The organism is Oceanobacillus picturae, assembly GCF_000612865.1.
Taxonomy (GTDB): Bacteria; Bacillota; Bacilli; order Bacillales; family Amphibacillaceae; genus Oceanobacillus_B; species Oceanobacillus_B jordanicus.
On record NZ_CCAX010000001.1, the window covers coordinates 980,416 to 1,441,788 of the forward strand.

At 38.8% G+C, this 461,373-nt stretch carries 468 protein-coding genes, 9 tRNA genes, 4 rRNA genes, 1 other RNA gene, 11 pseudogenes, 3 riboswitches and 4 other annotated features (2 of these 500 cut by a window edge); of the genes and pseudogenes, 136 read left to right on the forward strand and 357 right to left on the reverse strand.

The genetic code is table 11. The annotated features are described in order from the left end of the window. From BN988_RS04930 to BN988_RS04940, 3 genes are all read right to left on the reverse strand, one after another. Positions 1-967: the 5' portion of an NADP-dependent oxidoreductase gene (locus BN988_RS04930; RefSeq protein ID WP_036573705.1), read on the reverse strand. 50 nt of this gene lie to the left of the window's left edge; only the first 967 of its 1,017 coding nucleotides appear in the window; the start codon lies at positions 965-967; its stop codon lies off the left edge, out of view. Positions 968-1,139: 172 nt separating this feature from the next. After that, on the reverse strand, positions 1,140-1,736 hold the full coding sequence (locus BN988_RS04935) for a lysophospholipid acyltransferase family protein (RefSeq protein ID WP_036576369.1): 597 nt from the start codon (positions 1,734-1,736) through the stop codon (positions 1,140-1,142). 179 nt (positions 1,737-1,915) lie between these two features. After that, the gene (locus BN988_RS04940) at positions 1,916-3,403 is read right to left on the reverse strand and encodes a DHA2 family efflux MFS transporter permease subunit (RefSeq protein ID WP_036576371.1); all 1,488 of its coding nucleotides are present in this window, start codon (positions 3,401-3,403) and stop codon (positions 1,916-1,918) included. A 193-nt stretch (positions 3,404-3,596) separates the two neighbouring features. On the opposite strand from BN988_RS04940, the gene BN988_RS04945 reads away from it, so the two are divergent. Continuing rightward, complete coding sequence (locus BN988_RS04945) at positions 3,597-4,487, forward strand: TetR/AcrR family transcriptional regulator (RefSeq protein ID WP_036573707.1); 891 nt, start codon at positions 3,597-3,599, stop codon at positions 4,485-4,487. A 252-nt stretch (positions 4,488-4,739) separates the two neighbouring features. On the opposite strand, the gene BN988_RS04950 is transcribed toward BN988_RS04945, so the two are convergent. From BN988_RS04950 to BN988_RS04975, 6 genes are all read right to left on the reverse strand, one after another. Then, positions 4,740-5,879, reverse strand: a complete 1,140-nt coding sequence (locus tag BN988_RS04950; RefSeq protein ID WP_036573709.1) for a glycerate kinase family protein — start codon at positions 5,877-5,879, stop codon at positions 4,740-4,742. 50 nt (positions 5,880-5,929) lie between these two features. After that, positions 5,930-6,424, reverse strand: a complete 495-nt coding sequence (locus BN988_RS04955; RefSeq protein WP_036573711.1) for a glycosyl-4,4'-diaponeurosporenoate acyltransferase CrtO family protein — start codon at positions 6,422-6,424, stop codon at positions 5,930-5,932. A gap of 18 nt (positions 6,425-6,442) precedes the next feature. Continuing rightward, positions 6,443-7,501 carry a glycosyltransferase gene (locus BN988_RS04960; RefSeq protein WP_081779409.1) on the reverse strand — a complete coding sequence of 353 codons (1,059 nt, stop codon included), beginning with the start codon at positions 7,499-7,501 and terminating at the stop codon, positions 6,443-6,445. A 108-nt stretch (positions 7,502-7,609) separates the two neighbouring features. After that, positions 7,610-9,115, reverse strand: a complete 1,506-nt coding sequence (locus tag BN988_RS04965; RefSeq protein WP_036573714.1) for a phytoene desaturase family protein — start codon at positions 9,113-9,115, stop codon at positions 7,610-7,612. 13 nt (positions 9,116-9,128) lie between these two features. Further along, entirely contained in the window at positions 9,129-10,001 is an 873-nt protein-coding gene (locus BN988_RS04970; protein ID WP_036573717.1) for a phytoene/squalene synthase family protein, read from the reverse strand. Positions 10,002-10,020: 19 nt separating this feature from the next. Further along, positions 10,021-11,550, reverse strand: coding sequence for a phytoene desaturase family protein (locus tag BN988_RS04975; protein WP_036573719.1), 1,530 nt, complete (start codon positions 11,548-11,550; stop codon positions 10,021-10,023). A 202-nt stretch (positions 11,551-11,752) separates the two neighbouring features. Between BN988_RS04975 and BN988_RS04980 the strand changes: the two genes are divergently transcribed. After that, positions 11,753-12,676 carry a MerR family transcriptional regulator gene (locus BN988_RS04980; protein WP_051557669.1) on the forward strand — a complete coding sequence of 308 codons (924 nt, stop codon included), beginning with the start codon at positions 11,753-11,755 and terminating at the stop codon, positions 12,674-12,676. On the opposite strand, the gene BN988_RS04985 is transcribed toward BN988_RS04980, so the two are convergent. The 4 genes from BN988_RS04985 to BN988_RS05000 all read right to left on the reverse strand — a co-directional run bounded on the left by BN988_RS04985 (position 12,644) and on the right by BN988_RS05000 (position 16,022). Next, positions 12,644-13,954, reverse strand: a complete 1,311-nt coding sequence (locus tag BN988_RS04985; RefSeq protein WP_036573721.1) for a TolB family protein — start codon at positions 13,952-13,954, stop codon at positions 12,644-12,646. The two genes, BN988_RS04980 and BN988_RS04985, sit on opposite strands and share 33 nt — an antisense overlap. Before the next feature lie 68 nt (positions 13,955-14,022). Then, a complete protein-coding gene (locus tag BN988_RS04990) occupies positions 14,023-14,814 on the reverse strand; it encodes an STAS domain-containing protein (protein WP_231495190.1) in 792 nt (263 codons plus the stop codon). Between the two features lie 99 nt (positions 14,815-14,913). Then, positions 14,914-15,351 (reverse strand): antibiotic biosynthesis monooxygenase family protein, encoded by a 438-nt coding sequence (locus BN988_RS04995; RefSeq protein ID WP_051557672.1) that lies wholly within the window; start codon positions 15,349-15,351, stop codon positions 14,914-14,916. A gap of 2 nt (positions 15,352-15,353) precedes the next feature. After that, positions 15,354-16,022, reverse strand: coding sequence for a sirohydrochlorin chelatase (locus BN988_RS05000; protein ID WP_036573724.1), 669 nt, complete (start codon positions 16,020-16,022; stop codon positions 15,354-15,356). Positions 16,023-16,136: 114 nt separating this feature from the next. On the opposite strand from BN988_RS05000, the gene BN988_RS05005 reads away from it, so the two are divergent. Then, positions 16,137-16,763, forward strand: coding sequence for a metal-dependent hydrolase (locus tag BN988_RS05005; protein WP_036573726.1), 627 nt, complete (start codon positions 16,137-16,139; stop codon positions 16,761-16,763). A 35-nt stretch (positions 16,764-16,798) separates the two neighbouring features. Here the strand turns inward: BN988_RS05005 and BN988_RS05010 are convergent, their stop codons facing one another. Next, entirely contained in the window at positions 16,799-17,344 is a 546-nt protein-coding gene (locus BN988_RS05010; protein WP_036573729.1) for an NADPH-dependent FMN reductase, read from the reverse strand. Positions 17,345-17,580: 236 nt separating this feature from the next. Then, complete coding sequence (locus BN988_RS05015; RefSeq protein WP_036573731.1) at positions 17,581-18,201, reverse strand: superoxide dismutase; 621 nt, start codon at positions 18,199-18,201, stop codon at positions 17,581-17,583. A gap of 168 nt (positions 18,202-18,369) precedes the next feature. Here BN988_RS05015 and BN988_RS05020 point away from each other — a divergent pair, with 168 nt between their 5' ends. Then, positions 18,370-18,990, forward strand: coding sequence for a helix-turn-helix transcriptional regulator (locus tag BN988_RS05020; protein ID WP_036573732.1), 621 nt, complete (start codon positions 18,370-18,372; stop codon positions 18,988-18,990). A 25-nt stretch (positions 18,991-19,015) separates the two neighbouring features. On the opposite strand, the gene BN988_RS05025 is transcribed toward BN988_RS05020, so the two are convergent. Further along, positions 19,016-19,627: an HD domain-containing protein gene (locus BN988_RS05025; protein WP_036573734.1), complete on the reverse strand. Its 612-nt coding sequence runs from the start codon at positions 19,625-19,627 to the stop codon at positions 19,016-19,018. A gap of 54 nt (positions 19,628-19,681) precedes the next feature. Next, the gene (locus tag BN988_RS05030; protein WP_036573736.1) at positions 19,682-20,461 is read right to left on the reverse strand and encodes a Cof-type HAD-IIB family hydrolase; all 780 of its coding nucleotides are present in this window, start codon (positions 20,459-20,461) and stop codon (positions 19,682-19,684) included. Positions 20,462-20,692: 231 nt separating this feature from the next. On the opposite strand from BN988_RS05030, the gene BN988_RS05035 reads away from it, so the two are divergent. The 3 genes and pseudogenes from BN988_RS05035 (at position 20,693) to BN988_RS19400 (ending at position 23,401) form a co-directional block, all read left to right on the forward strand. Further along, positions 20,693-21,529: an aldo/keto reductase gene (locus BN988_RS05035; protein ID WP_036573738.1), complete on the forward strand. Its 837-nt coding sequence runs from the start codon at positions 20,693-20,695 to the stop codon at positions 21,527-21,529. Between the two features lie 993 nt (positions 21,530-22,522). Then, positions 22,523-22,867: pseudogene (locus BN988_RS19395) on the forward strand (PAS domain-containing protein); the annotation flags it as partial. A 42-nt stretch (positions 22,868-22,909) separates the two neighbouring features. Further along, on the forward strand, positions 22,910-23,401 hold the full coding sequence (locus tag BN988_RS19400) for a methyl-accepting chemotaxis protein (RefSeq protein ID WP_261796574.1): 492 nt from the start codon (positions 22,910-22,912) through the stop codon (positions 23,399-23,401). A 121-nt stretch (positions 23,402-23,522) separates the two neighbouring features. Here BN988_RS19400 and BN988_RS18285 read toward each other — a convergent pair whose 3' ends face one another. The 6 genes from BN988_RS18285 to BN988_RS05070 all read right to left on the reverse strand — a co-directional run bounded on the left by BN988_RS18285 (position 23,523) and on the right by BN988_RS05070 (position 29,787). Next, positions 23,523-24,065, reverse strand: coding sequence for a 3D domain-containing protein (locus BN988_RS18285; protein ID WP_147629686.1), 543 nt, complete (start codon positions 24,063-24,065; stop codon positions 23,523-23,525). 168 nt (positions 24,066-24,233) lie between these two features. Beyond that, positions 24,234-24,926: an OmpA family protein gene (locus BN988_RS05050; protein WP_036573739.1), complete on the reverse strand. Its 693-nt coding sequence runs from the start codon at positions 24,924-24,926 to the stop codon at positions 24,234-24,236. Then, on the reverse strand, positions 24,916-26,745 hold the full coding sequence (locus BN988_RS05055; protein ID WP_036573741.1) for a MotA/TolQ/ExbB proton channel family protein: 1,830 nt from the start codon (positions 26,743-26,745) through the stop codon (positions 24,916-24,918). Before BN988_RS05055 ends, BN988_RS05050 begins: the two co-directional genes overlap by 11 nt. 272 nt (positions 26,746-27,017) lie before the next feature. After that, positions 27,018-27,587 (reverse strand): nucleotidyltransferase family protein, encoded by a 570-nt coding sequence (locus BN988_RS05060; protein WP_036573744.1) that lies wholly within the window; start codon positions 27,585-27,587, stop codon positions 27,018-27,020. A gap of 66 nt (positions 27,588-27,653) precedes the next feature. Continuing rightward, on the reverse strand, positions 27,654-28,679 hold the full coding sequence (locus tag BN988_RS05065) for a C45 family autoproteolytic acyltransferase/hydolase (RefSeq protein WP_036573747.1): 1,026 nt from the start codon (positions 28,677-28,679) through the stop codon (positions 27,654-27,656). 571 nt (positions 28,680-29,250) lie between these two features. Next, positions 29,251-29,787 carry a hypothetical protein gene (locus BN988_RS05070; RefSeq protein WP_036573749.1) on the reverse strand — a complete coding sequence of 179 codons (537 nt, stop codon included), beginning with the start codon at positions 29,785-29,787 and terminating at the stop codon, positions 29,251-29,253. Between the two features lie 212 nt (positions 29,788-29,999). After that, positions 30,000-30,261 (forward strand) — a binding site (T-box leader). A 65-nt stretch (positions 30,262-30,326) separates the two neighbouring features. Here BN988_RS05070 and BN988_RS05075 point away from each other — a divergent pair. Then, complete coding sequence (locus BN988_RS05075; protein WP_036573752.1) at positions 30,327-31,565, forward strand: MFS transporter; 1,239 nt, start codon at positions 30,327-30,329, stop codon at positions 31,563-31,565. 66 nt (positions 31,566-31,631) lie between these two features. Here the strand turns inward: BN988_RS05075 and BN988_RS05080 are convergent, their stop codons facing one another. Beyond that, a complete protein-coding gene (locus BN988_RS05080) occupies positions 31,632-32,600 on the reverse strand; it encodes an MsnO8 family LLM class oxidoreductase (protein WP_036573755.1) in 969 nt (322 codons plus the stop codon). A 174-nt stretch (positions 32,601-32,774) separates the two neighbouring features. On the opposite strand from BN988_RS05080, the gene BN988_RS05085 reads away from it, so the two are divergent. Next, a complete protein-coding gene (locus BN988_RS05085) occupies positions 32,775-33,341 on the forward strand; it encodes a cupin domain-containing protein (RefSeq protein ID WP_036573757.1) in 567 nt (188 codons plus the stop codon). A 52-nt stretch (positions 33,342-33,393) separates the two neighbouring features. On the opposite strand, the gene BN988_RS05090 is transcribed toward BN988_RS05085, so the two are convergent. The 5 genes from BN988_RS05090 to BN988_RS05110 form a co-directional block, all read right to left on the reverse strand. Continuing rightward, positions 33,394-34,488 (reverse strand): glycerol dehydrogenase, encoded by a 1,095-nt coding sequence (locus BN988_RS05090; RefSeq protein WP_036573759.1) that lies wholly within the window; start codon positions 34,486-34,488, stop codon positions 33,394-33,396. Between the two features lie 112 nt (positions 34,489-34,600). Next, positions 34,601-35,464, reverse strand: coding sequence for a thermonuclease family protein (locus tag BN988_RS05095; protein ID WP_051557675.1), 864 nt, complete (start codon positions 35,462-35,464; stop codon positions 34,601-34,603). A 51-nt stretch (positions 35,465-35,515) separates the two neighbouring features. Next, positions 35,516-36,352, reverse strand: coding sequence for an alpha/beta fold hydrolase (locus BN988_RS05100; RefSeq protein WP_036573762.1), 837 nt, complete (start codon positions 36,350-36,352; stop codon positions 35,516-35,518). Positions 36,353-36,617: 265 nt separating this feature from the next. Next, a complete protein-coding gene (locus tag BN988_RS05105; RefSeq protein ID WP_036573764.1) occupies positions 36,618-37,370 on the reverse strand; it encodes a CPBP family intramembrane glutamic endopeptidase in 753 nt (250 codons plus the stop codon). Positions 37,371-37,627: 257 nt separating this feature from the next. Beyond that, complete coding sequence (locus BN988_RS05110) at positions 37,628-39,229, reverse strand: BCCT family transporter (protein WP_036573765.1); 1,602 nt, start codon at positions 39,227-39,229, stop codon at positions 37,628-37,630. A gap of 172 nt (positions 39,230-39,401) precedes the next feature. Here BN988_RS05110 and BN988_RS05115 point away from each other — a divergent pair, with 172 nt between their 5' ends. Continuing rightward, the gene (locus tag BN988_RS05115) at positions 39,402-40,958 is read left to right on the forward strand and encodes an ABC-F family ATP-binding cassette domain-containing protein (RefSeq protein WP_036573767.1); all 1,557 of its coding nucleotides are present in this window, start codon (positions 39,402-39,404) and stop codon (positions 40,956-40,958) included. A 158-nt stretch (positions 40,959-41,116) separates the two neighbouring features. Here the strand turns inward: BN988_RS05115 and BN988_RS05120 are convergent, their stop codons facing one another. The 9 genes from BN988_RS05120 to BN988_RS05155 all read right to left on the reverse strand — a co-directional run bounded on the left by BN988_RS05120 (position 41,117) and on the right by BN988_RS05155 (position 47,799). Continuing rightward, the gene (locus tag BN988_RS05120) at positions 41,117-41,725 is read right to left on the reverse strand and encodes a hypothetical protein (protein ID WP_036573770.1); all 609 of its coding nucleotides are present in this window, start codon (positions 41,723-41,725) and stop codon (positions 41,117-41,119) included. 13 nt (positions 41,726-41,738) lie between these two features. Next, positions 41,739-41,900 (reverse strand): hypothetical protein, encoded by a 162-nt coding sequence (locus BN988_RS19050; RefSeq protein WP_187120232.1) that lies wholly within the window; start codon positions 41,898-41,900, stop codon positions 41,739-41,741. 163 nt (positions 41,901-42,063) lie between these two features. After that, positions 42,064-43,746, reverse strand: a complete 1,683-nt coding sequence (locus tag BN988_RS05125; RefSeq protein WP_036573773.1) for a DUF2207 domain-containing protein — start codon at positions 43,744-43,746, stop codon at positions 42,064-42,066. A gap of 126 nt (positions 43,747-43,872) precedes the next feature. Next, entirely contained in the window at positions 43,873-44,805 is a 933-nt protein-coding gene (locus tag BN988_RS05130; protein ID WP_231495191.1) for a M23 family metallopeptidase, read from the reverse strand. 161 nt (positions 44,806-44,966) lie between these two features. Then, positions 44,967-45,164 carry a hypothetical protein gene (locus BN988_RS05135; RefSeq protein WP_036573777.1) on the reverse strand — a complete coding sequence of 66 codons (198 nt, stop codon included), beginning with the start codon at positions 45,162-45,164 and terminating at the stop codon, positions 44,967-44,969. 48 nt (positions 45,165-45,212) lie between these two features. Next, positions 45,213-45,548, reverse strand: coding sequence for a hypothetical protein (locus BN988_RS05140; RefSeq protein ID WP_036573779.1), 336 nt, complete (start codon positions 45,546-45,548; stop codon positions 45,213-45,215). 271 nt (positions 45,549-45,819) lie between these two features. After that, positions 45,820-46,284 carry a hypothetical protein gene (locus tag BN988_RS05145; protein ID WP_036573782.1) on the reverse strand — a complete coding sequence of 155 codons (465 nt, stop codon included), beginning with the start codon at positions 46,282-46,284 and terminating at the stop codon, positions 45,820-45,822. A 76-nt stretch (positions 46,285-46,360) separates the two neighbouring features. After that, positions 46,361-47,152, reverse strand: a complete 792-nt coding sequence (proC, locus tag BN988_RS05150; protein ID WP_036573785.1) for a pyrroline-5-carboxylate reductase — start codon at positions 47,150-47,152, stop codon at positions 46,361-46,363. 137 nt (positions 47,153-47,289) lie between these two features. Continuing rightward, positions 47,290-47,799: a DUF3231 family protein gene (locus BN988_RS05155; protein WP_036573788.1), complete on the reverse strand. Its 510-nt coding sequence runs from the start codon at positions 47,797-47,799 to the stop codon at positions 47,290-47,292. 375 nt (positions 47,800-48,174) lie between these two features. On the opposite strand from BN988_RS05155, the gene BN988_RS05160 reads away from it, so the two are divergent. Continuing rightward, positions 48,175-49,302, forward strand: coding sequence for a CAP domain-containing protein (locus BN988_RS05160; RefSeq protein WP_036573790.1), 1,128 nt, complete (start codon positions 48,175-48,177; stop codon positions 49,300-49,302). A gap of 74 nt (positions 49,303-49,376) precedes the next feature. Here the strand turns inward: BN988_RS05160 and BN988_RS19405 are convergent, their stop codons facing one another. The 6 genes from BN988_RS19405 to BN988_RS05185 form a co-directional block, all read right to left on the reverse strand. Further along, entirely contained in the window at positions 49,377-49,616 is a 240-nt protein-coding gene (locus BN988_RS19405; protein WP_051557678.1) for a GNAT family N-acetyltransferase, read from the reverse strand. Continuing rightward, positions 49,613-49,864, reverse strand: a complete 252-nt coding sequence (locus BN988_RS18295; protein WP_051557680.1) for a hypothetical protein — start codon at positions 49,862-49,864, stop codon at positions 49,613-49,615. Before BN988_RS18295 ends, BN988_RS19405 begins: the two co-directional genes overlap by 4 nt. A 21-nt stretch (positions 49,865-49,885) precedes the next feature. Beyond that, a complete protein-coding gene (locus tag BN988_RS05170) occupies positions 49,886-50,401 on the reverse strand; it encodes a GNAT family N-acetyltransferase (protein ID WP_036573793.1) in 516 nt (171 codons plus the stop codon). 97 nt (positions 50,402-50,498) lie between these two features. Then, a complete protein-coding gene (locus BN988_RS05175; RefSeq protein ID WP_051557683.1) occupies positions 50,499-51,287 on the reverse strand; it encodes a class I SAM-dependent methyltransferase in 789 nt (262 codons plus the stop codon). Positions 51,288-51,369: 82 nt separating this feature from the next. Then, positions 51,370-51,876, reverse strand: coding sequence for a GNAT family N-acetyltransferase (locus tag BN988_RS05180; RefSeq protein ID WP_036573795.1), 507 nt, complete (start codon positions 51,874-51,876; stop codon positions 51,370-51,372). 267 nt (positions 51,877-52,143) lie between these two features. Further along, positions 52,144-52,425, reverse strand: a complete 282-nt coding sequence (locus tag BN988_RS05185; RefSeq protein WP_036573797.1) for a hypothetical protein — start codon at positions 52,423-52,425, stop codon at positions 52,144-52,146. Between the two features lie 192 nt (positions 52,426-52,617). On the opposite strand from BN988_RS05185, the gene BN988_RS05190 reads away from it, so the two are divergent. Both BN988_RS05190 and spoIIP read left to right on the forward strand, forming a co-directional pair. After that, positions 52,618-53,160, forward strand: a complete 543-nt coding sequence (locus tag BN988_RS05190; RefSeq protein ID WP_036573800.1) for an RNA polymerase sigma factor — start codon at positions 52,618-52,620, stop codon at positions 53,158-53,160. Then, positions 53,147-54,061 (forward strand): stage II sporulation protein P, encoded by a 915-nt coding sequence (spoIIP, locus tag BN988_RS05195; RefSeq protein ID WP_051557685.1) that lies wholly within the window; start codon positions 53,147-53,149, stop codon positions 54,059-54,061. Before BN988_RS05190 ends, spoIIP begins: the two co-directional genes overlap by 14 nt. Positions 54,062-54,172: 111 nt before the next feature. Here spoIIP and BN988_RS05200 read toward each other — a convergent pair whose 3' ends face one another. The 7 genes from BN988_RS05200 to BN988_RS05230 all read right to left on the reverse strand — a co-directional run bounded on the left by BN988_RS05200 (position 54,173) and on the right by BN988_RS05230 (position 59,042). Beyond that, on the reverse strand, positions 54,173-54,610 hold the full coding sequence (locus tag BN988_RS05200; protein WP_036573801.1) for a VOC family protein: 438 nt from the start codon (positions 54,608-54,610) through the stop codon (positions 54,173-54,175). Positions 54,611-54,722: 112 nt separating this feature from the next. Next, on the reverse strand, positions 54,723-55,184 hold the full coding sequence (locus BN988_RS05205) for a GNAT family N-acetyltransferase (RefSeq protein ID WP_036573803.1): 462 nt from the start codon (positions 55,182-55,184) through the stop codon (positions 54,723-54,725). Next, on the reverse strand, positions 55,175-56,149 hold the full coding sequence (locus tag BN988_RS05210) for a phosphotransferase enzyme family protein (RefSeq protein WP_036573806.1): 975 nt from the start codon (positions 56,147-56,149) through the stop codon (positions 55,175-55,177). Before BN988_RS05210 ends, BN988_RS05205 begins: the two co-directional genes overlap by 10 nt. Positions 56,150-56,217: 68 nt before the next feature. After that, complete coding sequence (locus BN988_RS05215) at positions 56,218-56,694, reverse strand: GNAT family N-acetyltransferase (RefSeq protein ID WP_231495192.1); 477 nt, start codon at positions 56,692-56,694, stop codon at positions 56,218-56,220. Between the two features lie 139 nt (positions 56,695-56,833). Then, positions 56,834-57,685: an LCP family glycopolymer transferase gene (locus BN988_RS05220; protein ID WP_036573811.1), complete on the reverse strand. Its 852-nt coding sequence runs from the start codon at positions 57,683-57,685 to the stop codon at positions 56,834-56,836. Next, on the reverse strand, positions 57,675-58,199 hold the full coding sequence (locus BN988_RS05225; protein ID WP_036573813.1) for a sigma-70 family RNA polymerase sigma factor: 525 nt from the start codon (positions 58,197-58,199) through the stop codon (positions 57,675-57,677). The genes BN988_RS05220 and BN988_RS05225 overlap by 11 nt, the downstream gene beginning before the upstream one ends. A 237-nt stretch (positions 58,200-58,436) precedes the next feature. Continuing rightward, positions 58,437-59,042, reverse strand: coding sequence for a TetR/AcrR family transcriptional regulator (locus tag BN988_RS05230; protein ID WP_036573815.1), 606 nt, complete (start codon positions 59,040-59,042; stop codon positions 58,437-58,439). Positions 59,043-59,353: 311 nt separating this feature from the next. On the opposite strand from BN988_RS05230, the gene BN988_RS05235 reads away from it, so the two are divergent. Next, the gene (locus tag BN988_RS05235) at positions 59,354-60,088 is read left to right on the forward strand and encodes an SDR family NAD(P)-dependent oxidoreductase (protein ID WP_036573817.1); all 735 of its coding nucleotides are present in this window, start codon (positions 59,354-59,356) and stop codon (positions 60,086-60,088) included. A 143-nt stretch (positions 60,089-60,231) separates the two neighbouring features. Here the strand turns inward: BN988_RS05235 and BN988_RS05240 are convergent, their stop codons facing one another. From BN988_RS05240 to BN988_RS05250, 3 genes are read right to left on the reverse strand one after another with little or no spacing between them, the layout of a single operon-like run. Continuing rightward, complete coding sequence (locus BN988_RS05240) at positions 60,232-60,714, reverse strand: GNAT family N-acetyltransferase (protein WP_036573820.1); 483 nt, start codon at positions 60,712-60,714, stop codon at positions 60,232-60,234. A gap of 7 nt (positions 60,715-60,721) precedes the next feature. Beyond that, a complete protein-coding gene (locus BN988_RS05245; protein WP_051557687.1) occupies positions 60,722-61,984 on the reverse strand; it encodes an NAD(P)-binding domain-containing protein in 1,263 nt (420 codons plus the stop codon). Positions 61,985-62,002: 18 nt separating this feature from the next. Beyond that, a complete protein-coding gene (locus BN988_RS05250) occupies positions 62,003-62,335 on the reverse strand; it encodes an ArsR/SmtB family transcription factor (RefSeq protein WP_036573826.1) in 333 nt (110 codons plus the stop codon). 708 nt (positions 62,336-63,043) lie between these two features. Here BN988_RS05250 and BN988_RS05260 point away from each other — a divergent pair. Then, complete coding sequence (locus BN988_RS05260; RefSeq protein WP_036573832.1) at positions 63,044-63,589, forward strand: GNAT family N-acetyltransferase; 546 nt, start codon at positions 63,044-63,046, stop codon at positions 63,587-63,589. A 219-nt stretch (positions 63,590-63,808) separates the two neighbouring features. Here BN988_RS05260 and BN988_RS05265 read toward each other — a convergent pair whose 3' ends face one another. After that, on the reverse strand, positions 63,809-64,087 hold the full coding sequence (locus tag BN988_RS05265) for a hypothetical protein (protein WP_187120233.1): 279 nt from the start codon (positions 64,085-64,087) through the stop codon (positions 63,809-63,811). Positions 64,088-64,171: 84 nt separating this feature from the next. Further along, positions 64,172-64,244: transfer RNA gene (locus BN988_RS05270), tRNA-Val, on the reverse strand. Positions 64,245-64,446: 202 nt separating this feature from the next. On the opposite strand from BN988_RS05270, the gene BN988_RS05275 reads away from it, so the two are divergent. Continuing rightward, a complete protein-coding gene (locus tag BN988_RS05275; protein ID WP_036573833.1) occupies positions 64,447-65,085 on the forward strand; it encodes a hypothetical protein in 639 nt (212 codons plus the stop codon). A gap of 45 nt (positions 65,086-65,130) precedes the next feature. Here BN988_RS05275 and BN988_RS05280 read toward each other — a convergent pair whose 3' ends face one another. Beyond that, a complete protein-coding gene (locus BN988_RS05280) occupies positions 65,131-65,382 on the reverse strand; it encodes a spore coat protein (RefSeq protein WP_036573835.1) in 252 nt (83 codons plus the stop codon). A 13-nt stretch (positions 65,383-65,395) separates the two neighbouring features. Then, positions 65,396-65,584, reverse strand: a complete 189-nt coding sequence (locus tag BN988_RS05285) for a hypothetical protein (RefSeq protein WP_036573837.1) — start codon at positions 65,582-65,584, stop codon at positions 65,396-65,398. 187 nt (positions 65,585-65,771) lie between these two features. Between BN988_RS05285 and BN988_RS05290 the strand changes: the two genes are divergently transcribed. From BN988_RS05290 to BN988_RS05315, 6 genes are all read left to right on the forward strand, one after another. Continuing rightward, positions 65,772-67,502, forward strand: coding sequence for an ABC transporter ATP-binding protein (locus tag BN988_RS05290; protein ID WP_036573840.1), 1,731 nt, complete (start codon positions 65,772-65,774; stop codon positions 67,500-67,502). Beyond that, entirely contained in the window at positions 67,492-69,312 is a 1,821-nt protein-coding gene (locus BN988_RS05295; protein WP_036573843.1) for an ABC transporter ATP-binding protein, read from the forward strand. Before BN988_RS05290 ends, BN988_RS05295 begins: the two co-directional genes overlap by 11 nt. Positions 69,313-69,436: 124 nt before the next feature. Beyond that, positions 69,437-70,162: an alpha/beta hydrolase gene (locus BN988_RS05300; RefSeq protein ID WP_036573846.1), complete on the forward strand. Its 726-nt coding sequence runs from the start codon at positions 69,437-69,439 to the stop codon at positions 70,160-70,162. A gap of 128 nt (positions 70,163-70,290) precedes the next feature. After that, positions 70,291-70,809 (forward strand): YjcG family protein, encoded by a 519-nt coding sequence (locus BN988_RS05305; RefSeq protein ID WP_036573847.1) that lies wholly within the window; start codon positions 70,291-70,293, stop codon positions 70,807-70,809. After that, entirely contained in the window at positions 70,806-71,228 is a 423-nt protein-coding gene (locus tag BN988_RS05310; RefSeq protein ID WP_036573850.1) for a GNAT family N-acetyltransferase, read from the forward strand. Before BN988_RS05305 ends, BN988_RS05310 begins: the two co-directional genes overlap by 4 nt. Before the next feature lie 135 nt (positions 71,229-71,363). Further along, positions 71,364-72,068, forward strand: a complete 705-nt coding sequence (locus tag BN988_RS05315) for a YetF domain-containing protein (protein WP_081779357.1) — start codon at positions 71,364-71,366, stop codon at positions 72,066-72,068. Between the two features lie 192 nt (positions 72,069-72,260). Here the strand turns inward: BN988_RS05315 and BN988_RS05320 are convergent, their stop codons facing one another. From BN988_RS05320 to BN988_RS05330, 3 genes are all read right to left on the reverse strand, one after another. Continuing rightward, positions 72,261-72,515: a hypothetical protein gene (locus BN988_RS05320; protein ID WP_036573854.1), complete on the reverse strand. Its 255-nt coding sequence runs from the start codon at positions 72,513-72,515 to the stop codon at positions 72,261-72,263. Positions 72,516-72,606: 91 nt separating this feature from the next. Further along, on the reverse strand, positions 72,607-72,987 hold the full coding sequence (locus BN988_RS19145) for a hypothetical protein (protein WP_231495193.1): 381 nt from the start codon (positions 72,985-72,987) through the stop codon (positions 72,607-72,609). Then, the gene (locus BN988_RS05330; RefSeq protein ID WP_036573855.1) at positions 72,978-73,190 is read right to left on the reverse strand and encodes a hypothetical protein; all 213 of its coding nucleotides are present in this window, start codon (positions 73,188-73,190) and stop codon (positions 72,978-72,980) included. The genes BN988_RS19145 and BN988_RS05330 overlap by 10 nt, the downstream gene beginning before the upstream one ends. A 192-nt stretch (positions 73,191-73,382) precedes the next feature. Between BN988_RS05330 and BN988_RS05335 the strand changes: the two genes are divergently transcribed. Beyond that, the gene (locus tag BN988_RS05335) at positions 73,383-73,841 is read left to right on the forward strand and encodes a CotY/CotZ family spore coat protein (protein WP_036573858.1); all 459 of its coding nucleotides are present in this window, start codon (positions 73,383-73,385) and stop codon (positions 73,839-73,841) included. Between the two features lie 41 nt (positions 73,842-73,882). On the opposite strand, the gene BN988_RS05340 is transcribed toward BN988_RS05335, so the two are convergent. Continuing rightward, the gene (locus BN988_RS05340) at positions 73,883-74,461 is read right to left on the reverse strand and encodes a CotO family spore coat protein (protein ID WP_036573860.1); all 579 of its coding nucleotides are present in this window, start codon (positions 74,459-74,461) and stop codon (positions 73,883-73,885) included. Between the two features lie 120 nt (positions 74,462-74,581). Further along, positions 74,582-75,964: a magnesium transporter gene (mgtE, locus tag BN988_RS05345; protein WP_036573861.1), complete on the reverse strand. Its 1,383-nt coding sequence runs from the start codon at positions 75,962-75,964 to the stop codon at positions 74,582-74,584. Between the two features lie 419 nt (positions 75,965-76,383). Between mgtE and prpE the strand changes: the two genes are divergently transcribed. Then, complete coding sequence (gene prpE / locus BN988_RS05350; RefSeq protein ID WP_036573863.1) at positions 76,384-77,124, forward strand: bis(5'-nucleosyl)-tetraphosphatase PrpE; 741 nt, start codon at positions 76,384-76,386, stop codon at positions 77,122-77,124. Positions 77,125-77,159: 35 nt separating this feature from the next. Here prpE and BN988_RS05355 read toward each other — a convergent pair whose 3' ends face one another. The 3 genes from BN988_RS05355 to BN988_RS05365 all read right to left on the reverse strand — a co-directional run bounded on the left by BN988_RS05355 (position 77,160) and on the right by BN988_RS05365 (position 79,611). After that, positions 77,160-78,032 carry an RluA family pseudouridine synthase gene (locus BN988_RS05355; RefSeq protein WP_036573865.1) on the reverse strand — a complete coding sequence of 291 codons (873 nt, stop codon included), beginning with the start codon at positions 78,030-78,032 and terminating at the stop codon, positions 77,160-77,162. Positions 78,033-78,166: 134 nt separating this feature from the next. Then, positions 78,167-78,970, reverse strand: a complete 804-nt coding sequence (locus tag BN988_RS05360) for an NAD kinase (RefSeq protein WP_036573867.1) — start codon at positions 78,968-78,970, stop codon at positions 78,167-78,169. Positions 78,971-79,002: 32 nt separating this feature from the next. Continuing rightward, positions 79,003-79,611 (reverse strand): GTP pyrophosphokinase, encoded by a 609-nt coding sequence (locus BN988_RS05365; RefSeq protein ID WP_036573869.1) that lies wholly within the window; start codon positions 79,609-79,611, stop codon positions 79,003-79,005. 183 nt (positions 79,612-79,794) lie between these two features. Here BN988_RS05365 and BN988_RS05370 point away from each other — a divergent pair, with 183 nt between their 5' ends. From BN988_RS05370 to BN988_RS05380, 3 genes are all read left to right on the forward strand, one after another. After that, positions 79,795-80,373: a CYTH domain-containing protein gene (locus BN988_RS05370; RefSeq protein ID WP_036573872.1), complete on the forward strand. Its 579-nt coding sequence runs from the start codon at positions 79,795-79,797 to the stop codon at positions 80,371-80,373. A 140-nt stretch (positions 80,374-80,513) separates the two neighbouring features. Continuing rightward, positions 80,514-80,894 carry a globin domain-containing protein gene (locus BN988_RS05375; protein ID WP_036573874.1) on the forward strand — a complete coding sequence of 127 codons (381 nt, stop codon included), beginning with the start codon at positions 80,514-80,516 and terminating at the stop codon, positions 80,892-80,894. 17 nt (positions 80,895-80,911) lie between these two features. After that, positions 80,912-81,808 carry a ClpXP adapter SpxH family protein gene (locus BN988_RS05380; RefSeq protein WP_036573876.1) on the forward strand — a complete coding sequence of 299 codons (897 nt, stop codon included), beginning with the start codon at positions 80,912-80,914 and terminating at the stop codon, positions 81,806-81,808. A gap of 568 nt (positions 81,809-82,376) precedes the next feature. Here the strand turns inward: BN988_RS05380 and pepF are convergent. The 4 genes from pepF to spxA all read right to left on the reverse strand — a co-directional run bounded on the left by pepF (position 82,377) and on the right by spxA (position 87,124). Further along, entirely contained in the window at positions 82,377-84,194 is a 1,818-nt protein-coding gene (gene pepF / locus BN988_RS05390; protein WP_036573881.1) for an oligoendopeptidase F, read from the reverse strand. Between the two features lie 135 nt (positions 84,195-84,329). Then, a complete protein-coding gene (locus BN988_RS18300) occupies positions 84,330-85,505 on the reverse strand; it encodes a competence protein CoiA (RefSeq protein WP_051557689.1) in 1,176 nt (391 codons plus the stop codon). 138 nt (positions 85,506-85,643) lie between these two features. After that, positions 85,644-86,351, reverse strand: coding sequence for an adaptor protein MecA (gene mecA / locus BN988_RS05400; RefSeq protein WP_036573883.1), 708 nt, complete (start codon positions 86,349-86,351; stop codon positions 85,644-85,646). 377 nt (positions 86,352-86,728) lie between these two features. After that, on the reverse strand, positions 86,729-87,124 hold the full coding sequence (spxA, locus tag BN988_RS05405; RefSeq protein WP_036573885.1) for a transcriptional regulator SpxA: 396 nt from the start codon (positions 87,122-87,124) through the stop codon (positions 86,729-86,731). Between the two features lie 396 nt (positions 87,125-87,520). Between spxA and BN988_RS05410 the strand changes: the two genes are divergently transcribed. After that, positions 87,521-87,862, forward strand: a complete 342-nt coding sequence (locus BN988_RS05410; RefSeq protein ID WP_036573887.1) for a P-II family nitrogen regulator — start codon at positions 87,521-87,523, stop codon at positions 87,860-87,862. A 28-nt stretch (positions 87,863-87,890) separates the two neighbouring features. Beyond that, positions 87,891-89,261, forward strand: coding sequence for an ammonium transporter (locus tag BN988_RS05415; RefSeq protein ID WP_036573888.1), 1,371 nt, complete (start codon positions 87,891-87,893; stop codon positions 89,259-89,261). Between the two features lie 320 nt (positions 89,262-89,581). On the opposite strand, the gene BN988_RS05420 is transcribed toward BN988_RS05415, so the two are convergent. The 9 genes from BN988_RS05420 to BN988_RS05460 all read right to left on the reverse strand — a co-directional run bounded on the left by BN988_RS05420 (position 89,582) and on the right by BN988_RS05460 (position 95,945). Further along, complete coding sequence (locus tag BN988_RS05420) at positions 89,582-90,175, reverse strand: GNAT family N-acetyltransferase (RefSeq protein ID WP_036573890.1); 594 nt, start codon at positions 90,173-90,175, stop codon at positions 89,582-89,584. A 157-nt stretch (positions 90,176-90,332) separates the two neighbouring features. After that, positions 90,333-91,538 carry a putative glycoside hydrolase gene (locus BN988_RS05425; RefSeq protein ID WP_036573893.1) on the reverse strand — a complete coding sequence of 402 codons (1,206 nt, stop codon included), beginning with the start codon at positions 91,536-91,538 and terminating at the stop codon, positions 90,333-90,335. Positions 91,539-91,868: 330 nt separating this feature from the next. Continuing rightward, positions 91,869-92,654: a sulfite exporter TauE/SafE family protein gene (locus tag BN988_RS05430; protein ID WP_036573895.1), complete on the reverse strand. Its 786-nt coding sequence runs from the start codon at positions 92,652-92,654 to the stop codon at positions 91,869-91,871. A gap of 48 nt (positions 92,655-92,702) precedes the next feature. Further along, positions 92,703-92,930 (reverse strand): sulfurtransferase TusA family protein, encoded by a 228-nt coding sequence (locus BN988_RS05435; RefSeq protein WP_036573898.1) that lies wholly within the window; start codon positions 92,928-92,930, stop codon positions 92,703-92,705. A gap of 18 nt (positions 92,931-92,948) precedes the next feature. Then, positions 92,949-94,079, reverse strand: a complete 1,131-nt coding sequence (locus BN988_RS05440; protein ID WP_036573900.1) for an MBL fold metallo-hydrolase — start codon at positions 94,077-94,079, stop codon at positions 92,949-92,951. A gap of 11 nt (positions 94,080-94,090) precedes the next feature. Continuing rightward, positions 94,091-94,663, reverse strand: a complete 573-nt coding sequence (locus BN988_RS05445) for a sulfurtransferase TusA family protein (RefSeq protein ID WP_036573902.1) — start codon at positions 94,661-94,663, stop codon at positions 94,091-94,093. A 14-nt stretch (positions 94,664-94,677) separates the two neighbouring features. Then, positions 94,678-94,977 (reverse strand): rhodanese-like domain-containing protein, encoded by a 300-nt coding sequence (locus tag BN988_RS05450; protein ID WP_036573903.1) that lies wholly within the window; start codon positions 94,975-94,977, stop codon positions 94,678-94,680. Positions 94,978-95,075: 98 nt separating this feature from the next. Continuing rightward, complete coding sequence (locus BN988_RS05455; protein WP_036573905.1) at positions 95,076-95,555, reverse strand: DsrE/DsrF/DrsH-like family protein; 480 nt, start codon at positions 95,553-95,555, stop codon at positions 95,076-95,078. 129 nt (positions 95,556-95,684) lie between these two features. Continuing rightward, positions 95,685-95,945 carry a metal-sensitive transcriptional regulator gene (locus tag BN988_RS05460; RefSeq protein WP_036573907.1) on the reverse strand — a complete coding sequence of 87 codons (261 nt, stop codon included), beginning with the start codon at positions 95,943-95,945 and terminating at the stop codon, positions 95,685-95,687. Positions 95,946-96,374: 429 nt separating this feature from the next. On the opposite strand from BN988_RS05460, the gene BN988_RS05465 reads away from it, so the two are divergent. Further along, a complete protein-coding gene (locus BN988_RS05465; RefSeq protein WP_036573910.1) occupies positions 96,375-98,423 on the forward strand; it encodes a catalase in 2,049 nt (682 codons plus the stop codon). A 223-nt stretch (positions 98,424-98,646) separates the two neighbouring features. Here the strand turns inward: BN988_RS05465 and BN988_RS05470 are convergent, their stop codons facing one another. Beyond that, positions 98,647-99,456, reverse strand: coding sequence for a cupin domain-containing protein (locus tag BN988_RS05470; RefSeq protein ID WP_036573914.1), 810 nt, complete (start codon positions 99,454-99,456; stop codon positions 98,647-98,649). Between the two features lie 258 nt (positions 99,457-99,714). Then, positions 99,715-99,889 (forward strand) — a binding site (T-box leader). A 53-nt stretch (positions 99,890-99,942) separates the two neighbouring features. Here BN988_RS05470 and trpS point away from each other — a divergent pair. Then, positions 99,943-100,938, forward strand: a complete 996-nt coding sequence (gene trpS / locus BN988_RS05475) for a tryptophan--tRNA ligase (protein ID WP_036573916.1) — start codon at positions 99,943-99,945, stop codon at positions 100,936-100,938. Between the two features lie 47 nt (positions 100,939-100,985). Here the strand turns inward: trpS and BN988_RS05480 are convergent, their stop codons facing one another. From BN988_RS05480 to BN988_RS05515, 8 genes and pseudogenes are all read right to left on the reverse strand, one after another. Then, on the reverse strand, positions 100,986-101,747 hold the full coding sequence (locus BN988_RS05480) for a YjbA family protein (protein WP_036573917.1): 762 nt from the start codon (positions 101,745-101,747) through the stop codon (positions 100,986-100,988). 80 nt (positions 101,748-101,827) lie between these two features. Then, positions 101,828-102,034, reverse strand: a complete 207-nt coding sequence (locus tag BN988_RS05485; RefSeq protein ID WP_036573918.1) for a hypothetical protein — start codon at positions 102,032-102,034, stop codon at positions 101,828-101,830. Positions 102,035-102,461: 427 nt separating this feature from the next. Then, positions 102,462-102,913 (reverse strand): annotated as a pseudogene (tnpA, locus tag BN988_RS05490) (IS200/IS605 family transposase). A 262-nt stretch (positions 102,914-103,175) separates the two neighbouring features. Then, positions 103,176-103,646, reverse strand: coding sequence for an IS200/IS605 family transposase (gene tnpA, locus BN988_RS05495; RefSeq protein WP_036573920.1), 471 nt, complete (start codon positions 103,644-103,646; stop codon positions 103,176-103,178). A 177-nt stretch (positions 103,647-103,823) separates the two neighbouring features. After that, the gene (gene fabF, locus BN988_RS05500) at positions 103,824-105,062 is read right to left on the reverse strand and encodes a beta-ketoacyl-ACP synthase II (RefSeq protein WP_036573923.1); all 1,239 of its coding nucleotides are present in this window, start codon (positions 105,060-105,062) and stop codon (positions 103,824-103,826) included. A 45-nt stretch (positions 105,063-105,107) separates the two neighbouring features. Then, positions 105,108-106,046: a beta-ketoacyl-ACP synthase III gene (locus tag BN988_RS05505; protein WP_036573928.1), complete on the reverse strand. Its 939-nt coding sequence runs from the start codon at positions 106,044-106,046 to the stop codon at positions 105,108-105,110. A 229-nt stretch (positions 106,047-106,275) separates the two neighbouring features. After that, positions 106,276-107,235: a BMP family ABC transporter substrate-binding protein gene (locus BN988_RS05510; RefSeq protein ID WP_036573930.1), complete on the reverse strand. Its 960-nt coding sequence runs from the start codon at positions 107,233-107,235 to the stop codon at positions 106,276-106,278. Positions 107,236-107,321: 86 nt separating this feature from the next. Next, positions 107,322-107,945 carry a hypothetical protein gene (locus BN988_RS05515; protein ID WP_147380267.1) on the reverse strand — a complete coding sequence of 208 codons (624 nt, stop codon included), beginning with the start codon at positions 107,943-107,945 and terminating at the stop codon, positions 107,322-107,324. A gap of 115 nt (positions 107,946-108,060) precedes the next feature. Here BN988_RS05515 and BN988_RS18580 point away from each other — a divergent pair, with 115 nt between their 5' ends. Continuing rightward, on the forward strand, positions 108,061-108,237 hold the full coding sequence (locus BN988_RS18580) for a YjzD family protein (protein ID WP_081779360.1): 177 nt from the start codon (positions 108,061-108,063) through the stop codon (positions 108,235-108,237). 67 nt (positions 108,238-108,304) lie between these two features. Here BN988_RS18580 and BN988_RS05520 read toward each other — a convergent pair whose 3' ends face one another. Further along, the gene (locus tag BN988_RS05520) at positions 108,305-108,658 is read right to left on the reverse strand and encodes a hypothetical protein (RefSeq protein ID WP_036573935.1); all 354 of its coding nucleotides are present in this window, start codon (positions 108,656-108,658) and stop codon (positions 108,305-108,307) included. A gap of 224 nt (positions 108,659-108,882) precedes the next feature. Between BN988_RS05520 and BN988_RS05525 the strand changes: the two genes are divergently transcribed. Continuing rightward, complete coding sequence (locus BN988_RS05525; RefSeq protein WP_036573938.1) at positions 108,883-109,695, forward strand: undecaprenyl-diphosphate phosphatase; 813 nt, start codon at positions 108,883-108,885, stop codon at positions 109,693-109,695. A 45-nt stretch (positions 109,696-109,740) separates the two neighbouring features. Here BN988_RS05525 and BN988_RS19060 read toward each other — a convergent pair whose 3' ends face one another. The 3 genes from BN988_RS19060 to yjfP form a co-directional block, all read right to left on the reverse strand. After that, a complete protein-coding gene (locus BN988_RS19060) occupies positions 109,741-109,899 on the reverse strand; it encodes a hypothetical protein (RefSeq protein ID WP_182858817.1) in 159 nt (52 codons plus the stop codon). A 126-nt stretch (positions 109,900-110,025) separates the two neighbouring features. Next, a complete protein-coding gene (locus tag BN988_RS05530) occupies positions 110,026-110,337 on the reverse strand; it encodes a metal-sulfur cluster assembly factor (protein WP_036573941.1) in 312 nt (103 codons plus the stop codon). 317 nt (positions 110,338-110,654) lie between these two features. Further along, complete coding sequence (yjfP, locus tag BN988_RS05535) at positions 110,655-111,416, reverse strand: esterase (RefSeq protein ID WP_036573944.1); 762 nt, start codon at positions 111,414-111,416, stop codon at positions 110,655-110,657. 137 nt (positions 111,417-111,553) lie between these two features. Between yjfP and BN988_RS05540 the strand changes: the two genes are divergently transcribed. The 4 genes from BN988_RS05540 to BN988_RS05550 all read left to right on the forward strand — a co-directional run bounded on the left by BN988_RS05540 (position 111,554) and on the right by BN988_RS05550 (position 113,325). After that, on the forward strand, positions 111,554-112,387 hold the full coding sequence (locus BN988_RS05540) for a Cof-type HAD-IIB family hydrolase (protein WP_036573948.1): 834 nt from the start codon (positions 111,554-111,556) through the stop codon (positions 112,385-112,387). Positions 112,388-112,508: 121 nt separating this feature from the next. After that, complete coding sequence (locus BN988_RS19065) at positions 112,509-112,658, forward strand: hypothetical protein (RefSeq protein ID WP_182858816.1); 150 nt, start codon at positions 112,509-112,511, stop codon at positions 112,656-112,658. A gap of 1 nt (position 112,659) precedes the next feature. Then, positions 112,660-112,857 carry a DUF3813 family protein gene (locus tag BN988_RS05545; RefSeq protein ID WP_036573951.1) on the forward strand — a complete coding sequence of 66 codons (198 nt, stop codon included), beginning with the start codon at positions 112,660-112,662 and terminating at the stop codon, positions 112,855-112,857. Between the two features lie 204 nt (positions 112,858-113,061). Beyond that, the gene (locus tag BN988_RS05550) at positions 113,062-113,325 is read left to right on the forward strand and encodes a NifU N-terminal domain-containing protein (protein ID WP_036573954.1); all 264 of its coding nucleotides are present in this window, start codon (positions 113,062-113,064) and stop codon (positions 113,323-113,325) included. An 88-nt stretch (positions 113,326-113,413) separates the two neighbouring features. Here the strand turns inward: BN988_RS05550 and BN988_RS05555 are convergent, their stop codons facing one another. Further along, positions 113,414-113,833: a putative periplasmic lipoprotein gene (locus BN988_RS05555; RefSeq protein WP_036573956.1), complete on the reverse strand. Its 420-nt coding sequence runs from the start codon at positions 113,831-113,833 to the stop codon at positions 113,414-113,416. A gap of 15 nt (positions 113,834-113,848) precedes the next feature. After that, entirely contained in the window at positions 113,849-114,691 is an 843-nt protein-coding gene (locus BN988_RS05560) for a YitT family protein (RefSeq protein WP_036573959.1), read from the reverse strand. A gap of 125 nt (positions 114,692-114,816) precedes the next feature. Here BN988_RS05560 and BN988_RS05565 point away from each other — a divergent pair, with 125 nt between their 5' ends. From BN988_RS05565 to BN988_RS05575, 3 genes are all read left to right on the forward strand, one after another. Beyond that, entirely contained in the window at positions 114,817-115,683 is an 867-nt protein-coding gene (locus tag BN988_RS05565) for a DegV family protein (protein ID WP_036573960.1), read from the forward strand. A gap of 244 nt (positions 115,684-115,927) precedes the next feature. Beyond that, positions 115,928-116,125, forward strand: coding sequence for a YppF family protein (yppF, locus tag BN988_RS05570; RefSeq protein ID WP_036573962.1), 198 nt, complete (start codon positions 115,928-115,930; stop codon positions 116,123-116,125). Between the two features lie 158 nt (positions 116,126-116,283). Beyond that, positions 116,284-117,156: an SDR family oxidoreductase gene (locus BN988_RS05575; RefSeq protein ID WP_081779361.1), complete on the forward strand. Its 873-nt coding sequence runs from the start codon at positions 116,284-116,286 to the stop codon at positions 117,154-117,156. 67 nt (positions 117,157-117,223) lie between these two features. Here the strand turns inward: BN988_RS05575 and BN988_RS05580 are convergent, their stop codons facing one another. From BN988_RS05580 to BN988_RS05600, 5 genes are all read right to left on the reverse strand, one after another. After that, a complete protein-coding gene (locus BN988_RS05580; protein WP_036573963.1) occupies positions 117,224-118,711 on the reverse strand; it encodes an alpha-amylase family glycosyl hydrolase in 1,488 nt (495 codons plus the stop codon). Positions 118,712-118,961: 250 nt separating this feature from the next. After that, on the reverse strand, positions 118,962-120,482 hold the full coding sequence (locus BN988_RS05585; RefSeq protein WP_036573965.1) for an MFS transporter: 1,521 nt from the start codon (positions 120,480-120,482) through the stop codon (positions 118,962-118,964). 210 nt (positions 120,483-120,692) lie between these two features. Continuing rightward, positions 120,693-121,121, reverse strand: coding sequence for a MarR family winged helix-turn-helix transcriptional regulator (locus BN988_RS05590; RefSeq protein ID WP_036573967.1), 429 nt, complete (start codon positions 121,119-121,121; stop codon positions 120,693-120,695). A 72-nt stretch (positions 121,122-121,193) separates the two neighbouring features. Beyond that, positions 121,194-121,934, reverse strand: a complete 741-nt coding sequence (gene map, locus BN988_RS05595; protein ID WP_036573968.1) for a type I methionyl aminopeptidase — start codon at positions 121,932-121,934, stop codon at positions 121,194-121,196. A gap of 300 nt (positions 121,935-122,234) precedes the next feature. Then, the gene (locus BN988_RS05600; RefSeq protein ID WP_036573970.1) at positions 122,235-122,603 is read right to left on the reverse strand and encodes a YisL family protein; all 369 of its coding nucleotides are present in this window, start codon (positions 122,601-122,603) and stop codon (positions 122,235-122,237) included. A 205-nt stretch (positions 122,604-122,808) separates the two neighbouring features. Here BN988_RS05600 and BN988_RS05605 point away from each other — a divergent pair, with 205 nt between their 5' ends. Beyond that, positions 122,809-124,002 (forward strand): ornithine--oxo-acid transaminase, encoded by a 1,194-nt coding sequence (locus BN988_RS05605; RefSeq protein WP_036573972.1) that lies wholly within the window; start codon positions 122,809-122,811, stop codon positions 124,000-124,002. A gap of 159 nt (positions 124,003-124,161) precedes the next feature. Here BN988_RS05605 and BN988_RS05610 read toward each other — a convergent pair whose 3' ends face one another. After that, positions 124,162-125,340: a DUF418 domain-containing protein gene (locus BN988_RS05610; protein WP_036573974.1), complete on the reverse strand. Its 1,179-nt coding sequence runs from the start codon at positions 125,338-125,340 to the stop codon at positions 124,162-124,164. A gap of 173 nt (positions 125,341-125,513) precedes the next feature. On the opposite strand from BN988_RS05610, the gene BN988_RS05615 reads away from it, so the two are divergent. The 6 genes from BN988_RS05615 to BN988_RS05640 all read left to right on the forward strand — a co-directional run bounded on the left by BN988_RS05615 (position 125,514) and on the right by BN988_RS05640 (position 127,619). Further along, positions 125,514-125,729, forward strand: coding sequence for a spore germination protein (locus tag BN988_RS05615; protein WP_036573977.1), 216 nt, complete (start codon positions 125,514-125,516; stop codon positions 125,727-125,729). 14 nt (positions 125,730-125,743) lie between these two features. Further along, complete coding sequence (locus BN988_RS05620; protein WP_036573978.1) at positions 125,744-125,962, forward strand: spore germination protein GerPB; 219 nt, start codon at positions 125,744-125,746, stop codon at positions 125,960-125,962. A 76-nt stretch (positions 125,963-126,038) separates the two neighbouring features. Further along, the gene (gene gerPC / locus BN988_RS05625) at positions 126,039-126,608 is read left to right on the forward strand and encodes a spore germination protein GerPC (RefSeq protein WP_036573980.1); all 570 of its coding nucleotides are present in this window, start codon (positions 126,039-126,041) and stop codon (positions 126,606-126,608) included. Beyond that, on the forward strand, positions 126,605-126,781 hold the full coding sequence (locus tag BN988_RS05630; RefSeq protein ID WP_036573982.1) for a hypothetical protein: 177 nt from the start codon (positions 126,605-126,607) through the stop codon (positions 126,779-126,781). The genes gerPC and BN988_RS05630 overlap by 4 nt, the downstream gene beginning before the upstream one ends. Before the next feature lie 165 nt (positions 126,782-126,946). Then, positions 126,947-127,318: a spore germination protein GerPE gene (locus tag BN988_RS05635; protein WP_036573984.1), complete on the forward strand. Its 372-nt coding sequence runs from the start codon at positions 126,947-126,949 to the stop codon at positions 127,316-127,318. A gap of 82 nt (positions 127,319-127,400) precedes the next feature. Continuing rightward, entirely contained in the window at positions 127,401-127,619 is a 219-nt protein-coding gene (locus BN988_RS05640; RefSeq protein WP_036573986.1) for a spore germination protein, read from the forward strand. A gap of 72 nt (positions 127,620-127,691) precedes the next feature. Here the strand turns inward: BN988_RS05640 and addA are convergent, their stop codons facing one another. The 4 genes from addA to BN988_RS05660 form a co-directional block, all read right to left on the reverse strand. Continuing rightward, positions 127,692-131,426 carry a helicase-exonuclease AddAB subunit AddA gene (gene addA, locus BN988_RS05645; protein ID WP_036573988.1) on the reverse strand — a complete coding sequence of 1,245 codons (3,735 nt, stop codon included), beginning with the start codon at positions 131,424-131,426 and terminating at the stop codon, positions 127,692-127,694. 14 nt (positions 131,427-131,440) lie between these two features. Further along, entirely contained in the window at positions 131,441-134,932 is a 3,492-nt protein-coding gene (gene addB, locus BN988_RS05650; protein ID WP_036573990.1) for a helicase-exonuclease AddAB subunit AddB, read from the reverse strand. Between the two features lie 305 nt (positions 134,933-135,237). After that, on the reverse strand, positions 135,238-135,789 hold the full coding sequence (gene lepB, locus BN988_RS05655; RefSeq protein ID WP_036573993.1) for a signal peptidase I: 552 nt from the start codon (positions 135,787-135,789) through the stop codon (positions 135,238-135,240). Positions 135,790-135,847: 58 nt separating this feature from the next. Beyond that, complete coding sequence (locus BN988_RS05660) at positions 135,848-136,504, reverse strand: TVP38/TMEM64 family protein (RefSeq protein WP_036573996.1); 657 nt, start codon at positions 136,502-136,504, stop codon at positions 135,848-135,850. A gap of 387 nt (positions 136,505-136,891) precedes the next feature. Here BN988_RS05660 and BN988_RS05665 point away from each other — a divergent pair, with 387 nt between their 5' ends. Next, positions 136,892-137,281, forward strand: a complete 390-nt coding sequence (locus BN988_RS05665) for a hypothetical protein (RefSeq protein WP_036573998.1) — start codon at positions 136,892-136,894, stop codon at positions 137,279-137,281. On the opposite strand, the gene BN988_RS05670 is transcribed toward BN988_RS05665, so the two are convergent. The 5 genes from BN988_RS05670 to BN988_RS05685 form a co-directional block, all read right to left on the reverse strand. Next, the gene (locus tag BN988_RS05670) at positions 137,229-137,756 is read right to left on the reverse strand and encodes a competence protein ComK (RefSeq protein WP_051557691.1); all 528 of its coding nucleotides are present in this window, start codon (positions 137,754-137,756) and stop codon (positions 137,229-137,231) included. The genes BN988_RS05665 and BN988_RS05670 overlap by 53 nt on opposite strands. 222 nt (positions 137,757-137,978) lie before the next feature. After that, positions 137,979-139,517: a fatty acid--CoA ligase family protein gene (locus BN988_RS05675; RefSeq protein WP_036573999.1), complete on the reverse strand. Its 1,539-nt coding sequence runs from the start codon at positions 139,515-139,517 to the stop codon at positions 137,979-137,981. Positions 139,518-139,699: 182 nt separating this feature from the next. Further along, complete coding sequence (locus tag BN988_RS18790; protein WP_155988264.1) at positions 139,700-139,855, reverse strand: hypothetical protein; 156 nt, start codon at positions 139,853-139,855, stop codon at positions 139,700-139,702. A gap of 57 nt (positions 139,856-139,912) precedes the next feature. Next, on the reverse strand, positions 139,913-140,908 hold the full coding sequence (locus BN988_RS05680) for a lipoate--protein ligase (RefSeq protein WP_036574001.1): 996 nt from the start codon (positions 140,906-140,908) through the stop codon (positions 139,913-139,915). 74 nt (positions 140,909-140,982) lie between these two features. Beyond that, a complete protein-coding gene (locus tag BN988_RS05685; protein ID WP_036574004.1) occupies positions 140,983-141,714 on the reverse strand; it encodes an MBL fold metallo-hydrolase in 732 nt (243 codons plus the stop codon). 97 nt (positions 141,715-141,811) lie between these two features. On the opposite strand from BN988_RS05685, the gene yhfH reads away from it, so the two are divergent. Then, on the forward strand, positions 141,812-141,940 hold the full coding sequence (gene yhfH / locus BN988_RS18585) for a protein YhfH (protein ID WP_081779362.1): 129 nt from the start codon (positions 141,812-141,814) through the stop codon (positions 141,938-141,940). A 455-nt stretch (positions 141,941-142,395) separates the two neighbouring features. Beyond that, positions 142,396-144,138, forward strand: coding sequence for a M3 family oligoendopeptidase (locus BN988_RS05690; protein WP_036574011.1), 1,743 nt, complete (start codon positions 142,396-142,398; stop codon positions 144,136-144,138). An 86-nt stretch (positions 144,139-144,224) separates the two neighbouring features. Here the strand turns inward: BN988_RS05690 and hemY are convergent, their stop codons facing one another. The 4 genes from hemY to BN988_RS05710 all read right to left on the reverse strand — a co-directional run bounded on the left by hemY (position 144,225) and on the right by BN988_RS05710 (position 150,021). Further along, positions 144,225-145,634, reverse strand: coding sequence for a protoporphyrinogen oxidase (hemY, locus tag BN988_RS05695; RefSeq protein WP_036574015.1), 1,410 nt, complete (start codon positions 145,632-145,634; stop codon positions 144,225-144,227). Continuing rightward, positions 145,634-146,569 carry a ferrochelatase gene (hemH, locus tag BN988_RS05700; RefSeq protein WP_036574018.1) on the reverse strand — a complete coding sequence of 312 codons (936 nt, stop codon included), beginning with the start codon at positions 146,567-146,569 and terminating at the stop codon, positions 145,634-145,636. The genes hemY and hemH overlap by 1 nt, the downstream gene beginning before the upstream one ends. Positions 146,570-146,658: 89 nt before the next feature. Beyond that, entirely contained in the window at positions 146,659-147,693 is a 1,035-nt protein-coding gene (gene hemE, locus BN988_RS05705) for a uroporphyrinogen decarboxylase (RefSeq protein WP_036576407.1), read from the reverse strand. A gap of 165 nt (positions 147,694-147,858) precedes the next feature. Then, on the reverse strand, positions 147,859-150,021 hold the full coding sequence (locus tag BN988_RS05710) for a transglycosylase domain-containing protein (RefSeq protein WP_051557694.1): 2,163 nt from the start codon (positions 150,019-150,021) through the stop codon (positions 147,859-147,861). A gap of 159 nt (positions 150,022-150,180) precedes the next feature. Between BN988_RS05710 and BN988_RS05715 the strand changes: the two genes are divergently transcribed. Continuing rightward, positions 150,181-150,675 carry an antibiotic biosynthesis monooxygenase family protein gene (locus BN988_RS05715; RefSeq protein WP_036574022.1) on the forward strand — a complete coding sequence of 165 codons (495 nt, stop codon included), beginning with the start codon at positions 150,181-150,183 and terminating at the stop codon, positions 150,673-150,675. A 163-nt stretch (positions 150,676-150,838) separates the two neighbouring features. Here the strand turns inward: BN988_RS05715 and BN988_RS05720 are convergent, their stop codons facing one another. From BN988_RS05720 to BN988_RS05750, 7 genes are all read right to left on the reverse strand, one after another. After that, the gene (locus BN988_RS05720; RefSeq protein ID WP_036574025.1) at positions 150,839-151,318 is read right to left on the reverse strand and encodes a thioredoxin family protein; all 480 of its coding nucleotides are present in this window, start codon (positions 151,316-151,318) and stop codon (positions 150,839-150,841) included. After that, complete coding sequence (locus BN988_RS05725) at positions 151,318-151,752, reverse strand: disulfide oxidoreductase (protein ID WP_036574027.1); 435 nt, start codon at positions 151,750-151,752, stop codon at positions 151,318-151,320. Before BN988_RS05725 ends, BN988_RS05720 begins: the two co-directional genes overlap by 1 nt. Before the next feature lie 129 nt (positions 151,753-151,881). Further along, positions 151,882-152,514 carry a response regulator gene (locus BN988_RS05730; RefSeq protein ID WP_036574029.1) on the reverse strand — a complete coding sequence of 211 codons (633 nt, stop codon included), beginning with the start codon at positions 152,512-152,514 and terminating at the stop codon, positions 151,882-151,884. A 28-nt stretch (positions 152,515-152,542) separates the two neighbouring features. After that, positions 152,543-153,580: a sensor histidine kinase gene (locus BN988_RS05735; protein WP_036574031.1), complete on the reverse strand. Its 1,038-nt coding sequence runs from the start codon at positions 153,578-153,580 to the stop codon at positions 152,543-152,545. 13 nt (positions 153,581-153,593) lie between these two features. Then, positions 153,594-154,355 (reverse strand): cell wall-active antibiotics response protein LiaF, encoded by a 762-nt coding sequence (liaF, locus tag BN988_RS05740; RefSeq protein ID WP_036574033.1) that lies wholly within the window; start codon positions 154,353-154,355, stop codon positions 153,594-153,596. A gap of 44 nt (positions 154,356-154,399) precedes the next feature. Then, positions 154,400-155,644 carry an MFS transporter gene (locus BN988_RS05745; RefSeq protein WP_036574036.1) on the reverse strand — a complete coding sequence of 415 codons (1,245 nt, stop codon included), beginning with the start codon at positions 155,642-155,644 and terminating at the stop codon, positions 154,400-154,402. An 89-nt stretch (positions 155,645-155,733) separates the two neighbouring features. Further along, complete coding sequence (locus BN988_RS05750) at positions 155,734-156,384, reverse strand: phosphatase PAP2 family protein (protein WP_036574039.1); 651 nt, start codon at positions 156,382-156,384, stop codon at positions 155,734-155,736. A gap of 102 nt (positions 156,385-156,486) precedes the next feature. Here BN988_RS05750 and BN988_RS05755 point away from each other — a divergent pair, with 102 nt between their 5' ends. Both BN988_RS05755 and BN988_RS05760 read left to right on the forward strand, forming a co-directional pair. Then, positions 156,487-156,924, forward strand: a complete 438-nt coding sequence (locus BN988_RS05755) for a ferritin-like domain-containing protein (protein ID WP_036574041.1) — start codon at positions 156,487-156,489, stop codon at positions 156,922-156,924. 205 nt (positions 156,925-157,129) lie between these two features. After that, on the forward strand, positions 157,130-158,302 hold the full coding sequence (locus BN988_RS05760; RefSeq protein ID WP_036574043.1) for a M20 metallopeptidase family protein: 1,173 nt from the start codon (positions 157,130-157,132) through the stop codon (positions 158,300-158,302). A gap of 70 nt (positions 158,303-158,372) precedes the next feature. Here the strand turns inward: BN988_RS05760 and BN988_RS05765 are convergent, their stop codons facing one another. Beyond that, positions 158,373-159,584: an ABC transporter permease gene (locus BN988_RS05765; protein WP_036574046.1), complete on the reverse strand. Its 1,212-nt coding sequence runs from the start codon at positions 159,582-159,584 to the stop codon at positions 158,373-158,375. Then, the gene (locus tag BN988_RS05770) at positions 159,577-160,323 is read right to left on the reverse strand and encodes an ABC transporter ATP-binding protein (protein WP_036574047.1); all 747 of its coding nucleotides are present in this window, start codon (positions 160,321-160,323) and stop codon (positions 159,577-159,579) included. Before BN988_RS05770 ends, BN988_RS05765 begins: the two co-directional genes overlap by 8 nt. 541 nt (positions 160,324-160,864) lie before the next feature. Between BN988_RS05770 and BN988_RS05775 the strand changes: the two genes are divergently transcribed. From BN988_RS05775 to BN988_RS05785, 3 genes are all read left to right on the forward strand, one after another. Then, the gene (locus tag BN988_RS05775; RefSeq protein WP_036574050.1) at positions 160,865-161,290 is read left to right on the forward strand and encodes an HIT family protein; all 426 of its coding nucleotides are present in this window, start codon (positions 160,865-160,867) and stop codon (positions 161,288-161,290) included. Positions 161,291-161,449: 159 nt separating this feature from the next. Further along, the gene (locus tag BN988_RS05780; RefSeq protein WP_036574051.1) at positions 161,450-161,971 is read left to right on the forward strand and encodes a tryptophan transporter; all 522 of its coding nucleotides are present in this window, start codon (positions 161,450-161,452) and stop codon (positions 161,969-161,971) included. A 346-nt stretch (positions 161,972-162,317) separates the two neighbouring features. Continuing rightward, positions 162,318-162,683 (forward strand): YtxH domain-containing protein, encoded by a 366-nt coding sequence (locus BN988_RS05785; protein WP_036574053.1) that lies wholly within the window; start codon positions 162,318-162,320, stop codon positions 162,681-162,683. Between the two features lie 118 nt (positions 162,684-162,801). Here the strand turns inward: BN988_RS05785 and BN988_RS05790 are convergent, their stop codons facing one another. The 4 genes from BN988_RS05790 to BN988_RS05805 form a co-directional block, all read right to left on the reverse strand. Beyond that, positions 162,802-163,734, reverse strand: coding sequence for a glycine betaine ABC transporter substrate-binding protein (locus BN988_RS05790; RefSeq protein WP_036574056.1), 933 nt, complete (start codon positions 163,732-163,734; stop codon positions 162,802-162,804). Positions 163,735-163,847: 113 nt separating this feature from the next. After that, complete coding sequence (locus tag BN988_RS05795; RefSeq protein WP_036574059.1) at positions 163,848-164,753, reverse strand: glycine betaine ABC transporter substrate-binding protein; 906 nt, start codon at positions 164,751-164,753, stop codon at positions 163,848-163,850. Between the two features lie 227 nt (positions 164,754-164,980). Then, on the reverse strand, positions 164,981-165,832 hold the full coding sequence (locus tag BN988_RS05800; protein ID WP_036574063.1) for an ABC transporter permease: 852 nt from the start codon (positions 165,830-165,832) through the stop codon (positions 164,981-164,983). Beyond that, on the reverse strand, positions 165,822-167,024 hold the full coding sequence (locus BN988_RS05805) for a quaternary amine ABC transporter ATP-binding protein (RefSeq protein WP_036574064.1): 1,203 nt from the start codon (positions 167,022-167,024) through the stop codon (positions 165,822-165,824). The genes BN988_RS05800 and BN988_RS05805 overlap by 11 nt, the downstream gene beginning before the upstream one ends. Before the next feature lie 347 nt (positions 167,025-167,371). Here BN988_RS05805 and BN988_RS05810 point away from each other — a divergent pair, with 347 nt between their 5' ends. Continuing rightward, the gene (locus BN988_RS05810) at positions 167,372-167,857 is read left to right on the forward strand and encodes a GbsR/MarR family transcriptional regulator (RefSeq protein WP_036574066.1); all 486 of its coding nucleotides are present in this window, start codon (positions 167,372-167,374) and stop codon (positions 167,855-167,857) included. 38 nt (positions 167,858-167,895) lie between these two features. Here the strand turns inward: BN988_RS05810 and BN988_RS05815 are convergent, their stop codons facing one another. Next, a complete protein-coding gene (locus tag BN988_RS05815; RefSeq protein ID WP_036574069.1) occupies positions 167,896-168,261 on the reverse strand; it encodes a DUF1878 family protein in 366 nt (121 codons plus the stop codon). 149 nt (positions 168,262-168,410) lie between these two features. Between BN988_RS05815 and BN988_RS05820 the strand changes: the two genes are divergently transcribed. Both BN988_RS05820 and BN988_RS05830 read left to right on the forward strand, forming a co-directional pair. After that, complete coding sequence (locus tag BN988_RS05820) at positions 168,411-168,959, forward strand: DUF3267 domain-containing protein (RefSeq protein ID WP_036574072.1); 549 nt, start codon at positions 168,411-168,413, stop codon at positions 168,957-168,959. A gap of 542 nt (positions 168,960-169,501) precedes the next feature. Continuing rightward, a complete protein-coding gene (locus BN988_RS05830) occupies positions 169,502-170,386 on the forward strand; it encodes a peptidylprolyl isomerase (protein ID WP_036574075.1) in 885 nt (294 codons plus the stop codon). A gap of 72 nt (positions 170,387-170,458) precedes the next feature. Here BN988_RS05830 and BN988_RS05835 read toward each other — a convergent pair whose 3' ends face one another. The 5 genes from BN988_RS05835 to BN988_RS05855 all read right to left on the reverse strand — a co-directional run bounded on the left by BN988_RS05835 (position 170,459) and on the right by BN988_RS05855 (position 176,621). Further along, the gene (locus BN988_RS05835) at positions 170,459-170,656 is read right to left on the reverse strand and encodes a sporulation YhaL family protein (protein ID WP_051557696.1); all 198 of its coding nucleotides are present in this window, start codon (positions 170,654-170,656) and stop codon (positions 170,459-170,461) included. 71 nt (positions 170,657-170,727) lie between these two features. Then, positions 170,728-171,675 carry a 3'-5' exoribonuclease YhaM gene (gene yhaM, locus BN988_RS05840; RefSeq protein WP_036574077.1) on the reverse strand — a complete coding sequence of 316 codons (948 nt, stop codon included), beginning with the start codon at positions 171,673-171,675 and terminating at the stop codon, positions 170,728-170,730. Between the two features lie 146 nt (positions 171,676-171,821). Continuing rightward, complete coding sequence (locus BN988_RS05845) at positions 171,822-172,373, reverse strand: GbsR/MarR family transcriptional regulator (protein ID WP_036574079.1); 552 nt, start codon at positions 172,371-172,373, stop codon at positions 171,822-171,824. 53 nt (positions 172,374-172,426) lie between these two features. Next, positions 172,427-175,387 carry an ATP-binding protein gene (locus BN988_RS05850; RefSeq protein WP_036574082.1) on the reverse strand — a complete coding sequence of 987 codons (2,961 nt, stop codon included), beginning with the start codon at positions 175,385-175,387 and terminating at the stop codon, positions 172,427-172,429. A 10-nt stretch (positions 175,388-175,397) separates the two neighbouring features. Further along, positions 175,398-176,621, reverse strand: coding sequence for a metallophosphoesterase family protein (locus BN988_RS05855; protein WP_036574083.1), 1,224 nt, complete (start codon positions 176,619-176,621; stop codon positions 175,398-175,400). 98 nt (positions 176,622-176,719) lie between these two features. Between BN988_RS05855 and BN988_RS05860 the strand changes: the two genes are divergently transcribed. After that, positions 176,720-177,031 (forward strand): hypothetical protein, encoded by a 312-nt coding sequence (locus BN988_RS05860; RefSeq protein WP_036574086.1) that lies wholly within the window; start codon positions 176,720-176,722, stop codon positions 177,029-177,031. A 23-nt stretch (positions 177,032-177,054) separates the two neighbouring features. On the opposite strand, the pseudogene tnpA (BN988_RS05865) reads toward BN988_RS05860, so the two are convergent. The 3 genes and pseudogenes from tnpA (BN988_RS05865) to BN988_RS05875 form a co-directional block, all read right to left on the reverse strand. After that, a pseudogene (tnpA, locus tag BN988_RS05865) lies at positions 177,055-177,506 on the reverse strand (IS200/IS605 family transposase). A 215-nt stretch (positions 177,507-177,721) separates the two neighbouring features. Continuing rightward, positions 177,722-178,972, reverse strand: a complete 1,251-nt coding sequence (locus tag BN988_RS05870) for an ABC transporter permease (protein WP_036574088.1) — start codon at positions 178,970-178,972, stop codon at positions 177,722-177,724. Then, entirely contained in the window at positions 178,965-179,864 is a 900-nt protein-coding gene (locus BN988_RS05875) for an ABC transporter ATP-binding protein (RefSeq protein ID WP_036574093.1), read from the reverse strand. The genes BN988_RS05870 and BN988_RS05875 overlap by 8 nt, the downstream gene beginning before the upstream one ends. Positions 179,865-180,240: 376 nt before the next feature. Here BN988_RS05875 and BN988_RS05880 point away from each other — a divergent pair, with 376 nt between their 5' ends. Continuing rightward, complete coding sequence (locus BN988_RS05880; protein ID WP_036574095.1) at positions 180,241-180,426, forward strand: YhzD family protein; 186 nt, start codon at positions 180,241-180,243, stop codon at positions 180,424-180,426. 293 nt (positions 180,427-180,719) lie between these two features. Here BN988_RS05880 and BN988_RS05885 read toward each other — a convergent pair whose 3' ends face one another. Together BN988_RS05885 and BN988_RS05890 are read right to left on the reverse strand one after the other, a co-directional pair. After that, positions 180,720-181,490, reverse strand: a complete 771-nt coding sequence (locus BN988_RS05885; protein WP_036574097.1) for an enoyl-CoA hydratase — start codon at positions 181,488-181,490, stop codon at positions 180,720-180,722. 201 nt (positions 181,491-181,691) lie between these two features. Then, positions 181,692-182,051 carry a YlbF family regulator gene (locus tag BN988_RS05890; RefSeq protein WP_036574100.1) on the reverse strand — a complete coding sequence of 120 codons (360 nt, stop codon included), beginning with the start codon at positions 182,049-182,051 and terminating at the stop codon, positions 181,692-181,694. 157 nt (positions 182,052-182,208) lie between these two features. On the opposite strand from BN988_RS05890, the gene BN988_RS05895 reads away from it, so the two are divergent. Together BN988_RS05895 and BN988_RS05900 are read left to right on the forward strand one after the other, a co-directional pair. After that, positions 182,209-183,108 carry a PucR family transcriptional regulator gene (locus tag BN988_RS05895; protein ID WP_036574102.1) on the forward strand — a complete coding sequence of 300 codons (900 nt, stop codon included), beginning with the start codon at positions 182,209-182,211 and terminating at the stop codon, positions 183,106-183,108. Between the two features lie 92 nt (positions 183,109-183,200). Then, on the forward strand, positions 183,201-184,301 hold the full coding sequence (locus tag BN988_RS05900; RefSeq protein WP_036574104.1) for an ABC transporter ATP-binding protein: 1,101 nt from the start codon (positions 183,201-183,203) through the stop codon (positions 184,299-184,301). 89 nt (positions 184,302-184,390) lie between these two features. On the opposite strand, the gene BN988_RS05905 is transcribed toward BN988_RS05900, so the two are convergent. Both BN988_RS05905 and fumC read right to left on the reverse strand, forming a co-directional pair. Then, a complete protein-coding gene (locus tag BN988_RS05905) occupies positions 184,391-184,591 on the reverse strand; it encodes an alpha/beta-type small acid-soluble spore protein (protein ID WP_036574106.1) in 201 nt (66 codons plus the stop codon). 152 nt (positions 184,592-184,743) lie between these two features. Then, the gene (gene fumC / locus BN988_RS05910) at positions 184,744-186,129 is read right to left on the reverse strand and encodes a class II fumarate hydratase (protein WP_036574108.1); all 1,386 of its coding nucleotides are present in this window, start codon (positions 186,127-186,129) and stop codon (positions 184,744-184,746) included. Positions 186,130-186,352: 223 nt separating this feature from the next. On the opposite strand from fumC, the gene BN988_RS05915 reads away from it, so the two are divergent. Beyond that, a complete protein-coding gene (locus tag BN988_RS05915) occupies positions 186,353-187,261 on the forward strand; it encodes a zinc dependent phospholipase C family protein (RefSeq protein WP_036574110.1) in 909 nt (302 codons plus the stop codon). Positions 187,262-187,407: 146 nt separating this feature from the next. Here the strand turns inward: BN988_RS05915 and BN988_RS05920 are convergent, their stop codons facing one another. After that, positions 187,408-187,641 (reverse strand): hypothetical protein, encoded by a 234-nt coding sequence (locus tag BN988_RS05920; RefSeq protein WP_036574112.1) that lies wholly within the window; start codon positions 187,639-187,641, stop codon positions 187,408-187,410. A gap of 250 nt (positions 187,642-187,891) precedes the next feature. Between BN988_RS05920 and BN988_RS05925 the strand changes: the two genes are divergently transcribed. Continuing rightward, on the forward strand, positions 187,892-188,758 hold the full coding sequence (locus tag BN988_RS05925) for a cation diffusion facilitator family transporter (RefSeq protein WP_036574114.1): 867 nt from the start codon (positions 187,892-187,894) through the stop codon (positions 188,756-188,758). Positions 188,759-188,786: 28 nt separating this feature from the next. On the opposite strand, the gene BN988_RS05930 is transcribed toward BN988_RS05925, so the two are convergent. After that, positions 188,787-189,080, reverse strand: coding sequence for an AzlD domain-containing protein (locus BN988_RS05930; RefSeq protein ID WP_036574115.1), 294 nt, complete (start codon positions 189,078-189,080; stop codon positions 188,787-188,789). Beyond that, a complete protein-coding gene (locus tag BN988_RS05935; RefSeq protein ID WP_051557852.1) occupies positions 189,077-189,760 on the reverse strand; it encodes an AzlC family ABC transporter permease in 684 nt (227 codons plus the stop codon). The genes BN988_RS05930 and BN988_RS05935 overlap by 4 nt, the downstream gene beginning before the upstream one ends. Before the next feature lie 487 nt (positions 189,761-190,247). Between BN988_RS05935 and nhaC the strand changes: the two genes are divergently transcribed. Next, positions 190,248-191,609 carry a Na+/H+ antiporter NhaC gene (gene nhaC / locus BN988_RS05940; RefSeq protein ID WP_036574119.1) on the forward strand — a complete coding sequence of 454 codons (1,362 nt, stop codon included), beginning with the start codon at positions 190,248-190,250 and terminating at the stop codon, positions 191,607-191,609. A 64-nt stretch (positions 191,610-191,673) separates the two neighbouring features. Here nhaC and BN988_RS05945 read toward each other — a convergent pair whose 3' ends face one another. Together BN988_RS05945 and map (BN988_RS05950) are read right to left on the reverse strand one after the other, a co-directional pair. Further along, positions 191,674-192,435, reverse strand: coding sequence for a cobalamin-binding protein (locus BN988_RS05945; RefSeq protein WP_036574122.1), 762 nt, complete (start codon positions 192,433-192,435; stop codon positions 191,674-191,676). 20 nt (positions 192,436-192,455) lie between these two features. Then, on the reverse strand, positions 192,456-193,220 hold the full coding sequence (gene map, locus BN988_RS05950) for a type I methionyl aminopeptidase (protein WP_036574126.1): 765 nt from the start codon (positions 193,218-193,220) through the stop codon (positions 192,456-192,458). 292 nt (positions 193,221-193,512) lie between these two features. Here map (BN988_RS05950) and BN988_RS05955 point away from each other — a divergent pair, with 292 nt between their 5' ends. After that, positions 193,513-194,241, forward strand: coding sequence for an ABC transporter ATP-binding protein (locus BN988_RS05955; RefSeq protein ID WP_036574128.1), 729 nt, complete (start codon positions 193,513-193,515; stop codon positions 194,239-194,241). Next, on the forward strand, positions 194,234-195,877 hold the full coding sequence (locus BN988_RS05960) for a putative ABC transporter permease subunit (protein ID WP_036574130.1): 1,644 nt from the start codon (positions 194,234-194,236) through the stop codon (positions 195,875-195,877). Before BN988_RS05955 ends, BN988_RS05960 begins: the two co-directional genes overlap by 8 nt. Before the next feature lie 182 nt (positions 195,878-196,059). On the opposite strand, the gene BN988_RS18590 is transcribed toward BN988_RS05960, so the two are convergent. From BN988_RS18590 to BN988_RS05995, 8 genes are all read right to left on the reverse strand, one after another. Beyond that, complete coding sequence (locus tag BN988_RS18590) at positions 196,060-196,188, reverse strand: YjcZ family sporulation protein (protein WP_081779363.1); 129 nt, start codon at positions 196,186-196,188, stop codon at positions 196,060-196,062. A gap of 87 nt (positions 196,189-196,275) precedes the next feature. Next, complete coding sequence (locus BN988_RS05965; protein ID WP_036574132.1) at positions 196,276-197,031, reverse strand: (S)-benzoin forming benzil reductase; 756 nt, start codon at positions 197,029-197,031, stop codon at positions 196,276-196,278. Between the two features lie 21 nt (positions 197,032-197,052). Further along, positions 197,053-198,423, reverse strand: a complete 1,371-nt coding sequence (locus BN988_RS05970) for a dipeptidase (protein ID WP_036574135.1) — start codon at positions 198,421-198,423, stop codon at positions 197,053-197,055. Between the two features lie 314 nt (positions 198,424-198,737). Further along, positions 198,738-199,871, reverse strand: a complete 1,134-nt coding sequence (locus tag BN988_RS05975; RefSeq protein WP_036574136.1) for a bifunctional cystathionine gamma-lyase/homocysteine desulfhydrase — start codon at positions 199,869-199,871, stop codon at positions 198,738-198,740. An 11-nt stretch (positions 199,872-199,882) separates the two neighbouring features. Beyond that, positions 199,883-200,803, reverse strand: coding sequence for a PLP-dependent cysteine synthase family protein (locus tag BN988_RS05980; RefSeq protein ID WP_036574140.1), 921 nt, complete (start codon positions 200,801-200,803; stop codon positions 199,883-199,885). Between the two features lie 41 nt (positions 200,804-200,844). After that, positions 200,845-201,306: an S-ribosylhomocysteine lyase gene (locus tag BN988_RS05985; RefSeq protein ID WP_036574142.1), complete on the reverse strand. Its 462-nt coding sequence runs from the start codon at positions 201,304-201,306 to the stop codon at positions 200,845-200,847. Positions 201,307-201,322: 16 nt separating this feature from the next. Further along, on the reverse strand, positions 201,323-201,964 hold the full coding sequence (locus tag BN988_RS05990; RefSeq protein WP_036574145.1) for a class I SAM-dependent DNA methyltransferase: 642 nt from the start codon (positions 201,962-201,964) through the stop codon (positions 201,323-201,325). A 263-nt stretch (positions 201,965-202,227) separates the two neighbouring features. Then, positions 202,228-202,917, reverse strand: a complete 690-nt coding sequence (locus BN988_RS05995) for a YhcN/YlaJ family sporulation lipoprotein (RefSeq protein WP_036574146.1) — start codon at positions 202,915-202,917, stop codon at positions 202,228-202,230. A gap of 190 nt (positions 202,918-203,107) precedes the next feature. On the opposite strand from BN988_RS05995, the gene BN988_RS06000 reads away from it, so the two are divergent. Further along, a complete protein-coding gene (locus BN988_RS06000) occupies positions 203,108-203,344 on the forward strand; it encodes a YhdB family protein (protein WP_036574147.1) in 237 nt (78 codons plus the stop codon). Positions 203,345-203,431: 87 nt separating this feature from the next. Here the strand turns inward: BN988_RS06000 and BN988_RS06005 are convergent, their stop codons facing one another. From BN988_RS06005 to BN988_RS06030, 6 genes are all read right to left on the reverse strand, one after another. Continuing rightward, positions 203,432-204,199, reverse strand: coding sequence for an anti-sigma-I factor RsgI family protein (locus tag BN988_RS06005; protein WP_036574150.1), 768 nt, complete (start codon positions 204,197-204,199; stop codon positions 203,432-203,434). Further along, positions 204,196-204,927, reverse strand: a complete 732-nt coding sequence (gene sigI, locus BN988_RS06010) for an RNA polymerase sigma factor SigI (protein ID WP_036574153.1) — start codon at positions 204,925-204,927, stop codon at positions 204,196-204,198. Before sigI ends, BN988_RS06005 begins: the two co-directional genes overlap by 4 nt. A gap of 385 nt (positions 204,928-205,312) precedes the next feature. Next, positions 205,313-206,047 carry a PRC-barrel domain-containing protein gene (locus tag BN988_RS06015; protein ID WP_036574155.1) on the reverse strand — a complete coding sequence of 245 codons (735 nt, stop codon included), beginning with the start codon at positions 206,045-206,047 and terminating at the stop codon, positions 205,313-205,315. A 66-nt stretch (positions 206,048-206,113) separates the two neighbouring features. Beyond that, a complete protein-coding gene (locus tag BN988_RS06020; RefSeq protein ID WP_036574157.1) occupies positions 206,114-206,929 on the reverse strand; it encodes a S1C family serine protease in 816 nt (271 codons plus the stop codon). Positions 206,930-206,957: 28 nt separating this feature from the next. Continuing rightward, complete coding sequence (locus BN988_RS06025; RefSeq protein WP_036574159.1) at positions 206,958-208,991, reverse strand: ABC transporter ATP-binding protein; 2,034 nt, start codon at positions 208,989-208,991, stop codon at positions 206,958-206,960. Next, the gene (locus BN988_RS06030; protein WP_036576412.1) at positions 208,991-210,739 is read right to left on the reverse strand and encodes an ABC transporter ATP-binding protein; all 1,749 of its coding nucleotides are present in this window, start codon (positions 210,737-210,739) and stop codon (positions 208,991-208,993) included. Before BN988_RS06030 ends, BN988_RS06025 begins: the two co-directional genes overlap by 1 nt. A 1,028-nt stretch (positions 210,740-211,767) precedes the next feature. Here BN988_RS06030 and BN988_RS06035 point away from each other — a divergent pair. From BN988_RS06035 to BN988_RS06045, 3 genes are read left to right on the forward strand one after another with little or no spacing between them, the layout of a single operon-like run. Beyond that, the gene (locus BN988_RS06035; RefSeq protein ID WP_036574162.1) at positions 211,768-213,270 is read left to right on the forward strand and encodes a spore germination protein; all 1,503 of its coding nucleotides are present in this window, start codon (positions 211,768-211,770) and stop codon (positions 213,268-213,270) included. Between the two features lie 8 nt (positions 213,271-213,278). Further along, on the forward strand, positions 213,279-214,400 hold the full coding sequence (locus BN988_RS06040; RefSeq protein WP_036574165.1) for a GerAB/ArcD/ProY family transporter: 1,122 nt from the start codon (positions 213,279-213,281) through the stop codon (positions 214,398-214,400). Further along, the gene (locus BN988_RS06045; RefSeq protein ID WP_036574166.1) at positions 214,390-215,529 is read left to right on the forward strand and encodes a Ger(x)C family spore germination protein; all 1,140 of its coding nucleotides are present in this window, start codon (positions 214,390-214,392) and stop codon (positions 215,527-215,529) included. Before BN988_RS06040 ends, BN988_RS06045 begins: the two co-directional genes overlap by 11 nt. 97 nt (positions 215,530-215,626) lie before the next feature. Here the strand turns inward: BN988_RS06045 and BN988_RS06050 are convergent, their stop codons facing one another. The 9 genes from BN988_RS06050 to BN988_RS06090 form a co-directional block, all read right to left on the reverse strand. Next, entirely contained in the window at positions 215,627-216,700 is a 1,074-nt protein-coding gene (locus BN988_RS06050; protein WP_036574169.1) for an undecaprenyldiphospho-muramoylpentapeptide beta-N-acetylglucosaminyltransferase, read from the reverse strand. A 541-nt stretch (positions 216,701-217,241) separates the two neighbouring features. After that, a complete protein-coding gene (locus BN988_RS06055) occupies positions 217,242-218,426 on the reverse strand; it encodes a NupC/NupG family nucleoside CNT transporter (protein WP_036574171.1) in 1,185 nt (394 codons plus the stop codon). 229 nt (positions 218,427-218,655) lie between these two features. Next, complete coding sequence (gene odhB / locus BN988_RS06060; protein WP_036574174.1) at positions 218,656-219,954, reverse strand: 2-oxoglutarate dehydrogenase complex dihydrolipoyllysine-residue succinyltransferase; 1,299 nt, start codon at positions 219,952-219,954, stop codon at positions 218,656-218,658. Then, positions 219,941-222,808 carry a 2-oxoglutarate dehydrogenase E1 component gene (locus BN988_RS06065; protein ID WP_036574175.1) on the reverse strand — a complete coding sequence of 956 codons (2,868 nt, stop codon included), beginning with the start codon at positions 222,806-222,808 and terminating at the stop codon, positions 219,941-219,943. The genes odhB and BN988_RS06065 overlap by 14 nt, the downstream gene beginning before the upstream one ends. 558 nt (positions 222,809-223,366) lie before the next feature. Then, positions 223,367-223,897 (reverse strand): tRNA (uridine(34)/cytosine(34)/5-carboxymethylaminomethyluridine(34)-2'-O)-methyltransferase TrmL, encoded by a 531-nt coding sequence (gene trmL / locus BN988_RS06070; protein WP_051557698.1) that lies wholly within the window; start codon positions 223,895-223,897, stop codon positions 223,367-223,369. Between the two features lie 68 nt (positions 223,898-223,965). Further along, complete coding sequence (locus BN988_RS06075) at positions 223,966-224,814, reverse strand: amidase domain-containing protein (protein ID WP_036574178.1); 849 nt, start codon at positions 224,812-224,814, stop codon at positions 223,966-223,968. Positions 224,815-224,878: 64 nt separating this feature from the next. Continuing rightward, a complete protein-coding gene (gene queG, locus BN988_RS06080; RefSeq protein WP_036574181.1) occupies positions 224,879-226,027 on the reverse strand; it encodes a tRNA epoxyqueuosine(34) reductase QueG in 1,149 nt (382 codons plus the stop codon). Between the two features lie 16 nt (positions 226,028-226,043). After that, a complete protein-coding gene (locus BN988_RS06085) occupies positions 226,044-227,747 on the reverse strand; it encodes an ABC-ATPase domain-containing protein (RefSeq protein ID WP_036574185.1) in 1,704 nt (567 codons plus the stop codon). 144 nt (positions 227,748-227,891) lie between these two features. Then, positions 227,892-227,965, reverse strand: a tRNA-Gly gene (locus BN988_RS06090). A 422-nt stretch (positions 227,966-228,387) separates the two neighbouring features. On the opposite strand from BN988_RS06090, the gene dat reads away from it, so the two are divergent. Continuing rightward, complete coding sequence (dat, locus tag BN988_RS06095; RefSeq protein ID WP_036574186.1) at positions 228,388-229,260, forward strand: D-amino-acid transaminase; 873 nt, start codon at positions 228,388-228,390, stop codon at positions 229,258-229,260. A 153-nt stretch (positions 229,261-229,413) separates the two neighbouring features. Here the strand turns inward: dat and corA are convergent, their stop codons facing one another. The 3 genes from corA to BN988_RS06110 all read right to left on the reverse strand — a co-directional run bounded on the left by corA (position 229,414) and on the right by BN988_RS06110 (position 231,499). Next, positions 229,414-230,370 carry a magnesium/cobalt transporter CorA gene (gene corA, locus BN988_RS06100; RefSeq protein WP_036574188.1) on the reverse strand — a complete coding sequence of 319 codons (957 nt, stop codon included), beginning with the start codon at positions 230,368-230,370 and terminating at the stop codon, positions 229,414-229,416. 43 nt (positions 230,371-230,413) lie between these two features. Beyond that, positions 230,414-230,746 carry a hypothetical protein gene (locus tag BN988_RS06105; protein WP_036574190.1) on the reverse strand — a complete coding sequence of 111 codons (333 nt, stop codon included), beginning with the start codon at positions 230,744-230,746 and terminating at the stop codon, positions 230,414-230,416. Between the two features lie 132 nt (positions 230,747-230,878). Continuing rightward, positions 230,879-231,499: an NUDIX hydrolase gene (locus BN988_RS06110; RefSeq protein ID WP_036574194.1), complete on the reverse strand. Its 621-nt coding sequence runs from the start codon at positions 231,497-231,499 to the stop codon at positions 230,879-230,881. 160 nt (positions 231,500-231,659) lie between these two features. Here BN988_RS06110 and BN988_RS06115 point away from each other — a divergent pair, with 160 nt between their 5' ends. Continuing rightward, positions 231,660-232,172, forward strand: coding sequence for a DNA topology modulation protein (locus BN988_RS06115; protein ID WP_036574196.1), 513 nt, complete (start codon positions 231,660-231,662; stop codon positions 232,170-232,172). Between the two features lie 80 nt (positions 232,173-232,252). Beyond that, positions 232,253-234,256, forward strand: a complete 2,004-nt coding sequence (locus tag BN988_RS06120; protein ID WP_036574198.1) for a S9 family peptidase — start codon at positions 232,253-232,255, stop codon at positions 234,254-234,256. Between the two features lie 82 nt (positions 234,257-234,338). On the opposite strand, the gene BN988_RS06125 is transcribed toward BN988_RS06120, so the two are convergent. From BN988_RS06125 to BN988_RS06140, 4 genes are all read right to left on the reverse strand, one after another. Next, positions 234,339-234,803, reverse strand: coding sequence for a VanZ family protein (locus BN988_RS06125; RefSeq protein ID WP_036576417.1), 465 nt, complete (start codon positions 234,801-234,803; stop codon positions 234,339-234,341). Positions 234,804-234,867: 64 nt separating this feature from the next. After that, complete coding sequence (locus tag BN988_RS06130; RefSeq protein WP_051557702.1) at positions 234,868-235,668, reverse strand: aminoglycoside adenylyltransferase domain-containing protein; 801 nt, start codon at positions 235,666-235,668, stop codon at positions 234,868-234,870. 45 nt (positions 235,669-235,713) lie between these two features. Then, the gene (locus BN988_RS06135) at positions 235,714-236,130 is read right to left on the reverse strand and encodes a cytidine deaminase (protein WP_036574200.1); all 417 of its coding nucleotides are present in this window, start codon (positions 236,128-236,130) and stop codon (positions 235,714-235,716) included. Positions 236,131-236,183: 53 nt separating this feature from the next. Continuing rightward, entirely contained in the window at positions 236,184-236,648 is a 465-nt protein-coding gene (locus tag BN988_RS06140) for a GNAT family N-acetyltransferase (protein WP_051557704.1), read from the reverse strand. A gap of 196 nt (positions 236,649-236,844) precedes the next feature. Between BN988_RS06140 and BN988_RS06145 the strand changes: the two genes are divergently transcribed. Further along, positions 236,845-237,195: a SpoIIAA family protein gene (locus tag BN988_RS06145; protein WP_036574202.1), complete on the forward strand. Its 351-nt coding sequence runs from the start codon at positions 236,845-236,847 to the stop codon at positions 237,193-237,195. 261 nt (positions 237,196-237,456) lie between these two features. On the opposite strand, the gene BN988_RS19360 is transcribed toward BN988_RS06145, so the two are convergent. The 20 genes and pseudogenes from BN988_RS19360 to BN988_RS06235 form a co-directional block, all read right to left on the reverse strand. Next, entirely contained in the window at positions 237,457-237,669 is a 213-nt protein-coding gene (locus tag BN988_RS19360; protein ID WP_315970404.1) for a Rieske 2Fe-2S domain-containing protein, read from the reverse strand. Positions 237,670-237,764: 95 nt separating this feature from the next. Continuing rightward, positions 237,765-238,988, reverse strand: a complete 1,224-nt coding sequence (locus BN988_RS06150; protein ID WP_315970405.1) for an NAD(P)/FAD-dependent oxidoreductase — start codon at positions 238,986-238,988, stop codon at positions 237,765-237,767. 194 nt (positions 238,989-239,182) lie between these two features. Beyond that, on the reverse strand, positions 239,183-242,386 hold the full coding sequence (gene carB, locus BN988_RS06155; protein WP_036574205.1) for a carbamoyl-phosphate synthase (glutamine-hydrolyzing) large subunit: 3,204 nt from the start codon (positions 242,384-242,386) through the stop codon (positions 239,183-239,185). Continuing rightward, complete coding sequence (locus tag BN988_RS06160) at positions 242,365-243,459, reverse strand: carbamoyl phosphate synthase small subunit (RefSeq protein WP_036574206.1); 1,095 nt, start codon at positions 243,457-243,459, stop codon at positions 242,365-242,367. The genes carB and BN988_RS06160 overlap by 22 nt, the downstream gene beginning before the upstream one ends. Next, a complete protein-coding gene (locus BN988_RS06165; protein ID WP_036574208.1) occupies positions 243,456-244,658 on the reverse strand; it encodes an acetylornithine transaminase in 1,203 nt (400 codons plus the stop codon). Before BN988_RS06165 ends, BN988_RS06160 begins: the two co-directional genes overlap by 4 nt. Further along, the gene (gene argB / locus BN988_RS06170) at positions 244,633-245,454 is read right to left on the reverse strand and encodes an acetylglutamate kinase (RefSeq protein ID WP_036574210.1); all 822 of its coding nucleotides are present in this window, start codon (positions 245,452-245,454) and stop codon (positions 244,633-244,635) included. Before argB ends, BN988_RS06165 begins: the two co-directional genes overlap by 26 nt. A 9-nt stretch (positions 245,455-245,463) precedes the next feature. Continuing rightward, positions 245,464-246,690: a bifunctional glutamate N-acetyltransferase/amino-acid acetyltransferase ArgJ gene (gene argJ / locus BN988_RS06175; RefSeq protein ID WP_036574212.1), complete on the reverse strand. Its 1,227-nt coding sequence runs from the start codon at positions 246,688-246,690 to the stop codon at positions 245,464-245,466. A gap of 13 nt (positions 246,691-246,703) precedes the next feature. Beyond that, a complete protein-coding gene (gene argC / locus BN988_RS06180; protein ID WP_036574214.1) occupies positions 246,704-247,744 on the reverse strand; it encodes an N-acetyl-gamma-glutamyl-phosphate reductase in 1,041 nt (346 codons plus the stop codon). Between the two features lie 186 nt (positions 247,745-247,930). Then, a complete protein-coding gene (locus BN988_RS06185) occupies positions 247,931-248,896 on the reverse strand; it encodes an alpha/beta hydrolase (protein WP_036574216.1) in 966 nt (321 codons plus the stop codon). Positions 248,897-249,167: 271 nt separating this feature from the next. Then, on the reverse strand, positions 249,168-249,650 hold the full coding sequence (locus tag BN988_RS06190) for a DinB family protein (protein WP_051557706.1): 483 nt from the start codon (positions 249,648-249,650) through the stop codon (positions 249,168-249,170). 253 nt (positions 249,651-249,903) lie between these two features. Beyond that, entirely contained in the window at positions 249,904-252,123 is a 2,220-nt protein-coding gene (locus BN988_RS06195; protein WP_187120234.1) for a YhgE/Pip domain-containing protein, read from the reverse strand. 143 nt (positions 252,124-252,266) lie between these two features. Beyond that, positions 252,267-253,385 carry an ABC transporter permease gene (locus BN988_RS06200; protein ID WP_036574220.1) on the reverse strand — a complete coding sequence of 373 codons (1,119 nt, stop codon included), beginning with the start codon at positions 253,383-253,385 and terminating at the stop codon, positions 252,267-252,269. Beyond that, positions 253,382-254,635 carry an ABC transporter permease gene (locus BN988_RS06205; RefSeq protein WP_036574223.1) on the reverse strand — a complete coding sequence of 418 codons (1,254 nt, stop codon included), beginning with the start codon at positions 254,633-254,635 and terminating at the stop codon, positions 253,382-253,384. Before BN988_RS06205 ends, BN988_RS06200 begins: the two co-directional genes overlap by 4 nt. Before the next feature lie 10 nt (positions 254,636-254,645). Next, positions 254,646-255,578, reverse strand: a complete 933-nt coding sequence (locus BN988_RS06210) for an ABC transporter ATP-binding protein (RefSeq protein ID WP_036574225.1) — start codon at positions 255,576-255,578, stop codon at positions 254,646-254,648. A 199-nt stretch (positions 255,579-255,777) separates the two neighbouring features. Beyond that, entirely contained in the window at positions 255,778-256,413 is a 636-nt protein-coding gene (locus BN988_RS06215; RefSeq protein ID WP_036574227.1) for a response regulator transcription factor, read from the reverse strand. An 11-nt stretch (positions 256,414-256,424) separates the two neighbouring features. Continuing rightward, positions 256,425-257,324, reverse strand: coding sequence for a sensor histidine kinase (locus BN988_RS06220; protein ID WP_187120235.1), 900 nt, complete (start codon positions 257,322-257,324; stop codon positions 256,425-256,427). A gap of 194 nt (positions 257,325-257,518) precedes the next feature. Next, positions 257,519-258,823 (reverse strand): M20 family metallo-hydrolase, encoded by a 1,305-nt coding sequence (locus BN988_RS06225; RefSeq protein WP_036574233.1) that lies wholly within the window; start codon positions 258,821-258,823, stop codon positions 257,519-257,521. 174 nt (positions 258,824-258,997) lie between these two features. After that, positions 258,998-259,228: pseudogene (locus tag BN988_RS19155) on the reverse strand (energy-coupling factor transporter transmembrane protein EcfT); the annotation flags it as partial. Further along, the gene (locus BN988_RS06230; RefSeq protein ID WP_036574235.1) at positions 259,227-260,063 is read right to left on the reverse strand and encodes an SAM hydrolase/SAM-dependent halogenase family protein; all 837 of its coding nucleotides are present in this window, start codon (positions 260,061-260,063) and stop codon (positions 259,227-259,229) included. The gene BN988_RS06230 and the pseudogene BN988_RS19155, both read right to left, overlap by 2 nt. Positions 260,064-260,122: 59 nt before the next feature. Next, positions 260,123-260,395 (reverse strand) — a binding site (T-box leader). A gap of 852 nt (positions 260,396-261,247) precedes the next feature. Then, on the reverse strand, positions 261,248-261,751 hold the full coding sequence (locus BN988_RS06235; protein WP_036574237.1) for a DNA-deoxyinosine glycosylase: 504 nt from the start codon (positions 261,749-261,751) through the stop codon (positions 261,248-261,250). A gap of 81 nt (positions 261,752-261,832) precedes the next feature. Here BN988_RS06235 and BN988_RS06240 point away from each other — a divergent pair, with 81 nt between their 5' ends. Then, positions 261,833-262,768 carry an NADP-dependent oxidoreductase gene (locus tag BN988_RS06240; RefSeq protein ID WP_036574238.1) on the forward strand — a complete coding sequence of 312 codons (936 nt, stop codon included), beginning with the start codon at positions 261,833-261,835 and terminating at the stop codon, positions 262,766-262,768. A gap of 147 nt (positions 262,769-262,915) precedes the next feature. Here BN988_RS06240 and BN988_RS06245 read toward each other — a convergent pair whose 3' ends face one another. The 4 genes from BN988_RS06245 to BN988_RS06260 all read right to left on the reverse strand — a co-directional run bounded on the left by BN988_RS06245 (position 262,916) and on the right by BN988_RS06260 (position 265,252). Beyond that, positions 262,916-263,146 (reverse strand): hypothetical protein, encoded by a 231-nt coding sequence (locus tag BN988_RS06245; RefSeq protein ID WP_036574240.1) that lies wholly within the window; start codon positions 263,144-263,146, stop codon positions 262,916-262,918. A 131-nt stretch (positions 263,147-263,277) separates the two neighbouring features. Next, entirely contained in the window at positions 263,278-263,760 is a 483-nt protein-coding gene (locus tag BN988_RS06250; RefSeq protein WP_036574242.1) for a hypothetical protein, read from the reverse strand. 60 nt (positions 263,761-263,820) lie between these two features. Further along, a complete protein-coding gene (locus BN988_RS06255) occupies positions 263,821-264,213 on the reverse strand; it encodes a hypothetical protein (RefSeq protein WP_036574245.1) in 393 nt (130 codons plus the stop codon). 52 nt (positions 264,214-264,265) lie between these two features. After that, a complete protein-coding gene (locus BN988_RS06260) occupies positions 264,266-265,252 on the reverse strand; it encodes a phosphotransferase (RefSeq protein ID WP_036574247.1) in 987 nt (328 codons plus the stop codon). Between the two features lie 150 nt (positions 265,253-265,402). Between BN988_RS06260 and BN988_RS06265 the strand changes: the two genes are divergently transcribed. Next, positions 265,403-266,353 (forward strand): DMT family transporter, encoded by a 951-nt coding sequence (locus tag BN988_RS06265; protein ID WP_036574250.1) that lies wholly within the window; start codon positions 265,403-265,405, stop codon positions 266,351-266,353. Positions 266,354-266,395: 42 nt separating this feature from the next. On the opposite strand, the gene BN988_RS06270 is transcribed toward BN988_RS06265, so the two are convergent. The 3 genes from BN988_RS06270 to BN988_RS06280 all read right to left on the reverse strand — a co-directional run bounded on the left by BN988_RS06270 (position 266,396) and on the right by BN988_RS06280 (position 269,809). Continuing rightward, complete coding sequence (locus BN988_RS06270) at positions 266,396-267,832, reverse strand: DHA2 family efflux MFS transporter permease subunit (RefSeq protein WP_036574253.1); 1,437 nt, start codon at positions 267,830-267,832, stop codon at positions 266,396-266,398. Positions 267,833-268,013: 181 nt separating this feature from the next. Beyond that, entirely contained in the window at positions 268,014-269,222 is a 1,209-nt protein-coding gene (locus BN988_RS06275; protein ID WP_036574256.1) for an MFS transporter, read from the reverse strand. Continuing rightward, a complete protein-coding gene (locus BN988_RS06280; protein ID WP_036574259.1) occupies positions 269,219-269,809 on the reverse strand; it encodes a non-canonical purine NTP pyrophosphatase in 591 nt (196 codons plus the stop codon). The genes BN988_RS06275 and BN988_RS06280 overlap by 4 nt, the downstream gene beginning before the upstream one ends. Before the next feature lie 99 nt (positions 269,810-269,908). Between BN988_RS06280 and BN988_RS06285 the strand changes: the two genes are divergently transcribed. Beyond that, positions 269,909-271,678 (forward strand): ABC transporter substrate-binding protein, encoded by a 1,770-nt coding sequence (locus BN988_RS06285; protein WP_036574262.1) that lies wholly within the window; start codon positions 269,909-269,911, stop codon positions 271,676-271,678. Positions 271,679-271,859: 181 nt separating this feature from the next. On the opposite strand, the gene BN988_RS06290 is transcribed toward BN988_RS06285, so the two are convergent. The 18 genes from BN988_RS06290 to BN988_RS06370 all read right to left on the reverse strand — a co-directional run bounded on the left by BN988_RS06290 (position 271,860) and on the right by BN988_RS06370 (position 287,231). Continuing rightward, positions 271,860-273,155: a nucleobase:cation symporter-2 family protein gene (locus BN988_RS06290; RefSeq protein ID WP_036574265.1), complete on the reverse strand. Its 1,296-nt coding sequence runs from the start codon at positions 273,153-273,155 to the stop codon at positions 271,860-271,862. Then, a complete protein-coding gene (locus BN988_RS06295) occupies positions 273,152-273,739 on the reverse strand; it encodes a xanthine phosphoribosyltransferase (protein ID WP_036574268.1) in 588 nt (195 codons plus the stop codon). The genes BN988_RS06290 and BN988_RS06295 overlap by 4 nt, the downstream gene beginning before the upstream one ends. 136 nt (positions 273,740-273,875) lie before the next feature. Further along, positions 273,876-273,977, reverse strand: a riboswitch (purine riboswitch). An 82-nt stretch (positions 273,978-274,059) separates the two neighbouring features. Next, on the reverse strand, positions 274,060-274,431 hold the full coding sequence (locus BN988_RS06300; RefSeq protein ID WP_036574270.1) for a VOC family protein: 372 nt from the start codon (positions 274,429-274,431) through the stop codon (positions 274,060-274,062). A gap of 240 nt (positions 274,432-274,671) precedes the next feature. Next, a non-coding RNA gene (gene ssrS / locus BN988_RS18600) (6S RNA) lies at positions 274,672-274,858 on the reverse strand. A gap of 100 nt (positions 274,859-274,958) precedes the next feature. Next, positions 274,959-275,216: a sporulation protein gene (locus BN988_RS06305; RefSeq protein ID WP_390620559.1), complete on the reverse strand. Its 258-nt coding sequence runs from the start codon at positions 275,214-275,216 to the stop codon at positions 274,959-274,961. A gap of 3 nt (positions 275,217-275,219) precedes the next feature. Continuing rightward, complete coding sequence (gene sspL, locus BN988_RS18605; RefSeq protein WP_081779369.1) at positions 275,220-275,360, reverse strand: small, acid-soluble spore protein L; 141 nt, start codon at positions 275,358-275,360, stop codon at positions 275,220-275,222. A 135-nt stretch (positions 275,361-275,495) separates the two neighbouring features. After that, complete coding sequence (locus BN988_RS06310) at positions 275,496-277,088, reverse strand: fatty acyl-CoA synthetase (RefSeq protein ID WP_390620560.1); 1,593 nt, start codon at positions 277,086-277,088, stop codon at positions 275,496-275,498. A gap of 199 nt (positions 277,089-277,287) precedes the next feature. Beyond that, positions 277,288-277,647 (reverse strand): hypothetical protein, encoded by a 360-nt coding sequence (locus BN988_RS06315; protein ID WP_036574273.1) that lies wholly within the window; start codon positions 277,645-277,647, stop codon positions 277,288-277,290. A gap of 28 nt (positions 277,648-277,675) precedes the next feature. After that, positions 277,676-278,287 (reverse strand): 3'-5' exonuclease, encoded by a 612-nt coding sequence (locus BN988_RS06320; RefSeq protein WP_036574276.1) that lies wholly within the window; start codon positions 278,285-278,287, stop codon positions 277,676-277,678. A 14-nt stretch (positions 278,288-278,301) separates the two neighbouring features. Then, entirely contained in the window at positions 278,302-279,012 is a 711-nt protein-coding gene (locus BN988_RS06325) for a CBS domain-containing protein (RefSeq protein WP_036574279.1), read from the reverse strand. Positions 279,013-279,235: 223 nt separating this feature from the next. Further along, on the reverse strand, positions 279,236-279,544 hold the full coding sequence (locus tag BN988_RS19410) for a TIGR04104 family putative zinc finger protein (RefSeq protein ID WP_081779370.1): 309 nt from the start codon (positions 279,542-279,544) through the stop codon (positions 279,236-279,238). Positions 279,545-279,562: 18 nt separating this feature from the next. Next, positions 279,563-280,222: an HAD family hydrolase gene (locus BN988_RS06335; protein WP_036574284.1), complete on the reverse strand. Its 660-nt coding sequence runs from the start codon at positions 280,220-280,222 to the stop codon at positions 279,563-279,565. 94 nt (positions 280,223-280,316) lie between these two features. Then, entirely contained in the window at positions 280,317-281,039 is a 723-nt protein-coding gene (locus tag BN988_RS06340; protein WP_036574287.1) for a Type 1 glutamine amidotransferase-like domain-containing protein, read from the reverse strand. Between the two features lie 60 nt (positions 281,040-281,099). Further along, the gene (locus tag BN988_RS18795) at positions 281,100-281,612 is read right to left on the reverse strand and encodes a hypothetical protein (RefSeq protein WP_051557713.1); all 513 of its coding nucleotides are present in this window, start codon (positions 281,610-281,612) and stop codon (positions 281,100-281,102) included. Positions 281,613-282,105: 493 nt separating this feature from the next. Then, positions 282,106-283,023 carry an aldo/keto reductase gene (locus BN988_RS06355; protein WP_036574288.1) on the reverse strand — a complete coding sequence of 306 codons (918 nt, stop codon included), beginning with the start codon at positions 283,021-283,023 and terminating at the stop codon, positions 282,106-282,108. A gap of 133 nt (positions 283,024-283,156) precedes the next feature. After that, positions 283,157-284,224, reverse strand: coding sequence for a YkvI family membrane protein (locus BN988_RS06360; RefSeq protein ID WP_036574289.1), 1,068 nt, complete (start codon positions 284,222-284,224; stop codon positions 283,157-283,159). 122 nt (positions 284,225-284,346) lie between these two features. Further along, the gene (locus BN988_RS06365; protein WP_036573351.1) at positions 284,347-285,540 is read right to left on the reverse strand and encodes an ISL3 family transposase; all 1,194 of its coding nucleotides are present in this window, start codon (positions 285,538-285,540) and stop codon (positions 284,347-284,349) included. A 251-nt stretch (positions 285,541-285,791) separates the two neighbouring features. Beyond that, complete coding sequence (locus BN988_RS06370; protein WP_036574291.1) at positions 285,792-287,231, reverse strand: carbon starvation CstA family protein; 1,440 nt, start codon at positions 287,229-287,231, stop codon at positions 285,792-285,794. A gap of 302 nt (positions 287,232-287,533) precedes the next feature. Here BN988_RS06370 and BN988_RS06375 point away from each other — a divergent pair, with 302 nt between their 5' ends. Next, a complete protein-coding gene (locus tag BN988_RS06375; protein ID WP_036574293.1) occupies positions 287,534-288,679 on the forward strand; it encodes a pyridoxal-phosphate-dependent aminotransferase family protein in 1,146 nt (381 codons plus the stop codon). Positions 288,680-288,699: 20 nt separating this feature from the next. Beyond that, positions 288,700-290,286, forward strand: a complete 1,587-nt coding sequence (gene serA / locus BN988_RS06380) for a phosphoglycerate dehydrogenase (protein ID WP_036574294.1) — start codon at positions 288,700-288,702, stop codon at positions 290,284-290,286. A gap of 262 nt (positions 290,287-290,548) precedes the next feature. On the opposite strand, the gene BN988_RS06385 is transcribed toward serA, so the two are convergent. Beyond that, the gene (locus BN988_RS06385) at positions 290,549-291,349 is read right to left on the reverse strand and encodes an HAD family hydrolase (protein ID WP_036574296.1); all 801 of its coding nucleotides are present in this window, start codon (positions 291,347-291,349) and stop codon (positions 290,549-290,551) included. Between the two features lie 145 nt (positions 291,350-291,494). Here BN988_RS06385 and BN988_RS06390 point away from each other — a divergent pair, with 145 nt between their 5' ends. Continuing rightward, positions 291,495-292,586, forward strand: a complete 1,092-nt coding sequence (locus tag BN988_RS06390) for a branched-chain amino acid aminotransferase (RefSeq protein WP_036574299.1) — start codon at positions 291,495-291,497, stop codon at positions 292,584-292,586. A gap of 175 nt (positions 292,587-292,761) precedes the next feature. Here the strand turns inward: BN988_RS06390 and BN988_RS06395 are convergent, their stop codons facing one another. The 3 genes from BN988_RS06395 to BN988_RS06405 all read right to left on the reverse strand — a co-directional run bounded on the left by BN988_RS06395 (position 292,762) and on the right by BN988_RS06405 (position 294,916). Further along, entirely contained in the window at positions 292,762-294,132 is a 1,371-nt protein-coding gene (locus tag BN988_RS06395; RefSeq protein WP_036574302.1) for an FAD-binding oxidoreductase, read from the reverse strand. A 105-nt stretch (positions 294,133-294,237) separates the two neighbouring features. Next, complete coding sequence (locus BN988_RS06400) at positions 294,238-294,666, reverse strand: RDD family protein (RefSeq protein ID WP_036574304.1); 429 nt, start codon at positions 294,664-294,666, stop codon at positions 294,238-294,240. A 34-nt stretch (positions 294,667-294,700) separates the two neighbouring features. Next, complete coding sequence (locus BN988_RS06405; protein WP_036574306.1) at positions 294,701-294,916, reverse strand: YdbC family protein; 216 nt, start codon at positions 294,914-294,916, stop codon at positions 294,701-294,703. 221 nt (positions 294,917-295,137) lie between these two features. On the opposite strand from BN988_RS06405, the gene BN988_RS06410 reads away from it, so the two are divergent. Next, positions 295,138-295,707: a DUF6434 domain-containing protein gene (locus tag BN988_RS06410; protein ID WP_036574307.1), complete on the forward strand. Its 570-nt coding sequence runs from the start codon at positions 295,138-295,140 to the stop codon at positions 295,705-295,707. A 216-nt stretch (positions 295,708-295,923) separates the two neighbouring features. On the opposite strand, the gene BN988_RS06415 is transcribed toward BN988_RS06410, so the two are convergent. From BN988_RS06415 to csaA, 3 genes are all read right to left on the reverse strand, one after another. After that, the gene (locus BN988_RS06415) at positions 295,924-296,847 is read right to left on the reverse strand and encodes a DUF4349 domain-containing protein (RefSeq protein WP_036574309.1); all 924 of its coding nucleotides are present in this window, start codon (positions 296,845-296,847) and stop codon (positions 295,924-295,926) included. A gap of 151 nt (positions 296,848-296,998) precedes the next feature. After that, positions 296,999-297,694 (reverse strand): Dph6-related ATP pyrophosphatase, encoded by a 696-nt coding sequence (locus BN988_RS06420; protein ID WP_051557715.1) that lies wholly within the window; start codon positions 297,692-297,694, stop codon positions 296,999-297,001. After that, complete coding sequence (gene csaA / locus BN988_RS06425; protein ID WP_036574311.1) at positions 297,694-298,023, reverse strand: chaperone CsaA; 330 nt, start codon at positions 298,021-298,023, stop codon at positions 297,694-297,696. The genes BN988_RS06420 and csaA overlap by 1 nt, the downstream gene beginning before the upstream one ends. Before the next feature lie 334 nt (positions 298,024-298,357). Between csaA and fbpA the strand changes: the two genes are divergently transcribed. Next, positions 298,358-298,516: a Fur-regulated basic protein FbpA gene (fbpA, locus tag BN988_RS18610; RefSeq protein WP_081779371.1), complete on the forward strand. Its 159-nt coding sequence runs from the start codon at positions 298,358-298,360 to the stop codon at positions 298,514-298,516. 157 nt (positions 298,517-298,673) lie between these two features. After that, complete coding sequence (locus BN988_RS06430; protein WP_036574313.1) at positions 298,674-298,979, forward strand: MerR family transcriptional regulator; 306 nt, start codon at positions 298,674-298,676, stop codon at positions 298,977-298,979. Positions 298,980-299,100: 121 nt separating this feature from the next. Here BN988_RS06430 and BN988_RS06435 read toward each other — a convergent pair whose 3' ends face one another. Both BN988_RS06435 and BN988_RS06440 read right to left on the reverse strand, forming a co-directional pair. After that, positions 299,101-300,531: an MDR family MFS transporter gene (locus tag BN988_RS06435; RefSeq protein WP_036574314.1), complete on the reverse strand. Its 1,431-nt coding sequence runs from the start codon at positions 300,529-300,531 to the stop codon at positions 299,101-299,103. Positions 300,532-301,115: 584 nt separating this feature from the next. Further along, positions 301,116-301,847 carry a hypothetical protein gene (locus BN988_RS06440; protein ID WP_036574316.1) on the reverse strand — a complete coding sequence of 244 codons (732 nt, stop codon included), beginning with the start codon at positions 301,845-301,847 and terminating at the stop codon, positions 301,116-301,118. 280 nt (positions 301,848-302,127) lie between these two features. On the opposite strand from BN988_RS06440, the gene BN988_RS06445 reads away from it, so the two are divergent. Together BN988_RS06445 and BN988_RS18805 are read left to right on the forward strand one after the other, a co-directional pair. Continuing rightward, positions 302,128-302,538 (forward strand): DUF6376 family protein, encoded by a 411-nt coding sequence (locus tag BN988_RS06445; protein WP_051557717.1) that lies wholly within the window; start codon positions 302,128-302,130, stop codon positions 302,536-302,538. Between the two features lie 150 nt (positions 302,539-302,688). Further along, complete coding sequence (locus BN988_RS18805; protein WP_155988267.1) at positions 302,689-302,838, forward strand: hypothetical protein; 150 nt, start codon at positions 302,689-302,691, stop codon at positions 302,836-302,838. Between the two features lie 177 nt (positions 302,839-303,015). Here the strand turns inward: BN988_RS18805 and fosB are convergent, their stop codons facing one another. Further along, positions 303,016-303,432, reverse strand: coding sequence for a metallothiol transferase FosB (fosB, locus tag BN988_RS06450; RefSeq protein ID WP_036574318.1), 417 nt, complete (start codon positions 303,430-303,432; stop codon positions 303,016-303,018). Between the two features lie 48 nt (positions 303,433-303,480). Further along, entirely contained in the window at positions 303,481-304,242 is a 762-nt protein-coding gene (locus tag BN988_RS06455; protein ID WP_187120236.1) for a phosphotransferase family protein, read from the reverse strand. A gap of 639 nt (positions 304,243-304,881) precedes the next feature. On the opposite strand from BN988_RS06455, the gene BN988_RS06460 reads away from it, so the two are divergent. Next, positions 304,882-306,381 carry a DHA2 family efflux MFS transporter permease subunit gene (locus BN988_RS06460; RefSeq protein WP_081779415.1) on the forward strand — a complete coding sequence of 500 codons (1,500 nt, stop codon included), beginning with the start codon at positions 304,882-304,884 and terminating at the stop codon, positions 306,379-306,381. 48 nt (positions 306,382-306,429) lie between these two features. On the opposite strand, the gene BN988_RS06465 is transcribed toward BN988_RS06460, so the two are convergent. From BN988_RS06465 to BN988_RS06475, 3 genes are read right to left on the reverse strand one after another with little or no spacing between them, the layout of a single operon-like run. Beyond that, positions 306,430-306,729, reverse strand: a complete 300-nt coding sequence (locus BN988_RS06465; RefSeq protein ID WP_036574322.1) for a hypothetical protein — start codon at positions 306,727-306,729, stop codon at positions 306,430-306,432. Between the two features lie 13 nt (positions 306,730-306,742). Continuing rightward, positions 306,743-307,363, reverse strand: coding sequence for a hypothetical protein (locus tag BN988_RS06470; protein WP_036574324.1), 621 nt, complete (start codon positions 307,361-307,363; stop codon positions 306,743-306,745). 9 nt (positions 307,364-307,372) lie between these two features. Continuing rightward, a complete protein-coding gene (locus BN988_RS06475) occupies positions 307,373-308,122 on the reverse strand; it encodes a phosphorylase family protein (RefSeq protein WP_036574326.1) in 750 nt (249 codons plus the stop codon). Between the two features lie 299 nt (positions 308,123-308,421). Between BN988_RS06475 and BN988_RS06480 the strand changes: the two genes are divergently transcribed. Continuing rightward, positions 308,422-308,874: an ASCH domain-containing protein gene (locus tag BN988_RS06480; RefSeq protein WP_036574328.1), complete on the forward strand. Its 453-nt coding sequence runs from the start codon at positions 308,422-308,424 to the stop codon at positions 308,872-308,874. A 68-nt stretch (positions 308,875-308,942) separates the two neighbouring features. Here BN988_RS06480 and BN988_RS06485 read toward each other — a convergent pair whose 3' ends face one another. The 21 genes from BN988_RS06485 to BN988_RS06575 form a co-directional block, all read right to left on the reverse strand. After that, positions 308,943-310,319, reverse strand: a complete 1,377-nt coding sequence (locus BN988_RS06485; RefSeq protein WP_036574330.1) for an alkaline phosphatase — start codon at positions 310,317-310,319, stop codon at positions 308,943-308,945. A 285-nt stretch (positions 310,320-310,604) separates the two neighbouring features. Further along, the gene (locus BN988_RS06490) at positions 310,605-311,537 is read right to left on the reverse strand and encodes a phosphotransferase (protein ID WP_036574332.1); all 933 of its coding nucleotides are present in this window, start codon (positions 311,535-311,537) and stop codon (positions 310,605-310,607) included. Then, the gene (locus tag BN988_RS06495; protein ID WP_036574334.1) at positions 311,534-312,088 is read right to left on the reverse strand and encodes a GNAT family N-acetyltransferase; all 555 of its coding nucleotides are present in this window, start codon (positions 312,086-312,088) and stop codon (positions 311,534-311,536) included. The genes BN988_RS06490 and BN988_RS06495 overlap by 4 nt, the downstream gene beginning before the upstream one ends. A 22-nt stretch (positions 312,089-312,110) precedes the next feature. Beyond that, positions 312,111-312,521: a DUF4181 domain-containing protein gene (locus tag BN988_RS06500; protein WP_036574336.1), complete on the reverse strand. Its 411-nt coding sequence runs from the start codon at positions 312,519-312,521 to the stop codon at positions 312,111-312,113. A gap of 193 nt (positions 312,522-312,714) precedes the next feature. Continuing rightward, the gene (locus BN988_RS06505) at positions 312,715-313,119 is read right to left on the reverse strand and encodes an NUDIX hydrolase (RefSeq protein ID WP_036576444.1); all 405 of its coding nucleotides are present in this window, start codon (positions 313,117-313,119) and stop codon (positions 312,715-312,717) included. Positions 313,120-313,123: 4 nt separating this feature from the next. Next, positions 313,124-313,552, reverse strand: a complete 429-nt coding sequence (locus tag BN988_RS06510) for a VOC family protein (protein ID WP_036574338.1) — start codon at positions 313,550-313,552, stop codon at positions 313,124-313,126. Then, positions 313,545-314,252, reverse strand: coding sequence for an aspartate/glutamate racemase family protein (locus BN988_RS06515; RefSeq protein WP_036574341.1), 708 nt, complete (start codon positions 314,250-314,252; stop codon positions 313,545-313,547). The genes BN988_RS06510 and BN988_RS06515 overlap by 8 nt, the downstream gene beginning before the upstream one ends. Positions 314,253-314,255: 3 nt before the next feature. Then, positions 314,256-314,441 (reverse strand): hypothetical protein, encoded by a 186-nt coding sequence (locus BN988_RS06520; RefSeq protein ID WP_036574344.1) that lies wholly within the window; start codon positions 314,439-314,441, stop codon positions 314,256-314,258. Between the two features lie 16 nt (positions 314,442-314,457). Continuing rightward, entirely contained in the window at positions 314,458-314,862 is a 405-nt protein-coding gene (locus tag BN988_RS06525) for a VOC family protein (protein WP_036574346.1), read from the reverse strand. 8 nt (positions 314,863-314,870) lie between these two features. Further along, positions 314,871-315,383 carry a GNAT family N-acetyltransferase gene (locus BN988_RS06530; RefSeq protein WP_231495194.1) on the reverse strand — a complete coding sequence of 171 codons (513 nt, stop codon included), beginning with the start codon at positions 315,381-315,383 and terminating at the stop codon, positions 314,871-314,873. Between the two features lie 20 nt (positions 315,384-315,403). After that, positions 315,404-315,763: a cupin domain-containing protein gene (locus tag BN988_RS06535; RefSeq protein WP_036574351.1), complete on the reverse strand. Its 360-nt coding sequence runs from the start codon at positions 315,761-315,763 to the stop codon at positions 315,404-315,406. Beyond that, positions 315,763-315,921, reverse strand: coding sequence for a YrvL family regulatory protein (locus tag BN988_RS18615; RefSeq protein WP_081779372.1), 159 nt, complete (start codon positions 315,919-315,921; stop codon positions 315,763-315,765). Before BN988_RS18615 ends, BN988_RS06535 begins: the two co-directional genes overlap by 1 nt. A gap of 92 nt (positions 315,922-316,013) precedes the next feature. After that, a complete protein-coding gene (locus tag BN988_RS18305) occupies positions 316,014-316,376 on the reverse strand; it encodes a hypothetical protein (RefSeq protein WP_051557718.1) in 363 nt (120 codons plus the stop codon). A 142-nt stretch (positions 316,377-316,518) separates the two neighbouring features. Further along, positions 316,519-317,013: a GNAT family N-acetyltransferase gene (locus BN988_RS06545; protein ID WP_036574354.1), complete on the reverse strand. Its 495-nt coding sequence runs from the start codon at positions 317,011-317,013 to the stop codon at positions 316,519-316,521. 149 nt (positions 317,014-317,162) lie between these two features. Beyond that, positions 317,163-317,531 carry a DnaJ family domain-containing protein gene (locus tag BN988_RS06550; protein ID WP_390620561.1) on the reverse strand — a complete coding sequence of 123 codons (369 nt, stop codon included), beginning with the start codon at positions 317,529-317,531 and terminating at the stop codon, positions 317,163-317,165. 356 nt (positions 317,532-317,887) lie between these two features. Beyond that, positions 317,888-318,442 carry an SLOG family protein gene (locus BN988_RS06555; protein WP_036574358.1) on the reverse strand — a complete coding sequence of 185 codons (555 nt, stop codon included), beginning with the start codon at positions 318,440-318,442 and terminating at the stop codon, positions 317,888-317,890. 95 nt (positions 318,443-318,537) lie between these two features. Next, the gene (locus tag BN988_RS06560) at positions 318,538-318,954 is read right to left on the reverse strand and encodes a spore coat protein (protein ID WP_036574361.1); all 417 of its coding nucleotides are present in this window, start codon (positions 318,952-318,954) and stop codon (positions 318,538-318,540) included. Between the two features lie 137 nt (positions 318,955-319,091). Next, on the reverse strand, positions 319,092-319,253 hold the full coding sequence (locus tag BN988_RS19365) for a hypothetical protein (RefSeq protein WP_315970407.1): 162 nt from the start codon (positions 319,251-319,253) through the stop codon (positions 319,092-319,094). Between the two features lie 13 nt (positions 319,254-319,266). Beyond that, on the reverse strand, positions 319,267-319,860 hold the full coding sequence (locus tag BN988_RS06565; RefSeq protein ID WP_315970408.1) for a hypothetical protein: 594 nt from the start codon (positions 319,858-319,860) through the stop codon (positions 319,267-319,269). Then, positions 319,847-320,824 carry an ABC transporter ATP-binding protein gene (locus BN988_RS06570; RefSeq protein ID WP_036574364.1) on the reverse strand — a complete coding sequence of 326 codons (978 nt, stop codon included), beginning with the start codon at positions 320,822-320,824 and terminating at the stop codon, positions 319,847-319,849. Before BN988_RS06570 ends, BN988_RS06565 begins: the two co-directional genes overlap by 14 nt. Before the next feature lie 261 nt (positions 320,825-321,085). After that, positions 321,086-321,664, reverse strand: a complete 579-nt coding sequence (locus tag BN988_RS06575) for a GNAT family N-acetyltransferase (RefSeq protein ID WP_036574367.1) — start codon at positions 321,662-321,664, stop codon at positions 321,086-321,088. A gap of 125 nt (positions 321,665-321,789) precedes the next feature. Here BN988_RS06575 and BN988_RS18810 point away from each other — a divergent pair, with 125 nt between their 5' ends. Together BN988_RS18810 and yidC are read left to right on the forward strand one after the other, a co-directional pair. Then, entirely contained in the window at positions 321,790-322,173 is a 384-nt protein-coding gene (locus tag BN988_RS18810; protein WP_147380269.1) for a hypothetical protein, read from the forward strand. Then, positions 322,110-322,877 (forward strand): membrane protein insertase YidC, encoded by a 768-nt coding sequence (gene yidC / locus BN988_RS06580; protein ID WP_036574370.1) that lies wholly within the window; start codon positions 322,110-322,112, stop codon positions 322,875-322,877. Before BN988_RS18810 ends, yidC begins: the two co-directional genes overlap by 64 nt. Before the next feature lie 96 nt (positions 322,878-322,973). Here the strand turns inward: yidC and mscL are convergent, their stop codons facing one another. From mscL to BN988_RS06595, 3 genes are all read right to left on the reverse strand, one after another. Then, the gene (mscL, locus tag BN988_RS06585; protein ID WP_036574372.1) at positions 322,974-323,369 is read right to left on the reverse strand and encodes a large conductance mechanosensitive channel protein MscL; all 396 of its coding nucleotides are present in this window, start codon (positions 323,367-323,369) and stop codon (positions 322,974-322,976) included. Between the two features lie 251 nt (positions 323,370-323,620). Continuing rightward, positions 323,621-323,773, reverse strand: coding sequence for a small acid-soluble spore protein P (locus BN988_RS06590; protein WP_036574374.1), 153 nt, complete (start codon positions 323,771-323,773; stop codon positions 323,621-323,623). 61 nt (positions 323,774-323,834) lie between these two features. Further along, complete coding sequence (locus tag BN988_RS06595) at positions 323,835-325,184, reverse strand: dihydrolipoyl dehydrogenase family protein (RefSeq protein ID WP_036574376.1); 1,350 nt, start codon at positions 325,182-325,184, stop codon at positions 323,835-323,837. A gap of 111 nt (positions 325,185-325,295) precedes the next feature. Here BN988_RS06595 and menC point away from each other — a divergent pair, with 111 nt between their 5' ends. Beyond that, complete coding sequence (menC, locus tag BN988_RS06600; protein ID WP_036574378.1) at positions 325,296-326,411, forward strand: o-succinylbenzoate synthase; 1,116 nt, start codon at positions 325,296-325,298, stop codon at positions 326,409-326,411. 158 nt (positions 326,412-326,569) lie between these two features. Here the strand turns inward: menC and BN988_RS06605 are convergent, their stop codons facing one another. The 3 genes from BN988_RS06605 to BN988_RS06615 all read right to left on the reverse strand — a co-directional run bounded on the left by BN988_RS06605 (position 326,570) and on the right by BN988_RS06615 (position 328,711). Continuing rightward, on the reverse strand, positions 326,570-327,502 hold the full coding sequence (locus BN988_RS06605; protein ID WP_036574382.1) for a manganese-dependent inorganic pyrophosphatase: 933 nt from the start codon (positions 327,500-327,502) through the stop codon (positions 326,570-326,572). 71 nt (positions 327,503-327,573) lie between these two features. Further along, the gene (locus BN988_RS06610) at positions 327,574-328,140 is read right to left on the reverse strand and encodes a hypothetical protein (RefSeq protein ID WP_036574383.1); all 567 of its coding nucleotides are present in this window, start codon (positions 328,138-328,140) and stop codon (positions 327,574-327,576) included. A gap of 16 nt (positions 328,141-328,156) precedes the next feature. Next, positions 328,157-328,711 carry a hypothetical protein gene (locus BN988_RS06615; RefSeq protein ID WP_036574386.1) on the reverse strand — a complete coding sequence of 185 codons (555 nt, stop codon included), beginning with the start codon at positions 328,709-328,711 and terminating at the stop codon, positions 328,157-328,159. 126 nt (positions 328,712-328,837) lie between these two features. Here BN988_RS06615 and BN988_RS06620 point away from each other — a divergent pair, with 126 nt between their 5' ends. Together BN988_RS06620 and BN988_RS06625 are read left to right on the forward strand one after the other, a co-directional pair. Then, positions 328,838-329,290, forward strand: a complete 453-nt coding sequence (locus BN988_RS06620; protein ID WP_036574389.1) for a DinB family protein — start codon at positions 328,838-328,840, stop codon at positions 329,288-329,290. After that, a complete protein-coding gene (locus BN988_RS06625; RefSeq protein WP_036574393.1) occupies positions 329,274-330,416 on the forward strand; it encodes an NAD(P)/FAD-dependent oxidoreductase in 1,143 nt (380 codons plus the stop codon). Before BN988_RS06620 ends, BN988_RS06625 begins: the two co-directional genes overlap by 17 nt. Here the strand turns inward: BN988_RS06625 and BN988_RS06630 are convergent. The 3 genes from BN988_RS06630 to BN988_RS06640 all read right to left on the reverse strand — a co-directional run bounded on the left by BN988_RS06630 (position 330,413) and on the right by BN988_RS06640 (position 332,707). Beyond that, positions 330,413-330,631: a hypothetical protein gene (locus BN988_RS06630; RefSeq protein ID WP_036574394.1), complete on the reverse strand. Its 219-nt coding sequence runs from the start codon at positions 330,629-330,631 to the stop codon at positions 330,413-330,415. The genes BN988_RS06625 and BN988_RS06630 overlap by 4 nt on opposite strands. A gap of 159 nt (positions 330,632-330,790) precedes the next feature. After that, on the reverse strand, positions 330,791-331,207 hold the full coding sequence (locus BN988_RS06635; RefSeq protein WP_036576448.1) for a universal stress protein: 417 nt from the start codon (positions 331,205-331,207) through the stop codon (positions 330,791-330,793). 39 nt (positions 331,208-331,246) lie between these two features. Further along, positions 331,247-332,707, reverse strand: a complete 1,461-nt coding sequence (locus tag BN988_RS06640) for a SulP family inorganic anion transporter (protein WP_036574396.1) — start codon at positions 332,705-332,707, stop codon at positions 331,247-331,249. A 259-nt stretch (positions 332,708-332,966) separates the two neighbouring features. Between BN988_RS06640 and BN988_RS18815 the strand changes: the two genes are divergently transcribed. Next, positions 332,967-333,137 (forward strand): hypothetical protein, encoded by a 171-nt coding sequence (locus tag BN988_RS18815; RefSeq protein ID WP_155988269.1) that lies wholly within the window; start codon positions 332,967-332,969, stop codon positions 333,135-333,137. Between the two features lie 111 nt (positions 333,138-333,248). On the opposite strand, the gene BN988_RS06645 is transcribed toward BN988_RS18815, so the two are convergent. The 3 genes from BN988_RS06645 to BN988_RS06655 form a co-directional block, all read right to left on the reverse strand. After that, the gene (locus BN988_RS06645; RefSeq protein WP_036574397.1) at positions 333,249-333,929 is read right to left on the reverse strand and encodes a hypothetical protein; all 681 of its coding nucleotides are present in this window, start codon (positions 333,927-333,929) and stop codon (positions 333,249-333,251) included. A gap of 183 nt (positions 333,930-334,112) precedes the next feature. After that, a complete protein-coding gene (locus BN988_RS06650) occupies positions 334,113-335,099 on the reverse strand; it encodes a cation diffusion facilitator family transporter (protein WP_036574398.1) in 987 nt (328 codons plus the stop codon). 23 nt (positions 335,100-335,122) lie between these two features. Further along, positions 335,123-335,767 (reverse strand): YczE/YyaS/YitT family protein, encoded by a 645-nt coding sequence (locus BN988_RS06655; protein ID WP_036574399.1) that lies wholly within the window; start codon positions 335,765-335,767, stop codon positions 335,123-335,125. A gap of 193 nt (positions 335,768-335,960) precedes the next feature. On the opposite strand from BN988_RS06655, the pseudogene BN988_RS06660 reads away from it, so the two are divergent. Next, positions 335,961-336,860, forward strand: a pseudogene (locus tag BN988_RS06660) (3-hydroxyacyl-CoA dehydrogenase). A 119-nt stretch (positions 336,861-336,979) separates the two neighbouring features. Further along, the gene (locus BN988_RS06665; RefSeq protein ID WP_036574401.1) at positions 336,980-337,777 is read left to right on the forward strand and encodes a hypothetical protein; all 798 of its coding nucleotides are present in this window, start codon (positions 336,980-336,982) and stop codon (positions 337,775-337,777) included. 104 nt (positions 337,778-337,881) lie between these two features. Here the strand turns inward: BN988_RS06665 and BN988_RS06670 are convergent, their stop codons facing one another. Next, complete coding sequence (locus tag BN988_RS06670; RefSeq protein ID WP_036574404.1) at positions 337,882-339,072, reverse strand: DUF4317 domain-containing protein; 1,191 nt, start codon at positions 339,070-339,072, stop codon at positions 337,882-337,884. A 223-nt stretch (positions 339,073-339,295) separates the two neighbouring features. Here BN988_RS06670 and BN988_RS06675 point away from each other — a divergent pair, with 223 nt between their 5' ends. The 4 genes from BN988_RS06675 to BN988_RS06690 are packed head-to-tail and all read left to right on the forward strand — an operon-like array spanning position 339,296 to position 343,462. Continuing rightward, positions 339,296-341,044, forward strand: coding sequence for a class I adenylate-forming enzyme family protein (locus tag BN988_RS06675; protein ID WP_036574407.1), 1,749 nt, complete (start codon positions 339,296-339,298; stop codon positions 341,042-341,044). Positions 341,045-341,078: 34 nt separating this feature from the next. Beyond that, positions 341,079-341,528, forward strand: coding sequence for an acyl-CoA thioesterase (locus BN988_RS06680; protein ID WP_036574412.1), 450 nt, complete (start codon positions 341,079-341,081; stop codon positions 341,526-341,528). Between the two features lie 26 nt (positions 341,529-341,554). After that, positions 341,555-342,829, forward strand: coding sequence for a beta-ketoacyl-[acyl-carrier-protein] synthase family protein (locus BN988_RS06685; protein ID WP_036574415.1), 1,275 nt, complete (start codon positions 341,555-341,557; stop codon positions 342,827-342,829). A gap of 57 nt (positions 342,830-342,886) precedes the next feature. Beyond that, positions 342,887-343,462, forward strand: coding sequence for a Maf family protein (locus tag BN988_RS06690; RefSeq protein ID WP_036574417.1), 576 nt, complete (start codon positions 342,887-342,889; stop codon positions 343,460-343,462). 446 nt (positions 343,463-343,908) lie between these two features. Here the strand turns inward: BN988_RS06690 and BN988_RS06695 are convergent, their stop codons facing one another. From BN988_RS06695 to BN988_RS06715, 5 genes are all read right to left on the reverse strand, one after another. Further along, entirely contained in the window at positions 343,909-344,418 is a 510-nt protein-coding gene (locus BN988_RS06695) for a YehS family protein (RefSeq protein ID WP_036574420.1), read from the reverse strand. 330 nt (positions 344,419-344,748) lie between these two features. Then, the gene (locus tag BN988_RS06700) at positions 344,749-345,393 is read right to left on the reverse strand and encodes a hypothetical protein (protein WP_036574423.1); all 645 of its coding nucleotides are present in this window, start codon (positions 345,391-345,393) and stop codon (positions 344,749-344,751) included. Between the two features lie 283 nt (positions 345,394-345,676). Then, positions 345,677-346,327 carry an SDR family oxidoreductase gene (locus BN988_RS06705; RefSeq protein WP_036574426.1) on the reverse strand — a complete coding sequence of 217 codons (651 nt, stop codon included), beginning with the start codon at positions 346,325-346,327 and terminating at the stop codon, positions 345,677-345,679. Positions 346,328-346,456: 129 nt separating this feature from the next. After that, positions 346,457-347,203 (reverse strand): SDR family NAD(P)-dependent oxidoreductase, encoded by a 747-nt coding sequence (locus tag BN988_RS06710; RefSeq protein ID WP_036574428.1) that lies wholly within the window; start codon positions 347,201-347,203, stop codon positions 346,457-346,459. 108 nt (positions 347,204-347,311) lie between these two features. After that, entirely contained in the window at positions 347,312-348,124 is an 813-nt protein-coding gene (locus BN988_RS06715; protein WP_036574431.1) for an alpha/beta fold hydrolase, read from the reverse strand. 194 nt (positions 348,125-348,318) lie between these two features. On the opposite strand from BN988_RS06715, the gene BN988_RS06720 reads away from it, so the two are divergent. After that, a complete protein-coding gene (locus tag BN988_RS06720) occupies positions 348,319-349,170 on the forward strand; it encodes a DegV family protein (protein ID WP_036574434.1) in 852 nt (283 codons plus the stop codon). A 155-nt stretch (positions 349,171-349,325) separates the two neighbouring features. On the opposite strand, the gene BN988_RS19270 is transcribed toward BN988_RS06720, so the two are convergent. The 3 genes from BN988_RS19270 to BN988_RS18310 all read right to left on the reverse strand — a co-directional run bounded on the left by BN988_RS19270 (position 349,326) and on the right by BN988_RS18310 (position 354,619). After that, positions 349,326-350,540, reverse strand: a complete 1,215-nt coding sequence (locus BN988_RS19270) for a YecA family protein (RefSeq protein WP_051557720.1) — start codon at positions 350,538-350,540, stop codon at positions 349,326-349,328. A 412-nt stretch (positions 350,541-350,952) separates the two neighbouring features. Continuing rightward, positions 350,953-352,419, reverse strand: coding sequence for a DUF2357 domain-containing protein (locus tag BN988_RS06730; RefSeq protein ID WP_036574437.1), 1,467 nt, complete (start codon positions 352,417-352,419; stop codon positions 350,953-350,955). Further along, on the reverse strand, positions 352,394-354,619 hold the full coding sequence (locus BN988_RS18310; protein WP_147629689.1) for an McrB family protein: 2,226 nt from the start codon (positions 354,617-354,619) through the stop codon (positions 352,394-352,396). Before BN988_RS18310 ends, BN988_RS06730 begins: the two co-directional genes overlap by 26 nt. A 393-nt stretch (positions 354,620-355,012) precedes the next feature. Here BN988_RS18310 and BN988_RS18825 point away from each other — a divergent pair, with 393 nt between their 5' ends. The 4 genes and pseudogenes from BN988_RS18825 to BN988_RS06750 all read left to right on the forward strand — a co-directional run bounded on the left by BN988_RS18825 (position 355,013) and on the right by BN988_RS06750 (position 357,389). Next, positions 355,013-355,180, forward strand: a complete 168-nt coding sequence (locus BN988_RS18825) for a hypothetical protein (protein WP_155988270.1) — start codon at positions 355,013-355,015, stop codon at positions 355,178-355,180. Positions 355,181-355,284: 104 nt separating this feature from the next. Beyond that, a complete protein-coding gene (locus BN988_RS06740) occupies positions 355,285-355,686 on the forward strand; it encodes an Rrf2 family transcriptional regulator (RefSeq protein WP_036574439.1) in 402 nt (133 codons plus the stop codon). Positions 355,687-355,847: 161 nt separating this feature from the next. Continuing rightward, positions 355,848-356,748 (forward strand): annotated as a pseudogene (locus BN988_RS06745) (NAD(P)/FAD-dependent oxidoreductase). A gap of 44 nt (positions 356,749-356,792) precedes the next feature. Next, on the forward strand, positions 356,793-357,389 hold the full coding sequence (locus tag BN988_RS06750; RefSeq protein ID WP_036574443.1) for a class I SAM-dependent methyltransferase: 597 nt from the start codon (positions 356,793-356,795) through the stop codon (positions 357,387-357,389). 127 nt (positions 357,390-357,516) lie between these two features. Here BN988_RS06750 and BN988_RS06755 read toward each other — a convergent pair whose 3' ends face one another. The 7 genes and pseudogenes from BN988_RS06755 to BN988_RS06785 all read right to left on the reverse strand — a co-directional run bounded on the left by BN988_RS06755 (position 357,517) and on the right by BN988_RS06785 (position 364,553). Continuing rightward, complete coding sequence (locus BN988_RS06755; RefSeq protein WP_231495196.1) at positions 357,517-357,951, reverse strand: regulatory YrvL family protein; 435 nt, start codon at positions 357,949-357,951, stop codon at positions 357,517-357,519. Positions 357,952-358,076: 125 nt separating this feature from the next. Beyond that, positions 358,077-358,895, reverse strand: coding sequence for a TIM barrel protein (locus BN988_RS06760; RefSeq protein ID WP_036574445.1), 819 nt, complete (start codon positions 358,893-358,895; stop codon positions 358,077-358,079). A 164-nt stretch (positions 358,896-359,059) separates the two neighbouring features. Beyond that, positions 359,060-360,957, reverse strand: a pseudogene (locus BN988_RS06765) (FtsX-like permease family protein). Continuing rightward, positions 360,932-361,696, reverse strand: coding sequence for an ABC transporter ATP-binding protein (locus tag BN988_RS06770; protein ID WP_036574446.1), 765 nt, complete (start codon positions 361,694-361,696; stop codon positions 360,932-360,934). The pseudogene BN988_RS06765 and the gene BN988_RS06770 overlap by 26 nt, the downstream one beginning before the upstream one ends. Before the next feature lie 82 nt (positions 361,697-361,778). Continuing rightward, positions 361,779-362,780 carry a sensor histidine kinase gene (locus BN988_RS06775; protein ID WP_036574448.1) on the reverse strand — a complete coding sequence of 334 codons (1,002 nt, stop codon included), beginning with the start codon at positions 362,778-362,780 and terminating at the stop codon, positions 361,779-361,781. Next, positions 362,777-363,481, reverse strand: a complete 705-nt coding sequence (locus tag BN988_RS06780) for a response regulator transcription factor (protein ID WP_036574450.1) — start codon at positions 363,479-363,481, stop codon at positions 362,777-362,779. The genes BN988_RS06775 and BN988_RS06780 overlap by 4 nt, the downstream gene beginning before the upstream one ends. A gap of 199 nt (positions 363,482-363,680) precedes the next feature. Beyond that, positions 363,681-364,553 (reverse strand): nuclease-related domain-containing protein, encoded by an 873-nt coding sequence (locus BN988_RS06785; protein WP_036574452.1) that lies wholly within the window; start codon positions 364,551-364,553, stop codon positions 363,681-363,683. A gap of 195 nt (positions 364,554-364,748) precedes the next feature. Between BN988_RS06785 and BN988_RS06790 the strand changes: the two are divergent. Then, positions 364,749-365,071: pseudogene (locus tag BN988_RS06790) on the forward strand (MazG-like family protein). A gap of 226 nt (positions 365,072-365,297) precedes the next feature. Continuing rightward, positions 365,298-365,696 (forward strand): (deoxy)nucleoside triphosphate pyrophosphohydrolase, encoded by a 399-nt coding sequence (locus BN988_RS06795; protein WP_036574455.1) that lies wholly within the window; start codon positions 365,298-365,300, stop codon positions 365,694-365,696. Positions 365,697-365,723: 27 nt separating this feature from the next. Here BN988_RS06795 and BN988_RS06800 read toward each other — a convergent pair whose 3' ends face one another. After that, positions 365,724-368,621 (reverse strand): DUF3427 domain-containing protein, encoded by a 2,898-nt coding sequence (locus BN988_RS06800; RefSeq protein ID WP_036574458.1) that lies wholly within the window; start codon positions 368,619-368,621, stop codon positions 365,724-365,726. A gap of 283 nt (positions 368,622-368,904) precedes the next feature. Here BN988_RS06800 and BN988_RS19165 point away from each other — a divergent pair, with 283 nt between their 5' ends. Further along, positions 368,905-369,012 carry a putative holin-like toxin gene (locus tag BN988_RS19165; RefSeq protein ID WP_222705296.1) on the forward strand — a complete coding sequence of 36 codons (108 nt, stop codon included), beginning with the start codon at positions 368,905-368,907 and terminating at the stop codon, positions 369,010-369,012. A gap of 175 nt (positions 369,013-369,187) precedes the next feature. Here the strand turns inward: BN988_RS19165 and BN988_RS06805 are convergent, their stop codons facing one another. From BN988_RS06805 to ahpC, 4 genes are all read right to left on the reverse strand, one after another. After that, a complete protein-coding gene (locus BN988_RS06805) occupies positions 369,188-371,119 on the reverse strand; it encodes a fructose-bisphosphatase class III (protein WP_036574459.1) in 1,932 nt (643 codons plus the stop codon). 159 nt (positions 371,120-371,278) lie between these two features. Further along, on the reverse strand, positions 371,279-372,217 hold the full coding sequence (locus BN988_RS06810) for a hypothetical protein (RefSeq protein WP_036574462.1): 939 nt from the start codon (positions 372,215-372,217) through the stop codon (positions 371,279-371,281). A gap of 131 nt (positions 372,218-372,348) precedes the next feature. After that, the gene (gene ahpF / locus BN988_RS06815) at positions 372,349-373,920 is read right to left on the reverse strand and encodes an alkyl hydroperoxide reductase subunit F (protein ID WP_036574465.1); all 1,572 of its coding nucleotides are present in this window, start codon (positions 373,918-373,920) and stop codon (positions 372,349-372,351) included. Positions 373,921-373,934: 14 nt separating this feature from the next. Further along, complete coding sequence (gene ahpC, locus BN988_RS06820) at positions 373,935-374,498, reverse strand: alkyl hydroperoxide reductase subunit C (RefSeq protein WP_036574467.1); 564 nt, start codon at positions 374,496-374,498, stop codon at positions 373,935-373,937. Positions 374,499-374,818: 320 nt separating this feature from the next. Between ahpC and BN988_RS06825 the strand changes: the two genes are divergently transcribed. Continuing rightward, a complete protein-coding gene (locus BN988_RS06825; protein WP_036574470.1) occupies positions 374,819-375,196 on the forward strand; it encodes a PH domain-containing protein in 378 nt (125 codons plus the stop codon). Between the two features lie 134 nt (positions 375,197-375,330). On the opposite strand, the gene BN988_RS06830 is transcribed toward BN988_RS06825, so the two are convergent. Continuing rightward, on the reverse strand, positions 375,331-375,726 hold the full coding sequence (locus tag BN988_RS06830; RefSeq protein ID WP_036574473.1) for a VOC family protein: 396 nt from the start codon (positions 375,724-375,726) through the stop codon (positions 375,331-375,333). 341 nt (positions 375,727-376,067) lie between these two features. Between BN988_RS06830 and BN988_RS06835 the strand changes: the two genes are divergently transcribed. Beyond that, positions 376,068-376,418: a MerR family transcriptional regulator gene (locus BN988_RS06835; protein ID WP_036574476.1), complete on the forward strand. Its 351-nt coding sequence runs from the start codon at positions 376,068-376,070 to the stop codon at positions 376,416-376,418. Next, positions 376,411-376,872, forward strand: a complete 462-nt coding sequence (locus BN988_RS06840; RefSeq protein ID WP_036574477.1) for an SRPBCC family protein — start codon at positions 376,411-376,413, stop codon at positions 376,870-376,872. The genes BN988_RS06835 and BN988_RS06840 overlap by 8 nt, the downstream gene beginning before the upstream one ends. A 167-nt stretch (positions 376,873-377,039) precedes the next feature. Here BN988_RS06840 and BN988_RS19455 read toward each other — a convergent pair whose 3' ends face one another. The 7 genes and pseudogenes from BN988_RS19455 to BN988_RS06865 form a co-directional block, all read right to left on the reverse strand. Then, positions 377,040-377,396: a WYL domain-containing protein gene (locus BN988_RS19455; protein ID WP_455565969.1), complete on the reverse strand. Its 357-nt coding sequence runs from the start codon at positions 377,394-377,396 to the stop codon at positions 377,040-377,042. 48 nt (positions 377,397-377,444) lie between these two features. After that, positions 377,445-377,576: pseudogene (locus tag BN988_RS19460) on the reverse strand (WYL domain-containing protein); the annotation flags it as partial. After that, entirely contained in the window at positions 377,521-377,961 is a 441-nt protein-coding gene (locus BN988_RS19175; RefSeq protein WP_231495198.1) for a helix-turn-helix transcriptional regulator, read from the reverse strand. The pseudogene BN988_RS19460 and the gene BN988_RS19175, both read right to left, overlap by 56 nt. 21 nt (positions 377,962-377,982) lie before the next feature. Then, the gene (locus BN988_RS06850) at positions 377,983-378,297 is read right to left on the reverse strand and encodes a MazG-like protein (RefSeq protein WP_036574480.1); all 315 of its coding nucleotides are present in this window, start codon (positions 378,295-378,297) and stop codon (positions 377,983-377,985) included. Then, positions 378,287-378,876: pseudogene (locus BN988_RS06855) on the reverse strand (DNA-3-methyladenine glycosylase I). Before BN988_RS06855 ends, BN988_RS06850 begins: the two are co-directional and overlap by 11 nt. A 236-nt stretch (positions 378,877-379,112) precedes the next feature. After that, positions 379,113-379,868, reverse strand: a complete 756-nt coding sequence (locus tag BN988_RS06860; protein WP_036574483.1) for an ABC transporter permease — start codon at positions 379,866-379,868, stop codon at positions 379,113-379,115. Between the two features lies 1 nt (position 379,869). Continuing rightward, entirely contained in the window at positions 379,870-380,643 is a 774-nt protein-coding gene (locus BN988_RS06865; RefSeq protein ID WP_051557724.1) for an ABC transporter ATP-binding protein, read from the reverse strand. 404 nt (positions 380,644-381,047) lie between these two features. On the opposite strand from BN988_RS06865, the gene BN988_RS06870 reads away from it, so the two are divergent. Beyond that, complete coding sequence (locus BN988_RS06870; protein WP_036574486.1) at positions 381,048-381,500, forward strand: NUDIX hydrolase; 453 nt, start codon at positions 381,048-381,050, stop codon at positions 381,498-381,500. Positions 381,501-381,563: 63 nt separating this feature from the next. Next, positions 381,564-382,124 (forward strand): DUF5412 family protein, encoded by a 561-nt coding sequence (locus BN988_RS06875; protein WP_036574489.1) that lies wholly within the window; start codon positions 381,564-381,566, stop codon positions 382,122-382,124. Between the two features lie 139 nt (positions 382,125-382,263). Here BN988_RS06875 and tnpA (BN988_RS06880) read toward each other — a convergent pair whose 3' ends face one another. From tnpA (BN988_RS06880) to BN988_RS19070, 19 genes are all read right to left on the reverse strand, one after another. Then, positions 382,264-382,734 (reverse strand): IS200/IS605 family transposase, encoded by a 471-nt coding sequence (gene tnpA, locus BN988_RS06880; RefSeq protein WP_036573920.1) that lies wholly within the window; start codon positions 382,732-382,734, stop codon positions 382,264-382,266. A 337-nt stretch (positions 382,735-383,071) separates the two neighbouring features. Next, positions 383,072-383,953, reverse strand: a complete 882-nt coding sequence (locus tag BN988_RS06885) for a DUF3231 family protein (protein WP_051557726.1) — start codon at positions 383,951-383,953, stop codon at positions 383,072-383,074. Positions 383,954-383,957: 4 nt separating this feature from the next. Further along, on the reverse strand, positions 383,958-384,188 hold the full coding sequence (locus BN988_RS06890) for a winged helix-turn-helix domain-containing protein (RefSeq protein ID WP_036574492.1): 231 nt from the start codon (positions 384,186-384,188) through the stop codon (positions 383,958-383,960). 68 nt (positions 384,189-384,256) lie between these two features. Next, on the reverse strand, positions 384,257-384,598 hold the full coding sequence (locus BN988_RS06895) for a hypothetical protein (protein ID WP_036574494.1): 342 nt from the start codon (positions 384,596-384,598) through the stop codon (positions 384,257-384,259). A gap of 25 nt (positions 384,599-384,623) precedes the next feature. Continuing rightward, entirely contained in the window at positions 384,624-385,133 is a 510-nt protein-coding gene (locus BN988_RS06900) for an AbaSI family restriction endonuclease (protein WP_051557728.1), read from the reverse strand. 254 nt (positions 385,134-385,387) lie between these two features. Then, positions 385,388-386,431: a serine hydrolase domain-containing protein gene (locus tag BN988_RS06905; RefSeq protein WP_036574497.1), complete on the reverse strand. Its 1,044-nt coding sequence runs from the start codon at positions 386,429-386,431 to the stop codon at positions 385,388-385,390. A 207-nt stretch (positions 386,432-386,638) separates the two neighbouring features. After that, positions 386,639-386,959, reverse strand: coding sequence for a divalent cation tolerance protein CutA (gene cutA / locus BN988_RS06910; RefSeq protein ID WP_036574500.1), 321 nt, complete (start codon positions 386,957-386,959; stop codon positions 386,639-386,641). Positions 386,960-387,021: 62 nt separating this feature from the next. Then, complete coding sequence (locus tag BN988_RS06915; protein WP_036574503.1) at positions 387,022-387,381, reverse strand: YciI family protein; 360 nt, start codon at positions 387,379-387,381, stop codon at positions 387,022-387,024. A 104-nt stretch (positions 387,382-387,485) separates the two neighbouring features. Then, the gene (locus BN988_RS06920) at positions 387,486-388,832 is read right to left on the reverse strand and encodes a M20/M25/M40 family metallo-hydrolase (protein WP_036574506.1); all 1,347 of its coding nucleotides are present in this window, start codon (positions 388,830-388,832) and stop codon (positions 387,486-387,488) included. 183 nt (positions 388,833-389,015) lie between these two features. After that, entirely contained in the window at positions 389,016-389,681 is a 666-nt protein-coding gene (locus tag BN988_RS06925; protein ID WP_036576467.1) for a DUF1295 domain-containing protein, read from the reverse strand. Positions 389,682-389,782: 101 nt separating this feature from the next. Continuing rightward, a complete protein-coding gene (locus BN988_RS06930; protein WP_036574508.1) occupies positions 389,783-390,199 on the reverse strand; it encodes a hypothetical protein in 417 nt (138 codons plus the stop codon). A gap of 63 nt (positions 390,200-390,262) precedes the next feature. Next, positions 390,263-390,445, reverse strand: a complete 183-nt coding sequence (locus BN988_RS06935) for a hypothetical protein (RefSeq protein WP_036574511.1) — start codon at positions 390,443-390,445, stop codon at positions 390,263-390,265. Positions 390,446-390,825: 380 nt separating this feature from the next. After that, entirely contained in the window at positions 390,826-391,257 is a 432-nt protein-coding gene (locus BN988_RS06940; RefSeq protein ID WP_036574514.1) for an OsmC family protein, read from the reverse strand. A gap of 34 nt (positions 391,258-391,291) precedes the next feature. After that, positions 391,292-392,029, reverse strand: coding sequence for an amino acid ABC transporter ATP-binding protein (locus tag BN988_RS06945; protein ID WP_036574517.1), 738 nt, complete (start codon positions 392,027-392,029; stop codon positions 391,292-391,294). A 15-nt stretch (positions 392,030-392,044) separates the two neighbouring features. Continuing rightward, on the reverse strand, positions 392,045-392,689 hold the full coding sequence (locus BN988_RS06950; protein ID WP_036574520.1) for an amino acid ABC transporter permease: 645 nt from the start codon (positions 392,687-392,689) through the stop codon (positions 392,045-392,047). Between the two features lie 18 nt (positions 392,690-392,707). Next, the gene (locus tag BN988_RS06955; RefSeq protein WP_390620592.1) at positions 392,708-393,556 is read right to left on the reverse strand and encodes a substrate-binding periplasmic protein; all 849 of its coding nucleotides are present in this window, start codon (positions 393,554-393,556) and stop codon (positions 392,708-392,710) included. Positions 393,557-393,574: 18 nt separating this feature from the next. Then, positions 393,575-394,204 (reverse strand): TetR/AcrR family transcriptional regulator, encoded by a 630-nt coding sequence (locus tag BN988_RS06960; protein ID WP_231495200.1) that lies wholly within the window; start codon positions 394,202-394,204, stop codon positions 393,575-393,577. Positions 394,205-395,030: 826 nt separating this feature from the next. Then, positions 395,031-396,383 (reverse strand): transposase, encoded by a 1,353-nt coding sequence (locus BN988_RS06965; protein WP_036573490.1) that lies wholly within the window; start codon positions 396,381-396,383, stop codon positions 395,031-395,033. Between the two features lie 172 nt (positions 396,384-396,555). Continuing rightward, positions 396,556-396,711: a hypothetical protein gene (locus tag BN988_RS19070; RefSeq protein WP_187120238.1), complete on the reverse strand. Its 156-nt coding sequence runs from the start codon at positions 396,709-396,711 to the stop codon at positions 396,556-396,558. A 414-nt stretch (positions 396,712-397,125) separates the two neighbouring features. Between BN988_RS19070 and BN988_RS06970 the strand changes: the two genes are divergently transcribed. Continuing rightward, positions 397,126-397,974 carry an MBL fold metallo-hydrolase gene (locus tag BN988_RS06970; protein ID WP_036574525.1) on the forward strand — a complete coding sequence of 283 codons (849 nt, stop codon included), beginning with the start codon at positions 397,126-397,128 and terminating at the stop codon, positions 397,972-397,974. 424 nt (positions 397,975-398,398) lie between these two features. Here BN988_RS06970 and BN988_RS06975 read toward each other — a convergent pair whose 3' ends face one another. From BN988_RS06975 to BN988_RS06985, 3 genes are all read right to left on the reverse strand, one after another. Beyond that, positions 398,399-399,121, reverse strand: coding sequence for an amino acid ABC transporter ATP-binding protein (locus BN988_RS06975; protein ID WP_036574527.1), 723 nt, complete (start codon positions 399,119-399,121; stop codon positions 398,399-398,401). Continuing rightward, positions 399,122-399,784, reverse strand: coding sequence for an amino acid ABC transporter permease (locus tag BN988_RS06980; RefSeq protein WP_036574530.1), 663 nt, complete (start codon positions 399,782-399,784; stop codon positions 399,122-399,124). 76 nt (positions 399,785-399,860) lie between these two features. After that, the gene (locus BN988_RS06985; protein ID WP_051557731.1) at positions 399,861-400,637 is read right to left on the reverse strand and encodes a transporter substrate-binding domain-containing protein; all 777 of its coding nucleotides are present in this window, start codon (positions 400,635-400,637) and stop codon (positions 399,861-399,863) included. A gap of 605 nt (positions 400,638-401,242) precedes the next feature. Here BN988_RS06985 and proC (BN988_RS06990) point away from each other — a divergent pair. The 4 genes from proC (BN988_RS06990) (at position 401,243) to BN988_RS19415 (ending at position 404,879) form a co-directional block, all read left to right on the forward strand. Continuing rightward, a complete protein-coding gene (proC, locus tag BN988_RS06990; protein WP_390620564.1) occupies positions 401,243-402,091 on the forward strand; it encodes a pyrroline-5-carboxylate reductase in 849 nt (282 codons plus the stop codon). 184 nt (positions 402,092-402,275) lie between these two features. Beyond that, positions 402,276-403,409, forward strand: a complete 1,134-nt coding sequence (gene proB / locus BN988_RS06995; RefSeq protein WP_036574536.1) for a glutamate 5-kinase — start codon at positions 402,276-402,278, stop codon at positions 403,407-403,409. A 19-nt stretch (positions 403,410-403,428) separates the two neighbouring features. Continuing rightward, complete coding sequence (locus BN988_RS07000) at positions 403,429-404,688, forward strand: glutamate-5-semialdehyde dehydrogenase (RefSeq protein WP_036574539.1); 1,260 nt, start codon at positions 403,429-403,431, stop codon at positions 404,686-404,688. Positions 404,689-404,705: 17 nt separating this feature from the next. Beyond that, positions 404,706-404,879: an Rgg family transcriptional regulator gene (locus tag BN988_RS19415; RefSeq protein WP_390620566.1), complete on the forward strand. Its 174-nt coding sequence runs from the start codon at positions 404,706-404,708 to the stop codon at positions 404,877-404,879. An 84-nt stretch (positions 404,880-404,963) separates the two neighbouring features. On the opposite strand, the gene BN988_RS07005 is transcribed toward BN988_RS19415, so the two are convergent. From BN988_RS07005 to BN988_RS07045, 9 genes are all read right to left on the reverse strand, one after another. Next, positions 404,964-406,775: a CocE/NonD family hydrolase gene (locus BN988_RS07005; RefSeq protein WP_231495201.1), complete on the reverse strand. Its 1,812-nt coding sequence runs from the start codon at positions 406,773-406,775 to the stop codon at positions 404,964-404,966. Positions 406,776-406,788: 13 nt separating this feature from the next. Continuing rightward, a complete protein-coding gene (locus tag BN988_RS07010; protein WP_036574545.1) occupies positions 406,789-407,664 on the reverse strand; it encodes a glycine betaine ABC transporter substrate-binding protein in 876 nt (291 codons plus the stop codon). Between the two features lie 54 nt (positions 407,665-407,718). Further along, positions 407,719-408,549 (reverse strand): ABC transporter permease, encoded by an 831-nt coding sequence (locus tag BN988_RS07015; protein ID WP_036574548.1) that lies wholly within the window; start codon positions 408,547-408,549, stop codon positions 407,719-407,721. Further along, positions 408,546-409,748, reverse strand: coding sequence for a quaternary amine ABC transporter ATP-binding protein (locus BN988_RS07020; RefSeq protein ID WP_036574551.1), 1,203 nt, complete (start codon positions 409,746-409,748; stop codon positions 408,546-408,548). The genes BN988_RS07015 and BN988_RS07020 overlap by 4 nt, the downstream gene beginning before the upstream one ends. A 47-nt stretch (positions 409,749-409,795) precedes the next feature. Next, entirely contained in the window at positions 409,796-410,275 is a 480-nt protein-coding gene (locus BN988_RS07025; RefSeq protein ID WP_036574553.1) for a thioesterase family protein, read from the reverse strand. Positions 410,276-410,398: 123 nt separating this feature from the next. After that, positions 410,399-411,343: a 3-hydroxyacyl-CoA dehydrogenase NAD-binding domain-containing protein gene (locus BN988_RS07030; protein WP_036574556.1), complete on the reverse strand. Its 945-nt coding sequence runs from the start codon at positions 411,341-411,343 to the stop codon at positions 410,399-410,401. After that, complete coding sequence (locus tag BN988_RS07035) at positions 411,340-412,233, reverse strand: BKACE family enzyme (RefSeq protein ID WP_036574559.1); 894 nt, start codon at positions 412,231-412,233, stop codon at positions 411,340-411,342. The genes BN988_RS07030 and BN988_RS07035 overlap by 4 nt, the downstream gene beginning before the upstream one ends. A 290-nt stretch (positions 412,234-412,523) precedes the next feature. Continuing rightward, positions 412,524-413,060, reverse strand: coding sequence for a TetR/AcrR family transcriptional regulator (locus BN988_RS07040; protein ID WP_036574562.1), 537 nt, complete (start codon positions 413,058-413,060; stop codon positions 412,524-412,526). A 546-nt stretch (positions 413,061-413,606) separates the two neighbouring features. After that, complete coding sequence (locus BN988_RS07045; RefSeq protein WP_036574565.1) at positions 413,607-413,861, reverse strand: hypothetical protein; 255 nt, start codon at positions 413,859-413,861, stop codon at positions 413,607-413,609. 70 nt (positions 413,862-413,931) lie between these two features. Here BN988_RS07045 and BN988_RS19275 point away from each other — a divergent pair, with 70 nt between their 5' ends. Further along, entirely contained in the window at positions 413,932-414,057 is a 126-nt protein-coding gene (locus BN988_RS19275) for a hypothetical protein (protein WP_330944864.1), read from the forward strand. 171 nt (positions 414,058-414,228) lie between these two features. Here the strand turns inward: BN988_RS19275 and BN988_RS07050 are convergent. Next, positions 414,229-414,941: pseudogene (locus BN988_RS07050) on the reverse strand (dihydropteridine reductase). Between the two features lie 322 nt (positions 414,942-415,263). On the opposite strand from BN988_RS07050, the gene BN988_RS07055 reads away from it, so the two are divergent. Next, positions 415,264-415,476: a hypothetical protein gene (locus BN988_RS07055; protein WP_036574567.1), complete on the forward strand. Its 213-nt coding sequence runs from the start codon at positions 415,264-415,266 to the stop codon at positions 415,474-415,476. Positions 415,477-415,556: 80 nt separating this feature from the next. Here the strand turns inward: BN988_RS07055 and BN988_RS07060 are convergent, their stop codons facing one another. From BN988_RS07060 to BN988_RS07120, 13 genes are all read right to left on the reverse strand, one after another. Then, complete coding sequence (locus tag BN988_RS07060) at positions 415,557-416,141, reverse strand: DUF6241 domain-containing protein (protein ID WP_036574571.1); 585 nt, start codon at positions 416,139-416,141, stop codon at positions 415,557-415,559. Positions 416,142-416,286: 145 nt separating this feature from the next. Continuing rightward, positions 416,287-416,370: transfer RNA gene (locus BN988_RS07065), tRNA-Leu, on the reverse strand. 11 nt (positions 416,371-416,381) lie between these two features. After that, a tRNA-Cys gene (locus BN988_RS07070) sits at positions 416,382-416,455 on the reverse strand. Between the two features lie 10 nt (positions 416,456-416,465). Then, positions 416,466-416,540, reverse strand: a tRNA-Gly gene (locus tag BN988_RS07075). 24 nt (positions 416,541-416,564) lie between these two features. Continuing rightward, a tRNA-Leu gene (locus tag BN988_RS07080) sits at positions 416,565-416,649 on the reverse strand. Between the two features lie 13 nt (positions 416,650-416,662). Further along, positions 416,663-416,738, reverse strand: a tRNA-Lys gene (locus tag BN988_RS07085). A gap of 21 nt (positions 416,739-416,759) precedes the next feature. Next, positions 416,760-416,835: transfer RNA gene (locus BN988_RS07090), tRNA-Thr, on the reverse strand. Positions 416,836-416,838: 3 nt separating this feature from the next. Beyond that, positions 416,839-416,914, reverse strand: a tRNA-Val gene (locus tag BN988_RS07095). A gap of 39 nt (positions 416,915-416,953) precedes the next feature. Then, positions 416,954-417,069, reverse strand: a 5S ribosomal RNA gene (rrf, locus tag BN988_RS07100). Between the two features lie 78 nt (positions 417,070-417,147). Next, positions 417,148-420,067, reverse strand: a 23S ribosomal RNA gene (locus BN988_RS07105). A 523-nt stretch (positions 420,068-420,590) separates the two neighbouring features. Continuing rightward, positions 420,591-422,154: ribosomal RNA gene (locus BN988_RS07110) — 16S ribosomal RNA — on the reverse strand. Between the two features lie 512 nt (positions 422,155-422,666). Continuing rightward, a 16S ribosomal RNA gene (locus BN988_RS07115) occupies positions 422,667-424,230 on the reverse strand. The 16S, 23S and 5S rRNA genes sit together here with 7 tRNA genes alongside, the layout of an rRNA operon. A 380-nt stretch (positions 424,231-424,610) precedes the next feature. Further along, positions 424,611-424,922: a rhodanese-like domain-containing protein gene (locus BN988_RS07120; protein WP_036574573.1), complete on the reverse strand. Its 312-nt coding sequence runs from the start codon at positions 424,920-424,922 to the stop codon at positions 424,611-424,613. Positions 424,923-425,034: 112 nt separating this feature from the next. Here BN988_RS07120 and BN988_RS07125 point away from each other — a divergent pair, with 112 nt between their 5' ends. Beyond that, entirely contained in the window at positions 425,035-425,781 is a 747-nt protein-coding gene (locus BN988_RS07125; RefSeq protein ID WP_036574575.1) for a hypothetical protein, read from the forward strand. 83 nt (positions 425,782-425,864) lie between these two features. Here the strand turns inward: BN988_RS07125 and leuS are convergent, their stop codons facing one another. After that, a complete protein-coding gene (leuS, locus tag BN988_RS07130) occupies positions 425,865-428,279 on the reverse strand; it encodes a leucine--tRNA ligase (RefSeq protein ID WP_036574577.1) in 2,415 nt (804 codons plus the stop codon). A gap of 94 nt (positions 428,280-428,373) precedes the next feature. After that, positions 428,374-428,587 (reverse strand) — a binding site (T-box leader). A 101-nt stretch (positions 428,588-428,688) separates the two neighbouring features. Between leuS and BN988_RS07135 the strand changes: the two genes are divergently transcribed. After that, on the forward strand, positions 428,689-429,255 hold the full coding sequence (locus tag BN988_RS07135) for a class I SAM-dependent methyltransferase (protein WP_182858760.1): 567 nt from the start codon (positions 428,689-428,691) through the stop codon (positions 429,253-429,255). A gap of 41 nt (positions 429,256-429,296) precedes the next feature. On the opposite strand, the gene BN988_RS07140 is transcribed toward BN988_RS07135, so the two are convergent. Then, the gene (locus BN988_RS07140) at positions 429,297-430,355 is read right to left on the reverse strand and encodes a tetraprenyl-beta-curcumene synthase family protein (RefSeq protein WP_036574580.1); all 1,059 of its coding nucleotides are present in this window, start codon (positions 430,353-430,355) and stop codon (positions 429,297-429,299) included. Between the two features lie 81 nt (positions 430,356-430,436). Here BN988_RS07140 and BN988_RS07145 point away from each other — a divergent pair, with 81 nt between their 5' ends. Further along, the gene (locus BN988_RS07145; RefSeq protein WP_036574583.1) at positions 430,437-430,952 is read left to right on the forward strand and encodes a gamma carbonic anhydrase; all 516 of its coding nucleotides are present in this window, start codon (positions 430,437-430,439) and stop codon (positions 430,950-430,952) included. 118 nt (positions 430,953-431,070) lie between these two features. Here the strand turns inward: BN988_RS07145 and metK are convergent, their stop codons facing one another. Then, a complete protein-coding gene (metK, locus tag BN988_RS07150) occupies positions 431,071-432,273 on the reverse strand; it encodes a methionine adenosyltransferase (protein ID WP_036574585.1) in 1,203 nt (400 codons plus the stop codon). 296 nt (positions 432,274-432,569) lie between these two features. Further along, positions 432,570-432,676, reverse strand: a riboswitch (SAM riboswitch). 198 nt (positions 432,677-432,874) lie between these two features. Here metK and pckA point away from each other — a divergent pair. From pckA to BN988_RS07170, 4 genes are all read left to right on the forward strand, one after another. After that, the gene (pckA, locus tag BN988_RS07155; protein WP_051557857.1) at positions 432,875-434,464 is read left to right on the forward strand and encodes a phosphoenolpyruvate carboxykinase (ATP); all 1,590 of its coding nucleotides are present in this window, start codon (positions 432,875-432,877) and stop codon (positions 434,462-434,464) included. A gap of 160 nt (positions 434,465-434,624) precedes the next feature. Beyond that, entirely contained in the window at positions 434,625-435,614 is a 990-nt protein-coding gene (locus tag BN988_RS07160) for an ABC transporter substrate-binding protein (RefSeq protein ID WP_036574591.1), read from the forward strand. A 13-nt stretch (positions 435,615-435,627) separates the two neighbouring features. After that, entirely contained in the window at positions 435,628-436,407 is a 780-nt protein-coding gene (locus BN988_RS07165; protein WP_036574594.1) for an ABC transporter ATP-binding protein, read from the forward strand. A 19-nt stretch (positions 436,408-436,426) separates the two neighbouring features. Then, positions 436,427-437,230: an ABC transporter permease gene (locus tag BN988_RS07170; protein ID WP_036574596.1), complete on the forward strand. Its 804-nt coding sequence runs from the start codon at positions 436,427-436,429 to the stop codon at positions 437,228-437,230. Between the two features lie 427 nt (positions 437,231-437,657). Here BN988_RS07170 and ytkD read toward each other — a convergent pair whose 3' ends face one another. From ytkD to BN988_RS07190, 4 genes are all read right to left on the reverse strand, one after another. Next, the gene (ytkD, locus tag BN988_RS07175) at positions 437,658-438,125 is read right to left on the reverse strand and encodes an RNA deprotection pyrophosphohydrolase (RefSeq protein ID WP_036574599.1); all 468 of its coding nucleotides are present in this window, start codon (positions 438,123-438,125) and stop codon (positions 437,658-437,660) included. A gap of 36 nt (positions 438,126-438,161) precedes the next feature. Continuing rightward, positions 438,162-438,710 carry a hypothetical protein gene (locus BN988_RS07180; protein ID WP_051557733.1) on the reverse strand — a complete coding sequence of 183 codons (549 nt, stop codon included), beginning with the start codon at positions 438,708-438,710 and terminating at the stop codon, positions 438,162-438,164. A 247-nt stretch (positions 438,711-438,957) separates the two neighbouring features. Then, positions 438,958-439,278 (reverse strand): hypothetical protein, encoded by a 321-nt coding sequence (locus BN988_RS07185; RefSeq protein WP_036574602.1) that lies wholly within the window; start codon positions 439,276-439,278, stop codon positions 438,958-438,960. 213 nt (positions 439,279-439,491) lie between these two features. After that, entirely contained in the window at positions 439,492-440,319 is an 828-nt protein-coding gene (locus BN988_RS07190; protein ID WP_036574604.1) for an ABC transporter ATP-binding protein, read from the reverse strand. 497 nt (positions 440,320-440,816) lie between these two features. Between BN988_RS07190 and BN988_RS07195 the strand changes: the two genes are divergently transcribed. Beyond that, the gene (locus tag BN988_RS07195) at positions 440,817-441,830 is read left to right on the forward strand and encodes an NAD(P)/FAD-dependent oxidoreductase (RefSeq protein WP_036574607.1); all 1,014 of its coding nucleotides are present in this window, start codon (positions 440,817-440,819) and stop codon (positions 441,828-441,830) included. 70 nt (positions 441,831-441,900) lie between these two features. Here the strand turns inward: BN988_RS07195 and BN988_RS07200 are convergent, their stop codons facing one another. From BN988_RS07200 to BN988_RS07220, 5 genes are all read right to left on the reverse strand, one after another. Beyond that, positions 441,901-443,349: an o-succinylbenzoate--CoA ligase gene (locus tag BN988_RS07200; RefSeq protein WP_036574610.1), complete on the reverse strand. Its 1,449-nt coding sequence runs from the start codon at positions 443,347-443,349 to the stop codon at positions 441,901-441,903. Positions 443,350-443,469: 120 nt separating this feature from the next. Continuing rightward, positions 443,470-444,288, reverse strand: coding sequence for a 1,4-dihydroxy-2-naphthoyl-CoA synthase (menB, locus tag BN988_RS07205; RefSeq protein WP_036574613.1), 819 nt, complete (start codon positions 444,286-444,288; stop codon positions 443,470-443,472). Positions 444,289-444,381: 93 nt separating this feature from the next. Further along, complete coding sequence (gene menH / locus BN988_RS07210) at positions 444,382-445,191, reverse strand: 2-succinyl-6-hydroxy-2,4-cyclohexadiene-1-carboxylate synthase (RefSeq protein WP_036574616.1); 810 nt, start codon at positions 445,189-445,191, stop codon at positions 444,382-444,384. A 3-nt stretch (positions 445,192-445,194) separates the two neighbouring features. After that, a complete protein-coding gene (menD, locus tag BN988_RS07215) occupies positions 445,195-446,931 on the reverse strand; it encodes a 2-succinyl-5-enolpyruvyl-6-hydroxy-3-cyclohexene-1-carboxylic-acid synthase (RefSeq protein WP_036574617.1) in 1,737 nt (578 codons plus the stop codon). Next, complete coding sequence (locus BN988_RS07220; protein WP_036574619.1) at positions 446,928-448,316, reverse strand: isochorismate synthase; 1,389 nt, start codon at positions 448,314-448,316, stop codon at positions 446,928-446,930. The genes menD and BN988_RS07220 overlap by 4 nt, the downstream gene beginning before the upstream one ends. Positions 448,317-448,481: 165 nt before the next feature. On the opposite strand from BN988_RS07220, the gene BN988_RS07225 reads away from it, so the two are divergent. Genes BN988_RS07225 through BN988_RS07235 form a run of 3 tightly spaced genes read left to right on the forward strand, consistent with a single transcriptional unit; the run spans position 448,482 to position 450,196 of the window. Continuing rightward, positions 448,482-449,420, forward strand: a complete 939-nt coding sequence (locus BN988_RS07225; RefSeq protein WP_036574622.1) for a 1,4-dihydroxy-2-naphthoate polyprenyltransferase — start codon at positions 448,482-448,484, stop codon at positions 449,418-449,420. 17 nt (positions 449,421-449,437) lie between these two features. Further along, positions 449,438-449,827, forward strand: a complete 390-nt coding sequence (locus tag BN988_RS07230) for a hotdog fold thioesterase (protein ID WP_036574625.1) — start codon at positions 449,438-449,440, stop codon at positions 449,825-449,827. Positions 449,828-449,842: 15 nt separating this feature from the next. Continuing rightward, positions 449,843-450,196 (forward strand): TraR/DksA C4-type zinc finger protein, encoded by a 354-nt coding sequence (locus BN988_RS07235; RefSeq protein ID WP_036574627.1) that lies wholly within the window; start codon positions 449,843-449,845, stop codon positions 450,194-450,196. Between the two features lie 132 nt (positions 450,197-450,328). On the opposite strand, the gene BN988_RS07240 is transcribed toward BN988_RS07235, so the two are convergent. The 3 genes from BN988_RS07240 to BN988_RS07250 form a co-directional block, all read right to left on the reverse strand. Beyond that, positions 450,329-450,913, reverse strand: a complete 585-nt coding sequence (locus BN988_RS07240; RefSeq protein ID WP_119575476.1) for an ECF transporter S component — start codon at positions 450,911-450,913, stop codon at positions 450,329-450,331. 161 nt (positions 450,914-451,074) lie between these two features. Further along, positions 451,075-451,218: riboswitch (FMN riboswitch) on the reverse strand. Positions 451,219-451,403: 185 nt separating this feature from the next. Continuing rightward, a complete protein-coding gene (locus BN988_RS07245; RefSeq protein WP_036574633.1) occupies positions 451,404-455,789 on the reverse strand; it encodes a S8 family peptidase in 4,386 nt (1,461 codons plus the stop codon). Positions 455,790-456,358: 569 nt separating this feature from the next. Further along, entirely contained in the window at positions 456,359-457,417 is a 1,059-nt protein-coding gene (locus BN988_RS07250; RefSeq protein WP_036574635.1) for a M20/M25/M40 family metallo-hydrolase, read from the reverse strand. 127 nt (positions 457,418-457,544) lie between these two features. Between BN988_RS07250 and BN988_RS07255 the strand changes: the two genes are divergently transcribed. Continuing rightward, positions 457,545-458,096, forward strand: coding sequence for a thioredoxin family protein (locus BN988_RS07255; RefSeq protein WP_036574637.1), 552 nt, complete (start codon positions 457,545-457,547; stop codon positions 458,094-458,096). 94 nt (positions 458,097-458,190) lie between these two features. Beyond that, on the forward strand, positions 458,191-459,198 hold the full coding sequence (locus BN988_RS07260; protein WP_036574640.1) for a potassium channel family protein: 1,008 nt from the start codon (positions 458,191-458,193) through the stop codon (positions 459,196-459,198). Here the strand turns inward: BN988_RS07260 and BN988_RS07265 are convergent. Then, positions 459,175-459,588: a YugN family protein gene (locus BN988_RS07265; protein WP_036574641.1), complete on the reverse strand. Its 414-nt coding sequence runs from the start codon at positions 459,586-459,588 to the stop codon at positions 459,175-459,177. The two genes, BN988_RS07260 and BN988_RS07265, sit on opposite strands and share 24 nt — an antisense overlap. Positions 459,589-459,702: 114 nt before the next feature. Here BN988_RS07265 and yugI point away from each other — a divergent pair, with 114 nt between their 5' ends. Beyond that, on the forward strand, positions 459,703-460,089 hold the full coding sequence (gene yugI / locus BN988_RS07270) for a S1 domain-containing post-transcriptional regulator GSP13 (protein ID WP_036574643.1): 387 nt from the start codon (positions 459,703-459,705) through the stop codon (positions 460,087-460,089). Positions 460,090-460,561: 472 nt separating this feature from the next. Here the strand turns inward: yugI and BN988_RS07275 are convergent, their stop codons facing one another. After that, positions 460,562-460,804, reverse strand: coding sequence for a DUF378 domain-containing protein (locus tag BN988_RS07275; protein WP_036574645.1), 243 nt, complete (start codon positions 460,802-460,804; stop codon positions 460,562-460,564). A 144-nt stretch (positions 460,805-460,948) separates the two neighbouring features. Here BN988_RS07275 and BN988_RS07280 point away from each other — a divergent pair, with 144 nt between their 5' ends. After that, positions 460,949-461,373: the beginning of a glucose-6-phosphate isomerase gene (locus BN988_RS07280; RefSeq protein ID WP_036574647.1), read on the forward strand. Its footprint extends 925 nt past the window's final position; only the first 425 of its 1,350 coding nucleotides appear in the window; its start codon is at positions 460,949-460,951; its stop codon lies off the right edge, out of view.

Genomic DNA, 461,373 nt, shown 5'->3' on the forward strand with positions numbered 1-461,373 from the left:
AGAACAATCCAAGGAAAGCATCTGGAATCTTTTGAAACCCTTCATAAATAGTTTCTTCATAGTGCAAATTGCCTTTACTCACAGCATTTGCTAATTCTTCATATGCTTCAGCGTAATGGTCAGAGAAATCACCAACAATAAACCCTTGCATGAGAACACGGGACTTCACAAGAAATTGCTGTACCCGTAAACCGATATCCTGTTCTCCTTCCTTTAAATTATAAGAGGAAATTGCTCCACAAACAGGTACACGCGCAAATGTATTTAGCATGGGCCATATATGATCGGAAATTTCGCCACCAACATTTTCGTAATATATATCTATGCCATCAGGACAGGCATCTTTTAGTTGTTTTCCAAAATCATCTTTTTTATATTCCACGGCTTTATCGTAGCCTAACTTGTCTTTTATATAGTCAGCTTTCTCTTCAGAACCGACAATACCAACAACCTTGGCTCCAGCCTGTTTAGCAAGCTGCCCTGCAACCTGCCCAACAGCTCCTGCTGCTCCAGATATCACTACTGTTTCTCCTCTTTTAGGCTTTCCAATGTGCATCAGGCCAAAGTAGGCTGTTAAACCGGGCATTCCAAGCACGCTGAGAGCAGCGCTCGGATCTAATCCATTTGTTTGTACTTTACTAACCTGATCTGGTTTTTCTACATTGTACTCTTGAAACGGTAAATTCCCTCTAACGATATCACCTTTTTGCAGTTGATCGCTTTTTGTCTCTACAACTTGCGCGACCACTCCACCAGCTAATGGTTCCCCGACTTTAAATGGAGCAACATAAGAAGGCGCGTCTGACATCCTTCCCCTCATATATGGATCTACTGAGACATAAAGTGTTTTTAATAATACTTCTCCATCTTTTGGGGTACCCTTCTCTACCTCTTTAAATTGAAAGGTGCTATCATTAGGTAACCCATTAGGGCGCTCTTGAAGAATAAGTTGTTGTTGTTGTGTCATTGATTTTACCTCCCCTAGTAATTTAAACTTTTAACCACTCTATTTATTTTCCCCATTTATCAAAAGTTAAGCATCAGCATAGCTTCTCATAATTTCTACCAGCTGCATTTCCCATATACATCTGATGAACTAAAAAAGAACAATACCTCAACTGGTACTGTTCTTCACATTATTATTTTTCTCTTAACTGTTCCTGTAATTGGTTTAACGCTACGTTTAACTGCTCCATCATGACTTCCATGCCTTCTTTTTTAGACATGTCTTCTGGTAAATATATAGGTTCACCGTAAATAATATGGGGTTTTACCCGTTTAAACAAGTCAGTAAAATTATTTGGGCCTGTATAAGCAACAGGAAGAATAGGAACTTTAGAATGTCCGGCAATGGTAACAGCTCCGCGTTTTAAAGGAACTTCTTCACTAGTTCTTGTCCCACTAGGAAAAATCCCAACCACTTTGCCCTCTGCAAGCAGTCTTCGAGGTACCTTAATCGTACTCGGGCCTGGGTTTTCTCGGTCAACTGGAAATGCATTAAGATGTTCCATAAGCCATTTCAGTCCTTTAGACTTAAATAACTCCTTCTTAGCCATATAATGTATTTTGGTTGGTAGCATGGAAACTCCTAGCCAAAGAATATCTACCCAACCAGTATGCGTACAAGCAATAACATAACCATCTTTCTCTTTTGGAATGTTTTCTTTTTGGTGAACCCTCAGTCTACCAAATAAAGTTAATATAAGTTTAACAAGATTAGCAGCAAATGTGTATATCATGCTCTCTCTCCTTACCTGCTTGTTTCTTTGTTTCATTTTAACACAAACTATTAGCACCTGGTACTATTTTCACAAAAAACGTTAAAGTTCCTTAAGAATCCTACTAAATGCCCTTCTTATAATAATATGAAATCAAAATAAAAACCAGTACCTTTAATAAGATACTGGTTTCATCATTACGAAGCAGGAGTGTCAACTTGCTCATATTCTGTTTTAGGTGGTGTAACCCGTTTAATAAAGAAACCGAGAAGCAGTGCAACGACTGCAATCCATGTGGAAACGAAGAAGGTGAAATTAATCCCTTCTAGCATAGCCTCATTTGCAAGCTGCACTTTAAATGCTGCCATTCCGTCGGTGCTTTGCGGTACATTCCCAGAAGCCATCGCCTGGTCTAGTAGATCATTTCCTGCTGATTCACTTCGTTTGTTCATAACAGTAAGAAGTAAGGCAGAACCAATTGCACCAGAAACCTGTTGGATGGTACTGTTCATTGCCGTACCGTGTGGGTTATCTCTCATTGGTAACTGATTTAACCCATTGGTCATAACCGGCATCATGACCATGGAAATACCAAACATCCGAATGGTATAAAGTAACATAATAAAGTAATAACCCGAGTCAAGATCTAAATTACTAAATAAATAAGTTGTAAGAACCGTAATAGATAAACCGATAATCGCAAGTATTCTTGCACCAAACCTGTCAAACAAGCGTCCCATAATAGGAGACATAATTCCCATAACAATTGCGCCTGGTAACATAAGCAATCCAGAATGGAATGGTGAAATCCCACGAATAGTCTGCACATACAATGGCGTTAAGATCATTGCCGAGAACATTGACATGGAAAGGACAATCGAGATAGCTGAGGATAATGCAAACATTGGATGCTTATATATTCTGAACTCCAGCATTGGTTCATCCATGTGTAATTGTCGCCAGATAAAACCGAAAAGTGCTATAGCTCCAACAATAATAGTTCCATAGACTTCTAAGGCATCCCAGCCTTTTTCACCCGCCATACTAAAGCCGTAAAGGATACCACCAAACCCTATGCTAGATAAGATAAGAGAAGGTATATTTAAACGTACCTCACGATTTTCTGTTATATTACTTAATTTTATAAAAGCAAACACTAAAGTAAATAAGGCAAATGGTAAGACAATACCGAACAATACGCGCCAATCATAATGCTCGATTACCCAGCCTGACAAAGTAGGACCAATGGCTGGAGCTGTAATCATCGCCAGACCGAAAATCCCCATGGCACTTCCTCTTTTTTCCACTGGAAAAGCTGTAAGCATTACGTTCATTAGCAATGGCATCATCACAGCTGAACCTGATGCTTGTATCATCCGCGCTAGGACAAGTATTCCAAAGCTTGGCGCCAACATTGCCAACAATGTCCCTATAGAGAATAGCGTCATGGCAGTAAGAAACAGCCTTCTATTAGTGAATTTCTGAATAAAGAAAGCACTTGCTGGGATCAGAATTCCATTTACCAACATATACCCTGTGGTAATCCATTGAACAATTGATGGTGATACATCAAATTCTGTCATAATGGTCGGTAGAGCTACATTCAATAATGTGTTATTTAATAAAGCTACGAAAGCCCCGATAAATAGAATGGCAATCATTCCATAAGGAGGTTTTTCATGCATTTGTTTTATATCCAACGTTCATTCCCCCGTTCATACTCGTTGTATAAAATTTGTACTTGAAGTTCAACACTTGATTATTTTATACCCTCCGTTCACTTTTGGCAAGAGGAAATTTTCTTTTTTAACAAGGGAATTGATTAGATAATCTTTTTAAGTTAAAATTATATTATACTAACAGTCTAAAGGTGATTATATGAATGAGCGTAAGCGACAAGTTTTATTAACAGCACAGCGTCTGTTTATCGAAAAAGGATTTAGCACGACATCCGTACAAGATATTTTGGAAGGGTCTAAAATCTCTAAAGGAACCTTCTATAATTATTTCACGTCAAAAAATGAATGCCTTGTGGCCATTTTGGAATATGTAAATGAAGAAACCTTTGTAAGAAGAAGAGAATTATTAATTGGTGAAAAGAAGTCCGACAAACACGTTCTTGCTAAGCAGATTGCAGTCCGGATGCAAATCAACCGTGAAGAAAATCTATTTATGTTGTTTGAAGCCATTTTTCATTCTGGTGATCAGGAGTTACGTGACTTTGTGAAAAAGAACCATTTAAAAGAGCTGTCCTGGCTTTCAGAAAGATTGATTGATATTTATGGAGAAAAAGCCTCTCCTTATGCACTAGATGGTGCCGTATTATTACTTGGTATGATGCAGCAGATCTTTCATATTTGGGCTGCAGCAAGCAATAACTTGGGAGAAGTAGACACATTGGTCTTATATGTATTACGTCGGATGGATGCCATCATACCAGGACTTGTTTCTAACCAGGACACCCTTCTAAATGAAGAAGTCGTAGTTTCACTAAAACGGAGTCTTAATAGCAAGAAATATTCGAGAGACCAAGTGGTGGAGCAGCTTACTGGTTTTACAGAAAAACTATCTGATGAAGCGAATGTGGACGGAAAACAATGTATCCATTTTCTAATGGAAGAATTAACTGCAGACAGCCCTCGCATCTATCTTATTGAAACAGTAACTCGCGCCTTTACCAATGCTTTCACAGGAACTACTGATGAATTAGAGGCAAGAGAAATTGCATCTAGACTTTGGAGCTATGTTGATACAGAAAATAATGCTTAAAAGAAAGAAAAGAATTTTCCTCATTCGTCACCATCTAAAAGTCACCTAAATACAGGTGACTTTTCTTACGGGTTATTTATCTGAAAATTAAATTATTAATTCATAAGCCTAAGGGAAGCTGTCATGACGGTATTTGCCGTTAACCTTCTTTATATAAATTTAGGCAAGGTAAAGTGAAACTTCAATCAGTGGGGGTTTTCATTCATACCCCACTGATTGTTAGAATGAAGTAATTACCTTCATTCGCCTATGTTATTTTACTCTTATTATAAGTCGCATAAATTGCTCGGATGTTTTCATTAAATTATGGTAGGCAGTCAATTCTTTCATCGATTCATCTAAGGAAGTCGGTTCTTGGATGATCGGAAAGCAGGCAGTAATCCCATGTTCATGTAAGCTGGCGACATCCTCGGTAATGGCCCCTGCTACTGCAATAACTGGAATGCCATATTGTTTGGCCAACTGGGCTACTCCCATAGGGACCTTCCCGTAAATTGTTTGGTTATCAAGTTTCCCTTCCCCTGTAATGACAAGGTCTGCACCTTCTATGTAGGAGGCCAACTTCACATGCTCCATTACGAGGGAAATACCAGACTTTAATTTGCCATTAAGGAATGCATGGAAGGCTGCCCCAAGTCCTCCAGCGGCTCCTCCTCCTTTAATGGTATGAATTATCAAGCCTGTTTCACGGTTAACAACAGAGGCGAAATACTTCAACCCATTATCAAGTTGTTTCACCATGTCAAGATTTGCACCTTTCTGAGGACCGAAAACAACAGCTGCGCCATCCTTTCCATATAATTCGTTCTCCACATCACATGCTACTCGAAAGGTACATTCTGTCAGAACAGGGTGCATTCCAGCTATATTTATTTTCTCAATAAGAGCGAGCTGTGCACCACCAAACCCAACTTCATTTCTTTTCCTATCAAAAAACTGAACCCCGAGTGCTTGCAACATACCAATCCCAGCATCATTGGTAGCACTGCCACCGAGTCCGATAATAAAATCACGGCAACCTTGGTCAATTGCATCCATTATCAATTCTCCCACTCCGAAAGTTGTGGTTAGCGATGGATTTCGCTGTTGCTTTGTTAAAAGCGTAAGGCCACAAGCTGAAGCAACTTCGATAATAGCTGTTTGACCGTTTCCACTTATTCCATAAGTAGCCATAACTTTATCATGGAGCGGACCAGTTACTAGTTTTTCTCTAAAGACGCCTCCTGTTGCATGAACAATTGCCTCTACAGTACCTTCTCCTCCGTCTCCCATTGGAAGAGAAACAATCTCCGTTTTAGGGTCTGCTTTCGTTATCCCTTCTTTAATGGCTTTACTCGCTTGAATTGATGAAATGCTCCCTTTAAATGAATCGACCGCAATGACAGTCTTCATTATTTGTCACCCTTCCTCCTACCTTAACGTCATGATTATTTCCGGGGAAATCATGAACTCCCTTGCTTTTTTAGAGACACCAATGGTTCCAGTCGGCCTCGATTATAGCGCTGGGCTATGATGATTGGTATATTTAAAGAAAATGCATAAAGAATCATGATAATTCCAGCCCAAAACGGGTTCCAAATAAAGAAGAAACCAGCAGGTAGAATAGAAAGCCAGTGCGTTAATTCTGCGCGGCGCGACTCTTTTATAAAATTGATCAGTGACTTAGTATCACGGCCATGTAGCTGTTTTTTATTATAACCCGCTCCCATTATAACTGTTCCATCAGGAATTAATCCCTTCCAGCTCTTCACACGGAAATAGCGTTGCCACAATCGCCCTCCTTTTTCCCATGGTCGAATTTTACAAACCAAACGATCGTGCTCAAACCAGTGATCTGGCATAGAGAGTGTCAGGTAAGATATTGCCATATGAATCACAGCCCATGCAATGATATCTATTATTACGATCCACACTACTGGAAGTTCTACAAATGGCATCGTACCTACTCCTTAATTTTATAGTTTGATTTTCCTCCCACGCCAGCTTACAGTACGCCTTATATAAGTTAAATAGATAGACCAAATAAACAGGATAGTGAAGAACAGGAATAACATAGGATATAATGCGATTACAATAGTTGAAAACCTTCCTGTCCTACGAGCAAAAATCAACACTTGGACAAAGAAAATAATATACAGTATAGTTGCTATCGTTATCCACATAGTCAAGTCGAGGATGCTTGCTGTTATTAAAAATGGCGTCGTAAGAAAAGCTCCGCTTATCCAGAAACTGATCAAAATAGTAACCAGTGGATGTGTTTCCTGTGAAGCTGTTGCAAAGCTCTTTGTCCACCCTTCCCACAATGAGCCCAGCCCTTCTGGATACATTTGAAAATTGATAAGCCCTTTCCCTCCATAGCAGCGAACTGGATAACCAGCCTTTCTAAAAGCCTCACCTAAAGCTAGGTCATCCATAACAGCATTTCTTATCCCTTGGTGCCCTCCAGATTTCATGTAGTCCACCTTACTACATAGAATACAAGGACCAAAGGAACCAGCACCTTTCAGCTTTTTGCCCCAAACTGTAAACACATTCATCCCTACCATAACAATAATGTTAAAAATGGCAGAGAGATTTTCATAGGGACGTTTAATAGTATGGTATGGTTGAAGCGATAAGATGCCATGAGCTCCTAATTCTTGGTAAGTTGAGGAGAGCTGTACAAGACTTTCAGGTGTCTGTAATTGTGTATCTGCATCCAGAAAGAGCAGCCAATCACCCGAGGCATGCTTAGCCCCCATCCAGCAAGCCGCTGTTTTACCTAGCCAACCATTTTCTAAATGATCATTCCGGATCACTTTTACACCGTAAGATGCGGCAATGGATACTGTTTCATCGATAGATCCGTCATCAACTAAAATTGTCTCAAACTTTATTCCTTTTTGAGATAGTAAGGAATCAAGTAGTGGTATTATTCGTTTCGCTTCATTCCGTGCAGGGATTATAATAGATAAGTTACCTTCAACAGTCTGGCTTTCTGAACTCCGGCGAGGCAGAAGAATTTTCCAAAACATAAGAAAACCACACGTAACCCCAGCACATATTAAGACTACACAACAAAAAAATAAAAAGTTCACGTTATCCTCCCACTTTACTTTTCTTGGTGTCTCGATTAAGGCATCTTACTTAGATGACCGTGCATTATCCCGCTTCACAATTTTCTGACATACCTGCTGACCACTTAGTGTAACCATTGGCATACCTCCGCCAGGGTTTACTGTTCCCCCAACAAAATAGAGGTTGTCATATTTCTCACTATGCTTCGGATGCTTGAAGCCTTTATTTTTTTTCTTATCTGATAGTGTCCCGTATATGGACCCACGGTGAGAAGCATAGGTACTTTCAATATCATCTGGTGTCCACATATCCTCTGTTACAATATGTTTGCGTAAATCCGTCAATCCCATTGTTTCTAGCTTTTCTAGTACTACTTCACGAAACTGCAAGTAGTCTTGCCTGTCAAAAGGAACATCCTGCTTATATGGAATATGTGGAAGCACCTTAATATTCTCATAGCCTTCAGGAGCTTGCTCTGGATCCGTTTTATTAACATTTACAAGATAAATTGTTGGGTCATCTGGCAATTCATGATTACGGAATACCTTGTTCATCTGCTTCTGAAGGTCTTTAGAGAAAAAGAAATTATGGTGGGCCAACTGTGGGTATAGCCTGTTTACCCCTAAATGAAGTACGAGTCCAGAACTTGATGGCTCAAACTGCTTTTCTAGCTTTTTAATAAAGGCTTCACTTTCTTGTAGTAAGTCCTTGTAAGCTGGTATTACTTCCATATTTGATATGAAATAGTCAGCCCTTATTCTTTCGCCACCTGCTAATTCTGCTGCAATAATTTCGTCCCGTTCATTTTTTATTAGCTTGTTTATAGGCTGGTTCTTATGTAACGACACTCCTAACTCCCTTGCCAACCTTTCCATCCCACCAGCAATTTTATGCATTCCCCCTGGGACATACCAGATACCTTGGGCATGCTGCATATAAATCATCATATTTAAGATAGCTGGTGCATCATATGGAGATGAGCCAACATACTTAATAAAATAGGAAAGCATATTACGTAGCTTTGGATTGCTAATTCGCTTTTTAATCGCTTCATACATAGTGGAGAAAAGATCAAACCCAGTAAGCGAATGCACAACACCATGGTGATTTATCATTTCTTTTGTAGAATCAAGACCTTCCGCAAAGTAACCTTTTTCTGTCATGTTATATAAATCCCGAGCATAATGAAGAAAATTTTGATACTCTGCCATGTCGTGCTTGGTTAGATCAGGGTTCTCTTGTACCATTTTTCCCAAATCCGCATATAAATCAATTTTCGATCCATCAGGAAAGAATGATCTCCATTCATGTTCAAGCCTCATCGATGGTATATAATCTTTCATTTTGCGCCCACTTTTAGTAAATAAAGCTTCAAAAATGTGTGGCATAGTTAACATGGATGGTCCTAAATCAAACCCAAACCCATCCTGATCAAGCCGATTTACTTTACCACCGAAGTGATCATTTTTTTCATAAAGGGAAACTTGATAACCCTCCTGCGCGAGGGAGATTGCTGCAGAGAGACCCCCAAGTCCTCCCCCGACAATTAATACGGATGCCTTTCCTGTCATATGTGCACCTTCCTTATCCAACTTTTCCTTTAGTCTCTTGGTAAATGCGCTTCATCACTATTGGTGAAACATAGTTGCGCCTTTTCAAACAATCATAATTATGATCCCGGACCGCCTGTATAATACCACGGTAAATTTGAGCCGATAATAAAACGGGAAACTGACTGTCCTCGTCATAATAATGGATCTCTTCTGAGAAAGTATCATATAACGCTTCGGCCCGTACAGCCATTTTTTCCCAAACTTTAATAAAACCTGGATTTATTTGCTGCCGATCCAATTCCTTAGTTGTGTACCCTTCCTTCTCTAATTCTAACATTGGCAAATAAATACGCCCATTGTGGAAATAATCCTCTCCCACATCCCGCAGCATATTTGTAAGCTGCATCGCTATCCCGAGATTAACAGCATGCTCACGGAGGTCTACCGCAGCTTCCGACGCTATAATGGGTAACAACATTAATCCTACTGACCCTGCTACATAGTAACTGTACTCCTCCACTTCCTCCATTGTCTCAGGTGAGCGGAAGTAAATGTCCATCCTTTGGCCAAATAATTGATCATAAAAGGGCTGTAATGACATATCGTAGCGATTGAACACATCCCGAAGTGCACGCCATAAGGGATGGTCTTTTTCCTCCTGTTGTTCGAACAAATATAGATCTTGTCTTAAGCCATTTAATGCTAATTCCTGTTCTTCTTTCGTAGAAGAATTGTCAACACTATCATCAGCCAGCCTACAAAATGCATAGATAGCAAAAACTGCCCTTGCCTTGTGTTCAGGGAGTCGCTTAAAAGCATAGTAAAAGCTCTTAGAATGTCTTTTAATTATATCCTCACAATAGCGATAATCCTCTTCTAAACGATTTAGATTTTTGACCTTCATGCTCTAGATCCTCCTATTTTCACGAAACTTCGTGCTTTGCTTTTTTCTCATGATCATCAAGCTGCAATTCCTCTGTTGCAATTTTTGCAGAGAGCAACACGATCGGCACGCCGGCTCCAGGATGGGTACTGCTTCCAGTAAAATATAAGTTCTCACAATTCTTTGCTTTACTTTGTGGTCGCATATGATTGCTCTGCGCGAGAGTTGGTTGTAACCCAAAACAAGCGCCATTGTAGGCATTAAATTTAAAGGCAAAATCGGGAGGAGTCATATACGATTCCGATACGAGTTCCTCTTCAATTTGTTCAAAACCCTTCACTTTTTTCATTCTGTTCAAAACTTTACTACGGTAATAATTAATTGTTTCGTCGTTCCACTCATACTCTGAAGTAGATAGGTCTGACACTGGAACAAGAACATACAATCCATCCTTGCCTTCAGGCGCAAGCGTAGGATCCATTTTGGAACCTATATAGACATAAAAGGAAGGGTCGTCTAGTAATTTTCCTTCGAATATAGCATTTAGATTTTCTTCAAAACCTTCACTGAACATAAAGTTATGCACTTGATCGATCGCTTCATATTTTCGATCCATACCAAGGTACATAATGAAACAGGAGCAGGAATATTTCATGCTATCAATCTTTTTGTCGGTATATTTTCCTTTCGCTTTCGTTTCCTGGACTAAATGCTTCATCGCATATGGGAAATCCGCATTACACATAACATAATCTGAAGGGATAAAGCGATCTCCTACTCGTATGCCCTTCGCTACCTGGTTTTCAATTACAATCTCATCGACTGCAGAATTGTAATGAACAGATCCTCCAAGTTCTAGAAAGAGCCTTTCCATGGCTGTAGCCATTGTATGCATGCCACCTTTAATAAACCAAACGCCATAAAGCATTTCAATCATAGGTATCATCGTATATAAGGAAGGACCATTAAAAGGGGAGACACCAATATAAAGGGTTTGAAAACTAATCATCTGCTTGAGCCGTTCATTTTTTATATATTTCCCGACAAAGCGATCAGCGGTGTCAAACGTTTTTAATTTTAAAGCCTGCCGCAACATAAAAGGATTATAAAAGTCTTTCGCTTGTCGGAACGGCCGTTGTATAAAATGATTTTTTGCTACAAGGAAACGTTCATATATTTTTTGTAAATATGTTAAAAAGCCCTCTGCGTCCTCATCACTGATTTCCTCTAGTGTTTTCATCAGTTCAATAAGGTCTGATGATATGTCATAGCGTTCTTCGGCATCTTTCCCAAAAAAAACGGAGTACATGGGATCAAGTCTCTCCATGGGAATATAGTCTTCAGGATCCCGTCCAACAAGTTCAAAGACCTCCCGATAGAGCTCTGGCATCATAACAATGCTTGGACCCAGGTCAAACTTGTAGCCATCCTTCTCGATCTTATGCATTTTCCCCCCTGGAATGGCTTCTTTTTCAAATAGTTCTACGTCATAGCCTGCATGTTGCAAGCGGATTGCACTTGCAAGTCCAGCTACTCCCGCTCCTATAACACTGACGCGTTTTCTTTTCATCTATTTCTCTCCCCCTGATGCTGATAACGTGCTTTTACACACAACGTTGTACAACTTTTATATTGTTCATTTCTTGCTTGTACCCTTCTATACCCAACATTTTCAGGTTACAAACAATCGTAATTAGGGAAGTGTTAACTAATAATGTCTAATCTTAAGCATCAAACATTAGACAAGCTAGACAGTAGAGGATGTTGAGAAAATGAGTATTACACAAACACAAAGGGAGTATTACATAAAGGAAGTCGCAGAACGCACAGGGCTTTCAAAGCAAGTAATTCGGAAATGGGAGAATAGATACCAATCACTGGAACCCAAGAGGAAGGAAAACGGATATCGAGTGTACAGCCAGGATGACATACGTACATTATTAAAGATTAAAGACTATCAGCAAAAAGGTGATAGTATACAGCAAGCTGTAAATAGAGTGCACAGAGAAAGAGCTCAACAAGACAAGCAACCTATTGGAAACAATATGGATATGCTTATCATGGATCTTTTAGAAGCAGGGGAAAATTGTGATGAAGCGGGTCTAAACCGTACATTACGACAGTCATATCATTATTATGGAATGGATTATTTTCTAAAGAAAATTATCATACCATTTTTAGTTGAAGTGGGGAATAAATGGGAACGTGGAGAATGGGAAGCTTTCCAAGAATCGGTGACAAGCTTAGTTGTCCGTGACTTTCTAGTGGAAATAAGGAGTAGCTTTCGATATGACGACAATGCACCTCTAATACTTGGTGCTTGTCTGCCAGGAGAATTACATGAAGTTCCGGTTCATATCATACTACTCCAATGTTTAATGAGAGGTTGGAAAACGAAGCTAATAGGCTCATCTCCGGCACCTGGATCAATCGAAGCCTTAGTTTGTCGTTTTCAGCCAAAAAAGGTTCTGTTATCTGCTACGACCAGTATTCCGTTCGAACAGAACCCTGAGCTACTTAAAACGTTAGACAAGTTTGCTGGAAGATACCAAAACACTTCCTTTTATCTCGGTGGTCAAGGAGCTATTTCCTTTGTAGGAAACAAACACCTTCGTCATATAACTGTAACGAATTGTATAGAAGATGTTGCAACATTCGAACCATCAATCAGGGCTGCTTTCCCAAATCCGAAGTAGCAATGTGCAAATGAAGGCAATAAGGGTGCAAATAAACAGACCTCCCGCTACCATACCTAGTCCAATCCCTAGCCAAGGCTTACCTAAAAATGCAACTACAAAGCTAGCAGCAAAAACAAGAATCGTTATGAGAGAACTAATTTTCACTGGTCGGTAAATAAAGATTTTCCCTTTAGGTAGAAGATAAAAGGACCATAACACTAAGAATAATACGTACAATCCTCCGATCATATAAGGATTAACGAGGGAATTTTGGTTTGAAGTTCCCTCACCAGCATGGTCCAGTAATGGTAAGTCCAATTCGATTGTAGCCATATTTTCTCCATTCGTATCAATTCTTTTTAGTGAATAAATAGCAGGATCGTTGGGCCAATTGGTATGTTCTAAGAATGCTATTGTATCCTGATCGTGAAAATATGTTGGTGATTCAATCGCACTGTTTAAGTCCGTCAATTGCTTTGTTTTCCCGTTATCCATATTTTTCACAAACAAATCGTATTCAAAAAGGGAAGAATCTTTAGACTCCTCCGAAACCGCTGAGAAAGCAATATGCTTCCCATCTGGAGCAAGGCTATTGTTATACATATCTTCTATTTCCAACCCCTGTGCACTCACTTCCTCTGTCACACTTTGTTCTGCCAAGGTGTAACGATACAACCTTTCGTTTTCCCCTTTAAAATCGCTATAATATATTGCTTCCCCGTTTTCTGACACGGAAAGATTATCCATGGAAAAATGATTTTCTTCTGTCAGCTTCTTTGGTATGTCACTACCTTCCTTTATATGGTAAAGATCGAATCCTTCAGTAGTTTCTCCAGGCTCTTTATTAAATTCCGAGGCTTTCATTGCAATTATATAGATAGATTTATCAGGTCCAAACACAGCATCACGAATGTGCAGCGTTTCTCCTGTTTGTTGGTCTGGCTCTCCATCTAAAGGCTTACTGTAAAGTACATTCGTTCCTTCTTCTCCTTCAGCCAAAAATAATAGTTCGTCACTAGTAAATGAAAACACTGGATTATGGAGTCGCTTTCCTTTTATGTCTACAACCCGCTTGACGTCTTTTCCATCAATGTCTGCTATGTAAATGGCTTCTTCGCCTTCTTGATATGCTGAAAAGGCGATTTCTTTATCATCGGGAGAAATCGCAATGCTACTTCCTAAACCAGTAAAATCTTTATAGGGATCACTATCCTTAAATAAAGCAAAAGAGACAGCGCTTACTAAAAGGGCACCAGTTATAGCGATAGCAATAAAGAACCAATGCTTACGTGTCATGCTGCTTCCCCTTTCATTCCTTATTTATTGCGAAAAACCCCCTTTTTAGAAAGGGGGTTCTTGTACCGCTATTTATCTTCAGAAGCCCGGACAATATATTCCATCGCCGTCTGCACACTCTTGAATGTCTTCATATTTCTAAATTTATCCTGAATAGTGGCAGTCTGTACTGCCATGTCAGGGCGTATTCCCGCAACAAGTAGCTGTTTACCCATAAGGGAGATAAATTGATGAATCTTTAAAAATCTAGCTACCGTATTGCGATCAACTTCATACAAGCCTGAAAGATCTATAATTAAATAATCTTGGTCAGAAAGCTCGAGGTAGTTTGATACGGATTTCATAATAGTATCCAACCGTTCTTCTCCCATCGTACCTATTAGGGGAAGCACCGAAGCATTATCATGCACTGGGACAATTGGGGTCGAGATTCGTTCGATTTCTAACAAATGCTGAGCAAGCAGTCTTTCATTCTCTTTATCTTTCGTGACGTCCTTTTGCACCCCAACAAAATAAGTCTTCTGATCTTCCTCTACCCACATAGGATCGATTGATAACTCATTCCAGAAGCCAGTTCCATCTTTTCTGTAATTGTAAAGTTGTACGGTAATCTGCCGTTCTTCCAAAATGGCCTCTCTTAATGCCTGCAAGCTTGCCTCATCTGTTTCTTCTCCCTGCAAAAAGCGGCAATTGCTGCCAATTATTTCACTCTCTGAATATCCGGTCAGTTTGTAAAAGCCTTGATTAGCAAAAACAATTGGATTATCCTCGATCGTCGGGTCTGTAATAATTAAGCCAACTCCTGTATAATTTAGTGCCTGTTCTATTAGATATTGTTTGCTTTGAATATTTTTAGTCACGCTTGGCTCCACCTCTATAATTAAAGTACCCATTTATATATCATATTATAGAACAATTGTTAAATTGTCTATGATTCTGTAGACTTATTCGTAAGGGAACTATCTCTTCGTCTTGTAAAGATGATGATAGGGCTTCCCGCTCAGTACACCTTTTTCTTTGTCAAGCCCTTCTTTTGTCCCTCTTTTTCTATGTGCATGTTGATAGGCTTTTGAGCTTTGCCAATCTCGAAATGCTTCCACGGTTTCCCACTGGGTAAGAATTAGATACGTACTGTCTGTAATTGGTCGCAGGACGCGTATCGATATAAAACCAGCCTCTTTTTCGATTAGCTTAGGGCGACTAAGGAAGCGCGCTTCAAACCTTTCCTTTGCTTCATGATTAACAGGTACATAATTGAATACATGAACAGCGTTTTCTTTCAGCTCACCAGATTGGTCAATTATCTCATATTCTTTTTCTCCTACCTCTATGCCTGTTGCCAATACCGATAGTGCAAGAGAATCTTCGTTTTCTATATGCTGTAGGCTTAAGTTCATTCTTAACTTCCTTCCAAAATCATTATTTTCTTTAGTATATATCTTTCTATGCTCTGATTAAACGATAGAGGATTCATTATATAAAAATTAGTGTTAGAACTTGCTAGAGATTTTAGTTCGTAATAAACCTTTCCCTTACTGAAAGTGAGAGGCAACATTGTTACACTTCCATACTCCTCCTGAAATTTAACTAGCTTTTCTTGTGCGCCATCTTCTGCCAGCATGACCACCAGCCAAGGCATTCCGCTTTTCTCAGCAAGCCTTTTAGCCATTGCAGAGAGAGCTTGTTTAGCCTCAAAGTGAGCTGAACCATGTGCTGCGAGGATGAACGGTTCTTTTATATCATAACTTTGTTGTATAAATCTTATGAAATGGGCATCTTCTACTAAAGGTGGCAGGATGTTCACTGGTGAATAAGCTTGGACCGCTATGTCTTTTAAGTCTTCTTCATAATGCTTACCTTTCAGAAAGAACAATGGAATGACTGTAACTTCGTAATGTTGAGGATATTGGGCCATCACATTTTCCAACAATGGAGAACCGAATTCCAAAAAGCATCCTAACACTGGGTCTTGAGCCTTTGCCTGTAGCCGATTGACCATTTTAAGGAAGGATTTATTTTTTGTTTCATCACGAGAGCCATGATAGACGAGTAGCTTTATTTTTTTCAATTAGCTCCTCCTCTCTATTAATCTGTTTTCCTTATTTTATCTTTCACTAAACAGAACATACATTTTGTTGTACACTATAAGGTGGAATAATTTACATAAGAAGGGAAACACAACATGAATGGTACTGCACATGCTGCTGTTGGAGCAGCAACAGGATTTATTGTAGCAAACACTTATACGGCTACACCACCCGAAACTGCTCTCCTTGTGAGTATAGGAATAGTAGCAGGATTACTCCCGGACCTAGATATTGATGGAAAGCTACGTGGGAGAATTACGCTTTCTCATAAACTGTTTCAATCCGTGGGCCAGCTAATTGGTATTTTAATGATTGTATACAGTATGTATGAAGGCAATGGTACAAACCAATACATTGGGTTGGGCATTGGTCTTTTACTTTTCGTATTTACCTCATTTATTAAACAAAGGCATATGTTGACACTGACTGGGATTGCTGTGATTGCGGTTGGCCTATCTTTACAGGAGACATGGTTATTTTTGCTTGGTATCTTTATACTTATCGCTTCAGTCGTCTCTCACCGCAGCTATACGCATTCGATACTCGGAGTAGTTTTCGTTTGGTACATTGCCTATCGATTAGAGTTGTCAACAGGATTAATCGGGGTTCAAAACACTTGCCTGGCAGGGTATATAAGCCATCTAGTAACAGATAGTAAATCCCTCCCTTTTAATAAAAGAGGGGTCAAACTATTTTTGCCACTTTCTTCTAAAGAATTTTAAAATGAGTTTAAGAAAAAAAGCTGGTCCATGGCGGATCAGCCCTTTTTATGCTGTAAAGCATTATGAAGCTGGAGTATTTCCTCAGAAAGTTTTGATATTCGTTCATTTACAATTGGGTTTGTAATTTCATTGTCATCATTAAAGTCATCATTATGAACGAAAACACTGTATGTCGGCACCATCCCTTTTAAGTAGGAAAGTATGGGTTTTAACTGATACTCGGATACAAGAAAGTGTTTTTCAACCCCTCCTGTCGTAACCATTGCCGTAACCTTTGCTTTAAATGCATTGACAGGTAAGTGATCAAATAAATTTTTGAGAACCCCAGAAATCGATGCTTGGTAAATTGGCGAACCGATCACAAGCGCGTCCGCTGTCGTGATTTTGTTTACAACATCCCAAGTATCTTGATTATATCCTGCTAGTGGAAACCCCCGTACCATTTCTACATCGTATTCCTTTAAATCAATTAGTTCAATTTCAAGCGATGGATCAAGTCTCTTAGCTGTCATTAACACATCATGTACTGCCTGTGACGTTTTTTCACCTACCACAGAACCGGATATTCCTGTAAGCTTCAATGTGTACCCCTCCTGTCGTCGTTTCTTGTAAAGCATATGTACAGAATAAGGTGCATGTTAACACCTTATTCTATAGTATGTTTATCCCAGTGTAACCATCCGTAAGACTCCCACATCAAAACATGAAGTGAAACAGTGATCTTTAAGCGGAATTGAGTACACGGACGCTAACACCCTGATTCGTTCAACTAACAGTCAGTGGGGGAAAGAACGCCCACACTGATTGAAGTTTCACTTTATTTTGTAGCTGCTTCAAACTTTGTGGCTACGGCTTGCCAGTCAATAATATTAAAGAAGTTTTCAATGTATTCAGGTCTTCTGTTTTGATATGTTAGATAATAAGCATGTTCCCATACATCAAGGCCAAGAATTGGTGTTTTACCTTCCATAACAGGGCTATCTTGATTTGGTGTGCTCGTAATTTCCAGTTTATTATTTGAGTTTACAACAAGCCAAGCCCATCCTGAACCAAATCGGGTTGTTGCTGCATCTGCAAATTTTTGCTCGAAGCTGCTGATACTTCCGAAAGCATCGTTCATTGCCTCTGCAAGCTTTCCTTCTGGTGCCGATGCTTCTTTAGATGGTGCAATGACCTCCCAGAATAAAGAGTGGTTTAAATGACCTCCACCATTATTTCTAACCGCTGTGCGTATTTCTGCAGGCAGAGCATCAAGATCAGAAAGCAATGCTTCCAATGATTTTTCCTGAAGGCTTTGATGCCCTTCCAAAGCACCGTTTAGTTTGGTTACATATGTTTGATGATGTTTCCCGTGATGTATCTCCATTGTTTTTGCATCAATATAAGGTTCTAGTGCATCGTGTGCGTAAGGTAGTGCAGGTAATTCAAATTTAGCCATGTTACTTTCCTCCCTAATCGAAATAGTTTATACTTTTTATACTATAAAGTATAATAAGTTTAAATAAAGCGTACCCTAATCAAATTGGCATCGCAACTAAAATGCTTGATGAGATTATGAAGCTATAACAGAAATAAGTGTTATACAAGAGACTTAAGGAGGTGCACGATGCAACTAAAAACAACCAAGGATAGAATTCTTGATCTTTTAAAAAGAGAAGTTCGTATGACGGTCGGGGCCTTGTCGGAACGCCTTGAAATTACCGACATGGCTGTAAGGAAACATCTATCGGTCATGGAAAAAGATGGCCTTATTGCTACGGAAGAAATCAGGCAGCCAATGGGGAGACCTGTTCAGAGCTATACTTTGTCAGCGAAAGGAGAACTGCTTTTTCCTAAAAGCTATGAAGGATTAAGTGTAGAATTTCTGCAAGAGATACAAGCACTTTATGGTAGCAAATCTGTTGAACAGCTTTTTCAAAACAGAGAAAAACGTTTGACGAAGGAATATACTTTACGTATGCAAAAAAAATCACCTCAAGAGAGAATGCAAGAAATTCAGACTATCCAAAATGAAAAAGGATACATGGCTGACATTACCAGGATAGATGATAATAGCTACGAGCTCATCGAGTACAATTGTCCAATAATGGCTGTCGCAAAAGAATACAAAGTAGCATGTAAATGTGAAACTTCCATGTTTAAAAATGTCTTACAAACAGAAAACGTCAATCGGACAAGCTGTAAAACGGAAGGGAATGACCATTGTAGGTTTCAAATCAGCTTTTAAGCTCCCCACCGGACATTCCCTTGTTTTATGCTTTTAATGTATCTGTTTCGATTCCTGCTTCTCTCAGCTTTTCATCTGCTTCCTCTTCAATTAGATCCTTTAATTCCTTTAGAACGGGGTGAAAATCTGCATGTTTGCCAAGCATAAAGCTCATTTTATGTTCCACCGGTAGCCATGTGTCGATAGAGGCTTCGTTATGCTGTATTTGCGCTTCAAGCTTATCAAGTGCATTAGCAGTCTTAGCTTCTAGAGTCTCTTTATTTTCAAACTCCATCCACAATTGGTGTACTTCTAATCCTAATTCATGAGGAAGTATGTCTCGGAGATGATCAATTGCCTCTAACTCTCGAGCTTGCTTCAATGCTTTGACTTCTTCATTATCCAGTGTATCAAATGCTGGCACATCGGTTGCTTCTGCCTCAACAAGATCATGAATGATAACCATTTTTAATAACTTTGCTGTATCTAGCCTTTCTTCCATTAATGGCTCAATCAGCATTGTCATTAAGGATAGTCGCCATGTATGTTCCGCAACGCTCTCTTGTCTACCATTGCTAAGCCAACTGTGGCGGAGTTCATATTTAAGCTTCTCTGCAAGCTTAATCACTTGCATAACATCCTTTAATGTATCCTTCATCCTATTCCCCCCTATTATTGCTTGGATAGACAAGGCCCTCTGTTCTTTAATAAATTACAAAAGCCCTAACATCTGTAATCCTTTTAAAATCCCGTCCTTATCCACAGCTGCTGTTTCATATTTTGCAGCTTGTTTTGCACGAGGATGGCCGTTCCCCATTGCGACACTTTTCGGAATCTCAGTCAGCATCTCCAAATCATTTAATGAATCTCCAAACGCGACGTGATTTTCAGGTTTAATATCAAGCAGATCGGTAACTTTTCTTATCCCGACCGCTTTTGACCCCTCAGCAGGTACAACGTCCACTGATCTCGGGTGCCAACGTACAAAGTTAAAAGCACTATACTTTTCTTCGTAAAATCTCTCTTCGCTCTCTTCACAGAACAATAAGGATTGGTAGATATCTCTTCCTTTGTTGTATGTTGGATCATGTTCTAAGTTCATATCTACTTTTAAGGTGGCCAAGCCTTCGTTAATTGCATCGTGATCTGGAACGTTTGCCTTCATTTCTTCTTCACCCATGAAAACAATCGGATTCTCTTTTGCCAGTGATACTTTTGCTAAGTCCTCTAATAATTCGCTATTCAAAGGATTTCGGTGAATCACCTCACCTTTATAAACTACATACTGACCGTTAAAACATACATATGTATCAATTTCTAACTCTTCACGCAAGTCTTGGAAAAAAAACGGCGCCCTTCCTGTCGCAATTGCAACCTCATGTCCTGCCTTCTTCAAAGCAGCGATGGCTTCTTTCGTACTTTTAGGAAGTTCTTTTTCTTCGTTAAGAAGTGTACCATCTATATCAAAAAATACGATGTGTTTATCAAGCATGCTAACCCCTCCACCTTTCCTATATACTATTTTTTATCACACTTAGCATAGACTATGGAAGGGTTTTCAAGTCAAGTAATTGCACCCAAATCGTAGTTATTTTCAATCTATTTAGTTGAATCGTTTTAATAGATAGTGATAGTCTAATAATAACAAATATGACCTTATCAAATCGGTTATGAGATTGGTCAACACTTTTGTGACATTTAATAATGAAAGGGAGCGAAGAATATGCACATACCTGAAATCACGCTTAATGATGGTTTAACTGTCCCTGAAATTGGATTTGGAACGTACAAACTAAATGGCAACGAAGGAGTAAACGCAATTACTAGCGCTATTAGTACTGGATACAGGCTAATTGATACAGCTTATAACTATGAAAACGAAGGCACAGTTGGAGAAGCTATTCGTCGTAGCTCTGTACCAAGAGAAGAATTACTTGTTACGTCAAAATTGCCGGGTCGCTACCAGCCATACGATAAAGCTGTTACAACGATTCAAGAGTCGCTTTACCGAGCTAAACTTGATTATTACGACCTTTATTTAATCCATTGGCCAAACCCTCAGCAAGGGCACTATGTTGAAGCTTGGCAAGCTCTGATTGATGCAAAAAAATGGGGACTTATCCGTTCCATCGGTGTATGTAATTTCCTACCAGAGCACCTTGAACGACTGAATAAGGAAACTGGTGTGCTACCAAGCATGAACCAAATTGAACTACATCCGTTTTTTAATCAAGAGGAGCAACGTAAATGGCATGAAGAGAATAATGTGAAAACAGAGTCTTGGAGTCCTCTGGGAAGAGCGAGCGCCGTGCTGGAAAATGAGACAATTGGCAAGATTGCCGATAAGCATCAAAAGACTATTTCTCAGGTAATTTTACGGTGGCACCACCAACTTGGATCCATTCCAATTCCTAAGTCTGCTTCACCAAGCCGACAACTCGAAAATATTTCCATTTTTGATTTCACTCTAAGTGAATCGGAAATGACTACTATTTCCCAGTTAACTCGCCCTGATGGTAGGTTAAAAGATCAAGACCCAGCAGTCTATGAAGAATTCTAATAGAAAATTGTGAAGAGGCTGGGACATAACGTCCCAGCCTCTTTAAAACGCGAACAATAAGAAAAAACTGCTTAATTACCGCTCTGGAAAATACTCCGCTTTCCGTGGACACGGCCTTAGTCTCGGGCCAACAGGACGTTGGTCACGAAGGTGTTGCCACAGGACGTGGCGCTCTTAGCCTTTGTTCCTTCTCGCTTCTTGCGGGGCCTTCGGACTCGTGCTGTTCCCACTGGAGTCTCCGCATTTTTCCTTCGCTAAAATGTGATTTAGATACCGAAAAATTAGGGACTACCCCTAATTTTTCGAACTTTTCTACAATAATAAGTTTGAACGTACGGTTATTTCTTGTTTAATTTTCTAGTGTCCCAGCCCCATTTCACGTTAGGAAAGTATAAAATCTCAGCTATTAAGTAATGACGAAGTGGTTTAAATTTTGTAGACCTAAGTATAAGAAAAGAGGAGGGGACATAACAAAAAGTATTAGTCAAAAGACGGATGATAGCTAGAATAAGCGTAAGAAATATACGGAGACTCCTATGGGAGGAAGGCCTAGGCGAGACCCCGGAATGCGGAGCATCCGGAGGCTCACCAGCCGCCCATGGAAAGCGAAGTATATTTCTGAAGCGGTTTTTCAAACACCGTTCTTTCGGATTTTATCTTTTGCGTAAATAATTTTGTCCCGTCCTTTCCTCTTTTTTATGTGTAGAATTCGTATATGAGTCGTCCTATATAATGATTCTAGCTTAACTTTAAAAATTATTTTTAATTCAGGTTTATTCAATTCATAATTAGGGAAAAGATACTAGGACATAAGAATGAGATTGAATTATCAGGCTCGATGAAAATAGAATACGCTAAAAATAAGGAGACTCCCCTTTTTGACTGCTTTTAATATAACTACCTTATTTTAAATGTATAAAGATTTTTACAGTAGCCCGAATTAGGAGGATGTTTTCTATGATACATACTAAAGAAACGGAGCAAGTAACAGATATGCACGTAGTCAAAGCAATTGAGGAAAATTTAGCGATTATCCGGTTTGGGCTTGATTTTCGTGTTGCTTATGTAAATGATGTATTTGCAAGGACAGTAGGATATACGACAGATGAAATGCTAGGAATGCATCACAAAGAACTTTGCTTTCCTGAATTTGCTAACAGTCCCGACTATAACCAATTCTGGAATAACATCCTGAAAGGGAGAAGCTTTCAGGACAAAATTGAGCGAAAGGGGAAAGATAATAAACGGATATGGCTTGAAGCAACTTATATGCCAATCTTTGACGAGACACAGACGAAAGTTATCGGCGTATCGAAAGTGGCTACTGATATTACAGACAGACATAAAGCCATCACAGACGTTGGAGACCAACTAAATCTCATGTCTACTAATCTAAATTCTAAAGCTTCAGCCGGTATAGAGCGCTCCGAAGATCTCTTAGCATTAATAGGTAGTATTACAAAAGTATCTGGAAAAAATACGAAGAATTTAGCACAACTAGAAAAAGAGACACAATCGATTCAAGAAATTGTTAAAACTGTAAAAGCTATTGCTTCTCAAACGAATCTACTTGCTTTAAATGCTGCAATTGAAGCAGCAAGAGCCGGTGAACATGGTAGAGGGTTTAATGTTGTAGCTCAGGAAGTCCGTAAGCTATCTAATAATGTAGAAAAATCCATAACTCAAATTCGCGATAATATTGAACGAATTACATCTGAAATTAACACCATAAGTGCTGGAACAAAGGATGTTCAAGAACATATTATGGAAGGACAAGTAAAAGTCCAAACAACAGTAGAGGATTTTAAAGACCTTACCGAATCCTCCAAGCAATTAGATGTACAAGCGCAACAATTTACTGAACTATTATAGCAAACTGCCTCCAAACTAAGGGGGCTTTTTTATGCCTCCTTTCGTTTCAATTAATTGAAGAAGAGTGATTAAAAAAAGAACTCCCTGATATGGCACTCACCAGTCAGGGAAGTTCTCCTTTTTAACCATCAAATACAAACTGTCGATCTTTGTTATCCTCTATAATTTGAACATCAAGCTTCTGTACTCCAAAATGGATCGCTTCTTCCAAATCTTCTATATACACATCTAGACGCCCTTCCTTAATTGCACTACCACGATCCTCACAAGTGTATGTTTCATCCAGTTCTGGTATATACAACTGTGTCCCAAAATCGAGTGAAGAAGGGCAAGCTAATGTTTCATTTTCTTTTACTAGGCTGCCAGATGCCGTAATCCCATAAGCTGGGTGATTAGGTGACTTGCCTGTTGACTCTTCCCCAGCAGTATAGGCAGTTATGATGAATGTTTCTGTATTCAGCTCTTTTTCCTTCTCCTCCTCATTATTTGTTGAATTCTTCAATGGGATAAATACTGCACTTTCAATAAATGATTGGGACGCGACTAATGGCGACATCACCTCAGCATTTTCATTCTCCCCCATTAAATCTTCCACAAGAGGAAATGTGATGATATGTTGTTCATCGGCTTGTACTTGCTCTGAAAGCGCGAATGTTATTACCAATATAAGTGCGGCGCTTAATAATACCTTTCGAATGTGAAACCCTCCTACCTTTTTCCTGTTGATAAGGTAATTTGTCCTATACGACGAAAAACTGCCATACAAGTCATTGCTTACCCGGAATAGGTTTAAAATAAACTTTTAGAAGGTCTGTCAGCTAAAAAAGGAAGGCTATTCTCCTAAAATCTCCCTCGTTTTATCTAGAATTTCCTCATCCTTTAGTCGGAATTTGAACTCCACTCTACGGGAATCCTCTGCACTATAATCGCCATTTTCATCCGTTCTAGGATCAGAATAAGATTTGCTGTTTACTGTTAATTTCTCCCCGACATGTTGCTGAATGTTCTCATATGGAAAGTCTTCACTCATAATATAGTCAGCAACACTATAGGCACGCTCCTGGGAAAGCTGCAGATTGTATAAATAACTGCCATCCCGATCGGTATGCCCTTCTATAATAATTTCGGCAATGTACTCCTCATACCCACTCTGTAGCAAAACATCTAGATACTTTGGAACAAATTCATCCAAGAACTTAAAAGACTGAGGTTTTAATTCATCTTCTCCATAATCGAATAGAATTTCTGTATTAAATATAATTGCCCCCGTTTTTTCATCTACCTCAACACCCATTGCAGCGTCACTGAATTCTTCTTTTAGTTCACTTACAAGCTTGGCTCTAACACCCATAATCTGATCAAGGGTCTCCTTCATTTCTTCAATTTGCAGCGATTTAATAACCATCATGCAAATAAAAATTAGCATAAAACAGAGTAGAATGGTTGTTAGCAAATCAGTAAACGATGGCCAGAAGTGCCCTTCTTCTTGTTCATTTTTAAATAATCGTTGATATTTAGAAGTCATTTTGGTTCATTCCTATTCCATTACTCCAGTTACCTGACTGCTGCTGCGGAGGAATGGTTCGACGTTGATTTATCGATTGAAGCTCCCTGCTAATCTCTTGAAGTGTTTGTTGAATAAATCTGCCATTACTTTGGTGCGTCGCTTCGGTAATACGTTGGACTTCTTTAAACTCGGTACGAATCGAGTCATTTGTCTGCTCAACGTACCGACCAAAACTTTGCAGCAAACTATCCAATTTATTTCCAAGCGAGCCTTCGAGATTCCCGACATAGTTAGATAGCGTATCTTTCAATATCCCGACACTTGCCTCCATCTGATTTTCCCTTTGACGGAATCCATTGTTCATCTGGCTGACTGTGGCATTGATATCTTGAATGAGTTGATTGTTTTTCATCCCGATTTGTTCAAAAGTATTTGCAGTATCCTGCATGTGCTTTTCATATGTCATTGATTCACTCGAATGGTTTTTCAAATGTTGACTAAAGGTCCGATTAAATTCCTTCAGTTCGGTAAAGCGATCTGAGAGAAGATGCTTATACTCTGCCTGCGTCTGGTTAATAACTTCCAATGCATCAGGAAGTTTCACAATCGATGAGCCCATCTTGTCAAATTCTCGAGATAGCTCCCCAAGATAGGTCATAACACCCGATAGTTTCGTAGATAGATCCTCTCCAAAAATTCTTTGAAAAGCCTTATTTTGATGATCCATCACATTAACTAATTCACCACTTTTTTCCTGAATTCTTTCAAAAGAAGTATGCATTGTTTCCTGTTCTCCCAGAAGTGTGGACGTAAATTGCTTGATCTCTCCCACAGACATTTCGAATTGTTGTAATGTCTTCATTTGTGTATCCGAAACTTCCTTCATTTTTTCAAACGTGTTTTCAAACACTTTTACCATTCGTTCGTTTTTATTATCCATCTTCTTAAAATAAGAAAATAGTGAATCGAAATTTTTATTTAGGTTGGTTGTCCCTTCGGAAAAGCCATCTGTTACGTCTTTCATATGTTGGAATAGTCCTTGAAATTCCTCAAGATTATCCGATAATCCATCATTAAAGGCCGCCAAATCCTTGGCAGATTGTTGTAAACCAGCAGTATATTCCTTAAATCCAGTGAATGAAGCTTCAATACCTTGTAAGGATTGTTGATTTGTCTTCTGCAGGCTTAGGATCGATTGATTGATTGCTTCTGAAACACCAATTAGTCGCCCCATATTATTCTGCTCTGTCCCTTCCAGACTGGATTCTGTCATGAGCATGATATCCGTTAAGATAAATTCTGTGTTCATTATTTTAATGAGTAGCGTCATTATTAAAGAGAAGCCCATACCTGCAATACTCGTGTAAAAGGCCACATCAATGCCCGCCAAGACTCCAGCAACTCCCTCAACCAGATCACTATCATTGATATTAATGCTACCAAGAGATGAGGTAAGCCCGATAAACGTCCCCAATACTCCAAGTAAGATAAAGACGGACACGGTCATTTGAATCATCTTAATTAAACTAACAACAGGCACTTGAAAAATGCGCCACCCTGAAAACTTTTCCTGCACGAAGGTTTCCGCCTTCACACCTTCTCCCTGCTTGTTGTTAAATTGTTCCTGAAATCCTTGTAGTGGTTCAATATCTAATCGATTTGTATCTTTCACGTAATTCCGTACCTTTTTCAGTTTCCCAAATAATGTAATATGAAGTAGCACCGCGATGATAAAAAGACCAAACAAAAGAATAAAAATGGCTTCTATCATTGAGTTAGCTAATATTGCTTCCGCCTTTTGCTCACTTGTAAACATCTCAAGAATGGCTTGCACCATTTTATTTTCCTCCTTGTAGCTTGCATTTTTTCTAGGTCATTTTCTTAGAATTCTCTTCTTCTATTGCTATTCAAGAAAAAGGCGAAACATGTGTACAAGTTAGATGAAAGAAAGAACTTCAGCACTATTAATTGAGATTTTTATGAAACAAAAAAAGTCAGGATATCAATGTTACCCTGACGAAAAATACTACTATGATATTATAGAGACCTATAACAAATAAGATCCTAAACTACCTGTCTTTCCATTGCATATGTACTAAATTAACCTACTTAATCTTCATGAGAATGCACTTCTATCTTATGCCAAATAGACTGCCAGTTTTTCTTTTTAATTCTGTCTTTATAAATGACCGTCCGATCGCTACTTTCGGCAAAATACGGGGTTGGCTTCACCTTTAAACCTACTACATCTTTAATTCCACAAGGAGCGGTTAAAATAATTTGGCCTTCATGGTTTAGCTTCACCCCAAGTGCTGTAGCTGTTTCTGGAAATTTAGATATAGCGTCTTCTGAAGATGTGTATGGCGTAAAATGATTTACCATATGCATCCTCGCTTCATTTTTTACCGACCAGGGAACTTCAGGAAGCATTTCATGCAACATCGCTTCAAGTCTCTTTTCTTCTAATTCATCTATGTTTGTTTTATCAAAAAAGATAACATCTACGTCTGGGAGGGTCGTCTTCTTAAAACCGTGTAATGTGTCCCAGATTTTGGAACGTACAAAACCAGCACAAATCCACCAATCCGGCAAATCTAGCTTTTTAGCTATTTTTAGTATTCGCATCATTTCTTTGTCCCCTTGTACAAGCTTTATAATATCTTGTTCGGTTTTCACCATCTGGAGCCACCCTATACGGATCGTTTGTTCTATTTCGATTTTAACATAGTAGGAGGGGTTTGTTTCTCAAATTTCGTCTGCCTCGATAAATCCATTCATTTTCTGTACGTCTAAATTCACACCCTTGACCCACTCTTTCAAATCTATCTCTAAGACCCCCTCGCTTTTAGCAATAGTCGTAAGGATTTTCGCTTTTTTATATGAATAGGAGAAGGTATGTAGGGTTCCAAACAAGTTTTGATAATCAATGAAAAACAGCGGTGAAGTTGGATCTTTAAAAAGGTTAAACATTGCTTCATGGGTCATTAGGTCTGCTTCTAATCCATGTAAAAAAACATCCCGTTGAACCGACCCCGTAATGATATCCCTGTTTTTTCTTCGCATTGTCTGCTCCTGAAAATGATTTACACAGGAGAGCATTTTCTCTCCTCGTCTTACCATCACGCTGTCAGGGCTAATCTCCACTTCAGCAAAATCACCAAATCGATCACCGATGGAAATATTGTAGCAAGCAGCATGAGGTATCTCTTTTAATAATTGAGTAGCCTCATCAACAGTGCTACAAGTATCCAAAACCATACGGACCGCTACCCAGGCTGAAATCCCTTTGGTATATGATTGATTGCTAACAAAATGTAATCCCGCCACTAATCCTTCCTGGTTGACACCATCGTGTCTCCCTAATAGAAGAAGATTATATCCCGCTGTAGCTAAAGCCTCTTTTGGCTGACTAAGAGTGAACAGCCTATCATAGAATTCCGATGAAAAATCATAATTTCTCACATAATATTCTTTTGTCAGAATTGCAGAGCATCCCATCTCCTTTGTTTTCGGAACATCATAACCACTGAACATAGCTGCAGCCTTCCTGAAGGAGATATTCAAACCATCTGCAATTCCCTTCAGTTCTTCCAGTAAGTGTGGTGCCAATGCGGTGTAAACAGACTTCATACTTTCCTCGTCAATAACTGATTTTGTTATTGAATCATATGTATTCAATATTGGTCTGTTACGATAAAACTCCCCTAAATCCCTTCCAATTTGATAAGAACTATTCCTTACCTGAAGCACATCCACAGTAAATGACCCCATTATTTTTCATCTCCTTGCTTCGATATTTAATTCCATTATACGAATAACAAGGCAAGAGTTCCTGTCTTTTTATGCTCCTTAAAGATAGGTATAGTTTCAACTAATAACTACGTAGAAAAAAACACAAGCATTAGTTAGCAGACCGCCATTATCTTGACCAAAAGCGGCCCCATTTATGATATAGTTAGAAGACAATAGACTGGCTTCACATGAGGGAGTTGGTGCACTTCTCTTTTTAGGAAGATTCCTAAAAAGGAGGTGATGCCAATGGGGATTGAATCGGTGTTAACGTTAATGATATCCTTTGGGATGCTTATTGCGTTTATCATGTCTGACAAGAACCAAAAAAAATAACCCCTCATGTGTTTTAGCCAGGCGCTGAGGGATTACTTCTCTGAGTGTACCGCCCCCTTATGGGGTTGGTCTATTGGAACCGTTCCATGTGTCCAGCATGGAGCGGTTTTTTATACATTATGTTTATTTGTAAATAGTATACCACGAAATGGGAGTAAATACACTCTTTTACTGGCAATAGGAAAAGCTACGGAATGTCAGGATATATGTGTGCACATTAGTGAATTATTTGCATAGCTGTCAAGAGGTTGAAAATATTCACTGCTGCTAGGACCCATTTTAAAGCACGTTGTCCTCTAAATGCATAATAAATACCAACTACAGGAAAAATTAATGTTCCCAAGATATATATCATCCCAAGGACGCCGCTAATGTATTCACTTAGTAACATGCCACCAAACCAAACAGCAAAAAAGCCTAAAACACAAATGAACGACGCTTTCAGATTTCTGCTGCCAAGATCCTTAACCCAGGCTCTACCTACCTCTATGTAAAAATCTTCTTCCTGTCTCTTTTCTCGGACCGCAATAAATGCTGCTATTAACTCCTTGGAGCTCTTATTCTGAACAGGCTCTGGCCCTTCGGTAAAATCCTCATTCAATTGCTCATTATCTAGAAGCGTTTTATGCAAGGATTTCAAAACCTTGTTTACCTCTTTATAGTCCTTTTCCTTCCTGCCTCTTTTCTTCAAAACAGAATGGACAAAGAAACGAATTGCTTTAAGATAAATCATTGATATTAATCTGCCAAACATACTAATGTTCCCTTCTCGTTATAATTGTCCTGCAAATAGATCCTTTAACTATTATCAGTTTACCATATCACAAGAAGAATGAGGATGGTTGGTTATGGACTACAATGCATCAATGCACTATGGTGTGGTGTGATGATTGTTAGATAAATAATTAAGATGAAATTTAGGATTGCGCTTCATTCCGTCCCATGCTAAACTATTTAAAATTATCTAAAAAGACGATGACGAGAAAAGTAAATGAGGTCAATGCACAACAGAGAGCTCCGGGCGCTGAAAAGGAGTGTGTATTTACTCATTGAAACAAGACTCCGAGTAGCACGCTGGATTGATACATGATAGCGTGACAGGCGCTCCTGTTACAGAGCTAAAGTATAAGCAAAGTAATCTTTGTCGTACTTGAAGAGGTTAATATGGTGACATATTAGCAAACTGGGGTGGCACCACGATTTAGAATTTTAAAATCTCGTCCCTAAGACATTACGTCTTGGGGGTGAGATTTTTTTGTTTTGCATTTTTTAATTGAAAGGAGTAGAGGAAGAATGAAGGAAAAGTCTAATAGGAAGTATCCCACTCTATTTTTGTTCAAGGTTGGCATTTCAAACATTGGAGAATGGGTTTATTTCATTTCACTGAATCTTATTGTCTTAAATATGACAGGCTCTGCTTTAGCCGTAACCGGCCTCTATTTAATAAAACCAATGGCTGTCCTGCTCACGAATTTCTGGGCTGGCAGCCTCATCGATCGAATGAACAAACGGAGATTATTGATGGGACTAGATCTATTTAGAGGAATGGTCATTGGCTTTCTTCCCTTATTTGCAACATCTCTTCCGCTTATCTATGTGACATCATTAATCGTAAATATGGCGGCTTCGATGTTTGAACCAGCTTCTATGGCCTACATGACAAAATTAATTCCACCTAAAAAACGTAAACAATTCAATTCTATTCACAGCTTTGTTACATCAGGAGCTTTTTTAGTTGGCCCTGCTGTTGCCGGCATTCTGTTTTTTATTGGATCACCAATATTGGCTATCTACATCAATGGTTTTGCTTTAATTATCGCAGGATTAATTACATGGCTACTTCCCGATCTAGAGAAAGGAAAGATCGTTTCAGAGCAAGAGAATGCCAATACTATAGGGGTTTTAAGAAAAGATTGGCAAGCAGTCTTAACCTTCAGCCTTACGAATCGATATATTTTTGTCATTTACTTTCTATTCAGCTCAGTTATGATGGTTTTGGCAAGTGCAGTGGATTCACTGGAGGCTGCCTTTACTAAACAAGTCCTCTTCTTATCAGATAGTGAATACGGATTTCTGGTTACGATTGCTGGGGCTGGCATTATAATAGGAGCTAGTATTAATACACTAATTGTACAAAAACTAAAAACCTCCCTTTTAATAGGAGGTGGGGCTGTATTTGTTACAATTGGATATATTGTGTATGCCTTCTCCACTAACTTCCTAATAGCCGGGATAGGCTTCTTTATTCTTGCCTTTTTCATCTCTTTTGCTAACACTGGTTTCCTTACTTTCTACCAGCATCACGTCCCATCTGAAATAATGGGACGGATTGGAAGCTTCTATAATTTGCTGGAAGCAATCTTGATAATTGTTACAACTGGATTCATGGGTGTAGCCACATTATTCCTTTCAATTCGGTTGACTGTCTGCCTGGGCGTATTCCTTATGTTCGTGTTGTCGGTTGTCTTACTTGGTGCAATTCTATTACCCTCCAGAAGGAGATTTTTCCAGTCTCCTATTGCAGACCAATAATGGCAATTCGAAGCTTTTGTAAAAAGGAACATGGCTATACCCCCATGTTCCTTCCTGTTTTAATCCTTAAGAGAACAATTTCTTAATCCTTTGATACGACCGCTCTTTTTCTTTAAAATCATAGAGGTTGGTTAAAATTAACCAGTCCTCACACTTATAAATTTTTGATAAACGAAGGATCTCTGATTTAACTTTTTCTGGACCACCAATAATCATTCGGCGTCTATTAAACTGTATTTTCTCTTCCTCTGACACACTTAATTGTTTTTCCTTAGCTTCCTGCACACTAGGAACACGACTATCCAACCCCTTTTCTACCTGCAGGAGCCAGAGATCCTGGCTCCGCGCTAACTCCTCAGCATGTGCATCGTTTTCCCCACATACTACAAAGACCGCTGTTCTGCTTACAGAGGATGGGAAGAGACCAGGTTTAAACCTTTCACGGTATCGTTGATGACTCGCTTCTCCCCTCTCCGGTTTTATAAAGTGACCGAAAACATAGCCTATCCCTAATTCAGCTGCAAATTCTGCACTATTCTCTCCTAATCCGAGACTAAATAAGCTAGGAGCCACTTCCGTGCGTGGAGCTGCTCTAACTTTTCCTTCTCCCTGTATAAAATGCAGGAGATTTTGTAGTTTTTCTGGATATTCAGCCATTTGGTTCGGCTTCCCGTCAGCCAATAACGACCGAATGGTTTCGTTTCCCCCAGGTGAACGCCCTACGCCAGCTTCAATTCTTCCAGGGTAAAGAGCTTGGAGCTGTAGTAGCTGAGCTGCAACCTTATACGCACTGTATTGCGGCAGCAAAATACCACCACTTCCTACAGCTATTTTCTTCGTTTGTCCTGCAAGGGCAGCCATCATGATTTCTGGAGAACTAGAAACAAGACCTTTTGTTCCGTGATGTTCCGCAAACCAATATCGCTCATAGCCCAAATCTTCTACATATCTAGCCAAATCTATTGTACACACAGCCATTTCTTCTGCACTCATTCCTTTTGGCTGTGCCATCTGATCTAACACACCTAACCGCATCAGTTAAACTCCTTTTTCGTTCCATTTTCCCTTATTACGTAGCAGAAGGAAAGATTAACGCTCATACTACTTTATAATCAAGCTAAGTATAGAAATTACTTCTACACAATTTTCAATGACATTTACCCAATCCCTTACATACTATAAGAGCAAAATGTGAAAGGATTGAAGTATATGTATTATTACCCTTATCCCCATCCACATGTTATGGCTACACACTATAATGCTTTCCCACCTGAGTACACTTATTATCCAGCTGTTCGTCATTATCCTGGTTACTATGAAAATAACTGGCCACAAAGTGAACTTCCGAGAATTACATTAAAAGATTATGGCCACCAACCTTTTGTAACCAATATCGAAAGAGCAACCAAGCAGAACAATACTTTCCGTACTGCCTTATGGAGCGGAGACCATCTGCAAGTTACGTTAATGAGCATTCCAGTTGGAGAGGACATTGGACTAGAGCTACATCGAGATGTAGATCAATTTTTGCGCATTGAACAAGGGCGTGGTTTAACCGAAATGGGCAAAAAGAAAGATAACCTGTCGTTCAAACGCCGTGTGTCTGATGATGATGCTATCTTTATTCCAGCAGGATTTTGGCATAACATTACAAACACCGGCAACAAACCACTGAAATTGTATTCCATCTATGCTCCTCCAGAGCACCCATTTGGCACTATTCACGAAACGAAATCACAAGCAATGGCATCTGAATCAGGTTATCATCATTCATAACCAAATAAAAACAGATCAAGGAACTCACCCCCTGATCTGTTTTTATTCATTTTTATGACTTACTTAATTGGTCTACTGCCAGAAGGGCATCTGCTACATCTTCTGCAGTAATTGCAGGAGAAAGATTGCCCATTGTATCTGCTTCACTTGTTGCTGCTTCGCCAACTTTAACTAGATCTTCATAGGATGCATTTTCCAGATGCAAATCTTTTAACGTTGTCGGAAGCCCAAGTGATTGATAAAAATCAATATACTTTCGAATCTCTACTTCTGGGTGTAATTCTAGGACAAGATGCGCAAGGGTTCCATATGCAACTTTCTCGCCATGTGTTAGATGATGAATATCTCCCTCTAATACGGTAAAACCGTTGTGAATGGAATGTGCTCCAGCTAATCCACCACTTTCAAATCCTAGACCAGACAGTAATGTATTTGCCTCTACAATAGCTTCCACATGCTGGGTTACAAGACCTTCTTTTACTGCTTTATAGGCTGCTTGTCCATATGCAAAAAGTGTCTCTTCACATTTCTCTGCAATAGCTTTGGCAGCAATGCTTGTTTTACCACCAGCCATGGTATCACTGTTACTTTTAATAGCGGCTCTTGCTTCCACCCAGGTTGCCATCGCATCCGCAATACCTGAAGCAAATAATCTTGGCGGCGCACCAGCAACTACTTTTGTATCTACCAGCACAAGATCTGGATTCTTCTTATAAAAATTATAAGATTCAAATACCCCTTTGTCCGAATAAATTACCGACAAAGCACTTGTTGGTGCATCGGTAGAAGCTGTTGTCGGAACAATAATAACGCCTGTATCCAATTGATCAGCAATCGCTTTTGCAGTATCAAGTGTTTTACCACCACCGACTCCGATTACTGCGTCTACTGATTCACTCTTTCCTTCATCTGTAATTCTGTTTATTTCATTCCAAGATGCTTCTCCATTAAATTCTACATAATGATAGGCCAAATCTTCTTCTTTAAAACTTTTTTCAATCGCTTCTCCTGTAATTCCCCATACCGTTTCATCAGAGAGGATTAAAGGTTTTTTGCTTGCAGTTTCTTTAACATGCTTTCCTATTTTTTCTAATGCGTTTTTTCCTTGGATATACTTACTAGGTGAAACAAATACAATCTCAGACATCTAATCACTCCTTCATGTTATTTATAATTATAGTATACCACTATTTACCATTGTTTGTTAACAACTTCACAAACTCTACATATTTTAAGTGTACACCAATATGTATGTTACCCTATGGCAGACTTTCGCAAACCAATCCGTCGTCATCATTTCCATCTAAGCGATGTGAATCTTTCTCTGGTCCGCCAGCTGCCTCAAAAAATTTTTGTGCTTCCTGCTGGGTATCAAAATCTCCACAATCCCTGTCAGGGCCGTTCGGGTCGTAACTTACTTTATTTGAAGCCTCGGGCTCCTTGTCTCTATTGTTTACAGATTTCTCTTCCTCATTTTGGTAATAAAACCCTTCCTCTGTCACATATCCTTCTCTGCTCCATATACCAAGCTCGTTGTCCTTTGCTCTATTCTGCGCTTTCATGTATGCCTCAAAATGTACATAGGGCGGGGCATATACATATGCAAGACGGGCCAGCCCATGTTCTAGTAGTGTTTGGTTAAACATCTCACCATCTACCCAAATATAAGCAAGGAGTCGGTCATATTTATCCCTAGCAGGCCCGTCAAACTCAAGCTCTATCTGTTTCCCTTCCAGCCTCTCTTTCGCAAAACTGCTCGCTTCAGGTCCTAAAGGCTGGACTGGCTTGGATGGGTGCTTTGTCTCTGGTGTATCTACTAACAGCAAGCGTACCGTTTCTTCCTTTCCATTATAGATCACTTTGACCGTGTCGCCATCTACCACTCTGCTCACTTTCGCCCCTTCCAAAGTCTCTTCTTGAGTGCCCGTCTCTTTATTATGGTTTTCGCTCTCAATCTCTTTTTCCTGTTGCTCGGCTTCCTTTTCGTTCCCGTCTTCCTCTATAGGCTTTTCAGTTTCTGATGTTCCGTTTGTTCCCATGTTTTCGATTGTTCCACAACCTACTACAAAGATTAATAGAAATGTAGCAATCAGAACTTTTTTTATGTACATATGTAATTTCATGCTGTTCCTCCCTGTATGCTTTGAAGTTAATTCCAGATAATGTCTACAAAACTATCTGCACACAAAATTAAGGATGGTTTCTTTGAATTCCTCTTGATTTTCTATATAAGGATGATGGCTGCCTTTTATTATACTGACTTGCTTATTTTTAAATTGAAATAATTGATGATGAGTTGGACCCACTGCGTGATCGTTTTCGCCAGCTATAATTAGTACTGGATTAGTAATAGCACTCGTTATCAACGAAAAATCTCGAAAATAATCTTTTGATGTAAACACAAATTGCTGGAAAATCGGATCACTTTTCAATCCATCTTGGTCAACTAAGTCTACTTCCTTCTTCATTTCTAAATCGGAATATTGGAACGAAAAATAAACCTCATTTTCTAACAAACTAGTGAGTATTTCATAATAGGTTTTTATAAATGATTCTAAACTCAATGTATCTATTTCTGGTACATCTCTTTTTAATAATGAAGCTCCTCTTATAATCTGATGCTTAAAAGAAGCTAACATATGTAGGGTTACATTTGATAAGATAATCCCTTTCATCCTGTTGGGAAATTTGCTAGCATAATTTACTGCAAGAAGCCCACCAAAGGAGTGACCTATGATCCACCATTCTTCGATCCCCAAATGAATGCGTAACGCTTCTATATCCTCAACTACTCTTTCTAAGGAATAGTCTTGTATAGGACTGTGCTCAGATCTACCACATCCCCGCTGATCCAAGTAGATCATATGCAAATTTTCTTCTAACAAATCCCCTGCAAAGTGTTGAAACGATTTACTCCAGTATCCCGGCCCCCCATGCAGAAATAGACAAGGAGCACCCTTTCCACTAATATCATAATACAACGCTAACCCATCACTTGTTTTAAACTTCATTCATTTACACCCCCCCAGAATATTTTAACAATTGGTTTTAGGATCTAATAAGATCGGTTCACTGTTTTGTAAACTGGCTTTATATAATGTAATGTTACCGTCAGTTGGTTTAGAGGCATCTGCATGAATCTCAAAGTTTTCATTTAATGCTTACTCCAAAGCACTCCATTATTCCGTTTCAAACTAATAGCAAGTGTACCGAATTGCTAAATATTCTCCCACGGGAAAAGTTCTGTTTCACCGAAATTGCTGCTCCAGACATTGTCTAATAGATATTAAATACGAGAAATATAATAGGGAATACGCTGAATGCTATGTTAACAATGAAATGGCAAACAATAAGGGGAAACAATCTCTTTTGTTTATAATAAATAAATCCACTACCGGCACCCCACACGAAAAAGGCAACCGCATAGATAAAAGCTCCTTGTACACTTGCAGCTAACATAATATGTTGCAATGCAAAACCGGTGGATGGAATTAAAATAGCTACCCAAAGTTTACTATAATATTTTCTAAACACCGTTTGTGCATAACCACGGTACATTAACTCCTCAATCGGGGCATTAAGAAAAGGAAAGATAAGCGAGACAACAGCTGCAGACCACATCAACCATCTTGGTCGTGAAAACGCAGCCCCCTCTATATCACCTGCAAATACAGTTTGAAAATGGTCAACAAAGTCCACCCCATATAACAAAAACATGGTTGCTATAACTGCAATCACGAATGGTATGTATAAAACAAACAGCCATAAGAAACCGAACAAGATATCCTTTCCTAATAGCTCCCTACGAAAACCAATTAATTCATTAAACGAGCGTCCCTCTTTATTTAACACTCGCTTTAAAAAGAAGTAACATAGCACATTTACAACAGTAAAATAAATGGTTGAAAGGTCAGGAAGAAATGGAAAAGGAAGTTCTAGTCCAAATAGCTTAAACAAGACAAAGAGAACCAACAACACGCTAATAAGCAAGGGAATACGGATAAAAGAAACAATCCATGCATTTTTCAATAAATTGCACTTTCCTTCCATCATAAATTTGAATATATTGGATATTATATTCCTTGTTTCATATTTTCACTGTGTTCCAGAATTTATAATCTTAAAAGTATCCTATTCTCTTCTTTGTATTGCAGAACAAAAAGCGACACTACATACATTTTAACACTCCCCTAAATTTGTGATATAAGAAAATGTTATTTCTAACCTAGAAAAAATGCATTCACGCAAAAAAAATGGGCTGGGAAGTGATGTCCCAGCCCTTTCGCTTATTTATCTACCTTACTATATCTCTTCTTATCTTGTGGTTCGTCCTTCTTCCGCACATTGTGTATAAATGCTTTATCTTCATCAATCATTTTCTTCGCCGCAAAGATGGTCAATAACTGAAGGACGATGATCGGAAGTCCCATCAGCCCCGAAACCACTTCTAGTGGGGGAAGACCTCCTACACGCATAAGAACAAGCGCTAACGCTGTAATGATTGCTGCAACAATAATGCGTAAGGTTCTTGGCGGTTCTGACTTACTCATATTTTGTGTGCCAGTATAAGCGGCAATCGTATACGTAGTTGAATCTAACGTTGTCGTTAAGAATATGGTTGCAATTACGATAAAGATAACCAATGCTACGTTTTCTAGTGGCAGTGAAGATAGGATTTCCGGTATAACTGCCATTTCACCTTTATCACTTACGATATTGAGTACATCTACATCGCCTGTTAGAAAACGTTGAATTCCTAGTCCACCTAATATACCTGTCGCTATCCAGGAAATTAAAGTTGGTGCCAACAAGTATGTTAAGATCATTTCTTTAATCGTTCGCCCTCGTGAGATTTTTGCGGCAAACACACTGTGTAGCATCGCCCATGTTAAATTGTAAGCAAACCAGAAAACTGTATTACTCTCCACCCGAGTAGTACTTTCCATATTCAACGAGTTTGTATAGGTTGATAAGTCAACGTAATTGGATATAAGGGACCCCATTGTTTCTGTGAAGAAGTTTAGAATAAATATTCCAGGACCGAGAATCATAACAAATAACGCGAATCCACCGGCCAAATACATGTTCAACGTACTTAGACGTTTAATACCACGCTCTATTCCTAAGTAAGCACTAAGAGAGAACAACAATACCCATATAACCGTAACAATTAATGTAAGTGTAAAGGTAACCTCTATGTTAAGTAATTCAGACAGATTATTCGTAATAATTGGCGCACCTAGTCCTAATGTAACGGCTGCCCCGGCAAGAATGCTGACTAGAAAAATAACATCAAGCACTTTTCCCCCGAAACCATCTGTAAATTTGTCGCCGAAAAGAACACGACATGCCTCGGAAATCCGGAATAGCGGCTTTCTCCTAACGTGCAAAATATACGCCATTGCTGGGGCTGCCATTACAAAGACAGCGAACGTTTGGAAGCTCCAAAGAAACATGGCGTATGTGTTTCCCCATAGTAGCGCTTCTGTAGATTCTGCTTCCACCCCAAATGGTGGATCTATTGCAACATTTGCCCACTCTACCATACCTGTGCGCATAATCGTTGAACCTAATCCCATCGCTATCAAAATGGATGCATATTCAAATAAAGTAAACCTGGGTTTTTCCATTGGATCGCCGAGTACTACCTTTCCATACTTTGAAAAAGAAAAGAATAACCCTGCTGCTACTAAGATAATAGCGTACCATAGATATCCCCAACGGAAATTATTTACAATACTATTAAAAATGCTATTCAGCACTTCTAGTGATCTCTGTTCATAAATGACTAACGGAATACAAATCGCAATAACAATTAATAAGGCTGGTGCAAATATTCGATAGTCTATTAAATGTGTTTTTTTCTTTTTTACACTATTGTTCTCCATGTTATGCTACCTCCAATATTTCGATCACATTACTGCATACTACTTTTTTACCACACAGGTTGCTTGCTTAAACCAATAAGAATCTGTTTATTTTTTCCTTGCTCCCTATCCTTTTTCCTTCAGGACCGCTATAATGGGAAATGGAATCTTTAGAAAGAAAAGGTGTTTTTACATGAGTTTATTATCAGTGAATAACTTAAGCCACGGGTTTGGTGACCGTGCGATATTTGAAGACGTTTCTTTTCGTTTGTTGCAAGGGGAGCATATTGGACTTCTAGGTGCAAATGGAGAAGGAAAGTCTACTTTTATGAACATTATCACAGGAAAATTAGAGCCCGACGCAGGAAAGGTAAGCTGGGCTAAACACGTACGAGTTGGTTATCTAGACCAGCATGCTGTGCTTAAAAAAGGCATGACCATACGTGATGCGCTGCGGACGGCATTTCAATATCTATACGATATGGAAACAGAAATGAATGAACTGTATGCCAAAATGGGAGAAGTGGAGCCAGAAGAACTCGAGGAAATTCTTGAGGAAACTGGTCGTATACAAGACGCTTTAACCAACAACGATTTTTATATTATTGATGCAAAAGTCGATGAGGTAGCCAATGGGTTAGGACTTGATGACTTCGGTTTGGAGCGAGATGTTCATGATCTAAGCGGCGGACAACGTACAAAGGTGCTACTTGCTAAATTGCTTCTTGAAAAACCCGATATTTTGCTTTTGGATGAACCGACAAACTATCTAGACGTAGAGCATATTGTCTGGTTAAAGGAATACCTATTGGCATATGAACATGCTTTTATCCTTGTGTCACATGATATCCCTTTTATGAACAGTGTCGTCAATCTTATTTATCACATGGAAAATCAACAGCTCACCCGATATCCTGGTGACTATGATGAATTCTTACGTGTGTATGAAATGAAGAAGCAACAGCAGACAGCTGCTTATAAAAAACAGCAAAAAGAAATTGCCAATTTGAAAGACTTTGTTGCACGAAACAAAGCAAATGCAGCAACGAGTAAAATGGCAATGTCCCGTCAGAAAAAGCTTGATAAGATGGAAGTAATTGAGCTAGATGCCGAGAAGCCCAAGCCTCAATTTGAATTTAAAGTGGCACGTACTCCAGGTAGATATTTGTTCGAAACAAGTGATCTCGTGATTGGCTATGAAGAGCCTTTGTCCCGTCCACTTAATTTAACAATGGAACGCGGACAAAAGCTTGCCCTATCAGGAGCAAACGGAATTGGAAAAACAACCTTGCTGCGGAGTATTCTTGGTGAAATCCCCGCCCTTTCTGGTAGCGTGGAGCTAGGTGAGCATCTGCACATTGGTTACTTTGAACAGGAAATGAAAGAGGTTAGTAAAAAGACGTGCATCGAGGAAATTTGGGATGAATTCCCTCATATGAATCAATACGAAGTGCGGGCTGCTCTAGCTCGATGTGGCCTTACTACCAAACACATTGAAAGCAAAGTACAGGTATTAAGCGGGGGAGAAAAAGCGAAGGTGCGCCTTTGCAAACTGTTAAATCAGGAATCCAATTTGCTCGTACTCGATGAGCCAACCAATCACCTTGATAAAGATGCTAAAGCAGAGTTAAAACGTGCGCTTAAAGAGTTTAAGGGAAGTGTTTTACTTATCTCCCACGAGCCAGATTTTTATGAAGACATTGTAACAGAAATCTGGAATTGCGAAGACTGGACTACAAAAGCATTTTAGTGAAAACGCGAAGAGCGCCTGATTCAATACAGGCGCTCTTTTTATACGTTTGGAAAGCATAAAATTTTAACTAGGAATCAATAACGACGTAGTTAAAATTTTGAAGTCTAAAGTATAAGAAAAACATATACATTTGCTAAAAGACAAGCGAATGCGAGTTATTCTAATAATTGCATTGTAATATAGATCATAAGCGTTAAGAAAAATAGCAATGCCTCTATGTTGTAAATGAACGGATTTGGCTTCAACTTTTCCAAGAATTTGATTCGCTTTATTGTGCTTTGGTTGACCAGGTTATTCACATAATAAATGATCATAAGACTGAACAAACTCATTAATATGGCTATCCATGTTTCTCCATTTAACCAAAAAGATATAGCGAGAAATATAGACCACACACTTTTAAAGACACCCGCTAAATTTTCATAAGAACTCGAAAAAGTATCAAGCATCCATGTTGCCCGCTCTTCCCATATTTCACTTTGTTCCTGTTTTACAATATGTACGATATGGCCCGCTTGAAAGCCCATTGTGATAACAAGCATAAGTAAATAAACGAACCCAAAAATACTTCCAGTTAAAAGAAGTTCTTGCTCTTGCTCAAAATATAGCGCGAATGGCAGTGGTAGCCACATAGCATACATAAATCCCATTACCACGTGGAGCAATCCTTGTTCCTTGTTTTTCATTAGCTTCATGAATGTAAGAAGGATGGTGACAAATACACCAATCCCTATCCACCCTAGAATAACCGTAGATAATAGCATTGTGTTGTTCCCCCTAACTACCTAAAAACATTACTAGGACAATGGACAAAAATGCACTCAAAAGAAAGGAAATTAGCCAATCCTTTTTCTTTGTAGTTTTAAGCATGATGTTTAAAAACGAACTAATTGCCATCATAACCAAAAAAGCAAACAAAATCATTATGAAAACTTCCATCGTAACCTCTCCTTTTAATAGTTGAACTGGATTACTCTTTAGCAGTTAGAATGGCTATAATAGCATCTGCCTCTATTAACTAAATATATCTGATGATAATTTAAGTTACAAAAATTTTTAGCCGGGTCGCTCCTTTAAAAAACAGGTCACAAATTATGACCTGTTAGAACGCGCCGGATCCCCCGCCGCCACCGCCAACTCCTCCACCTGGTGTTCCACCACTAGAGGAATATGCAGCTGCTGCAGTTGTATGTGCTTCTTTAAAATCGTGATTAATTGCTGCGGCGATTACCATAAACATGACAAAATCAGTTTGAGTGCCACTGTTGAATTGGGGTGTCGCCTTCATCATCTTGTCACTTGCTTTATTAACATGTTTATTATTTGTACCGAGGCTATAGATAAAGGCACGCTTTTGTTCATCATCTTGTAATTCTTCCCATTCTTGCTCTTTTAAAGAAGGGTACTTTGCCTGAAAGCTTTTCCATTGTTTATAGATTCGTTCCCCTTTCACCGCGCGTGGTGAGTAAAGGCAAGCAAAACTGAAGAAAGTCCCAAAAAAGACAATCATAATAGCCAAGCTAAGGAATAATCCATATATACCGAATAAAATAATTAACGGTAACAATAAAAGCGAAGAGATACCAACTACAATACGTAATTTCCCCTCATTAGATTTTAATTTATTTCCTTTTATGTCTTCCAAAACAGCTTGCTTCCACTTATGGAAATCATCACGATATGCTTTATGATTTTTCTTGTCTTTCGTATATACCTTTAAATGCTTAAGAGTAAATTCTCCATTTCTTCCAATCTTATCAAATAACCAACTCAATAATAGGGATTCATGTTTGTGATCGGTATTGCGTTCCATAACAATAAAGTGTTCCTCATCATCATGTTTCACATAGCCTTTACGAACAAGATCTAGTAATGCAGCTGTCAGTGTCTTTTCATTTACCAAGCGTGCATTCATGTACGCAATAGTAGCTGGGAGGCTCATTTCTTCTTTTGGAACAAAATATGCAGTACCAAAACGGCGTTCAACCTCTTGCTGGACAGCATTTCTTTTTCGAACTGTATAAATAATTAGTATTAACAAATAAATGGCAAAAGCACCAATAATAAAAGGAGAAATGGTAGTGAAGAAGTCTTTTCTTGCTTCATAAGCAGCCTGCTTCTCATCTAGTTCTTCTTTTTTAGCAAGAATTTCTCCTCGTATTGCTGTATCCTCTGTTAAAGTCGCGTTTGGAAAGAGGGAAGCATCAAAGGCTGTTCGAATGTCGCCATTTTCACCACTATCAACATGTCCCATGTTAAAGTGGACGACACCTTCCTCCTCTATGCTCTCTGAGCCTGCAGCTTCATCCTCACCATAAGCAATGACTCCCTCTGTCGGTTTAGGTGGATGAACATATACATCCATCTGATTGTAATCGGATTCGTTGCTTTGATCGAAAAACGGCCAGTCAAACCGTGCAACGTCCGTATATTTTTCAATTCCGTTTTCAATTGTATAGGATAAATCAACCGTGATGGTCTCATCCGAGCCACTGCGATAAACACGATATTCATTGACTTGCTGCTCCACATCTAATGCTTGATCTCCCTCTTTAGCAGAGACATCGACAATGGCAGTTTCCTTCTTTGGAATGAGTGACCGGGTAATGCCATTAAACTCTCCTTCGAACGCATAGGTATGCGTCTCAGTGACATGAACTTCTCCATTCTCCTGTAAATACGCATCAATTCGTGTTTTTTCTATGGAGTATTCAACGGCCAGTGCCTCGATAGGAAAAATGAACAAGATCGCTAGTATGGTGAGGAGTATACTTATTTTTTTCACGTTCTCCGCCCCCTCTCGTTATGATGTAATACGAATTAGCTAGAAAAAAGTTTCATAATGTTTCACAGCGGAGACCGTTAAGCACAAAAAACCTCCCGAATGGAAGGTTATAATAAAGCTATTAACTTAAAATCCTTCAACCACTTCCCCACGAATAGGCTCCTCAACATTGAACTTAATGCGAAGCGAGGTAGCATTTTCCCATTCAGCACTGTCAGCAACATGGAAATGAATATGTGGCTCACTTGAATTTCCAGAGTTCCCGGCTAAACCAAGCAATTCTCCGGCCTTTACTTCCTGTCCTTCTTTGACTACAACACTATCTTTCTTGAAATGTCCTAGTATACTATATTCATTATTATCGTGTTTGATGATTACATGGTTCCCGGCAGGCTGATCAGTATTTGTGTCAACACCAGGAGTATTCTCTGCTATCCCATTTTCCACTGAAACTACCACACCTTCTAAAGGTGCTACAACATCCTTTCCAAATGCAAAGTAGCTTTCATTTGTCGTAGAATCACCTTCAAAGGTACTATCCCCCTCTTTCATCAGGAGGTCATAGGCATAGCGCTGTGGCTCATGTGCATAATGGTAATTAATGAGCTCGTTTGTACCACCCCAAAAGGTAAACCATGGTTCGTTTATTGGCATGTGGTAGGTGTTCTTTGTATATACTTCATCACTTTCTAAGTTTGCTGTAATGTTTAATACTTGCAACCCCTCAATTGTTAGGTCTTCACTGAAATAAGCCCTGATTCCCTTTTTGTCTTTTTCGCTAATCCATTGATATTCCACCACTTCTGGTAGACTCATTTCGGAAATTAAAGCGTAACTTTCCACTCCATCATTAAACTGCTCTCCGATTCCTATAAACTCCTCCAATGAAACTTCATTTTTGAAAGACTCACTAAATTGGTTATAGATCCGCTCATAATTACCTGAAAGAAATTGCTTTGGAAAATCTCCTGCAGGTATGGCTTCTGTCATTGTCTCTTCCTTCTCCTCCATTTTATCCGAATCGCCTTCCTTATTACTACAAGCTGCCAATCCAATCATAAATAACACTCCTATAGTTATTTTTACAAATGCCCTCATATTCCCGCTCCTTTCAACCGTGCTTTACCAATAATACGAATAAGTGGGATGAAAGTTTCGTCCATGACCCGAACCCTAATAAATAAGGAAGACCCGGCATATAGATTTCCGGGTCTTCCTTTTTATTTCCAAGACTGTATGAGATCTTTAAAAAACTCTGTGTTTAACGTCCATGTGAAATGGTCGAAATAACCTAGCCAGTCTGTTCCAGTTAAATGGCCACCAATAACGAAGGAACTAAAAAATAGTGTCATATATATAGCAATGGAGAGAAAGCAATCAACCGTCTCTCTCCAATATGGTTTGTCTGTTTGCTTCATCTATCGTTTCCTCTTCTCTTCTTATTTTCTGACAAGAAATAAGAAGAACTAGGAGAGGTAATTAGAATGGTATTTTTTAAGATGGATATGCCACGTGTATCTTGGTCTATCAGGGAAAAGCAATTCTGTTGTTAAGAGCTTTACCCTAGGAACTGCTTTTGTTAAGAAAAGTGGCAATGGAGGTGGGTGATCTGCTTTATCTATATCTGAAGAGACAACTCCATTTGTGATGTGGGCAATTTCTATCTGCTGCACATCTTTAAATGCTGAAACAGTCTCCTCTGAGGAAGCAGATTGCTGTATATGTTGCACCAATATTGTCGCCTGGCTTATACCGAAGAAAACCAGTACTGCGATGAATAAGTAAACGCATTGCTTCCTCATCATATCCCCCCTCTATTTTTATCATACCAAGATTATTGATAATTGGATAGATACACTTCATTTTACTTTTATTACTCCCATGCCTAAAGGCGTAAACTATAAACGGTGCGGTTTAAGAGTGGATTCTTAAATGAGAAGACAAAGTCGTTTCTATTAAATCAATAAGCGACCTCAAATAGGGAATATCTCATTACCCAGTAAGCTTTCTCAGTTTGGAAATTTAAACACTAAAAAAGAGCCCAGTATAGTCACATAGGCTCTCGCAATACTTTTATTCAGATACTTGTTTTTTTCTATCCCAACCCAATTTTTCGAGTAGTTGATAATCCTTTGACTTTATAAAAGGAATATCATGCTTATTGGAAAAATCATCTAACTCTTCATATAGTTTTACAGGTTTAAAATCGATGAGCCGGATGTTAATACCTTTATGCGTATGAACAACAGCGCCCTTTGTTGCCCAGCCATATCGTTTAAATTTTATATGGCTTATTTGACTTGGTGGCACTCGTTTTTTATATAGGAGAAGCCCCAACCATATGATGTGATAGGTAATGGATTCCTCATTAATGTCGCAAGAATAACGAATAAAAGCAGTTGCGAATATAAAGGCTGTAAAAAGGAGGAAAGAATAAGAGAACCATCCAAAATTTTCCATATCTCTAATTGTGCTTAAAAAGAAAATAATTGACAAGAAGACTAAAACTCTACCTCTTCCTACATACGAATACTGCATCGCCACATCACCTCTCCAGTATGTAAAAGCCTCTTACTAAAGCATACCGTAAATTGGATGAATGAAATGGGGAGTTTTAGTGTCCCATTTTTTCCATGTTAGACCGGACTGCCTGAATTATGGCATCCCGAAACCCGCTTGTTTCCAAGCTTGCTACAGATTGGATGGTGGTGCCATTAGGAGAACAAACCTCATCCTTCAATTTAGCTGGATGCTCGCCTGTTTCCAATACCATTTTTGCTGCGCCTAAGGCAGCTTGTGCTGCAATATTGTACGCCTTCTCTCTTGGCATCCCATATAATACTGCGGCATCTGCTAATGCCTCTATGTACATATACATAAATGCAGGAGACGAGCCACCGACTGCACTAGCTGTATCCATTAACTTCTCCTCAATCACTTCGGCTTTTCCAATGCTGTTAAATAATTCTACAACTCTCTGCTTCTCTTCTTCACTTATAAAGGAATTAAAGCTAAGACTGGTTAGACCTTCCCCAACAAGGACTGGAGTATTTGGCATTGCTTTTACTAACTTCACTTTTCTTCCAAATCGCGCTTCATTCTCTGCAATACCCTGTCCTCCAGCAATAAGAATGATCAATGTTTCATCCTGAATACTATCTCTGATTTCTTCAATCACGGCAGGATACTTATCTGGTGTAACAGAAAGAAAGACAATTTCACATAGAGTAGCAATGTCTTGATTGCTTTCCACTGTTTGAATCCCGTACGTTTCTTCAAGTAGCTGTAGTTTATCCCAGCTTCGGTTTGAAGCAACAATTTGTTCAGGTAGATGACCTGCCTTCACCATTCCTCCAATAATCGCTTCCGCCATATTTCCACTGCCAATAAATCCGATCTTCTTCATCTAAAAACCCTTTACCTTTTTCTCTACATACTTATATATTTTAGTATAGGGTCCGCTTTTGGGCAAATGGCGATAAGTCTTAGCTGAATTAAAAAAAGAAGCCCTCACAGTGATGTGAAGGCTTTGAAACTTAAGAATTAGTCACTTTTCGATGCATGGTGGAGTGGTGGTGGAACGAGCCATCCTTTTTCCTTTGTTAGTTTTAAAAACTTCCCACCTAATGCTGCTTTATTCATGTGAAATTGTCCAAACATCATCACGATGTCTTCACGAATCGAAGTACCCATTATCTGACTGCAGGCTACAAGACCCGCTGCCACCTTTGCAGAAGCTGCTGCTGCCACATCGGGATCCTGAAAGCGCGCTCCAACTGGAATGTCTTCCAAATCGACACTTGGTGGCTCTGGAGCAGCTGGAGGAAGTCCTACACCGTTTTGTGTAAGTACTTCAGAAACTTGCTTTGCCTCTTGCTGAGCTTGTTCGACTGCGTCCTTTAGAAGCTTCTTTAAGTCTCCGTCTCCGACATGATTCATTAACATCTGATGATCTGCTATTGCCTTGTTCGCAACCATTAGATATTCCCATGCACTAAACACTTCTCCATAATGCATTGGTTCTTCTTGTGGATTACCACTTAAAATACCCATCTTAACCCTCCTTACAAAGTTCGTTTAAGTGCACCCTTCTTTCTTGCACACCTATATTGTGGTATTATGTGGAACATATTATCCATTCCTACAATAAAATGCGGATTTTATCGTTAGTAATTAACATATCCAATAAGTCTCTTTACAAACTCTTCCAGTTATCATCATCCTTTTAACTTTCTTATTTTAAAAAATCCCCCTGACTTTTCATTAACCATTGAATTGCTTTAAATTGTAGAGAAAAGGGAATCATCAATTACAATGTACTTGCTTTTTAAAATATCAAATGACTTCTATTATGTTGCTCTTTTGTTCATACTGATGATACTTGATATATTTATTAAATTAGAATTTTTGCTCAGGATGTGAATATATATGCCTAAATTACGAAATATTATAGCCTTATTGCTCATAGCGTGGGGATTTTGGCATTTTTACGGGGAAGATTTTCAGCATTCTGGCTTTACCGGTGTATATGAAGAAATCTCCACCGATATAAATAATATAAGACAGGATCCCACTGTCATTGCCACTATAGAATCAATTAATCAGGGCTTTCAAGATTTAGTTGGGAATATTAAGGGAGAACAAGAGGCTCCACAATCTGCTGATCCTGGAGCTGAGAAACCCCATTTAGAAGCTCCGGAGGACCAATCATTTTCCATACACAATGTAGAAATAGGAGATGATCGATCCAAAGTTGAAGAGATTACCGAAGAACCACAGCGATCTACTGTGAATGAATATGGGGTCGAGTGGGTGACATATCATGAGAATTACCATAACTTTTTTATGGCGGCCTTCGATGAAGAGGGAAAGGTTGCCGGATTATATACGAATCAGGACTTACTTACCTCTGAAGACGGTATTGCTTTTGACAGTAACCGAGACGCTGTATTATCCGCGCTTGGAGATCCACTTACCGCAATAAGAAAAGGTGCTATTCGATATCAAATTCAAAGCGACGAGGAATATGACACTTTTCTAATTGACGAAAATTACGTAACCATCTTTTATGATAAGCATGAGAACAATACCGTCACTGCTGTACAAATTATTAGTGAAGAACTCGAACAACAAAAGAACGCATATTATACAGATCCAGGTGGTGAATTAAAAGAAGGTCTGGAGTATCAACTATTTGATCTGACAAATGCCGTTAGAGTTGTTCACGGGCTCCCTGTATTGGAGTGGAACGAACCTTTACAAAAAACTGCAGAGGAACACAGCTCAGATATGGCAGAAAACAATTATTTTAGTCATACAAACCTAGATGGCCAATCCCCGTTTGACCGAATGGCTGAGGATGACATTGCTTTTCGAACTGCAGGAGAGAATCTTGCTACCGGCCAACCCAGCAGTATCTTTGCCCATGAAGGCTTAATGAATTCAATGGGACATAGGGAAAATATATTACAGGCAAACTACGAAACCCTCGCTGTAGGCGTATCCTTTGGTGAGAATAATAGACCGTACTATACAGAGAACTTTGTTACAGAATAGGCAGGTTGGTTAAAAACCTAAGCCTGCCTATTAATAAAGAACTCAATTGAAACTCCTATCCAATATTCCCAGCTTCATCTTAGTAAAAGCTGAAAACTACTATATTCTCTATTCTTTTCATCAAACTTTGTACTGACTTCAACAAATCTTAGTGCTTCAAATAATTTTCTTGAAGCACTATTATAAGAATAGATTTTATTTACCTTAATACTGGACCAATTAAGGTGAATTGCTCTTTTAATTATCAGTTCTATTACACGCTTACCAATGCCCTTTCCCCGAAACATTTTTTCACCAATTACAATTGGAATCATCTCTCTAATAATGTTACATCACCAATTGAAACCCACTTATTATTTTGCTGTATCTCAATAATATAAACTTCACCAATTTTTAGTAGATATGTGTACATTCTTTCTATTGTAATCCTGTTATAAGGTTCTGTGCCCTCACCCTCGGAGTAGAAAAGTATTTCTTTGTCTTGATACCATGGTAATGCAATTTGTAGATCCTCTGGCAGTTTTATATTTCTTAATCGAAGATCCTTCTCTCTCAAGACCATTGTATTACTCCTTTTAAAACGTTATTGCTGATTCACATACTCTTCACGTAATACACTCATCGTATATGCATCTTGGTAACTGCCATTAACAAAATAGTGATTTTTTTGTTCCCCTTCAACCCGGAAACCTACTTTTTTATAAATATGTATGGCTTTTTCATTAACCTTAATGACCTGCAAAGATAATTTATGTAAGTTTAATTGATTAAAGCAATAGTCCGCCATTAATTTTGTGGCATCTGTTGCATACCCTTTACCTTGATAATCTGGATCGATTATAATAGCGAATTGCGCGAAACGATGACGGAAATTAATACCGTAGAGACCAAGATAACCGATTCTTTCATTAGAATGGTAAAGAATAAACTGTCTAAATGCCTCATTATCTTGCTGCTGCTCATAGTTTTTCTTTAACTTTTCCAGTGTCGTATAAGGCTCCGAAAACCAGTAATCCATTACATCAGGATTAATTCGCATTTTATGAATGAATTCTAAGTCTTCTTTCTCTACTGGCCGAATATGTAGGTTGTCTCTCATTCCATGACCCCTCTCTTATTGTATTAATTTAAATTTTAACAAAATTCTTAGTATGTTTCAGCTATATGGACTTTGCATTGTACTAATTGAATAAATGTCATACTTTTCTAAAACGAAATATAGCAACGGGAGGGATCTCATTCCATTCAAATTGACTTTCTCCCTTTTCTTTCTTAAAACTTGGTTCCTCTAATCCATCTAATACAAAACCGGCTTTAAAAAATAACGTCGTATAATACGCCATAGGTCTATGAAACATGTAGTGTGGTGTATCTTGCCCTTTTATTCCTATAGCTTCATAGGCTTGTGGAGAAAGGTACTTGAATAATTGAATACTATTTCTAGAAACGATTTCGCCGTTAATATCTTCCGACTCATGAATCGTTCTTACTCCTGGCGTTTGAAAACTTGGATGGGTAATAGAAAAAACAAAAGCCCCATTTGGCTTTAACATCTTATGCAATGATTCTATCAATGGGGTGATGTCAGCAATATCCATTAATGCCATGTTGGCTACAGCGTTATCGTACTTTTTATGCCCTAATTCATTTAAATCTTCATAACTCGTAGCATCCAAAACACGATATTCTATTTGGCCAAGATATTCCTTAGACCGCTTTTTTGCTCGTTCGACCATCTTCGAACTATAATCCAATGCAACTACTTTTGCCCCTAATTGTGCTAGCCTTCTTGAAAAGTTCCCATTTCCACAAGCAATATCTAATATCGTTTGCCCTTCTTTTACCTTTAATAATTTTTCAGTAGAGGGCCTGATAAGTTCTCGGTAAAATCGATTACTCTCTTCCCCCATATAATCATCCCAATGTTCCGCATTCTTTTCCCACCTTAATTTTGAATCCTGTATAAGTTCCTCCCTTTCGCTCAATGAGTATGCTCCTTTCTTATTACACTGGTTGGCTGGCCTATTATAATTAAGTAAAAGTTATCTACTAGTATCTTCCTAACTATTAAATATAATAAGCCATTAATATGTCATCTCCATAGGTCCCATCTTCATACTTAATTTGTTTTCTCTGAATCCCTTCGTCTATAAAGCCTATACGCCTGTAAACTTGAATGGCTCTTTGGTTGGATGAAGTAACACCAAGGCAAATTTTTTCTAACCCTTCCTGCTTTTTCGCCCAGTTAATAAGGTATTCCAGAAGTTTCGTACCAATCCCTTGATCGGTATATGCATTTCTAATCCCCATCCCTAATGAGCCAGCGTGATGTAATCGATTAAGGTCGTAACGCCTAAAGACGATAAAACCAACAACTTCCCCCTCTACTTCATAAACAGCAAAAAGATTATTTTTTTCGCAACTTTCTTGTATTCTCTCTTTTTCTAAGTTAATGTCATGTGGTAACTCGTTTGGAGATGTTATGAAAAACTTTGATGTCTTTTCTAATAGAATAATTTCCTTCTTTATATCTATAATCGCTTCCGCGTCATTTTGTTTCGCTAATCGTATCACTAAATCTCCCCCAATCTAAAAATGCACTTGTGACATCGTAGAAAAAGCTTCTAGCGTGCCCAACCTCCACGTAACCAGAAATTGATTTCAATCATCTTACAAATTGTACGTATTTCCCCTAATACCCTCAACTGCAGTTCACTTTGTTGATCAACGTCTTGATTTACCATTAATCCTGTAACCTACCTTTGATTTTCTAAGTTCACTTAAAACTATTGCTATAAGGGAAACGATTAATCCACCAGATTACACAAATAGGTCAAAAGTTTATAGCCATATAAACCCCAAACTAATACCTAAAGGAATAGAAACCCAAGTAATTATAAGGGAAAAAACAAAATAAGAAACTAAATTCTTATAGAAATGCAATAAGACAAAAAGTCCGCCAATCCCCCAAATCACGAGAACGATGAAAAACTCTGGCGCAACGAATGTTTTATCTGTATAGTTTTCAGCAATGGTGCCAGCTGCAAAAAAAGTAGAAACTATGATAGCTATAAAACCACTTATTAAAAGGTTAACCAGAGAAATTATTTTTCTTTTCCTCATATTTCACCTCTCCCAAAAGATTTTGCTGGTTGGTAGTTGTACACTGTATAATTTTAACATTCTCTTCTAGTTTGTTCATGGTTATTATTAAAAAAGTGATTCTTTTCAGTTTTTATTTTGCTATATCTGTAACTTTTATACAGGGTCATTCGATTAATAGTAGAAGACTGATAAAAAAGGAGGGATTTACTATTGCCTTATGAAGATGATTTCGTAAATAATATCGAATTCATTTATGAAAAATATTATCTTGAAGTGTATAAATTTCTAGTATGCTTCGTTGGAAGCCGAGAAGAGGCTGAAGATTTGACGCAAGATGTATTTATTAAAGTATTAAAACATCATAAAAAATTTAACCACCACTCTAAATTATCAACTTGGATTCTTTCCATTGCAAAACATACAGCTATCGATTATCTACGCAGAAAAAAGTTCACAACATTGTTTAAACAAAGTTATTTTAATAAACTTCCAGATAATGAAAAGCAACCAGACTTGTTACTTAGTGATTCAGAGAACCAAGAAGTAGTCAAAAAAGCTATTAGATCTCTAAAACCACAGTATAGATCAGTTGTAATTCTAAGAGGTGTTAATGAATTATCAATAAAAGAAAGTGCTGAAATATTAGGCTGCAGTGAGTCTAAAGTTAAGGTGGATTTCCATCGTGCATTGAAAATTCTTAGAAAGAACCTCAATACTTTAAAAGAGGAGGTATTTATTAATGCCAACGGATAAAGAGATACTTGATTTGATTAAGAATACTTCAGAGTTAAGACCAAGTAATAACTTTCTTAGTAAAAGTAAAAAGGTCTTAAAGGTTAAGGCAGAGAAGATTAATCAAAGGAGGCGTATTAGGAGAAACGCAAAATTTGGTATTATTTTTTCTATGTCCTTAGCTATTGTACTATGGTTTTCTTTTTTTAACGGTTCCCAATCTGTCCTCTCAACTTATAACTCTATTCTATCTTCACTCAGCCAAAATGAAAAATTAACTACCACAACTAATACAGATCCATCAGTTCTCATTTATCATACACACAACCAAGAATCTTTTACTCCATATATAAAAACAGACACATCCATAGAACCTTTTCACACAGAAAAAAACATTACACTTGTTGGCGAAAAACTTGCAAACTTTTTAAATCAAAAGGGGGTTAATTCAATTCATGACAAAACTGATATAACTAAAGAGTTGGAAATTGAAGGCGCAGGCTATGGCAATGCTTACGATTCCTCTAGAAAAGTAGTAACAGATGCTTTAAACCAAAATAAAGATATCAAGTTAATACTGGATCTCCACAGGGATAATTTAGAAAGAAGAAATACGACAGTCGAACTAAATAGTATTGAAATACCCAGAATATCTTTTGTTGTTTCAGGAAATAGTTACTACTATGAAAAAAATTTAAAGGTAGCTACCTTATTACACGAAAAGCTAGAAAGCAAGTATCCAGGTGTTTCTAGAGGAATAATTACAAAAGGAGGAGATACTCCAGGATCCTACAATCAAGATTTACATGAACATTCACTTTTACTAAATATCGGTGGAGTTGAAAACACCTTAGAAGAGGAATATAAAAGCGCAGAAATTATTGCTGAAGTAATCGTTGAGGTTTTAGATGATTTAGAATAAAACCCTTTCCTAATATAACTATAAAATTACACAAAAAAGTCGGTTTCTAGAGTATTTAGAACCGACTTTAAATCTGCCCTTCATTTTTTAAAAATCATTTCCAGTAAATCCTTAATCTATAACCAACATATTAGATTCATCAAATTCCCAGTCTTCTCCGTATGCTACTTCCCAGTAGTAGCCATCCAGATCAGTAAAGTATCCACTATAACCGCCCCAATCTGTTTCTTTAGGTTCTTTAATAATTTTAGCACCAGCTAACTCTGCCCTCTTAAAAACTTTATCGACTTCTCCCATTGATTTGGCGTTATATGCCAGTGTTATACCTGGGAAACCCTCTGACAAAGCTGGCGGGTTTTCATTATTTATATCCTTAGCAAGTGCTTCAAGCGGATATAATGCAATCCTAGATCCTTCATTTCTAAAAAAGATGATAGCTGGATCAGATTCAGGACCCATAATTGAAGTCTCAAACCCTAGTTCCTTGAAGAAATTATGGGACTTTATAATATCTTTCGTACCAAGCGTTACTAAATTTAGTCTATTCATATTTTAACCCCCATCTACGTTATCTTTATTTATTTCTACAATGCGGCTCAATACCCTTTTATTAAAAGAATAATTTAGAAATAAATAGATTAACCTCTTCGTACGTTGAAGATTATAGTTGCTTATATACAACTTCCCGATACTCAACAAAGCCCTGCTTATCATAAAAATCCTTTGCAGTTATGTTGTCCACCCAGTAATCTAACTCGACTTTATCTATGCCTTGTTCACTTGCTAACTTATATATGTAGTTCATTAAGTTGGTGCCATACCCCTTTTTTTGTTGTGTGGAGAGTATACTGATTTGGTGTACATAAACAACTTCATAACTTTTTTTAAAGGCACTTTCCGGATATTCTTTCATTTCTATCCAAGCATAACCAACTGCTTGTTGATTATCTTCTACTAGCAAGAAAACAAATTGCTTCTTTTCTATTAGTTTCTTAAATTCTTCTTTGATTGCTTTATAGTTATATTCCTTAAAGTAATGCGGATAAAGTGAATAATGTAAATCATGGACTGGCTTGTTTAATTTGGCAACTAAGTTAGAATCCTTCGTTTGAGTTATTTCCATATAAGCCCTCCGTTAGAATTTGTTTTATTACTTAGAAGGGAATGTTTTCGTTCAATTCTCATCCTAAAATGATTCATTATTCTTATCTGATCTTCAGTTAGGTTTTCTATATCCCAGTACATATGCATTAAACTGTACTCAAACACTTCTTTTAATTTAATAAATAGGGGAAGATGTTCTAACATTCCTTGAGCTAACTCATTTTCTTCATGATAGCCATCTAATATTGCCTTTGTTATATTCTCTTCATAGTCAACTATGTTACCTCCACCGATAAACGAATACTCTAAGGCACTATATATTGGAACTGCTAAGTCATATAGATAGAAATGTTTCTCGCAATCTTGAAAGTCGATCATAGTCATTTTCAAGCCATCATCAACCAGTATGTTTTCAAGCCACAAGTCCCCATGTAGTAAACCAAAATTCGAATCATTTTTTGGCAGCTCTTTTATAGTAGTTAAGACCTCTTCCGCAATCGCTCTGATTGTATATTCTTCTTTAGGAATATATTTAAGAAAGGCGTACTCCTCATTTTCATGCCAATCTTTAATATATTTTGGTGAATATATTTCTTCAAATTGTTTCGAAAGACGATGTAATTTCCCTATTTGCCGACCTAATTCTTTTAAAACTGTCGCATTCCATTGTTTCCTTGGTAAATGTATTCCTGGAGCTGCTTTATAAAGGGCGACTAATACTTCCTTGTTTTGAAGTGATACTTTTTCTACGAACTTATTATTTGAAGAGAGTATTCCAGGAGAAACCCCTAATCCTTCTTGAAACAGGAAGTTTGTATAATTAATTTCCTCTAACTGTTCCTCAAAACTTTTATAATTGGTTACCCTTGCGAAGTAATCACCATCATCTGTAGTACAGCTAAACATTTCGTTTGTTACTGGTTTAATATTCTTGAAATTCCCCTGATACGTTTCATTGAGAAAACGAAGTATCTTCTGCTCCATATTTTTATTTTCCTTTCTCTTACTAAACTTTTGCTCTGATAGAATAAGTGCTCTTTAAAAGAGTTTAACTATTGTCGTATCGTATTAAACTCTTGAGTAAACTTCCCATCTTTCAAAAACTCCATAAAATTACCATTAGTAAATTCCTTAACCACTTTATGCCAAAATGTATGTGCAGACTTGTTATTTTCTATTTGAGTAATTTTCCAAAACCCGGGAAACATGTTGAATAGTTTTGAGGCAATTTCTTTCCCATAGCCTTTACCACTATGTTTAGCCATTATAAAAAACTCTTTAATTGTATTCGGACTTGACACTTTTGAACTTTCTATTAGTACGAACCCTATCAGCTCATCCTCAAACTTAACAAAAAAGGCATGAAAATTATCATTATCCCAGTATTTTTTTAAGTTAAACGAATTGTATTGCCCATTCTCCCCCAAACTAATAGTAGGAATGTATTTACTAAATTCATAAATATAAAACTGCATAATATTTTGTAGTACATCTTCGTCTACTGGTCGTACCTTTTGTAAGTTTAACAATCTGGCAACCTCCTTCCACATATTAATTTCTTTGCTGTCAACAAAATGAAAGAGTCATTATTTATGGTATAGTTTATCACAAAAAACAAACTGTGCAGGAAGAGTTTTCCAACCCTTTCTAACACAGTCTGTATCATCGCTATTCACCCAAATGCTGCTTTAACTTTTGAGAAGTTTCCTCAAGGACACTGTTATTTATCTTTTTGTAGTATATTCCGTTAATTATCTTTTCCTCTATCCCCTCTTCCATATCAATCACTTGAATGGATTCCAAATTATTATCAAATTGATTAAATATTTCAGTTGGGAAATTGGATTGACTTCCGTTAATTAGGTCTTTAAATTGTGAGATTGATAACTGTTCTTTAATTAGTTTTCCAACACGGTCTTCTTTCACAACTTCTTCTCTTTCCACACCCTCACTAATCCCTAAAGTTTTCTTAATTTCTTCTGTTGGGATAACCGAATAATAATCAATAGGAAAATCGAATAGGTGCGATACAGTTGTTAAGACTGCTTCAGGTGATCGACTAAAAGCATAGGCGTGCGTTAACTTATCTTTCTCTAGGCTATCTCCTTCTGCGTTAAGTATTTCAACGTATGCATCACGAGGTATTGGAACTAGATTCACACTTTTGTCGCTATTGTTGTACGTCATTAAAATGTTAAATTCACTTCTATGACTTGCTAGATTCTCTCCGATTAGTAAAGCAGAAAATGACGAATCATTTTGTTGGGATGCTTGTTGTTGATCTGCGCTTTCTTGACTATAGAGAGTTGGTATAAGTAAACCAATTGCTAAAATTATTACCACTACACTCCCCAATATAGGACCTAAACGGTTTATTCTCCTAGATTGGCTGGTGTTATTTTGTTTTTCACGCTCTTTTTGATGAATTTTGTTAAACGTTTTGGCCCGGTCTTCTTTAGTAAAGGTAAGATCTTCATCATCCAAATAGGAAAATAGCTGCTTTTTATCTTTATCCTTCATAGATAGTTGCCTCCTCCATTAAGTTTTTTAATTTTTGTCTTCCTCTACTAAGCCTCGTTTTAATAGTATTGATTTTAAGGTCCGTTATTTCTGATATTTCACCAAGTGAAAAAGACTTATAGTAAAATAGAAAGATAACTTCCCGATATTTTGGTGGCAAAGAAAAAATTAATTTCTTCATTTCTTCTTGTTCGGACTCTTTGATTACTTCATCTTCTGTGGAAGGTAACAAGGAGTTAAAAGCACTTCCCACAAGACTTCTTGCATGTACTTTTCTATAATGCCAGCTTCTTAAATAGTCTTTGCACTGGTTAATCGTGATTCTATACAGCCACGTTTTCATTGCAGAATCTGAACGGAAATTATCTAGGTTTTCATAACACTTGATGAAGGTATTTTGCACCATGTCTTTGGCAGTTTCGTTATCTTTCACATAGTTAAATGCCAATCGTACCAATTCACCCCCATGTTTTCCCATCACTTCTTCTAAAATCTCCTCTTTTGAACTTTCCATAGCTGCCCTCTTTTCCAACCTCTTTCTATAATTTGGCCTTTAGACGAGAACCATTGAACAATGGTTTCATATTTTGTATATAGATTTGATTTTTTTGTTATACAAAAACTCCTTTCCATTGTAATTACTTGGAAAGGAATTTTAGTTCACCACATAAGTAAGTTTATTAATTAAAGATGCGTCATGGGTGTTAGGAATATAACAAGAAATCTTATTACTAATTTATTGCTTTTTAATTTAGTCACTTCCGACATACTTAATGGTTTCCATATGTGTTCTTGCTAAGTTAATCACTTCATTTATAAATTCTTCTTTTGTCTCTTGAAAACCTTGTTGGATCCAATTAATAAGAAGCCCATAAAAACCATAAGCAGTATAGCGTGTAAAATAATTCATGTTTACAGGGACATGATTGACTGTCTCAAAAGTGAATTTTTCCTGATAAATCTTTAAAATGGTCTGTGGGAATCTGGTATGTAATCCTGGTATCGTATCGTCAAATTTAATTAACTCAAAAAAATGCCTGTTTTCGTATATATAAGAAACAATGCTAAAAGACTCGGTATCAAGTTTCTTTGTCGATACCGTGCGACCCGTCACAAAAGGTTTTCCCACTGATTCTTCTAGCCCATCAAGCATGATATCCATTAAGTCAGTTGTTAGCTCAAACTTATCTTGATAATGGACATAAAAAGTACTTCGGTTATAAGAAGCATGATCCACGATGTCTTTTACGGACACTGCATGAAATCCTTTTTCTTTAATCAGTTCAATAAGGGACTGCTTAAGATGTTCCTTTGTTCGATTTTTCCGCTGAGATTTCATTTCAAGTTTTTCATCCATTTAAAAACCTCCAAAACAAAGACACTTTTATAAAAAATGTCTATTAATTCAACACTTATCAAAAAAATAATGATTGGTTAAGGAATAATAAGAGACTAGAATTAACTTGTAAACAATAAAGTGAAACTTCAAACAGTGGGGTTTTCATTCTTCTCCCACTGATTGTTAGTTGAACGAATCGGAGTGTTAGCGTCCGTTTACTCCCACTCAAAACTAGTTTCACCTTATGTTTTGAAGTGGAAGTCTTACGGACGGTTGCACTGAGATAAATTAATACGTTCTATAATTCTATTATACTGGAGGAATCTGTTATGGGTAAACTACAAGATAGAGTAGCAATAATTACTGGGGGTGCATCCGGCATAGGTGCAGCAACAGCAAAATTATTTGTTTCAGAAGGTGCAAAAGTTGTACTTGTGGATTTAAATGAAGAAAAAGGAAAAGCATTCCAGGAAGAATTACAAGCGCAGGGTGCAGAAGCTCTTTTTGTGAAAGCTAATATTACAAGTGAAGAAGAGGTAGCAAACGTTTTTAAAGAAACTACTAACAAGTTCGGTAAAGTAGACATCGTATTCAACAATGCGGGAATTGGCCGTGTACACTCGTCTCATGATTTAGATTACAGTGAATGGAGAAATACAGTAAATGTTGACTTAGACGGTGTATTTTTAGTAGCGCGTGAAGCAATCCGTGGAATGCTTGAAAGTGGGGGTACCATTGTAAATACTGCTTCTATGTATGGCTGGGTCGGTTCACCAGGAAGTGCAGCATACAACGCTGCAAAAGCTGGGGTTATTAATCTAACACGCTCTCTAGCTCTTGAGTATGCAGAGAAGAATATTCGTATTAATGCCTTGTGCCCAGGCTTTATTGACACACCTATCATTCCAGAGGAAAGCAAAAAAGAATTGTCTTCCATTACACCGATGAAACGACTTGGAAAAGCAGAAGAAATGGCTAAAGCTGTATTATTCTTAGCAAGCGATGATTCTTCATATATGACAGGTAACAGCCTTACTGTTGATGGTGGGTATACGGCACAATAGCAAAAATAAGTTAATAATTTAAGTGAATCAGCGGGGAATATTCTTCCTCGCTGATTTTTTATTACCCGAAAATCTCTTAGTCACCTTACCTTTCTTGAACCGACACACAGCGTTATTGCTTAATTCACGATAGCTTATATAATTCATATTTTCTTTTCTAGCAGAAGTACATCTTTCCATTCCCCATGTAACTGTGCAATTTTCTCTCTTCTGCCAACTACATTAAAACCAAACTTTTGATGTAAAGCCAAACTTGCAATGTTCTCAGGGAAAACTCCTGCTTGTATTGTCCATACTCCCTCTTTTTGACAAATTTTTAGTATAGATTCAATTAATGCAGAACCAATTCCATTTCCTTGAAAGTCAAGATCTACGTATATACCTAATTCAACAACACCTTTATATACTTGACGTGAAGAGTATGGGGTTATTGCTACCCATCCTGCCACATTACCCTTTATTTCAGCAACGAGTCTGCCGTAAGTTAGTTTACTCTTGTTCCATTCTTCCCAGTCAGGAGCCTTGGTTTCAAAGGTAGCTATTCCACCTTCAATTCCCATCTTGTAAATGTCCCTTACACGTTCCCAATCACTTCTATGCATCTCACGCACTTGAACGGATGCCATAACCATATCAACCACAGCAATTCTGCTGCTTTGTAGGAATAATATTTGTCTTACAAACACCCGTTTCTGGCAATTTTAATCTCACCTGTTTTGCTGCTTGAACATCTCCAGCAATAGAGGCGACGATGGACCTAACCTGTTCGTATCCTGTTGTCATTAAGAATGTTGGTGCCCTACCATAGGATTTTACGCCCGCTATATAGAAATTAGCTTCTGGGTGTCTTAACTGTTCTTCCCCATGAGGACGTACTGTTCCACAGCTATGCAGGTTTGGATCAATTAAAGGTGCTAATGCCGGAGTACTTTCAACTACCGGATCAACCGCATATCTTATTTCACGAAGAAAACTAAAATCAGGTCGTGCACCTGTATTAACGATAAGTTCGTCAACGGAGACCTCTTCTCCTTCTCTACTAGTAAGTGTATAGCGAGGTCCACTATGATTAATTTCCCCTACATGAAAGGGAGCTAATACTTCCACAATTCCTTGTTGTACAAGCTCGCGTACACTTGCCCCTAAAGCGCCGCGTGCTTCAAGCTGATCTTGAGTCTCTCCTCCAAATGCAGACATCGGAGATTCTCTTCTTAAAACCCAAGATATTTTTGTAGCTGGATAAGTTTCCTTCAACTCCGCGAGATTCATTAGTGAGTTTAAAGCAGAATGGCCAGCACCGATTACGGCCGTATGCTTATTTTTAAAATCTTCTGGTTCTTGTTGTACTGCTGGAATATTTGTATGGACTAATTCTCTTAGAGAAGAATCAAGCCATAGTCCATCAGAATATGGTGGATTAGGATTCTGCCAAGACCCACTAGCATCTATAATGGCTGATGCTTTTATTTTGTTTAAAGAAGCTCCTTTTTTAAAATGAACGACAAAGTCTCTATCGTTTCGTCCATCAGATTTTAATTTGTCAGCACCATCTTTTGTAATAGAAATAACTTCTGCATTGTATTGCGTATTATCTTTTATCACTTTTAATTCCGATAATGGTTGAAGATATTCCTCTACTAACTCTTTACCTGTTGGCAACTTATCTTTATTCGGATGTTGCCAGCCAGCTTCTTGCAATAACTGTATTGCTGCTTGATTCGTATTGTACTCCCACGGAGAAAATAGTTGTACATGTCCCCATTCTAGGATGTTACTACCAACGGTTTCACCTTTTTCCAAAATCTTAAAAGGTATATTATATTCAACTAAGTGTGCAGCGGCTGCTAAACCGACAGGACCGGCACCAATAATTACTACTGGTAATTGTTTACTCATAATACGCACCCCTTTGATTTAATTTGAACAGTTATTTTCACTATTTTTTGCTGGACCTCTGAATATGCAACAAAGCTCCTCTGATAGTATATGGTTCAACATTGACGGGTTCAGCCCATAATAATTCCATGTCCCCTTCTTCTCTCTCGTGATCAACTCAGCATCAAGAAGAATTTTCAAATGGTAGGAAAGCTTTGACTGTGCCATATCGAAAGCATCGGTTAAGTCGCAAACACAACTGGATTCCTCTGGTGATTCAGCCAGCAATTGAAGCAATTCTAACCGCTTCGTATCAGCTAAAGCTTTAAAGATCGCTTGATAATCACTTAGCTTAAGATCTTTCGTTTCCATGTTCTCAACTCCTTACATCAAATTATTTTGATTTATATTCATAGTATATATCAAAATAATTTGATTTAAAAGTGGTATGCTTCCCTTTATAAAAAATCAGCAAGATATAACGAAAAATGGGCAAAAAAAGAAGCCTCCTATAAGAGGCCCAATAAATTAATAGTTTAGTAATCTCTATCGCAAAAATTGTGAAACTTTTTCTTTTGACAAGAGCAAAAAGCAGTAGTGTGAAACCATGGATGATCAAAATAACTATTTCTTCTGGAGTTGTCTTGGTCATGATGATGACCTTGCTTTTTGTGACAGCCACATTCATGTCTCTGATGCTTTTGACAGGAACTGCAACTACTCATAATAAATCACCCTCCCTTCTTTCTAACACTATATGAAAATAGATAGAAAAAGATTGGACAGGTCTCATAGTTAAAAATACATTTGATTCAGTGCTCCACTAACTGGCACCTTCCACTACACTACAGTACTATATTGGTCCCTTTAAATAACTGATAAAATTGTTTAATTGTGAAACTTTAATATCACTATTTCGTACATATGTTTACAATCTAATAACACTAGCTTAGAAACGAAGGGAACTATAACTATTGCCATTTTAGCCTTAGAATCTATAGTGGCATTGTATTCAAACCGCTTTATCAAAGTCTTCCTTTTGAGTAGTGTTGGATATTTTTATCTTAAGGAAGTGTTCTAATGAAAATTGAAACAGAACGACTAATAATTAAACCATTTGAAAGGCATCATTTTAATGAGGTCTATGAAATTTTTAAAGATGCTTCAACGTGCAGATACCTCTTACATGACAAATGGACTCATGAAGATAAAGAACAGAAGTTTAATAAGAAATTAAATAATAATCAACTAACAAAGGGACGTGCTTTGAATTTAGCGGTCTTGGTGGAATCTAACGTAATTGGAGATCTATCTGTTTGGTACACAGATATGAAAGATACTGTTGAAATTGGGTATACATTTTCAAAATCCATGGCTGGGAAAGGGTATGCAACAGAGGCTGTTATGGCACTGATAAACTATTTATTTAAAACTGAAAAAGTTCATCGTATTCAAGCGAGTCTAGATGCACGCAATATAGCATCTGAAAAATTATGTAGAAGGGTGGGAATGAGAAAAGAAGCTCACTTTATACAAGACTTTTGGAATAAAGATGAGTGGACCGATAGCATTGTATTTGGAATGCTCAAATCTGACTATGTAAATTTCAATTCTAGTTATACATAGAGAGTGAGGTAAATTTATAAATCCTCACTCTCTGTTGTAACAATTATCTCTAAATCTTGCCCTATCACTTCAATCAACGTTGTTGCGATAAGGTTTAGATAGTGACTCTTTATCCAATCCCGCTGAAATATATTTACACAGTAAATGGTGAGTGTTTATTCTGTAAAGTTCGCTCTGGTGTGTGCAAACCAAGCTTCAAAAGAATCAGAGGAGACACTACTAGATATTACTAGATATCAATTCTAATATTTTTCTCCATCTATGATCATCTTCCATTTTATTTTCTTCAGTATCGTCATATGTAGGAGAAACTAAGATGGTAAGGCCTGCTTCACCATAATCCCACATTTTCACCCATGGATACGTCCCTTCAGGTAAAATAAAGGTTCGTTCTTCTAATGGATTTATTGGTTTATTATCAGCAGTAGTACCATGAGAAAAGGTAGCAGCGTGTATTTTTACTAATCTATTGGTATCGTTAAAATACTTAAACTTCACTATCTATCTCCTCCTACTTCATTTGTTTAACATGTATTTTTATATAGAAAAAACGTTAATCTTGGATTAACGTTTTTCAAGTAGTGATTCCGATTGGGCTCGAACCAACGACCTCTACCCTGTCAAGGTAGCGCTCTCCCAGCTGAGCTACGGAATCGTGTATTTGCAGTAAATCTACTATATAAAATATCTTTCTATCTGTCAATACTAAGAATAGCGCAGCATGATAGTTTTCGCGCAACCCAATCTAGCCCAATATTTTATTCTTTTTCTAAATAAAAGTCCTGATACATAGAGGACTTCCCTGCCTTCACACAGAATGGTAGTAATATGCCAATTACAATGAAGGAGTACTATATATGTCAAATAATAAGAAAGAATCTTTTAAAGAAATAAATGTTGAACGATTAAATATTGTAGATCCTGCTGGGAAGGTCAAAATGTCGCTTTTCAACCAAGATAACATTCCTCCAGTTCTTATGAATGGAGAAGATATTCTCCCCGGACACAGACAAAAAGATCCTATCTCAGGCATAATGTTTTATAATCAAAATGAAGATGAATGTGGTGGACTGATCTATGGAAATGGTAAGGATGAGAATGATAACGAAACGGTTTTTGCTTCTCTAACCTTTGATCAATTTAAACAAGACCAAGTAGTACAAATGAGGTATGTCGAAGAGAATGAAGAACGACATTATGGTTTTTCTATTTTTGATCGCCCTTCTACTCCACTTCCTGAACTAATTAAAGAATATGAAAATATTCAAACGAGGGATAACAATACAGGTAATCAGCATGAAAAGTTGGCGGATTTATTTAAGGGTAATGCTGAGCGCGCTTTTATGGGGAAAAATAAAAACGGAGAGGTTACCGTACATCTAAATGACCAAAACGGAAATCAACGTATTCGTATGGTGATTGATGAACATGATGTGCCAAAGTTAGAATTCTTGAATGCACAAGGAGAGGTAACTTACAAACTCCCGCCTGAATAATGAAAAACAGGACAGCATCCTCCTGCTGTCCCGCTCCCTTCCCTACTATTGTTGGGTGAGTTGGCTTTTGATTTGCTGCACGACTTGAGGGTTTGCTGGTGCTGCTGGTTGGTAGTACCCTTTTTGACTTGCGTAATTATATAGATTGCGTTGGCGCTGTTCGTCCTGGTTACGTAGTTGAATTAGTGTTTGGCGCAATTGTTCATTGTCTGATTCACTAATATACCCTGCATAGCCTGTAAGACTAGCATTTAATCCTGCCAAATAATCATTTACGATATCTTTTTCTGAAAGCATGTAAAATTCCTCCCTATCCTAAAAATGTCATAAGCTTTTGCTGTGCTGCTTTGGCATCCTGTGCATCTTGTTGCAAGATGGAAACTAGCTGTGGGTCCGTACAATTTTGTGCATAAGCTTCAAGCTTATTTGCGATCATGCCATGCCCACCGATAATGTGACGCAGATTTTCCAATTCGAGTTCTGTTAATTGGTTATTCATTGTGATTACCCCTTTCTTGGAAATACACATCTATCTTTCCCAGCGTTGAAAAGCCTATGCATAAAAAGTCCCTCTCTTGAGCTGTTCATTTTATTTCGAAACACGAATTAAATGAGTGGATAAAAACATACTTTCCTATTATAATAGGAAGAATATTGGATTATTTAATGACAGGTGGAGAGTCAACATGAGAACAGTCTTTTCTTTTATTAAACCGTATAAGCTGGCAGCCGTTGCAGCGTTATTGCTAATGCTTGTAGAATTGGCTGCTGAATTGCTGCTACCGCTATTTTTAGGAAAAATGATTAATGACGGGGTGGTTAACCAGGATATCGATAATATTGTGATGTGGGGCAGTATTATGATCGGTTTATCCTTAATCGGATTCGTAAGCGGCATTATTAACTCCTTCTATTCCTCCCATGTCAGCTGGGGATTTGCCCATGACATAAGGGAAAGATTATTTGCTAAAATACAGGAATTTTCGTTTGCTAATTTAAACAAGTACCCCACTTCCGGACTTGTCACCCGATTTACAAATGATGTGCGTCAGGTACAGAATACTGTGTTTATGATTTTACGCATTATTTCAAAAGCACCACTGATTGTCATTGGTGGTGTGACACTGGCATTTATCGTGGATGCCAAGTTATCCCTAGTTTTCCTTGTTACCGTTCCGTTACTAATTGGATTTATTTTATGGATACTGAAGATTGCGAGTGGTCTTTTCGATAAGGTACAGAAAAGCGTCGACAAAGTAAACCGGGTCATGCAAGAAAATTTAGCTGGCATGCGATTAATCAAGGCATTTTTCCGGAGAAAACATGAAGAGGAACGTTTCACAACGGCAAACAAAGAACTTGCTGATCGTACTCGTTTTACTTTCCGATTTGTGGAGTCCTCCATGCCGGTATTGTTATTTGTAATGAATTTAAGCCTCATTTTCATTATTTGGTTTGGAAACGCTCAGGCCATTGCTGGAGATACTTCTGTCGGAAATGTCGTGGCAATTGTTAACTACGCGCTCCGTGTCTCTATGGCCATTTCCATGTTTACCTTTATTATCATGGCATTTTCTAGGATGAAGGCATCTGCTGAACGTCTAAGTGAGGTATTAAATTTGGAAGTGGATTTAAAGGATTCCGATACGGTAAACTATGGTGTCCATGTAAGTAAGGGTTCTGTAGCATTTCAAGATGTCTCCTTTGCATACCCTGAGACGGAAGAAACGGTTGTAAAGCAAATGACGTTTGAAGTTGCTGCAGGAGAGAAACTCGCTGTTATTGGCTCCACCGGATCAGGAAAAACCTCTTTATTCCAGCTCATCCCACGGCTTTATGACCCAACAGGCGGGACCGTCCTTGTGGATGACAAGCAGCTCACCGATTATTCGCTTGATGAACTGCGCGGTAGCATTGGTTATGTACCGCAGAGTCCACTTCTATTTACTGGTTCGGTGAGAGATAACATTGCTTGGGGAAAAGATCAGGCTACGAACGAAGAAATCGTGCAGGCAGCAAAAGATGCTCAAATTCACGACACTATCATTGGTCTGGATGATCAATATGAGACTCGCGTTGGGCAAAAGGGTGTCAATCTTTCAGGTGGACAGAAGCAACGGATTTCCATTGCGCGTGCGTTGATTCGCAAACCAAAGATTTTAATGCTTGATGACAGTACAAGTGCCCTAGATTTAGCAACAGAATCTCGTTTACTTGATGCAATTGATACGTACCAATGCACCATGCTAATCATTACCCAAAAGATTTCTACTGCTATGCGTGCTGATCGTATTCTGTTAATGGACGAAGGCAAGTTGCTTGCTATTGGAACACATAAAGAACTGCTCGCAACCTCTGAGCTATATCAAAAAATTGTGGAATCCCAATTTGGAAAGGAGTATGCATATGCCAAATAATTCATTAAAGCAGCCTTTTCAATATGAAAAAATTCCTGTTGATACGATAAAGGAAGATAAAGCAAGGAAAGCGAAGGACGCACGTGGAACACTTAAACGGATTTGGTCTTACCTCGCCAGAGAAAAATTCAAGCTTTTTCTAGTGATTTTAATGGTTGTGGCCAGTGCTGGACTTAGCCTACTTGGCCCTTATATGATCGGAATGGCAGTTGACGACTTTATTGTCACAAAAGAAAGTGCTGGACTTGCCACTTTGCTAATCTGGCTCGTTGTTATATTCCTGTTCCACTCCCTATCCATTTTTCTACAAAACTTTTGGATGGTAGATATCGCACAGAACACGGTTTATTCGTTGCGTTCCGATTTATTTTATCAATTTCATCGACTGCCAATTTCGTATTTTGATAAAAGACAGCATGGCGAATTAATGAGTCGTGTTACCAATGATATTGATAATGTGAACAATACCCTGAACCAGTCGGTCATCCAGATTTTTTCCAGTGTATTGACCCTATTTGGAACTGTTGGCGTAATGCTTTATTTAAGCCCATTATTAACGTTCGTGACCATGTCGATTATCCCGGCCATGTTTTTCAGCATTCGCTGGATTACAAGAAGAACAGGACCACTCTATAAATTACAACAAAAAAATCTAGGTGAAGTGAATGGCTATGTGGAGGAAATCGTTTCCGGTCAGCATATTGTAAAAAGCTTCTCTCAAGAAGAACGCGTCATCAAAGAATTTGAAGAGCGTAACCAGAAATTAAATCATTCTGGGTTTTGGGCCTTAACCATCGCCGGTTTTATTCCAAAGGTAATGAATTCACTTAATGCCCTGAGCATGGCTCTTATTGCCCTTGTTGGTGGCATACTTGCGATTAATGGTTTTATAACCGTTGGGATCATCGTCATTTTTACTGAATATGCAAGGCAGTTCACCCGGCCTTTAAATGAACTATCCAATCAGTTTAATATTCTGTTATCCGCCATCGCTGGAGCAGAACGAGTGTTTCAAGTTATAGACGAGAAACAAGAGGAAAGCGATGAAAAAAGCGCAATAAAACTATCAGAGACGGAAGGGAAAATTGTGTTTGACCATGTTTCCTTCGGTTACGAAGACAGCAAAATTCTAAACGATATCAGCTTTGAAGCTGCACCTGGCGAAACAGTTGCCCTTGTTGGGCATACTGGTGCTGGTAAGACGACTATCGTCAATTTAATTTCCCGCTTCTATAATTATGATGAAGGTGAAATTCGGCTTGACGGAAATGCTTTAAAAGATATCCAGCGTTCTAGTCTACGCCAGCATATGGGCTTTGTCTTACAAGATTCCTTCCTCTTCCATGCTACCATTAGGGAAAACATCCGCTATGGTCGCCTTGAAGCAACGGATGAGGAAGTAGTGCAAGCCGCAAAAGATGCGAATGCACATGAATTCATTGAGAAATTGCCTGATGGCTATGATACAATGCTTGACCAGGTTGGTAGTGGAATTAGTCAAGGCCAAAAACAATTGCTTACCATCGCCCGAGCATTGCTTGCAGAACCATCCATTCTGATACTGGATGAAGCGACAAGTAATATCGACACTATTACAGAAATAAAGATTCAAGAGGCTCTTAAACGATTGATGGAAGGCAGAACGAGCTTTGTTATTGCCCACCGCTTGAACACTATTCAGGAAGCAGATAAGATCATAATGCTGGAACACGGGGAAATTCTCGAACAAGGAAGCCATGAATCTTTACTTGAACTTGAAGGAAGTTATTACAACCTTTATAAAGGCCAGTTACTCGAGAAGGCAAACTGAACCTTTTATAATACGAACCCATTGGTTTACAATAAGAAATAGTAGGGAATCAGAAACCGAAATGCTTGAGTATGACTTCCTTAAAGAGAAAAGTATCCGACTTTCAAATATTGGGGGGTTCAAATTGGGAAGAAAAGGCTCCATGACAGAAAAACAAATCGAAAGTAGCTATTTGAATGAAACGATGATTTTAAAACTCTATCTGCCAGAATCATTCTCACCATTATACAAATATAATGTTTGTATCATGCAGGATGGAAATGATTATTACCAAATGGGACGGATTGCTACCCTTAGTGACCGTCTTCATGATTCTCATGAAATAAGTAATACCATCTTTATCGGAATCCATTACAAGGACAAATATGATCGCCGAGAAAAGTATCATCCAAACGGAGAACAGAATAAGGCATATATTAAATTTTTGGTACATGAAGTCGTTCCTCTGCTAGATGACTTGCTCCCGACGTACCATATGGGACAATCACGAGCACTTATGGGAGATTCACTAGCAGGTACACTCGCCCTTATGACCGCATTTAAATATCCACATACATTTGGAAAAGTCGTTATGCAGTCCCCCTATGTAGATGAAATAGTCTTGCAGGCAGTTGAGGAAGCCACATCTATTCATGGGATTGACGTTTACCATACGATTGGTACAGCGGAAACGGCAGTTGATACAACAGATGGTCAAACCCTTGACTTTATTGAACCGAATCGAAAGTTACATGAGCTACTAACTGCAAAAGGGCTTAGCTATGTGTATCATGAGCTAGAAGATGGAGAGCATACTTGGAAATACTGGCAGCAGGATATGAAACGTTTACTTACTACTATGTTCGCATAACCTTAAACGATTTTGCTGAAAAATATAAAAATAATTACCTTGTTCCTTTTAATTTTGTTATAATATAAGGTACACTAAGCTGGTTCTTAAAAAGATACAGTCGTCAAAATATAGAGGAGGTTTTCATAATGAAATATGGAATAGCTATTTTCCCATCAAAAGCTGTACAAGATGAAGCAAATTCATACAGAAAGCGTTATGACCCACATTATGCATTAATTCCACCGCATATTACGCTGAAGGAAGCCTTTGAAGCTGACGAACAAACTGTCCATGAGTTTGTGACAGAGTTGAAGCATATTGCCAATGATACAGAACCATTTACAGTAAACATTCGAAAAGTAAGTACTTTTGCGCCTGTGACAAATACGATTTATTTAAAAGTAGAGCCAAAACAGGAATTGATCGATTTGTTTGAGAAGATGAACCGTGGTAAACTTCCAGGTAATCAGGAATTTGCCTTTGTTCCCCATATTACGATTGCCCAAAAGCTATCCACTGAAGAATATTCCGATGTATATGGTAGCCTAAAGATGAAGAACTTTGACTTAGAGGATAAAGTAGATCGTTTTCAGCTTCTTTACCAACTGGATAATGGTTCATGGACTGTTCACGACTCCTTTGTATTCGGAAAGGAAAAAGTTTGAATATAAACATTGTAGAAACAGACGCACAATTAAAAGAAGCTTATCATGTACGTATGACGGTTTTTGTTAAAGAACAAAATGTGTCACCAGAGGAAGAACTGGATGAACATGATAAAACAGCAACACATCTTGTAGGCTATGAAAATGATCAAGCAATCGCAGCTAGTCGACTGCGCTTCGTAGAGGGATATGGAAAACTAGAACGAATTTGTATACTAAAGGAACACCGTGGTAAAGCATTTGGTTCGCAAATGATTGCTGCCATGGAAGACATCATCTTATCTAAGGGATATAAAAAGGCTAAACTTAATGCGCAAACCCAAGCGCTTCCATTTTATGAGCGCCTAGGGTACAAAACGATTTCCGGAGAATTTATGGATGCCGGAATCCCACATGTAACAATGGTAAAAGACTTGTAAAACACCTCCCTGTGAGGTGTTTTTTATTACCTCTTTCTCTTCTACCTTTATCTAACAGATTACGATTTACTATATGAATAAGAGTCCCTTTTTCGGGTAAGCTAAGGCTTAAATGCCTAGAAGGGGGCAGCACCTTTGAATAATTATCTCTCCATGTTATCCGACACTCTTTTCGGGTTTGCAGCATTATTCTTACTTACGAAGGTATTGGGTAAAACACAAATTAGCCAATTAACACCTTTTGACTTTATTTCAGCCCTGATCCTTGGCGAACTTGTTGGGAATGCATTGTTTGATAAAGAGGCCGGTATTCCAGAAATTGCGTTTGTCATCATCTTATGGGGCGTGCTGTTGTACCTGACAGAAATTATTACGCAAAAGTGGAAAAGAACCCGTGCTTTTATGGAAGGAAGTCCTGATATTATTATTTATAGGGGTAAGCTTATCCGGGATACAATGAAGAAATGTAAGCTTGATCTAAATCACCTTCAACATTTGTTACGCGAGAAAGATGTGTTTTCTATACAGGATGTAGAATATGCTATATTAGAAACAAACGGCAAAGTCTCTGTATTAAAAAAGGCTGCCAATCAAACACCAACAAAACATGATTTGAAAGTAGCAACACACGATGTTCACCTTGCCACGACACTTATTAATGATGGTGAAATTATTTACGATAACCTGAAGGAGAAAAATCTCACAGAGGAATGGTTAATCGAAGAATTGCACAAACAAGACTATTCAAGCCCGAAGGAAGTATTCTACGCAGAATACATAAAGGATAAGCAACTTTTCCTACTTCCATTTACAAACCGAGAACATAAGCGATTTAAATGATATTAGGACAAAAATGCTTTAGTTAAAGAGAAATCCGAACTAGGATGTTTTTTCATCTAGTTCGGATTTTTCTGATGCTTGAAGAAGTGGCATTCTAATTAGTGTAGGGAAATATTCTTAATCATTTACCTTTTGACTGATTACATGAGATATTTCCCGTTCCGCAAGCCCCTCTTCGTTAAATATAAAAAATTAAACACCTGCACTAAAATTCTTACCTTTGCCGGTAATTTGCCCGAAAAACTTATTAGCGTGCAGATCTTTTTTTGAAGGAGATTGCTGTACTGGGCCATTTAGACGTTCATATTCTTTTTCGATACGTTGATGCTGTTCTTCTAAAATTACTTTGAAAGGTCTTTCAATATAGTGTGGATTTTGTTTTGTTTCCGTAATCCGGTTTTGGTATTCATTGTATTGGTAATGAGAGATTGGAAGAATATAGCCCATATAAGCGCCTCCTTTATAGATAATAAATTTGAGAAGTAAGCTATCTTATTGGTTAGTTATTTATATATACCCTTCTCTCTAAAAAGTATTCCTACAATTTCTCCATCGTCTTCTCCAATTCATTTGCAAATTTCTCTACATCGCTGATTTTAGCTAAATATTCTTTCTCCCAAGCTTCAGCTTCCTTATTAAATTGGTTAAATTTAGACTCCGGTTGTTTTAGCCATTTTTCATTTTTTTCAAGATGTTTTTCAATATCTCGAATGTGTTGAAGCCAACCGGGTTCAGATACTTTCATCAAGAGACCCCCTTTGTCATTAGAAACATTTGCACTCGTTCGTCTTTTAGCGAATGTGTGTTTTTTCTTATAGAATCCAATCACGTCTTCATTGCTTTCAGGATAGAACTCACGCTTTGCAAACGTAAAATAAAAAGCAGCTACAAAATAGCTGCCAGTTTCATTTAAAACCAACCGAAAGGATCTCTTCTTCCTTCTTTCTCATCTGCTTCATTCACAAAGTCTTCTCTATCTTCGTGGTGTACATCTTCTGCTTCTTCTTGTGTTCTTCCGCCAAAAAATGGATTTCGATGATGCGGTCTCCTTGGTTCTATATAAACGTTATCCGCCTTTATAACAAGGTCTTTCACATGAATGACTTGTTTTCTCTCAGACACTAGCTTCCACTCCTTTTTCATGTATGTTCGTTATTAGTCTATGTTACAAAATTAGGCTGGTGTAGACATTCGCCCGTTTATACGGATAAATATCTAGATTATTTAGGATGGATGCCCACACCATCTATGCGAAAACACATACTCTAGTAAAGACAAATGAGTCAATTTCATTTTTGAAGGGAGTAATAATTCATGGGTTGTGGAAAAGATTTTGAAACAGGAAACTGTGTTTGCGATATTCTTAGTGAAATAGTTGAGGCACAGAATGACGTCATTGAAAATTGTTGTGACACGAGCTGCGAACAGTCAATCACGGACTTACTGGGGGAAACAGATAACGGCAATGGTTTAGATACAGTTCCGGTAATCCTTTACTGTAAAGGAGACTGCAAACCATTCCAAGGGTACGGTGCACATCCAAGCAATATCGGATACGTTGTAGGCAGCTTCTACTTCCGAGTTAAGAAAATCACAGATGATTGTTGTGCAGTTCTAGAACTATTAAGAGATCCTGGTGATGAAAATCCATGTCCGAAAAATCCAGTGGAACAAGAAACAAAGCCACTGCGCGCGACTGGCATTTGTATGACTGTAGACCTTAATTGCTTCTGCCACGTAACATGCCTTCCTGCAGTTAATGCACTTAACTAAGGAAATGAAAAAGGCTCGAGGATTATATCCTCGGCCTTTTTTTAAAATCCCAATAATTTTATATGTTTGATGTCATCTAGGTTGATCTTTGTACTTTGTTTCCTGTTACCTACTTTAATATATACATAATTGTCCTCAGACCCGGTAATGACACCCCGGTACGATCTTTCTCCTGTTCTAATTTCACAACGCATTTGCGGAGCATAACTGGGTGTCGCCACGAAGTAAGCCACCTTCTCTTCAATTGTCATGTCTTTAAACTTAGGTCGTTCCTTTTTTTCTGTTTCTGTTTCTCTTACGGGGCTTTTGGTTTCCTCATCATGCTCGGGAACCTTTTCCTCATATTTTTTTTCGACTATTTCTCCAAATTCTGGTTCATCCTTCTGTCGTTTTTCCTGGTGTAGTGCCTGTTCTTCTAAAAAGCTGCGACGTCTTGCATGAGTACTAATCGGCCCTAGAACTTCCTTTTGCTTTTTCTCAACTGGTTTCTGCTCTGATGCTAGATGCTGCTTCTTTTCTGCATTTGTATAAGAGGTATATTGCATGGGAGCTTTTGGGTTACTTTCTTTTGGTTGGTGAATGTAAAGCAAGGGGTCTTTTGCAAATCGTTTCTTTGCCATTCATAATCACTCCTTCCTTTCTCATTATATGAACCCATTTTTATAAATGTGTGAAAGAATTATAACGGAATATTTGACTAAATATAAAAAAGCACTCGACAGAAGAGTGCTTTTTGTCTTTTAAGTTAACAATCCCATAAATGCTGTTGCCATTCCAAAATAAATGAGGATGGAGATAATATCATTAATTGTTGTAATAAACGGACCAGATGCTACAGCTGGATCAATATTAAAGCGATCCATAATAATTGGAACGAGTGAACCAGCTAGTGTTGCCACAATCAAGGTAGCAAGAATAGAAATCCCGACCAACAGTCCGAGGAAAATATCTCCCTTCCAGAGATAAATAACCAATGTGATGACAATTCCGCAAACCGCACCTGTAATTAATCCCGTTACTGCCTCACGCAATATCAGCTTGGTCTTGCCCTGCTTGCCGTAATCGCCTGTTGCTAGACCACGTACCGCTACCGCCAATGCCTGTGTACCAGTATTCCCAGCCATTCCGGCAATTAGCGGAATAAAGATAGCTAGAACAGCAACTTGTTCGAGCGTTTGCTCAAACCTTCCGATAAGACTGGCAGTAAACATCCCTAAAAAGAGCAGAATGACTAGCCAAGGAAGCCTTTTACGGGCTGTGACAAGGGCACTATCCGCATGTCTGGTGGCTTCCGTTACACCAGCAAGACGAGAATAATCCTCACTAGCTTCCTCTTCCATAACGTCTAAGATATCATCGACCGTAATAATTCCTAGTAGGTGATCTTGAAAATCTACAACTGGAACTGCAAGAAAATCATAGTCACGAATCATTTGAGCAACTTCTTCTTGGTCCTTTGCAACGGAAACAGCAACAATCTTTTCATTCATCATTTCTTCCACTAATGTTTCCTCAGAGGCAACTATTAAGTCCCGAAGTGAAAGGACACCGACTAATCGCTTCTCTTCATCAACTACGTATAAATAATAGATGGTCTCCGCATCAGGAGCTTCTTCTTTCAACAGTTTCATGGTCTGATCGGCAGTATAATGCTTGTACGTGGAGACAAACTCTGTCGTCATAATACTACCAGCGGTTTTTTCTTCATAATGAAGCAACTGTTTGATTTCATCAGCTGCCTCTTTATCCATAATTGTCAGTAGGCTTGCAACCTGGTCTTTGTCCAGTTCATTTAATATATCAACTGCATTATCTGCCGACATTTCAGAAAGCATCATGGATGACATTCTCGGGTCCATTTCGGCCACGATAAAGGTGGTATCTTCAAGGTCGACATTTTCCATAACGTCCCCAAGCTCTTCTGGAGACAAATAAGTATAAATTTGCATACGGTATGCTTTTTCCTGCTCCATAAAGAATTTCGCTTGATCATATGGATGCATATCTAGAAATTCATCTCGAAACTCTTCTATTTTTTCATGCTCTAATGCTTGTTGTAACTTTTTCCAGTGTGCTTCATATTGTACTTCGTATTCTTCATCATAGCGATTGTTAGATTCCATTGAAAAACATTCCTTCCGCTTGAAAAAGCAAGCTAGCCTTCTTCTAGAAGCTTACTTATTCTTGGCAATTCTTCATTCGACACTGACTTTCAATTCTATTTTGTGGTAAGTAAAGTCTACTATTTATTTTCCCTGTAAAGTAGCATTAAAACAATTTGGTTTCTAACTAAATAATGGATATAATAAAGTGAAACTTCAAGCAGCGGGGGTTTTCATTCTTCCCCTACTGCTTGTTCGTTGAACGAATCGGGGTTAGCGTCCGCTTACTCCCACTAAAAACTTAACTGTTTCACCTCATGTTTTGAAGTGAGAGTCTCACGGACGGTTGCGCAATTACATTTTAGATTAGTTAGCAGGGACGCGATTTATGATAATCCAATTTTTACAGGAAAGCAAGAAAAATTATAAGGATGGGTATAATGGAAAAAGTAGATATTATCGGTGACGTGCATGGCTGTTATGAAGAACTACAAAACTTGTTTGAAAAGCTTGGCTATCAAAAAGAAAAGGAATATAGCCACCCCGATGGAAGGATTCCTATATTCCTAGGTGATATTACTGACCGTGGTCCTCAATCGTTAAAGGTTATCGAGCTTGTCTACCACCTTGTTATTATACAGAAAAAAGCTCGTTATGTACCAGGAAATCATTGCAATAAGCTCTATCGTTTTTTTCTCGGTAATAAAGTTCAGCAGCGTCATGGTTTGGAGACAACTGTAGCAGAATACAACCAGCTTTCTAGAGAAGAACAAGCAGAAGTTAGACAAAAATTTATGACATTATACGAAAACGCCCCATTATATCTGCAGATTCATAAGATGAAAGCTATCGTTGCTCACGCTGGCATAAAAGAGGAATATATTGGTCGATCGGATAAAAAGGTTAAAACCTTCGTACTTTACGGGGATATTACCGGTGACTTTACAGAGGATGGACGGCCTGTAAGAAAAGACTGGGCAAAAGAATATGAGGGAACAGACTGGATCGTTTATGGACACACACCTGTCATGTCACCAAGAATCGTCCACCGCACGATTAATATTGATACAGGCTGTGTATTTGGCAATGCATTAAGTGCCTTTCGACTACCTGAAAAAGAAGTTGTGAATGTTCCATCAAAACAGCCTTTGATGAAAGAGAAATTTACTTACTTCAATTAAATAATTTAGCAAAGTTCTCTTAAAAAAGCTCTTCTTTAAAGAAGCTGTTTCATGTCTTGCGGCAGTTCCTGTTGAAAGTGCATGTCCTCATTGGTTATAGGATGTTTAAAGCTAAGTGCATAGCAGTGCAATGCCTGTCTCCCGATCCATTTGTCATCTCCCCCATACAAGGTGTCGCCTACTAACGGGTGACCAACATAACTGAAATGAACACGGATCTGATGTGTGCGTCCTGTTTCCAACTGAATTCTTAGCAAGGAATAGTGGGCGTATTCCCGAACTATTTCATAATGGGTGATGGCCTGTTTCCCATCCTTCCGTACCATTCGCTCTATAATAGAGTCTTCCTTACGCTCAATTGGTGCATTAATTACACCCTTTTTGTCTGAAGGGGCTCCCTCAACGACTGCCTGGTATTGACGTTTCACTTTTCCATCCTTTTGGAATGCTGATAACCGGGAGTGACTGTAACTATTTTTAGCCACTAGCATAAGTCCTGAGGTATCCCTGTCTAAACGTGTCACAATATGAACCGTGTTCGTGACATCATGGTTTTTGTAATGGCCAAGTAATGCATTAGCAACTGTTCCTGTAGGCTGTTGTAAAGACGGGATAGAGAGCATTCCAGCCGCTTTGTTCAGGACGAGCACAGCATCGTCTTCGTATACGATGGATAACGGTGTATCTTCGGGTTCCATATAAGCCCCAATTTTTTCTTGGGGAAATTCTACTACAAGCTTGTCCCCTTCTTTCAATTCATACCTTACATTTTGGTTTGTACCGTTAACGAGGATGTTTCCTCCATTAAATTTAATAGATTTAATCATTCGCCTCGAAAACCCGTGTTCTCGCTGTAAGTATGTTCGAATAAGTAATCCCTCATGTATTTTTCTAATAATCCATTCCATTTTAATGCTTCTCCTTCATTGCAAGAAATCTTTCTGTAAGATTGTATTTATTTACTTTGTAGTTGATATTAAATATCAAATTAAATCACTATTTATGCGTGAAAGCAAATGTTATGTGCCAAGGTCTCATAACCCTAGCTATTTTCTTCAGCTACAAAGGAGTCGCGTACTCTGTTCCAAAATGGAAATTGACGAAATCTTGCAAAGCGGATACGTTCTTCAGCTACCCGACACTGAATGGATTCTACGTTAGTGTAATTTGTTGTAAAATGGTCGATTGCTATTAGAAAACTACGATCAACGGTTGGTCGTAAAATGCATGGATGGTGTTTCGGCAGGATTAACGGTGAACCAATTGTACGGAAAACACGGTTATTAATAGATGCCATTTCTGTTAACTGGATTGCATCGAGTGATGGGTGAATAATAGCACCACCAAGTGCTTTGTTATAAGCCGTACTTCCAGAAGGTGTGGAAATACAAAGGCCATCCCCTCGGAAGGTCTCAAACCGTTCTCCCTTTATTTCTACATCAAAAACAACGGATCCGTCTGCTGTTTTAATTGTCGCCTCATTAAGTGCAAGAAAAGTATCTTTGCTTTCGCCTGTCTTCGAGCGTATCGTCACTTCTAATAAAGGGTATTCCACAATCTGAAAAGGAGTTTTAGCAATCTCGATAATCAATTTTTCCACTTCTTCAGGGACCCAATCTGCGTAAAACCCTAAGTGTCCTGTGTGTATTCCAATAAACGAAGTTTCGCTTAATCGATGAATATACCGGTGGAATGCTTCAAGAAACGTGCCATCCCCTCCAATAGAGATAACCAATTCAGGTTCTTTTTTATCATATTCTAAATCAAAATCAGTCAAATACTGTTTCATCGTTGCCTTCAGTTTATTTGAACGATCATCGCCCTTTGATACGATAACAAACTTCATGTATTCATCCTCCTTATTTAAATCAGACTTTATTATTTCCTATGGAACATTCTCTGGGCTTCCTGTACTTCACTTTTTATTTTAGACATTTCTTCATCGAGCTTGAAAGCCGCTTCTGCTGCACGCTGTAATCTTTCTTTCACCTCAGTTGGTATTCTGCCTTTATACTTATAATTCAAGGAATGCTCATTTGTTGCCCAAAAGTTCATGGCTAATGTTCTAATTTGAATTTCTGCCATAAGAATTTTCCTACCATCAATTGTTTCTACAGGGTATTCGATTATAAGATGATAGGATCTGTATCCACTATCCTTTTTCTCTGAGACGTAATCCTTCTCTTCTATAATCGAAAGGTCGTCGCGGCTTCGGAGCATCTCTACAATGGTATATATGTCATCAACAAACTGACAGACTACTCTTAACCCTGCAATATCCTGTATTTTTTGTTCAATATCAGTCATTTTAATCTGTCTACTTTCAGCTTTTTCCAAAATACTTGGAACAGGTTTAACTCTACCTGTAATAAATTCTATTGGTGAATGCCTTGATTCATATTCAAATTGCTTTCGTATCCCTTTAAGTTTTACTTTTAATTCTTCTACTACCTGTGTATAAGGTGCAAGCAACGCTCCCCAATTCACATTAAACACCACCTGATTTTCTTCTAAATCGCGCAATAAAGCCCGTTAGCTCTATGTACGAATCGTCAGGATATAATTCCCATCCTATTGTACCATAATCTAACACAATGGCTAATCTTTGCATATTTGCTTCGCATTAGCCATAATCAATACTAACCAATTTAAAATAATGGAGAGAATAATGTGACACAGGAAATTGAGATTGAATATAAAAATATACTAACAAAAAAAGAATTCGAGTTACTATTAAATATGCTTCCTTTTTCAATAGAAGGTAAAACACAAACAAATTACTATTTTGAAACAAAGGATTTTCGTTTAAAAGAGAATGGAGCAGCACTACGAATTAGAGAGAAGCAAGGAGCTTACCAACTTACGTTAAAGGAACCAAATGAGACGGGATTACTGGAGACGCATGACACCTTGTCCGAAGAGGAAGTAGATAAGTGGTTGAGTGGAAAGCCAATAGCAAAAGAGCATACGCAAAAACAGCTAGATAAATGGGATATTACACCATCTACCCTAACGTACTTTGGTGCCTTGACAACAGTTCGACGAGAAATTCCGTATCGTGATGTCTTACTGGTACTTGATTATAGTACGTATAATGGGCAGGCAGATTATGAACTGGAGCTTGAAGCCCCATCCGAGGAAGTTGGCAGATCCGTGTTTCAGTCGCTACTTAAACAATTTGCCATACCTGAGCGAAAAACACCTAATAAAATACAGAGATTCTTTCAATCCTTAGATCCAAGAGAATAGCTTAATGCTTCATACAATCAGATTATTTGCCCACAATCCCTTCCGTTGCTACAATATATACAAACTTCAAATCAAAAGCACTAACGCATCTTTTTATAGGGATGGTCTAGAAGCTTTTATAATAGCAAGGGGAATTTTCGATGAGAGAGACTGGAACAATGTTTGAGGCAATTGGTGGTTATGAGACCATTGAACGACTCGTCAATGCGTTTTATAAGCGTGTCGCCGTTAATACGGAACTTATCCCTATATTCCCGGAAGATCTGACAGAAACAGCAAGAAAACAAACATTATTTTTAACCCAGTTTTTTGGTGGACCTTCATTATATTTGGAGGAACGTGGGCATCCTATGCTTAGAAGAAGGCACTTACCTTTTAAAATAACTCCCAAAAGACGTGATGCCTGGTTAGAATGCATGGCGCAAGCATTAGTCGAAGCTGAAATAGAGGAACCATATCGCACAGCTATATATGAAAAATTAACGATGACTGCTAACCACATGATGAACACACCAGAATAACAGAAAGGAGAATCGATGTGAGCTGGAATCAAACAGAGCTTAGCTCAACACATGCCAACACATCGGGAAATTACAGCTTTTTTGATGTTCTGCAAAAACCAATTGAGATGTACGTTTTCGTTGACCCTCTTTGTCCAGAATGCTGGGCGCTTGAACCATATATAAAGAAACTTTCTATTGAATACGGTCGATTTTTCACTGTTCGTCCTATCGTAAGTGGCCATATTAACACATTAAATAGAGATCAATTTGATAAACCGAAACGGCTAAGGGATATATGGGAAAAAACTGCGAAACGAACAGGAATGAGCTGTGACGGTGATTTGTGGATCGATAATCCAGTCACTTCGCCGTGGCTTGCTTCCATTGCTATTAAAGCAGCGGAACTGCAAGGGAAAAAGGCTGGGAGACAATTCCTACGAAAAATTCAAGAAGAAGCATTTTTAAATAAACAGGACATTTCAGATGAATCGGTACTCCTGAAATGTGCAGAAAGAGCGAATTTAGATACAGCAGAATTCCAAAGTGATTTATACTCCTCTTCTGCAAAGAAAGCCTTTCAATGTGACCTTAAGTTAACCCAAGAAATGGAAGTTGACTATATCCCCACAATCGTTTTCTTTAACCAAATGGTAGAAGAACAAGGTATTAAGGTTTCTGGGCTCTATCCGTATGAAATTTATGTACGTGTATTACAAGAAATTTTACGCATTCATCCTATTCCATCAGAGAAGCCATCACTTGAAGATTTTCTAGCACATTATAATATCGTTGGTAGTAAAGAAATTTCTGTTGTATATGACTGGAGTCAGGCACAAACAGAAAAAGAAATGAAAAAACTGCAGTTGAAGCAAATTGTAGAAAGAATCCCTGTTAAATACGGCTCTTTTTGGAAATATGTCGGGAACCGATAATGACTTAAGCCTTTTTAAAGGCTTATTTTTTTATGTATGACTAGATGCCTCTCTCCTCCCTTTTTTTACAGGAGGTGGCGATTTATAAAAATAGAGGATATACGGGGCAGCGTATATCCTCTATATCTCTCTTTGTATAAATAAACAAAGGGGGATGGGAGAAAGTTTCATGATTCAAACAAAGGGGTTTTGTTTGTTCTCATCTTACAAACTAACTATACCAAGTTTGCTCGTATGTTTCAATAAGTATGTTCACATTTTCACAGAAGTGTCACACTTCTAAATTACGTCTAATAAACATAAGCATTATAATATGCAAACAAAATAAAAATGTGCTAGGAGGACCTACTGTGCAAGGCTTATTTCCCTTTTTTTTCCTTGTTCTGACCGTGTTCGCATTCTTTTTAAATATCCTTGGTTTAATGAACGTCATCCCTCTTTACCTTACATTACCAATCTTATTTATTTGCATCTATTTAACCGTTTATTCATTTACGAATAAAAAGGTTTATCGTGGGATGAGATAACAAAACAGGATGATCATTTGACCATCCTGTTTTTTGTTTGCTTAATTTTGTTGGGATAATAGTTCTTCCATTTCATTCAGCTTTTCTTCAAAGACATCTAGCGCGTCTAAAATTGGCTGTTTAGATGTCATATCCACTCCTGCCTGTTTTAAGACTTCGATTGGATAATCACTACTTCCAGCTTTCAGGAAGTTAAGATAGCGATCCACTGCCCCGTCTTCTTCAGCTAGGATTTTGTTAGCAAGCGCTGTAGCTGCAGAATAGCCTGTAGCGTATTGGTATACATAATAATTGTAATAAAAATGTGGAATACGGGCCCACTCAAGCCCGATCTCCTCGTCAGATACGACTGCATCTCCAAAATATTTTTTATTTAGCTCATAATACAGCTCTGTTAGTCTCTCAGCTGTCAATGCTTCCCCATTTTGCATCCGCACATGGATATCATGTTCAAATTCCGCAAACATTGTTTGACGGAAAACTGTTCCACGGAATCCTTCCAGAAAATGATTTAACAGGTATAGTTTTTCCTTTTCATCCTCTGTTGTTTTTAGTAAATGATCATTAAGTAATGCTTCATTACATGTAGAAGCAACTTCTGCAACAAAGATGGAATAATTTCCGTAACGGTATGGTTGATTCTTTCTTGTATAATAGCTATGAACAGAGTGACCAAGCTCATGTGCAAGTGTAAACATATTATTCACATTGTCCTGCCAGTTCAACAGAATATATGGATTTGTACCATACGCTCCTGAAGAGTAAGCACCGCTACGTTTACCTTTATTTTCTTCTACGTCAATCCAACGGTTCTCATAGCCTTCTTTAACAATGTTAAGGTATTCTTCTCCAAGTGGCTCTAATCCTTCTAAAACAACTTTCTGAGCCTTTTCGTATGGAATTTCCATGTCGACATCTTGCACAAGTGGTGTAAAGAGGTCATACATATGCAATTCATCCAGTTTCATTACCTTTTTGCGAAGTGCAGCATAACGATGTAACAATGGTAGCTTTTCGTTTACAGCTTCTACAAGATTGTCATATACCTGCTCAGGAATATTGTTGTTGTCCAATGCAGCTTCTCTTGCAGAGTTGTAGTTGCGCACTTTTGCATAAAAGTTATCTTTTTTAACGTTACCATTTAAAGTGGAAGCGAAAGTGTTTTTAAACTCACCATACTTTCCGTACATAGCTTTAAATGCTTCTTCACGGACGCGTTGATCTTTAGATTCAAGAAAACTAATATAGCGGCCATGTGTTAGCTCGACTTCCTCCCCTGATTCATTTTTAATACGTGGGAATGTCAAATCAGCATTATTTAGCATACCAAATGTCTGTGAAGCACTAGACATCGGCTCTGAAGCCTCAGCTAGCAATGCCTCTTCCTTTTGACTTAGAACATGAGGACGTTGTCTTGTAATCTCATCAAGTGTTTTCTTATAAGCTTGCAAACCTTGATTTTCCTTTAGAAAAGCCTCAACCTTTCCTTCTTCCATAGCCAAAATTTCCGGTACGATAAAGCTCATCTCACTTGAAGCTTGTGTCAATACATTTTCCGCTTTTGCGTTTAAACCCTGATACCATGAGTTGGTTGTATCCTCATCGTAACGCATATGCGCATATGTATAAAGCTTTCCAAGACGTTGAGATAATTTATCTTGTAGCAGTAGCATGTTGTACAAACTGTCAGCAGAATCAGATAATTTACCTTGGAACTCTGCTATTTGCGGAATATCCTTTTGTAGTTGCGCCAATTCTTCATCCCATGCCTGATCCGTTTCAAAGATATCTTCCAGTTTCCAGGTCAAATTCACCGGAAGTTCATTACGTTTTGGTAACTCTTTTGTCGATTTAGCCACTAATATTCCTCCTTTTTATCTCTTTAACTAGTTCTACAAATCAATATAGGAGCTCTGATTATAAACCCACTATAATTAGTATATCGAATTCAAGCGGAATAATGCTCGTATTTTGCTTAGGGTCCCGAAATTATTTTACCAAACTTTCCTTAAGAACTTTAGAGTCAATTCATTATCCGCCTTGATAGCGTCTTCGACAGTGGAAAAAAAGGATATGGGGCTGAGCTTCTGGTATTGGTTAGGAGTTGTTTCGCGAAAGTATCCGAGCTGACAAAGGAGCTGCATATACTCTGTAACGGGATTTGTGAAGTATTTAATGAGCGGAAAGATACATTGAGGATGTTGGACTTGTCTTAGCACAGCATTGAGTCTGTTAAGAGAAATTGTTCCACCGAGCGGCAAAGGAGATAGTATTTCGATCACGAGCTTACTTTGCCATTCCCAAAGGGGCTGCTTCATAAAATGCTGAGATGGCACTGGAATGTGGACAATAGTGGGTAGAAAATCACGATGTAGACCTTTTTCATAGAGCCATTTGTGCCATTTTAACTCTGTACCGAACTGCTTTATTGGTCTTATCCTGAAACGCGCTTTCTCTCTTTTCCATATCCTCCACAGTGTTTGTCTCTCGAAGTTACGAAAATGAAATAGTTCAGGAAACTGAATAGCCTGAAGCGTACGAATTTGAATTACTCCAAAAGCAAGGCCGTTACCTACACTATAAATATCCATAAAGTTTATAAGTTGAGTTGTATGTGGGCAAAAGAAGTAAATATTCGGTGGGGTCGCGGAAGTAAATTGGTGTATAAATAGCTGTAGGAAGGAGTCCAGTTTAAAACCGTTTGTTGATTTTCGCTTTAGTAGCTGCTCCCCCATAATCCAAATCGGAGTAATTCCTGCTCGTTTATAGCCGTTATTACGTTTAATGATAACTTCTGGCGGGATTCGAGCACATTGATATTCAATCGCAATCGTTTTTTTGTTGACCGTTAATAATATATCTGGGCGTTGCTGAATTTCTGGTAAATAGGCTTCTAGTTTCACTTGTAGTTGTTGAGCCTTCAACCACTGATATAGCAGAAGTTTCCCCTGTTCATGATAGGCGCTTTCTCCATTCACTGAAGTAAGACAGGCATCGGCATGATGGTGAGCAAAATGTGGTATCAATTTAGTACCGGCCTTTGGGATTACCCTGTTTCCACATGCAGGACAAGTAAATGTCTGCTTCTCCAACTTAAGTTGCTTAAGCTCAGCAGGTGTCAGGGTAGCAAGTGTGATGAGCTCACCCCCACTTGATTTAGCCTGAAGCATCCGATAAATCACCTCCTCACCATCCTTCATTCGACATTAATGGAGTAATTCCTTCTTTAATAATAGAGATATTCACTCCTGCCATAAGGACGCTAAGAAAAGTATGTAACAAAAAAAGACACTCCAATTATAGAGTGTCTATGCTTTGGCCGGGAAATACTGACGTACTTGCTCAAACGTATTTTCTTCAAATATTCTCTTACCATATTCTTCAAGGAGATGGATTGTTAGTTCCGAATCCTTTCCAAATTCGAATACCTGACTGATAATATCCTCCTGCGCATTCTCATCTAATAAATCTTGTGAGAATTCAAGATAGAGATAGTAGGCATTATCAAAGTGATAAAGCGTTTCTTCAGCACTTCCTTCAAAGTTCTCAAAATAGTGACTTAGTTGTATAACATCTTCAAAGTCCTTGAATTTGACGATAATCCATAGGTTAGCTGCTTCTAGCTCTTCATTGCCTTCTTCTTCAGTTGTTTCGTCGTCTAGTTCATTCGTTTTACCGAACTTTTCTTCAAGCATGTTTTCAATGTTTTTATTTACTGAGAAACCGGAAGTATTGCCTTCTTCTTCAGAAAGCTGAATGCTTTCACCATTTTTGGATATATTCGCATTCGTTACGATAATTTCTAGACCTTTTTCCAATGCTTGGACTTGAATCCATAATGGACCTTCCACATTGAAACCTTCTTTATAGTTTACCTCATCCATCATTTGCCAAAAGAGCTGTTCACTGCGCTCACGGTTATACCAAATTTCTTCTCTCTCGAAACCACGGTCTTCAATGTCCATATAAGAAATATAAAATTTCACCGTATTCTCATTAATTCTTTCTATTTCCATCGATAGTTCTCTCCCTTCTGGTCATAGTTTATAGGTGGAAGAGATAGCTTCACCTTAATCTATATAAATAAACCCTGTATTTCTATTACCCAAAAACAGCCTGTCTCTAACCATTAGTTAATTAGCATATTCCCCTTATATGGAAGGATTATTTCCTACTCTCATTGTATGATACTACATAAGTATTTGGAAATTAATATGCCTATATATTAGAAATAGTTAGTAACATATTCTAAACTATTTCCCTTCATTTGTCACGATGAATTTTTTGACAATATTACAACGTTTTCAAAATTGCACCAAAAAACCTGCACACCATGAAAAACGCGGATCATTTAAAATGAACCGCGTTTTTATTATTCATTTTTATTTTACGATTAGTTTACCATACGTTGCGCTTCACGTAACTGGAATGTACGCACTGTTCTTGGTAAGAATCTGCGAATCTCATCTTCGTTATACCCAACCTGCAGACGCTTTTCATCTAAGATTATTGGTCTTCTCAATAACCCAGGGTTTTTCTGGATCAAATTAAACAGATCCTTCATTGGTAATTGATCAATATTAACGTCCAGTTTTTGAAAGACTTTTGACCGTGTTGATATGATCTCATCAGTTCCATCTTCCGTCATACGTAAAATTTCCTTTATTTCATCCAATGATAATGGCTCGGAAAATATGTTACGTTCCGTAAACGGGATATCATGTTCTTCTAACCATGCTTTTGCTTTTCTGCAAGATGTACAACTTGGTGAGGTATAAAGTGTTACCATATAAAACTTCACTCCTCATTCTAAAGTGGGTTGAATTCATTTCATAACATTGAACAACTTATTAAATTAAAATAAGTTTAATTAACCCTTTATGTAAATTATACTACATTTGTCAAGCGAAAGGTAGAGGGTATACGAGAAATTAGGGTTTTTTTATAAAATGTTCATGAAATGTTTTTAATTCGTTACTTGTAAGGTACCCCAAAACATTTTCAAATAAACCACTTACATGAAAAAATTCTCAATTCGCTTATAAACTGTGTAAACGATTACTTTTAAATATTCAAAAAATTTATGGAAAAGTACTTGCAATTTGTCTTGTTTCCTTTTATGATAATTAACATAACTTAGTGTGTTAGGTTTCCTAACACCAATAAAAGAAAGGGTGTGTTAAGGATGAAGAAGATCGAAACAATTATCCGCCCTGAAAAGTTCCAACCTTTGCGTAATGCATTATCTTCTATTGGGATTGGCGGATTGACCGTTACAGAAGCTGCTGGAACCGGAAAACAAAAAGGGCAAACTGGTGTGTTTAGAGGAACTACTTTCCAAATACAATTACTACCGAAAATCAAGGTAGAAATGATTGTAGAGGACAATCAGCTTGACGAAATTGTATCCATTATTCTCGAGACCTGCAGTACTGGTAATATCGGCGACGGGAAAATCTTTGTTTCATCGGTCGAAGAGGTAATTCGAATTCGCACTGGAGAACGTGGCAACGAAGCTGTTATTTAGTTTCATATCTTAAAAAGGAGGACAAATCATGTTAAAGAAAAGTTTGTTATTATCACTATTCTTATTCTTGGTTGCATCACCGGTCTACGCCGCACCAACTACCGAATCCTTGCAAATTTCAGTTGACCTGGTGTGGGTTATGTTTGCAGCATTTTTAGTGTTTTTCATGCATGCTGGATTTGCAATGGTCGAGTCAGGGTTTACTCGCGCAAAAAATTCACTTAATATTCTGATGAAAAACTTTTTAACTATAAGTCTCGCATCCATATTATTCTTTGTGGTCGGATATGGGCTTATGTTTGGAACAACTGCCGGTTCTATAATTGGTATTGATGGCTTTCTATTAAGCGGTGTGGATGATATTGGATTCTTCGTATTTCAGGCTATGTTTGTTGCTACATGTGCAACAATAATTTCCGGGGCTGTTGCCGAACGTATGAAGCTTGGAAGTTACATTTTATTTGTCATAGCAATGACAAGCGTTATCTACCCGGTTGTTGGACATTGGATCTGGCAAGGTGATGGTTGGTTAACAAACCTAGGCTTCAGTGATTTTGCTGGATCCACAGTAGTGCATTTAACAGGGGCCGTCGGTGCATTAACTGTCGTATTATTCCTTGGACCACGTATTGGAAAATATACAGGTAAGAAAGTGAATGTTATACCAGGTCACAACATTCCATTAGGCGCACTGGGTGTGTTTATACTTTGGCTTGGGTGGTTTGGCTTTAATGGTGGGAGCACACTTGCCGCAGATCCAACGCTCGTTCCAATGGTAATCGGCACAACACTTCTTTCCACTTCTGCAGCTTTAGTGTCCACTGCCGCTTATACAAAATTTCGTTTTAAACGTGTTGATGCTTCCCTTTCATTAAATGGTGTACTCGCTGGCTTAGTTGGTATCACTGCAGGTACGGCAGAGATTTCCCTTGCTGGCTCTATTCTAGTCGGATTAATTTCCGGAGTGGTACTTGTAGAAGGGATACGTTTTCTAGATACGAAGCTACGAATTGACGATCCGGTTGGCGCAATTACCGTTCATGGGATCTGTGGGGTTTGGGGGACGCTTGCGGTTGGACTCTTTTCCACCTCTACAGGGCTATTTTATGGCAATGGTTTTTCCCAGTTAGGAATACAGTTAATTGGAGTGCTCGCGGTAATTGCCTGGACTATGTTAACTGTAGGAGCATTCACTTTCATCATTACCCGCTTCTCTTCTATTCGTGTATCGGAAGAAGAAGAAATTGCAGGACTTGATTTTGCAGAACACGGTTCTAACGCATATGAATTAAAAGAAACATTACTGACAGACGAGGCTTTGCCATTAAAGAATGGACTTGGCTTAGCTGATCGGCTTAACAATCTATCAGTGGGGCGTACGGAAAAAAAATCATCATAAAAAGAGATTAGATGAATTGTAGCTTACACGTAAAGTGGGCACTTAAAGTGAAACTTCATTTGGTGGGGGGTTCCCTACCTCCCCCACCAATTGTTAGTTGAACGAATCGGACCTTTACTGGCAGTTGATCCCCCACTTAGAACGCTTAATTGCTTCCCACAATCTTGAAGTGGGGGTTTTACTGCCAGTTGAGGCGGGATAAAAAAAGTATTGAAAAAAGGAATACAAAGGCCGAACAATCATTCGAATCTTTATGGAGAATCGAATGCTGTTCGGCCTTTGCTCATTTTATTCTATTTGGACCTAAATAAATTTAGGCTTTACGCTTTTTCAGTTGTACCTAGGCCTTTTAAAATATCGTCCCGGGCATTGTCTTCATCGTAGCTCAGCACTTCATCCACCGGCTGATATGCACGGCCGTAGATTTCTTCATCTTTATACGTATGAATATCTTCATACATTTTTTTCATCTGCTCAAAAATAACTTCTTCTGTTTCATTGTTTGGAGACCAGAATAATATTTCCATTGGGGTTTCCTCATTTGTCGCTAATGAACGACGGTTGTAGCCTATTGATTGCGCATGAGTAAAGCCTTCCCTATGATAGAAATGCAGACGCTTTTCTGTATCTGTATCCTCATAATCTACAGGTTCAACTTCTAAGATAATCGGCTTGTTTTTCTTCTTTAGCTTATCAATTAACTTATGGCCAATTCCTTGACCACGCGTTGCTGCAGATACCCATAGATAATCGATGAAGAGAAACGAATCAAACTCTGCATACATTAAAACATGCTTGGGGCTTTCGTCTTTGTAGTAGACATCCCCCTTTTCTTTTAAAAGCATCTCCATATGCTTTTTTGATTTCATCTCTTCTACCGGAAAATACTTATTTAACTTTTCATACCAATTCATTGATCTACTCCTTATTTTTAGTAGTCCTCTCTAGTATAACGAATAATCTTGCTTTTGTTAAATCGTTACCAAAAAATGTACGTCTACATATATTTTGTCCGTTCGTTTTTAAGCCATACGAAAAGCAGCTCTCTGTCAGGGAGAGAGCTGCTTAACCTTATTCTTTATATCCTATTTTATAATCAACGTTTTCTGTATAACTGTTACCAGAATTCCAAAGCAAGAATTCATTAATGCCACTTTCATGTAATGCCTTTATTTGTGCCTCAACCTCTGCTTTGCCATATTGCTTCGTTGGACCGCTGTATAGCCATGGCGCTTCAAAATCTTGGATCCATGGTCGTGATACTGGTGGCTCTTCCAATGCACCTAGTACTTCATTCTCTACTTTGGCATACTCCTTCACAAGCTTATACGGTTCTTTATCTGGAACTTCAATACCAAAATAAGAAGTCCAATGGCTAGGATAAATCATAGAGGAGATGACATCCACGTTGTCAGAAATTTTGGAGAAGTTTTGCCCAATGCCTGGTGCTTCTTCAATCGTTGCAGCATAACCGAAAATATCAACAGCCACATCCACATCATAATTGGACATTTCTTCCTTTGCATAAGCAACAAAGTCTGTCACTGCTTGTACACGTTTCTTGATATTATTCATATCAGATTCCGCATAATCCCCCATGGAGTATTCTAATTCATCATCTCTACTTTCAAAGCCTTCCGGAAAACGAACATAGTCAAATTGGATTTCTTGGAAGCCCATCTCTGCAGCCATTTTCGCGATGCCTACATTATACTCCCATACTTCTTTTTGAAAAGGACTTACAAATGCTTCCCCTTTTCCGTTAACCCAGACCTTGCCGTTTTCCTTAAAGGAAAGTTCAGGTCTTTCTTTTGCTAGAACCGAATCTTTAAACACTACAACTCTCGCGATAGGGTATATCCCTTTCTCTTCTAAGGTTTTCATCATTGCTTCAGGATCATCAATGAAATTCTTCGCGATGTCTTCATATGGAGAACCTTCTTCTGGCTTGAACGTAAGATTCCCATTATCTTCTTTTACATCAATAACCATTGCATTAAGGTCTGTGCTTTCAATCATGTCCACTAAAGATTCAAATCGACTTCCGCCTGCTGAATTTCCTGTAACATAAAGACCGCGAACCGCATCAGGGTATTCAAATTCGTAACCTGAATCATATGTAAATCGCTTCATGTTATCAATTGCTAAGGGCTTAATGCTCGTTTGCCGTTCCTTATGAGAGCTTACCGTCTCTTCTGCAGCTACAGTGTCTATGGAGAGCACACTTGGCAGTAGAAGCGTCATCATCGTTGTCATTGTTAGTAGTTTTTTCCCCATCCTATCAATCTCCCATTTTTATATTTAAATCTAGTATAAAGGATTACCTGTTAAAATTGGAAGGATTATACTAGAATTTGTCGAAAAGTCGGTTGGTAACTATTACCCTGAATGGGAAATACAATAACCTGATTAGGAATTTTTCTTATCATAAACAAATTTTAAAATGGCTATATATTTTATATCGTGATTTAAAGTATCTTCGTACTATCTATTTTGAACTTCTTGGTGTAATGTTCCCCAAATTGGCTCTTAAGATAAAGCCAACCCATTTTCTATTCCTCTCTCACCTTTTAAAAAAAACCAACCTCATGAGAGATTGGTTTTATGTTAACTAACAATGTCTAGCCAAATTTTAATCGCGGTACCAAAAATTAAGATTGCCAAAATCCATTGTAAAATTTTCGTATTCACTTTTTTCCCGAAATGCGCCCCTAAAGGTGAGGCGATTAAACTTGCAATAATCATGATCAAGGCAGGTATAAACATTACTTGTCCAGTCATTAGTTTACCGGTTGTCGCGCCTATCGAAGAAATGAACGTTATAGCCAAAGATGTTGCAATGGTCATTCTTGTAGGGATCTTTAATACCAGAAGCATAATTGGCACTAAAATAAATGCTCCTGCAGCCCCTACAATTCCTGCTCCAATACCGACTAAAAAGGCTAGAAATGACGCCACCCATTTGTTAAAGGTGACCTGTTCCAGCGGGATATCGTCAATTCCCTTTTTCGGCATAAACATCATAATTGCAGCAATAGTCGCTAGCAATCCATAAACAAGATTTACTCCGCCATTCGTCATGAATTGCGATCCGTATCCACCAATAAAACTTCCAAGTAAAATACTTATTCCCATATAAATAATTAGTGTTTTGTTTAAATATCCTCCTTTACGGTATGCCCAAACACCACCTATTGTTGCAAATAAGACTTGAACTGCACTAATCCCAGCAACTTCATGTGCAGTGAACGCCGTCAAACCAACCAGGGATGGGAGATATAATAGCATTGGATATTTAATAATTGATCCACCGATTCCTACCATTCCTGAAACAAAGGAACCGATAAAGCCAATCAGAAAGATAGTTACGATAAAAATCAAACTATATTCCATAATGCAGTCCCTCCTAATAGGAGGGGACCCATACTAATGAGTCTCCTTCTATGCTTTTTTAATCCAAAATTTTAATACATTATCTTCCTCAGTGTCTTTTAATAGTTCATGGCCACCAGATTTTGCCCATGCGGTAAGGTCACTTTTGGCCCCTTTATCAGTTGCATGAACCTCTAGTACTTCCCCTGAGTTAAGTTCTTCCATTGTTTTTTTCGTTTTTACAATCGGCATTGGACATGCTAATCCTTTTGCATCTAATACTTTATTTACTTCCATTCTTTTCTCCTCCTTATATTAACCTTCAACCGCACAACGGTTCGGTCCTATTTCCATTTCTTTTTGTTCTTCTTGTTCTGGAGTGATTTGCCCCAGGTTTGTTTGACGAATATCCTGATAAGCATTCGGTTGTGGTGGTAGGTTTTCAGTTACCATTTTTCGGAATACTTCTTCATCCTCAACCTGTAAACCTGAATTTTTACTATATAGATCTCCTAATCGAGCTGACACTTTCCCACCTTCTCCTAATTCTTCTGCAAATGAATAGTGGGCTGGTAGCACAACTAAATCATCGGAAAGTTCCTTGTAGCGGTTATAAAGTGTGTTACGAAGATCACCTACCCAGTCTTCTGCCAAACCAGCTAAGTCTGGACGACCAATTGATTTCACAAATAGAATATCACCTGTTAATAAATACGTATCATCAATAATAAATGATGTACTACCAATCGTATGACCTGGTGAGTATACTGGATGGACTTTTACTGCTGTATTTCCTACAATAATGTCATTTCCTTCTTCTAATGGTGTATAATCAAACGTCACCTCAGTAGCATCTTTGGGTGGCAGGTGATACTTTCCATCTACTTTATTTGCAAGGCTAAGGCCACCAGAAATATGGTCGGCGTGTAAGTGTGTATCAATCAAATGTTTAATTTGAATACCCTGTTTTTCTGCGAAATTTTCATATACATCTGTCATTCGTGCTGTATCTATGATAGCTGCTTCTCCGTTTGATTCAATGAAATAAGATAGACAGCCTTTTCCTAGACGTACAAATTGATACAACGAACCACCATCGGTTAAATCACCAATTTTCACTGGCTCCAGATGCTCACTCCATGCTTTCATACCACCTTCTAGGCTGTAAGCATTTGTAAAACCAGCTTCTTCTAATAAATCCGCCACCATTTCAGACGATCCACCTTTTGCACAGACAACAATTATTTCCTTATCTTTCTCTAACTTACTCGAAACTGGCTCGACATCATCTAATAGATTGAAGTAAGGCTCGTTAATGATCTCTACCTTACCACCTTCAATTTTCCAATTATCAAATTCATCTGTATTGCGTACATCTAAAATTAACGTTTTCTCATGATTAATTACTTTTTTCGCTAGAGTTTTAGTTGAAATTGTTTTAGCCATACATTTCCCTCCTAGTTATTTTTGTTTGTTGGACCTTCCCAGTTAGACATACCAGGTACAATGTTTTTCACATTTTTATAGCCGTTTGCTTTCAACTTTTGTGCAGCTAAATCACTTCGACTTCCTGTTCGGCAAATAATGTGTAGTTCTTCATTTTGGTCAATCTCTGAAAGTCTTTCTTCTAGTTCCCCGAGGGGTATATTTTTAGCACCAGGTATATGACCAAAGGCAAACTCTGCTGGTTCGCGGACATCAACAATAGCAAGGGACTCTCCAGCATCTATTTTATTACGAAGTACGCGCAAATCCATGATAGCTTCGTGCTTAGTATCTTCTTTTGTTTCTTCCTCACTTGCTTTCCTTAAATAGTGCTTCAATACTTCTCCGTCTTCTACTGTTCCCAAATACTGGTGCCCTGTACTATCTGCCCATGCTTTTATATCAGCTGTAGATCCTTTGTCAGTTGCTTGTACTTCTATTACTTGACCTGGTTCCAAATTAGTTATTGCTTTTTTCGTTCTAACAATCGGCATCGGACATGCCAAACCTTTTGCATTTAAAATTTCATTTGCAGTTATATTCATATAATCTCCTCCTCTTATTTCTCTACTCCGTCTTCCCAATCAAGCATGCCACCTACCATATTGGTAACGTCATAACCTTGATCACTTAAGAATGCACATGCCTTCCCACTTCTTCCACCAGATCGACAAACAATAAAATGTTGTTTATCTTTATCTATTTCATTTACTCGCTCAGGTATTTGTCCTAAAGCTATATGAAGAGCGCCAGGAATTTTACCTTGAGCAACCTCATCTACTTCTCTCACATCGATTATGCTCAATGTTTCTTCTTCCTTTAACTTCTTTGCTAGTTCTTTTGCAGTGATTTCTTTCATTACTATTTATCCCTCCATTTTTCTCAGTTCTATACTTTCTTACAACTACTCTTTTATACCCTCGCATACACCCCAGGGTATTATTGTTTACAAAAAAATTATATAAATAAATTTACATTGCCCTGTTCAGCATCACCAATATATGCTGCGACTCCAGCATAATCAATACCATCCAACAATTCTTCCTGTTGCAAACCAAGTAAATCCATTGTCATTGTACAAGCAATCATTTTCACATTTTGTTCCTGTGCCATTTCCACTAATTGAGGTAATGTCATAGCATTGTGTTTCTTCATTACGTGCTTAATCATTTTAGGGCCCATTCCTAAGTAGTTCATTTTAGAAAGCCCCATTTTATCAGCACCTCTCGGCATCATTTTACCGAACATCTTCTCCAAAAATCCTTTCTTTAATGGAATTTGGTTTTCTTTACGAAGTGCGTTCAGTCCCCAGAAAGTATGAAAAATAGTAACCTCATGATCATACGCAGCAGCGCCATTAGCAATTATATAAGCTGCCATTGCTTTATCATAATCACCACTAAATAATACGATTGTTGTTTTCTTTTTATCTGACATATCCTTCTCTCCTTTTTTATATACATATACACGTAGGGGTATATGTATTGTTTAAAAAAAATAGAGTTATATAACCATAACCCTATTTTTAGGTTAAAGACTTAGAAATAATTTGTCAATCCTAACAAGTTATCGGCTTCTTACTAGTAAATTGACAGCCTCTTTGATCAGATCTTCTGAACTTTCTCCTTTATCCTTTTCCTCACGGATACATTGCTCAAGATTTGTGCTAACAATTAATGCAGCTGTACGGTCTAAAGCACTTCTTACTGCTGTCATTTGCGTCACAACATCACGACAGTCCTTTTCTTCTTCAATCATTTTTAATAGTCCTCTAACCTGTCCTTCAATACGCTTCATTCTGTTTTTAACTTTTGTATCATATTCCATTTGTTTTCACTCCTTCCTCTTTTGATTTCTATTAGACATCGAACCTAACATAACTCCCTTTAACCAAAAGATAATTGTAGGTCATTATAATAGGGCATGTTTGATAAAAGAGATCCTTTATATGGAAATTAATAAAAGGATCTTAAGGTTTCTTTTGTGATATCCTGTCCTCATATTATACCCGCATAGGTATTTTGTCAATCATTTTTATTTTAAGTGATAACTTACACTGATAAGTGATTACTGCAATTAAGATTTTGATTTAAATAACTCACATATCCATTTCAATGCCTAATAGTTTATTTTGTAATAACGGTATTAGACATCTATAAGATATTTTTGTTATTACTATACATTCATCTTAACTCTTAACCTCAACTGGAATAATCAAGGAAATGGTTCATATCTTTACTCTGTAGGAGGGATTTTATGACCAATGAGCGAAATCTAGACAAGAATAAGAAAAAGGACCAACTTGATGATTACAAGGTAACGGATCAAGGGAAAGCACTGACTACAAATCAAGGGTTAAAGATGTCTGAAGATGAATTTTCTTTAAAAGCAGGAGACCGCGGGCCAACCTTAATGGAAGATTTTCACTTTAGGGAAAAACTCACCCACTTTGACCATGAGCGCATTCCAGAAAGAGTTGTTCATGCACGGGGCTTTGCCGCGCATGGGGATTTTGAATTATATGAAAACATGAGCAAATATACAAGAGCAAAGTTTTTACAAAACACTTCGATTAAGACGCCTGTGTTTGTACGTTTTTCTACGGTAAATGGGTCACGAGGGTCTGCTGATACGGTTCGGGATGCAAGAGGGTTTGCCACCAAATTTTTCACCGAAGAAGGTAATTATGATCTGGTCGCCAATAATATTCCGGTGTTTTTCATTCAAGATGCCATTAAATTCCCTGATCTCGTCCACGCCTTCAAACCCGAGCCTGATAATGACATACCCCAAGCTTCCACTGCACACGATACTTTTTGGGATTTTGTTGCTAACAACCAGGAAAGTGCTCATATGATTATGTGGATTATGTCCGACCGTGCTATCCCAAGAAGTTTCCGTATGATGGAAGGATTCGGTGTACACACTTTCCGCCTTGTCAATGCGCAAGGGAAAGCCTACTTTGTTAAGTTTCATTGGAAGCCAAAGCTTGGAGTGCACTCGTTGCTCTGGGACGAGTCTCATAAATTGACTGGAATTGATCCAGATTTCCATCGTAATGATTTATGGAATGCTATTAATAACGGTAAATATCCTGAATTTGAATTAGGTGTGCAAATTATTAATGAAGAAGATGAACTTAATATGGAATTTGATATCTTGGATGCTACGAAGATTTGGCCAGAAGAAATTATTCCAGTAAAAATCATTGGAAAAATGACATTAAATAAAAATGTCGATAACTTCTTTGCAGAAACAGAACAGGTTGCCTTCCATCCAGGAAATGTAGTTCCTGGAATTGACTTTACGAACGATCCGCTCCTCCAGGGGAGATTATTTTCATATACTGATACGCAGCTCATCCGACTCGGCGGTCCGAACTTTCATGAAATTCCGATTAACAGACCCGTTGTACCTTTTCATAATAACCAACGGGAAGGATACCGTAGGCAAACTATTAATGTGGGAAAAGTTAGCTATCATAGAAATTCGCTTGCAGGAAATACACCTGGCCCAGTTAGCCCTTCAGAAGGAGGATATGAACATTATCAAGAAAAAGTGGAAGGTCGAAAAATCCGAGCAAGAAGTAGTAGTTTTACTGACCATTTCTCACAGGCCACATTATTTTGGAATAGCATGACACCAGTAGAGAAAATGCATATTACCGATGCTTTTAGCTTTGAACTTGGGAAAGTGAAAAGTGAATCGGTGAAACAGCAGTCCGTCAATATGTTCGCAAATGTAAATCTAGAGCTTGCAGTCACAATCGCAAAAAGAATTGGAGTGAATCCTCCAACTTCGGAAGGATCTGACGTAACTGCTACCTCTCCGGCGTTAAGTCAGCAAAATACAATATTTAAGCCAGACACCAGAAAAGTTGCAGTCATACTGGCGAAGGGGTTTAATGGTCCTGAAGTAAAATATGTATTAAAACAATTAAAGGATGCAGACTTGACTGTGGAAATAATCAGCGAAAATCAAGGTAATGTGTTGGGAACAAACGACGTTATTTTAAAAGCTGATCACACTTTTCAAACAGCAAAGTCCGTCATGTATGATTCAGTATATATTGTAAATGGTAGTCAGACGAGCAAGAGATTTAATAAAGATGCTGTATACTTTATTGATGAAGCATTCTCACATTATAAACCAATCGGCGCTTCCCACGAAGGAATACAGTATTTAACAGTCAACCATTTTGACGGCAAACCTGGTGTTGTTGTAGCAGATGAAATTAGCAATTTCCCAGAAGCGTTTATATACGCTATTGGTCATCATCGTTTTTGGAACAGAAAGATTGTTTAGCTGTAATATCAAATCCCTATCTATCCAGTTTTAAAAAGGTATGGTTCTAAATGCTAACTGCGTGGGTGGGCTCGATTGGCAAGAACCAATGTAGGAAATAGTGAAAAAGAACAAGTATCACAAGTTAAACAGCAGAACCCCTCAACAAATTTGAGGGGTTCAACTAACATGATATTAACTTCAGAAATTAAAATTGCCCGGTTTTCATTGCATAATCTACGGTTTACATATTTTTACTTTGCTGAAGAAGCTTTGATTCTCCTGTACGCTCCCATTCTTCTACCATTTCATATGCTCTTTCAGGAGAGTATCCTTTTCCAACAAGAACACCCATAAGAATAAATTCTTGAAGAATATGTGTAGCATTTATCCCTCTCTTAACGTCCTCTAATCCCTCTCTCACTAAAAACTCTGTGTGCTGTACCCATTCATCTGGTGTTCTACCAAAATAATTTGGACTGGCCGAATTATTTCCTTCTTCCGCGGCTGTAGCGTCAGCTTTCGTTTGATGAACCGTTCCAAATGGATGTTCTGGAGGCGCATAAATGGTATATAACTTTAGCGGCTTATTTCCAGTATTCGTTAAATTATGCCACTTACCAGCAGGAACCATGATAGCACTATTCTCAGAAACTCTTTTTTCAAAGTTCAAATTAGTTTTTGTGTCTCCTATTTGAACAAATCCATGTCCTTCTTCAATCCGTAGAAATTGATCGACATCTGGATGTACTTCCAAACCAATGTCTTCCCCAACACCAATACTCATTAATGTAACTTGCAAATGATTTCCGGTCCAAATTGCTGTGCGGAAGGTGCGGTTCCTTTCTGCAGCTTCCTCTATATTTATTACAAATGGCTGTTTCCCTTGATCTGTAAATCCCATATTTTCCGCCCTATCTTCTAATTGCATTGGCTGATAAAAACTCTCCATATTCGTTGCTTGTGGGTGACCCCAATATACAGGTTGTTGGCGATTATATGGCATTGGAACATTTACATTGTAATTCGGGTACATGTAAGGTGAATAATACATATTTCTCACTCCTTAATTATTATCCCATGTATCATATGCATAATGCCTAAAAGAGGAACTTTCCCTATAAAATTAAGAAAGACAATTAATTTAAAATGTCTATAAACCTTCTTTATAAATGCGATTTCCGTTTATGCTCTACTAAAAGATCGGAAAAATATCTTAAAAAATATTCTTTACATAGAATTGATGAAGAGCTTTTATGAAGTTCCCTTCTTGCATTCCAACACCAAACTATATATAATTAAAAAAACAATATCAATAGCTATGACAAAGGCGTAGTACAATCACCCTCTGACTTTTAGAGAGCTTGTGGCTGGTGGAAACAAGCATCAAGGTGAATTGGAATTGGACTTTCGAGCTAACTAACAGTTAAAGTGATTCTGCATATGCAGAATAATAAGGGTGGCACCGCGGTTCATTCGTCCCTATTTCAGAGGGATTAATGGGCTTTTTTTAATGACTTTTTTCAAAGGAGATAGAACCATGAAAACTATTTTTTCCGGCATTCAGCCAAGTGGTACGTTAACATTAGGTAACTATCTAGGAGCGATTCAGCAGTTTGTTCAACTTCAAGAGGATCATCACTGTTATTTCTGTATTGTGGATGAGCATGCTATAACCGTACCTCAGGAACGATTAACATTGCGGAATAATATTCGCTCTCTAGCAGCATTATATTTAGCTTCTGGGATTGATCACAATAAAGCTACACTGTTTGTCCAATCCGAGGTCCCTGCCCATACACAGCTCGGATGGATGCTACAATCTATCAGTTACATGGGTGAACTAGAGCGTATGACCCAATTTAAGGATAAGTCTACTGGAAAAGAAGCTGTCTCATCTGGACTACTCACCTATCCTTCCTTAATGGCAGCAGATATACTGCTGTACAACACCGATATCGTCCCTGTTGGCGATGACCAAAAACAACATTTAGAGCTGACTAGAAATCTGGCTCAACGCTTTAACAATCGTTTTAATGATATCTTTACTGTCCCAGAAGTTCGCATTCCTAAAGTTGGAGCAAGGATTATGTCACTACAAGAGCCGACGAAGAAAATGAGTAAATCCGACTCGAACGAAAAAGGTTTCATCTCTATGCTGGATACACCCAAGAAAATAGAGAAGAAAATCAAAAGTGCAGTAACGGATTCGGAAGGTATTGTGAAGTTTGATAAAGAAAACAAGCCAGGTGTGTCGAACTTGCTAACGATACATGCTATCTGCTCAGGTAAAAGCATTGCCGAATTGGAAGAAGCATATGCTGGAAAGGGATATGGAGATTTCAAACAGGGTGTCGCGGATGCAGTGATCGCTCTGTTGCAGCCTATTCAGGAACGGTACGAGGAATTGCTTCAATCCGAGGAGTTGGATACCATTTTAGATGAAGGTGCCGAAAAAGCATCTTTACATGCTAATAAGATGGTTGCCAAAGCTAAAAAAGCAATGGGATTAGGCCGTGTGAAGAAAAAGAAATAACAAAAACACAAAAGCCAATTGATAATAGGTTATCAATTGGCTTTTTACTATTTCTGCTTTGAAATATTCTCTGTTTGGCCGTTCTCCACTTCCCAAATTTTCTCAAGGAAAGGTTGGCCTTTAATCAACTTCCCACAAAGATCTTCATGGGCGTTACTCCACCCTTTTTTTACTCCTGTATACAATGCGCCCCACACTTCATCTTCATCCATAAAGCGAATGTATGGGTATTTCTTGGGATCCCATTCCGTTAGCCAATAACGCAATTCTTCTAAGTTGTTTGTGGTACGAAGCTGATCAAGTCCCATCATCAACAAATGCTTTAACTGCCGCTCTTTTCTCGTCAATCCAAAGACAAGGTCTGGGGACATCGAAAGCATATGGTATTCCTTTTGGTATGCTTTTGAATCAAACTTATAGGATTGGGGTTTCGTGTTTTTGATCATATCGTAGACAAGCTGTTCCTGTCGTGGAATCAGTCTACTTTTACGAATCGGTATCTCATAGCCAATGGTATCAAAAACCAGGATGTCTGCTCCATCCGAAACAATACAGGCATAGTCCAATACATTACGCTCCTGCCCTTTACGCACATATGCTCTTTTGTAGATGGAATCCAGCAAAGGACGCGGCAAGTCGTGCATATCATTCTCAATATAATGAAACAGTTCTTTTGTTATGTAAAGTAATGGAACCTGATCAAGCAGCTCAATTCCGTCATTTTTTCGCCATTCATGAAAATAACACACATTATAGCCATTCTCTTCGCCTTCAAACCAATTTACCCAAACATCGTGCATATACAACATAAACAACCCTCACTTCTAAAACTGAACTTAGAATACATTATGACCATCATAAAGAAATTTATTCTAAGCCATTGCAAGATTTAAGGGGTGTTTGGGTAACGGTATACGACAAAAGCCATTAAGACTATTCCTAACGGTAGAAAGTAACACTCCATTCTGCCCGAAATAAAGATAAAGTACTCTATCCATGTGATGCCAGCAGGTAAAAAGTTTAAGTACGCGATAATCGTGACCCCACCACTTACCGCTAAACCAAATCCTATTAAAAAAACAAAAATATAGCCCATCTTATCCCCCACCAATACTTGTCCAAGCTTTTATATATGTATATGCTTGTCCATGGGAAACCATGATTTCTTATTATGTTAATTTGATTGCAGGCGCTGGGTCAAGAAAGATCGCTCTCTTGCGATGTTCACTCTTTCTTGGCTGATGTTAGTTCCCCCTAGGCCGATGTTCACTTCTTCTTGGCCGATGTTAGTCCCCTCCAGGCCGATGCGCACTTCTTCTCAGCCGATAGATCACTCTCCGACTATGCACTTCTTCTACTTTCTTCTCGACAAAAATCCCCACCTCCGTACTTTACACCTATCCTAAGAAAAGTAACTATCCGCCCGTAAAACGGGCGGTTTTAGTTTCGCCCTATAAGGGCACTTTACCAACGATGCCCCTAAAGGGGCTTCGAAATTGACCGTCAACCGTTTATATTCCTATCTATTTTTTAAATGGATCGACGTATTCACGTTTACTCATGTTGTCTCGTAGTCTATCCTCAGATTCCTGTTCACGAATGTACTTTGCCACCGTTTTTTGATTGAGCCCTACTGTACTGACATAGTAACCTTTTGCCCAAAATGTGCGGTTCCCATGATTGTACTTTGGTTTGCATGTCTGTCGTGAATCATTAAAGAGCTTTTACCTTTTAAGTAACCCATAAAGTAAGATACTGACATCTTTGGTGGTATCTTCACCAGCATATGGATGTGGTCGGGCATGGCATGAGCCTCGATAATTTCTACATCTTTCATCTCACATAAACGTCTTAAGATCGCCCCGATGTCTCTTCTTAACTTGCCATAAATTAATTTCCTTCTATACTTGGGTATAAAGACTATGTGATACTTACAATTCCATCGGGTGTGTGATAAACTATTGTCACTCGACATGAGTAGTTCTCCTTTCTGTATATAGAGTCGGTTTGACGGCCAACTCTATTATATCGAAAGGAGATTTTTTCTGTTACAACTCTACAAGTTGAATTCTCACACAGGCAGAGCCTGTGGTTTTAAAACCAGTAATCAAAACCACCAGTGTGAACTGGTGGTTTGCTCTGCGGCTGAAAGCCTATGTTACCGGCCTCGGCCTAAAAGGCCCACTGAATGGTTTCCCTTTTGCACCACACTCACTCACTGATTCTAAAAGAATCTCTTATTTCTTCTTATTTTTCTCTCCAGTGAAGGGGTCAAATTCTTCAAATAATGTTAACTGATCACTCATGTAATCCTCTTTAAGCTGATTTCTAATATATTCTTGAATTTGATTCTTATTTCTGCCCACTGTATCTACAAAGTAGCCTCGACACCAAAATTTACGATTACCATATCTGTACTTTAAATTAGCGTGCCGATCGAATATCATTAAGCTACTTTTGCCCTTTAGGTAGCCCATGAATTGAGATACACTTAGTTTTGGTGGAATACTTACTAACATATGAATGTGATCTTTACATGCATTTGCCTCGTGTATCTCAACCCCTTTCCTTTCACAAAGCTCTCTTACTATTTCTCCGATGCTTTTTTTATATTTCCCGTAGATAATTTGTCTTCTATATTTTGGCGCAAAAACGATGTGGAACTTACATCTCCACTGTGTATGTGCTAAACTATTCTTGTCCTGCATTGGACATGCCTCCTTCTTTGATGAGATTTGGTGGTCGGGAAACCAACCTTATCTTATCATGAAGAGAGGCTTTTTTTTGCCCCCACGCTAGAAGCTCTATGGAACCCCCGGCATAGCCAGGGGTTTTCAAAGACCATAACAAAAAAACTGACTGATAAGTTCAGTCAGTTTTTCGGATTATTGATATTTTTTAAATACAAGTGCTACGTTGTGACCACCGAATCCTAAAGAGTTACTCATTACTACATCCACATTTTGTTTCCTTGCTTCGTTCGGTACGTAATCAAGGTCACAGTCTGGATCAGGATTCTCATAATTAATTGTTGCAGGTACGATGCTGTCCGTTATGGATTTGATTGAAATTAATGCTTCAATCCCACCAGCTGCACCTAGTAGGTGGCCAGTCATCGATTTTGTTGAAGAAACCGCAACATGTTTAGAATGATCTCCTAACACTGTTTTTATTGCTTCCGTTTCAAATTTATCATTTAATGCTGTACTTGTCCCATGTGCATTAATATAATCTACCTGGTTAGGAGATAGTCCAGCATCGTCAAGAGCCATTTGCATCGCTCTTGCAGCCCCTTCGCCGTGTTCAGCAGGTGCTGTAATATGGTAAGCATCTCCTGTTGCACCATATCCAACAATTTCTCCATAGATGTGCGCACCACGTTCCAAAGCTGTTTCAAGTGATTCCAGAATCATAATTCCAGAACCTTCACCCATTACAAAGCCATCACGTTCTTTGTCAAATGGACGGCTAGCTTTTTTAGGATCTTCGTTTAAGGACAATGCTTTTGCAGAAGAGAACCCTGCAAATGACATATTGGTGATCGGCGCTTCTGTCCCTCCAGCAATAATGTAATCAACATCCCCACGCTGAACCGCCTTAAATGCGTCACCAATTGAATTGGCTCCTGAAGCACAAGCTGTAACACTACATGAGTTAATTCCTTTCGCTCCAAGTTGAATGGATACTTGTCCTGCAGCCATATCTGGGATCATCATCGGCACGAAAAATGGGCTTACACGTTTTGGCCCTTTTTCAATAAACTTCGAGTGCTGATCTTCCCATGTCGACATTCCACCGATACCAGAACCAATCCAAACCCCTACACGGTGTGCATTGTCTTCATTAATCTCCAATTTGGCATCTTCTACAGCCATCTTGGATGCAGCAACTGCATACTGGGTGAACGGATCCATCTTTCGAGCATCCTTCTTATCCATGTATGCAGTTGGGTCAAAATCTTTTACCTCTGCTGCAACCTTTGCTTGAAAATTATCTATATTTACTTTTGTAGCAAGACCAATGCCAGATTTGCCTGCAACAATGTTTTCCCACATTGTATCAACAGTGTTTCCTAATGGCGAAACTGCACCAAGTCCAGTAATAACTACTCTTTTTTGTCCCATTGGATAAACCTCCTATACATAACGGTGTTAGTTTTTAACACCTATTTATTTTCCCCAGCGTAGAGCCACAGCGCCCCATGTTAATCCGCCGCCAAATCCTACTAAAACCACGATATCATTATCTTTAATTTTACCTTCTTTTGCAGCTTCTGACAAAGCCATTGGAATAGATGCCGCTGAATTATTTCCGTATTTTTTAATGGTCGTTGCCATTCTATCTTCCGAGATTTCTAAACGTTCACGAGCAGCTTCCATAATACGGATGTTTGCTTGATGTGGAATGAGATAGTCGACATCTTCTTTTTTAAGGCCGGCTTTATCAATAACGTTCATTGTTGATTCAGGCATTTGACGTACGGCAAATTTATATACCTCTCTACCGTTCATCACTAACATATCTTGTTCATTTTGATAGAGCTCCTTGCCACCTGCTCCATTTGATCCCAATTCAAAGGAAAGTATCCCTTTACCTTCTGAAACTTCACCTATAACGGCAGCTCCTGCGCCATCTCCGAGTAAAACACAAGTACTACGATCTTCCCAATTCGTAATTTTGGACAGTTTCTCTGCTCCAATTACTAGTATCTTTTTATAAGCGTTTGTTTCAATAAATTGCTTAGCAGTTATCATACCATACATGAATCCAGAACATGCAGCACTTACATCCAGAGCGGCAGCATTTTTCGCTCCTAGTCTTTCCTGGATCATACACGATACTGAAGGGAAAGGAGTATCAGGTGTTACTGTCGCTGTTAGAATAAGATCAATCTCATCCACCGTTACATTAGCTTCTTCCAATGCTTGCTTTGCTGCATAAAAAGCCATGTCAGAAGTATCAATATCATCTTCAGCAAACCGTCTTTCTTCTATCCCAGTTCTTGTTCTAATCCATTCGTCTGTAGTATCCACCAACTTCTCCATGTCTTTATTTGTTACAACTTTGGTTGGTAGATAATGACCTGTACCTAATACACCAACACCCATATATACAACTCCTCAAAATGTAGTTTTATTATCAATTCTTATGACTTGGTACTAATTTTAATGCATTTTTCTCCTTCTTGCAAGTTTACTGCAACGAAAAAAAGATGAAATAAGCGCCAAAAAGCTTCGTATGAAGCAATTTCCCAGCGAAGTTTCCAAGTAATAGAAAAAGTAAAGAAAGGGAATTTAAACGGGTAAAAACAACCATAATTATTAGTCTGTTTCATGTTTATTGTTCATTAGGTAGAAATTCAGTTTCTTTATATTCTTCCACTACCTCAGTTAAGTATTCTTGGTAGTCTTCCGGCACAGCTGAACTAAATGGTCCTAGTGAAATCACGTCATCCTGAAAGTCATATGTTTGAATAGAACCTTCTAATTCGCCCTCTTCATATAAATCAGCCGCAAGCATATATAGCTTGTCCACATGCTGAATCGTACTGGTGAGAACGTGCTGACCTCCAATTTCTGATTGGTCTGTTACATAGCCAATGGCAAACAAGTCATCACGAGCTACATTCTCCACAATTTCTTTACTAAAAGCATCTCCTGTAGGATAAACTACATCGACACCAGTTTGAATCACCTGTTCATAAATTTCTTCTGCTGTCTCGGTGTCATTCCAATCGTTAATGAAATTCATATTAATTTCGGCCTGAGGGTTCTCATATTTCACACCTTCATAAAACCCTTCAATTTCCGGTTGCCATTCATGCGCAGCAATAATGCCAACATAGTCATTTGAGGTCATTTTGCCAGCCACCATGCCCCCAAAAAAGCCCATCGCGTGGGAATCAAAGTTTAGACTTGTAACATTATCACTAACATACCCACCATTGAAATAGACAAAATGAACATCTGGGTAGCTTTCCGCAATATCTACAAAGTATTTCCCGTAAATACTACTGTGGCCAAATATTAGATTTACTCCGTTTTGTACAAACTCCTCTACCGTATTTACCACCTGCTGTTCTGTTGTAATATCTTCTTTATAGAACACATCTACGTCATAAGTGTTTCCAATCTCCAACAGCCCTGCGTATCCTTTGCTACCCCATGCCTGATCATTAATCGAACCATCCAAGAGCATCCCGACATTTTGTATTTCTTGTTCATTCGAACTGCATCCAGCTAGAGTGAACACTAGTCCTATAAATAGCATAAGCCTGAATATAAGTCCTCTAGTCATGGGCACGCTCCTATCATAATTAAAGTCTTTACTAGTTTTATATTACATGAATCTTTTTTATAACGTTCATTTATTTTTCGTAAAATTTAAAGATTATCATATAGGTTATCATATTGAATCATATTTTCCTGATAATGCTGTAACACTTTTTTCAATTTTTCTTCAATAGGTACATTGTCCCGAAGATAGATAGAATTTTCAAGTTTAAGCTTAGAATTTTCTTCAGAACGGAATGACCGAACATAGAGATCTTCCCGGCTTGCAATTCCTTTGCTATTCCAGTCCACAAGCTCCCCGATGAAATCTTTTATATAGATTGATTCGTTTTGAAATAAAATAGAATCAAAACGAACATAGGAGTTGTTCCAATACATTCCGTCTTTATCCATCTGCATCCACTCTCCAAATAAGATCGGTACGTGAATACAGGTGTGTCTTTTACCTAGGTTTTTTGAACTATTTTTGCTTAATACATAGGTATGTATCGAGTTAGCAGTTAATCCATCGCTATAATCGCCAAATATATATGCTGTTTTATACTTCTTTTCCGGATTAAAAGGGGCATAGGAACTATTCCTACCAAAAAATAAAGTAAGCTCATCTGAATCTAGTTCATTCTCTTGCCCGTGAACCTCAAAACCGAGTTCTAAAAGATGTTCTACCATGTGATAACCTAACCAATGATTGCTTGGAGACACTAAATACGTCACAAAAAAACCTCCTTCAGGAAAGCGAATGATAAAGAAATAGCTTTTCATTTAAGCCTCTATTTGATAAAATATATACAAAATGTACGAACTATGCATAAAAAATGAGGTGTTAACAATGCGTTACATATGGACAATCGTTTGGGCTTTACTAATTAGTGGAGTGCTATCCTATGTTCTATCCAGTATGGGTGGCGGACAATTTGATTTAACGAGCACCGTTGTATTTGCTGCTATTTTGTCAGTGTTTGTATTTCTACTTGGCGAAGTTGCTTTAAAGGCAGATAAAAAATAATTAACAAATATTGGAAAGAGTAACCCTTGCCTCATGCAGAATGGGCAAGGGTTTATTTATTTACATTTTAATACCACGGAAGAATGCTTAAAGCCGTTAGTGCTGCCAAAGGCAAGACAAGCCTTCTAAAACGTGGTCTTCCGTATCCGTAACCCGGTCCATATCCGTATCCAGGATATCCGCCATAGCCAAAACCAGGCCCGTAGCCAAATTGGCGGTAGTCATCTGACGATCCATGGTGTTGATAGGTAGGCATTTGTTGTTGTTCATTTGATTCCAGCGGTACAGCAAAATATACATACTCGTCATCTAGACCAGTAATAATTCCATCTATATTTGTACCATCAACCATTTCGGCAAGCACATAAGCATGCATATGTTTTTTACATAAGTCGTATATATGGTGTTGATTATGATTCATTTTAACAACCTCCTCACAATCTAGACTATTCAATAGCCCTTGGGTATGTGACTAGGTCAGAATAAAAGCGAAGAGCCCTTTGTTAGGTAAGCCAACTAAAAACTATTCGTGTTGCATCAACAACGGCATGCCCCGGAGCCTCTGGGCATACGTAGCAACTCGACTAATGCAACTGAGATAAGAACTTTAAAGTAAAAAGTATTTCCAAGGAGGAAATGAAAAACATGACTGAACTATGGACATTAATAAAATATTTAATATTAGGGTTATTTCAAGGATTTACGGAGCCAATTCCCATTTCATCCAGTGGGCACATTGTTATTTTAAAAAATTTATTTGACCTAGAGATTAAAGGATTATCCTTTGAGATTCTCGTCAATTTCGGTTCGCTTATTGCTGTACTATTAATTTTTCGTCACGATATAATTCGACTTGTTAAGAATGGGGTTATCTACATAACCAAGCGTGATGAAAAGGCAAAAGGTGACTTTCAGTTCATCCTCTTCCTGATCATTGCAACGATTCCAACAGGTATCCTAGGACTACTTTTTGAAGATATCATTAGCGAAACGCTTAGTAAGCCAATTGTTGTAGGTTATACGTTACTACTTACTGGTGCTGCTTTATGGGTTATCCGTAATCTGAGAGGCCGGAAAAATGATGGAGATATACGCGTCAAAGATGCGCTCATCGTAGGGTTTGCGCAGGCTGTTGCATTAGTTCCAGGAATTAGCCGTTCTGGCGCGACGATTGTAGCAGCAATGCTAGTAGGTATGAAGCAAGAAACAGCACTTCGCTTTTCTTTCCTGCTATATATTCCAGTAAGCTTAGGTATTACAATGATGTCCTTCACAGATATCATCACTGACCCTAACTTTGATGCAATGGCAATACCATACCTAATTGCGTTTATGGCTTCTATCGTAGCTTCCTTTTACGCGCTAAAATGGTTTATTAACGTAATGGCTAAAGGTAATTTAAAATATTTTGCTTTTTATTGCTTTATTGTTGGTATCTTGGTCATTTTATTTATCTAAACAAAGAACCTGCACCTCCCCTTTTTAGGAGAGATGCAGGTTTTTTTATCGATTTCTTTTATTTCTTTTCCCATTGAGGTTCAGAAATTCCGTATCTTCGGAGAACTCGACGTCTTCACGATTTCGTTCAGGCTCTGTATCATACTTTAGGGCATTTCGCTGTCTACCCTTGTCTTTATTTTTGTTTTTATTTTCTTCAGACATGCTATAACCTCCTAGAAGCGTTATGAGTTATAGTATGCCCAAAGAGACTTCTATTATTAAATATAGAAATACCCCATATAAGTCACTAAGATAGTGGCCTAATATGGGGTATATTACTTGATAGGATCAATCAGGGATTCCCAATGCAATTTTAGCATAGCGGGACATTCTTTCTTTGCCCCATGGTGGGTTCCATACAATATTGACATTGATGTCTTTCACTTCTGGAATGTCGGATAACGCCGCACGCACATCCTGCTCGATGTGTCCGGCAAGAGGACATCCCATTGCTGTAAGTGTCATTGTTACGGTAGCAAGTCCTTCTTCATTAAGCTCTACATCATATATTAAACCAAGGTTTACAATATCAATGCCCAACTCAGGGTCAATAACATTTTCCAAGGCACCCATCATATTTTCCTTTAATGCTTCGTCCATACCCTTACCTCCTTCTAAAGTTCTATCTATATTTAAACATATTTCCGTAAAATTTTAAATCATAAAGAAAAGCATAGAGCAACCGTTTAGCAACGTACGAACTGGACTGAACCGTAGAAGATAAAGAAAACACGGTGACCCGGAGGGAACCGATGTTGCCTTATTGTACGGAGGCGAAGGAAGTTACGCTAGTCGCTGCTTGCTCTATGCTAGACAAGAAAAGCATAGAGCAACCGTTTAGCGACGTACGAACTGGACTGAACCGTAGAACCTAGAGTCGACGGCCCGCACAGCACCATGTCTTTGCTATCTTACATTTAAACATGCTTATGTAGCCATTTCACTGCTTCCAAAGTGGCGTATCTGCTAACTTTATGCCCACGATTCTCTTCTCTTAAAAAGTGGATATCCTCATGATTCACATACTGTTCCTTAACGTCTTGATAAAAATGGTAGGAATGGTCAAAAGGCACTGCTGGATCGTTAACACCATGCCAAAAGAATAATGGCCGTTGGTTTAATTTCTCTGGCTGTTTGGATAAATCGTATTGCTCAAGCTGCTGATAAAGCTGATTAATGGTTTCATCCGTAACAGGTAGATCACCTTTTTCCTTTAATCCTTCAATAAGGGACCTGGCAAAAATACTTAGCTTAGGTGAACCCATTAATACAGCTGCAGCTTTAATCCAAGGGTACTGGGTTAATGCAGCTGACGTTGTAATCCCGCCCATGCTTGTTCCAGCAATTCCAATTCGGCCATTTAAAATCAGATTCCTCTCATCCAAAACATCCTTAATCATACCTAATTCTTTAACATTTTTCATCACGATATCCCAAAAAGACACCATTCTTTGCATAGAATTAACACCTTGCTCACGACTACCATGGTACATACTATCAGGCAAGATTACACGGTAACCTTTTTCTGCAAGCATATAGGCTATGGGAAGATTATGTTCCTTGGCGCTTGTGAACCCATGAAAAAAGACGACCGTTGGCAAGGCTTCCGTTTTTTTTGCTGTGTCTGCTATAATTAGGGAAGGTATTTCGTTAAGCTTTTCTTCAATTATTCCGATCATCTTACCATGTCTCCTTAAGTTGTTTAATTATTATTTATTTTACGCCCACAAATACGACGATTGCAACTAATGAACTCAGCTAACCCTTTACAGAAAAGAAAATCACTTATAAACTAATGACAGATGAGGTGAAATAATTGGAAAATAAAAGACATTTAATCGCATTGGATTTAGATGGAACCCTACTTACAGACAAAAAAGAAATTAGCTCTCAGACAAAACAAACCGTATTAACAGCGATGGAAGAAGGCCATATCGTGGTGATTTCCACTGGAAGACCACACCGTGCAAGTATTTCCTACTACCATGAACTTGGGCTTAATACCCCAATGGTTAATTTTAATGGAGCTTTGATTCACCATCCTACAGACTCAAAATGGGATGCTTTGCATAGCCCTATGCCTATCCGAACCGCACATAAAATTATCGAAGCCTGTTATGATCTGGATGTACATAATATATTGGCAGAGGTAAAAGATGATGTATATCTTGATAGTTATAACAAAGATATTATCGACATTTTCCAATCGTCAAAGAACGATTCCCCTTTTACAATTGGAAACCTCCAACAAAATTTAACAGAGGATCCTACCTCTTTGCTGATCCATCCAAAGGAAACTCATATCAAAGAACTTAGAAGTCATTTAGATGATTACCATGCAGAGTTAATTGAACACCGTAAATGGGGAGCTCCATGGAATATCATTGAGATTGTAAAAAAAGGTATGAATAAAGCAGTTGGGCTGCAAAAAATAGCGCATTATTATGATATTCCGCAAGACAGAGTGATTGCTTTTGGGGATGAAGATAATGACCTGGAAATGATTGAATATGCTGGTGTAGGCGTCGCAATGGGTAATGCCATTGATGAACTTAAAGACATTGCCAACCATGTAACAACAACAAATGAAAACGAAGGAATCGGCGATTTCTTGCAGAATTATTTAAAGCTTGAGGTAAAACCGGTTTAAATTTCCTTCTATATTAATTGCAATAAGAACCATACTACTTAGTGAACGTTATATACAACGTTCACTTTTTTACTTCCTGAACAAGCTATGTATTACAATGTTTTTCTTAGGAGGAGTTACCATGGGAAAACGGAGTAAATCAAAGCGATTCAGCCATCAGAGCGCTGATTCTGTAAAAAAACATGCTGAACGATTTCCGTACCGATCTACTTTTTCCGATGCGGAAAGAAAGCAAGAAGAAGCAGACAATCATACTGTAGGAGGGTTTTAAATTGGAAAACAACCTATTTCAACAAGCTAAAGATGCTGTTGCCAATATGATGAACATGCAAGGTAATTCTACAACTGCTCAAGATCAACAGGCTGCACAAAATGCTATCCAAGCTGCATATAATGAAGCGAGTCCTGAGGAAAAGCAGCAACTTCAGCAATTGGAGAACCAATTAAAACAGCATAATCAATTACAGTAACCTCTGTTTTTTGTGAAGGTAATCCCCGATTCATTTGTTGATGAAAAGGATTTACTTTAAGCAAACTTCCCACCAGGACACGGGATACTTCACCTCACAGCATTAGGCAGACTGCCTTCCACTAGGGCAGTCTGCTTTCTTCTTTTTTATCTGGTCAGTTTCTGCTAAAATATAGCTAAGTATGATGATTAAGGAGGAATTTTGATGAGTATACGTGCAGAGGCAACACCCAATCCCAATGCATTAAAATTTACGACGGATAAATTAATTTTTGAAGGAACTAGCAGTATTTCCGTAATGCCTGGTAATAAAAGTGAACATGCAATTCTTAACGACTTAATGGAGCTTGAAGGGGTCGACAATGTTTTCGGCTATCAAAACTTTATTACAGTAAACAAGAAGTTTGATGCAGAGTGGGACACCTTAACACCAGAAGTTACAAAAGTAATTGAAAAACATGGTTATTAATATACATAAAGAGGCCAGTGACTGCACTGACCTCTTTTTTTGATACTGACTTCTGTCATGTCTATTGCAAACACTCAAAAGATCTTTTTTACTTCGATTTCAGATCTATTGGTACATAATTCTGGTTAACTTCTTCCCCTGACTGGTCTTTTCCGTAAAATTTAACTATAGGGGCCTGATCACCTGATACTGCATCCTCTGGCACCTGCAAAAGTAATTCAAAGGGACTCAACCCATGGGGGTTCGAATCTAATTCAACTTTTGCTTCACTAATAAGGACCACATCCCCTTGCTCCAACTGATAATATAAATCACTACCTGCAAGTGCGGCTTCTCCAGTTATCGTTGCTTGCAGCGCATCATCTACTTCCACCTCTACATTACGAATACTAACGGAAGCATCAGCACCCTGGCCTCCATCGTTATTCTCGGCACTCTCATTCGTCGGCTGTTCATTACTGCAACCTACTAGTAGAAGGGCTAGTGCAATTATGATACTTTTTTTCATCTCGATTACTCCTGTCTAATCTTTTCTGAAGAAACCAAAGATTCCTGTGGTTTGTACAATATTCGTAAACGCATTTGGGTCTACTTCGTTAATGATCCGCTCAAGGTCATATAATTCATATCTAGTTACCACAAGATACATCATGCTTTTATCTGATTTCGTGTAGGCACCTTTTGCAGGAAGAATCGTAATTCCTCGCACCATGGTTTTATGAATTTCCCTTTGCAATTCGTCCGCTTTATGGGTAATGATCATAGCTGTTACTTTTTCATGACGTGTATGAATTGCATCAATCACTCGTGTCGTAACATATAATGTTAAAAGCGTATAAAGCGCATTTTCTGGTTCGTATAAAATACCTGCCAGTGCAATAATGACCGCATTAAGTGCTAGGAAGTATGTGCCAATAGGGCGATCCTTCATTCGGGAAAGAACCATTGCAACAATATCCATACCCCCAGTGGAGGCACCAACTTTTAATGTCATCCCTACACCTGTACCAGCGATCACACCACCAAATACAGCATTTAAAATAATATCTTCCGAAAAACCGATAATCGGTATGAATTCTAGAAATACTGAGGTGAATAGTACGGATATCACGCTATAAACTGTAAATCCTTTCCCAACTTTAAACCAACCTAATATGGCAACTGGTACGTTAAAGAGTAATAACAGAATACCTGTACTTACACCAATGTTAAGAAAATCATTAAACACACTGGAAACAAGCTGTGCAGCTCCAGTAAATCCGCTAGCATAAACATTTGCTCCAATTAAGAAGAAATTTAGGGAAATGGCATTTAACAAAGCCCCACAAATCACAATAATAATACGTCTTGCTTCAAAAATAAACATGCCTAGCCTCCTTCAAGCTTATTACCTTCGTGGAAGGGATAACGTTTTCGTTGTAACTTTGTTTTGACTATCATGATGACTAGCTATAAACTAGAAGAAATAATGATAGAAATGCAGGTGATACAATGTTGGTAAAAATTCTTGCTGATTCAGCAACAGATTTGTCAATGAACCATTATAACGAATTTGACATTGAAATGGTACCATTAACTGTTCATTTGGATGAGAAAGAATACAAAGACAATGTTGAAATTCAGCCAAAGACTGTTTATGACGCCATGCGCCAAGGAAAAAGCCCAAAAACTTCTCAGGTTTCTCCAGAGACATTCCATAATTTATTTACGACCTATGCGGAGAAAAACGAGCCACTGGTATATTTGGCATTCTCCTCAGAGCTTTCAGGTACATATCAAACAGCCAAAATGATGCTACTTGAAGTAAAGGAAACCTATCCTGATGCCCCCATCGATGTGGTGGATACAAAATGCGCTTCTATTGGTTACGGCCTTGTAGTTCTCTATGCGGCCAAGGCTGCCAAAAATGGAGCCAGTGCAGAAGACATTATTCAATCTGCACAATACCATGCAACCCATATGGAACATATTTTTACTGTAGATGACCTGGAATATTTATACCGGGGCGGTCGGGTTAGTAAAACTGCTGCATTTGTCGGTTCCCTATTAAAAATCAAACCAATCCTTCATGTTGAAAATGGAAAACTTGTACCATTAGAAAAAATCAGGGGATCGAAGAAGCTGTTTAACCGCATGCTCGATATAATGGAGGAACGCGGAACAGACTTTACGAATCAACTTATCGGCATAAGCCATGGTGATGACTTCGAAAGAGCTGAACAACTTTCCAGCCTAATTCAAGAAAGATTTGGTACAGCCAAAGAAGACATTGTAATCGAAATGGTTGGATCCGTTATAGGCGCTCATTCAGGTCCAGGAACGATCGCATTATTCTTTTTAAATTCTTCTCCTAAATAATAATGAAGGTCTGATTCAGTCAGGCCTTTTTTATTTTCCCCTTCGTCCCCTAGCTACTTACTTCCATTTAGAAAAAATGTGACTATCTATAATAACAACATAGCCTAAAATATTTATATAATACTTGCATAACAAACTTCTGCTTATCTACCGCAAAGCCAGTTCTTCAACATTTCAACATGAAAACCTCCAATTGCTCATATAGTGTAAAACAGAGTGGACAACATTACGGAGGAGTGACAAGATGCTGATGAATACATTAGTCGCTAGCTATGAAAATGAACGAAGACATGCACCTGATTCCATTCATGCTTTGCTAGACTATTATCAGATGAAATATATTTCCCAAGAGATTGACCTTCTAGTTTATAAAGAAATCTATCGCTTTCTTAATAAAGAAGGTGCTGTGTCTTCTCATGATCATTCCATAGGGTATAAGTAAACTAACGTATTCGATCTATTGTGAATACGTCTTTTTTTCCATTCCTTTATTGCTTAGAGACTAAACTGTAACAGGCCAAGTTCTCCTTCCATGGTTTGTTTATATACTTTCGGGGAAGATAGTTAATACGAAACATGGTTGAAGGAGGAATTATTGAAATGGGAATGGAAAAAAAGAATGGTAAGGAAACACCTCCGGCGCAACACCAGACTAAACAGCCGGGAATTGAATCGAAAATGAATCCAGAACCAGAGTATATCCGTGAGAACTATCAGGGAAGCAATAAACTTAAAAATAAGGTAGCACTTGTTACAGGTGGAGATAGTGGGATTGGACGAGCAGTAAGCCTACATTTTGCTAAAGAAGGCGCAGATGTTGCAATTATTTATTTAGATGAACATGAGGATGCAGAAGAAACAAAACGATTAGTAGAACAAGCAGGAAGAAAATGCTTGCTTATCAGTGGGGACATTGGCAATCAATCATTTTGTGAAGCTGCAGTAACGGAGACGATGGAGAAATTTAAGAAGATCGACATCTTAGTTAATAATGCAGCTGAACAACACCCCCAAGCGAGCTTTATGGACATCACGAGCGAACAACTGGAAAAGACATTTCGCACGAACATTTTCAGTATGTTCTATCTCACAAAGGCTGTATTGCCTAACTTAAAAGAAGGTAGTTCTATTATAAATACTTCCTCAATTACAGCCTATCAGGGAAGTAAAGACCTGATTGATTATTCTGCAACAAAAGGAGCCATTACTTCCTTTACACGCTCCCTTTCTAGTGCACTTGCAGATCAAGGAGTTCGCGTCAATGGTGTAGCACCAGGACCAATCTGGACACCACTAATCCCTTCTACCTTCACAGAAGGAAAAGTAGACAATTTTGGTGGCCAGACCCCTATGAAAAGGCCTGGACAGCCACAGGAATTGGCACCTGCCTATGTTTATTTAGCCTCAGAGGATTCCAGTTATGTCAGTGGTCAAATGCTTCACGTAAACGGTGGTACCGTTCTGAATGGATAAAACATGTTAAAGGAGAAACACCCTTTAAGTCAGACTTTTTATTAGACTGTGCTTAAAGGGTGTTTATTTAGACACTCTTTCTTTTTTGCTTTCTGCTAAGTATTACTATTCCTACTATAAATACGATAAATACAGCTACGACAAAGCCGATAAACAACCAATTATAACCCGTATCTTCTTGGACGATATACACCTCAGCACTCTCTCTAGAAAGTCCTATCTTAAATCCGCCATCATCTCCTACACGCACTGTATCATCATGGAGATAACCTCTTAGCTGCTTATCTTGATTAATGTCTGTTAATGTTATAGCTTCTGTCTCTTCCCCATTGTTTATCGCAATATAAGCAGTTTGATTATCATAGCTCCTTTTAAAAATACTCATTGCACCACTCGATCCAACCAACTCAAAGTCACCATGGGAAAATACAGGGAATTGCTTTTTCAGTGACGAGATACGGTTATGAAACTCCGTTAAGTCAGGATCTCCGCTATTAAACTTCACCATTTCCTGAACTTCTTCTGTACTTGACCCATACATAGGTAGTTCCGATCCCTGAAATAGCGATGGTGTGCCTGGTGTCATATACATGTACGTTAGAACAAGCGACCAAGTCGTTAAGGCATTTCTCCCATTTTCCGAAAATACCTGTGTAAAACGTTTGGTTGATTGATCATCTACGTAGACGAGCCCAATATCGCTTTCCTCTTGCTGTTCATATATATCAGCTACTGCATTTCCAGGTTCAGAAAAAGTTGATACAATCGCAGCTCTTAACGACGGGTCATCCCATTTCTGTATACCAGTGCCTTGTGGCAGATCTGCGGTTGCTATATCGTTGTTTAGTACATCACCTAGTAAGTAAATATTTTCATCAATTTCTTTCATTGCTTTCGTAAATTTTTTTAAGAAATTCGGTGATGCTTGATCAGCAGCGTGTAGCTTTAAGCCATCTATTCCTGTTTCACTAACCCAGAAACTTGCTGCATCAATAAGCATCTCTTCTACCCTAGGGTTTTCCTGATTAAGCGAGACAACATTATCCCCCCATGATGTGTCAGGAGCCTGGTCGTCTTTTATCCAATCCTGTTTTTCAGGATCTTCTACAAGAGGATGGCTTGTTGCTACATAATTCGTGACATACTCCATTACAACCTTAATGTCTCTTTCATGTGCCTCTGATACGAGCTTCTGAATATCTTCTATCGTTCCAAATTGGGGATCAACAGCATAAAAATCCTCCACCCAATAACCATGATATCCATCTGGTGCGTTTTCCATTAATGGGGATAATACAAGCGTTGTATAACCCAATTCTTCATATGTATCCAATTTATCGGTTATCCCCTGTATATCTCCTCCCTGATATGCATGAGGATCTTCCCGTCTAACCTGCTCATCATTATCGGCATCTCCGTTATTATAACGATCAACTAAAATCGAATATATAATTTCCTCATCCAACTCCCGATTCACCTTATCAGCTGATATCGAGATAGGGGAAGCGATCGATAAGACAACCATACCCAACAACAAACCTATAATTTTTTTCATATTATTACTTCCTCCAACATAGCTTTTCTCTTGTCCTATTATTCTCTATTTAAGCAAATAGTCAATGCTTGACTCCTGATTGTTAAAAATAATTCATGAATGAAGGATGGAAAGTGAACAGCGATTGTATAGGATTCGCCTATTAACAATTCACCCTTCTATGATGAATGTAAAAAAAAGAATCGACTAAACCCTAAGGTTTAAAGACGATTCTATAATTTGGGTCGTGAAAATTGTTAACGGCCTTCGTTTACTCACTCTGAAGCATTTGTTTTTCCTTCTTAACGAGTGGTCTTCCTTTTCCGGTGATCACTTTTGCTCCTGATGCAATAAGCATAATGATTCCGAGAATGAGTAAAAGTGTAAACAGATCATGGTAAGCACCAAGTATGGCAGATTTTTTAAAGCCCACTTCCAACTGCCTGGACGAATCTCCCACGTTTAAATTCCCTGTAATTTTTTGATAATGGATTGTGTTCTGTCTAAGCAAGAGCCAGCCAATAAATGGAGAAAGCGTTGCACCTATAAAATTACGAATAGAGTGCAATGTAGCAGACCGATGGGATGCTTTATGGATATCGCCTGCTAAAGCCGTCCCCAAAGCCCCTGATACAAGAACCATACTTACTCCACATCCAAGACATGCGATTTGAAAATATAAGAATGGCAGAGAAATGTCTGTCCCAATCACTCGCCATTGGAAGCTCACATATATCACCACAAGAGATCCTAAAATTCCTAAAACCCCCGCCCCGAATTTATCAAAGAGCAGCGTTTTAAGAATAGCACTTCCTATAATGCCAACAAGGAACCAAAAGTAAAAATAAGTTAGATTCAAGTATGAAAGATCCATATTATTAAGCAGAAAACCATTGATACCAGCAATAGCAATAATTAGAGAAGAATGGGAAACAACAGCCATGATTGTTCCGGAGACAGGCTTTGCAGACTTTAGTGATCGAAAAGGAACCAATGGTGCTTCTGCTTTTAGGTCGACATAAATAAACAGGCCTAGCAATAAGATTGCGATACTAAGAAATGGCCATACATAAATGGATGAAAATCCGTTATGAGTCAAATTACACAATGGCACTGCGAGTGCCAGGATGGTGGAACAAAGCAGCACTACTGCTCTTTTATCCAATGGGCTTTGTTCCTGCGCTTTCTCTTCTTGTCTTGGCAATCGGAAATAACCAATGATGAAGCATAGCAGGGATGCAATGACATTTAGTAAAAACAGCCATCTCCATGCATCTGTGTACAAAGATAACGAACCACATAGTGCTCCGAGAGCGCTAGCACCGAACAATCCAGTGATAATCATAAATAGAAATAGGTTTCTTATTTTATTCGGAAACGATCGTAAACTAACTGGTAGGATTGTTAAAAATAAAATACCTGATCCAATTCCCTGAATTACCCGACCTATACTCAATGTCACAATTCCTGTAGACATCATATCAATAACCGAACCACATAAGAATACTAGAGTGAACAGTAGATAATTCTTACGCAGCCCTAATTTTCTGGTAAGTGCAGGACCGAGTGGTACACCGAGGGCAAATGCCAGATTTGACAAAATGGAGGGTAAAAGTAAATGATCTGAACTTATATGGAGACCAATTTGAATTACCCCTTGATTTAAAACATAAGAAAGATTAGAAAAATACTGCGCTCCTATTGCGAATATCGTCAGGAAAGAGATAACCAAATATTGAGGTATCGCAGTTTTACCTTTCACTGATTTTACTGTATGAATCTGTTGACTCATCTATTTTCCTCCCATGAATTACAAGAAACATTGATTCCTAGTAAATTAATTTGTATTAAGCAAGTTGTATTATACAATAAATAGACCAAAAAAAATATAGCTTGACCAATTTTTCTTCATCCTAACCAACGAAGATTATATTTGTCTGAATAATAAAGAAGCATGATTATTCGCTCTTGAATAATCATGCTCAAATATCTGTTAATAAAATTACTTCTTCCAACTTTTAAAAGACTGATTTAGGCGCTCCAAGTTCACTTCTAATTGTTCGAGTTCCTCTTTAGACCACTCTTTAAGAATCTCATCATAACCGGTGGCACGCGCCTCCTGTACCTTACGTAATGCGGCTTTTCCTTCTTCAGTAATTTGCAAAAGGCTAATGCGTCGATTCTTAGGATCTGCATGTCTGGTAATATATGCCTTGGCTTCCAGATTACTGACCTGTCGACTAGCGGTGGAAATGCTTACCATTAATTGTTCAGCCAGTTCATTGATTCCTAAAGCCCCGCTTTTTTGCAATTCATACAATATAAGGTATTCAGAACGGTCCAGACTACCCAACTTCGGGCTATGAGCTGTTGTAAGACGGACTAATAAGGCAACTTGATATTCAATACTTTGGAGTGAGTCTTGCTTCAAAATATCCCCCCTCAGTTAATATGGTTATTCTTTATATTAGAAATAGCCGTGGTTCAGTGCGGTTTTAAATTCTTATAAGGTAGTAATAATCGGGCCTTCCTTTGTTAAAATAATCGTATGTTCATATTGTGCTACAAAGCTTTCATCAGTTAGATAGGTCCAATCATCATCAGATTGGTATACTTCCTCTTCCAATGTAGAGATAAAGGGCTCAAATGCAATAACCATACCCTCTTTTAAAATTTCGTCGTCCCAACGAGAGTAGTAATTGAAAATATGGTCTGGTGCTTCATGTATTGAACGCCCAATGCCATGTCCAGTAAGATTTTTTATTACAGTTAAACCATGCTGTTTTGCTACATTGTGTGTAGCTTTTCCGAGCGCGCTTTTTTTCGATCCTGGCTTTGCCTTTTTAAGTCCAGCGTCGAAAGCTTCTTTTGCAACGTCACATATTTTCTGTAAAATCACCTCTCCATTCCCAACCACAAAGGAAATCCCGGTATCGGCGAAATATCCGTTTTTCGAACCAGAAACATCAACATTTACAAGGTCCCCTTCTTGAATGATCCGTTCCCCGGGAATACCGTGCGCAACTTCTGCATTTACGCTAATGCATGTATGTCCAGGAAAATCGTATTCTCCCTTTGGTGCAGAATAAGCTCCTGCTTTTATGAACATTCTCTCAGCAATTGCATCAAGCTCTTTTGTCGTTACGCCTGGTTTGGTGCAACGGACTAACTCATCTCGAATTGCTCCACAAATCTTACCTATTTCTTTTAATCCATTAAAATCCTCTTCAGTCTTTGCTATCATCGTGCGTCCTCACTTTTTTTACATTATTTTATGATGATCATTCCAATTAGATTCTAGCATAAACAGCATGGTATTTACTTCAAAATAGCTTATTTGTTTACATAACAAAAGTGCAAGCGCCCGTTTAGAGACTTACGGACTGCGCCTTGCCTTGCCATGCCAGATGCCAGGTGGCTCCAAGTTGGGACTGCCCCCTACCAAAATCCCTGCCAAGCAAAGTGGTGATTTTAATGGAGCATCCCTTTAAAGTAAAAAAAGCTGTTCCTTGTCTTAAACAAGGAACAGCTTTAACTGCTTTTCTTATGGAAGAATTCCTAATGGCAAACGTCCAAAACCAAGAATTAAAGTAATAAGTAGGGCGATAACTAATTGAATCCATGCCCCTTTTGCCGGTTTTGTTTTGGAGGTTTTTACAAGAATTAACTCCATAGCAACGATTACCCAAAGGCCAGCTACTCCTTTTACAATCGCTTCGGGTAGCATGTCACCTCCACCAAAGTAATTTGCTAGCAGATCCCCACCTGTGTAAAGAATAAATAAGTAATCCAAGCGTAATATCATGTGAAGAATTTTTCCGGGTTTTGCCTTTCCCTGCTTGTACATAATTAATGATACGATTAGTAAGATTAGCGCTAATGCCCATGCAGTTATATGCATATGCGTCGTCATGCGATTCCACTCCTTCCACTTTCATCCATCTTTAATTTTAGCTACCGTTATCATATCATGTAAGGGAGAAAGTTTCATTTAAAAAGGATTTACATCTCCCCTAACTGGGAACAGAGATTTTATAGAACATTTTAAACTGTAAGTAAAATACAGAAAAAACTGGTATACTTAGTTTGAATTGGACTTTTACAGGGAGGGCTAGAAAATGAAGAACAGTCAAGAAATAATTGATCAAACACAGGAGTATGGTGCGAAAAATTACCACCCGCTTCCTGTTGTTATTTCCCATGCTGAAGGTGTTTGGGTGGAAGATCCAGAAGGAAATCGTTATATGGACATGCTGAGTGCTTACTCTGCCGTCAATCAAGGGCATCGTCATCCAAAAATTATTGAAGCGTTGAAACAGCAGGCTGACTCTGTTACCTTAACATCTCGCGCTTTTCACAATGATCAGCTTGGCCCGTGGTATGAGAAAATCTGTAAACTAACAAATAAAGAAGCAGCATTACCAATGAATACAGGCGCAGAAGCTGTAGAAACAGCAATCAAAACTGCTAGGCGTTGGGCCTACGATGTGAAAGGTGTATCAGAAGATAAAGCTGAGATTATTGCCTGTGAAGGAAATTTCCACGGTAGAACAATGACAGCGGTCTCACTATCATCTGAGGCAGAGTATAAACGTGGCTTTGGACCAATGCTTCCCGGTATAAAAATTATTCCTTATGGAGACATTGAGGCGCTGAAGTCTGCAATCAATGAAAATACTGCTGGATTCTTGTTTGAGCCTATTCAGGGGGAAGCGGGTATTGTCATGCCTCCGGAAGGATTTTTAAAGGAAGCATTTGAGGTATGTAAGGAAAACAATGTCCTTTATATTGCCGATGAAATCCAAGCTGGTCTTGGAAGAAGTGGTAAACTATTTGCTTGTGACTGGGAAGATGTGACACCTGATATTTTAATCCTTGGAAAAGCACTTGGTGGAGGTGTATTTCCAATATCTTGTATTGTGGCCGATAAGGACATTCTTGGCGTATTTAATCCGGGATCTCATGGTTCTACATTTGGAGGAAATCCGTTAGCCTGTGCTGTGTCTATTGCCTCCCTGGAAGTATTGGAGGAGGAGAATTTGGCTGGGCGTTCTCTTGAACTAGGTAATTATATGATGGAAGAACTAAAGTCGATCCAAAATCCAATAATTAAAGAAGTGCGTGGTAAGGGATTATTTATTGGGGTTGAACTGACTGAATCAGCACGCCCTTACTGTGAACAACTAAAAGAGAAAGGTTTATTATGTAAAGAAACACATGAGAATGTGATTCGCTTTGCCCCACCTCTTACAATTAAAAAAGAAGATTTAGACTGGGCAATTGGCCATATTAAAGAAGTACTGAAAGCATAAGAAACGGTACCATCATATAAATTCGAGTGATAAAATATTGACGGGGCTGGGATATAAAATCTCAGCCCTTTTAAAATAGCAAACGATAAAATAAGAAAAAAGACTGTTTAATCACCGCTACAGAAAAAACTCCGCTTTCCGTTAATTATTCTGCCCCTCTTACACCTCTTGTTCTGTTCGACGTAACTTCTGGATTCTTTTATAGGTTATGCTGCGCCAAAGCCACTCAAGAGGACCGAATCGATAGTGTGTGAGCCACCATTTACTAAAGGCCGCCTGCATACTATAAACGACCAGGACCATAAGCATTAATCCCACTGGGGTCATGGCTCCGTATAATCTGAAGAGATAGAATACAAGGAAGCAGACGAGGGACTGCGTTATGTAATTGGAAAGTGCCATACGTCCGACGTATCGAAAAGGCAAGAGAAGCTTTCTTGCCCCTTCCATTTGAGAAAGAAAGGTTATAGAAATAATGTAAAACAGGGCAGAAAACGCACCACCAATATTATCCTGTATCATGGAAAACCAAGCTGGATTACCAAATAAATATGGTCCCGCTTTTAAGCCAGCGAACATGAGAAGTGAAATAAACCATAATCTACGCAATGTTGCTTGATGTTTTTTTGGTTCGTGTAACCACCGTTGTCTCGCGATGAACATGCCAACTAAAAACAAAGGCAACAGTGTTCCTATTAATAATAGATAACTTATCCCCTCGTTTGCATAAAGCCAATCTACATAATTTTGTTCCCATACTTGGATGATGCTGCCGCTTTGGTAGTTGGACAGTGCCTGTTCTGCAGCAAAAAGATTAGGTTGTCCGATATATTCACGGAATTGGTATAAGGAAATGCTAAGTAGCCCAACCGTCATGCCCATTAGAAGGAATGCCCAACTCAGCATTGTCCTCCCCCTTACGTTTAAAAAAGCTAAAAGCAGCAAACCAATTAATCCATAGGTGAGCAAAATATCCCCATGCCATATTAGAAATGCGTGGACGAGACCAAAGCAAATAAGCGCTCCTAGCCTTCTACCTAGAATGGGGTATGCCGACAATGATTTCATCTCAAGCCTTTCCTTCATGAGCTGCATTCCAAAGCCAAACAATAAAGAGAATAATGTATAAAAGCTTGCTTGAAAAAAGATATCTATTATAAGCCTTAATGTGTGGTCAATTGAAGATGTCCAAGCTGTCTCTTCTCCCCCATATAGAAAATAAGGAGCATTAAATGCGCCAATATTTACGACAAATATACCGAATATGGCGAATCCCCTTGCTTCATCAATCCATTGTAATCTATTTGTCTCCTTTAGAGGAGATGGATATTGTGCCATATTTCTATCCCTACTTTCCTTTGTGTACTTTTTATTATAGCGTGTGTTCAAGATGTGTCATTTTTACCGGGCTTTTTGAACAACCTCTTATATAGGAATACTCCACTGGGACCTTATATTCCTTCAACATTTTCATGAAATAGGCATAACCTAAAGAGAAAGGAGGAGTTCATATGCCAGCAAAGGTGGGTGCAGTGAAAGTCATTAACGTTTCTTCATCCGGTATTTTCAATATTGGTGATGTCTATTCAATGAACCCTGAGAGTAGTGCAAAAACCTATGCCGGTGGTGGCTCCTTCAATTCAGGCGACGGAATTCGAGTTAATCTGGCTAATTCAACTACCTACGTCTATGATCCAGACCAAGTAGACCAATCCATTACTTCTTAAATGGGGGAGCTATAATGAATATAACGGTACATCAATCAATTAGTATTTATATGATAAAAGTAGGTGTCGTAACGAATTCATCTGTCTTGCAAATTGGCAGCACCGGGAGTTTTCATACTCAATCCGCCATCTATAATACTGGTGGATTTACTAAAGTGGCCGAAGAAGCGGAAGCAATAGATGCAGTGGAAGCATCCCAGCAAGCTGGTCCAATCATCCCACTGTCTGATTAGGCATGCACGACTCCTCCTTTCTTGCATAAACTGATTCTAGGCATTCGTCTATAACCAGGCTAAGGAGGGACGCCCTGTGAATGGCTCAGATTGGACTACGTATCTTAATAATCTTAGTGGTTATGTACAAGAGCAGGATAAAAGAATTCAGGAGCTCACCCAAAAGCTAGAGCAGTTGCAATCAAACCTGAACGAACAAAAGACAAATCGAATTGAAAAAATTGAATATAAATTTGATCAGTTAAAAATAGAGAACTTAAATGGAACGCTCCATATAGGCATGTCTCCACAGGATATGGAAGATTTCAGCATGCCTGGTCAGTCGTTACCACAAGTCACACAACCTTTCAAACAACAGTTAGTTTCTGAACTGTCCAACTTTGTTGAACAGGAAGGGCCTGCACTCATTCGCAATCTTTCCGAAGAATATGCTAGAAAAATAGATAAGCCCTATCAAGGTATTTTGCTACAGGATATCATCAAGCAGCTCCCGAGTCGAATTGCCTTTTATGAAAAGAAGGCTGCAGATGAAAAGATCGGATCCAACGATTCCGCTCTGCGGGAATATATAAGTAGCCACATCAAAGAAGAAATTCACCACTCTCTAACTGTATACATGCAATCATTAAAGGAGGAAAAGACATGATATTTGAAGTGCATAATTGGGGGCTAAATGTCGGGAACATAGAATTAGAAAATGTTTCGGCTTCATCTGTTTTTTTGATTGGTGACAGTGAAGCATTGACAATGAATTCCTTCTTCGACACACCTCCTGAGTCCTACACAGTTGGGAACATTGTACCGTTATCCGGGGTATAAAGTGAAACTTCATTTGGGGTGGTTTCCCAACCCACCACGCCAAATGGTAGCTAAACGAATCGGACCATTCTTGGCAGTTGAATCCCCATTTAGGATTTTTCATTTCCCTTACATTCTCAAAGTGGAGGTCTTACTGCCAGTTTAGGCGGGATAAAGGAGAAAATCATGAATAGGAGAATCGCTTCTGTTAATCAAATACAGGTTAATACCGTAAATTTCAGTGGAATTCTATCAATTGGAGACACTGAAACCTCAAAACAAATATCTAGGGGGATTGCTTTACAAAAAGAAGGTTCCTACTTTACCAAAGAGGATCAACTATTCTTTGAAGATTACCCTCTTTTTAAAATGGAGCCTGAATTCGTTGTATCAGATAAAAACAACGTTCAAATGGAAACATACCAACATAACGAGAACATACATGTTCAACGCGTCAAAGTTGTTGGGGTAACTACTTCTTCTATTATGCAAGTTGGCAGTCTACGCCACTTAGAAGCAGTTGCCTGGTTAAAGCACTTTCGTAAACTTATGGATTAGTTGTTTTCTACAAAACCAGGTAGCATTTTTAACATAGTTGCATAGACTGTCATAAGCAATTTTTAAAATAGTAGGTGTTAATATGCCATCAATTGTCGGACCACTAAAAATCAATAGTATCGGCGGCGGAGTTGTGAATTTTGGTGATGCATTTTACCTCTCTCCGAAAAGCACGTCAAAGACAAACTCCGGTTCTGGGTCACTAAATACAGGTGATTTTATTTGTACGAATAACGGTGTAAGTTCAACTAATCCTTTTGACCCTGATGTTAACGACCAAAACGTAACTGCAAATGCATAAAAACAGGAGAATCTCTTTGAGATTCCCCTGTTCCTTCCTCATATTATGTTCTAACCGCTAAAAACTATGCGTTTAGTTTTTTTCTTCTATAGGTACTTTTATCAATTGCTGTTTGGAAAAGAAATAGAGGTATGTTTCCTTTACAGGTTTTTTCCAAATCTTCTCTATGGCATGTCGGTAAAGTTTTAATTGGGTGCTATACCGATTAATCAACTTTTGTTTCATCTTATCAGTCATCTCACCATGAATGGCATCTGATTTATAATCCAAAATAATCCACCCATCCTCATATGGGACGAGACAGTCAATCACACCTTGCACTAAGACTCTCTCCTCTATCGGATTCTCCCAATTGGCATATACTTCACTTGTCGGGAGAGACAAGCTAAAGGGGACCTCTCTTCTTACCGTAGGTGCTTCCATCATAAAGCGCGCAATATCCGTTTGAAGGAAATGTTCAATAGCAGTCTTGTCCACTATAAATGCCTCATCACGTGTCAGCTTCTCTCTCTCAACCAATTCTTCAATAAATGATTCTATTTCCAAGCGGTTTAAGGCTTTTGTTAAAGGGATATGTTGCATTACAGTATGTAACACTGTCCCTTTTTCAGCCGCAGTGACGGTTTTCTCTTTTTGCATAAAAAGTGGCCTTTTTGTAATCGGTGCTTTAAATGGTGTGACAAGCTGGTCTGCGCTATATTCATCCTTCAGTTCCCGCTGTCTTTTTATTTCCGTGACGGACTGTTTCGCCCTTGATTTTGAAGCCTCTATATAAGGATATTGAAAGGATAGTCGCTCATCAACAGTAACAGCTAATTGCTCATCATCGACTTTAACAGGTTGCCATGCTTCCAGATTTTCACGCAATGAGAGCTCTGTTTCGTCATTCGTTTCATCGAGGTTGGCCAATTCACTACCATGTACTACATGTACATTCCAGCTGGAAGGATCAACACGTATTTCATCAAGTACAGCATCCTGTAGTTCTTCTTCTCGCAATATCTCTGTTGTTTGATGACGGATTAGTGCAGGCCCCACCCAGTCTAAATAGGTTTTGGATTCCATACGAAAATGTGCGGGTAGCACCCATTCCGAATGGTCGAGCATTTTCTCCCACTTCTGCCGCTTTTTCTCGAAGGAAGCAACATTCCCTATCATGACAAGTTTTTCTTTCGCACGGGTTAGGGCAACATAGAGGACCCTCATTTCTTCTGCAAGCAACTCACGAAGTTTTTCCTGCTTCAAGGCCTGGAAAAACAATGTCGGATATGTGATACGTTTCACAGGATCAATATATTTACTAGCAAAACCAAGATCTTTATGCAGCAAGTACTTTTGGTTTAGATCCATTAAGTTAAATTGCTTGTCCATTGCACCAAGGATAACAACAGGAAATTCAAGTCCCTTACTCTTGTGGATGGTCATAATTCGAACCACATCCTCTTGTTCACTTAATGCACGAGCTGCTCCAAGGTCATCTCCTCGCTCTTCCATACGCTCAATAAAACGTAAAAAGCGGAACAAACCACGAAAAGAGGTATTTTCATATGATCTCGCTCTGTCATACAACGCTCTTAAATTAGCTTGACGTTGTCTTCCACCAGGCATCCCACCAACAAAGTCATAATAGCCAGTTTCCCGGAAAATATCCCAAATTAAATCTGATAACGCCCCTTGGCTTGCGGCCATACGGAAAGCATTTAATTTAATTAAAAACTGTTCTAACTTATCAGCAACAGGTCCTCTTTGTTCCTTTTTGAATTGCATTAAAGCTTCATAAAATCCCTTGTTTCGGCCAGCAAGCCGAATCGAGGCTAGATCATCTTCCGTTAAGCCAACAATTGGTGACCGAAGGACGGATGCAAGGGGGATATCCTGTCTTGGATTATCAATCACTTTTAATAAACTGATCATTATTTTTACTTCAATGGCCTCAAAATATCCAGTTGAGATTTCGGCATATACGGGGATCCCTTGCTTTTTTAACTCATCGGCAATCGTCGGGGCCCATGTCATGGATCGCATTAGTATTACGACATCACGATACTGCATATCCCGTTGTGATTGGGTTGTCTTGTCAACTACTTGTAATGGATCCGCGTCCTTCTGTCCGATCCAGCCTTTTATTTTCTCGGCATAGGCTCTGGCTTCAATTTGGGCCTTTTCCAAATCACGATAATCCTCTGCTCCACTATCGTCCTCTTTTTCCTCTTCTGCTTCTCGATCGATGATAAGCAGTTCTGGTGCTGGTTCCGTGTGCGGCAACGTGTCATACATTTTATTTCCATAGATTAGTTCAGCGTTTTGGTCATAATCTACCTCTCCCACTGTTTCATCAAGGATCTGTCGGAAGATATAGTTTGCTCCAACCAAAACATCCTCTCTGCTTCGGAAATTACTTGCAAGGTCAATACGCTGTCCCTGCTCTTCTTCCTTGGCAAAGCGTTTATATTTTTCGATGAAAAGGGTCGGCTCAGCATGTCGGAAACGATAAATACTCTGTTTCACATCTCCTACCATAAACATATTCCCTGGTCCAGTTTGATCGCTGAGCAGACGTAAGAGTGTTTCTTGTACTAAGTTTGTGTCTTGGTATTCGTCTACAAGCAGCTCACTAAACTTCTTCTGGAACTGAATGGCGACCTGGGAAGGTACTGGTTCATCCTGTGTTGTTTGGTCTTCCATAAGCAATTGCAGACAAAAGTGCTCCAGATCCGAAAAGTCTACAATAGCTTTTTCTCTTTTCTGTTTAGCGAATTCTTCTTTGAACGCTTTTACCAGCTCTGTAAGCTTTCTGATCACAGGGGCAAGTTCCCTCATGTCCTCCACATGGCTTTCGAGATTACGGCTAAACCATCCTTGCTTCATATCATTCCAACGTTTTTTGTAGCTATCGCGTAACGCTTTAACCTTCTTTTTCTTCGTCTCATTACAATCCATCTTCTTTGAGGATAGTTTAGCAAAAGTGCTTTTCACCATATACTCCTGGAGCATATTCCAGTCCTCTAGATGTGCCTTCGCTTCTTGTAATCCTGTTAAATCTAACTCAATGGTTTCTGCATATTGGTATGGCCCATCGCTTTCTTTTGTCATATCCATAGCCAGTTGCATCTCTTCTTCCATTGCAGTAAATTGGCTGCGTACCTCCCGTTTCATAATGGTTAGCCAAGAAAGGGTATTTTCCTCCCAAGTTTCAGAGACAGCATAGGTGTCAGCAAGCTGGTCTAGCCACTTGTCAGGGTTTGGATTTTGCACGGCGAAAGTATACAGGTTTAAAATCAAATCCTCTACCTCTGCGTCACTGCGGTCATTGGAAAATCGATCGACGACAGAAAAGAAAGCCGCCTGTTCACTTCCTTCTTCGCCGTACCATTGTTCAAATAAGTCGTCCATTACTTCCTGCTTAATTAAATCTGCTTCCATATCGTTCGCAATCCGAAATGAGGGATCGATATCAAGCAAGTACGCATACTGTCTCACCACATCTAAGCAGAAAGAATGCAATGTGGAGATGGATGCTCGTTGTAGTAAGGAGACTTGTTTTTTTAAATGCTGAGAATGCGGCTCTTCGGCTAACGCCTTTTCTAAAGCCTCGCCAACTCGATTACGCATTTCTTGTGCTGCTGCATTGGTGAACGTTACAACAAGAAGAGAGTCAATATCCACAGGATGCTGTTTATTTAATAACTTTTGGATAATCCGCTCTACGAGTACCGCTGTTTTTCCAGAACCGGCTGCTGCGGCAACAAGGACATCCTTTCCCCCTGTATAGATAGCCTCTTCCTGTTCTTTGGTCCATTTAACCATTCTACTCCTCCTCCCTAACGTGTGAGATCCTGCTGAATTTTCTCTAGTATTTCATCATCTTTCATATCTGATAATTTGCGATAATTGTTTGTCTCTAATTGTGGATCAAACTGACAGACAGATTGAAAAGGGCAGTACGTACACGCCACATTCTGTTTATGCTGGTATGGATTCAAGTGTACGCCACCTGCTGTCATATCGATTCCTGCCTGCATCATCAATTGGTGAATGTGCGACTGGAGACTAGAAAAAGTTTCGTTGTCAGCAATCTTTGAATAGTTATAAAAACCACCATTCTTTTTCATCCCAGCAGGTACAATTTGACTCGAACCAGAATCCAAGGACGTATCCATCATTTTAACAATTTCTTCATCAGACAAGAGTAAACCTTGCATTTTATATTTTTTAAAGAGTTCTTCTTGAATTATTTCATCATGCAGTTTCTGATTCCCAGAAATCATTGGGTTATGAACATGGAAATAAAGCACCCCAGCAGGTGTTGCCTTTGATCCAAGCCATTGCTCCGAATGGGATAAAACGACATCTAGGTAAGCAAGCATTTGTAAGGCTAGGCCATAATATACTTCAATTAGATTTAACCCTTTCGCGCTGGATTTGTAATCGATAATTCGCAAGTATAGTTCTTCTTGATTTAACGCCTTGTCCACCCGGTCAATTCTTCCTCGCAGTTGTAACTCGTACCCATTCGGCAAAGGCAAATTAAGTGGCGGAAGTGTCTGGCCTGCACCAAATGCTAGTTCCAAACCTACTGGAGAAAAATTACTTTGTCTCGCTTGCTCACTTAACACAAAAGCTGCTCGTGCAATGACTTCCTGTAATTTTTGTTGAATATATTTATAACGATTGGAGCTATGCAATATTTGATGCTGTAAAATTGGCGCTAGATTAGTTACGGCCTTTTGTGCATAGGAATCGGTATCCTGCTTAGACAACTGCGCAAAGTCTTTCCCTTCGGTCCGTATCCACTCCGTAATTGTTTTTAAAGCCTCATGGAAAAGCTGCCCAATATCAGGAGCATCCAGTTTATACGTTTTTCTTTCCTCAAGCCCGAGACTATACTTGGCAAAATGCTGATAGGAACAGCGATAATAGGTTTCCAATCTAGATACACTTGCTTTTACCTGTTTCGGATAAAGCTCTTGCACTGTTTTGGAAGAAAGATCTAGTGGCCTATTCTCGTAATATAAGCTTTGCAGTACATTATACGTTGTGCTGTATTTGTCATGATGGCTTACATACCAATTCAACACATGCCACCACACCGGCTGTACCGGATATCCTTTACGATTACGCGCAAGCTGGGCAGTTAATGCAGATCTAGTTTTCACAGGCGTTGTAATAAAGCGCTCTGCCTCCACAAGCTCCTCAGGATCCTGTAGTAACAAATGATCACAGCAAACTGGAAATAGATCCTCAATTCGTTTAATGAGCTGGGAGGGCATTTTTGACTTCCCTTCCCCATCACTAAGCGGATAACTTACATATAACTTGTCCTTTGCAGCTGTGAAGGCAATATACATATAAAACCAATCATCAAGTAATTGACGCTTACTTCCATCAGCGAGCTGTAGACCATGATTTGCAAGCAATTCCCTTTCCTGTTCACTAATCATGCCATCAGTTTGAGGCTTCATTGGCCAAACTCCTTCGTTCACGCCAAGTAAAAAGGTGCAGGAAATTCCGCTAATTCTCGAACGGTCTATCGTTCCCACGATGACATGATCAATCGTAGGGGGCACATGTGCAAAGGTTAGGGTCTCAAACCCTGCGTCCAGCGTTGCCCTGAATGTATCCAATGACATGGTTTCATCTCCAGCCATTTCCACAATCTCATCTAGTAGCTGTAGTATCCCTGTCCAAACCTGATCTTGTTCGCGGCCCTTTTCAACATCTCCTTGCTCATCATATACATCTCGCATTTTCTCAAGTGTGGATGGGACCTTTATTTCCTCCAAGAAAGTGAAAAGGACGATAGCCCTCTCTCGTATGGTTGTTGCCTGTCTTATCGCTTCATCAAATGGCTGTAGAGCTTGTACCACCTGCTGGCGATATTTATTAACACGGGTTTGGACTGCCTTCTCTGTATCTGTCTGTGCTGTCTCATCAAATCCCCGGAAACGCTGGAACACCCACTCTTCCTTGCTCATCCAACGCTCTCTCGAACGAACGCCATATTCCAGCACATAGTTTTCAAGCTCATCAATTGCATCAGCTGTCAGAGGATATTCGGTATCGGTGGCAGGAATAAAGCCAGTCTTTAACACTCGGAAAATAGCGTCGTACCGCCAATTTCCTTCTACCATATCTAAAACAGAGCGAATCAGTTCAATCAATGCATGATTTAACATTGTTCTTTTTTCATCAATAAATACAGGTATGTCATAATCACTAAATACCGTTTTAATCAAATCATGATATGTGTCTGTCTCACGCAAGAAAACAGCGAGGTCCTGATAGCGGTAGTTTTCTTCTCTTACAAGACGTATGATCTCCTGTGCCGCTCCCTCTACTTCAGCCCGTGGATGAACTGCTTCCCTAATTTTAATCGGAACGTCTCCATCGTAGCTGGGAGCTGGTCTAGTATCAAAATGACGTTCTAAATGGGCAAAATATGGCCGACTTTGAAATCTTCCATACTTCGGTTCTAAAACAACCGTTTCTTCCAGAACAATTCCGTTCTCTTCTGCTATCTGCTTCACTACGTGATACGTTTCGGTCGTTTGATAGAACAAGCTTAGTTCCGAAACCTCCGTCTCCTCGGGTTGGTCGACCGTTAGAGCGATGGTCACCCGTTTGCATTGCTTCATCAATGCCTCAACGACACTTAGCTCATTCGGAGTGAATTGGTGAAATCCATCAATATAGATTTCTGCCTGCTTTAAAGAAGCCGCTTCATGGATTTTATCTGCTAGAAGCTGGAGCTGGTCTTCGCTGTCTATATAATTTTCTTGCAGTGCAGTAACTAATTTTTCATAAATATATTGAAGATCATCTAATTTGTTAACAAGTGCTTCTTCTCCGGGCTCTTTATGAACATATTGGTTGATGTCATCCATTTGCCGATGTAGGGATTCAGGGGTAATGTTATAACGCTTGAATTCCGTGATCATAACTTCCAGTTGTTTTAAAAAACCCTGTTTTTCAATGGCTTTTTGAAAGACACGCCAATCCCCCTGTTTCTCCTCAATAATCTTACGCAACATCATCTGAACGCCAACAGAACTAATAAATTGTCTAGTTCCGCCTCCCGTTTCTTGAAAAACACGCCAGGCTAGTCTAGAAAAGCTAGAAACCTGTGCGCGGATACTGCCAACCATCTCCTTATCGTGAAATAATTCAGATTCCTGCTGAAATGTCATTTGGTCTGGCACAATATAAAAAATAGGCGGTCCCTGTGGGTCATCCTGTAGTTTCGCCTTTATCTCGTCTTTCGTTCTACCACTTTTTCCAGTTCCCGCTCTTCCTGCTAAAAATCGGAGTCCCATAATTCTTCTCCCCCATTTTCTCTTTATTAGAAAAAAACGCGTTCGCTCCTCTGTTAGCGAATCTGTACGTTTTTCTTGTCCTTGCAACTTCAAAATTTTAACTACGGCGTAATTCATTTCTAGCTAAAATTATATGCCTTCCTATTGTGTAATCAAAAGAAGCGTAAAACTCTCGTATTAAGAAAAGGGCTGGGCATAATGCACAGCCCTCTATATTTCATTTTCTAAAATAATCCGTCCAATTTAGCTAAAGGACAATTTAAAAAGCTTCCACCTTCTATTTTACCAAAGATGGAAGCTCCTAGCTATTTACCAAGACTTAAACTTGTTTTGTTCAATGGCCAATATTTAATATCTACTTTCCCAACAAGCTGTTCTTGTGAGATAAAACCAAACGCTCTACTATCAAGACTATCCTGCCTGTTATCTCCCATAACGAAAAGCTTTCCTTCAGGTACTTCTTGTTCACCCGTAACTTCGTCTAGCGTGAAATCTGACGTATACGGTATTGTTTCACTTGCCTTTACATAGGCTTCGAGAAATGGCTCCTCTACGTATTTACCGTTAACGTAAAGTTTATCATTCTCATAGGAAATTTCATCACCGGGTAGGCCGACCACCCTTTTCACGTAATCGTCTTCCTCATTAGCATGAAATACAATGACATCAAAACGTTCGGCCTGTGTCAAATCATAAATTACTTTATTTACCATAAGCAGGTTTCCATCATAAAGGGTTGGTTGCATGGATTCACCATCCACTACATAGCTAGCGAATAGCAAAGAGCGTAATCCGATAACCAACACAGCTAAGATTAGTATTACGGGGATTAGTTTACGAAGTCTCCATTTTTTCATCGTAATTAAGCCTCCAGGGTTTTTCTTCTATCATATTCATACCCTGTTTGGCGGTGTTTTAATCGTTTTCAAGTTCCTTCGCTTCTTTTAGCATGGCCTTTTTTTCCAGACGTTTTTCGATAATTTTTCCCACAATCCAAAAAATGGCAATACAACTCCCTACAATAATAGTACGCATTGGATTTTTAGCAAATTCCGTGATACTTGAACCGATATAAGCTAGGGAAAAGATCATAACCGATTTTCCTAAAAGCACAGCAAGAACAAACTGTTGAACACTAATTTTCGATAGACCGGCAACCACATTAATTACAGCCGACGGGGAAAACGGAAAGCAGGTCAGCAAAAATAAAGGTCCAAAGCCATGCCTCTCCAACCATGTTGTAACTTTCTTCACTTGTTTATTCTTCCTGATTTTCGCAAATAAAGGCCTTTTCCCAAGCTTTCGGATTATCAAAAAAACAAGAATAGCTCCGAGACTTGAACCAGCCCAGGATAATAAGAATCCTTCAAGCAATCCATAGGCAGCAGCATTTGCAAAGACAAATACAACGAGTGGTAAAAATGGAAGGAATGCTTCTATGAAAGGTAATAAAATACCTGGTAGTGGCCCAAGCTGTTCGTATTCTCCGAGCAGGTGCATGATATATTCATCCAACCTGTCTTCTTCAAGCATTATTCTCCAATCAGTTAGTGCAGTGTTTATGGCGTCCATTTAGTGAAATCTCCTCAGTATGTATAAAGTAAAACTTCATTTGGCGGGGGTTCTCTACCTCCCCCACCAATGTTACTTGAAAGAACCATTACTGGCAGTTGTTCCCCTCACATACTTGAAGTGGGTCCCTCTTGTCAGCTTCGGTGGATAAATTTGTTTAGCTAGTCCGTATAGTTTCCTCTACTATGACACTATTCCCATACAAATGGTTGCATAACCTCCATTTATATGCCTATTTCTACTTTTATTTTAATGGAAACGACCTAAAATGCATAGGTATAAAAAGGAAAATAGCCACTTTCTTTCCTGCTTTAATAAATTTGGTTGTATTTTTTCTTCATTTTAACATATAATAGAGGAACAAACGTTCTATTCGGAGGGGAGATCATGCGCTATCTTACAGAGGAAGAGCGGCACATAGCCTCACGATTTCTATTTCTTTCAATGGCAATCGTGGTGATACAACAGGATATACAGCATATTGAAAGAGGTGCGTTTAAAATTAAGGAACCCTATATGGAGCTTTTGGAGACCATGACGACAGTAGCAAGTGCCGAACGGCGGGAGCTACGCACGCAAATGAATAAAAGGAGAATTGAGGTGGTGACCTTACATAAAAATGATTCCTTTTCTTCCTTTCTCTTTATTTGCCAGGGCAAGGAGGAAAAACGGAATTATTTTAACCCAGCGATTCGCAAAAAAGTGCATGCTATTATACAGGAGCTTATGCAAAAGTCTCTGCCGCCTTTTCCGAAACCTGTTTCTGCAAAAACCTAATGCGATTATCTAGCAAATATCGGAATTGTGCTGTACGCTGAACCTGGTTTAGCATGGAACCATAGGAAACAGATAAATTCACTTTTTTCCCATTTTTAAACATAATCTTTGTTCCCTGCCCCGCGGCGTCAAGAATATGATCAATATGAGAATGTGCAATCCAGGAACATTGTTTGCTTGATGGTGAGGTAGTAGGAAAGAAGTACATGCCACTGAGAGGATCTACGGAGATAGGGGCCTTATGGGTAATCCCACAGATATCGCGCGTGCCGTCCTGTCTTCCTTTTAGACTGGAGCCAAAGAATTTACAGGCATGGTCCATAACTTTGCTTGCAGGTACTGACACCGTATAATCATTCAGTTCTTCCATTACATAGGTGACAAGGTTACCGGCTGCATCCTCTTCGGTTAGGAGAGCCATCGTGAGGGGGGTAATTTCAGGTGTAGGAGCGTAGATGTCTTCATTAAAAAACATACATATCATCCTTTCACTATACAGTGAAAGAAAGTGGCTTAATAATAAATCTACCAAACTATAACAAATAAATAAAGACATTAAGACCAATTTATAAGAAAAATTTAAATTTTCATCACAATAATAGTCTCTGCCGCTTATATTTGCCACAGAGACTGCTATTTATCATTATTCACTTTTTAAGTTATCGTTACAATTATCTTCTCAATTCTTTTGTCTGGCCTAACTATTCACGCTACTTTTGAGGCTTCTTCTTAGTATCTTTCCAGTTGTGTTTTTTGGAAGTTCTTCAAGAAATTCGATTCTTGTTGGGATTTTATAGTTAACAAGATGGCCTTTAGAAAAATCTATTAAATCTTTTTCACTGATCTCTGCATCATCCACTACGACAAAGCAAGTCACAGATTCTCCACTCTCGGGGTGTGGCTCCCCTATTACCGCAACTTCTATGACATTTGGATGTGTATAAAGGACTTCTTCTACCTCCCTTGGATACACATTGTATCCCCCAACAAGGATCATATCCTTTTTCCGATCGACAATATAAACATAACCGTCTTCATCAACCCGTGCCATATCGCCAGTATAAAGCCAGCCATCCTTCAAAGCTACCTCTGTTTCCTCAGGCATTTTATAATAGCCTTTCATGACATTAGGCCCACGCACAATGAGTTCACCCACCTCACCTGTTTCCACTTCCTCACCAAACAAATCGACCACTTTATTTTCCACATTCCAGATGCTCGTTCCAATGGAGCCTGCTTTCCTAGGACGATCAATTGGGTTAAAACAGGTAACGGGAGACGCCTCAGATAATCCATAGCCTTCTGATAATTGGATATGAAATGTTTCTTCAAATGCCTCCAATAAAGATACCGGCATTGCGGCACCACCAGAAATACATAAACGAACATTACCAAATTTGGGTTTTTGCCCTTTAACAGCTTGTAAAAGATAATTATACATTGTCGGTACACCAGCAAAAACGGTGGCTTCTCTTTCATTGGCTACGCGCAGTACATCCGCGGGTGAAAATTTAGGGATAATTAGAATGGTGCCTCCATTCATCAAGGGAGCGTTTAACGAAACAGTCAAACAGAAAACATGGAACATTGGGAGCGCTGCAATCATGCGGTCTTTCCCATTAATCCCTAGATAATCTGCTACATCTTTGGCATTCGAATAAATATTTTCATGAGAGAGCATAGCACCTTTAGGCTTCCCTGTCGTACCAGAGGTGTACAGTATAATCGCCGTATCCTGATCATCTAATACCGGCCTCTCAAAATCCCCTTCGCCTTTTCCCACTAATTCAGAAAACGTTTTCATTTTTGGTTGTAATAAATTTTCTTGTACTGATATCCCAGCTCCTGAATCACAGGAAATATAATGTTTTACACTAGGTAAATCCTGATCAATAGAAGCGAGTTTCTCAAGCATTACATCCATGGTGATGATCGCTTTCACATCTCCATTATGTAGGATATAGGACAACTCATTCGCAGTGTACATAGGATTTACAGGAATAACAACAAGGCCAAGTCTTAAGGCACCATAAAGGCTAATTACATAATATGGTGAATTACCTACAATCAGGGCAATATGGTCTCCTTTTTTATAACCTAAAGCCTCCATACTGGAAGCAAACCGCTGTACAGCACCTTCCAAATCTAAGTAACTCGTTTCCGCTTCCTCGAAAATATATGCTATCTTTGCCGGGTTTTTCTTTGCTGTAATCGAAAGCTGATCACTGATATTCACAAATAAACCTCCCTTTAGTGGTGATGAATGAATAGTCATTCATTATGTTGCCAAAAAAATAGTTTTATATTTTATGCTTGTCTTTATTATAAAGTAGGCTTAATTTGTTTTCAAGCAATTTTGAAATTGTTGACAATTAAAAAGGTTCTATTGAAAAATTAAGTGGTTTGTTAACGGCATTTTTAGATTTGGTTTGGTAGCTCTCGATTCAGTTTGGCGCCTCCTCGATTCAGTTCACCTGCCTCTCGATTCACTTTGTCGCATTCCCGATTCAGTTCACCCGCCTCTCGATTCACTTTGGTACAACCCCGATTCAGTTCACCCGCCTCTCGATTCACTTTGATGGCTCCTCCAACTTTTCCAATTATAAAAAGCTCACCGAGGTGAGCTTTCTCTTAATAGATTAAATTAATAAAGTCTTCTTTTGTAATTTTCCCAAGGTAATGCGGCACATCGACACCTGCTAAGGCTTCTTCAATTGATTTTCTTTCATGACGAACGCCTTTTAGTTTATCCTCAATTACTTCCACACTACCAACCCCAAAGAAGTCGCCGTAGATTTTACAGTTTTCAATAATACCTTTTTTCACATCAAGACGAACATCAACGAGACCTGCATCAAACTTATGGGACTCTTGAATATTAAAGGAAGGTGATTTACCATAGTTCCATTCCCAATTTTGATAACGTTCCTTGGAAATTTGTTCTACGTTATTCCAATCTTCCTCTGTTAATTCATATTGTGGGACATCTGCAATGTCTTCCACATCAAAAACATGTTTTAAAATGGTTTCTTTAAACTCGTCCATTGTTAGAGACGCTTCAAGAAATTCGGAAATATTAGCGACACGGCTCCGAATGGATTTAATTCCTTTTGATTCAATTTTTTCTTTTCTCACTTTTAAAGCAGAGACAACGTTCTCGATTTCTGAGTCGAACATTAATGTCCCATGGCTAAACATCCGTCCCTTGGTTGAGAACATAGCATTGCCAGATATCTTCCGCCCATTAGCTGCCAAGTCATTTCTTCCTTGTAGCTCAGCTGGGACCCCTAGCTTGTTTAAGGCCTCTACCATCGGCTGGGTGAACTTCGCAAAATTTTGGAAACTATTGCCGTCATCTTTAGTAATAAAGCTGAAGTTTAAGTTCCCTTCATCATGGTACACGGCACCGCCGCCAGAAAGTCTGCGGACAACCTTAATACCATTTTCATCAACATAGCTTGTATTAATTTCTTCAATGGTATTCTGATTGCGCCCAATGATAATAGATGGCTTGTTAATGTAAAATAGCAAATATGTATCGTTTTCTCCAAAATTCTGTAGTACATATTCTTCCAATGCCAGATTAACCATTGGATCTGTAATTCCTTTATTGTCTATAAACTTCATACCAATTAACCTCCCAATAGGATATATCCACCATTAAGTTTAAGGCATCTATCTCGCTAAATCAAAAATAAGGTTTAAGCTTGCCAAATTAGTCCTTCTTTCGCAAGTAATACAGTTCCACTGTATTGCTCTTTTGCTTCTTCTACTAATTGCTTCGTGTCTCCATATTGAGGAAGATGGCTTAGCATTAATGTTTTCACTTTAGCATTTTGCGCAATCTCCCCACCTTCTTTACTCGTCATATGTCCAGCACTCTCTCCATTTTGCTCAGCATAAAAATTACAATCCGTTATCAGCAGGTCAGCCCCTTTTGAAAATGGGATCCACTCTTCTTTAAAACTGCTGTCCGCTGTATATACTACCGTATGCTCACCGTCTGTTATCCGCATTCCGAAACATGGAACCGGGTGAACGGTTTGCAGAAAACTTATTTGAAATGGCCCAATATCTACAGATTCATCAGGCTGATAAGCTTTTCCCTCTGTGTACTCGTGTGACAAGGTAGCAAATCCTTCTTTATCCAACACATGCCCATAGATTGGAAGAATGCCATCAGCACCGTTCACATAATAATTTACTAGCTTTGCGTACTGAAGAACACCAATATCTGCAACATGGTCCTCATGGTAATGAGATAAAATAACGGCATCAAGCTCTGTCACTGGTATATACTGTTGGAGCTTAGATAATGAACCACTTCCTGCATCGATCAATAAAGAAAACCCATCTTTTTCTAGCAGATAAGAAGACGTTGCATCACCTGGGGCAGGATATCCTCCCCAGAAACCTATTACAGTTAATTTCATAACGACACCCCTTTTTTTATTTTGTTGTAACACAGTATTGACAATTTTCATACTGTTATAATACAATGACATTATCTTAGCAAAGGAGGATTCACATATGTTTAAAGTTATGGAGTTCTTTCGCAATCTGCCAAAGAAGAAATGCAGTCAATGTGGGCTTGACATGGTAGAACAAGCCGACTGTTATGGTAACCTATGTGACGAATGTGACCATCCCGCAAGATAAATAACTTCACTCTTTTTCACTGTACTATAACACTTACTAATCTATCTACTCTAAAGCAGCTATGGCTTCATAGCTGCTTTTTTTCTGGTACCTTTCATTCTTTCCTCTTTTTAATAAAGTGAACCTTTTTTAACACCTTACCCTCCTTGCTATCCCGTTTTTCAAACCGAAAAAATTCTTAAATTAATCGATAATTCTATCATTTCTGCCTACAATATATTATAATTACTTAGAGTAACGAAATAAAGTGAAACTTCAATCAGTGGGGGTTTTCATTCTTCCCCCACTGATTGTTAGTTGAACGAATCGGGGTGTTAACGTCCGTTTACTCCCACTAAAAACTTAACGGTTTCACTTCATGTTTTGAAGTGGGAGTCTTACGGACGGTTGCTCCGGGATAAATGAACATCTATCGCATACCATACATCATGATAGCAGAAAGGGGAATATACAAAATGACGACAGGAACAACAACTCGTTTAAAACGTTCAGAAGTACCTACAGAACAAACATGGGATTTAACTGACCTATTTACAACACATAAAAACTGGGAAACAGAACTAGACGCTGTACAGCAAGACGTTACAAACGTGACAGCCTATAAAGGGAAATTAGGGGAAAACGCTGCAACACTTCTTTCTTGTTTAGAAACACTAGAAGCTTATCAACAACGTGTTATTCGTGTTGCTACATACGCTAGTCTTCGCGCAAGTGCGGATGGTTCTGATCCTGATAACCAACGAGATGCGGCAAAGGTTTCTGCTGCCATGGCTTCCATTGGCACTAAGCTATCCTTTATCCAGTCTGAACTCTTAACATTATCAGATGAGACAATCACACAATTCTTACAGGATGAGCCTGCCTTAAAAACATATAAAAAAATGTTGCAGGATACGTTAGAAAAAAAGCCTTATACGCTAGCTCCGGAGATCGAAGAAACACTTGCAGCATTAAGTGAAGTCCATGATGCACCATACATGATCTATGGACGCACCAAATCATCTGATATGCAATTTGACTCTATTACGGATAAGGACGGTAAAGAACAACCAATGTCGGCAGCTTTGTATGAAGATCGGTACGAGTTATCCGCTGATACGGAAACACGCCGAGCTGCATACAAATCTTTTACCAACACACTTAACCAATACAAAAATACGTTTGCAGCAACGTACGCTACTGAGGTAACCAAACAGGTAACCATGTCTAAATTGCGTTCATATGACTCCGTTACAGGTATGCTACTCCAATCCCAGCAAGTTACCAAGGAAATGTATCATAATCAGTTGGACGTTATCCAGAATGAGTTGGCTCCGCATATGCAACGCTATGCAAAGCTAATGAAAGATAAACTAGGATTAGAGGAACTGCAATACTGTGACCTCAAAGCACCACTTGACCCTGAGTATACGGAGATTATGAAGAAAGGAATTCATGATCGTTGGGTTGACCTTGCAGACAATGTTGGAAAAGCGACAGGTGCTTTTTGCTCCAGTCCTTATGGTGTGCACCCGTATATTTTAGTTACGTGGACGGATACAATGCGCGGGGCTTTCGTACTTGCCCATGAGCTTGGGCACGCTGGACATTTCTATTTAGCTGGGAAGAATCAATCCCTTCTTAATACTCGCCCTTCCACATATTTCGTAGAAGCACCGTCTACAATTAATGAGCTGCTACTGGCAAATCATTTAATGAACAAAACAGATGATAAACGGATGAAACGCTGGGTCATTACACAATTACTGGGAACATATTATCATAACTTTGTTACACACCTTCTTGAAGGAGAGTTTCAGCGTAGAGTGTATGATTTGGCAGAAGAAGGGACACCACTTACAGCGAATGTGCTAACAGAGCAGAAAAGAGAGACACTTGAGAAATTCTGGGGAGATACCGTAACATTTGATGAAGGTGCAGGACTTACGTGGATGCGTCAACCACATTATTATATGGGACTATATCCATATACGTATTCTGCGGGCCTTACGGTTTCTACTGCTATGGCAGAAAAAATCCAAACTGAAGGGCAGCCTGCTGTAGACAAATGGCTAGATGTCCTCCGCGCTGGTGGCACATTAAAACCACTTGATCTTATTAAACAAGCTGGGGTTGATATGTCTAAACCAGATGCCATTAAAAAAGCTGTTGCGTTTGTTGGGTCCCTTGTTGATCAGTTAGAGGAAAGCTATAAATAACTTTACTTTTCACAATAAAACGCTTGGATGCATAGCTATCCAAGCGTTTTTATATGTTCAGATTATACTTCTCAAATGCTAATATATTAGGCCATTTTCAAAAAATCCAATACGTCTTCTACTGCTTTTTCTCCCTGTTCAATACAATCTGGAATGCCAGCACCATCATACGAACATCCTGCCAGATATACTCCAGGAATATGCTCTTGCGCTTTATTTCGTATCTCGGCAAGCCGCTCTAAATGTCCAACCGTATATTGTGGCCGTCCATCTTTCCATCTTGTAATTACACGGAATTCTGGTTTTGCTTTAATCTTCATTGTTTTCTTTAGATCTTTCAGTACAATGTCTGTTATTTCCTCATCTGATAAGTCCACGATTTCTTCGTCACCTGGTTTTCCAACATAACAACGAAGCAGTATCTTCCCATTTGGTGCTGTACTTGGCCACTTCTTATGGGTCCATGTACATGCAGTGATCCGAAAATCACTATTTCGGGTAACTAGGAAGCCTGTCCCATCAATATCTCGCTTAATCGCAGATTGATCGAAGGCTAGCACGACATTTGCTGTCGAGACTGAAGGTACTTCCTGGAAAGGCTTAAAGAAATCATACTGGCTGAACATCTTCGGTACCGTAAAATGAGGCGTTGCCATAATGATAGCATCTGCTTGAAACACGTCCCCATCACTTAATAGGATATGATAGCCATGCTCTTTCTTTTCAATATGGTCAACAGCCGTCTTTAGTTTTACTGTGCCCTCGTCTAACTTATCATGTAATACATGTACCATGGTTTCTAAACCATTCTTAAACGAAAAGAACGCACCAGAGGCCTTAGTCTGATTGTTTTTAGCCGGCTTTGGCATGCTTTTTTTCAAGCCCTTCATTACACTTCCATACTTCTGCTCGAGTTCATAAAAGTTTGGGTAGGTTGCTTTAAGGCTCATTTGATTAATATCACCAGAATGAATTCCAGATAACAAGGATTCAATCTGGTTCACTAATAATTCATTCCCAAATCGGCGTCGGAAAAATTCACCTAGAGATTGATCCCCCTCCTGCTTTCCTTTTGGGATAAATCTCTCCCCTACTGCACGAAACTTCCCCTTACCTGAAAGGAGATGAGAGTTAAGTAATGGGCCAATCTCTTTTGGGACACCCATAAAAGTTCCCTTTGGCATTTTATGTAGCTTGTTTTTTAAAAGAATATAGGATTGACCCGTTGCATTTCGAATCACTTGATCATGTAATCCTAATTCTTCCACAAGCTTAGCTGCTGGTGCCTTTCTCGCTAATAGAGAATCGGGTCCTTGCTCAATTGTAAATCCATCACGTTTCATTGTTTTAATTTTGCCGCCCAGCCGGTCAGATGCTTCCACTAACTTGATGTTTAGCGAAAGTCCTTGCTCCTTCATGGTCTTCTGCAAATAATAGGCAGCGGATAAACCAGTTATCCCGCCACCTACAATTACAATGGATTTAGTTCGACCCATTACACTTCACTCTTCACTTTTTGCAACACCACACCCGCGAGCGTAGTAATAAATTGCGGGTTATCGTTAGGCATTTCCGGGCGATAATAGTTTGCGCCGAGTTCATCACATACCACTTTACATTCGTAATCATTGTCATACAGAACTTCTAAATGGTCTGCAATAAATCCAACTGGAGCGTAAACAAAGGAGCGATAGCCTTTATTATGGTACAGCTCACGAGTTAGATCCTGTACATCTGGCCCAAGCCAAGGATCAGGGGTATTCCCTTCACTTTGCCATCCTAGTTCTACATTTTTAATTCCTGTTTCTTCCTTAATTAACTCTGCTGTTTCGCGAAGCTGTTCCGGGTACGGATCACCGTTTTGCAAAATTTTCTCTGGAAGACTGTGAGCAGAAACAACTAAAACTGCTTTTTCTCGCTCTTCTGGTGTCATTTCAAAGAAAATAGCGCCAATTCGGTCTGACCACAGTTTGATAAAGCCTGGAGCATTATACCAGCTTTCTACTGATTCAATGGTGATGCCATGCTTTGATGCTTCTTCACTTGCACGGGTATTGTATGACTGCACACTGAATGTGGAGTAATGTGGTGCAAGCACGATAGATACTGCTTCTTTAATTCCATCTTTGGCCATTTCATCTACCGCATCTTCGATAAACGGTGCAATATGTTTTAAGCCAATATATGCTTTAAATTCATACTCATCTTGCGCTTCATTTAAATTGGCTTCTAATGCCTTTGCCTGCTTTTCGGTTATTTTGGCTAGAGGAGAAATTCCCCCAATTGCCTTATAACGATCCTTAAGATCTTGAAGTGCATCTTCTGCAGGCTTTCTTCCATGTCGTATATGTGTGTAGTACGGTTCAATATCCTCTTCCTTGTATGGTGTTCCATAAGCCATTACAAGTAAACCTAATTTTTGTTTTCCCATGTTAAGCACCTCTCTATTAAAATTGACAATTCTTTATAAAGTTAATCCTTCCACTAAGGAAAGTTGATACGAATAAGTGATGTATTTATCTATCTTTTGGAATATCTATGAATATATTCTGTTAGTTTTTTTAGGGTTTCCGGTTTGATATCTGGAGTTACCCCATGTCCAAGATTAAATACATGGTTTCCATCTGCTATTCCTTCATCGATTAATGCTTTTGCTCGATCTTCAATGGTTTCCCATTTGGTCAAAAGTAAGGTCGGATCTAAATTCCCCTGAAGTACTTTTGTTACACCAATCTCACGTGCTTCTGTAATAGATGTACGCCAATCAAGGCCAATTACGTCTACTGGTAAGTCGTTCCATTCCATCAGAAGATGTCTTGCTCCCACACCAAACGTTATGAGTGGCACACCGTGCTGCCTTAATTCGGAAAAAATACGGGTCATTACCGGTTTTATAAATACACGGTAATCGGAAGCATTTAAGGCGCCAACCCAAGAATCAAAAATTTGAATAGCTTTTGCTCCTGCCTCGATTTGCGCCTCTACATACGTTATTACCATATCAGCAAGCTTATCCATTAAAGCAAACCAAGCTGCAGAATCGGTGTACATAAATGCTTTTGTTTTATTATAATTTTTCGATGGCCCACCTTCTATCATATAGCTAGCCAACGTAAATGGCGCCCCGCTGAAGCCAATTAAAGGAACGTCCAGTTGCTCTTCTGTCAATAAACGAATCGTGTCCAACACATACGGGACATCTGCTTTTGGATTAATACTTCCTAATTTTTCTACATCCTGAAAATTTGTAATAGGATTGTGTATTACTGGACCAATCCCACTTTTAATTTCTACGTCCACTCCTAATGCAGGGAGTGGAGACATGATATCTTTATACAAAATTGCCGCATCTACACCATAATTTTCAACAGGTAAGCGTGTCACGTATGCACAAAGCTCTGGCTGATGCGTTATTTCAAATAAAGAATACTTCTCCTTCAGCGCACGATATTCTGGCTGTGATCTCCCTGCCTGTCGCATATACCAAACTGGTGTATGGCTCGTCTCTTCACCCTTGTAAGCTTTAATTAACGTGTCATTCATTGTTTTGGCCATGTTATCCATCCTTTATCCACCATAAGAATAATTATCTTCCATAATCGAATCATATATTCCGATTGTAAGCAGAATAAAAACCGCTCTCATAATCCATTATTAACTATAGCGATTAATTTCCCGGCTGTATAGCAAAGCCATTTGATTGTCATGAATTTGTCTAAATTACCAGGATAACTCTACTATATTGGACCTCTTTCCCTCGAGCTTTGTAAGAGGGTCATATGCTGTAATATAGTACTGCTTTGATTGAAACAGGGCATTGCTTATCGTATATTCAGATTGGCCTTCTACCTCTGCAACCCACTCATCGATGCCATCTTCTACTCGATATATTCGATAAACGACACGATCATCATTAGAGCCTTTCCATGTGAGTTTCGCTTGCACGAGTGAGAATCCGCCAAATGTATACGATGCCTTTAGATTTTCTATAACTGGTAACTCAATTGGCTTTTCAAGAGCTACTGCATTTTTCGGCTTTGTAAAGGCCTCCGTTAAGGGTTCTATCTTATCCATCTCTGTCAATATTGCTTTTGTTAACTCTGTAGGATAAGCACTTCCTCCTGTTAAATAGTGGTCCTCATCTGACTGATCATAGCCCATCCATGTTACCATCACATAATCCGGTGTATATCCTGCGAACCATGCATCCTTGGCTTGTCCTTCAACAAATGGATGCTGTGTGGTGCCTGTTTTCCCTGCAAGTTCTTTAGAAAAACTTCCTGCGGTCGCTGTGCCTGTCTCCACCGTCTCTAAAAGCATCTCGGTCATATCCCATGCTACCTGCTCGGTAAACACCTCTGTCTCTTCCGTTTCCGCTTGAAATAGAAGTTCATCATCTGAATTATAAATACGCTCAATTGTATGGGAGTCCACCATTTTGCCACTCCTTGAAAAAGCACTATAGCTATCCAACAGGTCTAATGGCGTAATGCCTTCTGCAAGCCCACCTAATGCGATGGCCAAACCATCATCTTCAATCGAAAGGTTTAGTTTCTGCAAATACTCCTTTGAATAAGAGACACCTAGTTGGTCAAGCAACCATACAGCTGGCGCGTTCTTTGAATATTTAAGTGCATTATAGATGGAAACAGACTCGTCATACTGTCCATCTGCATTTGTGGCAGTATACCCATTGTAATCTAATGCCTGGTCAGGTATGAGCGTATATGGTGTATAGTTATCTTGCATTAGCGCAGGACCATATACAGCTATCGGTTTTATTGTTGAACCAGGCTGTCTCACAACCGAAGCTCGATTTAATTCTCCTAACTGATAGGATCTTCCACCAAGTGCTGACACAATTTTACCTGTGTCCTGTTCCATCATGACGAAAGCCCCCTCAGTTCCTTCTGTATTTCCTGGGAAATAAGCATCATTTTGGAACTGCTGGTAAGCAATACGCTGAGCCTTCGAGTCCATGTTTACGACTATTCGATAGCCTCCGCGTTTTAGCTCCTTAATCGACAAACCATGTTTTTCCGCGGCTTCCTTCATTACTAAATCCACATAACTGTCTGAAGAGGGTTCTGTTTTTCTCTCATTTAATTGTAACCGTAAATCACGATTTTCAGCCTGCAGTCTCTTTTCAGTAGAAAGCAATCCGGCATTTTCCATTGAGCGCAATACAACATTTCTTCGTTCTAATGCTCTGTCAGGATGATCAATTGGTGAATAGCCATTCGGTGCTTTAGCAAGCCCTGCAAGCATAGCGCCTTCCTCCACCGTCAATTCATTTACCGGCTTTGAGAAGAAGAACTTTGCCGCTGTCTCAACACCATAGACCCCTTGGCCAAAGTAAATTTCATTTAAATATAGCTCTAATATTTGATCTTTGGTGAAGCGCTGTTCCATATATATGGCTGCCATTACTTCTTTCGTTTTCCTCATCAATGTTTTATCATGATGAAGAAATAAGTTCTTTGCTAGTTGTTGCGTGATAGTACTTGCACCTTCCACTTTTTCCATGGCTACAATATCACGGACAAGCGCACGCATTACAGACCGGATATCAACGCCTGCATGGTCATAAAAACGTCGATCCTCAATAGCAATGAATGCATTCTTGACATGATCCGGAATTTTGTCTATCGATACTAGATCACGATTTTCGTTATAAAGTCTCCCGATAATCGTCCCATCTTCCATCTCTATGGTGGAAGTAGAGTCAAGGAGAAATGCTTCTTCGTCCACTACTAAACCGCCACCATATAAAATAAGGACAAAGCCGATCAAACTCAGGACCAAGACAGCAATAAAACTATAGAGAATTCCTTTAACATACTTGGGAGTTCTCCTTTTAATACCAGTACGTTCCTTTTTCATTTGTTCACCTCTACACATATCCCATTATACGACAGATTCCTACATTCTTAAAGCTTAATACTTCATATCACTTAATAATTATTTTAAATAATTCATTTGACTAATTCTTGTATTCATAGGGTAATATAATAATAGTGATGGAAGGAAGGGTGAAAAACCATGAAAGCATTTATGACGAACGGAACCATTGATTTTCTTTTAAAGCTGGATGAAAAGCATAAGGATATTCCGTTTCATTTTATGACTAGCAATAGTAATGGGTTAGCTTATTATGAAGGAAGCAAGAAAAGTGTCTTTAGTGCTGGACGGGAGTACGACATCCTTATTGAAAAAGGTGACATTTTAGATGATGGCTATGTTGTAATGAACAACATTCCCGTGATAGAGGATGGGCAGGCTTCCTTTGAAGCGCGCTTTAAGAAACGAGGAAACGACGTGGACATGATGCCAGGTTTTCAAGCATTTCGCTTTTTAAAACCACGAAAAGGGAACACGTATGTAGTATTCACTCAGTGGCAGTCTGAACAGGACTTCGAGAACTGGAAAAACTCCGAGCAATTTAAGCAATCACACAAAGGTCAAGCAACAAAACCACCTGCTTATTATGCCGATAAACCTTTCATTACCACTTACCATATGTTTGATAAAGAGTAAAAAAGGATATGATTCAGCAGTTTGGTAACATAAAAGCCGGGCGAAGATTCGAAAACGTTTTGAGTAGTTTTCCAGCCTTCGTCCGGCCATTTTTCTCTTGATATTATCATATATAAATACTATCCAGCGCAGCATTCACCGTAGCTAGGATTAGGCTGGCATTTTACTTTATTACATATTGATCAAAAAATTGTTGGAAGTTTTCTTCTGGCACTTGGCCTACAATTCTTCCTTGTTCTTCTCCATTCTCAAAGTGAATAAGGGTTGGTGTGGACTCAATGCCATATACATTCCATTGATCTTTGAACTCAAGAAGGTTCATTTTTTTCATGTCCACATTATTGTCTTCTGCAAGTGGTACAAGGTAAGGAGTGGTGTTTTGGCAGTGTACACATTCTGGGTTATAAAAATAAACGGTCACAGCCTCGCCACTTTCTACTTGTTCACTCAGCTCATCGGGCATAATCTGGTTTCCGTAATTTGGATCATCAAGTTGGTCAATTGTGCTTTGCTCAAGTTTTTTATCTCCATAAGGATTATCATTGTTTTCCACTGTCTGGTTATTCTTATAGTCTATAACAAAATATAAACCTGCAAATAATAGAACAATTACTCCAACAAATACGAGTATCTTTTTCTGCATTATTTACTCTCCTTTATTTCTTTGATTAATAACAAATGTAATACGAAGATAACAATAAATGCGATCCCGGCAAGGAACGGAATGGTAATGAATCCGAAGTAATTAACATAAGCCACATTACATGGAACTAAACCACAGCCATCACCGGCTTCCTGCAGGGCAGGTAGCTTTTGAACCAGATAATGATAAAGAGAAACAAACATACCTATCCCACTTAAAATTAAACCTGGTAGGGCAATAGATACTTGTTTTTTAAATGCAGCTACTCCGTATATGATGACCAACGGATACATGAGGATACGTTGAATCCAGCATAATTCGCATGGGGTATATCCCATCACTTCGGAGAAAAACAAACTACCTGCAAGGGCTATAAAAGCCTGCGCCCAAATAAGTAATAACAGATTTTCCGCTTTCTTCGTTAGATTAGTCATTTTTTAAATCCTCTCATTTAATCGTTACATTGGTATTATACAAATGCGAAGAGAAAAAAACAAAGGGATTGTCTTATTTTCAAATTCTTTTTAAATCTTACTTCTGTCTTTACTCCGTCCACTATTCTTCTATTCTTTTATTAATTGCTGTTTATGTACATACACTGCTGCCTGGGTACGATCTTGTACTTCTAATTTGGATAGAATGTTACTAACATGTGTCTTAACCGTCTTTATTCCAATATAAAGCTTCTCGCTTATTTCCTGATTCGTCATTCCGTTCCCAATACAAAGCAGCACTTCTCTTTCTCTTTCCGTCAAAGCATCATGCAGCTTTTTCTCTTCCGTACGAAAACTCGACAACATCTTTCCAGCAACTTTCGGTTCAATCACATTTTCTCCCATAGCTGCTTTTTTTATAGCGGCAAGAATATCTGTCGCAGAGGAGGTTTTCAACAGATAACTAAATGCACCTGCCTCAATAGCAGGGAAAACCTGTTCATCATCATAATAGCTTGTTAGAATAATAATTTTAATCGAAGGATCTGATTTTAAAATGCGCTTGGTTGCATCAACACCCGTACCATTCTCCATCATTAAATCCATGAGGACAACATCTGGTTTTTCTTTTAAAATTAAGGCAGCGCCATCATTACCACTTGAAGCCTCACCAATTACATCAATTTCTTCATCAGTTTGTAAATAAGCAATAATTCCTTTACGTACTACTTGATGATCATCTACTACTATTACACGTATCATATTATCTCCCCTTCCCCTTCTTCCATTTTTAGCATGGTATGCGAATGGTTATATGGGTTCCTTCGTCTTGATCAGATCGAAGGACAAATGTCCCACCAAGCTCCTCGGAACGTTCCTGCATCGTTTTTAACCCATAGGATGCCTTTTTTTCCACTCTATGATTCACATCAAATCCTTTTCCATTATCGCGGATATGGATAAACAATTCTTTAGCACGCGTTGCAATATCTAGTCTAACTTCTGTAGCGTTCGCATGACGTAAAATATTGGAGAGCGCTTCCTGGATAATCCGAAACACGTGATCCTCTATCGTCTCTGTAAGTGCTAAATCCTCTTCTATTGCTAGTTGAAAGCGTGTATTACTCTTTTGCTTCAGTTCCTCTACTAATTTACTAACACCAGTAGATAATGAATCTCCCGATAGATGAACGGGCCGCAAATGCAACAGAAGTGCCCGCATTTCTGTCTGAGATTGTAGCGCAGATTTCGCGACTTCCTCCATTTGTTTTTTAGCTGTTACAGGATTTTTATCTAGTTGCTTTAATGCCGCTTCTGACATCATTGTTAAGGCAAAAAGCTGTTGACTTACAGCATCATGTAGGTCCCTGGCTAACCGTTGGCGTTCTTCGATTACAGCAGCTTTATGTGCTGATTTTGCATAATCTGCTTTTTCATCGGCCATTCGCTGCAAGGATTTCACCTGATTTTGCAACTTCTCACCAAGTTCGTTCATTTCATTACCGATTCTCGCCAGTTCATCTCCTTCGTTATAATAAACACGAGATTGATAGTTACCATTAGCAAACTGTGTAATGAGGACAGACAAATAGTCAAGTCGTTCCTTCATATCTCCACTTGATTTAAAACCAGTATATAGAGAAATAATGATGGCTAGTACAAAATATAAAGAAATGAAGAGAAAAATACTATGCGGCGTTAACCATTCTGGTTCGATTAAGACATAGATGGAGAGCAATATTGACAAAATAGTTACCGTTGTAAGAAATACACCGTATAAATGGGAGCGTATATAACTATATCGTATACTCGAAAAACGTTTATTCATGTTTAGCGCCCCCTTATACATAGTCGATTCTAATTGAACCGGCCTTTAAACGAATATGAAAATCAATTTTCTGTACGGCGTGTTCGTAATCCTCTGTTTCATAGTCGAGAGATCGATTTATACCATCCACATTTTTTCCAACCACCTCAATATCCCCTGATTTAACAGAAGCATGTACTTTAAATGGCACATCCTCCGGTATTAAAATAGTCACATCACCTGCCAGCGAGCTAATGGAGACGGGTGTTCTTTTTTCAGGAATGAAAGCCTTTGAAAAGTCAAAGTAGAAGTCACCGGCCATGTTATTCAAGTTCATGGGTTCTAGTTTCCAGTTAGGAGACGTGTACTCATAACTGCCGACAGAGAAGAAAGAAGAATTATGGGATTTCTGGGATTTATCTGTATAGAAATCTTCGTCTTTACTACTATATGTTACAAAGTATTTCTTTCTCCCAATTAAGAGAAAACCGACATAAATAATAAGAAGTGGCCACAATTTAAATATGTCTCCCAATGTAAACGAGATATATTCAAATCTATCAAGAAGCAGTAAGGAACCGGCCACAAGGAATAACGATCCAAAGATCCAGCTCCCTCCCCTTCTTTTCCAATAATCCAATAACCATTTGCAACCAATCACCACAAAGAAGGTAGGATATATATAGAGCCAGGCTGCGTTAAAATCAAATGCAATTAATCCAATGTTAGAGAGAACTAGCATGATGCCTAAAGCAATTAACAATACTGCTAGAAAATAACGTATAAAACTTTTCATATACGATTCCCCCCTTCCTATTTTTTTGTTTAAAAATACTGTTCTTACGACTCTACTACAAATTCCTTCAAGCGTTTATTCCTAATCGTGTTTAGCGCAATTCCTGTTATGACTAACCCGCTTACGATTATAATGACTTGTATTTGGACACCTACTGCAATTAATAAAGACGTCACTGCATAGGAAACAGGGACCAATCCTGATGATACTGTCATCAGCAAGCTCATTATTCTGCCAAGCATGCGCTTCTCTGTTGTCTGCTGAAGCATTGTCATAATAGGTATGTTTACAATCTGCATGGCAAACGCCATGACAAAGACCAACGCTGCTGTCATCCCTAATATTGTAGACGTACCAATAAAAGTGTAAATAATACCAAGTCCGATTAATCCGCGAATTACTGCTATACCTGGTTTTTTAAATGAGACAACCGCCAAAAATACAGCTCCCATTAATGCTCCTATACCCATCGACATTTGAACGGTTGCCAGACTGACAGCACTTCCATGAAAAATGTCCTTCACGATAATCGGTATTCCAATGGTAAACGGCCCTGTAAAGAAAAAATTAAGAAAGAATGATACGGAAACGATAGAAACGATCAGTTGATTCTTTTTTGCGTATACGAGCCCTTCCTTTAAATCAACCCAAGGTGTTTGGATTGTTCTTTCCTCTGTATCTTCTTTTTTCAAACGGATAAACAATACGATAATAGAAGCAATAAATAACATGCACATGGCTACAGTAAATACGCCTGTAAAACCAAGAACAGCGATTAGAGTTCCACCTAAAGCCGGCCCAGCTATCGGACTGATTTGCGCAGTCATTTGAATTAAAGAATTTCCCCTTTGTAGCTGATTCTTTTCCAAAACCATCGGGGTCAAGGAGTTTATAACAGGGTAGCTGAATGCATCCGATATACCGAATAACGCAGCAAGCGTGATAAGATGCCATGCCGTGACAGAGTCCGTTATTAAAATAAGGATCAGGATGAGAATTAAAACAGCCCGTGATAAATCTGATATAAACAAAATGAGTCGCTTGTTAACTCGATCAGCAACTACCCCCCCAAAAGATAGCAACAACAACCTAGGGATAGAAGCTGCTAGAAAGAGCATTCCGAAATAAAAACGGTTTTCACTAAGCGAGAGCATTAACCATTCCGCCCCTATTAAATAGACATAATAACCAGGTGAAGATAGAAATGCGCTTAAAAACAATAAAATAAAGTTACGATTTTTCATTAATGGTACGTGTAAGGCATCCTGCGTACGGACTGATACATCCATTGAAACTACCTCCCTCAATTCATCTCTTACTTATCATACAAAAACAATGGAGTGAGGGGGACAGTCTGCGGATTGCTTTTAACTCCGTCTTAAGACTGGATCTTTTTCCGTCTATGTCTAAGTTTTTCGTAAAGGAAAATCATAACGAGCACCCAGAGATACCCAAGTATGAAACCTGCCATGACATCTGTTAGATAATGTACATTGATGACATACCTACTTATCCCTATTAAGAGGATTAAAAAGGCAAGTCCGCCTTGAATTAACTTTTTCGCTTTTGGCCTCTTTACAAGCTGGACGATAAAATAAGCGAGTAAGCCATAACAAACCATCGATATCATCGCATGTCCGGATGGAAAACTGTATCCTTCAGCATTTGCCGCAACAAGAATGCTGGGTCTTTCACGTTGCACTACATGTTTAATCCACACATTAATTACGTGAGCGCCCCAAGTGCCACCAGCGAATACCAAAACAGGTAAAATCGTTCGGTACTTCCAATATAGAATAACTGCCATTATGACAACAAGAGGGATTACGAAATGAGATGATCCTAATTCCGTTATCCAACGGAAACCAGTATAGAATTGGGAATCTACTGCAAGACCTTCTACAGGATCTCTTGTCCACTGGTCCATATATGGCAATGTTCCATTTAAAATTTTCGTTATCCACAAACCTATCATCACTACTACTGCAACAAGTAATACAAGTAATAGATAATTCTTCTTCGATCGCATTCATTTATCCCTCCTCTCTTTATGATACCTTAAATGTAGTTTCAAAAACACTGAGGAGGGAAAGATATAAACGGATAAAAAAATATAAAAGGCGGGATTAAAATGGAAAAAGAATTACAACAATTAATTGATGGATTAAACGTGGACTTAGCTAATGAATATGGCGCTGCCATTCAATATACGTACAGTGCTTCTGTAGTTACAGGACTTTATCGTTCTGCATTAAAGCCATTTTTTGAAGCGGAGATTAATGATGAACTTGGCCATGCCCTTTATTTATCAGAGAAAATTAAATCACTTGGTGGAACCCCAACAACAAAGGCAGCTGAGATTCCACAACCTACTGAAGTGAAGGAACTGTTAAAAGCAGCTCTTCAATCTGAAACTGACACAATCGAGCGTTACGAGGAGCGAAAAAAACAAGCAGAAAATCTTGGTTTCACGGAGCTTGTTGTAAAATTAGAAGATCTTATTTCTGATGAGACACATCACAAAGAAGAAATTGAACGTTTATTAGAAGATCCGCGTTTATCCGAATAAACAGCTACGTAGGTAGTTTTAAAGCGTATAGATGATCACTTGCCCCCATTGGCCGTCTTAATTCGGTCGTTGGGGGCTTTAACCTTCTCTTACCCCAAATTAGATATTAATTCTTACTTAGCAAGCCTGAATTTAGATTTACCTCCCCACTTTCTCTCTGAAATGTTATAATAATTAGAAATTAATTTCATCAAGGGGGATTTATATGCTACAAGACATCCATGCAGCCATAGACAAATTGTATGATGAAATGGTAGAAACCAGACGATATTTACATCAGCATCCAGAATTATCTTTTAAGGAAACGAAAACAGTCAAGTATATAGCAGATTACTACGAAAAGATTGGCATTCCATACAAGACAGGCGTGGGAGGCAATGGGGTCATTGCTACATTAAAAGGTGGGAAACCAGGTAAGACTATTGCACTACGAGCAGATTTTGATGCGTTACCGATACAAGACGAAAAAGATGTTCCTTATAAATCCAAAGTGGACGGTGTTATGCATGCATGTGGCCATGATGGACACACAGCTTCTTTGCTCGCTTTAGCTAAAGCAATGCAACAATTCCAGGATGAACTACCAGGTACGATTGAATTTTTACATCAACATGCAGAAGAATATGCACCCGGTGGAGCAAAGCCGATTGTGGAATCTGGCGCACTCGAGCATGTGGATGCAGTATTTGGGACCCACTTATGGGCTACAACCCCTCTTGGTGTTTTACAGACATCTGAGGACGTTTTTATGGCAGGTGCCGATCGATTCACTATTACAATTCAAGGATTAGGTGGCCATGGCGCCTACCCACATGAAACAAAGGATTCCATCGTGATTGCAGCTCAGCTCATTACCCAGCTTCAACAGATTGTTTCCCGTAGGCTTGATCCGCTAGACACAGCTGTCGTGACAGTAGGAATATTCGAAGCAGGGAAAGCCTTTAATGTAATTGCAGATAAAGCAACGCTGACTGGAACCGTCCGTTATCTAAATCCAGCAATACAAGAAAACCTTATTGCGGAAATGGAGAAAATTATTAAAGGGGTCTGTATTTCTAATGATGCGGACTACACGTTCGACTATACAAAAGGCTATCCTCCGTTAATCAATCATGCTGAAGAAGCCAAACTTGTCTTGGAAGCAAGCAAGGCAGTACACGATATTCATACTCGTGAAACGGTTGTACCTGTAATGGGAGGAGAAGATTTCGCTTACTACACCTTACACAAACCTGGTGCCTATTTCTTCACAGGAGCAAACCTAGAAGGAAATCCATATCCTCATCATCATCCTAAATTTGATATTGACGAACGCGCCTTACCAATCGCAGCAAAAACCTTAATTACAGCCTATATGGCGTATCAGGAACGCTCTTAAACAAAAATCCCGTCACCAGCAATAGCTGTGGACGGGATTTTTGACATTTTAAAAAGTGCACCGCTTTTATTTACACGAGCTTGGCTTTTACATAGCCATTAATAAATAGGAAGTTAAAAAGTATACCACCTAGCAATGTAATGGCAAATCCGATATAGGCTTGGGTAAATAAAAAGACTAGGGAAAAAATCACAGTTTGTCCAATAGATAGCTGATACAATAATTTCGTCACAGCTTGCTGTTTTGGCTTCGTCTCAACCGGGTAAATATCGAGCCATATATTCGTACGATGATGCTGATAAATCGTCATCATTTGAAAACAGCTTAAATAAAGAAATAGTACTGCAAAAATAATCTTCATCCATACATTCGGAATATAATAGATGAATAATCCCCCAATAACAATCAAGCGTACATACATACCGAGGTAATCGCCACTTCGTATAAAGGTAATTCGATATAGATAATCAAACGTATTCTTTTTATTCACCGAAAGATTGCTTACGAGAGAAACAAGCCATTGTCGTTTTTTCACTCGATTTTTCAAATGAGGAACATCTGCAAACATATTTGCGATTCGATAGAAGGTCTGCATTCGATTCTGATCCTTTTCAACAAGGAGGTCCCAAACAATGCCAGCCTGTTTTCGAGATACATTCAAAACATACAGAAAAAGAAGTGCAAACATTACAGAGGTGATTCCTGCCATCAGCATATTACCACTAATTATAAAATAAAACACGACTACATTTAACACAGTTCTTACAGCCAGATCAAGCCTTCTTGTACCTGGCTCGCGTACCCTTAACATCCACCAATTAGCAATTAAATTCCCTGCTTTGAACACTAGCACAATTGCAATGCTCAAAAGGTACATTTGTCCACTCCTGTCAGGAAAGGATGCAAAATAAAGTGGTCCAAACGCTGCTGCTACCAAGAGAACAAGATATAATTGGATAACAAAACTGTAAAGAAGCGCATTTCGAAAATATGCATGCATTTTCGTTTCCGCGGCTATTAAGAAAACAAGGTCAGGCTCCTTAAGTAGTGTACGAACAGGACTATAACTTACAAGCAACCCGAGGGCCACCCCCATAATACCTGCTGTGGGAAAATCTTCTGGTAAGCCTACAAGCCACTGCTGATAGTAATAAGCAAGTGCCGAAATAAAAAACAACATGGCCACAGCAATATGACCATTGAAAATGTATTTCAAGTAACGACTTGTTTCTTTGATGTGAACAGAAAGTCGCTTTTTATAAAAATCATGAGAATCAAACATGGCTATCTTCTTCTTTCGTGAGCTGTACATACAAATCATCTAACGTTGCATGAGGCATATTAAAACTATTACGAAGCTCTTCCAATGTTCCCATTGCCCGGATTTCTCCTTCATGCAAAATAACAAAACGATCACAATAACGCTCAGCTGTAGCAAGAATATGGGTCGACATTAACACCCCAGACCCATTCTCTTTCATTTCTTCCATTAACTGAAGGTAGGATTGAATACCAAGTGGATCCAGTCCGACGAAAGGCTCGTCCACAATATAGAGTGGCGGTTCAATCAGAAAGGCGCACATGATCATCACTTTTTGCCTCATTCCTTTTGAAAAGTGAACGGGAAACCAATTTAGTCTTTTCTCCATTCGAAATTCCTTTAACAATGGTGGCAGTCGCTTTTCAAACAATTCTTCAGAAATATCATAGGCCATTGCTGTTAATTTCAAGTGCTCGTGTAACGTAAGCTCATCATACAATATGGGCATTTCCGGTATGTAGGCAAGTTGGTTGCGATAAGACGCTGGACTCTCTTGGAATGTTTTTCCGTTAACCGAGACAGACCCTTTTTTAGCCTGCATTAACCCTATGATATGTTTAATAGTCGTACTTTTTCCAGCACCATTAAGGCCGATTAATCCAACAATCTCCTTTGGATAAACATCAAATGAGATACCATGCAAAACATTTTTATGGGTGTATCCTCCATGTAAATTCTCGATATGTAATAATGATTCCACAACGGCTCCTCCTCTTCATCTTCTTTATTTTATCACTACCTGGAATGAATGCCAAAGTAAACTGTACCTTGAATTTTGACAAAAAACGTGCCTGTCCTGCATATTTTTTTAATTTGGTTGCAAACTAGTATTAGAAGGGCGGAGGTTTCCAATCCAATCATTTCACTTAAACCACAAATGAGGTGTTAGTGATCGAGTAGCGAAAGAAGTTTCCACACTGACCGAGGTGTTCGTGATCGAAATCTAATCTAAAATTTGTGAATTTAGCAAATGAGGTGTTTGCGAAAGGTAACCAAATGTAATAACCACTTTTGCCAGCATATCTCAGAGAAATACTGAGATTTTGACAAAAAGGTTTACGTAACCAACCGTTCATGCACATGCATAAACTGTACGCGTTTACGAAGTCCCCGCATTTTCGTTATACCCCTTCGCCTTTCTTAGCGCAGGCATCGCTCATTGTGAGTGATGCCTGTTTCTTTGCAATAAACCCGTATCCTCTATACAATAAAGAATAATTAAACGAAGGGGTGAATTAGCAATGACTCATGACGATTGTATTTTCTGTAAAATAATTAACGGAGATATTCCTTCTGCCAAGGTGTATGAGGATGAGCATGTTTATGCTTTTCTGGACATTAGCCAGGTTACCAAAGGCCATACCCTTGTCATACCAAAACAACACACAAAAAATATTTACGAAACTTCACCAGAAGTAGCGAGTGAACTATTTGGCCGTGTTCCATTAATAGCCAATGCAATTAAGAAGGCCTATAATCCCATTGGAATGAACCTTTTGAATAACAATGAAAAACCAGCAGATCAGTCAGTCTTCCATTTGCACATTCATATACTTCCTAGATATGGGGATGGAGATGGCTATAAATCCAATTGGACTGTACATTCAGACGAGTATACATCAGAAGATTTAACAAAAATAGCCAATGAGATTGGAAATGCAATGTAGCATAAATTATTTCCAAGTGAATTAAAAAGTAGTACTTTTTATTTGCCCATGTATTTGGTATAATTATAGTACATTTCTGCAGCTGACAATGAGTGTACAGTTGAGGAATGTAACATGATATTTCATGTAGCTGAGAAAGCAGAGAAGAGGAGAGGTAAAATGAATACGAAAGTTTTAGTTATTTTGTCACTATTGGTGGGAATCGGGACAGTGCTTCATACGGTTATACCGGGAGTGTTTTTCGGAGTTAAGCCGGATATGCTGTTATCCATGATGTTTCTAGGAATTATTTTATTTCCACAACCAAAATATGTGGTGCTACTTGCACTTGCTACAGGTGCGATTTCTGCCTTAACAACACAGGCGCCTGGTGGGCAGATTGCCAATTTGATTGATAAGCCAATTACAGCAATGCTATTTTTGATTTTATTTTTATTCGTTAAGAACAAGGTTAATAATAAAATAAGTGCCCCTGTTTTGACCGCAATTGGGACAATGATTAGTGGTGCAATTTTCCTTAGCGTTGTACTATTCTTCCTTGGCGCAATGGAAGGTGGATTTATAGCAGGAATGCTTACAGTTGTACTCCCTGCTGCCGCTGTTAACACATTGATCATGATTGTAATTTATCCAGTCGTTGAGGGGATTTTGAAGAGGTCACAGCCCATAACATCATTGTAAGAAAATCCTCTGACAGCTTCGTTTGTCAGAGGATTTTTTAGAAATACATAAGTAAAATGTTTGATGTAACAGTAAAAAGAGGAAAACTATAAGTAAGTGTTCAAAAAGGAGGATAAAAAGGACCGAGAAGTTTGAGGCGACGTAGCTTTGAGTACCGGAACGTATGCAATTAATACGTGAGGAATGGAAAAGCAAGCCACGAGCTTCCACAGGATGTGTGGTGACTTCGACGTTCGACACAGGACGTGTCGGAATTTAGGCGAAGGTCATCAGTACAGATGTGTCATTTTTACCGGATTTTTTGAAAAACCTCTATAAGTAAGTGTTGGGAAAGGAGCATATTAAAATGGCAAATGTTAAATCATTATTATTAGGATTAATGGTTGGTGGTACGGTAAGTGCTGCTGCAACCCTACTTACCACCCCTTCTTCTGGTAGCGATGTCCGTAACCGTGTGAAAAATCAAGGTACGGAATTGAAAGACATGATTGCTAACTTAAAACAAGACGGTTTAAAATTGAGAAAACAATTGACGGAGACATCAAAAGAAGGTGCAGCTTTAGTCAAAGAATTAACACAAGAAATGAAGAAATCTGTTGAGGAATGGAAAGATACGGTAGAGCCTCACCAGGAAAATATTCATCAATACCTGGAACAAATTGAATTGAGCTTGAAAGACCTTGAAGAAAAAATGAAAACGAAGAATTCATAGTAAAAGTGCTTTTTATAAAGCACCTAAAAACACGCTTGGTGAATATTTCTAAACCAAGCGTGTTTTTTATGCACTTAATTAAAGGTAAATGAGATGTATCCCATCCATAGGTTAGAAACTATTTAGCTTCTAGATCTTCAATAGAATTGATTTCTTCCATGTATTCTGGAACGACAAGTCCAATTTTAGCTCCATCAAGATTTGCTCCGAGGTCTACAAAGTCATCCTTAAAATCTTCATAGAAATCAGCATGAGTCTGTGGCATCCATGCTGCCATCGTTGCATCTCCATCTCCATTTGCTACTGCTTCGAACATAACGGCCACGTCTACAGGCGTTATCGTTACCTCAAACCCTTTTTGTTTTAATGCTTCTGCTACTACATTTGCTGAAGCACGTTCTGAATCCCACGGAGTGGAAACTAGCTCTACGGAAACTCCATTAACGTCTTCAACGCCTTCTGTCCATTCTGCTACCTTATCTGGGTTGTCCTCAACCCAACGCTTAGCAACCGTCGCTATATCTTCTCCAGAGTCCGAGGATTCGTACATGATACCCTCCATATCTTCAACAGACCAGTTAAACTGATCAATAAGTTTATAGGCGTTTGGCTTTTCCTCTGCTAATCCTTTACGAGCAAGCGATTTGATTTGCTCTACTTCTCCATAAACCCCTTGTGGATCTTCCAGGTATTTAAGATTGTCAAATTTCGTGAACATCCAATGCGGATTCCATCCAGTTACAACGATTGGTTCTTCATTATTTATTGCTTTCTCCAGCTCTGTAATCATTGCTGCAGTTGAAGATTGCTCAACCTGCCAGCCATCTAAGTTCTCATATTCTTCAATAGCTTTTTCTGTAGTAACCGAAATTCCAGCTCCTGGCTCAATACCGGTAATCGTATAGTCTATCTCTTCCCCAACGTTCGTAGAACTATCAGAACTCTCTTCCGCGTTTTCCTCACTATCGCTTCCGGATCCGCATGCAGCAAGAAACAAAACGAGTAACATACCAATCACCAATGTTAATTGTTTTTTCGGATTTTTCACCATAAAATTAAAGTCATCCCTTCTGTGTTGTATTACTAAATACTATGGTAAGTATTACTTAAAATGAAAAGGCTGGCACATGATGTACCAGCCCTTTTGTCACCTAATCGCTAGGATTATTCTACACCATTCAACCATTCATCTACTTTGTCTTGGTTGTCTTCTACCCATGTAGCAGCAGCTTCTTCAGGAGAAGCGCCATTATAGATATCAAGCATTACAGACTCCATATCATCCGTCGTCCAGTTGAACTGGTCAAGAATCTTGTAGGCATTCGGAAGATCTTCTTCTAAGCCTTCACGTACCATTGTGTCAATGGTCTCTGCCTCACCAAATGAACCTTCTGGATCTTCAAGATATTTCAAGTCATATGCTTGGAATTTCCAGTGTGGCGTCCATCCAGTTACAATCACATCTTCTTCGTTTTCAATAGCATTTCCTAGCTCGGTAGCCATTGCACCACTAGAAGACGTTTGTACTTCCCAGCCCTCTAGATTGTCATAATCTTCAAGAGCCTGTTCAGCAGCTCCTACAACACCTGCACCTGGTTCAATACCAGTAATTGTTTTATCAGCTTCTTGATCAAGGTCAGCAATAGAATTTACATCCATGTATTCTGGAACTACTAACCCAATTTTTGCGCCTTCAAGGTTTGTACCAAGTTCAACAACCTGGTCACCGTATTCTTCAAACTGCCCTTTATGTGTTGCTGGTAACCAAGCTGCTACCATACCGTCAGCTTCGCCATTTGCTACAGCTTCCCACATTACGGCATTATCAAGTGGTGTTAATGTAACATCATAACCTTGATCTTCCAATACCTTCCCGATAACATTTGTGGAAGCTACCTCAGAATCCCATTCTACGTATGCTAGTTCTACTTCTTTTCCATCACCAACAGAGGCAGAACCTTCTTCTGAGCCACCATCTGATGACTCATCATCTGAACCGCAACCAGCAGCAACCAATGATAATGAAAGACCTGTTACAAGGCCTAAACGTTTCCAGTTAAATTTAATCATAACTCAAAATCTCCCCTTTTTTATTAATGAAATATATATGGACTTTTCTTAAGAAAAGAAACCAACAGTTTTAGTTGTTTATCCAGGAGCAACCGTCCGTCAGACTTCCTCTTCAGAACATGAAGTGAAACCGTGATGTTTAAGTGGGAGTAAACAGACGCTAACACTCCGATTCGTTCAACTAACAATCAGGAGGGAAAGAAACCTCCACTGATTGCAGTTTCACTTTATTTCTTTTTGTTTAAATTCTGTGTAACACGGTCAATAATAATCGCAAGGATAACGATCCCAACACCAGCAACAAAGCCGTTACCAACGTTCGAACGTTGAAGTGCGGAAAGCACTTCTCTTCCTAATCCTGGTGCACCGATCATGGATGCAATAACAACCATGGATAGTGCTAGCATCACAGTCTGGTTAATTCCAGCCATAATTGTAGCTTTTGCCATTGGAAGTTCCACTTTAAATAGTTTTTGGGAGCCAGTACTACCAAATGCCTCAGAGGCTTCCACTAACTCACTTGACACCTGACGAATACCTAGATTAGTAAATCTGACTGTTGGTGGCGTTGCAAAAATTAGTGATGCGAAGATCCCTGGTACCATCCCTATTCCAAAGAAGGCAACAGCTGGTATTAAATATACAAACGCAGGCATTGTCTGCATGAAATCCAAAATTGGTGTAATAATTGATTCTGCTGTTTTACTTTTTGACATGAGTATCCCAATCGGAACCCCAATTATGATAGATAATAGACTTGAAATCAGTACTAGTGTAAAAGTACTCATAAGGTGTTCCCATAAGCCTTGGTTATAAATGAACCACAGACCAACAATGGAGAATGCCGCAAGTCCAATCTTTTTGCCTGAAATAAAGAAAGCAAGTATTGCAACTAAAAGAATAATGATAACTGGTGGTACTGCTGTAAGAGACTCAGAAACAAAATCCATAAAGTTCCCAAAATGTTCTTTAATTGGCTCAAACAAGAACGAAAAAGTATCTGTTAAGAAATCAGTAAACGTTTCTGTCCAATCCGCAACCGGAATTTCTGGAATAAAATCAAGCATATTATTCAACATCGTCTATGTTCACCTCGCCTTCCCCAGCAAGAGCAGCTATAACTGCGCCGCGCACAATGATTCCTACAAGTTTATCTTCCTCTACAACTGCGACTGGAATTGGAGAATCATGAATGATATCAAAGATTTCTTTTAGAGAGGTATCTCTATCTACTTTTGGAATATTATTTTTCAAGATTTCTTGCAGATTACCCACTTCTTTTTTACGAGCTTCTGAAGCGTCATCAGCAGTAATATACCCCTTTAGATTACGTTTGCTATCGGTTACGAACATGCTAGATAATCCTTCTTCACGCATGCGCTCCAATGCAACCCTAGGGCCATGTTTATCAATGTTAACTGTTTCTGGACGTTTCATAATGTTATGCGCTGTTAATACTTTAGAACGATCAACATCCTCAACAAATTTTTCAACATAGTCATTAGCAGGATTAACTAGGATTTCTTCTGGCGTACCAATTTGTACGATAGAGCCATCTTTCATTAAGGCAATACGATCTCCTAGGCGAAGAGCCTCATCCAGATCATGTGTAATAAATAGGATCGTTTTCTTCATTGTAGTTTGCAGATCTAGTAACTCATCTTGCATTTCTTTACGAATAAGTGGATCTAGGGCAGAAAATGCTTCATCCATAAGTAAAACTTCCGGATCATTGGCTAAAGCGCGGGCTAACCCAACACGTTGCTGCATACCACCAGATAATTGATTTGGCTTTTGGTGTATATAGCCACCAAGTCCAACCATTTCCAATGCCTCTGTCGCTTTTTTCTGTCTTTCTTCTTTTGGAACGTCTTGAATTTCTAAGCCGTATTCCGCGTTTTCCAGAATTGTACGAAATGGGAAAAGGGCAAATTTTTGGAATACCATACTCAGTTTTTCACGCCGTACTCTACGTAAGGATTTTTTATCCATCCCAGCAAGATTCTCACCGTCGATATAAAGGCTTCCCTCTGTTGGTTCAATTAAACGATTAACCAAACGAACCAAGGTAGACTTACCACTACCAGATAACCCCATAATGACGAATATCTCACCAGCTTCTACGGAAAAGGAAGCACGGTTAACCCCTACTGTATTTCCGGTTTCTTTTAATATTTGCTCTTTGGAAGCACCTTTATCTAACAGTTTTAATGCTTGCTTTGGATTCTTACCAAATACTTTTGATAACTGTTTTGCTTCTATTACTGGCAAATTATTCACCTCACCTTTAATCAAACTATTATAATTGGACCACTACTTTGTAACTATTGTTTGTCCGTGTACAGGCATTAGAAACCAGCCAGAAACCCAATCTGTTGATTTCTATGAAGCCGTACCGCGTTGGTCTACTCTAAATACTATATAGGTTTTTTTATTACAATACAAACTTTAAATTTCATTAGTTTTGTACATTTTTTACGTACAGTTTAAACTGTACGGTTTTAACAGTGCAATACCTTTAAATAACTCCCATTTGCTTAAAAATGCTGGTAGATGTGCTGTTTTTAAATAAACTTTTTTTAGTGTACCCTTTATATATCATGACTTAGGAGGATTTTATGAAAGAACCTCAAAATGAAAATGTAACAAGTGAAATTATGATGGAATTCTCTAAAACACTCGAAATGTTTGATCTTACTCCATTAGAGGCGAGACTATTTGCCTATCTATATTTATATGAAGAACCATTTACATTAGATGAAATGAGCGAGGCACTTGGAAAAAGCAAAACATCTATGAGCACTAATGTGAGAACGTTATCAGACTTAAACCTCGTAACAAGAGTCTGGAAAAAGGGAGTACGCAAAGATTTATATCAAGCAAACACCCAGTTGTTCAAATCGTTCATGAACTCCTATATTAATAAATGGATTGATGCTACGATTCATCAAAAGGACGCTCTAGAAGAAACCAATCATTCTGTTGAAAAAGAATTAAGCAAAGGAGAGACACCAGAACTCCAGCAATTAAGTCATAAACTACAAGACATTATTTTCTTCCATACACAGGTCGAGCTTTTATTCAGGCAAATGAAACAGGATTAAAACTAATTAATAGGGATAAAAAAAATATAAACGAAGGATTAGTAATTTCTCCCTCGTTTATATTTTCGTTTGTCTTTTTCAATAATTTTTATAAATGCTGCCATTAAGGAGGGATAATACCCTTCTTTTTTTAATGCATAAATTGTGGCGTCGGGATCAAGCTTTTCACTAAGCATCCCGGCAAATTCAATAAGAAGTGAGCTGTAATCAAGAAGACCTTCCTCTTGTTGTATTTCATACTTTTCATTTAACCTGCTTAATAATTGGAGTAATTCATTATACTCTGAGTCTGTCACATTCTTCTCTAACACCATCTTTATCATAGGGAATTTATTAAGATCGATCACCTTAGAAAGCAGTTGCAGATGAAAGGCAGCATTGTCGTTATATTCCGTTCTTCCCAACCTCTCGAACCCCCTTTTCCAACACCATTTAAGCCCCGCTGTAAATCTTTTATAAAAATGCACAAAAAACTATTGATTTTTCTCTCCAATCGTACTATTATTCATGAGGGATTAAAAGTCTCATCACGAAGATACTGGAGGGATCAAAAATGAATTGCTGGAAATCCATTAACCTTACGAAAGAACTTGGGAATAATCGAATATACCTTTTGTCATTTTTGATCGGCTTATTATCCTTCATTTTTCTTTATGTGCCTATTACCATTGCTCAAGGTACAAATAAAGTTGACGAAGCAGGATTTTTGCCTTTTATATTGGCATTATTGTTATTACCTGCATTGCATTCACTAATGCATATCCTACCATTGATTATACTAAATAAGCGATTAAAAATAATATTTAAATTGAAAAATAAAAGATTACCTGTTTTTAACTATTATACGAAATTCCATCTGACAAAAAAAGTCTCACTTATAGTCGCAATTGCACCAACTATTTTAATTAGCATACCAGGAATCATTGCGAGCTATTTGTTCATTGATTATTCCGTTTACATCTTAATGTTTACATCTGTGCATATCGGCATGTCCTACCTTGATTTCCTTTATGTGAATCATATTGGAAAAGCCCCTAAAAGTTGTTTCATCGATAGTCGGAAAGACGGATTTGACATACTGATAAAGGAAAAGCACCTTTAAGATCTGGATATTCCAGGTCTTTTTTATATGTTTTTTTCTTGGCAAAAGGTTCTTTAATATATTAAAATGATACAATTCCAAACGTTAATCCTGACGAGAACACTTCTTTACTAATAGAAAAGATGCAATTATATACCCATTTCTGTAGCTGCTAAGAGGATTGGTCTGTTCAGATTGATAATCTTTTGTTAAAGTTAGGAATAGGATAATTAGAAGTAAGTGTGTACTTTTAGATTGTGAACTGGGAACGAGGAGGTCGATTATGCTTATCATGTATTTACTTTTCGCAGCTTTTGTCTTATTTATATTTAATTCTCTTACTGATAGATTCTGCAAAAAGATGGAAATGGAAATATTAAAACAAAGAAAGGTATTCCGGACAATTAACATTATGATACTTATCCTACTCGTATGCTCCTACCTTCGAGTGTTAAATGTCATGGCATAGCCTAACAATAGAACTATATTTTTTTTACATAAAATATGTTATATTAATCAATAGTAAAAACAAAACGCAAGAAAAAGATTAGGAGTGTTCATAATTGAAAAAATTAGCAATTGCTGCAACACTGACAGCAGGTATTTTGACTCTGTCTGCTTGTAACTCTGACGAAGCAGATTCAGAAGTAGTCGTTGAAACTGCTGCCGGGGATATTACAAAAGAAGATTTCTATCAAAAGCTTAAAGATACTTATGGCGAAGATGTACTTCGTGAGTTGGTTACTGTTGAAGTTTTGCAGGACAAGTATGATGTTACAGAAGAACAGGTAGACAGCGAAATTGAAAAAATGAAAGAAGAGTTAGGCGATCAATACGAAAATGCGGTTAAACAACAATTCGGAAGTGAAGATGCTTTCCGCGACGTAATTGAAATTAGCTTGTTACAAGAAGCTGCTGTATCAGAAGATATTGATATAACTGATGAAGAGCTTCAAGAATTGTATGATCGTAAAAATACAGAAATTGATGCATCACACATCCTTGTCGCTGATGAGGAAACTGCAAATGAAGTAAAGGAAAAGCTAGACAATGGCGAAGACTTTGCTGATTTAGCAAAAGAATATTCTACTGATGAAGCATCAGCTGAAGAAGGCGGAGATCTCGGGTATTTCTCTGCAGGCGACATGGTTGCTGAATTTGAAGATGCTGCATACAGCCTTGAAAAAGGAGAAATCAGTGATCCAGTAGCATCACAGCACGGATTCCATATTATCCGCGTAAATGACAAGCGCGAAAAAGAAGAAAGCATCGGTGAATTTGAAGATGTGAAAGATGATCTTCGTCGTGAACTTGTAACACAAAAAATGGATCCAACCGCAGCACAAGAAAAAATCAATGGTTTGATCAAGGATGCAAAAGTAGATATTAAAGTTGACGGTTTGGAAGATATCTTTGAAGAGCCTGAACAAGAGGAAGCTCAAGGCTAAACCCAACGTTTCTATAAACAATATATCAAAAGAGGATGCTCATACGAATGGGCATCCTCTTTTGATATCTATTTAATCTGATATGTGCTCTTTTTGCTGTTGTTTATTCACTCTTTCCGCTTCTAAACGGTCCATATATACCTTTCCCTCTTTTTCAATAAATTGTTGTTCCAGCCTTCTCTCTGCCAGCATTGCACGCATTGCCATATATCCACTCAAAAAGATTAGAATAACCAGCATAAAAACCCACCAAGGTACTCCTAGTATCATTATTCGGCCTCCTTGTCCATATTCTCTATCAGATATATATGTTCTAGGAGTTTAAATAATGACCGATATCTTTATTCTTCAAAAGAGGGTTTGTAGAATGCTCGATTATCCATGGCAAATAACCGATCAGTAAATTCACCTGGTTTTACTTTATCTAACGCACGATTTAGCATATTCATCTTCGCATCCATTAAATCAATTAAGTGTAAAATCTCTGCTTCCCGTACTAAAGGCGGCTTTGGACTACCCCACTCTGCTTTACCATGGTGGGACAAAATTAAGTGTTGTAAGATGAGGATCTCTTCTTCTCCCTCAATTTGTAATTCTCTTGCCATTAGACCGATTTCTTCTACCATGATTGGTATATGCCCGAGCAATTTCCCTTCAATGGTGTAAGATGTTGTAACCATTCCTGACAATTCTCTTAACTTCCCTAGATCATGTAGAATAATGCCTGCATACAGCAAATCTTTATTTACTTCTGGATATAATTGATGTATCTGTCTTGCTATCCCCAACATGCTGACAATATGATGGGCCAGGCCAGACACATATTCATGATGATTCTTTGTTGCAGCTGGATATAAAAGTAAATTTTCCTGATACTTTTTAATAAATGCTCTGGTAATTCGTTGTAACGTAGGATTCTTCATCTCAAAGATGGCCTCGGTCAATTTATCCATAAGTATATCTTTACTCACAGGTGCTTTTTCAACAAAGTCTGATACATGTACGTCATCTGTCGGCTGCGCCGGCCTCACCGCAAGAATTTTTAATTGCGGTTTCCCTCGGAACTGATTTACTTCACCTGATACCTTAATAATTTTTTCCGGGATAAATAATGCTTCATCTTCCTTTGTAGCGTCCCATAACTTTGCTTCGATCTCTCCTGTGGCGTCTCTTAGTATCAGTGTAAGGAACGGTTTCCCTCCACTAGTCAATCCCTTTGAAGCTTCCTTAATAAGCATAAAACTGTCGATCGCTTCCCCTACACTTGCATAACCTATACCTTTATTCATTCTCTTCCCCCCGTATTATAAGAATAGCGCTGAATGAACTAGTTTGGTCCCTCTAAACATCTGCGCATTTCTTTATATATCTTACATTAAAAAAGAAGACTGACTTAAAACAGGCGAAAAGCCTTCATTATGTCAATCTCCAGCTGTTACTTATTATTTTTAGGAATGTAATCAAATATCTTCCCAGATTCAATGACCTGAATAAACTTCATCAACCATTCATAATAATTCTGCGCATAACGCAATCGTTCAATATCGTCTTGAATCTTCTCTTTCAATTCAGCATCTTCCGTGCTTTGAATGATTTCTTCTAGTTCAGCAATTGCTTCATCTGCTTCTTCTATATTTGTTTCCGTGTGCTGTCTCCAACGGTTTCCGAAAAGGGAAGTGAACGATTTATACCAATCTTCTTCTGATTTATATAAATCCTTTCGAATACCTTTTTTAAACGTGGACTCAACCATTTTCATGTCCGAGAGAGCCCGAACCCCTGTAGACATACTTGTCTTACTCATTTCAAGGGCATCGCGCATGTCATCCAAGGTCATTGGTTGATCAGCAAAGTAAAGCACACCGTATAAGCGGCCTACGGAAGATGTGATGCCATAAAGGTTCATATTTTTGGCAATCACCTGAATAAATTTCTCAATCGTTTCGTCATATTTATCCCAATCAGTTGTTATATTCTTCTCAGGCAATGGATGTCCCTCCACTTGCAATTATTAATCTGCAAATAGTTTATCATTATTTGTCAGTTTATGCGAACAGAATTTTTCAGTTGGATAATATTTTCTAATTCAAAATATTTTATAAAATCTTCATTACACGTAAAAAGTAAAATTTGTTGCTTGTTTGACAGGGCTTTAATAAGTTGAAACATTCGCTCTGTTCTTGTTGAATCAAAGTGCACAAACGCGTCATCTAAAATAAAGGGTAAGCGATGCTTTTCACTCATAATCTCACTAATCGCGAATCGAAGGGAAATATATAGTTGATCCTTTGTCCCTTGAGATAGTTCGTTAACTGTAAAACGAACATGGTCAGTTGTCTCAACCTGAAATACTTTCCCCTCGACGGGGGCATATACGTTTTGATATTTTTCCCCTGTAAGCAATTGAAAATATTCACTCGTTTTTTCCATTACCCTGGTTAAATATTTATCCCTGTATCTTCGCTTTGTTTCTAAAAGCATCTCTTTCGCTGTTTTAATGACTGCCCACTTTCGAACAGATTGTTGGAACTCTTCTTTTTCCATGGAAAAGACATGCAGAGATTCTGAATACTCTCCAGAAGCTTCTAATTGTGAGAGTTCTGCCTTTACATCAGCTACTAACTGACGTTGTTTTTCTAAATCATTTTCTAGCATGGTAATACGCTGTTTTTCTCTATTAATATGTTCTACCATTTCTGTTTCTTCTGAGGTAACAAGACTATTGTGTGTTTTCTCTTCATGTAAGAATGGATGAAGCAATTGCTCTAGTCTAGCTAAAGTCTCTTGCAATTGTTCTTTCTCAGCTAGGAGATTTGCGCGCTTATAAAATGCATTCTCTCCATCCACCTCTGCATACTGCAATAGTTCCATATGAGCTGCCTCATATATAGAGAGCTTTTTCTCTGCATCGTGAAGCTGCTCCGTTGTTTCTTTGTAAAGTTGCTGATAATGCAGCTTTTGACTCTCATTCTTTTCGTAACCTTGTATCCACTCCTCGAGTAATGCTAACAGGTCTTCCTGTGTTTTATCTACTGTTCCCTTTATGAATGAACTTAAAAACACTTTTAGCTCTTGAGAAAATCTCTGCTGATTACTCTCTAGTTGATTTATGGTTTCTGTAAGACGATTTTCCTCCCGCGATAGTCGAATGAGATGTTTTAGATGATGGTAGACATCAGGCCAATAAATTACATTAATCCCTAATAGAAAAGAATAGTGCTGCCTTTCGTTTTCTACTTTTTTATTCAAAAGAGTTTGTCTATCTTTTAGTTGTTCTCCTCTTTCCTGCCACCCAGCAAAGGTATGATCAAGAGACTTTAATTGTGCCTCTAATGTAGCAATCTCTGTAGAAACGCTCTCGTGCTTTAGCAGTTGCTGTTCAGCCTCTCTTTTCTCTACCATCGTTATCGAGTTACTTTCCTTAGCATTTGTAAACGCCTCGACCTCTGATAATGCCTGCTTTCCTGACCACCACTGTAACGCCCCAACAAGGAGCGAAACAGCTGCAAACATGTAGTATGTGTAATTTTCTACAATTGTACCAATAACCCCTAAAAGGATAGCTAATCCTATGCTGTAAAATAGTACAACTTGGTAGGTTTTCTTCTTCTTTTGCTTCCACTTTTCCCAAGTATTCTGATCTGACCTTAATTTGCTATCAGAGAACGTTGCTGTGCTATTAGAATTTAAATCATGAATTTCACTTTTTAGCTCTTTAACACGTTCCTCAGAAAGGAGGTTCTCTTCAAGACTCTCAGCTTGGGACAAAAGACGTGTTCGATCTTTTTTCAGCTGATGGCTTTCTTCCGCATGCTTTGACTGTTCAATAGCTAACGTATCCTGCTCTGTTTTCAAATGACTCCACGTTTTTTCTGTATGAAAAGGAAGGTTTATTTCATGTAGCATTTCCTTACTCAAATCAATATGTAACTGATCCAATTCTTGTTCCATTTGGTCTTCAATCTGTTCTTTTTGCTTTTGAATATTGAAAATCTCTTTTTTTCCTGCAAGGTATTCTTCTGCCCGTTTTCTTAGTTTGTAGGCATATTGAAGCTTCTCCTCATCTACCTCTTTAAAGTTTTCATTCAGAAAAGAAAGCGTCTCCCCATACTTTTTTTGATTTTCCTGTAACAAAGCGTGTTCACTTTTTATTGGCAACAACTTATCCTTCACCTGTTGCATCCGTTCCATTCCATTTTCGGGGAAAGGAACTTTTTCAGGGAACTGTTCTAATTGTTTTATTACCGACTCATAGTTTTTCAAATCTGGAAGAGCTTGGAGCTTTCGTTCATTTAAGGACAACATAGCCTTTTTCTTTTGCAGTCTTTGTTGCGTCTCCTCTATCGTTTTGTTCAGTTTTTGGATCTTCTCCTTTTTCTCCCTATACGTTGCCTCGTGCGCTTTTGCGGAGTGTAATTGATTGGACCGGGCATCAAGCTTGCTTAGCTGTTCGTTAATGAGTGGCTTTTTCCCAGAAGGTTTATAGAGTCTGTTGATCTGGCTTTCAAGGCTAGACTCAAGTGAGTGGATAGCAGTAGAGCCCGTCAACCCAATTCCTAACAAAACTTCCCCCAGGTCTTCTTCTTTCATTTTTGGAAGGTTTGCTAAATCGCTTGCTGAGAAGGAATAAATGGATCGATATGTTGGCTCTGTCATCCCCTTCAGTCTACTTTTTAACCAGGCTTCATCATATTCGGCCCCATTTTCCGCATAACAAAGCGCTGCACCATTGCGCATTGTATCTAGTCTTTCAATCGTGATCCTGCCTGCATCAGGATCGATCACCGTCAGCCTTCCTCCCATTTTTCCGCTTGTCCTCGGTTTATAGAAGTTTCGCTGCTTTGGTGGGAAGCCGAAAAGCATAAATAGGATGAATGCTTGTAATGTTGACTTACCGGTTTCATTTTCACCGTATATAACGACAGGACCTAATTTAGGGAATTCAATGGTCTTATCCACCCATGTCCCAAAGCCATATATGGTTGCCTTTTCGATATACATTCTTCTCACCTCATTCTTCCATTAAACCTTTAATCAAAATATGTTGAGCTTCATTTTTAATTTGTACCGCTTCTTCCTCTGATAATGTTTCGACATATTTTCTTGCCTGTTTCTGTTTATATAAATCTTTGAGTAAAGGCTGGATGGACGCATCATTTATCTGTCTGACTAACTCTCCTATGAAGTGGTCCCCTTCATATAAGAAAGGGTCGATCGTACTATAGTCAACTTCTGAACGATAACGGAATATGTGACACCAATGTAGCTCTGATTGCATGGAAGCATTTGAAATTTCAATTACTTCCTCTAACAAACCTTCCTGTTCCCATGCTGCTAATTTCTTTTGGTCTCCGACAATGGAAAGATCAACCATTTGTGGATGGTCCTTCACTAAATGACGGCAGGCTTTCTGGATCTCTTGTTCAAGCTGATGGATTTCGGAACAGGCAGAAGCATTAACTGATAGTTTGGAAAACTCGATTGCCTGAAGTGGGACAAATTGCGTTTCGCACGTGGATGCTGATAACTCAACAAGATAACAGCCTTTCTCACCTGTTTCCTTACGGTGCCTTCCTTGTATATTACCAGGGTATATAACAGGAGGAGTTTCCTTTAGTACTTGCCGCTGGTGTATATGCCCTAGTGCCCAATATTGGAAATCCTTTTCCACCAGTTCACTTAATTGGAAAGGTGCATACATATCATGGTCTGTATTCGACTGTATACTGCCATGTAACATCGCGATATGAAATGGAATTGTATTGTCCGATAAAATATACTCACTAGTCTTGCCCTCTGTAACCGCCCTATTTTCATAACTGAATCCATATATTTTTGCAAGCGGCTGTTCTTCCTTATAATGAACAAAAGATCTCACCTGTTCATCTGGAAAGATACATACATTATCTGGATAAGTAATTGGATGAATATTTCCTTTTATGTAATCATGATTACCATAAGATAAATAAACCATAATTTTTTGTGAATCGAGTAACTCAAATGCCTTCTTTAAACGAATTTGTGCTTTTAAACTCTGTTTTTCATTATCAAATAAATCTCCGGTAATTAATACAAAATCGACTTGCTTTTCAATAGCTGTTTGCACAAGGTTATCAAGTGCATGGAATGTACTTTCCCTTATAGAATCAAGAACTGACTTTGGCGCATGCGCCAAACCGATAAAAGGACTGTCTAAGTGTAGATCTGCTGCGTGAAGGAACCTAATGCTTTTCATCTTTTCACCTCGTCTTCTATTTTAGCAAACCCCTAAACAGAATGCACGTTCTATTACCCATCCAAGAGGAGAGTATCCTTTAGAAATAAAGCTCTCGGATGATGTTCTCTCGCTCTCGGGCGATGTTCTTCTCGCTCTCGGGCGATGTTCTCTCGCTCTGGGGCGATGTTCTCTCGCTCTGGGGTGATGTTCTCCTGCTCTCGGGTGATGTCCTCTCCTTCTCGGGTGATGTCCTCTCCTTCTCGGGTGATGTCCTCCTGCTCTGGGGCGATGTTCTCTCGCTCTCAGGTAATGATATTGACAAGATAAAGCTTCACATAAGTAACTATCCGCCCGTAAAACGGGCGGTTTTAGTTTCGCCCTATAAGGGCACTTTACCAACGATGCCCCTAAAGGGGCTTCGAAATTGACCGTCAACCGTTTATATTCCTATCTATTTTTTAAATGGATCGACGTATTCACGTTTACTCATGTTGTCTCTTAGTCTATCCTCAGATTCCTGTTCACGAATGTACTTTGCCACCGTTTTTTGATTGAGCCCTACTGTACTGACATAGTAACCTTTTGCCCAAAATGTGCGGTTCCCATGATTGTACTTTGGTTTGCATGTCTGTCGTGAATCATTAAAGAGCTTTTACCTTTTAAGTAACCCATAAAGTAAGATACTGACATCTTTGGTGGTATCTTCACCAGCATATGGATGTGGTCGGGCATGGCATGAGCCTCGATAATTTCTACATCTTTCATCTCACATAAACGTCTTAAGATCGCCCCGATGTCTCTTCTTAACTTGCCATAAATTAATTTCCTTCTATACTTGGGTATAAAGACTAAGTGATACTTACAATTCCATCGGGTGTGTGATAAACTATTGTCACTCGACATGAGTAGTTCTCCTTTCTGTATATAGAGTCGGTTTGACGGCCAACTCTATTATATCGAAAGGAGATTTTTTCTGTTACAACTCTACAAGTTGAATTCTCACACAGGCAGAGCCTGTGGTTTTAAAACCAGTAATAAAACGAGCGAATTCGAATTTCATTTTAAAATTCGAACCCGCTCTCATATAGCTTGAATGTGACTAGTTAGCTCTTATGTTTCTATTCTTTTTTCGATAAGGCCAGTGCCTTTTTGAAGTCTTTTAATGAACTTGATTTTCCATACATCAGAACGCCACCTTTGTATACACGGGCTCCAATGATTGCTAATAAAGCGATGGTGCCTACAAGAATGCCAATAGATAGTGCGACTTCCCAAATTGGAATATCGAGCATGCCTACTCTTAAGAACATGATCATTGGTGAGAAGAATGGGATAAACGATGTAATTTTGATTAATTCTGATTCAGGTGCATTTAGACCAAATATAGCAATGAAGAATGCAATCATAATTAAAAAGATCATTGGCATTATTAGCTGATGCACATCTTCTATTCGGCTAACAAGCGAACCGAGCATTGCCGCTAATGTTGCGTAAAGTAAATAGCCTAAAACAAAAAATACGATAGCATAAATGTATACAGAGATAGAAACATCACCTAACCCAAAGACAGAGAAGAACCCACCGGTCATATTATCCTGGTTAGCTTGGATCATCGCGTAACCAACTCCAAGGAATAGGACGACCTGTGTTAACCCAAGAAGTGCAATACCAATTATTTTGGCAAACATATGCGTTACTGGGGAAGCACTGGACACAAGAATTTCCATGACGCGTGAAGATTTTTCGGTGGCCACATCTGTTGCGATCATATTTCCATAAGTAATGACAGCCATGTAAAGTAAAAATAACATGACATAAACTATCCCTCTTGCTTGACTCAACTCTTCATCCGTTTTAGCCGATGTATCAAGCGCTACGGTATTGAAGGTAACTGGTGCCGAAATTTCTGTGAGTGTCGACTGATCAACACCTTGTTGCTGTGTGGCATAAGCTACTTTTATTTGCTGCATTTGCTGCTGAATAAAGTTCTGATTACTTGAGTCTGAGATATTATTCGCATAGTAATTCGCCTCAGGTAACTCATTTTCATTTAGAGATAAAACAATTAATGCTTGATACTCTTCTTCCTGCACTGCATCTTTCGCAGCTTCCTCTGAGCCATCAAATAAAAATACATCTATTTCTTCATTTGCAGCCTGTATTCCCTGTTGTAATGGTTCATAAAGTTCACCTGACTCATCAATTATTGCAAACTGGTCATTCTCGCCATCCGAAAATGCATCAATAATTGTTTGAAAGTTTGTAGCTGCGACAATAAATAAAAGTGTAACCACGGTACTAATAAGGAAAGACTTTGTCTTGATGCGACTCATATAGGTATGGGACAAAATGATCCAGAATTTATTCATAAGAAGCACCAACCTTCTCAATAAATATATCATTCAGAGATGGCTCTTCTAATTCAAATTTACGGATAAAGCCTTTTCCTTGAAGAGCAGAGAATATTGTTTGTGAAACGTCTTCGTCCTCAATTTGAATTGTACATCCATCCATATATTTTTTGTAGCTAATAACTCCAGGATGATCTTTTAGAAAAGCAAAATCCTCATCTCCACGGATTATGAGGTTTTTCTTACCAAAGGAGCGCTTGATATCCCTTAGAGAACCTTGAACAACAGGTTTTCCTTTATGTAAAATACATAGATGCTCGCATAATTCTTCCACATGTTCCATTCGATGTGAAGAGAACACGATTGAGGTGCCTTTTTCTTTTAAATCCACTACAGCCTCTTTTAACATTTCAACATTGACTGGATCCAGTCCTGAAAAAGGCTCATCTAAGATTAACAATTTTGGCTTATGGATGATAGCAGAAATAAATTGGATTTTCTGTTGGTTTCCTTTGGAAAGCTCCTCTACTTTTTTATTCATGTACTCTGGAACCTTAAACCGCTCTAGCCAGCTTTCCACTTCTTTCACAACACTGCTTTTATTCATACCACGCAATTTTCCCAAATAAATAAGTTGATCCTTTACTGTTAGCTTTGGATAGAGACCCCTTTCTTCAGGAAGATACCCAATAAGATGGCTTTTATCATAATTAATTCTCTCCCCATTCCAGGAGATCTCACCAGCAGTCCGATCAAGCAGGCCGAGGATCATTCGGAAGGTTGTTGTCTTACCTGCTCCATTTCCCCCTAAAAATCCGAACATTTCACTTTCCGGAATTTCTAGAGAAAGGTTATCCACAGCTTTATGACTGCCAAACTGTTTTGTTACATTTTTTAATACAAGTGTCACCTTTCATTCCCCCTCTACTAAGTAGTACGTTTTTTTCACAGTATTGTTTCAATGATTTTTATTTTTGCAAAGAATCATAGTAGAATCTGGCATATACATCGCAACACGATATATCGCTTATCGATATAGTAGCATATGCGAATTCCCGTGGCAACTGTTATTTTCATTTAACCCTCACTTAAAGGAACATTGATAATATATATTTAGCGAAAATTATATTGTCTAACGTGTTAATATCCCTCTCTCAACACAACTTTTCTTACGTAAATTTATCGAGTTCATCACCTATATTATCCTAAGTGCAAAAAAAGGACTTTTAGGGTATATACAGAATATAAGTAAAAGACGCTCAATACATAGGGAGGGACTTAAAAAGATGCGTACTTATGCTTTAACTGTATTTGATCAATCCGGAGAGAAACTGTTAGATGAATCATTTACCGCTTCAACAGACGATGAAGCAAAAACTGTTGGGCAGGCAAAATTAGAAGAAGCTGGCTTCCAGGAACACACCCATCGATGTGTCACACCAGAAGCGAAGCTAATTCTATTTCACCGATAAAGTTTCCTCATTATTTTAATAGAGGCTGGGACAAAATTATATTTTTGCTGTTTAAACACGAATAATACTTTCTAGCGTCGCTTGGCAGAACACTTCGCTTTCCACGGGCACGGCCTCAGCCTCCTCGTGGAAAAGGCACCACTGTGGGGTCTTCGGACTCGCGCTATTCCCGTTGGAGTCTACGCATTCTGCCTACGCTAAAACAAGAAAACCCGAACTAGGCAAACCTTTATACAAGGAGTTGCATGATAGTTCGGGTTTTCAATTGTTTAGAGAAATTTTGTCCCAACCTCTTATTCTCCTTTAAAAACAGGTTTTCTTTTCTCTAAAAAGGCTTGCACACCTTCTTGATGATCTTGTGTTTGTCTTAGTTCCCACTGTGCTTGTTGTTCATCAGCTAGAAAGGAGGCAAGATTTTCTTTTTCACGAGAATGATATAGCTCTTTTGTCTTTAGCATAGAAATAAGCGGCGATTTAAGTAATTTTTCTGCCAGACCATTTGCTGTAACAATCGCTGGCTCATCAGACAACATATCTACTAAACCTATCTCCTTTGCTTGCTGTCCATCAATTTGTTGCATCCCCCAAGTAAATTGTTTCGCTCCTTGAGTTCCAATTCGTTGCTGTAAAAAGAAATGACCGCCTCCATCTGGCAACAATCCTATTCCGAGAAAAAGCATGCCTAATTTTGCATCCCGCTGCGCGATGACATAGTCAGCCGTTAGCGCAATACTAAGTCCTAAGCCAGCAGTAGCTCCATGGATAGCAGAAATTACGATTTTAGGCATCGTATATAATTCCATCACTAATTCTTTAATAGTTCCCATGACCCCATCGAAATACATTTTATCTGAAAAATCATCCATCATACGAATATCTCCACCAGAACAGAAAGCGTTTCCTTTTCCAGACAAAACAATTACCCTCGCTTTACTGCTCTTAGCATGCTTAACTGTTTCCACAAGTTCCTCCAACATCTCTTTATCTAAAGCATTGTATTTCGCTGCACGGTCTAAGTAAATATTTGTAATATCGCCTTTTTCCTCCATTACTACATATTTCATCAATCCATCCCCTTTTATTAAGTCTTTCTATCTCCTTCGCCATTCAGGGAGCAACTTCCTGCTTCCCCCATTAGAAAAACTCGCAAGCCTCGTTCTTTAATAAATATGTATGTTTTTTCTTATTCCTACTACTTTCCTGGATAAAAGCTTTCCTAACGTAAAAAAAGCCCACAAAATTGTGGGCTTGATACCAATATAAAATTATTGTTGCGTATCTTCAGGAGCGCCATATAATTCTTCTAATGGCTTCGTAATAATACGGCTTACATCATTAATTACCGTGTTTAGTCGTTGTTCTTCTTCCATTAATTTAGAGATGTCTTCATGCTGTTGGACAAGTTCAACAACCTGACGCGCTTTCTCAACTTCTTCCTCTGTAATTTCCTGACCTTGCATTTGTTTCTCTTGTAAAGCCATTTGAGTATCACGGAAATTATCGAACATTTGCTTTGCAGTTGCATCATTCATTACTGCATCATATGCAAGTTTTAAGCTCTTAAATTCTTCACTTTCACGTATCGCTTTTTCTAAGTCATACGCACTGTCATAAATGTTAGGCAAATTAAATCCTCCTCCGATTTTCTTACTCTACCTACTATAACAAACGATTAGTTTCATGTATAGCGATAGAAAGATGAGGCAAAAATCCAATAATTTATTTTTTAATCATGTTATCATTGTTATAATTATAACAAGGTCATGAGAAAGAGGTTTTCATATGTTAGAGCAACTACAAAACATTTTTCCATCCATTATTTTTCACCAAAATTTAAACAAAAAGAAAGCTAACGAAGAGAACTACAGGTGGTTTCGGTTCGAACAAGATCAAGTAATTGGCATACTGAAGGAGGAGCTGTCAGGTAGAGACCTCACTCTTCTGTCGGCATTTCTCACCCCATACCAAGCAAGTTTTCCTGCGCTTACAGAGGCCGAAAAAAAATGGAGAAATATAATTGAAACAGATGACGCATCTGGCAATGTCACTGTAAGTCCTTTTCGCTTTGTTTATTTCTCTATTAGAGAAGATCAAATGGATCCTCAATCATTTAAGGAATCGCTCTATGAATTTTTCTCTTCTCCTGTTCCAATACTTTGGGAGAATGAGCAGGAAGGAATTATAATTGAAGAGAAAGCTGAAAATGATGATGAAAGCATTTCATATGAACAGATTATTGATGTCCTCATGAGCGATTTGTATGTCAATATTCACTTTTTTGCTGGACCTTTTTCACAACAATTAACCAATACGGGAGAACATTATAGCTCGATACTTTCAAGTGCACGTACAGCTTTTACATACTCAGACAAGTCTGTGTTATCCTTCTCTGAATCCATCCCATTTTTATTGGTTGATCAAACAAACGAAAGCTTTCGTAAAGAGCTCTCGAATGCAATCCTACAAGAATTTTCAGATGATAAAGACATTCTTCAAACAGTTGAAACCTTTATTCAATGTAATCTAAATGTCTCTGTTGCTGCTAAAACGCTATATATGCACCGCAACAGCCTGCAGTATCGTTTGGATAAATTTATAGAAAAAACCGGCATTGATATTCGTGATTTTCGAGAGGCAATGGCTGTTTATATAGCATTACTAGCAAACATGCACAAAGGATAAGTAGATCTTTGTGCATGTTTGCCATTTTCATTCGGACAGACTTTTTCTATAATAAAGATAATAAAGCGTTTTCAAAAATGGAGGGGAAGAGAATGGCTGAATTAAAACTAGAACACATTCAAAAGTCATACGATAAAAAAGTGGTAGCAGTAGAGGATTTTAATCTACATATAAAAGACAAGGAATTTATAGTCTTTGTTGGACCATCAGGTTGCGGTAAGTCTACAACCCTTCGTATGATCGCTGGGCTTGAAGAAATAACAGATGGTTCTCTATTTATAGATGAAAAGAAAATGAATGATGTGGCTCCAAAAGACAGGGATATTGCAATGGTATTCCAGAACTATGCACTTTACCCACATATGAACGTATATGACAACATGGCTTTCGGCTTGAAACTTCGTAAATTTAAAAAAGATGAAATCGAAAAGCGTGTTAAAAACGCAGCAAAAATTCTAGGCTTAGAAGCATATCTCGATCGTAAACCAAAAGCTCTATCAGGTGGTCAGCGCCAACGTGTTGCACTTGGTCGTGCAATCGTGCGTGATGCTAAAGTCTTTCTTATGGATGAGCCTTTATCAAACCTTGATGCTAAATTACGTGTACAAATGCGTGCTGAAATTCAGAAATTGCATCAGCGTCTGCAAACAACTACAATATATGTAACGCATGACCAAACAGAAGCAATGACGATGGCGACAAGACTTGTTGTAATGAAAGATGGTATTATCCAGCAAGTTGGGGCTCCAAAAGATGTATATGACAATCCGGAAAATGTTTTCGTTGGTGGCTTTATTGGCTCACCTTCTATGAACTTCTTCTCAGGTAAACTAACTGAGACTGAGTTTCAAATGGGTGATGTAAAAATAAAAATACCTGAAGGAAAGTTGAAAGGTTTACGTGATCAAAAATACATTGGCAAGGATATTATCCTTGGTGTGCGTCCTGAAGATATTCATGATGAACCTATTTTCATCTCATCAACTCCTGGAAGCAAAATTAACGCGACTATCGATGTAGCCGAACTTATGGGTGCAGAATCCTACTTATACTCTAAAGTAGCTGATCAGGATTTCGTTGCCCGAGTTGACTCCAGAACAGACATACAAGGCGGTCAAGAGTTGGAATTGGCATTTGATATGAACAGTGCTCATTTCTTTGATGCCGATAGTGAAGCAAGAATTAAATTATAATACGTAGGACAGGGAGCAGCAGGTCTGCTCTCTGTTTTTAGTACAAATTAAAGAGGGAAAAGCAACGCTTTTCCCTCATACCATTCATATTAAAATTGTTGTCCATTCATTTGTTGTTGAGCAGTTTGTACAAGACGCTTGGTGATTTCTCCACCAACTGAACCGTTAGCACGTGAAGTTGTATCTGCACCTAAGTTAACGCCAAATTCTTGAGCAATCTCAGTTTTCATTTGATCTAGTGCTTGTTGTACACCAGGTACAAGCAATTGGTTTGAATTGTTGTTAGCCATTGTTTATCACCTCCTGTAATTATAGTGTGAGCAGATTTGCCTAACTTATTACTTTTTTTAATTGGTAAATTGTAGGGTAGTTTCCACTTACGTTATGAATGCTATTTAAAAAACCCTAATGCCGAGGCATTAGGGTTTTCGTTTCTATTTAGCTATCTTGGTCCAGTCATATCGGCTGGGTTTACATACTTATCAAATTCTTCTTCAGTCAGCAATCCGGAAGCAATTGCCGTTTCCTTTAACGTGGCATTATCTGCAAAAGCTTTTTTAGCAATTTTAGCAGCATTTTCATACCCAATATGCGGATTTAGTGCCGTAACAAGCATTAGGGAATCATTTAGATATTTTGCTATTTCCTCTTCATTTGCTTCCATTCCACTAGCACATCTCTCATCAAAAGAAAGAATACTGTCTGCTAGAAGCTGGCAGGATTGTAGAAAATTATAGGCAATAACTGGCTTAAATACATTTAACTCAAAGTTCCCTTGACTTGCCGCAAAGCCTATTGTAGCATCATTCCCCATTACTTGTGCAGCAACCATTGTTACAGCTTCGCTTTGCGTAGGATTTACTTTACCAGGCATAATGGAGCTTCCTGGTTCGTTTGCAGGAATTGTAATCTCACCAATTCCACAGCGCGGTCCACTTGCAAGCCAGCGTACATCATTAGCGATCTTCATGATATCAGCCGCAAGCGCTTTTAGGGCACCGTGTGCATATACGGTTTCATCATGACTTGTTAGCGCATGAAACTTATTTGGCGCTGAAATAAATTCTTTCCCAGTAAATTGAATAATTTTTTCACAAACACGCTGAGAAAATTCAGGATGGGCATTCAGTCCAGTCCCGACAGCAGTCCCACCTATAGCGAGTTCCTTTAGATAGGTTGTACTTTCTTCAATCATTCGTTCCGATTTCTCAAGCATGCGATGCCATCCACTAATTTCCTGACCAAGTGTTAATGGTGTTGCATCCTGAAGATGTGTGCGGCCAATTTTGACGATATCATGGAATCGTTCCATTTTTTCCTTCAGTGTCGATTTGAGCTGTTTTACAGCTGGTAACACAGAATCCTCCATTTTTAGGACAGATGCAATATGCATGGCTGTAGGATATGTATCATTCGAGCTTTGTGATTTATTTACATCATCATTAGGATGCAAAACAAGGTCACTATTTTTTTCTTTTAACCATTTGTTCCCCACGAAGGCGATAACTTCATTGACGTTCATATTTGATTGCGTTCCACTTCCTGTCTGCCAAACTACAAGTGGAAAATGATCATTAAGATTGCCGTCTACTACTTCTTGTGCTGCATAAGCAATTGCCTCAGATTTTTCCTTTTCCATTAAACCAAGGTCATGGTTGGCCTTAGCTGCACTCATTTTTAATATAGCAAACGCTTTAATAATTTCAGTTGGCATTTTTTCATTTCCAATAGGAAAGTTTTGCTTACTTCGTTGTGTTTGAGCACCCCAGAACTTATCAGCTGGTACATTTATTTCGCCAATAGTATCTTTTTCTATACGGTATTCCATGTTTATTCTTCCTCCCCTATGTATGCATCAATTCATCTTTCCTCCATTGTACCAAATTTTCAGAAGAAAAAAAGCGTTAACAAAAAGGGGAGCCGTGAAAATATAGTAAAACAGTTTCCCTTTTTCGCTCGTTTTCTTTTATACTGATTATAAAGACGTTCGATAAAAAAGGCTGGTTTAATGGAATTATCTAAGCTAAATCGGTAAAAAGGGAGTTTTTTGTATGCCAAACAGTTGGACACATATTCTATTTTGCGAACAAGTTGTAGATGCCATCGAGGAGCCGCAAACTTTTCTAACACATAAGAAATATATGAAGTTGGGTGCACAGGGCCCTGACCCTTTTTTCTATTATAACATCTGGCCTTGGGTTAAAGAGGAGCCTGTCCATGAAGTAGGTATGGCATTACATACGAAGAATTGTGGGGCTTTTCTAATGGATCTTATTAAAGCAGCTAAACGAGGCAGTGAAGAAATGCGTGCCTATGTATTTGGCTTTGTAACACATCATATTCTTGATCGAAATACCCATCCGTATATCCATTACCGAGCAGGTTATGAAGGGAGCAAACATCAAAAGCTGGAGATACGAATTGATACTGCAATGATGGAAAAGTATTTGAATCAGAAGACGTGGAAAATGCCTGTTTATAAAGAGATCGATGTTGGAAATTTTAAAAAGGAAATTAGCGAACTTCTAGACACTTTAATAAAAAAGCATTACCCAGAGGTTTCCGATCAGAAACCAGGATATATTGAAACTTCCTATAAGGATATGCGCTTTGCTCTAAAATTGCTCTCTGACCCTTATGGCTGGAAAAATAAATTATTTCATTCTCTAATATCTTCCTATTCACATCGACCAATACGGGATAATATTGACTATTTAAACCTTCAAAACACAACATGGTATCATCCTGCTACAAAGGAAGCAAGCAACAAAAGTTTTGTTACCTTGTATAACGAAGGTTTTGAAGAAGGAGTAGAAGTTCTCTCAGAGGTGCTACATTTTTGGAAGCAAGAAGAACGCACTTCGACGGAATTATCGAGGAGGATTGCTAATATTTCCTATGACACAGGGTTGCCATTGGATCGACAGCTAGAAAATCAATATAGTGACCCAATTGTCTGAAGTCAAATTTTATTGTTACTAACAACCCTAGGTTTACCAAAAAACATAAATAGCCGAACGAATCCACTTAACTTGGTAGGTCCGTCCGGCTAGTATATTTAATAGTGGTGTCTCCCACGTTCAATCATTGAGAAATAATAAAACCTCTATTCCCAAATAAACTGTTTAAACGCTTCACTGCTCTCCATAAACTTCTCTTTATTATCATCTGCAATTGCTTGGTTAATCGATGTTTCTATTATTTGTTTGTTGTATTGAAAACAAATTTCATCAAGGATCATTCGGGATGTTAGCCTAAATTCAAATGGTATCTCTTTTCTCGCTGAAGATACGTTTCCTTCGTATCGTTTATATTTATAGATTAGCTTTTCCTTTTTCATGGAATAGCCCCCTTGTTCCTTTTTTCTATTATCCTAAATTTTTAGAATAATTTCAACTATTATTTGCAAAAAACATAAATTTTCTAGTTTGGGTAACAGTAGTTAGAGGACCTTTCTGTTTTTGCTTTGGCAAACTTACTTCCCTGCTTGCAATACATATACCCTCGTGCTTCAATGTTTCTCTAGACCCACCATAACGCGGCTTGTTAAACTATGTACTAGCTAAAGAACCATTAACGGAGGATATTTCATGAACCATTCAGATAACTTAAAGCTTGGAGAAAAAGGGGCATGGCTTAGTATTTTTGCCTATATTTTTCTAGCAGCCCTTAAGCTCATAATTGGCTTTGCAGGGGGCTCAGATGCACTTCGTGCGGACGGGCTTAACAATTCAACAGATGTAGTTGCATCAGTTGCTGTATTAATCGGATTAAAAATATCTCGGAAACCCCCTGATGAGAATCATCACTATGGCCATTTCCGTGCAGAAACGATTGCATCACTTTTTGCCGCGTTCGTCATGATGTTCGTAGGGATACAGGTCATTTTCAGTACCATTAGGAATGTATTAGAAGGCGATTCCCTAAAGCCAGATATGATGACAGCTTGGACAGCCTTAGGCGCAGCATTCATTATGTTGCTTGTCTATCTTTATAATGTAAAACTGGCAAAAAAAATAAATAGTAGTTCGCTTTATGCTGCTGCTCAGGATAACCGTTCAGATGCCTTAGTCAGTATCGGTGCTTTTGTAGGAATAACTGGAGCCCAGTTTGGTTTATTTTGGCTTGACCCGCTTGCAGGTTTACTAGTTGGATTAATTATTTGTAAAACGGCCTGGGATATCTTTAAAGATGCAACACATTCCCTAACAGATGGATTTGATACGGAACAAATTAAAAAAATCCGGTCCAGTGTAGAAATGGAGCCGGATGTTAAATCAGTTAAACATGTTAAAGGTAGAGTACTTGGAAATCAGCCATTCATCGATATAACGATTCTCGTTGATTCCCATTTAAACGTCAAAGAAAGCCATGACATTACAGTTAGAATTGAACAGCATCTTTATAATGAGCATAATATTAGGCATGCTCATATTCACATTGAGCCATTTCAATAAGTCTAATATGTTATTACGCAGGATCTAATTAAAAGGTAAGCAAAAAGACCGTTGCAATTGCGCCAAAAACAACTAAAATGACATTTAATCCAATATAGGCTAGCGTAATAGCCACCAGTCCCCCGATCAGTCCAATATGTGGCTGATCGGGTTTTATTGTCATTATACCTGGAAATATTAATGCCCCGAGAGCTGCATATGGAATAGCGTTGAGCCAGCGATTTACCCAGTCTCGAAACTGGAGCTTATCTACGATAAATGCAGGTATCATCCGGGGAATCATGGTTACGATCGCCATACCAAGTAAAATAAAAAGTATCATCGTTCTTCCTCCTTTATTAGAAAGATCCCACTCATTCCGCCAATAATTGTACCTAGCACGATTGCCCAGCCTGAGCTCATACCAAGTTCAACACAAAAGCCATTTATTAACATGGCTATAATTGCAATGAACCCCAACTTCCATTCCTTTTTAACCGAGGGAACCAGCAGGCCAATAAACATTGCATATAGGGCGATCCCCATGCTCTGGCTCAACTGTTCTGGGATAACTTCTCCAAGTACCCCACCAAGAAAGGAACCGGCAATCCATGAAAAGTAAGCTGTTAAAATAAGTGCTAAATAAAACCAAGGTCCCTTTTCCTCTTTAGCTTCGTCAGGATGGAGTGCAGATACAGCAAATGTTTCATCTGTCAGCCCTAAAGATAAAGGGAGTTTCCATCGCAGACCGATACCCCGCATTCGATTCATAAACGATAAACTCATGACAAAATGGCGAAAGTTTAAGACAAATGTAGCAATCATAATCTCTAACGCACCCGCTCCAACTGCAATCATATTCACTCCCATAAATTGACTTGCTCCAGCGAAAACCATCACACTCATTAGTGTTAATTCTGTTAAGCTCATTCCTGCTTGTTTAGCAAGTACGCCATATGTAATAGCAATTGGTAAATATCCAAGCATGATTGGGAAACCTGCAGCTATCCCCTTATGTATCATTTGTTTTTTCGTACTCGCTGTTACACTGTTTGCTGCATCTGTTGCCACATCTCTTGCCTCCTTTATGAATAATAATTCTAATTATTATATCGGATAATTTTCTTTTGAGAAAGGATTTAATTTTTTTATTGACAAAAGATATTTCCAGCATGTATAGTCATTGTAATCTACAAATGAAAAAAGAATAATTTATCTGGAATGCGAAGTAAATCTTTTTTTAGGCAGCAAAAAGAGACGGGGCGCTTGGTGTAAGTCCTGGCAGAAAAAGATTGAATTACACATTCATATAGAGCGGATAGTCAGGTTGAGAGGCTAACACACATGTGTTGGCAATCAGGGTGGTAACGCGGAGTAAAGCTTCGTCCCTATACAGGGGCGAGGCTTTTTTTCGTTTTGAATATTTTATCTAGAAATGAACAACATACTTTTTTTATCAGAATGTCGGTAACATTATCATAACCATTACAAAAACAAAGGAGGATATACCATGTTTCCAATAAAACCAAAACATCAACCAGCATTAATAGAATCTATACTTTTTTTCCTTGTTCTTATTTCACTTATTAGCTTCTTTATTATTAAATTGGAAAGCCCACCACATATTCCTATTCTGCTTGGGATATTCTTACTTATCTCATACGGTCTAATGAAGAGAATTAGCTTTACAGATATTCAGGAGGGAATGGTAGAAGGAGCCCGTACTGGTATGGGTGCAGTCTTTTTATTCTTGCTTATTGGTGTACTAATAAGCAGTTGGATTATAAGCGGTACAATACCTGTACTTATTAATACCGGATTTCAATTTATAGGTGGAACTTGGTTCTACGCCATAGTTTTTGCTGTCACTGCCTTAGTCGGGGTTTCCTTAGGTAGCTCTTTAACAACAACTGCTACAATTGGGGTTGCTTTTATCGGGATGGCTAGCGCAATGGATACCTCCTTAGCCATTACAGCAGGAGCTATTGTTTCCGGGGCATTCTTCGGTGATAAAATGTCACCTCTATCTGATACAACGAATCTTGCCTCTACAATTGTAGGCGTAGATTTATTTGAACACATTAAACATATTAGTTTAACGACAATCCCGGCGTTTATTATTGCTTTTATTTTATTTGCCATTCTTTCACCAAATGAAACGATCTCCTTACAAAGTGCTACAGATTATCAAAATGCGCTACAAGGAACTGGCTTAATTCATTGGCTATCATGGTTACCACTTGTTGTCATTGTACTTTGTACTATTTTCAAAATACCTGCGTTTCTCTCCTTAGGGATTAGTAGCATAACCGCTACTCTTATCGCAGGATTTGTCCATCATATTCCATGGGGATCTATCTGGGGGATTTGGTTCGGTGGCTATACTGCTTCCACTAATTTTGAACCGGTAAATGAGCTATTGACGAAGGGTGGCATTAACAGCATGTTATTCACCATTTCTCTCGTTATTTTGGCTCTTGGCTTTGGTGGTTTGTTGTTTGTGACAGGTATTATACCAAGTATACTATTAGCGCTGCAGGAAAGGCTCCAACGAGTAAGGTCGATTATTATTTCGACCGCTGCCACCGCAATTGGTATTAATGTATTTGTTGGGGAGCAATATTTATCCGTTATGTTGACTGGGGAAACGTATAAAAGCCTTTATGAAAAGGTAGGACTGCCAAGTAAAGCATTGTCTCGAACTCTAGAGGATGCAGGAACTGTAATCAACCCACTAGTACCCTGGAGTGTTTGTGGGGTCTTTATCGCAGATGTACTTGGCGTTCCAGTATTAAGTTACTTACCATTCGCCTTTTTCTGCTTAGCAAGCCCCATCATTACCATGATTTTCGGAGGTAAAAGAGTGAAATAAAAACAAGGGCAAAAATGGGAATATAACCTCGTTTTTGCCCTTGTTTGATTTTTGAAGTTCCACTTTATAGAACTTCAACTAGTTTTCTCAAGCCTTCCAGTAATCGGGGGGAGGGTCTACAATAGAGCGATTCTTCCAAAACGTGGATGTTTCTATTTTGTACTGCGCTCATCATGTCCCACCCAGGTCTTTGCATAATTAGTTCTGGTCTCATTTTTTCTTCTTTAATTCCTACCCATACCATACAAATATGATCTGGATTTCTTGCCTTTACGTCCTCCCACTCCGTCTGGAAGCTTGCCACTTGTTCGGTAGCATAAATGTTCTGGGCACCTGCTAATTCACTAATCTCTGTTAGCCAATTAACAGCACCAGGTGTAAACACAGGCTTTGGCCACCATTCCCAATAAAGTTTGGGGCGGTCAGCATCTGCTTCTCCTTTATGCCGTAGCTGGTCTATCTCATCGAGAAAAGCTGCTTTCTTCTCCATTCCAAGCTGAGACTCGCCAATTGCATGACCTACAGTTTCAATATCTTCTGCAATATCATGTAATGAATTTGGATTAAGGATAAGATATGGTAACTGGTATTCCTCCAGTCCCCCCACATTCTTTTCCATTCCAGGAACACTTAAAGAAGCAAGCACAAGATCTGGCTCAAGTGCAGCAACTTTATCCATATCAATGGATAAATCAGGCCCGACCTTAGGCAGTTCGCTTACTGCGTGTGGCCAGTCAGAAAAATCATCAACTCCAACAAGTAAATCGGTTCTACCTAGATAATCAAGAATTTCTGTATTACTCGGACAAATGGACACAATACGCATTGTTATCCCACCAATCGTTATTATACGTTTCTTTCTTCCCCTTGATCTGTCAGTAGCACAGGTCCATCTTTCGTAATAACGATCGTGTGTTCATATTGAGCTGAACGGCCCTGATCAACTGTTCGTGCTGTCCAGTTATTAGAATCCATTTGGCTGTGCCAGCTTCCTTCATTAATCATAGGTTCGATGGTGATAACCATACCCTCTTTCAAACGTAATCCTTTATTCGGAAGGCCGAAGTGTGGGATATGTGGTTCTTCATGTAAGGTCGGTCCAATTCCATGTCCAGTGAAATCTCGAACAACGGAGAAACCTTCTGCTTCAGCATATGTTTGAATTGCATGGCCGATATCCCCAATGCGACTTCCCAACTGCGCCTGTTCGATTCCTTTATATAATGAAGTTTTTGTTACATCCATAAGATGCTTACCTTTTTCATCTACTTTTCCAACGGCGTACGTCCATGCTGAATCAGCCAAACCACCATCAAGGTTTACTACCATATCAATGGTGACAATATCACCGTCTTTAAGTTTTTCATCACGCGGAAAACCGTGACAAATCTCATCATTAATAGATGCACAAGTAGCATAGGCGTAGCCGTTGTACCCTTTTTGTTCAGGGACTGCGCCATGATCACGCATAAACTTCTCAGCAAACGTATCAATTTCCATTGTACTGATTCCAGGCTTTATCATTTTCGCTATCTCTTTATGGCATTGCACTAAGATATCTCCTGCTGCTCGCATTTTCTCAATTTCACGCGCACTTTTTCTTGTAATCAACTCGCATCTTCCTCTCTTCTTTCCACAAACTTCCTTATTAAATATGTTAAACTATCTATAAAGTGAAACTTCCATCAGTGGAGGTTTTTCGTTCTTTTCCCACTGATTGTTAGTTGTACCAATCGGGATGTTAGCGTCCGTTTACTCCCACTAAAAACTAACGGTTTCACTCTTGTTTTGAAGTGGGAGTCTTACGGACGGCACCGCGATAAATGTTATTTTATTAGCTGCCATCATAAAGTGTACCATACAATATAATATTCATAAAAGCAAATAGAAATGAGGGGAAAATATGATCGAAATAAAGGAAGTAAGCAAGCATTTTTCTGGTCAGAGAAAAGTCATTAACCAATTAAACCTTTCCATACCAGACGGGAAAATAGTTGGCTTTCTCGGTCCGAATGGGGCAGGTAAATCCACAACCATCAAAATGATGACAGGAGTACTCCCTATCGATGAAGGAACCATTTCACTAGACGGGTTTGATATCGAGAAAAAAACACTGGAGGCGAAGCGTATTTTTGGCTATGTTCCTGACAGGCCAGATCTGTTCCTCAGGTTAAAGGGATTAGAGTATTTAAATTTTATTGCTGATATTTATCAAGTCCCTAAAGAAGTAAGACAGGAACGCATAGAACGAATAACAAAGCAATTCTCTATTTATAATTCTTTGGATGATTACATTCAGTCCTATTCACACGGCATGCGGCAAAAAATCATCGTGACTGGCGTTCTGCTTCACGATCCTTCAATTTGGATATTGGATGAGCCATTAACCGGACTTGATCCTAAATCTGCCTACATATTAAAAGAAATGATGCGGGAACATGCAAACAAGGGGAAAACAGTCTTTTTCTCAAGTCATGGGTTGGAAGTCGTCGAACAACTATGTGATGAGGTCGCGATTATTAACAATGGGGAACTATTATTTTATGGCACTTTACAAGACATGAAAGAAACGTATGAATCTGATGATCAAAGCTTAGAACAGGTTTTTCTGGAGCTGACTAGCAATGAGTAAAACATGGAAGCTAATTAGAATTATGTTGAAAATGCAGTATTCCAGAGTAGGCAAAAAGAATTCCCAAACGATATTATGGATCGTTGCCTTATTGTTTCTACTCCCGATGGCCTTTGTTTATATTTCTATTGTTAGAAGTGCACTTACGGCTTTATATAATGTACTTGAACCATTAGGACAAGAGTCTCTTATCGTCGGCATCTTGCTTCTTGCAGTACACATAGTACTTTTACTTGTAAGTTTTATTACGATACTGAATGCTTTCTATTTTGCAGAAGATATTGATTCCTTTATACCTTTTCCGGTGCAACCTTATCAGCTATTGCTGGCAAAGTCAGCTGGACCAATGATTTATTTATATGGAACTGCCGCACTATTCTTTCTGCCTGTATTCTTTATTTATGGTGCCGTAAGTGCTGCACATATCCTCTATTATATTGCGGGAATTATCACCTTTGTTTTGTTGCCAATCATCCCGTTTACTTTGGCCGGTATAATTCTCATGTTTATCATGCGTTTTGTTAATATCGCAAAAAACAAAGACCGTTCCAAAGTAATTGCTGGGATATCTTCATTGGTATTTATCGTTCTAATCAATGTTTTGATTCGTTTAAATACGGATGTAGATGCCATCATGCAAAACGCTGCAATGTTTATCCAGGAACAAGACGGGCTATTACGCTGGATTACTGCCTTCTACCCACCAGCCTATTTTGGAACTATGGCAATGACTGCTTCCAGCTTATGGAGTGGCTTTTTATCCTTAATTGCAGGAGTAGTTCTTCATGCTTGTGCGTTGCTTATGTTTATGTGGGTCGGACAGCTGCTTTATATTAAGGGAGTACTTGGAATGGGCACTGCTAATAAATCAACTTTTTCGGGTGCAAAACTTTCTAGAAAAACATCCGTAACTCCTATCTGGCTCTCTTATATCAAAAAAGAGATGCGAATTATATTTCGAACACCTACTTTTCTAACACAATGTGTGATAACGAGCTTATTTGCTCCAATATTTCTTATTATTATATTATTTATGGATTCATCTAGTGGAAATATAGGTGGCTTCTTGGATGGGTTATCAGGGAAGCACGGCCTCCTCATTCTATTTTTAGGGTCTTTACTTATTGTCGGCTCAAACGCTACATCTATTTCCGGCATATCAAGGGAAGGGAAGTCATGGCATGCAAACTTATTCCTGCCACTTAACCCGAAACAGATCTTGCTATGTAAAATCGCCACAGCCTGGTTTATTAATTTAATCGTTATCGGATTAGCCGTTATACTGTTCATTTTTATTATAAAAATAGAGTGGACGCTTTTTCTTATTTGGCTGCCACTCGTATTATTGGCTAGCTGGTTTAGTAGTGCACTCGGAACGTTTCTTGACTTCTTACAGCCTAAACTTAATTGGACAGATGAGCAGGAAGTGTTTAAGTCACGGTTAATTGGATTAATTGGTATTGTGGTGCAGTTAGGCATATTTGGTATTTTGGTACTGTTAATATGGAATTTAGATTTTGTAAACGGCATATATATGACAGCAGCTATCTTATTTGTACTAGTTGTTATCGCGATCGTCGTGATTCATAGCCTCATCCATTATAAAATTAAGCAGGGACAGCATCAAACCATATAAAGTGAAACTTCAATCAGTGGGGGTTTTCATTCTTGCCCCACTGATTGTTAGTTGAACGAATCGGGGTGTTAACGTCCGTTTACTCCCACTGTTTCTAATGTTTTGAAGTGGGAGTCTTACGGACGGTTGCACCGGGATAAAAAAAATGCAGAGGAGTATATCTCCTCTGCATTTTTTACTTATTAATAGAAACCGCCGCCGTAGCCGCCGCCATAGCCACCACCAGTATAAGCAGTTCCAATAATGATCAATAAAATAAACAATACAACTAACAGCGCAAAACCGCTGCCGTAGCCTTCACCTTTACTCATTGCTTTCCCTCCTCTTTTGCCGATTAATATACTTTATGCTGCTAGACGCTTTTTGGGAGGGAATTTGCAAAGAATGGGCGCATTTTATTATAAGAAATCTTTTACCTTATAAATCTTTCCATTTTCTAGATTGGCTTCATTTGTAAGTATATCAACTAAAACTCCGCCTACTGTGTCTGTATCCTTTAATGCTTTATCTTCTTTGTAGGACTTAAATGTTTCAACATCGGTAAATTCTTCTGGTGAAGCAGCGCGAATTTTCTCTTGCATTCCTGTATCCATAATCCCAGGACTAAATGCAAACACCTTATTTCCTGTTCTCCTCTCATCTTGCTCAATTGCAACTGTTTGGGTGTACATATTTATACTCGCCTTTGTACTGCAGTAAGCACTCCAGCCGGAAATTGGACGTTCTGCTGCTCCAGAGGTAACCGTAGCGCCGATAAAGGAGAATTCTTTAGATGATGCTTCCTTCAAGAATAAATTCGTCATCACCATTGGCGCAATTGTGTTAACTTGTACATGATATGCCAATTCACTGCTTTTCGTATTCATAGCCTGATCAACAGGGTCAATTACAGCAGCATTGTTAACAAGATAAAGGGCGCTAATTCCATTACTCCACTGATTTTTTATTTTACTGCAAGTCTCTTCTACTGCCTCTACATCACCTAAGTCACATTGGAATTGTTGAAAGGTGACATTATTTTCCTCAGCAAGTTGGTTAAGTCCGCTCGCTTCTGATCTAGAAATCCCAATGACATGGATTTCCTTTTCAAGTAATAGCTTTGCGACAGAATACCCTAATCCTTTCGATACACCTGTTACAATGGCATACTTCATTAGATAACCCCCAATGTTTCATTATTTATCGTTTACTTCATTCCAATAGTACGCTAATGTTTCCATTCCTTTATGAAAACTATCTAATGGGAAGCTTTCATTTGGAGAATGTAATCTATCATCAGGTGTCCCAAAACCTAGCAAAACAATTGGCATTTGATATATTGCTTCCATCCATTCTACAACAGGTATAGAGCCACCCATTCTAACATAAACGGTCTCTTTGCCAAATGCTTTCGTGTAGCTGGCTGCCGCTTTTTTAATTAAAGCATGATCTGGATCCACTTTATATGCTTTTGCAGACAGCTTTTCCTTTTTCACTTCAACTTTTACACCTGCTGGAGCAACGTTTTTGACGTGTTCCTCAAGTAATTGCTGTACTCGCTCTGGATCTTGCCCAGGTACAAGCCTGCATGTAATTTTTGCTGTGGCAGAGGATGGGATAATCGTTTTGGTACCTTCTCCTTGATAGCCCCCATACATGCCATTTACTTCAAAAGTAGGCCGTGCCATGGTATGTTCCTTGGCTGAATAACCCTTTTCCGAAACGGTTTCTGGAACACCCGTTGCTTGTACATAATCTTCTCCCTTAACTTGGTCAATCAATTCCCTTTCTTCATCAGACAGAGGCTCAACACCATCGTAGAAACCTTCAACCGTAACAACTTCCTCTTCATTTTTCATGGAAGAAAGAATGTGACTTAGCGCCATCAATGGATTGCGGATAGCACCCCCGTACATGCCTGAATGTAGGTCATGATCCGGTCCATTCACTGTAATTTCGATACCAGTAAACCCTTTTAATCCATAAAGTATAGTTGGCTGGTTTTTTTCTACCATCCCAGAGTCTGAAATTACGGCAAAGTCAGCTTGGAACTGTTCCTTCTTCTCATGAAGGATTTTATATAAATTCTCACTACCGATCTCTTCTTCTCCCTCAATACACACTTTTACGTTTAATGGCAATTTACCTTCTGTTTTCATGTAAGCTTCAAAGACAGCCAAATGCATAAATACTTGCCCTTTGTCATCACTAGACCCTCTGGCAAAAATTCGCTCACTCCTAATCTCTGGTTTAAAAGGATCACTGTCCCATAATTCAAGTGGATCAGCAGGCTGTACGTCGTAGTGACCATAAAACAGTACGGTAGGTGCTCCAGAGCCTGCGCCGTTATATTCTGCATAAACAAGTGGGTGTCCACCCGTTTCCTGCTTTTCTATATTTTCAAATCCAATTTCCTGTAAGTATGTAGTAATGAAATCTGCTGCTTTGTGAATGTCCTGTTTATGTGCGCTATCTGTACTCACACTCGGGATAGCTAAAAATTCAAATAATTTATCTTGCAAACGTTGCTGATTATCCTGTAAATACTTCAAAACCTCTTGGCTCATCGTATTACTCCTCCTAAAATTTCATGTTGGTACTTATTTTAGCATATTTACTTAAATAACTTCCATTACACTGATTAAGGAGGGCTGGATCCCACCAGTTCTCTTAAAAATGAGTAAAAAGATGCAGAGACATACTCATTTTATCAGTAAAAACTTGACGTGATATAGGATCTCTAATTATCCCGCCGGAGTTGTGTATATTCTCCCCTGTATCCTACTTCTTCAAGCAAAAGAAAGATCCAAACTAGATTGAATGAAAAAATCATAGTTCGGATCTTCTTTTCACTAAAACAATTTCGTGCCATCCTCTATATTTATCCTAAAGCTTGCTTTAAGTCCTCTAGCAAGTCCTCTGCATCTTCAATCCCGACGGATAAGCGGATTAAGCCATCTGTGATTCCCAACTCATTTCGTCTATCACGCGGGATAGATGCATGCGTCATCTTGGCTGGAATCGAAATTAGGCTTTCCACAGCTCCAAGGCTTTCCGCCAAGGTGAAATATTGAACCCGGCTTAATAGTTTATCTGCTGCTGCCTCACTTCCTACATCAAACGAGACCATACCACCGTACCCTGTAGATTGATCTGCAGCTACGTTATGTCCTTCATGGTTTTCAAGGCCAGGATAGAAGACCTTTTCGACCTTAGGATGTTGCTCTAAAAACGCAACTAGTTTTTTTGTATTTGCTTCAATTGCTTCCATTCTTAAAGCAAGGGTTTTTATTCCTCGCATTAATAGCCAAGCGTCCTGTGGCCCTAAAACAGCCCCTACGGAGTTTTGGATAAAGTGAATTTTCTCAGCAAGTTCCCTAGAGTTAACAGCCACAAGCCCTGCTACTACATCACTGTGCCCCCCAATATACTTTGTTGCACTGTGAAGCACGATATCTGCCCCCAGATCTAATGGCTGCTGCCAATACGGTGTTGCAAACGTATTATCGACGATGAGCAGCAAATTATGCTTTTTCGCAATTGCGGCCATTTGTTTAAGATCCGTAATTTTTAAGAGAGGATTAGTCGGCGTTTCAACATATAATGCCTTTGTTTTCTCTGTTATGGCTTCTTCCACTGCTTTAGCATTACTTGTATCTACAAATGTATGTTGGAGCTGATATCTGTTAAGCACATTTGTCATGAGACGATAAGACCCACCATACACATCGTCTGTTGAAAGAACATGATCTCCAGCATCAAATAGCATCATAACAGATGTGATTGCGGCCATCCCTGAGCCAAAAGCAAATCCAGCTGTCCCGTTCTCTAAATCTGCAATCACAGTCTCTAGCGCATGTCGAGTAGGATTTCCTGTCCGAGAATATTCAAATCCACTGTGATTACCTGCGCTTTCCTGTTTATAGGTACTTACCTGATAAATTGGCACGGATACAGCGCCCGTTTTCTCATCACCTGTTATCCCACCATGTATCATTTTTGTTTTTGGTCGCATCTCTATTCTCCTCACACGTTGTCATAGATATTTTTACTTATATAACGATCACTACCATCTGGAAAGATCGTCACAATAGTTGTACCAGGCCGCGCTTTCTTTGCTTCCTGTAATGCACCAAACATGGCGGAGCCAGAAGAACTGCCAACAAGCAGTCCTTCCTTACGAGCCAGCTGTCCCACCATGTCAAAGGCATCTTTATCAGTTACCGTATATACTTTATCAATGAAGGAACGATCAAAGTAACTAGGGAAAAATTCCATCCCAATTCCCTCAGTTCGATGTGATCCTGCCTTGCCCCCCGCAATAATAGATCCCTCTGGTTCCACTATTGCCGTATGGACAGCTGGATTTTTTTCTTTAAAAAAGCGACTGCTCCCCATAAAGGTCCCTGCTGAACCAGCACCTGCGACAAAAATATCGACTTTCCCTTCAAGTTCACGCCAAATCTCTGGTGCTAATGTATGATAATAGGTTGCAGGATTAGCTGGATTCGAAAATTGTTGGGGACAGAAACTGCCGGGAATCTCCTTACAGAGCTCCTCCGCTTTCTTAATTGCACCTACCATACCTTCCTCCTGTGGAGTTTGTACAATACGGGCCCCTAATGCTTTCATAATGGTTTGCTTTTCTTTACTAAAATGTTCTGGAACACAGAAAATTGCGTGCAGATTATAGGTAATAGCAGCCATTGCTAAGCCAATGCCAGTGTTCCCAGCAGTAGGTTCAATAATAGTACCACCAGGCTGTAAAACGCCTTTTTCAAGTGCATCCTGTATCAAAGAAACTCCGAGGCGATCTTTTACACTACCCCCAGGATTCATAAATTCCAATTTAGCATAGAGCTTTACATCTTTCGGCAAATCAAATTGTTTCAGTTCTAATAAAGGTGTGTTTCCAATTAATCCTTGTACAGAAGCATACACCGCCATGTATCTTCGCCTTCCTTTTTGTGGTCGGGCTAAGCCCTACCTTAAAATACTTCCTGCCATTCATTTCGATGTGCAAGCATTTCCTTGGCAATTTCCTTAGCTCCTTCTAGGCTGTGGTTGGCAGCCCAACCACATTGCACCTCGTTACATGCAGGCACTTCATTAGCCTCTAATACATCATGTAGCGTTTTTTCCAATGTATTTAAAATTTCTTCATAGTTATCATGATTTATAACAGATAAATAAAAACCTGTTTGACATCCCATCGGACCAATATCTAAAACACTGTCCATATGGTTACGAATGTTTTCTGCCATCAAGTGCTCGATTGAATGAAGTCCAGCCATCTCCATATGTTCTTTATTCGGCTGTTTAAACCGAATATCATACTTATATACCTTATCTCCATTTGCTCCCTCTGTCACACCTACTAAACGGACATAAGGTGCTTTTACTTTCGTGTGATCCAGATTAAAGCTTTCCACGTTCATTTTTTCTGCCATAATGATCTCTCCTCCATTACTTCATTCGCTCAGCCTTTATCAACCAAACGAAATCATTCATTTGTTTAAATGTTACATCAAACTTATGTGTATTGAAAATAGTTTGAATTACAGGAATTGTTGTATAATATTCTCTCTCTAGGTCTTCAGCTAAATCTGTGAACCCCTTTTTTCTGGCATCATCGATCGCTTTTTGCTTATGCGCCACCGACTGGAAGATTGTATCACCAAATATGATCTTTCCTTCTGTCGGCAATAGCCCGGAGAACTGTTTAATTGCAAGATCTTTCTCTTCATCTGTTAAATGATGGAAAGCATACGTACTTACAATCGTCTCCACATCGGCAGGAAGACTTGGATAATCAAGAAAATCTCCTTCCTGCACAGTCAGCTCAGGTAATTTTGCTGCAGCAATACTACGCATTTCATTAGAAGGCTCAACTCCTACCACTTCACTTCCTTTTTCCAGAAGTTTTGCAGCGAGGTTTCCTGTTCCCACGCCAAATTCCACTACCGTTCCAGAGGCGTGTCTAACCACCTCCGTTAATATATCATCATAATTGGCAAATACTGCAGCATACTGAGGATCATCCCCTGCTACACTGTCGTCATAGGTATCTGCCCAATCTGTAAAAATGTCAAGAAATTCCCGCCCCATAACCCCTACACTCCTTTAAAAATAATTAATCCATAGTATTACACTTGGTATAGTAAGAATTATATGTATTACAATATCATATGTTACCGTTTTTAAAAAGCATCTTTTCTCCATTATAAATTAATGTAATCATTGCAATGTTCAAATAAAAGTTCCTATAAAAAACGTAGCAGTACACCATTTAACCATACAAAAACACCCCAAAAATTAGATTTCTTACTCTAACTTTTGGGGTGTGGCACAACAAGCTGCTTCTTTTTATTTTAGTTATTTTGCGGGAAGAGACGTTCTACCATATTACCGAATTGGTCAAAAAATCCTTCAATTGGCTCACCATTGTTCATATCATCAATATAACCATTGGTTAGATCTCTAAAGTCTGGATTGGTTGATACGTAAACATTATCAATATCCTTGTCCACGGATTTTACAATCTTAGAAATCTTATCTTTTACTTCGTCTGATACTTCTTCACCGTTACCATTTCCATTTCCTGCATTGGTATCATTATCGTAAGTATCCGTATTCTCTGCGCCTGTATTGTCGTCGTCATTTGCGCCAGTGCCATTATTACCATCGTTGTTAGTATCCGTATTGTTTCCATTTCCGTTACCATTTTGGTTTTTCACCTCTGCAGCAACGTACGCATTATTTTCTGTCGTTAATACATAAACTTGATCAATTTCATCTATTTCACTTTTAATCTTATCAGCGGCTTCTTCTGAAACCTCATATTCCTGTTGGCCATCTCCAGCATTTCGATTCTGATCGCGTTCTGAGTCCCTCGCCATTTCATAGCTTCGGTCCCCACTCATTCCCTCACCTGTATTGTTGAATCTTGTTTGTTCTACATTGTTATCACCAGTTGCATCTTCTTTGTTTCCATTAGAATCTCCACAACCCGCAAGAGCTACTGTAAGTACTGTAACTGCACTAATTAGTTTCCATTTCATCTTTTTACTACCTCCTTTTCATTTGGTGTTAGTATGTAACAGTTTCTGTTACTTATTCTCACGATGGCACCAAAACTTTTATGCTTTTTTAAAGAACCTTAATATGGCAACGACACCATTTTTGTTTCAGACAATATATATAAAATGCGGGGACAATAAATATAACCCTTACAATTAAGGAGGGGTATGAATGGACATTCCTGATTACGATAAAGCATTGTATTTCACACTGTGGGGCCAATGGGATGATTTGCTTGTTTTAATGGTGCGTACAAAGGATGATATGCTTTCAAAGAAAATACAACTATTCCTACACGCTTATCATTATTCCCTTGACCAAAGTAAAATCATGTCTTCCCACGATAATTTACTGTATTATGTAGACCATGCCATGAAATACGAACCAGTTCCTATAATGGAAATATAAAAAAGGCTGCGATTCCTATTTAGCGGAATCGCAGCCCTTTTTATTGGCGATTTTAAAAACTTACCTAACCGGAACCTTCTGCACCCCTCACTTTTCTTCTGAAAGACGGTTTTTTTCAAAATAAAAGGAATGAATAATAGCTTTCTCTTCGTCATTCAGATTCAAAGCAGTTGTAGAGTTTTGAGGGTACTCCGTCTGGGTAATCATTTCAGCCAATTTTTTATTTGTTGGTTTACCCGCTTTCTCAGCAGATTTTCGCACATTATGCGGTACGTGAAATGCAGTAATACTCCAGCTATCATCTCGTTTTTGCGAAAAGGTATTTAAATTACGCAAAAGCCTATTTTTTCCATGATATTCATTAGGATAACTAACGCCTATAAGCATATCTTTCTTCTCCCCAACAAGGCCCGATTTTTCACTTTGTTCCATAATTTTTTCAATAACAGTTTCCATCTTTCTATCCCTATATTGGGATAATTTCATACCTACCTGTTCTGCATCTTCGTTAAGATAGCGTATAGAGCGAACATGGAATTTGTTATCTACTTCGAGTTCAAAGCTTCGTTTTATATCAATGCTTAAATAGGCTAATGTTTTATTATTTGCAAATGCGAAATATATTGGCAATACAAATAAGAGCAGCGCACAGACCAATACAATCAGTCGACCAGGGATTTGCCCAACCTTACGTAACAATAAAATATAGCCTTTTCTTTCTGCTCGATATATTTCAAAAGGAATCTCATTCCCAATGTCTACATGTTTCACTGGCATTGCTTTATGAAAGGTACCATCTCTATCCATTACGATGGTATAAGTATGCCGGTGTTCCATGACAATACCTTTTTTCACTGACCCACCCCCTTAAGATAATCCTTCAGATACAAGTAATCTTCCGTCAGTACGATAAATACAGCAAGTATAAATTTACGATTCCGCTCCAACGTTTTTTTGCTGACATCCACCTTTCGTACCAGTTGTTTGATAGGAAGCTTTTTCTTACTAAAAACGAACGCACGCAGTTCAGGGTCTTCATACAAGGTCCTTGCTGTCCTAACAGCTGATTCACGAGCATCCCTATGTTTAGGCGAGACTTCTGTCAACTCGGCAAACGTAAGCTTATAAGCCGCTAGTTTTTCTTTATAGTCTGCGATTTCTTCTTTTCTATGCCAAGCGTCCTGTTCTTCCTGATATTTTTCTTTCACAGCCGCTATTTCCAAGGGGTTGTCCATTTGCTCTGCATCAAATGTCTCATCAAGGGAGATTGGTGCAGGGCGTTTTTTAATATAGCGAATATAATCGATAACCTTCCGTTTTATTACCAATTTAGCAAAGGATAAAAACGAACTTCCTTTATCAGAAGAATAAGATATCATTGCCTCATTAAAAGCTGAAAGGCCAATGCTAAATTCATCATCTCTTTTGGGGTCGATATATCGCTTGCAGACTTCGGAAACACACTTTGCAATAAATGGTTGATACGTCTTTAAAAGATAGTTTTGTGTTTGCATATCTCCCTTTTGAACAGAGGAGATCATTTTTTCTAGAGGTATGTCTTTTAATGACTGCTCTTTTATCAACCTAGAACACCCCCAGGCATTATAAATTTCGATTTTTTTTGTTTCTTTTTGGGTGTGACCGTAAAGTATTTCTTATGCACAGAAACTGTATATTTAAATATTTCATTTATTTGAGTTCGGTAAGTTGTCATTTTTATTGTCACCAGCTTATTTTATAATAGAATTAAAATGTCAGTCTGATTAATCTTACCGTACCGCATACACTGTTGCTATCTCAAAACAATTACAATTTGTTTAAAATACAATTACCACTACGACCGTCAGTGAATATATACCCATACCTATATACCCAGTCGCTTTCAAAAATAAAAAAGACCCTCAGCAGTCGATGCTGAAAGGCCCTAATGTTTACCTTTTTATAAAGTGAAACTTCATTTAGTGGGAGTTACGGACGGTTACTCCGGGAAATACTTGTGAGTATCATATCTTTTGAATTATATTTGGTAACATTCTTTGTTTCGGCTAATGTTCCCTTAATATAAATATCTCGTTCAAACCAATCAACAGACTCAATTTGATCTGTATGATAGACAAAGTATTGTTCTTTCGTATACGTTTCACTATCTTGTACGACGAGATAACGCAGCTTCCAATATTCTGAATCAAAGACCATATCTGCGACTGTACCTATTTTACCATCATCGGCATGCACTTTAAATTCTATCGTTTCATCTTCACTACGAAGATTATATTGACTCTGTGCTTCTAATTGCTGGTCAAACACCTCTGGCTGTGGTTCTTCAGCAGGAGGAAATTGTGCCAATGGTCGATCATTAGAGCCCCACAGCATATTTCCTGTCCAGTATCTGCTCCAGCCGTAGTATCCAATTAAACTATCCTCTACATCTTTTGAAACGGCACTTTCTTCAGAGATGGAAGGACTGTTACGTACCTTCTCCTTATCATACTCTACCTCTAGGTGCTTATCATTTTCATTAAGTGTAATAAACGAAGATGGGGAGAGGAGTACACGGCGGCCCGGAAGCCATTTCCTCGTGTCTACAATTGCATAACGAATAGCCCATTTTTCATCGTCAAAATATAGATCCTTTACTTTTCCCATTACACCATCTGCTGCATGGATATTGTATGTTTTTAGTTCGGAAGTAAAAAATAACATGTAACTTCGCCTCCTTAAGACGTTTACAATATAAATACCCCCAAACTATATGGATGAAACAAGAGGTTACATCTCATGATAATACGTAATGGGTATAAAGAGCCCTACCTTGCCTTCTGTCTCATGATCTAATGTTGCAAAAATTACCCCCATCACTTCTCCTTCTTCGTTAAAGACAGGACTACCACTGTTCCCCCGATAAACAGGTGCCTTTATCATCACCACTTCACGTTCCCAGTCGCTTAGCCTGGTGTGGCCAACAATAGATCCTTGATTAGCTATTCCGTTAAATCGCAAAGGATTTCCAATAAATGTAATAGGCGCATCTTCTTTAAATATCGGGGTATCTGCTAGCTTAAGTGACGGAAGGTCCTCCGCCTCGACCTTTAATACTGCTAAGTCGATCGCAGGATCAGTTTCCACCACCTCCGCTTCAAACAACCCATCATCCGGAAAAGCAACTGTTACGTGGTCATCTCCCTCTACCACATGATGGTTTGTCAAAACAGTACCTTCTTGGTTTATTGCAAAGCCAGTCCCCTTACTATCCTCTGTTTCTACAACGACCACCGCTTGTTTAAAATTTCGTATATCCTCATCGTTTGAAAGCTTTGCAGATGTGATGAGAAAGTCAATTGCCGGGATAGAAAAAGTCTGGGGAATTAACGCAAACACATTGAAGGCTAAAGCTAGCGCTATCACCCAAAATACCCACTTTGGAAAAGGACGTTTTGGTTTATCATCTACTTTTACCTTCGTTCTCTCTAAAGCTTTTCTGCGTTCTTCTTCCACAAGTTCATAAAGCTCTTCATCATCAAATTCCTCATATAAATCTTCATCTATAATGTCCGCTTTTTCTTGCTCTTCCCTATCTCGATCCATAGTTCACCCCGTGTTTGAAGCGGTTTTCCTATCCTGCGGTTTCTTCAAGTATCCCTTGCTGCATTTGATACATTTGATAGTAGGCACCCTGTTGCTGTAAGAGACTATTATGGTTCCCCTGTTCTTTTATCGTACCGCGGTCTAATACAAATATAACATCTGCTTGCTGTATAGTCGAAAGTCTATGTGCGATAACAAGCGTTGTTCTTCCTTGCTTCAATACTTCCAAGGCTTGCTGAATGACGTTTTCTGTCTCCGTATCAATATTCGCAGTTGCTTCATCCAAAATTAAGATGGCTGGATCAAACGCCAACGCTCTAGCAAATGATAATAGTTGTCTTTCACCAAGCGAAAAGGTGCCTCCTCCTTCTGTGACTTTTTCATCATAACGATTCGGCAGCTTTTCAATAAAGCGGTCGGCTCCCACTGCTTTTAAAGCATTTATGGCTGCTTCCCTGCTAATATGAGGATCATTCATCGTCACATTAGAAAGGATAGTCCCAGTAAATAAGAATGGGTCCTGTAATACGATTCCCATATGACTTCTCACCTGCTGCCTTGACCACTCCTGTGTCGACTTCCCGTCAATCGTAATGGAGCCCTTCTGTGGATCATAAAAACGAAAAAGCAAATTCATAATAGAGCTTTTACCTGACCCTGTATGGCCAACAAAGGCTGCTGTCTGACCAGCCTTCACTGAAAAGGAGATATCGTTCAAAACATAATCCTTCTCATTATAAGCAAATGATACGTGATCAAATAAAATATTTCCTCGATAGCGTGATACATTATCATCCATCACGTTTTCACCAGGATGGTCTAGCAATTCAAAAACTCTTCCGCCAGCGACACGTGCCTGTTCGATAAGCGGTAGCTGATTCACGATATCGGTTACAGGTTCAAATAATCTTGTTAGATAATCAACAATCGCATAGAGCATCCCGATAGATATAATACTTGTCGGATCTAATGAAGCAGAACCAAAATACCAAATAAAGGCTACGAAAGCTAAATTTCGAAACACGGTAACAAGATTATAAGAGGTTAGCGCACTTAGCTTAACTAGCTTTCGTTGATAGGTAAAATGCCTATTGTTAAGCACCTCAAATTCTTCTTTTGTCTTCTTTTCTCTACTAAACGCCTGAATAATCGGCATTCCTTGAATTGCTTCACTTATGTTCCCATTAATTTCGCTTATCGTAGAACGGATAACTTTATTATACTTGCTGCCAAAATGCTTATATAGTTTCATCCAACCAAATATAAGTGGAATAATGAAAAGACACATAAGAGCAAGCTTTGCATCGAGTATAAACAATGCGACAAATATTCCTGCCATATATATAATGCTTGTGAGGACAATAGATAGTACACGCTCATACAAGTCGCGAATAGCTTCTGTATCATTTGTGATCCTCGCTACTATTTTACCTGCTGGCTGATCAACAAAATAGTTAACAGGAATCCGCTGAGTATGGGCGAATAGGTCGTTTCGCATCTTTCTAACAATTTGATTGGACGATTTCTGTAAAAGAAAGGTTTGATAAAATTGAAAGAAACCAGCAATAAATAGTAATGCGACATATAAACCAAGCAGCCACATGATTGGTCCCTGCTCCGGTTTAAAAAACGGATACACTTCAGTTAGCGATAATTTTTCACCTGTAAAGGTCTCTTCTCCAGAGCTTGTCGTTATCGTGATCGTTTCCCCATCGGCAGTCCTTTTTCCTTCAAGTGGAATTTCTTCCGTAACAAAATAGTAAGTGGTACCAGTTTGAAATATCGTTACGGGATTTCCAATTGTCTGGTCAGAGTCTTCCAACCTATCAACCCGTTTGTAAAACTGGCCATTATAAGAAGCTGTTTGCTTATCATTTTGCGATTCAACCTCTTGCCAGGTCCCTTCCACTCCAAGAATATGATCATCAATTACTCTCTTGGCTATTAAAGGACCAGCAAGTTCAAGCGATACGGCAATAATTAAGCAGATAAAGCCAATGATAATACCTTTTTTATATTGTAATGCATATTGAAACAGTCGTTTCTCTGTATTTTGTTTCATTATTCGTTCACCCCTGCCTTTGCAAGCTGCTGTTGAACATACTGCTGCTTATACCAGCCTTCTGTTAACATTAGTTCTGCATGGGACCCTTGTTCCACGATTTCGCCATTATCAAGTACAATAATGTGGTCGGCATGTGTTACTGCTGACATACGATGTGCAGCTATAAAGGTCGTTTTATTTTTTCTTTCTCTACGTAAATGTTCAATAATATTTGCTTCTGTCTTACCATCAACCGCGGACATGGAATCATCCAGTATGAGGATTTCCGGATCTTTAATAAAGGCTCGCGCTAAAGCTACTCGTTGCTTTTGGCCGCCTGATAGCGTTACACCACTTTCCCCAACCTGTGTATCTAAACCATTTGGAAGTTGTTTCATGTCATTAAGGAAGTGTGCTAACTCCATCACACGGAAGATTTCGGTGTCCGTTGCGTCCGATTTACCGAATTGGATATTCTCCCGGATAGATTTAGAAAACATCATTTGGTCTTGCGGCACATAGCCGATCCAAGAACGAATTTGAGCAAGTGAAAGATCCTCTAAATCTACATCAGCAACTTTTATGTTTCCTAGCATGCCAGGGTATTGCCTTAGGAGCAATTTGAAAAGCGTCGTTTTCCCTGCACCCGTTTTTCCGACAATCCCAATGGTATCGCCACGTTTTACGTTTAATGAAAGATTGTTCAGTTGCTTTGTTTCTGTTCCTGGATAGGAAAACGTCACCCCTTCAAAAACAAGTGATTCCACTGCATCTACAGTTTTTGGAGTTACCGGATCTGAAACATCAGCCTTATAGCCTGTTGTCTCATTTACTCTATCAAGCGATGCATTCCCTCGCTGTAGTATATTAATAAGCTCACCCACCGCAAACATCGGCCAAATTAACATACCTAAATATACGTTAAAGGTCACGAGATCACCAAGTGTCATTTGATTATCAAAAACCAAAAAAGCACCATACCCAAGTCCAATCGTATAAGAAAGCCCTACAAGAATCTTCATGGTTGGCTCAAAAAGCGCATCAATCTTAGCAACCTCCATGTTTTTCACATAGACATCGTCTGTCATCTTCTTGAATCGCTTTAAATCTTGCTTTTCCTGTACAAAAGCACGAATTACCCGTACTCCTCGAATGGACTCGAGAACATCATTATTCATTTCTCCAAACGCTTGCTGGGCTTTGGTAAACCGCGCATGGATGACAGCTCCATATTTATTCATAATCACTGCCATAATTGGCAACGGAAGCAATGCGGCAAGTGTCAGCTTCCAGCTAATAGTAAATCCCATCATGGCTACAAGCATCAGCATGAAAACCGAAGAATCCACTAATGTTAAAACACCAAATCCCGCTGTAAGACTAATGGCTTTTAAGTCATTGGTACTTCTAGCCATAAGGTCACCTGTGCGGTATTTCCCAAAAAACGTTGGCGTCATCTTAGTAAAATGATCCATTAAGTTGCTTCTACTCCAGCGTTCTAATATAACTGCTCCGCTAAATAGCGTATAATCCCATAAAAATGAAATGGCATAATGGATAATAATTAAAAGTAAATATCCAATTATTAATGCGGTTAAAAGTTGGGTTGTCATCGAATCGAATTGAATTTGATCAATTGTATACCCAGCTAATTTAGGCGGTATAAGACCTATCGCACTTGCTACAATGAGCGCTAAAATTGCAAATAAATAGCGTTTCCAATAATGTTTAAAAAACCAGTCTAATTTTTTAAAAACCTGAAACATTCCATCACCTTCTAATCTCTCTTTAATTTCTTTCTGATGTGTTCTTTCCAACAAAAGTTCCTCTACTCGTATTCCTAACCAATCTTTGTAATGCAACCAAAAAAAGCATGCGTCTATGACGACACATGCTTACGATGGGAAACGCAGTAACATACCTATCCCAAAAACAAAAAGGCCACAGACAGTTGTGACCTTTGATATCTACAAAGAAGTATGTAAAAGTTAGAATACTTTTCCGCAAAATACGGTAGAGGTCACATATTTAGTTGGATTAAGTTGCGTTGTTTGAATGATGTTTTTCATCATCATGACCTCCTTTGGTTTATTTGTTCTCAATAATTATAGTATTAGGAAAATTTAAAGTCAATCCTTTTTTAAATTTTGGGTTATTTTCTTTTTAAACTGGACGTCTATTTTAGAAATCTCGTAAAAACACAGAGTTATAATTGGGTGCTCTCACGTTTGATTCGAATTCCAAGATGAAGCATTTTTTCTAATTTAACAGGAGGGACCTTAGTCGAGCAAGATATCTCCTCCATCGAAGCTAGCGGGTGTTTTCTAATGAAACTCTGGACTCGATCACTCTCAGTAAGACAGGCAGGGCACATCATAAATGGACTACTTTCCATTGGCTGTTTACATAATCGACAATTACGGATTATTTCACTCAAATCCTCACCCCTCACTATTTCCTTAGCTTTCATGATACAGGAACCGACAAAAACAAACAATATTTCATTTGAATTTTCCAAAAAATGAGTCTTTAGTCTACTAAAGATTTCTTTCGAGTAAACGATAAGATATTGCACATAGATAGTAGTTTTTTCTCACATACTATCTTTATAAAATGAAACTTCAATCAGTAGGGGTTTTATTTCCCCACTGATTGTTGGTTGAACGAATCGCGGTATTAGCGTCCGTTTACTCCTACTAAAAACTCACGGTTTCACTTCATATTTTGAAGGGGGCAACTTACGGCCGGTTGCACCGGGGGAAATTATTAGTACTGGACGATTACGGGAGGAATTATGAAAAAAGCTAAAAGAAAAGCCACCAATCCATTATTTCCCATTAAGGTTGAAAAGTTAAAGCAGACTCTAGAAGACCAGTTTGAAAATAGTACTGACCTAAGCTTTACCATCTTTGAAAACGCAGGCCAAAAGCTCGCTGTCTTCTATCTCTCCTACCAAGTAAATTCAGAGAGAATAGAAAACACGCTACTCAAAACGCTTCTTGAGTCCCAAAAAGAATGGACCGTTGAATCGGTATTGAATGAAGTACCTTTGAACACAGGCCAAAAGATGGACAAGTTGGAGGAATTACTAACAAACCTCATTAATGGACATGTCTTTGTTTATATTGAAGGAGAAAAACAAGTAGTTTCTTATTTAATGTTAAACATTGAACAGAGATCACTAACCAAAGCTGAAACTGAATCAGTTGTTATCGGTCCACAGGTTGCATTCACTGAATCTTTGGTTACGAACTTGAACATATTACGTTGGCGGATGCGCTCAAAAGATCTCGTTTTTGAAAAGATTATGTTAGGAAAACGGACACCAAAGGAAGCAAGACTAATTTATTTGAAGTCCGTTGCAAACGAAACAGACGTTAACACAATGCGACAACGACTACAGGACCTTGAGGTTGATGAGGTAGAGGATGCGAATGTACTCATGCAATATGTAGAGGACTCCTCTCTAACAATATTTCCACAGTTCTATTCAACAGAGCTACCGGATCGTGCTTCCTATGCGATTAATAAGGGACGTGTTGGCGTTATCGTTGAAAACAGCCCCGCGGCAATATTAGCCCCAACCACATTCTTTAGTTTTTTTGAATCGACCGAGGATTTATACATGCGTTGGAATGCCGGATCATTTCTAAGAGTTTTGCGGTTTATATCTATGTTTATATCTGTCATGCTCACCCCAATGTATGTGGCTGCTGTAACGTTTCATTATGAACTTATCCCGACACAGCTTCTTATCTCAATTGGACAATCAAGGGCTAATGTCCCTTTTCCCCCTATATTTGAGGCTCTGCTCCTTGAACTCTTAATAGAATTATTACGTGAAGCAGGGGCCAGGCTTCCAACGAAGGTAGGTCAAACCATTGGTATTGTGGGTGGTGTGGTCGTTGGAACTGCAGCCGTACAAGCAGGGATTACAAGTAATATTTTAATCATCTTTATCACGATTAGTGCGCTCGCTTCCTTTACCGCACCTAGTTATTTAATGGGAACTTCTATTCGGGTATTGCGATTTCCTATGATTATACTAGCCGGTATTTTAGGCATTATGGGAATTGTCTTTGGTATCAGCTTTCTAATCATTCATTTATTAAGACTAACCTCTCTCGGAAGGCCTTATCTTACGCCAATTTACCCGTTCCGTATGGTTGACCTTAATAAAGTACTTATTCGCTTTCCTCAACAATTTCAAGGGAAAAGATTTCTTTCTTTCCGACCTAAAGATAGGGTTCGATTTAATAAGAAAAAAGCAAATGAGAAAAAAGATATTGACGAGTAGGTGATGGATTGGATATAAACGTGAAAGTAAAAGCTAATAAAAGTATTCGCGCATTTTACCTATTCTTCATTATCTCTTCCTTACAATTAGGTGTGGGAGTAATGGGGGTACCAAGATTTATTTATCTAGAGGCTGGGGCGGACTCGTGGTTATCTGTTCTTATAGCGGTCATTTTTATCTTGTGTGTCCTTTTTATCATGATTTTCATTTTAAAACAGTATGACAATGCAGACATTTTTGGTATACACCGTGACTTGTTTGGGAAATGGCTAGGCAACCTATTAAGCAGTGTCTATATTATATACTTTATCGCTACCCTTTTTTCCGTGCTCATTACGTATATAGAGGTTGTCAGGATTTTTATTTTTCCAACCCTTAGTCCGCTAGTAATGGGATTGCTTATGATAATTTTGGCTGTATATAGTACATTGGGCGGTTTACGTATTATGATTGGAGTTTGCTTTTTATTTTTTGCACTTACACATTGGTTATTGCTTTTATTGATTGAACCTGCTGTTCAAATAGATTGGGATCATTTTCTTCCAATGTTTCAAACACCCCTACCCGATTTATTAAAGGGCGCTAAAGCAACCTCCTATACGTTTTTAGGATTTGAAATTTTATTTTTAATGTACCCTTTTATACAAAATAAAAAGGGGGTGCGTTTCCCAGCATATTCGGCAGCTATATGGTCTGGTCTTCTCGTTTTAATCATAACCATCATAACGCTAGGTTTTTTTAATGGCGAGCAAGTGGCGAGACGTGAATGGACGCTTCTATCATTATTTAAGTTTCAGCAGTTTTCCTTTATTGAAAGATTGGATTTTGTGCTGGTAGCTGAATGGATGATGGTTATCATCCCAAATATTATTCTACTTTTGTGGGGGGCAACTTATGGGATCAAAAGAATTTCCAAGCTACCTCAAAAAGTATCTATCTATGCACTTGCTATTCCCCTGCTAATTGGTTGTTGGTTACTAGATGAACATTTTCAAATTCAATGGATAATAGATAAAGTAAATGAATTGGGTTTTTGGCTAGTATATGTATATCCATTTTTGTTACTACCAATCGTGCTAATAAAGAAAAAATGGAAACAACGAAAAAGGGGTGAAAAGATTGAGGCTTAAAAGACTCTTCTTCCTTTGCATCACTCTTTGTCTGCTTACTTCATGTGTTGATTCAACCCAGCTGGAAAAATTAGGGATTATCCACACGCGAGGCGTAGATATTTCAGAAGAGAAACCAAGCGAACTCGAAACCACCTTGATCATTTTTCAATTTAATGCTCAAACAGACATGGTCTCTAAGACATTATCAGGTACAGGACACACGATTAAAGAAGCTCGTGAGCAAGCAAACAACAAATCAAGCTTTGCTTTAACCCCGGGTCAAATCCGTTTAGAATTATACGGAAAAGAAATTGCACAAAAGGGAATAATAAACTATCTAAATACCCTAACACGAGATGCCAGAGTTTCTGACACCATGCTTCTTGGGATTAGTGGTACCACGGCAAAAGAAATTCTAGAGGTAGGCCAGACAGATACGAACATGGACATAGGGCAATTCCTCCACGGATTAATAAGACAGGAGGGGTTGGAAGACTCCATTCCCGAAGTAGCGTTGCATGATTTCACACATATATATTTTGATGTAGGACAGGACCCTTTTCTTCCTGTTATCACAATGGATGATGATGCTCCACAACTTGCCGCCTTGGGAATATTTCGTGGTGATAAATATGTCGGCGATATTACATTAGATGAAGCTCTTCTTCTAAATATGACACAAAAGCATGTCGGCTTTGCACCACTTGAATTAGAAATCCCAAGAGCTCCATTGGATAAATATATAGAAGATACAGAACCAATAGACCCAAACAGCGAAACTATGCATGTTCGGATTGGTATTAAGGGAAAAACAACAAGCGAAATAACCGATTTGGAACAGCTACGTTTTCGTTCAAATATAGACATTGATATAGATTTGCATGAATCCTCTGAGCAGCTTATAGTCAAAGATGAAAAAGTGGCAAAGGCTATAGAAGAAGAATTAGGGAAAGCAATTAAAAAAAAGTATGAGGCACTATTTAAAAAGGTACAAGAACTCAATGCAGATCCTATTGGTTATGGGAGATTATATAGAATAAAAAATAATAACAAGCTGACTGTGGAAGAATGGAGAGAGAAGTTCCCTGAAATAACTGTAGATTTTCAAGTCGATGTTAACCTTGTACATTTTGGTACTGTTCAATAAGTCAGCCGAACCAAATATAATATGTTAGAAAAAAAGCCAACGATTATTCGAATTTCATATCGAATTCCGTCGGCTCTTTCATGCTGTACACATTACCTTATTTTCTTTGCACTTCACCAATTATTTCAATGACTCGATCTCGTGCCTTTTCACTTTTATACTCCTTCATCGTATCTGTCATAATAGCGGAGTATTCTTTTAATTGGTTAAGTTCATGAACTAACGTTTCATTTGTTAGTTTCTCTTCTTCTAACACTCTTGCATAGCGCTTTTTTACAAAGGATTGTGCATTAATAATCTGGTCGCCTCGACTTGCCTCTTTAGATAATGGAATTAACAACATGGGAATTCTTAATGCGAGGAATTCAAAGATAGCATTTGAACCTGCACGGGAAAGAACGTAATCAGTTGCTGCGAAAACATCTTTCAGTTCTTCATTAACATATTCAAATTGAACGTATCCATTTCTTTTATAAGCAGGATCTACCTTATCTTTTCCACAGATATGAATAATGTGGAAGGTTTCAAGTAAGTGATCGAGCGAATTCCTAATGGTTTCATTTATTTTCTGCGAGCCACCGCTGCCCCCCATGATAAGTAGAACAGGTTTATCCGATGAAAGACCTGCAAATGCCAGGCCAGCTTCCTTTTTCCCTTCAAATAATTCGTCACGAATGACTGCACCAACATACTCTGCCTTTTCTTTTGGTAAATATTCCATTGTCTCTGGAAAAGTTGCCAAAACCTTACGTGCGAAAGGGATTGCGATTTTATTTGCAAGACCAGGCGTGTAATCAGATTCGTGAATAACGACTGGAATTCTTCTCAGTTTTGCTGCTAAGACTACCGGTACGGAAACAAAACCACCTTTTGAAAAAATAATGGAAGGTTTTCGTTTTTTCATGATGCGCGCTGCCTGGGCAACACCTTTCAGTACTTTGAACGGGTCTTTTATGTTTTCTTTGGAGATGTATCTTCTAAGCTTCCCTGTGGAAATCGGATGGTAACTAACCCCATCGAGCTGGGTTATTAGATTGCGTTCTATGCCATCATGTGAGCCAATATAATCAATCTCATACCCTTTTTCCTGATAGTAAGGGATTAAGGCTAGATTGACGATTACATGCCCTGCAGTGCCTCCACCAGTAAATAGGATTCGTTTGTTTTTCATGCTATGTTCTCCTCGTATAGTATATTTAGGCACTCATTTTTTGCCTATTTTCTCTTACATTTTTGAAGTCCAAAGACGGTTAAACGCCGTTACCTTTCACTACAGACGGACGCTTTCCGTGGGGCATGGCTTGAGCCTCGGGCCAACAGGAGTTTGGTCACGAAGGCGTTGCCACAGGAGTCGCCGTCTTTCGCTCTAGGTAACTTGGTTTCGTTTTTCTTCCAAATGAATTCATATCAATCACTTGGATGCTCTGGGATGTTCCTAGGTAATGGTCTATGTACAATTTGGAAAAAATCTGATTCTCCTTGCAAGAACCAATACTTCTGATATTATCTGGTTAAAGTAGTGATATATTATCGCAGTTCTTTATATTCATAAAGCTTCTTAAGATTTTATACAGTCTATACTATGGTATTAAAAACTGGGGCAAAATGAAAGTAAAAAAAGGCATCCATTTGAAATTAAATGGACGCCTGTCTTATTTTAGGATGCTTTTGCGCTTCATAAAATAATTTGCATACCGCTACAAAAATACATCTTATAGGAATAGCCCTACTACTGTTGCAGATAGGATGGATGCAAGTGTTGCTCCAATGAGTAGTTTCAATCCAAACCCTGATACGCTTACTGCCTTTTCACTGTCAATTCCTTTTACGGTACCTGCGATGATTCCGATCGAGGAGAAGTTAGCAAAGCTAGTTAGGAATACAGATACAATTCCGACTGTTTTCTCTGACATTTCAGCAATCATTGGTTGGAATTCCAGCATGGCTACGAACTCATTTGTAACAATTTTTGTCCCCATTACGGAACCTGCTCTGAGTACTTCATCCGGTGAAATTCCCATAAGTATCCCGATTGGATAAAGAACGTAACCGAGTAATTCCTGTAATGTTAAACCTGAAAAACTAATAATCCAGTTAACCAATTCAAGTGATGCGATAAATGCAATAAGCATTGCTGCAACGATAAGGGCAATTTTCCCACCTTCTAGTGCACCATTTCCCATTGCTTCAAAGATACTTTTGTCATTTGTTACATCTTTCACATCAACTTTGTCCTCTTCCTTCGGCACTTTTACAGGCGCAATAATAGATGCAAGCATAAGCGCACTAAACATATTAAGCGGAAGTGCGACTAAAACATACTCCGGTGGAAGCATTTGTAAGTATGCACCAACGATAGAGGCAGAAACAGAACCCATAGCTGATGCGCTCACAATATAAAGTCGATTGGCAGTCAGGTGATGGAATTGTGAACGGATAGCGATTAATGCCTCCGACTGACCAAAAAAGATACTATTTACGGCATTAAATGATTCAACACGGGGAAGACCTGTTATCTTTGAGATTAACCCGCCAAAGTATTTAATGATAGGTGGTAGAATACGTAAATAAGTTAGAACAGATAAGATGGTCGCAAAGAAGATAATAAGTAAAAGGACGTTAAAGAAGAATACGCTTCCTCCTTCTTCGACCATTAAGCCACCTACTACGAAATTAACTCCCTCTGTACCAAATTCAATTAGTTTGTTAAATCCTGCTGCAATTCCATTGATAATGGCTTGTCCAATATTGGTACTAAACATAAACCAGGTTGTCAAAAGCTGCAGGAGCAACATTATTCCAATACCTTTATAATTAATATTTTTCTTATCGTTAGACATTAAAAATGCCAAACCAAGCACAACGATTATTGCTAAAACCCCTAAAATAATTCCCACGTTTTTTACCCTTCCTTTCTAAATGTAACTGTTTTCATTTCCCTTATTACAATGGATATTGTACCAAGACGTCAGACGTCAATCAACTGATTATATTTTCTGTTAATTTTGCTTATCTTACTTAATCATTCCCTAAATGCCAGCGAATTAACAATTTTTCTTGCCTAATAGAGACTACTATCACAAAAAAAACCCGCCAGCTAAGCTGACGGGTTTGCCTATTAAACAATTAACCTTCTAGTAATAGATCATATGGGTCTTCTAGTAATTCTTTCACACGTACCAGGAATTGAACAGCTTCTTTACCGTCCACAATTCTGTGATCGTATGATAGAGCCAAGTACATCATTGGTCGAACTTCGATTGAATCATCAGGCATGACCATAGCTCGCTTCTGAATGTTATGCATACCAAGAATTCCAACCTGTGGTGCATTAAGAATAGGGGTCGAAAGCATGGAACCGAATGTTCCTCCATTTGTTATCGTGAAGGAACCACCTTGCAAGTCTTCCATTGCAAGTTTTTTGTCGCGTGCTTTTTTACCAAGATTACCAATTTCTTTTTCTACTCCGGCAAAATCAAGACGGTCTGCATCACGTACAACCGGAACAACAAGTCCGTCATCTGTGGATACCGCAATACCAATATCGTAGAATTTCTTTAAGACTAATTCATTGCCCTGAATCTCAGCGTTTAATAATGGGAATTCTTTTAGTGCCCCTACTACTGCTTTTGTAAAGAAGGACATAAAGCCTAATTTCACGCCGTGTTTTTCAATGAATTTCTCTTTTCGATCACTGCGTAGTTTCATAACATTTGTTAGATCTACTTCATTGAAAGTTGTTAGCATCGCAGCTTCATGCTGTACCTCAACTAGACGCTTTGCAATGGTTTGACGACGACGTGACATTTTCACTCGTTCTACTGGTTTATCAAATTCGGTTTTTTCTGAGGTTGCTTCTTTCTTTTCTGTTTTCTTTTCTTCCTTCTTACTTGAACCTTTGGCAGCAGCCTCGACATCTTCTGGACGTACACGACCAAGCGGATCTCTAGGGCTGACCTCACTTAAATCAATATTCAATTCACGAGCTCGTTTTCTAGCTGCTGGTGAAGCGATAACATCGCCGTTTTTGCTTTTAATGGAAGAAGAATCCTTTTTCTCGCTCTTAGAAGGTTCTTCTTTTTCTGAATCACTTTCCTTTTGCGAGTCACTTTCTTTATTAGATGATTCCTGCTTTTCTTCTTTTGAAGCTTCTTCCGTTTTTGGTTCTTCTTGATCCCCGCCAGCTTCGCCGTTCTCATCCACTTTGGCAATAACATCCCCGACTTCTACATCATCGCCCTCTTCTCTAAGGATTTCCGTTATGACACCTGCATAATCTGCATTTACTTCCACATTTACTTTGTCTGTTTCTAGTTCAACTACAGGGTCGCCTTTTTCAATCTTGTCACCTTTTTTTACTAACCATTCAGCGATTGTACCTTCTGTAATTGATTCAGCAAGTTCTGGTATTTTAATTTCTTTCATTGGAATCTCCTCCTTTAGACGGGTTGATTGCTTTTTGTACAAGTTGTTTTTGTTCTGCTTTGTGGACGTTTGGTACCCCTACTGCAGGAGCAGCCCGATGCGGACGACCTATATAGCGTAATTCTTGCCCTTTTTTCAGTAAATCTCTTAGATAGTCATCAACGTAATCCCAGGCGCCCATGTTCATTGGTTCTTCCTGGACCCATACGATTTCTTCAAGATTCGGAAATTCTGCTAGTTTCTTTTCCAATTCTTCTTTAGGGAATGGATAGATCTGCTCTAAACGAAGAACATTTAGCCAATCAAAGGATTCCTCTGCATTGTCCATTGCCTCTTCTATATCTACCATTATCTTCCCTGATCCGATTAGTAGTCGCTTCGTCTTTTTCTTACTAAGCGAAAGATTAGGTTGCTGTCGTAATGGCTCAAACTTACCATCTGTAAATTCCTTCGGCTCAGAAGAAACACGTTGATTACGTAGCAAACTTTTTGGTGTCATGAGTATTAAAGGTCTTGCTTCTTCACGACCGCGCATTGCCGCCTGTCTACGAAGCAAATGGAAAAATTGCGCCGACGATGTAACATTTGCCACAATCCAGTTATTCTCTCCTGCCATTTGCAAGAAACGTTCAAGTCTTGCACTGGAATGTTCTGGCCCCTGACCTTCATAACCATGTGGCAATAACATTACCATATTCGATTTTTCTCCCCATTTAGCCCGTGCAGCAGAAATAAATTGATCAAAAATAACTTGCGCAGCATTAGCAAAATCTCCAAACTGAGCTTCCCAGATTACCAGCGTATTTGGTGATTGAACACTATAACCATACTCAAAACCGAGTACACCAGCTTCTGATAATGGGCTATTACGAATGTCAAAAGACGCATTAGCAACCTCAAGTCCATGCATTGGACTATACTTCTCGTCTGTTTCTACATCATGGAGAACAACATGCCTATGCGCAAATGTTCCGCGTTCGGAGTCCTGCCCAGTTAGCCTAATGGGGATTCCGTCACGAAGAATTGAGGCGTAAGTCAGAGCTTCACCTGTTCCCCAATCCGCTTTACCGCCTTCTTCCATTGCTTTACCACGACGATCTAGAATTTTTTCAAGTTTCTTGAAGCCATTAAAACCTTCTGGCCGTTTCAGTAACCCTTTGTTCAAACTTTGTAGAACTTCAAGCTTTACCGCAGTTTCAAATGTTTCTAAAGTATTCTCCAACGCTTTTGGCATGCATTTTACTTCTGCCTTACCGGTTTCATTCTCTTTCATACCGTCGTAAATTTCTCTAAGATGTGCTTCTACATTCTCTAACATACTCTTAAAGGTCTTTTCTTCTATTACACCTTTCTCCTTTAACACCTCTGCAAACACATTCGCAGCTGTCGGATGTTGGTCAATGTCCTGATACAGCCCTGGTTGGGTTGTTCTCGGTTCATCCATTTCATTATGACCGTATCTACGGTAGCCGACCAAATCAATGAGAAAGTCCTTATTGAATTTCTTTCGGTATTCGTATGCAATTTTAATTGCTGAGACACATGCTATTGGGTCATCTGCATTCACATGAATGATCGGTATTTCAAACCCTTTAGCTAAGTCACTTGCATAACGTGTTGAACGTCCATCATCCTGATTTGTTGTATACCCAACTAAGTTATTAGCGATGATATGCAAGCTACCACCTGTGGCATAACCTGGAAGCCCACTAAGGTTCAAGGTTTCCGCAACTACACCTTCCCCAATAAATGCAGCATCCCCATGGATTAATACTGGAATCGCTTTATTTAAATCTCTCTCCGGGTATCCGGCTTTAGAGCGATCATCCTGTGCAGCACGGGCAAAGCCTTCCACTACTGGATTAACAAATTCAAGATGTGACGGATTATGTGCAAGTGTTATTCGGGTTGCTGTTTCTTCACCCTTTTTTACTTCTTTCTTTGCACCAAAGTGATATTTAACATCACCTGTCCAGCCATAGTTAATTCCCATGGAGCCTTCAGAAGGAACTAATTCTTTGTCTGGTGAATGATGGAACTCGGAGAAAATTTTATCAAACGGTTTGCCTAGCACATGAGCCAACACAGAAAGTCGACCTCTGTGAGCCATTCCCATCATAATATTTTCAACTTTATCTTCGGTTGCATATTTTACGATCTGATCAAGCATTGGCACCATTGCTTCCAATCCTTCGATAGAGAAGCGTTTTTGCCCAACAAACGTTTTTTGTAGGAATCCTTCAAATCCTTCAACATCCACTAAGCGTCCAAGTAACTGCTTTTTATCTTCATCAGAAAGATCAAGCCGTGCCTTACCTGTCTCGATTAAATCAAGTAACCACGCGCGCTCAGCTTCGTTATTAATATGATCATATTCAAATGTGATCGTACCAGAATAGTATTTTTTAAGTTCATGAAGGACATCAAGGCCGTTTTCAACGTGATTCGGTGCCTTTTCCCATAACCAGCTAGCTGGCATTTGTTTTAGATCGTCTTCACTTAATCCATAAGTGACAGGCTGTACTAAATTCGAATTACGATTTTTGTGTAAACCTACTGGATAAATATCCGCTTCTAGATGACCGAAACGGCGAATAGCCTCAACAAGTTTCATAGCTGAGGTTAGTTTTTTCACATCATGCATGGAAGCTTGAGAACCTGTTGGCAGGTCTGTTGCTCCTGCATCGTTTGATAACCAATTTGGCTTTCCATACTGATCGAACATTTCCTTTATGGAATGATCGACTGCATCTGGATCTGTTTTATACAGATCATATTGTTCTTCTACATACCCCATATTTGGACCATGAAATTCTGCCCAGAATCTTTGATTAGATTCTTCCGTCTGTGCCACGTTTTTATACCCCCATTAGAAGTTAACATTACTCGTAATGTAAACGGTTTTCTAACACTCACTCTATTATAGAACTGTTAAATGACTTTCATCAACTAATATACCCTATTTTATATACTGAAACAATATAATGTTCCAACCTTTACTATTATTAAAATCTTCCGTCTATTCAGAGCTGGAAAAGTTATGTCTTTTCTAAAAATATGAAAGCAAATTGCTTGCATTAGTTCACATTATAAACATAATTCGTTATAATAGGGACATAATAAGAAAAGCGCAGAGTGCCCGGTTAGCGACGTACGAACTGGACTGAGCCGTAGGAGATAAAGAAAACACGGTGAACCGCAGGGAGCCGATGTTGCCTTATTGTACGAGGTGAAGGAAGTTACGCTAGTCGCTGGGTGCTTGGAGCTAGACATCTGCGCAATTTTTTTACTTTCTTATCTTTTCAAAAAGACGCTCTTTTTACCTACATAAGGAGGCATAACAATGAAGCTTGCACTTTTAATTGGCGTTATCTTAACATTTATGACATCAATGTTCACATCTGGATATGAATCAAAACCAGCCGTACCTAAAAAAGATCAGTAAAAAACCGCCAATATGGCGGTTTTTTTTTGTGAGATCTGGAAATCCTTGTTGACGCAAAGCCTCATAAACGATGATAGCTGCAGTATTGGATAAGTTTAATGAACGAACCTTGTCATTCATATGAATGCGTAGACATCTATCTTCTTTGCCTTCAAGCAATTCATGTGGAATGCCATTCGTTTCTCTTCCAAAAACAAAAAATAAATCATCTTTATCATTGCTGTAATCATAATCTGTGTAATGCTTTGTACCAAAGTTTTCTATATAGTAGTAGGAACCTTTAGGATGCTTTTCATATAGTTCCTCTATGCTAGCATGTTCTTGAACATCCACATCTTTCCAATAGTCCAGCCCCGCTCTTCGTAACATTTTATCCTCTGTACTAAAGCCTAGTGGGTGAATAAGATGCAATGTTGCTCCTGTTGCCAAGCAAGTTCTCGCTATGTTGCCGGTGTTTGCAGGAATCTCTGGCTGAAATAAAACGACATGTATACTCACTGATCTAATCTCCTTGTTCGATAATCAACTGCTCCTCGTATGGGAGTAGCCTATTTATTATAGCATTACTACGAACCAATGCGAAAAAATTTATACTGAATATTGGGCGTCCAGGCTGTGGAATCTTCGTAAGACCAGTACCGGTTGCGACTGTTATCTGTATGTGCGTTAACAAGCGGCATTCCTGCTGCGTCTTTTGTCACCACAATTGTATTATGGTCCCATCTGCCATTCCCCTGAAAATCGTAACAAATGATATCTCCAGGCTCCAATTCTTCTGCAGAGCTAACTTCTTTTCCCTGCAGGCCATCCGTCGATCCACTTAAATACCATCTCATTGAATGAGCCACAGCCCAACTAAAACTCCAGCTATCCTGGTTATACCACCAGCCTCTTTCTCTGACTGGTGCTCCTCGCATGGGAGCTCCACCAGCTAACAGGCACTGTGATATATAATTTGTGCAATCCACATCAAATTTACGAAAGTTGGGATTATAACTATTCCACCAACGCTCAGCGTATTGAACCGCCGCCAGTCGATCATAGGTAAAACGCATTCGTTCTTGGTTTGAAGCACGATTCGCATTCGGAGCAATTGATAAAGGTGACTTTACCTTTGGTATGCTGCCCCTCTTATGCTCTACAATCGAGCCTTTTTCCATTTTAAAGGTATATGGAATTACCTCCTCCTCCAAATATAGCTTATCTTTCTGCTTTGTCAGATAAGAAAAGTGAAGTCTGTACTCATACATTGTTTCGCTATCGTACCGAAACTTTCGGAATAAATGCCCCTTCCCTTCCACCCGCACGATCTTTGCACCTCGTTTTTCACAGCACGCTTTCTTCTTATCCCACCAACTTTCTTCCCCACGTTCTTCCTGTAAAAAATCCAACCAATATGCTTTTAATTTCTCCATAGAAAATCCCCTCCACCATTACTATATGGGGAGGGGACTTGTCAAAAACCACAATAATGAACAATTATGTCTTGGCTTGATACACCTCTTGAAATGCCATGCCTTTTTCCATCTCAACCTGTACTTGTTCATCCTGCTCAGTTTCCATTGCTTCTTTTATTGCCATGTATGCTTCTTCTGTTCCGATTTTACCTAGAGACCATGCAGCCGTTCCTCTGATTACAGGTCTAGGATCAGTGCGCATGACTTTAATGATGTCGTCCACAGCTGTTTTATCCTTGTAATGTCCTAGTGCTATCAATGCGTTACGTTGTATAGGCTTTTTACCACGCCAAGAACCAGAAATATGACCAAAGGTTTCTTTGAATTCTCGATTGGAAATACGCAGCATTGGTTTTAACACTGGTTTTGAAACGCCATGTTCTGGCTCAAATTCAGGATGAATATGAAAGTCTATCTTTTGATTTTTAGGACAGACAACCTGGCAGGTATCACAACCATATACTCGATTACCAATTTTCGTACGGAACTCATCGGGCAGAAAATCCTTTGTTTGGGTTAAAAATGCAATACAACGCTGTGCGTTTAATTGGCCACCCTGTACGATGGCTCCAGTCGGACAAGCATCAATACACTTCGTACACTCCCCACAACTGTCATCAACTGGATCATCGGGTACAAATGGAATATTGGTTATCATTTCACCCAAATAAACATATGAACCAAATTCAGGTGTAATGATTGAAGTGTTTTTTCCACTGAAGCCAATGCCGGCACGTTCTGCTACAGCGCGATCTGAGAGCTCCCCTGTATCAACCATTAACCGGTTAGCCACATCTGGAACCTGTTCTTTAATAAACGCTGCCAGCTTTTCTAAGCGGTCACGCATGACAACATGATAATCCGTTCCCCAAGAAGCTCTGGCAAAAAGGCCACGCCTCTCTTCCTTCGTACTCTTTGGAGCGTCTTTCATACGAGAAGGATATGCAAGTGCTATCGAAATGATTGATTTTGCTTCAGGCAATAATCTTTCAGGTTCAGTTCTTTCCTCAACGGTTCCTTTTTCAAAGCCTGATTGGTAGGACAATTCCTGCTGTCTGCGCAATCTTTCTTTTAATTCTCCAAACACATCGGCAGAGGCAAAGCCAATTTTATCAATCCCTATTTTCTTACTGTAAGCAATAATATCTTTTTTAAGCTGCGCTGTATCCATTGGCTCCGCCTCCTTTCTAATTGTGTTTCACAGCCGCTGTGCGTAATCGGTTGATCACTGCTGCTATTTCGTACTTTCTCGGTCTCGCAATATCCCCTGGATGCTGATTTTTAAATGGACTGAATGCCGCGATCCCTTTTTGATTCAACTGGTCATCAATATATTGCACAACATCCTTCAACGACTTATTGCCCAATACATTTCTTTGGTCAAGATGCAAAATAATATCTGCGATCAGTCTCGTTTGGGATGGATCCACCAACTGTTCCGTGTCAGCAAATTGTATGTCATTATATCCCATCAATATAGTGGAGAGTCCTTTTGCTTGTACCTTGGCACGTTTCCCCTTTTGGGTCTGTAATGATTGAGGCAGGAAATAGCGTTCCGTTACATTGCCAAAGTTCTCCGTAACATCCAAATCTCGCTCAAGCGGCGTATCATTCATTATTTGCTTCGCTTTTTCTGTTACATCTTCAGGCCGGTATGATTCCAGCATAATCACCTTGTCGGCTACTGCAAAGTAATCACCTGATCCACCCATAACCAATATAGTAGATACACCTAGTTGTTCATCCATTTGCTTAATTTTATCAATAAATGGCGTAATAGGTTCTTGATCTTTTTTAACTAACTTTTGCATTCGGTGATCCCGAATCATAAAATTAGTGGCACTCGTATCTTCATCGATTAATAATGTCGTAGCACCAACTTCAAGTGCCTCCATCACGTTTGCAGCTTGAGAGGTACTTCCACTCGCATTTTCTGTGGAAAAGAAAGTTGTTTGCTGTTTATGTGGCAAATTATTAATGAATGGAGAAATATTAACCCCTGTCACTTTCCTGCCATCCTCTGCTCTAATTTTCACCGCATCCGGATCTGTCAGGACGTATTCTCTTCCATCACCCTTTGAATGATAATATACACCACGCTCAATTGCTTGAAGCATTGTGCTCTTACCATGATAGCCACCACCCACAATCAATGTAATGCCTTTTTCTATTGCCATCCCACGAATTGGTTCTTCCCTATGCGGTATAGAAACCTCCACCTCTGATTGTGCGGGGCTTTGAAAAGGAACTGCTTGCTTCATAGGTCGATTGCTAATACCACTCTCTCTTGGCAAAATCGAGCCATTTGCTAGAAAAGCAATCCAGTTATGCTGTCGCATTTGTTCACGAATTGCTTCCTGCTGGTCTGCAAGTTCTATAGCTTCGGTAATCATTTGATCGGGAATAGTAAAAACCGAATTTCGAACAAGCTCAGGAATAGCCTTCGTAAATAACTTTTCTGCCTCTCTCCCATTAATCCTTCTGCCATTTGCAGGAAGTCCGACCGAAAGGCAGATGGTGATTGTATCTGAAGTAAGTTGTACAGCACTTCTCTCCAACACTTCCTGACCAGGTCGGTCAAAGAAAATATTACCGCTTTTCCCTGAGCCTTTAATTGAAATCTCATTCTTACCTACTGCTTTTCCGACACTACGTGCAATTGCATCCTCTGCTGCTATTTTTCTAGGAGCTGTTTGCAGCCATTCTTGATTAATTCCCCGCTTCTGCTTTGGAATCATAATTCGCAGCCGAGAAGGAGATGCAAATGGGTCTCCTTGTACATAGTCAAGAAACAGGTCGAAGTCAGGAAAACTATATTTCCCGTGTAAATCTTTGTATGCTCTATACCCTTTATTATCAATCCGTTTTAATTGTTGAATTAAATCCTTCATATATCAATCCCTCAATTTCTCAATAGTTGCCTTAAGGATACTATGGGGAAACCCCTGATTCAAGTGAGGGGATAAGTTTTAGACAAATGAAAAACGCAACACCCCGTAAGTTAGATTACGAAACACTGCGTTAAGACATATGTATGGAGCGGGTGAAGGGAATCGAACCCTCATCATCAGCTTGGAAGGCTGAGGTTTTACCACTAAACTACACCCGCATGGAATATAAGATTATTAATTTATAATAGTGCACGTTCTATAAGTCAGACTGCCTCTACATCTTCTAGCTTACTCATAGTTGCTTGTGCTTCGAGGCAACTCGTTGGTTACTCGGCGGAAGCTTCGCTCGTCACTAAACTACACCCGCATGGAATATAAGATTGTATAACAACTATTACGTTGTTTTTTTGAATGCATTATTGATTATAGCAAGGCTTTTAAGAGAATGCAAGAGAAAATTTTACTTTTTTCGACAGAATACTAGAAAACCCTTAAAAACAACGCAGTTAAAGGAACTCTTCAGAGCTGTTTCACTGTATTTCTTATGACTAAATTTCCATAATAATTTTTTTGAAATTACAATTTACATCTATTCAGAGAAGTTATAGAATAGGCATAAGATTTAGGGAGGGGAAATCGCATGGCTGTTTATCCAATTATTATGACACAATCAAGCTTCACTCACCGAGATAACTTGAAATATCCTTATGAAGAACGCGGGCTTCAATTTGGCGATGGCATTTATGAAGTGATTCGCATTTATAATGGAGAATACTATTTACTTAAAGAGCATGTGGATCGATTATTTCGTTCGGCAGCTGCGGTGAAAATTAATCTTGCCGTTACAAAAGAAGAAATGACTCAATTACTATTACAACTATTGGAAAGAAATAAGATGAATAAAGACGGCAAAGTTTACTTACAGGTTACACGGGGGTCGGCTCCAAGAGATCATGTCTTTCCTGAGGGAATTCCGGCAAATGTATATGCATATGTGCAGGATCTACCACGCAACACAGAAAAGATGGACGCAGGTGTTGCAACGATTACCCAGCGGGATGTTCGTTGGGAGAACTGCTATATAAAAAGCTTGAACCTCTTACCTAATGTACTTGCAAAACAAGAAGCAAAGGAAAATGGCTGCTATGAAGCAATCCTACATAGGAATGGCTTGGTAACAGAATGTAGCTCTTCCAATGTATACTTAGTAAAAGACGGAAAAATTTACACCCATCCAGCTACAAATAATATTTTGCACGGATGTGTCCGTATGCGTGTTGAAAAGTTTGCTAAAGATTTGGGTATACCATTCATTGAAGAAAGCTTTACTGTGGACGATATCGCGACAGCTGATGAAATACTGTTATCTAGCAGTACATCGGAAGTTATGCCCATTATTTCTGTGGACGATAAGCAAATTGCTGATGGCAAGCCCGGTAAGATAACAAAGCAGCTTCAACAAGCTTACGTTGCAGATGCCAATATAATTGAACCTGACAAAGTAAGTAATTAATCTTAAGAAATCTCAAAATGCCGAGCGTATTTAAACTCTAGCCACCGACAAGGCTTCGAGTAAACGCTCGGCATTTTACTTATAGATTCTAAATTCCAAACTAAAAAACTTGCAGATTGCTCTGGTCTCAACTAACCCTTCACTACTTGTGCGTTACTTAAACCAACCTTTTCTTTTAAACCAAAGAAACATAGTAAACGCAATGACGATCATTAATATAATAGAAAAAAAGTAGCCATACTTCCAAGTTAATTCAGGCATATTTTCAAAATTCATTCCGTATATTCCCGCTATCAATGTTAATGGAGCAAATATGGATGTAATAATCGTCAAGACTTTCATAACATTGTTCGTTTGATGTGAGTTAAGGGAAAGGTAACTATCTCTTATATCAGCAGTTACTTCCCGATTAGACATGACCATTTCCGCTAATTTCAAAAGATGATCATAGATATCAGAAAAGTATTCCCTCCTATTTTTAATTTCAACTAAATGATGGGAATTTAACATCCTGTATAACAAATCGCGCATCGGATTAACAGAATGCCTTAAATTCAATAACATGTTTCGTATATCAAATAATTCACTCATTAAATCATTCATTGATCTATCTTGTGTATTATTTTCGATTAAATCCAATTCATCTTCCAGTTTATAAATGAGTGGAAAGTAGTTGTCTACAATTTTGTCTAATATTTGATAAAACACATAGAAAGTGTCCCACATATCCGTATTCCTACCAGCGTGAAGCTTCTCCCAAACATGGGTAATCTCTTTAGCCTCCGTACGATGAAACGTTACGATAAAATTCTCGTTCACAAAAAAGTTTAACTCATCCCTCATAATTTCTCTTTCTTGTTCTCGTACAGAATGGGCAACATAAAATGTATGATCTTCATAGTAATCCAGTTTTGGTCTTTGGAGTTTTTGAATACAATCTTCAATCGCTAAAGGGTGAAACTCAAATGTATTGGATAGATGGTTTATCTCTTCATCTGTCGGTTTGTCAAAATCTACCCAGAACCATTTATATTTATTTTGTGTTATATCTTGTATAGCTATATCTTTTTCGATTGTATTTTCATCTGTTATGCCGACACACCGAATCAACTTAATTCCTCCTTTTGGGAGTGAGTCTATTCACTATCTACTATTAGTTTATTGTACTTTGCGCCCTATCCTGGATTAATAGAATTGGAAATTCGTCGTCCTCAGTAGCACTCCAAAGAACAGACTCAATATGGACCTTATCATCTATCTGTGACAAATCTACTAATAGTTGCTCCGCTACTTTAAACATATTTTCCGTTCGCTCATCATCCATATAAGGATTACCATTTTCAAAAACCTCTTCTATCTCTTCCCCAAATTGTTCAGTATTAGGCATGATACGAACAATATACTCCGTTCTTCCTGTTTCTTCATTTTCCCAGGTATCTAAGCTATAGTGGGTATTTTCAATGGCATAATGCTCATTTAAGTACATATTAATCCTGTTAATAGCAAAATAGTAAGCAATTTCTTCATGTTCTACACTTCTTTCTAGTAAAATTATTGCTATCAATTATAACAAAAGATAGTAGAGTGAAGTGGAAATGACCGTCTTACTCTTTCACTATCAAGTCTTCTCCAACCTTTCTACAAAGTGATGAATAATTCTTGCCGTTAAGCCCCAAATAACTTTATCCCCAAAGACATAGAAGTGTTCTGCAAATTTACTTGTTCCCCATTCATAGTCTTTTCCACCAGGGATGAGCTCAAAAGGAAATGACTCCTCTGGCTCCATTGCAACATTCACATAATGAATTTGTGGCGGGTTATCCAGAAAAAATTGCAATGGCACGCTAAATACTTCATCCACTTCGCTGGGGTTAGGTATCACATCTGAAGTACTATCTATTATTCCTGTGTATGGATAGACAATCATTCCAAAGGATGAAACAAGGTAATCTAATGGAAGAACATGAGAAACCCGTTCCTTTTCTATCCCTAATTCTTCTTCGGTTTCTCTAAGAGCTGCATTTTGGGCACTTGTATCGCTAGGGTCTATTTTACCGCCAGGAAAGCAGATTTCTCCAGGTTGCCTTCTTAAGCTAGCTGCCCGTACTTCAAATAAAAGGTGAATCCCATCTTCTTTTTCCATCAATGGAAGAAGGATGGCATATTTATAGAGGTCTTCTGCTCCGAGGATTCCAGCGGTATGGTGTGTGAGTTTGTGGAGAATCTCTTCTTTCTTCATCAAAACTCCTCCTTCCTTTTTAAATTATCCTTTACTATAACACGAGATCGAATGAATAATCCTAAACCCTGTATTGTGAAATAAAAGGAATGTATTTTTAGAAAATTATGTTATAATAATTCTTCTTGCTTGTCCATATATTTAGGAAGGGAGTAATGTTATGAGGAAAGTTGCAATCATTGGAAGTGGGGGTGCTGGCAAATCTACATTAGCGAAAAAGCTTGGCGAAATACTAGATATTCCTGTTTACCATCTAGACGCAATTTTTTGGAAACCTAATTGGGAGCCGATCGGACGAGATAAACTAATTGAAAAAACGATGGAGATACAAGAGACTGATGATTGGATTATAGATGGAAACTACAATGCGACAATGGAATTCCGCTTACAACAAGCAGACACGGTTATCTTTTTGCATTACAGTACACTTCGTTGCCTTTATGGAATCGTCAAGAGGCGCTTACAATATCATAATAAAACTCGTCCTGATATGGGGAAAGACTGTAAAGAAAGACTTGATTGGGAGTTTTTCAACTGGGTACGTACGTATAATAAAAAGAAAGCCCCACTTGTCTATGAGCGTCTTTCAAAATTAGAAGACACAGCAATACATGTCTTTACTTCACCTAGTCAACTAGAGGCCTATTTAAGGGAATTGCAGAAAACATCCTAACATAAACATTTGATTCGGTACTCGAAATAGTTTAAAATATAAAAATACAGAAATTTCGATATATATAGGGAGGATATTTTATGACAAGCACAAAACGTGCATTAAAAACAGAAGATTTAACTAGATTAGAAGTTTATAGTGACCCTCAGATTTCACCTGACGGAAACTTTTATAGCTATGTTTCCACAACAGCAAATGATAATGATGATTACAACTCTCATTTGTTTGTACAATCCATTCAGGGAGAGTCCCCTGTACAATGGACCTTTGGAGATGTCAAAAATAGCAACCTTCGTTATTCACCTGATGGAAAGAGAGCCGTCTTTCAATCTACTAGAAGTGGATTATCTCAGTTATGGATGTTGCCAACAGAAGGCGGGGAAGCAAGACAGCTAACTACGTTTAAAAATGGTGCCTCAAGCCCAACATGGTCTAAAGATGGCAAGTATATTTTTTTCCATGCCTCACTCGATAAGGATGACGATCTACATAACCAAAAAGAACAATCTAAGGAAGAACGACAAAAGGAACAAGAAGCAAAGAAAAAGCAGCCACTTATCGTGAATAGTCTGAAATATAAGTCAGATTCCAGTGGGTTTCATGATAACAAACGAGTTCAGCTTATCGTATTAGATGTGGAAAACAACACATTTACTCAACTAACACGTGATAATGCTGATCATAGTTTCCAGGATATTTCACCAGATGGTAAACAGCTTTTATTTGCAGCTAATCTAAATGCTGATGCAGATTATGAGTTATCAAATGACTTATTTTTACTTGACCTACAATCAAAAGAACATAAAAAGCTAACGGATGGAAAAGGTGGATACCATAGCGCCTCTTTCTCACCAAGTGGTGATAAAATCGTTAGCTTTGGCCATGGGTTTGAATATGCTGGGGCAACGCTAACGGAGATCTACGTATTTGATCTTGAGACAGGTGAGCGTACATGCCTTAGTCAAACTTGGGACATACAGCTTGGTGATCTGATGATCGGTGATACACGCCTAGGGCAATCAGAAGCAGGCCCTGTCTGGGCAAAAGATGAGAAAAGCTTGTTCTTCATCGCAACAGATCAAGGTTCTACTGGACTTTACGAAGTTTCCTTGGATAAAGAACTGACCACCCTCTATGAAAAGGATAACCATGTATTTGGTTTCTCCTATGATCAGAATAAGGAAGCCTTTGTTTTAGGTATTAGCTCTGCTACAAATCCATGTGATTTTTATTACTTGGAAAAAGACGGTACACTTACCCAGTTAACAAAAAGCAATCGGGCTTTTCTTGAGGAAGTAGCCATTGCAGAGCCCGAAACGATTTCTGTTAAAGCAGATGATGGGAAGGAAATACAAGGATGGCTACTAAAACCTTATGGCTTTACAGAAGGTAAAAAATATCCTTTTGTGTTGGAAATCCATGGTGGTCCACATGCGATGTATGGACAAACCTTCTTCTTTGAAATGCAGCTCTTAGCAGCAAGAGGATATGTCGTGCTTTACACAAACCCAAGAGGAAGCCACGGATATGGTCAGGAATTTGTGGATGCTTGTCGCTCAGACTATGGTGGTGGAGATTATACAGATCTTATGACAGCTGTAGACTATGTATTAGACAATTATACCTATATTGACGAGGATCGACTTGGTGTAACTGGTGGAAGTTATGGTGGTTTCATGACGAACTGGATTGTTGGTCATACAAATCGCTTTAAAGCAGCTGTTACGCAACGTTCCATCTCCAACTGGCTAAGCTTTTACGGTGTAAGTGATATTGGCTTCTTCTTTACAAAGTGGGAACATGGTCTTAACCTATTGGATGACCCAGAGAAGCTTTGGGAGATTTCTCCTTTAAAATATGCCGAAAACGTAGAAACTCCTCTATTGATTCTGCATGGAGAATTAGATTTCCGTTGTCCTGTTGAACAAGGCGAACAACTTTTCATTGCCTTGAAACATTTGCGTAAAGAGGTGGAATTCGTTCGTTTCCCTGGTGCTAACCATGAGCTTAGCAGAAGTGGAAAACCAGCAATGCGTCAAGAAAGACTAAATCATATCTGTCGCTGGTTTGAGCAGTATTTATAAGAATGAACTGAAACATAGAACAGGCATGCGAGCTAACGTATGCCTGTTTTGTTGTATATACTTTCCAAAAAATGAATACTTATTACTGTCTAACAAATTTCTGAAAAGGTAGTGTCTTCCATATTCCATAACCTAGCAAAGCACCTAGCATATTGAGGATGAAATCATCAATATCAAAACTGCCCGTTCGTGTTAGTAGTTGTAAGGTTTCTATTATGAACAAAAGTGCAATCATAAAAGTAGTAAATATGCTTACACGCGTTAGTTTTGTGATGAAAAATGGCATATAAATGCCCATTGGCAAAAACATGAATATATTGCCACCAAGATTTTTTATCGGTATATCCAAATTCATGCTACCATCAAATATTGCTTGGAAATATGTGTTAATCGTCTTAAAAGGGACGACATTTGAAGAGCTCTTTATGTATTCTAGTAACGAAAGGTCTGCCCACATATAGCCTCTATTTCCAAGGAACAGCAACATTATCAATGCTAATAAATAAAAAACGAAGCTGACATTAAAAAACAATTTAACTGTTTTCATTTCTTCCTCCATCCTTAAGTACCACCATGCTTTTCATACATAATCTTAACCGTTTAGCAATTTTTTACCTTAACAACTCTAGGATCCTGCTCTCAATAAAGTCTCTAATTCTTAAAAGTTCCTTTTTCTCAAAATCATACTTAATCGTAGTAGATTCGTAACACATCAACACTTTTTGAATGGTATACCGTACATCCAAAGGTAGTGCTGCTATCCCCCAGTTACCAGCTTCCTGTTTTGATGAGATGACGTCATCGTTAATATACCAAAGCACTCTAAGAAGGTTTAAGGTACAATAGATAGGGTCCTCTTCAATTCCTTCTAAACAATCTTGAAAATCTCCCATTATGGATGATAGATAATCAAACCGAGGAACAGAGGGAAAGACTTCCATTATAGGGTTCCCTTCTATGCAGATTCCTCTGTGGTTCAATATCGTTATATGTGCAGCTAAATCGGGATCTGTCTTAATCTCGTCGTTTAAATAATGGGAGGTGCCTTTTGCTAAGTCCTTTTCATAACAAGCTCTCCACCACTCACTATAATGAAAATCAAATGGGCAGGGATGCTTCCAATCTCTTAATTGTTTTATAGTTAAAACACTTAATTCTAACGGAAAAGGGTTATTTGAACTTGCAAGTAACAGCTTTGCTAAGTCCCTTTTTGTCTTTACAGTTAGAGATTTATTAGATACAACCAGAATATCAATATCGCTACTTTTTGGATTAAATCCCCCCATTGCTAAGGAACCATGTAGATAAAAACCGATAAAGTCTTCCTTTATAATCTCTTTTATTCCACCTAGAAGATTAAAAACGAAACCTCTCACCTCTGGTGGTGAACAGGTTACCCAGTTATAAGGCATATTATAGACCCCCCGTCCTGTTAACCATTCTTTTAGTTTAATTGCCTAATATTTTTCTGGTAATAACTCCATTACATTACACTTCACTAACGTATCATTATACGAGATGATGACGTCAGTATTACTCCCATAATCACTAATTAACTCGCGACACATCCCACAAGGGGCCACTACCCAGCATTTTTCTATATCTTCGTGTGGATGAGGATGGGCTACCGCTACTATTGTGTTAAATTCATGGTCCCCTTCTGATATGGACTTCCCCATAGCCATCGCTTCCCCACATACAGCTATTCTTCCCACATTTGCTTCTAAATGTACTGCAGCGTACACCTTTCCTGACTTAGCTCGCACTGCCGAACCAATGTGATGGCGTCCATATATATAATTCTTTTCAATGACTTTCTCCGCTTCTTTGATCAATTCATAGTCTTCCTCTTCTAATGCTTTTACGTTTAACATGCTTCCCCTTCCCCCTCTACTACTTCTTTCCTCTAAAACTTCCTAAATACTAATCATACACTGGCATTAGCGGACTGTAACAAATGCTTCTCCAAAATAATTTTATGTAATCCTTTTTCATCCGTACAAATAGCTACTACATCAAATCCACTTTTAATATTAAGAACTAACATTCCGCGCCACTTATTCATGGTCTTTGTTTGAACTACTTTATATCCTGTTTCTCTTAAATAGTGGTGCTGCTTTTTCATTAAAGTAGAGGCTATACCATGGTTTCGGTATCGCGGATACACTCCTCCTAACCAACTATAAAATGTATTATTATCTAACGCATATCCAATTTTATACCCAATAATCCTTTCGGCATCCATCGCTGTTACGACTACTAACGGTGGCTTACCTGTCATTTTGCTACTAAGATCTTCTACCTCACCAAAAATGGTTTTATGTAATGCTTGCAGTCCATCTAAAATATTGACGTCTAAAGTTGAATTGTAAATATGGTATGTCAGTGTCACTTTGTTCCCCCTTTTTCATAGCTGGCTTTTATACAATTATATTAACATTATATATCATTTGTTTTGAATATTCTTTCATATATATGATTTTCCACTTTGCAAATTCGTTTACTTTCCATAGAACTCGGGAATCTTCCATTATAAAAAAGACAAGCTTTTAACAAGATACTAAATAGAGGAGGAGAGGAGGATTTTTGTGATTACCTTTTTGCCAAGTAAAAGCACCTCAAGTATTGCAGTAGAATTTACTGGAAGGGCAACGAAGGAAGATGCGGCATTACTAGATGAAAGAGTTGCCCAAAGTTTTAACGGGGATAAATTTAATGTGCTAGCTTTTGTGCACGATATCGATGGAACGACATGGAAAGGTATAATAGACGGGGTGCAATTCGACGCGAAACATTGGAGCCAATTTCAAAAATTCGCTATTGTTAGTGATGAAAAGCAGATTAGTACTGCTGCTAATCTCGGTCATTACCTTCCAGGCATACAAGCAAAGCAATTTAAATCTAATGAAGTGGATGAAGCGTGGGAGTGGCTCGGCTAGTTAGAACAAGCGAACAATTAACATATAAAGTGAAACTTCAATCAGTGGGGGGTTTCTTTCTTGCCCCACTGATTGTTAGTTGAACGAATCGGGGTGTTAGCGTCCGTTTACTCCTACTAAAAACTAACTGTTTCACTTCATGTTTTGAAGCGGGAGTATTACGGACGTTTGCGCCGGGATAAGAAAATGTCAGTTTGTACAAAATATAGCGGCTGGGAGATTTGTTTAAAACCCCTAGCCGCTATATTTTATCCTCTCATTCTATTTTTCCATTTTCTTTAAGGATTTCACCGCAGGCCCTTCTATTACAGAGCCTGTATGTGAAAAGCGTGAGCCATGACATGGACAATCCCATGAGCGTTCTGCGTCATTCCACTCTACATCACAGCCCATATGAGTACACGTTGGTTTGATTACATGAATATTCCCAGCTTTATCGCGATAAGCGCCTGCCTTTTTACCATTATGAACCACTATAGAGCCTTCATCACGCTCCAGTTCCTCGACCGTTTTATCCTCCCGATGTGCTTTTCCTTTAACTAATTCTTTTGCTACATCTGTATTCTCTTTTATAAAAGAGCTAGCTCCTTTTTTAACTCAGTTCTGGTTGGATCGAACAAAGCAGCATAGCGGTTTTCTTTTTCAAGAATAAGGTCTTTCAATAATAAAGCCGCCACTACACCGTTACTCATGCCCCATTTAGCAAAGCCTGTTGCTACCCACACATGCTTTTTGCCAGTTACCATTTGCCCGATGTATGGAACATTATCGAGTGATACTAAATCTTGGGCAGACCAGCGATATGGAATGGATGCGATCCCAAATTCTTCTCCATAATTCTTTAACGCTTCATAATTAGCAAATGTAGAATCATCATTTTTCCCAGCAGTGTGCCCCTGTCCACCAATTAACAGCAATGGTTCTCCATTAGGATCAGTAGCTTGTCTTAATGACCTTGAAGGTGAATCGACAGTAAGGTACATTCCCTTTGGAGGGGTTTTGACTGGTTTCACAGCAATAGAATAGGACCGCTGTGCATGCAAACGCGAAAAATAGGCACCTTGCTCATCATTGAAAGGAAAATGGGAACTTACTAGCACATCCTTGCACTTTATTTTATGACCTTTTTCAGTCTTTACTGTTGGTTCATAACTTCCTTTTACACTTACAGCTCTTGTATGTTCGAAAATCCAACCACCATTATTTTTAATGGAGGGGAGCAATCCTTGAAGAAATTTCACAGGGTCAAATTGTGCTTGGTTTCGCAGCACGAGAGCCTTCTTTACCGTATAAGGAAGGTCCACCTCCGCTGTTGCCTCACCCCCATTTATCCCCAAGGCGTTGTATGCTTGTTCTTCTTTTTCTAATATCTCTAGGTTCTTATCATTTGTCGTATAAAGGTAGGCGTCTTCTGTAGTTAAATCACAGGCAATATTCTCCTCTTCCTGGAGTTTGCGAATATATTTTAACGCCTCCTCATTTGCCTCATAGTACAGTTTGGCTTTTTCTTTGCCATGTATTTTCATTATCTCCTTGTAAATGGGCCCATGTTGCGAGGAAATTTTCGCGGTTGTATAACCAGTAGTACCTTCTAGCAGGCTGCCAGCTTCTAGTAATGCAATCTTTTTACCTTCCTTTGCCAAGAGATATGCAGAAACAAGACCAGTAATCCCGCCACCGACTATTACTACGTCTACTATTAAATCTTTATCTAAAGGTGGATAGGTAGCAATCCGTCTATCCTCTTGCCATAATGAACGTGCTTCGCTTGGAATTTGATTAATATCTCTCAAATGATAAGCCTCCTAAAGTGGTTTTACTGAGTTATTTACCTTAAACACAGCAAGCGAAACACGGAATGAACTAAACTTCTGAACTGCGTTTTAAATAAAGCAAGTAAACGCAGAAATTCAGGTATAAAAAGAGCTGTCTCAGCATTTGAGACAGCTCCAAAACTTCGCTTCTTAATAGATAAATAATCTAGAGACTAAACCATTTGCTTCTCCATATACTCATTTAATGAACAAACCTCAATCTGACTAAGTTTTCCCGCCAGAAGAATTGCCTGAGCAGTACCAAGGCTCGTAAAACAGGTAACCCCATATCGAGTTGCTAGCTCTCTTAAATAAAATCCTGTCCTGCCTCGTTCTCTTCCTTTTGTTGGTATGTTGAGTAATACATCTGGTTGTTGCTTTTTCCAGTTTGCTTCTATAGCGCTTTGATCATTCGATACCTCCACTACATTAAAGCCAGCAGCTGCAAGGTATTTTGCGGTGCCTGCTGTGGCCGACAAACTTACATCCTTACCCGCAAGCTGCTCAATAAGCGAAACGGCGTCTTTTTTATACCTATCTGTAATAGAAACAAAGATTTTTAAGTGCTCACTAGATAGATCAGGACAGACCTTATTTATAGCTGTTTCTAGACTTTCTCCCATTCCAATAATTTCGCCCGTGGATTTCATTTCTGGTCCTAGCACATGGTCCACACCTTTTAGTTTCCCTGCTGAAAAGATAGGTGCTTTTACCGTATAATGAGCCGGCTCTTTCATGACATTTAATTCACTAGATAACGTAGCCAAAGGCCTGCCCATTTGCACCTGCACTCCCCATTCCATAATTGGCATATCTGTTACTTTACTAATGATTGGAATGGTTCTAGAGGACCTTGGGTTGACCTCGATGACAAATACTTCATCCTGGAAAACAATAAATTGAATATTCATTACGCCTACTATCGGTACCTTTCTGCAAATACCTTGGATTATTTTTGTCATTTTTTCTTTAATGCTTGGCGATAAGCTTACAGAAGGAAAGATCATCATGCTGTCCCCAGAATGGACGCCTGCCTTTTCCACATGCTCGTAAATACCTGGAATGATAACATCCTGCCCGTCACTGACCACATCCGCTTCACACTCTACTCCAGCTAAATACGAATCAAGCAATAATGGCCAGCATTGTCCGTTCGTATCTGCTTCGATGCGCTCTACATAGTGAAGAAGATCGGATTCATTATAGCTTATAAACATCGATTGGCCGCCAATTACATAGGATGGACGAATCAAAATAGGGAAGCCAATTTTTTTAGCACTTTGCTTTAATGCTTCATAATGAGAAACGACCTCCCCTACGATATGAGGAATCTCTAACTCATCCAACACATGATAAAACGCCTCTCTATCCTCCATCTTATCAATTGCTTCCGCAGTTGTACCTAGTATCGGCACACCTTCCTCCACTAAATCATGTACTAGATTAATTGCTGTTTGACCACCAAATTGTACAAGCACACCATCAATGTTCTCTTTTTGAATAACGGCCAGCACATCTTCTATAGCCAGTGGCTCAAAATAGAGACGATCTGCAAGGGAATAGTCTGTGCTTACGGTTTCAGGGTTATTATTCATGACAATTGCGTCGTAGCCCATTTTCTTCAAAGCAATAGTTGCTTGAACAGCACAGTAATCAAATTCAACGCCTTGCCCAATACGGATGGGACCAGAGCCTAATACAAGGATCTTTTTCTTCGAATCTAGTGATTTCACTTCATCGTAACCATGCCATGTAGAGTAATAATATGGTGTAACGGCATCAAATTCCCCTGCGCATGTGTCAACCAGCTTGTACGCTGGCTGGAGTGAAATTTCCTTATATCTTTTTCTAAGTTTCTTAGGGGATGCACCTGTCAGTTCAGCAATACGTTCATCGCTACAATTGAAGCGTTTAGCCTGTTTTAACACTTCAGGGGGGATGTCAGGCCATTGGTAGGAAGCCATTGTCTCCTCCATGTCAATGATGCTTTGTAGTTTTCGAATAAACCAGTAGTCCATTTCCGTCAGTCGCATGATTTCAGCTATGTCGATCTTACGATGAAGTGCTTCCCCAATGGCGAAAAGCCGGAGGTCATTCGGTACGTGAAGTAGATTAGCTAGTTCTGCTTTCGCTTTCTTCTCCATCCCTGGCCAATGGAGGCTGTATACTCCCAGCTCTAGCGAACGGATTGCTTTATTCAATGCACCTTCAAATGTCCGATCAATTGCCATTACTTCCCCAGTTGCCTTCATTTGGGTACCTAAGGTTCGATCTGCTTCGGTAAATTTATCAAACGGAAAGCGTGGTAGTTTTACTACAATATAATCCAAAGCCGGCTCAAATGAAGCATATGTATTTCCGGTGATTGGGTTCAAAATTTCATCGAGATAAAAACCAACCGCACATTTGGCTGCGATCCGCGCAATTGGATACCCTGTTGCCTTTGAGGCTAAGGCAGAAGAACGGCTAACCCGTGGGTTCACTTCGATGATCCGATATTCATTGGATTCTGGATGGAGGGCAAACTGAATATTGCACCCTCCTATAACGCCGAGCTCACGGATTACTTTTAAAGAAACTGTTCGTAATAGTTGGTATTGCACATCTGTTAAAGTTTGGGAGGGAGCGACAACAATAGAGTCACCAGTATGAACCCCAACTGGGTCCATATTCTCCATGTTACACACAATAATGCACGTATCATTTGCATCACGCATTACCTCATATTCAACCTCTTTCCAGCCCTTGATGCTTTTCTCAACCAGTACCTGGTTAATCGGGCTAAGCGATAGTGCCTTTACAAGTAACTCAGCAAATTCAGCTTCGTTATGTGCAAATCCCCCTCCTTCCCCACCAAGCGTATAGGCTGGACGGAGAATAACAGGAAAACCGATTGTTCGGATGAAAGAAAGCCCTTGTTCAAGATTTTCAATAATCTTTGACTCAGGGATTGGCTCCTTTATATCTAACATAAGATTTCGAAATAATTGACGATCCTCACCATTTTGTATGGCTGTGACTGGCGTACCAAGGACCTCTACGCCATACTGTTCAAGAATCCCTTTTTCATATAATTGTACTGTTAAATTTAAACCTGTTTGCCCTCCTAATGTTCCAATTATCCCATCAGGTCTTTCCTTAGCAATGATTTTCTCAAGTATCTCTATAGTTAAGGGTTCCATATACACCTGATCCGCAATGGATTTATCCGTCATAATTGTTGCTGGATTGTTGTTAACGAGTATGACTTCTATTCCTTCTTCTTTTAAAGCAAGGCAGGCCTGTGTTCCTGCATAATCAAATTCAGCTGCCTGCCCAATCACAATCGGGCCAGAACCGATAACGAGAACTTTTTTTAGCTGTGTACGCTTTGGCATGCCTGTTCCCTCCTTGTTTTAACCTGTTGTAAAAAATCCCGAAAAATATATGCCGCATCACTTGGCCCTGGATGGGCTTCTGGATGAAACTGAACAGACTGAATAGGAAGACTGCGATGTTTAATTCCTTCCACCGAATTGTCGTTGACATTACGGAAAGTAAGTTCAAAGGCCTCCCTATCAATCGATTCTTCAACGACTTCGTAGCCATGATTTTGGGAAGTAATGGTTACTTTTCCTGTTGTCAGCTCTTTGACAGGATGGTTGCCCCCCCTATGTCCATAAGGCATTTTTTTCGTATTACCACCATAAGCCAGTGCAAGTAGTTGGTGGCCTAAACAAATACCTAGGGTTGGGTACCTTTCCGATAGTTGTTTAACTGGCGAAAAATAAGCCGCCAATTCTATGGGATCCCCAGGGCCATTGCTAATTAATATTCCATCAGGAGTCAGAAGGGCGATCTCTTCAACTGATGTAGTAAAAGGGACAATTGTGACCTTGCATTGGGCTGCGAGCAATTCATCTACAATTGATTTTTTATAGCCGAAATCTAGAAGCACAATGTGAATGTCCCCCATTCCGACAACTTCATATTCTGGGACTGTCACTGTTCTTACAAGTTCAATTGTACTTTCCTGCTTCCAGGAAGACATCGAGGTAGTGGAGGATTGTTGCGACACAATTCTTGCGCGAACCGTTTGATGTTTACGGATAATCGCCACTAAAGCTCGCGTATCAATATTCGTCAATCCAGACACCCCAGCCTGTGCCAGTTTTTCCGACATGGTGGCGACAGATTGGTAATGACTCGGCTCTTCACAGACATCACTCATAATCACAGCAGACACCGCAATGTCACTACTTTCCAGATCATGCAGATTAATACCGTAATTACCGATCATCGGATAGCAAAAGGTTAATATTTGGCCGGTATAGGATGGGTCTGTCATCATCTCCTGATATCCAGTCATACTGGTGTTAAAAACAAGTTCTCCAGTGGTATCTTGCTTGGCACCAATCCAGTCACCAGAGAATATTTCCCCTGTCTGAAGCATAAGATAGCCTTTTGTCATTTTGTGTTATTCTCTCCCTCTACGAAAATTCTGTTAAAGGTATGGATGAATTCTTCAAGTTCTTCCCATGAGACTGTTAGTGGTGGAAGGATTCGTAATACATGCTGGCCAGCTGTCAAAACAAGGATCCCTTTTCCCCTGAAGTTAGAAACCAAATCTCCTGCATTGCCGTCTACTTCTACACCGATTAAAAAGCCTCGTCCTCGAACATCTATTATATTGTCGAAGCTTTCTTTTAAATTAAGTAACGCCTTTAATAACCAGCTACTTTTCTCTAACACATCTTCGCGAAATCCTTCCTCAAGCATAACGTCTAAAGTCGCTGTCCCTGCAGTCATTGCTAGCGGATTTCCACCAAACGTACTGCCATGAGTGCCTGGTTGAAAAGAATCGGCAACCTGCTGTCGTGCCAGCATGGCACCAACCGGGAAACCGGAACCAAGTCCTTTTGCAAGTGTAATTACATCTGGCGTTATACCAACTTGTTCATAGGCAAATAGTGTTCCTGTTCTTCCTATCCCTGTTTGGATTTCATCGACCATCAGTAGAATATCGGATTGACGGCACCGTTCCTGAAGCTCTGTAATCCATTTCTGTTCAACAGGGCGGACGCCACCTTCCCCCTGAATAAGTTCAACTAAAACGGCTGTGGTTTTCCCGTTATCAATTTGTGATAATGCGTCTTGAGAATTTAGTGGCAAATAGCGAAATCCAGTAGCAATTGGTTCAAATCCCTGATGAATCTTTTCCTGTGCAGTAGCAGCCAACGTGGTGCCAGTCCGACCGTGAAAGGATTGATGGAACGTGACTATTTCCGTTCTTTCCGGATTCCCTTGATCCTTTGCGTATTTCTTCGCTAGTTTAATTGCTGCTTCATTTGCCTCAGCACCACTGTTACAAAAAAACACCTGATCACAAGAAGAGTTGTTGGTTAATCGCTTTGCTAGCTCCTCCTGCTGAGGTATGGTAAATAAATTAGAACAATGCCATAACGAGGAGAGCTGCTCAGAAAGTTTCTTATGAACAAAATCAGGCACATGTCCGAGATTGCACGTCGCAATCCCAGAAGTAAAATCAAGGTATCTTTTCCCTTCGGTATCCCAGACATAGCTTCCTTTTCCCTTTGCAAGCCTGATTGGAAAGCGGTTATAGACACTCATTACAGCAGGCAGCTCATTTACTGGTGTGGACTGGCTCATCGTATTTCTCCTTTCTTAATAGAATGCTAGTTCCTCGTGGTTCTCCATGAATAAATGCTTCTAAGTCTTCTGGTTTCAACCCATTAACAATTGCTGTTCTTTTTACACCATTTGCTAATCCTTTTAAAGCGGCCTTCACTTTCGGAATCATCCCACCATAAATATTGCCACACGCTATTTTGTCGTAAATTTCTTGTTCATCCAGTGTCGAAAGTAATGTTTTTTGTCCATTGATCTCTTCCATGACCCCATCGATGTCACTAACAAAAATGAGGTCCGCCCCAAGTGCCTGAGCGATTGCTGTGGCGGCAGTATCTCCGTTAATGTTGTAATGTTGGCCATAACTATCTGTGCCTATTGGAGAAATGATAGGCAGGATACCTGCTTCGAGAAAAGTAGATAGAAACGTTTTATTAACTTTTTCAACCTCTCCTACATAGCCTAATTTACCTGTTCTATCAGCAGGTACAGTCTGCAATAAATTGCCATCCACACCACATAAACCACACGCGTTAACTCCTGCTAGCTGAAATTCTGATACAATTTGTTTGTTAATCTGGCCACACATTACCATTTCGGCTATTTCCAAAACACTTTGCGAAGTAACCCGTAATCCATCAACTTTTTCATTTGGTATTTGCAAGCTCTCTAACATTTGATTAATGGCTGGCCCTCCTCCATGTACAATAATAGGAAGGCACTGTTTTTTATGAAGAAGATCACCAACTGTTCGATAAAATTGAGTTGGCAGTTTTTCCAATATGCTACCACCAAGTTTAAGAACAAGTAATTGCATCTCGACACCTCACGTTCGATAGGAAGCATTAATTTTGACGTAATCGTACGTTAAGTCACAGCCCCATGCGGTCGCTTTATATGGACCATCCTGCAAATTCACATGTAATGTTATATTGTCTTGTTGTAGGTATTGCTTTCCGTCCAGTTCATCAAACGCTACTGGTATGCCTTCTTTCACTACAGGTATTTCTCCAATCTCAATACAGACCTTATCTGGATTCACTGGCTGCTCACTATAGCCAACTGCACAAATAATCCTTCCCCAATTTGGGTCTGCGCCATAAACAGCAGTCTTAACGAGGTTAGAAGAAATCACAGCTTTTGCAACGTGAGATGCAGCATCCTGCGTCGGAGCACCCGTTACCTTCACCTCAATTAATTTACTAGCACCTTCCCCATCCCGAGCAATCATTTTGGCGAGCTCTTCACTCACCATTTTTAGAGCATCGACGAATAAAGACCATTGTGGATGTGATTGGTTAAGCGGATGATTTTCCTGTTGTCCATTTGCCATGACCAGAACCATGTCATTCGTACTGCAATCACCATCGACCGTGATCATATTAAATGTCGTATCCGTTGTTTGTTTTAGTGCCAGCTGGAGACTTTCGGCTTCTATCGCTGCATCGGTTGTAATAAAACCAAGCATGGTAGCCATATTCGGGTGAATCATTCCAGATCCTTTTGCAGCCCCACCAATGGTAATTGTTTTCCCATCAACCTCAAGCTGTACTGCAACATGCTTTGTTACTGTATCCGTGGTTAAAATGGCATCTTCAAAATGCTGTGGATTTGCTTCTTTATCAATAGTTATTCCGTGGATCGCTTTGTTTATTTTTTCCATTGGGAGTGGGCTGCCAATAAGTCCAGTCGATGCAATTGCCACATGGTTTGCTGGAATGTTTAGCTTTGCTGCAGCGTTTTTTTGCATCTCCTCTGCATCCAAGTCACCTTGTTTACCTGTACAAGCATTCGCAATACCAGAATTCACAATAATAGCTTGTAAGTGACTCGTTTCATTAATTGCTCGCCTCGTTACCTTTAATGGTGCTGCCTGGAATACATTCATTGTATATACACCTGCTGCCACAGCAGGTGTAACAGAGTGAATCCAACCAAAGTCACGTCTTTTTTTGCGAATACCACAATGTAGCCCACCTGCCGTAAAGCCTTTCGGAGTTGTTACATGTCCCTCTTTCAACACTTTAATTGCCTCACTCTGTATCGTTACCATGCTTTCACCCTTTCTATGGATACATGGGGATGTGATTTAAACCTTTACGCTCATCCCATCCATTCATGATATTTACATTTTGAATCGCCTGCCCTGCTGCTCCCTTCATTAAATTATCAATAGCTGAAATGATAATTAGCTGATTCGTTCTAGTGTCTACATGTAATCCAATATCACAAAAATTGCTTCCATATACGCCTTTTGTGCTTGGAAATTCCCTTTCATTGAGCACCCTGACGAACCGGTCTTTCTCATAAAAATGTTGATATTCTTCTATTAATCTTTCAGTGGATTGCTGATCGGTAAGTCTGCCGTACATCGTACAAACAATACCTCTCGTCATAGGAACCAAATGTGTAGTCAGGGTAGCATGTACAGACTCCTTGGAGTATTCACTAAGATATTGGTCAATCTCGGGAATATGCTGATGCTCGCCAATCTTATATGGTGTAAGATTGTCATTGGTCTCTGGAAAATGTGTCCGCATAGAAGGTGTCTTTCCCGCTCCAGACACGCCTGTTTTTCCATCAATAATAATTCCTTCTGTATGTATGTGTTCATGCTGTAAGGCAGGAATTAATCCAAGTAATGCTGCTGTTGGAAAACAACCCGGATTAGATAGGATCGTCGCCTCTTTTATCTGACTTCGATTAATCTCCGAAAGTCCGTAAATAGCAGTATCCAATAAATCTTCATTTGCTGCTTCTGCTTTGTACCATGCTTTGTATTGGTCCTGTGAAGAGAGTCGCAAATCTCCAGACAAATCGATACATTGCATCCCGCTATCTGCTAATTCAGGTATAATATTTTTTGCAATGCCCGCAGGAGTAGCAAAAAATATAATGTCTATACCTTGGAGAAGCGCAGGAATTTCTAATATTTCCAGGGCAATATCCTCCATGTTTTTCAAATGTGGGTAAACAGAAGAAATTGCCATGCCATCCTGTGAATGGGAAATAACTTTCACTAGTTTTATTTCTGTGTGCGTATGTAGTAGCCTGATGAGTTCCAAAGCTCCATAACCGGTTCCGCCAACAATTGCCGCATTTTTCAAACCATCACCCTTTCACGCGTAGCAGAATTTTTTAATTATTCATTAGTATAAATATCTTCTAACAATATTTCAAGTATATTTATTAATTATTTCTTATATTTATGCAAATTTATGCAAAATAATTGTATTTAGTTGTATATTTAATGAATAAAAAAGCCCTCACTTGAAGTGAAGGCTTCCTTTTATTTAATCCTTAATATGCTTTTCCAAAAACTCATTGAGCTTCGATACATACCGATCTTCTTGTATGACAAATGCCTCTCCATGTCCTGCCCCGTCAAAGGTGATCATCTCTGCCTCACTCTTTGTATTTTCCAATAGCTCTTCCGTCATTTTGGTTGGTACAAAGGTGTCGGCATTGCCATGAATATAAAGAATAGGTACCTCAGCCTTTTTCACTTGATCGAGGGCAGATGCTTCTGATAAAGAATATCCAGCCTTCATTTTCGTCACTATACTAGTACTAGGTAACACAGGGAAAGCAGGTAGATGAAACATTCGTTCCAACTGATAGTCAAACATATCGTAAACACTTGTATAGGGACTATCTGCTATAACAGCTTTTACATTTGGTTGAAGACCCTTTTCTCCACTTGCCATTAACACCGTAGCAGCGCCCATCGAAACGCCATGCATTACAATTTCTGTATCATCACCTGTTTTTTCTATTATCTTATCCATCCAATCTATATAATCCAACCGATCATGCCAGCCGAATCCAATATAATCTCCACCACTGTTACCATGACCTCTCATATCAGCTGTGAAAATATTATAGCCCAATTCTTCATAATAATATTGGCCGTATAGCCCCATATCTCTCGCGTTCCCTAAGTAACCATGAGCTAATACAACTGTCTTGTTTGTAGGTTCCTTTGCTGGAAGATAGTATCCTTTTAACTCCAAGCCATCGTAGGAAGTCATTTCCCAATGTTCGAAATCTTGGTTATCGACCCATTCACGCCAATCACCCTCTATAAATACATCCATTGCCTCAGCTGAAACTTCAAGGTCTGCATTCCCCTGCAAGAAGTCTTTTACATTTCGCTCAATGGCTAAATTATAAAAATAATAGCTTGCTATAATATCTATTACTAGCAGGATAGAAAGAATTCCAATACCTATACCAATAATACGTTTTTTCTTCACGATGTCTTCCCCTCTCTGCTCTACTACTATTATTCTATTATACTAGAAAATAGCGTAGATTGAACCCTGTCTCAACTGGTACATGTTTACAGAAGAGTTTTCTAATGTACAAGAAAAGAGGGCGGGACAAAATTGCTTTTCTCAAAAGATAAATCCGAATGAATGGTGTTTGAAGAACCGCTTCAGAAATATACTTCGCTTATTCTAGCTATCATCCGTCTTTTGACTAAAACTTTTTGTTATGTCCCGTCCTCTTTCAACTAGATTTATTTAGTTAAAGCGTTTCTTTTATCTCTTTAATTTGGTCAATATGCCTTTGTTCATGGTATCCGACAAAGGGGATCCATTGGAACAAGTTCATTTCACCGAATACTGGGTGCACTGCCGTTTTCTCTACTAATCGTTCTTGATCAACAGTAGTATAAATCCCCCGCAATGCCTCATGGGAGGTCTGCAATTTCCGTTGCAAATCTTTAAGCGTCATAGAAGATTCATTTGGTTGCACAAATTCCGGAGCCTCTACTTTTCTGGACCTGTTTACTGTGAGTTCAATAGGTTTAGAACTAACTTCCTTAATCGAGCCATTTTCAAGAGCATGTTGAATGTTATAAACGACGGCGCGTTCCATTAAGTATAAGTGCTCCATTACCTGTGCGATTGACCAGCCACCAGAGCTTGGGCGTTTATTTAATTCTTCATCCCCTAGCCCCGTAACCTCATCCAACAGTGTTTCTCTTACTTCATCATTTAATTTCAAAATTATCCTCTCCCTTTTTAGTATTCATATAGTAAAAATTGTGACGAAACCAGTTAAGGAAGCAGGACCACATGATCTGACGCAGCTAACACCGAAAGTGGCGCAACATCCCACTGATCTGACGCAACAATCCTCGAAAGTGGCGCAACTCATCACCGATCTGACGCAACCAACCTCTAAAGTGGCGCATCACACCACCGAGCTGGCGCAACACCCTCAACAGCAGACCTCCTACTCATTTTTACATTCCGATTTAGTGAAACAGTCCTGATTCTTTTGATTTTTGTTTAATCTTTTTAGATTGTCTATTAATTGGCTGTTTTAAAAATGCTCCTAGTATAATGGCTGCGATTCCGAAAATGCCGAGGAATAAAATATCATGTAGGACTCGGTCCCAAACAATTCCGCCGACCGCTTCCCGCATAAGATCGATTGCATAGCTAAACGGCAAGAACGGATGGATAACTTGGAAAAATTCAGGTAAAAGAACGACAGGATACGTACCGCCTGAACCAGCAATTTGCAGAACAAGCAATACTATGACCATCGCCTTACCAATATCTCCAAAAACAGATACAAGTGTGTAGATAATGATCATAAACACTAGGCTGATCAGTAATCCAAATAACACAAACCAACCAGGACTTGCCATGGAAACATTTAATAGGAAAATGTCTCCCAGTGACACAATAGTTGATTGCAGAAAGCCAATCGTCATAAAGGTAAATAACTTACCAAAATACACCTGTCTCGATGAATAGCTTTCCATATTCGTTGTATCTGTAGAAAGTAACGAAATAAGTAGTAAGCCACCTACCCAGATCGCAAGCACCGTATAGAAAGGAGTCATTCCTGAACCATAATTTTCTATAGGGAAAAGTTTATTTTCATTAAGCTGAACTGGTTCGGCAAAAAATCCTTGTTCGGCCTCTGGATCATTTCGTAGCAGTTCAATTATCTCACCAATATCGGTTTCCCCTTGTATTTCCCGAATACGATCCGCTAGTTCATTCACCTTATCGTTTACATATGGAAACTCATTCTGGACCTTCTCTAGCATGCCTTTTCCGTCGCCGAGATCAGCCTCTGTACTTCCAAGAATTCTTTCCACCTCAGGAATAGCAGTCTGAATATCCACCAAGATACCACGTGCTTCAGCAAGCGTTGTTTTGGCACTGTCCACTTCAGCTAAAACTTTTGGTTCGATGTTTTCATTGTATTCAGTTACAAACGCATCAATATTTGCGGAGGTGTTCTCAACCAACCCTTGTAGATCATTGAATACCGCTTCTACCTCTGATTGCTTATCTTGAATAAAGGTACGGACATCATTACTACGTTCCTGTGCTGTCTCAAGACCTGCACGGATTGTCGCCAACTCTTGAAGTGCCTGCTCAATTTGTTGACTTCCCTGTCCCTGGTTACCTTCTCCTGCCCCTTGATCAGGTGTATCTCCATTTTCGCCTTCTTCCACATTCTCATTTTGTTGTTGCTGTACTTGTCTTAACGTCTCTTCAATAGATGAAATTGCCTCAATTTGCTGTGTTACCTGTTCATCCAATTGATTAGTCAAATCAGTACCACTTCCGAAATCGATTCCAGCAGATTGAACCTCCTTAAGAAATGTATTCGTTTCATCTGCTACCTGCTGAACACGTTCTAAGTCTGCTTGAATCTGTGGTGCGACTTCATTAAGCCGGTCCTCAGCTTTATTTAAAAATGCAGTCGTATTATCGATGGTATTCAACCCATCGTTCGTAACCCGCTCCGCCTCAGGGACAAGCGCCTGGGCTTGGTTAATCATTTCCTCTGCGCTACTAGCATCTGTTAATGATTGATCGACAAGCTGTTTAATCTCAGGTAGATTTTCTTCCAAATTGAATATATAATTCTCGAATCGTTCGATATCTGGTAAATCCTGTTCTAGTTCGATTCCAATATCATTAAACATGTCAAAAATGACACCATTTACTGTAGATATGAAATTACTACTAATCTCATCAGTAATGGCGGAAGCACCTTTATCCGTGATTTTTGGGGCAATGGCATTGATTTTCTCGTTAACGTAATATTCCATCTCCGCTTTCTCCGGTTTGTCGTTAACAACTGTACTAAGTTTACTTGAGAAGTTTTCCGGAATGACAATAACAGCAAAATAATCTCCGTTTTCTAAGTTATCCATTGCCTCATCCCGATCCTCGAAGTGCCAATCCATTGATCGATTTTCCTTCAAGTTATCAACAAGCTCCTGCCCAACATCAATATCTTCATCTCTTACTGTTGCACCTGTATCCTCGTTGACTACACCTATTGGAATTTGATCTGTCTGCCCATATGGGTCCCAGGAAGCTTTAATATTAAACCACGCATAAAGGGATGGTAGTATAATTAGTCCACCTATCAGTATTAACGCTACCCAGTTAGTACCCGTGTTCTTTACGTCTTTTGAAAATATTCTAAAGATGTTTTTCATTTTTGTATTCCTTCTTTTCCAAATGAATGGTGATTCATTTTAATGTAAAATTAAGCTATAAGGAAGATTATAGCAAGTTTCTCATGCGAATTCTACTCTTCACAATGAGAAGTTAAAAAAAGAGCTGGTCGGTAACCAGCTCTTTAAACATGTCTTCTCTCCATCAGATGGATGCCAAGTCCTATCATCACAACTCCCATTAACACTAAAATACTGATGGGGAATAATAAGTCCTCAAGGGGGTAACCATATAGCACCACACCGTTCAAAACTTCCATTCCATACGTTAGTGGGTTAATCTTAGAGATTGCAATTAAAATCTTGGATTCCACAATTTCTAATGGCCAGTACGCCCCGCCAATCATCGCCATACTTACTGCAATAATGGGGATAATCGCATTGAACTGTTGGACATTTTTCACTATCGCTGTAAACAAAATAGATAGTGCCACAATGGAAAATATATAAGGAATTATCAGCAGAAGCGCTTCCAAGAACTTCCCATGAAAATCGACGCCTACCCAAAAACGGAAAATACAAAAGATAATTACAACCTGAACATATCCTTCTATAAAGCTATAAACCAAGTTGGCCACATACACTTCCCATTTTCTTACTGGCGATAAGATCATTCGATCCCAAATCCCATCCCGTTTTTCTACTAGAATTGGTTGGAGCTTATAAGCAATCGTATAGATTACAAAAAATAAAGTAAAGCCAAACAACGTCTGAAATGTATTATCGTAAATAACAGCATCCTGGCTACGGAAACTTGTTGTCTCCATTTCAAAGGCCGGTACGTCCATCGCTTTATCAAACGCTTCAAGAACCGACACACGTTCTTCCCCAGCATTCATAATGGAAACCTCTAATAATGCCGTTTCAAGGTTATGTTCCCGATAAGCTCGCTGGATAGCTTGCTCAATCATGGCAGCATTTGGGGAGTCCACTCCAACTATGAGTTGATAGGAAGTATCACGAAGAATTACGCCAACTTCCGCTTTCCCATTCTCAATTTGCTCGAGCATCTCCTCTTCTTCAATCAACCAATTAAATCGAAATGCTTCGTCCTCTTTTAGTACTTTCTCAAGTGTTGAACCTTTAACTGAATTATCCTCAGCATAAATCGGCACAGAGATGCTTGTAGCAGCGCCATTACCGCCTATGATGAGAGCAAAGCCAATTGACATTACAGTAAAAATTATAAATGTCCATGGATTGCGAATAAACATGCGTATTTTTGTAAGAAGTATTCCAATCATAATGCAGCCCCCCTCTTTGGAAAACTCCAAGCTGCAATAACAATGGAAATAAACCCGAACAGTAGCAGAAATGCTAAGTGATCGGTAACATCACTTAATTCATTGCCACGCAACAACGATATATAGGCCGACATTCCAGCACCATTTGGTGTTAAATTCCCTAATGTTGCAATAAATGCAGATGAATCTCCAAGTGGGAAGAAACTTCCACCAAGTAAAGCCATTAAGGATACAAGAATATTGGAGAAAAAGTTAGTAATTACCTCAGAGTGGAGTCGATAGCTCAAGGCTGTTAATAATACAGCAATCCCCCCAACCGCTACAGCATAAGACATTGTAACAAAGGTGAATCCAAGCAAGTCAGGCCATGTAACGTCAAAAACAACCCATGAAAATCCAAAGATGATAAGCAAGTGTAAAAATGCAAATAACATACCAGATAGAAGAATACCGATAAAGTAAACCCACCTTGAGACGTTTGCCAATATAATTCGGTCAAAAACAAAAATACTTTTCTCAAGAAATGCAATCGATCCAATTGCCGAGGCAATGAACAGTACGTTCATCACAGCCATTCCAACGGTATAATAGTCCTTTGAGCTAATTGGAACTTGTTGGTCCAACGTCATAACATCTCCTGTAACATTTTGCAGATTTTCTTCAAGGTTTTCTGGATTAATCGCTTCCTCCTGTAAAAATGTTTGCAATGTTAGCTGTTCCTGGTATTGCGTGAGAATACCATCTACAATACTTACACCAAGCTGATGTTCCGTATTGGTAAACAGTTGTAGAGAAGGCTGCTTTTCCTCAGCTAACAAGGAGTACTCCAATATTTCATATGTGAAATTATCAGGAACCTCTATTAGAGCAGTATAGGTGTTGTCGTCCAACACCTTTTCTTTATCCGAGGGTGATATTTCCTCTAACGTAATATACTTTGTAGCTTCATCACTACCAAAAACATCTTCTTTCAACCGTTGTATCGGTAGCATATTATCTAGTTGATTTAATACAGCCGGCGGAAGTTCTCCCTTCTTATCCTCACTAAACCTTTCTAACTGAACGTCCTCTTGCTCCTGCTCTACAATTCCTAGTTTTACTTGAATAGTTGGGCTCTCTCCGTTCATAAAACTACTTAGTGCCACGCCTAGTATTAAAATGAGGATGATTGGTAATCCGACGAGTAATAATAATTGCACGGGATTGCGAATGAGTACCAAGGCTTGCTTTTTTATAATTTGTCCTATCATTCCTACACCCCTAATCCCTTAAAGCGCGACCTGTGAGGTGTAAGAATACATCCTCCAGAGTAGGCGTTTTATTATGAACAGACGTTAATTCAATGCCTGCAGTCTCAGCAAGTTTCGTTAAATCACCAAACATACTCACTTCTTTTGCTACCATAAGCGTGATCTCTTTATCTGTGTTCATAACGCGATTAACAAGCGGGTGCTCTTGCAACATGGAAATAAATTGCTCGTTGAGTTGATCACTTTTTATGGAAATGGTTTTTTCTGAAGATAAAATACGTTTAATCTCTTCATTAGTACCAGATGCAATAAGATTTCCTTGGTCCATAATATAAATGCGATCACATAGAAACTCTACCTCTTCCATGTAATGACTCGTGTATATTACCGTCATAGCCCTTTCTTTATTTAGTCGCTTTACGGTTTCCAGAATATAATTTCGTGATTGCGGATCTATTCCCACTGTCGGTTCATCCATAATAAGCAGTTCTGGGTCATGTAATAATGCAACACCAATATTAAGTCGGCGTTTCATTCCACCTGAAAAAGTCTGTACCACATCCCTCTTTCTATCTGCTAACCCAACCAAATCAAGAATTTCATGTATTCTCTTTTTTAAAACGGAGCCTTTTAGTCGATACATTCTACCGAAAAACTGCAAATTTTCTTCTGCTGTTAGGTCCGTATATAAGGCAATCTCCTGGGGAACCATTCCTACGATTTTACGGAAATCACCTGGTTTTTTTAAAATACTTTTATTATAATAACGGACATCCCCAGAAGTAGGTTCTGCTAAGGAGGAAATCATCGAAATAGCTGTAGATTTACCAGCACCATTTGGACCTAATAAACCAATGATTTCTCCGCGTTCAACAAACATATTTAAACTCTTTACTGCATAAAACTGTTTAAATTTTTTAGAAAGACCATCTAATTCCAACATGTTTTTAGCCTCCTTCCATTTAATCTTAAGATAAAACATCTCTGAAGCATACTGTCTGTAGTCATGTAATGTTGCTTCTCATTATGACTTAAGTCACTTCTTTAATATGCCTTTTACTTTCGTAACCTTAAAAAGTTTTACCTTTGAAAAATTTACTTGCGTGCAAAAAAAAGCTCACCCAATGGAGAGCTTCTAGATGTTAATCAGATATGTCATGCTTTATAGCATAAATGGCAAGCTGCGTGCGGTCACGCTGCCCTGTTTTCTGCAAAATATGGGTTAGATGGTTCTTAACCGTTCCAACAGACAAAAATAGTGCAGAAGCAATTTCTTTATTCGTTTTCCCCTCGCCCACGAGCTTTGTAATGGCTATTTCTCTATCAGATAGAGAGACTTCAGATCGTGGCGTCTCGGTTGAACGCTCTAATAATTTCGGCATCACTTTTGCTGCCACTTCTTCGTGTAACGTTAGACCACCGTTCATACAGCTATGTACTGCTGCGATTAATTTTGCTGACTCTGAGGTCTTAAGCAAAAAGCCATTTGCACCTTGCCTTAGTGCTTCCACTGCATATGTATCATCGTTAAAGGTAGTTAAAATGAGTATCTTAACATGGGGCCACTTCTGTTTAATTACCCTTGTAGCTTCTATCCCATTCATCACAGGCATCCGTACATCCATCATCACAAAGTCAATAAGATGCTTTTCCAATATGTGAATGGCTTCCTGTCCATTTGCCGCTTCATGAGCTACTGTTATCTTCTCATCCTGCTCCAAAATAACCTTAAGACCTTGTCTTACTATGACTTGATCTTCTACAAGTAAAACCTGCATTCTCATACCCCCTAACCCTCACTGGGAATCATCCCCGAAACCACAAATTTGTTGTTCGTCTGTATCACTTCCAAGCTTCCACCTAGCTCACCTACACGCTTTCTCATCATCGATATGCCAAAGCCTTCTTTAAAAGAAGTTGCTTTATGTAATGAATTTTCAATTTCAAATGCAATAGCTCCTGTAGCTGATTTACCAAGTGTCACACGGACTTCCCTTGTTTGGGCATGACGCATGGCATTCGTCAGCGCTTCTTGAATAACCCTGTATAATGCAACACTTTTATCATTAGAAAGTGAAGCAGAGAGAACACCTTGTTTCACGGTGAATTGCACCATAATATGACTTTCTGCTTCAAGCTTACGAATTAGATGGACAACAGTGGCAATTCCTTCGTTCTCCTCAATGTTCAGAGCTCGGACCGCTTGCCTTGTTTCCTCAAGGCTCTCTGAAGCCATCCGCTTTAACTCTGTATAATCCTCTGTTTTCCGCTGGATGGAGAGCATTTCCAGTTTCATAATTAATGCTGTAAGCCGGTGCCCCACCGAATCATGAATATCCCGCGCTATTTTGGTGCGCTCTTCTAATCTTGCATCCCGCTCTGCTGCTAAATTCAGTCTTTTCACCTTGCGATACTCCCCGCGTAGTTGATCATATAGCTGACGCATTTCCTCTCTCTGAGTAACGATCATGGAAATCCTTGCTGCCAAAATATATAGAGCAAGAAGGACCAAGATTGCTTTTACAGTCAATTGATCGTGCTCGTGTAAAGTAAGAGAAAGTAACGATAGAAGTAAACCAACAGTTAATACAATCCAGGATCTTGGCTTAAGAATACGATAAATCCCGTCTAAAGAATAAAAGTAGAAGAGAGCCATTGTCCAAAACACATCATCTTGTGCAGCTACCAAGAAATGCACCATCCCAATCCCAAAAAGGAAAATGTTTAGAGTAATAGGGAATTTTCCCATAGTCAGAAAAAAATATACCGCAAGTGAAGTAGCAAAAAAAAGGATACTTATTGAAAGAAGGTTACTTCCCAATGTAATCATACATACCCATATTATGCTTAGAATACTAAGTCGAAGCCAAAATAACCTCACGTTTACATTCCCCGTTGTTGGATCTTTTCTAAAAATGATTTAAGAACGTGAACCGTTTGAATACAGTCACTTAACTCAGACCATTCATCAGGGTGGTGGCTCACCCCATGAATACTTTTCGTAAACAGCATTGCAACAGGTATTTTTTCCCCCGCAACCATTGCATCATGCCCTGCACCACTTGGTAACCGGTATGGAGATAAATCCTTGGATCGGATTGCTTCTTCCAAAAGGTCCTGCGTTTTCTCATTAATTGGTACTGGCGATACACGCATCGTTTCATGGTATGTAATCTGTGTGTTGTGAGCGGAGGCAATCTCCTCACCAGTTTGCCTTACCACCTCAATTAGTTTATTTCGAGTCTCTTTGTGAATATCTCGAATATCCACATATAGCGTTACTTTTCCGGGGATTACATTCACACCATTTGGTTCCACGTGGAGTTTTCCAACTGTCGCGACCGCACTATCACTAATAGTGGATGGTAAGCTGGCTACCTTAGTAATAAACGCTGAGGCTGCAACTAGTGCATCCTTTCTGTCATGCATTGGTGTATTTCCTGCATGTCCTGCTTCCCCAGTAAATGTCACTTCAAGCCAACAAGGACCAGCAATCCCTGTTACAATGCCACAGGGAAGGTTTTCTTTTTCCAAGCGTTTCCCTTGTTCAATATGGACTTCCACGAACATTTCAATCGTTTCTTCATCCCGTTTCGCTTTAGGATAGTCTCCTGAAGATAGGCCTACATCTTGCAGTACCTCTGAAAAGCTCTTCCCGTCACTATCCTTTAGTTTTTTCTTATCTTCCAAATTGCCAAAACCCATTAGGCCTTCACTACCGTTAAAGCCACCATTGAAACGAGCCCCTTCTTCGTCACTAAAGATGACAACTTCATATGGCTTTTCCGGCTGGTATCCCGTTTCCTTCCAGGCTTCTGCTACTTCTAGTGCAGCAAGGACCCCTAGTGGTCCATCAAAGTGACCGCCATTTGGCACACTGTCTACATGAGAACCACTTAAGATGGCGGGTAAATGATCTTGTTTACCTGCAAGTCGACCGAACACATTACCAGCTTCGTCACGATGGACGGCAAGACCAGCCTCCGACATCCAACCTGCAACCATATCCTTCGCTTGCTTCTCTTCTTGAGAATAACCAGGGCGGTTTGAACCATTATCTGCGGTGAGACCAATTTCTGACAGCGCCGCAAATCTTGCTGCCATTCTATTTCCTGAGATACCATCATAATTCAGTGTATCTTTATAAGACTCCATTAATTTATTGTAAAACGTATCCTTCCAGCTCATACGAAAACCTCCGTTTCTTTTCATTAAACATATCAAAAATATGAAACATTGAAAATACAAAGTGTATGAAACTTAATCCTAGAAAGTCTTTAGTTAATGTTAGGCAATATGTAACCCTTTCATAATGGTAAAAGGCGAATACGGAATACATGCATTCACCTTTAGTAAAACGGGTTATAGAATTAATAAAACCACACCTGTATTGATTGTAATATAATCTGCCCGTCAAAAAAGCTGTGGCATGGTACCACGTACGCTTTTTCTTTTTCCCAAAACCTCGGAGCTCCATCGCATTACTAATTACTTCAATTCTTTCTAAACTGGAGAATATTAATGGCATCACAATTACTGCTGCATTTTTATTCTTTTTGTAAGTTTTTCATTTTTAGACAGGTCTGCTCCTCTAAGTTTTGCGAATACTTATTTTCCAATCGGCCCCTGTTTTAATGTGATACGCCTTAGCAAAGGAGCCTTGGTTAAGTGCCACTCCCAGTTTATCCAATGAATTCACATAGATTAGCGGCTCACCAAGTCTACTGTCAGCAAAAGACCGGCCAAATGTCATAATGTTTTTATATACTTGTTGTTGATTGTTGGTGATCGTAACTTCTAAGGAATCACCATATTTAATGGTTGCCTCTTTAAATAATCTCCGATTAATATTGGTCCACAAATTTCCAAAACGAATATCAAGTATATCGATATTTCCGATAATTGCTTCATTTTCTATTCGTGCATCTGGTTTTGGTAACTCCACAATGTCTTCCACATTTATAATTGGTCCCACCTGCTCGTAGGTAATAATATTCGAAGCAAGCCTAGCCCCAGTGTATGCATAGACATCCCGCCCATGGAAGGTATAAGACTCTCCTGATCGTGGCAAACGATTTATCTTCTCATCAATAATTCTAGCTTCCTTTATGCCAATATGATGCTTAATATGTGTCAGTGTCCCATTATCAGGCGTTACGATATATTGATTATCTGCTGTCTTCACAACAATGCTTAAGCGATCTGTCCCTACACCCGGGTCAACCACTGATACGAAGACTGTCTCTTCAGGCCAGTAGGTAACCGTTTGGTATAATCTGTAAGAAGCTTCCCATATGTTGTATTCCGGGATGTCATGGGTAAGGTCAAATATTCGTAAAGCCGGGTTCACCGAAATGGCTACTCCATACATCGCACTTACTGCCCCATCACTAATTCCAAAGTCTGTTTGTAATACTAATTTACTCATGTGTACACCCTCCATTTATGTTTACTAATATAAAAAAACCACGCCATTACCGAATAAACGATAAGGACGTGGTCGGTTTAACGTGGTACCACCTTACTTCACCATCTGCTCACACAGACAGTCTCATCAAGTACGACAGGTAACACCACCCTGTATATACTGTGGTATTGATAACGAGTACCAAATCTCGTCGGAACCTACTAGTATAAGACATACGTTCAGCACGAAACTCGTGAGGCCATTGTTCAGATTCGTATTTTTGCTTCTTTTCAGCGACTGAAGCTCTCTGTGAAAAATAACTAAATCTTACTTTTCCCCGTCAACGTTTTAATTAGTTTAATTAAGATTAAAGTTATTATAAGCAGAAACTCCCACAAAAGCAAGTTTATTTTTTAAATATAAGTTATTTTCTAAAAATAGTTCTTAATCATGCTCCGATTTCATCATTAATTGACTATGTTGAGACAGAAAATATGTAACAAAAAAACTTCTCTCTTTCACATCCACAAAAACTCCATGAAGTCCCGCGAAAAAAGAACTAAGAACAACCACTAAATCGCTAAATTCCAGCTACATTATAAAGGGTATTTTTACCCAATAGAAAGAATCATGTGAATATTGTACCATTTTCTGTAAATTTCAGGCTATTTTCGGTTTATTTGTTGTATACTATAGGGGACAGTCTATGCAGGGTGAGCTTCGGTCAAAGCTGTAGAAGTACTTCTTTTACTTGGCGACAAAAATCTGGTGAAAGGGGTTGAACAAATTGATTCCAATTGACACAACTCTTGAGTTGATGTTTTTGTTTGCCACACTCGTATTGTTAATCGTTAACAGCCGAGAAAAAAAGTAAGCTACCCTGCCGACGGACGGGAACATTACTTTTTCGTTTAAGAAGTCGCCTCACCCCCCAGAGGATAGCTGTCCGATCCGCAAGTTGCCGCTTGCGGATCGCTTTCTGAGGGTGTGACTAAATGAGCTCAAATAAAATCGCCATTTAAATAGTATTGTCTCTTCTTAAAAATTATTCATCTGATTTTTTCTGGACGAATGTGACAAACAGTTCCACTATGCTTAATTAAATCCTATCATAACAAGGCTCCAGCTGCTACTTGAAAATAAAGCTGTAACACATATTTAACATCTCTATTCCCTCATTACCTCAAAGTGTAAACAAGCTCTACTTAAAGATACTCTACAATTCTTCTCCATTCCTCTACTTTTCCTTCAAAGGTCTTTGTATATCGCCCTGGAATAGGACTGGTTGAGGGAAGCTTTATGACATCAACGTCCGTTAATTGTTCCATTGGGAAATTACGCTTAAACGTGTCATATGCTTTTCCACCATTACAGGCAATAAGTTTAATAGAGGGAAATTGCTCTGTTAGTTCGATAATATTGTTTGGTTCCTCGTCCATAATATTTGCATCTAAACTTCCTCTTCGATAACATTTCCCTATCGTGTCCCAAAGGGCAATACCTTTTTCTTTTACAAAGTTCAATTTTGCTTCATAATCTTGTAATGGAGTTTGATGGAATAAAACGAAAAGAATGTTCCAGAAGTGATTTCTTGGATTCCCATAGTATTCTTGTTTCTCGAGAGACTGCCCGCCAGGCATTGAGCCAAGGATAAGTACTCTCGGTTTCTCAGGCAAAATCGGCGCGAATGATGATAATTTTTCCTGCATATGTCCAACCTCCATGCCTAAAATGATTGTTTTTCGGGAAATATTGATTGTAACACTATTATAAAGAAAGAAGGGTGCTAGATGAAAGCAATTGTTATTAATGAATACGGATCAGCGGATAAACTAAAGGAAGAGACCCTTCCTATCCCCACACTAGAAGATAATCAGGTTTTAATGGAATTGCATGCCACTTCCATTAACCCCATCGATTGGAAATTAAGAGAAGGGGCATTAAAAGAAGGTCTTCCCTTTGAATTCCCTATTATACTCGGATGGGATGCAGCTGGAGTTGTAGCAAAAACAGGCAAAAACGTGAGCAATTTTAAAGAAGGTGATCGAGTATTTGCTCGACCAGCAACAACAAGAAATGGAACGTACGCTGAATTTACTGCTGTGGAAGAAGACCTTCTTGCCAAAATCCCAGACAATATTCCGTTCGAAGAGGCTGCTGCTGTTCCTTTGGCTGGATTAACCGCATGGCAGTGTTTGGTAGACTTTGGTGGAATAAAAAAGGGAAATAAAGTGCTTATACATGCAGGATCAGGCGGAGTCGGTAGCTATGCCATTCAATTTGCCAAACATTTTGGTGCATATGTAGCTACAACAGCAAGTGGAAAAAATGAAACCTTTGTAAAAGAGCTTGGTGCAGATCAATTTATTAATTACAAAGACACCGATTTCACCGAAGTACTAGAGGATTTTGATATTGTTGTGGACACAATTGGTGGAGAAGTACAGGAAAAAAGCTTTCAGGTTCTTAAAGAAGGTGGAAAACTCGTATCAATTGTGCAACAACCAAATGAAAAACTTGCGAAAGAAAAAAATATTAAAGCGGAATCTATATGGTTAAGAGAGAATGGAGAACAACTTGAAGAAATTGCCCAACTGCTTGAATCAGGAGAAGTCGTTTCCAAGGTAGGTCAAACCTTCCCTCTTACAGAAGAAGGGGTAAAAGAAGCCCATAAACTTAGTGAAACCCACCATGCAAGGGGAAAGATCGTTATTAATATAAAGTGAAACTAACAATCAGTGGGGGTTTTCCTTCTTCCCCACTGATTGTTAGTTGATTGAATTGGGGTGTTAACATCCGTTTACTCCCACTTAAAACCTCATGTTTTGAAGTGAGAGTATTACGGACGGTTGCACCGTGAAATTTTTATGTAATTATACGAATAAACCTACAACTACGACCGCTACAAGAATAATAATGCCTACTATTAGGGGAACTCTTTTATTAAAGAAGGACATTTTTTCTAGAAAGTAAATGACCCCAATTGTAACAAGTCCCCCAACAAGATATGCTGTAATTGTGCTTAAGTACATGTCTAAGAAAGGCACACCAAACAATAGCATTTCATAAAGTACGATAAACGTAAGTATTGTCTTCCATTTCATAAAACAGGTAAACCCCTTCTGCAAAAAGTTAGAAATTATAATAGTCCATTATAACCTTCGACTATAAACCTAATTTTAATGGGTGGTTTACAACTTTTTATACAGGGAATACTCTGTATTAATCTATTTAACTAGGACATATTGTTTTCATTTGCATGATAAAGATCAATCCGTTCACGCAAATCTTTCTTCTTATCTAAATCATGCCATTTCAGCACAAGGTAGACCTTTTTGATATCCTCTAGTGTTATTGGGTTTCCCTCCTGATCTACGTAACTATCTCCCTTTATTTTACCAGTGTTTTCAACTGCAATATTTATGATTTCACCAGTCCGATCTATCTTTTGAATAACTTGGTCTACATCTCCAATAACCGCTCGAACCTCGATATCAAACGAATTCGTCATAAAGCTATCTACGTTTTTCATATCAAGAAATCCGTTTCCTGCGATAAACGAGTCTTTTGATATCTCTATTTCATATCCCTTAACTCTCCAGTGCTGGCCTTCCCCTACTAATGATAAGTAATAGTCTTTTAGATTTTCATTATCATCAATACACCCAGCAACAATAAACAAGGAAAGGAATATTGGTATGAACACCAGTCTCCGCATTATCTTCCCCCTTACACTCAGCTTTCTTTTCCCTATTAAAATTTAAACGCTTTGTCTCCCTTATTCACCACGCTGCTTACTTAGTTTCGACCATAACTGCGATTCTTTCAGCTTATGCCAAAGTAGTAAGCTATATTTCTTGATTGCTTTTCCAAAATAATGCCATACAAATAAACCGAGCCAAAAAAATAAATAAACATGGCATAACAGGAGGATAATAGCAGTCAAACGACCTTCACCAATTTGATGAAAAAGATGCTTCAACTCATTACGACTCGCTGCTCTACCAACCGTATACAAGAAAGAAAATAACGGAGCACCGATAGATAAAATAATGGTCATATAAGCAAAGTGGATAAGCCTGTCCCTTGCATTACTAATAATAGCGGTTATAAGTGCAGTAATAATAAAAATACCATAGATAATCAAAAAGCTACTGGGAAGTGTCTCCATTCTCATTCACTCCTTTTACCTTTTAAAAGCTTTGTTCCCGATGTCATCTATTTTATGATTCCCAGTCCTTCGACATGCCCATTCTATCCGTCTTTAACTGTAAGATAAATAGTTCTAAAGCTGTCTCATCAATCCAGTTGGTGCCCCAGACATCTCTATTTTGCAGCATTGTACCAAGTAACCAAATTCTTCTTGTTGTAATGAACAATGGCAAAGCCTTCATATTCTCTTCACCTAGCGAATACTCCTGCTCATAGCCTTGCAAGAAGGTATTCCAGCACTCCTTTTCCTCTTGCTTGTAATTATGAAGGAGATTCCACCAGGATACCGCCACATCATATGCACGGTAGCCAACCGCACAACTATCAAAATCAAAGACTTGGAGTTTTCCTTTATTTAGATGCATATTATGGTTATGGAAATCACCATGACAGAGACCTGTTTCTAAATTGGCTGTTTCCAATTTTTCTTTTATATACCTTACTGTCTCATTCAACACTTCGACTGCCGTATCTCCTAAATACTGCTTGAGAATCGGTCGAATAAAGCTTACAGGCTCATCAAGTAAGTGTGCGAAATCAATTGAATAACCCCGTTCATGTTTACTAGTGAATCCATTAGACAATCGATGAAGTCTACCTAGAGATTTTCCGATAAGATATGTATTTTCCGGATTAATAGCGGGTCTTTCTCCCTCCGCAAAATAAAATAGCACACCGTAGCGCTCACCTTCAGGGGCTAATATTTCCTCCACATTAGGGAAACCCGTTTCCTGAACAGGTCCAACTGCTTCATATCCATTATTTTTTAAGTATAATATAGCATCCAACTCAAATTTAATTGCAGCTTCATTTCTCCAGCCATGGCGATAAACTCGATAGGCATAACAGGATTCTTTGCCCACTACTTTATATGTATCATTTAGCCCTCTCGTTAAAAAGCGTACATCCTTGATTTTTTCTGCAACCTGGCTCTGCGCAAGGTCAAAAATACTCTCTTCGTCAATCAAGGCATGTTTCACGTTTACTTCTTCTACCATTTTCTTATCCACCTCAAAATTGTGCTCGTACCTATAGTATTAATTCGTCATATTTTTCCATAATCCTGCTCCACTTATTTTTTCACTTTATTTTAAATACACCATGTTATGCTTTCACCTATTTGTTATGATAATGAAGAGGTGATGAGAATGAAAGCAATTATTATTGGTATTCTATCTGCATTATTCTTTTCTGTAACATTTATTTTGAACCGATCGATGGAGCTTGATGGCGGAAGCTGGGCATGGAGTGCTTCATTACGATTTATGTTCATGCTACCACTCTTACTTATTATCGTAGGATACCAACGTAATGTAAAACCCGTCATACAGCATATCCTTAAAAAACCGGGGCCCTGGCTTTTATGGAGTTTTGTAGGTTTTGGATTGTTTTATGCTCCACTAACCTTTGCGACCATTTATGGACCAGGCTGGCTTGTAGCGGCTACATTCCAACTAACGATTGTTGCCGGCTCTTTCCTTGTACCGGTACTTAATAAGCATACAAAACAAAGGATACCAGTTCAATCTGTGCTTATTTCCTTTATTATACTGAGCGGTGTTTTGCTCATGCAATTAGAACATGCAAGTGTTGTCCCACTAACAAGTGTTCTTCTATGTGTTCTCCCTCTTCTTATATCAGCGATTGCATATCCATTGGGAAACCGTAAAATGATGCAGCATGTGAATGGAGAACTTAACACCTTTCAGCGAATTCTAGGTATGACCATCATGTCCATGCCGTTTTGGCTTCTTGTATCTATTTATGGTTTTCTATCACACGGACTTCCAGAAGTGACACAAATAACCCAAACATTTATTGTCGCTATCTTTTCTGGGGTTATTGCTACAGCGTTATTCTTCTATGCCACTGAGCTTGTCCGAAATGATAATGAGAAACTAGCTGGGGTAGAGGCAACGCAATCAGGTGAAGTGGTGTTTGCGCTATTTGGTGAAATGCTACTACTTCATGCAGCATTGCCAAGTATAATGTCTTTTGTCGGGATCTTCTTAGTCATTATCGGCATGATACTTCATAGCCTCGTTACCGTAATTGGAAACCGAAAAAAGCATCCGATTATCAAACAAGCACAATTATAAAATAAACAAAGCATAAAGAAAACTCCTCGGGGGGAGGATCCTTTATGCTTTGTTTGGTTGCTGTTGTTTCACAATTTCACGATCTTCAGTAGGTGTGGTTCCTTTTATGAAAAATGCCATTATAAGTGCAATAATGGATATTACAGTCGTTACATAAAATGCAGTATTAACTCCATCTACCATCTCGCTAGCTGAAGAAGCATCACCAGTAGATGCTGTCATAACTGTAACCAATATTGCTGTACCAATAGAAGCTGCCACCTGGCGCATTGTATTGGTCATGGCAGAACCATGTGGTATTAAGCGATTTGGCAAGCGATTGAGCCCAGCAGTAGTAGCCGGCATCATAATCATGGAGACACCAAACATTCTAAAAGCAAAGACAATGGTAATATAAGTTAGCGTTGTATCTGGCGTTAATCTTGTATAAAGGAAAGAAGTTACTGTTAATAAAGTCAGGCCAATAATAACCAAGTACCTCGCCCCGAACTTATCAAAAATCCTCCCATTAATTGGTGACATGATACCCATGATCACTGCTCCTGGTAAGATCATCATTCCCGAATCTAAAGCGGAAAACCCAGCCATATTCTGCATGTATATAGGCAAAATGGTTTCAGCTCCGATTAACCCAATAAACGCTATCATACCAATAACCGTTGTTATCGTGAAAATTTTATCCTGAAAAACACGGAACTCCAAGATTGGTTGAGCCAACTTGAATTGTCTTAAGATAAAAGTGGTTAACGATATCGCTCCTATAACTATTGCGGAGATAACGAAAACATTGGACCATCCATAATCTCCCGCACTACTGAAGCCATAAAGAAAACCTCCGAAGCCTAGTGTCGATAGAATGATCGAACTAATATCAACTTTTGGATAGGTTCGCTTCGTGATATTTCGCATCACAAAGTAAGCAATAATGACATCTATAATAGCAAGTGGCAAAATAATATAAAATAAAGCTCTCCATGGATAATGCTCAACGAGCCAACCGGAAATCACCGGGCCAAGCGCTGGTGCAAAAGCAATCACAAGCCCTACCGTTCCCATTGCTGACCCTCTTTTTTCAATAGGGAAAATCAATAAAAAGATAGTCATCATAAGTGGCATCATAATACCGGCTCCAGCAGCCTGAATTACTCTCCCCACCATTAATATGGCAAAGTTTGGTGAAATGGCGCATATTAATGTTCCGACCACAAAGGTGATCATTGCGGTAAGGAATAACTTCCTCGTAGTAAATGTTTCAATCAAAAAAGCTGTAATTGGGATCATAATCCCATTTACTAGCATAAAGATGGTCGTTACCCATTGTGCCGTATTTTCGGTTAGATTCAAATCTTCCATAATATGCGGAATAACGGTCGCCAACAAAGTCTGGTTTAATATCGCCAAAAATGCGCCACCTATTAAGACAGCAACAATTGGAAGCTTGTTAATTTTCTGTACATCTTTTATTTCTTCATTCCTCAACCAATCATCTCCTAAACGCCAACATGAATTATTCGCTGCGTATTAGTGAATTATATGGAAGTTATTATAGATAGTCAATTTTCTAGATTAGTATGTTAATATCCCCATGAAAAGCAACATTCCTACATGTAAAGAAGCTCTGCAGCCACTTATAGGAATCGCCAAAGTATTATCCCTAATCCTAGTCTAAAGTTCCGCGTTGGGACCTTCTGATATACACCATCCAGGTAACACCTAACGTTATAAGTAACAAGCCAGATACATAATAAATAAGTGTAATACCATATAGATCAATCACCGTAAATGCTAATAATGGCCCCATGGCTGCCCCAACATCCACAACTATCGTATGCGCAGTCATCACTTTAACTTGATCCGTCTGGGAAGCTGCACTTGCTGCTAAAGTATCCGTTGTGGTAACGAAAATAGTGGAGAGAAATTGAAAAAATAATAGACTAATTATTAGTCCTGCCATTACGTGTACGTTTACGAAAACATAAAACATGACGCCTCCCATAAACAATGGAACCAATAAAATCATAGGAGGTGTTTTTATACTATCCATTATTTTTCCAATCTTTGGAGCCAAAAATGGATCCCAACCCCAGCGTATTGCTTGAATAATACCGGCTAAAGTCGCTGCACCAATTGTTATTTCTGCAATATCCCAATTGTTGTCATACGTTTCTTCAATTAAGGTACTTAATGTAGAAGAAAACAGGCCAAAGACAATAAAGCCCATACCCGTTCCTGTCAGAAGAATGAGACCAACATAAGAATTAAGCCACTTTTTTCTTTCCTTGCTTCTGTCTCCGGCATCTTTTTCCTCCTTTCTTGAAATAGGAACAAAGTAAAATACCGCTGGCAGGGCTAGTAATCCTGTGATAGAAAATAAGTTTGTAACAAACAAAATAGATGTCTGATCAACTAACAGTCCACCTGCAAGCATACCAATTAAACCACCAATGCCCCACAGCCCATTATATAAGCCTACATAGTTCCCCCTATTTTCATCCGTCGTTACTTCAATGACTGTTAGGAAACCACCAAGCCTTAACAAGGACCAGGAAACTCCCCACAAGATACGCATTAGTAAGAGCAGCCAAAATTCTTTAAATAACCCATAGCCAGCAGTTGTCATAATGGCAATGATTAATGCTATCCATACACCTGTACGAAGCTGGAATCGCTTATAGAACATACCAACTAATGGATTGACAGGCAATCGAATAAACCTATTAATCGATAGTAAAAGGCCAATTTGCCAGATTGAAGTTAACCCAAAATCTTGCCAATAAACAGGTAAAACAATAAACAGCATAGCATCTCCTAATAAGGCGACAGCTGTAATTAGAGCAATTGCAATTACTTTCTTTTTATCTGCATTCATGTTGTCTTCCTTTCCAACCAGTCTATAATAAGCTGCTTTGCCTGGAACAAAGCAATCTGTCTATGGTCATAAGGTGAGATGGTATGCTCCAATTGCTCTGTTAACACCTTGTCATTACTTAATAAAAAAATATCACCGTACCCTTTTAATCTATCTGGGATATCCTTTGCAATCCAACCATTCATCGTCCCTTTACTGTGCAAGACTATCCCATCTGGGAATGCCAAAGCTACCACACTGGTAAATTGAGCAGCCCGCCTACTTAATGGAACCCCCTTTAGCTTCTCTATTAGTAGTTGAGCGCGATCCGCATCACTTCCGGGAGAAAAACGTGCTGTTTTCACTCCAGGAAATCCTTCTAAAATATCAATCGATAGGCCAGAATCTTCTCCTACTATAATGTCGTTTGGGTAATATCTTTTTACCGTTTCTATTTTTATTTGTGCATTTCCTTTAAATGTATTTGCTGTTTCCTTCACATCCTCCATATCTTTTGGCAATGAAGCGATGTCTAATGGGATTTCCTTTAAAGCCATTTGAATTTGTTCCAGTTTTACATCATTCCATGTCGCAACAATGATTTTCAAGCTTATCACCCTCCTGCATTTATTGTACCTTTAGAAAGGAGGAAAAAAAGTGTATACTTGATCTGATTAAATTTCCCCTTTTATCGGAGGTTGGCTTAGTTGAAATTATTGGAGCATTATGAAGTGATTAACCGCAGTTTAAATGAAACAGAAGAAGAGGTTTCTATAACGGTAAATGAAATAGCTAATTTACTATCCTGTTCACATCGAAATGCCAAAATAATTATCCAGAACTTACAGGAGCAGAAATGGATTATGTGGAAATCTGGAATAGGTAGAGGGAATTATTCCACTCTTAAACTATTAAAAAATTTTGAGTTACTTGTGGTAGAACTAGCAAAAGTAACCATCACGCCTCATTCCATTGACCAAGCCATTACATTATTGAATAAATATCAGGTGAAGGATTCACTACAACGGGAGTTTATTGATTGGATCTTCCATTCCTACCTTAGTGAATACAAAGACCAATCATCAAATATGCACTCAAGGCTTCACTTTCCTTCCTATCGGCCACTACCAATTTTGGATCCAGCATTTGTATGTCGTCGTTCTGAAAACCATGTTATGCGCCATGTATTCAGCCAACTTGTTCAATTCAACCAAGATACGGGTGATTTTCTTCCTCATCTGGCTCATTTTTGGGAGCATAATCAAGACAACACGAAATGGATATTTTATCTGCAGAAAGGGGTCCATTTTCATCATGGGAAGAAGATGACTGCTGATGATGTATGCTATAGTTTTTGGCGTCACAAACAACCCACCTCAGCATACAGCTGGATGGTGCAAGACTTATATAAGGTATCAGCCATCCAACCATATATCGTTGAATTTCAGTTTAAGAAGCCATGTCCTTTCTTTTTACATATGGTAGCCTCATTAGGCGGGAGTATCCTGCCGAACGATAGGTCTAATAGAAAAAGATTCCCTCTTGGTACAGGGCCGTATAAGATAAGTGAAAATACCGACGAGAAATTGACGTTACATGTTTTTAACGACTATTTTTTAAGACGACCTTTCCTTGAAGAAATTAAGATCTACTTCTTCCCAAAACTTTATGATAATGCCACTGTTATTGATAGCGTACCAAATAGCTACAACATGAACTTTTACCATTATCCATATAAAGGACGTGAGCTGCACGATCTCGAGAAATACACTGCATTAGATCGAGGAAGCAAACTTCTTACCTTTAATAGAAAAAATGGGATTCTTGCAAACGACCCATTACTAAGAGAGGCGATCGTCCATTTGTTATCCCCTGAGAAGATGATTAGAGAATTAGGTGGTACTCGTCATAAAAAGGCTTCTCATCTACTTGAACAATTTGAACACGGTGACCTATCCCGATCAAAGAGAAGAGGTAGGGAGGCACTTGCTAAAAGTGATTACAAAGGAGAGCCGCTCGTTTTAGCAAGTTATACTGGAGCGGGGAACGAGGCTGACGGGCAATGGATTAAAGAGGAATTGCTAAAAGAAGGGATAAATGTATCTCTTACATTTCATTCGTATGAACACTTACATTCCCTGCCCCTTGAGCAAGAAACAGACCTTCTCTTAGGTGAACAATTAAGCTATGAAAGTGATTTATACACTTATTTGGCTGCATTCAAAGGGGATCATAATCTTTTAACTCGCCATCTATCAGAGGCTGATAAAAAAACACTGGAAATGTTAGGCGAAAACGAGCTCGATACCCTTTCTTTATGTAGGAAAGTGGAAGATAATAGCTTGCACCATAATGGGCATATTCACTTGTACCGTATCATTCAATCCGCGTTTTATCCGAGCTATGTAAAAGGTATTCACTTTAACGCTTTAGGCTGGATTGATTTTACGAAACTGTGGTATAAAGTGAAACGTTAATCAGTGGGGGTTCTTTCTTCCCCCATTGATTCTTAGTTGAACGAATCGGGCGTTAGTATCCGTTGACTCCCACTAAAACATCTCCATTTAACTTTATGTTTTGAAGTGGGAGACTTACGGATGGTTACTCTGGAAGAAAAAAGGTAGGAAGTACGTGAACTGTACTTACCTACCCTCTTTTTTATGCACTTTCTTCAACTAGTTGTGCAGAGTTTGCAGATGTCTTTTTTGAAGGAAGCATGTTAAAGATAATGTTCAATACGATAGCGGTGACACTTCCAGTAACAATACCATTACTTGTTAGGATTTGTAGGCTGTTTGGAAGTTGTGCAAATAATTCAGGAACTACTGTAACACCAAGCCCCATTCCAACTGAACACGCAATAATCATAGAATTTTCCGGTGAACTAGTTAGAACACTACCCAGCATTTTAATTCCTTGTGCAATGACCATACCGAACATTGCAATCATAGCCCCACCTAATACGGCAGTTGGGATAATGGTAGTTAGGGCAGCAATCTTTGGAACAAGTCCTAGTCCTACTAACATAATTCCAGCCGTCATAATAACTCTGATTGATTTAACACCGGTCATCTGAATAAGACCTACGTTTTGTGAAAAGGCGGTGTACGGGAATGCATTAAATAATCCTCCAAGTACTATGGCAAGACCTTCCGCGCGATACCCCTTCGTTAAATCTTTTTCTTTTAATTTCCGTTCTGTAATATCGCCTAGTGCAAAATAAACACCAGTTGACTCCACTAATGAAACGATCGCTACAAGTATCATTGTCAATATAGCTGACCATTCAAATGTTGGTGTCCCAAAGTAGAATGGTTGAACGATATGGAAGAAAGATGCCTCAGTGACAGCATCAAGGCTGACTTTTCCCATAAATGATGCAACCACTGTACCAATTACAATTCCAACGAGAATAGAGATAGAGCGTAGAAAGCCACTAGAGAATCGATACATCAAAACGATAAAAGTTAATGTACCAAAAGCCAATCCTATATTAGCAAGAGAACCGAAGTCACTTGCTCCTTCTCCGCCACCCATATTGTTAATCGCTACAGGAATAAGTGTTACCCCAATAATGGTTACAACAGAACCTGTTACCACTGGCGGGAAGAAACGAACTAATTTACCAAAGAATCCACTGATAAGAATAACGACAAGTCCAGAAACGAGGATTGCTCCGTAAATAGCTGATATTCCAAATTCTCCTCCAATGGCAATCATTGGACCGACTGCTGTAAATGTACAACCGAGAACCACTGGCAGACCGATCCCAAAAAAGCGATTGTTAAGAAGTTGCAGGATTGTTGCTACTCCACACATAAAAATATCAATTGCTACTAGATAAGTTAATTGCTCTGAGGTTAAACCTAGTGATTCTCCAACGATAAGTGGTACTAAAATTGCTCCTGCATACATTGCTAGGACATGCTGGATTCCAAGTGCTGCCGTCTTCATTTTAATGCCCCCTCTTTACGAAATGTAACGTTTCCTTCTGCTAAGGAATCAATGATAGCTAATGACTCGACTTGGATGCCTTTTTCACGGATCATTTTACCGCCATCCTGAAATCCTTTTTCAATAACAATCCCTACACCTGCAAGTGATGCTCCTGCCTGATTAAGAATATCCATTAAACCAAGAACCGCCTGTCCATTTGCCAAAAAGTCATCAATTACCAAAACGACATCATTTTGATTAATATATTCACTGGAAATGGAAATCTCATTTGTTTCTTTTTTAGTAAAAGAATGTACCTCCGCTGAATACAAATCATTTATTAAAGTAAGTGACTTGCGTTTTCTCGCAAACACAACGGGAACATTCATCGTAAGACCCGCCATAACAGAAGGAGCAATTCCTGACGATTCCAATGTCAGTATTTTTGTGACGCCAGCATCTGCAAAACGCGCTGCAAACTCCTCGCCAATTTGCCTCATTAACTTTGGATCAATTTGATGATTTAGAAAGGAATCCACTTTTAAAACCGTTTCTGATAAAACCTTACCTTCATTCAATATCTTGCTCTCTAGACTCTTCACGGTGCCTCTTCCTTTCCCTAATAAATAAATAAAAAAGCTTGAAGGATGCGACGCACTCAGACTATGAGTTGCGCACCCTTCAAGCTTTTGCCATTTGAAAGATAACGAAAAAACTACACCCGGTTAAAGGTATAATCCTTTCATTTATTACACTCATAGTCGGTTAATTTACGGTAAACCGGTAGAAACTCGTGGGCCATATCCCCACTATTATATGAATACTATTAAATTAGAATAGTACTAGTATAGCATGTGAAAGCTCAGTTTCAACCCTATCATGAAATAAAAAAACATTCAAAACATTTCGCTTTTAAACTTTGCTATTCCAACCATTCCAGAAACTCGATTCGATTACCGTATGGATCTTCTACATAAAAACGCGCAGCACCAGGTAGTCGATCATCCTCTTTATAGCTAATTCCATACATTTCAAGATGTTGTTTTAATGCAGACAAATTCCCAACGTGAATAGCTGGATGTGCTTTTTTTGCCGGTAAAAAGTCATCCTCTGCTCCAATGTGGATATGTACGTTACCAGCTTGAAACCATACTCCACCATTTTGCTTTAATGCTTTCGGTTTCTCCACCTCTTCAAAGCCCAATAACTTCCCGTAAAAATCCTTTGCCTGCTGTTCGGATCCAACAGGCGCTGCTAACTGAACATGATCAATCTCTTTAAAATAATACGACATCGTTATCCCCTCCTATCACTAGTTTAATGCTTGTAATGATGGGTAAGATAATACTTATTTATAATCGGATCGGAAAAGTTATGCTTATCATGCTTAGAAAACGTTAGAATAACTCGCCTTCGCTCTTCTGTATATGTACGTTTTCCTTATATTTCAGCTTTAAAAGTGTTTCTCGGCTATATCCAAACGTACAAAAAAGGATCAGTCCCAAAAGGAACTGATCCTGGTTAATTGTATTAGTTACAGGCCACAATTGCCGTATTGATTATAAAAAGTTTTAAACCACCACTTCACCAAGTGGGTGTTTGCAGAAACCATCCTGTCTTCCGCTACGCTATGGCGGCACGACATTATTGTTCCGATGTAAAACTCCCTATTATATCATTAGAGGTTAAAACTTAATTAAATACGTACATTGCAGCTTGTATTAATATAATATACTTTTTACGTTGTTTTATCAATGGTAAAATTATACTAATTTACCTCGCCATTAACGGGGATACGACCAAGTAATTTGACCTTCCCAACTAAAAAAGCAGTTCAAAGACCTCAGTCAATTCTTTGACACGCTGATCGTATTGAACATTTTTAGCATAATCGAGTTCATTCTCTAACACATCATGCAGATAGGTCATTTCTCCATCCTCAAGGTCTTTAACAAACTCTCCTTCACCTGCATAAGTCTTTGCTTGTAGCTTGTTTATAATCTGCTGACACATCTCATTTTCTTGATAATTGGCTAGTGATTCTCTGAGGTAATCCAATGTATGATCGATAATGCACACCTCTTATATCTTTGAATTTTTCTTTTTAGCACGTTGTTCTAATTGAGACTTTGGCTGATGGTCTACGGTGTCCTCTGTCTGACCTTGAGGATTAACACTTGTGGTTACACGTCGTTTGCTCCAGCTGTCCTTTTTCTCACTCATCCCAACACCTCCTATCACTAGCTTTTTCATTTTCACACTTGTCTATTCTTTTTAAAGTTGATCCATCGTATACAGATAACATTTTGCACATTAAAAGGAGCATCCGTCTTAAACGATGCTCCTTTATTAAACAAGTTAGTTTATGTTTCCATATTGATCTCTTAACGCCCTTTTCAATACTTTACCACTCGGATTTTTCGGTAGAACATCTGTAAACTCCACCTGTTTTGGCACTTTAAAAGTAGACAAACGTTCACGGCAAAATGCCATAACCTCCTCTTCTGATAGAGAAGCCCCTTTCTTGGGGACAATAATCGCTGTTACAGCCTCTATCCAATAAGGATCAGGAATGCTGATTACCGCAACCTCTGAGACACCTTCCATTTGATAAAGGCTTTCCTCTACTTCTCTACTGGAGACATTGACTCCACCTGTATTAATCATATCCTTTTTACGATCAATAATCGTAATATATCCTTCTTCATCCATCGTCCCTAGATCCCCGCTATGGAACCATCCATCCTGAAAAGCTTCAGCTGTTTTTTCCGGATCATGTAAATAACCCTTCATTGCATGTGAGGTGCGATGGACAATTTCACCGATCTCTCCTCTGGCTACTTCCACCCCGTTCTCTCCCACAATCTTTGTCTGGACATTTAAGGTTGGTTTCCCTGCTGAGCCAAGCTTTCGAAGCTGATCTTCTGGTTGAAGTGCGGTTGCAAGAGGTGCAACCTCTGTCTGCCCGTAAAAGTTCCAAAACCTTGCATTAGGCAGCCTTTCCGCAAGCTCTTTTAAAATTTCTTTTGGCATAATAGCAGCACCATAGTAACATTTTTCCAATGTTGATAAATCATAGTTATCAAATTCTGGATGTCTTAGTAAAGCAATCCATACTGTAGGTGGACAAAACAACTGTGTTGCTCCCTCTTCCTCGATGGTACGCAAAAGGCTTTCTGGATCAGCTTGGCTCAGAATGATTCCGCTTGATCCAATATAAATACTCGGTCCAAGAAAAACATGCAGCTGGGCACTGTGATAAAGTGGCAATGCGTGAATCGCAATATCTTTTTCTTCCATTTTCCCATCAATAATACTACTGACATATTCACTGATAATGCTCTTATGTGTCAACATAACCCCTTTAGGTCGGGATTCTGTTCCACTCGTATAAAGGACATGGGCAAGGTCATCGTCATCAAGATCGGCCAAAACCGGGACAGTTAATTCGTCCTTCCTCGCAGAAGACAGAGTTGTCCAGTCGGGTTGGAGCCCTTCCTGACTTGCAGGTACATCTATAAGATACCGAAACTGAATAGTCAATTCTTGAGCTGCCTGATCAAGTAATACAGCATACTCTTCTGAAGCAATTAGCCCCATCACTTCCGCATGATGCAAAATATAGGAAACATCGTCCCGTGAAAGCATGTAATTAACAGGAATCATAACCGCGCCAATTCTCGCCAGCGCAAACATAGCTGTCACAAAATCCTGACTGTTTTTTGACATGATTACAATATGGTCGCCTTTTTTCATCCCTGCATTTACAAAGGCATTAGCAGTTTGATTTACCATATTATCAAGCTCTGAATACGTAATCCACTCTCCTTTGTAAGCGATTGCATTTTTATCAGGATTGCGTTCCTTTGTTCTCTCCAACAGATCTCCCAACGTATTTCTTCTAGCCCTTTTCAATAGTAGGTTTACCTGTTCTTGCCCCTTTGTTTCCAAACCCATCCCCCACTCTCTTGTATTTAATACTGAAAATTCTTTCTATTAGTTTAATTCAAACTAATTCAGAAATCAAGCTTAGGTATATTCTCACGGGGGTTGAGAGTTTTATTTAGACAAATAAAAACTCCCTCTAGCTGAATGGGAGTAGAGGGAGTGAAATCTGCAATTTAATGTTACGTTTATCTGTATTAGTATGTTACGGCTTCTCATATTTTCTAACTAAATTATATGCCACAATGTAAAGTGAAACTTCAATCAGTGGGGATTTTTCTTTCTTCCCCCCACTGATTGTTAGTTGAACGAATCGGGGTGTTAGCGTCCGTTTACTCCCACTAAAAACTAACGGTTTCACCTCATGTTTTGAAGTGGGAGTATTACGGACGGTTGCACCGGGGTATATCAGCATCATAACAATCCAAGCTAAAATACTTACATTTCCCTGTGAAAAGAGAGGATAATCGTTGTTTAGATAAATAAAAATATGAATTAGAATCGAGATTGGACTAATAATGATGCCTAAAAGCAATAGTTTTTTCATTAGCTCTGAAATCTTCATCCTTAGGTCCCCCCTTTGTAGTTTTTCACTAAAAATAAATGCGTTTACTACGCTGGGTGCGTTTTGCTTTAGGTGGATAATATCCACGCTCATAAATTCTGCCTTTGCTCATTTGGCAGCTTTCCAAAAACGAATCTACAGTATCTGTTCCATATTCCCTTAATGCTTGCATGAATATCTTCGCTGCAACTCGTGCATCTTCTAACCCATGGTGATGCTCAAATGTGATGGAATGATGAGCAGCAACCGTGTTTAGTTTATGATTCATTAGATCAGGCCAGACCTTCCTGGAGATATTTGCTGTACACAAGTAGTCCATTTCCGGATATGGTAGTTGAAAGTAATCAAGCGTCTGTCTAATTACACTCATATCAAAACTAGCATTGTGTGCCAGCACGATATTGTTCGATAAATACTTATCTAGAACAGGCCATATTTCCGGAAAGGTCGGTGCGTCCTCTACGTCTCTATCGGTAATACCGTGAACTCGCACATTGAATGGACTAAAAGCAGTAATTGGATTTATTAAGCTATAGTACTCTTCAAGGATTTCTTTTTCATTTGCTACTACAATCCCAACTGCGCATGGGCTGTGGCGCTTTTCATTAGCCGTTTCAAAATCAATGGATACGAATTTCATTTCGCTTCCCCTCCTTACTTTTCCTCTTCCTGTGAGTGGACGATATCCCACGGTGTGATGATACCAAGAAGTTTTTCTTCTGAATCCCCACTTTTTGTAATGAGTAATGCTTCCAATCGACTTCCTTCCCCAATGGTACCTCTAAAATATTCCGACGCATCATTTTGCGTGGTGTCCTGGCTAATAAACTGATAGTTATCAACCGTTTGATACGTTAACACATCACGAAGTCTTGTTTCTTTTATAGTTGAATGACTGATCTCAAGGTTTTCTGCAAGCCATCTTGTAATCCCTTTTTGAGTGAGAAGCCCCTTAAAGACCCTTTCGTTGTAAATGGGGAATTTCGATATCCCTTTCTCACGAATGATAGTCAGCAGTTTTTCAAGTGGGTCATCCTCCTGAAATGTATGCACCGCGCGTGAATATGCTGGCATTACTTTTATAGGCTCTGACAATTCTTTTTCTATTAACTCTATTCTTTCAACAACGGAATCATGTGGCTCAGCGATTGCATGGGTCATATCGACCTTGTTATGTACAATAGCATTTCGCAGTTCCGCATATTCCAGTAAGTCCTCGCTATATCTTCTAATGATAGTATTTGAATTACTAAGGATACGCACTGATCGTGAAAAACTCATATCCTTACGATAAACCATTAATGCTTTTATCTCTTTCTCTACTCGATTAAACGTTGCCAAAAATTTCTCTGAATTCTTATACACAACATCGCTCCTATGGAAAACGTATACTACCCATTTTAGACGAAAATCGCTAAAGTTAAAAGGAGACGCCTTTTATTTCACGTGGAGAAGTAAAAATGCCGAATAGAGAGTATAGTCGACACAGTTGAAATTTTGAGGTATCAAGTTTTAGAAAAACGTACCTATTCCATAAAAAGCGAGCGAATGCGAGTTTTTCTATGTATATATTTATTAGTACAATTTATTAGTACTCTCTATAAGTAACAAGAAAAGGAGCAATGAAAGAACCAGTTAACAAAACGAAAAATGCTCCTCCAAATGTCAACATAATATTATGTAAAGGCGCAAGAAAGTAACCAACAAAAAACATTGGCAAGATAGTTAATAGAACAAAAGTAAATCTACCAGAAATTTTTATCCTATGTATCGAACCGCATTTTTTACAATGAATAGGTTTATAATTCCACCATAGGGATTTCAAAATTTCACTCCAACTGAATGATGCATTGCATTTATCACACCTTTGCAGCATACAAAAATCCCCCCTCATCATTTCCTTATCATATTTTTATTACCCGCTTATATTAGGTAATAGAGTTTGTAGTTCAATTAAATCATCTATCACGAAATTAGCTTGTGAAAGCTCTGCTTCTTGTGCAAAATCAAAATTACATCCAATTGATACTAAGCCATTGTCTTTAGCAGCATTTATATCTGATAGTCGGTCTCCAATGACTGCTCCTTTAGTTATATCGTATTTTTTAATAATACTTTGCACTAAATCCGATTTATTTAACGAATCAATTTGTTGTATACTGAAAGTTTCCGTAACCCAATGGTCTAAATTATAATACTTCACAATTGCTTTTAAATATTCAACCAGACCATTACTTGCTATGTAAATGGAACAATTATTTTCTTTCAAATAACGAAATATTTCTTTAACATTAGGATATAGTGAACCATTACCATTTCTTATGTTTTCTACTAATCTTTCTAAAAAATAAGAGTCAACTTCTTCTCTTACCTTTCGGGAATGATCTGGTAATAAGGTTTCCCACACTTTCGGCAAGGGTGCGCCCATTATTTCCCGATACTTATCAATAGGAGTATCAGTATTCCACTCACTTTTTGACCTTAAGTAAGCAAAAGTATCATCAAGTGATAACTCTAAAATTTTATCTGTTTGAAAAAGCGTTCCATCCATATCGAAAATTAGTGACTGTGACATTAATTTTTCTCCCTGTCCTTTCAGTTTCTATCTCTGCATATTTATTAATCCTTAAAGAACGATCACTGTATAATAATCACTCCCGGCGTATTGCTTAATTTCTGTTATATTCACCACTTTCACTCGCACCTAGAAAATTTGTTTTTAATTCAATCTCATTTAAGGTTTTATCGAAATAAACTTTATAAGCCTTGGCGTTAATCCTTGAACTAACAACGGAACTCAATGCATGGTCAATGTAGTGAAGGGTAACACCATCATCAGTTGCAATCCCAGGCTTAATCTCACCTTTAGCTACTTGTTCTTGATAAGAAGGCCTTCTATTAGATTCCCCATCATAATGGGGGCAATTACTACCTTGTAGGAAGCCTAAACATTTTAATGGTTCAAGTTTGTCTCCAAATGAATCAGTAATCCCTTCCTCAAACCAACAGATTGAACCTGCACTGATGCCTGCTAATACAATCCCTTGTTCCCAAGCTTTCTTTAAAATGGTGTCTACTCCCCATTCTTTCCATAAAGTTAGTAAATTTTTGGTGTTGCCACCTCCAACGTAAATAATGTCCTGTTCTAAAAGAAAGCTCTCAAAATCTCTAGTATGTGGTTTAAATAAGGAGAGGTGTGAAGGTTTACAATTTTGCTGTTCAAAGAAATCGTAAAATCGCGATATGTAGTTATCTGAATCTCCACTTGCGGTCGGTAAAAAACAGATATTGGGGGTTATTTTTGACGATTGGTTTAGTATATATAAATCTAACAGAGGATTGTCTGGCTCCATAGAGAATCCTCCGCCTCCAAGAGCAATTATTTGTCGCATCTAATTTCCTCCTACCTGTTTTTCTCCGAATTCAACTCTACGATTACAATAAGACTTAAGTTAATCATGATGTTTCGTTTCACCAAATATAAATCGATCATAAGAATTCCAAACATGCAGATCATCCGCAATGTATCCCCGCAACCATAGTTCTCCCTTAACATTCCTTAGGTAAAATCCTTTTGGAAATTCATCATCCGCACTAACTATTTCTGAATCTATTGTAATAGACCCAGAAGGCGCATCCCCTTGTTGAGAATCTCTCTTTTTATCACTTTCTGGCTGATCAAAGTATGTCAGCCTTAAATATGGCCCCAGTTCAAGTGGACACAAATTTAGACCAAGTTCGCTCGCTTGTCTGAAGATCTGTGGCATCGTTGCACCATTAGGAAAGCCGAGATCCTTTACGGTTAATTCAACGGTCTTTAGGCTGTACTCTGTTAGTTCCCACAGGAAGTACGGAAGCGTAAAAATTTTGGTACAACCAAGTACTTGTAGTCCTTTTTTGGACTTCCCCAATCTTTTCGCCTTTTGTGTACTCCTTGACGTCAATCCATTCCCTATCTGAAGCATTAGAATAAACTAGACCGTCTAAACGAAGAATATCAGCTCCAGGGTTACTTTTTAAGATCTCTTTTGCAGTAGGATTATCTGAATGATAGCCAGACGGAAATTTATCAGTAAGAGCCATATAACTAAACGAAACAAATAGCACGATACCAATAAATACCACAAGTCTTTTCATAATGACCTCCTAACTAAACCCACTATCTAGACTAAGAGTCTTTTGTACGCAAACAGAGTAACCACCTCAAATAAACAGGAGTGAAACATGCTTATATAGTATTCTCGATACTACCATGCAACTTCATCAAAATAATGCCCAACATCTCGCCTATGACACGGGCACTACGTTGAAGCTACACTCGCAAAGTGCCCATCACACCCAAATAACGATCTATACGTCATCAACACTCTCTCCAAATAGTGAATAGCTAATTTCCAAACCGGAAATTAGCTAACCTATCCTCTTTTAATTAGGGAGCAAAAACTATATTAGAAACTGTTATGGCAGTTCATTTCCAGCTGCACGATAAATTTCATACCACTCTTCCCTACTCAAAACAAGTTCAGATGCATCTGCTATAGTAGACAGTCGCTCCGTATTCATTGTGCCAACCACTGTTTGAATCTTTGCTGGATGTCGTAGGATCCAAGCAACTGCGATCGTCGTTTTCGTTACATTGTATTTTTCAGCAATGTTCCCCAATACGCTGTTTAGTTCTGGAAATTTATCATTATCGATAAATACTCCTTCAAAGAACCCATATTGAAATGGCGACCATGCTTGAATCGTCATATTGTTTAACCTGCTATAGTCTAGTACACTACCATCCCGGTCAACACCATTAGGATGCTTCGTATTTACCTGTAAACCAGTATCAATCATGCCTGTATGCATCACGCTGAGCTGTAATTGATTTACGATTAAGTCCTGCTCTACATATTTTTTTAAGAGCTCAATTTGCATTGGATTGTGATTACTCACACCAAAATTCCGTACCTTCCCGCTTTTTTCCAGTGATGAAAATGCCTCCGCAACTTCTTCTGGTTCCATTAATGCGTCCGGACGATGAAGTAACAATACATCAAGATAGTCTGTCTGAAGTCGCTGTAAAATACTATCTACTGAAGAAAGAATATGGGATGTTGAAAAATCAAAGAATCCATTTCTAATACCGCATTTTGATTGCAAGATCATTTTTTCACGAGTTGACGGATTCATGTCAACAGCCTTCGCAAAAATCTCTTCTGAGGCTCCCCCACCGTATATGTCTGCATGGTCATAGAAATTTATCCCCAGATCCATAGCATGATGTACAACATTTTTTGCTTTATCATCCGTAAGCCCACTTAATCTCATACATCCTAGCGAAATGTTTGATACCTCTAGCTCACTTGTTCCTAATTGCATTCTTTTCAACTAAATCCCTCCTCAACTTAGTTCTATTCTAGCATCTTGCTCGAACGATGAATAGAAAATTGACTAAAAATTCTTTATACAAAAAAAGATGAATCGCTTAGATTAACGATTCATCTTTTTACTTATGTGTTTTTTAACTCTCTGACCGAGACAGTCCTCTTCTCTTCCAGCCTATCCAAGAAACGATAATCGCAATTACGAGAGCGAATCCGAGATAGCCTGTGAAAGGGTAAAGCGTATTTACAAGTTTAGTAAACCCGACAAAGCTTGAGGCAAATGCAAGAAGACTAATCATAACGACAATCTTTTTAAAAGATGGCTTGTCCGGCTTAACAAACCTGGTCGTAAAGGTATACAACATGCCGACGGCCGTATTAAAAATCATTCCTAGTAATGCAATGGACATCAACACGCCAACAATTGGCGAGATTTCCGTTGCAAGCAAAAGTGTTGGCATATCTACTGTTAATACTCGATCTATGTTGAAAAACAACCCAATATTAATGATGAATAGTAAGATACCAAGCCCTACTCCGCCCAAAAGTCCACCTCTTGATATGCTCCCTATTTCCTTTTCGGAGGAACCCATCACAATAAGCATGGAAAAAGCCAGCACGATATTAAAAGAAACATATAATGCTGCACTAACAAACCAGTTAGACGCAGCTGCTGTTTGTGAATCAGCAATGGCGCTCATTTGGTGTATGCTTAAGTCACTATTGAATAATGAAAAGCCAACAACTACAAACATCAATAAAAATAAATAAGGTGTTATTAAGCTAATGACTGAAATAATCTTTTTAACATTTAAGCATAATGTGGCAATTACTAGTAATGTTAGTATAAAGTTGCCCAAAATAGCAGAAATACCGAACTGCTGTTCAAAGATCGAGCCACTTCCTGCAATCATAATAACCGCAACGCCAAATAAGAAAAAGGTTAAGATGATATCCACAAAAAAACCTATGTATTTGCCGCATATTTTATAAATGACAACCTTATGGGAGGTTGTTTGCATGTGCTGTCCAAGTTGGAGTACATGCATCCCCAAAAATGCAAATAGAATGGTTGAAATAACCGTTCCTGCAAGTCCATACCAACCGAAAGCAGTGAAAAACTGTAATACTTCTTGCCCTGAAGCAAATCCGGCACCTACAATGACACCGATATAAGCTCCAGCTATTTGTAAGGTTTTTTTCATATGTTGCCCTTCCCTTTCTAAGCTGTTCCACCCTTTTATGTTTCCAATACCAAGCTAATTTTATCACTCTAACCAAGTTTTAGAAAATTTTGGTTCTATGTCAAATGTGGTGGTGGGTTGAATCAACCCATCACCTTTTTCATTTCTTGTTGCCAGAGAATTTTCTTCTTTAATCTCTCGAAGCCTTTGATTCCATAAGAATTGCGTTTTATTACTTTAATCGTGTTGTTCACACCTTCGATGTATCCATTGTTATAAGGATATACAAAGGCTTGTAAAATCTCTTGTCTCCAATTTAAAAAGGTTTTTCTCACACGATGAAAGGCTTCAATCCTTGATCTCTTTATGGATGCTAAACAATGATCTAGGTTTTTACTCGCCGTTTGATGATCACTTTCCTTAAACCATTTCTCCATCATGACCTTCAATTGGTAGGCCTCTCTTAAACGGGTATCAATCTCTAGAAGCTTTTCAACTTTTTCTTCTTGGTCTTCGTCCAGATTAAAATGTGACTTCCATAATAACTTCTTACCTCGCTTCATTTGGAGGCGGATGGGTTTATCGACATCTGCTTGCACTTGTCGTCTCACTTCATCCAAAGCCCAATACACTTGACGCATGAAATGGAAACGATCAGCGATAATAAGCGGATGATCAAGCACATCACAGACAGCTTTCTTGAACCACTTCGACATGTCCATGACGACAATTTCCACTTGACCTGTATCGCGGGAACGCAGATACTTTTTAATGGTATCCACTTTCCGATCTTCTAAAATATCAATAATATGTTTATTTTCCACATCGACAATGACCGTTTGAAACCGTTCGCCTCCGGCGTCACCTTTAAATTCATCTATGGCTATCGCTCTCGGGAGTACTCGGTTTGTCTTTATGTTTCGACGATCAAACAGTCGCAAAAGGCGAGTGTCCGTCAGGCCAGTCCATCTCGCAGCTGTTTTAAATGAGCTGGAAGATGTATACATCAAAGCTTCTGCTTGCACAGAGGTGGTACAACGTTGATAGCGATCTACCATTTGAAGTCGTTCGTAAAAGGTCTTACCACAATCCTTGCACAAATATCTGCGTTTCCGAAGGAATAGTTTTACCTGTTGGTTAGGTAATACGGGACCTTGAATCGGTTGAATTCGATAACTATGAACCCGTTTGGTTTTACATCGGCAGAACGGACATTTCTGCTGACGTTTTTCAGTATAAAGTTCAACAATCAAGGCATCCGAACCCTGAGATATATCCCACACCTTCACATTATTATCTTTTATCCCTAACATTTCTATGATAAAATGGTTTTGCATTCGTTCTCTCTCCTTTGCCTTTTGTGTCGCAACTTTAGGGTATCAAAAGAGAGAGAACAGTGCATTTTTTTTACATCTTTAAAACATTGGCAGGACAAGAAGCACCACCACATTCATTGTAGAGCCAAAATTTTACGAAACATTAAGTTAAAAAACCTCCTTTACGTAACAAAAACCATGGACCTAATAAGATCCACGGCTTTTTTTACGATATCAACAAACAATTCTGTTTAGGTTTTTTCCTCATAATCTTAACTAGCATAAGCTGTGCGCATGTCTTTCCTTGTCTTTTGTTTCATAAGTTTCCTAATAAACCAGACGAGGACAACTGTCCATATAACTCCCCCAATAATCATAGAAACAACGTAATCCATTTGAAATCCTTCCGGGGCATAGAAAATATATGTGCTGACAACCCCTGTCATAAATAGTGCAGGCACACTACAAATCCAATGGAATTTATGATTTTTCAGCAAGTACATAGCTCCAGTCCAAAGCATAAATGTGGCCACGACCTGATTTGACCAGCCAACATAGCGCCATAAAAAGCTGTAATCAATTGTTGATAGTAAAAATGCTGGAATAGCGACAGGAATAACAAGTAAGGCCACCGTTTTCTTTCCTGTCATTTCTTTCTTAGTAATTTGATTTATTAATTCGCCCAGCATCATTCTGGAAGAGCGAAGTGCTGTATCTCCAGTTGTAATAGGTAAAATAATTACCCCAAGCACAGCCAGAATCCCGCCAAATGCTCCAAGTGTAGAGATGCTAATTTCATTTACGACTGCTGATGGGCCACCTGCATTCAATGCTTCCTGTAAACCTGTTGTTCCATTGAAAAAGGCCATTCCTGCTGCAGCCCACACAAGTGCAATGATACCTTCACTAATCATGGCACCATAGAAAACTTTTCTTCCTTCACTCTCTTTCTTGAGCGTCCTGGCGAGAATTGGACTTTGGGTACTATGAAACCCAGAAATCGCTCCACATGATATTGTTACCATTAACAGAGGCCAGATTGGCAACTCACCAGGATGCATATTTTGCAAGGTTAGATTTGGAACTGGGTTATCAAAAAAGAAGATACCAATCCCAATCGAGACCGCCATAAAGATTAATATCCCACCAAAAATAGGATAAATCTTACCAATTATCTTATTTACCGGCAGCACCGTTGCTAATAAGAAATAAGCAAATACAATGATGAGACATGCCATAAAACTAAGTGGTGTCAGCTGTGAAATCAGCTGAGCTGGCGCTGCTGTAAAGGCAGCTGCAACCAAAATCATTAATAAAATAGATAAGACCGTTATAAATGATTTCGCATATTTTCCTAAGTATTTCCCAACTATATTTGGAAACTGTGCACCTCCATGACGAAGTGACAGCATACCTGAAAAGTAATCATGAACTGCTCCTGCAAAAATAGATCCGACTACAATCCAGATAAAAGCAACAGGACCATAAAGCGCTCCAAGAATTGCACCGAAAATAGGACCGGTTCCAGCGATGTTCAGAAGTTGAATAAGGATTGCCTTCCACCAGCTCATTGGCATATAATCCAAGCCGTCCTGTTTGGAGTAGGCAGGTGTACGTTGTCTATCGTTGATGCCAAAAATTCGTTCTACCACCTTCCCGTATATGAAATAACCTACTAGTAGTAACAAGATTGATGCTACAAATGTGACCATCACTGAACCTCCTTCAAAAAGAATTTTAAAAATTATTCTATATCCAAATCTTTTAAAATGCAAGGTGTTTTTAGAAAATTACTTCATTATTTCAATTATTAACGTGAAAGGACCTCAATTCATGAACTTACTTTTTTTCTTATCACATCCATCACTAAAAAAATAAAGTAAATTATTTTTTAAATTGCTTAAATTTATTGACAATCATCACAATTCTGCTATGCTGAAAAATATTTACGAAAGATATAATAAGAAAACCAACCTATTGTTCGGATTTCAGGATTGCAAGGGAGAGATAGGAAATGCTAGCAGACCAGCAATTTTTAAGGATACCTGGGCCGAGTCCCATTCCACCAAGTGTACAGCTTGCAATGGGGAAACCAATGATCGGTCACCGTGACCAAGAGGCAAAATCGCTAATCAAACAGCTGAAACCCCGTCTTAACCCCATCTTTGGTACAAAAGAAGATGTACTCATCCTTACTGGAAGTGGTACTGCAGCACTTGAAATGGCTGTAGTCAATTCCGTAGAACCCGGTGATGAAGTGTTAGTTCTCGTTTCTGGATCGTTTGGTGATCGCTTCACTAAGATTTGTCAGGCATATGGCATACATGTACACCGCCTTGATACAAAATGGGGAGAAGCAATTAACCCTAAGGATGTTAAGACATACATACAGGCACATCCTAATTTGAAAGGAGTATTTGCTACCTATTGTGAGACTTCTACAGGTGTTCTCAATCCGGTTAAGGAGCTTGCTGCAGTCGTACGAAATCATTCAGATGCGCTAATAATTGTAGATGGTGTATCCTGCGTTGGTGCTGTACCCGTGGAGATGGATAATTGGGGAATCGACATTTTAGTTACAGGGTCCCAAAAAGCTTTTATGCTTCCAGCCGGATTAGCCTTTATAGCGGCAAGTGAACGTGCATGGAATCGCATAGAAGAAAATAATACACCTCGCTTTTACCTTGATCTCAAGCGATACCGTGACAATATAAAAAACGACACGACTCCCTTTACACCAGCACTGTCCCTTTTATTTGGCCTCGAGCAAGTTTTGCGGCTATTAGAAACGGAGGGATTAGAAAATGTTTTTGCAAGACATAGGCTAATGATGCAAATGACTCGTTCGGCATTTAAGGCCCATCATATTGAGTTGCTCACCCCTGATGAGGCAGCATCCCCAACCGTAACAGCAGTGAAGCCGACTGATTTTAAAGCAGAAGCATTTAGAAAGATATTAAACGAAGAATTTAAGGTAAGCATTGCAGGTGGACAGCATCAACTCAAAGGGGAAATATTCCGCATCGGCCATATGGGCTATTGTTCCCCTGCAGATGTCCTGCAAACAATTAGTCTAATCGAGATAGCACTTATTCGAATTGGGAAAACAGTTGAGCTTGGTAAGGGGATAGAAGCTGCTCAGAAAACATATTTAGCCTAAAGAAACCTGGAGGTGCTAACATGGCGTTTAATGTATTAATCTCAGACCCCCTCAGTGAAGAAGGGATACAAGTGCTTAACCAGCAGGATGGTATCCACTATGAGCTAGCAACAGACCTGACACCAGAAGCACTATTGAAGAAAATCAGCAAGGTAGATGCATTATTGGTAAGGAGTCAAACACAAGTGACCCGCAAGCTGATAGAAGCAGCAGAAAACCTTAAGATTATTGGCCGTGCAGGAGTTGGTGTGGATAACATTGATTTAAATGCAGCAACAGAACGAGGAATCATTGTTGTCAACGCACCGAATGGCAACACAAATTCAGCAGCAGAGCACACGATGGCAATGCTGATGGCTCTTTCGCGAAAAATCCCACAAGCATACTACTCGCTTAAACACCAGCAATGGGACCGAAAAAAATATGTTGGGGTTGAATTAAAAAACAAAACTCTAGGGATTATTGGCTTAGGTAGAATTGGTGCGGAGGTAGCCTATCGGGCAAAGGGCCAGCGTATGAATATAATGGCTTATGATCCTTTTCTAACAAAAGAAAAAGCAGATCACCTCGGAATAGGGTACGGAACCGTACAGGATGTATTAAAAGAAGCTGACTTTATTACCTTGCATACCCCCCTCCTAAAAGAAACAAAGCACTTATTAAACGAGGAGGCATTTGAACAAATGAAACCAGGGGTTCAAATCATCAATTGTGCACGAGGTGGAATTATTGATGAAGCTGCACTTTATGAAGCTATCGTAAGTGGAAAAGTAGCCGGTGCTGCACTTGATGTATTTGAAGAAGAGCCTTTTCATGACAATAAACTATTGGAACTCTCAGAAGTTTTTGCTACCCCACATCTTGGTGCAAGTACTGTAGAAGCACAAGAGAATGTTGCCGTGGATGTTTGCCAGGATGTCATTCGCTTTCTAACAGGGGGTATTGTGCAAAATCCGGTTAACCTGCCATCTGTCCCAAAAGAAGTGCTAAATCAAATAGAACCATATTTCAACCTAGCAGAAAATCTAGGTACCTTTCTCATACATCTAGCACGCGAAGTTATCGAAGAAGTAAATATCTATTATTCTGGTGAATTGGCTGGTGTTGAGACGGCTCCTATTACCCGGAATACCATAAAAGGACTTCTGACAAGACATCTTGGAGAACATGTTAATGACGTTAACGCTTTATATTTAGCAGAAAAACGCGGGATTCGGATACATGAAAATAAAACATCGACAACAAAAGGGTTTACAAATTTGCTCACCGTAGAGATCGTTACAAAATCTGAAAAGCGTCGGGTTGCCGGTACGCTTTTAAATGGGCTTGGCCCCCGCATTGTGATGGTAGATGACTATAGTGTAGATGTTACACCAAAAGGCCACATCCTGATTATCCATCATCGTGACATTCCTGGTGTAATCGGGAAGATGGGCTCCTTGCTTGCCCAATATAATATTAATATCGCTACAATGCAGGTTGACCGTGCTGATGTTGGTGGAGATGCAGTCATGATGCTAACAGTCGACAAGCATCTTGAAACGAAAGAGTTGGAAGCCTTAAAACAATTAGATGAAATTTACCAAGCGACAGCTATTGACCTTTAAATAGACACTAAAACAGACGCAAAAGATAAATCCGAAAGATTGGCCTTTGAAAAACCGCTTCAGAAATATACTCCGCTTTCCATGGGTGGCTGGTGAGCCTCCGGATGCTCCGCATTCCGGGGTCTCGCCTAGGCCTTCCTCCCATAGGAGTCTCCGTATATTTCTTACGCTTATTCTAGCTATCATCCGTCTTTTGAATAAACCTTTTTTTATGTTCAGGCCTCTTCAGATACTTTTGTCCCATATTCTTCCTTATTTTTTACTAAGCCTCTTTTTTTCCTTCAAGTTGTTTAATTAATGGGGCTAGTTCCCCTAAATCCGTGATTTCGAATGAGGGTTGTACGTTTGTTGGCTTCTTGCCATGATGGTTAATCCAAATAGATTGAATGCCCGCTCTAGATGCACCTAGAATATCTGTTTTTAAATTATCTCCTACCATTACTACTTCTTCTCGAACCACTGACAATAAATCCAATGCATGTTCAAAAATAGCTTGATCTGGTTTCCCCTTTCCAAAAGCACCCGAAACGACAATATGGTCAAAATACCGTTTTAGCTCTGGTGTAAGGGATAGCTTTTTATGTTGAAGGTCAGGAGAACCATTCGTCAATAACAACAAGGAATAATGAGGATTAAGCTTGTCTAGAACTTCAAAGGTTTGCTCAAACACAAAAGCATTCGCTATACGCGCCTCAGGGAAAGCCTCTGCAAGCTTTGAGCCAAACGCAGTATCTTTCACCCCAAACGCTTCCAACGCTTTTGTCCAAACCTTCTGCTGATAACCTGGTGCCAACTCTCTTAATTTGGCAAACTCTTCCCCTTCATCTTGAAATTGGGCCCATAACCCTTCAAATGGATTAATACCAATCATTTGAGTGAAGGAATATGTATCATAGGTTGCGTATTGCCTTTTTGCAATCTCTCGGACTTTTTCCTCAAAATCGTCTGCCTGGATGCCATACTGCTCTTCAGCCAGCTGGCAGGTTGTCTCAAAAGCCACCTTGACACTTTTTTCATCCCAAAGCAATGTATCATCCAAATCAAACAGTATCGCTTTTAACACCCAATCACTCCTTTTCTCTCTACATAGACTACTTAAATTATACAACAAAAACATAAGCCAGAAAAAACTGACAATTTAGGGTTGCGTTTATCCTGAATATGGCTTATTATTGAAATTAAAATTTTCACCACAAGGGGATAGTGACATGGAAGAATGGACAGTCGAAGTACATCATAGCAAAACAAAGAAAAATAAGCCGAAAACAGATCAATTAGAGTTTGGAAGACTCTTCACAGATCACATGTTTATCATGGATTATTCAGAACCAGTTGGTTGGCATGATCCACGTATTGTGCCATATGAGCCATTAACAATTGATCCTTCAGCAATGACCTTTCATTATGGGCAATCTGTATTTGAAGGCTTAAAAGCCTACTACACGCCAGAGGGAGATATTCAGCTTTTTCGGCCTGACAAGAATTTACAACGGCTAAACCGTTCCAATGACCGTCTCTGCATCCCACCAATTGATGAAGCATTTGTGTTAGATGCTATTAAGCAACTCGTGTTTCTTGATCGAGAATGGATTCCAACATCAGATGGAACATCTCTTTACATCAGACCATTTATCATTTCAACAGAACCGTTTATCGGGGTAGCTCCCTCTCATCAATACAAACTAATTGTTATTCTTTCACCAGTTGGCGCGTATTACAAAGAAGGCATAAACCCTGTTAAAATCGCTGTGGAAAACCAATATGTGCGTGCAGTAAAAGGAGGCACAGGTGAGGCGAAGACCGGTGGTAATTATGCAGCTAGCCTGAAAGCACAGGAACTTTGTGCGCAAAAGGGATTCACACAGGTGCTTTGGCTTGATGGTGTGGAGAAAAAGTATATTGAAGAAGTTGGAAGCATGAATGTATTCTTTAAGGTGAATGGAGAAGTCATTACCCCTGAATTGAACGGAAGTATCCTTGAAGGTGTTACGCGAAATTCTGTAATCCAATTATTAAAGCATTGGGATATCCCAGTAATTGAGAAGAAAATTTCTCTTGATGAACTACATGAGGCATATGTGAACGGCACATTAGAGGAAGCCTTTGGTACAGGAACAGCAGCAGTAATCTCACCAATTGGCCAGCTTAGCTGGGATGATAAAGATCTCTTTATCAACGGCGGAAAAACAGGCAAAGTTGCAAAATCACTTTATGAAACGTTAACAGGTATTCAATATGGCCGTGAACACGATCCTTTCGGCTGGGTCGAAAAAGTTAACGAAACAAGTGCAGTAAAATAATAACTTTAAAAGGCTGGTACAGATTAGTTTCTATATCAGCCTTTTTTATTATAGCGCTATTTCGGTTGATGCATAGCATAGGAAGCGCCTTTCGTTGATTGCGACACAAGTTTAATTGAAAAGCTCTATGATTTGGTTGATTCACCCACAGACTAAAAGTTGCACTTCATAAAAGCTATGACTTAATGTCAACAACCTTCCCCGGATTAAAGAGCCCCTTCGGATCAATTGTTGCCTTGATTGCCTGCATTACATCAAGTGCTCCACCATGCTCTTGACGTTGATATTTTTGTTTGCCGATTCCTACGCCATGCTCCCCAGTACACGTTCCGCCTCTTGTAAGTGCATATTGAACAATACGTTCATTTACTACATTCGCCTTTTTTATATCTTCTGGATTCTCTGTATCTACCATTAGAAGAATGTGATAGTTTCCATCACCTACATGTCCGACAATTCCACCTAATAACCCTGATGAATCAACTGCATCTCTAGCATCCTTTATCGCGCCTGCTAATTCGGATATAGGTAGACAAACATCTGTAACCATCTGCTTTTTCCCAGGGTTACCGTGAAGATATGCATAGGCTGCATTATGCCTTGCTTCCCAAAGTCGGTTTCTGCCTGCTGTGTCTGACTCAAATGCAAACTCTCTACAATTACAATCTTCTATAATTTCCTTCGTAAAAACAACATCCTGTTCTAAACCGGCTTCATTTCCATGAAACTCAAAAAACAAGGTTGGTACTTCTTTGTAGTCCGTATCACTAAATGCATTGATTTGCCGCATTGATTGTTCATCTACCAATTCGACTCTCGCTACAGGGATACCTGCCTGCAGCACATTAATTACTGCCTCCACTGCATGATCAATTGTATCAAATGCCGCTCTACCCGCCATATTATGTTCAGGTATCCCATGTACTTTTAATGTAAGTTCAGTAAAGCAGCCTAATGTGCCCTCTGAACCAACAAATAACCCATTTAAATGATAGCCAGAAGATGATTTTGCAGCCAAATTTCCTGTATGAATAACGTTCCCATTAGGAAGGACGACTTCTAAGTTACGTACATTATCACGCATAATCCCATACTTCACAGAAGTTGTGCCACTTGCATTGGTTGCTGCCATGCCTCCGAGCGTTGCATCCGCCCCAGGATCAACAGGGAAAAACAACCCATATTTACGCAACTCTTTTTCCAATTGTGTCCTTGTCACGCCAGGCTGTATTTTCACAAGAAAGTCCTCTGGTCGCACTTCAATTATTTTATTCATCAATGTAAAATCAATCATGATCCCACCATTATGTGGAATCATACTACCTTCTAAACTAGTCCCAAGGCCATAAGAAACAACAGGAACTTCCCATTCGTCGGCCAATTTAACAATTTGGCTCACTTCCTCTGTATTCTCTGGATAAAGAACTACATCAGGTAAATGAGGCGTATGATACGACTCATCCGAACTGTGTTGTTGCAAAATTGTTTCGTTTGTTGAAACTCTTTCAGTAGGAATTATCTCCTTAAGCGCTTCCAAAAACCCCATTTTCCCATCACTCCTATAAACATAAACTTAATAATCGAATAATTGTTACTATTCCTCAGTGTACCATAATCCAACCGAAATGAAAAAAGCCCCCACAAGGAGACTTTACTCATTTCGGTATACAACACGTGTCTTGCAAATCATATCATGTAATGCTTTCTTCTCTTCATTCCACCCTGCCATCATAAATCCAATCCCTAGTGGTAAAGCAGAAATGAAATAACACAGGTATCTTCCAATGGACTTTAGCATACTTATCTGCGTGCCATCAACATTCACTACTTTTATTTTACACGTTAACTTCCCGGGGGAGCCCATAAATTTACTTCCAGTAAAAATAATGATAAAAATAATACCATATAAAAAATTAGCTATAGACTGTGAAGTTGTCTCGTCAGTGCTACTCCAAGAACTCCAGAATGTATCGTCACCTATCAGAAAAGCAATTACTGTTGCAAGTAAAAGTATAAGCATACCATCAATAAAATCAGCTAGAAATCTTATCCAGAAACCCGCTGGCTTATTAGAAATCATCCTACCACTCCCTATTAAAAATCTAATTATAATATTACCTTATTTCTAAAGCCTTCTTTAAAGAAGTAAGTTCTTCCTCTGTTAGTGTCACGCCTTTCCCCATCTTTTCTTTGTCTGGAGACCAATCTCTTATGTCATATTTAGGGTCCCTTCCGTTCCAACTAATTAGATTTAATTCCTTCGTCCAACCCTTTGGGGATTCGGATAAGACGGCAATTGTTTCCATTATTTCAAATTTCAATTCTGCCATTTTGTTGCACCCTTTCTATATTGGTAAACATCAACTATGTTTACTTCCATCCCTTTATGTACTTACTTGTAGTCTAATTCGGCATTTAGTAGTGATTATAATCCTAACACAGAAAGTCTCTCCAAGAACACTGTAAGGGTATCCATTAGGCTATTATCTCGCTTTGCCGAACAGGAACAATTGTTCTATAATTATAGAAAACGAATACGGAGGTGTTTGTGGTGAGACCCAACCTCACTAAAGATCTTAGTTTAGTAAACTTTCAAGCATACTATTGGTTAAAGGAAGAATTACAGTCTTTCTGTAGAGAAAACGGAATAAGTTCTTCTGGTTCCAAATTAGAAATCTCCAATAGAATTGAAATATTTCTTCAAACAGGAGAGATAAGTAAACCCATTAGGAAAACAGAGGCTGTTAAAAAGAAAATACATCAAGTAAATTTAAGCCCCGATACAGTAATTTCAGCAGACCACCGTTGTAGTCAGGATGTAAGAGCATTTTTTAAGACAGTAATCCCGAAATTCCATTTTTCTACCTATATACAAAACTATTTAAAAAACAATGTCGGTAAAACATATCGCGATGTAATAAACGCTTGGTACGAGGAAGAAGAACGAAAGAAAAACCCTTTGTACAAAAAAGAAATTGCACCTCAATTCGAATACAATCTATTTATTCGGGACTTTTTTGCTGATCCGAAAAATCAAGGCAAAGGGCGAGAAAAGGCCATTGAAGCTTGGAATGTAATTAAAAAATTACCTGGAAGTAATAAATATAATCCCATTGATTAGTCCATACAACAATACGTCATTCTACATTTCCTAAAGAATTAGTATAACAATGTAATCGAAGCTTATTTATCCCTTAAAGGACTTTTATATTTACATAAAGGGAAAACTACTACTTAAAAACGAAAGTAGTAGTTTTCCCTTTAATCTAGAGGAAGAATTTCATACATAACTGGCTACAAAATGAAACGCCAAAACTCGATATTTTGGCAAAGCATATTAGACCAAGTTATCTTTATCCTCTTTTTTAATTGTGCTCCTCTTTCTTTTTACTACTAACCAAACTACCAGTGCAATAACCCCTAGCGGAATAAGGATTGGCAGATTCCCTGCTATGAAAACAAACAATCCAGATAGCACCGCTAAAATCGTATTAATGCTTTTTAAAAATTGCTGTTTGGTTCTTTCCCATGTATTTAGTTCATCCTCACTCATGCCCGTGATGTTAACATTATTTTCTTCTATGTCGATTTGTACTGTAGCAAGGTCAGCTTTGTTTCGCAAATAATTCATCCTACCTGTCACCTGTTCAATTTCTTCTTGTACTTTGGCTAAATCGCTAGAAATGGTGAGTAAGTCCTCTGTTTTTTCCGCTTTTTCCATAAAGGATAAAAGGCGTTCTTCTACAACACGCTTCGATTTTAAGCGTGATTCTAAATCAACGTATTCTTCTGTTACATCCTGACCTGAGACATTGCTTTCAAGCAGCTTTCCAGCTCCTTCCTCCACAAGCTGAATAAACTCCTGAAATCGTTCTTGTGGAATGCGTGCTGTAATATGGCCACTAGTTGAACTTTCTTCCGACGAACCATAAGTGGAGGAATCTACAATATACCCATTAAAGTCAGCCACTTGGGACTCTATTTCATCTACAGCTTGTTGATATTCTTTTACTTCTAGCCTTAAATTAGCTGTATAAATGATCTTCCTTTCTTCTACCTCTACTTCTTTCGTTTCAACTTCCGTTGACTCATTGTTTTCTGTCTCAGAAGATTCGGTACCCTGTTTTCCTGCTTCATCCATCGATTCCTCTACAGAATCCATTGCAAAATCTTCACTTGATTCCCCAATATTTTCTTGCTCATTACTACACGCTGTTAAAAACACCATTACCCCTAGCAAAAACCAAATCGCCTTCTTCACTCCTTAATCCCCCATTCCAATAAGTATGCTTTTCTACTTAGTCGGAATCACAAGAAAAAGGTTACAACTATGTTACAAAAAGATTGAGCACTACAGCCACAGTATAAAAAAGACCAACCTAAATGCATTCAAAAAAACTTTCTATTACATGTCACAATTTCAATATAATTTCTGCATGCGCAAATTTTCCTTCAAACGTTAGGAAATGTGCCCCTTTTGTAATTGGTAAGCCGTGTTGGAAGTTGGGTCCATCATAGACAAAAGTATGAAACTCTCCATTCTCTCCACAAGGATCTACATGTACTGGTAGGTCTTCTAGAAATTGATGGTTGAACATTCGTCCCGCCATATTTGCTGGCAATACTTCTGTATCAACAGTTGTCACGATAGTCTTAAACCCATCCTCAATAAATTGCCCTGCAACACTTGCTGTGTCTTCCTCCCACAAGGGAAAGATCCCCCTCATCCCGTGCTGCTTAAGAAGCCGCTCTCGATATAACTTTACATCCTCAAGAAATAGATCAGCATAGGCAATTGCCCTTATCCCCTTACTAATGAACTTTTCAAACTGCTCTCCCATAATCCTCTCATACGCTTTATTTGTCACACTGTCTGGCATCCCTATTCCATATAGTGGGAGGTTTAAGGAAGAAGCTTGGGCATAAAGCATTTCCTTTAACACTTCATGTATTGCAAGTCTGCCACTTTTCTCAGAATAAGTGGACAACAATCCTACCACTCGAAAATCAGACGACTGCTGTAATGTATGTAAAGCAATTGCGCTGTCCTTTCCGCCACTCCAAGAAACAATAACATCCTGTACAATCCGTTCCTTGCCTTTTCTCATTAGGAAACCTTCGTACCATTTGGGAGCGTTTCATCAGGACGCAGTAAGACGACATCTCCATCTTCTGGTACTCCACCTAAAACTAGAACCTCCGATTTATAACCGGCAACCCGCATTGGTGGAAAATTAACCACTGCCGTTACCTGTCGACCTACAAGTTCTTTCGGGTCATAACGTTTTGTTATTTGTGCGGAGGATTGTTTTATGCCAAGCTCACCAAAGTCTACTTCCAATTTAATCGCCGGCTTCCGTGCTTCCGCGAAAGCTTCTGCTTTTACAACCGTTCCAATCCTTACATCTAATTTAATGAAATCATCTATTGTTGCCATCAATAAAACCTCCTAAAATTATTCTCCCTATCTACTTCTAGAAATCATTGGCAAATTCCTACCTCAGCGCACATTCAAACTGTTACTTCATATCATACAATGATTGCGTACCACATTTAAAAGTAAGCCTAAATTCCTAATGAAGAGAAAAGCTGACATCTAATTACCTGTTTTTTGAATTCTTTGTTAGATATTCTTACACGTTAAATGACATTTTTAGAGATCTAGCCTAATCTTGGTATATCCTACTTAATTAACTTTAATCTGAGTAGTCGCTATTATGAGTTTAACAGTCATGTAGGACGAATCATTCTAGTCATGGAGGTGTCAAACAATGCTCATGAAAAATCAGCTACGTGAGGCTGTTGAAGAAGTGAAGCAGTATTACATCCAAAAACTAGTAGAAATAGATGCATTTAAAAATAAGAAAAAAGCTCCCTCAGCACACACACTAAGCGAACTAGAAAAAATGTATAAGTATTACCAGCGATAAACGTACGAGACGCTACCTATTTAAGGTAGTTTCTCGTACATTTTACGCTATGGCCGTATAGTATTGTCTTATGTAAGTTTTCCTAACACACTTAACTTAAAAGCAGTAGAAAAACCAATTGAATCATGTATACTATGAAACAGGGGAGGTTGATACCTTGGCTTCTTATAAAGACAAAAAGGTAATCACCATCGGGATTGTAAATGAATTAACCGGATTATCTGAGCGTAAAATTCGCTATTACGAGGAGCGGGGCCTGATTTTCCCTGATAGAACAAAGCGGGGAACAAGGAAATATTCCTTTGCTGATATAGAACTCCTCATGAAAATTGCCGACAAACGCGAGGAAGGTGTACAAACAAGTGAAATAAAAAAAGACATGATGCGTGAAAAAAGAAAAAAAGACTTGCGGGAAGAAATGCTTCGCGGTCAAATAAATGCCCATTTCAACCGGCAAAAATGACCTCACACTCTCTCCGCAAGTAGTTTTTGTTTACACCTTTCGTGGACACATACTTGCCACGAGGCTTTCAGCATATAACCTACATATGTCCTTCTTACTAGCTTAGTAAAAATGTAATACGTTAGCTTCCTATTTTGATTTTCTTCCCTTCTCCTTCAGGTCGAGATCCTTTAAGGAAAAAGGATAGAACAAGTCCGATAATCGCTGTTATCCCTGCCACGACAAAGGATACATTCACTCCATGAATCATGCCACTAACACCTTGCTCAGGCAATGCTGCAGTGGTCATCACTGTAACAAGTAATGCAGTCCCAACCGCACCAGACACTTGTCTCATTGTATTGTTCATCGCAGTGCCATGCGGAATCAAGTTTGAAGGAAGCTGATTTAAGCCAGCAGTTGTTACAGGCATCATTACCATGGCAACCCCAATCATCCTAAATACATTGACAACAGACAGATACAAGAAAGTAGTCTGTGCATCCAAGTTTGTAAACATAAAGGTCGTAATAACAAGGATGGTTAGACCAATAATTGCGAGCCATCTTGCACCAAATTTATCAAAAACACGACCAGTTATGGGGTTCATGATCCCCATTAGTAACGCACCTGGTAATAGCATAAGACCAGATTCAAAAGCGGTAAATCCTAGCATCGTCTGCATTAGTAATGGTAAAATTACTGCTCCACCGATCATGGCAACAAATACAACCATGCCCAGAATCGTTGTGAGAGTGAAAATTTTATATTTGAAGATACGGAACTCTAGAATAGGCTTCTCTAGCTTTAACTGTCTTCGAATAAACCAAACTAAGGCCACTGCTCCGACAATCATCGATACGACAACCTGCATACTTCCCCAACCGCTATTACCGGCAGTACTAAATCCAAATAGCAGTCCACCAAAGCCAAGTGTTGAGAGGATGATGGATAATATATCTAATTTAGGGAAAGTCTGTTTCGTAATGTTTTTTAGAATAAAGTATGCAACGATAATATCAACTATCACAATTGGTAAGATAACATAAAACAGGCTTCTCCAAGGGAAGTGTTCTACAAGCCATCCGGATAGTGTTGGACCAATTGCAGGAGCAAATGCAATAATTAGACCAAACATACCCATGGCAGCTCCCCGTTTTTCAAGCGGAAAAATCAGAAACAATATGGTCTGCATTAAAGGCATAATTATTCCTGCGCCAGCAGCCTGTGCAACTCTCCCTACCATCAAAAAACCGAAATTTGGAGCAACAGCGCAAATGACTGTACCTAATGCAAATACTCCCATCGCTGTAAGAAATAATCCTCTTGTTGTAAAACGTTCAATTAAAAATGCTGTAATAGGGATCATTATACCGTTTACAAGCATAAAAATAGATTGTAGCCACTGTACTGTGTTTGCATTTAGTTCTAAATCTTCCATAATGTGCGGAAGTGCCGTAGCAAGTAATGTTTGATTTAAAATAGCTACAAATGCTCCCGATATCAGCACTATCAACAAAGGTACTTTATTAAAAGATTCCCCAGGCGGCTGATTTGTTCCTTCGTTTACCATAAGCTATTCCTTCTTTCTATATTATATCTCCTAAAAGGCTTCTATCCACTTTCCTACAGCTGTAAACGCGCGAATTGTTTACAGAAAACGAGAAATACAACATGACACATGTTAACACAGCCTTGGGATAAGAAAAAACATTATGTTTACGATTGTGAAATTTTGGTTATATACACTTTATACTAGCATAAAATGTGAAGTCGGCTATAAAGTGAAACTTCAATCAATGGGGGCTCTTCCCCATTGATTGTTAGTTGAACGAATCGGGGTGTTAGCGTCCGCTTACTCCCACTAAAAACTAACGGTTTCACTTCATGTTTTGAAGTGGGAGTCTTACGGACGGTTGCTCCGGGATAAATAGTGCGATTTATCCTATAAAACAACAAAGATTGGAGCAATAAAAATGAAGAAACGTTTAGCATTTGTAAGAATTGGAGCCTTTTTTGTATTGGTCTCCATCATCGTAACCAACATCTAAGAAGACCATAGGGTGCTTGCTTCGAACTCCCTGCACCTTTTGGTTAGCTATTACCTATACTAATAACCTGTAAAGCTCCTTGTTCTAAACAAGGAGCTTTGCAGTTTTAATGATGGTACATGTCTGGGTTATCACCAAATGGGAAAAGCTTGCGTTCCTTAGCCACTGCAGCATGGTCGGAAATAATCTCCTGAAGCAACTGCTCTGAGGTTTTATCTTTCACATCTAAATTTAGTTGCGACGCTGTATCATAAATTTTTTGTTCTCTTATTTCGTTCTTGAGTTCATGCGTGTCCTTATTCTCCGTTTCAATTCCTAATTCTGTTGCTTCATTTTTGACCGATTGAGAAAAAACTGCTTTCTTCAGCTCTTTTATTTCTTTCCCTTCTGTTTCAATCCCTAGTTTTTCTGCTTTTTTCAGCAGCATTTCTTTATATACTTCTTTTGCAAGTTCCTTTGCTTCTTTTCCGTCCGTCTCAATATTTAATTCTTTTGCTTTATCCATAACCTTTTGGTGGTGTATTTCATTTTTTAGCTCTTTTATTCCTTTTCCTTCTATACTAATACCCATCTCTTCAGCCATGGTTGAGATTCTCTTCTCAAAGACCTCTTTTGCAAGCTCCTTAAGCTCTTTTCCCTCTGTTTCTATACCAAGCTCTTTCGCTTCAATTAATATTAGCGGCTTGTATTTTTCTAGGCTTTCCTTATCGTGATGATCCTTCTTTACCTCCATATTCCACGCTTCACTGTCGTGGTACGAAGCAGAAGCTGGAGCAGCTAACCAAGTTAGCGCTACCATAACAGCAACTGTAATTAGAGCAAATAATCTTTTTCTCATCTGTATCCATCCTCATCTTATTTTGGAGTCAAAACCTTAAAAATAGTGTTCCCACTCTAAGTAAAATAATGAATGAAAGACATAATTTCCGATTATAGTTTAACGCTTTTACCTTATTTATAAATGCTTGAATACAAACTCGATTAGAGTATTCATTTTAATCGACTTAAGCTTATTTTAACTGAAACATTTCTTATACAATCAACGTATTAAGGTTAGCTAGTATGAAGTAATGGAGCGTACTACAGTTCTCGCCTCTACAGGCGAAAGGAGAAAAAACATGAAAAAGCTTGTGGTTATACCCATATTGGCAGTATGTATCATACTTTCTGGTTGTTCTTTTCTAGAAGAGACCAATGATTCAATTAATTATGTGTCAGAAGCGACAGATTATATAAACGATTTAAGTAGCTTTGTAGAAGAATCTACTTCACTTGAAGGAGAAGAACTTGCTAACCGAGTGCAAACACTCCAAACAACCATTGAAGATTTTATACGTGTAGAAGCCCCCGGGTTTTCCGAAGACATTCATCAAGAGCTGAAAAATAAAAGTGAAACGCTGCTAACTGCTACAAACGAGCTCTTAAATAATGGCGAGGTTGCAATTGAACAGCTTCAAGATTCCCACGTTTATCAAACAATCGAGAATATTACCGGATTGATGAATCAAATAGAAAACCTGGGCCTGTAAATCATTTACCACTTCTAAAAAAGGAAGTGGTTTTTTTATACTACTTAATGCTTATTTTCCCCCAAGAACATTATGAATCTGGCTTTTCACCATTGTATTTCGGAAAACATGGGAGTATAATGATTTCACAATAGAAGGGAGCAAAAAATAATGAGAAAGATTGTAAGGGGAATTACTAAATTCTTCGTAGCTAACCTGACTGTTGCTTTCGCTATGATGCTTTTGCCTGTGTTTTTAATTACAGATAATGTGGAAGCATTTGAAGCGATCATGGATTACTTATTCAACAACAAAAGTTAAAAATAGAAAACTCGCATTCGCTTGTTAGCGAATGTGCAAGCTTTTCTTATTCCTAGGAAATCATCTTAAACTTCGCTGAATCTTAACCATAACTAAGATTTTCCACACCTTCCTAACGTGGGATAAAAGCGCAGGACTTCAATGAATAATTTTGAAAGAAGTCCCGCACTTCATTTTTTAAAAGAATTCCATATGCGATTTCTCCTCTCTGTAATAATCCATCCGGTCTTCCAAAGTGCCTGTATGAAACTCAAATTTATGTCCATCAGGGTCTGCAAAATAAATAGATTTCTTATCACGTTCGTCTCTTTGTCTACCTGATAGAATATTCACCTTTAACTCCCTCAGACGATTATAAAGAACTTCGTATTCCTCATCCTCTATTGTAAAAGCTATATGTGTGTATGATTGCTGAATTTCACTACGAGGTATATCTTCTACATTTAATGCCACCCATAATCCATCTAAATCAAAATACGCTGTGCTTCTTCCCTTCACGAGTAATGTAGCATCAAAAACTTTTTCGTAAAATGAGATCGATCTTTCTAGGTTTGATACAGAAAAAAGCAAATGATTTATTTTACCTAACTTCATCCAAAATTCCTCCTCTACTGTATAACTTTAAACTCACCGCTCATATAGTTAATCAACCGTCATTTCCCTGACTAGTCTATCGTTTGCCCAATGTATGTACAAGTCAAACTTTTCCCTTCCTTTACTATTATTGTAATATCCATCTAACCAAGCTTCCCTAAATCTTTTTACTAGAGCATGTTCTATACCGAGATATTGTCTCGCTTCCTCTGCACTTAAAATAGAATATGTTCGGGCAAGATCATATCGATAGTCGCCTGATGAAGCATTCATCCAATCAAGCACTCCTGTTATTTTACTATTTTCCGCAAGTACATTTAATGGATGGTAGTCCATGTGTAAAAAACAGTTCTTCGTCTCATTGACTGAGCGTGCTTTTTCGTAGAGTTTCTTTTCTCTTTCTGATTTTGGATAAAGCCACTCTGATTTCCCCATTTCAGATGGCATAACATCGTGCAACCGATGCTGCATTCTTCCAAAATCCATTCCAAGTTCTGTAGCATTTTCCGGGTACTCCAAAAGTTCTTCTAATACTGTTCTCCCTCTCCCCCAATCCATCACCATGACAGCGTATTTCTCCACTTCCGTTACCTGATGTACGAATGGTACAGGGATGCCGTTCTTGTGCGCAATATTAATTAAGTGCTCTTCCTGTTTGAACTGATCTACTCTTTCAAGTGGAAGTATACGAACAGCATAACGCTTTTCACTCATGTTTCTAACTTTATAAACAATACTGTCTCTTCCACCTGTTATTCTTTGGTAATCTAAAATGGTGCCGATGTTTAATTGCTCCAGAATTTTTTCCAAGCTTTTGTCACCTTCCATCCTATATTAATACTTCATTCAATACGCCCCCTACAATTTCCTTCCTGTTAGAAAAACTCGCATTTGCTCGTCCTTTAGCCAATGTGAAAGTTTTTCTTATACTTGGACCTTCAAAATTTTCACTGCGTTGGCTTTACTTCCTTGCTGAAATTTTATACTTTCCTAACGTGCAAAAAAAAGAAGCTGGCTTTTCGCCAGCTATCCCACTTCATTTATTACCTTTTGTATGACTTGCCTTTTCGTTTATTCATATATTTTCTTACCATCGGATAAATAATCGGTCCGTACTTAACAAGCTTGCGAATTAAAGCTTTCATATACAGCCTCCATTATGAAGTATTATATCCTTTATAATTCCTTCTTTCGAAAAAACCTAAACCAAACAAAAAGCTCCAAGCAAAAGAATAATGTCGAATCAAGCAGGTCAACCACCTCTTTTTATAATCAGAGTACAACTCATAATGTCCACTTTAAGCACTTACATTGTAGTATTTTTGTAAAAAACATTTTTTCTTATTGATTTATTTGAACTACCGGTATAAACTATATAAATATTATCTAAGAGGAAAGAAGGAATCATGATTGGAAATAAACAAACTTCATGAAAAACCACCTTATGGAATGATTGCTATATTGTTCATTGGTGCTTTTGTGTCCATATTAAATGAGACATTGCTGAATGTTGCACTCCCTTCTATAATGGAAGAATTCGAAGTGAAAGCGACTGCCGTTCAATGGTTGTCTACTGGTTACATGCTGATTAACGGAATACTAATTCCAGCAAGTGCCTTTTTTATTCAGCGATTTACGAATAAAAGTTTATTTATCACAGCTATGACACTTTTCACAATTGGAACATTGACTGCAAGTCTCGCACCATCTTTCGGTGTATTACTTGCTGCCCGAATGATCCAGGCTTCTGGCTCTGCTGTAATGATGCCATTATTAATGAATGTGATGCTTACAGCGTTTCCAGTGGAAAAACGAGGAGCTGCAATGGGAACGTTTGGCCTAGTTATGATCGTAGCGCCTGCTATTGGTCCAACTTTGTCCGGATGGGTCATCGAGCATTATAGCTGGAGAACTTTATTTGATATCGTTCTACCTTTTGCAATCTTTACGCTTTTATACAGTATTTTCAAACTAAAAAACATTACTCCACAGCGGAATATCAAACTTGATATCCTGTCTATTATTCTATCAAGTCTAGGTTTTGGTGGATTACTTTACGGATTCAGTACAGCGGGAGAAAATGGATGGAACGATCCTTTGGTTTATGGCACCATAGCTATCGGCGCTATTTCCGTAATCGGTCTAATTATCCGCCAATTAAACATGGATGATCCTATGCTCGAATTTCGGATTTTCAAATACCCTATGTTTGCATTATCATCTACTATTTCTATTGTATTGGCGATCGCAATGTTTTCCGGTATGATTCTAATGCCAATATACATTCAAACCATCCGAGGCATCTCTCCGATGGATTCAGGTTTACTCATGCTTCCTGGTGCTATTTTAATGGGAATTATGTCGCCGATTACAGGTAGATTATTTGATAAATATGGAGCGCGCTTATTAGCACTGATTGGATTAACCATTACCATTGCAACAACCTATTCTTTCAGCAGACTTAGTCTGGATACTAGTTACGGAACCATCATGTTAATTTATACTGTTCGCATGTTCGGGATGTCCATGGTTATGATGCCGATTATGACAAATGGATTAAACCAGTTGCCGATGAAGGATAACCCACATGGAACTGCGATGAATAACACCTTGCAACAGGTTTCTGGTGCGATTGGCTCAGCCTTATTAATTACGGTGATGAATAATCGCACGGAAACAAAAGCAACAGAGTTAAGTGCAGCGGTCGACCCTAATGCTGTGGCCACTACACAAGCTGCTGCTGAAGTTCAAGCTGATATATTAAATCAGTCCATGCTAAGTGGAATTAATTTCAGCTTCCTAGTATCAACATTTATTGCAATTTTAGCGTTTGTATTGGCATTCTTTATTAAACGGGTGCATACTCCGACTACCAATCCAGAACAAAAAGAACCAGAAAAAGAAACAGATGGAATATTAACTCAACCTGCTGTTGCTACAGAGTCTTAAGACAGATTAAAAACTCCCTTGAGCCATACGGCCAACAGGGGAGTTTTTTTATCTACCTAACCACTCCATTGGGAATGGTAATAGTATACATAGTATTGACGCACCTAATAAAACAAACGTCATAGTCTGTGGGATCTTTTTCCGCCCCTTCCCTTGGTACCAACCCGAAAATTGAAATATGTTACGATACAATACAAAAAGCGCTAAATAGATACCTAATGCACCTATCCACTTATAGTTCTGAATTCCCTCATAAACACTGTAAATAGAATTTAATACTTCCCATATAAATCCTCCGAGCAGTATAAAAATAAAAATAATCCTTAACAATTCCAGTATTACTCGCATTAGTGCTCACTCCTTATTCGGTACATCCTTCGTCTCCAATATGACAGTCCATTAGAGTGGCGGTTAAAATAAAGACATGTTCATAGGACGTTGCCTTTTTTAAATCTTCATCAGTTTCGATGTTGACCGGAGTACTAATGGTTTCTTCATTACTTTTAACTATGGAACCAATTACAGCTTCCTTATTCAGCTCTAAACTCGTCCCCCCCAAACTCCCTGCCATACCGGACATATCTTCAATTTTCGGCAATCCCTCATCTACAGTTGAACTCGCCATTCCATTCTCTGTCATAGCCGCAGTAATCCATTTTTCTTGGCCATTAGAGGATGTGTTCAAAAATACGAACCTTGCCTCTGGCTCTTCTACATCTACGGTAGTAGCGAGATTCACAATTGAATTAACAAGCTCACCTTCTTGGTAGTAATCTACCTTTAGAAGGACCTCTTTTGCATCTTCATTGAAAATTTCTACATCATAGACAAAGGAGTTTTCACTAACCAAATCGGTTAGACTGCGTTCGTAATCTGTAAGTTCACCTTCTTCTATGTGCGCATCCTGTTTTTCTTCCTGACTTGAGCAGGCTGCAATCAAGCTAAGAAGACTTAATAAAATCATTATTTTTCTTCGTAACAATCCTTCCCCCTACTTTCCTAAACTACTAAGATATAATGCTATTTCTCTAATTTTCTGGTCGGTTCTCTCTTCAATTTGCTCATAATTGGCTATACGCGAATACAAGGTATCCCCTTGTATCAAATGGTCAGAAAGATTAAGTAAACCAACAGCACGTCGATTGTATTTACTGGCAACCGCAAAAGTCGTGGCAGTCTCCATGTCCACCCCAATAAACCCTCGATTTGACCAATCCTCCACTAGCTCTTTTGTCTCCATTAACATAGCACTTGTGGTATATATATTGCCAGTTACATAGCTATAGTTCATTTCTTCGCAATAGGCAATCGCTTCATTAACCAGCATGGGATCGGCATATACCATATCTTGTTCAGATAAATACCACCTAGAAACTCCATCCTCCATATAAGCACCTGTTACAATAAAGATGTCTCCATAGGACGCTTGCTTTGAAAGCCCTCCAAAATAGCCTGTTTGAATCATTATCTCTGTACCGAGCATAGCAAAACGATGCGCTATCATGGCAGCTTGAGGCCCTCCAAACACATTTGCAAATCCAATTCTAGTTTGATTGTAGTTTCCTGTAATAGCATTCCATGTAGGAATCCATTGTTCTTCTGCCAACAACTCTTTCCAAATTTCAATGTTCCATGCATGTTCCCATTCCCCATGCAAAATAAAGGCTGTGGGAATATTTTCATCTTTAATATGTAAAGCTTTCATCCAGTCTGCTTTTGTCATTTCTCCATATAAGGTCATATGTATATACTCCTAACTACTGTCTTTTTATTATTATTCGCTATCCTATTCATAATTTCCTTTTTTATCCCGGTGCCACCGTCCGTAAGACTCCTACTTCAAAACATGAGGTGAAACAGTGATGTTTAAGCGGGAGTAAACGGCCGTTAACACCCCGATTGGTTCAACTGACAATCAGTGGGGGAAGAATGCCCCCCCACTGATTGAGTTTCACTTTATAATATTAAGTATTGTATACTTAATTACAAATGCAAATTCTTACAGAATACGTAACAAGCACCTTTTTAGGAGGAAGAAAAATGAATACAGCTGCACAATCATATTGGAATAATTTTTGGGAATCGAAAAACCAAGTAAAACCAGAGTCCTATGAAGCTTGGCAATTTGGAGCAGATCCAGATTATTTAGCGCAACTAGTTATAGATGGCATAAAAACAGCAACCTGCTCTGGACTAATCTTCTATGAAATGGAGAACGAGCCTTTGCCAGCTGTGGAGGATTATAGTGTCATATTGAATTCAAATGACGAGCCAATGGCGATTATTAAAACAGTAAAGGTTGATATTATGCCAATGAATGAGGTTCCAGAGGAATTTGCTATTGCAGAAGGAGAAGGCGACAGAACGTACCAGTACTGGAAGGATGCACATGTGAAATTCTTTACTAATGAATTGCAACAAATGGAAATGGATTTCAAAGAGGACATGCTATTAGTTTGTGAACGATTTGAATTAATAGATGTTAACAGGTAAAAGTGCTTGGGGAGATTAGAACCCCAAGCACTTTTTAACTTCAGAATACTCATCTAATAGATTCCGCCTTAATTATCCAGGCTTATACCAAGGGATTCTGCTATGAATTTAGGTAGATCTGTATTGTCATGAAACCCTGTGAAATCCTCTGAACCTGGTCCATATACATACAATGGAATATCTACCGATGTGTGATTACTACTTGTCCACCCAATATTTGCTTTGTTACTAGTAAGTTCATTTATCTTAGCAGCAGGGTCCTTTGCCTCTTGTATTTGTTGGATTTCGCTTGCACTCCATTTCAAATCGGTATACGTTTCAAGCACCTCTTGACTGTTCGTACGCCCTTCGTTCAATTCAGAGGCCATATGGGTACCAGTTGCTTTCACCTTTTTTAAAATTTCTGGAGAAGCGTTAGATGGCGAACCATCTATCCCAGTGGTCATTCCACCTGTCTCATGGTCACCACCAATTACGACAAGTGTTTCTCCATCTTCCTCAGCAAATGCTAATGCAGCTTTTACTGCTGCCTCAAATGCTTCAACTTCGCTCATTGCCCAGCCAGCATCATTAGCATGGCCTGCCCAGTCAATCTGACTGCCTTCCACCATAAGAAAGAATCCATCTTCATCCTGCTCCAGGATTTCAACAGCTGTTTCTGTCATTTCCGCTAAACTTGGCTGCACTTTCTTATCACGAGCCAATTCGTCTGGTAACGCGCCACCTGCAAATAAACCTAGTAATTTATCATCCTGTTTTAAAGCAATATCATTTTGATTCATTAATTCCTGACGGGTCTCAATTACCTTATACCCTCTTTCCTTTGCTGCTTCCAACACATTCGTATCTTCCTGATTACCGCCCATCGTTTCAGGTAGAAAATTATTCATTCCACCGCCAAGCATGACATCCACTTCATTTGCAATCAATTGTCTCGCAATTTCTGTTTCATTGTTACGGCTTTCTACATGTGAGGCAAATGCTGCTGGGGTCGCATGCGTAATGGCAGACGTGGATACTAATCCTGTTGCCATCTCTTGTTCTTGAGAAGCTTCCAAAATGGTTTCCAATTCTTCTCCTTCAGGGTTAAGGCCAATCATTCCATTGTTCGTTTTTACTCCGGTAGCCATTGCTGTACTAGCTGCAGCTGAATCTGTAATACTGGAATTAGCAGAGTATGTGGTGTACATGCCTTTTAAATGCTTATCCCATGCAGCATCTTCCCCTTTATAAAGGCGATAATTCTTTGCATAGTCAGCATTAAAGCCATCAGGAATCATGTAAATCACATTTTCTACATCTTGTTTTCCGTTCTGTGCTTCCACCCAATCAGGCTTTCCTTTTCCTGCCCATTCCGGCTTACCCGCTTCTACCGTAGGAACAGACCCCATTCCGGAAAAAATAAGACCAGCACTCAATGCTACAACTCCAACCTTCTTAAACATGCTATCTCTCCTCTCAAATTTAACTCAGTACAAGCATAACGGAGAGATTTTAAACGAGAATGAATAGAAGGTAAATACCCAGTGAATTTTTTTAGGAGAAATGGTTCCCTGGCAATGTGCCTAGGGGACTGCATTCGCCCCCCACTCCATACTCCTAAACATTTCTATTTTATAATTTAGTAGCATAATAAGCATGCTAGAATTTGCCTATGATAGAAATAAAGAGAAACACAGTAACAACAACATACCAATCTTATTATTTAGATCAATTGGAGTTGCAACCCATTATAGTGTATACGCAGATAAATTATTTAAGGCTTGGGTCAGGCTTTCGAACAATGATCGCTGTTCCGGCCTATCCCAGTCCTCCGGAACCTCTGCCATCAACCACATCACTTCATCAAGAAATACATGTTCAAGCGCGATATTCCAATAGTTTTTTTCGACTTCCGTTAATTCCGCAAACTCTGCATACCCTTTCATAAAATGAGTCCATTGATTAGGCGTAAAAAGCTTATCAGGAGCACTATCCATTTCATTGTGAAAAAGAAACAGCACCAATGCTAAATCAAAAATTCTCGGTATCCATGTGGCATTATCTGGATCAATTAAGTAAGGAGATGGTGTATATACTAAGTTATTTGCTTTATAATCATGTGGGGTTAGGACTTTTGGTAAAGTAATTTTTTCTAGCTCCTCCTGCTGGGCAACAGCTTGACTAAGCTTCCTTTCGAGTAAAGAAAGCTTTATGTCTACATCATGTTGGCCAACATGTTCGCTAATTTGCTTCATACTTTCATCTACTTCATCCAAATTAAAATCATAGACATCATAGACACTTAATTGGTAGTCATTCTCTTTCGGTGAGAGTGCGTGTATTTTTCCAAGAAGTTTGCCAGCCTCATAGATTTCTCGGTCCTTACCAGTATATACATCTCCCTCAATAAACGGATACGCCACATAAACCTCATCCTCTATCTGTTGTGGGTTTTGCATTGTTATATCAATCGGCGTGACAACACGAACATCATTTTTCTTAAGAAAGCGTAAATAGTCCATGACCCTTCCCGCTTTTTCTAAAGGGCGCTGTGTTTTCTTAATAATGATGTCTGCTTGCCCTTCAGGGGATACTCGATACACCGGTGAAAAAGCATAGATGCTCCTTGGTTCCTCACTTGTACTAAAACCAAACTGCTTTAAAATATCCTTACCATTCATGAATTCCCTCTCCTACTCCTTGTTCGATATTCCATCAACCAGCAATCTCGGTACTCCCCTTCATGATACTCATGAGCGGACAGCTGTTTTATCTTTTTAAACCCACATTTTTCATAGCAGCGGATCGCTCGATAGTTTGTGACATGGGGATCCAAGACGACAACATTTACCTGTTTTTCCTGTTGTAAATAATCAAGCATCGACTGAACAAGCATGGTTCCAATTCCCTTTCCCCAGTAATTAGGTTCCCCTATAAACTGATCCATGCCGTATGTAACTTCATTTTCGCCATATCCTGAAAGGTTGCTCGTTCTTTCCGTGATTTCATAAAATTGAATGTAACCAATGGCTACTCCCTCATATATGACAATACACTTGCTTACTTCAGGTTCATTCTGGTAAAAATCCTCTCTCACCATACGAAGACCATATAGCTTATCCCTACCTTCATAAAACGCCAGCACTTCTGGGTTAGATAACCATTTTACAAGCTTCAGCTCATCTTTTCTCTCAATAGTTCGCACCAAAAGCTTATCTGCTTTATACACCATAACTCACCTGTATTCTTTTATATTAGATATTAAATAATCCAAACCCATTTGTTAGTAATAATAGGATTGCGAGTAGGATAAAACTTCCAAGTTCAATAAGGGTTATATAGTGAAACTTTCTACTTTTTATATATTTCCATTCCATAAAAGCTTTTACCGATTCTTGTATTACCGCTAAGCCCAATATTGCATAAATGGTTTCTTTCAAATCATCTTGGTAAATGAAGTAGACAATAATCAAAACCGAAGCCATCCTGATAAGCCAATCAAGTTTTTGATGTGTTTTATTCACATGGTCATAGGAGAAAAATTTCTTTTTTATATGAAATAACTTATTTAGATAATTCCTTAACAACACTTGTAGCACTATTACAATTGCAGTCAACAGAAGTATTTTCACCAAGAACTCTCCGAAATTAAAATCACTATACATTTCTAGCCCCCCTTGGAGAAGGATATTAGGCAACGATACTCGATGGCCAATCTACTTTTTCTTTTTATGTCCAAACAAACCTAAAGCTGCAGCAATTCCTACCGCGATTGCTATCCATGATCCAACTCCCACATCCCCCATCCTCTCCCTATGTTTATTACCTTCCCTAGTAGCCACGATATTTTTTAGCTTTTCAACTCATCACCCTTAGTAAGAATTCTCGATCCTCTGGATAGGAAAGTTTCAAAGCCTTTAACTCTTCTCTCGATTTCCATGCAATCTCATGGATAAGATGATCCGGATCACATATAGTCGGAGCTCCACCAATAATTTTCACAGCATAGTAATGTACTTCCACCTGAATTGGAATTTCCTCTATTTCCGCCTGTTTTACCATCAATTCTTCAATTGTTTCAGCCCGATAACCTGTTTCTTCCCAAACCTCTCTTAAACAGCAAGAAGCAAAAGTCTCGCCATCCTCTTTACCACCTGTAGGAACAGACCAGGTTTTCTTTTCATCTTCCTTGCCTTGCAAGACCATAAGCAATTCGTTATTTTCGTTAAGACAGACTCCAGCAGCACCCTCCCGCAACTCCATCGGTTTATAAATACTCATTGTTGATACCATATTTCTCTTTAAAATCAGGACTTAGTTCGCTCCAAATATCAAACTTGTTTCCGTTTGGATCATAGAAGATGAAGTTTCTACCCGCATGTCCCCGATCCTCAATAGGACCAATTTTTATGCCACTTTCATTAAACTGCTGATGCAAGTTTTCTAGTGCAGCCAGTCCATCCACTTCAAATGTCAAAGAGAAATGAACGTTTCCATCACTATCCTCAAAATTGGCCGTTGCCTTTTCTGAAGCCTTTACAAGGAAAAAGCTCTGGTTCGCAAAATTAATAATTGCTTTTTTCTCATCCTGATACATGATATCTGCACCAAGATTGCTTTTATACCACTTAGCAGACCCTTCTACATAATGAACAGGTATGTATGTTGTCCCTACTCGCCAAATAGTGTTATCCACGTCCTACACCTACCTCTAAAGCCTTTTCCACAGCTTTTATTGCATGAATGTATGTTGTATCAAACACAGGGACGGGAGCGTCTTCTGTTTTTATCAAAAGTCCAATTTCTGTGCAGCCTAATACAATCCCTTCCGCTCCTTGCTCTACCATATCCGCAATAACCGATTTATAATATTCTCTTGAGCTAGACTCTATCTTTCCATGACATAATTCATTGAAAATAATCGTATTGACCTCTTCACGTGCTGCCTTTTCAGGAATGATTACCTCTATCCCATTGTCTTCAACTCTTTGTTTATAAAAATCCTGTTCCATCGTATAAGAGGTACCTAATAAGCCTACCTTTTTGATCTTGGCATTTTGAATAGCTAAGGCAGTAGCATCCGCAATGTGAAGGACCGGGATCTTAACACGAGATTCAATTTGTTTCACCACTTTATGCATAGTATTCGTGCATATTAAAATAAAATCAGCGCCGGCCCGTTCAAGAGAAAACGCACAATCAGCTAAAATCTCGCCTGCTCTCTCCCATTCCCCACTCTTTTGACAATGCTCAATTTCTTCAAAGTCAACACTATTCAGGATGATTTTGGCAGAATGAAGCCCACCAAGTCGTTTATTTATTTCTTCATTTATGATCCGGTAGTATTCAGCTGAGGATTCCCAGCTCATTCCACCAATTAAGCCAATTGTTTTCATTTATTATTCTCCTTTATCTTTATAGTTTAATTTGTTATATATTAAAAAGAGCATAATAAGTATTCCCCAGGGTACAATGTATTCGGTCACCCATAATACAAATACAGTAATATCTATTCCAATAAGATGCGCTAGGATGAAAGCAGTTGCTGATATTAGGATATATGTAAATAAATGGTATGTATTCATCGATGTATACCCCTCTCTATATCCCTTTCGTGTTCATAAACACTACTCTCCAACCATCTGGATCTTCTATGGTTACTCCCTTCTCTTTCCAGTAACCATTTTCAGGCGCTACTTGACTGTATCCCATATCTTTAAGTCGTTTTGTAATCTTATTAATCTCTGTTTTTTCTGGAATATAGAATACTAGTAGGTTGTCCTTCGTGGGAGCCGGACATGGACTTCCACTAGTATGTGTCGTGAATTCCAAATGGTAGGCAGCCCCTGGCAAGCCCAATATCACTCCAGTGTACCCTTTATGCCCGGTAAACTCCGTAAGTCTCTTCAGCCCTATTCCTTGCTCATAAAACTCAATTACCTGTTTGAAATGATCAGTAGGACGGGCAATTCGAATTTGCGTAGCACTAAATGTATTAAAATCCATCTTATCCCTCACTTATGTAAAATTTCTAGATTGTTCCAACCATATACTTCTTCCTGCACCTTTTCACCCGCAATCGTGATGGTAATACTATCAATCTTTTGCGCACCCATAGCATGATAAAACTGGACAGCAGGATTCTCTTTTAGCACAAGTACTAACATCGAATTTATCTGAAGCGTTTTTAAGTATTCCACTATCCTATTCAGTAGTTTTTTCCCTATGGCCATGCCTTGAAATTCTTCTAGAATATAGATAGCATACAATTCACCTTGAAAGTCGTTATATCCTTGAGACTTTTTATGTCCACCTGTAGCAAAGCCAATTATCTCTTCTTTCGTGTTAACTGCTACAAAAATGGTGTCTGTTTTTAAATTTTCAATCCAGAGGTTCGTTCGATTTCCATAATCAAGACGGTTTAAAAATTCCTGAGGGAGAATTCCATTATAAGTAGTTCGCCATGCATCAACATGCACTTTGGCAATCCCTGCTGCATCACCGGGATTCGCGATTCTAATACGCACAAATTCATCCTCCATTACTTTTAATTCCTTTCCTTCATAAACGTCCCAGGATCAATCCCTTTTCCTTCTATTGTAATGGCAGTCATTCCTTTTTCAGATTTTGTTTCATGCCATTCGCCAGCCTCCCAGAATACACCCTCCCCTTTACTCACTTTCGTTTCCTTCTGTTCACTTCCAGTAACCATTCCTTCTCCTTCCATAATGAGGAGTAGCTGATCTACCGTAGCAGGATGCAACCCAATGACACCATCTACATCTAAATGCATACAGGAAATTTGTAGATTCGCATTTTCTGTTCGGAGGATACGGGATAGCCAAAAGTCAGATTCATAGCGGCTGACGTGTGTGCCCACCTCTTTATCAAAACGAAACAATTTCATTAGTCTTTTCCTTCCTCCTTATCTTTAAAAGCAAATTCAGTAAGTGACAAAATAATGGCAATGATCATCTCTTGCGGTGCTGAGATAGTAATGCCCGTTATAAGCTCATCGACTGTAAAAAGTGCTAGCCATCCAGCGATAACATCAACCAGTTCCATCTTTTCCGTTCAATATCAAACCATAATACATCCACTGTAATGGACACTAAAACTAATACCATTACTGCTATCCAGCCCACTTTGTGTCCGTCCTATTCCATACCGGATATGCCTACAAGAATAAAACCAAAAAGGAGACTTATTACCGAAATACCCGCCAAAAACCATGCGACTGCCTGGTTATTTTTACTTTCCTTCCATGCAGCCAACAGACATAATATAGCTGAGCTGAGCCACAATAAATCAAATAAAAAGTTACCTACATCGAAGGGGAATAGATCGTATACCTGGGTCAAAACTGTTATCCAATAAAGTAATAGCGTTACAAAAGCAGCCCAAGATAAGCGATGTGGTCGCTCTTTCCATTTTCCGTTTAAAAAGGCAAGGATTATAAAAACTGCTATAAAAGCAGAGACAAATCCTGTAGCAATATAGATAAACTGTGTTAAGGCCAAAGTATCCCTCCATGTTCTCAAATCATTTTTAATCTATGCTTACCGAAAATAGGCATGATTGTGAAAATTTAATTCCTACTTATATAATTGTCATATTTCTTGAACATGTATTTATACGATTGAAACGAATAATTGGTTTCGATTAAATCCTGTGTATCTCTTTGATCATTCGCACGGTCTTCAACGTATGGCCGTCTAGTTCCTCGTCAAATGTGCTGTGGACCTGAAAACCTTTTGCGATATAAAAGCTTTTTCCGAGCTCATTGTTTTCTTCTACATTTATAAATAATTCAGTTGCATCCTTTAGCTCATGGATCCCTTTTGCAAGCAATGCGCTGCCTATGCCTTTTCCCTGAGCTTTTGGGAGGAGATAGATTGCACTTAGTTCCACTTCGCCCTTCTCTTTGACTCGAGAAAAGTTAGCAAATCCCACAATCTCATTGCTTGTTTCCGCAACATACAAAAACGAGGCTTTCATCCTTCTTTGCATCATCTCATCACTATATGCCATATTAATAAAATTTCGCTGAACCCTTTCTGGTATGATCTCTTTGTATGTTGCTTTCCAGCTCGTACTCGCTACATTTTGTACTAATGGAATATCCTTTTCCTCCATTAATCGTATGACCGTTTCCATCCAACCCCACCCATATTCCAATATTTTCAAACATTATAACATTAATCTTTTTAGGGAAGTACCTTAATTATTATTTTTCGAGAAGACGTAATGGTAGTTGAATATGAAAAAAGACAAAATCGTTAAATTGATTTTGCCTCTGTTCTCATTTATTTATCTGTTATGCGATTTCGTTGCAAAGACGGCGGGCAAGCAAAATTGTATTCTTTCACTAGCTTATTTATCTGCTTAATTTTTTTGGCCCGCTCTTTTCCTTCTATTTGGGATAGCTCCTCTTTTAGTTGATCTATCTTATTTGCAAGCTCCACCCATCTTGGTAATACATTATTATCTTTCATTGTTTTATAAAGTTGCTTTTCCTCGGGATTAAGATAGTCTTGCCCGAGTTGCAATGGTTTTCCTTTTCCTGGGAGATCTTCAAAATGCCCTTCCCGTTCAGCCTTTTTAATTATCTCTGATAAATGATCCTTATACTCCAGTCTTTCTTCTATTTCAAACGGCTCTTTCTTTTTATCCAAATTCACCAGCCCCCTCTAATAAAAGCTTCACCATTATATTCGCTATAAAGGTGAAGATCCCTGCTTAATCTAAGTAGATGATGTGCTGAATTTCTCAGGCGATAATCCCGCTCGCTCAGCCGATGTGCTCGTTCTCTCAGCCGATAATACCGCTTGCTCGGCCGATGTGCTCGTTCTCTCAGCCGATAATACCGCTTGCTCAGCCGATGTGCTCGTTCTCTCAGCCGATAATCATGCTAGCTCAGCCGATGTGCTCGTTCTCTCAGCCGATAATACCACTTGCTCAGCCGATGTGCTCGTTCTCTCAGGCGATAATACCGCGCTCTCGGCCAATGCAATATCCCTCCATGAAAGAATCATTGCCAGTAATCAGGGTCTGCCATTCGTATTTCTTCTACAATATCGTCCAAATCAGCAGGGGTTATAGTGTATACGGGGTAAGCTTCTCCAGCTTCTTTCGCGGCACTATACAAGAAACGGTTGCTCCCAGGGAATTCCTCATCCATTAAGATTAGGCTTGCGTCACTTTTATCTACAAGCCACATGTTTTTAGCCTTAAACTGGTAGACTCCTTTATAATCACCTTTGTAAATAGGCTTAAAAAAGTCTGCAAGCATCTTAAGCTCCTCATACTTTTCTTTAAGGGGATCCGGCCAGCGACTCTCTTGGTTTTCAAACGGCGGAAATACACCTAGCTTGATATCATACTCCTCCTGCAAGGTAAATATAATATCAGCCGTCCAAAGCTCTACCCCCATTTGTCCAGAAATGATAACCCATTCCAATCCTTCTTCAATAAATTGGATAAGCCTTTTTTGAATTGCAGCTTTTACAATATTAATTCGAGGGTCGTTCTCTTTAAATATATTTATCTCGGCAGGTTTATAACCTGAAACAGCTAAAATCTTCATATGTATCCTCCAAACAATAAACCTAACTATCATATGGCGTGAGTTTTCCTTATAGAAAAAGGCTGACATGATTACAGTCAGCCTCTATTACTAAGTTAACACCATTTATTTGGTTTTTGCCACTGTTTTGGTCCACCACAATGCTTACCATATCCTGGGTTCATTGCTCCTGCTACTTGACCATTTGGTCCCATGCCTGGATACATTGCTCCTGCTACTTGATTATTCGGCCCCATTCCAGGGCTCATTGCTCCTGCTACTTGGTTTGGTGATGGAACGTTGAAAGATCCACCGTACTGATTTACACTGTTTGACGTGTTTTGTACAGATGTGGAATGTGGAAATATATGCTTGTTTTTAACTAAATGATGGTTCATAACCGTTGTGTGTGATGGATGAATATGCTCCACAACACTTTCTGAATATTGGTTAACACAGTTATATTTCGTTGGATGAACTACTTGCTTTGGTCTCTGGCAGCCACATCCACATTGATGCCCATGATGTCTCATTTAAAATCCCCTTTCCTGTGATAGGTTCATTAATAACCTATGACAGTTGGCCTGATATTGTATAAGACATCGACCTAGTAAGGAAAATAATTTACCCAAACGGCATTCTAAAAAGCGATATTGTTTATGCTAATCGTTTAATAATGTGCCAGCAAGCCTTTTTTCATCGCTATATTCTCGCAATAAAGGAAAACCAGGAGACCAACTATAAAATAGACGACTCCGTTAACCGTTAAAATAATAAAATCGCCTGCACCTAACTGTGTTATTGTGGCGCCGTTTATCATAACCTCCCGCACCATATCCACCCCTTTAACAAATGGAAAATACGCTAGAAAAGGTGCTGTAGACAGGGGTACAAAGGTAAGACCCGCTAATATAAACTGGAGAATCTGTAGAAACGCCTGGACCTGTTTTAAAATACATCCCGGCGATAATAAAACCAAGCCCAAACATACTGACCAATGACAGAGCAAGGATAGGTATGAGCGCAACAAGATCAATGTTCAGTGATTGCCCGGTTGTCAGCATGGATAAATACAGCAATGCAACAATCATAAAAATATTTACAATGGTAGAGGAAAACAGTCTTGTGACCATAATTCTCCACATTCCCATTGGTGACATACACAGTTGCTCTAGTGTCCCACGCATGGCTTCATTCGTGATTTCCCAGCCAATGTTGTTAACAACCATCATAGCTAAAAACCAGAAAATGTAGTTGACGATTACATACTGCGTATTCACATCCTGAGAGCTCGGGTCACCGATAAGCTGTATCCCGGCAAACATTCCAAGGAAAATAACATAAAAGGTAATAATCATGGCCAACGTGTTTGGCAGGTATCTTCTCAACTCCAAATATTCTTTTCTTAGATTTGCTTTGAATAGATTAAGCCAGCGCATGATCTGTCGCCTCCCCTTTTACGATTTTCATAAAGATTTGTTCAAAGTTGATGGTCTTGCGGTCAATGGATTCTACTGGGGTGCTTTCTGCCTTTAACACTTCAAATAAGTCATATATTTCTTCATTTCGCTGCAAGTCAATTTCCAAAGTCGATTGGTGGGTGTCTGGGATGTATGTAAGGGTTGGAAAGAATTGGAGTAATTTCGTATGTTGTTGGTCGGTTAAGCGTGCACCTAGAGTAACCTTGTACGATCTAACTTCGAATAAGCGTAAGAGGTTCTCGACTCGATCATCGGTAACAATGGTGCCGTTGTTGATAATGACAGTCCGCTCACAAAGATCTTGGATTACATCCATGTCATGTGAACTGATGATAATTGTTCGGTTATAGTCTTTTACAATGCCACGTAACAGCTCTCTTACTTCATATCCTGTCTCGACATCAAGACCCAGTGTTGGTTCATCGAGAAGAATGACATCACTATCTGCGAGCATCGCTACAGCTATAGCCAGTTTTTGTTGCATGCCCCTAGATAGACGATTAACAAGTTCATGTTCTTTGTTTTTTAAATTGAATTTAGCTAATAAATCTTCAATTTGTGCTGCCGCTTCCTTTCTAGAGACACCTCTGTTACCTGCAAAGTAATCCAAGTTCTCTCTAACAGTCAAACGCCAATACAAATTACGGTTTCCTTCCAGCACAGAACTTATATGCTGTAGTGCTTTCAAACGCTTCTCCTGGTTGTTTATCCCATTAATAAGGATTGTCCCCTCATCAGGCTTTAGTAGCCCACAAATCATTTTAATCGTCGATGTTTTCCCAGCACCATTTGGGCCAAGTAATCCTAGAATCTCCCCTTTCCTCACCGAAAACGAAATGTCATTCACAGCCTGTACAAGCTCTTTTGTCTTTCGCTTTTTATACGTCTTTTTTACATTGCTTACTTGAACTATGTCGTCCATTCACTCATCCCTTTCTTCATTTCAATTTGGTATATTTCCATGGTAAATAAAAACAGAATAAGATACGACAATCTCTAGTACGAAAAAAATTCAGCCTGGAGGCGGAGGTTTCCTAGGACTCAAATTATGTATGATTTCTGGAATAATGTAATAGGAGAATTTTTTATACGTTTACATACGAAAACCGAGGTTAAAAGTTCCCTCGGTTTTATGAAGAGTTTAATCTTTAAGGAGTACAATGTGTTACCAAACTACCAATAATCACAACACTTTTGTATAACAGACACACTCATGAACACGCTTGAATTTTTCTTTTACTGCTTCTTTATTTTCCCCAGTATAATGGGCCCACCCCTGCACTAACTGCATCTCACTCTTATTACCTTCTATCTTTGGCAGTTCGTTTCCTTCCATGAATATATGGAGATAGGAGGAGACTAACTTGAAATGATTTTTTTCATACCACGCCCTCACCCATTGGTCATCTCTTGTCCATGCCTCCAAATACATTACTTGTTTTTGAGCTGCTATTTTTTCTAGTTCCTTTAATAGCTTTTCGCCAATCGTTTTTCGCTGAAAGTCCGGATGTACGGCAATATGCCAGATCATTGCCCCTTTTTCTTTCTTCCCGGTACAAACCCGGTTCTCTGTTGTATCACATTCTGCATCAAGGATTCCGACAATCTTCCCTTCGCTGACTGCAACTAACTCGATAGACGGATTCTCATAATGCTCTTTTTCTCTCAGAACATTATCAAAATACGCAGTCTCAAGAAAGGAGAGAGCACGACAGCGAACCCAGTCTTTTTCATCGCTTGGTTTATAATGTCTAATTTCCACGAATTAACCCCTATCCTTTTAATTAATAGATGTATTATAATGAAAGTATAGCAAAGATATGAAACTTTTTTGCTTACAAACCGTATAAACCAACTATCCAAACAATATAAAGGGGGTGAATACCATTGTTTATTGAATTTATGTCGGAGCTAGCAAATGACTTTTCACCAGTGTATGCATACGTCTTTAGTATTCTGCTGTCTGTCTATTTTTCCTACAAAGCTGCTGATGTTCAATTTGGCACAATAAAAAAGACAAATGAATTCTATACACGTAATATGCATGCGAGCATGATCCATTCTTTATCGGATCTCATTACGATCGGCGAAACGATTGATAAACGAAACTGGCTCTCCCATAAAATGATGTACCAGGACGCAGATGATGATACAGACGCTCCTTCCTTCTCGTTATACAGACAGAACAATAAACGAGGAGGACAACAATGGAAAAACAATCGGTATTTACACCTATTAAAAAATACAGCTTTATCGGGGTCATTCTTTTAATCTTTTTGGCAGGTTGCCAAGGGAATGGCAACGGAGAATCAACAGGATGGTTTCAACATTATTTAGTAGAGACCTTCTCTTCCATTATTAAAGGGACAGCGAACTTTTTAGGAGATAATTATGGTCTCTCAATCATTCTTATTACGCTTCTTGTTCGCCTGCTAATCATGCCATTTATGCTAAAGCAAATGAAAAAAAGTGCTGAAATGAAAAAGCATATGGATGTCGTTAAACCTGATATGGATGAATTGAAAAAGAAATACAGTGATAAAAAAGACGTAGATTCACAGAAAAAGATGCAACAAGAAATGATGCAACTTTACCAAAAGCACGGTATTAATCCACTTGCATCCCTTGCCGGTTGCCTACCGCTACTAATTCAGATGCCCATATTACTCGGCTTCTATTATGCAATCAGGCAGACACCAGAAATTGCGACACATTCGTTTTTATGGTTTAACCTTGGACAAACCGATCTGTTGCTAACCGCAATTGCCGTAGCTATATACTTCTTGCAGGCAAAGGTTTCACAAATTAACATGGCACCAGAAATGAAAAAGCAAATGGCCATCATGGGATATTTGTCACCAATCATGATTGGTATTTTTTCATTTAATTCACCTGCAGCCTTGCCACTATACTGGTCTGTAGGAGGAGCATTTCTCATCATACAAACAATAATAGCTAAGAAAAAATATAGTTAAACAAAAAGGTTGTACTTCACTCCGAAGTACAACCTTTTCATTTACATATATATGGTGATTAATTTATAAGAGCTATTTTGCCATTGGATCAGTAATTCAATCCCTTTTTTCGTTCTGCTCACGCAACAAGTCCCTGATTTCGATCAACAACTCTTCCTGTACACTGACTTTTGGCACTTCTTCTTCCACTACTTCCTCTTCTTTCTTTCGCTTCAATTTCATTGCAAGACGTATAAAAAGGAAAATAGAAAACGCGATGACAAAAAAGTCTAGAATGGATTGAATAAATGTCCCGTATAATATCTCCGCATCACCAAATGTGTATTTCAGTCCCGAAAGATCCACACCATTCATAAGTATTCCTACAAGCGGCGTAATGATATTGGTTACTAACGATGTGACGATCCCACTGAAGGCTGCACCAATTACAACAGCAATGGCTAAATCCATAACATTTCCTTTAAAGGCAAATTCCTTAAAATCTTTCCACATATGTTTGACTCCTTCCCTAACTATGTATGACAAAATGATAGCAGAACTTCGTTGTTATGTGAACAGATGACCATCAATGTGTTTTCTTAAAGAGACTGGTAAACAACTAACTTTTCAGCTCGGCTTCGGCAGAACTCTCCATTACATGAGATTTCATTTATACAAAACCCGAACTAAGCAAACCTTTTTCAAGGGTTTGCATTATAGTTCGGGTTATTTCTAAACGCGATACTTTTATCCCACGCTTTATTTTACATATCATGATGAACATTGTGATTTTGTCGCGAATGATTTTTATTCTTAACCTGTTTTGAACCACTTAATGGCTCCCCATATGGTTGTTGCGGGCTTTGCGGCAATTTTGGCTTTTCCTGCTGTTTTGGTCCTTTTGGTTTCCCACCCATGTGATTTCCTCCTTCCAGCTAGTAATTAGCTTTTGAGAAAGGGGTGCAAATTATGCATTTGTTATAGCATGGATGGAATATCTGAGACAGCAGTTGGAAAAGCATAGACAACATTTTTCAGTTTATCAACAGGGATGCTCATTTGAATAGCCATTGCAAAATAATTTATCAATTCATCAGATTTTCCACCTATTAAATGTGCACCAAGAATTAAATCTGTTTTTTTATCAATAATAATTTTGACAGCAGCCGGCGCATCGTTTGTATGACTGTACGTAAACCAATCCGAAATGTCTTGATGGTTTACCTTTGCATCATAATTAGCTTCTCTTGCCTCTTTTTCTGTGAGACCTGCTTTGGCCAATTTTGGCTCGGAAAAAACAACTGACGGGATCCCATTATAGTTTGCTTCTTGTTTTGCATCTGAAACAATGTTTTGCGAAACAATTTGTCCCTCCATTTCTCCAACTGGTGTTAAAGGAGAACCATTTGTATCTGCTACATCGCCAACAGCATAAACGTGTTCATTGCTGACACTTTGTAAATACGTGTTGACGGTTATCCCAGTCTTGCTATGATTAACTCCCCCCTGATCTAGCTTGAGATCGTTTATTTGTGGAACGCGACCACCCCCATGTACGACTAAATCTCCATGAAATGAAACTTCTTCATCGCCTTTACTTGCCTTTACAATATATTCTTTATCATTTTTTTCAATTGCATTTACTGAACTATTTAAATGAATGGAAATCCCTATTTCTTTTGATTTTTTTTGCAACAGGTCTACCATATCGGAGTCAAATGACTTTAATGGCTGTTCTCCACGTTGCACAATATGAACATCACTTCCTGCTCTTGCAGCAATGTGGGCGAACTCAAAGGAAATGTATCCACCACCCACAAAGATAACACGTTTTGGTAGCTGATCAAGTTCAAGAAAGTCTTCACTATACGTAAGGTGGTCCGCTCCGTCAACTGGTAATGGAGCAGGTCGAGCTCCTGTTGCAATAACAATTTTTTCCCCTTCTAAAACCTTCTCCTTAACTTTTAGCGTTTTTTCATCTAAAAATTGGGCTTGACCATGGAAACGTTCAATTCCTGCCTTTTCAAAGCTTTTCTCCTTCGCTTCGGGAACCGGCTCTGTAAAGGAACGCTTGAACTCCATGAGGTCTTGCCAATTAATCGTAGCAGGCTTTGCTATCCCCTTTCCTTGCATCCGTGCTGTTTCATCAATCATGGTGGCAGCACTCGCTAACACTTTTTTCGGGTTACATCCCCTCAATGGGCATGTACCTCCATAAGCACGTTCATCTATAACAGCAGTGCGCAGTCCTTCTTGTGCACAAGAAATTGCCACTGAAGATCCAGCGGGTCCTGTCCCGATTACAATCACATCAAATTTCTCAGTCACGCTTTCCCCTCCTAGTTACTAATCACGTATAATAATTTTCCCCTTACCTTATAGAGGTTAAACTTTTTCAATAAGAAGGGAAGGTGTAAACTGAAACGAGGAGGGATATAAATGACGATTCCAATACAGCAAATCACATTACACCATCTAAGCATGGGACTTAAACAACCCTTTACAACAAGTTTTGGGACTGTGGAAAACAAAGACTTTTACATCATAGAGATTGATGATGGACAAGGAAACCGAGGCTTTGGAGAATCTGTTGCATTTACAGCTCCTTGGTATACAGAGGAAACCTTCACCACAACCGGACATATGATGAGAGACTTTTTAATTCCTATCTTATTAAATAATTCGATCAAGCACCCTGATGAGGTTTCGAGGCTTTTCACAACGATAAAACGGAATAACATGGCGAAATCAGCCTTAGAGGGCGCAGTCTGGGACTTATATGCCAAACGCGGTGGAGTATCACTTGCCGAAGCCCTTGGCGGAACGAAATCAAAAATTGAAGCAGGCATTGCTATTGGCATGCAGTCTTCCATAGCGGAACTATTACATAAAATTGCATTAAGCCAAGAAAATGGATATAAACGAGTGAAACTGAAAATTAAACCAGGTAAAGACATAGATGTCCTTAAAGAAGTACGGCACCACTATCCGGACCTGCCTATCATGGTTGATGCAAATTCTGCTTATACATTAGAGGATATAGCAAGGTTAAAGGAGTTGGATGCCTTTCAATTGTTGATGATGGAACAGCCTTTAGCACATGATGATATTGTAGATCATGCAAAGTTACAAGCAGAAATTGATACCCCCATCTGTCTTGATGAAAGCATTCATTCTCTTGAAGATGCACAAAAAGCGATTGAGCTTGGAAGCTGTCGGGTCATTAATATAAAACCGAGCCGAGTCGGTGGCTTAACCGTAGCAAAACAAATTCATGATTATTGTGTGGAAAAAGGCATTGCCGTTTGGTGTGGCGGTATGCTTGAAGCAGGTGTGGGAAGAGCACAAAATATTGCCCTTTCTTCTTTGGAAGGCTTCCGTTTTCCTGGAGATAACGCCGGCTCAGACAACTACTGGAAAAAAGACATTATTCTCCCAAAGGTTGTTGCCCAAAACGGATTGATCACCGTTCCTACAGATCATGGAATCGGCCACACCATTGATTTTAAAGCCTTAGCCCAATTCAAAGTCGACGAAGAGACTTTTATCCAGTAATGAAAAAAGCTAATCACGATTTTGACTCGTGATTAGCTTTTTTAACATGTAAATAGCGCAGATACTTTACTTCAAATGACTGAAATGAGGCTATTTAAAGCATGGCTGCTACCAATCAGTGGGGGAAGAATGAACCCTCCCACTGATTGAGTTTCACTTTATTTGGTAAAGGCATCTGTTAATGCTGTTACGATTTGTTTCTTACGTGACACAACGCCTTTAAGCAAGGCGCGGTTATTAGCATCAAGGGAAACGTCAAATGCCTGCTCCACTTTCGCTTTCCCACTACCAAGCGCTAACACTTCGGAGTCGTTGTTAAGAATATCCGTCACGACGAACAGAAATAGTTCTAACTCTTTATCCTTAATAATTTGGGCAATCTCTGTATCAATATCATCTTGGAATTTATAAATTGCGTTCGTGTCAACAGCGTTTACTTGTGCAATTTCTACCTTAGCTTCACCCATAGAAAATTCTTTCGCATCCATTGTCAGTAAATCTGTTACAGATTTATCGCTCAAGTCTGCTCCTGCCTGTAACATTTCAAGGCCGTAAGTTTCTAGGTTTACACCAGCTAGTTCTGCCAATTCATATGCTGCATCTACATCTTCTTTTGTACATGTAGGAGATTTTAATAAAAGGGAGTCGGAAACGATAGCGGAAACAAGAAGTCCAGCTATTTCTTTAGATACCGCGACACCTTTTTCTTTATACATCTTATTTAAGATAGTTGCTGTACATCCAACTGGTTCAGCGCGAAAAGATAGAGGCTCTTTTGTTTCAAAATTCGCGATGCGATGATGGTCAATAACCTCTGCAATGCGTACATCTCTAATATTATCAACACTTTGTTGGAATTCATTGTGATCCACAAGAATCACTTCTTTTATGTCAGATCCTACTGTTTCAATTAATTCAGGTGCTTGTACACCAAAATAGTCGAGTGCAAATTGCGTTTCCTTGCTAACTGTTCCAAGTCTGGCAGCTTCTGCATTCACGCCAAGCTTTTTTTTAAGATCAGCGTAGGCAAGTGCTGAACAAATGGTGTCTGTATCTGGATTTTTATGTCCAAAAATCAATGTTTTTTCCATATTCATTCTCCTTCTTTCACAATATCCACTATAAGATTATCATACCTACTATATAGATGAATAGCGATTTACTATTTTAATGTTTCGGTTACCCTCCAAATTTTATCAGAGCCATTATAATGATTCAATGCTATATCCAAATCATGGAAATATCGATGTAAATGTCTAACTTGTTCCACTTTCTCATCATTTATAGTAGCCTTTGCAATCTCCACAATTGCTTGAAGATCTGTTTTTAATGCATCACTTTGGACCGTATCGATCTCCTTCTCAATGATTCCAATGATCTCTTTTGCTTTATCCGTTTGTTCTTTCCAATTAAGATTATTAATATTCCCATAGCCTGTTTTATCATTATAAAAATCATGGGTCTTCGCTATAAAATCACCTATCTCAACGTGTTGCGCTCCTACTGTCTCCTGAATCTCTTCAATCTCTTTCGCAGTGTCCGCATCGACTTCCTGCCCCTCTGTCGCCTTCTCATTTTGTGCGTTCTCCAAGTCCTCAATTGAAAAAACACTCTTGATGTTGAATACGTTAAAAAAGAGTAACAATGAAGCTATGAGTGCCACTGAGAAAACTATGACCAAACTCCACCCAAACCATCCGATGTTTCGTTTTTTCTTACTAGTTTCCAAATCTGCTCATCCTTCTTTATTGTTGATAATACCATTCGAGAATCTTATTTCTCTTTTCCGTATCTTGTACATCCTTCGCACTAAACCCACCAACGTCGACGACTTTAATTTCCGGGTTTAATGGCCTGCTTGTATCTTGCACCTTGACGATGCAATAGCCTTCCAAGTTAGCAAGTCTTATTTCCAATATTGCTTTATCAGAATACAATTCATAAATCTTTTCTTCATCTTCTCTTGTAAGATTCCAGCCAGTTTTAATTTCTTCTTGACTAGGAACAACGGATTCTTGCTCGGTTGGTTTAGTAATAGAAGGTGATTGGGTAACTGGCTCTTTCTTCAAGATACCATCCAATAAACGGATAACCTCAGCTATACCGATTAATATAATACCATTCATTATTGCAGATCCTGATACCATGAAAAATGTACTCCATTCCATAGTTATGGTCCCTTCCGGATCCAGTCCGGAATACTCCTCAAATCTAGATACTCTCCAGGCATTAATTATACCTGTTATAAATACTATAAATCCTGCTACATTTAGTATTCTACTTATGATGATTGCTCTCAATGTCTTTCCCCCTTCTCTATTTAATTCTTTACTTGATGAAAAAACCCTTCATAAAATCAATATATTTTACATCCGAACCTTTTATTTTTATAGTTAATACCAAATGTTCTATTAGGAGGAATATAAATGTCAGAGCAATTTGATCTTACTCGTTCTGCTTTATTAGGCTTTATTGAAAATATCGACGAGAAAAAGGCTGATGTACAGCCTGAATACTTTAATAACACAATCCGTTGGCATATCGGACACGTGTTGGTAACGCCAGAGTCTCTATTGTTTGGCTTTCCAAACCATTCCGAGAATCTACCAAAGTCATTTAATGACTTGTTTGGCACAGGAACGAAACCAGCTGATTGGCAAGATACTCCACCTAGTATATCTGAACTCGTTACAGAGCTCGAACAACAACGCTCACGTATTAAAGATCTGACAGATGACTTTTTCAAGCAGGATCTCCCTTATACTTTACCATTTGGTAATTTTAAAACCTATGGAGATATTTATGAAATGATTCTGCAGCATGAGAATGAGCATCTGGGTAAAATAAAGGCAATGAAGCAAGTTGTCGACAAATTATAAGGAAAAAGAAGGCTATATTGTAATTGGTGGCGGCATACTAGGTGCCTCCACCGCTTTTCATCTTGCCAGTAATGGGAAAGCTGTTATGCTGATTGATCGAAAGGATACAGGACAGGCAACAGATGCTGCTGCAGGAATCGTTTGTCCTTGGCTTTCCCAGAGAAGAAATAAGGCCTGGTACCAGCTCGCTAAAGGTGGAGCAAAAATCTACCCGGAAATAATTAACAAGTTGCGAGAGCTTGGAGAGGTCGACACCGGCTATGAGCGAGTCGGTGCAATTAGCCTGCATTCAGATGAAAAGAAACTTAATGCCATGAAGGAAAGGGCATTAAAAAGAAGAGAAGATGCACCTGAAATTGGCAATATAACAATATTAAGCGAGGAAGAAACAAAACAAGCCTTCCCTCTGATTGGCGAAGGGTATGGCGCTGTTCATGTAAGCGGAGCTGCTCGTGTTGACGGTCGAAAACTACGCGACGCCTTAATCAGTGGAGCAAAAAAGCTTGGAGCGCAAATAGTCAAGGGCGATGCCAGCCTTGTTGCTGAGAATGGTGAAATAACCGGTGTGCGTGTGGATGATGAGTTGTATGAGGCCGATACAGTGATCGCTACAACAGGAGCCTGGATGGGAGAATTATTTAAATCATTGGGAATCTCTTTTGATGTTAAACCACAACGAGCCCAACTCATGCATCTACAAGTTACTGGGTATGATACAGCAAAATGGCCTGTTGTCATGCCGCCAACCAATCAGTACATGCTCGCTTTCGAGGATCAACGCCTCGTAATCGGAGCCACACATGAAGACGACACAGGCTTTAATCCAAGCGTAACAGCAGGCGGTCTATACGAAGTGCTCAGTAAAGCGCTACAGATTTCCCCTCAACTGGAACACGCGACCGTTCTTGAAACAAGAGTAGGCTTTCGCCCTGTCACACCTGGATTTCTACCAGTAGTCGGCATGGTACCTGGCGTTTCTGGTCTCTTTGCCGCAAATGGACTAGGTGCCTCTGGTCTAACGATGGGACCATACATAGGCGCAGAGCTTGCTAAGATGGCTCAGGGAATTGAATCAGAAATTGATCCCGCAAATTATCCTGTAGCTGAAGCTGTTACAAAGCTTTAGATTAGATGGTGCGGGTGTGAAGCGTCTCCTTTTTTTGGAGGCGCCTCTTTTGTTGTTGGTGCGTCACTTTTGTGGATGCTGCTTCTCTTTTGTGGGTGCTGCGTCTCTCCCGTGTGTGGCTGCGTCTCTTCACGTGGCTGTGGCGTCTCTTCACGTGGCTGTGACGTCTCTTCGGCGGGAGGCTGCGTCTCTTCTCTTGACCGAAGCTCCATCATAAAACGTTGGCTTCACTTTGTGGTGTTCTGGTTTCACTTTACAGTGCTCTCGATTCACTCTGCCTCCCTCTCGATTCACTTCCAACATCTCGCCAGATGGAATACAAAAAAGGCTGCCAATTCGGCAGCCTTTTTCTATATCATTTGTTATCTACTATTCTATTTCACAATTAATACGGGACATTCTACGCGTTTTGCCACTTTATGGCTCACGCTTCCGAGGATAAAGGTCTGCAGGTTGTTCACCCCCCTACTTCCTAGTACTACGCCATCGATTTCATTATTGTTGGCATAGTTGACTATCGTAGGGCCTGCTTCTCCATGCAAAATCTTAATCTCGTATTGAATATCGGTTTTATTCAATAATTCTTTAACAGCCTTTAGTTTATCATTACGCATTTTTTCAAGGGCGAATTTGTCTGTGGCATGTAGCACATCTGACTTCGCTTTATTGCCATCCACAACGTACACAACATTAATGACTCCATTAAACTTCTCAGCAAGCTCTATAGCATACTTTGCTGAGCGAATGGAATGCTCTGATCCATCTACAGCCAATAGTATTCTTTTAAACACCATAACCACCCTCTACAGATTCTGATAAAAGCACTTATTTTAATGTCCTGATGCCTTTGATAATCCACCAATACGTTGAACTAAATTTTTACTTGCTTCATTTAAACCCGTGAACTCCACGTTAATGTGGTGTTGTTCAAACTTGGCTTGAATCTTATCAAGCGCTCCTACTGCTGAATCATCCCATAAATGCGCACGACTTAGATCAATTTCCACTTCCTTAACAGTATCGGCGAAAACAAACTTCGCCGTAAAATCACTTACTGAAGCAAAAAACAACTGACCTTCAATACGATAAACTCTTTTTTGTTCTCGCATCATTAACTCATCCGTAACTTTCACTTTGGATATTTTAGCAGCAAAGAAAATTGCACTTAATAGTACACCAGCAAGTACACCTTTAGATAAATCATGTGTGTAAAGTACAACAGCAACGGTTGTTAGCATGACAACTGCATCTGTTCTTGGTAGTTTGTGTAAGTTACGTATCGAGGACCAATCAAATGTACCAATAGATACCATAAACATAACACCAGCTAAGGCAGCCATTGGAATTTGCACAACAAGTCCGCCTAGTACGATAATCAGAAACATTAAGAACGATCCAGCAACCAGTGCAGATAAACGGCCTCTACCACCAGACTTCACATTGATGACAGACTGACCAATCATGGCACAACCAGCCATTCCACCGAAAAAGCCTGCAACAATATTCGCAATCCCTTGTCCGCGACTTTCTTTGTTCTTGTTACTCTCTGTATCTGTCATATCATCTACAATATTAGCAGTTAACAAGGATTCTAGTAATCCTACAATAGCTAGAGCCAGGGAGTATGGGAAAATAATCATCAACGTTTCAAACGTAAACGGAATAGAAGGAATCAAGAAGATAGGCAATTGCTGTTTCAATGCACCCATATCCCCGACTGTTCCTATATCTATCTTACCAAAAATGACGATTGCTGTGACGACAATAATTGCTACCAAAGCAGATGGAACCGCCTTTGTAAACCTAGGCAATAGATAGATAATAGCCAAGGTAAGTCCAACAAGTGCATACATAATCCAGCTTTCCCCTTGGAAATGCGGAATCTGTGCTGTAAATATTAGAATGGCTAGTGAGTTAACAAAGCCTACCATCACCGAACGTGGTACAAACTTCATAGCTCTTGCTAGCTTAAAAACGCCAAAAATGATTTGGATGATACCTGTAAGAATCGTTGCTGCAAACAAATACTGCAACCCATGATCCGCAACGAGATTTACCATGAGTAACGCCATTGCTCCGGTTGCCGCAGAGATCATACCCGGTCTCCCTCCGACAAAAGCAATTACAACTGCAATACAAAAAGATGCATATAATCCAATCATTGGATCAACACCCGCTATGATCGAAAAGGCTATTGCTTCTGGGATTAAAGCCAGTGCAACTACCAAACCTGCCAGGACATCCCCTTTGACATTGCCAAACCATTCATTCTTCAATTGTTCTACTTTCAACTATTCAACCTCTTTTCATATATATTCAAGCCAACTTATGGCATGTTCCGTAGATAACTAAGAAATCATACCATAATTACTCGTATTTCTCAAAACACGAAGAAAGCGCAGACATAAGCTGTTTACGCGTTTTTTTTTGCTTTTCTTCTATTTCCTCTTAATTTTGGTAGACGGCCTATTCTCTATAAAATTGGTGGCTTTATTTACGTTTAAAATCAAGGTATACTTACATGTGAAATGAGTGAAAGAAGGTGAAGAAATGAAAGGAAGAATTGCAGTATTTGTTATTATCTTAGTTACGATTATTGCCATGTTCTTATGTTGGCTATGGCTTCAGGATGTTATCGAGGATTATGATTTGGAAAGAGCACTTGGGGGGACGAAGGTTGGGGATTATGAGCACAATCAAGCTGACTCCCAGTTATCATAAATGTTTTGCCATGTTGAACGCTTATTATTGGGATGAATTTAATTCTGATATACCTCGAGGCAAGGCTTTCTACTTGGGGCTTCCGATGTTCTCTCATACGAGCATTTCTTATCATAGCTTCTCTTCCATCGTTTGCATAGTGATACGGAGCAGAGCGGGATACGACGAAGCTGGGACAACATAATCTAGATTGGAATTATGCCTTTCTAGAAACTGCCGAAACCTTCCCATTAACTCTGGTACAATTGTTACGGGAAGATGAAAGAGCCTACCTTGGGTGGTATAAACATTATTTCCAACAGGTAACAGGATGCCGCTTATGATCTCACCCATTTTAGGAGTTTGGAATATTTCATTAAAGATAAATACCTTTTTCTCCTCTTTTAAAAATACGTCTTGAACGTGGAAAAACCGGTTATACTTTCTATCTATCTTGACTACACGATAGAACCCTGGCGTGATACTTAGCCAACTATTCAAGTGTGCCTGCACAGCCTTGTCTGCCTTCGTCCATTTTTTATTATGTACTTCTAAATAATCTTGGTAGATGGTCATACCATGGGGAGCTTGCGGATAGCAAAATAATAGCCACCAAATGATTTGGGGAAAAGCTTTATCAAACAATACTTCAGGAACATTCATTTGCTTTAGTAATTTTTCAATTTCTTCCCGCAATAACTGGTCATACTTTTCAATGGAAAATAAGAACAAATTATCCAAGATAAACAGTAATTCCTTTGTAGACTGCTGCGTATCATGTAATTCATCTAAATTTCTGCCGTTATTCAACACCTGGCAACCCCCTTCGTGAATTCACCCTATCTTATCACGAAAAAAGCTACAAATCAGGTTGGTATAAACCCATTTCCACTACTATAACCCCCTTGAAAATAACTTTCTCCCTTAAGGAAAAGCCCGTTTTCTTTCCCTTATGAGTACTAGAAATGTGATTATAAACGTTTAAATCTTGATTTCTTACTCATCCGTTTTAGGAATATTACGCTGTTTGCCATTTTCTTCCCAACTCTTCTCCCCATCGTCCTCTATAATTCCTAGTAGTACATCTGCTACTTCGGATTGGCGTAAAAGCGTATCGGACAACTCAAACTTAATATCATCCGCTTTCGCCAGGCTAAGCCCTTTTTTTAGTTCAACTGTTCCCTCAACATGGTATAGACGGCCTTCCTGTACAATTCGAATTCGATGAATATCCACTACGTCTTCATGGTCTAAAAGTATCGTTGTTATCTTGTTTTGAACCTCTGCTGGTGCTGAAACTCCAATTAAACCGATCATATTGTCATAGCCCACTCGAAAGGCGACAAACAACATTAAACACCCAATTAACATGGAAATTAAACCATCTGCTTGCAAAATACCAAAAAACTGCGAAAGCACTATACCAACCATTGCTAATAAGGCACCTGATGTTGCAACAAGATCCTCATAAAAAACAAGTCGTGTAGCAGGCGACGCCTTCCGGACATTTTTAAAAGCTGCGGTTATTACATTACTTGATTCATCCGTTTTGCTTTCGCTTCTAATTTCGCGCATCGCTTTAAAAAGAATTAATCCATCAATAATTAAGGAGGCAAGTAATACAATAAAGTTTAACAGTAAGCCATCTGATTCCTCAGGATCTTGAAATAAATGCCATCCTTTTAATATTGTCTCATAAGCCATCACGGTTACGACAATCACAGCGACCATACAAAAGATATTAATGACTCTTCCAAAACCTGAAGGAAATCGTTTGGATGGAGGAAACTCAGCCAATACACTACCAAAAAATACAAACCCCTGATTTACAGCATCTGCAAGGGAATGCATAGAGGATGCAAACATGGAACCATTCCCACTAAATGCTGCAGCTATTCCCTTTATCCCGGCTAAAAAGGCATTTCCTAGGGCAGCAATACCCGAAGATGTATTTCCTTTACGTACCTTCTCTATGATACTCATGTAATTTCCATCCCTTTCTGAAGTTATGTTCCCGTTTTATGAAGGCCTTTCTCTTCTATTGAAGCTTCCATTTTATTTAAATGTCCACCTAGTAGCTTATACGTAAACTGAAAGATTGGACTTTGAATAAAGGTGAAGATAAAAGTAAAAAGAAAAACAGGCCCACCAAGCAACAGACCAATGAGTAATACTAGACATTCTGTTATAATACGCACTTTTCCTACAGAAGCACCGAGTTTATCAGAAATGGAGAGCATAAATCCGTCCCTTGGACCTGACCCAACTCCTGCTGAGTTGTAGATTCCCCCACCAATTCCCATTAAAATAATTCCTGAAATAATGACGATTATATCTAGCCAGCTTTCACTCGCATGTGGTAAGAAATCTAGAAATAAGAAAAAATCCACAAACACCCCAACGAGGATGCCATTTAAAAACGTACCTAGTCTTATATAACTTTTATCCAGAATCCATGAGACAATAATTAGGATTACGGAAATAATAATCGCCCAAGACCCAATTGATAACCCTAGTTTTTCATATAGTGCTACATTTAATACGTCCCATGGATGAATTCCCAAATGTTGCATGTTTATCGCTATACTGATGCCTATACTAAATAGAATTAAACCAAAGAAAAACACAATCCAGCGGATCGTCTTTATCATAAAACCCCTTCTCTCTTGCTAAAATATTAAAAATCATCCTCAGTTTTTTAAAAAATCAAAACTCCAATTTAGTTTATCATTTTTCCTATATATGTGTAGATTGTTTTCAAAGGTTGATAAGCAAAATCCTTCATGTTTTTTTACCTTTTATGTCATACTATTTATTGTACAGAATAGGAAAGAAGGAATATACATGAATTTTTCAACTATCACAATCGCAGGAAGTGGTGTATTAGGTAGTCAAATAGCCTACCAAACTGCATTTAAGGGATTCGATGTTACGGTATATGATATTAACGATGAAGCCCTAGAGAAGGCGAAATAGAGAATTGAAAAACTAAAGGGACGCTATCAAGAGGATCTCGGTGCTTCAGAACAAGCTGTTAATGATGCGTACAATCGTATCGCGTTTCAGTCTGATCTAGCGAAGGCAGTTTCAGATGCAGACCTTGTGATCGAAGCAATACCAGAGGTCGTAAAAATTAAAACAGAATTTTATAATGAGCTAGGAAAAGCAGCTCCTGAAAGAACTGTTTTTGCAACAAACTCATCCACCTTATTACCAAGCCAATTTGCAGAGGCAACTGGTCGTCCAGAAAAATTTCTTGCCTTGCACTTTGCCAATGAAATCTGGATAAACAACACAGCTGAAATTATGAAGCATCCTGGTACTGACAATGACGTGTTTGACGAAGTAAGTCAGTTTGCAAAAGCAATTGGAATGGTTGCACTGCCATTACACAAGGAGCAACCAGGTTACATTCTTAACTCTCTATTAGTTCCATTATTAGATGCTGCAGAGCTACTCCTTTCTAAAGAAGTAGCAGATGTTGAAACAATTGACAAAACATGGATGATTGCTACTGGCGCTCCAAAGGGGCCTTTCACCATCCTAGACGTAGTCGGAATTACGACTTCTTATAATATCGTAAATGCAAAAGCGGAAGCGACCGGTAATGAAGAGTTTAAAAAGCTGGCAAACTTGCTCAAAACGGAGTATATCGATAAAGGTAAACTTGGTACCGCAACGGGAGAAGGATTCTACAAGTATCCAAATCCAAGCTTTGAAGACCCTGATTTCTTTAAAAACTAAACGAAAGGCGTCTGTTACGTGAGTACTACGTAATAGGCGTCTTTTTTTATATTTCCTATGGTGTTTTGCTTACGGAAGTTCAGTGAATAGGGTTAATAACATACTAAAAGGAGATTTTTATGAAGAATTTGTTATGTCTTTCAGTTATTTGCTTGTTTGTCCTTCTATGGTCTGGCTGTTCAGCAGCAGATGAGTCTATAGAAGATAAAAACGACGTTATTGAAGAAACAGAGGAATCAAATACAAATAATGTAGAAACGGATAACCAAGAGAATAAAACAGATGACGGTAATAATGAAGAATCAGAAAGTAAGCCAAATGAACTCACAAATGAAAAAGCAGAAGAAATACTACTGAATCTTAAGCAGACATTTATGGTAGAAACCACGAATGACAATATCGTTATAAATTATGATACTGTTGCAGAGTTGCAGCAACACTTTGAAACGGTCATGTCCGAAAGCTTAGCAGAAAGATATCTTGATGGATATTTTCAAAAGGAAAATGAAAACCTGAAGCTGCTTGCAACAGAGGAGCCAGCCTGGTTTCAGCCTGAAGAAGACTATTCGCTGGAAGAGGAGAACCCTACTACTTATCACCTAATTCAAAAACAACAAAGTGAATTACATGGTAACAAGGAGTATACCTTCACCATCAAAGCTAGAGAGGATACAACATGGTATGTCTCCAATATTTCTAGTAAAGATATAAACCAAGAATTTACCGAGAAAGACGCGATAGAGCTAGTAAGTGAGCATTTAGAAGGTGAGCTAGGCGATAATATGGCGCTCCGCTTCGATCGAATGGAAGAAGGGAATTATATAATTCACGTATTTGAAAATACGGAGACCCATACCGCTACCTACGGGTGGTATGAAGTCAATCCAGAAACAGAAGAAGTAACAAGCATGTTTTAATACCAGTCAAAAATAGCATAAAAAATAAGAACCTTGGCTAAGGTTCTTATTTTTTATGTCCCCATATATTTCCCACTATAAATGGATAGTGATTTCTTTAGAAGTTATTCTTCCTCTACTTTTGCTTTTTGGACTAATGCTTCAGGGATCATTTCAAAGCCCTCAATCATTGTGTTCTCTTCCAATTCGATCATAAGGCTAAGCTTTCCATCAAAATGAATTTGCTTCACAAATCGTAAGTCTTCTGGGCTTACTTTTATGTCTGCCACTTTCGTCTTAATCTTAATGGATTTTTTATTGTATTTTGGAATGATGCTACTTGCTTTTAACTCATATTTTTCATCGTCAATCACTGTCTTAAACGCAGTTTCAACCTTTTCTGTATCAACGTCTTCTATCCCGCTGCTTTTTAGGACACTTTCCACATCTTTATAATCCAACCTTGGTATATCATCTTCCTCATGCTCTTCAATTACCCGATGAATTTCATCGTATACATTAGAAAGCGTGGAAGTATTTATTTGATCTCCGCTAACCTTTTTGACAATCTCCTCGAATACCACCTTATCATCTTCAGCTGTCATCGTTTCTTCTGCATTCAAAACTTCCTCAATAAAATGGTAATTCAGTTCATATGCTTTTCCAGCAGAGTAAAGAACATGGTTTACATCCGCAGCGTTCTCTGTAAAGGTAGGGAATAAAAAGCCGGAAATCGGCGCCTTAAGATTAATAACAGGGTCAACCACGATATTATATTTAAATTCTTTTTCTACATAGTCAAACAACAGCTCTTTTTTCGGATCCTGTGTTTTATTCATACTACATAAAATGAACTTATTGGAATATACCGCATCTCGTGAGCTTTCTTCTGCATCTTCATTGCTTCGTTTCATCGGCTTCATATATTCACCTTGTATAAAAGTAACCACAATATCCATTTCATATTGCTTATCCTTTAACATCTTTTCCACAAGACGTAACATTTGGCCTTTCCATTCTTCCGTATCATTACTCAATATTCCTTGATGCAAGATAAGCTGGCTACTATCCTCTACGTCACGTTGAAATTTCAATTCAAATAATTTCTCATCAAGCTGTCCTGTTAGCACTTTTTTAAAATTGGTCATAAATAAATCTTTTTGTTCCTCTTCAAGTAAGTCGAAGGGCACACTCTGATGATGATAGATTTCACTCGATTCTTTCATGATATATACGTTAAAGATATCGTTTATTTTCAACAAATCGTTATTTATTTTAAACTGCTTTCGAATATTTGCGATGTCTTTTTTGTTCAACTTCATTCCACTCCTAAATTGGACTACGAATATATATTCTTCGTTTATCCATTCTATCATTTTCCATTTAGGTTATATAGATAAATATTTTTAAATGAAAGTTGAAAAATCTCTTTAAAAAGTAGTTCCCTTGTTAAATCCAAAAGTTTTGAAGGTTATATTTGAAAGTTCTATAATGAATACTAGGTTCGAAATATTTGTACATATCAAGGAGGAACAGTTTATGCCAACAAAGGACAATGCAACTGAATCTACCATTACGGAGGATATCTCTGCAAGACGAGCAGCACTTGATGCTAGATTTAACAATTGGCCTCGTAATACGATTGCCACACATTTTTATCAAGCTTGTTCTACATATCCAGAAAGAATGTATATTCAAACAGATAACGATTCGATTACCTATAAAGAAACATGGGAACTCGCCAAGAACTACGCTAAAGCGTTGATTAATCTTGGTGTAAAGCGTCGGGACCATGTTGCGATGCTAATGGAAAATGACGTCGTATATCCCGCTCTCATGATTGCATGTTCAATGGTAGGCGCTGTGTTTATCCCAATAAATACTATGTTAAGCAAAAACGAATTAAAATACATACTTACACAATCTGATGCACGCTATTTAATCATGCATCAAGCGACTAAAAATAATCCCCTTGCTGTCTCTATAACTGCTTTGCTAAATGAAGAGTATTTTAAAAAAGAGACTCAGCTTCAAGAAATCGTTTGTTTACCGAATCATAATGAGTTATTGGACGAGCGCTTTCTTCCATGGGAGAAGTTTTGTAAGAAAGCTGAATTAATTACAGATGAGAAATGGCAAGAAAGGTGGAAAGCATCCCGTTATCCTGATGAAGTAGGTGCAATCATATATACATCTGGATCTACTGGTACACCTAAAGGGGTTATGCTTACAGATGACATGCTGCTTAGGTCTTCCTACAGCACGTGTATGAGCAGGGCAATTGAGGATGGGCGTGTAACGTTTGCTCCACTTCCATTTTATCATTGCTACAACCTGATAGAAGGGATCTTTGCTATGTCCTTTGTTGGTGGCTTATTGGTCGCACCACGTTCTTTTTCTCCACTATCTGCTATGGAAATGATAGAAAAATATCAAGCAAATGACTTTCTACTTGTTCCAACCATGCTTGTTCCATTTTTGAATCATCCAAAGCTCACAGAATATGATCTGTCCAGTCTTTTTGCGATGTGGTGTGGTGCGGCACCTGCTCCTATCCCAGTATGGAAAAAGGCAATCGAATTACTTGGTCTGACAGAAATAATTACTGGCTACGGGCAGTCCGAAGTAGCATCTTCTGGTGTAACGACAGAGCTTGGTATTTCTCTTGAAACACTTACAACAAGAGTTGGCCGGCCGAAGCTTGGTGGTGTGAGTGGTCTTCCAGAATTCAATGGTAGCAATGTAGAGTACAAAACGGTAGATATCGAAACGAGAGAAACGCTACCCCATGGAAGTGTTGGAGAACTTGCCGTGCGTGGCACGACCGTTAGCCACGGTTACTATAAAAAGCCGGAAGAAACCGCAAAAGTTATCGATAAAGATGGTTGGTTACTAACAGGTGACGTAGGTCGACTAGATGAAAATGGTTATATTGAGCTAATTGGAAGAACGAAGGATATTTACAAAGTATCGGGGGAATTAGTTTCCCCTCGTGAAGTGGAAGAGGCCATTTCCAAGCATCCAATGGTCGACCAAGTTGCTGTTATCGGTGTACCGGATTCTTTAACAACAGAAGCTGGTGCCGCGTTCATTGAATTAAAAGCCGGTGAAGATTGTAAGCGAAAAGATATTTTGAGCTGGTGCACTGATTATCTCGCCCGTTTCAAGGTGCCTCGCCATATCTGGTTTATAGAAACAACAGAATGGCCATTAACGAGTACTGGAAAGGTGCAAAAATTCCGGTTAAAGGAAATTGCCGAAGAAAGATTGGCGACAAGAAATAAATAATTTCTAGAGTTCAAAAATAGGGAGATGCATGTAAATGAAGGCTTGGCATAAGGAAGTAATACGTGTTCATTATAAAGATACGGATCAAATGGGCGTTGTCCATCACGGTAACTATGTAAACTTGTTTGAAATAGGTCGAACCGAATGGATGCGACATGCAGGTATTCCGTACAGCAAAATGGAGGACATGGGACTTTTATTGCCTGTAATGGATCTGAATATAAACTATCAAAAATCCGCTCGATATGATGATCTTCTTGTCATCTATACGAAAGTAAGTAATTTTTCAAAAGTACGCCTGCAGTTTGATTATGAGACAAGGCTTATCCCAAACAATGATTCTCCAGGAGAGATAGCCGATACACCAACTGGAGAGTTGCTTGCAAAAGGTTCCACTGTCCATATGTGGGTCACACGTGATTGGAAGCCTGCCCGGATCGATCGCTTTGCACCAGAAGTATATGCGCTATTTCAAGAAGCGTAATTATTTTAATAGAGAGGAGCATGACCATGAATGAATCGATGCCAATAGCTGTAACGGGAATGGGAACGGTGAGCCCTTACGGTGTAGGACTGACTACGTTTTGGGACAATTTAATTGCGAATAAATCTGCTGTTAAAGAAGTTGAAGATGAACAACTGCATCAGTGGGCTCCCGTTGGTGTGCGAGTTCAAGATTTCAATCCTGCAGACTATCTACCAAAGAAGCTAGTTAAAAATACGGATCGTTTTACGCAACTTGCACTTATTGCAGCAACAGAGGCTTTGTCTAATGCAGGTATTCTTGGAGAGGATGGCGAAACACTTGCACCCAGTATTGATCCAGAACGGATCGGTACCTCTATTGGATCAGCTTTTGGGGGTATTCAGTCATTAGAGGAAGGATCTGGAAAATTAGCTACAGGAAAAGCCTCGCGTGTCGGCCCTCGGCTCATTTCCAAATGCATTCCAAATGCTGCTGCAGCCACTATTGCAAAGCACTATGGTTTACGCGGCCCTTCAAGTACTCATGTAACAGCCTGTGCAGCATCAGCGCATGCGATTGGTGAGTCTACTTTCTGGTTTTGGCGTGATGATGTGGATTTCGTACTCGCTGGCGGAGCTGATTGCCTCTGGTCACCTGTTTTCCTATCAGGATTACGGGATATGGGGGCGCTCGCAACAGAAGGCCCAGAAGACAAAACGACATGGTCACGTCCTTTTGATCGAGATAGAACGGGTATGCTAATGGGGGAAGGTTCAGCGTTATTTGTGCTTGAACCATTGGAAAAGGCTAAAGCTCGCGGTGCCCATATTCATGCCATTTTAGGCGGGTATGGCTCCTCAAATGATGCTTACCACGATACAGCGCCACATCCTGATGGTACAGGTGCCGCGCTCGCGATGAAACGAGCACTACGTTCAGCTAATTTGGGTCCATCTGACATTGAATATGTTAATGCCCATGCTACATCTACTAAAGCCGGAGACATTGCTGAAACGAAGGCATTGCAAAGTTTATTTGGGAAACAATTGGATGCTATCCCTGTAAGTTCGATAAAAGGTGCGGTTGGCCATCTACTTGGAGCTGCTGGTGCAATCGAAAGCATCGCTAGCATAAAAGCAATGGAAACAGGGATATTACCGCCAACACTCCATTGTGATAATAAAGATGACCTTGCTCCACTGGATATTGTACCAAACCATAGCCGTAAACAGCAGGTTAAGACAGTACTCAGCAACTCATTTGGCTTCGGCGGGCAAAACGGCACATTAATATGGAAAGCATATAATGCTGAGGAGTAGGGTTAATCCCTGCTCTCTTGCATAGTCTAAAACGAAAACGTAGTAGGAGGTATTAATATGTCAACTGCCAAACTTATTCTCGGTTCTTCTTCACCTAGAAGACAGGAATTGCTAAAACAAGTACACCTCCCCTTCTCTGTTCGTACACCAGATATTGATGAATCACAAATTAGAACAAATAATCCGGTGGAGAAGGTAGAACAACTAGCAATACGAAAAAGCCAAGCTATTCCTTTATTAGATGAAAAAGAAGTGATCTTAACAGCAGATACAGTTGTTTCCTATAAGCAACAAATCTTTGAAAAACCAAAGAACAAAGAAACTGCTATTCAAATGATTTCAGACTTAAGTGGGGAAACGCATGAGGTCTATACTGGTGTAAAGATACGTTCTTCAGAACAGGAGCTTGTTTTTGTGGAACGATCAGAAGTAGAATTTTGGCCATTGTCAGAGGAGGAAATAGATTGGTATGTGTCAACGCCTGATCCCTACGATAAAGCTGGCGCTTACGGGATACAGAGCCTAGGAGCAGCGTTTGTCAAAAGAATTAATGGTGACTATGCAACAATTGTCGGGCTACCTATTTCGAAGGTAGTACGAGAATTAAGGCAGTTTTCCATTTTTCCGTATTAAAAAAGGGCCGCCTTAGGACAAGCCCCCAATGGAGATAAGCTTATAGTGCGTGTTCAAAAAGGAGGATATAAAGGACCGAGGTCGGCTAAGATCGCAACGTCCTGGGGCTGCGCTAACTCGCCCCACCGAAAAGATTTGTTGCAACGCCGACACTAACACGTCCTGTGCGTCGAAGTTCGAGGCGGCGTAGCTCTGAGTACCGGGCTCACATAGGATGTGTTGACTTCTGTGTTGTCCACAGGACGTGGACGATTTTAACAGAAGTTCAGTCAAATCTTTTAATACGTGAGGAACGGAAAAGCAAGCCAACGAGCTTCCACAGGATGTGGTGACTTCGACGTTCGACACAGGACGAGTCGGAATTTAGTCGAAGGTCATCAGTGCAGATGTGTCATTTTTACCGGACTTTTTGAACATCCTCTTATAGAATGAATCCATTTATAAGCTTATCCCCTATATCGCATGCCCAGTCCTTTTAAAAAGTTCCTTGCATACCTATCGCCACATCTTCTGTAATTGCTGTGGCCTTCTTTTCGAAGCAATGCACTTAACTCTCCTTTAGAGACATTAACTCCTACTTCATCCCAAATTGCTAACATATCCTCAGTTGTTAGCTGCAACGCTATCTTTAACTTTTTAAGCATAACATTATTAACACTGCCACTGTTTTTTATCATCATAGGCGGTCGTTCAGGCTGGCCAGGCTTAGGTTCTTGTTTCCCTCTTTTATGTACAATAAGACCATTAAAAAAAGACTCCAGCATTGTATTATCACATGGAAGCTCATACTCATTTTCATCATCACTTAAGCTATCGTTTAACCTGTTGAGCAATTCCTGTACGTCTTCTTTTGTAACTTCCACATCTCCTAATTGGAAAATCTTAACCATATCCTCATCTTTTATATCAAGTGCATATCTTAAACGAACAAGGATATCATTATTGTTCATATCCATCGCCATTCCTCCTAATAGTCGGGTTAAATAACTAGTTTACCACGTAACGGAAAGGTTTTACAGTATGGCTGGATGATTGGACTTATGACTGATAAAGGGGAATATGAAACTGCCACGTGAATCTTTTAAAGGGACGCAGCTTTGCCTTGGGGCGACGCGACTTTCATTCTTTCTGACGCGACTCCTCCCTGATGCGACGCGACTTTGCCTCTTTCTGACGCGACCTCGCCTTGGGGCGACGCGACTTTCTCTCTTCTGACGCGACTCTCCAAAATACATATGAAAGGGAGGAGCCAACACAAGGGTCCTCCCTAAGCTTACAAGCTAATCTTAAACTTCTCCTTCTTCTAATGGTGCGAGGGAGTCCATATGGCTGGCGATCATAGCGATAATGGTGCTAGCTTCATCCTTGCTAAAAATAAAATGAGATTCATCTTTAATCAAATCGTCGTCTTTTGTCCAGATACGGTTTGTTCGCTTAAGTACTCCATCTCCAGTTTCTCCTACAACTCCAAACTGGTAGGAAATCTCTACCTCATCCTCGTCATAGTACGCCGTGACCTCAGGAGTTTCCCATTCCACATCAATTTCCTCAAAGTATATTTCATCCGTTTCTTCTTCATCGTCCATAATATAACCTGAGTCTTCTGTTTCAATAAAATCCGCTTCAATGTACTCGTGGAAGCTCTCATGAACAGCATCCATGATATCGTCTATATCTTCAAGCACTACTTTACTAGTCAATCCATATTCCGGGTCTATCGTTTGAATATAGAACTCTTCATTATATGGATCGAAGAATAATGTACAGAAGTAATCAATGTCCTCTTCCCCACTGTAAGTGAAAAAGTCTAAACGAGGATGCTTTGCTCCACGCTCAATGGACATTCTTCCATTCTCATCGTACTTTTCGCATATTGAATTAAGGCTTTCTTGCAATTCCTCACATACCCTATCAAACCATTCCAAGTGCATAGAGATTCCCACCTTTTTATTGGATTCCCCTTTAGTATGAACGGATATCCAAAAATATCTCCATGAATTAACAGGTAAATTTTGCGATATTATTATTTCACTAAAAAAATCACTATATTTAATATAGCAAACCACCTTAATAAAAATAAAAAACCCCCTGTAAGAAATGTTTTCTCTCCTTACCAGGGGACTTTTAATCCTTTATAAGCCATATATAATGAAGTGCGAATCAGTGAGCTAAAATGGAAGGATTCCCCTAAAACTCTAGCTTGCTAGCGTCATCCTACAGCTCTTGAATTGCTTCTTTTATCGGCTGACTACCATTCACAATTTGAAACTCTTTTCCAATCGTATTCTTATCTTCTAGGCATGCTTCAATGACTTTGGCTACATCTTCTCTGGAGATTTGCCCACGAGCCACATCCACTCCTGCGTCAATTTTTCCAGTTCCTTCTTCATTCGTTAGTCCACCAGGATGGATAATGGTGTAATCCAAATCGGTTGCACGCAACCATTCATCCGCATAATGCTTTGCTGCAACATATGGAGCAAAGGAAGAAGGTGCTTCCTGGATGGCTTCCCGTCTTGTATCAAAGGAACTAATCATGATAAATCGCTTCACACCGGCCTTCTTGGCAGCTTCTATTGTTTTGACTGCACCATCCAAATCAACCATAATGGTTTTGTCTTTCCCTGTTTTCGGTCCAGATCCGGCGGTAAATACAACTGCATCTACATCCTCAGCAGCTTTTGCAATCGAATCAATATCTTCCTCCAAGTCAACTATTGCTGTTTCTGCATTTCGTTCTACAAAATAAGTTGCTTGCTCCTTCTTACGGATCATTGCTTTTGCTTCAAGTTGATCATTATCTTGAATAAACGTGACAAGATGCTTACCAATTTGGCCATTTGCCCCAACTACTAATGTTTTCAATGCCTACACCCTTTCTAAGATTATGAGTTATATTACCTCTATTGTGCCCTTTTCCCTTTCTGTAAATCAATTATGCTGTTTGACCGTACAATGAAAAAACAGAACCCAATAAAGGATTCTGTTCTTAAGTTATTTAGCAGTATAACCGCCATCTACGAGAATGGTGGTTCCTGTAACAAAATCATTTTCAGCTAAAAATACGAAAGCATGTGCAACTTCTTCTGGGTTTCCTAGTCTTCCAATTGGATGTTTATCCACAAGACCATCATAAAAATCACCCAAGGATTCTTTATTTACAAGGCCTGATTCGATAAACCCTGGTGCCACCGCATTTACACGGATGTTCTGATCAGCATACTCCAGCGCTAGGGATTTTGTTATTTGATTTACAGCACCTTTGGACGCGGCATATGCCATTGAAGTCGGTTCTCCAACCGAGCCTAAAATAGAGGAAGTGCTTAGAACGACACCGCCACCTGTTTTTATCATTTCGCGTATTGCGTATTTCGCTCCATAGAAAACCCCATCCTGGTTAACTGAAATAACTCGTTTGTATTCTTCTTCCGTTACCTCATGAGTTGGTTTCTGGATACCAATACCAGCGTTATTTACAATGATATCTACTCTGCTAAAATGTTCTACCGTTTTAGCCACCATGCTTTCAACAGACTCTTCATTTCCAGAATCTACTTTTACAAAATACACATTGTCTGAATATGTTTGTTTTAATTCCTTTTCAGCAGCTAGTCCACCTTCTTCATTGAAATCAGCAATAACAACCTTCGCACCCTTTGCTAGAAAAGCTCCAACAGTTGCTAAACCAATACCAGATGCTCCACCTGTAACAATTGCAACTTTATTTGTTAAATCTGTCATATTATCTTCCTCCTCTTATTATAGGAAAAGTTATACCCATGCATCTTATTATGCTCACTTTTATATTCTTCCCTTATAAGATTTGAAAGAAACACGAGGGTTTCTTTGTCACTCCATTATCGCCCTGTTCAGCCATTCATTTACTAATTTCTGAAATAGATCTGCTTGTTCAATTTGTACATAATGTCCTGCTTGTTCCAGTACATTATAAGATGCCTTCTGATAACGATCTAGAATTTGAAAAGCATCTTTATATCCGACCACTGCATCTTGCTTACCTAAAATAAACGTACTTGCCTTTTCAAAACTATCTTCATTTAGCTTTGTGGATAATCCATAATGCTGTTCAATTTTTGCAAGAAAGTCGTTATCAGCACAAATGATTCCAGCATAAACTTCATCCCGATAACGAACCCAATTCTTTTTATTCAACACAACGTTCTCTGAGCGAAAGGCTTCTTTTTCGCACGGAGTCAATTTCGATAGTAATCCATCATCCTCATATAGAATAGTATGAGCGGGTAAAGTCCTTTCTCCTTTTTCAGGAATAATGACGGGACAAAGCAAGCATAGCCCATCTACAAGCTCTCGCTGGACATCTACAATGCCACGGGCTAGGTATCCACCATACGATTCTCCCATAAGTAGGTACGGCTGATTAGGAATAATCTTTTGGATAAAATCTAAGACAGTCTCCAACATATCATCTGCATTTTCTACTTGATGGTATTCCTTTGTCTTCCCCATACCAGGTAGATCAAAATAGATCCTTTTGAACCCAGATCTCTCCAGAAAGATTGGTTCCATACATCCTTTCATAAGTCGGTGATCAACACCAAAACCATGTATCATGATTATGGGGATACCATCTCCAATCATCTCATAATAGATTGATGCTTTCGTTACACTACAATATGGCATAGGACGCCTCCCTTATTTTTAAATAATTATATGTAACAAGACTACTAACGCTTTTTCATAAAGTATTTTAATTGGGGGTGCAACGGGATAAATTTAGAATAATCTCCTTTAATTACAATATCAATGTATTCTAGCCCTTTTTTCTTGTATAGTTAGAATAATCAAGAAAAAATGATGACTTTGGAGGATATTCAATGAGAAAAATTATCTTATCGACAGAAAGCGGAGCCGATTTACCAGCAGATTTAGCTGCAGCCCACAATATTCAAGTTGTCCCAATGCACGTCATCATGGATGGGAAGGACTATCTAGATGGTTCTTTACCTGTACAAGACATATATAATTATTATGATCGTACCAAAAAAATACCTTCCACAACATCCACAAATGCACATGAATATGAAGAATTCTTTTCAAAGATAAATAAAGACCATCCTGATTGCATGATTGTCCATATCGGCTATACATCCAAAGCCTCTTCCTCTTTCCAACATGCAGTGATAGCCTCAGAAGAATTTGATAATCTCATCCTCAATGACGCTTTAAATGTCACAGGTGGGCTAACCGCCATCGTTATGTTCGCTGCCCAACTGTTAGAAAAAGAGCCAGGAATAGAGCCAACATCATTTGTAGAAAAAATTGAAGCCATCATACCGAAATCCAAGCTTGCTTTCGTACCTGGCAGCTTAGACTTTTTACGAGCCGGCGGACGCGTAAGTAATGTGGCTTATCTCGGAGGCGCATTGCTAAAATTAAAGCCCAGAATTGAACTAATTGATGGCCACCTTGTGTCCAATAAAAAATATCGTGGAAAAATGAGCAGTGTTTCAGAAAAATTCATCAGAGAATACTTCAATCAATACGATATTAACAAAGAGCAATTATATTTAATTTACTCTATCGGTCTTGCAGAAGATATTAAAAATAGAGTGGATGAAATCGCAACCGAACATGGATTCAAAAATATAACTTGGATGCAAGCTGGTGCAATGATATCCACCCATTCTGGCCCTGGTGGGTTTGGAATTGCCGGGATAGAAGTATAGAGGGCATTATTACAAAATACATGTGGATTTATTGATGATAGTAGTTTAAATAGTTCTAAACAAAAAGAAGTAACCGCCCCTTCAACCAGTGCGATTACTTCTTTTTAAATAACTATTTATGTTCAACCGCTCTTTATGCGGATGGGAAGTACCCTCTACCTCCCACAGCATTTCTTATACTTTTTTCCACTTCCACATGGGCATGGTTCATTTCTGCCAACTTTCTTATTTTCTGTGGGTATTGGCGAATTCTTTTTAGCTTTCACCAAGGGATGTAGTTCAGATTCACTTTTTTCTCTTATCTCTATTGGCGAAAAGCCTTTTAAGAACCACTGTTTCGTGTTATTCATTAAGTTTACAACATAATCTGTTAACTGTTGGACGCTCTCCATGCTTTCAAGTTCTATTACCTTACTCAAATAATCTATAACCTCCCCTAGCTCATCGCCAATTAGCGTTGCATATACACACTCTTCTACAATTTCGTCAGCTTCCTCTTTATCCATTTCATAATTTCGGGTTAGGTACTGGACCAAATGCATATAACTTTGGTTTCTTTCTAAATAATCAGGTTCACCAGCACGGAGTAATTGTTCTTTCGTATAGGGGAAGAATTGCAAATTATTTCTCTGTTTATGTTCCAGTTTCACTTTTTTTGGATTAATCACTCTCCAATGAGAGAACCCTTCCCGATCACTATACATTTCCTCTTGGTACACATTAGCTTCATAAATGACTTCAAAATAATCCTTAAGGTCGAGTTGCTCTTTCGTATAGGTTTCTAGCATTTTTTCTAATTGTGTGACACTCAATGTTCCATAATAATATAAAAGGCCCCTTGTCAGCTTAATCCAATCGGTATTTCTTTTGACTATAGACCTTACTTGTAAATTATCATTCAGCTTCAAAATTGGGGCCACCAGCTCTTCTGGTAATGATAATATCTTTTCCCCTTGATATATCCCTGAGTACACTAAACCAGTTGCTCGCAGGTAGATAATTTGTTCTATTTCTAAATCTGGAGCTGGAATAGAACCGCCTTTACGCGCGATCTTAACTAGTAGACCAAACCGCTCTTCATCAAAACGCAGGCAAATCGATTCAAGTAATTCTGGTATTTTTTCTTGATAAAAGGAAATAAGCTCTTCTTTTCTTAAGTTACTAATTCCTTTTAACTGTAAATGTCTTCTTATATTATCTAACTCATTTTTCTTATATCTGCTGAGCCCCTCTTTTAGTGAAAAGGGTATCTCTAGTTCACTCCAATATTTCTTATATTCCTTTACTGCCAAATCTTTTTGCGTCTCTGTTAATCCGCTTAAAGCGTTTCTCAATGTATCTTCCAACTCCTGATTTGTTTTATCACTCACTTAAAAACTCTCCTTCCCATGCATGATGCAAAAATACGCTGAACCGCACCAGCCATGCAATTTATCGTTCTATCTTAAAAACATTATCTACCTTTTGTAAGTCTATTATATTTCATCACAGCCCAGGCTTTGCTTTCTTCTTTCTTTCTCTTTTTAAAACATAAAGAAGTAACCGCCTCTTAACTAAAGCGATTACTCCCTAATGTTTATTTCCTACTAGATGGCCATCCGCTCTTTATGGAACTGTAATAGTGATATCATGCAGTTCGTGCTATGCGATACATTCTTCTTACTATTAGTGTAATTTTATTTATATAGCGTGTCAATTGGAGAAAAGAGTAACTCTATCACTAATTCTTTGCTAATCTTTTCTATTAGCTTTATTAATTTATAAAGTTTGGACTTTAAAAGCTTATTTCAATAAATCGATACACTTCAGTAATTTTTTCTTTAGTATTTCCATCCCAGCCCCTGGTGATAGTTTTACAGCACCTACTCCATATGTTTGGTGGAAGTTTTCAGCAAAATATCTCAACGAATCTACTTCCTCTTTTTTGGTTGGCGTTAAGATATATACTTCTCGAACAGATTTCTCATCTGTTTTACGCTCTAGAATGCCATCTCGGTATTTGTGCATCTCACCTAAAGCAGTGCCAAGATTTGTGGAAACACGATATTTTGGATCTAATACAACAATACCTGTTTTCCCTTCAATAACGATATCTGGGATCATCCGCTGGGTATACGTATAGAAATCAGCTGAGTTGTATTGATAGTTGCGCTGATAATACAGAGATAACCCATCTTTAAGCGAGATGTGGCTTTCTTTATTCTCTGCTAAGTCTAACACCAGACCATTATTAGTTAAATTGAACAATTCTTTTGTGTTTTGGAGATATCCCATTTCTCTAAATACTTTCAATACATTCATGTAACACCATATTTCATACAACTGAAAAGTGTCTTTTAGAGGAATTGGGTAAGAAAAGCCAATTCCCTCATATAGATGGCTATATAATTTGTTAAACCAGTAGTACCAACCACGATAAACAGGATGTTTTCGAAAGCGTTGTGTAACTAAATAAGACCCATTATTTTTTGTTACGCTAGTTAAGAAAGGTGTGTTCAACCAACGTTGAATAACTGCTCTGTATTGCTTTGCCTTTATGGAAATATCATGGTGTTCTATTTCTTCATACCTTTTTATTAAACGTTGAAGGTCAATTAATTGTTGTTTTAATACTTGATTTTCATAAGTGTCAACACTCTCCATAGTCTTAACACTTTGCACATGGGGCGGGATGTTCTTACCATACCCTTTTTTGTCTAACCAACGTAAAGCTTCCTTGGCGTCACGTTGTACGTGCTCCCTCTTCAGCATAATAGACGATTTTTTCAACAGCCTAACTGGCTGTTGTACAACTCGAGCAAAAAGTTGTTTTAAACGAGAAAAGTTCTGCTCGATATAACTCCATTGAGGCCAAGAAATATCTCTACTTTTACCAGTGGAGTCAACATGCATCTCTAGTCCACTATATTGGAAGCAAACTGCAGCTTCCTCCATTATCTCCTTCAGCATTATATTATACTGTTCCTGAGATACTTTCCTTTTATCGGGATATACATAGATCTCAAAAGCTTCCTCACCAACAATTAGAGTTAATAGACCACTCTGAAACGGGGTTGTCCATGTACAAACATAGTATTCTTGATCAAAATAAAACGGGATGAGTATTCCTTGAATTTGTATGTTGGGCCTATTTCCTTTGTAACGTAACTTGTAATCTGTTGCTTCGGTTAGATAAATCTTATGGAAAGGGGCCCATCCCTCCTCTTGATCCCATACTTCCAACTTATCTCCAGAATTGAGTTGCTCCATAGTAATCTAATTCCTCCTGCATTCGATTCACATGCTTTAAAGAAATATTACTTTGCTCAATATTTTTAATCAGCCATTGTTTAATTTCCTTCAACATTTCAGAGATTCGTTCATCTCCACGTATTTTAGGTAATACTTTTTCGGAAATCACACGATCTAATGCTTCTAAAGCGTTCATCTGGTACTCATCTGATAACTGGATATTGGCATACAGTTTTTTTAACATCTCCTCCAGAGTACGATAACCGAAGTGCAGATCAAATTGGATAAGTAAGTGATGTAATTCCTTTAATAAGTTAAATTCAGTATATAAAGTATTTCTAACTTCTTTATCTGCTTGTTTCCAATAAGTATCAAAGTCAACCTCTGACAAACTCATTACGAATGCTCGATCCAATACTTTATCAGAAATTGAATGAGTGGTTTCATCAACATTAAGGGTTCCAAGCAAATAAACATTAGGTGGTATTATGATTTTTTCTGGAATATCTTTTATATTCTCATCCTGGTGAAGTGGAATTTCTTTTCTAGATTCAACCGCACTCAGGTAGTCACTTAAATAATACTCAACTCTGGCAAGATTCATTTCATCCAAAAGTATAAAATGTGGTTTTTCTCTTTCCTTTAAAGCATTTAACACAACATTAAGAAATTCGGTTTTTACATACCTTTTTTCAAATGTACTATAATAACCGAACAATGAACTAGCATCTGTCCAATCAGGACGAACAGGAATAATTGTTAAGTAAGGATTTTCATTTTCATATTCTAAGCCATAAACAGCGTTTGCGTATAAACGGCAAAGCTGCGTTTTACCTGTACCAGATATCCCTGTTAATAGAACAAAATGTTTGTCATCAAGGCTTGATAAATTCAAATGTAAATCACGTATTGTTTCCATAGAGAACGTAAAAGCACTACTTGTTATTAAAGTAAAAATTTCTTCAAATCGGAAATTCGGTTCAAGATATTCTTCACTTTCCTCAATATATGGTTCAGAATCTGCTTTTACTTCTTTATTCCCTTCAGGTAATTCAAGCCTTTCACTGGCATGAGCAAATAATAATGCAGCATCAATAAATCTTTTCTTAACTACATCCGCACCCTCTTCAAATAATTGTGTATCATTGTTAAATGTACCTACAAAATATTCCGTACCTTTAACTTGAAAATCATGGTCTCTTAATAGATTCATAGCGTTAGTCATTACTTTATGATTATCCAAATTATGTGTAGCAAAAACTTTTGTAATCCACCAAGCTCTCTTTCCATCACCAATAATTTCTCTTGAGCTAGTAAAAATGTGATTATGCCCTTCTAGTTGCACAATAATAGTTTGAAAGGGCGAATTTTTCTCGTGATGGTCTAAATAAGATAGAAATCCCTTTGTAATCAATTGATCGGCATCATATAAATGTACCGTTTGTCTCTTCCCTGCTTTATAATCTTCTAATGAAGAAAGCTCTATTGTATAATTACGCCTCAATAAACTCGTTTCACGTACTACATTTGTAGTAGCAATCTGTTTTAGTACATCAAAAGCCCTATTAGAAATATTAATTTCCTCACCATAAAAAAGCCGAAATTCTTTTAAATCATTCCACACTCCTGCTAATTTATGAATTAGTTTTTCTTCTTCCAGTTCTCCTTTTAATTGCAAGTTGGTACCAATTTGAAACCAAGGTCTTTTTCTTGGTTTGATACAACTTTTTATAAAGGGAATCATTTCCCCTTTAGATATACGCTCTTTTTCTTTCCAGCCAGTAAGAATTTGATAATGGTCAGGAATAGAATTTAATACTTCTTGAATCTTATTATTTTTCACCCATGCCCAAAAAGGTATGTAGTTTATTTCCGTATGTATGAGAATACTCCTGTCAATACCGTTAAACTCAAGCATGAATACGTTTCTATCTTTATCGTTTACCTTCCTATAAAGCCCGATATAATACTTACGGCCAATATAAGAATCTTTTTTCTGATCAGCATATCTTGGGTTTCGTGCATCATGATAAGTCGTTGTTAATGTTGTATCATAGGAACGAATAGAATATTCTTCACCAAGCGTAACACCAATGTTTTGTACAAAGCGCTCGAAAAGTGGTTTAACAATTGGAGCGACTTCGTCTAGTACTTTTCTACAACGTGTTTCTGTGTTTTCTTCATTAAAAAGAGATTGAAAATAATCCAAATGCAACACGTTTACCACCCTCTAATTTATTTTAAAATAATAACAGATCAAATTCTCTTAAGTTCACTAATCTTTTCTAAAACCTCAAGGTACTTTTATTTCCATTTGGAACCATTAACCATTCCAACACGTTAAAATGAAGTTAATAATAGTATTAATAAAATACAGTATCTATCTCGTGCTTACTAACTTACTAATAAACTAGAAACTCTTTCTTCCCCAACCATCTTTGTATAAAAGATTTTCCTCACTGGAATATTCAAGTTTAGACCTAAGTTTGATAGTACAGTACTATTGTATTATAACTGTCTACAGAAGAACAATATTCCCAACAAAATCGACAGAATATACATATAATATGCTACAATAGTAATAGACTTTTCCAAAAAGGGGCAGCTCCAAATGGTCGAAAAAGTAAAAGATACATTTCTTAAGTTTACAGAATTGAAGGAACAAAAAGGTGTTAAGCTACTCGGAAACTTCCTATTAATTCTATCCGTTATTGTCATGGGTCTAATAATATGTACAGTAGTCTATTTTTTTATTGCTGATTTTTTATACAATAATTAAATAAAAGGTTCATCTACAAATCCGAAACTACATGGTTGACTTAACACCCGTTCGCGGATATTATAGACATTGTAAGTCTACGATTAAAGGAGTACAATTTTATTATGAAATTTTCAAAGGCTACAAACTATGCTTTGCATACAATGCTATTCCTAGTTAAAGCAGAAACGGATAAACCGATTGGTGTTCAGCAATTAGCTGAATCTCAAGATGTTTCTCCCACATACCTTTCCAAGATATTAACAAAGCTTGTCAAAGCACGCTTGATTGATTCGATCTCAGGTGCACAGGGAGGATATAAATTATCCAGGAATAGAGATGAGATTAATTTCTTAGACATTATTCATGCAATAGAGGGAACAGCTTCCTTATTTGAATGTGACTTTCACCACAGTGACGGCTGCCTAATCCAAGCAGAAATTAAAAATGCAGAGGAAAAGATGAATGAGCACTTGAGAAAAACAAAATTAATTGATTTGGTTAAAAAAGAACAGCGTTTATCATAACTTCATTTCCGTTATGGTAAACATATTTTTTAAGCAAATTACAGATATTAAGAGTCTTTAATATCTTTCGGGGAGGTGGTGTCTTATATAGTAAAGGATGTTTTTTTATTCAAATTATAGATATAAACAGTCTTTAATATCTTTCAAGGGAGATGGCATAAATGAGATATGATTGCTTCATAATTGGTGGAGGGCCAGCTGGGTTGAATGCTGCATTAGTACTAGGAAGAGCAAGGCGCAGCGTGGCTTTAATTGATGGTAACAAACCGAGAAATGCAGTAACGCACGCTTCACATGGGTTTATTACAAGAGACGGTGTAACACCAACCGAATTTCGTACAATAGCAGCAAATGAATTATTACGATACCCTACCATTGACCATTTACAAGCAGAGGTATCTTCTGTTGAAAAAGTGGACGCTGGATTTAAAGTTCAAGATTCTTCTGGCTTTGTTTATAAAGCAAGAAAAGTCATCTTGGCTACAGGGGTAAGCGAAATCTTTCCTAAAATTGAAGGATTCTATTCCTTTTACGGTAAAAAGTTTATTCGTATGCCCCTATTGCGATGGCTGGGAGCATCGTGATCAGCCGTTAGTTATCGTATCTGAATCACCTCACGTATTTCATTATGCAAAAACAATCTACAATTGGAGTAAGGACTTAGTTGTTTGTACAAATGGTCATGCTCTACTGGATGAGGAACAAAAGGAGAAATTGGAAGCAAAAGGAATTAAGATAATGGAACAAGCTGTTTCCTCTTTTCTTGGACAAAGTGGCCAGCTTGAAAAGGTTCGCTTCAAAAATGGAACAGAAATAAAGCGAAGGGCTGGCTTTGTCATGTCAGAAATGGTGCCTAATATACAACTCGTTGAAAACCTAGGCTGTGAAAAGGAGCAATCAGGCACATTAAAAACCGATGATTTTGGTCGTACTTCGATAAAAGATTTATATATTGCCGGGGATGCCTCCTATGTGAATCCATCTCAATTAATCTTTGCTGCAGCAGATGGTAGTCGAACAGCAGCTGCTGTAAATATGGATTTAACAAAAGAAGATTTTTAGCTTATGAGATAGACTTTAATCAAGAAAGAATAGGAGGAAGTAATGTGGAACAAAATGTTTTTGAACAGCTAGCAAAGAGATATGATTCAGAAGAAAGAATAGAATTAGCAAACGTAATTGTGAAAGAAGTGAAATCAGAATTACCAAACAGTAAATCAAAGTCTCTTCTGGACTATGGTAGCGGTACTGGTCTCGTTAGTTTAGAATTGATCGATTTAGTGGATTCTATCGTACTGGTAGACTCATCTAAACAAATGACGGACGTTGCGCAAGCGAAAATTAACAACAGGGGTATTAACAATGCGAAAGCAGTTTACTCAGACTTCACTAAAGAAACTCCTGCACTTAAGGCAGACGTCATACTAATATCTCTTGTCCTCCTTCATATACCGGATACGAAGAAAATCTTACAACAGCTGTTTCAGGTTTTAAATAGTGGCGGCAAGCTTATTATTGTCGATTTTGACAAAACCGAAAAAATAAGTCATCCAAAAGTACACAACGGTTTTACTCACGAAGAACTGAAAAATCACTTAAACGAAGTTGGCTTTAAATCAACTCAAATTAATACCTTCCATCATGGAACACGGATTTTTATGAATCAAGATGCTTCCATGTTTGTATCAAGTAGCATGAAATAATAGAGTATAAAAACGACTTTTTCTATTTACTATACGGAAAAGGTCGTTTTTGTACTGTAATATCAGATAGGAGTATAGTTAATCTCTCTTCCAAGAGTAGCCAACACTTTTTTGGATTATAAGCAACTCATTCCTTATCCGCGGCATCTTCAAAAACAATTTCTAATAATGCAATCAACACTGCAACGATAATCTCTGTTTTAATTGAAAGTGTAATGCTACTCATGAACTCATCCACTGTATAAAGGACTAACCAATTGGATGTGAATTCTATACAAACTCGAATAACCATTACTTTAGATTTCCCTTTTATGTATAGCGTTGTCAGCTTGAAAATAGCTTTAGAAAAAATTTCAACAATAATCCCAAGAAAATAGAAACTGATAACAAATAATAACAGTGACCAAACCGTATCGTACTCCACACCAAGTAGATTGAAGACCCCCGCGATTCCAAAAAAGTAAATACCAACTACAAAACCAACCAAAAAAATAATAAAGATTGATATTCCAACAATTGATGCCATTTTTTCTTTCCAATTCATATCACGAAATGGACTCACCTCTGCCTTCTTAAATACAAAGTTCCGTACTACTATTTGCCTTGGATTGTTAATGTTTCATTTTCCGATAATCCCCTTCACTTAAAGACAAACGTCAGAAAACCTAATTAAAAATAAAGAGGAATTTAGCTTTCTATTATTTCTTTTACCCAACTAATTCCCTCGTTCACGAATGCTTCTGTGGGATTTGAATGTGGAGTATGTTCAAAAACAAAAAACACGTTTGAACTTCTTGAGAGCTTATTAATTAAATTCTCTACATTAAAATGGGTATTGTCTTTTTCATGTGAAGGGTGAACAGGTACCCAAATATATTTATTGTTATGAAACTCTACATTATGTAAATGGACTACTTTAATATGGCTCTTCCACTTTTCAATATAATCCATCGCTTTGTCGCCAGTTGCTAATAAATAATCCCCTATATCTATACAAAGTTTTATGCCATATTTGTCCCAAATTTCAATTGGAAAATTATCAAGCGCTCTAATTCCAAATGTAGATTTATTAAGACCGAGTTTTGGCTCGCAAACAATGGGTGTAGAATATTTTTCTTGTAGTAAAACTAACCGTTTAATCCCATCTTCAATGATTGCTGAAGTATCGATATCTTGTTCTTCTTTAAAATAAGGAAAGTGCACTAGAATATACTCAGCCCCTAACTGGGACATATAGTTAACTTCCACTTCAAGCTGTTGCCAAGCCTGCTCTGGTTCGTACTGTATTTTTTGCAATAAATCATTTTTACTTTGATTTCTATACAAAGGAGAGTGTAAACCAAAGGTTACATTTTTCTTCCTAACCAATTCTAAAAAATCGTTAAATGACTCCTCGTTTGGAAACTCACCAATTTCTATATGACTTATATCTTTCTTACTAAATAATAAAGGGAGCTTTTCAGGATCTGACATTATGACACTTCCAGAAAGAGCAATACGATGCATATTTCAATTCACCCTCTTCCCATATTCGTACTTTGACCATACACACATACTTATCCCCGATTTTCCTTTCCTCTACTTATTAAATTCAACAGAAAGAGCGTTAATCCTCTTTCGATTAACGCTCCCTTTAGATAAAGACATATATATTGAACTCTAAAATCAGCCTAAAACACCATTCTCTTCACTTGCTTCACATAGAAGAAGCGTACAATTAAGAAGTAAACAATCTGTATAACAGCGAAACTTCCTAGCACGAGCGAAGATTCAACTGTAAGATTGTAATCAAACAAATGAGATAAAGCAGTAAGTGCCACAATGCCGTGAACTAATGCCACTACAATTGGCGAGAAAAATAAGAGAGCAATTTGTCTGTTTACTACCTTTTTTAACTCCGTTTCCGTTAAACCAATTTTTGCAATGGATCGGAACTTGCGTTTCTCTTCATCCAAATCCGTAAATAAACGGAAGTACAGAAAGCTTCCGGCAGAAACGAAGAATACAATCCCAATAAACAAGCCAATAAATAAGATGGGCCCAAACGCTTTATTAATTTCAAAAAGGCTATAATCCACTGAAAACGCTTTGTGATCTAATTGTTCATCTAATTTACTTCCTGCTTCAATTATTTGCTCCGTTTGCCCGTCCTCTGCCTTCTCCAAGCAGCACTATGATCACTTCTAACAACTGTGCCAAGCTGACTGTAGATCTCGTCATTAACCACATAATAGCCGTTTAGTTCACCTAATACAGCAGATTTGATTACTTGGCTTGGTTTAATTTCTTCCCCGCCTTCTAATGGAATGTTAGATGCCATTAAGATTTCACTGGCTTTGGTTCCCTCTGCTAGCATGACATCACTCTGCTCCACTACAATCGCTTCATTTTTCTCTGGATTGAGCGGTTCTTCATCTATTAAAGTGGCAAAACGATTATAATCAGAAGCCTTGGCTATAAGTACTTGACGATCCTGTTCAGGCATTTCATAATAAGTCAATTCCATATCTTCCATTTTTGCCTCAACATTTTCTTCTTCCAATATGGCATTAATTTTCTTAATATCATTCTCAATAATTTCCTTACTATCATCCAGCCACGGACTATACGTGAAGGTAAAGGGATTCATCTCCTTTACCCCTTTAGTTAGGTAGGATTGAAAACCATATAATGTACCAATTGCACTAAACGCAACTGTAGAAATAATGGCTACCATGAAAAACGTTCTAGCATTATCCTTCATCCGAAACGATAAATCCGAGAATAACAGCATATTGGTTTTCCGCCAAAAGATCGATGTGTTGTTTTTAAACCGGCGGATGAAAAACACACTTAGTTGCGTGAATAGGAGATACGTACCAAGTGTTACTACGAGAATAACTGGAATCATTGCATAAACAACAAGTATACCCTCTACCATAACAGCCGTCCCATATCCGATGAGGAGGAGCAATGCTGCAACAACAGATAAGAAAACCGATGCTTTTGGCTCCCCTTTGGACTGCTTATCCCCCTTCACTAAGTCTGTTAATTTATTTGTCCGAAGAATAAACGATACAAAAACAGATATGAAGAAAAACAGCAGCATAAAGCTTCCAAACGTTACGACGACTGCAAGTGTTGGAAAATAGAACGGAAGTGACTCACTTATGATTAAGACATTTTCAGCAACGAGGAGGATAGCTTTAGCGAATAATAGACCTGCCAGGGTCCCGCCAACTGTTGCAAAAAATCCTATTAAGATGTTTTCTAAGAACACCATGAGCCGTATTTGCTTATTGGTCGCCCCTAACATGATTAAGAGGCCAAACTCTTTTTTCCTCGACTGTAGAAAGGAACTCATCGAATATAAAACAAAAAAGAAAGAAAACACATAGATAATTCCACCTGCAGCAGCCATTCCTAATAGCGCGTTTTGATTGACCGAACCATTGGAAAACGCTGGATGAAATGCAAAGATAGCAAAGGTGAAAAAGACCATCACTGTAAACATGCTACTAAGGAAGTAGGCAATATACAGTCGTTTGTTTCGTAAGACGTTATTAAACGCGAACTGACGAAAAGTCATTGCCGTCCCCTCCCATCAAGGAAAGCATGTCAATGATCTTCTGGAAAAATGCTTGTCTGTTCTCCCCACGATGGATTTCAGAATGGAGCTTCCCATCCCGGATAAAAATAACCCGATCTGAATAGCTAGCTGCCTGTGGGTCATGTGTTACCATTAACAGACTTGTTTTTTCTTTCTCATTAATCTCTTCAAGCATGTTCATGACATCTTTAGATGCTTTTGAATCTAGGTTCCCAGTAGGTTCATCGGCTAACAGTAATTTAGGCTTATGAATCATGGCTCTTGCAATGGCTACTCTTTGCGCCTGACCACCAGATATTTCATACGTGCGCTTCTTCATGATTGCTGAAATACCAAGACTCTCCGCAATGTCACGAGCCTTCTCTTTCATTTCTTTAACCAGGGTACCATCTAATGTAAGTGGCAACACAATATTTTCTTCCACCGTTAATGTATGCAGCAGGTTAAAATCCTGAAAAATAAAACCCAACTCATTACGGCGGAATTTTGCCAGGGCATTTTTCTTTAGCTTGTGTGGGTTTTCCCCTTCTATTTCTACTTCTCCCGTTGTTGGCATATCGTTTGTGGAAATAATATTAAGAAGGGTTGTTTTCCCGCTCCCTGATGGCCCCATAATAGAAACAAATTCACCCTTTTCAATTTCTAAGTTGATATCCGTTAGGGCACGATAAGCAACCTTGCCTTCATATATCTTACTCACTTTTGAAAGTATCAGCATAATCATTCTCCTTTTTCGAGCTTCTAACAAAAGTATAGTCTACGTGTTGTACTTTAAACTATCGATTATGCTTTCATGAGTATTACACCGATGTAAGGTTTTGTGTTTCAGAGAAAATGATTCGGATGGTGGTCCCTTTTTCAGCTGTTGATTCCATTTCAATACGATGCTCCAACCTCTCCGCAACCTCTTTTACTAAGTAAAGTCCCATTCCTGTGGATTCTCGGTAATTCCGGCCATTTTCTCCTGTATAAAACTTATTAAAAACTCGCCTCTGATCCACATCAGGAATGCCAATTCCAAAGTCTTTTATTTCGAGAACCGCATTTCCTTCGTGTTCGAAAATGTTTAGAACAATGTGATTTGCTTTGCCTGTAGAATATTTCACCGCATTATGTATGAGCTGGGTTAATAAAAAGAAAAGCCACTTCTCATCAGATTCCACGGTAATGCCAGGTTTCTCTTCTTTTAGTTGTGGGAACACCTCATGACGAATATAAAACAGTTTATTTTCTTGATTTACTTCACGAATTAGCTTGGATAGGGTAACCGGCTTCACCTGGAAATCCTCTGTAATCGTACGAAGTCTGGCCATATAAAGAACCGTGTTCAGACCGTTTCGCATTCGCTCTGTTTCTTCCCGTATACTTGAGGATTCCGGCTCATCCAGTGTACGTGCCGTTAATTCAATAACTGAAAGCGGGGTCTTCATTTGGTGTACCCAGCGATCCATGAACAGAAGGTGCTCATTCTGTGATTCTTCTGCCTGTTGAAGTTCTTCTTGGTATAACCGAAATTGCGCGAGTAGTAATTGATCCAAGGCTTCTGAAATGGGAGTTTGTTCCGTAATTTCAAGGGACTCATCCAGCTTCGCCATTGGATCTTGTAACCTTTGGTAAAAGTTTTTTCTACTAATATAACGGTAAATAAGAAAGGCTGTTAATAACACAATTGAAAGGAGAATTGCATAGATAATGACGCCCTTCCCTCGATAGCCGTCTAGCCAAAATAATACGGAAATCATGACACATTGGCTGAGCTGCGTAACGATAAGTAGTAAGTTTTCGCGAAGAAATAGCTTCATGCATTCTCCTCTCCCCATGTAACGCGTAGACGATACCCCGCTCCTCTAACGGTTTCCACCGCGTCTTCTATCCCGATTTCTTGAAACTTTTTTCGAACACGCGTAATGTTCACATTCAGTGTATTTTCATCTACAAAGGCCTCGTCATCCCATAGTTTTGCTAACAGATCCTGTCTACCAGCAATTCGAGGATAACGATCAAGTAGACTCTCTGTAATATCTGTTTCTTTTTTAGTTAGTTGCGCTACTTCATTTTTATAGCGTAATTCTAACCGTTCAGGATATAAACTTAATCCCGCTTGGGTCAACACTCTTTCCTCGTTTTTAACCGCATATTCACCGTAAGCACGCCTTAACTGACTTCTAATTTTAGCCATTACTATGTCAGGATGGAACGGCTTTGTAATAAAGTCATCCCCGCCATTTTCAATTGCCATGACTTGGTCCATCTCTCCTGTCCGTGCAGAAATAAAGATGACCGGACAAATGGACTCTTTTCGGATTTGCCTGCACCAATAATACCCATCATAACTAGGAAGATTGATATCCAGTAACAAAAGATCAGGCTGCACTTCTCGAAATGTTCCCATGATATCTGTAAAGTTGGTGGCAACTGTCACATCATATTCGTATTTTTTTATATAAGAAGATAAGTACTCTGCAATTTTCATATCATCTTCCACAATCATTATTTTTTTCATATATATATGTCTCCTAGCACCATATTTCATTCATGTTCAATTTTACATAACAATTCCGGGAAATACCATGATGAGGGAAATGAAGACAATAAAAATAACGGGAGAGCTTGTTGGAAGCTAACCCGTTACGTTTTTTCTGAAAAAAATCCAATTCGTCTGCACCTGTTAAAGATGTGGCAAGGAGTGAATATAAGAAAGACTATTTAACACTTGTTTTTTGATGTTCATAACAATATATTTTCCCATTAAACTTCTTATTCGATAAGCAGTATGTCGCTACCTTATTGGAAACGGCTTTCCGACATACCTCACATTTCGAGTCACTTTTTTGAGTTTTTGTTCTTTCTGTATTTTTCTTTTCATTAATTCGAGTTGTGTGCATTTCTCTAATCTTCGGATCTGTAATGTTTGCCTCAGTAAATTCTTTGTAAACTGCTGATTGGTCTTGTTCGGTTAATAAAGCTTCTTTAAATTTCAATTTATTAATAGACACTTTTCTTTGGATGGACTCAGATAGGTAAAGATCATATATTACCAGCTCATCAGAATGAATATCTCTTAGTTCAGAATCAATTTTCAACGTACAACGCTTCGTAAAAGAGACAATAGAAAAAAACTTATTGTGATATTGCTCATCAACATACTTCTTTAATGCCTCTATATGCCCGTAATTCTGTACGATAGGACTTAACATCTTAAATTTACCGTTTACTAGCCATGTTTTTCTATTCTTCCCACCATAAATAGTTCCTTGATAGTTCTTCGTTTCAATTACGAATATGCCATACGGCGTAATAACGAGATGATCAATCTGAGAATAACCAGATATGGACTTTGGATTTTCAATCATGATGTCATTTAAGTATTTATATTCTTTTGGAAGCTGGGAAAGTTGGATATCTATTTTGTGTTCGCCAATCTCCCCTTTGCGCGTGGCTACTCTTTGATTATTGTTTCTCTTTCTATCACTCTCATTACTCTGTCTTCTCTTATCATCATGTTTCTTCTCATTAACGGTGCTTTTCTTTTTCTTCTCTACTTTATCTTTTCCCTTAAATAAGTTAAACAGCATGCAATTACTCCTTTATCTTTTAGATACTCTACTTATGTGGGATGCCCCTGGTAACAATATTAATCTAGTCATTTCCTTTTATCGTCTTTTCCAAGGTAAATATGAACATTAATTTATAAAAGGCGACTGCTGTTGCTCCCCTTTATTTTTTTCAATAGAATATTAAGTAAATAGACACTACAAGGAGGAATTACCATGCCAACCTATAACAAACTAGTCCGAGATAAAATACCAGAGATCATCCAAAAAAAGGAAAAGACTCCAAAACAGAAATCTTATCAAATGATCGTTACATAGAAGAGCTGAAAACAAAGCTAAACGAAGAGATAACCGAATATCAAGAAATGACTACAGATACCGATGCTCTAGAAGAACTTGCAGATGTTTTAGAGTTAATGCATGCACTCGCTGGTGTTCATGGCGCGTCCTTTGATGAAATAGAAAAAGTACGGAAAGAAAAAGCTGCCAAAAGAGGAGGCTTTACTGGCAAAATCTTTCTAATTGAGGTTGAGGGATGATGTTATTTTCGATTCTGTTCAAGATGCCCTTGACCAAGGACCTGACTTTTAAATCCTGACTGGTGCTGATTATTTAAATGTCACATAATACCAGGCAAAATTGTGAATATAAACTCCAGTTCTATTTTAAACGGAAGGGGTATAAATAAGTCCCAGTTACTGTACAGTACTCTATGACTAAGAAAAATGTTATTATTTAACTAGCTAGAATTGAAAGAGGGATATAATGAAGAAGACAGTAAAAGTAGTTGCAGCTATAATTGAAAATGATCAAAACGAAATTCTTTGTGCTCTTCGCTCACCTGATATGTCTATTCCAAACATGTGGGAATTCCCGGGCGGTAAAGTAGAGATAAATGAAGATATTTATACTGCTGTGGAAAGAGAAATTGAAGAAGAATTGGGTTGTAACATCGAAACGAAGGGATTACTAAATGAAAACACTCACGAATATGAGTCTTTCATTATTAATCTTATCGCGATTAAAGCAAAGGTCATAAAAGGAGAACCTCTAGCAAGTGAACATTCTACACTCATATGGTTAAAAAGAGAGAACTTAAATTCTCTGAAATGGGCTCCCGCTGATATTCCCGCTGTCAAAGAATTAATAAATGAAAAAGTCTAGCTCGCGAGCTAGACTTTTCTTATATTCCTATTCATTTCCATTAACAATGTACTGGTATAACTTATGCTCAATGGGTTTATCTAATACCATGTTCATGTGTACCACTGGTATTTCCTTACCGTTTTTATCAAGCATTTTATCCTGCTCGACTGTTTCTTTATCTGGAAGAGTTTGGCCGAGATAATAAAATCCGCTACCTTCATCATCATCCTTTTTTATAAAGAAATGTAGATCCATATTTGTCTCATCAGCATTTACAATCTTTTTAACCTCTTCTGAAGCTAATGTCCGCTTACTTCGAGTATACCATTTGAAAATTTCAGGACTAATAAATTCATCCCCATAATTAACACTAGATTCTACTTCGTCATTTTTGTGATAAGTAACGAATATCGGACAAGTCTGGTGTTTGGGTTTGTAGCCATACATGGTTGAACTTTCGTCATTATTCCAGTTTAATAACTTGCAAGCATCTTTTCTAGAATACTTCTCGTATCTAGTAAGTTTCTTATTGAGTTGATACTTTTTATTCCGCTCAAGCCCACACTGCACAACATCCATAACCAATTTATTAAATAATTGATTGGTTTGCAGCCCGTCTCTTACTACTTCGTTAAAAGAATACTTATTATCTCTGTTTAACTCAATAATTGGCTTGTAACCATATTTTTTCTGATCTGTTTGGGTAAAGAAGGACAAATCAAATATACGATGCACAGAGTTTAACGTTGATTCCTCAACAATACACCCTGACTCTTCTAATGCCAGGTGATATTCTTCTGAATCGACACTTCCTTTTGATAGTAACTGGTCTAACAATACAAGTTCATGTTTACGTTTCCCATCAAGTATTTCCAATGAAAGCATTGTGAGAACACTATGTTGGTATGCACTTAATGTAGTAATGTCTTCATTCATTTTTAGAAGGAAAGCGTAGAAACTTTTAAATTTACCTGCAATTACGACTGGATCAATAGAATGATTCGTTATAAAGTCATATAAATATGGTGTCCGTCCAAGTCGGTTTTTCAATTCTACAAACGCTTCTTTAAAAACCTTCATGGCTGTCAAATTACTAGCGTTTATCGATTTAAATATTTGTTTTTTTGCGATTTCCTCAAAATTAACGGTTGATACTCCCTTGATGTAACTCGTCTCTGTTGCGCGTCTACGTATATTGTCTTTGTTCTGCGATTTATCTCCAGATAAAGCCATCGGAATCATATAGTTGTTTTTGTAATTACCGATAAAATCAATGATTGTAACAAAATCTTTTGACTCATGTTTACGAAGGCCACGCCCAAGCTGTTGGATAAAGATAATGCTAGATTGTGTCTGTCTTAACATGACAACTTGGTTTATACTTGGAATATCAATTCCCTCATTAAAAATATCTACGGTAATAATGTAATCCAGAACTCCATTTTCCAAACGTTCAACTTGATATATACGCTGATCCTGAGAGTGGTCACCGGTTAAGGCAATAGTTTTAAACCCTTTATCGTTTAAAGCAGTAGATAATTTTACCGCTTCCTCTTTTCGGCTACAGAACATTAATCCTCTTACTTTATCACCCGAATGACTATAATAATCCAACTTATCTATAATATGATTTACTCGCTCAACTGTAACAAGTTTGGATAATATTGCTGTATCATCGATTATCTCTCCATCGTATTCAAGATCGGTAACACCGAAATAATGAAATGGACATAACATATCTTCTTCAAGTGCCTCCTGTAACCGAATTTCATAGGCAATATTATAATCAAACAGCTCATATATATTAAAATCATCAGTACGCTCTGGAGTTGCAGTCATCCCTAATAAGAAGTCTGGCTCGAAATGATCTAGTACTCTTAAATACGACGCTGCTCCTGCTTTATGCACTTCATCTATAAGAATATAATTAAACTCATGTGGGTCAAACTTTTGTAAGGTCTCTAGTTTAGAAATCGTTTGTATTGTGGTAAACAGGTATTTTGCGTCCGTTTGCTTAATTGAACCTGTTAATATACCAAAGTCTCTATCCAAGCCTCCCAAAATTTGTTGAAAGTCGGACTTCGCTTTATGTAAAATTTGCTCTCGATGTACAACAAATAACATCCTTTTTGGTGCAACACGACGAACATCAAAGGCAGATAAAAATGTTTTTCCTGTACCAGTTGCCGACACAACAAGGCCCTTATCGTGACCTTCTTCTCTTACACTCTGTATTTCTTTTAAAGCTACTTCTTGCATTTTATTTGGATGAATGTCGGTCGCAGTTTTAATAGGATTGACATCATATTCTGTCGGAAGTTCAATTACTTTCGCTGCAGCTTGATATTCCACCGGCTTGTATATTTCCTCATATGACTTAATCCAATCATCTGTTAATGGGCTTGCTTCTTGCCACACCTCTTCAAATTGGTTCTTAAAGTGATGTATGACTTCACCGTTCTCATAGGAAGTTAGTTTCACATTCCACTCATAATTTACTTTTAATGCCTGTGCAGTAAGATTTGAACTACCTACAATTAACGAATAGTACTTATCATGCTCAAATATGTAACCTTTTGAATGGAACCCTTCCATTTCAGTTAACCGTACTTCAACGTTTGTTATCTTCTTCAATTCTTTAAAAACTTTCGGTTGGTTAAAATTTAGAAAGGTAGATGTTAGTATTTTACCCTTAATCCCTTTTCTTTTAAGATCAAGTAAATGTGATTTTAAAGTAGCAAGGCCACTTTCCGTTATAAAGGCAACTGAGAAAATAAAAGATTTACAACTATCTAATTCCTTAACTAATGACGTTAATACATCTATGCTTTTCTTAGTATTGTTCAATAGCAATCTCGGTTTATATGTATCCATTTTTCCCTTGGTCTGGTCTATAAATCCTTTATGTAAAGATTCTTCAAGATTTTTAATGAAATCCTCCATCTAATCCCCCGCGTCTCTTACTTGTTATATCTCTACTGTAGACACTATATCGTAAATATCTTTTCCTAATTTTAACATAATTTATCGCAAAATATTATAATACTTCATGAATTGCAATTAAGTAAAAAGAACTAGGCCCATAAATCATAGATTTTTTAAAAGGGATTAACGAAACAATTGTTCCATCTTTTATACTTATCTATTAAGTATTATGATAATATGATGATACAACTACATAGTATAGTGGGCGGTTGGCCACTTCCTGAGAAGGGAGGTGGTAAAGATGACGACTTATCAAGTAATAAGCTTACTACTCCATTTTAGCGTTTCCATGACAGCAGGATTAACACTTATTATAACCATCGTCATCTTTCTAAACAAAAAGAAGTAACCGCCCTCTGACCAAGGTATCGGCTACTTCTTTTTAGTTCATCAAACATCTGGTCAACCGCTCTTTATGCGGATGTAGTTGTGGTATCGGGTAGTTCGCGCTACTCGATACCTTTTTCTTATTATTAGTATAATTTTATTTATATATACTGTCAATTATGCCCCTACTAGATCCATTACTTCATATACCGATATTTCAAAAGACCCTTCAACATAGAAATCTCCTGTAACAAGCTCTCTCCAACATTGGTCTCACGCACTTTTTTCCGCTTCAATTCCTTATCCACTAACCTCTTCACGGATAAAACATCATTTCCATTGTGCAATACTTCTTGCTTGGAATTGAAATGTTTATGGGCGACAAGCTGCATGCCATAGGAGTTGTATAATAATGTGTAGCCGGCGATTCCTGTTGTCGGTTGGTAAGCTTTGGAGAATCCTCCATCGATCACAACGATTTTTCCATTTGCTTTAATTGGGTTCTCCCCTTCGATCTCTTTCACTGGTGTGTGGCCGTTGATAATATGACCATGCATCGGGTCGAGTTCAAATTCCTTTAAAATCTTGTGGCAGATTTCCTCATTTTCACGCATGTAATAATACGGATTTTTCACTTCTTTATGTGTTTTCTTATCTGTAATAAAATACCGCTCAAAGGTCGTCATTTCTCTTTTTCCAAATAAGGAGGAATGCTCACCTGTCCACAAATACCAGACCATATCTGTCGCAAGGTCATCTGTCTCTTCCGGATGGTCAAAGGAATAGCGTAAATAATGTTCAAAGATATCAAGCAGTTCACGGCCTGCATAAGATTTGTTCTCAATCTTCATCTCTTCCATATTTCCTTGCTCATCTATCGGAATACAGCCATGTATTAACAAGTTTCCATTATACTTGAGGTAAAGGCTTCCCTTTTTCATCAGGAAGCGCATATGTCTGCCCAATTTTTCGGAATGCCGGACAGAGAATAACAATTTATCGATTACTTGCTGTTCTTCCTCTAGTAATTGATCTGGTTGTTCTGGGTTCACTGTTGCAAAACAGGTGTTAACTAATGGATACGTTTCCCCGCGCAATGTGATCTCGTTTTTCTCATAATTAACCTTCTCCAAAACTAGCCGTTTCTCCATATTGAAGTTAGGACGTCTTTTTATAATTGGACTCTCCAGCTTAAATTGAATCATCGCAATTGCTTGATGAATTTTTGTAATTTGTGATTGTTCTTGATCCGATATTTTTTTATTAGATTGTCTTTTCGGTCTGAATGCTGGATTATCCTCATAGTACTTCTCCGCTAAATTAAGCAGTGGTCGAAGATTAATTCCATAAACGTCTTCAATTATATCCAAGTTATCATAACGGGCGCAGATACGAATAATATTAGCTAAACAAACCTTCGAACCTGCAAACGCACCTAACCAGAGCACATCGTGGTTTCCCCATTGCACATCAACAGAATGGTAATTAATGAGCGTATCCATAATTTTATCCGGTTCTGGACCACGGTCGTAAATGTCCCCCACCACATGAAGATGGTCAACTACCAATCGCTGCGTTGTATAGGCAAGGCCTATAATTAATTCATCCGCTTGATCGAGTGAAATAACTTGCTCCACGATTTTTTTATAATAGGGTTTCTTATTGGTGTAATCGTCTGTTTTATATAGAAGCTCTTCAATAATATATACAAATTGCTTTGGTAATGCTTTACGCAATTTTGACCTTGTATACTTAGAAGAAGCATAGGAAACGAGCTGAATCAAATGCTCAATCTTTTTTATGTACCATTCATTTATCTCTTTTTTATTTGCAAAATGGCTCTTAATCAATTGTAGTTTTTCTTCTGGATAATAAACCAATGTCGCAAATTCTGTAATCTCTTCTTCAGATAATTCATTGGAAAAACGGTCTCTTATTTTCTCTTTCACTTTGCCCGAGCCATTTCGTAGCACATGTTGAAATGCTTGATATTCCCCGTGCAAATCACTAACAAAATGCTCTGTTCCCTTAGGCAGGTCGAGGATGGCTTCAAGGTTGATAATTTCGGTTACGACTTTTTCTTCACTTTCATAACGTTGTGCAAGTAAATCCAAAAACTTGTTTTTCAAAACGATTGCATCCCCTTTTAACAGTTAAATCTATCATGTACATTATTACTAGTATAACTGAAAATTGCCTGCTAAGTGAACTCGATTTGTTCGTACAAATATAGAAAATAATGGGTTGCTATCGACAAGCCTATTCAACTTTGTTAAAAGGGTTGCATGTTACGCATTTTCAATTACATTCTGTCTATCTTTCCTAATCTCTTCAAGTTTTTTCTTGTTTGTATCTACTTCTCTTTCTAGATCCCTTATGATCCTTTCAACTTCGTCCTGTTTATAGCTTACTTGATCTCTGGCTTCATTTATTCTGTTTTGAACCATAAAGTCGACAAAGATTCCGTCCAAGAAAAAGTCGGCAAATTTAAGCATACCTGAGATATCAATTTGGACATCTAATTCTTCCTCTACATCTAGCAATTCTTTTTGAAAACGTCGCATGCTCGTTTGCGCCTTGTGGATCGCTGCTGTAGCGTCGTCTATGTGACCATGTTTTGCGATTCCTGAAATAGCTCCTCCCCCAAACATATCAAAGGTACCCCAGTTTGCTGCACTATCTAACGAGGCATGCGCACTATCCAAATCTTCCACTACATAAGAACCTGCCTTAATGGCCTCATTGAGTTCAACCATGTATGCTTTTGTATCGCCTTCCTGCTCCGTTAGCTGAACTAACATAGCAGCTGAGGAATTGTTACTTTGTTTAATATATTGTTCTTTTTCAGCAAATAGTTGTTGATACCTTGTCTCTACATTCCCTAGTTTTTCCAGTTCATATCTTAGTTCTGTTAGGGCTTGATTTAATTCCTTTTTCGTTTTCTCAGCTTCCTGCAATTCCAACTGGACAGCAATTACTTCTTGCTTCTCTTTTTCTATCTTTTCCTCTTTACTTCCTTTTAGTGCTAGGAATACTCCAGTAATACTAAACCCTTCTAACTTTTCAACATCCTTTTCCTCTTCAACAAGCTGCTTCTTTAAGTTGGATATAATACTATCAATCTCTGTTCGTTCTCTTTCATAATCCGTCACTTGGTTCTGCCATTTATTCTTCTTTCTTAGATCTGCTTTCACCTGTATAAGTTCTTCATTTAATCGATCTACCATTATAAATTCCCCCTCCCTTATTTATTACGAAAAGTCTTTTACAAAAGTTTCACAGCATAAGCCACTAAAAAATGACCCTAGATAAAGACTACATCCTCATCTAAGGTCATTCATTATGGTGTATAAATTATTTACTCTTGATTAACAAGTTCGTCTTCAACGGCACCTGCTTCAATCGGGTTTCTGATTAGATAATCAAAAGCTCCTAGTGCAGCTGTCGCTCCAGATCCCATCGAGATAATAATTTGGTTATAGACACTATCTGTACAGTCACCAGCTGCAAACAAACCTGATACTGTTGTAGCACCATGCTTGTCCACAACAACTTCACCTATGCGGTTCTTTTCAACTGTATTATCAAGCCAACCTGTATTTGGTACCAGGCCGATTTGGACAAACACACCTTGTAAATCGATTTGTTTCTCTTCATTTGTTTCACGATCAAGATACTTGATGCCATTCACATTGTCTGAACCAGTGATTTCCGTTGTTTGAGCGTTTTTAACGACGGTTACGTTAGGGAGTTTAGCTAGACTATTTTGAAGTACTTCATCAGCCTTTAAGGTATCAGAGAACTCAAGAACAGTTACATGGTTTACGATACCTGCTAGGTCAATCGCAGCCTCGACGCCAGAGTTTCCTCCACCGACGACAGCAACGTCTTTTCCTTCAAATAATGGACCGTCACAGTGTGCGCAGTATGCTACACCTTTGTTGGCGAACTCCTCTTCTCCAGGTACACCAAGCTTACGCCAGCTTGCACCAGTAGAAGCAATTACCGTTCTGCTTTTTAGAATAGCGCCATTATCTAGCTCTACTTCAAACATATCTTTCTTCTCTACGTGACGTACACGTTGTAAGTTCAAAACATCTATTCCGTAATCTTTCACATGTTCTTCTAAGCTTGCAACAAGCTTCGGTCCTTCGGTACTTTTTACACTAATGAAGTTCTCAATGCTCATTGTGTCTAGTACTTGTCCACCAAAGCGTTCTGCTACAATCCCAGTGCGGATGCCTTTACGTGCAGCATAGATGGCAGCACTAGCTCCAGCAGGTCCTCCACCAACAACAAGCACGTCGTATGGATCTTTTTCAGATAGTTCGGCTGCATCGGGTCCGCTACCTAATTTGGCAAGCATCTCTTCAGCTGTCATACGACCACTACCAAACTCTTCCCCATTTAAGGTTACAGTTGGTACAGCCATAATGTTTTTGCTGTCTACTTCTTCTTTGAAGGCAGCTCCATCAATCATGGTGTGGGTAATACCAGGATTAAGCACACTCATCATATTTAGTGCTTGTACGACGTCTGGGCAGTTATGACACGTAAGACTTACATAGGTTTCAAAGTGATACTCACCTTTAACCTTTTTCGCTTGGTCTATAACACTTTGATCTACCTTGGGAGCTCTTCCACTAACTTGTAGTAAAGCGAGCACTAGTGATGTGAACTCATGTCCAAGTGGAACGCCAGCAAAGGTTACCCCAGTGTCTTCGCCAACACGGTTCACACTAAAGCTAGGTGTTCTTTTCAAGCTTGCTTTTTCGATAGTGATCTTCGATGACATAGAAGCAATTTCATCAACAAGCTCCTGCATCTCTTTTGATACACTATCGTCGCCTGTATCTACTTTCAGTACAATATCACTTTCAAGTAATTGCAGGTATTGGTCTAGTTGTGCTTTAATGTTTGATTCAAGCATGCTTATCGCACTCCTTAAATTTTACCTACTAGGTCTAGGCTTGGTGTAAGTGTTTCAGAGCCTTCTTCCCATTTAGCAGGGCAAACTTCACCAGGATTTTTACGAACATATTGTGCTGCTTTGATTTTATCAACAAGCACACTAGCATCACGGCCAATGCCGTCTGCATTAATTTCTACTGTTTGAATAACACCGTCTGGATCGATGATGAACGTACCACGATCTGCAAGACCTGATTCTTCGTTTAGTACTTCAAAATTACGAGAAATCGTTTGGGATGGGTCACCAATCATTGTATACGTAATTTTACCGATTTTTTCGGAAGTGTCATGCCAACCTTTATGAACGAAATGCGTATCCGTTGATACAGAGTATACTTCTACTCCTAGGTCTTTTAGCGTTGCATATTCATTTTGTAAATCTTCAAGTTCAGTTGGGCAAACAAATGAGAAGTCTGCTGGGTAGAAACATACTACACTCCATTGACCTTTGAAGTTTTCTTCTGTTACATCTACAAAGTCACCGTTGAAATAAGCTTTTGCATTAAATGGTTTTACTTCTGATCCGATTAAAGACATTGTGTAAATTCCTCCTATAGGTGCATTTTAATAATAGTTATTCTAATAAAGCATACACTAATATATATTGACAAACATTGCAAGAGATATCCGAAAGACCTTATATATTTCACATTATAGTCAATTTTATATAATGTAACCGTTGTCATTTAGAGTTTATAATTGAGATTATTTAATTATTTCCTTTTTGCCTTTTCATAGGGAATAAATGCAGAAATATAGACGTATTGTTATACTGGGAGTATGGTTTCAACATATGTATTAGTGTAGTTATCATGCGAAATTTAGTCATGTATAATAAAAATATTGGAGGTTATTTCATGGGATTTCTTGATGGGTTATTGGGTAACGCTTCGAATGTGGACAAAGGTGAAATAAAGAGGGAATTTAGCAAACTATTTATAGACGGCGAAGAAGTAAACGTAGCATTTAAAGTATTAAGGGACTTATTTATTTTTACGGATAAACGTCTTATTTTAGTAGATAAGCAAGGGATAACTGGCAAAAAAACTGAATTCCACTCCATTCTGTATAAAAGTATCTCACATTTTAGTATTGAGACAGCAGGGACTTTTGATATGGATGCCGAACTGAAGATATGGATATCTGGAAATATCGAACCACTTGTTGCAAAGAATTTCAAGAAAGATGACAGCATTTATGATATTCAAAAGGTGTTGGCCGCTGCTTGCGGGTAATAGCATATATCCGAGCTATAAGCTAATTTCCATATAGATTGCACAAAAAGCATGGCTGTTTTTTAAATTATAAAACCAGCCACTTTTATTCGTTTAATTAGTTATCCAATTGATCATTAAAACTATTAACTCACTTATTTCGCATTCTCATCTGGTTGATGAATACCAAATGTATTCCCTTCTGTATCGGTATAATACCCTTGCCACGCCATGCCTGGGAGCGCATATTTAGGCAATGCTACCCGTCCTCCACGCTCTAAAATCTTTGATTCAGTTGAGTCATAATTCTCCACGTTCATTGTACAAGCATAGCCATTCAACGCTTGGTTCGTTTCTGGAGGCGGCCCTTGACGTTGCATTAACGCGCCATTAATACCAAGCTCATTGTCATCTCCAGTTACGGCACCAGCATAAGGCATGCCTGCATATTCACTCCAGTCTTCAAATGTCCAACCAAATACTTCACCATAAAACTTTTTTGCCCTCTCCATGTCATCTACATGAATCTCGAAATGAACTAATCTACCCATAATATCCTCCTTATTAGGAAACGTTTAATCATTCTCTTCCGAATCTAGTACGTGTGCTACAAGACGTCTAAAACACTTTATCTTATTTGTTATACTTAAATTCAACACTGTAACCCTTTTCTCCTTCCTAACTACTTATATACTTTCTTAAGTTGTTAAAACTGTTTTCTGTTCTTTTTGGCTGGAATATCATATACATTTATCCCTCTATCTGATTCAATTAATAGAGACTCTTATTAACGTTCTCCCCTATATTTCTGCAAATAGAAATTATCTATAAAACAAACATTGACTCTGTTGTGCACCACATAGTTTAAACTCGTAGTGAAAGGACAGGCATTATGTATAAGATAAGTGAATTTGCCGCAATAACCGGTTTGACTAAAGAAACACTTCGCTACTACGCCGAAGTGAAACTATTAGAGCCCGCTTATATTAATCCACATAATAATTACCGATATTACGATGATGGCAGCTACTTCTTAGCAACTCTTTTAGGGAAATTAAGACGATTCGGATTTACCATTCAAGAGATGATTTCTGTTACGGAGGACGAATCGTTCTATCACCTAGAAGATCTGCTAATTCAAAAAAGAGAAAACATACAGCTTAAAATAGAAGACCTGTGCAAACAAACCGAGGAGATTGATGACTTTTTAAAATCTGGAAGGGAAGATAAAAACGATGATTGAATGGAAAGAAGAAACGATAATTGAAAGAGATATTGAAACTGTTTGGAGCTTATTTTCGGATAAAAACATTAAAAAAATCATGCCAAAAGTTGAAGAACATACTATAGTGGAAAAGTCAGAAACAGAAGTAGGAGCGAAGCATCAACAGAGCTACCGTGAAGGGAAACGCGTTGAAACGTACATCGTGGAAACCTTAGCCTACGAAGATACACCAGACAAGAAACTAAAAACAGTTCGATTTGTAATTGGGAAAGCGTTTGAAGTTAACTTTAGTTTTACCTTGGAAAAAGTGGACGAAAATAACACAAAGTTCATATACTCCGGCCATAACAAAGGCATTAACTTCGTCGGCAGGGCAATGATGAAGCTTGCAAACAAAAAAGGAAGCCAAAAAGTTGTTCATGAATTTATGGAAAGAGTGAACCAAGAAGCGTTGAACCATACTTCCCACTAATCCAAGATGATACATTTGTCACTCCTATCAATACTCAAAGAAATATGAAATAAAACAGCCTAATTCCTTTTTGAAGAACTGGGCTGCTTTCTATGTAATGCGCCATTTAGATGTCGTTCGAGTAAAGATTATTTCATAATAACCCGCAAAAAAAGACGTCCTAAACTTTAACCTGGCTTATTTTTAGACGAATCTTCTAGGTTATGCTTCAGCTTATCCATTATTTTCAATAACCGTTCGCGTAAATAATCAGGGTGAATATCTTCAATTAGTGTACCAAAGGACAAAAGATAACTATCTAGCCATGCACCAACAGGGAAATTCGCTACAACGGTGTACGAGCCATCTATATTTTTCGTAATCATATGGTCGTCAAACTCATCATAGACCCGGTACGCACCTTGAGAAGAAATTCTAATCTTTATCGGAATAGAGGTTTCCCCTATTTGTTTCTCGGCATCTTTTATCGCATCTTCTGTTGATCTCATGGTAAATGTTTGATCTGAAAGACATACTTGATCCATGCGACTAATTTTAAAAATACGAAAACCCTCCCGGCCTAAACAATATCCAGAAAGATACCAAGCATTTTTTTTGAATAATAATTGAATCGGCTCTACTTCTCGTACACTTTGCTCACCAAGTGAGTTAAAATAGCGAAAGTGAACGACAAATTGTTGGGAAATTGCATCTCTTAATAGGATAAATAACTGTTTCTTCTTTTCCCCACTTCCCCATATCAACATCAATCCAGTTTGTTGTTTGTTTTTTAAACAGCCGAGCTACTTTTTTTAGAATGAGATCTGTATTTGGAAATTCAGTAACAGCTAATGTTTGTAGTCCAACCAATATGTCTTCTTGTTCATCACTTGTTAACATGGAAGCATTGAAGGAGTATCCCTCTAAAAGGGAAATCCCTCCTCCTCTCCCCTTATTAGCATAGATAGGGATTCCTGCCCCACTTAACACATCCACATCTCTATAGATCGTTCTTGTGGAAACCTCAAAGTGCTCAGACAATTCCTTCGCAGTAACCACTTTTCTATCCAATAAGAGATAGATGATTTCAAAATACCGACTAATGGTCATGTGAAATCCTCCTACTTCACTTTACAAGAATTGTTCTTCTTTTTTCTTTAAAAAATTCTCCAATGCTTGTCCACTGTCAATGTCCATTCGCTCTGCCAAAACCATCAGCCACCAGAATGACTCCGCGATTTTATGTTCTAAGTCCGTTTCTGAATCAGCTCCTGCTGGCCACCTTTCTTGGTTTGCCATTGCTAATCTCCCAACGAGTGCCGCATCGGTTAGAAACGCAAGTGCATCTTCTTCTACTGTCCATTCAGAGCCATGATATTTTTTCTCGAGTTGATGATAAGCTTTTCTAATTTGTAACGAACGATTAACTGCGTTATTAAAATCCATTTTCTTTTATCTTCCTTTCTTTGTTTGAAGTGTGGTACACACAGCTTGTCACGTGGTCATCCACCATACCAATTGCTTGCATAAAGGAATACATGGTTACTGGGCCGACAAATTTGAATCCCCTTTTTTCAAATCCTTACTAATCTGGTTTGATAGGTCTGTTTGAGTAGGTATTTGACCTTCTGAGTGCCAGTCATTAATTATTGGTTCGAAATCAACATAGCGCCATAAAAAATTGGAAAAGCTACCAAACTCTTTTGTTATTTTTATGACCGCTTGCGCATTACTTCTCACGGATTGAAGCTTTGCAAGGTGTTTAATGACATTATAGTTTTCCTTTATGTTCATCAAATCATTATCCGTTAGATCCGAACAAAATCTAATATCAAAATTATGAAAAGCTTTTTGATAAGCCTCTCGTTTAGATAATACAATACTCCAAGACAAACCCGCCTGCGCCCCCTCTAATGTCAGCATTTCAAAAATATATTGGTCATCAGTGGTCGGTACACACCATTCTTCGTTGTGATACATTCTCATAAGCTGATTATTACCCGGCCATGAACATTCCATTTTCATTCCCCCTCAGTTAATGATTACTATATCACTTTAAATAAGACATGTATCTGTCATATTTAAAAATGATTAGTCCCACCTTTTGCAAAAAATATAAAGACTCGGGGAATTAAACACCATAATCTCACTGTATCTTTCCTTTATTATTATGTTATAGAATAAGCATATAAAAAGTAACTCGCAAAGCATAGTTTGCGAGCTACTAGGGAAATACATACTCGATATTTACCCTTCGCTGATTAAGTCCAACGGAAGGTCAACTTTGTTAAAAAGAAAATCGCGACGCTGATAACGATTAAAACAATAACATTTCCGTAAATCGGCAACGCAGCGTCAAGATCAAGTAAGACTTGGTGAAAGAGCTCTGTTAAGTATGTGAATGGAATAAAATAAGAAATTGTCTTAAACACGTCTGGAAGGATGTGTAGTGGTAACATGGCACCACTTAGCATGATAAGTGGCATCATTCCAAAACTTAACACACCTGATGCTAGTTCTGTCTTATTGAATATTCCTCCTAGAAGGAATCCAAATGTTAGAATCATAACCAATCCTATTAGGCTAATCAATATGAACGGAATGATGTTTCCTAAACTAATCAGTCCCATAAAAAAACCTAAAATAGTAAAAATAAAGATCTGCATAAACCCTAAAATCAATCGAACTATAATTTGCGAAAAGATGAAAGTAATCTCGTTAAGAGGGGTTGTTCGTAGTGTTTTTAATATCCCTTTCTGTCTCATTTCAATTAATGGAACTGAAGTACCCAAAAACCCAACTGACAAAAGAGCAAAAATTAAAATGCCTGGAAATAAGTACTCTATAAAAGACAATCCTAACTCTTCAGAAGGGTCTATTACCATACTCATACCACCGAACATGGCTAAAAAGAAGAAAGGGAATAATAAGGTGAAAAAGAAGATTTTTGGTTCCCTAAAGATTTCTTTAAGTCCAGTTATAACTAAGTATTTTAAGGCTATTTTATCCATCACCATATTAATCAATCTCCCCTCGTAATGACGAGCCGGTTAGATGAAGGAATACATCCTCTAAAGTGTCGTTCATTGTTTTTCTATTATTCATGATAATTTCTTTCGGCATACCTGAAGCGACAATCTTTTTATTATGTAGGATTGAAACCCGGTCACAGATTTTCTCTGCTTCTTCCATGTTATGTGTCGATAATAATATTGCATTATGATCTGTCTTCTCTTTTTGTAACACCTTCCAAATTAATTGTTTTACTTGCGGGTCTATCCCTGTTGTTGGTTCATCTAAAATGATAAAGGAAGGATCCCCAATTAAGGAAAGCGCCACTAATAATCGTTGTTTTTGCCCTGTAGATAAGCTCTTCACCCGCTTATTCTTAATTCTTTCTAAATCTAATACATTCATAATCTCACTATAAGCTAAAGGGTCTCCATAAAAGCTAGAAAATAACTGCATGGTTTCTTCAATTGATAACCTAGGGAATAAGTTAGCTTCTTGTGGTTGTATCCCTACTTGTTTCATTATGTCGTCTCTATTACTTAAAATATCAAGACCTCCAACTTTGATGGTTCCTTGATTAAAAGGTCTTAATCCGACCACACATTCAATTAGAGTTGTTTTCCCAATGCCGTTCCTCCCTAAGATACCGTGAATCTCCCCTGGATTGACGGTGAGGGATAACTGATCTAAGACAATATTATCTGCATACTTCTTTGTTAAATTATCCACAATCAAGGATGGTTCACTCGGCAAAATTTCTTCTTTTGAAACAATACTCATATTTATAATCCTCCAACATTATTATATTGCGGGAACACCATACAATCTCAATCCCTAAACATCCCCCCCTGATTGTTTAGTTTATGCGTGTAATAATATTAAAAACTTGGAAGCATTCTCAAAGGTTGGTAGGATCTTCTGAGTTGAATACAAGTGGAAGTTTGGTAGACATAAAGCAATAAAGTAGTACAAATATTTGAGGAAAAATTTTCAGTAACATAACTAACTACAAGTCCAATACTGCTATTATATTGTAAATTTTCAAACATTTAAACCCTATAGTTTATTTAAATTACAAGAAGCTCTTCTTTCTCTCGATCAAAACGTGTATATAGTATTTAATATATGTACGTTTTGACAGTATGATAATTAAAGTTAATATATAATTAAAAAGGAGATCATTTATGGGCTACATAATGGAATTAAGAAAGTTAGTGGGAAGTCGTCCTCTTATAATGGTTGGGGCGTGTGTCATATTACTCAACAATGAAAAAGAAATACTTTTACAACTTCGAAATGATAATAAGTGCTGGGGATTAGCAGGTGGCTCATTAGAGTTAGGTGAAACTTTAGAACAAGTTGCCAAGAGGGAATTATTCGAAGAGACAGGATTGGTTGCAAAAAGATTAGAGTTATTCCATGTGTACTCAGGAGAAGAATTCTACTATAAGTACCCTCATGGTGATGAGGTATATAATGTCGTATCTGTCTATATATGCAGTGAGTTTGAAGGTGAATTAAGGCGCGGAGAAAATGAAGTTCAAGCATTAAAGTTTTTTAAGTTAGACGCACTTCCTCAAAATATTAATCCACCTGATGTACCTATAATAAATGAATATATTAGTAGTGTTTATTAAGCTAATGAGTGTTGGATAAGATTTATCATATATTGGAATTATTGAACTTAAAATGGGGGGATCATGATTTTAATTTTATTTGGGCTCTTACTATCTTTTATTACTGTCATATTGCTTTTAATTTTATGTACAAGAATAATCGTTTCTTTAATTAAAAAGAAACCTTTTCCTAAAAGATTACTGATTGCAACGTTGTCTGGGATTGTTCTGGTTACTTCAATCTATCTATATGAAACGTACTTTTTTACATTCAGTGATATTGATAGAGAATCGACTCAAAAAGGTCCTGGACCATTACTATCACCCACTGGCGCATACACGGCTAATGCTTATTATGATTTATATGGTGGTGCTGCAGGCGGTGTTAATCTAATGGTGAAAATTACAAACAACAATGAGAAAAATAAAATGCAAACTGTTTATTATAGTGATGCAAAAAGCAATATTTCTATAGAATGGCTTGATGAAGATACACTGAACATACTAAATGACAATCCTAATTATCCAAATTCAAATAGAAGTATCGAATTAGAAATCGGTAAAGAAATTTATCATGATAATGGTTTAGCTTGCAAAAGTTTGTTAATGAAAGACGAATATGAGACGTGCTACCAAAACGAATAACTTATTGAATCAAAACCACCAGTGTGAACTGGTGGTTTGCTCTGCGGCTGAAAGCCTATGTTACCGGCCTCGGCCTAAAAGGCCCACTGAATGGTTTCCCTTTTGCACCACACTCACTCACTGATTCTAAAAGAATCTCTTATTTCTTCTTATTTTTCTCTCCAGTGAAGGGGTCAAATTCTTCAAATAATGTTAACTGATCACTCATGTAATCCTCTTTAAGCTGATTTCTAATATATTCTTGAATTTGATTCTTATTTCTGCCCACTGTATCTACAAAGTAGCCTCGACACCAAAATTTACGATTACCATATCTGTACTTTAAATTAGCGTGCCGATCGAATATCATTAAGCTACTTTTGCCCTTTAGGTAGCCCATGAATTGAGATACACTTAGTTTTGGTGGAATACTTACTAACATATGAATGTGATCTTTACATGCATTTGCCTCGTGTATCTCAACCCCTTTCCTTTCACAAAGCTCTCTTACTATTTCTCCGATGCTTTTTTTATATTTCCCGTAGATAATTTGTCTTCTATATTTTGGCGCAAAAACGATGTGGAACTTACATCTCCACTGTGTATGTGCTAAACTATTCTTGTCCTGCATTGGACATGCCTCCTTCTTTGATGAGATTTGGTGGTCGGGAAACCAACCTTATCTTATCATGAAGAGAGGCTTTTTTTTTGCCCCCACGCTAGAAGCTCTATGGAACCCCCGGCATAGCCAGGGGTTTTCAAAGACCATAACAAACGGATGCGTTAATTCTAGAAGAATTAACGCATCCTTAACATTATTATGTGCCTTTTAATTAATACAGTTTTTCTGTGTTTTCTTAGGTATTGCTGCTAGATTCACTTGCATAAACGCCATAACCTCAAGGCCTTTAACATACATTTTCTGTATATTAAAGGCCATAAGTAATACACCATTTAGTTCCGCAAGTTTATTCTTTCGAGTTCAGTTTCTTTCTGTTTACTATAATTGGTGGTTGTTCCATCCAACTATTGTCAATCATAAGATTCGCTCCATCTTCTACATATAACGAAACGTCCATTAAACATTTTGCATATAGTACCCCAATATCTTTTCTTCCGTTTAATGATAAACCATTAGCATATTCTCTTATCTTCATCGAAAACATGTCAATTTTATGAGCGACCATTAGCTTATCAGAAAATGGAGGTATGGTAGAAGCCGTTACCATATGGTCTAGGTAAGTAGGTGAAGGTAAGTTATCATCATGAAGTTTCTTTGATAGTAATCCAACATGTTTTTTATTAATAGTTTTTCCGCGATCCAAATATTTTTTAACTCTTTTGTCTTGCGCACCCTGGCTAAACCCAATAATAAGTGCTTTACTTGTGACGTCATTGTTAATATTGTCAAATAAATGCGCAACTTCTAGTCCATGAAGTGGCCTTATATCTCCTATATAACCATTTAGAAAGCTTTGGTCATGAAGAAACTCAGCCTCTTTCGGGTTCGGTACTTTAGGTGCATTCATTAGCTTCCCTTTTGACTGCAAAATATCATTCGTTATACCCATCAATTTAACCGTGTCGCTTAGACTTTCAACAAAAAAGTCTTTTATATCCTTTCTAGTTACAATAGCAATCGCAGCAGTATAAATGCTCATTCCGGCTTTTCCTGTATATTGTAAATAATACAGATAGAATTCATCGCTAAAAAGTCTCGGTGCCTTTAAGTTTACGTCTTCATCAGAAAAACCTACAGGTATAGGAAAACCCGCATTTTTGAAGATGCCTTCTGTCTTTTTTACAAATGATTGAGCTAGGGTTAAAGCATATTCTAATACCTTTTTCACTTCTTTATCTTACTACTTTTATAAGACCAGCTTTATTTAAATAAGTTCTTGTCCAGCCAATTCTATTCACCAACACAGTTTGTTTTCCACTTGGTAGAGTTTCTTCAATTTCGTCATCCGTTAGTTGAAAATGATTCGCAAGTTCCTTATATAAATCCTGTAGCCGATGTTCTTTTCCATCTCCCAAAATTTGAAGAAATGGGTACATAAAATCTTGAAAACCTGGAATAGCCATACTACCAGTCACTCCTATCTCAATAGAAAATTAGAATATATAGTCTTCACGCCTTCTTTGAAAAAGATCTACCATTTAACTACCTTTACCTTATCATCTACTCTTAAATACCTGATACAACTTTCATCCAATGGTGATAGACCAATACACTTAAAGACACCCACAAATCTGTATCGATTAAACCCGAGATTATCTTTGTATTTAGCAAAAACCGCTCTTTTACGATCTAATTTAATTTCTTCAGTATATGTACTTTTTCTATTTTCCACTATCCCAACATCTACATGCGATTCATCAATGTAGCTCCAATCTTCTGCCAGAAAGTTAAGCCAACCGCCTGCTATTGATTTGGTATCTCCATCTTTAGTTATAGATAGTTTAGGACACCACAACCACATATTGTCTATCACTCTAAAGAAACTCCGTTGATATCTTTTAGAATTCTGTATTTGCAATGTCTTTTATATCACTAAATGCAACACTGTCATAAACTGATAAATATTCATCTTGTTTCAACTGCGATAATTCTTCTTCATATGTATCCCATTTTAATGGTGAATTTGCAGCCCTATCTTTAATAATGGAGACAACCTCATTAATTCTATCTTCAATTTCTTCAATAGATTTAGTCGCATCAATTCTAAGGAATAGAAAATCATTAATAGATTCTTCACTAACAGCCGATATAATGTCATCCATCCTTAGTTTATCTGCTTCCTGATTATCTTGATGGTATGCTTCATCTACTTCTACTTCAATATGTAATTGGGGAAAATACAGATCCATTAAAGCATGCTTTCCGTTCTTACGTTTAATGTATTGCTGACTAACAGGCTTGATGTTTAAATTGTTCAGTTTATGCCAGATTGCAGTTAAAATATAATTCTCGTAATCCTTTCTTTTTGTACGAGAAAAGGTTTTAACTAGATAATCACGTTTATTCATTACTTATCATCCTTAATTATATTTAAATTTTATATTTCATAAAATACTTGCGCCCTTTTGCTTATTTTAACTTTGGATGGAACTTTGACTTTCATTCTATCATAATTACATTTTCAGTCGTTTGTATTTAATTGCTATACATAATACTCAAAAGGGAATCCTTTTTTATGATCGCCTTCTTTAACTTTTGCACCAGTTAGTAAAATAATTATTCTAAACTATTTGGGCTGGGGTCATATCTGGGTCACCTTCCATTATTGCGTTCTACAATCCTTTATTGGACATTTATAAACCGTGTCTCCAAAAGACCGAATGTCTTGGAGATAATCGTATCCTTCCGTGGAACCAAAACGGTTAAACATTCTTACTGCTACTACGTTTTCCTCTGGGATGATAAGCAGAGCTACATTTGTGTAACCGAGTAATTGATAGGAACCCTTTGGAACTATATCGCCTATTTGGTTAAAGGTATGGTTTGTGTCCTTTACGAACCATAAAAATCCGTTTTTGTGAATAGGAAGGCTTGGGTCAGGAGTCTGTATAGATGTTGCCATTTGAATGATTTCTCTAGGAATAATCTGTTTTCCTCCCCATTTCCCTTCTGTTAAATGAAGGTAGCCCCAAAAGGCAAGATCTTTTGCAGACACATACATATTCATTCCGGAACCATCTACTACATCCGTCTCCGTCCAGAAGATGTTATCTTTATCTCTAATAGTGTTTGCAATTTTTGAGTGTGGCTGACTCATCTTAAGCCATTCTGTCGATTTAAAACCGAATGGCTCAATGACATGCTCTTTTACAATATCAGCAACAGATTTTCCCGTTGTTTTTTTGATGATTCTTGTCAATAACTCAATACTGGGTCCTCTATATGCCCACGATTCTCCAGGTTTATATTCACTTACTAGTTTACCATCAGCTTTTATAAGTCCATGTGTGTGAGTTAATAAGTGACGAATGGTTACTTCTTCATATGCGGATAAATAGGAGTCTTCTACAAAACCTCGAATCGGATCATCAACTGAAAAGTAGCCATTGTGTATAGCGTACGCCGCAGCAAAGCCTATATAAGACTTTCTTACAGATGCGATGTGGAATTGAGTGTCTGCTTTAACATCTCGAGCATGCTTAGTATTCGATTGTTTACCAAAATATGATTCTGTTACAATTTTGTCGTTATGGGTGATAAATAAAGCAGCACCACTGGAACCCAACTTTTCGGCACTTTCTTTTACATGAGTATACACATCTTCAAACATCTTTGAGTCCTCATCTTTTAGTAGCAATTTATTCACTCTCCTTTAAAAATATAAAATGCCCCCAATATGATTGGAGGCACTGTGCAACATTACTGTTATTAACCATTGAGGACACCAACACAAGTTATCTCACTTATGTCACCTGTTTAATTATTGAGAGTGTAGCACACCCTAATAATTTCAGCAATATTTTGTTAATAGACCAAATACTACTTATAATCGCATGCTTTATTATTGCATCCGTTAGCTTAACATTGGTAAAACATTTATAACAGGTTCTTCATAAGGATGAACCCTTTTAATTAGTCCTTTAACTTCTGCAATATTACTCATTAAACACTTGAATTCCATTTTACATTCAGTCCCGAAGGAAATTTCACCTTTACTACCATTAAAAGGATTTGCTTCTTCTAAAGGTCTCCAGTATCCTTTTACCACAGAATATGAAACAACATTATCGTAATCTCCCACAGTTAAAACGCCAATATCATTTAGCTGATTTCTTAACTCCACTATATATTCTTCTGGTAACAGCACTTCTACTTTTACAAATTCAAACTCCATTTAATCCCTCTATTTCGATTTTTATATTTCACTAAAGCATCCATTACTTTAACAAAAACATCCTAAATAATTCCTAATTCCTTTTGAATCTTATGCTTGTAATCAACGTAACCCTGGTCAAAAGCTGGATTTCCAGTTTCACATTTGCTCATTTTATAATCCCATTGCTTTATTTCATAACTGAAGATACCATTTTTAACAGTAGGGTCATAGTCAGCAAATGTAATAACATCTTCTTCCGTTTCTGCATCAATAACTATTGCTCCTCCAGTTGAACCACCAAATGGTCCAGCCAAAACTATATTCCCTTTATTATATTCGGTTTGAACATAAACAGCGTGTTCAGGCATGACTGGTTGATTATGTAACGCAACACCATCTCTCCACTTCTTTGATGGAGTTAACAATATTAGGTATCTCATATGTATGTCTCCTTTCTCCTTGAATTAAATAAATTGAATCGAGATAACTAGAAGTCAATCTGCATAGATTTCACCTATTCCTAATTTGCAATGAGTCCATTCAACTACTCCCCTAATGAACGAATCACAGAACAAGTACAAACAATTCCTTTTAAAAATTTATCCACATCAAGATTTTCATTTGGTGAATGATTTGCTTCATCAGAATTTGCATATGGAACAATAACAGAAGGTACTCCTAGTATTTGTGTCCATACATAATCTGGCAAACTACCACCTAGGCTAGGCTGTAGGACTGGTTCTTCATAGTAGACTTCCTTGACTGCCTCCTTAACAACCTTTACAACCTCCAGGTCAGGAGACGTACGAGATGGCTTCATCGATCCATGACTTACCACTTCTACTCCAGGTGCATGTTTATTAACATGTTTAATAAACTTTTCTAAAATATCATCTGGGTCTTGATCAATTACTAATCGCATATCCATTTTGACCATAGCAGTAGAAGGTATGATTGTCTTTGCACCTTCTCCACCATAGCCACTATGAAAGCCTGCGATATTTAAAGTTGGTTCAAGGGTTAGTTTTCGGTAATATTCCTCACGCGTCATATCAAAACCTTTATATCCAATTTGATCAGCGACTTGTTCAGCATTATAAGGTAACGTGGATATCAATTCTTCCTCGTTTGCAGTAGGTTTTTGTAGATCATCATAAAAACCTTCTATTAATATATTCCCATCATCATCCTTCATGGTACCTAGAAGTTCGACAAGCTGCCAAGCTGGATTTGGAGCAATATTTCCTTTGTTACCAGAATGATTATCCCAATCTGAGCCTTTTGCATTTAGTTCTACATAGAGCATACCTCTAACTCCGAGTAAAACAAATGGCGCCCCGCTTTCATGCATTGGTCCATCGGATGTATACACTAAATCCGCTTTTAATAAATCGCGATGCTCGGAGACAAATTTAGCTAGATTCGGGCTCCCACTTTCCTCTTCTCCTTCAAATACAAATTTAATATTTATAGGAAGATTCCCTATAACTTCTTGGTAGCTTTTTAGTGCCAGAATTTGCGCCATGAGCTGTCCTTTATTATCGCCAACCCCTCGGCAGTATATTTTACCGTCTCTAATCGTTGGTTCAAAGGGTGGTGAATTCCACTCCTCAATCGGGTCTGCAGGTTGAACATCATAATGGCCGTATATAAGTAATGTAAAATCATTATCTTCCTTCATCATTTCACCATAAACCACTGGATGTCCATCCGTCTCAATTAATCTACTATCCATTCCGATATCTTCTAACATCTCAAGTAGCATGGCACTTGTTTCTTCCATCCCAATATTTTGTGCACTGATACTTTTCTGACGTAACAATGTAAATAATGTCTCCAAGTATTCCTCTTTATTTTTCTCCACAAATTCCCTTATCTGGTCTAAACTCATCACTTTCCCTCCTCTATTAATTGTTTACAGCACCAAGAACTCCATTTGTTGAGGCCATGGCAATTATGACACAGCCCAGTAATACCTCACCTTTCACCTACTTAATTCTATCTCTCTATTTAGTCCTATTTAAGACATTTATATAGAAATTAAAGCACAAGCATTTATGTGTATGTACACAGCTTAATATATATACGGAATAAACTTCTTCGTCGTCTGCTCATACTTTACAAAATCCCTGCCATATTTCCCCCTTAAGTATCGATCATGCTCCGGGATATTAAAGAAAACAAACATGAAGAATAGAAAGATGGGTATCAGCCCTGCCCAAGTATTTCTTGTCAGCAATGCAAAACCGCTTACCCAAACGAAATCTCCGAAATAATTAATATGGGTCGCATACCTGAATAATCCCCCAGTATAGAGTTTTGCTTTATTCCGGCTATCCTTTTTCCATTGATTCCTTAACAGCTCAGACAATGTATTAATTATCGAACCGGCAAGAAATATAAATACAGCAATTCCGTCTATCCAATCCAATGGCTGATCATTAGTTCCTCCTAACAGGGAAAAACCAATATAATAGAGAGCGAAGGCAAAAGAGACACTTACTGTTTCTCGCCATGTAATTCCTCGTTTCAACAAATAAACTACCATAAAACTCATCCTTAAAAAGACGACCAGACAAAATCCGAACAGCAGCACTCTTCTCTGAAAATCACCTTCGGGTAAATGCAAGACTTCATTACCGGCTAAAAATAAGAACCAGTAGACAAGGACAAGGAAAACACACTCATATGCAATAATCGTTAATCGCTGTGGCCAAGATTTGTTCGCTGAACCGTACATGGCAAACCACCCCTTTTCTAAATCAATTAGACGCAGATAAACTATGTCCCAGTCCGACTGTTTGGTCAATTTTATAGCGGATACTACCACTTTTGACCTTATTATCTCCTTCTGAATTTCCGAACCAACAACAATAGGTGAAAATATAAATTAGATGCAGCTAATCCGAATAATGAGAAGTAACTAACTTCCACTAGATATATACTATCGAAAAATATTATAAGATAAATAAATCCGACTAGTATACCAGCCAAAGAGTACAAACCTAACTGAATAAAGTACAGTTTCCATTTTGAATTTCTGTCAACATTTCCGACTAACTTATCAATTAATATCGAAACAAGTATTCCTACAAGAAAATAAACTGGAGCCGTGTAAATAATTACAAAAATACTTGTTTCAAAAAAGCCAAAATAATAAACATTTGGTTGCCGTTGTGAACTAGGAACATAGAACATCCAAGAATATATTATTGCAAACAAAATAGTAGATAGTAATGCTGTTACGACCCTTCTCATTGTCATACCCCCATACTTTACAAATGCAATTTTATATGAGAATTTACTATAATCACTTAAGCTTTAGATCTTTTTAGATTTGAATAACTTTATTCCATTAACGCATACCCCAATAAACCCGGTAATAATGAATAGATATGCTATAAATAAAGGAGTTGAAGAAAGCGACTCAGAGAATAATCGATATAGCCCCACTACAGTAATAAAAGCACTTCCTATTAGCCCAACAACTGTTTTACTGTTCATGTTGAATTCCTCCTTACCACACAATTAATCCATTTTGCTAATCAATTATAAATTTTGCAGTTAAATCATGCTCATCATAGTCGCCAGGCTTCCTAACATCCAGTAAACGGTATTAGTTCTGAAAAGATCCTTAAATACCTTTATTCCCTAACCTGCCGTTTAATTAAGTAAATATATTTAGTTCAATACTAACATAATATTCAAAAATCATTTTTAAAATTTTTGTATAAGAAAAGGAGATCAATAAATGATCCCCTGTTTAAAATTCAAGCGCTATACAGTTGCTTGTTCACCAAATAATGATTATGCGTTCCCACAAATATAAAGAAAACGCCTGTATGTTTACAGACGTTTTTCCTTTTTGAAGCATTTATTTATATTTAATTTTGATAGATATTCTCCGCTTCTTCCCCGTTCAACACAAGACGGAATGAAATGTCAGCTTTTAGTGAATCTGAAACAGCACAATACTTTTGCTTCCCTAAATTTATAGCTCTCCAAACCTTCTTGGCATCAATATCACCATCAACCGTAAAGGTTACAGCAATGGCAGTAAATCCTTTAGGTAAGTCTTCTTTTCGCGTTCCATCTGTTTCGATCTCGATATTTGTAATTGCATCAAGATGTGGTTTTAGTATCATCGTTACATCAATGCCGATGCAGCCTGCAACAGATGCGAGCAACATTTCAGTAGGCGTTACACCTTTTCCTTCGCCACCATATAATTCCGTAGCGTCCATGTTGAGTTCATATCCAGAATCGCCGACTGCTGTAAAAGCTCGTTGACCATCCCATTTTGTTTGTATCTTCATTGCTGCCATTCCCTTCTTGAATTAAATAATCGGCCTACATTTTATTTAAAAACTTTCTCGCTCTCTCTGTTTTAGGTTGGTTGAAAAATGAATCCGGAGTACCTTGTTCCACAACTACCCCTTCATCCATAAAGATGACACGATCAGCCACCTCACGCGCAAATTCCATTTCATGCGTGACAATCACCATCGTCATTCCTTCTTTAGCAAGTTCCTTTATAACTGCTAACACCTCGCCTACCAATTCAGGGTCTAAAGCGGATGTAGGTTCATCAAACAACATTACTTCTGGTTCAACGGCCAAAGCACGCGCAATCGCCACCCGCTGCTGTTGACCCCCTGATAATCGCGATGGATAGACATCCCGTTTTTCAGACAGGCCAACTCTTTCTAGTAAAGCTTCACCTTTTTTAGTGGCTTTTTCCTTTGACCATTTCCTAACCGTTAGCAAGGCTTCAATCACATTTCCCAATACGGTTTTATGTGGATAGAGGTTAAACTGTTGAAACACCATCCCACTATGCAAACGGATCTGACGGTATGCATTTAATTGCTTTTTCTTACTATCTTCCGTGTTCACGGTAGATCCAGCTACTTCAATCTCACCACTTGTCATGTCTTCTAATCCGTTTAGACATCTTAAAAGGGTACTTTTCCCTGAGCCACTTGGCCCTAGAATCGTGATAACTTCGCCGTTTTCCACTTCTAAATTAATGTCCTTCAGTACTTCTAGTTTTTCAAAACGCTTCGATAAATGTTTTATTGTAATCATATATACAACCCCAACTTATACATAAATGGATAGCTTCTTTTCCCATCTTTCTAATAAGAAAGAAAAGCCTGTACTCATGATCCAATACATGAGTGCAATCGATAAATAAAACGGCATGTAGACATAGTACTGCGCAATTAATAGTTGCGCAGACCGCAATAATTCCGTAACGGTAATGACGGAAACGAGCGATGTTTCTTTTAGCATCCCAATGAACGTATTACCCGCCGGTGGAATCGCAATTCGTATTGCTTGTGGAAAAATAATCCGTCGCATTGTTTGTACAGGGGTTAAGCCAGATGCATAGGCAGCTTCCATCTGTCCTTTTGGAATAGATTGCAGTGCACCACGTAAGGTTTCTGAAAGGTATGCCCCAATGCTTATACTAAGGGCAATAATGGCTGCCGGTAATGGCTGCAGCCTAATTCCAAAATCCACAAGCCCATAATAAACAATAATAATCTGAACCAAGGTCGGGGTCCCCCGAATAATGGATACATACGCTCTCGCAATCCACCTAATTGGAGGAGCCCCTTTCAGTCTTGCAACCGCAACGATCGCAGCTATTATGGAGCCAAATAACATGGAAATAACTGTGATCAGAAGTGTATAGTATGCTCCTTGGAACAAAAATGGCAAATGATCAATGACAATATCCATTTTTAAAATTCCTTTCTCTTACGCTTGAGGCTCTTCCCCAAACCATTTTACAAAGATTTCATTATACGTTCCATCCTCTTTCATCTCGGCTAAAATACGATTTAATTCCGCTATCAGCTCTTCATTCCCTTTACGCGTCGCAATTCCAGCTTGGTCTGATTTAATTGGCTCCCCAACAGCTTTAATTTTAAAGCCGTTTTGCTCAACAACTGGAGTTATGGCGTAAATATTATTTATTGTCGCATCAATACGCCCTGTATCAAGATCTTTTAGTGTTGTGACCACATCATCATAGGTCATAATAGTAAAGTCTCCAACCTCAGGCATAAGTTCTGTTCTTAAGTAGGTTTCATCATTTGTTCCTAAGCCAACACCAATGTTTTTCCCCTTGAAATCTTCCACTGACGTAATGGAATCATTATCTTCTTTCACAATAACTTTAACTTGATTGGTGATATAAGGATCTGAGAAGTCCATTTGTTCTTTTCTTTCATCTGTAATGGTCATTTGACTAATAACCACATCAAATTTTTCAGATTGTAACCCTGCAATCATTCCGGAAAATTCTTGTGCAACAAATTCAACGTCTACACCTAAACGATTGGCAACCTCTTTGGCAATATCCGCATCGAATCCGTCCATTTCCTGGTCTTCGTTAATAAAGTTATAAGGTTTATAGGTACCCATCAAACCTACTTTTAATTGGCCTTCTTCTTTAATTTGGTCTAGTAATGATGATCCTTCCATATTTGACCCCTCTGACTCTTCACCCTCTTGTTTATCTGAATCTGACCCACAAGCCGTTAGCATAATAGCAAACACTGCAAGCAATATACCTAGCAAAAACGATTTTTTCTTCATCATAATGAACCACCCTTTTTAAAATTAAATTCCTAGTAACCCAAAAAATTCAAATTGAACGACATCCTTGGCTAGTTGTTTTGCACTTTGACTTTGTAATTTAGAATAACCTTGTTGTGGGTTAAATAACCATCTCTCCAACATTCCTTCTAAAAGACTTACCAAAAGTGCAGACTGTACCATTGGATCCTTTTGTGGCAGAATACCGAGTTCAGCTGCTCTTTCAATATTTTTTTGAAAAGCCTTCTCAAGCTTTATCCTTGTTTCAAGGATGGCAGATTGGACAGATTCCTCTGTTTCCATCCCTTTTAAAAGAAGCCGCATGAAGTATTTATTTTGTTGAGAGAAAACAAAGTAATCCTCAAATAATTTTTCTGATGCTTGTACCACTTCTTGGACCGTTACTTTCGACTCCCTATATCCTTGTAAAACGACGGCAATCAAATCGGCTTCCTTATTATGTATGATTTCTAAAGCTATCGCCTCTTTACTTTTAAAGTACCAATAGAAAGTACCTTGTGCGACACCAGCAGCCTTCACAATATCCGATACTTTTGTCTTATGATAGCCATAATCAGAAAACTGTTTTAAGGCAACCTCTAAGATTTGCTCTCTTCGTTCAGAACCTTGATCTTGTGTAGTAATATAATCCACCTCCTCTTGATTGATCAGTCAGTCGAGTAGTGTTATTTTAGCTGTGATTCTTTTTTAAGTCAATAAATTTGATCAGAATAGTCGGGTTTAAATTTTGAAGGGTTTTTAGGGGGATATTTGGCTGTGAATAAGTGGGTTAACTCAAAAACATTTTAAACGCTATTGCTGTCTTCAATAACGATGAAGACAGCTTTTTTAGTAATCTGATTTATAATTTGTACGATACTTGGATTTGAATCGTGCAAAGAAAGGAAATAAAAGCGAGGGGATGGCCAATTAAAAATAAAGCAGCCAAAGAATAATAACCAAATGACGTATATGATAACTTATCAATTAAAAATATAATGAAGATAAATATTGGCAGTTCTAATATCAACAATACGGTTTTTGAAGAAGTTTCTAAAACATGTTCTGTGTTACATTCTTTGCATATGACAGGTTGCTTTTTGATATGGGCTTTGAAAATTTGTTTCCATTTAAAACTCGTAAAACATCTCTCACACTTTTGCACATCAGACTCCCTCTCTTATTTAATCCTTCCTTGAGAACAAAAGCGCAAGCGCCCGTTTAGAATCGTAGCGAGTGGAACGAATCAACTGAGATAAAGGAATCACGAGAGGTTACGATTCGATGATGACTTATCGTAGGGCGATTTCGTGAAGTCGCCTAGTTTCTGGGCGCTGGAGCTGGACGTGGCAAATTCAATTATTTCGTTATCCGCAACACTAAAAATTTATAATTTCCTAGACGAGTCAATTTCATAATTGCTCTTTTTAAAAATACAAAGACGAGCCGAATTCTGATCTTGTATTCTTAAAAACAGGAATCATGCAGTTTTATGTTGGTTTAATCGTGCATTCATACGGTCTGCAGCTAATTTTGAAGCATTGTAAATAAGCGTGATCATATCAAAATGAACCTTGGCGCGCTTTCCGGTACGATAACGAACATTATTAAGTTGAAAAAACTCCTTAAGATATGCGTTTACGCGCTCAACAGCTGTACGACGTTTAAAGATTGTTCTCCAGGCTTTAGATCCACGAGCTGGCGCTGTGTATCTTCTGAGGTCTTGCGTTATCTTTACTTTATATACCTTTTGACAGATGCCTTCGTTAGCTAAAGGACAGCTACTGCACTCCTTTGGCCTCGTGAATTTCAGCGTTTCATAGTTGGCATCAAAGCTATCGTAACGGTAAGAATGCTCACGAAAACAAGTTGGGGCAAAGTATTTATCAAAGCCAATTGGTTCCCTTTCATTTTTCTTATTATAGGCAATGATAGACTGATTCCCCATTCGATGTACTTGTTCATAAATAGGTTCATAGTCGTAACCCGCATCCATTGTTTGGTAGCGCAAAGAAGAAAGAGCTAGTTCCTTCACCCCTTTTAATAAGGGAATGGCAGCTTTTCCGTCATTCAAACTTCCTGACGAAAAGAGTGACTGTAAAATATATTGACTAGATGTCCCAACAGCTAAATGGCCCTTGTAGCCGTACCAGAAAACATTTTTTCCTTCACTGTTCTTTTTTATGCCCCATTTTGGGGCTTGGGGGACTTCAGCCCGTAAGTCGGTTAAAGGTACGTCTAATTGCGCTTCTATTTTCTTTTCATAAAGAGGCAAGTTTGCTTCTATTTCAGCCTGTTCAAGTAACCATTGTTCCCGTTCTTCCTTGGGTTTGCGTCCACGTTTTTTAGGTTCTGTTTTGGGCTTATCTTCTTTGGGTGGTGCTTGATCACGTGCTTCGAAGTGAGTGGCATCAATGGCGACGGTGTTGTCACTAATAAAGCCTTCCACAATGGCTTGTAGGACTACTTTTTTCTGTTCTTCTTCTAGAACGCTAGAGTCACTAAGTTTCGTCAGCAGGCGAGAATAGGCAGCTTCGGAAGGTGTCTCGTCCGAGACAAGAAAACCACAGTTCAATTTAAAAACAAAATCATCATTCAGGCGTTTCACCAAATCTTTAATCGTTGGAATACGTTCAACTATGCGAATGAAAGAGCTGATAATCATCGCTGCATAATTAAGCTCCACAGGAGCGCCACGTCGTGATTTTTTATTCACTTCATGGAAGATTCGATCCACGTCTATCTCGGATATAATTGAATCATACCGTTGGGTAGGTTCCATCTTGTATAATTCTTGGATGCCAAATAAGCTTGTTTGTCGTATAATAGTCATAAGAAGTGCTCCTTCAGTCTTTTTATGGTTTTATAGTCAACTACCATTATACAAGATTTGGGGAGGTACTTCTTTTTTTGTCTCTCAAAAGCGTTGAGACAGAAGGATTAATAATTATGAAATTCATTCAGACAATAAAAAAACGTTAGTCTACGTTACAATTCTGACATCGTTAAAAGATTAAATTCATTAGAGATATAGAGCCATATATAATTGCCCCACAAGCGATGATAAATAATCCAACCATTACAAACCCATAAACAAATCCCTTCCCCATAGAAAACAAATCTAAAAACATATTTTTGAAAGTATCAAGAACCTTAGACATAACTCTCCCCTCCCCTATCTCTATAAATAATCTCGACTTACTGAAAAAACTGCTCCGTTACTTCAATATCTGTTAACTAAATACTAACATAATATTCCAAATATGAAATCGAGAAAGAAAAGAAAAAAGGTCGAATAATATTGATCACTATGTTTAATCCATTGCACCAGAAAGTTAAACCATCCTCTGTTTTAACTACAAACTATATAGGACTATATTAGGTAATTAATATTTTGAAATTTCTTAATCTGTAGTTTGGTTTGTGCTATACTTTTCTATAAACGAACAGGGAGGTACTAGTCCAATGGTAAAAAGGTAATCAGAGAAAATCTTAAATTATTTTAATAACTTTTAGAATAAACATGTAGATTTTCTCTTTCATGGGTATGAAAAAATAGAAAAGAGGAAAATAACATGTTAAATAAATTAAGTGATACGATTTATTATTTATCTAATCAAGATGATAAAGAACGACCAACATTAGGACTGGTATGTGGTGATCAATTTAGCCTTATAATAGATGCTGGTAATTCTCCTCAGCATGCTCAGGATTTTTTACTAGAAATCGAGAAACGAAACGTACCACCAGTTAAATATGTTGTTATTACCCATGCACATTGGGACCATTTCCTAGGAATGAATGAATTTAACGCTACTGTTATAGTTAATAATCAAACAAACGAAATGATAAAAGAATGGCAAGGTTTTTCCTATGACGATCGTTCACTTCAAAAATATGTGACTGCCAATCAGATGAGTCCTATATGTATGAAGGTTTTACAAACTGATATGACAAACAGGGAACGTTTCAAGTTAAAATCACCAGATGTAATATTTGAAAACACATTAACGATTGATTTAGGTAATAAACTTTGCATACTTGAAAGAATCAAAAGTACTCATACAGATGACGCTACAATCATTTATATTCCGGATGAAAAGGTTGTTTTTTTAGGGGATTGTGCATATGGTACAACCACTAACTCTTTATTTCATTACAAGCAATCACTGTTATCGCCTATGATCAAAGACATTCAAAAATATGATGCGGAAATGTTCTTACTTGGTCATGAGTCCATCTGTGATTTAAATGAAATGAATGTATATTGGGAAGAGTTAACAGCAGCAAATCAAGCTGTAAATTCCACCTCACTAGAACAAGCGATGAAATCCTTTAAGGAAGAAAATAATAGGGAACCTAATGATAATGAACGTTTTTTCATAAAAGCATTTGTTAACGACCGTAACATTCAATCAGACTAATTCTGCAATCAAATATGAACAATAGCCACCTCGTTAAGAATAAATTGAGGTGGCTTTTAACCTTTCCCACGAATTTGTTATAGTAATTAGATATTGCCATTACAAATAATTCTCTCTTAGAAGTATCTTTAAGGAAAAGTTAGTCAATAAATAATTACCTCGCCATTTTTTACTAGTGTTTTAAATTAACATTCGTGCTATAATGATTAAGCGATGAGCTGATTTGTGTAAGACGAGGAATGCAATACATGTGAATGTGAACACATTATTCTTCGCCACAAATATACGTAGAAAACGCCTGTATTTATACAGGCGTTTTTTCTTATGGAAGTAGCGATGCGGGATTAAACCTACTTTTCACAAAGTCTTTCAACAGTAGTTTTACCTTTACCTGTGACACAGATTCACCATCATGGGTATTGCCCTACAAGATCTTACTTAAAAAAGATTGGGTTCTAGGATTTTGAGGATTATCAAAGATTTGTGTTGGCTCTCCCTCTTCCATAATAATTCCTTCATCCATGAATAACACACGATCTCCAACTTCCTTAGCAAAGCCCATTTCATGAGTGACAACGACCATTGTCATGCCTTCTTCAGCTAAATCCTTCATTACTTCGAGTACATCCCCTACTAATTCAGGATCAAGAGCAGAGGTAGGCTCATCAAACAGCATAACTTTCGGATTCATCGCAAGCGACCTTGCAATAGCCACGCGTTGTTTCTGCCCACCGGAAAGACTGTCCGGATAATCATCCGCTTTATCAGATAATCCTACTTTTTCAAGTAGTTTAAGGCCAACATCTTTGGCTTCATTTATAGAAAGACCTTTTACCTTAATTGGGCCGAGTGTTATATTATCTAAAACTGTTTTATGGGGGAACAGATTAAAGTGCTGGAACACCATTCCAACCTGGGTACGAACATCATTAATATTGACTGATGGATCAGTTAACTTGTCACCATTGATTGTAACTTCACCTGCAGTTATTTCTTCCAGTAGATTGAGGCATCTGAGAAACGTACTTTTACCAGATCCAGATGGCCCAATCACGCATACCACTTCACTCTCATCAACTGTTGCATCAATTCCTTTTAATACCTCTAAATCACCAAACGATTTGTGCAAGTCTTTTACTGTAATCATTTATACATCCAACTTCCTTTCTAATCTGTTCAAATACAGTGCGGTTGGAATAGTTATACATAAGTAAAGTAAACAAACCATGACTAATGTTTCAAATATTTCGAACGTCGTATTGTAATACTCTTTTGCCATAAACACCACATCGTGTACGACAATTACAGAAAACACGGACGTGTCTTTTAAGCTGATAATAAATTGGTTTCCAAGAGGTGGAATCATTCGTTTAAATGCCTGTGGCCAAATAATGTATCGCATGGTCTGCTTTTCGGTTAATCCCATAGATCGTCCTGCTTCATGTTGACCTTTATCAATGGAATAAACGGCTCCACGAACAATTTCTGCAATATATGCCCCAGCGTTAACAGCAATTGCAATAACACCTGCAGTAAAAGAACTTATATTTAAGCCGATTAAATCTTCGGAAACACCGTAGTAAAGAAATAAAGCTTGTGCTAGGATTGGCGTACCACGTACAACTTCTACGTACACCGACCAGAACCCTCGGATGAATTTGTTTTTAGAGAGTTTTCCCAAACCTGCTAATGATCCTATAATCATACCTAAAAATAGACCGATAACTGTAATACTCAGTGTTATTTTCAAACCATCTATTAAGAAAGGCAAACTTTTAATATATGCTGTATCCATAATCGTATAGATCATTCTATTATCTCTCTCCTTAATAAAATAGCGTAACAAGTAACTACTTGTTACGCCTCATTTGTATTCTACTTCGTTGCTATTCGGTTTCAGGTGGCTGTGTACCAAACCACTTCTCATAAATTTCTGCATATGTTCCATTTTCTTTAATTGCTGCTAAGCCTTCATTTACTGGATCAACTAGATCTGATCCTTTAGGTAATGCTATACCATATGGTTGACCTTCCATAACGTCTCCCACTGTTTTTAATTTATCAGAAGCATTTTCACTGATATAGTATTGGACGTTTGGCAGATCATATAAAACTGCATCAAGACGTCCTCTTTCCAAATCCATGTAGGCAGTAACAATCTCAGGGTATGCTTCAACATCAGCATCTGTATTATCTTTTAAGTAGTCATTACTGGTGGAACCTTGACGAGACCCAACTGTTAAGCCATCCACATCATCAATAGATTCAATATCTGAATCAACAGGTACTGCAAGAATTAAACCGGAATCATAGTATTTATCCGAGAAATCGATGAATTCTTTGCGTTCTTCCGTAATAGAGATACCAGCGATACCAATATCATTTTTGGAAGTTCTCATGGAAGCTAGCAATCCATCAAATTCCATTGTTTCAAATTCAACATTAAAGCCGGATTCTTCAGCGATAGCTTCGATTAACTCAATGTCAAACCCTTCCATTTCACCTGTATCAGGATTTTTATACTCAAATGGTTGGAAGTTGGAATCTGTTGCGACAGTGTACGTCTCTCCGTCTCCATCACCGCTGGCTTCATCTGTTCCACAAGCCGCAATTAATCCAATAAAAATTATTGCAGTAAAAAATAGTATTAGTTTATTTTTCAATTCATGTCTCCCCCTTTTCCATATATTCAATCTTCTCACATTATTATAACTTTTTGAATTTTCATTTAAATACATTCTCAGCTTTAAGTCATCATTTACTTACCTCTCCTGTATTTAACAGGCTATTTTTAAAAATATCTGATAAATACCCTCTAATACTTCCAAATGCACGAGATTTGGAAGCGTTTTTTGATTTATATAAAGGATCCTTGCATAAAAAGACCGACAATTATCACAGACCACTGGTCTAACGTTTAGGGTAGATACGGATTTATCAGATGAACTACTTACCATCCATTTTTTATCATAACTGCAATAGCAGCTGTAACACACCCAAAAAAAGCTGTTGGAATCATTTACAACTATCCCTTTTCAACTTACCTTGATCAAATCCTCCACTCCACAGAATTTCAACTTCCATATACAGCGATGATAGAGGATTTGGGCATTTCTAAGAGCATAGGAACAATATATCTCCAAATGTTAACGCTTACCTTTACTATTTCGGCTATATACACCCGACTTGTGTTCAAACCCTTGAAGTATAAAACGTACGTGTTACGCTAATTAACGGTTAAGAAATCGTAATTGTAAATAGGAGCGTATTGAATTTGAATAACAAACGAATCGCATTTTTAGGTGCAGGTAACATGGCAGAAGCAATTATCTCAGGATTTATACAATCAGGAAAATTATCAACAGAGCAAATCGTCGTTACAAACCGAAGCAACCAAGAGCGTTTGAACGAATTAAAGAACAAGTATGACATCAAAGCAGTTACAAAAGACCAGTTAGACTATACAACGATTGATATTTTTATTTTAGCAATGAAACCAAAAGATATAGATGGTGTAATGGAAGAACTACGCCAGAAGATCACTGCAGATCAGCTACTCATTTCTGTATTGGCTGGTATCTCTACTACCTATATGGAAGAAAACTTAAACGATCTTCAGCAAGTTATCCGTGTCATGCCGAATACATCTAGCATGATTCAGGAATCAGCAACTGCTGTTTCCCCCGGTAAAAATGTGGATATGAATCAGGTGCTGTTAGTTAAGGAACTAATGAAATGTATTGGTGAAGCATATATCCTTGATGAAGATAAGATGGACATTTATACAGGAATCGCTGGTAGTGGACCCGCTTACTTTTATAACTTAATGGAACATGTAGAAGAAGTTGGTCATCAGGCAGGACTTGATCGCGAATTGGTACGCGAAATCGGTGCCCAGACCCTTTATGGTGCAGCAAAAATGATCATGGAACAAGAAGAAACCCCGAAAGAACTGAGAGAAAATATTACATCCCCTAATGGAACAACAGCGGACGGACTGGATGCTTTAAATGAGCATGGTGGTGGAATGGCCATTATCGAAGCAATTAAAAGTGCAGCCTCCCGCTCAAAAGCATTAAGCAAAAAACCAGAGAAAAAATTAGCCCTGCAAAAATAAAGTGGAACTTCAATCAGTAGGGATTTTCATTCTTCCCCCACTGATTGTTAGTTGAACGAATCAGACATTATCTGGCATGTCCCCCACCCATGCTTGAATTTTTGAGGTGATGTACTGCCAGTTATATAAACCCAGTACTAAAACGCAGTTAACAAAATGAAATGAAAATAATAGGAGTGGTGGAGTGACACCTGGTATAGACACGAAACGTATCGTAATCAAAATTGGAAGTAGTTCATTGACAAGTATGAACGGAGAAGTAAGCCGTAGAAAACTGGAAAAATTAGTCGAAGAAGTTGTTCGTTTAAAGGATGATGGCCACGAAGTATTGCTTGTTTCTTCTGGAGCAGTAGCAGCTGGATATCGTAAGCTAGGCTGTCTTACCCGCCCGGATTCTTTATCAGAAAGACAAGCTGCCGCATCCATTGGACAAGGGGTATTAATTGAAACGTATTCGGATCTCTTTATTTCCCACGGCTATGTGGCTTCACAAATTTTAATCACCCGTAGTGATTTCTCTGATGAGAACCGCTATAACAATGCAAGAAACACGATAAATGTTTTACTGGAACGGGGCATTGTTCCAATCGTAAATGAAAATGACACGATTACGATGGATTTCCTAAAGTTCGGGGACAATGATACACTCTCAGCAAAAGTAGCTGGTCTAGTTGATGCGGATCAATTAATCATCCTTTCTGATATTGACGGACTGTATGATAGTGATCCACGTAAAAATGAAGACGCAAAGCTTCTTACTAAAGTAAATGAAATCACCCCTGAGATCGAAGCAGCGGCTGGTGAACCTGGTAGTTCCGTCGGTACAGGTGGAATGAAGTCAAAAATCGAGGCCGTTAAGATCGCGATGGCATCTGGTATTCCTTCCTTCTTAGGAAAATCCAGTACCAACAGCATTGTCTATGATGCTGTTGATAATAATGCAGTCGGCACATACTTTGAACCACAAGAAGACATGGAAGAACTCAATCAAAAAAAGCAGTGGATTGCATTTAATTCGGGGCCAGAAGGCGAAGTTACCATTAAACCATCCGCCAAAGAAGCAATTCTTGAGAACCATACCAGCCTGGAACCTTCAGCTGTCTACAGTGTCAACGGTCGGTTTAAAAAAGGCGCAGTTGTGAAAATATTTGATCCAACTGGCGAGGAAATTGGTCTTGGTGTGGTGAATTACTCATCCAAAGCACTGGATCAGTTAATAAATAAGATTGATGTCGATTTGGAAAAATACGAAAAAGCAGCCATTGAAAGTGAACAGCTCGTTTGTCACCTGGATACATCCGTGCTCACAACTGTATAAACATTTTAGGAGGAATATAATGACAGTCATAAACAAAATGAACGTCGAAGAACAAGCCATTCAAGCCAAGAAAGCAGCTAAGACCTTATCTTTGCTGAAAACCGAAGAAAAAAACGCAGCGCTGCTTACTTTGGCCGATGTACTAGACACAGAATATGAAAGTATCTTAACTGCCAATAAAGCAGATTTGGAAAAAGGAAGCAACAAAGGCTACGACGCGGCATACATAGATCGATTGACGCTAACCAAAGAACGTGTCGAAGAGTTCGCCCAAGGATTACGTGACGTAGCGAAGCTCGAAGATCCAACTGGTATAGTGGATTCCGATTGGACACTGGACAATCAGTTAAATGTTCAAAAGGTAACCGTCCCTCTTGGGGTTATCGGTATGATTTATGAAGCGCGTCCCAATGTAACGGTTGATGCGACTGGATTAGCATTAAAATCCGGAAACGCGATTGTGCTGAAGGGTGGTTCATCTGCGATTACATCCAATAAACAGATTGTCGAAGTGATGCATCGTGGATTGGAAAAAACAAAAATACCAAAAGAAGCCGTACAATTCATTGATAGTACCGATCGGGAAGCAACACAGCAGTTATTCACGATGAAGCAGCACATCGATGTACTTATACCTCGTGGTGGTGGCTCGTTGATTCAGGCGGTCGTCAACAATGCAACCGTTCCTGTTTTGGAAACGGGTGTGGGAAATTGTCATATTTACATAGACGCAGAAGCGGATGTGGAAAAGGCTTTAGCCATTCTTGTCAATGCGAAAACAGATCGTCCCGCTGTTTGTAACGCTGTCGAAACTGCCATCATTCATAAAGATTGGCTGGAAACAAACAAGGATGCTTTAATCCAGGCTTTTAACGAAAATAATATCAACGTTCATGGTGACGAGGCTGCTGTACAGGTTTTTCCTGGCGCTGTTCTGGCAAGAGAAGATGACTGGGCTAACGAATATTTAAGCAGAGACATTGCTGTCAAAACGGTAAATCATCTGGATAATGCTATTGACCACATTGATACCTATGGAACCAAGCACTCAGAAGCAATTATTACGGAAAATGTTCAAACTGCTGAGACATTCATGAAACTAGTTGATGCAGCTGCATTGTACCACAATGCTTCCACTCGTTTTACCGATGGAGGCGCACTTGGCTTTGGTGCTGAAATAGGAATTTCCACACAAAAGCTGCACGCACGTGGCCCAATGGGATTACCAGCTTTAACTACGATTAAATATATGATGAACGGGAACGGGCAGATTCGGTAAATATAAATTGAAACATCATGATTGCTTGTAGGCAAGTACTGGGGTTTTTGCATGATGGCGCCTATGAGATCCGGACTGGTAATAGAGAAGGAGGTATTATAAAAGTGGAGAACGCAATTCAATTATTAAGGGAACTGAATTCTACTAAGCTGGCGAATAATATAGAGCAATATCTCTTGCTGATTAAGTAGTAACGAGCAACTACCACTTTAATAAATTTAAAAGCCCTTCTTGGCAAAGGGCTTTTTTAGTTGCATCGAATTTTAAATTTTCCGCTACACTATTGGCAGGATGACATGTGATGGATATTCTTTTTGATGAAATAGACTTTGGGTTGCTTTTCTCATTTCTTCTGATTCTAATGTTGTTTTTCCGGTGTTCGGATTCACATCATAGCGCGGGAAATCACTGGAAGCTATCTCAATTCGAATGGAGTGTCCTGGTAAGAATACATTGCTTGTTGCACATAAATCTATTTCATAACGGATAATTTCACCATTCAAACTTTCTTGTTCCCTTTTCCCACTTCGATATGTGGCACGGATAATACCATCTGCTAAATTATAAGCAGTTCCATCAGGGAAAACATCGATTAACTTTGCTGTAAAATCAGTATCTGGAGCATCAGTAGACGCCCATAGAATAACTTTTGCTGAGCCCGTTACTTCTACTTCCTGTTCTAATTCTTCAGACGTGTAGACGACAACATCTTCTCGTTCTTCTATTTTTCGTTGATCACGTGGCCCAGCGTTTCTACCGTTATAAAATAGCGTTCCACCACCATTAGTTGGTACTGGGCTCATTGGATCATGAATAAACTGATCCTTTTGCTCATCGCCAGGAAGGGTAGTATTTAAGCTGCCAGACTTGAGATTTGCTTGTCCATCACTATGAAAATAGAAAGTGATGTATGTAGCACGCTGCAAGGGCCAGGACTTTTCCGAGCGCCATTGATTAATACCCATCACAAAAATTTTAACAGGGTCTTCATCATCTATTCGAACCTCATTCTCTTCTTTCATCCACTGGTTAAACCAATTAATATGCAATGATGTGAGGTCATCTTTACCATCAATAGAGTCACCTGAACTATTTACGCCAAAAGAACGTTCTCCTAAGTCAGTACCAGTCATGCCGTGTCCCCATGGGCCAATGATTAACTTTTGATTTTGACTATATGCTTGCATCTGTTCATAATTTAATAGCGTTTGATTTAAAAAATTATCATACCAACCAGCAAGATGATAGGCTGGAATATCCATTAAATCAGAATACCTCTTTACATCCCTATGCTCAATGGCTTTTTTATTGTATTCTTGATGAATATATTTCTGGTAAATATCTTGTAGTGCGGGATGCTTCATGACTGCTGGTAATTCTTTAATCGGGGTAAATGTATGCCATTTTTCAATCTGATTTAGATCGTTGGCTATCTCTTCCATCGCTTTTGCAAAATCCTCCGGACTTAGCTTTCTTCTTAAATAATCAGGCACTAACGAATCGAGCATCCATGTTTCTGCTGCAGCTAAAGAAAGTGTGCCGTTTTCCTCAAAGGCATCCTTAAAAATGTTTCCTGTCATCGCGGGGAAAATTGCTTTTAGAGCAGGGGGCTGTTCTACCATTGCATACAATTGTGTGAATGCATAATAAGACAGGCCAAACATACCTACTTTACCATTGGAATAGGGTAAGCTCGCTGCCCACTCAACGGTGTCATAGCCATCTTTCACCTCTTGAACGAAGGGTTCAAATTCTCCTTCTGATGCAAAACGACCACGAACGTCTTGGATTATAACGATGTAACCTTCCATTGCAGCACGAATAGGATCAATCCAACGATGTGAAAAGCTAGGAAGATTTTTATTGTAAGGTAAGCGAGTTAAAAGTACTGGATAGTCTCCGTTTGTTTGTGGACGATAAATATTTGCATAGAGTATCACTCCGTCTCTTAACTTACAAGGAACTTCTCGGTCGACGATGACTTGATTTATGTCTGACATATTTACCTTCCTTTCGAATAAGATGAAATTTTCCATACGCTTGATTAAGAGAGTAGAAACAAACAAGGTCTGTGCTGACTCAGTCAACACAGACGCTCCATTATTTGCCTAACATTTCATTTACTTTATCTTGATTATTGTCAATCCACTCTTGTGCTACTTCTCTTGCAGGTACGTCTTCTTCCTCAATTTTAACAATCATTTCTTCCACATCATCAAGTGGGATACTCCAATTACTTAAGAATTCGTATGCGTCAGGCGCTGTTTCTTGTAGTTCTTTGTTCGTAATCACTTTAACAGTAGCTGTTTCAAAGAAACCTTTGTCGTCTTCTATTACTTTAATGTCTAACTTATTAAACATTGTGTGTGGACGCCAGCCATAGAAAACAACTGGTTCTCCATTTTCCAATTTACGCATAGCTTGTGCAAGCATACCGCCTTCAGAAGAATTGACTTGCTCCATATCCAGACCATATCCTTCAATCAAGTCATCAATGATACCAGTTACACTTGCTCCTTCTTCAATTCCATACAATTCGTTATTAAACTGATCTTCCATACCTACGAGGTCCTCAACTGAATTCACATCTTCCATATAACTCGGAACGACTAAACCAGCATCAGCATCTGTATAACTAACTGCTGTTTCTTCAATAGTGTCACCATACTTTTCGATATATACGTCATGGACTGGGAACCACCCATCCATGAATACATCGATATCACCACGTGATAGTCCAATATAGGTGCTTCCAGCATCTGCTTGTGTTTGTTCTACGTTATAACCCATATCTTCCAATAAAATTTGAGCTATTTCTGTAGGAGGTACAGTGCTTGTCCATGGCGTTACACCTAATGTGATTGTTTGCTGTTCTTCAGCACCTGTCTGATTTTCACTATCTTCGTTTTGTTGGGAACAACCAACGACAAACATTACGAATAATGCACTAATCATACCTAATAATACCTTTTTCATAATAACTCTCCTTTTGTTTCTTTTTTCTTGTTACGCCGAACTATTAGATTTAGTTTATAATTTATTCCCTACTCCTTGTGTGATGCGGTCAAGTATAATGGCAATTACTACGATCGCTAAACCGCCAGTTAATCCTAGTCCTACGTTAACTGTAGAAATCCCTGACAATACTACCGAACCAAGTCCTGGAGCCCCAATCATGGAGGCCACAACTGCCATAGATAATGCCAACATAATGGTCTGGTTTATACCAGCCATAATAGTTGGTATAGCAAGTGGTAATTGAACTTTAAATAATAATTGTTTTGATGTTGTACCAAATGCTTTTGATGCTTCAACTACTTCTTCAGGCACTTGTAAAATCCCTAACCGAGTCATACGCACAGCTGGCGGAGCAGCAAATACGAATGTTGCTATAACAGCTGGGACACCACCAAGCCCAAATAATAGAATCGATGGAATTAAATAAACGAAAATTGGTAGTGTTTGCATAAAGTCCAATATTGGACGGACAATTTTATCTATGAGGCTACTTTTTGCACTTGCTATACCCACAGGAACCCCAAAAATAACGGATATAATTGTCGAGACGATTACAATGGCAACAGTTTGCATTGTCTCAGCCCATAAATCAACAGAACCGATATATAGACAACCTATTAACGTAAATAATGCGATACCTCTTCCAGCAAGTTTCCAAGCTAATAATATGAGGACGACTGCGATAATTTCAGGAGGGATAGAAATGATGAGATTCGTAACACCGTCTATAAAGGAACTAAGTGCAGTACTAATACTATCAAAGAATCCACTCATGACTGGCAGTAACCAACCATTAACAAAATTGTTTGTCCATTCTTCTAAAGGTAAGTCGATATAGTTCATATAGTCTCCACCTCGTCTTTCTCTTTCCCTAGCACTAAGCCTGACAATATGGAAACGCGTGACACGATACCCAGTAGCTTTCCATCTTCAACAATGACAATAGGATACTTTACATTAGCAGCAATGCCGATTAAATCATTTAATGGTGTATCTGGCGAAGTAGTATAAACATCCTCTGTTATAAGCATTTCTTCCATAGAGATATTGTTTTGATAAGCTTTAACTGCATCATCGATGGTTAAGAGGCCCTTAAAATTCTTTTCTTTATCTGTAACAAAGATACTAGAAACACTTGCTTCTTCCATTTTTCTTACAGCTAAACGAGGGCCGTCCTTGTATGATAACAATACTTCTGGTTTTTTCATTACATGGGATGCTTCAAGGACTTTGGAACGGTCTACATCTTTTATAAAGTTGGAGACATAATCATCTGCTGGATTTTCTAAAATCTCTTCTGATGTTCCTATTTGTACAATTTTTCCGTCCTTCATTATTGCAATCCGATCACCAAGCTTTAGAGCCTCATCCAAATCATGGGTAATAAATAACACCGTTTTCCCCAATTTGTTCTGGATCTTTAAGAGTTCGTCTTGCATTTCTTTACGAATAATAGGATCTAGCGCACTAAACGCCTCATCCATCAATAGAATATCCGTATCATTTGCAAGTGCACGAGCTATGCCGACGCGTTGCTGCATTCCTCCACTTAATTCACTTGGATAGCTATCTTCATATCCCTTTAGTCCGACATCCTCAATTGTTTCTAGTGCTATTTTTTCCCGTTTTTCTCTTTCAATTCCTTGGATTTCTAAGCCATAAGCAACATTGTTTATAATTGTTTTATGTGGTAGTAACCCAAATTTTTGGAAGACCATACCTAATTTTTTACGTCTCGTTTCAATTAGAGTATGTTTATCCATTTTGGTAATGTCTTCCCCATCGATTAAAACTTCCCCATCTGTGGGTTCAATCAACCGATTGACTAATCTTATTAATGTTGATTTACCACTTCCAGAAAGTCCCATAATAACGAAAATTTCTCCAGGTTTTACTGCGAACGATGCTTGGTTAACACCAACTGTCATTCCAGTTTTTTTAAGAATTCCACTTTTTTGTTCTCCATTTTTCAAACGTTTTAGGCCTTGGTGTGGATGAGAGCCAAAGATTTTCGTCAAATGATTCACTTCAATCTTATTCATCTACATTCTCCTATTCTTTTAGAGATACTTTTTGGAAAAGCACCGCCTTAACTTTTTCGCTTAATACCTATCGTTCTACCCACTTGCTTCGGTGCTTTTAGTTGCTTATCCTCGTCCCACATTACTTCTATATTTTTTGCTACAGGAGCAGGAAAGGGAGCAGGTCTTTCTTGACCAGTATTAATGCCCATTAACATTTGTTCACTTGTTGCAATTGCTTCGTTCATTTCATTTTTCATTGTGAAAATTACGTGTAGACGTTTGGTGTCGACGTCTAAAAGCTGTACAGTCACGTTTAGTTGCTCATTTTGATGTGCTTCTTGCAAATAACACAAATGTGTTTCTAAGGTAAAAATCGTATAACTAAAATAATTACGTGACGCTTCATCTAGTCCGATATTAGCCATAAATGCATCAACAGCTAAACTAAATACTTTCGCATATGCTGCATCATTCATATGGCCGTTATAGTCTACCCATTCTTGATATACAACGGTTTGATAATGAAAGGGTTGTTGCTCTGCCATGGTTTAAAATCCTCCCAGACTGTTAATTCGTTTGTTCAAAAAGATGGATAAAGGAAGAGAACATTCCAGATTGCTGCTTTTCAAAGTTACAACCAGTAATTCGCCTACCATTTTAACCATCTATTAAATTTTGGATTGAGGCCAATAATCCTCGACTAAGTCTAATAGTTTCACTAAAAACTCGTTTCGTTTATCTTCTAATTCGGAGATGGGTACATTACCTGCATGGCTTTCACAGCCTTCGATAACTTTTTCTTTTAGATCTTCCGTTAGTTCAGGTGCTTCTAGTTTTGTCCATGGTTTTTTAAGTGCTGGACCAAACTGTTCTAGCATATGTCGCATGCCTTGATCTCCACCTGCTAGATGGAAAGTTAAGAATGGTCCCATTTGAGCCCAACGAAGCCCTGCACCATAAATAATTGCTGCATCAATTTCTTCTGTAGTAGCAATTCCGTCATTTACAAGGTGTAGCGCTTCACGCCATAATGCTTCCATTAAACGATCAGCTACGTGCCCTTCAATTTCTTTGTTAATTACGAGTGGTTTCATTTCAATAGATTGATAGAAAGCTTTAGCTCTTTCCATTAACGCAGCGTCCGTTTCTTCTCCCCCAACTAGCTCAACAAGAGGCAAAAGATAAACCGGATTGAAAGGATGAGCAACAATTACCCGCCCTGGATACTGCAAACCTTGTTGTAATGTTGTTGCCATAATTCCGGAAGTACTAGACCCAATGATGGCATCAGGCTTAGCATGTTGATCAATACTAGTTAAAACACTTTTCTTAATATCTTCACGTTCGGGTACATTTTCTTGGATAACTGTAGCATTTTGAACCGCTTCTTCAATTGTCGGAACGAATGTCAATCGTTTTTGTGAAGCCCCTTCTGCCAACCCAAGCTTTTCCAAAGACGGCCAAACTTGCTGAATGACTTGTCGAGTACGTTCCTCTGCTCCTTCTGCTGGATCAAAAGCAATGACATCTAGCCCTTGAGCTAAAAATCGGCCGATCCACCCATTTCCAATTACGCCTGTACCAATGACTGCTACTGTTGTTGACTGACTCATATGTTCTCGCCTCCGTATGGGTTTCTCAATCCGAATTGTATTCTAGCTTCTTGAGGTGTCATGACTTCAATATCATTACTGTTTAACATGTTTACTGCTTTCTCAACAAGTTGATCATTTCGAGCAAGCACACCTTTTGATAAATATAAATTGTCCTCTAAACCAACGCGTACATTTCCACCTAACTGTGCGGTTTGTTCAAGAATTGGCAACTGCATCCGTCCAATACCAAATGCTGACCAGTGTGCATTTTCAGGTATACGATTTTTCATGTACATCATTGTCTCTTCATCTGCATCCATTCCCCAAGGAATTCCCATACAGAATTGGTACATTGGATCACCGTCGATTAATCCTTCATTTACTAGTTGCTGGGCAAAACGAAGGTGCCCTGTGTCAAAGCACTCTAATTCAGGTTTGACACCGCTTTGTTGAATAAGTGCCGCTTGTTCTCGTAACCAATCAGTTGGGCTCATATAAATCATATTGCCGAAATTTACTGAACCACAGTCAAGGGTGCACATTTCTGGAAGCAACTCACCTACAGGCTGATGACGCTCCGCTGGGGTTTGCATATCGGTTCCATTTCCACCAGCTGCTGGTGTGTTTAAACTGGGTATGAAATCTCCGCCGCCCCCAGAAGTAATATTAATAATAACGTCAGTTTCAGATTCACGAATCCGATCAACTATTTCACGATAATGATCAACGTTGTGGCTTATTCCACCTGTTTCTGGATTACGAGCGTGAACATGGGCCACAGTTGCTCCCGCTTTTGCTGATTCTATTGCTGCCTCAGCAATCTCTTTTGGTGTTACAGGTACATGAGGGCTTTTTGAAGTTGTATCCCCTGCACCCGTAACAGCAGCTGTTAGTAATGCTTTTTTCAATCTACTTCCTCCTCTTCTTTACTGCTCAATTAAACTTTTTTAGTATTAATCGATTAGTGTTACAATGTGTACCATCCGGACGGTTTGTTTATCACAGTTATAAACTATACCATCCAGACGGTTTGTTTTCAACCCTCTCTAAAATTAGAAAGGTGTTTCGTTTGCTCTTTTTAATTTAAAGCAACCATTAAACTAGTCAGTAGAAGGGATTGGTTATTTTTCGATAAACTTGTAAAAAACAAAAACACCTCTATAAAGTGGTGTTTTGTTCAACATTTATTTTACCAATTTTATTCGTTTGCCCATTCTCTTAGCTTTTCGTAGACAGCTTTTTTCTTGTCTTTTTCAATATGATAAATATCGAAGAGTTCGGATAACCAAATCCCATCAGTAGCCAGTCTTATGATAGTAGCTTTAATGGGATCTATACCATCGTCCTCAATTTTATATTGCCAATCTGAATAGAGTTCACGAATAGGATCCAATGAATTAGAGCTGACTGCTTTCGCTGCAAGTAATCCATAATGCATATCCTTGTTTTGGTAAGCTTGATTAAACGTTACATCAACATATGCACGGACCCATTTACCTTTATCTACTGGATCTGATTCCGCATTATTACTTATTTTCTCTCTATAGTTATTCGCTAGATGTTCTACCATCCCTTGCACAAGTGCTTCTTTCGATGGGTAGTGATAGAGAAGGCCACCTTTGCTTATTCCAGCTTCCTTCGCAGTGGCATCGAGTGTTAAATTAAAGATACCTTTTTCACTTACAACTTTCGAGGCAGCATGAAGAATATCCACTTTTCTAGAAATTTTGCCCATTGAAGATCTCCTCTTTATTTTTATTTATGCTATTTAACATACCATCTGGACGGTACACTTTCAATCTTTTTTAGAATGGGAGTAACAAGTCAATTTTACAAGTTTCGGGCTAAAAATCCCAATAAACCAAGCAAATACTCCAATTATTTAAGATGAAAATTGATTAAATTTTATACAGATTGCATGTTTTTAGAGTGGGTGGAGTGGCTAGAATCAGAGGGCCATTCATTATATTTACATACTAACTATATAATTTATCGGCTCCTGTATTCCTTTTGATAAACCATATAAATTAGGGATGTTGAGTCCCGCTCCTCTGCCAATTCCGCGACGAGAGCAGCCCCTTTCAACGAACTCTTCCTTCTAGCTTAGTCTTCGCAATAGTTATCCTAGAGTTGGGTTGGATATTCCAATAGGTAGTGATTATTCGGAAAGAATCGATAGTAAAATTGGTTTCCTTTCCCCATTGGACACTCCCACTCCTCTCTCACTCAGTAACCATTCTTGAAATAAATCATCTACTGCCGCCGTATTACAATTTGGGACTTAAATTACTCCTTTTACCGATCTCTCTCCTAGATTGTGTAGTAAGGAATTAAAATCAACAAATGCGATTACTTTTGTTGATATACCTTCTATGGGATCCGAACTATCTGGAATTGCCATTTCACCTTTTAGTGCGTTCCATAAAGCTAAATGCCCTCCTTCCGATGGCCCTGATAGAGCAATTCGATGTGGGTTAATCCCCCAAGTTTTAGCCATAAATCGAACAAATTGAATTGCTCTTACACCGTCTTTCATTGGGGCTAAAAGAAGAATTTAATGAGTTTATTTCCTATTTGGAGGAGATCGCTGTTCCATAGAAAGCAACTTGGTGGGTAGAGTCTATGTAATAGAATTAAAGGGTGCTTATGAGATCAGGACTGGAAACAAAGAAGAAGGTACTGCAAAAGTAAAACATGCAATTCAAATACTAAACGATCTTGGTTTTAGTTAAATTGGACAATAATATTGAGCAATATATTTGGTTGATTGAGTAAAGGAGAAACAGATTCAACAAAATCTACCCCCTTCATCTGTGGGCATATTAAAAGACGCCTCCTTATTCAAGAAAAGCGCCTTTAATGGTATCTCTATTTAATTTTTACCAACAAAGCATTTTGTCTGATTAAATTGAGGAACTAAATGATAAGAACTCAGGCAGTTGTTGTTCATGCTTGTCGAGCATAATCTGTTCCGGCTTAATCCCCTGCTCATGTAGTACTTTAATATTATCCATAAGAAACTCATCACTACCGACAACGTAGAAGAGTCCATCCTTATCGGCAGCAAGTTTTTCCACTTCCAAATAGTAGTCTTGACGATTATCGACAAACTGTGATGTGAACTTCTTCTCAGGTGCGGATTTAAAAACGTTAGTGAATAAGAAATCTTTTGATGAATCAATGTTCAAGGAATGTATTTGGTTGACGTTGTCAGCACGTTCTACATACTCAAGCACAAGCGGTCTAAAAGTTGCCAGGCCAACGCCTGATGACAGCAAGTAAACATTTTTGTTTTCTCTTTTAAGTGGTTCGAATGTGTTTTAAATATGGCAACCTCATTGCCGACTTCAAGATTTCTTAAAATTGTTTTAAACTCAGAGCATTGCTCTCTAATGCGTGTGGTAATACCAATGGATTTTTCGTTTGGTAAAGTAGAAATTGACATATGGCGAATCAGGCTACGGTTCGGTTTATCCCCGGCATTAAATCCTTCAAAAGCAAAGTGGGTGTGAGAGCCTTCTTTCCATGTAAAGTTTTCCGGACAGTCAAGCAGATACGTTTTAACCTCCGGTGTTTCTTCAATAATCTTATTTATTTTAGTCCAGTATATTTGCATTATATATTCTCCTCACTCCATTATATAAACCCTTACTGTCTACTATACAATAATTGATAACAATTCTCAATTAAACGGATTATTTTTTTCTGATAATTTACATGCATTAATCTTCCTAACAATTAATGACGCAATTTACCAAGTTAGAAATAATGGACGATGTTAACAGAGAGATCATCCAGATGACTTCCCAAAAGTTCGAGTTCTATAAGATGAAAGAATTAATGGCCGCAGATACTCCTTCACTTCCTTTCACTTCCCCTTATCCCCTGAACCAATTACAGATTACGCAGCATTAACTTCAAATAACTTAGAGTATCTAATGTTAGATGCTTTAGAATTAGATTTAGATAAAGAAATTAGTGAATATTATCAGGGGTTCTTAATAGAGTGTCAGAATAAAGATTTTACTAATTTGATCGAGGTTCATAAGAATCAATTACTTGAATACTCAACACAAGAAGACGAACTAGCAAGTAAGTATCTTGATGTATATGATTTTCGTTTAGCAACGGAAGAAAAGGTAAAAAGATAACTTAGACATTATGGTCTTGATTCTAATACAAATAGAAAAAAGGAGAACTATAATCTATAGTCCTCCTTTATCATTACTCATTACCCTTCTTTATTGTTTAGACTATAATAGTCTAAGAAGGCATTCTCTTCCTCTGCTGTGGTCAAACGATAATCGTCTATTTCTTTAAATTCCCTTCCATTAGTGAAAAAGGCGTATTCTTGAAAAAGCTTCTTATGTACTTCCACTAATCTACTGTAGTCTCCTCCTTTCCACTCCTCTAGGAAACTTAGATAATAATCTTCTTTATCACTATCTAGTCCTAATTTCTTAACGTATTCTTCCACGTACTCTATATTTTCAACAGTTAAAGTTCTGTAATACGGAGCTAAGTCGAATCCCAAAGTGTTAAGGTAAGCTGGTGTAAAGCTTCCTTTACCTCCTTTTATTAACTCTTTTAGCTGATCAGATTCTATTTTTTGAGAAGTCATCTGAATTATTTCTTTATTAACATCGTCTAAATTTGATAGATACTCAAACCTTTCCCTCCCGGCTTTTTCCGGTCCCGAAAGCACTTGATTTGGTCCCTCAATATAATTAAATTTCACAAAAGTATATGAACCTATACAAAATATTAATATACCTATCATTGATAAGGTGATTTTCTTTATGAGGGCTTTGTTCATTGTATTTTCCTCTCAAATCCATTTACTTTCATTATATCATGCTGAAAAAATCATTTAAAACAACCATTAGTATATATTTTCGTATTTACCCTATAAAAAGACAATAAAAAAGACTTTCAACATTTATGTTGAAAGTCTAATATAGTACCGGTGGTCGGGGTCGAACCGACACTCCCGTGAAGGAACGGGATTTTGAGTCCCGCGCGTCTGCCAATTCCGCCACACCGGCATGTGTATAAATGGAGGCGGTAACCGGATTTGAACCGGTGATAAAGGTTTTGCAGACCTCTGCCTTACCACTTGGCTATACCGCCATAAAAGTAATGGAGCGGAAGACGGGATTCGAACCCGCGACCCCCACCTTGGCAAGGTGGTGTTCTACCACTGAACTACTTCCGCAGCGTAAATATTTGAATTAAGTAATGGTGCGGGTGAAGGGACTTGAACCCCCACGTCCGAAGACACTAGATCCTAAATCTAGCGCGTCTGCCAATTCCGCCACACCCGCAAAAGTGTTTGAATGGTGAGCCATGAAGGATTCGAACCTTCGACCCTCTGATTAAAAGTCAGATGCTCTACCAACTGAGCTAATGGCTCGTACACACTTGAAGTGAATAGTGGTGCCGGCCAGAGGACTTGAACCCCCAACCTACTGATTACAAGTCAGTTGCTCTACCAGTTGAGCTAGGCCGGCAAATGGTGGAGGATGCAGGGCTCGAACCTGCGACCCCCTGCTTGTAAGGCAGGTGCTCTCCCAGCTGAGCTAATCCTCCAACGCACATATAAAATGTGCAAATTATAATATTCAATTCGCCTGGCGGCGTCCTACTCTTGCAGGGGCAAAGCCCCAACTACCATCGGCGCTGGAGAACTTAACTTCTGTGTTCGGCATGAGAACAGGTGTGACCTCTCCGCTATTACTACCAGACCTCGGTTTGAAACCGAATCTTTAGGTGTACTTATACCCTAAAAACTAAATAAGAGGTAACAACGAATCAAGAAAATGTTAGTTAAGTCCTCGATCTATTAGTATCCGTCAGCTCCACGTGTCACCACGCTTCCACCTCGGACCTATCAACCTCATCGTCTCTGAGGGATCTTACTCACTCGAAGTGATGGGAAGTCTCATCTTGAGGGGGGCTTCATGCTTAGATGCTTTCAGCACTTATCCCTGCCACACGTAGCTACCCAGCTATGCTCCTGGCGGAACAACTGGTACACCAGCGGTGTGTCCATCCCGGTCCTCTCGTACTAAGGACAGCTCCTCTCAAACTTCCAACGCCCACGACGGATAGGGACCGAACTGTCTCACGACGTTCTGAACCCAGCTCGCGTACCGCTTTAATGGGCGAACAGCCCAACCCTTGGGACCGACTACAGCCCCAGGATGCGATGAGCCGACATCGAGGTGCCAAACCTCCCCGTCGATGTGAACTCTTGGGGGAGATAAGCCTGTTATCCCCGGGGTAGCTTTTATCCGTTGAGCGATGGCCCTTCCATGCGGAACCACCGGATCACTAAGCCCGACTTTCGTCCCTGCTCGACTTGTAGGTCTCGCAGTCAAGCTCCCTTGTGCCTTTACACTCTACGAATGATTTCCAACCATTCTGAGGGAACCTTTGGGCGCCTCCGTTACCTTTTGGGAGGCGACCGCCCCAGTCAAACTGCCCGCCTGACACTGTCTCCGAACCGGATTACGGTCCTGGGTTAGAAGGTTCGTACAGCCAGGGTGGTATCCCACGGATGCCTCCACGTAAGCTAGCGCTCACGCTTCGAAGGCTCCCACCTATCCTGTACAAGCTGTACCAACATTCAATATCAGGCTACAGTAAAGCTCCACGGGGTCTTTCCGTCCTGTCGCGGGTAATGCGCATCTTCACGCATAGTATAATTTCACCGGGTCTCTCGTTGAGACAGTGCCCAAGTCGTTGCACCTTTCGTGCGGGTCGGAACTTACCCGACAAGGAATTTCGCTACCTTAGGACCGTTATAGTTACGGCCGCCGTTTACTGGGGCTTCGGTTCTACGCTTCGGCTTGCGCCTAACGCTTCCCCTTAACCTTCCAGCACCGGGCAGGTGTCAGCCCCTATACTTCGCCTTTCGGCTTCGCAGAGACCTGTGTTTTTGCTAAACAGTCGCTTGGGCCTATTCACTGCGGCTCCTCCTAAAAAGGAGCACCCCTTCTCCCGAAGTTACGGGGTCATTTTGCCGAGTTCCTTAACGAGAGTTCTCCCGCTCACCTTAGGATTCTCTCCTCGCCTACCTGTGTCGGTTTGCGGTACGGGCACCTTTGAACTCACTAGAGGCTTTTCTTGGCAGTGTGAAATCTGGAACTTCGGTACTCCATTTCCCTCCCCATCACAGCTTGAACTCAGTTGGACGGATTTGCCTATCCAACATTCTCACTGCTTGGGCGCACACATCCATCGGTGCGCATTCCATATCCTACTGCGTCCCCCCATTGCTCAAACATTCAAGAGGTGGTACAGGAATATCTACCTGTTGTCCATCGCCTACGCCTTTCGGCCTCGGCTTAGGTCCCGACTAACCCTGAGAGGACGAGCCTTCCTCAGGAAACCTTAGGCATTCGGTGAAAGAGATTCTCACTCTTTTTTCGCTACTCATACCGGCATTCTCACTTCTACGCGCTCCACCAGTCCTCACGGTCTGACTTCACTGCCCGTAGAACGCTCTCCTACCATTGTTCGAAGAACAATCCGCAGCTTCGGTGATACGTTTAGCCCCGGTACATTTTCGGCGCAGAGTCACTCGACCAGTGAGCTATTACGCACTCTTTAAATGGTGGCTGCTTCTAAGCCAACATCCTGGTTGTCTGGGCAACTCCACATCCTTTTCCACTTAACGTATACTTTGGGACCTTAGCTGGCGGTCTGGGCTGTTTCCCTTTCGACTATGAACCTTATCACCCATAGTCTGACTCCCAAGTCTAAGTATCTGGCATTCGGAGTTTGACTGAATTCGGTAACCCGGTGAGGGCCCCTAGTCCAATCAGTGCTCTACCTCCAGTACTCGTTCCTTGAGGCTAGCCCTAAAGCTATTTCGGAGAGAACCAGCTATCTCCGTGTTCGATTGGCATTTCACCCCTACCCACACCTCATCCCCGCATTTTTCAACATACGTGGGTTCGGGCCTCCAGTCAGTGTTACCTGACCTTCACCCTGGACATGGGTAGATCACACGGTTTCGGGTCTACGACCGCATACTAAAATCGCCCTATTCAGACTCGCTTTCGCTGCGGCTCCGTGTCTTCCACTTAACCTTGCATACGATCGTAACTCGCCGGTCCATTCTACAAAAGGTACGCCGTCACCCATTAACGGGCTTCGACTACTTGTAGGCACACGGTTTCAGGTTCTCTTTCACTCCCCTTCCGGGGTGCTTTTCACCTTTCCCTCACGGTACTGGTTCACTATCGGTCACTAGGGAGTATTTAGCCTTGGGAGATGGTCCTCCCGGATTCCGACGGAATTTCTCGTGTTCCGCCGTACTCAGGATACACTCCGGAGGAAATTCCTTTTCGATTACAGGGCTCTTACCTGCTATGGCTGATCGTTCCAGATCGATTCATCTAAAGAATTTCTTTGTAACTCCGTGTGGAGTGTCCTACAACCCCAGAAAGCAAGCTTTCTGGTTTGGGCTGATTCCGTTTCGCTCGCCGCTACTTGGGAAATCGCATTTGCTTTCTCTTCCTCCGGGTACTGAGATGTTTCAGTTCCCCGGGTCTGCCTCCGATACCCTATGTATTCAGGTAACGGTACTGTTCCATTACGAACAGTGGGTTCCCCCATTCGGAAATTCCCGGATCAATGTCTACTTACGACTCCCCGAGACATATCGGTGTTAGTCCCGTCCTTCTTCGGCTCCTAGTGCCAAGGCATCCACCGTGCGCCCTTATTCACTTAACTAAGTTACAGTAAATAAGCGTGCTAATTTCTTAGCCTTGCTTTATTTCAATCCAGCTTCTAATTTGATGTCGTTGTTACTCTTATTTAGTTTTCAAGGTACAAACTTGCACAGGATGTGTTGGCTTCTGTGTTCGTCACAAATGTTTCCGATGGGGCGAGTATTCGCAGGCCCAGGACGTGACGGATTTTAACAGAAGTTCCTTCAATCCTTTGAGAGATTTTTTAATTGCTCCCTCAAAACTGAACCAAACAACTAGTATGAGGCCTACAGGATGTAGGTCATGTCGATGTTGCCACAGGACGTGGCGAACTTAATCGACGTTCCGCACTAAAGATTCTCCGAAGAGAATCCTCGGCGTTCCGATAATCCAGCTACAGTGCTCAACGCCTAGTGAACTTCCTTCACCTCCGTACGATAAGTCAACAACAATTCGCTAAGCTCATTGTGTTTCCTTTATCTCCTGCGGTTCAGTCCAATTCATACGTCGTTAAACGAGCCCTTTCGCTTTCTTAATATCCTTAGAAAGGAGGTGATCCAGCCGCACCTTCCGATACGGCTACCTTGTTACGACTTCACCCCAATCATTGGTCCCACCTTCGGCGGCTGGCTCCAAAAGGTTACCTCACCGACTTCGGGTGTTACCAACTCTCGTGGTGTGACGGGCGGTGTGTACAAGGCCCGGGAACGTATTCACCGCGGCATGCTGATCCGCGATTACTAGCGATTCCGGCTTCATGCAGGCGAGTTGCAGCCTGCAATCCGAACTGAGAATGGTTTTATGGGATTTGCTTGACCTCGCGGTTTTGCTTCCCTTTGTTCCATCCATTGTAGCACGTGTGTAGCCCAGGTCATAAGGGGCATGATGATTTGACGTCATCCCCACCTTCCTCCGGTTTGTCACCGGCAGTCACCTTAGAGTGCCCAACTAAATGCTGGCAACTAAGATCAAGGGTTGCGCTCGTTGCGGGACTTAACCCAACATCTCACGACACGAGCTGACGACAACCATGCACCACCTGTCACTCTGTCCCCGAAGGGAACTTCCTATCTCTAGGAATAGCAGAGGATGTCAAGACCTGGTAAGGTTCTTCGCGTTGCTTCGAATTAAACCACATGCTCCACCGCTTGTGCGGGCCCCCGTCAATTCTTTTGAGTTTCAGCCTTGCGGCCGTACTCCCCAGGCGGAGTGCTTAATGCGTTAACTTCAGCACTAAGGGGCGGAAACCCCCTAACACCTAGCACTCATCGTTTACGGCGTGGACTACCAGGGTATCTAATCCTGTTCGCTCCCCACGCTTTCGCTCCTCAGCGTCAGTTACAGACCAGAGAGTCGCCTTCGCCACTGGTGTTCCTCCACATCTCTACGCATTTCACCGCTACACGTGGAATTCCACTCTCCTCTTCTGTACTCAAGTCCTCCAGTTTCCAATGACCGTTCGCGGTTGAGCCGCGAGATTTCACATCAGACTTAAAGGACCGCCTGCGAGCGCTTTACGCCCAATAATTCCGGACAACGCTTGCCACCTACGTATTACCGCGGCTGCTGGCACGTAGTTAGCCGTGGCTTTCTGGTTAGGTACCGTCAAGGTTGGGTCAGTTACTACCCAACTTGTTCTTCCCTAACAACAGAGTTTTACGATCCGAAAACCTTCATCACTCACGCGGCGTTGCTCCGTCAGACTTTCGTCCATTGCGGAAGATTCCCTACTGCTGCCTCCCGTAGGAGTCTGGGCCGTGTCTCAGTCCCAGTGTGGCCGATCACCCTCTCAGGTCGGCTACGCATCGTCGCCTTGGTGAGCCGTTACCTCACCAACTAGCTAATGCGCCGCGGGCCCATCTGTAAGTGACAGCCGAAGCCGCCTTTCAACTTTCCTTTATGCAAAAGAAAGTATTATCCGGTATTAGCCCCGGTTTCCCGGGGTTATCCCAGTCTTACAGGCAGGTTGCCCACGTGTTACTCACCCGTCCGCCGCTCATTCCACAAGCGTCACCCCCGAAGGGGATCAACTTGCTTCCTGCGCTCGACTTGCATGTATTAGGCACGCCGCCAGCGTTCGTCCTGAGCCAAGATCAAACTCTCCAAAAAAGTTTGTATCATGTCGACACCAATCAACATGATCCGTCTTAGCTTCGCAGAAAACTGGCTTCTGCTTGTATTTCTTCGAAAAACAGAAAGTCTGTTTTTCAGTTCCCCGGGTCTGCCTCCGATACCCTATGTATTCAGGTAACGGTACTGTTCCATTACGAACAGTGGGTTCCCCCATTCGGAAATTCCCGGATCAATGTCTACTTACGACTCCCCGAGACATATCGGTGTTAGTCCCGTCCTTCTTCGGCTCCTAGTGCCAAGGCATCCACCGTGCGCCCTTATTCACTTAACTAAGTTACAGTAAATAAGCGTGCTAATTTCTTAGCCTTGCTTTATTTCAAGCTGAACAAATTGTTGCAGCTTTAAAAAATGAGGTCGTTGTTACTCTTATTTAGTTTTCAAGGTACAAGATGAGAGAATTGCTCCCTCAAAACTGAACCAAACAACTAGTATGTCCTTACCGGAAGATTCTCCGAAGAGAATCCTCGGCGTTCCGATTCTATCCTTAGAAAGGAGGTGATCCAGCCGCACCTTCCGATACGGCTACCTTGTTACGACTTCACCCCAATCATTGGTCCCACCTTCGGCGGCTGGCTCCAAAAGGTTACCTCACCGACTTCGGGTGTTACCAACTCTCGTGGTGTGACGGGCGGTGTGTACAAGGCCCGGGAACGTATTCACCGCGGCATGCTGATCCGCGATTACTAGCGATTCCGGCTTCATGCAGGCGAGTTGCAGCCTGCAATCCGAACTGAGAATGGTTTTATGGGATTTGCTTGACCTCGCGGTTTTGCTTCCCTTTGTTCCATCCATTGTAGCACGTGTGTAGCCCAGGTCATAAGGGGCATGATGATTTGACGTCATCCCCACCTTCCTCCGGTTTGTCACCGGCAGTCACCTTAGAGTGCCCAACTAAATGCTGGCAACTAAGATCAAGGGTTGCGCTCGTTGCGGGACTTAACCCAACATCTCACGACACGAGCTGACGACAACCATGCACCACCTGTCACTCTGTCCCCGAAGGGAACTTCCTATCTCTAGGAATAGCAGAGGATGTCAAGACCTGGTAAGGTTCTTCGCGTTGCTTCGAATTAAACCACATGCTCCACCGCTTGTGCGGGCCCCCGTCAATTCTTTTGAGTTTCAGCCTTGCGGCCGTACTCCCCAGGCGGAGTGCTTAATGCGTTAACTTCAGCACTAAGGGGCGGAAACCCCCTAACACCTAGCACTCATCGTTTACGGCGTGGACTACCAGGGTATCTAATCCTGTTCGCTCCCCACGCTTTCGCTCCTCAGCGTCAGTTACAGACCAGAGAGTCGCCTTCGCCACTGGTGTTCCTCCACATCTCTACGCATTTCACCGCTACACGTGGAATTCCACTCTCCTCTTCTGTACTCAAGTCCTCCAGTTTCCAATGACCGTTCGCGGTTGAGCCGCGAGATTTCACATCAGACTTAAAGGACCGCCTGCGAGCGCTTTACGCCCAATAATTCCGGACAACGCTTGCCACCTACGTATTACCGCGGCTGCTGGCACGTAGTTAGCCGTGGCTTTCTGGTTAGGTACCGTCAAGGTTGGGTCAGTTACTACCCAACTTGTTCTTCCCTAACAACAGAGTTTTACGATCCGAAAACCTTCATCACTCACGCGGCGTTGCTCCGTCAGACTTTCGTCCATTGCGGAAGATTCCCTACTGCTGCCTCCCGTAGGAGTCTGGGCCGTGTCTCAGTCCCAGTGTGGCCGATCACCCTCTCAGGTCGGCTACGCATCGTCGCCTTGGTGAGCCGTTACCTCACCAACTAGCTAATGCGCCGCGGGCCCATCTGTAAGTGACAGCCGAAGCCGCCTTTCAACTTTCCTTTATGCAAAAGAAAGTATTATCCGGTATTAGCCCCGGTTTCCCGGGGTTATCCCAGTCTTACAGGCAGGTTGCCCACGTGTTACTCACCCGTCCGCCGCTCATTCCACAAGCGTCACCCCCGAAGGGGATCAGCTTGCTTCCTGCGCTCGACTTGCATGTATTAGGCACGCCGCCAGCGTTCGTCCTGAGCCAAGATCAAACTCTCCAAAAAAGTTTGTATCATGTCGACACCAATCAACATGATCCGTCTTAGCTTCGCAGAAAACTGGCTTCTGCTTGTATTTCTTTGAAAAACAGAAAGTCTGTTTTCCCTTGACATACTAGTTGTTCTGTTCAGTTTTCAAAGAGCAATTTGTTTAGGTCACTTTTTAAAGCAACTTTTATAGTATAACAAGATAATTCGGTGATGTCAACAACTTTTTATGCGACAGTTTTGAAAATCTATATACCAGATCCCACCCACAATCACTAGTTAAATAAAACAACCTGTCCTTTGTGGTGGATAATTATTATAGCATTATTCTACAAAAATAGTCAATACTATTTTCACAAAAAAAGAGAAGGGTTTTAAAGCCTTCTCTTCGTTACGTTTTACGCTTTAACGTCGCCTTCCCATTCAAGCATTCCGCCAGCCATATTACTGACTTTATAACCATGCTCTTTTAAATGCATAGCTGCTTGCATACTTCTTTTACCTGAGCGACAAACCATAATATATTGCTTATCCGTGTCTAATTCGTTAAGAGATTCAGGAATCTGCTGTAGAGGTATGTGTTTTGCTTCAGGTATAATTCCTTGGGCAACTTCTTCATTTTCCCTGACATCTATTACTACAAGGTCTTTCTCATCATCATGTAATCTGTTACGTAATTCATTAGGTGAAATCTCATTTATTTCTGTCAAAAAGCGCACCCTCTTTCAAATATTATCATGTTTATCATACGTTTTCGTTGGATAACATGCAACTTTCCAACACACACTATAAGAAAGGCATTATATAGGAAGAAGGTATGAAATGAGAAGCGTATCAACCATTATCTTAGCCCTGTTCTTAAATGTAATCTGGTTCTCTCCGATAAATGCTAAAGAGGCAGATGTTGTTTTAATTGAAACCCTTCAGGGAGATTTAACTGGGGATGGACAAAACGAAGAAATAAGCTTAAAAGGTATATTGTTTTCTCCTGATACTGTTTTTTACAAGGATATATGGGTAGAAATTGCTAGCCCAAACGAGGAAAGATGGAAGATTAGTTACCAAGGTGGTTATGAACCTGTTGTAGAACTAGTCGATTTAGATCACGACGGGATTAAAGATATTTTTTATCAAAGTGCGACAGGGGGGAGTGGTGGACTCTACAATTACCAGCTTGACACATTAGCAAATGGTGAATTGAAAGAAATTCCATTACCCGAACAACTCTTTTTACAAGGTTCTTTTAAGGATGACTTTATTGTTTCAATCCAATTAACACCAGACAGTGACCCTTATTTAATGGATGTGTCAAATCGTTCTGAAGATTATATCAGGTTAGGGATATATGATGAGAACGGAACCCTTCGAAAACCACAGTCACTAATGATTGATCCGATAGCGTTTTTCGAACCCGTGTTAATAAGCGATAGTAAAGGATATGGACTGAAAAGCAGCCAGCAAATAAGCGGAGCCTATCACGCTGATGGATTAGGCACGGTGGAATCACTTTGGTATTTAGAAAATGGAAAATGGATATTGCTTCAGACTGAGTGGTTGCCATCAAATTAAAAAAGGGCGTTCCTTTTAAATAAGGAGCGCCCTTTTATTGTATATTTTTTAAATGGTTTTATTACAACCTTGTGCAAGCATTGTTAATTTGCAACAATATTTACAAGTTTACCTGGTACTACAATTACTTTCCGAATCGTTTTACCTTCTAGTAACTCTTGAATTTTCTCATCACGAAGCGCCTGATTTTCTAGTTCATCCTTTGAAATATCTTTATCGACATTTAATTTTGCACGAACTTTACCCATAATTTGAACTACTACTTCAATTTCATCTTCCACTAACTTGGATTCATCGTATTTCGGCCACTGTTCATAACTCACTGTACCCTCATGGCCCAAGCACTCCCAAAGTTCCTCAGCAATATGTGGTGCCACAGGTGAAAGCATTTTTACAAAGCCTTCCATATATTCTTTAGGCAATTGTTCAGCTTTGTATGCTTCATTAATAAACACCATTAACTGTGAAATACCTGTATTGAAATGAAGATTGTTAAAGTCCGTGGTTACTTTTTTCACCGTTTCATGATATACCTTCTCCAAGGAGCCATCATTTGCATCGGTTATGTTAGCAGAAAGTGCTCCGTTTCCGTCCGTATACAATCTCCAAACTCTATCAAGAAATTTACGTGCACCATCTAGACCATTTGTAGACCAGGCTACCGCAGCATCTAATGGGCCCATAAACATTTCGTATAGACGTAAGGTATCGGCACCATGAGAGAAAATAATGTCATCAGGATTCACAACGTTTCCTTTTGATTTACTCATTTTCTCATTACCTTCCCCAAGTATCATACCTTGGTTAAACAATTTCATAAACGGTTCTTTTGTTGGAACTACACCGATATCGTAAAGGAATTTGTGCCAGAAACGCGCATACAATAAGTGAAGCACGGCGTGTTCTGCTCCACCAATATAAATATCAATTGGCAGCCACTTCTTAAGGGCTTCTGGGTCAGCGAGTTGCTCTGTATTATCTGGATCTATAAAGCGCAAGAAATACCAACAGCTACCAGCCCATTGTGGCATTGTACTTGTCTCTCTGCGACCCTTCATGCCAGTTTTAGGATCCACCACATTTACCCAGTCTTCGCTATTTGCAAGTGGGGATTCCCCTGTGCCAGACGGCTCTATTTTTGACATTTTAGGAAGTTCAAGTGGTAGTTCTTCTTCTGGTACTGTTGTCATGCTACCGTCTTCCCAGTGAATAACCGGGATTGGCTCTCCCCAATAACGCTGTCTAGCAAACAACCAGTCACGCAAGCGGTAGGTTACCTTTTTCTCACCTTTGGTGTTATCTACTAGCCAATCAATCATTTTCGTTATTGCTTTATCTTTCCCCATGCCATTAAGAAATCCAGAGTTAACATGCTCGCCGTCTCCGGTGTAGGCTTCTTTAGATATATCTCCGCCAGCTACTACTTCTTGGATCGGCAAATCAAATTTCACAGCAAATTCATAGTCCCGCTCATCATGAGCAGGAACCGCCATAATGGCACCAGAACCATAGGACATCAGAACATAGTCTGCAACCCAAATCGGCATTTTTTCATTGTTAACTGGATTAATTGCATACGCACCAGTAAATACGCCACTTTTGTCTTTAGCAAGATCTGTTCGTTCCAAATCAGATTTTGTTTGAACCTTATTTAAATATGCTTCTACTTCCTCTTTTTGTTCAGGAGTAACAATCTCCTTAACCAAATGATGTTCAGGTGCAAGAACTGCATATGTGGCACCAAAAAGTGTGTCTGGACGTGTCGTAAACACGGTAAACTGGTTTTCATGGCCATCAATAGAGAAATGAACTTCCGCTCCTTCTGAACGCCCAATCCAATTTCGTTGCATATCTTTAATGCTCTCTGGCCAATCAACATCTTCCAAGTCCTCAAGAAGACGATCGGCATAAGCAGTAATTTTTAGCATCCATTGTTTCATTGGTTTACGAACAACCGGATGTCCACCCCGCTCACTTTTTCCATCAATAACTTCCTCGTTGGCCAAAACCGTACCTAATGCAGGGCACCAGTTCACTGCTACTTCATCCATGTATGCAAGGCCTTTTTCATATAGCTTTGTGAAAATCCACTGTGTCCATTTGTAATAGTTTGGTTGCATTGTGGAAATCTCTCTGTCCCAATCATATGAGAAACCTAGCTCCTCAATTTGTCGCTTAAATGTAGCGATGTTTTTCTCCGTAAAAGCTGCCGGACTATTCCCAGTATCAATCGCATATTGTTCTGCAGGCAGCCCAAATGCATCCCATCCCATCGGATGAAGTACTTCATAGCCCTCCATTCTTTTCATTCTTGAAATAATATCTGTCGCCGTATAGCCTTCAGGGTGGCCAACATGCAGACCAGAACCGGATGGATAAGGGAACATATCCAACGCATAAAACTTCTCTTTGTCGGAAAACGTTTCTGCTTTAAATGTCTTGTTTTGCTTCCAATGATGTTGCCATTTCTTTTCCACGTCTCTGTGGTTAAAACTCATTTTATTTCCTCCTTTTATAGAAAAACTGCCTGCCTTCTACTAGTAGCGAGAATTCACTATCCAAACGCCCAATAAAAAAAGCCACTCATCCCAATAAAGGGACGAGAAGCTTTGCTCCCGCGGTACCACCCAAATTAACGCAGCGTTGCGTTCACTTGTGCTCCTTAACGCGGATATACGGCAGAAATTACTCGATTTCGTTTCTGCAACTTCAAGGTGAGTTCATACCGCTATTTGCGACAGTTTCCACCAACCACTGTCTCTCTATGCCAAAAAGTGATATTACTATTCCTTTGCATTGTCGTTACGTTATGTATATCGAATTGTAATGAATCCTTACCGCTTTGTCAAGACAATAGGTGCGGAATTTTGATAAACTGTTACTATGAAATGCGAAAGGAGTACGTCCATGATAATGAACATACTAAATTATGCCCACTATCTGTTAGAGGGTTCTATAGAAAAGGGAGAAACTGTAATTGATGCCACATGTGGCAATGGCCATGACACACTTTTCTTAAGCAGGGTGGTCGGGAGCACAGGTCAAGTGCTTGCCTTCGATATTCAGCAAGAAGCAATTGATCAGACAAGGCAAACATTAATAGAAAACAATTACACCAACGTGTCCTTAATTTTAGATAGTCATGCGAATGTTACGTCACATTTACAAACGAAGGACATTGAACGTGTTGGGGGTGCGATTTTTAATCTTGGTTACTTGCCTCAAAGTGACAAACAAATCATAACGAGTGGAGATTCCACTGTAGAAGCAATCGAAAATATTTTACCCGTTTTAAAATCGAAAGGGTTAGTTGTGCTTGTCGTCTACCATGGTCATGAGGGCGGAAAAGACGAGATGCAAACCGTGCTAAAATATGCTATGAGATTACCGCAACGAGCATTTCATGTTTTACAGTATGGATTTATAAATCAACAAAATGATCCGCCATTTATTATAGCGATCCAGAAAAGATAGGAACAAGAGAATCCTTGAATATTTTATCATTCAATACAGGGTTATTTTCTCATTTTGTAATACAGTTTTGTAAACAAGTGAAAAAGACGTGCATTGGTCCCACTTGTTTTTAATAAATGCTTCTTTAAATTTGTTTCATCAAAGAGATACTTTACCTTAGGATCAGCAAGATATAGACCGACAAGACCTTGTCTAATCATCTGATGAAACGAACTATCTGGAAGTGGCTGTACTTGTTCAGCCGCTTTCTGGATAAACAGTGATAATCGCTGGCTCATTTTTTCCTCATTAGGATAATAAAAGCAAAAATTTAAATCCTCTGCCTCCACATCCTCTTTTTGATCAATATAATAATCGAGCATTATATGTAATCCTTGCAGATAAGGGAAATAGCCTTCAAAGATGCTTTTCGCTTTTGGCTCATCCAGCTTCCCGCCTAACAGGTAACTCACTAAGCAGAACACAGTTAAAGTTGATCCGGAAGCAGCAGCAAATTCATACCAAGCCAACTCATCGTCTTCCTTTTCTTCTTTGAACCAGTTTTCGAGTCGTGGCACTCTTTCTCTAATGTCTACATGCTTATGAACTTGCAAATCTGTATATAGTGAGACAAGACGATTTAAAAAGGGTTTTGCTACGTGCCGTTCAACCAGGGCTAGCTGAACTTGACACGTGCGGACTAAATCATGTAGATAACCATTATCATTCTGATCTTCTCGTAAAGCATAATAATTTTGTGTTTGCTGATCGGGATCCAAGGCACAAAACAAGGATTCATGAAGCAATCGGAAGTCAGCTGGATCAAGAGATGTACTCCGATCACAAAGGTTGTCTAAATAATCACTAATTGTTTGGTAGGCTACAATGAATTTGATTGCTTCTCTATTTCTCTCTCCTGCAAGTAGCGCGTACACAGCCCCACCTTGACAATGAAATTTTTTAGAATCAATACTTGCAAGTGCTTGATCACGTAATTCTTGATTCGGAATTGCTGTTGCTTTTGCTTTCCAGTAGATTAGCTCCTTTTCCACTGCAGGGAAAATTTTCGATTGTAACGACTTAAGCAATGTGATGGATGATGTTGGAACATTGTTTCGCATTTGTCTGCCTTCCTTCAGTCAGTTTAAGCGTGGATTTTTTGCTATACTAATTATATCACCATATTATGGAGGAGGATTCAAATGATTCATCAATATCAAGATAAGCAGCCCGTAATTCATGAAACAGCATTTATTGCAAAAGACGCTACTATTATCGGAGATGTGGAGATAAATCAATCAAGCAGTGTTTGGTTTAAGACGATCATTCGCGGGGATGTGGCACCTACTCGAATCGGGGAACGCGTAAACATTCAGGATTTATCTATGCTGCACCAAAGTCCTGGAATGCCTTTAGTTATTGAAGATGATGTAACAGTGGGGCATCAGGTCACCCTACACTCTGCAATCGTTAGAGAAAAAGCATTAATTGGAATGGGATCCATCATTCTGGATGGTGCAGAAATTGGTACAGGTGCATTTATCGGTGCTGGAAGCCTTGTCCCTCCAGGCAAGAAAATCCCCCCCAATACGCTAGCGCTTGGGAGACCTGCCAAAGTAATACGGAACTTAACGGAAGAGGACCTCGCAGAAATGGATCGAATTCGAAAATCATATGTGGAAAAAGGGAAATATTACAAAGCACATACCACCCTTTAGAGAAAGCAATCTAATGAAGGTATACATAAAGCCGAACGGATTTCGAAAAAATAGATGGTTCCCTAAAAGGTACCTCATCATTTCCGATGTCCGTTCGGCTTTTATACTTGATCTTTTTCTACTTATTCTCCATCAATGCTTTTAATTCTACAACTTTATCTGTCTTTTCCCAAGGGAAGAGGATATCTGTTCTTCCGAAATGACCATATGCTGCCGTGTTCTTAAAGATAGGTTTCTGTAGATCAAGCATACGGATAATTCCAGCTGGACGTAAATCAAACAGTTTGCGTATTGCATGCACTAACGCTTCTTCAGACACTTTTCCTGTTCCGAATGTGTTTACTGCAATTGAAACAGGTTCAGCTACACCAATAGCATAGGCTAGTTGTACCTCACAAGTCTTGGCAAGTTCTGCAGCTACTATGTTTTTCGCAACATAACGTGCAGCATAAGCAGCGGATCGATCCACTTTCGTTGAATCCTTCCCACTAAATGCTCCACCACCATGACGAGCATATCCCCCATACGTGTCCACAATTATTTTTCTACCAGTTAACCCAGCATCTCCTTGTGGTCCACCAATTACAAAACGGCCTGTTGGGTTAATAAAATACTTCGTTGCTTCATCCAAAAGATTCTCTGGTACGACTGGACGAATAACATGTTCAATTAAATCCTTCTCGATTTGCTCTGTTGTAATATCTTGATGATGCTGTGTAGAAATAACAATCGTATCTACCTTTACTGGTTGATCTTGTTCATCATATTCAACAGTTACCTGCGTTTTCCCATCTGGACGCAAGTAATCTAATACCTTTTCTTTTCTTACATCAGCCAAACGCTTCGCCAATTTGTGTGCAAGTGAAATAGGTAATGGCATGAGTTCCTCCGTTTCGTCGCAAGCAAAACCAAACATAAGTCCTTGGTCCCCTGCTCCAATAGAAGCAATCTCTTCATCACTCATTTTTCCTTGGCGTGACTCTAGTGCCTCGTCAACACCTCCGGCAATATCAGCAGATTGTTCATCAATTGCAGTCAATACGGCACATGTATCTGCATCAAAGCCATACTTTGCACGTGTATACCCAATTTCTTTAATCGTTTTTCTTACAATAGCCGGAATGTCTACATACGTACTTGTAGAAATCTCCCCCGCTACGAGCACCAAACCTGTTGTAACGGTTGTTTCACAAGCAACACGCGCATATGGGTCCTTCTTTAAAATTTCATCTAGAATTGCATCTGAAATTTGATCAGATATTTTATCAGGATGCCCTTCTGTTACCGATTCTGAAGTAAATAAACGACGATTAGCAGCCATAGTGCTTAATCCTCCTTTTGGTTTCTGTTACGGATCTCTGTTCATCAAGTTTTGCTATTTCATAACAAAGGTTTTTATTACAAGAAAAGCGCAGAACGCCCGTTTAGAAACGTAGTGACTGGAGTAACTCAACTGAGATAAAGGAATTACGGTAAGCTTGCGAACCGATAATGACTTATCGTAGGGAGAGTAGCGAAGTTGCATAGTTTCTGGGCGATCGGAGCTAGACATCTTTGCAATTTTTTTATAAAAAAAGCCCTTCCTTCAGTAATGAGGAAAGGATTATCAGCCTTTCGCTCTTATTGTTCAAGGAAATTTCCTTGCACCAGGTTAGCACCTTTTCACCGATGTGATGGTTGCTGGGTTTCATCGGGGCTGTCCCTCCACCTACTCTGAATAAGAGAGTATCCGCTCGAAATTTAGCTTATCGAATGAGAACTGACATGTCAACTATTTTTGGTTCGTAACAAGGTTTGCGAAAATTTCATATGATTAGATTAGATATTTAGTATGGACTATTTAGTCAAATGTGTTATACTAATAATCACATTAAAGCAACGTAATACAACACATTACCAAAGGTAGGTGCAGTGAAGTGAAAATGGTAGAAAAAAATCCGTGTACTGAATTAGAGCAGCATACTCCAATCCTGGAGAATGAATCTGTCCCACGACTTATCGAGATAATCTTAGCAAAAATGGAAGCAGTTCTAACTTCCACAGGTGCGATTAGAGCTACCACTGGTAAATATACCGGCCGCTCTCCAAAAGACAAATTTATTGTTCGTGACGCAGTTAGTGAGACTAAGATCGATTGGGGTCAAGTCAACCAATCAATTGATGAGGATGCATTTGAAAAATTATACAAAAAAACAACGGAATACTTGAAAAAGCAGAAAGAAATATATAGATTTAAAGGATTTGCTGGGGCAGATGAAGGCTCTCGCCTGCCGATCCAAGTAGTTTCCGAATATGCTTGGCACAGCTTGTTTGCAAGGCAGCTTTTCATTACACCAACAGAGGAAGAGCTCGCCAACCACCAAGCAGAATTCACTGTCCTATCTGCACCGGGGTGTTTTGCAGATCCTAATACTGAAAGTACTAATTCGGAAACGTTTGTTGTTATTTCGTTTAAAAAGCGAGTCATTCTAATTGGGGGAACAGAATATGCGGGCGAAATAAAGAAATCAATTTTTTCCGTGATGAATTATCTGTTACCACAACGAGATATTCTTCCCATGCATTGTTCTGCCAATGTTGGAGATGAGGGAGATGTCGCTTTGTTTTTTGGGTTATCTGGAACAGGCAAAACAACCCTATCCGCTGACCCTGACAGAAAATTAGTCGGGGATGATGAACATGGATGGAGTAATAATGGTATATTCAATATAGAGGGCGGTTGTTATGCTAAATGCATTAATCTCTCAGAAGAAAAAGAACCACAAATATATAATGCCATACGATTTGGTTCCGTTTTGGAAAATGTCATGCTTGATTGTGAGAATGATACACCAGACTATTCCAATACGTTCCTAACGGAAAACACACGGGCTGCTTATCCTATTGAACATATGGAAAACGTTATGGTCCCAAGTATTGCAGGCCATCCAAATACCATTATCTTTCTAACTGCAGATGCCTCTGGGACCCTGCCGCCGATTAGTAAATTAACGAATGAACAGGCGATGTATCACTTTCTCAGTGGTTACACGAGCAAACTTGCTGGAACTGAACGAGGAGTGACTAAACCCCAAGCAACATTCTCGGCCTGCTTTGGTTCTCCATTCTTGCCGCTCCCCCCTTCTGTCTATGCAGAAATGCTTGGCGAAAAGATTGAGGAGCATTCGGCGACTGTATTCTTGATAAATACTGGCTGGACTGGCGGCTCATACGGTAATGGTGGCGAACGTATTAAATTATCCTACACAAGAGCAATGGTATATGCAGCGCTGAAAGGCGAATTAAATAAAACAAAAACTATTCTTGATGAAATATTCGGATTAGAGATTCCATACCATGTTCCAGGTGTACCTGAGCAGCTCTTAGTTCCTGCCAATACATGGGCAAACATTGCAGATTATCAAAAAGCAGCGGAGGAACTTGCAATGAAGTTCCACAGAAATTTTGAAAAGTTCACAGAAGCTAGTAATGCGATTAAGCAAGCTGGACCTAATTACCGAAATAACATGTAACTATTATTTTTATGAAAGATTTTTATATGATTTTTTCAGCGGCCTCAAAAAAGAGGCCGTTTTTTTATGCACATAAGTCTTAGGCCTTCACACATTTTAGGCGAACGCATAAAATGTTTTTGACATACCTATCTACTTAAACTAAGGGGGGTCAAATAAAATGAAAAAGTTAATTAAAATGACGCTGATAGTAGCTTTATTGCCACTCATTTTGCTCGGATGCAACCAAAGCAGCACTTCCTCCATAAAGCTTACTGAAGTAACTCGGTCCTTGTTTTATGCACCACAATACGTCGCGTTGGAAAAGGGTTATTTTGAAGAGGAAGGGTTGGATGTAGAACTACAGACGACATGGGGCGGCGATAAAACCATGACGGCACTTCTTTCCGACGGAGCTGATATTGCATTGGTCGGTTCGGAAACATCCATTTATGTATACGCACAAAACTCAAAGGACCCGGTAATCAACTTTGCTCAGTTAACACAGACAGATGGCACATTTCTTGTGGCGAAAGAACCAAAACCTGACTTCGTGTGGGAAGATTTAAAGGGTAGTACATTTTTAGGGCAACGAAAAGGCGGTATGCCTCAAATGGTTGGTGAATTTGTGCTAAAGAATCATGGCATTGATCCCAAAAATGATTTAGATCTTCAGCAGAACATTGATTTTGCTAACATACCTGGTGCCTTCGTTTCAGGAGATGCAGAGTATGTTCAATTATTTGAACCGACAGCAAGCACATTCGAAAAAGAAGGCAATGGACATATTGTAGCCTCTTTTGGAGAAGAATCCGGTAATGTACCATACACCGTCTTTATGACCAAGCAAAGCTACCTTGATGAAAATGAGGAAGAAGTACAAAAATTCACTCGTGCTGTTTACAAAGCACAGCAGTGGGTTGAAGAAAATAGCGCAGAGGAAATTGCCAGTGTTATAAAGCCTTATTTCGAGGATACAGAACTTGATTTATTAGCATCCTCTATTGAGAGATACAAGGGGCAGCAATCTTTTGCTACAAATCCAATACTTGATAAAGAAGAATGGGATAACTTGAAAGCTATTATGGAGGAAGCAGGAGAACTTCCAGCTGATATTCCATATGAAGATCTAGTAAACACAACCATTGCAGAAGAAATTATCAATGATTAGGGAGGATGGTCAAATGTCATTTCTCACATTAGATCATGTAACCCACCATTATTTTTCAGCAAGTAGTTATACGAAAGCTTTAAAGGATATCTCTCTTTCCATTAAACAAGGGGAATTCGTCGCGTTACTTGGTCCTAGCGGTTGCGGAAAATCAACGCTTCTTTCCATTATAGCAGGAATTGTAGAGCATACTTCAGGGCATGTTTTTCTCGAGAACACGCCAATAAAGCCGACGGATAAAGCTATTGGTTATATGCTCCAACAAGATTACTTGTTTCCTTGGAAGACTATTCTTGAAAATGTGATGATTGGCCCTAAGATACACCGCAGTACTGACCCAGCAATTCGTACGAAAGCGGAAATGTTGTTAAAACAAGTAGGACTTACTGGCATTTCAGACGATTACCCAGGTTCGTTATCAGGTGGGATGCGCCAACGAGTCGCACTCGTAAGAACATTACTTAACGACCCGAAAATCTTACTTCTTGATGAACCTTTTTCTGCACTAGATTATCAAACTAAACTTAAGCTTGAAGACCTTGTGTCTACTACTTTAAAAGCGTTCAACAAAACAGCTATCCTTGTAACACACGATATTGGAGAAGCAATTGCTATGGCGGACAGAATCTTTGTGATGGAAGCCAATCCTGGAATGATTTCAAAAGTATTTGAAGTTCCGATCGAACTACGACAGGAAGCTCCTTTTACTGTACGCAAACACCCTAAATATCAAATGCTATTTGATAAAGTATGGGAGGAACTGGAAGATAAAGAAGGGAACCCTGCAGAATGAAAGGTGGTGAGAGAAGAGAATGGCGCCCGAAACAAATACAGATAATCAGTTATTTCAACGGCATAAATATAAATTAAAAAGAGAAAAGAGAATTGTTATCACATGGCAGCTGCTCCTATTACTTGCTTTTATCGGATTTTGGGAGTTTGCCAGCAGATTCTATTGGATTGATCCATTGCTCTTCAGTTCTCCTTCAGAAGTTATCCATGTTCTTTTCTCTAATATTGCAGATGGCTCCATGGTAAAACATATTCAGATAACCTTATTTGAAACGATTGCCGGGTTTATTATAGGCACACTTGTCGGTATATTATTTGCGAGTGTTTTATGGTCTTCTAAAAGGTTTTCTAAAATTATGGATCCATACCTTGTTATTATGAATGCCATGCCCAAAGTTGCTTTGGGACCGATTTTAATCGTTGCACTTGGTACGGGTTATGTTTCCATTATTGCGATGGGAGCACTCATTTCAGTTATCATCACGACATTAGTTATTTATAACGCCTTCAATGAGGTAGACCCCAATTATGAAAAAGTATTGAAAAGCTTTGGAGCAACACGGTGGCAGCAATTTAAAGAAGCGATATTTCCCGCCACCCTTCCTGCTATGATCTCGACGTTGAAAGTAAATGTAGGTCTTTCCTGGGTTGGTGTAATTGTAGGGGAATTTCTTGTCGCAAAACAAGGCTTGGGATATTTAATTATTTATGGCTTTCAAGTTTTTGATTTCTCACTTGTTCTTTCAAGTCTCGTACTTATTGCTATCTTTGCGGCAATTATGTATAAGGTCGTGGAAAAATTAGAGGGATGGCTCATAAAGTGAAACCTAATGAAAAAAAGCGCAAGCGCCCGTTTAGAAACGTAGCGAGTGGAGCGAATCAACTGAGATAAAGGAATCATGCCCCTGCAAAAGGGTATGTCGGCGTTGGCCGGCAAGGACGTTTTTAGTCGACCGACCTTAATTGAGGAACCGATGATGACTTTCACCACAAGGGTATAAGTGCGACTAGGCCTCTGGTCTTCACCAGTCGGCAAGTCTTCTTTTCACCCTCGGGTATAAGTGCGACTAGGCCTCTGGTCTTCACCAGTCGGCAAGTCTTCTTTATCGTAGGGCGATTATGTGAAGTCGCCTAGTATCTGGGTGCTGGAGCTAGACGTGGCTACTTCAGTTGTTTTGTTATCCACAGCTTACGAATTTTATAATTCCCTAGACAACAAAAAAATCGCCTATTATAAGATAGGCGATTTTTTTATAATGTAATGTTTATGTATTCGATACAATGATACAAGACGTCATCTTTCATAATAAAACTGAATGCCTTACTTTGCCTTATATTGTTAGGCAAAGCGTCTAATAGCTTAGGGCCTTCTGTCTCATAATACGTTTTTCTGGGAAGCAAAGAATCTACTACCGCAAAATAAACATTTTTTGCAACATGCTCCCTTTTACCATAAACATAATACTGTCCAATATAGTGTAATTGCGTAATCAATCCACCTGTTTCTTCCATTACTTCTCGTTCAGCTGCCTGTTCGGCTGTTTCTCCCTCTTCAACCTTACCACCAGGGAACTCCAAACCTCTTTCTTTATGTTTAGTAAGCAACCATTTATCTTGATACTTGCAAATAACCCAGACATGCCTTGGATCATTTGAAAAAGGCTGGTTTTGAAAGGATAGCTTCACCTCATTATTGTAATAATCTTTGAATGTAAACATCGTTTCAACTACCTTCATTTACTATCTATAATAATCTTAAGAAATAGTGACATTTCCTATTTTCCATTGTTTGTCATAAACAAATTCGAATTCAATTGTGTACGCACCATGTAATGCTGTTTCATTTTGTTGTTTAACTTTAACAAGGTCATTATCTAATTGTACCATATCATATGGGTTTTCTGCTATAAACCAAGGAGGTGTCTCCGTTGGCAGAATATAGAGACCATCTGGTTTTTCCTCAAAATAAAAAGAAACATACGGTTCAACCATTTCTTCGACTGCAACCGATTCAAAAGCAGAAAGCAACTCGGCCTTTGAATCCATATTCTTTACCCTATATGATTCGTCTGCGTCCTGAACTAAAGTATTCATAAAAGCCTGCGTCAATTCCTTCACTTTTTCTTCCTTTAATTCAGGCTGTTGTGGAGACGTTTTAGATGTCTGTTGCTTATTTAAAATTTGGTGGGACTTAGCCGAAGCAGTTACTGGATCTGCTGGCTTGTCTTCCGTCATAAGTATGCTACATAAAATGAGTACGGGTGTCACTATTGTAATAAGGGTCATTTGAACTAATTTTCTCATACAAAGCCTCCTCTAGGGGTCTGTAATACTATTCCATTTATCACCTAGAGATAAACCTAAAAAAGTTAAAAATAAGGATTCATTCGTCTCACAGCAATGTCTCCCTTTTCATAAACTTGGAACGTCGACTATTTTATACATCGTAATTACGCCCTAGCCGAGATATTATATTTCCCTAACATATCAAAAAGGCTGCAGCAAAAACCATACTGCAACCCTCTTTATTTGCAATCCAAACTGCTAAAGCTTACATATGCCCATCAGTCAAAATGCCCATTTGTTCAATATGCGCTTTTGTTTCTGGCTCCCCTAATTGGTGAATCATGCGATAGGCTTGCGTCATTTCATCATCATAAAAATCATTTGATTTATCATTATGATAGGGGTTAATTGGTACATGAGCCCGAAAGAACGTCTTTATTCCGGCTTCATGCATAAGATTAAACTTGTCTCGTAAAACCGCAACTTCATCCTCTGTAGCGTGGATAATAAATTCTTCATTGTTATTAAATTTCTCCTGCGAGATCTCTCCTGCACCAACGTTAATATAAAACTTCTTCTTCTCCATAACGCACCTCCTATTTGTAATCTGTCACAAATCATAAGGAAGCATGTATGAAGTAGGCAAGAAAAGTGCGATCAACAAAAGATGATACGTAAAACACTACAATTCGCTAACATGTATGTACGGATTTACAAGCTTTTGGTCTTCACTATGTATCGATAAAAACATCCATTCTAAACAAAAAACCTATCATTCCGTAGAAGATAGGTCTTATCTTTAATTGACTGCAGTAGTCTGGTTTTTTCCTTGAGCAAATATACATCTGCCTTTTCCATGAGGAATGCACATTGGAGTCCCGAATCTTGGATCAAATGTAACGTCACACATCATTTCAAAAACTTCATGAACAAGATTACAATTGATTATTTCTTCCGGCTTACCTTGTGCGAAAACTTTTTTATCCTTAATTGCAACAATATGATGAGCATAGCGACATGCCAGATTTAAATCATGCAACACCATCACCACTGTTCGTCCATCTTTCTCATTAAGGTCGAATAACAAATCGAGTACATCGATTTGATGGGTCATATCTAAATAGGTTGTTGGTTCATCTAGCAATATTGTATCTGTTTCTTGCGCTAATGTCATCGCAATCCAAGCACGTTGGCGTTGCCCACCTGAAAGGGAATCAACCGAACGATCCTTCAAATGATGCATATTTGTCGATTGAAGCGCATTGAAAACCGCCTCTTCATCATCCTTAGACCATTGCTTTAGAAAACCACGGTATGGATGTCTCCCCTGTTTCACAAGTTCATTCACGGTCAAGCCTTCTGGAGTGACAGGACTTTGTGGAAGGATAGCAAGTTTTTTTGCTACATCCTTTGTGCCAACCTTGGCAATATCCTCTCCATCCAATACAACTCCGCCACCTTTTGGCTTAAGGAGCCTGGCTAATGAACGCAGCAGGGTGGATTTCCCACAGCCATTCCCACCAATAAAGACGGTGATTTCGCCTTTTGGTATAGCTAAATTTAAATCATCTATTATTATATCCTCGCCATAGCCGAGTGTTAAATCATTTGCGGTTAATGTTTGCATTGGAATCTCTCCCTCTACATCTTACTCCGAATCGTATATCACTTACTTTTGGTACGTTCCTGATTTTACGTATTACATACAGTTTATTGGGTTTTTCCGATTTCGTCAATGTCTTTGAGAATGATTTTCAATGATTAAAGTAGAAACTAGACACGAAACGTACATTTTTGGTAGCTCTAATGGCAAATATAGAAATGTAATACTTATTTCTTTACTTGATAAATTTAATTGAATTTGACTACGCATTGCACAATAATCTCGGACCCTTTCTAGTCATTCTGCGATGGTACTTTCTTAAAATATGTCCCGCTTTTTGCATTATTCCATTCTCCATTTATCCCGGTTGGTTCAACTAACAATCAGTAGGGGAAGAATGAAACCCCTACTGATTGAAGTTTCACTTTATCATTATAAGGATCTATATTTGATAATTATCGTTAATTTTAATAACCTAATAGAGGACATATCAAAGCAAATTAACCACAGGGGGCTGAATCATGCCACAGGATATAGAATTATATGATGTTACCATAGTTGGCGGGGGACCAGTGGGATTGTTCACCGCATTTTATAGTGGGATGCGCGAGATGAAAACGAAAGTAATTGAGTTCTTGCCATTTCTTGGAGGAAAAGTACCTTATTTCTATCCTGAAAAAGTTATATATGATATCGGGGGAATCCCCAGGATCACTGGAGAGGCGTTTACAGAGCAATTAATAGATCAAGCTAAAACCTTTGACCCAACAATCGTACTGAACGAACAGGTTATGCATATGGAAAAACAGCCAAGCGGACACATCTTGCTCACAAGCAATAACGGAGCGAAGCATTTAACGAAGACTGTTATCCTGGCAACAGGGTTTGGAAGTCTAAAATCCGTGAAGCTTGCATTACCTGAAGCTACTCATTACGAAGGGACAAGCTTGCATTATACCATTAGAAAAATGACCGACTTCGAAGGAAAAAATGTATTAATTTCCGGTGGAGGTAATTCAGCTATAGATTGGGCGAATGAGTTGGTGGGAATTGCAAATAGCATTTCCGTGGTTTACCGGAAGTCTGCTTTCTCAGGAATAGAACGTAATATTAGTAAAATGATGAGTTCCTCAGTTGATGTATATCAGCCCTATCAACTTACTAGTTTATCGGGGGAGAACGGTTTTGTGTCCTCAGCAACTATTGCCCATACGGAAAGTGGCAGCCAAAAGGAATTCCCTGTCGACAGTGTGGTTGTGAACCATGGGTTTGAGATTGATCTCGGTCCCATTTCAGAATGGGGTCTTAAGATGGAAGATGGCACGATCGTAGTAGATGGAAAAATGGAAACAAATATACCTGGCATCTTTGCAGTTGGGGACATATCCAATTACCCTCATAAGTTGAATTTAATTGCTGGCGGCTTTCACGATGGTCCAATCGCTGTCAATAGTGCGAAGCTTCATATTTCACCAAAAGAGGAACTAAAGCCGCTTTATTCAACTAATCATGAGCCATTATTGGGTAAAAAATAGTATAGAGCTAGTTATCTTCATAAAAATGGGAGGCCTTCCTTCATTTTAGGTAGGCCTCCCATTGTATTGTTCAATCTAAAAGATTCAATAATTTATTTCTTTGTAATTTGTTTGAAGCATTCCTTGGTAGTGCATTCACAAAATGGAATGAAACCGGGACTTTGTATGAGGCCAGCTTTTCCCTCGCATAATTCTCGACTTGCTCTATCGTAATAGACTCATGAACAACAAGGAAAGCGATAGGTTTACTCCCCCAGACAGTATCTGGTTTTCCTGTAACGCCGACTTCTCTTACACCGTCTAGCGCTGAAAGGACACTCTCAATTTCTGAAGGGTAAATATTTTCCCCACCTGATATAATTAAGTCAGTTCTTCTCTCCACTACATATAAGAAGCCTTCCTTATCGACATAACCAAGGTCTCCTGTTGCCAACCAACCATCCTGTATCGCTTTATTTGTTGCCTCTTCATTTTCAAAGTACCCTCTTGTCACCATGGGGCCCTTTACAAGGATCTCACCTACTCCATCAGGATCTGGGCGATTAATTTTAAGTTGGGCTGGAGATAGCGGTTTACCCGCAGAGCCAATTTTTTGTAAGGCGTCCTTCTCGCTTAATGTAACTATTTGTGAAGCAGTTTCCGTCATACCGAATGACTGAAATACCGGCACATGCTTTTCTTTTGCCTTTAGCAACAGGGACTCTGGCGCTGGTCCTCCACCTAGCAACATACAACGCAGGGTATTGGGGTATTCAGATTCTCCAAGCTTTTCTAAAAGCTGCTGTAGCATCACTGTTACAACAGAAACAGTGGTAACTCCCTTATACATGATTGCATCGTGTACTATATTTGCATGAAATTTGTCCAATAAATATACAGGCATGCCGTAAACAGCACTACGGATAAGAATGGAAAAGCCACTTACATGGAATATAGGTAGTGCAGCAAGCCACTTATCCTGCTTTTCCACACCAAGGTTTAAAGCTGAACCAATAGCACTCCACCAGTGATTGCCATACGTATGCATCACACCTTTTGGGAAACCAGTAGTTCCAGAGGTATACATGATGGTGAAAAGGTCATCTAAATGAATTTCTTCAACTAAAGAGACGGCACTCTCCATAAATGCTTCCACTTCATTTAATTGCACTGCCGTTCTCACTTCCAATGTGTCCGACCTTTTCTGTTGGGTGTCAGACGTTAGCAAAATAGACACATCAGCATCTTTCAATTGGAAATTTAATTCAGAAGCAGTGAGACGTATATTGAGCAGTACCCCAACAGCTCCTATGTAGCTTAGCGCATGAATTGCAATCATCATTTGGAGGCTGTTTTCGGAGAGGATGCCAATATGTGCTCCTTTTTCAACACCTAGTGTTGCGAGTTTTTTAGCATATATTTGGCTTTCCTGCCTTAACTTGTTAAACGTGATGGAGTATCCATCTGGTAATTCGATTGCTGTTTGATCAGGAGCTAGTTCTGCCTGTTTTGACAACCAGTGAGGAATTGTCGTACTCATGGATGTACCCTCCTTCATTTAATAAAGAGTAGCTTCGAGCAGTTACTTCGCTTAGTTGCAAGAAGCTAAGCATTAAAGAAAACCCTTTGCTTCTAATTAGCAAAGGGTTGAAAATTATTCTTAAGGGAAACGTGGGAACTGTTTGAAGTTTGGCTTTCTTTTTTCTTTGAAAGCGTCTCTTCCTTCTTTTGCTTCATCTGTTGTATAGTACAATAATGTCGCATCTCCACCCATTTGTTGAAGCCCTGCTAGGCCATCCGTATCAGCATTGAATGATGCTTTAAGGAATCTTAATGCAGTAGGTGATTTTTCTAAAATCTCTTGACACCACTGAACTGTCTCTTCTTCTAGCTTGTCCAGAGGAACAACGGTGTTTACCATACCCATTTCATAGGCTTGCTCTGCATCATATTGACGGCATAGGTACCAAATTTCTCTTGCGCGTTTATGCCCTACCATTCTGGCCAAATATCCTGCTCCATAACCTGCATCAAAGCTACCTACTTTAGGGCCTGTTTGTCCAAAAATAGCGTTGTCTGCTGCTATAGTAAGGTCACACACAACATGTAAAACATGTCCTCCACCAATAGCGTAACCAGATACCATTGCAATAACAGGTTTTGGAATCGTTCTAATAAGTCTTTGTAAATCTAAAACATTTAGGCGTGGGACTTGGTCTTCTCCTACATAGCCTCCATGTCCACGAACCGATTGATCTCCGCCTGAACAAAATGCTTTGTCTCCGGCTCCTGCCAGAATTATAACTCCAATACTAGAGTCATCCCGTGCATCAGCAAATGCATCAATCATCTCATTTACTGTCAAAGGGGTGAAGGCATTGCGTTTTTCTGGACGGTTAATTGTCACCTTAGCAATTCCATCATACTTCTCATAGACGATTTCGTTGTAATCTCTTACGTTTTCCCATTGTACTGTCATACTTATTCCTCCTCATTATGTACATTTTTGTTGTCCACTTGAACTGGTATTCCTATACCATGTGTTAAATGGAAGATTTATAAATCTATATTTCTATACCATCTTAGAGTCATAAATAAACTCCCCTACTATCTTACCAAAAATCTCTGCTTGTTCCACGTGAATTGCATGGCCCGCATTTTCAATGATACGAAAATCGCTTTGTGGCAACAGTTTATGCATGTTTTCATTTAGCTTTACAAATTTTGTATCGCTTCCTCCAGCAAGTAAAAGTGTGGGAATAGATAACCTTTCAAGATACTCCCACCACGAAGGCTGAGTTCCGGTTCCCATAGCGCGCAGTGACATTGCAAGGCCGTCTGCTGTATGGGAAAGTCTTTCTTTTCTAATGGCTTTCCTTTTTTCAAAAGATAATTGCTTTTGTGAAGCAAAAAGAGGGATTTCTTCCCAAAAATCAACAAATGCGCTTATGCCATCCTTCTCAATCATCATTGCCAGCTGTTCATCTTTGTTTTGTCTAGCAGTTCTATCTTCTGCAGATTGCAAACCCGGTGAGGCACTTTCTAATATCAATTTATCAACCAGATCTGGATAGAGACAAGCAAAAGATAATCCTGTCCTACCACCCATTGAATATCCTAGAACAATTATTTTGTTTAAGCCAAATGACTGAAGGATCTCTGCAATATCCTGACAGCACATCTTCATCGTTACAGAATTATTTGAAGTTGTTTTGGCATGACCAGGAAGATCAATGGTAAGTACCGTATGTGTTGCTTGCCATTTTTCTACAAAACCCTTCCATGTTTCCGCTGAGCCTGTGAAACCATGAAGGAGAAGCATTGCTGGACCAGAACCGCTTTTTTTAATCCAATATGTTGTTCCATTTACCTCATAATACACGTCCTAAGCCTCACCCTTCAACTCTTCCGCGATAGCTTTCCATTTACTACGATGCCAGCTTGTGTTCGTCTCTCGATCTGTCTTCACTTCAACAACAGACAGCCCCTTATGCTGGTAACTGTCATACAGTACTGCTTTTAATGCCTCTTCGGTACCTGCGGAAGCGTACATGCCTCCATACATTTGCACAGCATGCTTAAACTCAATATCTACAGGTGTGCCAAATAATACTTCAAAATGTTTTTTCTCTTGTGATTGTGGAAGAAAGGAGAAAATCCCACCACCATTATTATTAATTAATAGGATCGTAATATTCAGCTTATATTGCTTCGCTATTAATAATGCATTCAAATCATGGTAAAAAGATAAGTCGCCAACCACAAGGGTTACAGGGGCACCAGTTATCGCAGCTCCCAATCCACTTGATATCATGCCATCAATACCATTTGCTCCACGATTTGCCAAAATAGACAAATGTTTAGGAGTAGTGAAGAAGAAAGTGTCTAAATCTCGCACCGCCATACTGTTCCCAACATAAATACTACTTGATTCTGGAATCACATCCACTAATGCCCTAACCGCTTCTCCCTCGGTTAATTCATCACCAGCTTCAGCAAGAAGATGTTTTTTTGCAATTCGGTTCATGGATTGCCAGTCTTCCAACCATTCCTTGTCCTGTTCAGGTGTATATTCAATGGTCAAAAGCGAATTACAGAATAGAACTGCATCTGAAAAGATAAATTCTGTATTATTACCGGTTGGTTCCCGAAAGCCCGTATAATTTTCAACAACAAATTGAGGAATATGCTTATTTTCATTCACATAAAAAAGATAGGGTTTAGATACCGGCATAGCTCCAAACCGGATAATATAATCTGGCCTTAGTTTATTTCGTATCCTCTCATCCCGGAATATCGCATCATACGTTTCCACAATTAAATCCTTGGCATGCTCCCCTGCACGAAGCTGTGAAAGCGGATCTGCCAAAATAGGAAGTCCCCAAGCTTCGGCAACTTTTGTGACCGCCTGTGCCAACTCCTGATCTGTTTGTGGCCCACAGACAATAAGTCCTCTTCCTTTACCTTGCAGTTTCTCTATAATAGAGATTATTTGATTAGTGGAAAGCTGTTTTTTTCCTTCTACTGTATGATTTCGTGGGTCTGAGGATTGGTTGCTCCACAAATTCTCAATGGAGAAATCAGGTACTAGCGGGTCTCGAAACGGAAAATTTAACTGTACCGGCCCAGGGTTTCCCTCATTAGCCATAAACACAGCACGTGCCGACTTATTTCTCACATAGGAGAGCATGTTTTCAGAGGCCTCTGGCAATGCCATTTCCTGAAACCATTTTACATAATCCCCATATAGCTTTAGTTGTTCAATCGCCTGTGGGGCTCCAATATCACGTAATTCATGGGGGCGATCAGCAGTCAATACAATGAGCGGTACTCTGCTGTAATTTGCTTCCACAATGGCGGGAAAATAATTAGCTGCTGCCGTACCCGAAGTACACACCAGAGCAACAGCATGTCCTGTTTTTTTAGCTATACCCATAGCAAAAAATGCTGCAGAACGCTCGTCAATGACGATCCACTCTTTTATATCGGGATGCTCAGCTATTGTCATGGCAAGCGGTGTGGATCGAGAACCAGGTGAAATAACAATATCTGTTACACCGTTTTTTGATAACTCATCAACAAAATTAGCTGTATATCTTGTTAACACTTCGGTTGGATTCATTCTACACCTCCAAGTACCGAGAGCATCGGTGTTAGTTTAATGTTTGTTTCCTCGTATTCTTCTTCAGGGTCGGAATCCTTAACAACGCCACACCCTGCGAATAAGGATGCTTCATCCCCTTGGAGTAACCCTGATCGAATGGCCACGGCAAATTCGCCGTTATCTCGGTTATCAAGCCACCCAACTGGTGCTCCGTACCAGCCTCTGTCTAAGAGCTCGTGTTTTCGTATAAAGGCAACCGACTCCTTACGAGGTGTGCCACCAAGTGCCGGAGTGGGATGTAAGTTTTTAATAATATCTAAGATCGTATAGTCTTTTTTCATGCGGGCCGTAACCGGTGTGTATAAGTGCTGTAAATTCTTTAAAGGATAAACGACCGGTTCATTTGGAATCTCGATATCAGTACAATAATTCTCAATCGCCTTCTTCATCATCTGTACAACAAAATCATGCTCCCCGCGATTCTTTTGGTCGTGAAATAATTTATGGCTGATACGAGCATCCTCTTCCTCCGTTTCACCTCTTGGGGCAGTACCTGCTAAACATGTTGAGAAAAGGCTATTTTGCCTTATTTTCACTAATCTTTCAGGAGTAGCACCAATAAAACAATCCTTCCCTCTTTCAAAGGAGAAAATGAAACTATTTGACTGGGTATTCAATAGTTTTCTTAAAATATTACCACTATCTGCCTCTCTGTCTAGCTTCAAGCGTACTTCCCTAGCTAAAACAATTTTCTCAACCTTTTGCTGACGTATTTCTTCTGTTGCCAGCTTAACTGTTTGCTTCCACTTTTCTGGAGAGATTTCATGCCTACCGACAATTTGTGTGTCAGACTCGTAACGAGGAGTTCCATTCAAAAGCTGTCCCTCCATTTCCCGTAACTGATTTGCTAGTTGACGGGGATGGTCATCCGCTCTCACCATTATATTCATCGTAAAATAAAAGTCATTTTCATACTCTGTAAGCAAATATTCTGGAACAGTAAACCGAATCGGTTCAAAATTTGCCCACAGCTTTGTCTTTTCTTTTTCAGGGTCAAAGGCCGCTCCCCCCATGCTGACGATTCCTGTACCAGGAACATCATAAGGATTATTACTTACAGCATCGTTAAGGAGATTATTCCATTCTTGCTCTGCTGTTTCAAAGCGATCCTTGATCGCAGTAATTTCAAAAGCACACCCCGTACCAACAAGAGTGTAAGCCTCTGCGGTACTGGACCAATAAAGTCTTTCCGTTCTTAATTGTTTTGCTGCATCATAAAATGAAAGGGGGTCTATTGCCTCTACCCTTTTCGTAATACTGACAAGCCTGCTATTTTGAGGATGAATCGTATCGATCGCCTCTTGAAATACACCTTCTATATTTTCTTCTTTCAGTTCTATCATCTATTTAAACCTCCGTAACCAAACAATGCGCCAACATAATACCTTATCCTATTTTATTCCCTTTTTGCTGGTTTCTCAAGGAAATCCTCCTAGTGAATTGACACCCCCTAATAATTTCCCTAAAATTGATACGATACGCATGTGAAATCAGGGGGAAAAAAAGAAATGAACACATCAGATAATCATACAATAAAACAAGCTTTAAATGAAAAAGAAGGGTTCCAGATATGGTGGCGTTTATTGCGCCCGCACACTCTAACAGCCTCTTTTGTACCCGTTTTTGTCGGGTCCATGTTCGCTTTTACAGAAGATACGAACTTTCATCTTCTGTTATTTTTTGCCATGCTTCTTGCATCAATGCTAATTCAATCTGCCACCAATATGTTTAATGAGTATTACGACTTCGTAAGAGGATTAGATACCGAGGAATCTGTAGGGATTGGTGGAACCATCGTCCGTGATGGAATCCAGCCCAAAACAGTATTAACCTTGGCATTAACTTTTTTCGGAATCGCCATTCTTCTCGGAGTATACATCTGTATTGAGTCTAGCTGGTGGATTGCTTTGATTGGTTTAGTATGCATGCTTTTCGGTTATTTATATACAGGTGGACCATTACCAATTGCGTATACACCGTTCGGCGAATTGTTCTCTGGCTTTTTAATGGGGACAGTCATTATAGGAATTAGTTATTTCATCCAAACAAACGCCATCACAGCAGAAGTTATCTGGGTTTCCATACCGGTTGCATTATTTATTGGTGCAATAATGTTATCCAATAATATTCGAGACCTTGATGGAGATAAAAAGAATGGACGAAAAACGATTGCAATTCTAGTAGGAAGAAAAAATGCCATTAAGGTGCTTGCAGGATTTTTCATTCTTTCATTTGTACTAACTGCAGCTTATATCATTACCGGTATCCTTCCATTATGGTCACTTATTTCGTTTCTTGCTATCATGAAGGCATTTGATGTTATCAACAAATTTCAAGGTAAAACGATGCCGATTGAGATGATGCCTGCCATGGCAGCAACTGGAAAAACCAATAGTATTTATGGACTTCTTTTAGGAATTTCATTACTACTTGACGCTGTAATTTAAGAAAGGATGTCCTTTAAATGGAATTTAACCAGACACTAATGGAAGCACTTGGGATTAAAACGATATCATTGGATAAAAATCTTGTGATCCTTACTATGCCTGTTGATGGAAGAACTCGCCAGCCTGCCGGTTATTTGCACGGTGGTGCGAGTGTAGCTCTCGCAGAAACTGCTGCCAGTATCGGAGCTATGGCCAATATTGACACAGAGCAATCGAACGTTTTCGGAATGGAAATTAATGCAAACCATATTAAGAGTAAACGTGACGGGATGGTCACTGCTTTAGCAAAACCGATCCATCTCGGCAAAACTTCCATGGTATGGGAAATACAGATAGTCGATGAAGCAGAAAAACTAATTTGTATTTCAAGATGTACGCTAGGAATTGTTCGTAAAAAGCAGTCATAATGAAAGGAGATACAAATGAAGACACACCTAAGTAAAGATCAATTAGATAAATTTAAAAAACAACTTCTACAATTAAGAGAAGAGAATGCAGAAAAGATCGATGAAAACCGTAAAAAAAGCCCAAATGATTCCATTAATGAGTTAGCAGACTATGACAACCATCCCGGAGATATGGGTACCGAACAATTTGAACAAGAGCGCGATGCTGGTTTGAACCTTGTGCGCGAGGATCGTCTGCGAGAAATAGATGATGCACTAGAGCGGATTGAAAATGGCACATATGGGCTAAGTGAAAAATCAGGCAAACCTATTCCTGAAGAACGATTAGAAGTACAACCTACAGCAAGATATCTTGTTGAAGAACAATAGATAACTGACGTACCCGCTTGCATAAAATTAATGCAAGCGGGTTTTTTAAATAATATTTATATTTATTAAAAGATGCAAAAAGGGCTAGTCTTCGCATGACTAGCCCTTTTAGGAAATAAAAAATTAATTTAATTAGATAAGACTAGCTCGCTTTTCCTCAATCCACTGTCTCATTTTCAAGAATAATGGTACAAACAAAAGCCCGACCACAATTCCTTTTATTAGATTAAATGGTAGTATACCAGCATATACCGAAAACCACTTAAATTGCTCTGTCATTTCCCAACCCATAAACCAACCATAAGCTGGTAAAATCAAGAAGTAATTCAGTACACTCATCCCCAATGCCATCACAATTGTGCCCGTAACTAACCCTGAAATAACACTTTTAACACCTTTAAATTTATGATACATCAAGGCAACAGGGACGATAAATAAAACACCAGTAAGGAAATTAGCTAGTACGCCTATTATTTCTCCCCCACCAATTGCTAAATATAAGACATTTTTGATAGCAACAACGATTACTCCTGCTAACGGCGAGAAAATAAACGCAGCCATAAGGGCTGGCACCTCACTAAAATCAATCTTTAGATAAGGGGTTGGTAGAAAAGGTAACGGAAAGTTAATAAAGAATAACACCAGTGAAATGGTCCCCAGTAATGCGAGAATAATAAGTTTTAATAAGCTGAATGATTGCGTCTTTGATGATTTCATCATCATTCTCCTCCTTCATCTTTAATCGATTCCTATCTCGTGATGAAGGATCTGCCGTCTTCCATTTAAACAGAAAAAACCCTAAAGCCTAATCGGGGCTTTAGGGTATGTTTAAAAAATCATAGGAAAAACAAGCGCAACATATGCACTAAATTCCGGCTCGACATCTTCTCCCATCCAGACTTTAACTGTCGGTTCTGGACTTGCACCAGATCAGCCGCAAATAAATTTGCGGGTCACGGACTTAAAGCATGAAATTGCTTCTTACCGTCGGTCGGGAATTGCACCCTGCCCCGAAGATGGAATCGATTATTAAATTATATTAATAGTATACGGGAGTTTACGAAATTTGAAAAGTGTTTTGCTTCGTTTCCTTATATGTAGTTTGAGAAACCTTTGTTTAGTATACCTGAACCTCATCTATTCTTATAATCTTTAGCAAAAAACAAGGTGTGTAGACTAGGCTACACACCTTGTTAGATTAGTTGGTTCAGTCGACGTTAATGATTAGTTTTCCGTCAGCCTGTTCCCTTGTTTCGTTTCCATAGTCATCCTTAACTTTCACTTCTACTACTGCACCATCTGCTACAACATTGCTAGTCGCAGTCCAGTAGCCTACATAGTGCCCATCTGAGGTTTCCATCATAGGCAATTCTGTAGCATTAGATACACTGCTCTTTGCATTTGTTAGTGGCATATGGATAGCGAAAGTTGCGTCTAACCCAGGCTCACTGTCAAATTCAATTTTGACACTTTCGCCCGCTTTTAGTGTTTTATCTTCAGTAGGTGTTAGATTCTCAATCTCAGGCGCATCGTATTTAACGTCAATTGTTACTGTTTCAGATGTCGTATTACCGGCAAGATCGTGTGCGATAACTTCGATTTCATTTTCCCCGTTATCTAACAGAATCCGCTTGGAGTACGTACCATCTTCTACAGTTGCAGACTGTCCATTAACTTCTACAAAGTCCAGGTTAGCATCAGATACAGTTCCTTCTACAGTAACTGTCTCACGATTAGATTTGTCCCCATCCTCTGGGCTGTCAATGGTTAATTCAGGAGCTTCTGTATCCAATGTTACGACAACCGGTTCTGATTCACCTATTTCTGTACCATCTAGTAGAGATACAGCAGTAAGCTCATTTTCTCCTTCTGTTAATTCTGCATCAATAGCGAAAGATCCTTCTTCACCTATTTCAGCAGACCCAACTTCTTCTCCGTTGTTAAGAAGTTGTACAGTAGTTGTTGGTGAAGCAGTTCCTTCTACAGTGATTTCTGCTTCATTTGTAATTAGATCCTCTGCAGGAGAGGTAATTACTGGTGTTTCTGCTTCATAGCTTACACGTGAACGAATCATATAGTTACCTTCAGCAGCTGGTGACGGAGACCAAGCTCCTCCTACCATTTGATAACTTCTTTCTGCATTCGGTCCATTTTCATCTGTTGCAAGGCCAGGAGCGGCAGTATTTGGCTGTGTTTGGACATAAACCATGTAGAAGTCACCCTCTACAACAATTCCATGCTCTGATAAGTCTACAACAGTCCAAGTACTAGAATCTCGAGTTGCTTCAGCAGAAATTGGTCCAGCTAGTTTCTCACCAGGTTGCCCATCTGTACCAGAGGCATCCCATACTTCTACAGCAAATTCTGTTCCACCTGGAGAAGGAAATTCTTCATCCCAGAATTTGAATACACCGTCCGTTACGACAGCAGATTCTTCGCCTTCTGGAAGTGACATTTTTACTGCCCAGCCGTTTCCTGCATCATAGAAAGCACGTGCGTTTTCCGCAGTACCATCATCATAGCCGATTTCCCCACCTGGTACAGTGTAGAAAGGTTCTAGAGAGACGTTTGCTTCTGCATCGCCATCCTCCAAATTAACTTCTATTTCTGTTCCATGGTAACCAGCAGCCAAAATTTTCAGCGTATAGTTGCCTTCATAAGCTGTTAATTCATAATTACCTTCTGCATCCGTTTCTACAGGTGCAATATTTGCATCTTCCACTACTATTACAGTAGCACCTTCCACTGGTTCATCAGTAGCCGCATCTGTCACGGTACCACTTACAGTGTGCTGTGCAACTTCTTCTAGCGTGAAGTCAGCAGTTGTGCTTTCATCACCTTCTATTGTGACTGTTTGTTCTTCTGACTCAAAACCATAAGCTTCTGCTTTAACAGTAAACTCACCTGCAGCATGAAGTAAAGAATACGATCCATTTTCTGGATCCGTATTAACTGTTCTTCCACTCTCAAGCACACTTACTTGTGCACTCATAGGTAACAATACCGGGCTTATTGGATCCTTTTCTGGCTTATCTTTCTTTTCCGGCATTAGTGGAGCAATTTTAGCCGGATTTACTTTTTCTTTTAAAGAAGCTTTTTTATCACTCTTTATTACTCCAAGTGCATTGTTAAAGCCTGCAATTCCCATCTGCCCATTATTCAGGCTGATGGCACCTTTATTCTTACCTTTAGCTTTGCCTTTATTTTCTTTTACAGAAGCACTCGCACTATCAGAAGTGTCAGCTAGTTTAACATCATCAATGTAGAAACCATCTTTGACAACAGAGCCATCTGTAGTTAAGTTAAATCCAATGTAAACACGTTGCCCACTGTATTCGGATAGGTCAAGTTCAACCTCTTCCCAATCCTCAGATACATTTGTTATTCTAGCTAACTGTGTCCACTGTTCTTGATCTGTTGAAATAAACACATGGCCATAATCCCAGTTATTTTCTATGTTGTACCACTGACTGAATTGTAAGTATGATTCTCCTTCTGGTAAGTCAACGGGAGGCATAACCAGTGTTGTATTGGCATTACTATCATAAGTTCCTGCTAGGTTTGTTGCATATACGTTCTCACCGGATACAGCACTTTCCGGCCCTGACGTTGGAACACCGCGTTCCCAGCTGTTATTTTCTCCGAATACTGTCCAGCCTGCAGCCTCTGATTCAAAGTCTTCTGAATAACCTACAGAGATTCCAGGGTGCAAGGTTACAACATACTCGTCACTGGAAACCTCATTGTTTCCAAAGTCGTTAATTTTCCAGCTATAAGTCAGGGAGTCACCATCAATGTGGTCTCCAGGAATGGTAGCTGTATATTCTCCATCTTTGAAGTCACCAGAAATTCGATCTGCATCAATTGTTTGCGTATCCCCATTATGATCGGTGTACTCAAGCTGAACAGAGGATACACTGATGTTGTCCATTACTTGAATGGATAGATCTAGATCCATTCCAATATAGGATTCTGCAGGTGCTTCATGTTCAAAAGTAGGCGCTTCCGTATCTTCTCCTTCTTTTGTAACTTGACCTTCAAGTGTTCCTAATCCAGTCACAAGGGATGATACTGCGTCATATCCACTTACAAGACCATATCCATATCCATTGTTTGGCACTTCTGTAAAGTTACTATCTGTTAATGGGGTGGCAGTAGTGGTGATAAGTTCTTCAATTTCATCTACAGTTAGACTAGCATCCGCTTGCTTTATTAAAGCAACCACTGCAGCTACTGCAGGTCCTGCCATTGAAGTACCATTCCAGCCACCTTCATAACCTCCACCCGGTACACTAGAGCGAATATTCACTCCAGGTGCAGAAATATCTGGTTTTACTTCATCATAAGGAGAAGGTCCTTGTAATGAAAAGCTTGCCAGCGCATCATTCGCATCAGTAGCTCCAGTTGCGAATGACTCTGGGTAATTGGCTGGTACTGCAATTGACTCAGGTCCGCCTGGGTTTGTCAATGTAGTATTACCTGCAGAGAATTCAGGGAAAATTTCCGCTGCTCTCCAGTTAGTAACAACATCACGGTACCATTCATCTAATCCAGGTCCACCGCCCCACGAGTTGTTTACGACATCTGGTGCCATATCAACACGTGCATTACCTTCTGAGTCTGTAGGAGCTAAAATCCACTCCGCAGCTTCAAGTAAATCTACATCTGTCCCACCAGTTGCTGTAAATGCTTTAACAGCGATCCATTGTGCACCAGGTGCCACACCAACCTGGTTAGATCCATCTGGCTCACTACCTACCATTGTACCCGTCACGTGTGTACCATGTCCTTGATCATCGTACGGTGCTTCTTCACCTGCAGTAGCGTCAAACCAGTTATAATCATGGTTGACTTCGCCCGTACTTGCATCATAACCACGGTATTTTTCTTGTAGTGCTGGGTGATCATATTGAACCCCTGTATCAATGCTTGCCACTGTAACGCCAGAACCATCAAACCCCATGTCCCAGACAGCTGGCGCGCCAACTCTTTCAACGTTCCATTCTACATTGGCGATATCGGAAGTAGGTGCTGTCGCGTCTTCTGTAACGGTTGTAAACAGTTCGCGATTTTCGTTTGGCAAAATCTTTTCAACTTCCGCAAATGTGGCTATTTTTTCGGCCACTTCTTTCGTAGCAGTAACAGACATACCGTTTACTATATGAAAAGATTTATAATCCTCTACCTTCCCTGAATCCAATTGTGATTCAAGAAAGTCTTTTACATTTTGTTGAGAAGTAAGAGATGTCGCTTTTAATTCGGAAACGACTGCTGAACGTTGTGCCAGCTCTGCTTTCTGTGCCGAAAGGTTTGCTTTAGCTGTAGATTTCTTAGCTTCCTCCGCTACCTTTGCCGTATCTGCCTTTTCTGCAAACTTTACGAGAAAGGTAACTTTGTCATCTTTCTTAAACGTATCAAGCAATCGATCTGTTACCTTATTCTGTACTACCGAGCTTGATGATTCATTAACAGACTGGTGCAGCTTGTTGTTTGATTCGGCACTAGCCAAGCCTGGTGTGACCAATGAGAAAGTCATTAATACCGACGCAGCAATACTAAATGCTCTCGTCTGACGCCTCTTTTTTGTTTTCAAACTATTTCCTCCCCTCAATTTGTAAAACAGATTTTGCTAAGCAAAAAAAACACCTACTGCCTCCTCTCCCTTTTGAATCTTATGTGGGTTCATTGATGTCAGTGGTGGGATTTGTAGAATCTATGTTGTTAATGTAAGTATAATCAGCGCCTAGCTTGATTTGTGTCGAATCATGTCGATTGTATACTGAATTTTCGAAATTGATTAAATAGTCGCGGTTTTTCCTCCAGAGTTCATAGGACCAACGGCTAAAGACTAGTAATGTACTGCTCTCTAACACCCTTTAAACCCCGTCATCATAAGGATTAAAACGTTTGGCAAAAGGTATTTTACTTAGAAATAATAATAAAAATGAATCAAATTACCCTGTCGAACCAATTAAAAAAGTCCTTTTGTTTCTTATGAAAGAAACAAAAGGACTTTCGCAGTTATTTATTTAACTAATCATCATTCTATTGGCACATTAAAGCTAGCAATTGAATCTTTCGAACTAATCGCTCTCTAATTTCGTTTTGCAGAAAATAGCATTTAATGGACTTTTGCAAACATATTTTGTTATTGCAAGAGAATTAATCTTCTAATGGGTTTAAGCTTTCTTCTCCTGTTAGCGAACCAAGCATTGTAACCAATAATTCAATTTCTTCATCAATATCTTTCAAGCTTGCAGTTTCCACTGGAGAATGCATGTAACGTAATGGTAATGAAACGAGTGACACCGGAACTCCTGCTCCAGTTAATCTCATTTTATCGGCATCCGTACCAGTCATTCTCGGTGTCAATTCATATTGAACAGCCATTTCTAAACGTTTTGCAGTTTTTTCCAACAGTTTATTTATTTTAATATTAATCGGCGCACCCTTAGCTAAAACAGGCCCTTTTTCTAGTCTCACATCTCCGTGTTTGTTTTTGTTTACGCCAGGATAATCTGTTGCAAAGGTAACATCACAAGCAATTGCCATAGTCGGTTGAATACCTGCTGCAGCGAAATAAGCTCCACCCATATTTGTTTCTTCATTAACTGTACTTGCTGCATATACACCTACAGAACAGCCTCTTTCCTTTAAACGCCTTAATACTTCAGCAACAATAAATGCACCAGTGCGATTATCCAAACCACGGCCGGCAACATAACGATCCTTCAGAATTTCTGGTTCTGTTTTATAAACAGCTAGATCTCCAATCTGAATATTTTTTTCAGCTTCTTCTTTAGATTGATAGCCACAATCAATAAATAAATCTTCCAATCCAAAGTCGTTTTTTAGACCACCATGATGCTGGGCGTTCACACCAATTACACCTGTTACGGTTTTGTTATAGCCCAGTACTGTTGTTTTCATGCCTACTGCAGCCTTGGGATTTATGCCCCCCATCTTATCGAAATGCAAAAATCCTTCTTCATCAATTCGATTGATAACAAGGCCTATCTCATCACAATGCCCTGCAAGCAATACCTTAAATGCAGCGTCAGGATTTAAAACACCAATTGCGTTGCCTGCATTATCTGTTCTTATTTCATCTGCAAATTCCTTTACATAGGTAATCCATTTCTTTTGAATTTCCATTTCATTACTCGACGGTGATGCTGTATGTAACAAATCTAATAGGAAATCAAGGTTTGCATTTTCCATTTATTATTCCTCCTTCAATTACTTCTTTTACTATAATAGCAAATAATCAAATAAAGAGCACTTTAGTTTACGTATCATTTTATTATGGATACACTCAAAGTAAATATAAAAAAGGGAGCAGATAGCAATGAATCTGAATACGTGGTTTGAAAAAGGAATGTCTCCAGATATGTATATAGAATCAATGGAAAAGCATAAGGAAAACCTGCTTTATATATACGATACTTTTTCTTTACCAGAGGATACTGCGTTTTTCACACAATTGCAGAAAGAGCAACTACGTGCCATTGTCTTAACAGAAGACTGGTGTGGAGATGCCATGCTTAACATTCCAATACTACTTCATATTGCTGAAGCAGGTCACATTGACGTTCGTATGTTACTACGCAATCAGAATTTGGAGCTGATGGATAACTATTTAACAAATGGTAAATCCAGGTCCATCCCTATTATCATCTTTGTAGACCAAGATGGGAATGAAGTTGCAAAATGGGGACCGAGGGCAGAAAAGATTCAAGAATTTGTAACGGAGTCACAGGCAAAACTCCCAGAGAAGGATGCGTCTGACTATAAAGAGAAATTTAACGAAATGATTCTTTTTATGACCAAATCGTTCCGTGACAATCATGATTTTTGGGAAGAAGTTTATAACAGTTTAAAAGGAACCCTATCTAAGTAACAGGAAAGCTGGCAAAATTATTGTCAGCTTTTTTGTATACACCTTAAAAGCCTGTGTCCATACTAAAAATAAAAAAGGAACAACAGGTGAGCATATGAGCGTTCGATTTATTAAACAAGTGTACCATCAATTACCAGTTATCTTTAGACTGTTATTAAGTATTACTGCCCTTATGCTTTTTTTCGGTACCATCATTCATTTAGTGGAACCAAATCAGTTCCCTACTGTATTTGAAGGAATATGGTGGGCAATTGTTACAGGAGCAACAGTTGGCTATGGAGATTATGTTCCTCTCACTATTCCGGGGAAAATCGTAGCAATCACATTAATTCTGTCAGGTGGTGGACTCGTAGCATTCTACATTACCACTTTGTCAGCAGCCACGGTACAGCATGAAAAAGATCTCTTGGAAGGCAAGCTTCAGTTTAAAGGAAGTAATCATTATATCTTTATTGGCTGGAACGAACGCACCCGCAGACTGATCGACTTGACCATTGAAAATAGTCCCAGCACCCAAATTGTCTTAATTGACCGCACACTAAAGTCTGTAGAATATCGTCACTATCCGGTGCATTTTATAAAAGGAGATCCTACGGAGGATGACACCCTCAAAAAGGCAAACATTTCGCTGGCTCAACGTGTCCTCATTTCAGCAGACATTTCTGCAAAGAACGAAAGACAGGCTGATAATGACACTATTTTATCAACGGTGGCCATAAGAGGAAATAATAAACACGCACTCATTATTGCCGAGATCCTCACAAGGGTACAGATAGAAAACGCACTGCGAGCTGGCGCAACGACGATTATTCGCACGAATGATTTTATATCTGGGCTTTTTTATCATGAATTATCTCATACAGCATCCTCTACCCCCTTTGAAGACTTGTTACAGCTAATGAAAACACAGCAATTCCATCATACGAAGATCACCGAGGACTTGCACGAAAAGACATTTAGTGAACTTTCTACCATTCAAACAAAACAGCAACATATTTTACTCGGGATTATACGTAACCATGACTATTATTTAAATTGTGCCCCCACTTTTGTACTAAAGCAGGGCGACATTGTAATTTCATTGGTCGCTTGGAAGAATTAGGGCCTCAAGTTTTTGAACGAGACTTTTACCGATCTCAATATATTCTGCAGGAACATCTGCATCTGGGTTTGTCGGTGTCTGGAATTGATTAACCATACCTTGAAATGGACCATTTCGACTATCTTGATCATTCCCAGACTCATATTCATGCGCCAACAAGAAAGGCTTTTCTAAACGAACCGTGACCCCGGGATAATCCAGAGAACCTGCTACGGCATAAAATGGCACACGCAAAAAATAATATGCCCCCTTATCATCCACTTTCAAGTCAAAGTAACCATTATCATAATCCCAATTCGCACCAATCACATAGCCTTCTGGTTTTAAAAGTTCTTCCAATACAAATAACGGATAAATTCTCTCTTCCACTTTTGAGTCTAATGGTACCATTCTTAACATCCCTTTCTACATTGTTTTTCTTATATTTTGCCTAAACCTGTTTATTATGCTAAAATAATATATTGTGTGAAATGAATCGAATAATGTATATAGGAGTTGTTCAGCATGACAAACAAATTTGAGGTTGGTCAAATATTAGATGGTAAGGTAACAGGCATTCAACCATACGGTGCTTTCGTTGCTTTAGATGAGGAAACACAGGGCTTAGTTCATATATCCGAAGTAACACATGGCTTTGTAAAGGATATTAACGAACATCTAACTACTGGCGATGAAGTAAAAGTTAAAGTTCTTACTATTGATGAAGAAAAGAACAAAGTTTCTTTATCTATCCGTGCTACAGAAGAAGCACCAAAAAAAGCACCAAAGCCACGTAAGCAACAAACTACAGCAGTTCAACAAAACAATGATTCAGCTGGTTTTAACACACTAAAAGACAAGCTTGAAGAATGGATTGAACAATCTGGAGAACGTGACTCATTTAAGAAATAAGTAGAAGAGGTTGTTCAAAAAGTCCAGTAAAAATGACACATCGGTACTGATGACCTTCGACTAAATTCCGACACGTCCTGTGTCGCACGTCGAAGTCACCACTTCCTGTGGAAGCTCGTTGGCTTGCTTTTCCGTTCCTCACGTATTAATACAATACGTTCTGGTACTCAAAGCTACGCCGCCTCGAACTTCGACGCACAGGACGTGTTAGTGTCGGTGTTGCAACAGGACGTTGCGATCTTAGCCGACCTCGGTCCTTTTTATCCTCCTTTTTGAACACGAATTAGAAAGGGAAACTCAAACTTGAGTTTCCCTTTTTTTACACGTTGGGAATGTTTGAAATTTAGCTAGGAAGCCATGACAATCTAGCTGGAATTTCGAAGTCCCAAGTATAAGAAAACTTACACATTCGCTAAAAGACGAGTAAATGCAAGCTTTTCTAATTTGTATAACAACTTACTTATGTTCAGGGTTAACCATCAACACGTTCGGGTTCTCTTTGTTTTGAAAATGCCTCATCTGTTTTAAATAGCAATGGAATGAGCACAAGGCCGCTAATACCCACCAATCCATAAATAATTCTGGCTAAGGCTGCACTCTGCTCTCCTCCACCGAAAATAGCTGCCACTAAATCAAATTGGAATAAGGCGATTAGTCCCCAGTTAACAGCTCCAATAATTGTCAGCGCTAAGGCTGCTCTTTGTAAACCATTCATTTTTGTATCCTCCTTTTTCTAGTGATCGTGACTAGTTTTTACAGTTCCGCAAAGAAATATGCAGAGTACTTTTCTTGATTTAACCCCCATGCTTAGGTAAAGTAAATGTTGAAAGTTGAAACAAGAATCAAGGAGGGAAATAACGTGACACATGTTTCGTTTACGTATGATAAAGCATTATCTTTTTTCAACAAAGAGGAAATAAATAACATGGCAGGTTTCGTAGAGACTGCACACCACGCATTACATAATAAAACTGGAGCAGGTAATGATTATCTTGGTTGGATCGATCTACCAAGCAATTATGATAAAGAGGAATATAGCCGTATCAAAGCTAGTGCCGAGAAAATTAGACAAGATTCTGATGTTTTACTCGTAATCGGTATTGGCGGTTCATATTTAGGAGCCCGAGCAGCGATTGAAATGCTTACCCACTCCTTCCAGAATTTGATCTCTAAAGAAGACAGGAAAGCACCACAGGTTATCTTTGTTGGACATCATATGAGTTCAGCTTATGTGAACGAGCTTTTTGATGTGCTAAAAGATAAAGATGTATCCATCAATGTTAT

Bases quoted from the DNA above. Each gene is read 5' to 3' on its own strand.
- BN988_RS04940 (WP_036576371.1), bottom strand. From the start codon at position 3,403: ATGCATGAAAAACCTCCTTATGGAATGATTGCCATTCTATTTATCGGG.
- BN988_RS04945 (WP_036573707.1), top strand. From the start codon at position 3,597: ATGAATGAGCGTAAGCGACAAGTTTTATTAACAGCACAGCGTCTGTTT.
- BN988_RS04950 (WP_036573709.1), bottom strand. From the start codon at position 5,879: ATGAAGACTGTCATTGCGGTCGATTCATTTAAAGGGAGCATTTCATCA.
- BN988_RS04955 (WP_036573711.1), bottom strand. From the start codon at position 6,424: ATGCCATTTGTAGAACTTCCAGTAGTGTGGATCGTAATAATAGATATC.
- BN988_RS04960 (WP_081779409.1), bottom strand. From the start codon at position 7,501: ATGTTTTGGAAAATTCTTCTGCCTCGCCGGAGTTCAGAAAGCCAGACT.
- BN988_RS04965 (WP_036573714.1), bottom strand. From the start codon at position 9,115: ATGACAGGAAAGGCATCCGTATTAATTGTCGGGGGAGGACTTGGGGGT.
- BN988_RS04970 (WP_036573717.1), bottom strand. From the start codon at position 10,001: ATGAAGGTCAAAAATCTAAATCGTTTAGAAGAGGATTATCGCTATTGT.
- BN988_RS04975 (WP_036573719.1), bottom strand. From the start codon at position 11,550: ATGAAAAGAAAACGCGTCAGTGTTATAGGAGCGGGAGTAGCTGGACTT.
- BN988_RS04980 (WP_051557669.1), top strand. From the start codon at position 11,753: ATGAGTATTACACAAACACAAAGGGAGTATTACATAAAGGAAGTCGCA.
- BN988_RS04985 (WP_036573721.1), bottom strand. From the start codon at position 13,954: ATGACACGTAAGCATTGGTTCTTTATTGCTATCGCTATAACTGGTGCC.
- BN988_RS04995 (WP_051557672.1), bottom strand. From the start codon at position 15,351: ATGAACTTAAGCCTACAGCATATAGAAAACGAAGATTCTCTTGCACTA.
- BN988_RS05005 (WP_036573726.1), top strand. From the start codon at position 16,137: ATGAATGGTACTGCACATGCTGCTGTTGGAGCAGCAACAGGATTTATT.
- BN988_RS05015 (WP_036573731.1), bottom strand. From the start codon at position 18,201: ATGGCTAAATTTGAATTACCTGCACTACCTTACGCACACGATGCACTA.
- BN988_RS05020 (WP_036573732.1), top strand. From the start codon at position 18,370: ATGCAACTAAAAACAACCAAGGATAGAATTCTTGATCTTTTAAAAAGA.
- BN988_RS05025 (WP_036573734.1), bottom strand. From the start codon at position 19,627: ATGAAGGATACATTAAAGGATGTTATGCAAGTGATTAAGCTTGCAGAG.
- BN988_RS05030 (WP_036573736.1), bottom strand. From the start codon at position 20,461: ATGCTTGATAAACACATCGTATTTTTTGATATAGATGGTACACTTCTT.
- BN988_RS05035 (WP_036573738.1), top strand. From the start codon at position 20,693: ATGCACATACCTGAAATCACGCTTAATGATGGTTTAACTGTCCCTGAA.
- BN988_RS19400 (WP_261796574.1), top strand. From the start codon at position 22,910: ATGTCTACTAATCTAAATTCTAAAGCTTCAGCCGGTATAGAGCGCTCC.
- BN988_RS05050 (WP_036573739.1), bottom strand. From the start codon at position 24,926: ATGACTTCTAAATATCAACGATTATTTAAAAATGAACAAGAAGAAGGG.
- BN988_RS05055 (WP_036573741.1), bottom strand. From the start codon at position 26,745: ATGGTGCAAGCCATTCTTGAGATGTTTACAAGTGAGCAAAAGGCGGAA.
- BN988_RS05060 (WP_036573744.1), bottom strand. From the start codon at position 27,587: ATGGTGAAAACCGAACAAGATATTATAAAGCTTGTACAAGGGGACAAA.
- BN988_RS05065 (WP_036573747.1), bottom strand. From the start codon at position 28,679: ATGGGGTCATTTACTGTGGATGTGCTTCAGGTAAGGAATAGTTCTTAT.
- BN988_RS05070 (WP_036573749.1), bottom strand. From the start codon at position 29,787: ATGTTTGGCAGATTAATATCAATGATTTATCTTAAAGCAATTCGTTTC.
- BN988_RS05075 (WP_036573752.1), top strand. From the start codon at position 30,327: ATGAAGGAAAAGTCTAATAGGAAGTATCCCACTCTATTTTTGTTCAAG.
- BN988_RS05080 (WP_036573755.1), bottom strand. From the start codon at position 32,600: ATGCGGTTAGGTGTGTTAGATCAGATGGCACAGCCAAAAGGAATGAGT.
- BN988_RS05085 (WP_036573757.1), top strand. From the start codon at position 32,775: ATGTATTATTACCCTTATCCCCATCCACATGTTATGGCTACACACTAT.
- BN988_RS05090 (WP_036573759.1), bottom strand. From the start codon at position 34,488: ATGTCTGAGATTGTATTTGTTTCACCTAGTAAGTATATCCAAGGAAAA.
- BN988_RS05095 (WP_051557675.1), bottom strand. From the start codon at position 35,464: ATGAAATTACATATGTACATAAAAAAAGTTCTGATTGCTACATTTCTA.
- BN988_RS05100 (WP_036573762.1), bottom strand. From the start codon at position 36,352: ATGAAGTTTAAAACAAGTGATGGGTTAGCGTTGTATTATGATATTAGT.
- BN988_RS05110 (WP_036573765.1), bottom strand. From the start codon at position 39,229: ATGGAGAACAATAGTGTAAAAAAGAAAAAAACACATTTAATAGACTAT.
- BN988_RS05115 (WP_036573767.1), top strand. From the start codon at position 39,402: ATGAGTTTATTATCAGTGAATAACTTAAGCCACGGGTTTGGTGACCGT.
- BN988_RS05120 (WP_036573770.1), bottom strand. From the start codon at position 41,725: ATGCTATTATCTACGGTTATTCTAGGGTGGATAGGGATTGGTGTATTT.
- BN988_RS19050 (WP_187120232.1), bottom strand. From the start codon at position 41,900: ATGGAAGTTTTCATAATGATTTTGTTTGCTTTTTTGGTTATGATGGCA.
- BN988_RS05130 (WP_231495191.1), bottom strand. From the start codon at position 44,805: ATGATTGGATTGGCAGCTTGTAGTAATAAGGAAGGCGATTCGGATAAA.
- BN988_RS05135 (WP_036573777.1), bottom strand. From the start codon at position 45,164: ATGAAGCAAACAGACAAACCATATTGGAGAGAGACGGTTGATTGCTTT.
- BN988_RS05140 (WP_036573779.1), bottom strand. From the start codon at position 45,548: ATGAGGAAGCAATGCGTTTACTTATTCATCGCAGTACTGGTTTTCTTC.
- BN988_RS05145 (WP_036573782.1), bottom strand. From the start codon at position 46,284: ATGCAGTATTCGTATGTAGGAAGAGGTAGAGTTTTAGTCTTCTTGTCA.
- proC (WP_036573785.1), bottom strand. From the start codon at position 47,152: ATGAAGAAGATCGGATTTATTGGCAGTGGAAATATGGCGGAAGCGATT.
- BN988_RS05155 (WP_036573788.1), bottom strand. From the start codon at position 47,799: ATGGGTATTTTAAGTGGTAATCCACAAGAAGAACCAATGCATTATGGA.
- BN988_RS05160 (WP_036573790.1), top strand. From the start codon at position 48,175: ATGCCTAAATTACGAAATATTATAGCCTTATTGCTCATAGCGTGGGGA.
- BN988_RS19405 (WP_051557678.1), bottom strand. From the start codon at position 49,616: ATGATTCCAATTGTAATTGGTGAAAAAATGTTTCGGGGAAAGGGCATT.
- BN988_RS18295 (WP_051557680.1), bottom strand. From the start codon at position 49,864: ATGGTCTTGAGAGAGAAGGATCTTCGATTAAGAAATATAAAACTGCCA.
- BN988_RS05170 (WP_036573793.1), bottom strand. From the start codon at position 50,401: ATGAGAGACAACCTACATATTCGGCCAGTAGAGAAAGAAGACTTAGAA.
- BN988_RS05185 (WP_036573797.1), bottom strand. From the start codon at position 52,425: ATGAGGAAAAGAAAAATAATTTCTCTGGTTAACCTTTTAATAAGTGGT.
- spoIIP (WP_051557685.1), top strand. From the start codon at position 53,147: ATGCCAACGGATAAAGAGATACTTGATTTGATTAAGAATACTTCAGAG.
- BN988_RS05200 (WP_036573801.1), bottom strand. From the start codon at position 54,610: ATGAATAGACTAAATTTAGTAACGCTTGGTACGAAAGATATTATAAAG.
- BN988_RS05205 (WP_036573803.1), bottom strand. From the start codon at position 55,184: ATGGAAATAACTCAAACGAAGGATTCTAACTTAGTTGCCAAATTAAAC.
- BN988_RS05210 (WP_036573806.1), bottom strand. From the start codon at position 56,149: ATGGAGCAGAAGATACTTCGTTTTCTCAATGAAACGTATCAGGGGAAT.
- BN988_RS05220 (WP_036573811.1), bottom strand. From the start codon at position 57,685: ATGAAGGATAAAGATAAAAAGCAGCTATTTTCCTATTTGGATGATGAA.
- BN988_RS05225 (WP_036573813.1), bottom strand. From the start codon at position 58,199: ATGGAAAGTTCAAAAGAGGAGATTTTAGAAGAAGTGATGGGAAAACAT.
- BN988_RS05230 (WP_036573815.1), bottom strand. From the start codon at position 59,042: ATGGATGAAAAACTTGAAATGAAATCTCAGCGGAAAAATCGAACAAAG.
- BN988_RS05235 (WP_036573817.1), top strand. From the start codon at position 59,354: ATGGGTAAACTACAAGATAGAGTAGCAATAATTACTGGGGGTGCATCC.
- BN988_RS05240 (WP_036573820.1), bottom strand. From the start codon at position 60,714: ATGGCATCCGTTCAAGTGCGTGAGATGCATAGAAGTGATTGGGAACGT.
- BN988_RS05245 (WP_051557687.1), bottom strand. From the start codon at position 61,984: ATGAGTAAACAATTACCAGTAGTAATTATTGGTGCCGGTCCTGTCGGT.
- BN988_RS05250 (WP_036573826.1), bottom strand. From the start codon at position 62,335: ATGGAAACGAAAGATCTTAAGCTAAGTGATTATCAAGCGATCTTTAAA.
- BN988_RS05260 (WP_036573832.1), top strand. From the start codon at position 63,044: ATGAAAATTGAAACAGAACGACTAATAATTAAACCATTTGAAAGGCAT.
- BN988_RS05275 (WP_036573833.1), top strand. From the start codon at position 64,447: ATGTCAAATAATAAGAAAGAATCTTTTAAAGAAATAAATGTTGAACGA.
- BN988_RS05280 (WP_036573835.1), bottom strand. From the start codon at position 65,382: ATGCTTTCAGAAAAAGATATCGTAAATGATTATTTGGCAGGATTAAAT.
- BN988_RS05285 (WP_036573837.1), bottom strand. From the start codon at position 65,584: ATGAATAACCAATTAACAGAACTCGAATTGGAAAATCTGCGTCACATT.
- BN988_RS05290 (WP_036573840.1), top strand. From the start codon at position 65,772: ATGAGAACAGTCTTTTCTTTTATTAAACCGTATAAGCTGGCAGCCGTT.
- BN988_RS05295 (WP_036573843.1), top strand. From the start codon at position 67,492: ATGCCAAATAATTCATTAAAGCAGCCTTTTCAATATGAAAAAATTCCT.
- BN988_RS05305 (WP_036573847.1), top strand. From the start codon at position 70,291: ATGAAATATGGAATAGCTATTTTCCCATCAAAAGCTGTACAAGATGAA.
- BN988_RS05320 (WP_036573854.1), bottom strand. From the start codon at position 72,515: ATGGGCTATATTCTTCCAATCTCTCATTACCAATACAATGAATACCAA.
- BN988_RS05335 (WP_036573858.1), top strand. From the start codon at position 73,383: ATGGGTTGTGGAAAAGATTTTGAAACAGGAAACTGTGTTTGCGATATT.
- BN988_RS05340 (WP_036573860.1), bottom strand. From the start codon at position 74,461: ATGGCAAAGAAACGATTTGCAAAAGACCCCTTGCTTTACATTCACCAA.
- mgtE (WP_036573861.1), bottom strand. From the start codon at position 75,964: ATGGAATCTAACAATCGCTATGATGAAGAATACGAAGTACAATATGAA.
- prpE (WP_036573863.1), top strand. From the start codon at position 76,384: ATGGAAAAAGTAGATATTATCGGTGACGTGCATGGCTGTTATGAAGAA.
- BN988_RS05355 (WP_036573865.1), bottom strand. From the start codon at position 78,032: ATGGAATGGATTATTAGAAAAATACATGAGGGATTACTTATTCGAACA.
- BN988_RS05360 (WP_036573867.1), bottom strand. From the start codon at position 78,970: ATGAAGTTTGTTATCGTATCAAAGGGCGATGATCGTTCAAATAAACTG.
- BN988_RS05375 (WP_036573874.1), top strand. From the start codon at position 80,514: ATGAGAGAGACTGGAACAATGTTTGAGGCAATTGGTGGTTATGAGACC.
- BN988_RS18300 (WP_051557689.1), bottom strand. From the start codon at position 85,505: ATGCTTCAGGCTAAATCAAGTGGGGGTGAGCTCATCACACTTGCTACC.
- mecA (WP_036573883.1), bottom strand. From the start codon at position 86,351: ATGGAAATAGAAAGAATTAATGAGAATACGGTGAAATTTTATATTTCT.
- spxA (WP_036573885.1), bottom strand. From the start codon at position 87,124: ATGGTAACACTTTATACCTCACCAAGTTGTACATCTTGCAGAAAAGCA.
- BN988_RS05410 (WP_036573887.1), top strand. From the start codon at position 87,521: ATGAAGAAGATCGAAACAATTATCCGCCCTGAAAAGTTCCAACCTTTG.
- BN988_RS05415 (WP_036573888.1), top strand. From the start codon at position 87,891: ATGTTAAAGAAAAGTTTGTTATTATCACTATTCTTATTCTTGGTTGCA.
- BN988_RS05420 (WP_036573890.1), bottom strand. From the start codon at position 90,175: ATGAATTGGTATGAAAAGTTAAATAAGTATTTTCCGGTAGAAGAGATG.
- BN988_RS05425 (WP_036573893.1), bottom strand. From the start codon at position 91,538: ATGGGGAAAAAACTACTAACAATGACAACGATGATGACGCTTCTACTG.
- BN988_RS05430 (WP_036573895.1), bottom strand. From the start codon at position 92,654: ATGGAATATAGTTTGATTTTTATCGTAACTATCTTTCTGATTGGCTTT.
- BN988_RS05435 (WP_036573898.1), bottom strand. From the start codon at position 92,930: ATGGAAGTAAATAAAGTATTAGATGCAAAAGGATTAGCATGTCCAATG.
- BN988_RS05440 (WP_036573900.1), bottom strand. From the start codon at position 94,079: ATGGCTAAAACAATTTCAACTAAAACTCTAGCGAAAAAAGTAATTAAT.
- BN988_RS05445 (WP_036573902.1), bottom strand. From the start codon at position 94,663: ATGAATATAACTGCAAATGAAATTTTAAATGCAAAAGGTTTGGCATGT.
- BN988_RS05450 (WP_036573903.1), bottom strand. From the start codon at position 94,977: ATGAAAGAAATCACTGCAAAAGAACTAGCAAAGAAGTTAAAGGAAGAA.
- BN988_RS05455 (WP_036573905.1), bottom strand. From the start codon at position 95,555: ATGTCAGATAAAAAGAAAACAACAATCGTATTATTTAGTGGTGATTAT.
- BN988_RS05460 (WP_036573907.1), bottom strand. From the start codon at position 95,945: ATGGAATATGATACAAAAGTTAAAAACAGAATGAAGCGTATTGAAGGA.
- BN988_RS05465 (WP_036573910.1), top strand. From the start codon at position 96,375: ATGACCAATGAGCGAAATCTAGACAAGAATAAGAAAAAGGACCAACTT.
- BN988_RS05470 (WP_036573914.1), bottom strand. From the start codon at position 99,456: ATGTATTATTCACCTTACATGTACCCGAATTACAATGTAAATGTTCCA.
- trpS (WP_036573916.1), top strand. From the start codon at position 99,943: ATGAAAACTATTTTTTCCGGCATTCAGCCAAGTGGTACGTTAACATTA.
- BN988_RS05480 (WP_036573917.1), bottom strand. From the start codon at position 101,747: ATGTTGTATATGCACGATGTTTGGGTAAATTGGTTTGAAGGCGAAGAG.
- BN988_RS05485 (WP_036573918.1), bottom strand. From the start codon at position 102,034: ATGGGCTATATTTTTGTTTTTTTAATAGGATTTGGTTTAGCGGTAAGT.
- tnpA (WP_036573920.1), bottom strand. From the start codon at position 103,646: ATGCAGGACAAGAATAGTTTAGCACATACACAGTGGAGATGTAAGTTC.
- fabF (WP_036573923.1), bottom strand. From the start codon at position 105,062: ATGGGACAAAAAAGAGTAGTTATTACTGGACTTGGTGCAGTTTCGCCA.
- BN988_RS05505 (WP_036573928.1), bottom strand. From the start codon at position 106,046: ATGGGTGTTGGTGTATTAGGTACAGGTCATTATCTACCAACCAAAGTT.
- BN988_RS05510 (WP_036573930.1), bottom strand. From the start codon at position 107,235: ATGACTAGAGGACTTATATTCAGGCTTATGCTATTTATAGGACTAGTG.
- BN988_RS18580 (WP_081779360.1), top strand. From the start codon at position 108,061: ATGCGTTACATATGGACAATCGTTTGGGCTTTACTAATTAGTGGAGTG.
- BN988_RS05520 (WP_036573935.1), bottom strand. From the start codon at position 108,658: ATGAATCATAATCAACACCATATATACGACTTATGTAAAAAACATATG.
- BN988_RS05525 (WP_036573938.1), top strand. From the start codon at position 108,883: ATGACTGAACTATGGACATTAATAAAATATTTAATATTAGGGTTATTT.
- BN988_RS19060 (WP_182858817.1), bottom strand. From the start codon at position 109,899: ATGTCTGAAGAAAATAAAAACAAAAATAAAGACAAGGGTAGACAGCGA.
- BN988_RS05530 (WP_036573941.1), bottom strand. From the start codon at position 110,337: ATGGACGAAGCATTAAAGGAAAATATGATGGGTGCCTTGGAAAATGTT.
- yjfP (WP_036573944.1), bottom strand. From the start codon at position 111,416: ATGATCGGAATAATTGAAGAAAAGCTTAACGAAATACCTTCCCTAATT.
- BN988_RS19065 (WP_182858816.1), top strand. From the start codon at position 112,509: ATGGGAAAACGGAGTAAATCAAAGCGATTCAGCCATCAGAGCGCTGAT.
- BN988_RS05550 (WP_036573954.1), top strand. From the start codon at position 113,062: ATGAGTATACGTGCAGAGGCAACACCCAATCCCAATGCATTAAAATTT.
- BN988_RS05555 (WP_036573956.1), bottom strand. From the start codon at position 113,833: ATGAAAAAAAGTATCATAATTGCACTAGCCCTTCTACTAGTAGGTTGC.
- BN988_RS05560 (WP_036573959.1), bottom strand. From the start codon at position 114,691: ATGTTTATTTTTGAAGCAAGACGTATTATTATTGTGATTTGTGGGGCT.
- BN988_RS05565 (WP_036573960.1), top strand. From the start codon at position 114,817: ATGTTGGTAAAAATTCTTGCTGATTCAGCAACAGATTTGTCAATGAAC.
- yppF (WP_036573962.1), top strand. From the start codon at position 115,928: ATGCTGATGAATACATTAGTCGCTAGCTATGAAAATGAACGAAGACAT.
- BN988_RS05575 (WP_081779361.1), top strand. From the start codon at position 116,284: ATGGGAATGGAAAAAAAGAATGGTAAGGAAACACCTCCGGCGCAACAC.
- BN988_RS05580 (WP_036573963.1), bottom strand. From the start codon at position 118,711: ATGAAAAAAATTATAGGTTTGTTGTTGGGTATGGTTGTCTTATCGATC.
- BN988_RS05585 (WP_036573965.1), bottom strand. From the start codon at position 120,482: ATGAGTCAACAGATTCATACAGTAAAATCAGTGAAAGGTAAAACTGCG.
- map (WP_036573968.1), bottom strand. From the start codon at position 121,934: ATGATAGCAAAGACTGAAGAGGATTTTAATGGATTAAAAGAAATAGGT.
- BN988_RS05600 (WP_036573970.1), bottom strand. From the start codon at position 122,603: ATGACGACGCATATGCATATAACTGCATGGGCATTAGCGCTAATCTTA.
- BN988_RS05605 (WP_036573972.1), top strand. From the start codon at position 122,809: ATGAAGAACAGTCAAGAAATAATTGATCAAACACAGGAGTATGGTGCG.
- BN988_RS05610 (WP_036573974.1), bottom strand. From the start codon at position 125,340: ATGGCACAATATCCATCTCCTCTAAAGGAGACAAATAGATTACAATGG.
- BN988_RS05615 (WP_036573977.1), top strand. From the start codon at position 125,514: ATGCCAGCAAAGGTGGGTGCAGTGAAAGTCATTAACGTTTCTTCATCC.
- BN988_RS05620 (WP_036573978.1), top strand. From the start codon at position 125,744: ATGAATATAACGGTACATCAATCAATTAGTATTTATATGATAAAAGTA.
- BN988_RS05630 (WP_036573982.1), top strand. From the start codon at position 126,605: ATGATATTTGAAGTGCATAATTGGGGGCTAAATGTCGGGAACATAGAA.
- BN988_RS05635 (WP_036573984.1), top strand. From the start codon at position 126,947: ATGAATAGGAGAATCGCTTCTGTTAATCAAATACAGGTTAATACCGTA.
- BN988_RS05640 (WP_036573986.1), top strand. From the start codon at position 127,401: ATGCCATCAATTGTCGGACCACTAAAAATCAATAGTATCGGCGGCGGA.
- addA (WP_036573988.1), bottom strand. From the start codon at position 131,426: ATGGTTAAATGGACCAAAGAACAGGAAGAGGCTATCTATACAGGGGGA.
- addB (WP_036573990.1), bottom strand. From the start codon at position 134,932: ATGGGACTCCGATTTTTAGCAGGAAGAGCGGGAACTGGAAAAAGTGGT.
- lepB (WP_036573993.1), bottom strand. From the start codon at position 135,789: ATGAAAAAATGGAGACTTCGTAAACTAATCCCCGTAATACTAATCTTA.
- BN988_RS05660 (WP_036573996.1), bottom strand. From the start codon at position 136,504: ATGGACGCCATAAACACTGCACTAACTGATTGGAGAATAATGCTTGAA.
- BN988_RS05665 (WP_036573998.1), top strand. From the start codon at position 136,892: ATGCGCTATCTTACAGAGGAAGAGCGGCACATAGCCTCACGATTTCTA.
- BN988_RS05670 (WP_051557691.1), bottom strand. From the start codon at position 137,756: ATGTTTTTTAATGAAGACATCTACGCTCCTACACCTGAAATTACCCCC.
- BN988_RS05680 (WP_036574001.1), bottom strand. From the start codon at position 140,908: ATGAAGTTTATAGACAATAAAGGAATTACAGATCCAATGGTTAATCTG.
- BN988_RS05685 (WP_036574004.1), bottom strand. From the start codon at position 141,714: ATGAAATTAACTGTAATAGGTTTCTGGGGAGGATATCCTGCCCCAGGT.
- yhfH (WP_081779362.1), top strand. From the start codon at position 141,812: ATGTTTAAAGTTATGGAGTTCTTTCGCAATCTGCCAAAGAAGAAATGC.
- BN988_RS05690 (WP_036574011.1), top strand. From the start codon at position 142,396: ATGACGACAGGAACAACAACTCGTTTAAAACGTTCAGAAGTACCTACA.
- hemY (WP_036574015.1), bottom strand. From the start codon at position 145,634: ATGGGTCGAACTAAATCCATTGTAATTGTAGGTGGCGGGATAACTGGT.
- hemH (WP_036574018.1), bottom strand. From the start codon at position 146,569: ATGGGAAAACAAAAATTAGGTTTACTTGTAATGGCTTATGGAACACCA.
- hemE (WP_036576407.1), bottom strand. From the start codon at position 147,693: ATGGCCAAAACAATGAATGACACGTTAATTAAAGCTTACAAGGGTGAA.
- BN988_RS05710 (WP_051557694.1), bottom strand. From the start codon at position 150,021: ATGAAAAAGGAACGTACTGGTATTAAAAGGAGAACTCCCAAGTATGTT.
- BN988_RS05715 (WP_036574022.1), top strand. From the start codon at position 150,181: ATGAAAGCATTTATGACGAACGGAACCATTGATTTTCTTTTAAAGCTG.
- BN988_RS05720 (WP_036574025.1), bottom strand. From the start codon at position 151,318: ATGCAGAAAAAGATACTCGTATTTGTTGGAGTAATTGTTCTATTATTT.
- BN988_RS05725 (WP_036574027.1), bottom strand. From the start codon at position 151,752: ATGACTAATCTAACGAAGAAAGCGGAAAATCTGTTATTACTTATTTGG.
- BN988_RS05730 (WP_036574029.1), bottom strand. From the start codon at position 152,514: ATGATACGTGTAATAGTAGTAGATGATCATCAAGTAGTACGTAAAGGA.
- BN988_RS05735 (WP_036574031.1), bottom strand. From the start codon at position 153,580: ATGAATAAACGTTTTTCGAGTATACGATATAGTTATATACGCTCCCAT.
- liaF (WP_036574033.1), bottom strand. From the start codon at position 154,355: ATGAAAAGTTTTATACGTTATTTTCTAGCAGTATTGTTAATTGCTTTA.
- BN988_RS05745 (WP_036574036.1), bottom strand. From the start codon at position 155,644: ATGGATGTATCAGTCCGTACGCAGGATGCCTTACACGTACCATTAATG.
- BN988_RS05750 (WP_036574039.1), bottom strand. From the start codon at position 156,384: ATGCGATCGAAGAAGAATTATCTATTACTTGTATTACTTGTTGCAGTA.
- BN988_RS05755 (WP_036574041.1), top strand. From the start codon at position 156,487: ATGGAAAAAGAATTACAACAATTAATTGATGGATTAAACGTGGACTTA.
- BN988_RS05760 (WP_036574043.1), top strand. From the start codon at position 157,130: ATGCTACAAGACATCCATGCAGCCATAGACAAATTGTATGATGAAATG.
- BN988_RS05765 (WP_036574046.1), bottom strand. From the start codon at position 159,584: ATGTTTGATTCTCATGATTTTTATAAAAAGCGACTTTCTGTTCACATC.
- BN988_RS05775 (WP_036574050.1), top strand. From the start codon at position 160,865: ATGACTCATGACGATTGTATTTTCTGTAAAATAATTAACGGAGATATT.
- BN988_RS05780 (WP_036574051.1), top strand. From the start codon at position 161,450: ATGAATACGAAAGTTTTAGTTATTTTGTCACTATTGGTGGGAATCGGG.
- BN988_RS05785 (WP_036574053.1), top strand. From the start codon at position 162,318: ATGGCAAATGTTAAATCATTATTATTAGGATTAATGGTTGGTGGTACG.
- BN988_RS05790 (WP_036574056.1), bottom strand. From the start codon at position 163,734: ATGGTGAAAAATCCGAAAAAACAATTAACATTGGTGATTGGTATGTTA.
- BN988_RS05795 (WP_036574059.1), bottom strand. From the start codon at position 164,753: ATGATTAAATTTAACTGGAAACGTTTAGGCCTTGTAACAGGTCTTTCA.
- BN988_RS05800 (WP_036574063.1), bottom strand. From the start codon at position 165,832: ATGTTGAATAATATGCTTGATTTTATTCCAGAAATTCCGGTTGCGGAT.
- BN988_RS05810 (WP_036574066.1), top strand. From the start codon at position 167,372: ATGAAAGAACCTCAAAATGAAAATGTAACAAGTGAAATTATGATGGAA.
- BN988_RS05820 (WP_036574072.1), top strand. From the start codon at position 168,411: ATGAATTGCTGGAAATCCATTAACCTTACGAAAGAACTTGGGAATAAT.
- BN988_RS05835 (WP_051557696.1), bottom strand. From the start codon at position 170,656: ATGATACTAGGAGTACCTTGGTGGGTTTTTATGCTGGTTATTCTAATC.
- yhaM (WP_036574077.1), bottom strand. From the start codon at position 171,675: ATGAATAAAGGTATAGGTTATGCAAGTGTAGGGGAAGCGATCGACAGT.
- BN988_RS05850 (WP_036574082.1), bottom strand. From the start codon at position 175,387: ATGTATATCGAAAAGGCAACCATATATGGCTTTGGGACATGGGTGGAT.
- BN988_RS05855 (WP_036574083.1), bottom strand. From the start codon at position 176,621: ATGAAAAGCATTAGGTTCCTTCACGCAGCAGATCTACACTTAGACAGT.
- BN988_RS05860 (WP_036574086.1), top strand. From the start codon at position 176,720: ATGATGTTCTCTCGCTCTCGGGCGATGTTCTTCTCGCTCTCGGGCGAT.
- BN988_RS05870 (WP_036574088.1), bottom strand. From the start codon at position 178,972: ATGAATAAATTCTGGATCATTTTGTCCCATACCTATATGAGTCGCATC.
- BN988_RS05880 (WP_036574095.1), top strand. From the start codon at position 180,241: ATGCGTACTTATGCTTTAACTGTATTTGATCAATCCGGAGAGAAACTG.
- BN988_RS05885 (WP_036574097.1), bottom strand. From the start codon at position 181,490: ATGAAATATGTAGTAATGGAGGAAAAAGGCGATATTACAAATATTTAC.
- BN988_RS05895 (WP_036574102.1), top strand. From the start codon at position 182,209: ATGTTAGAGCAACTACAAAACATTTTTCCATCCATTATTTTTCACCAA.
- BN988_RS05900 (WP_036574104.1), top strand. From the start codon at position 183,201: ATGGCTGAATTAAAACTAGAACACATTCAAAAGTCATACGATAAAAAA.
- BN988_RS05905 (WP_036574106.1), bottom strand. From the start codon at position 184,591: ATGGCTAACAACAATTCAAACCAATTGCTTGTACCTGGTGTACAACAA.
- fumC (WP_036574108.1), bottom strand. From the start codon at position 186,129: ATGGAATACCGTATAGAAAAAGATACTATTGGCGAAATAAATGTACCA.
- BN988_RS05915 (WP_036574110.1), top strand. From the start codon at position 186,353: ATGCCAAACAGTTGGACACATATTCTATTTTGCGAACAAGTTGTAGAT.
- BN988_RS05920 (WP_036574112.1), bottom strand. From the start codon at position 187,641: ATGAAAAAGGAAAAGCTAATCTATAAATATAAACGATACGAAGGAAAC.
- BN988_RS05925 (WP_036574114.1), top strand. From the start codon at position 187,892: ATGAACCATTCAGATAACTTAAAGCTTGGAGAAAAAGGGGCATGGCTT.
- BN988_RS05930 (WP_036574115.1), bottom strand. From the start codon at position 189,080: ATGATACTTTTTATTTTACTTGGTATGGCGATCGTAACCATGATTCCC.
- BN988_RS05935 (WP_051557852.1), bottom strand. From the start codon at position 189,760: ATGATACATAAGGGGATAGCTGCAGGTTTCCCAATCATGCTTGGATAT.
- nhaC (WP_036574119.1), top strand. From the start codon at position 190,248: ATGTTTCCAATAAAACCAAAACATCAACCAGCATTAATAGAATCTATA.
- BN988_RS05945 (WP_036574122.1), bottom strand. From the start codon at position 192,435: ATGCGTATTGTGTCCATTTGTCCGAGTAATACAGAAATTCTTGATTAT.
- BN988_RS05955 (WP_036574128.1), top strand. From the start codon at position 193,513: ATGATCGAAATAAAGGAAGTAAGCAAGCATTTTTCTGGTCAGAGAAAA.
- BN988_RS05960 (WP_036574130.1), top strand. From the start codon at position 194,234: ATGAGTAAAACATGGAAGCTAATTAGAATTATGTTGAAAATGCAGTAT.
- BN988_RS18590 (WP_081779363.1), bottom strand. From the start codon at position 196,188: ATGAGTAAAGGTGAAGGCTACGGCAGCGGTTTTGCGCTGTTAGTTGTA.
- BN988_RS05965 (WP_036574132.1), bottom strand. From the start codon at position 197,031: ATGAAGTATGCCATTGTAACAGGTGTATCGAAAGGATTAGGGTATTCT.
- BN988_RS05970 (WP_036574135.1), bottom strand. From the start codon at position 198,423: ATGAGCCAAGAGGTTTTGAAGTATTTACAGGATAATCAGCAACGTTTG.
- BN988_RS05975 (WP_036574136.1), bottom strand. From the start codon at position 199,871: ATGCGACCAAAAACAAAAATGATACATGGTGGGATAACAGGTGATGAG.
- BN988_RS05980 (WP_036574140.1), bottom strand. From the start codon at position 200,803: ATGGCGGTGTATGCTTCTGTACAAGGATTAATTGGAAACACACCTTTA.
- BN988_RS05985 (WP_036574142.1), bottom strand. From the start codon at position 201,306: ATGGCAGAAAAAATGAACGTGGAAAGCTTTAATCTGGATCACACGAAA.
- BN988_RS05990 (WP_036574145.1), bottom strand. From the start codon at position 201,964: ATGGGGCGGGAATTTCTTGACATTTTTACAGATTGGGCAGATACCTAT.
- BN988_RS05995 (WP_036574146.1), bottom strand. From the start codon at position 202,917: ATGAAATGGAAACTAATTAGTGCAGTTACAGTACTTACAGTAGCTCTT.
- BN988_RS06000 (WP_036574147.1), top strand. From the start codon at position 203,108: ATGGACATTCCTGATTACGATAAAGCATTGTATTTCACACTGTGGGGC.
- BN988_RS06015 (WP_036574155.1), bottom strand. From the start codon at position 206,047: ATGTTATTTTTTACTTCCGAACTAAAAACATACAATATCCATGCAGCA.
- BN988_RS06020 (WP_036574157.1), bottom strand. From the start codon at position 206,929: ATGGATCGAGATAGGGAAGAGCAAGAAAAAGCGGACATTATAGATGAA.
- BN988_RS06025 (WP_036574159.1), bottom strand. From the start codon at position 208,991: ATGAAACAAAATACAGAGAAACGACTGTTTCAATATGCATTACAATAT.
- BN988_RS06030 (WP_036576412.1), bottom strand. From the start codon at position 210,739: ATGTTTCAGGTTTTTAAAAAATTAGACTGGTTTTTTAAACATTATTGG.
- BN988_RS06035 (WP_036574162.1), top strand. From the start codon at position 211,768: ATGAAAAAAGCTAAAAGAAAAGCCACCAATCCATTATTTCCCATTAAG.
- BN988_RS06050 (WP_036574169.1), bottom strand. From the start codon at position 216,700: ATGAAAAACAAACGAATCCTATTTACTGGTGGAGGCACTGCAGGGCAT.
- odhB (WP_036574174.1), bottom strand. From the start codon at position 219,954: ATGAAAGAAATTAAAATACCAGAACTTGCTGAATCAATTACAGAAGGT.
- BN988_RS06075 (WP_036574178.1), bottom strand. From the start codon at position 224,814: ATGGAGAAATTAAAAGCATATTGGTTGGATTTTTTACAGGAAGAACGT.
- queG (WP_036574181.1), bottom strand. From the start codon at position 226,027: ATGGATACAGCGCAGCTTAAAAAAGATATTATTGCTTACAGTAAGAAA.
- BN988_RS06085 (WP_036574185.1), bottom strand. From the start codon at position 227,747: ATGAAGGATTTAATTCAACAATTAAAACGGATTGATAATAAAGGGTAT.
- dat (WP_036574186.1), top strand. From the start codon at position 228,388: ATGGCTGTTTATCCAATTATTATGACACAATCAAGCTTCACTCACCGA.
- BN988_RS06105 (WP_036574190.1), bottom strand. From the start codon at position 230,746: ATGTACTTAAATGAGCATTATGCCATTGAAAATACCCACTATAGCTTA.
- BN988_RS06110 (WP_036574194.1), bottom strand. From the start codon at position 231,499: ATGAAGAAAGAAGAGATTCTCCACAAACTCACACACCATACCGCTGGA.
- BN988_RS06115 (WP_036574196.1), top strand. From the start codon at position 231,660: ATGAGGAAAGTTGCAATCATTGGAAGTGGGGGTGCTGGCAAATCTACA.
- BN988_RS06120 (WP_036574198.1), top strand. From the start codon at position 232,253: ATGACAAGCACAAAACGTGCATTAAAAACAGAAGATTTAACTAGATTA.
- BN988_RS06125 (WP_036576417.1), bottom strand. From the start codon at position 234,803: ATGAAAACAGTTAAATTGTTTTTTAATGTCAGCTTCGTTTTTTATTTA.
- BN988_RS06130 (WP_051557702.1), bottom strand. From the start codon at position 235,668: ATGCCTTATAACTGGGTAACCTGTTCACCACCAGAGGTGAGAGGTTTC.
- BN988_RS06135 (WP_036574200.1), bottom strand. From the start codon at position 236,130: ATGTTAAACGTAAAAGCATTAGAAGAGGAAGACTATGAATTGATCAAA.
- carB (WP_036574205.1), bottom strand. From the start codon at position 242,386: ATGCCAAAGCGTACACAGCTAAAAAAAGTTCTCGTTATCGGTTCTGGC.
- BN988_RS06160 (WP_036574206.1), bottom strand. From the start codon at position 243,459: ATGACAAAAGGCTATCTTATGCTTCAGACAGGGGAAATATTCTCTGGT.
- BN988_RS06165 (WP_036574208.1), bottom strand. From the start codon at position 244,658: ATGAGCCAGTCCACACCAGTAAATGAGCTGCCTGCTGTAATGAGTGTC.
- argB (WP_036574210.1), bottom strand. From the start codon at position 245,454: ATGCAATTACTTGTTCTTAAACTTGGTGGTAGCATATTGGAAAAACTG.
- argJ (WP_036574212.1), bottom strand. From the start codon at position 246,690: ATGGTAACGATACAGAGTGAGGCAATTAAAGTGTTGAAAGAGGGACAT.
- BN988_RS06195 (WP_187120234.1), bottom strand. From the start codon at position 252,123: ATGAAAAACATCTTTAGAATATTTTCAAAAGACGTAAAGAACACGGGT.
- BN988_RS06200 (WP_036574220.1), bottom strand. From the start codon at position 253,385: ATGATTGGAATACTTCTTACAAAAATACGCATGTTTATTCGCAATCCA.
- BN988_RS06205 (WP_036574223.1), bottom strand. From the start codon at position 254,635: ATGATAGGACAAATTATAAAAAAGCAAGCCTTGGTACTCATTCGCAAT.
- BN988_RS06210 (WP_036574225.1), bottom strand. From the start codon at position 255,578: ATGTTGGAATTAGATGGTCTTTCTAAAAAATTTAAACAGTTTTATGCA.
- BN988_RS06215 (WP_036574227.1), bottom strand. From the start codon at position 256,413: ATGCAGGTTTTACTTGTAGAAGATCAAGTCATAGTAAGACAAGGTCTT.
- BN988_RS06225 (WP_036574233.1), bottom strand. From the start codon at position 258,823: ATGAGCTGGAAGGATACGTTTTACAATAAATTAATGGAGTCTTATAAA.
- BN988_RS06230 (WP_036574235.1), bottom strand. From the start codon at position 260,063: ATGAGTAAATTAGTATTACAAACAGACTTTGGAATTAGTGATGGGGCA.
- BN988_RS06235 (WP_036574237.1), bottom strand. From the start codon at position 261,751: ATGCAGGAAAAATTATCATCATTCGCGCCGATTTTGCCTGAGAAACCG.
- BN988_RS06240 (WP_036574238.1), top strand. From the start codon at position 261,833: ATGAAAGCAATTGTTATTAATGAATACGGATCAGCGGATAAACTAAAG.
- BN988_RS06245 (WP_036574240.1), bottom strand. From the start codon at position 263,146: ATGAAATGGAAGACAATACTTACGTTTATCGTACTTTATGAAATGCTA.
- BN988_RS06250 (WP_036574242.1), bottom strand. From the start codon at position 263,760: ATGCGGAGACTGGTGTTCATACCAATATTCCTTTCCTTGTTTATTGTT.
- BN988_RS06255 (WP_036574245.1), bottom strand. From the start codon at position 264,213: ATGGAGACACTTCCCAGTAGCTTTTTGATTATCTATGGTATTTTTATT.
- BN988_RS06260 (WP_036574247.1), bottom strand. From the start codon at position 265,252: ATGGTAGAAGAAGTAAACGTGAAACATGCCTTGATTGACGAAGAGAGT.
- BN988_RS06265 (WP_036574250.1), top strand. From the start codon at position 265,403: ATGAAAGCAATTATTATTGGTATTCTATCTGCATTATTCTTTTCTGTA.
- BN988_RS06275 (WP_036574256.1), bottom strand. From the start codon at position 269,222: ATGAATGCAGATAAAAAGAAAGTAATTGCAATTGCTCTAATTACAGCT.
- BN988_RS06290 (WP_036574265.1), bottom strand. From the start codon at position 273,155: ATGAAGACGGCAGCACTTGGAATCCAGCATGTCCTAGCAATGTATGCA.
- BN988_RS06300 (WP_036574270.1), bottom strand. From the start codon at position 274,431: ATGTCGTATTATTTTAAAGAGATTGATCATGTTCAGTTAGCAGCGCCT.
- sspL (WP_081779369.1), bottom strand. From the start codon at position 275,360: ATGAGTGAGAAAAAGGACAGCTGGAGCAAACGACGTGTAACCACAAGT.
- BN988_RS06315 (WP_036574273.1), bottom strand. From the start codon at position 277,647: ATGAAGATTTCAGAGCTAATGAAAAAACTATTGCTTTTAGGCATCATT.
- BN988_RS06320 (WP_036574276.1), bottom strand. From the start codon at position 278,287: ATGAAATTCGTATCCATTGATTTTGAAACGGCTAATGAAAAGCGCCAC.
- BN988_RS19410 (WP_081779370.1), bottom strand. From the start codon at position 279,544: ATGATGAGGGGGGATTTTTGTATGCTGCAAAGGTGTGATAAATGCAAT.
- BN988_RS06335 (WP_036574284.1), bottom strand. From the start codon at position 280,222: ATGTCACAGTCACTAATTTTCGATATGGATGGAACGCTTTTTCAAACA.
- BN988_RS06340 (WP_036574287.1), bottom strand. From the start codon at position 281,039: ATGCGACAAATAATTGCTCTTGGAGGCGGAGGATTCTCTATGGAGCCA.
- BN988_RS18795 (WP_051557713.1), bottom strand. From the start codon at position 281,612: ATGCTTCAGATAGGGAATGGATTGACGTCAAGGAGTACACAAAAGGCG.
- BN988_RS06360 (WP_036574289.1), bottom strand. From the start codon at position 284,224: ATGAAAAAAACCTTACAAATAGCTGGAGCTTATATCGGTGTCATTGTA.
- BN988_RS06365 (WP_036573351.1), bottom strand. From the start codon at position 285,540: ATGCAAAACCATTTTATCATAGAAATGTTAGGGATAAAAGATAATAAT.
- BN988_RS06370 (WP_036574291.1), bottom strand. From the start codon at position 287,231: ATGGTCACATTTGTAGCATCAATCTTGTTACTACTAGTAGGTTATTTC.
- BN988_RS06375 (WP_036574293.1), top strand. From the start codon at position 287,534: ATGCTAGCAGACCAGCAATTTTTAAGGATACCTGGGCCGAGTCCCATT.
- serA (WP_036574294.1), top strand. From the start codon at position 288,700: ATGGCGTTTAATGTATTAATCTCAGACCCCCTCAGTGAAGAAGGGATA.
- BN988_RS06390 (WP_036574299.1), top strand. From the start codon at position 291,495: ATGGAAGAATGGACAGTCGAAGTACATCATAGCAAAACAAAGAAAAAT.
- BN988_RS06395 (WP_036574302.1), bottom strand. From the start codon at position 294,132: ATGGGGTTTTTGGAAGCGCTTAAGGAGATAATTCCTACTGAAAGAGTT.
- BN988_RS06400 (WP_036574304.1), bottom strand. From the start codon at position 294,666: ATGATTTCTAATAAGCCAGCGGGTTTCTGGATAAGATTTCTAGCTGAT.
- BN988_RS06405 (WP_036574306.1), bottom strand. From the start codon at position 294,916: ATGGCAGAATTGAAATTTGAAATAATGGAAACAATTGCCGTCTTATCC.
- BN988_RS06420 (WP_051557715.1), bottom strand. From the start codon at position 297,694: ATGAGAAAAGGCAAGGAACGGATTGTACAGGATGTTATTGTTTCTTGG.
- csaA (WP_036574311.1), bottom strand. From the start codon at position 298,023: ATGGCAACAATAGATGATTTCATTAAATTAGATGTAAGGATTGGAACG.
- fbpA (WP_081779371.1), top strand. From the start codon at position 298,358: ATGCTCATGAAAAATCAGCTACGTGAGGCTGTTGAAGAAGTGAAGCAG.
- BN988_RS06435 (WP_036574314.1), bottom strand. From the start codon at position 300,531: ATGGTAAACGAAGGAACAAATCAGCCGCCTGGGGAATCTTTTAATAAA.
- BN988_RS06440 (WP_036574316.1), bottom strand. From the start codon at position 301,847: ATGAGAAAAAGATTATTTGCTCTAATTACAGTTGCTGTTATGGTAGCG.
- BN988_RS06445 (WP_051557717.1), top strand. From the start codon at position 302,128: ATGAAAAAGCTTGTGGTTATACCCATATTGGCAGTATGTATCATACTT.
- BN988_RS18805 (WP_155988267.1), top strand. From the start codon at position 302,689: ATGAGAAAGATTGTAAGGGGAATTACTAAATTCTTCGTAGCTAACCTG.
- fosB (WP_036574318.1), bottom strand. From the start codon at position 303,432: ATGAAGTTAGGTAAAATAAATCATTTGCTTTTTTCTGTATCAAACCTA.
- BN988_RS06460 (WP_081779415.1), top strand. From the start codon at position 304,882: ATGATTGCTATATTGTTCATTGGTGCTTTTGTGTCCATATTAAATGAG.
- BN988_RS06465 (WP_036574322.1), bottom strand. From the start codon at position 306,729: ATGCGAGTAATACTGGAATTGTTAAGGATTATTTTTATTTTTATACTG.
- BN988_RS06475 (WP_036574326.1), bottom strand. From the start codon at position 308,122: ATGACCTTATATGGAGAAATGACAAAAGCAGACTGGATGAAAGCTTTA.
- BN988_RS06480 (WP_036574328.1), top strand. From the start codon at position 308,422: ATGAATACAGCTGCACAATCATATTGGAATAATTTTTGGGAATCGAAA.
- BN988_RS06485 (WP_036574330.1), bottom strand. From the start codon at position 310,319: ATGTTTAAGAAGGTTGGAGTTGTAGCATTGAGTGCTGGTCTTATTTTT.
- BN988_RS06490 (WP_036574332.1), bottom strand. From the start codon at position 311,537: ATGAATGGTAAGGATATTTTAAAGCAGTTTGGTTTTAGTACAAGTGAG.
- BN988_RS06495 (WP_036574334.1), bottom strand. From the start codon at position 312,088: ATGGTGTATAAAGCAGATAAGCTTTTGGTGCGAACTATTGAGAGAAAA.
- BN988_RS06500 (WP_036574336.1), bottom strand. From the start codon at position 312,521: ATGTATAGTGATTTTAATTTCGGAGAGTTCTTGGTGAAAATACTTCTG.
- BN988_RS06505 (WP_036576444.1), bottom strand. From the start codon at position 313,119: ATGGAGTTGCGGGAGGGTGCTGCTGGAGTCTGTCTTAACGAAAATAAC.
- BN988_RS06515 (WP_036574341.1), bottom strand. From the start codon at position 314,252: ATGAAAACAATTGGCTTAATTGGTGGAATGAGCTGGGAATCCTCAGCT.
- BN988_RS06520 (WP_036574344.1), bottom strand. From the start codon at position 314,441: ATGAATACATACCATTTATTTACATATATCCTAATATCAGCAACTGCT.
- BN988_RS06525 (WP_036574346.1), bottom strand. From the start codon at position 314,862: ATGGATTTTAATACATTTAGTGCTACGCAAATTCGAATTGCCCGTCCT.
- BN988_RS06535 (WP_036574351.1), bottom strand. From the start codon at position 315,763: ATGAAATTGTTTCGTTTTGATAAAGAGGTGGGCACACACGTCAGCCGC.
- BN988_RS18615 (WP_081779372.1), bottom strand. From the start codon at position 315,921: ATGGAACTGGTTGATGTTATCGCTGGATGGCTAGCACTTTTTACAGTC.
- BN988_RS06545 (WP_036574354.1), bottom strand. From the start codon at position 317,013: ATGGAAACGGTCATACGATTAATGGAGGAAAAGGATATTCCATTAGTA.
- BN988_RS06555 (WP_036574358.1), bottom strand. From the start codon at position 318,442: ATGAAGATTTTAGCTGTTTCAGGTTATAAACCTGCCGAGATAAATATA.
- BN988_RS06560 (WP_036574361.1), bottom strand. From the start codon at position 318,954: ATGAGACATCATGGGCATCAATGTGGATGTGGCTGCCAGAGACCAAAG.
- BN988_RS06565 (WP_315970408.1), bottom strand. From the start codon at position 319,860: ATGCGCTGGCTTAATCTATTCAAAGCAAATCTAAGAAAAGAATATTTG.
- BN988_RS06570 (WP_036574364.1), bottom strand. From the start codon at position 320,824: ATGGACGACATAGTTCAAGTAAGCAATGTAAAAAAGACGTATAAAAAG.
- yidC (WP_036574370.1), top strand. From the start codon at position 322,110: ATGGAAAAACAATCGGTATTTACACCTATTAAAAAATACAGCTTTATC.
- mscL (WP_036574372.1), bottom strand. From the start codon at position 323,369: ATGTGGAAAGATTTTAAGGAATTTGCCTTTAAAGGAAATGTTATGGAT.
- BN988_RS06590 (WP_036574374.1), bottom strand. From the start codon at position 323,773: ATGGGTGGGAAACCAAAAGGACCAAAACAGCAGGAAAAGCCAAAATTG.
- menC (WP_036574378.1), top strand. From the start codon at position 325,296: ATGACGATTCCAATACAGCAAATCACATTACACCATCTAAGCATGGGA.
- BN988_RS06605 (WP_036574382.1), bottom strand. From the start codon at position 327,502: ATGGAAAAAACATTGATTTTTGGACATAAAAATCCAGATACAGACACC.
- BN988_RS06620 (WP_036574389.1), top strand. From the start codon at position 328,838: ATGTCAGAGCAATTTGATCTTACTCGTTCTGCTTTATTAGGCTTTATT.
- BN988_RS06630 (WP_036574394.1), bottom strand. From the start codon at position 330,631: ATGATGGAGCTTCGGTCAAGAGAAGAGACGCAGCCTCCCGCCGAAGAG.
- BN988_RS18815 (WP_155988269.1), top strand. From the start codon at position 332,967: ATGAAAGGAAGAATTGCAGTATTTGTTATTATCTTAGTTACGATTATT.
- BN988_RS06650 (WP_036574398.1), bottom strand. From the start codon at position 335,099: ATGAGTATCATAGAGAAGGTACGTAAAGGAAATACATCTTCGGGTATT.
- BN988_RS06655 (WP_036574399.1), bottom strand. From the start codon at position 335,767: ATGATAAAGACGATCCGCTGGATTGTGTTTTTCTTTGGTTTAATTCTA.
- BN988_RS06665 (WP_036574401.1), top strand. From the start codon at position 336,980: ATGAAGAATTTGTTATGTCTTTCAGTTATTTGCTTGTTTGTCCTTCTA.
- BN988_RS06675 (WP_036574407.1), top strand. From the start codon at position 339,296: ATGCCAACAAAGGACAATGCAACTGAATCTACCATTACGGAGGATATC.
- BN988_RS06680 (WP_036574412.1), top strand. From the start codon at position 341,079: ATGAAGGCTTGGCATAAGGAAGTAATACGTGTTCATTATAAAGATACG.
- BN988_RS06685 (WP_036574415.1), top strand. From the start codon at position 341,555: ATGAATGAATCGATGCCAATAGCTGTAACGGGAATGGGAACGGTGAGC.
- BN988_RS06690 (WP_036574417.1), top strand. From the start codon at position 342,887: ATGTCAACTGCCAAACTTATTCTCGGTTCTTCTTCACCTAGAAGACAG.
- BN988_RS06695 (WP_036574420.1), bottom strand. From the start codon at position 344,418: ATGGATATGAACAATAATGATATCCTTGTTCGTTTAAGATATGCACTT.
- BN988_RS06700 (WP_036574423.1), bottom strand. From the start codon at position 345,393: ATGCACTTGGAATGGTTTGATAGGGTATGTGAGGAATTGCAAGAAAGC.
- BN988_RS06710 (WP_036574428.1), bottom strand. From the start codon at position 347,203: ATGACAGATTTAACAAATAAAGTTGCAATTGTTACAGGTGGAGCATCT.
- BN988_RS06715 (WP_036574431.1), bottom strand. From the start codon at position 348,124: ATGCCATATTGTAGTGTAACGAAAGCATCAATCTATTATGAGATGATT.
- BN988_RS06720 (WP_036574434.1), top strand. From the start codon at position 348,319: ATGAGAAAAATTATCTTATCGACAGAAAGCGGAGCCGATTTACCAGCA.
- BN988_RS06730 (WP_036574437.1), bottom strand. From the start codon at position 352,419: ATGGAGCAACTCAATTCTGGAGATAAGTTGGAAGTATGGGATCAAGAG.
- BN988_RS18825 (WP_155988270.1), top strand. From the start codon at position 355,013: ATGGTCGAAAAAGTAAAAGATACATTTCTTAAGTTTACAGAATTGAAG.
- BN988_RS06740 (WP_036574439.1), top strand. From the start codon at position 355,285: ATGAAATTTTCAAAGGCTACAAACTATGCTTTGCATACAATGCTATTC.
- BN988_RS06760 (WP_036574445.1), bottom strand. From the start codon at position 358,895: ATGCATCGTATTGCTCTTTCTGGAAGTGTCATAATGTCAGATCCTGAA.
- BN988_RS06770 (WP_036574446.1), bottom strand. From the start codon at position 361,696: ATGCTGATACTTTCAAAAGTGAGTAAGATATATGAAGGCAAGGTTGCT.
- BN988_RS06775 (WP_036574448.1), bottom strand. From the start codon at position 362,780: ATGAAGCTATTTCTTCGCGAAAACTTACTACTTATCGTTACGCAGCTC.
- BN988_RS06780 (WP_036574450.1), bottom strand. From the start codon at position 363,481: ATGAAAAAAATAATGATTGTGGAAGATGATATGAAAATTGCAGAGTAC.
- BN988_RS06785 (WP_036574452.1), bottom strand. From the start codon at position 364,553: ATGCTGTTTAACTTATTTAAGGGAAAAGATAAAGTAGAGAAGAAAAAG.
- BN988_RS06795 (WP_036574455.1), top strand. From the start codon at position 365,298: ATGAAGAAGACAGTAAAAGTAGTTGCAGCTATAATTGAAAATGATCAA.
- BN988_RS06800 (WP_036574458.1), bottom strand. From the start codon at position 368,621: ATGGAGGATTTCATTAAAAATCTTGAAGAATCTTTACATAAAGGATTT.
- BN988_RS19165 (WP_222705296.1), top strand. From the start codon at position 368,905: ATGACGACTTATCAAGTAATAAGCTTACTACTCCATTTTAGCGTTTCC.
- BN988_RS06810 (WP_036574462.1), bottom strand. From the start codon at position 372,217: ATGGTAGATCGATTAAATGAAGAACTTATACAGGTGAAAGCAGATCTA.
- ahpF (WP_036574465.1), bottom strand. From the start codon at position 373,920: ATGCTTGAATCAAACATTAAAGCACAACTAGACCAATACCTGCAATTA.
- ahpC (WP_036574467.1), bottom strand. From the start codon at position 374,498: ATGTCTTTAATCGGATCAGAAGTAAAACCATTTAATGCAAAAGCTTAT.
- BN988_RS06825 (WP_036574470.1), top strand. From the start codon at position 374,819: ATGGGATTTCTTGATGGGTTATTGGGTAACGCTTCGAATGTGGACAAA.
- BN988_RS06830 (WP_036574473.1), bottom strand. From the start codon at position 375,726: ATGGGTAGATTAGTTCATTTCGAGATTCATGTAGATGACATGGAGAGG.
- BN988_RS06835 (WP_036574476.1), top strand. From the start codon at position 376,068: ATGTATAAGATAAGTGAATTTGCCGCAATAACCGGTTTGACTAAAGAA.
- BN988_RS06840 (WP_036574477.1), top strand. From the start codon at position 376,411: ATGATTGAATGGAAAGAAGAAACGATAATTGAAAGAGATATTGAAACT.
- BN988_RS19455 (WP_455565969.1), bottom strand. From the start codon at position 377,396: ATGGATCAAGTATGTCTTTCAGATCAAACATTTACCATGAGATCAACA.
- BN988_RS19175 (WP_231495198.1), bottom strand. From the start codon at position 377,961: ATGACCATTAGTCGGTATTTTGAAATCATCTATCTCTTATTGGATAGA.
- BN988_RS06850 (WP_036574480.1), bottom strand. From the start codon at position 378,297: ATGGATTTTAATAACGCAGTTAATCGTTCGTTACAAATTAGAAAAGCT.
- BN988_RS06860 (WP_036574483.1), bottom strand. From the start codon at position 379,868: ATGGTGATGGATAAAATAGCCTTAAAATACTTAGTTATAACTGGACTT.
- BN988_RS06865 (WP_051557724.1), bottom strand. From the start codon at position 380,643: ATGAGTATTGTTTCAAAAGAAGAAATTTTGCCGAGTGAACCATCCTTG.
- BN988_RS06870 (WP_036574486.1), top strand. From the start codon at position 381,048: ATGGGCTACATAATGGAATTAAGAAAGTTAGTGGGAAGTCGTCCTCTT.
- BN988_RS06875 (WP_036574489.1), top strand. From the start codon at position 381,564: ATGATTTTAATTTTATTTGGGCTCTTACTATCTTTTATTACTGTCATA.
- tnpA (WP_036573920.1), bottom strand. From the start codon at position 382,734: ATGCAGGACAAGAATAGTTTAGCACATACACAGTGGAGATGTAAGTTC.
- BN988_RS06890 (WP_036574492.1), bottom strand. From the start codon at position 384,188: ATGGCTATTCCAGGTTTTCAAGATTTTATGTACCCATTTCTTCAAATT.
- BN988_RS06900 (WP_051557728.1), bottom strand. From the start codon at position 385,133: ATGAATAAACGTGATTATCTAGTTAAAACCTTTTCTCGTACAAAAAGA.
- cutA (WP_036574500.1), bottom strand. From the start codon at position 386,959: ATGGAGTTTGAATTTGTAAAAGTAGAAGTGCTGTTACCAGAAGAATAT.
- BN988_RS06915 (WP_036574503.1), bottom strand. From the start codon at position 387,381: ATGAGATACCTAATATTGTTAACTCCATCAAAGAAGTGGAGAGATGGT.
- BN988_RS06920 (WP_036574506.1), bottom strand. From the start codon at position 388,832: ATGAGTTTAGACCAGATAAGGGAATTTGTGGAGAAAAATAAAGAGGAA.
- BN988_RS06925 (WP_036576467.1), bottom strand. From the start codon at position 389,681: ATGTACGGTTCAGCGAACAAATCTTGGCCACAGCGATTAACGATTATT.
- BN988_RS06930 (WP_036574508.1), bottom strand. From the start codon at position 390,199: ATGAGAAGGGTCGTAACAGCATTACTATCTACTATTTTGTTTGCAATA.
- BN988_RS06935 (WP_036574511.1), bottom strand. From the start codon at position 390,445: ATGAACAGTAAAACAGTTGTTGGGCTAATAGGAAGTGCTTTTATTACT.
- BN988_RS06940 (WP_036574514.1), bottom strand. From the start codon at position 391,257: ATGAAGATACAAACAAAATGGGATGGTCAACGAGCTTTTACAGCAGTC.
- BN988_RS06945 (WP_036574517.1), bottom strand. From the start codon at position 392,029: ATGATTACAATAAAACATTTATCGAAGCGTTTTGAAAAACTAGAAGTA.
- BN988_RS06950 (WP_036574520.1), bottom strand. From the start codon at position 392,689: ATGGATATTGTCATTGATCATTTGCCATTTTTGTTCCAAGGAGCATAC.
- BN988_RS06965 (WP_036573490.1), bottom strand. From the start codon at position 396,383: ATGACTATTATACGACAAACAAGCTTATTTGGCATCCAAGAATTATAC.
- BN988_RS19070 (WP_187120238.1), bottom strand. From the start codon at position 396,711: ATGTCTAAGGTTCTTGATACTTTCAAAAATATGTTTTTAGATTTGTTT.
- BN988_RS06970 (WP_036574525.1), top strand. From the start codon at position 397,126: ATGTTAAATAAATTAAGTGATACGATTTATTATTTATCTAATCAAGAT.
- BN988_RS06975 (WP_036574527.1), bottom strand. From the start codon at position 399,121: ATGATTACAGTAAAAGACTTGCACAAATCGTTTGGTGATTTAGAGGTA.
- BN988_RS06980 (WP_036574530.1), bottom strand. From the start codon at position 399,784: ATGATCTATACGATTATGGATACAGCATATATTAAAAGTTTGCCTTTC.
- BN988_RS07000 (WP_036574539.1), top strand. From the start codon at position 403,429: ATGACAGTCATAAACAAAATGAACGTCGAAGAACAAGCCATTCAAGCC.
- BN988_RS19415 (WP_390620566.1), top strand. From the start codon at position 404,706: ATGATTGCTTGTAGGCAAGTACTGGGGTTTTTGCATGATGGCGCCTAT.
- BN988_RS07010 (WP_036574545.1), bottom strand. From the start codon at position 407,664: ATGAAAAAGGTATTATTAGGTATGATTAGTGCATTATTCGTAATGTTT.
- BN988_RS07015 (WP_036574548.1), bottom strand. From the start codon at position 408,549: ATGAACTATATCGACTTACCTTTAGAAGAATGGACAAACAATTTTGTT.
- BN988_RS07020 (WP_036574551.1), bottom strand. From the start codon at position 409,748: ATGAATAAGATTGAAGTGAATCATTTGACGAAAATCTTTGGCTCTCAT.
- BN988_RS07025 (WP_036574553.1), bottom strand. From the start codon at position 410,275: ATGGCAGAGCAACAACCCTTTCATTATCAAACCGTTGTATATCAAGAA.
- BN988_RS07030 (WP_036574556.1), bottom strand. From the start codon at position 411,343: ATGAGTCAGTCAACAACAGTAGCAGTCATTGGTACAGGCGTAATTGGA.
- BN988_RS07040 (WP_036574562.1), bottom strand. From the start codon at position 413,060: ATGGGCAAAATTTCTAGAAAAGTGGATATTCTTCATGCTGCCTCGAAA.
- BN988_RS07045 (WP_036574565.1), bottom strand. From the start codon at position 413,861: ATGAAAGACGGTGTAAGAGCAATTCAATTTGTTCGATTTATGGCTAAA.
- BN988_RS07055 (WP_036574567.1), top strand. From the start codon at position 415,264: ATGTTAGATGCTTTAGAATTAGATTTAGATAAAGAAATTAGTGAATAT.
- BN988_RS07060 (WP_036574571.1), bottom strand. From the start codon at position 416,141: ATGAACAAAGCCCTCATAAAGAAAATCACCTTATCAATGATAGGTATA.
- BN988_RS07125 (WP_036574575.1), top strand. From the start codon at position 425,035: ATGAGAAGCGTATCAACCATTATCTTAGCCCTGTTCTTAAATGTAATC.
- leuS (WP_036574577.1), bottom strand. From the start codon at position 428,279: ATGAGTTTTAACCACAGAGACGTGGAAAAGAAATGGCAACATCATTGG.
- BN988_RS07135 (WP_182858760.1), top strand. From the start codon at position 428,689: ATGATAATGAACATACTAAATTATGCCCACTATCTGTTAGAGGGTTCT.
- BN988_RS07140 (WP_036574580.1), bottom strand. From the start codon at position 430,355: ATGCGAAACAATGTTCCAACATCATCCATCACATTGCTTAAGTCGTTA.
- BN988_RS07145 (WP_036574583.1), top strand. From the start codon at position 430,437: ATGATTCATCAATATCAAGATAAGCAGCCCGTAATTCATGAAACAGCA.
- metK (WP_036574585.1), bottom strand. From the start codon at position 432,273: ATGGCTGCTAATCGTCGTTTATTTACTTCAGAATCGGTAACAGAAGGG.
- pckA (WP_051557857.1), top strand. From the start codon at position 432,875: ATGGTAGAAAAAAATCCGTGTACTGAATTAGAGCAGCATACTCCAATC.
- BN988_RS07160 (WP_036574591.1), top strand. From the start codon at position 434,625: ATGAAAAAGTTAATTAAAATGACGCTGATAGTAGCTTTATTGCCACTC.
- BN988_RS07165 (WP_036574594.1), top strand. From the start codon at position 435,628: ATGTCATTTCTCACATTAGATCATGTAACCCACCATTATTTTTCAGCA.
- BN988_RS07170 (WP_036574596.1), top strand. From the start codon at position 436,427: ATGGCGCCCGAAACAAATACAGATAATCAGTTATTTCAACGGCATAAA.
- ytkD (WP_036574599.1), bottom strand. From the start codon at position 438,125: ATGTTTACATTCAAAGATTATTACAATAATGAGGTGAAGCTATCCTTT.
- BN988_RS07180 (WP_051557733.1), bottom strand. From the start codon at position 438,710: ATGAGAAAATTAGTTCAAATGACCCTTATTACAATAGTGACACCCGTA.
- BN988_RS07185 (WP_036574602.1), bottom strand. From the start codon at position 439,278: ATGGAGAAGAAGAAGTTTTATATTAACGTTGGTGCAGGAGAGATCTCG.
- BN988_RS07190 (WP_036574604.1), bottom strand. From the start codon at position 440,319: ATGCAAACATTAACCGCAAATGATTTAACACTCGGCTATGGCGAGGAT.
- BN988_RS07195 (WP_036574607.1), top strand. From the start codon at position 440,817: ATGCCACAGGATATAGAATTATATGATGTTACCATAGTTGGCGGGGGA.
- BN988_RS07200 (WP_036574610.1), bottom strand. From the start codon at position 443,349: ATGAGTACGACAATTCCTCACTGGTTGTCAAAACAGGCAGAACTAGCT.
- menB (WP_036574613.1), bottom strand. From the start codon at position 444,288: ATGACAGTACAATGGGAAAACGTAAGAGATTACAACGAAATCGTCTAT.
- menD (WP_036574617.1), bottom strand. From the start codon at position 446,931: ATGAATCCAACCGAAGTGTTAACAAGATATACAGCTAATTTTGTTGAT.
- BN988_RS07220 (WP_036574619.1), bottom strand. From the start codon at position 448,316: ATGATAGAACTGAAAGAAGAAAATATAGAAGGTGTATTTCAAGAGGCG.
- BN988_RS07225 (WP_036574622.1), top strand. From the start codon at position 448,482: ATGAACACATCAGATAATCATACAATAAAACAAGCTTTAAATGAAAAA.
- BN988_RS07230 (WP_036574625.1), top strand. From the start codon at position 449,438: ATGGAATTTAACCAGACACTAATGGAAGCACTTGGGATTAAAACGATA.
- BN988_RS07235 (WP_036574627.1), top strand. From the start codon at position 449,843: ATGAAGACACACCTAAGTAAAGATCAATTAGATAAATTTAAAAAACAA.
- BN988_RS07240 (WP_119575476.1), bottom strand. From the start codon at position 450,913: ATGAAATCATCAAAGACGCAATCATTCAGCTTATTAAAACTTATTATT.
- BN988_RS07250 (WP_036574635.1), bottom strand. From the start codon at position 457,417: ATGGAAAATGCAAACCTTGATTTCCTATTAGATTTGTTACATACAGCA.
- BN988_RS07255 (WP_036574637.1), top strand. From the start codon at position 457,545: ATGAATCTGAATACGTGGTTTGAAAAAGGAATGTCTCCAGATATGTAT.
- BN988_RS07260 (WP_036574640.1), top strand. From the start codon at position 458,191: ATGAGCGTTCGATTTATTAAACAAGTGTACCATCAATTACCAGTTATC.
- BN988_RS07265 (WP_036574641.1), bottom strand. From the start codon at position 459,588: ATGGTACCATTAGACTCAAAAGTGGAAGAGAGAATTTATCCGTTATTT.
- yugI (WP_036574643.1), top strand. From the start codon at position 459,703: ATGACAAACAAATTTGAGGTTGGTCAAATATTAGATGGTAAGGTAACA.
- BN988_RS07275 (WP_036574645.1), bottom strand. From the start codon at position 460,804: ATGAATGGTTTACAAAGAGCAGCCTTAGCGCTGACAATTATTGGAGCT.